Source organism: Pseudomonas sp. B21-036 (genome assembly GCF_024748925.1).
Classification (GTDB): Bacteria; Pseudomonadota; Gammaproteobacteria; order Pseudomonadales; family Pseudomonadaceae; genus Aquipseudomonas; species Aquipseudomonas palmensis.
The window spans coordinates 913,511-1,365,536 of sequence record NZ_CP087178.1; the positions used below are offsets into that span (position 1 = coordinate 913,511).

Sequence of the window (452,026 nt, forward strand, 5' to 3'; positions counted from 1 at the left end):
TCACTGCTTGCCCTCGCTCTGTTCTCCTTCCCGGTTTTCACCTACGCCGCCCCTGCGGCCTCGGACAAGAGTTGCAGCGGTGACGATTATGTCTGCCCCGACTGGATGCCGACCCAGGGCCAGGTGCAAGACGCCATGGCTGACTTCACCCGCAAGCTTCACGCCAGTGGCCGGATGACGTCGCCGATCAAAGTGCTGGGCCGCATAGAAGTCTCCACCGTCTCTTGCGCATCGATGGGCCCGGACCGCGATTCGAACTTCATCTGCGGTGCCGAAGTACGCCTGCTCGGCGACGGCGGGCAGACCCACCACGTGCAATCGTCCTACACCATGCGGCTTTCCGAGTCGAACCGGTTCAGCGTCTACTCCCAGGGCGAATGGGTTGAGTTGTGACGCGAATCGTGGCTGACTGCGCGCTCTTTTTCATCGAGCCCCTGCCGTAGCCATGAGTGAACTCACCGTCGAACTGATCCCGACCGGCCCTGAACACATCGAGCTGATCCGCAACCTCTACCAGTTCTATGCCTACGAGTCCTCGGACTGGGAGCAGGAAGACGTCGAGGTGGACGGCCGTTTCTACATCCACGACGAGCACCTGGCCCGCTACTGGCAGGAGCCGCAGTGGAGCGCCAACCTGATCCTGGTCGATGGCTACATCGCCGGCTTCCTGCTGGTCGAGCGCAGCGAACTGGCAGGGCTGGACGCACAGGAGCTGGCCGACCTGTTCATTCTCAAGCGCTACCGGCGCAAGGGCATCGGCCAGGCATTGGCTACCCAGGTGCTGATGAGTGGGGAAGGGGACTGGCTGGTGCGCTTCTATGACCAGGATGAAACCTCACAGGCGTTCTGGCGCAGCGTGCTCGACAACCTGCCACGGCCGGTGCAGGCCATCGAACTGGATGATGAGGGCGAGTTGCTGAGCTTTTTGATTACGCGGGCGGTCATGCACTGAAGCCGCTGATAGCCTGGTCCGACACGGTGGTGCCTGGTGCCTTTGACCAGCAAGGGTGCGCATTGCTAAAACCAGGGCTCCTGCAATGAACTACAGTTTGCTCCGAGGGAATTTTTATCGCAGCTCGTGTTCCAAGCCTGGCAGGGAACCGCCGTCGGTCCGCTGCATACACGAATTCTGTAGGAGCTTGTCCATGTTCACCATGCGTCGTCTGATTATCGTCGCTACTGCTGCTGCCCTGATGACTGGCTGCGCCAGTCAGAACCCCTATGACAACCAGGGCCAGGCGCAAGGCTCCACCGGGATGAGCAAGACCGCCAAGTATGGCGGCCTGGGCGCATTGGCCGGTGCCGTTGCCGGTGCCGCCATCGACCACAACAACCGTGGCAAGGGCGCGTTGATCGGCGCCGCCGCGGTGGGCGCCGCCGCCGCCGGCTACGGCTACTACGCCGACCGCCAGGAAGCGGCACTGCGCGAGAGCATGGCCAACACCGGTGTCGAAGTGCAGCGTCAAGGCGACCAGATCAAGCTGATCATGCCGGGCAACATCACCTTCGCCACCGACTCGGCGAGCATTGCACCAAGCTTCTACGCGCCGCTGAACAACCTGGCCAACTCGTTCAAGCAGTTCAACCAGAACACCATCGAAGTGGTCGGTTTCACCGACAGCACCGGCAGTCGCCAGCACAACATGGACCTGTCGCAGCGTCGTGCACAGGCCGTGAGCACCTACCTGACCTCCCAGGGCGTCGACCCTTCGCGCGTGAGTGCGCGTGGCCTGGGCCCGGACCAGCCGATCGCGAGCAACGCCGATGCCAACGGGCGTGCGCAGAACCGTCGGGTGGAGGTGAACCTCAAGCCGATTCCTGGGCAGCAGTACCAGTAAATCTTTTCGCCAGCAATGCTGGCTCCTACAGGGGGCTCACGCCGTTGTAGGAGCCGGCCTTGCCGGCGAAGGGCTCACTGCTGGCGCATCCGCTCCAGCCGTTCATCCTTCTCTTCCCACAACCGGTTGATCCACTGCTGGAACGCCAGCCTGTAGGCTTCATCCTGGTCGTAGCTGCGTCCCAGGAATTCCTTGGGAATCGCCAGCGCCTCGAACGTCACCTCCACCCGCGCCACTCGCCCGCACAGCAGGTCCCAGAAGCCCGGTGTGCCCTGCGGGTAATGGATCGTCACGTTGATGATCGACTCCAGTTGCTCGCCCATCGCATCTAGCACGAAGGCAATGCCGCCCGCCTTGGGTTTGAGCAGGTGCCGGAACGGCGAACCCTGTTCGGCATGCTTGGCGGGGGTGAAACGCGTGCCTTCGGCAAAGTTGAAGATCGCCGTGGGCTTGCCACGGAACCTGGCGCAGGTACGGCGCGTGGTCTGCAGGTCCTTGCCCTGTTTTTCTGGGTGCTTGGCCAGGTAGGCCTTGCTGTAGCGCTTCATGAACGGAAAGCCCAGCGCCCACCAGGCCAGGCCGATCACCGGCACCCAGATCAGCACCTGCTTGAGGAAGAACTTGAGCGGTCGGATGCGTCGGTTGAGCACGTATTGCAGCACCATGATGTCCACCCAGCTCTGGTGGTTGCTGGTCACCAGGTAGCTGTGCTGGTAGTCCAGCCCGGCCAGCCCCTCGATGTCCCAGCGGGTGCGCCCGACCAGGTTCATCCAGCCCTTGTTGTTGCTGATCCAGGCTTCGTGGATGTGCCGCATCAGTTCGTCGGTGACGCGCTGCGCGGCGGCAAAGGGCAGGCACAGCTTGAACAGGCTGACGATGAACAGCGGTGTGCAGCACAGGATGGTGTTGGCGGCCAGCAGCAGCGAGCCGATGACTCCGCGCACGGGCGCGGGCAGAAAAGCGAGCATGGTCAGTTATCCAGCGAGCGGTTGGCCTGAATCGCGGTCAGGGCAATGGTGTAGACGATGTCGTCGACCTGGGCGCCACGCGGCAGGTCGTTGACCGGCTTGCGCAGGCCCTGCAGCATCGGCCCTAGGCTCACGCAATCGGCGCTGCGCTGCACGGCCTTGTGGGTGGTGTTGCCGGTGTTCAGGTCGGGGAACACGAACACCGTTGCGCGTCCGGCCACCTTGCTGTTGGGCGCCAGCTGGCGGGCGATGTCCTGGTTGGCGGCGGCGTCGTACTGCAACGGCCCATCGATCTGCAGGCCACGCTGGGTTTCCTGGGCCAGCAGGGTGGCCTCGCGCACCTTCTCGACCTCTTCGCCGCTGGCCGAATCGCCACTGGAATAGCTGATCATCGCCACCCGCGGGGTAATGCCGAAGGCTTCGGCCGAATCGGCGCTTTGCAGGGCAATTTCGGCCAGCTCGCCGGCAGTGGGGTGCGGGTTCATCACGCAGTCGCCATACACCAGCACCTGCTCGGGGAACAGCATGAAGAACACCGACGACACCAGGCTGCAGCCGGGGGCGGTCTTGATCAGTTGCAGGGCCGGGCGGATGGTGTTGGCGGTGGAGTGCACCAGGCCCGAGACCAGGCCGTCGACCTCGTCCAGGGCCAGCATCATGGTGCCGATCACCACCGGGTCTTCTAGCTGCTGCTCGGCCATCGGCGCGTTCAGGCTCTTGCTCTTGCGCAGGCTGACCATAGGCTCGACGTAGCGCTCGCGGATCAGGTCCGGGTCCAGAATCTCCAGCCCCTCGGGCAGGCTGATGCCCTGGGCGCGGGCCACTGCCTGTACGTCCTCGGGCCTGGCCAGCAGCACGCAGCGGGCGATGCCACGGGCCTGGCAGATGGCGGCGGCCTGCACGGTCATCGGCTCGGCGCCTTCGGGCAGCACGATGCGCTTGTTGGCCTGCTGGGCACGCTGGATCAGCTGGTAGCGGAACACCGCAGGCGACAGGCGCATCTCGCGCGGGGTGCCGCAGCGCTGGTTGAGCCAGTCGGCGTCCAGGTGGCTGGCCACGAAGTCGGTGATGATCTCCGCACGCTCGCGGTCGTCCACCGGGATTTCCTTGTTCAACTGGTTCAGCTGGTTGGCGGTGTCGTAGGAGCCGGTACTCACCGACAGCACCGGCAGGCCGGCCAGCAGGGCGCCCTGGCACAGTTCGAGGATGCGCGGGTCGGGCTTGCTGTCGCTGGTCAGCAGCAGGCCGGCCAGTGGCACACCGTTGATCGCCGCCAGGCTGACGGCCAGGATGATGTCGTCGCGATCACCCGGGGTCACCACCAGCGTGCCGGACTTGAGCAGCGGCACGGTGTTGGCCACGGTGCGGGCGCAGATGATGATCTTGTTCATGCGCCGGGTTTCGTAGTCGCCGGCGTTGAGTACCTGGGCACCGAGCAGCTCGGCCACGTCGCGGGTGCGCGGGTCGTTGAGCCCGGCCTGGAACGGGATGCAGCCCAGCAGGCGGAACTCGCCGCTGCGCAGCAGGGGCGAATGCTCCTGCAGGCGGCTGGCGAAGGTGTCCATCGGTTCGTCGCTGCGCACCTTGTTGAGGATCACGCCCAGCACCTTGGGGTCGCGCGGGCCGCCGAACAGCTGGGCCTGCAGCTCGACACGGCCCGACAGCTCGGCCAGCACGTCGTTTTCCGGCGCCGACACCAGGATCACCTCGGCGTCCAGGCTCTTGGCCAGGTGCAGGTTGACCCGTGCGGCGTAGCTGGCATGGCGGGTCGGCACCATGCCCTCGACCACCAGCACGTCCTTGCCGATGCAGGCCTGCTGGTACAGGGTGATGATCTCTTCGAGCAGTTCGTCCAGCTGGCCATCGCCGAGCATGCGTTCCACATGCGCCAGGCTCAGCGGTTGCGGCGGCTTGAGGCCGTGGGTGCGGGCGACCAGTTCGGTGGAGCGTTCCGGGCCGGTGTCGCCGGGGTGGGGCTGGGCGATCGGCTTGAAGAAGCCGACCTTGAGTCCGGCGCGTTCCAGTGTGCGCACCAGGCCCAGGCTGATGGAGGTCAGGCCGACACCAAAGTCGGTCGGCGCGATGAAAAATGTCTGCATGCGAGCTTCTCGAAGTGAGCTGTTGCAAAAGAATCAATTGCCAAGGGTAGCGCTATCGACCCCCTGAGCGCACCAGCCGCAGGCAAATGGCTGGCCGATTCGTTGCTGGCGCAGGTCTGCGTCCAGCACCCAGCCACGCGACTGCCACGGCGGTTCGTGGCGCAGGTGCTGAGTATGCCCGCACGACAGTTCGACCACCCAGTGGCCATGCTCGTCCTGATGAAAACCCAGCACCCGGCTGGGAAAAGCGGCTTCCCGTTTGTCCGGGTTGCGTTCGCTTTCAGGCGATGCGTTGGTTACACTTGTTCGTTCTACATTCTTATGCAAAAGGTCTCGCCCCATGCCGATCGCCGCCAACAAGGCTGTCTCCATCGACTATACCCTGACCAACGACGCTGGTGAGGTCATCGATAGCTCCAACGGCGGCGCGCCGCTGGTTTACCTGCACGGTGCAGGCAACATCATTCCGGGCCTGGAAAAAGCCCTGGAAGGCAAGGATACCGGCGCCGAGCTGGACGTTGCCATCGAGCCGGAAGACGCCTACGGCGAATACCTGGCCGAACTGGTCAGCACCCTGAACCGCAGCATGTTCGAAGGTGTCGACGAGCTGGAAGTGGGCATGCAGTTCCACGCGTCCGCGCCTGATGGCCAGATGCAGATCGTGACCATCCGTGACCTGGACGGCGACGACGTGACCGTCGACGGCAACCACCCACTGGCTGGCCAGCGCCTGAACTTCAAGGTCAAGGTCGTTGCCGTGCGTGATGCCAGCGAAGAAGAAATCGCCCATGGTCACGTGCATGGCGAAGGTGGCCATCAGCACTGATTTCTGCGCTAAGCTCAGAAGGTCGCTAAGGCGCCCGGGCAAGTCTGTCGTGTTCTCCCAGGAGGCAGACGGCTTGGCCGGGCGCTTTTTTAGTGGGCAGCATTTGTTGCGCCAGCCGGGACCGATGCCGGTAACTGGCCGGGAACTGGAAAGGGGAGTACGTCATGAGTGCATTTCACGACCTGAAATTGCAGGCGCTGGATGGCCAGGAGTTGCCATTGGCGCCGTTCAAGGGGCAGGTGGTGCTGGTGGTCAATGTCGCCTCCAAATGTGGCCTGACCCCGCAATATGCGGCGCTGGAGAATCTCTACCAGCAGTACAAGGACAAGGGCTTCAGCGTGCTGGGCCTGCCGTGCAACCAGTTTGCCGGGCAGGAGCCGGGCAGCGAGCAGGAGATCGCCCAGTTCTGCAGCCTGAACTACGGGGTGAGTTTCCCGCTGGGCAGCAAGCTGGAGGTCAACGGCCCGGAGCGGCATCAGCTGTACCGCCTGCTGGCCGGTGAAGGCGCCGAGTTCCCGGGGGATATCACCTGGAACTTCGAGAAGTTTCTGGTAGGCAAGGACGGCCGCGTGCTGGCGCGCTTTGCGCCGCGTACTGCGCCGGATGATGCCACGGTGGTGCAGGCTATCGAGAAAGCCTTGGCCTGAGGTGCCCCTTCGCCGGCAAGGCCGGCTCCTGCAATGGATGCACCGTCGTATGCAGGAGCCGGCCTTGCCGGCGAAAAATCCACCCCGATCACCGCTATCAATAGTACTGGGGTCAGCGACAATCCCGCCCTATGCTCAGGCGCCATCCCTTTCCCAGGAGCGCCGAATGCCTGCTCAAGCCCTGTTCACCCCCTTCAAGCTGGGCGCCCTCGAGCTGCCGACCCGTGTGGTCATGGCACCGATGACCCGAACCTTCTGCCCCGGCGGTGTGCCTCATGCGCAGGTGGTCGAGTATTACCGCCGCCGCGCCGCTGCCGATGTCGGCCTGATCATCACCGAAGGCACTACCGTCGACCACCCGGCCGCCAACGGTTACCCCAACGTGCCGCGCTTTCATGGTGAAGATGCCCTGGCGGGCTGGAAGAAGGTCGTCGATGCCGTACACGCCGAAGGCGGCAGGATCGTGCCGCAACTGTGGCACGTGGGCAGCGTGCGCCGCCTGGGTACCGAGCCGGACGCCAGCGTGCCGGGTTACGGCCCCAGCGAAAAACTCAAGGATGGCCAGGTGGTGGTGCACGGCATGAGTCATGCCGACATCCGCGACGTGATCGAGGCGTTCGCCCAGGCTGCCCGCGATGCCAAGGCCATCGGCATGGATGGCGTCGAGATCCACGGCGCACACGGCTACCTGATCGACCAGTTCTTCTGGGCTGCGAGCAACCAGCGCAGCGATGAGTACGGCGGCGACCTGGCCGGCCGCTCGCGCTTTGCCATCGAGCTGGTGCAGGCGGTACGCGCCGCCGTAGGCCCGGACTTTCCGATCATCCTGCGCTTCTCGCAATGGAAGCAGCAGGACTACAGCGCCCGCCTGGTCGACAACGCCGAGGCGCTGGGCGAGTTCCTGCGCCCGCTGGCCGACGCCGGCGTGGATATCTTCCACTGCTCCACGCGTCGCTTCTGGGAGCCTGAGTTCGAAGGCTCGGACCTGAACCTGGCTGGCTGGACCCGCCTGCTCACCGGCAAGCCCACCATCACCGTGGGCAGCGTGGGCCTGGATGGGGAGTTTCTGCAGTTCATGGTCGACACCGACAAGGTGGCGCAACCGGCCAGCCTGGAGAAACTGCTGCAGCGCCTGGGCGACCAGGAGTTCGACCTGGTGGCCGTAGGGCGTGCCTTGCTGGTGGATGCCCAGTGGGCGGCCAAGGTGCGTGAGGGGCGCGAGCAGGACATCCTGCCGTTCAGCCGCGAGGCGCTGACGAGCCTGGCTTGACCAGCAGCGCCGCATCGACGCGGCGCTGAGACGGTGCCGGTGCCTGTTCGCAGGCGCCGCGCAGGTGCGCCTCGAACTGTTCGACGATGGCCGGCCAGCCCTGGCGGCTGGCATGCTGGCGGGCATTGAGGCGCACCCGGCGCAAGGTCTCGCTGTCTTCCAGCAGCCAACTGGCGGCATCGATGAAGGCCTCTGCATCCCCCGGCATGGCCAGTGCGCCACTGTGCCCATGACGAATGTGCTGGGCTGCTGCGGCCTCGTCGTAGGCCACCACCCCAAGGCCGGAGGCCAGCGCCTCCAGCACCACGTTGCCGAAGGTTTCGGTCAGGCTCGGGAACAGGAAGATATCCCCCGAGGCGTAGTGTTCGGCCAGGCATTCGCCGCGCTGTACCCCGCAGAACACTGCACCTGGCAACTGCTGCTCGAGTGCGCCGCGCTGCGGGCCGTCCCCCACCACGATCAGGCGCAGGTTGCGCAGGGGGTAGGCCTTGCGCAGGGCGTCCAGGCACTGGCCGAGCAGGCCCAGGTTCTTCTCGGTGGCCAGCCGCCCCACATGCAGCAGGGCGATGTCATCGGGCCCAAGGCCCCATTGGTCGCGCAAGCTCTGGCGGCGCCGGGCCGGGTTGAACAGGCTGCTGTCGACCCCGCGCGACAGCAGGGTCAGGCGTTCGAAGCCGCGCCGCTGCAGCTCCAGGCGCTGGCTGACGCTGGGCACCAGGGTGCTGTGGCAGCGATGGTGGAAGCCGCGCAGGTAACGGGTGACCAGCCGCGTGAGCAGGCCGAAGCCGTACTGGCCGGAGTACTGCTGGAAGTTGGTGTGAAAGCCGCTGACCACCGCGATGCCCAGGCGCCGCGCCGCCCGCAGTGCACTCAGGCCCAGTGGCCCCTCGGTGGCGATGTACAGCACGTCCGGGCGGTCGCGGCGCCAGCGGCGCAGCAGCTTGTGCATCGACACTTGCCCCCATTGCAGGCCGGGGTAGCCGGGCAGGGGCCAGCCACGGCACAGCAGGTCGGCCTGCGCAGGGCCGGCGGCATCGCCGGCCTGGCGCGGGCGCACCAGCTCCACCCGGTGGCCGCGCAGGCGCAGGCCTTCGTGCAGGCGGCCAAGGGTGTTGGCCACGCCCATTGATTTCGGGTGGGAAGGTTTCGCTGACAAGGGTGATGTGCAGGGCGGCGGGACTGGTCATGGGGGGATTTTCCGAGGTGCCGATTGCGCCCGGATGACAGCAAAATGACGGATACATGACGCCCGATCATTGGCGCTTTTGCGCTGTGAAAATAAGCTTGGCCAGCGCCTCAAGAATGCCGCATCGCCAGCCGATGAAGTTGCATTCGAATGAGGCTTTCGCTCCAGGAGCGGTGATGTTCAACAGCAAACTGAAACAAGAAAATGCCAGGCTGCGCGAAGAGCTGATGACCATGGAGCAGGTCAAGTGCAGCCTGGACAGCGAGATGCTGGTGCTGCAACTGGACCCCCAGGGCCGTATCGAAGCGGTCAACGGCAACTTCGAGAAAGAGATGCGCTACAGCAGCCAGCAGCTGCTGGGCCGCAACATCGAAGAGATTGTGCCGGCGCATGTAAAGCCGCTGGATTTCTACCAGCGCATGAAACAGGCGATCAACCGCGGCGAGCACCTCAACGGCGCGTTTCGCCTGCTGCGCGGCAACGGCGAGGAAGCCTGGCTGCGCTCGATCCTGCAGCCGGTCAAGGGCAGTGACGGGCGCCTGCGCTACTTCACCCTGCACTCCAGCGACCTGACCCGCACCATCGAGACGTCACGCGAGCACGAGAGCCTGATCAAGGCCTTGATGCGCTCCACGGCAGTGATCGAGTTCAACCTCAACGGCGAGGTGCTGGCTGCCAACGACCGCTTCCTCAAGACCATGGGCTATTCCCTGGAGCAGGTGCGCGGCAAGCACCACCGCATGTTCTGCGAGCCGGAAGAGTACAACTCGGCGCATTACCAGCAGTTCTGGGAAAAACTGCGCCGTGGCGAGTTCGTGGCCGAGCGCTTCAAGCGCATCGATGCCCATGGCCGCGTGGTCTGGCTGGAGGCGTCGTACAACCCGATCATCGACGCCCATGACGTGCTGTACAAGGTGGTCAAGTTCGCCACCGTGATCACCGACCAGGTCAACCAGGAAGCGGCGGTGGCCCACGCCGCCGACATCGCCTACACCACGTCCCTGGACACCGACTCCAGTGCACGTCGCGCCACCGAGGTGGTGACTCAGACGGTCGAGGTCATGCGTGGCCTGGAGACGTACATGCAGCAGGCCGCCGACGGCATCGAGGCGCTGGACAAGCAGTCCCAGGTGATCGGTTCGATCATCAAGACCATCAGCGACATTGCCGGGCAGACCAACCTGCTGGCGCTCAATGCGGCCATCGAAGCCGCGCGTGCCGGCGAGCAGGGCCGGGGTTTTGCGGTGGTGGCCGACGAGGTGCGGCAACTGGCCTCGCGCACCAGCAGCGCCACCGAGGAAATCGCCCGGGTGGTGCAGCAGAACGCCCAGTTGGCCAAGGCGGCGGTCGACATCATCGACAACAGCAAGCGCCAGGCCGAAGAGGGCCTGTCGCTGGCCGGGCAGACCGGTACGGTGATCGTCGAGATTCAGGACGGGGCGCAGAAGGTGGTGGACGCGGTCGGCCAGTTCTCCAACCAGCTGGCGCCCTGACGGCGCGGTGGCGGCGGCCTTGCACCGTCGCCACCGTCGCCCCGGCAACCGTCAGCCGCGTTCGCGCACCCAGAACAGCGTGGCACCGGCGATGGCGGCAGGCATCATCACGATGTTCACGAACGGGATCAGCAGCACCAGGTACACCGAGCCGCCAAAGCCCAGGCTCTGCCAGCGCTTGGCGCGCAGCCAGGCGAGCATGTCCTGCCAGCTCATCTTGTTGTTGTCCGCCGGGTAGTCGATGTACTGGATGGCCATCATCCAGACACCGAACAGCAGCCACAGCGGCGCGGCCACGATGTTGACCACCGGGATCCACGACAGGATGAACAGCGCCAGGGCGCGCGGCACGAAGTAGCCCAGCTTGCGCAGTTCGCGGCTCAGGGTGCGCGGCACCATGGCGGCCAGTTCGCCCCAGCTGAAGGCCGGGAACGGGTCGGTGCCACGTACCACCACCTCGACCTTTTCGGCCAGAAAACCGTTGAACGGTGCCGCGATGATGTTGGCCAGCATGGTGAAGGTGAAGAACACCATCAGCACCACCAGCACCACGAACAGCGGCCACAGCACATAGTTGAGAAAGCTCAGCCAGCCCGGCAGGGTCGGAATCAGCGAGTCCACCCACAGGCTGAACTGGTGACCGGCAAAATAGATCAGGCCCACGAACAGCAGCAGGTTGACCGCCAGCGGCAGCAGCACGAACAGGCGCAGGCCCGGGCTCAGGACCAGTTTCAGGCCCTCGCGCAGGTATTGGGGGCCGGACAGGACAGGGGCTTGCATAAAAGGCTCCGAGCGGTGGTAAACGCGCCGACCTTACCGAGTTTGACGCCTGGGCGAAAGCGCGGCGAAATGCGCGCAACCCCCGGTAACAAAACCCTGTCGATCATTTAATAGGCAAAGCGGCCGGTGCTCGGCAGGTGAATAGAGGTCGTCTATAAGGTGGATTGTCTAAGGATATTTCCTTAATCTCTGCCTCCTCGTTACAGTCGCACCAATTTCACGGTTTCCAGAACCTGCGGCCAATAGCCTTCCCCAAGTGCTTCGCGGGTTCTTTTTTATTCCAGCCGGTGCCCCCGGCGTCATGTGGCTGGCTCGCCAGCTCGACAGGAGCGTTTCATGTCTGAAGTTCGTCATTCGCGAGTGATCATTCTCGGTTCCGGCCCTGCCGGTTACAGCGCCGCCGTGTACGCGGCCCGTGCCAACCTCAAGCCGCTGCTGATCACCGGCATGCAGGCTGGCGGCCAGCTGACCACCACCACCGAAGTCGACAACTGGCCGGGCGATGCACATGGCCTGACCGGCCCTGCGCTGATGCAGCGCATGCAGGAGCATGCCGAGCGTTTCGAGACCGAAGTGGTGTTCGACCACATCAACGCCGTGGACCTGGCCAACAAGCCGTTCACCCTCAAGGGCGACAGCGCCACCTACACCTGCGACGCACTGATCATCGCCACCGGTGCCAGCGCGCGCTACCTGGGTCTGCCGTCGGAAGAGGCGTTCATGGGCAAGGGCGTTTCGGCCTGCGCGACCTGTGACGGGTTCTTCTACCGCAACAAGCCGGTGGCCGTGGTCGGTGGTGGCAACACTGCCGTCGAGGAAGCCCTGTACCTGGCCAACATCGCCAGCAAGGTGACCCTGGTGCACCGCCGCGAGACCTTCCGCGCCGAGAAGATCCTGATCGACAAGCTGCACGCCCGCGTGGCCGAAGGCAAGATCGAGCTCAAGCTCAACGCCACCCTGGACGAAGTGCTGGGCGACAACATGGGTGTGACCGGTGCGCGCCTGAAGAACAACGACGGCAGCTTCGATGAAGTGAAGGTCGACGGCGTGTTCATCGCCATCGGTCACACCCCCAACACCTCGCTGTTCGAAGGCCAGCTGGCGCTCAAGGATGGCTACATGGTGGTCAACGGCGGGCGTGACGGCAATGCCACCGCCACCAGCATCGAGGGCGTATTCGCCGCCGGCGACGTGGCCGACCACGTGTATCGCCAGGCAATCACCTCGGCCGGTGCCGGCTGCATGGCGGCACTGGATGTCGAGCGTTACCTGGACGGCCTGCAGAACGCTTCGTTCTGAGGACTGTTGGGGCTGCTTCGCAGCCCTTCGCGGGTCAAGCCCGCTCCCACAGGGATCACTGCTGTCCTTGTGGGAGCGGGCTTGACCCGCGATGCTTTCAAAGGCTCAGGCGCATCGACAGGTCCACTGCCTTCACATCCTTGGTCATTGCCCCGATCGAGATGTAGTCCACCCCCGTCTCGGCAATTGCGCGCAACGTGCTTTCGCTGATCCCGCCGCTGGCTTCCAGCTTGGCCTTGCCGGCATTGAGGCGCACCGCCTCGCGCATTTCGTCCAGGTTCAGCTCGTCGAGCATGACGATGTCGGCCCCGGCCTCCAGCGCCTGCTGCAGTTCATCCAGGCTCTCCACCTCGATTTCCACCGGCTTGCCCGGCGCAATGCGGCGCGCCGCAGCGATCGCTTCGGCAATCCCGCCGCTGGCGGCAATGTGGTTTTCCTTGATCAGAAACGCGTCGTACAGGCCGATGCGATGATTGTGGCAGCCGCCGCAGGTCACTGCGTACTTCTGCGCCAGGCGCAGGCCCGGCAGGGTCTTGCGCGTATCCAGCAGCTTGACCTGGGTATCGGTCACCAGGTCGGCCAGGTGCCGCGCATGGGTGGCCACCCCCGACAGCAGCTGCAAAAAGTTCAGCGCGCTGCGCTCGCCGGTCAGCAGCGAGCGGGCCGGCCCTTCCAGGTGGAACAGTGCCTGATTGGCCGTGGCCCGGTCGCCGTCCTTGACCTGCCAGTGCACCGCCACCCGCGGGTCGAGCTGACGAAACACCGCGTCCACCCAGGCCGTGCCGCTGATCACGCAGTCGTCGCGGGTAATGATGGTGGCCTTGGCCAGGCGCTCGGCAGGAATCAGCTGGGCAGTGATGTCGCCGCTGCCGACATCTTCGAGCAACGCACGGCGCACGTTGGCTTCGATTTCGGCGGTCAGGTCGGCGAGGCGTAGATTCGGCATGGTGGGCTCCACAAGCTAGGTGGCCGCGATTATAGGGCAGCCCGGGGCGGGCGTGCAGCAATCCGCCTTTGGTCGCAGCAAATGAGCATTTGCGCCCCATGGCGGTCTATCCACAGGCTGGCCGAAACGTACTGCACAGTTCGCTGGCAGGCCGCGCGTTTTTGCCAGATAATGCGCGCCTTGTAATTGGCGTCATGACTTTGACAGCCATTCAATCCACTTCGTAGCCAACCCAGCAAGGAGACCGGGATGCCCAATGACGGGAAGGTGGTGCCGTTCAAGGCGGCCACCGATCAGGCGTCACGCACGCCGTTCGCTCGTCTGCCGGTCATCCTGCTGCAAGTGCGCGACAAGGCAGCGCAGCACCTGCGCCAGGCGCTGCAGGGGCTGTTCGACAACGCCGACGACACACTCTTCGAAATGGCCGACACGGCCGCCGACAACCATGACCGCAGCCTGTTCTTCGAAGCGATGCGCGACCTGCGCCTCAAGCGCAAGAGCATCGAGCGTGCCTTCCTCGACCTGTTCTATGACGCCTTCATCGATATTGCCGGCAACGACCCGACCGCGCCGTTGGCGCGCCGTGGCTACGACAGGCAGGCGCTGATGGCCGACGATGCGCGTGAGCGGGCCCAGGCCGTGGAGACGATGGTGGCCCGCGTGGCCACGCGTGACGGCTTCGCCCTCGGCCAACTGACCCTGCGCATGAACAGCCTGATCAGCCAGCGCCTGGACGATCGCGCCAACCCGCTGGGGCCGGCGCTGCTGTGCGAGTACTTTCTGCAGGCCGGGCGCAGCCTGGGCGTGGGCATCAAGGTCAAGCTGATACTGCTCAAGCTGTTCGAGCGTTACGTGCTGTGCGACGTCGGCCGGTTGTACGGCGAAGCCAACCAGCTGTTGAGCGCCACCGGGATCCTGCCCGACCTCAAGAGCGCGCCGGGCTGGCGCACCCCGGCGGCCGAACCGGCGCACCCGGCCGGCGATCCGGAGGTCAAGCCAGCCCCGCTGACGGCCGATGCTGGGGCGCAGGCCGCCTTCGCCTCGCTGCAGGTGCTGTTGTCCCCGGTGCGCGGTCGGGTGGCCCCGCGCCTGGAGCCCTATGACCGGGTGCAGCCGATCAGCAGGCAGGACCTGCTGCGCCTGCTCTCGCACCTGCAGCAGTTCGTGCCGGCAGCGGGGGAGGTGCAGGACTTCGACCTGCGCCACCAGCTGGAGCAGCTGCTGACGCGGGCCAGCGTGCAAAGCGGCAAGTACCGCAGGGTCGAGGTGATCGATGAGGATGTGATCAACCTGATCGCCATGCTCTTCGACTTCATCCTCGGCGATCGCAACCTGCCGCATTCGCTGCGCCAGCTGATCGCACGCCTGCAGATCCCGATGCTCAAGGTGGCGCTGCTCGACAAGAGCTTCTTCAGTCGCGCCACCCACCCGGCGCGCCGCCTGCTCGACGAGATTGCCGCAGTGGCGATGGGCTGGGGCGCGCGTGATGACGTGCAGCGCGATGAGCTGTACCTGCGGGTCGAGGCCATCGTGCAGCGCCTGCTCACCGATTTTGCCGACGACCCGCAGATCTTCGCCGAGCTGCTGGCCGAGTTCCTTGCCTTCAGTGCCGATGAACGCCGCCGTACCGAGTTGCTCGAACAGCGCACCCGCGATGCCGAAGAGGGCCGGGCACGCACCGTGCTGGCGCGCCAGCAGGTTGAAAGCGAACTCAACCTGCGCCTGCTCGGCAAGTGCCTGCCGCAAGGCGTGGTACGGGTGATCGAGCAGGCCTGGAGCCAGGTGCTGCTGCTGACCTGCCTCAAGCATGGGCGGGGTTCGACCCAGTGGCAGGACGCGCTGGCCAACATGGACCTGTTGCTCTGGAGCGTCGAGTCACACACAGGCGACGACCGTGCACGGCTGCTGGAGCAGGTGCCGGGCCTGCTCAAGGCCCTGCGCGAGGGGTTGACCCGGGTTGCCTACGACCCCTTTGCCACCAGCGAGTTCTTCGCCCAGCTCGAAGCGCTGCACCTGCAGGCTGTGGAAGGGGCAGGGCACCCCGGCCAGGCGCGTATCGAGCGGGTGCTGGTGCGTGACCGCATCGTGCTGCTGGGGCCGGAGTCGGTGGCAGCGGGCGGGTTGTGCTCCAGCCTGCCAGACGACGACCCGGCGCTGCACCAGGTGCGCGACCTTCGCCCGGGGGCCTGGATCGAGCTGCGCAACGAGGATGACGAGCCGGTGCGTGGCAAGCTGATCGCGATCATCGACAGCACCCACACCTATGTGTTCGTCGACCGTACCGGGCGCAAGCTGCGCGAATGGTCGCAGCAGGGGCTTGCCGGGGCGTTGAGCCAGGGCCAGGTACGCCTGCTCGATGCCACCCAGCTGTTCGAACGTGCACTGGGTTCGGTGGTCAGCCAACTGCGCCAGCGTCAACCCTGAGCGCCCGCACTTTTTAACGATACAACCTTCGATTCCTCGGGGCATACTGCGCCAGAGCCCTCATGCTTCAGGATCTTCTATGCAACTTGACCACGCTACTGGCTGGGTCGCTGGCGTCACCCATTGCCCTTCCCCCAACTTCAACGCGCGCCCCGAGGGCGAAGCCATCAGCCTGCTGGTGATCCACAACATCAGCCTGCCGCCCGGGCAGTTCGGCACCGGCAAGGTGCAGGCGTTCTTCCAGAACCGCCTGCCCATCGCCGAGCATGCGTTTTTCGAGCAGATCAAGGACCTGCGTGTATCGGCGCACTTTCTGATCGAGCGTGACGGCAGGGTCACCCAGTTCGTCTCGTGCCTGGACCGGGCCTGGCATGCCGGGGTATCGCGCTTCGAGGGCCGCGAGGGCTGCAACGACTTTTCCGTGGGCATCGAACTCGAAGGCACCGATCAGACGCCGTTCACAGACGCCCAGTACACTGCCCTGCAACACTTGACCCTGCAACTGCAGGCTGCCTGGCCCATCGCGGGGCGAATCCGCGGCCACAGCGACATTGCGCCGGGGCGCAAGACCGACCCGGGGCCGGCGTTCGACTGGGAACGCTATCGCGCCAGCCTGCACGTCAACGAGGACAGATCATGAGTTTTCTGGTGTTACTGCTGGTGCTGTGGGTCGAGAAGTTCTCGGCGCTGCGCCAGCGCCTGCAACGCGACGGCTTTTTTCTCACCGAACTGGCCCGCCTGGAGCGCAGGCCCAAGGCCGACCCCTGGTGGGTGCTGGGCATTCTGGTGCTGTTGCCAGTAGTGGTACTGGCGCTTCTGCTGCACGTGCTCGACCCGGTCGCCTATGGTCTGCTGGCCCTGCCGGTGCACCTGCTGGTGCTGATCTACAGCCTGGGCCGGGGCGATGTGAAGGCGGCGCTGGGGCCGTTTCGCGATGCCTGGCGACGCGGCGATGAACAGGCGGCCGTGCACGTGGCCGAGCGCGACCTGGGGGTGACGGCCGACGACAGCCAGGGCCTGATCCAGAAGGTGCAGGGGCACCTGCTGTGGCAGGCCTACCAGAGCTTCTTTGCGGTGATCTTCTGGTATGTGCTGCTGGGCCCGGCTGCAGCGCTGGCTTACCGGCTGCTGGCGCTGACGGGCGAGCGGGCCGGCAACCCGGCGGTACAGGAACGCGCCCGGCAGTTGCGCCACGCCTTCGACTGGGCGCCGGTGCGGGTACTGGCCGCCAGTTTTGCACTGGTGGGCAACTTTGTGGCGGTCAGCCGCATGATGCTGCACGAGCTGCTCAACTGGCACATCGGTGCGCCGCGCCTGGTGGAGCAGGCGGGCACGGCAGCGGCGGAGATTCCCGCCGACGTCGAGGCCGGCCCGCAAGGCCTGACCGGGCTCGACAGCCTGTGGGAACTGCTGCTGCGTGCCGCAGTGCTCTGGTACGCGGGCTTTGCCCTGTGGACTGTGCTCGGCTGACTCACAACGTGTAAACGGGCTGCCGCAACGGCGGCTCGTTCCTACAGGGCGCCGCCGCTGGTGGTTAACCTTAAGTTACAAAACTTCCCTTCGATATGCGCTATACAGAGGCTGCTGACGATCGCCAGTGGCCTAGTGCTATTGCGCAGAAAACAATAAGAAATCGAAAGGAGACGACCCTTGAAGCGCCTCTTGTATCCGGCAATCGCATTGATGAACCGGCTGAGCTTCGGCATGAAGTTCAGCCTGATCAGCGTGCTGTTCTTTCTGCCCATGCTGGTCACCAATTTCTATCTGGTGCGCGACGCCTATGCCAAGTTCCACGCCACCCGTGTGGAGCTGCACAGCCTCGGCCTGCTGAGCGAGAGCCTGGCCGTGCGCGGTGATCTGGAGAGCCTGGGCAATCTGGTGCAGATCAACGCGGTGCTGGGGCAGTCCGGCAAGGCCGACGACCTGGAGGCGCGCATCGATGCGCTGGAACAGCAGGTGGCAAAGCGCGCGGCCGCGCTGGCCCCGATGACCGAGGACCCGGCCCAGGTGCAGGCCTTCACCGCCCGGCGCGACGAGTTGCTGGCAGGGCTCGAGGCGGCGCGAGCCGACTCCTCGCTGCAGACCCGTGCAGCCCTGTACGACGCCCTGCTGGCGCAGGCGCAGCTGCTTGGCAAGCTGGTGGTCAGCCAGTCGGGCCTTGGCCAGGACAGCGATGCCGGCGTGCGCCAGATGGGCGAGCTGCTGACCACGGTCACCGCCCAGGTCACCCAGACCCTGGGTGAAGGCCGCGCAATCGGGGCTTACTCGCTGGGCCAGGGGTTTCTCAACTCATCGGCCAGTACCCGTTTCGAAGAACTGCTCAAAAGCCTCGACAAGCTGTCGGCCGACTACGCCATTCGCCTGCAGGACGCCCTGGGCGACGAGCCGCGGCTGGCCAGCCAGGCCGCCAGCAGCCAGGCGTCGCTCAAGCAGGCCAGCGAGCTGCTCGAAGACCAGGTGGTGATGGCCGATACCCTCGATGCGCCATGGCCGGCGTTCTACCAGCAGGTCAGCGGCCTGATCGAGCAGACCTACCTGCTCAATGGCGCCACCCTGCAGGTACTCGAACAGCAGTTGCAGGCGCGCCTGGGCGACTACCGCCAGCACATGGTGCTGCTGGTGCTGGCCCTGGCGGCGGTGTTCATGCTGATCGGCTACCTGTATGGCGGCTTCTACGCCTCCACCCGCAGCACCCTGCGTACCCTGGGCAAGGTGATGGACAAGGTGGCCGGTGGCGACATGACGGTGACCTTCCAGGCCCGCAGTCGCGACGAGCTGGGCGAGCTGGGCGAGGTGTTCAACACCACGGTGCGGCGCATCCATGACCTGATCGAGCGGGTCGGGCAGACGGTGGCCGAGGTGGAACACCAGGCCGAGCAGGTGCATGCGGTATCGGCGCGCAGCAACCAGGCGGTGAGCGGCCAGCGCGGGCAGATCGAGCAGGTGGCCACGGCCATGAACCAGATGTCGGCCACTGCCCAGGAAGTGGCGCGCAGCGCTGCGGCAGCCGTGAACAGCGCCCACGGGGTCAACCGCGAGACGGTCAGCGGGCGCGAGCTGGTGGAGTCGCAGCAGGGCAGCATTGCCGGGCTGGCGGCCGAAATCGACCAGTCGGTGGGGGTGATCAACCAGCTGGTCAGCGACAGCCAGCAGATCAGCCAGGTGCTGGAGGTGATCAAGAGCATCGCCGGGCAGACCAACCTGCTGGCGCTCAACGCCGCCATCGAGGCGGCGCGGGCCGGGGAGCAGGGGCGTGGCTTCGCGGTGGTGGCCGACGAGGTACGCACGCTGGCCAAGCGCACGCAGCAGTCGACCGAGGAAATCGACCAGATGATTTCACGCCTGCAGGGTGGGGTGGAGGCGGCGGTGCGGGCGATGGACAGCAGTCACCAGATGGCGGCGGGCACCGTGGGACAGTCACAGCAGGTGCAGCAGGCGCTGGTCAACATTCTGGGGGCGATGGGCAGCATCGTGGAGCAGAACCAGCAGATTGCGGCGGCGGTGGAGCAGCAGACGGCGGTGGCGCATGACATCGACCTGAACATCGTGCAGATCAACCGCGCGGCCGAGCACACCACCGAGGGCGCGCACCAGACCGAAGATGCGAGCCGGCAACTGTCGGCGCAGGTGATGGAGTTGAAGCAGTTGATCGGGGCGTTCAGGGTCTGAGCGAGGGCTGGGCCCTTCGCCGGCAAGGCGCAGGGCCGGTATTACCAGCCAAACAGCTCGCAGGCATTGCGCGTGCTGGCTTCGGCCAGTACCTGGGGCGCAACCCCCATCACCTCAGCCAGTGCCACGGCAATCTGCGGCAGGTGCACAGGGCTGTTACGCACCCCGGCGTACATCGCCGGGGCCATGTCCGGCGAGTCGGTCTCCAGCACCACGCCGTCCAGCCCCAGGCGCGGCAGCACCTTGCGCAGGCGCAGCGCCTGGGGCCAGGTGGCCGCCCCGCCCAGCCCCAGCCTGAACCCGAGGCGGCGGTACTCGCGGGCCTCCTCGTAGCTGCCGGCAAACGCATGCACGATGCCGCCACGCGCCAGCTTGAAGCGCTTGAGCCGGGCGATCACGTCGGCATGGCTGCGCCGTACATGCAGCAGCGCCGGCAGGTCGAAGTCCACCGCCAGCTGCAACTGGGCCTCGAACAGCGCCTGCTGGCGCTCGCGGTCCAGCTCGGCCACGTAGTAGTCCAGGCCGAACTCGCCCACCGCGCACAGCTGCCGGTCGCCACGCAGGCGGCTCAGCCAGTCGCCCAGCGCCAGCAGGTGTTCCGGGCGATGCTGTTCCAGGTACACCGGGTGCAGGCCGAACGCCGCATACAGCTGCGGATCGCTCTTGACCAGCTCCCATACCCGCTGCCAGTTGTCCTGGTACACCCCCAGCACCACCATGCGCTCGACCCCGGCGCGGCGCGCCTGCCCCAGCACTTCGCTGCGGTCGGCATCGAAGTCGGGAAAGTCCAGGTGGGTGTGGGTGTCTACCAGGCGCATGGTCAGGCCTTGAAGAGGCGTTGCTTGAAGGTGCGCGCCACCGCGTGCACACCCGGCGTGTAGTGCTGCTTCTCCACCGCCTCCAGCGCCAGGCGCAAGGCGGTTTCGGCCATCAGGCCGTGCTGCTGGGCCATGGCGTTGACCGGCAGGGGCAGGAAGTCCAGCAACTGGTTGTCACCGAAGGTGCCCAGGTGCAGGCTGCGCGATGCTGGCGGGCGGGTCTGCAGCACATCGAACACGCCTTGCAGCAGTACATAGGAGGTGGTCACCAGTGCGTCGGGCAGGCGCCCCAGGTCGGCCAGCAGCTCGCTCATCAGGCGGCGCCCGCACTCGCGGCTGAAGGCTTCGCCCTGGTGCTGGCTGGCCCGTCCGTCGAAGCCTTGCAGGGCCTGGTCGAAACCACGTGCGCGAGCGCGGCTGACGCTCAGCTCCGGGCGTGCGCCAATCAGTGCGATATGCGCCGGGGCGCTGTCGAGCAGGCTGCGGGTCAGGTGCAGGCTGGCATGCTCGTCGTCGCTGACCACCGAGCAGAACTGCGCCGGGTCCAGGCTGCGGTCGATGCCGATGATCGGCAGGCCGTTGGCCTGCAGCGTGCGGTAGCTGTCGTCGTCTTCGGGCAGGCAGCTGGCGACGAACAGGGCGTCGCAGCGCCGTGCGCGAAACAGCTGCTGCAACTGGCGTTCGCTGTCGGGCTGGTCGTCGCTGCTGGCGATCAGCAGCTGGTAGCCCTGGGCCCTTGCGCCTTGCTCCAGTTGCTTGGCGATGCGCGCATAGCTGGGGTTTTCCAGGTCTGGCAGGATGAAGCCAAGGGTGCGCGTGTGACGGCTGCGCAGCCCGGCCGCCTGCGGGTTGGGCGTGAAGCCATGGGCCTCGACCACCGCACGCACACGCTCTACCGTGCTGCTGCTGATGCGTTGCTGTTCGGCCTTGCCATTGATGACATAACTGGCAGTGGTAACGGACACACCGGCCAGACGGGCGATATCGCTGAGTTTCACCGAATTTTCCTTGTTATTACCGGGGTTGGCTGCAGAGCCTGACCGGGTATTGTCGCCGATTGCGAAGCATCGGCGCAGACGACCATTGTCGCAATTGTCCGACAAAATGGGGCTTTCATTGTTCGCAGGTTATCGAGTAACGTGCACGCTATTCTAGGTTAAACGATTCAGCAGGCGATTTTTCTGCCGTGGCCTTCGCCTGCGCCCGGCCCTGCGAAGTGTCGGGTGCTGCTAAATTCACAACAATACCTCGGCGCCGGCCCGGCGCTGCAAAGGAGAGGTTCATGCTCGAGCTCACCATAGAGCAGATTTCCATGGGCCAGTCGGCCGTGGACAAGACCGCCGCACTGCAGCTGCTGGCCGAGCGCCTGGTGGCCGACGGGCTGGTGGCCGAGGGCTACCTGGCCGGGCTGCAGGCGCGTGAAGCCCAGGGCTCGACCTTTCTCGGCCAGGGCATCGCCATCCCCCACGGTACCCCGCAGACCCGCGAGCTGGTGCATGCCACCGGCGTGCGCCTGTTGCAGTTCCCCGAGGGCGTGGACTGGGGCGACGGGCAGATCGTGTACCTGGCCATCGGCATCGCCGCGCGCTCCGACGAGCACCTGCGCCTGCTGCAATTGCTCACCCGCGCGCTGGGCGAGACCGACCTGGCCCAGGCGCTGCGCCGGGCCGGCAGCGCCGAGGCGTTGCTCAAACTGCTGCAGGGGGCGCCGCAGGAGCTGGCACTGGATGCACAGATGATCGGCTTGGGTGTGCCCGCCGAGGATTTCGAAGAGCTGGTATGGCGTGGCGCCCGCCTGCTGCGCCGCGCCGATTGCGCCGGCAATGGCTTTGCCGCCGTGCTGCAGCAGGTCGAGGCGCTGCCCCTGGGCGATGGCCTGTGGTGGCTGCACAGCGAGCAGACCGTGCGCAAGCCGGGCCTGGCGTTCGTCACCCCGCAGCAGCCGCTGCGCTACCTGGGCCAGCCGCTCAACGGCCTGTTCTGCCTGGCCAGCCTGGGCGCGGCGCACCAGGCCCTGCTCGAACGCCTGTGTACCCTGCTGATCGAAGGTCGGGCGCAGGAGCTGTTTCGCGCTACCAGCAGCCGTGCGGTGCTGGAGGTGCTGGGCGGCGAGCTGCCGGCCGACTGGCCCAGCGTTCGCGTCGGCCTGGCCAATGCCCACGGCCTGCATGCGCGCCCGGCCAAGGAGCTGGCGCAACTGGCCAAGGCCTTCGAGGGCGAGGTGCGCGTGCGCGTGGTCGACAGCGGCGAGGCCGCCGTGTCGGTCAAGAGCCTGAGCAAGTTGTTGAGCCTGGGCGCACGCCGTGGCCAGGTACTGGAGTTCATTGCCGAGCCGAGCGTGGCCGACAGCGCGCTGCCGGCGTTGCTGGCGGCGGTGCAGGCCGGCCTGGGCGAAGCGGTCGAGGCGCTGGCGCCGGTGAGCGAGGTAGCGGCGCCCCAGGTGCTCGAGCCGGTACTGAGCGCGCCGCAGCCGGGCACGCAGGTCCAGGGCGTGGCCGCATCGCCGGGCATCGCCTGCGGCCCGGCGCATGTGCAGGTGCTGCGCCATTTCGACTACCCGCTGCGGGGCGAGTCGCCGGTGATCGAGCGCGACCGCCTGCAACGTGCCCTGGCCGCCGTGGCCAGTGAGCTCGAAGCGCTGATCCGGCGCAGCCCGGCCAAGGCCATCCGCGAGATCTTCGTCACTCACCAGGAAATGCTCAGCGATCCGGGGCTGGGCGATGAAGTCGAGCTGCGCCTGCTCCAGGGCGAAAGCGCCCCAGCGGCCTGGATGACCGTGATCGAGGCCGCAGCGCGGCAGCAGGAGGCCTTGCACGACGCCTTGCTGGCCGAACGCGCCGCCGACCTGCGCGACGTGGGCCGCCGTGTGCTGGCCACCCTGTGCGGGGCCGCCGAGGTGGCGGAGCCGCAACAGCCCTATGTGCTGGTGATGGACGAAGTCGGCCCGTCCGATGTGGCGCGCCTCGATCCGGCGCGGGTGGCCGGGATTCTCACCGCACGGGGTGGCGCCACCGCGCACAGCGCGATCGTGGCGCGGGCATTGGGCATCCCGGCGGTGGTGGGGGCCGGCGCGGAGGTGCTGCTGATCGCCGCCGGCACCGAGCTGTTGCTGGACGGCCAGCGTGGGCGCCTGACCGTGGCCCCGGCGGCGGACGAGCTGCAGCGCGCCCTGGCCGAGCGCGAGCAGCGCGAACAGCGCCTGCAGGCGGCCCGGGCGCGTCGCCTGGAACCTGCCGTGACTTGCGACGGGCATGCCGTGGAAGTGTTCGCCAACATCGGTGAAAGCGCGGGTATCGAACAGGTGATCGACCTGGGCGCGGAAGGCATCGGCCTGCTGCGCACCGAGCTGATCTTCATGGCCCATCCACAGGTGCCCGACGAGGCCACCCAGGAAGCCGAGTACCGCCGTGTGCTCGACGGCCTGCAGGGCCGGCCGCTGGTGGTGCGCACCCTGGATGTGGGCGGCGACAAGCCGTTGCCCTACTGGCCCATCGCCAAGGAGGAAAACCCGTTTCTGGGGGTACGCGGCATTCGCCTGACCCTGCAACGGCCGCAGGTCATGGAAAGCCAGTTGCGCGCCCTGTTGCGCGCGGCGGGCGAGCGACCGCTGCGCATCATGTTCCCGATGGTCGGGCAGGTGGAGGAGTGGCGCCAGGCCCGAGCAATGGTCGAGCGCCTGCGCCAGGAGATACCGGTCGGCGACCTGCAGGTGGGCATCATGATCGAGGTGCCTTCGGCCGCGCTGCTGGCACCGGTGCTGGCGCCGGAGGTGGACTTCTTCAGTGTCGGCACCAACGACCTGACCCAGTACACCCTGGCCATCGACCGCGGCCACCCGAGCCTGTCGGCCCAGGCCGATGGCCTGCACCCGGCGGTGCTGCAGCTTATCGACATCACCGTGCGCGCCGCGCATGCCCACGGCAAGTGGGTGGGCATCTGCGGGGAACTGGCCGCCGACCCTCAGGCGGTGGCGGTGCTGGTGGGGCTGGGCGTGGATGAACTGAGCGTGGCGGCGCGCAGCATTGCCGAGGTCAAGGCGGTGGTGCGCGAACTGAATTTTGAACAGGCCCGGCAACTGGCGCGTGATGCGCTGGTGCAGGGCAGTGCCGCCGATGTGCGCGCACGGGTGGAGATGCATTGATGGCACGGATACTCACACTGACCCTCAACCCGGCGCTGGACCTCACCGTCAGCCTCGCCACCCTGCAGCCCGGCGCGGTCAACCGCAGCCACGCGCAGCACAGCCACGCGGCGGGCAAGGGCCTGAACGTGGCGCAGGTGCTGGCCGACCTGGGGCATTCGGTGACGGTGGGCGGCTTCCTGGGCCAGGACAACCTGCAGCCCTTCGAGGCCCTGATGGCCCGTCGCGGCTTTGCCGATTGCTTCGTGCGGGTGCCCGGCGAAACCCGCAGCAACCTCAAGCTGGTGGAGGGCGATGGCCGGGTCACCGATATCAACGGCGTGGGCCCGCAGGTCGACGAAAACGCCCAGGGCGAGCTGCTGGCACGCCTGCAGCACCTGGCCAGCGGGTATGACGCGGTGGTGGTGGCCGGCAGCCTGCCGCCGGGTGTGAGCCCGCAGTGGCTGCAGATGCTGCTGGCGTGGTTCAAGTCGCTGGGCCTGAAGGTGATCCTGGACAGCAGTGGTGCGGCCTTGATCGCCGGTCTCAAGAGCGCGCCGTGGCTGGTCAAGCCCAATACCGACGAACTGGCCGAGGCGCTGGGCCGCCCGCTGCACAGCATTGCCGAGCAGCAGGCCGCTGCCCGCCAGTTGATCGACCAGGGCGTCGAGCATGTGGTGGTGTCCCAGGGCGAGCAGGGGGTGATCTGGTTCCGGCGCGACGGCGCCCTGCAGGCGCTGCCGCCCCAGGTGATGGTGGCCAGCACGGTGGGCGCGGGCGATTCGTTGCTGGCCGGCATGCTGCACGGCCTGCTCAATGCCGAGCCTGCCGCGCAGACCTTGCGCCGCGCCACCGCGATTGCCGCCCAGGCCGTGACCCAGATCGGCTTCGGCATCGGCGACCGCGTGCAACTGGCGCAGCTCGAAGATGCCGTCCGGGTGAAGATTCCCCACGCTCGACAAGAGGGTGAACAATGAAGATCGCCATCGTCACCGCCTGCCCCAACGGCCAGGTGTCCAGCCTGCTCAGCGCTCGCCTGCTGGATGCGGCCGCGCAGCGCCAGGGCTGGAGCACCAGTGTCGAGGTGCACGACCCCGACCATCCCGAGCGCCAGCTTTCGCCGGCAGTGATCGCCGCCGCCGACTGGGTGCTGGTGATCAGCACCGGCCCGTTAGACCTGCAGCGCTTTGCCGGCAAGCGCCTGTTCCAGAGCACCCCGGCCCAGGCCCTGCAGGATGTGGAGAGCTTTCTGCGCCTGGCCGCCGAACAGGCCCAGGTGCACCAGCCCGAAGCCATGGCGCCTGCGCCGGCCGCAGCGGGGGCGGTGAAGAAGATCGTTGCGGTCACTGCCTGCCCCACCGGGGTGGCGCACACCTTCATGGCCGCCGAAGCCTTGCAGCAGGCGGCGCGGCAACTGGGTTATCAACTGGCCGTCGAAACCCAGGGCTCGGTGGGGGCACGCACCCCGCTGAGCGCCGCGGCCATCGCCGAAGCCGACGTGGTACTGCTGGCCGCCGATATCGAAGTGCCCACCGAGCGCTTCGCCGGCAAGCGCATCTACCGCTGTGGCACCGGCGTGGCCCTCAAGCAGGCCCAGGCCACCTTGAACAAGGCGCTGGCCGAAGGTCGCGAAGAGCGTGCCGCCGGCAGCGCCGGCACCGCACCTGCACGCAGTGAAAGGGCTGGGGTGTACAAGCACCTGCTGACCGGGGTGTCGTTCATGTTGCCGATGGTGGTGGCAGGCGGGTTGCTGATCGCCCTGGCATACATGTTCGGGCTCGATGCCTACAAGGAGCCGGGCACCCTGGCCGCCGCCCTGCGCCAGATCGGCGAAGACGCCGCATTCAAGCTGATGGTGCCGCTGCTGGCCGGCTACATCGCCTATTCGATTGCCGACCGCCCGGGCCTGGCGCCGGGCATGATCGGCGGGCTGCTCGCCAGTTCGCTGGGCGCCGGCTTCATCGGCGGCATCGTCGCAGGCTTCGTGGCCGGCTACGCGGCCAAGGCGATCAGCCACTGGGTCCGCCTGCCCAGCAGCCTGGAGAGTCTCAAGCCGATCCTGATCATCCCGCTGCTGGCCAGCCTGTTCACCGGCCTGGTGATGATCTACGTGGTGGGCAAGCCGGTGGCCGGCATGCTCGACGGCCTGACGCATTTTCTCGACAGCATGGGCACTGCCAACGCGGTGCTGCTGGGCATACTGCTCGGCGCCATGATGTGCGTGGACCTGGGCGGGCCGGTGAACAAGGCCGCCTATGCCTTCTCGGTGGGCCTGCTGGCCAACCAGAGCATGGCGCCGATGGCCGCGACCATGGCCGCCGGCATGGTGCCGCCGATCGGCCTGGGCATCGCCACCTTCCTGGCGCGACGCAAGTTCGCCCAGAGCGAGCGCGAGGCCGGCAAGGCGGCGCTGGTGCTGGGCATGTGCTTCATTTCGGAGGGGGCGATCCCGTTCGCGGCCAAGGACCCGCTGCGGGTGATCCCCGCCAGCGTGGTCGGCGGCGCACTGGCCGGCGCGCTGTCGATGTACTTCGGTTGCAAGCTGATGTCGCCCCACGGCGGGCTGTTCGTGATGCTGATTCCCAACGCGATCAACCACGCCCTGCTGTACCTGCTGGCCATCGCCGCCGGCAGCCTGCTGACCGCTGTGGTGTACGCGGTGCTCAAGCGCAGGGACGTGGCCGAGCTGGCACTGGAGCCGGCCAAGGCCTGATCAGGGGCGTGGGCGCGGGTGCTTCTTGCGCAGCGGTTCGAGCAGGTCGGCCAGGCCGTTGTGGTCGACCTCGTGCATCAGCGCCAGCAGCCCGCCCAGTTCGCCCTTGGGAAAGCCCTGGCGGGCGAACCAGTTGAGGTAGTGGCCGGGCAGGTCGGCGATCAGCCGGCCCTGGTACTTGCCATAGGGCATTTCGCGGGTGACCAGCAGTTCGAGTGTCTCGGGAGTCATGGGCTCGGCGCAGCAGTGCAGGAAAGGCCCCGACAATACATGCAATCTGCACGAGACCAAAGGTCCGTTCATGCAAAACGCTGCTTGGGGAAGGTTCAAAATTTTTATAAGTTGTTGATTTTAAAAGATTTAATTTTTACAGAAAAGCTGGCATGAACACTGCTCCTGTACTACGCAACCACCCTCATGCAAAGGAGCACTGTCATGACCAACGTGAACAAAGACGTTATTTCGGTTCTGAACAACCTCATCGAGTACAGCAAGGATGGCGAGAAGGGCTTCAAGACTTCTGCCGAGGATGCCAAGAACCCGGACCTGAAGGCGTTCTTCCTGCAGCGTGAAGGCGAATGCCGTAGCGCCGCCGCAGATCTGCAGCAGCACGTGCGTTCCCTGGGCGGCGACCCGGAAACCACCACCAGCCTCAGCGGTGACATGCACCGCGCCTGGGTCAACCTCAAGTCTTCGCTGACCAGCAACGACGACAAGGCGGTGCTGGAAGAAGTGGAGCGCGGTGAAGACCACGCCCTCAAAGCCTACAAGGATGCCCTGGAAAAACTGGCCAAGCTGAATGTACCGGCAAGTGACCCGGCATATGCCCTGGTCGAGCGCCAGTACCATGGCGTGCAGCGCAACCATGACCAGGTCAAGGTGCTGCGCGACGCGGCCCGCGCACGTTCCTAACCGGCGTACACCTCTACCCGGTTGCGCCCGTTGCGCTTGGCGCAATACAGCGCATCGTCCGCACAGCCCAGCAAGGTCGAAAGATCCTGCTGGGCTTCTGGCGTCTGCAGGCCCACGCCAATGCTGACGGTTACCGGGTGCTGGTCGTCGCCGAACGGCGGCAGTGCCTCGACGCTGCTGCGGATACGTTCGGCCAGGGTCAGCACGCCGTTGAGGTCGGTCTCGGGCACGATCACCAGAAACTCCTCCCCGCCATATCGCGCAGCCAGGTCCGCCGGGCGGCGGATGCTGTGCGCGATCGTCGTCGCCACCTGGCGTAGCGCTTCGTCCCCGCCCTGGTGACCGTGGCGTTCATTGAACGCCTTGAAGTGGTCCACATCCACCATCAGTACCGCCAGCGGGCGCTGGCTGCGCTGGGCACGTGCCCATTCGCGGCGCAGTACCTGGTCGAGCTGACGGCGGTTGGCCAGCCCCGTGAGGCTGTCGGTGGCTGCCAGTTCGGCCAGGCCCTGCTCGGCGCTGTGGCGCCTGCGCAATTCGCGCCCCAGCAGCAACGACAGCCAGAGGATGCCGATGCACAACAGGCCGGTAGCGATACTGACCACCAGTGCGGTACGCCGCCACGAGCCATAGACCTCGTCGGTGGACAAGGCCACCACCACCAGCAGCGGCAGGTCGTCCACCCGTGAAAAGGTGTACAGGCGATGCTTGCCGTCCAGGCTCGAACGCGCGGTGAAGCTGCCGTTGCCCTGGGCCATTGCGCGCTTGAAGTTGGGCTGCTCGGACAAGTCGGCGCCGATCAGCGGGTCGCTGGGCAGCGAAGGGTGGCGGGCGAGCATCACGCCGTCGCTGTTGAACAGGTTGACGCTGCTGTCGCGGCCGATGTCCAGGCGCTGGAACAGCTCGCTGAAGTAGGCCAGGCGCAGGGCGCCTGACGCGATACCGGCGAAGGCCCCATCGGCATCGTTGATGCGCCGGCTGAAACTGATGCACCAGTCCAGCTCGCCCAGGCGTGCCTTGAATGGCGGGCTGATGACCAGGCCCAGGCCCGGGTTGTCGCGATGGGCCTGGAACACCTTGCTGTCGGCAAAGTTGGCGCTGCGTGGCACCACGCTTGTGGAGTCGGCCGCCACGTTGCCGTTGCGGTCCAGCCACAGGATGTCGCCGCGTAACGGCACGGTGAAGGCCTGGTTGAACAGCAGTTGCTGGCGCAGCGGCGCGGCCACGCTGGCCAGCTCAGGGCGCTGGATGGCCCAGATCAGTCCGTGCAGCGACAGGTCGTAGAGCTCGACGTTGCGCACGATGTCGGTGTCGATCAACTGCACGATATTGCTGGCCGAGCGTGCGGCCGCCTGGCCCACGTTGGCTTTTTCGCGTACCAGCAGGAAGGTCACGATGGTGATGATGGCCAGAACCGCCAGGCAACTGCCCAGGTTAAGGATCAACTCCGGATGAGTCCTGTACAGGGTCGGGCGCTGGGGCGGAAGGCGCGAAGGCATGATGGAGGTGATTCGTACCGCTGTCGTTGAAAGGGCAGGTGCGAGGCGGCGGTATTCTAGGCGGGTGCAGATTGTCGGACAAGCTGTTGCTGGTGCCGATTGATGTACGGCATCTTGGGGCTATTTGCAGGAAAAGAGCCTGCATCCTGCAAGCTCTTTCGCGCATGGCGGTGGGATCAGAAGACGTTGAGCGGGTACTCGACGATCACGCGGTATTCGTCCACATCGTTGTCGACCTGGGCGTAGCCCTGGCTGCCACGGTGCGAGGCCCAGCGCAGCAGCACGCTGAGGTCCTTGAGGGAGCCTTGCTGGAAGACGTAGGCCAGGTCCATGTCGCGTTCCCAGTGGCGCGCATTGTCGCCGTCGGCGCTGTACCAGTTGCTGTAGCCGGCGCTGGCCGGGTCGACCTTGCTCAGGTCCAGCTTGCCGCGCGAGTACGACACGGCGGTGGTCAGGCCGGGCATGCCGACGCCGGCGAAGTCATAGGCGTACTTGAGTTTCCACGAACGCTCGCCAGGCCCGTTGAAGTCCGAGTACATCTGCGAGTTGTCCAGGTACACGCTGTCGCCCAGGGTGATGTAGTCGAACGGCGTGTTGCCGTTGACCCGCTGGTACACCGCAGTGACGGTGTGGTTACCCACGCCGAGCGCCAGGTGCAGGCTGTAGGTGTTGTTGTCGATGCTGCCCAGCAGCGCATCGCCGGTGTCCTGGGTGTGGTAGTAGTGCAGGCCGGGGTTGAGGCTGACGCCGTCGGCGAGCTGCCAGGTGTAGTCCAGGTCCAGGTAGTACTGGTTCCACACGTCCTTGAGTTCGGCGGCGTACAGGCTGCTGGTAAAACCTTCGACCGGTGCCCAGGCTGCGCCGGCCCAGTTCAGGTGACGGCTTTCGCGGTCATCTGGCAGGTTGCCGTAGGTAGCGCCGATGCGCTTGTGGCCGCTCTGGTTGTAGAGCTTGGTGAAGCTGGCCTGGCCGCCTTCCAGTTGCAGCCCGTCGATGCTGTTGTTGGTCAGGCTGACGCCGCGGAAGGTCTGCGGCAGCATGCGCGTTTCGCCACCGGCGATCACCGGGTTGGTCAGGAACAGGTCGCCGGCACGCAGTACGGTGTCGAAGGCCTTGAGCTTGATGGCAGCGCCGGCATTGGAGAACGAATCCGGGGCCTTGCCCAGTTCGCCATCGTCCTTGTAGTGGTAGGGCAGGATGCTCGAACCCGCCGTGCCGCCACCGCCGTCGAGCTTGAGGCCGAGCATGGCATGGGCATCCAGACCAAAGCCCACGGTGCCCTGGGTGAACCCGGACTCGAACTTGCCGATGAAGCCCTGGCCCCATTCACGGTTGTCGTGGTTGCCGCGCTGCAGCTGGTTGCGGTTGAGGTAGTAGTTGCGGCTGAGCACGTCGAGGTGCGCACCTTCGACGAAGCCTTCGGCCTCGTCGGCCTGGGCGTGCAGGGGCATCGTTGCAGCCAGCGCAACGAACAGCGGGGTGAAGCGAAAAGCGTGGATCACCGGTGTGGACTCCTTGAGGTGAGGGATGCAGCTTTTTATTGTGCGAAGCGGTGTTTTCTTGTGAGGACACATCTCTGGCCGCAGAACCTTTTGTCCAGGCCAAAAAAAAGCCGCTGATAGCAGCGGCTTTGAAAGACGGCCACGCAGGCGAACACGTCGCCAGCGCAGCAGTCGAGGGAATAGGAAAGAGGCAGAGGCAGCGTATCAGCTGTCTTTGTCGGCACTCGCAGAACCTTTGGACGCGGTCTGCTCCAGGTTTTTGGCGTGGTCCTGCTGCTGGGCGAGGGCTTCGCGGCCTTGCTGCGCGGCAGCGGCGCGGGCGGCGTACTGCGCCACGAAAGCAGGGGACTCCTCGGCCATGGCCAGGGGCGAGAGCAATACGGACGACAGGACGAAAATACTGGCAATACCCATACTGTTGGACATTTGAAGCTACCTTCTTGCATAGCAAGCTATCTATTTGGTGTGGGTACGATAGTCCTCGGTGGGGGGTTGAAACAGAGGGGATTGGGCAATGCACTGTTGCATTTCGGGCAACAGTCGAGCGCAGCGTTTGGCCCATCGCGGGTCAAGCTCGCTCCCACAGGGTGTTCGCTGGCCCTTGTGGGAGCGGGCTTGACCCGCGATGGGGGCTTCAGGCCGGCAACAGAATCCCGAAGGTATTGGCCCCCGCCTGGCTGCGGGCAAACACGCTGCCGCCATGCATCAGCGCAATCGCCTTGACGATCGCCAGCCCCAACCCATGGTTGCCCACGGCGCTGTTGCTGCGCGCGGCATCCACCCGGTAGAAGCGCTCGAACAGGCGAGGCAGGTGCACGGCCTCGATGGCCGGGCCCGGGTTGCTCACGGCAATGCATACCTGCTCGCCCTGACGCTCGATATGCACCTGGATCACCTGCTGGCGGGCCGTGTGCTGCACCGCATTGTTGAGCAGGTTGATCAGCGCCCGGCGCAACTGCGCCTTCTCGATGCGCGCCCGTGCATCGCCGCTGACCTGCACCCGTACCTGGGCGTCCTCGAGGATGTAGTCCAGGTAGTCCAGGGTGGTCGCCACTTCCTCGGCCAGCGAGCTGCTGGTCAGCGCGGTGGCCTTGTTGCCCTGGTCGGCACTGGCCAGGAACAGCATGTCGTTGACGATGCTGCGCAGCCGCTCCAGTTCCTCCAGGTTCGATTGCAGTACCTCGAAGTAATGTTCGGCGCTGCGACCGCGGGTCAGCGCCACCTGGGTCTGGCCGATCAGGTTGGTCAGGGGCGAGCGCAGCTCATGGGCCACGTCGGCATTGAACCCCTCCAGGCGTGAATAGGCCTGCTCGACCCGCTCCAGGGTGGCATTGAAGGTGCCGGCGAACTGTTGCAGCTCTGGCGGCAGGTCGGCCGCATACAGGCGTGCGCTCAGGTGCGGTGGCGCCAGTTGCTGGGCCTCGGCCGACAGCGCCCGCAGCGGGCGCAGGCCGATGCGCGCGGCCCAGTAGCCCAGGGCCGAGGCCAGCAGCACGCCGATCACCGCCAGGCTGATCAATGCCCCCAGCAGGGTGTGCTGGGTGTGCCAGAAGGTTTCGGTATCGATGCCGAGCAGAAAGCGCAGGGCAGGGCGCCGGTCCAGCGCCGGCAGCTCGCTCACCAGCACCTTGTACGGGTACGGCCGGCCCTCCAGCTGCAGGTCGCGCATGCCCAGCGGGCCGGCGGCAAAGTCGCGTATCGCGGCGTCGGGCTGGCCGTACTCGTAGTGCGCGTCGCCACTCACCACCCAGAAGCGGATACGCCGGTCTTCCTCGCCCAGCAGGTTGAGCTTGTTGGTGATCTTGGCCCAGTGCTCCCGGGTGCCATAGCGGGTCAGCGCCGATTCCAGCACGCTGTAGCGGGCGTCCAGCTCGGCCTCCGGCAGCAGGTCGAGGCTGCGGTCGACCTGTTTGTACAGGGCACCGCCGATCAGCAGGAACACGCCCAGCGCCACCAGGCTGAACAGCAGGCTCAGGCGCAGGGCGATGGAGTTAGTGCGCACGGCTTTCCAGTACATAGCCCATGCCTCGGATGGTGTGCAGCAGCTTGGTCTCGAACGGGCCGTCGAGCTTGGCGCGCAGGCGCTTGATGGCGACCTCCACCACGTTGGCGTCGCTGTCGAAGTTGATGTCCCACACCAGCTCGGCAATCGCGGTCTTGGACAGGATCTCGCCCTGGCGGCGCGCCAGCACGCTGAGCAGCGAGAACTCCTTGGCGGTCAGTTCCAGGCGCTGGCCGGCGCGGCTGGCCTTGCGGCTGATCAGGTCCACCCACAGGTCCGCGACCTGGATCTGCACCGGCTCGTGCCCGCCGCTGCGGCGGGTCAGCGCCTGCAGGCGCGCCACCAGTTCGAGGAACGAGAACGGCTTGCCCAGGTAGTCGTCGGCGCCTTCGCGCAGGCCGCGGATGCGGTCTTCGACGCGCTCGCGGGCGGTGAGCATGATCACCGGCGTCTGCTTGCGTGCACGCAGGGCGCGCAGTACGCCGTAGCCATCCAGGCCCGGCAGCATCACGTCGAGCACGATCACCGAGTAGTCGCCCTCGAGGGCCAGGTGCAGGCCCTCGATGCCGTCCGGGGCGAGGTCCACGGTAAAGCCTTGTTCGGTGAGGCCGCGATGCAGGTAGTCGGCGGTCTTCTGTTCGTCTTCGATAATCAGCACGCGCATGGTCGGCTCTCAGTTCTCGATCGGCCGGGCCGCCGGCAGGTCGTTGCGGCGGCGGTGGAACAGGCGCTCCAGGGCCAAGTATATGACCGGCGTGGTGAACAGTGTCAGCGCCTGGCTGACCAGCAGCCCGCCCACCACCGCGATGCCCAGCGGCTGGCGCAGCTCGGCCCCGGCCCCGGCGCCGAGCATCAGTGGCACCGCGCCCAGCAGGGCGGCCAGGGTGGTCATGATGATCGGACGAAAGCGCGTCAGGCACGCCTCGTGGATCGCCGCCTCTGGCGCAAGCCCGCGCTGGCGCTGGGCCTCCAGGGCAAAGTCGATGAGCAGGATGCCGTTCTTCTTGACGATGCCGATCAGCAGCACCACGCCGATCAGGCCCATGATGGTGAAGTCCTGGCCCATCAGCCACAGCAGCGCCAGTGCGCCAAGGCCCGCCGAGGGCAGGGTGGAGATGATGGTCAGCGGGTGCACGAAGCTCTCGTAGAGCACCCCCAGAATGATGTACACCGCCACCAGCGCGGCCAGGATCAACCACGGCTGGCTCGACAGCGAACTCTGGAAGGCCTGGGCCGCGCCCTGGAAGGTGCCGATGATCGAGGCCGGCATGCCCAGCTCGCGCTGGGTGCGTTCGAGGATGCTCACCGCATCGCCCAGGGCTACCCCCGGTGCCAGGTTGAACGACAGGTTGGCGGCCGGGAACAGCCCGTCGTGGCTGATCGACAGCGGCCCGGTGCTGGGCGCCGCGACCTTGGCCAGCGCCGCCAGCGGCACCATCTCGCCACTGAGGGGCGAGCGCAGGTAGAAGTAGGCCAGGCTCTCGGCCTTGCCACGCTGGCGTGCATCGATTTCCAGGATCACCTTGTACTGGTTGGTCTCGGTCTGGAACTCGCTGATCTGACGCTGGCCGAAGGCGTCGTACAGCGCCTGGTCGACGTCGGCGGTGGTCAGGCCGAAACGCGCGGCGGCCTGGCGGTCGATGTCGATGCGGGTCACGCTGGCGCCCAGCTGCAGGTCGTTGGACAGGTCGCGGAACGCCGGGTTGGCGTGCAGGCGTTCGGTCAGGCGCTGGGTCCACAGGTTGAGCGCCGGGCCGTCGTTGCTCTTGAGCACGTACTGGTACTGGCTGCGGCTGGGCCCGGAGCTGAGGTTGATGTCCTGCCCGGCCCGCAGGTACAGCACCAGGCCCGGCACCTGGGCGGCCTTGGGGCGCAGCCGGTCGATGAACTCGCTGGCCGACACGTCGCGCTGGGCAGGGTCCTTGAGGGCGATCCAGAAGCGCCCGTTGGCGATGGTCTGGTTGCTGCCGGTAACCCCCACCGAGTGCGAGAACGCGCGTACCGCAGGGTCGGCCTCGATGATCTTCGCCAGCGCCTGGTGCTTGCGCACCATGTCCGGGTACGACACGTCGGCTGCGGCCTCGGTGGTGCCGAGGATGAAGCCGGTGTCCTGCACCGGAAAGAAGCCCTTGGGAATGGCCACGTAGCCGCCGATGGCCAGGGCCAGGGTCACGAAGAACAGCCCGAGCATCAGCCTCTGGTGCGCCAGGGCCTTGACCAGCAGACGATCGTAACCGGCCACCAGGCGCTCGCCGAAGGTCGGCGCGGCGTGCTCGGGGTGTTGCGGGCGGCGCATGAACAGCGCGCACAGGGTCGGCGCCAGGGTCAGCGAGACCACCACCGAAATCAGGATGGTGGAGGTGGCGGTGAGGGCGAACTCCTTGAACAGCCGCCCCACCACGCCCCCCATGAACAGCAGCGGGATGAACGCGGCCACCAGCGAGAAGCTGATCGAGACCACGGTGAAGCCGATCTCGCCGGCGCCCTTGAGGGCAGCCGTGCGGCTGTCGTCGCCGGCCTCCAGGTGCCGGTGGATGTTTTCCACCACCACGATGGCATCGTCCACCACAAACCCCACGGCGATGACGATGGCCACCAGGGTCAGGTTGTTCAGGCTGAAGCCGAACAGGTACATCAGCGCGAAGCTGGCCACCAGCGATACCCCCAGCACGCTGGAGACGATCAGCGTGGCCGACCACTGGCGCAGGAACAGCGCCATGACCGCGATCACCAGCAGCACGGCGATCAGCAGGGTGATCTCCACCTCGTGCAGCGAGGCGCGGATGGTCTGGGTGCGGTCGCTGAGCACCGACACCTGCACCGATGCCGGGAGCATTTCCTCCAGGTGCGGCAGCGCCTGCATGACCCGGTCCACGGTGTCGACGATGTTGGCCCCGGGTTGGCGGAACACCACCAGGTTGAGGCCTTCCTGGTCGCCGGACCAGGCTTTGACATAGGCGTTTTCGGCGCCGTTGATGACCGTGGCCACGTCCTTGAGGTGTACCGGGGCGCCGTCGCGGTAGGCGACGATGAGCTGGGCGTATTCATCGGGGTGGAACAGCTGGTCGTTGGTGGCCAGGGTCGACACGCTGCTGTCGCCGTACAGCGCGCCCTTGGCCAGGTTGAGGCTGGTCTGCTGGATGGCCTGGCGCAGGTCGGCCAGGGTCAGGCCGATGGCGGCGAGTTTTTCCGGCTGGGCCTGCACGCGAATCGCCGGGCGCTGCTGGCCGGTGATGTTGACCAGCCCGACCCCGTCGATCTGGCTCAGCTGGCGTGCCAGCAGGGTTTCGGCGTAGTCGCTCAGTTCGTTGGCCGGCATCTGCGCGGAGCTGACGGTCATGATCAGCACCGGGCTGTCGGCCGGGTTGACCTTGCGCCAGGTGGGCAGGCTCGGCATGTCCTGGGGCAGGCGCGAGGAGGCGGTGTTGATCGCGGCCTGGACTTCCTGGGCGGCGGTGTCGATGTTCTTGTCGAGGGTGAACTGCAGGATCAGGCTGGTGGAGCCCAGTGCGCTGCTGGAGGTCATCTGGGTCATGCCGGGGATGGCGCTGAACTGCACCTCCAGCGGGGTGGCCACCGACGAGGCCATGGTCTCGGGGCTGGCGCCGGGCAGCTGCGCGCTGACCTGAATGGTGGGGAAGTCCGCTTCGGGCAGCGGTGCCACCGGCAACTGCGGGAACGCCACCACGCCCAGCAGCACCAGGGCGAAGGTCAGCAGCAGGGTGGCCACCGGGCGGTCGATGCACCACGCACTGATCGAGCTGCGCCCGCTCATGGCTGCACACCGTTGCCGGCAACATCGTCGCCGACGGGCGCGGCGGGCGGGGCTGTCAGTACCTCGACCCGGGCGCCGGGCCTGAGCCGCGACTGCCCGTCGGCCACCAGCGTGTCGTTGACCGCTACGCCGCTGATCACGTTGAGATTGCTGTCCTGGTACAGCACCTTGACCGGCACCACCGCGACCTTGTCGCCCTCGACGCGGTAAACGAAGTGCTGGTCGATGCCCCGCTGCACCACGCCGGGGGGCACCACCAGCGCATCGCGCTGGATGCTGGTCTGGATCTTCAGGCTCACCAGTTGCCCCGGCCACAGGCGGGCCTGGGCATTGTCGAACGCGGCCTTGGCGCGCAGGGTGCCGGTGTTGGCGGCGATCTGGTTGTCGATCAGGCTCAGGTGCCCTTCACCCAGCAGCAGGCCGCCGCTGTCGCCGTTGCCTTCGAGGTAGGCACGGATCGGCGCCGGGGGTTCGGCGGCCACCAGCCCCTGCAGGGTCGGCAGCCATTGCTGCGGCACGGCGAACTCCACCGCAATGGGGTCGATCTGGGTCACGCTGAACAGGCCCTGGGCGTCGCTGGTGCGCACCAGATTGCCTTCGTCGATGTTGCGAATGCCCACCCGTCCGGTGACCGGCGAGCGGATCTGGGTGTACGACAACTGCACCTTGGCCGCGGCGATCGCTGCCTGGTTGCCGAGGATGCTTGCCTTGAGCTGGTTGACCAGTGCCTGCTGCTGGTCGAGGGTCTGGCGCGAGATGCCGTTGTCTTCGCTGAGCAGGCGGTAGCGCCTGAGGTCGACCTCGGCCACCTGCTGCTGGGCCTGGCTCTGGCCCAGTTGCGCCTGGGCCTGCTCGAGGCTGGCGCGGATGCTGCGGTCATCCAGGGTGGCCAGCAGGTCACCGGCCTGCACCGGCTGGCCCTCCTTGACCAGGATCCGGGTCAGCACGCCCTCCACCTGGGGGCGGATCTGCACGCTGTGCAGCGACTGCACCGCGCCGATGGCGCTGAGGTAGTGCGGCACATCCTGCTGCTGCACCTGGATCACACTGACCGGGGTGGCCACGGGCATGGCCGGTTGGCTGGCCGTGTGGCGACCGAAAGTCAGGTACAGCGCCAGGCCCAGCAGCAACGCTATCAGGCCGAAAAAAAACACTCGAGAGCTGGAAATTCGCATGCGTGCACGGCGCCAGGGCAGAAAAAGGAGGGCTGTCAGTAGGTTATAGCTGCTACTGGGGGTCAGCAGTGTGACGCCCACCTGTCAGCGCTGTCAGCTGGCAGATGGCCAAGTGCCAATAGTCTGCGCTGGATCAAGGTTTTACTAAATGTTGCCCCGTAGAGTCTCTCGCCCTGCCGCCCCTCCACCTATAAAAACGCGAGCGCTTTCGATGAAGAGCAATCTGCCTGTGACCGGCCGCAATGTAGATTACCCCGGTGACGCGAATATCCTTTCCACCACCGATCTGACCAGCGCCATTACCTATGCCAATGAGGATTTTCTCAAGGTCAGCGGGTTCGAGCGCGACGAGCTGATTGGCCAGTTGCACCATGTGGTACGCCATCCCGACATGCCTTCCCAGGCCTTTGCGCAGATGTGGCAGACCCTCAAGGCCGGCCGCTCGTGGATGGGGCTGGTGAAGAACCGCTGCAAGAATGGCGACCATTACTGGGTCAGCGCATTCGTGTCGCCGGTCACCAGCCAGGGCCAGACGGTGGAGTACCAGTCGGTGCGCACCAAGCCCACCCCGGCGCAGGTGGAGGCCGCCGAACGCTGCTATGCACGCTTGCGCCAGCAGCGCCCGTTGCCCTGGTGGCAACGCCTGCCGCGCCCTGGCCTGGCGTTGCAGCTGGGGCTGGGCACAGGCCTGGTGCTGGCAGTGGTGCTGGGCACCAGCCGCCTGCTGTTGCCGGCGCTGCCGTGGCAGTGGCTGCTGGAGCTGGTGGCCGCCGGTGGGCTCAGTGCGCTGCTGGTGTCGGTGCTGCTGCGCCCGCTGGAACAACTGCGGGTGCGGGCGCAGTCGATTGCCGACAACCCGTTGAGCCAGCAGTTGTATACCGGCAAGGCGGGCGCTGTGGGGCAGATCGAGTTCGCCCTGCTGATGCTCGAGGCGCAGATCGGGGCGGTGGTGGGGCGCATTGGCGACACCTCACAGCGCCTGGCCGGCCACACTGCAGAGCTGGCCCAGCACCTGCAGCACAGCCACACCACCACCCTGGGCCAGCAGGGCGAGGCCGATCAGGTGGCGGCGGCAATCAACCAGATGACCACCAGCGTGGCCGAGGTGGCCAGCAATGCCCAGCAGGCTTCGGAGGCCGCCGAGCATGCCGAGGATGCCACCCAGAATGGTCACCAGCTGGTGGATCGCAGCCGCAGCAGCATCCTCGAGCTGGCCAGCGCGCTGAGCGCTGCCACCGAGGTTATCCACACCCTGGAAGGCCACAGCATGGAAATTTCCGGAGTGCTGTCGGTTATCCACAGCATCGCCGAGCAGACCAACCTGCTGGCACTGAACGCGGCCATCGAGGCGGCGCGGGCGGGGGATCAGGGGCGTGGCTTTGCGGTGGTCGCCGATGAGGTGCGCGGCCTGGCCAAGCGCACGGCCGAGTCCACCGGCGAAATCCAGCGCATGATCAGCGCCTTGCAGCGCGGCACCCGCGATGCGGTGCAGGCCATGCACGAGAGCCGCGAGCATGCCGGGCAGAGCGTCGAGCAGGCGCAGCAGGCGGCGGTGGCGCTGGACGGCATCAGCCAGCAGGTCAACCAGATCAGCGAGATGAGCCTGCAGATTGCTGCGGCGGTGGAGCAGCAGAGCCTGGTCAGCGAAGACATCAACCGCAACATCATCAGCATTCGCCAGGCCAGCGAAGAGAGCGTGGTGGCCGGTCAGCACGGGCATGCCAACGCCAGCGACGTGGCCGGCCTGGCCGAAGACCTCCGGCGCCTGGCCGAGGAGTTCTGGCAGCGCCGTTAGGCGCCGCTCAGAAACCGATGAAGCTGTAGTGGCCAGCCGATGTGCTGCACACCCGGGCGCCGGCCTGATGCAGTTGCTCGACCAGCGCCGGGCTTTCCACGTGCAGGGTCCAGGGCGCCAGCGCGGCGTTGCCCGGGGCGTGCAGGGCGGCGTGCAGCGCCCCGGTGTCGGGCAGGTAGGCGGTGAAGCCGTTGCCCTTGAGCGCGCTGGTGGTGATGCCCAGTTGCTGGCAGATCTGCACCTTGGCGTGGATATCGTCGCGGTCGGCCTGGCGCGAGCGCTCGATCAGTTCGGCCAGTTGGCGGTCCATCAGCTGGCTGCCGTGGATCAGTACCGGGCCGCGTTGCCAGGCTTCGGTCGGGCAGTCCTTGGCGTCGGGGCGCAACGGGATGTGCGGGTTGATTTCCATCGGGTAGATGCGGCACACCAGCGGCCGGCGCTCATAGATGCGGCACAGGTTGTCGGCATCCAGATTGCGGCAGGCGCCGGGGTTGAACGCGGCAAAGGTGATGGCCACGTGTGCCTGGGTACTGCCGCAGGGCACGGCGCAGGCACGGCGGGTGGCGTGCTCGCGCTGGGCGTCGGGCAGGCCCATGCCGTTGGCCAGAAAGGCTTCCACCAGTACGATGAGCTGGCCGCCATCTGCCACCCAGTGGCGCGCTTCGTCGAGGGTCAGGGGAACGTGGTGGCCATTGCAGCATTTGCCACAGCCGGTGCAGTCGAACTGGAGTGAGGTTGCAGCGCTGGTCACGGTTTGGCGGGGGTCCATTCGGTGATGAAGGCAGTCTTGCGCTGCTTGTCGAACAGGCACAGCTCGCTGCCTTTCTGGTTCTTCATGTGCTTTTGCGGGTAGTGGCCGCTGATCAGCAGTGCACTGTAGCCGACGCGGTCGTCGAACTCGGCCGGCTTGCTGGCGGGCCGGGCATCCTTGAACTGGCTGGCGGCGAGGCAGGCCCTGGTCAGGGCTTGTTCGTGGTCGGCCCAGGCCTGGTCGCTGGAGGCATGGGCGCCGAGGCTGAACAGGGCCAGCAGGGTGAAGGTGAGGGCTTTCATGATGGGCGGCTCATGAGGGGAGAGGCCGCTGATTATGCCAGAGCATCGGTTTTTGCAGGAGCAGGAGCGTTTCAGCGTTTGTCCTGGCCCCTTCGCCGGCAAGGGATCACGGCCCCTGTAGGCGCCGGCCTTGCCGGCGAAGGGGGCCGGCTCAGCGCTCGGCGAAAGCCACCGCCCGCGCTGCCACGATCAGGCAATCGGTGAGTTCCGGCGAGGAGAACTTGGTCAGCACCGCGTTCGCCCCTGCCAGCCGGGCTTTCTCGCTGTTCATCGCACTGTCCAGCGAGGTGTGCAGCAGTACGTAGAGGTGCTGGAAGTCAGGCGTTTCGCGCAGCGTGCGAGTGAAGGCGTAGCCGTCCATCTCGGACATCTCGATGTCCGAGACCACCACGTTGATCTCCCGGTCGGTACCCTGCAGCTCCAGCAGGGTGTCGATGGCATCCTTGGCGCTCTTGGCGGTGTGGCATTCCAGCCCCAGGCCGCGCAGGGTCAGCACCGACTGGTGGAGTGCCACATGGCTGTCATCGACCACCAGTATGTTGGTGGCCTGCAGAACGGCGGCGTCTTCGGGGTTCAGCTCGCTGCTGCTCACTTCACGCGGCGGCGGCGCAATGCCGTGAATGACCTTTTCGATGTCCAGCACCTGCACCAGGGTGCCGTCCACCTGGGTTACCCCGGTGATGAATGCCTTGCTGCTCGACCCGTAGGGCGGCGGCTTGATGTCGGTACTCAGGCAATGCACGATGCGGCTCACCGCCTGCACGTGCAGGCCCTGCTTGGAGCGGCTGATGTCGGTGACGATCAGGCAGCCGCCGTTGGGGTCTTCCAGTGGGCGCTCGCCGATGGCGCGCGACAGGTCGATGACCGACAGCGAGTTGCCCCGCAGGGTGGCCACGCCTTTGACGTGCGGGTGCGATTCCGGGAGCTTGGTCAGGGGCGGGCAAGGGATGATCTCGCTGACCTTGAGCAGGTTGATTGCCATCAGCTTGCCGCTGCGCAGGGTGAACAGCAGCAGCGACAGCGAGTCGGCGCGGGCATTTTGCGAGGCCATAGGCACCTTCAGGGCAAAGAGAATAAGGGATCTGCCGGGTTATCGACCCGAGCACGCCAGGCTTTAATCCGCCACTGCACTTCAGCGTAGCCCCAGTCGGCGGGCCAGGCGGCTGAGGTTGGCGCGGTCCAGGCCCAGCTCGCGCGCGGCACTGGCCCAGTTGTGCTGGTGGCGCTCCAGGCAAGCCTCGATCAGCTGGCGCTGGTACAGGTCCAGGGCCTGGCGCAGGTCGGTGCCGGGCGGTGGTGGCAGTGGCGCCGCCACGCTGGGCGCTGCCCCCGGGCCGGCGCCGGGCAGGTCGAAGTCGCGGGCCTCCAGGGTCAGGATCTTCGGCCGCTCGGGGTGCTGGCCCAGCGCCTTGAGCGACGAGCGGCCGATCAGGTGCTCCAGTTCGCGCACATTGCCCGGCCAGTCGTACGCCAGCAGCGCGGCCTGGGCATCGCTGCTCAGGCGCAGGCTGTTCAAGCCCATGCGCGAGCGGTTCTGCTCCAGGAAGTAGCCGCTGAGCAGCAGCACGTCGCGCCCGCGCTCGCGCAGCGCCGGCACCCGCAGCGGGTACACGCTCAGGCGGTGGTAGAAGTCGGCGCGGTAGCGCCCGGCACGCACTTCCTCGGCCAGGTCGCGGTTGGTGGCGGCAATCAGGCGTACATCCACCTGGTGCTCCTGGTCCGAGCCCAGGCGCTGCAGCTGTCCGCTTTGCAGCACGCGCAGCAGCTTGGCCTGCACGGCCAGCGACAGTTCGCCCACTTCGTCGAGAAACAGTGTGCCGCCGTTGGCCAGCTCGAACTTGCCGCGTCGCTCGCCCACCGCGCCGGTGAAGGCGCCGCGCACATGGCCGAACAGCTCGCTCTCGACCAGGGTGTCGGGCAAGGCGGCGCAGTTGAGGCTGATCATCGGCTTGTCGGCACGCGCCGACTGCTGGTGGATGGCCTGGGCCACCAGCTCCTTGCCGACCCCGGTTTCACCGGTGACCAGTACGGTCAGGTCGCTGCCGGCGACCAGGCGGATCTCTTCGAGCAGGTGCTTGTGGGCCTTGCTCTGGCCGATCAGTTCCTGGTGCTGCTGGCCGCTGGCCTGGCGGTAGATCTCGGCGCGCTGGTGTTCGTCTTCGGCGCGCAGGGCCAGGCGTTCGATACGTTGCGCCACGTTGACCGTGGCGGCGGCCAGGCTGGCGAAAGCCTGCAGGGCGTCCAGCTCGACCTGCTGGAAGCGCTCCGGGGCCAGCGCATCGAGGGTGATCAGGCCCCAGGGCCGTTCGTCGACGAACAGCGGGCAGCCCATGCAGTCGTGTACCTCCAGGTGCTGGTGCAGGCCCTCGACCAGGCCGTCGTAGGGGTCGGGCAGCTGGCTGTCGCTGGCAAAGCGGGTCGGCTCGCTGCGGCTGAGCAGGGCGGCGAAGCGCGGGTGTTCGCTGACCTTGAAGCGCCGGCCCAGGGTGTCGGGGCTCAGGCCGTCCACCGCCAGGGGGACCAGCCATTCGCCATCCAGGCGCAGCAGCGCGGCGGCGTCGCATGGCAACAGGGCGCGCATGGCTTCGAGCAGGCGACGGTAGCGTTCGCGTTCGGGCAGCTCGCGAGACAGGTCGCTGACCAGGGGCAGCAGTGCGGTAAGCAGGGATTTTGCGGTCATGATGACTCCTTCGAGTCTTTATGACTCTAGCAGGGCTGTGGTCAATTTGACTCAAAAATATTCAAGCTATTGATTTATATGGATTTAATAGTTGGCACGAAAGCTGAAACAACCCGGGCAGATTATCCAGAAGCCATAAGGCCCGGGAGTTACCCATGCTCAATGCCCAAGATCGTGCCATCGTCAAAGCCACCGTTCCGCTGCTTGAAAGCGGCGGCGAGGCGCTGACCACGCACTTCTACAAACTGATGCTCAGCGAATACCCCGAGGTGCGTCCGTTGTTCAACCAGGCCAACCAGGCCAGCGGCGACCAGCCGCGGGCGCTGGCCAATGGCGTACTGATGTATGCACGCCATATCGACCAGCTCGAGCAACTGGGCGGCCTGGTGAACCAGATCATCAACAAGCACGTGGCGCTGCAGATCCTGCCCGAGCATTACCCGATCGTCGGCGCCTGCCTGCTGCGTGCCATCGAAGAGGTGCTCGGCAAGGAGATCGCCACCCCCGAGGTCATCGCGGCCTGGGGCGCGGCCTACCAGCAACTGGCCGATATCCTGATCGGCGCCGAAGAGGGCCTGTACCAGCAGAAGGCCCAGGCGCCGGGTGGCTGGCGCGGTGCGCGGGCGTTCCGGCTGGCGGCGCGGGTGCAGGAGAGCAGCGAGATCGTCTCGTTCCACTTCGCCCCGCTCGATGGCGGTCCGGTCCTCAAGGGCGAGCCCGGCCAGTACCTGGGCCTGAAGGTGCAGATCGATGGCCAGGAGCATCGGCGCAACTATTCATTGTCGGCGCTGGGTGACGGTCGCGAGTACCGCATCAGCGTCAAGCGCGAGGCGGGCGGCAAGGTGTCCAACTACCTGCATGAGCACCTGCAGGTGGGCGATACCCTGGAGCTGTTCCCGCCGGCGGGCGAGTTCACCCTGAGCGCCAGCGACAAGCCGCTGGTGCTGATCAGCGGCGGGGTAGGGATCACCCCGACCCTGGCGATGCTCGACGCGGCCCTGGCCAGCGGTCGCCTGGTGCACTTCATTCATTGCGCGCGCAACGGTGCGGTGCATGCGTTTCGCGACTGGGTGGACGAACGCGCGGCGCGTCATCCGCAGCTCAAGCGCTTCTATTGCTACGCCGAGGATGACGGGGTGAGCCTGCCGGCCGACGCCGTGGGGCTGCTGAGCCAGGATCAACTGGCGCAGTGGCTGCCGGTCGAGCGTGACCTGGACGCGTACTTCCTGGGGCCCAAGGGCTTCATGGCGGCGATCAGGCGTCAGCTCAAGGCCCTGGGGGTGCCGGAGCAGCAGAGCCGCTACGAGTTCTTCGGGCCGGCGGCAGCACTCGAGTAAGGGCCGGGGCCTGTTCGCCGGCAATGCCGGCGCCTGCAGGTGCACGAATGTGCTGCAGGCGCCGGCTAAGCTGCCGACCTTAATCTTCTTTTAATCGGTTTAACCTTCACTCCCTGTGGTCATGGTCGGCGTGTAGAATTGCGCCCAGGCTTGAGCCACCTATCTAGTGAAGGGAACGGGAATGAACGATCTAACGCAGCGCCTGAATCGGGAACGGCGCTTTCTGGTACTGCTGGGCGCCATCTGCCTGGCGCTGATCGGCGGTGCCCTGTACATGCAGATCGTGCTGGGCGAGGCACCGTGCCCACTGTGCATCCTGCAGCGCTATGCATTGCTGTTCATCGCCCTGTTCGCCTTCATCGGTGCGGCCATGCCCGGGCGGCGCAGCCTCACGCTGTTCGAGGCCCTGGTGGTGCTGAGCGCCATCGGCGGCATTGCTGCAGCGGGCAACCACGCCTACATTCTGGCCAACCCGGCCGTCAGTTGCGGCATCGACACCCTGCAGCCGATCGTCGACGGCCTGCCGCTGGCCTCGGTGCTGCCGCTGGTGTTCCAGGTGGATGGTTTCTGCTCGACGCCGTACCCGCCGGTGCTGGGGCTGTCGCTGGCGCAATGGGCGCTGCTGGCCTTCGTGCTGACCGCCGTGCTGGTGCCGCTGGGCATCTACCGCAACCGTCGCCAGCGTTAGACAAAAGTCCCGTGTCGAGGCAAGTGCGCAGGGCTTGAGAATTTTCCGAAGAAGTCGCCTCCAGGTTGACCTGGATCAAGTCCCAACCCTTGCGGTACGGGCATTTCAGGGCTACAGCCAGGGGTGCGACAAACTGTCGCGAAATTGATTTTTGCTGCGCTATTGTTACGTTTTCTGTAAAGGACTGTTGCTCAATAAGTCATAGTCATGGCCATGTTACGTCACTACAATCGCCCCCAATTTCCGTTCGGCACCGCTTGCGAGTTGCAGGATTAAAGGAGCTCCGGCCCCTTTCGTGACTCTGACGAGCATCGCCTGCGGCGATGCCGGGCTGACCCCCCTCCCGTGATTTTCCGCACCAAATGGAATTGGTCTGTAAACAGGCCTGATTGCCTACGAAGTCAAAACAATAAGCACCGTTGCACACCGGTTCTGCCGAGCAGCCGCAGCTGAATTCCGGCGTGACCGTATTCGATCCCATAAATGCTGACGCTTGGCAGGACGAAGTGTTGGCGACCAAAACACAAATTGCATTGAAGCAAGCTGCTCTAGAGGTCGTGAGATGAGTAAAAAGCGTTACCCCAGACTGTTTGGCATTCTGCCCTTTTTAGGCATGCTTTTACTCAGTGGGTGCAACTGGACCCTGCTCGACCCGAAGGGCCAGGTCGGCATTGAGCAAAGGAACCTGATCCTGATCGCTACCGGCCTGATGTTGCTGGTGGTGATTCCTGTCATTTTCATGACGATCGCGTTCGCGTGGAAGTATCGCGCCTCCAACAAGGCTGCCACCTACACCCCTGACTGGTCGCACTCGACCAAGATCGAAGTGGCCGTATGGTCCATCCCGGTGCTGATCATCATCGCCCTGGGTTATGTCACCTACCTCTCCACCCACAAGCTGGACCCGTACCGTCCACTGGATTCCGACGTGAAGCCGGTGCAGATCGACGTGGTCGCGCTGGACTGGAAATGGCTGTTCATCTACCCGGAACAGGGTATTGCCACGGTCAACAAGATCGTCTTCCCGGCCAACACCCCGGTCAATTTCCGCGTGACCTCCGACGCCGTGATGAACTCGTTCTTCATCCCGGGCCTGGGCGGCCAGATCTACGCGATGGCGGGCATGACCACCAAGCTGCACCTGATTGCCAACCAGAACGCCGAGTTCGACGGGATCTCCGCCAACTACAGCGGTGCCGGCTTCACCGGCATGAAGTTCAAGGCGATCGCCACGTCCCAGGAAGATTTCGAGGCGTGGGTCAACGAGGTCAAGCAGTCGCCGCAACAACTGGACAAGGCCACCTACGAGGCTCTGGCCAAACCTAGCGAAAACAACCCGGTTGCGCTCTACAGCGTGGCCCCGGAAAACATGTTCCAGTCCATCGTCGACAAGTACGAGGGCATGAACCGTGGCAAGCCGGTGGTGCACGAGAAGAAAGAGCACAAAGAAGCGGCCGAAGCGATGGACGTGAGTATGCATTCAGCTGCTGGGGCAGAGGAGTAAAAGATGTTCGGTAAACTTAGTCTGGACGCGATCCCGTATCACGAGCCGATAGTCATGGTGACCCTCGCCATGATCGCGCTCGGCGGTCTCGCGTTGGTTGCTGCAATCACCTATTTCCGCAAGTGGACCTACTTGTGGACCGAGTGGCTGACGTCGGTCGACCACAAGAAGATCGGGGTGATGTACATCATCGTCGCGATGGTCATGCTGCTGCGCGGCTTTGCCGACGCCATCATGATGCGTACCCAGCTGGCCATGGCCACTGGCGGCGCCGAGGGCTATCTGCCTCCTGAACACTATGACCAGATCTTCACCGCTCACGGTGTGATCATGATCATCTTCATGGCGATGCCATTCTTCACCGGCCTGATGAACCTGGCCCTGCCTCTGCAGATCGGTGCACGTGACGTTGCCTTCCCGTTCCTCAACTCCCTGAGCTTCTGGCTGCTGGTGTCCGGCGTTGCGCTGGTCAACATCTCCCTGGGCGTGGGCGAGTTCGCCAAGACCGGCTGGGTGGCCTATCCACCGCTGGCGGGTATCCAGTACAGCCCTGGGGTCGGTGTCGACTACTACATCTGGGCGCTACAGATATCCGGATTGGGGACAACGCTGACCGGTGTCAACTTCCTGGCCACCGTGCTGAAAATGCGCGCCCCTGGCATGAAGCTGATGGACATGCCGATCTTCACCTGGACCTGCACCTGGGCCAACATCCTGATCGTGGCTTCGTTCCCGATCCTGACCGCGACCCTGGCACTGCTGACCGTTGACCGTTATCTGGACTTCCACATTTTCACCAACGAGCTTGGTGGGAACCCGATGATGTACGTCAACCTGTTCTGGGCATGGGGTCACCCTGAGGTGTACATCCTGATCCTGCCGGCGTTCGGCGTGTTCTCGGAAGTCATCTCGACCTTTACCGGCAAGCGCCTGTTCGGCCACAAGTCGATGATCTACGCCTCGGGTGCGATCTCGGTTCTGGGCTTCGGCGTATGGCTGCACCACTTCTTCACCATGGGTTCGGGCGCCAGCGTCAACACCTTCTTCGGTCTGGCGACCATGCTCATTTCGATCCCGACCGGGGTCAAGCTGTTCAACTGGCTGTTCACGATCTACCAGGGCCGTCTGCGCTTCACCGCGCCAGTGCTGTGGACCCTGGGCTTCATGGTGACCTTCTCGATCGGCGGCATGACCGGCGTACTGCTGGCCGTACCTGGTGCTGACTTCGTGCTGCACAACAGCCTGTTCGTGATCGCTCACTTCCACAACGTGATCATCGGTGGTGCGGTGTTCGGCTACATTGCCGGCTTCGCCTTCTGGTTCCCGAAAGCCTTCGGTTTCACCCTGAACGAGAAGTGGGGCAAGGCTGCCTTCTGGTTCTGGATCTCCGGTTTCTACGTGGCCTTCATGCCGCTGTACGCACTGGGCTTCATGGGCATGACCCGTCGTCTGAACCACTCGGACAACCCTGCCTGGGAACCGTACCTGTACGTGGCCGTGGTCGGTGCCGTGCTGATCCTGTTCGGTATCGCCTGCCAGCTGATCCAGCTGTACGTGTCGATCCGCGATCGCAAGGACAACATGGACGTCACTGGCGACCCATGGAATGCGCACACCCTGGAATGGTCGACCTCGTCGCCACCGCCGTTCTACAACTTCGCCACCATGCCGGAAAAAGTCGGCCTGGACGCATGGACCGAAGCCAAGCGCGCCGGTATCGCCTACAAGGCTCCGGCCCAGTACGCACCGATCCACATGCCGAACAACACCGCTACCGGTCTGTACATGGGCGCGCTGTTGACCGTCTTCGGTTTCGCCACCATCTGGCACATCTGGTGGTTGGCCGCGGTCGGCCTGATCGGCACCATCGCTGTCTTCGTTGCTCACGCTGCGCGTGACGACCAGGGCTACATGGTTCCTGCCGAGGAAGTGGCACGTATCGAAGGTGAGCGTCTGAAGCACCTCGGTCTGGCTACCGGCTCGCCAGTCGGTGCGCCTGTCGAATCGTTTGAACGGGTTTAATCAATGTCCAGTCATGTAATCAATGCTGATGCTGCTCATGGTCACGACCATGGGCACGAAGAACACCACGACTCGGGCCAGATGACCGTATTCGGTTTCTGGCTGTACCTGATGACCGACTGCATCCTGTTTGCGTCGATCTTCGCAGCCTACGCGGTGCTGTCCGGCAACTTTGCCGGCGGCCCGTCGGGTCACGACATCTTCGAACTGCCGTATGTACTGGCTGAAACCGCGCTGCTGCTGTTCTCCAGTATCACCTTCGGCTTCGCCATGCTGCAGATGTACAAGGGCAACAAGAACGGTGTACTGGCCTGGCTGGCAGTCACCTTCCTGCTCGGCCTTGGCTTCATCGTCATGGAAGTCAACGAGTTCCACCTGCTGATCAGCGAAGGCTTCGGCCCGCAGCGCAGCGGCTTCCTGTCGGGCTTCTTCGCCCTGGTCGGCACCCACGGTCTGCACGTGACCGGTGGTCTGATCTGGATGGCCGTGATGATGTACCAGATCCAGAAGAAGGGCATCACCGGTTCGGCCAAGACCCGCATGGGTTGCCTGAGCCTGTTCTGGCACTTCCTGGACGTGGTCTGGATCTGCGTATTCACCGTTGTCTATCTGCTGGGGGTTCTGTAAATGGCTAACGCACATAACGAGCACGCCGAGGGCAGCCACGGCAGCGTGAAGTCGTACGCAATCGGCTTCGTACTGTCGGTGATCCTGACGCTGATCCCGTTCGGTCTGGTGATGTACCCGACCTTGCCCAAAGACATGACCGTACTGATCGTGGTGGCCTTCGCGGTCATCCAGATCGTCGTGCACCTGTACTACTTCCTGCACCTGGACCGTTCGCCAGAGCAGCGTGAGAACGTCAGCGCCTTCCTGTTCACCGGGTTGGTCATTGCACTGTTGGTCGGCCTGTCGCTGTGGATCATGTTCAGCATCCACACCAGCATGATGGCGAAGTGAGGTAAGACGGCATGTCCTTTAAGCACTTTATCCAAATCACCAAACCGGGGATCATTTTCGGTAACGTGCTTTCTGTGGCAGGCGGTTTCTTCCTTGCCGCGCAAGGGCATGTGGACTTCATGCTGTTCCTGGCCACGGTGATCGGCACTTCGCTGGTGGTGGCGTCCGGTTGCGTGTTCAACAACTGCATCGACCGTGACATCGACATCAAGATGGAGCGCACCAAGAACCGTGTGATGGTTCAAGGGCAGGTCTCGCTGAAGATCGCGCTGGCCTACGCCACCCTGCTCGGGGTGGCCGGGCTTGGCCTGCTGTACGTGCAGGCCAATGCCCTGGCAGCGTTGTTCGGCCTGATCGGGTTCATCATCTACGTGGGTTTCTACAGCCTGTACCTGAAGCGCAAATCGGTGCACGGCACCCTGGTAGGCAGCCTGTCCGGTGCCATGCCTCCGGTGATCGGCTACTGCGCCGTGAGCAACAGCTTCGACCTGGCTGCGTTGACCCTGCTGGTGATGTTCAGCCTGTGGCAGATGCCGCATTCCTATGCGATCGCGATCTTCCGCTTCAACGACTACCTGGCGGCCTCGATTCCGGTACTGCCGGTCAAGCGTGGCATCCTGGTGGCCAAGAAACACATCCTTTGGTACATCGTGGCGTTCCTGGCAGCGACCCTGATGCTGACCATCGGTGGTTATGCCGGCATGAGCTACATGGCCGTGGCCGCGGCGATGGGCATGTACTGGTTGTACATGGCCTGGACCGGCTACAAGGCTGTGGATGATCGCCTGTGGGCGCGCAAGCTGTTCGTGTTTTCCATCTTCACCATCACTGCGTTGAGCGTGATGATGTCGTTGGACACCAAGGTGCCGACCGAGCTGCTGCTGACCTACGCGCATTGATCTGATGTGTTGAAAGAGACCCCGGGCCGAAAGGTGCCGGGGTTTTTTTTGCCCTTCAGAAACGGCTTCGCTCTTGCTCTTGCTCTTGCTCTTGCTTTTGCTTTTGATCTTTCCGTCCTTCAGGAGGCCGAATGGAGCCCGCGTGTAGTGGGGTGTAGGGCCATGGATGGCCCGGAAAGTGCCGACGGGCAGGGACGCCCGTGCGGCGCGGCCCCACGGAGCGTGGGTGGAATGAGGGGACCCGTAGCGAAGCGTAGGGCCGGATGCTGGACGGAGCGGTTTTGCTTACTTTTTCCAAGAAAAAAGTAAGCCGCTGTAAGAGCGGAAGGGGCCCTAAATGTCGATATCCATGCTGGATAAGCACATGATTGTCGATTTTCATGTGGTTGTGATTATCCGACATGGATAGCGCTGCGAGCGGCGCCTTCCGCTCTTACAGCGGGTCACTTTTGGCAAACGCCCCAAAAGTAACCAAAAAGGCTGGGCCCTGCATACGGCCCTACGCTTCGCTCCGGGTCCCCTCGCTCCGCACCTGCTCCGGGGGCCGCGCCGCACGGGCGTCCCTGCCCGTCGGCACTTTCCGGGCCATCCATGGCCCTACACCCCACTACGCAGGCGCTCCACTCGGCCTCCTGAAGGGCCAGAAGATCAAAAGCAGATCAAAAGCCTGAGCGCCTGTGGATCGGTGCGTGCCAACGGCCGGCAATCCCTCCCACCCGGGCACCACTCCCCGCTGAACACACAACCCCCGGCATTGCTAGCGTGACGGCTCCCCACCCCAAGGAGCACACCGCCATGAGCATTCTGACCGTTTACTTCTGCGGCACCGGATCGCACCGTTTCGATGACCAGAACCCCAATTTCTGGAACGGCGAACTGGTCGCCACCCTTGCTTCCAACGACCAGGGCCGCGAGTTCGCCAACTGGATCGCCATCGACGGCCCGGGCAGCGGCAACCTGCAGGCCGATGACCTGTTCATCGAAAACAAGGAATACGGCCTCACCGGCACCCTGTTCGGCGCCGGCTGGGAGCAGAACGTGGCCCACGCCCTGCAGGTCATCAAGGGCTCCTGCACCTGGCAGCGCGAAAAACTCACCGAGCAGGACTACAACCGCCTGAAGTCAGCCGGCGTGCCGATCGAGGACGTGAAGAAGGAGGGTTCCTGGTTCTGGCGCCAGTACGACTATGGCGACCGCGGCGTGACCCCGCAGCAACTCCAGGAAGGCATCATCCGCATGCACCGCAAGGACGGCCTGATTCCCGATCAGGTCAACATCGTGGGCTGGAGCCGCGGCGGCATCAGTGCCCACATGCTCGCCAACGCCATGGCCGACGACCCGCAACTGGCCCACGTGCCGGTGAACATCTTTGCCATCGACCCCGTGCCCGGGATCAACAACCTGCAGCCACACCGCCTGCACCTGCGCACCAACGTGAAGGAGTACGTGGGTTTCTTTTCTCGCGACGAGCGCTCCAAGGGCTTCGCCTGCGTCATCCCGTCCACCTACCCCGATACCCGTGTCCACATCTTTCCGCTGCCAGGACGCCACGCCACGCTGGTGGGCAATGCCTCGGCCGATGGCGCCAGTGCCGGCAACGAGCTGCCCGACCCGGGCCTGATCGTGCGCCATTTTGCCGAAACCTGCCTGACCCGCTGGGGCGTGACGCTGCAAAAACGCCTTGAGCTGAGCGAAGGGCAGGTGGCCGACTACCTGGATGCCATGGACCGGGACGATGCCCGCTACAGGGCCATGCGCAAGCACTCCTACACGCTGCTGAGCGAGTCCGAAGGGGAGCATCGGCTGGTCCACCAGGGCGATATGCGCAAGGCTTTCAGCTTCGTGCGCGGGGCCCACATGGCTCCGGAGGAGGGCCTGGATGTGGGGAGCTGGCGCTCGCTGTCGTTCGAGCGTCTGTGCTGACACCGCGGCATCGGTCGCGGCCGCGCTGCGCGGCCCGCGATCGAATCCACTTTACAGGCATTGCCTGCAGGCACTATCTTCTGCCTCGGCCACCGCAGTGGCCAACGTCGCTCGGACGGTTCCGGGCGCTTACGTCCTCGAGGTAACCATGGCTGACCAAGGTTCGCCGCGCCGCTTTGCGCGCATAGATCGTCTCCCCCCCTACGTATTCAACATCACCGCCGAACTCAAGATGGCCGCGCGCCGTCGTGGCGAAGACATCATCGACCTGAGCATGGGCAACCCCGACGGGGCCACGCCGCCGCACATCGTCGAAAAACTGGTACAGGTCGCCCAGCGCGAAGACACCCACGGCTACTCCACCTCGCGCGGTATCCCGCGCCTGCGCCGGGCCATCTCGCACTGGTACAAGGACCGCTACGACGTCGAGATCGACCCCGAGTCCGAAGCCATTGTCACCATCGGCTCCAAGGAGGGCCTGGCCCACCTGATGCTGGCCACCCTGGACCACGGCGATACCGTGCTGGTGCCCAACCCCAGCTACCCGATCCACATCTACGGCGCGGTGATCGCCGGGGCCCAGGTGCGTTCGGTGCCGCTGGTGCCCGGCGTGGACTTCTTCAACGAGCTGGAGCGGGCGATCCGCGAGTCGATCCCCAAGCCCAAGATGATGATCCTGGGGTTCCCCTCCAACCCCACCGCGCAGTGCGTGGAGCTGGACTTCTTCGAGCGGGTGGTGGCACTGGCCAAGCAGTACGACGTGCTGGTGATCCACGACCTGGCCTATGCCGACATCGTCTACGACGGCTGGAAGGCCCCGTCGATCATGCAGGTGCCGGGTGCCAAGGACATCGCCGTGGAGTTCTTCACGCTGTCCAAGAGCTACAACATGGCCGGCTGGCGGATCGGCTTCATGGTCGGCAACCCGGAGCTGGTCAACGCCTTGGCGAGAATCAAGAGCTACCACGACTACGGCACCTTCACCCCGTTGCAGGTGGCGGCGATCGCGGCGCTCGAAGGCGACCAGCAGTGCGTGCGCGACATCGCCGAGCAGTACCGCCAGCGGCGCAACGTGCTGGTCAAAGGCCTGCACGAGACCGGCTGGATGGTCGAGAACCCCAAGGCCTCGATGTACGTGTGGGCCAAGATCCCCGAGCAGTACGCGCACCTGGGTTCTTTGGAGTTCGCCAAGAAGCTGCTGGCCGAAGCCAAGGTATGCGTGTCGCCGGGCATCGGCTTTGGCGACTATGGCGATGACCATGTGCGCTTTGCCCTGATCGAGAACCAGGACCGCATTCGCCAGGCGGTGCGCGGCATCCGCCAGATGTTCCGTGCCGATGGCATCGAGGCGCCGAAGGCGGCCAGGGCTTCACGCACGTCGTGATGCACCTCGCCGGCAAGGCCTGCTCCCGTAGGAGCCGGCCTTGCCGGCGAAGGGCGCGACACCGCCTTCCGTCGGCCGCCCATATTTCTTTCACTGCCCCCCTTTTCAACGCCACGCCGAAGCATAGAATGATCGTCGGGTTTCTCCCTCCAACGATACTTCTCCCCCCCCTCCCAAATCATGTCCGAAAACAATCCTTGTTTGACTTGCGGTGCCTGCTGCGCGTATTTCCGTGTGTCCTTTTTCTGGGGTGAATGCACCTCGGCCGGGGGTGTCGTGCCTGATGAACTGGTGGTGCAGATCAACCCGACCCGGGTGGCGATGATCGGCACCGACGCCAAGCCGTGTCGCTGCATAGGGCTTGAAGGCGAGATCGGCAAGAGCGTCAGCTGTTCGCTCTATACCCAGCGCTCCAGCCCCTGCCGCGAGTTCGATGCCGCCTGGGTCAATGGCCAGCCCAACGACGACTGCAACGCGGCGCGGGCCGCCCACGGCCTGCCCCCTCTGGAAGCCAACGAGCCGTTCTGGCCCGCCGAAGACCCGGAGGTGGCCTGACCGTTCGTCGGTTGGCTGACGCTGTAAGTTTGACGAGGCCCTGTATTCACGGGGCCCATTGCCAAAGTATTAACACCATTTGACGTAACGCCTTTGCGCAAGGGCTCCGGGAAAGCGGCTACATATTCCAGCACTGGAATCGTAGTCGCCAAGGTCAGGCATTTCGACGTTAGTGTGTGTAGTTTCCACGGCGTACCCGTCGCACGCATTCAAGGAACGAACTGCCTGATCCACGAAGGAGTCGCCCGTGGACAGACGTGCCGTCAAGCTTGCCCCCACCCGTGTTCGCCCCTTGTCGCTGGCCGTGAGCCTGGCCACCGCGGGAATCGCTTTCGGCCTGTTCAGTGCAACGGCCAGTGCCGCCTGTACCCCGCTGATCCCCGGTGCGGGCGCGACGGTCACCTGCACCCCGGGGTTGAACGGCAACGTCAGTTCCTCCGCCAACAACCTGACCCTTAACCTGAGCAATGGCTCGCAGATCAACGCGCCGTTGCTCGGCACGGCAGTCAACCTGACCGGCAACAACGTCACCCTGAACAACTCGGGCACCATCGACCCCGCATTCCTCGGGATCCTGAGCGGGCTCAGCTCCGGGATCAAGGTCGGCAACGCGGCGGCCAGCACGGTCAGCATCACCAACTTCAGCGGTGGCGTGATCAAGGGCACCACCGGTGTGCTCAGTGCCAGCCTGCTCAACCTCAACGGCCTGGCCCTGAGCGTGCAGAACGGCAACGGTGGCGTTACCACGCTGGTCAACGACGGCACCATCGGTTCATCGAACATTGTCGGCGTCAGCGTGCTGGCCCCAGACGCCCCGGTGGTGGCGGTGTATGGCGGCGGCAGCGTGAACATGACCAACACCGGCACCATCATCGGTCGCGTGGCGTTCCAGGCATCAGGCACTGCCACCGGCAATACCTTCACCAACAGTGGCGCGATCAGTGGCGGCGTGTCGATGGGGGCGAACTCCACCAACCGCTTCAACGCAATCACCGGTTCCAGTGTCAGTAGCGGGGGAGGTGTAGGCGTCGACCTGGGCATCGCCGGCATCAACCTGCTGTATGCGCCTAGCGGCAAGGTCGACGGCGGTGCCGGCGGCAGCAACACCCTGGCCCTGCAGAACGCCATCGGCGGGGGCACCGGTACCGGCGGCACGGGCACGCTTTCGGCCAGCAACTACATCAACTTCAACAACCTGCTCGTGCAGAGCGGCACCTGGACACTCTCCGGCGCGTTGCTCGGGGTCACCAGCACCAGCCTCAACGGCGGCTCGCTGGTGTTCGACGACGCCTCGACCTTCGGCACCGGCACCATCGCGGCCAACGGTGGCGCGCTGGGTGCGGGCGCGGCCAACCTGTCGCTGGCCAACGCCGTCGCCCTCGGTGCCGGCGGGCTCGGCATCATCGGCGACAACAACCTGACCCTCACCGGCATCGTCAGCGGTAGCGGCGCCTTGACCAAGACAGGCGCCGGCACCCTGGGCCTGAGCGGGGCCAATACCTATACCGGCGGCACCTTCCTCAATGCTGGCGTACTGTCGCTCGCCAACGCAGCGGCCCTGGGCACCGGCAGTTTGAGCGTTACCGGGGCCGGCAGCCTGCAGGGCTCGGTACCGCTGGTGCTGAGCAACGCCGTGCAGCTGTCGGCAGCGCTGAGCCTGCCCGGCAGCAATGCGCTGACCCTGGGCGGTGTGGTCAGCGGCACCGGCTCGCTGAACAAGACCGGCAGCGGCGACCTGACCCTGGCCGCCAGCAACACCTACAGCGGCGGTACCACGCTGGGCGCCGGCAAGCTGATCCTCGGCAATGCCGCCGCGCTGGGGGGCGGTACATTGACTGCGGCCGCCGGCACCAGCCTGGACACCAGCAGTGCGCTGACCCTGGCCAACGCCATCAGCCTGGGCGGTGCGCTGACCCTCACCGGCAGCAACAACCTGACCCTCGGCGGCGTCATCGGCGGCAACGGCAGCCTGGTCAAGAACGGCACCACCAACCTCAACCTCACGGGCACCAACACCTTCACCGGCGGCCTGCTGCTCAACGGCGGCAGCCTGACCGTAGGCAACGGAGCGGCGCTGGGTACCGGCGCGCTGACCCTGGGCGCCAATGCCAGCCTGGACGCCAGCAGCGCAGTCAACCTCAACAACGCCGTGGTGCTCGGCGCCAACACGCTGAGCCTGCTGGGCACCAGCGCGACCACCCTGGGGGGCGTGGTCAGCGGTACGGGCGGGCTGATCAAGAGCGGTGCGGCCGACCTCACCCTGGGCGCGGCCAATACCTTCGGCGGCGGGGTGCAGTTGCAGGCCGGCAAGCTGATCGTCGGCAACAATGCGGCGCTGGGTACCGGCACGCTGGCCGTGGCCGATGGCACCACGCTGGACAGCACCAGCTCGGTTGCCCTGGCCAATGCCATCAGCCTGGGCGGCAACCTGACCCTGGCCGGCAGCAATGCCCTGACGCTCGGCGGCGTGGTGTCGGGCAGCGGCGGGCTGGTCAAGAACGGCGCCGCGCTGCTCACGCTCAACGGCAACAACAGCTTCCAGGGCGGTGTGACGCTCAATGCCGGCGGCCTGATGGTGGGCGCGGCCAACGCCCTGGGCAGCGGCGCCCTGAACACCACGGGCACCGCCAGCCTGGATGCGAGCGTGGCACTCAGCCTGGCCAACGCGGTCAACCTTGGCGCCGACCTGACCGTCGGCGGCACGGCCAATCTTGGCCTGGGCGGCCCGATCAGTGGCGCGGGCGGCGTGATCAAGAACGGCGCGGCCGACCTGACCCTTGCCGGCAACAACACCTACGTGGGCAATACCCGGCTCAACGCCGGCAAGCTGGTGCTCGGCAGCAGCACGGCGCTGGGGCAGGGCGCACTGATCGCGGCGGACGGTACCCGCCTTGACGCCGCCCCGGGCGTGACCCTGGGCAACGCCCTCACGCTCAACGGCGCGCTGACCCTCGACGGCAGCAACGACCTGGCCTTGCAAGGCCTGATCAGCGGCAATGGCAGCCTGATCAAGAACGGCACCACCAACCTGACCCTCAGCGGCAACAACACCTTCCTCGGCGGTACCACCCTGAACGCCGGTACCCTGACCCTGGCCAGTGCCGCAGCGCTGGGCACCGGCGCCCTGACTGTCGGCGGCGCGGCGAGCCTTGCCAACAGTTCACCGCTGGTACTGGCCAATGCCGTGGTCCTCAATGGCGTGCTGACCCTGCCGGGCACCAGCAACCTGACCCTGAACGGCGTCATCAGCGGCGCCTCGGGCCTGAGCAAGAACGGCGCGGCCAACCTGACGCTGGGCGCTGCCAATACCTTCGGTGGCGGCGTGGCGCTCAATGCCGGCACGCTGATCCTGGGCAACAACACCGCACTGGGCACCGGTACGCTGGCTGCTGCCGGCAACACCTCGCTGGACGCCACCAACGCCCTGACGGTGGGCAATGCCGTGACCCTGGCCGGCAACCTCAACCTGCTGGGCAGCAACGCCCTCAACCTCGGCGGCGTGATCAGCGGCGCAGGCGGCCTGACCAAGGCCGGCGGTGCCGACCTGACCCTGAGCGGCGCCAACACCTTCAGCGGCGCCACCAACCTGAACGCCGGCAAATTGATCGTCGGCAGCAACACCGCGCTGGGCACCGGCGTGCTGAACGCAGCCGGCAACACCCAACTGGAGGCCAGCACGGCGGTCAGCCTGGCCAACCTGGTCAACCTGGCCGGCAACCTGGGCATCGGCGGGGCCGCGAACCTGACGCTCAACGGCGTGGTGGGCGGCACCGGCAGCCTGACCAAGACGGGCACGGCCACCCTCGGCCTGAACGCGGCCAATACCTATCAAGGCGGTACCAACCTCAATGGCGGCGGCCTCAGCCTGGGCAACAACCAGGCACTGGGCAGCGGCGCACTGAACGTGGGCGGCGCTGCCACGCTCGACAACAGCGTGGCGCTCAACCTGGCCAACCAGGTGAACCTGAACGCCAACCTGAGCGTTGTCGGCAGCAATGACCTGACCCTGGGCGGTGTGATCGCCGGGGCCGGCCAATTGATCAAGAATGGTGCCGCCACCCTGACCCTCAATGGCCTCAACACCTTCACCGGCGGGACCTTGCTCAATGCCGGCGCGCTGGTGCTGGGCAATGCCTCGGCGCTGGGCAATGGCGCACTGAACGTGACCGGTGCGGCCAGCCTCGACAACAGCGCCAGCTTCGCCTTGGCCAACGCGATCAACCTGGGTGCCAACCTGACCCTGGCCGGCAGCAACGACCTGACCCTGGGCGGCGTGATCAGCGGCGCCGCCGGGCTGGTCAAGAACGGGGCGAGCAACCTGACCCTCAATGGCGTCAACACCTTCCAGGGCGGCACCGTGCTTAATGCCGGCGGCCTGACCCTGGGCAATGCCAATGCCCTGGGCACCGGCGCGTTGACCGTGGCCGGCAACGCCAGCCTGGACAACAGCGCCAGCTTCGCACTGGGCAACAACCTGATACTCAATGCCGACCTGAGCCTGGCGGGCAACAACGACCTGAGCCTGGGCGGGGTGATCAGCGGCACCGGTGGCCTGATCAAGAATGGCCTGGCCGACCTGACCCTGAGTGGCAACAACACTTTCAGCGGCGCGGTCAACGTGGTCAATGGCAGCCTGACCACGGTCGGTGCCGGCGCACTGGGCAATGCCTCGGCGGTGAACGTGGGGCTGGGCGCCAGCCTCAACCTGGGTAACAGCAGCAGCCTTGCCAGCCTCACCGGCAGCGGCAGCGTGAACCTGGGGGCCGGTACCAACCTGAGCGTGGGCGCGGGGGATGCCAGCAGCGTATTCACAGGCGGCCTGGCCGGGGCCGGTGGCCTGATCAAGGTCGGCGGCGGCAGCCTGGAACTGGCCGGCAACAACGGCCTGCTCACTGGCACCACCCAGGTCAATGGCGGCACCCTGAACGTCACCGGTTCGCTGGGCAGCAACCTGGTGCAGGTCAATACCGGCGCCACCCTCACCAGTACCGGCACTGGCAGCGTGCTGGGCGCGGTGACCATCGCCGATGGCGGCCACCTGGCGGCCAACAGCGGCAGCAGCCTGACCCTGGGCTCGCTGGTGCTCAACGCCAACTCCAACCTGGACGTGGGCCTTGGTTCGCCGGCTACCGGCGGCAATGCGCTGATCAAGGTCAACGGCAACCTGACCCTGGACGGCACCCTCAATGTCAGCGACATCGGCGGTTTTGGCACCGGTATCTACAGCCTGATCAACTACACCGGCCAGCTCACCGACAACGGCCTGGTGATCGGCAGCATTCCCGGCAGCGTGCAGTTGGGCGACCTGCAGGTACAGACCTCGATCGGCAGCCAGGTCAACCTGCTGGTCGGTGGCGCCAATGGCAGCGTGTTGTTCTGGGACGGCACCGGCCTGGTCGGCAACGGCGTGATCCAGGGCGGCAACGGCACCTGGGATGCCCTGAGTACCAACTGGACCACGGTCAACGGCACCGGCAACCGTGACTGGAGCAGCAACTTCGCGGTATTCCAGGGCGCCGCAGGCGACGTGCTGGTCAATGGCGCGCAGTCGATCACCGGCCTGCAGTTCGTCACCGATGGCTACCGCCTGCTCAATGGCGTGACCGGCCAGCTGAACCTGGTCAATGGCAGCAATGGCGCCACCACGGTGCGTGTCGATCCGGGTGTGACCGCCACGGTTGGTGTCGCCCTGGGCGGCAGCGGCCTGCTGAGCAAGGTCGACAGCGGCACGCTGGTGCTCAACGCCAGCAACAGCTACAGCGGCGGCACCGCCCTCAATGGCGGCACCCTGGTGGTGGGCAACAACCTGGCGCTGGGCAGCGGTGCGCTGACTGCTGCCAACGGCACCACGCTGGACAGCAACGCCAGCATCGCCCTGGGCAACAGCGTCAACCTGCTCGGCGGCCTGACGGTGGCCGGCAGCAACGATCTGGCCCTGAACGGCAGCATCAACGGCGCCGGCAACCTGACCAAGAACGGCGCTGCCACGCTCACCCTGGGCGGCGCCAACAGCTACACCGGCGGCACCACCCTGGCCGCTGGCCGGCTGCTGCTGGGCAATGACCTGGCCCTGGGCACAGGCGCGCTGCACGTGACCGCTGCCAGCAGCCTGGCAGGCACTACCACGACCAACCTGGCCAACGCCATCGACCTGGGCGCCAACCTGACCCTCGACGGCCTCAACGCCATGACCCTCAACGGCATCGTCAGCGGCAGCGGTGCCCTGAACAAGACCGGCACGGGCAACCTGACCCTCAATGGTGCCAACACCTACCAGGGCGGCACCAGCGTCGGCGGCGGCACCCTCACCCTGGGCAATGGTGCGGCACTGGGCAGTGGTGCGCTGAACGTCACCGGCGCGTCCAGCCTGGCGACCAGCACCCCGCTGAGCCTGGCCAACGCGATCAACCTGGGCGCCGACCTGACCCTGCCGGGCACCAGCAACCTGGTGCTCAATGGCGTGATCGGCGGCAGCAGCGGGCTGGTCAAGAACGGTTCGGCCAGCCTGACCCTCAATGGCAACAACACCTATCAGGGCAGCACCAGCCTCGCCGGCGGCACCCTGATCGTCGGCAGCAACACCGCACTGGGCACCAGCACGCTCACTGCACAGGCCGGCACGTCACTGGACGCCAGCAGCGCCGTGACCCTGGGCAATGCCATCGGCCTGCTCGGCGGCCTGACGGTGGTCGGCAGCAACGACCTGACCCTTGCCGGCAACCTCACCGGCAGCGGCGGGCTGAGCAAGAATGGTGGCGCGACGCTCACCCTGTCGGGCAGCAACACCCACCTGGGCAACACCTTGCTCAATGGCGGCCGCCTGGTCCTGGGCAGTGACCAGGCGCTGGGCCTGGGTAACCTGGTGGCAGCAGGCGGCACCACGCTGGACAGCAGCCTGGATGTCACCGTGCTCAACGCCGTATCGCTGGCCGGCAACCTGACCGTTGGCGGCACCCACGACATCACCCTGGGCGGCCAGGTCAACGGTGCCGGCAGCCTCACCAAGAATGGCGCGGGCAACCTGACCCTGATCGGTGCCAACGCCTGGCAGGGCGGCACCACCCTGAACGCCGGCACCCTCACCGTGGGCAATGCGCTGGCGCTGGGCAACGGCGGCCTCAGCGTGGGCGGGGCGTCCACCCTGGCCAGCAGCGCTGCGGTGAACCTGGCCAACGCGGTCAACCTGGGCGCCAACCTGACGGTCGCCGGCAACACCGACCTGGGCCTGACGGGCGTGGTCAGCGGCACTGGCGGGCTGATCAAGACCGGTGGCGGCAACCTCGCCCTCACCGCTGCCAACACCTACAGCGGCGGCACCACCCTGAATGCCGGCACCCTCACCGTAGGCAACGCCACCGCACTGGGCAGCGGCGCGCTGACGGTCGGCGGTGCCTCCACCCTGGCCAGCAACACCGCGCTGAACCTGGGCAACGCCATCGGCCTGAATGCCGACCTGACCGTAGCCAACAGCGCCGGCCTGACCCTGGGCGGCGACATCAGCGGTGCGGGCGGCCTGATCAAGACCGGCACCGGGGTGCTGACCCTGGGCGGCAACAATACCTACCAGGGCGGTACCGCGCTCAATGCCGGCGGCTTGCTGCTGACCTCGGCCACGGCGCTGGGCAGTGGCACCCTGACCGCCGCCGGCGCCACCACGCTGGACACCAGCACCGCGCTGACCCTGGACAATGCCCTGGTACTGACCGGCAACCTGACCCTGCTCGGCGCGCAGAACCTGGCCCTGACGGGCGCGATCAGCGGCGCGGGCGGCCTGGTCAAGACCGGCGCCAGCGACCTGACCCTGAGCGGCGCCAACACCTACAGCGGCGACACCCTGCTGGGTGCCGGCCGCTTGATCGTGGGCAGCGACAGCGCACTGGGCGTCGGTACCCTGCGCACCAGCAACAACACCATCCTCGATGCCAGCACGGCGGTGACGCTGGGCAATGCGCTGAACATCGTCGGCAACCTGAACGTCGGCGGCAGCAACGACCTGACCCTGAACGGCGTGATCGACGGCCCCGGCGACCTGACCAAGAACGGCGCTGCGACCCTCACCCTCAACGGCAGCAACACCTACAGCGGCGAGACCATCCTCACCGCCGGCACCCTGGTGCTGGGCAATAACAATGCGCTGGGCACCGGGGTGCTGTCGGTCACCGGCAACTCGACCCTGAGCAGCGGCAACAGCGCCGTGGTGGTGAACAACGGCATCGGCCTCAATGCCAACCTCACCGTCAACGGCAGCAACGACTTCGGCCTGGGCGGCGTGATCAGCGGCAACGGCCAACTGATCAAGACCGGTAGCGGCAACCTGACCCTGAGCGGCACCAACACCTACTCCGGTGGTACCAGCCTGGGCGGCGGCACCCTGACCGTCACCAATGGCGCTGCGCTGGGCAGCGGCGCACTGAGCGCGACGGGCACCAGCACCCTGGGCAATACCCAGGCTGTCACGCTGCTGAATGCCATCGCGGTCAATGGCGACCTGACCCTGGACACGGCCGCCAACCTGACCCTGGGTGGGGTTATCAGTGGCTCGGGCAACCTGATCAAGAGCGGCGCCCAGGAACTGGTGGTGTTCGGCAACAACACCTTCAGCGGCACACTCGATATCACCCAGGGCATGCTGACCACCTTGAATAGCAACGCCCTGGGCAATGTCGCCAGTGTCAACCTGGGCAGCGGCACCGACCTGAACCTGAACGGCAACACCAGCATCGGTGCACTCACCGGCAGCGGCACCACCAATATCGGCCTGGGCAGCACGCTGAGCCTGGGCAGTACCAACCTGGACAGCGTCTTCGCCGGTGCCCTGGTCGGCAGCGGCGGCTTGAACAAGGTCGGCACCGGCGTGCTGGAACTTGCCGGCATCAGCAACCTGGGCGGCGCCAGCCAGGTCAGCGGCGGTACCTTGAACGTGTCGGGCGCCCTGAACGGGGGGAACCTGACGGTCAATTCCGGCGCGACCCTGACCGGCAGCGGCAGCGTGGGCGGGCTGACCACCATCGTCAACGGCGGCCACCTGGCCGGCACCAGCGGCACCCAGCTCAGCTTCGGCTCGCTGGCGCTGGCGCCCAACGCCAGCATCGACGTCGCACTCGGCTCGCCCGTCACCGGCGGTACCTCGTTGTTCAGTGTTGCCGGCAACCTGACCCTGGGTGGCACGCTCAACATCACCGATGACGGCGGCTTCGGCAATGGTATCTATCGCCTGTTCGATTACGGCTCGCTGACCAACAACGGGTTGGTGCTGGGCAGCCTGCCGGGCAGCGTCACGCCCGGCGAGCTGCAACTGCAAACCGCGATTACCGGCCAGGTCAACGTGCTGGTCAACTCGCCCAACCTGATCGTGCAGTTCTGGGATGGGGCGGGCACTGTCCCCGATGGCGTGGTGCAGGGCGGCAGCGGCACCTGGAACAGCACCACCACCAACTGGACCGACCTCAACGGCACCGTCAACGACGTCTGGCAGGGGCAGTTCGCGGTGTTCCAGGGCGCTGCGGGCGGCGTGGTCACGGTCGAAGGTGGCCAGGCCGTCAATGCCCTGCAGTTCATCACCGACGGCTACCAGCTGGTCGCCGGCAGCGGCGGCGTGCTCAACGCCGTCAACGGCAACAGTGGCAGCTTTGCGGTACGTGTCGACCCGAACGTGACCGCCACCCTGGGCCTGCCGGTCAATGGCAGCGCGACCCTGGCCAAGCTCGACAGCGGCACGCTGGTGCTCAACGGCGCCAACGGCTACACCGGCGGCACGCAGCTCAATGGCGGCACCCTGGTGGTCGGCAATGACGGCGCGCTGGGCAGTGGCACGCTGACTGCGGCCAATGGCACCACCCTGGACAGCAACAAGGCGGTGAGCCTGGCCAACACCATTGGCCTGCTCGGCCAACTGAGCATTGCCGGCAGCAACGCACTGACGCTGGACGGTGACATCAGCGGCACCGGCGGCCTGCTCAAGGCGGGCGGCGCCAGCCTGACGCTCAACGGCGACAACAGCTACACCGGCCCTACCGCCCTGAATGCCGGCACGCTGGTACTGGGCAGTGACACCGCACTGGGCGTCGGCGCCCTCAACGCGGCCGCGGGCACGCAACTGGACAGCAGCAGCGCGCTGGCGCTGGCCAACACCTTCAACCTGAGCGGCAACCTGACGCTGCTCGGCAGCAACGACCTGACCCTCAATGGCCTGGTCAACGGCGCCGGCAGCCTCACCAAGCAGGGCAGCGGCAGCCTCACGCTCAACGGTGCCAACGGTTTCACGGGCGGTACCGTACTGCAGAGCGGCACCCTGAATGTCGGCAACGCCGGGGCGCTGGGCAGTGGCGCGCTCACCGTCAGTGGCGCCTCCAGCCTGGTCAATGGCAGTGCGCTGTCACTGGCCAATGCCATCGTGCTCAACGCCGGCCTGACCCTGCCGGGCAGCAACAACCTCACCCTGGGCGGCGTCATCAGTGGCACGGGCAGCCTGAACCACACCGGCAGCGGCGGCCTGACCCTCACCGGGGTGAACACCTACAGCGGTGGCACCCAGCTGGGTGCCGGCAACCTGACCCTGGGCAACGGCTCGGCGCTGGGCAGCGGTGCCCTGAGTGTCAGCGGCACCTCCACCCTGACCACCACCAGCGCCATGACCCTGGCCAACGCGGTGGATGTGGGCGGCACGCTCAACGTGGCGGGCACCAACAACCTGACCCTGGCCGGCGTGCTCAGCGGTGCGGGTACCCTGAACAAGAACGGTGCGGCCAACCTCACCCTCAGCGGCAACAACAGCTTCAGCGGCATCCTCAACATTCTCTCCGGCAGCCTCAGCACGGTGGGCAGCGGTGCACTCGGCAACCCGGCCGAGCTCAACCTGGGCAACGGCGCCAGCCTCAACCTGGGCGGCACCACCAACCTGGGCGAGCTCAGCGGCAGCGGCACCGTGAACGTGGGCGCCGGTACCGGCCTGCAAGTGGGCGAGGGCACGTTCGGCGGGGTGCTCAGCGGCACCGGTACGCTGGACAAGACCGGCACCGGCACGCTGACCCTGGGCGGTGGCAATACCCTGAGCGGGGCCACCACCGTCAGCGGCGGCAGCCTCATCGTCAATGGCAGCCTGGCCAGCAGCACGGTCACGGTGAACAGCGGCAGCACCCTGGGCGGCACCGGCAGCCTCGGCGGCGCGCTGACCGTCGCCGACGGCGGGCACCTGTCGCTGCGCAGCGGCGATACCCTGAGCGTCGGCTCGCTGGTACTGGGCGCGGACGCCAACCTGGATGCGGCCCTGGGCGCCCCTGTGGTGGGTACCCCGGCGCTGATCAACGTGGGCGGCAACCTGACCCTGGACGGCAAGCTCAATGTCACCGACCTGGGCGGGTTCGGTGCGGGCGTGTATCGCCTGATCGACTACAGCGGCGCGCTGACCAACAACGGCCTGGCCATCGGCAGCGTGCCCAATGGGGTCATCGCGGGCGATCTGGATGTGCAGACCGCCGTCAACAACCAGGTCAACCTGGTGGTGGGCGGCAGCAACAACAACGTGCTGTTCTGGGACGGCAGCCAGACCGTCGGCAATGGATCGGTCGACGGCGGCGCCGGTGTCTGGAGCGTCGGCGGCACCAACTGGACCGATGCCAACGGAGCGCTCAACCAGGCCTGGAACGGCACCTTCGCGGTGTTCCAGGGCACGGGCGGCGCGGTGACCGTCGATGGTGTGCAGACCGTCAACGGCCTGCAGTTCCTCGACAACGGCTACGTGCTGAGCGGTGACGCGCTGAACCTCACCAACGGTGCCCAGGGCACCGGCAACGTGCGTATCGGCAACGGCGTGAGCGCCACGCTGAACGTGGACATCAACGGCAGCGGCACCCTGGCCAAGCTCGAAGGCGGCACCCTGGTGCTCAACGGCAACAACGGCTATACCGGCGGCACCCAGCTCAACGGCGGCACGTTGGTGGTGGGCAGCAACACCGCCCTGGGCAGCGGTGCGCTGACGGCTGCCGACGGCACCACGCTGGATGCCAACCAGGCCGTGACCCTGGGCAACGCCGTGACGCTCGGCGGTGCGCTGACCATCGCGGGCAGCAATGACCTTGATCTCACCAACCTCGTCAGCGGCAGCGGCAGCCTGGTGAAGAACGGTACGGCCGACCTGACCCTGGCCGGCGCCAACACCTACCAGGGCGGTACGCGCCTCAATGCCGGCAGCCTGACCCTGGGCGACAACGCTGCACTGGGCAGCGGCGCGCTCACGGTGGGTGGCACTGCGCAGCTCGACGGCACGCTTGACCTGCAACTGGGCAACGCCGTCAGCCTGGCCTCGCAACTGACCCTGGGCGGCAGCCACGACCTGGCCCTGAACGGGGTGATCAGCGGCAACGGCAGCCTGGTGAAAAACGGCAATGGCGCACTGCTGCTGAGCGGTGCCAACACCTACAGCGGCGGCAGCACCTTCAACGCCGGCAGCGTGCAGGGCAATACCAGCAGCCTGCAGGGCGCGATCCTCAACAACGCCGCGCTGACCTTCGAACAGGCCAGCAACGGTACCTACACCGGCAACCTCACCGGCAGCGGCACGTTGATCAAGAACGGCAGCGGGCAACTGCTGATGACCGGCAACAGCGGCTTCACCGGCGCCACCACGGTCAACGCCGGCAGCCTGCTGGTCAACGGCAGCCTGGCCAGTGCCACGGTGCAGGTCAACAACGGGGCGACCCTGGGCGGCAGCGGCAACTACGCCGGCACGGTCAACCTGGCCAGCGGTGCGACCCTGGCGGCGGGCAGCGGCGCCACGCCACTCAAGGTCGGCGCGCTCAACCTGGATGCCGGCAGCAATGTCGACCTGGCGCTCGGGCAGGCATCGGCCTCGACCACCGTGGTCAAGGTGGCGGGCGACCTGACCCTTGATGGCACGCTCAACATCAGCAATGCCGGTGGCTTCGGCAGCGGCGTTTACCAGCTGTTCAGCTACGGAGGCAACCTGACCGACAACGGCCTGCTGTTCGGCCTGCTGCCAGGCGGCACCTTGCCAGGCCAACTGACCCTGCAGACGGCCATCGCCCAGCAGATCAACCTGGTGGTGCAGGGCGCCGGTGGCGCACTGCAGTTCTGGAACGGCGGCAAGACCAACGCCGACGGCACCATCGGTGGCGGCAGCGGCACCTGGGGCAACGGCACCAACTGGACCGACGTCAACGGCAACCTGAGCGAAACCTGGAATGCGCAGTTCGGCGTGTTCGGTGGTCAGGCGGGGACCGTCACCGTGGCCGGCAACCAGTCCTTCACCGGCCTGCAGTTCCTCACCGGCGGCTACCAGCTGGTGGCCGGCAGCGGCGGCAGCCTGACACCGGTCAATGCAGCCAATGGCGACCTGGCCGCAGTGCGCGTGAACACCGGCGACAGCACGCAGATCTCGGCGCCGCTGGTGGGCGCGGGCGGTATCGAAAAACTCGACGCAGGCACGCTGATCCTGAGCGGCGCCAACACCTACACCGGCGGCACCAGGATCAGCGGCGGTACGCTGGTGGGCAACACCACCAGCCTGCAGGGCAACATCGTCGACAACGCCAGCCTGGTGTTCCAGCAGGACACCGACGGCCGCTTCAACGGTGTGCTCAGCGGCACCGGCAACACCGTCAAGCAGGGTAGCGGCAGCCTGCTGCTGACCGGCAACCAGCCGTTCAGCGGCAACCTGGCGGTCAACCAGGGCCTGCTGCTGGTGGGCAATGCGGCCAACCCGGGCACGATGCTCGGGGCCAAGGTCACGGTGGGGGCCGGTGCCGCACTGAGCGGCAACGGCAGCGTGGGCTCGCTGGTCAACAACGGTGTGGTGCAGCCTGACCCGGCCAGCGGGCTCAAGGTCGGCGGCAACTTCACCAACGCCCCGGGCGGCACCCTGCAGGTGGTGGTCGGCAACCCCGCCAGCAGCGGCCTGACCGTGGGCGGCACGGCCAACCTGGGCGGCAGCCTGGTGGTGCTGAACTCGGCACCGGCCTCGGGCAACGCGCAGTACACCGTGGTGACTGCCGGCGGCGGGGTGAACGGCACCTTCACCACCGTGCAGTTGCCGGATACGCCGTTCTACGACACCACCCTCAACTACGGCAGCAACCAGGTCGGCGTCACCATCAGCCGCAACGGCACCAGCCTCGGCGATGTGGCTTCGACCCCCAACCAGCAGGCCGTGGCCGGCGCACTGGGCAGCAGCGGGGCACCGGCGGCGGTACTGGGCGCGGTCATGGCGCAGAACCGTGGTGGCGTTCAGGCGGCGCTGGACAGCCTGTCGGGCGAGATCCATGCCAGTACCGCCAGTGCGCTGATCGAAGACTCGCGCTACGTGCGCGAAGCGGTCAACGACCGCCTGCGCCAGCCAGGCTGCATGCGCGAGGAGGATCCGCGTCGGGCCCTGGCACCGAACGCCAACCAGCTCACCAGCGACGGTTGCCACGACGAGGCCGTGGGCTGGGCGCAGGCACTGGGCACCTGGGGCAAGATGGACGGCAACAGCAACAGCGCCAGCATCGACCGCAACGTGCAGGGCTTCCTGCTCGGGGTGGACCGCAGCCTGAACAGCGACTGGCGCGTGGGCGTGGCCGCCGGCTATACCCGCAGCGACCTGGATGCCAGCGGCCGCCGTTCCGATGCGAGCATCGACAGCTACCACCTGGCCACCTACCTGGGCTACCAGCTCGATGCCTTCTCGGCCCGCGTGGGTGCGGCGTACAGCTGGCACGACATCGAGAGCAAGCGTGACGTCGCCATCGGCAGCTACGACGACCGCCTCAAGGCCAAGTACAAGGCGCGCACCGCGCAGGTGTTCGGCGAGGTGAGCTACGCCATCGAGGCAGGCGGCGTGGCGCTGGAACCGTTCGCGGGCCTGGCCTACGTCAACTACGACAGCGACACTGCACGCGAGAAGGGCGGCGCGGCGCGGCTCAAGGCCAGTGCCGACCAGGACATCACCTTCTCCACCGTGGGCCTGCGGGCGGGCAAGGCGTTCAAGCTGGCCAACGGCAGCACCCTGACCCCGCGTGGCAGCCTGGGCTGGCGGCATGCCTACGGCGACACCAAGCCCGATGCCGACCTGCGCTTCATCGAGGGCGGCGCCGGCTTCACCACCCAGGGCGTGCCGATCGCCCGCGATGCGGCGGTGGTCGAGGCGGGGCTGGACCTGTCGATCGGGCAGGCCGGCAAACTGGGCCTGGGCTATTCGGGGCAGCTGTCCAGCGACACCCGCGACCATGCGGTAACGGTGAGTTTCAGCATGGGGTTCTAGGCGGCGAACGACGATCACGGCGCGTGAAGGCGGTGGCTTGAGCGCAGGTACCTCAAGTACCATCGCCCTCTGATTTGATGAGAGGGAAGTCGCTGATGATCGTCGGTATCGACCTGGGCACGACCCACAGCCTGGTGGCGGTGTGGCGTGATGGCGCCACTGAACTGGTGGCCAACGCACTCGGCCACACGCTCACCCCCAGCGTGGTGGGGCTCGACGACCAGGGCCGGGTGCTGGTCGGGCAGGCGGCGCGCGAGCGCCTGCACACCCATCCGCACCTGACCACCGCATTGTTCAAGCGCTACATGGGCAGCAACCAGCAGGTCACCCTGGGTGGGCGTGCCTACCGCCCCGAAGAACTCTCGGCACTGGTGCTCAAGAGCCTCAAGGAAGACGTCGAGCGTGCCTATGGCGAGCCGGTCACCGAGGCGGTCATCAGCGTGCCGGCCTACTTCAGCGATGCCCAGCGCAAGGCCACCCGCGTGGCCGGCGAACTGGCCGGGCTGCGCGTCGACAAACTGATCAACGAACCCACCGCCGCCGCACTCGCCTACGGCCTGCACCAGCGCGACAAGGAAACCTCGTTTCTGGTCTTCGACCTGGGCGGCGGCACCTTCGACGTGTCGATTCTGGAGCTGTTCGAAGGGGTGATGGAGGTGCGCGCCAGCGCCGGCGACAACTACCTGGGCGGTGAAGACTTCGACCAGTTGCTGCTGGAGCATTTCGTGCAGGCCCAGCAGGGCAACGACTTCCCCGGCGCGACCACGCTGCTGCAGCCGCTGCGCCGCGAGGCCGAGCGTGTACGCCGGCAGCTGGGTCAGGCCCAGCAGGCCGACTTCGTGGTACGCGTGGAGGGCCGCGAATGGCGCCACGTGTACACCCAGGACGCCCTGGCCGACCTGTTCGCACCGCTGCTGGCACGCCTGCGCACCCCCATCGAACGCGCCCTGCGCGATGCGCGCATCCGCGCCTCGGACCTGGACGAAGTGCTGCTGGTGGGCGGTACCACGCGCATGCCGCTGGTGCGCAAGCTGGCGGCCGGGCTGTTCGGGCGCTTCCCTTCGATCAGCCTCAACCCCGATGAAGTGGTGGCCCACGGCGCCGCCGTGCAGGCCGCGCTCAAGGCCCGGGATGCCGCGCTCGAAGAGGTGGTGCTGACCGACGTGTGCTCCTACACCCTGGGCATGGAAACCGTGCGCCAGGTCGGTGACCGCCACGAGAGCGGGCACTACCTGCCGATCATCGAGCGCAACAGCGTGGTGCCGGTGAGCCGGGTGCAGACGGTGTACACCGTCGGCGACCAGCAGGAGCAGGTGCTGGTCAAGGTGTTCCAGGGCGAGAGCCGCCTGGTGCGCGACAACGTGCTGCTGGGCGTGCTGGAGATTCCGGTGCCACGGCGCAAGGCCGGCGAGGTGGCCCTGGACGTGCGCTTCACCTACGACATCAACGGCATTCTCGAAGCCCAGGTGAGCATCCCGCTGACCGGCGAGCAGCATGCCCTGGTGATCGAGAACAACCCCGGCGTACTCAGCCCCGAAGAGGTACGCGAACGCCTGGCGGCGCTGGCCGAGCTCAAGACCCACCCGCGTGACCAGCAACCCAACACCCTGTTGCTGGCGCGCCTGGAGCGCCTGTATCAGGAAAGCCTGGGCGAGGTACGTGAGCTGATCGGGGCCTGGGCCGCGCAGTTCCAGCGCGTGCTGGAAACCCAGGACGAGCGCCAGATCCGCGAGGTGCGCCACGAGCTCGAACAGCGCGTGAATGAACTGGGCCAGGACAGCTGGCGCTGAAGGAGCGGCAATGAGTGACGTGATCGAAGACTGCTGGAGCGTGCTGGCCCTGGCCCCGGGCGCTGATGAACGCAGTATCAGGCGCCAGTATGCGCGCCTGCTCAAGGTGCACCGCCCCGACGAGGACCCCGAGGCCTTCCAGCGCCTGCGCGAGGCCTATGAACAGGCGCTGGCGCGCAGCCGCTGGGCACACGAGGACGATGCAGCGCCAGCGCTGGAATCGGCCGATGTGCCAGCCCCGCAGGCCGCGGCGGTGCACGTCGACGTCGAACCCACACCCGCCAGGGAGCAACAGGCCCGCGCGCTGCTCGAAGGGCTGGACCCTGCGCAGCTCGACAACCTGTGGCGCCAGGCCGGTGAACTGGGGTGCGAGGCGGCCTTCGAGCAGCAGTTGCTGCAGCGCAGCCTAGATGACGAAACCCTGCGCCTGCCCATCCTGCACTGGGCGGTGCCGAGGCGTGGCTGGTTCACCCCCTGGCAGGCGGTGCCGATCGGCGCGTACCAGGGCGACGAACTGCTGGGCAGCCTCTGGCAAGCCTGCCACGCGCAGTTGCAGCACTACTTGCAGGCGGGCGACGAACAGGCGTTTTTCGCCAGCCTGCAGCACTGGGGCGGGCAGGCCTGGCTGGAGCCCTTCGACCGCCGCGAGCAGTTCCAGGCCATGCTGCTGGAGCTGCTGCACGATCACCCCGGCAGCAGCACCGCGCTGTTCGAACGCGTGTGCGGCTACTTCAACTGGAGCGACGATGACGGTGGCCCCCGGCCCGCGCACCTGTGGCAGGGCCTGAACGAGCGCTGCCGGCGCGATACCTGGTTCGCCCGCCAGCAGGCCCTGGCCGAGCAGTGGCACTGGCACACCAACCCCGAGGGCAATGCGGCCTACCTGCTGCTGCGCAACCTCGAGTTCAAGCAGCAGGTGGCGCTGGCCCAGGGCTTCAGCGAGGCCGACTGGGAAGCCTGTGAGCATCTGACGCAAACCCTGCTCTACCACTACCCCGAACTGCTCGACCAGGTGCCGCACCGCGACCTGTACTTCTGGCGCAGGCTGGCGCCGCGCCCGCTGCACCCGCGCAGCTACCTGCGGGTGATGAGCTGCATGGTGCTGGTGATCGTGCTGTGGCTGGCGGGGCCGGATTTCTTCGCGCACCCCTCCAATGTACTGATTGCCGCCGTGGTGGGCTCGCTGCTGACGGTGCAACTGTCGGCGGTGTTCATGCGTTTCTGGCTGTGGACCGCGCCGAACCTGCTGGCGCTGGACCTGCGCCTGAGCGAATGGCTGATCCCGCGTCGGTTCAACCCCGATGGCGAGCGTCTGCTGCTGCGCCATGGCGTGCCGCGCCTGCTGCTGGCACTGCCGATCTACCCGATGCTGGCCGGTACCCACCCGTGGACCGGTATCGTCGCGCTGACGGGCTACTTCGCTGTCGGGCTGCTTGGCCTGTTGCCGTATCAGCCACCACAGGAAGGCGGCCCGGCGTGGCGCCAGCCGTGGGTGACGCTGCACCGGCTCTACGAATTCAACCTGGCCCAGGCCGCGGTCCTGCTGGTAACGGTGGGCGTGGTGGCGTGGTGGCAGGTTCACCCACCAGGAGTAATTTCATGAGTTTGCCTGAAGCTTTCGACACCGCGCTGTGCCTGAACGGGCCGCGCCTGCAACTGCGGCCCATGCAGGCCCGCGATGCCGAGCAGTGGCTGGGGATCATGGCCGACCCCGAGGTGATGCGTTACTGGCACCACGGGCCGTGGCAGACCCTGGACGAAGCCGAAGTGGCCTTGCTGGCCGACCGCGCCGCCTACCTGGCCGGGCGCAGCCTCAAGCTGGGTATCTACCCGCAGGGCAGCGACCTGCTGCTGGGCATGTGCCAGTTTTTCAACATCGACGCCGAGTCGCGCCGCGGCGAAATCGGCTACTGCCTGGCCAGCAGCGCCCAGGGCCAGGGCTACATGGGCGAGGCGCTGGAGCTGTTCGTCGAGTACCTTGCCATCGGCCTGAACATGCGCCGCCTCGAGGCCGAGATCGACCCGCGCAACGGTGCCTCGGCGCGCACCCTCGAACGCATGGGCTTCGAGCGTGAAGGGCTGCTGCGCGAGCGCTGGTGCATCGCCGGCGAGGTGTCGGATTCGGCGTTGTACGGGCTGCTGCTCGAATCGGCCTGAATGACTTGGACAGCGGGGCAGGCGATGGGCTATCGTCGCGCCCCGCTTCCCACCCGGCTGAATGGACTTACTGGTGCGCTTCGATTTCCGCTTGCTGAGCCTGCTGCTGTACCTCGCCTGCCTGTACCCGGAGGCCTGCGCCTGGGGGCACGATTCGGTGCTGCGCGGCATGCACGCGCTGTCGATGGGCTGGCTGGCCGGCGGCCTGTGGTTCGCCAACCCGCTGCTGCTGGGCGCCTTCGCAACCCACCGCAAAGACCCCAAAACCGCTTACCGCCTGGGCTGGTGCGCACTGCTGCTGGCGGGCTCGGCCCTGGCGCTGGGCTGGACCGACTGGTCGCCGATCCCGCCGGCGCCCCACGGCGGGCCTGACGTGCGCACCGGCTACTACCTGTGGCTGGCCTCGATGCTGGCATTCGTGATCGGCCAGCACCGCTACCGGCGCCAGCCCAGGCTTACCCAGCCAGCGCTGGGCTGGCTGCACTGGGTGCTGGTGGCGGGTATCGTGCTGACCATTCCACTGTCGTTCGTCAAGGCCACCGTCGCGCCGGCGCGACCGGTCTACATGAACCTCGGCGAGCCGCCAGCGGCCTGCGACGACTGCGAACTCGGGGTCAACTAGATGCTGGCACTGTTCAAGCGGCATTACGTGGTACTGAGCCTGGCGCTGTACCTGGGCAGCCTGTTTCTGGATGCCGTGCCGGTCAGCGAGGTGACCATGCGCGGCATGCATGTGCTGACCCTCGGCTGGCTGGGTGGCAGCGCCTGGTGGTCCAACCCGCTGCTGTGCCTGGCACTGATGCTGCGGCGCAACCGGCCGCTGCTGTCGCTGTTGGCGGCGGTCGCGGCACTGGTGCTGGCGGCGCAGTGGCTGCCAGTGATCGGCTGGGGCGACAGCGCGCTGGTGCCGCGCAAGGCCAATGGCCAGGCCAACCTGCTCGGCGCCTACTACCTGTGGTTGCTGGCGTTGGCGGCATACGTGGCCGGCCAGTTTCTCAACCGCCGGCAGGCGCCGGGCGGGCCGGGCCAGGGCTGGCTGGCCTGGGTGCTGGTGGCGGCGATCTATGCCACGGCGGCGTTCTCGTTCAGCGTGGGCAGCGGCGCCAATGTCACGCCTCCGGCCCCGGCAATACCCTCCAATTCCATCTGACCTGCGGACACTCCTGTGAAACGTCATTACCTCACGCTCAGCCTGGTGCTGTACGTGGCCTGCCTGTATTTCAATGCCTACTACACCGACAACGGTGCCCACATGAGTTCGGTATGGTTGCTGGTGTACGGGCTGTGGGGCATCCCGTTCCAGATCTATGGCTGGTTTGCCAACCCGGTCTTCGGCCTGGCGCTGCTGGCCCACCGCTGGTGGCCGCGGGTGGGGTTGGGCCTGTCGGTGCTGGCGCTGCTGCTGGGGCTGTCGTTCCTGGTGGTGAGCACGGTGCCGGACAACACGCCGCAGTCCTACGATTTCGTGCAACTCACCGCGCTGGGCGTGGGGTACTACCTGTGGATCGGCGCCTTCGTACTGATGACCCTGGGGCAAGCGCTGCACTGTCGTGACCGGCGCGAGGTGCGCCAGGTGCCGCGTCTGCGCGTTGTCGACTGGCTGCTGTTGCTGGTGGTGCTGGGGGTGATCCTGTTCAATGCGTTCCCCCAGCACGGCTACGTGTTCGAGCGCACCCACCCCTGGTGAGCCCTCAACGGTTGGCGCGGGTGCCCCATTGCACCACCAGCATGCCGACGATGATCAGCGCCACCCCGGCGATGCGCAGGCCGTTGACCGGGCGCGATGGCAGGCCCATCAGCCCCCACTGGTCGATGATCAGCGACGAGAGTACCTGGCCGGCGATCACGCACACGATGAAACCGGCCGCGCCCAGGCGCGGGGTGAGGATCAGCGCCGCGGTGATGTAGGCCACCCCGGCCACGCCACCCAGCCACGCCCACCACGGCGCCTGGCCGAGGTTGGCCAGTTGCGGCAGCGGTGCGCGCATCAGCAGCAGGGCCGGCAGCACCATCAGCACGCTCACCGCCAGCGAGATCAGCGTGGCCCACAGCGGGTGCCCGAGCAGGCGCCCGAGCGCGGCGTTGGCGCCGGCCTGGAACGGCACGGCGGCACCGGCCAGCAGGGCGACAAGCAGCGGTATGGCGACAGCGAGGTTGAGGTTCATGGTGGTTTCCTTCTGGCTATGGAGGGCTTGGTACAGTCTTGGTTATCTGTTTCACTGATGGAAATTCGAATTGTGCACAGGGGCTATTCGCCACATGGATGATCTGCGCCGTATCGACCTCAACCTGCTGCTGACCCTGCATGCGCTGCTGGCCGAGCAGCACGTCTCGCGCGCGGCCTTGCGCCTGCACCGCAGCCAGCCGGCGGTGAGCCATGCGCTGGCGCAGTTGCGCGAGATCTTCCAGGACCCGCTGCTGGTGCGCCGTGCGGGCCGCCTGCAGCCCACGTTGCGTGCGCTGGAACTGGCGGCGCCGTTGCAGGATGCCCTGCAGCAACTGGATGCGCTGCTGGGCAGCCCCGGTTTCGAGCCGGCGCGGGCGCGGCGCAGCTTTCGCCTGGCGATGTCGGACTATGGCGCGCGGGTGGTGCTGCCGGGCCTGATGCGCTGCCTGCGCGAGACCGCACCGGGCATCGACCTGGTGGTCAGCCAGGGCAGCCGCGAGGCGATGCTCGGCCAGTTGCTCGATGGCGAGGTGGACCTGGCGCTGGGCGTATTCCCCACCCTGGCCGAGCCGTTGCAGGCCGCCACGCTGTTCGAGGAGGGGTTCGTGTGTGTGGCCGACCGCGCCACGCTGCCGGCCCGTGGCGGGCTGACACTGCCCGCCTGGCTGGCGCGCCCCCATGTGCTGGTGGCGATGCGGCCCGGGGCCGACAACGAGATCGACCAGGCCCTGGCGGCGCAGGGGCAGCAGCGCCGGGTGGTGCTGGCGTTGCCGCACTGGGCCGCGGCCAGCGACGTGCTGGTGGGTACCGACCTGGTGCTGACCGTGGCGCGGCGCAGCGTGCAGAACATCAAGGCGCTGCGTGGGTTGCGCTGTTTCGAGCCGCCGCTGGCGATTCGCGCGTTCGCCTTTCAGCAGGTGTGGCACGAGCGACGCAAAAAGGAAGCGGCGCACCATTGGTTGCGCGAGCAGGTCATGCGAGCCTGTGCGCCCTAGGCAGTCAGAACAGGAGAGGCAAGCCATGAGTATCAAGCGGATGATGGGGGTTGCGGTGCTGTCGCTGGCGGCAGTTGCGCCGCTGGCGCTGGCGCAGGACAAGACTTCGGTGGCGTACAAGGCCTGCATGGACACCGCGAACACCACGGTGAGCATGAACGAATGCAACCACGCCGAGATCGCCCGCCAGGACAAACGCCTGAACCAGGTCTACAAGAAGGCCATGGCCGCGTTTGGGCCGGTGCAGCAGGGCAAGCTCCGGGATGCGCAGCGGGCGTGGATCAAGTACATCGACAGCAACTGCGATTTCTACTTCACGCAGACCGGCGGCACCATGGATATCCTCAATGGCGGTGGCTGCCGCCTGCGCATGACCTCCGAACGCGCGGATGAGCTGGAGGCATTGCAGGCGCCTTGAACGCCCTTCGCGGGCAATGGCACGCGCTCGATGACAGGCGCGCGCCTTGCTGGCGAAGGCCGCGCCGCAACCCTCAGCGCAGAAACGGCAGCAGGTGCCCGACAAACGCCTCGGGCGCCTCTTCGGTCACAAAGTGCCCGCAGCCCTCGATGATCGCGCCCTGCAACGTGGTGGCGCGCCCCTCCAGGGTTACCCGCGGCGCATCATTGGTTGCCAGTTGCGCCCCGATCGCCAGCACCGGCATGCCCAGTGGCACCTGCCCGCGCTGCTGGTTCTGGCGAATCGTTTCGGGTATCGCGCGGTAGTAGGCAAACCCGCCACGCAAGCCCCCCGGCGCCGAGTACGCCTGCACATAGGTATCCACCGCCACCCGATCCAGGCGCACAGCCCATTTCTCGAACATGAACCTCAGGTACTGCGCTTCGCGCCCGGTAATCAACGCCTCGGGCAGGTCCTGCAACTGGTTGAACATGAAGTGCCACAGGAAGATGTTCTGCTCCGGCGGCGCGAAGATCGACGGCGCCGGCGCCAGGCCCGGAATCACCGCTTCGCTCAGGCACAGCCGGTTCACCACCCCCGGAAAATCGCTGGCCAGGGCATACCCCACCCACATGCCCACATCGTGGCCCACCACGGCATAGCGTTCGTGCCCCAGTTGCCCCATCAGCGCGTGCAGGCGGGCGGCGCAGGTGCCGGTGTCGTAGCCGTCCAGCGGCTTGTCGGAAAGCCCCATGCCGGGAAGGTCCACGGCAATCGCCTGGTAACCGTTGTCGGCCAGGGCCGCCATGACGTGCCGCCAGGTGTACCAGGTCTGTGGCCAGCCGGGGATCAGCAGTACCGGTGCCCCTTCGCCCTGGGTGACGTAGTGCAGGCGCAGGCCGTGCACATGGGCGTAATGGTGAGTGTGCGTGCTCATCGTTGCAGCTCCCCGACAGGGTTGCCTTCAAGGCCGAGCATCCTGGCGATGACCGCCGGCGCCACCGGGGTACCGGCGAAGTCGTCGAACACCGTGTCGGTGACCTGGATGATGTGCCGGTTGATGAACGCCACCCCTTCACGTGCCCCATCGTGCTGGTTTTTCAGGCAGCACTCCCACTCCAGCGTGGCCCAGCCGCTGTAGTCGTATTCGGCCAGCTTGCTGAAGATGCCCTTGAAGTCGACCTGCCCGTCCCCCAGCGAACGGAAGCGTGCGGCGCGCTTGAGCCAGGGTTGATAACCGCCGAACAGGCCCTGCTTGCCGGTGGGCAGGAACTCGGCGTCCTTGACGTGGAACATGCGGATGTAGTCCCGGTAGTGGTCGATGAACGCCAGGTAGTCGAGTTGCTGCAGGATCAGGTGGCTGGGATCGAACAGCATCTTGCAGCGCGGGTGGTGACCGACGTGTTCGAGAAACAGCTCGAAGCTTGCGCCGTCGTGCAGGTCTTCGGCGGGGTGAATTTCGAAGCACAGGTTGATGCCCTGTTCGGCGCAGGTATCGAGCACCGGCAGCCAGCGCCTGGCCAACTCGGCGAAGGCTGTTTCAACAAGGCCGTCGGGGCGTTGCGGGAAGGGAAAGACGTACGGCCATGCCAGTGCACCGGAAAAAGTCCCCATGTCGCTCAGGCCCAGGCGCCGCGACGCGATGGCCGCGCAGGTGAGCTGGTGCACCGCCCAGGCACTGCGGGCAGCCGGGTCGCCCTGCAGGTGGGCCGGTGCAAAACTGTCGCACAAGGCGTCGTATGCCGGGTGTACCGCCACCAGCTGGCCAAAGAGATGTGTGGTCAGCTCACTGATCACCAGCCCGTGTTCGGCCAGCATGGCAGTGATGTCGTCGCAGTAGGCCTGGCTGCTTGCGGCGAGCTCGACATCGAACAGACGCTTGTCCCAGGCCGGTATCTGCAACGCCTTGAAGCCCATGTGCGCAGCCCACCGGGCGATGTTTGGCAGTGAGTCGAACGGTGCCTGGTCGGCACTGAATTGCGCCAGATGCAGGCTGGGGCCTTTCAACGTGATCATGTGGAACTCCTATTGTTTGTTGATCGACAAACAATAAGGATGCAGTCTGCGCGCCGTCAAGTATTCTTTGTCTTTCGACAAACAATTACGGATAATGCCGCCTTCATTCCTGGTTGGAGAACTATCGAGATGGCAGGCCGACCACGCCAGTTCGACCGTGAAGCCGCGTTGCGCACCGCCCGGGATGTGTTCTGGGCGCGCGGTTTCGAAGCCACGTCCATGAGCGACCTGGTGGCTGCGCTGGGTATCGCTTCGGCGCGCATCTATGCCGCGTTCGGCTCCAAGGAGCGCTTGTTCAAGGAGGCCATCGAGCTGTATGAGCGCGAAGAGGGCGCATTTTCGACCCAGGCGCTGAGCGAGCAACCCACGGCCTACCAGGCCATCGAGCGGCTGTTGCTCGATGCCGTCGACCTGTACACCCGCCCAGCGGGCCCACTGGGCTGCATGGTGGTGTCGGCAGCCACCAACTGCTCGGCCGACAACGACGCCGTGCGTGAATGGCTGGCCGACCACCGCCGCGAAAAAACCTTGTCGATCATTCAGCGCTTGCAGCAGGCGGCCGAGGCGGGCGAGTTGAAACCCGAGGTCGATGTGCAATCGCTGGGCGATTTTTTTGCCACGCTGCTGCATGGGTTGTCGGTGCAGGCCCGCGACGGGATCGCGCGTGAGCGCCTGCTCAAGGCAGTGGCGCCGGCCATGCAGATGCTGGCCCTGGCTACCGGTGGGCATGGACCATCGGCCGCCGATCAAATACCCTGACACCGTCATTTCCCAACCCCGTACCGACCATGATTGCCCACTTCGCGATTTTTCTCTGCACCCTGGTCGCCATGGAAGGTGTCGGTTATCTGGCGCACAGGTACGTGATGCACGGCTGGGGCTGGTTTCTGCATCGCTCGCACCACGAACCGCACCTGGGCACGCTGGAAACCAACGATATCTACCTGCTGATCCTGGCCCTGGCCGCGATCACACTGATCGTGCTGGGCAATGCCGGCCACGACCCGTTGCAGTGGGTGGGCGCAGGGGTGGCGGGGTTCGGGCTGATCTACGTGTTGGTGCACGACGGCATCGTGCACCGCCACTGGCCCGCCCGCCCCAGGCCGCGCCACCCCTATCTGCGTCGGCTGTACCACGCACACCTGATGCACCACGCGGTGAAGGGGCGCAGGCACAGCGTGTCGTTCGGCTTCCTCTACGCACCGCCCCTGCATGTGCTCAGGCAGCAGCTGCGCGAGCGCCGTGTCAGGCCGGCTCGCTCAGCGCCGGGGCCTTGCTCGGCGGCTTTATCGAGCCAATGTACACCGCCAGCACCGTCACCAGCGCCCCGGTGATCTGCATGGCCGAACTGGCCTTGTCCAGAAACGCCACGTCGATGAAGTAGGTGATCACCGGCTCCAGCAGCAGGATCAGCCCTGCCAGCCCGAGGCTGATGGCACCAATCGAGCGGTTGACCAGCAACCAGCCGACGAACTGCACCAGCACGCCATAGATCACCAGCATGTAGAAGGTCTGCTGGTCGGCGATGGCCAGGCTCTCGCCCCGCAACAGCGCGTACCCCAGCATCACCCCGGCCGCCCACAGGCTCAGGTGCAGCATCTGTGCGATCTTGTCGCCGCCGCCCTGGGGCAGTTGGGTGGTGACTTTCAGGTAGTACACGCACACGGCATAGGCCAGCCCCGACAGCACGCCGTAGACCACGCCCTGGATACCCAGCGCGCTGCCCATCTCCGGCAGCAGCAACAGGTACAGGCCGACGAAGGCCAGGCTGATGGAGGCGACGAAATACAGCGACGGTTTCTCTTTGAGCAGGCACAGCCCGAGCAAGGTCATGAAGAACACCTGGCAGTTGGTCAGGATCGAGCCGATGCCCGGTCCGACGATGTAGATGCTGTGGTGCCACAGGATCAGGTCGATGGCCAGGAACACGCCGGCCAGGGCGGTGTAGCGTCGAGCCCTGGGGTGGGCCAGGCGAGCAGGTTGCCTTCTCACCCGCAGCAGCAGGTAGAACAGCACCGAGGCGATCAGCATCCGGTAGAAACCCGCGCCCCCGGCGCCGATATGGGCGAAGGCCACCGCCAGCGCCGACAGGCTGAGCATCAGCCCGCCCAGTGTCAGCTCGACGATGGCCCGGTTGCTGGAGAGGGTGACCCCGTTGGATGACTGCATGGTTTTCTCTGGTCTGTTGCGAAGAAGTCGGGCAAATTTATCCACCCGCCCTGCGCGCGTATTGCACAAAACTGGACAGGCCATGGAGCAACAGGACTTCTCGCGCTTCTGGCGCGTCCCCGAAGGGGGCTGTGAATTGCTGGCGGCGCGCTACAGCGCACGGGCCTTCGGCCGCCATTCCCATGAGCGCTACGCGGTGGGGGTGATCGGTGCGGGCGTGGAGAAGCTCTTCTACCGTGGCACCCAGCACCTGGGCACCGCCGGCAGCATCGTCACCCTGACCCCGGGCGAGATGCACGACGGCGTGCCGGGCAGCGCCGAGGGTTGGAGCTACCGCATGCTCTACCTCGACCCGCAGTGGCTCAACCGTGCGGTATTCGAGGGGCGTTTCGGCGACGGGCATATCCACCTGTTCCAGCAGGCGCTGACCCACGACATGGGCTTTGCCCAGGCCTTCCTGCACCAGCATCAGGTGATCGAGCAGTCGTGTTCGAGCCTTGAGCGCGAGAGCGTGCTGCTGCACCTGGTCAGCCAGCTGTTCGAGCGGTGCGGCGGGCCGCAGCCCCGGGCGGTGGCCGACGAACGCGAAGTGGTGCGACGGGTGCGGCAGATGCTCGACGAGCAGTACGCGCAGAACATCGCGCTGAACGACCTGGCGCAGTGGGTGGGGCTCGATCCGCTGTACCTGATACGGGTGTTCAAGAAGAGCGTGGGCGTATCGCCGCACAGCTATCAGATCCAGACGCGGGTGGCGCGGGTGCAGCAGTTGCTGCGCAGTGGCGTGGGCATCGCCGAGGCGTCGCTGCGTTGCGGGTTCTTCGACCAGAGCCACATGACCCGGGCCTTCAAGAAAGTGGTCGGCATCACCCCGGGCTGCTTCCAGCGCGGCTGACTCGTGCAGGAGCCGGCGTTCAGGAGCCGGCCTTGCCGGCGAGGCGCCTGGCCCCGACAATGTGTTCCCGATGGATGCTCCACCAAGGAAGGACTTCACCGTGCACCGTATCGCCACGCTGTTGTGCTTGCTGCTCACCCTGGGCGGCTGTACCGAATACAAATGGGGCCATGACTGGAAGCCCGACCGCCTGGGCGGCTGGCAGGACCACACCGACCCCAAGCTGCGCTACGGCGCGTCGCTGGGCGCCACCTGCAACGCCAGCCCGTTGTGGCTCAAGGTGGTGAATCACGGTCAGTCGACCTACCAGTCGCTGTTGTTCATTCCGTTGTTCCCTGACCGCACAGGCGGCGAGTACCCCCTGTGGATAACCGTCAACCATCCGGCCCTCAAGGCGTGCAGCTCATCGGCACCGAGCCCGCTGCGGGTGAAGATGGGCGATCAGGTGGTACAGGGCCTGCGCTTTCCCGAGCGGGCGCAGGAGGACGGCACCTGCGTGATCGAATTCGATGACGATCGCTACGCGGCCGATGAGATGTCGATCGAGATCGACCCGGCGGTGCTGCCTTGCACGATCGCCCCCGTGACCCTGAAAAAGAACCGCTACTTCTGCATTCGCAACATGCGCTGGGGCGGCTCGCCCAGTTGCCGCGAGTAGGGCACGGCTTGCAAATCCCAGGGCGAGGGATAAGAATGCGAACAATTACCATTAGTGTGCCCCTCGCATGTCCAACCCGCGCCCGTCCGCCCAGCACCCGTTGCACCTGCTGTACGCCGAACACCATCACTGGTTGCGCGGCTGGCTGGCCCGTCGGCTCAATTCCCACGCCGATGCCGCGGACCTCACCCACGACACCTTCCTGCGTACCCTGACTTCGCCGCACCTGGGTCAGCTGGACGAACCGCGGGCGTTCCTGTGCATGGTCGCCAAGCGGGTGCTGTACACCTTCTGGCGTCGCGGCGAGCTGGAGCGTGCCTACCTTGAAGCGCTGGCCAACCTGCCCGAGCCGGTGGCGCCGTGCGAGGAAACCCTGGCGGTGCTGCGCGAGGCCCTGGAGGCGGTGGATGCCTTGCTGGCCGGGTTGCCGGCCAAGGTGCGCCATGCCTTTCTGCTCAACCGCCTGGAGGGCCTGACCCACCAGCAGATCGCCGACCAGATGCAGGTGTCGCTGAGCAGCGTCGAGCGCTGGGTGCGGCGCGCCGTGACCCATTGCTACCTGGCGCAACTGGGCGCGGGCACGTGAGCGGCCGCAGCCTGGCAGCGCTGACCCCGGCGGTGCGCGAAGCCATCGAATGGAGCGTGCGCCTGGGCTCGGGGGCGGCGACGGCAGCCGACCGCGACGCTTTCGAGCAGTGGCAGGCGCTGGATGCAAGCCATCGCCAGGCCTGGCAGGCGGTTACCCAGGCCACCCACACACCCTTGAACCCCTTGCTGGAAGTGCCCGGCAGCGCCAGTGCGGCCACCCGCGCCCTGCGCAGCAGCGGGTTGTCGCTGCAGCGGCGCCGGTTGCTGCGCGGCGGCGGCGCCTTGCTGCTGATGCTGGGCCTGCCGGCGTTGTTGACGGTGCAACGGCGCATGCCACTGGACGCCGTGTTCAGCGACCACTACAGCGGCACCGGCGAGCGCAGGCGCATTCAACTGGCTGACGGCAGCGTGCTGCTGCTCAATGCGCGCACCACCGTGGAGGTGGCGTTCAGTGCCGAAGCCCGGGTGATCCATCTGCGCCACGGCGAGCTGAACATCCAGGTGGCCCGCGACCCGCACCGCCCCCTCGAGGTGGTCACTGCGCAAGGCCGGGTGCGGGCCCTGGGCACGCGCTTCAGTGTCGCCACGCTGGATCAGCGCAGTGCCGTCAGCGTGCAGCAGCACAGCGTGCAGGTGCGTAACCGCGCCGGGCAGAGCATCGTGGTGGACAGCGGGCAGACCCTGCGCTTTGCCGACGATGCACTCTCGCCCCTGGGCAATGAGCAAGGCCGCCTGGATGCCTGGATGGAAGGTCGCCTGGAGGTGGACGACGCGTCTCTGGGCAGCGTGATCGATGCCTTGCGCCCTTACCGCTACGGCGTGCTGCGGGTTTCCCCGGCGGCGGCGCAACTGCGCGTGTTCGGGGTGTTCCCGCTGGACGACAGCGACCGCGCCCTGCAATCGCTGGCGCAGGTGCTGCCGATCAGTGTCGAGGCGTTTGGGCCGATCACCCTGATCGACCTGCGCTGAAAAAACATTCCGCCAGGGTGAAGGCTTTTTTCGGCTCGCTGGACATAGCAGGAAACGCCCATTCACTTCCTGCGAGGAAAGCCCTTCACATGCGTCCCCAACTCCTGAGCCCCGCGCGCCTGGCACTGGCTGTCGCGGTTGCCGTTTCTGCCTGCTCCCTCGACCTGAACCGCGCCTGGGCGGACCCAGCCATGCAGCGCTATGCGTTGCCGGCGCAACCACTGGACCAGGCCCTGCGCCAGATCGCCCGGCAAAGCGCCAGCACCCTGGTGGTGGACCCGGCGCTGCTGCGCGGGCGCCAGAGCGCGGCGGTGAACGGGCAACTGAGCGCCGAGGCAGCGGTGCGCCAGGCAGTGGCGGGCAGCGGCCTGCAACTGCGCGTGACCGACAACGGCACCCTGACCCTGGAGAAGACCGACAGCAGTGATGCGCTGCAACTGGGTGCCACCAGCATCACCGGCAGTACGCTGGGCGAGGTCACGGAAAACACTGGCTCCTACACCACCGCCAGCATGGCCACGGCCACCAAGTTCAAGGCCTCGGCCCGGGAAACCCCGCAGTCGGTGACCGTGGTCACCCGCCAGCGCATGGACGACCAGAACATGCAGACCCTGGACGACATCGCCAGCTACACGCCGGGGCTGACTCTGCGCAAGACCGGCGGCGAGCGCCCGCAGTTCTACTCGCGCGGTGCGGCCATCGACAACATCATGGTCGACGGCCTGCCCATCGCCTACGACAGCGACACCCTGGGCACCGCGACCCTGGCGATGTTCGACCGGGTGGAGGTGGTACGCGGGGCTTCCGGCCTGATGGTGGGCTCGGGCAACCCGTCGGGTACCCTCAACCTGGTGCGCAAGCGCCCCACGCTGGCGCCGCAGATCACCCTCACGGCGGCAGCCGGCAGCTGGGACAACTACCGTACCGAAATCGACGCCAGCAGCAGCCTCAATGATGCCGGTACCGTACGCGGGCGAGTGGTGGGCAGCTACCAGGACAAGAACAGCTTTACCGATGCCTACAGCAACCAGCGCCAGTTGCTGTACGGGATCACCGAATTCGACCTGTCGGACGCCACCACGCTGACCCTGGGCGGCTACTACAACCGCGAGGACAACCCCGGCGCGGACTGGAACGGCAGCCCGACCCATGCCGATGGCAGCTTCCTCGACATTTCCCGCTCGTCGCGCTTCAGCCCCGACTGGACCTACTGGGACAAGACCAACAAGAGCGTGTTCGCCGAGGTGGAACATCGCCTGGACAACGACTGGCGCCTGCGCCTGAGCGCCAGCTGGCTGAAGGCCAACCTGGAGATGCTGGGCAGCAGCTACTACCGGCTCGACCCGACCGCCGACGAGCTGCAACTGAATGTGGGGCGCTACTCCTACGAACATACGCAGAAGAGTATCGATGGTTATGCCAGCGGGCCGTTCAGCCTGTTCGGGCGTACCCATGAACTGGTGGTGGGGGCGAGCTACCGCCGCGACGATACCGACGACGGCCCTGGCGGCGGCCCGGATGCGAGCTTCAACTATGTCGTGGACCCCAACAACTTCCACTACAAGGACGTGCCCCGGCCGGCCATCGACTACAACTGGTCGCGCAAGGGCAAGGTGGATCAGTCCAGTGCCTACACCGCCGTGCGTTTCAACCTGCGCGATGACCTGAAGCTGATCCTCGGCTCGCGCCTGGACTGGTATGAGTACCAGCAGCACACCGAGGTCGGGGCCTACGCCTTCGGCGCCGACTACAAGGCCACCCGCGAGGTCACCCCGTATGCGGGGCTGATCTATGACCTGAACGACACCTACTCGGTCTACACCAGCTGGACGCGCATCTTCAAGCCGCAGGAGTACCAGAACAGCAGCGGTGGCCTGCTGGCGCCGGTAACCGGCACCAACTACGAGGCCGGGCTCAAGGCCGAGTACTTCGGTGGTGCGTTGAACGCCAGTTTCGCGCTGTTCCAGCTCGACCAGGAGAACCTGGCCAAGTCGTTGCCGGCAGGTGATTGCCCGACCATGGATGCCTGCTACGAGGCGGCCGGCGAAATTCGTACCCGCGGCCTGGAACTGGAACTGGGCGGCGAACTGGCGCCGGGCTGGCAGGCGTCGGCCGGCTATACCTATGCGGCGGCCGAGTATGTGAAGGCGACCGGCTCGGCGCAGAAGGGTGACCGCTTCGACAGTGATTCGCCGTACAACCTGTTCAAGCTGGCGACCAGCTACCAGTTGCCGGGCGACCTCGATCAATGGAGCGTGGGCGGGGCCTTTCGCACCCAGAGCCGCACCTATACCAGCTACAGCGTGAAGCAGGGCGGGTACAGCGTGGCCGACCTGATGGCCCAGTACCGCGTGACGCCGGCGGTGACGTTGCAGACCAACCTCAACAACGTGGCGGACAAGCGTTACTACCAGAGCATCAGCAACCCGGCCGGGGCCAACATCTTCGGCGAGCCGCGCAATGTGATGTTCACCGTGAAGTGGTCGTTGTGAAGTCGCTGAAGGCGCGGAACAGGCGGGTGCCCACGTAGCTGCGCAGGTGCGGGTGGCGGCTGCGGTGGTAGCAATCCCAGTAGCTGACCATGCGTGCGCGGGTGAGGCTGAAGTAGGCGGGGTTGTCGTTGAAGAAGCGGCCGTAGGCGCTGGCGTCCAGGGTCGGCAGGTTGGCCTCGCACAGCGCCAGCAGCTCGATCACGTATTCGCCGGTGAGCTGGAACACGAACGGGATGACCCACGCCTCTGGTGCCCGAATGATCTGCTGCAGGTAACGCTCGCGCACGTGGCCGTCGGGGTGGCGGGTGAGCAGGCAGGCGTGGATCAGTGACCGGGCTGTATCGGCAGCCGGCAGGTGAAGGCGGTAGGGCAGGGTCAGGGGTTCGCCGTCGAGGGTGACGGCGATGCCCTGGTCACCGTTGGGCAGGTCGAGGTGCCGGGCCAGGTCCTGGACTTCGCGGGCCAGGTGGTGGGGGAAGGCGGCGGTGAGGGTGGTGGGCATGCACTGCTCCGGATTGTTGGGGTATGTGCTGGCGTCATCGCGGGTCAAGCCCGCTCCCACAAGGAACTGCGCCGAACCTGTGGGAGCGGGCTCGACCCGCGATGGGCGGCGCCGCCGCCCGCTTCAGCGCTGCGTCGCCCAGTACCCCTGCAACGCCCGCGCCGCGGGCTCGATGGCGGCCACGCGCTGGCGATGCAGCGCCACATCCAGGTCGGCGGGCAGTTCGAAGTTGTCCTGTGCGGCACAGGTCTCGATCACATCCAGTGCCACCTGCTGCGCCGCCGGCAAGGCCGGCCAGTTGGCCAGGCCTGCACCGCGCAGGTAGCCAAAGCACCACTCTTCGGCCAGCGTCAGCGGCTGGCCGTTGTGCTCGGTCTCCTCGAAGCGCGGCGAGAAACGCTGGGCCAGGTTGTTCGCGTGCAGGGTCACCAGCTCGACGAAGCGCTGGCAGTCTGCAGCGCTTTCCCATTCCGGCTGGCGACCACCGAAGATCCCCGGGAACCAGTCGTCGATAGCCACAGGCGCCGGGCCGGACACCAGCGCGGTGAGGTAGCCGTCCAGTTCCGAGGCGTTGAGCACCGAATGGTCATCGCCATACTGCAGCAGGATGTCTTCGATGAACTCGAAGTCGGTGTCGTTGAGCGTCTGCATGAAAAAGGTCCTTCACATAACGGTGGGCGCAGCCAGGCTGCGCGTCAAAGGCGGGAAGGATGGCGCTTTCGCCGGTTTTTATCCAGCGTGCTGATCAGCGCTCAGAAGCGCTCGTCGAGCAGGGCCGGCAAGGTCAGCTCCTTGACGTAGCTGGCCGACGACAGGCTCAGTGCCATGCGCACCACCTGCACCACGTCGTGCACGGGGATCAGCTGGCCTTCGCCGCGTTGCTCGGCCACGTCGCGGGGCGTGCTGAGCGGGTCTTCGGTGTTGAGGTAACCCAGGTTCAGGCAGGTCACGGCCAGGCGTTGCTCGCGGTAGCCTTCGCGCAGCGCATCGGCGATGCCACGCAGGGCGAACTTGGAGGCGCCGAAGGCCACCTCGGGGCGCCCGCTCTGGGGCAGGCCGGAGGTGGAACCGGTGAGGATGATGCGCGGGGTGGCGCTGCGCAGCAGGGTGGGCAGCAGGCGCTTGATCAGCAGCAGGGTGGCGGTGATGTTGCAACTGACGATGGCCTGTACCTGCGCGTCGCTGTCGCCGAGAAAGTCGTAGGCCGGGTCGAAGGCCAGCTCTTCCCAGATGCCGAGGTTGTAGATCAGCGTGTCGAGGCCGTGCTCTGCCACAGCCTGGGCGATGGCGTGCGCGGCGCTGGCCGGCTCGGCCAGGTTGGCTTCGACCCAGTTCAACTGCACGCCGGCCTTGGCGGCGATGCCGTCGGGGCGCGTGCGCGACACGCCGACCAGCGTGTCGCCCGCCTCGCCGAGGCCTTCGATCAGGGCCTTGCCCAGCCCTTTGCTGGCACCGACTACCAGGGTTTTCATGGGGTGATTTCCTTGTCTGCACGGGGAGAGAGCGCGGATGCAAACAGAGGGCGAGGGGAATGGCAAATGGCCGGATGTATCCAGATGTGAATCTACTTGAGCGCTTAGCCTGTAGCAGCCGGCTGCCGGCGATGGGCTGCGCAGCAGCCGCGAAACTCGCCATAATGCGCCCCCCGCCAAGGAGAACGCTGTGAACAACCCCGTACAAGGAAGTCCCGTGACCACCCCTTACATCGCCAGCACCACCGGCAAGCGCATCGGCCTCGCGCTGCTGGGCCTGCTGCTGTACTTCACCGCGCAGTTCGCCGGCGCCTTTCTGTTCGGCAGTGGCCTGGACTTCACCCTGGCTTTGTTCGGCGCCCACCTGGTGGCGTGTGCAGCCATCGGCGGGCTGTACCTGTTGCTGCGGCGCAACCCGCTGGCCGGGCATGCCTTCAGGGGGGCCAACTTCAGCTACAAGGCCCTCTGGCTTGGCCTGACCAGCGTGGTGGTGGTCTACCTGCTGGCCTACAACTACGCCGCCCTGGTCGACCAGCCCGCCGAGCCGTTCATGCTGCAGTTCATGACCCTGCTCGGTGCCGGTTCGCTGGCCGATCGCGTGCTGCTGACCAGCATGGTCATCGTGCTCGCCCCCCTGGGCGAAGAGCTAGCATTCCGGCATTTTCTGCTCAACCTGTTCCCGTTCCGCAAGCCGCTGTGGGCGGTGGTGGCGATCGTGGTCAGCGCACTGGCGTTTGCCGCCATCCACCTGCAGTACACCTTCAGGTCGACCGTGGTGCTGTTGTTCATCCTCGCCCTGATGCTGGCCTATGCGCGGATCAGAACCGGCGGCCTGCTGGTGCCCATGGCGATGCATGCCTGCGCCTCGACCCTGGCACTGGCGATGTACCCGCTGTTCTATCCGTGAGCCCGCACGGCGGCTGGTGACGGTATACTCGCGGCCTGTTCCGTCTATATCCGAGTATCGTCATGGGTCTTTCTCTCTCCGCGGCGCCTGAGCGCCGTCTCGGCGCGCCACTGGTTGCGCTGTCATTGCTGGTGGTCGGCGCCGTCTTTCTGAATGCCAGCGTGGGCATCAAACAGGTGCTGCTGCTGATCGTCGGCGCCGCCCTGGGCCTCACGCTGTACCACGCCGCGTTCGGCTTCACGTCCGCCTGGCGGGTGTTCATCAATGAGCGCCGTGGCGCCGGCCTGCGCGCGCAGATGGTGATGCTGGCTATCGCCGTGCTGCTGTTCTTTCCGGCCCTGGGCGCCGGCACGCTGTTCGGCCAGCCGGTGACCGGGCTGGTGGCGCCGGCCGGGGTGTCGGTGGTGTTCGGTGCGTTCATCTTCGGCATCGGCATGCAGATGGGCGGCGGCTGTGCGTCGGGCACACTGTTCACCGTGGGCGGTGGCAACGCGCGCATGCTGGTGACGCTGCTGTTCTTCATCATCGGTTCGGTAACCGCAACCCACCACGCCGACTGGTGGTTCGCGCTGCCGTCGTTCCCGGCCACCTCCGTGGTGCAGACCTTTGGCGTGGCCCCCGCGCTGGTGCTTAACCTGGTGGTGTTCGGCCTGATCGCCTGGGGCACGGTGGTGCTGGAGAAGCGTCGCCACGGCGCCCTCGAGGCCCCGGCAGGCAGCCAGCATGAGGGCCTGCGTCGCTTCCTGCGTGGCCCGTGGCCGCTGGTGTGGGGCGCGATCGGCCTGGCGCTGCTGAACTACGCGACCCTGGCACTGGCGGGCCGGCCGTGGGGCATCACCTCGGCGTTCGCCCTGTGGGGCGCCAAGACCCTGAGCGGGCTGGGCGTGGACGTGGGCAGCTGGGCGTTCTGGCAGATGCCGGGCAACGCCAAGGCGCTGGCTGCACCGCTGTGGGAGGACGTGACCACGGTGATGGACATCGGCATCGTGCTGGGTGCGTTGCTGGCAGCAGGCCTGGCCGGGCGCTTCGCGCCGAGCCTGAGGATTCCGATGCGCTCGCTGCTGGCCGCGGTGATCGGCGGCCTGCTGCTGGGCTACGGCTCGCGGCTGGCGTATGGCTGCAACATCGGCGCGTACTTCAGCGGCATCGCCTCGGGCAGCGTGCATGGCTGGCTGTGGCTGGTGGCGGCGTATGCCGGCAACGTGGTGGGGGTGCGGATTCGCCCGCTGTTCTTCGTGGCTGAACGCAAGAGCGTGGCAGCCAGCGGCGGCTGAGGCTGGCGGTACTGCAAGGGAACCGGCTCGCAGTAGCCGGTTTTTTCATGCCCGCCCGTTACTGCGAATAGGCGCGCGGTGTACGGGGAGCAACTGACCGCTGTCGTACTGTTGCACTGCGAACAGTTGGCCAACACTTTGTTGCCGTGCATCCAGCCATGTCGCTTTATGTTGTGCGTAACTCATTGATTTATAGGTGAAATTCAAGTGGCATGGGTTGTGCTATCTCACGGGTGACTCTGTGTACTCATCGAGATAGACCATGACTGCCACCCCTGTATCTGCCCACTACGACATCCGCCAGCCGGATGCCCACGTCATCCGTGACGATGCCGAAGCCATCGCCATTGCCCATCGGGTTGCCGCGCTGCTGCGCGAAGGCGCGTCCGAGCGCGACCGCAGCCGCCAGGTCCCGGCCGACGTGGTGGATGCGTTCTCCAACAGCGGCCTGTGGGGCATCACCGTACCGAAACAATACGGCGGGGCGCAGGTGTCCTTCGCCACCCTGGCCGAAGTGATCGCGATCATCTCCGCCGCCGACCCTTCGCTGGGGCAGATACCGCAGAACCACTACTGCCTGCTCGAAGACATCCGCCTGCAGGGCAGCGAAGAGCAGAAGCGCTTCTTCTTCGACCTGGTGCTGGCCGGGCACCGCTTTGCCAATGCGCTGTCGGAAACCGGCGGCAAGAACGTCAAGGAGATCCAGACCCGCATCGTGCCCCATGCCGATGGCTACCGCATCGACGGGCGCAAGGGCTACTGCACCGGCTCGTTGTACGCGCACTGGCTGGGGGTGCTGGCGCTGGACGCGCAGGACCGCTCGCAACTGGCCTTCGTGCGCCGCGATACCCCGGGCCTGGTGATCGTCGATGACTGGGACAACATCGGCCAGCGCACCACCTCCAGCGGCACGGTGCTGGCGCAGCAACTGATCGTGCCGGCCTTCAACCTGTTTCCCACCTACCGCTCGTACGAAACCCCGACCCTGGCCGGCCCCTTCGCGCAGCTGACCACCGCCGCCATCGACGCCGGCATCGGCCGTGCGGCGCTGGACGACGCCATCACCTTCATCCGCGAGCAGGCCCGCCCGTGGATCGATGCGGGCGTGGAGCAGGCCAGCCAGGACCCGCTGACCATCGTGCAGATCGGCGCGCTGGAGATTCGCCAGGAAGCCGCCGAGGCCCTGCTGGAGCGCGCCGGCAAGGTGCTCGACCGGGCCAGCCTGGCCCCCGACGAGGACTCGGTGGCCCAGGCCTCGGTGGCCGTGGCCAAGGCCAAGGTGCTGACCACCGAAGCGGCGATCGAGGCCAGCAACCGCCTGTTCGAGCTGGGCGGCACGCGCTCCACCCAGGTGCGCCACAACCTCGACCGGCACTGGCGCAACGCCCGCGTGCACACCCTGCACGACCCGGTGCGCTGGAAGTACCACCTGGTGGGCAACTGGGCCTTGAACGGAGCCAAGCCACAGCGTCACGACTGGAACTAGGCCGCCACCATGCCCAAGCAGATACGCCTCAATGCCTTTGCCATGAACACCGTCGGCCACCTGTCGCCGGGCTTGTGGCGCCATCCGCGTGACCAGGCCACGCGCTACACCGACATCCACTACTGGACCGAGCTGGCCAGGACCCTGGAGCGCGGCAAGATCGACGGGTTGTTCATCGCCGATGTGCTGGGCGCCTACGACGTGTACGGCGGCAACGCCGACGAGGCGCTGCGCACGGCAGCGCAGGTGCCGGTGAACGACCCGCTGCAGCTGGTGCCGGCCATGGCCGCCGTCACCGAGCACCTGGGGTTTGGCGTGACCGCCTCGGTGTCGTTCGAGCACCCGTACCCGTTTGCCCGGCGCATGTCCACGCTCGACCACCTGACCCGTGGCCGCGCCGGCTGGAACATCGTCACCTCGTACCTGTCCAGCGGGGCGCGCAACCTGGGCCAGCGCGAGCAGCTGTCGCATGACCAGCGCTACGCCCTGGCCGAGGAGTACCTGCAGGTCTGCTACAAACTGTGGGAGGCCAGCTGGGAAGACGACGCCGTGCGCGCCGACCGCGCCAGCGGGGTGTATGCCGACCCGGCCAAGGTGCACGGCATCGGCCACCAGGGCGAGTTCTTCCAGGTACCGGGCTTTCACCTGTGCGAGCCTTCGCCCCAGCGCACCCCGGTGCTGTACCAGGCCGGTGCTTCGACGCGCGGCAGGGCGTTTGCGGCGGCCAACGCCGAGTGCGTGTTCGTTGCTGCGCCGAGCAAGACGGTGCTCAAGAACCAGGTGGCGCAGGTGCGCGCTGCGGCGGTGGCGGCCGGCCGCGCACCGGGCGATATCCTGGTGCTGGAGCAGCTTACGGTGATTGTCGCCCCCACCGATGAACAGGCCCTGGCGCGCCTGCGCGAGTACCGCGAGTACGCCAGCGCCAGCGGTGCGCTGACGCTGATGTCGGGCTGGACCGGCATCGACTTCGCCCAGTACCAGAGCGACCAGGTGCTGCGCGAAGTGCAAAGCGATGCGATCCAGTCGGCGGTGGAAGCCTTCACCCGTGCCGACCCCAGCCGCACCTGGACCACCGCCGAAATTGCCGACTATTGCGCCATCGGCGGCGACGGCCCGGTGCTGGTGGGCTCGGCGCAGACGGTGGCCGACCAGTTGCAGGAATGGGTGCAAGACACCGACGTGGACGGCTTCAACCTGGCCAGCGTGGTGGCCCCGGAAACCTTCGAGGCGGTGGTCGACCTGCTGGTGCCCGAGCTGCAGGCCCGTGGCCTGTTCAAGCGCGATTACGCCCCGGGCACGCTGCGCAACAAGCTGTTCGGCGCAGGTGACCGGCTGGGCGCGCCGCACCCGGCCGCCGCGCTGCGCAGGGGCGCTGGGCAATGAGCGAGCTGCTGGCCCATGTCAACTGGCCCGAGGTGGGCCAGGCCTGCCTCGACACCTTGAGCATGCTCGGCGTAGCGCTGGGTTTCACGGTGCTGATGGGGCTGCCGCTGGGGGTGCTGCTGTACCTCACCGGCCAGCGCCAGTTGCTGGCCTCGCCGCTGGTGTACCGCGTGCTGTCGGTGGTGGTGAACGTGCTGCGTTCGATGCCGTTCATCATCCTGCTGATTGTGCTGATCCCGCTCACCCAGGTGGTGGCCGGTACTTCGCTGGGCGTGCCCGGCGCCATACCGCCGCTGGTGATCGGCTGTACGCCGTTCTTTGCGCGGCTGGTGGAAATCGCCCTGCGCGAGGTCGACCGCGGCCTGGTGGAGGCCACCCAGTCGATGGGTGGCAGCACCTGGCAGATCGTGTGGCACACCGTGCTGCCCGAGGCGCGCACCGGCCTGATTGCGGCGGTGACGGTGACCGCCATCGTGCTGGTGGACTACACGGCGATGGCCGGGGTGGTCGGCGGCGGCGGCCTGGGCGACCTGGCGATCCGCTTCGGCTACCAGCGCTTCCAGACCGACGTGATGGTGGTGACCGTGCTGCTGCTGATCGTGCTGGTACAGGTGCTGCAGGTGAGTGGCGACCGGCTGGTGCGGCGCTTCACCCGGCGTTGAATTGTGTTTCCCGTCAGCGGCAGCCGGGTTTCGCTGCCGCCGGCCCACGTATCCCACGGCGGCCAATGTTCTACCTGTTCAGGAGCAAGCCCATGAAGAAGACCCTGGCCGTACTGGCCGCCGTGCTGTCGCTGTCGGCGCACGCCAACGAGAAACTGGTGGTGGGTGCCACCCCGGTGCCGCATGCCGAGATCCTCGAGTTCGTCAAACCGGCGCTGGCGGCCGAAGGCGTGGACCTGGACATCAAGGTGTTCAGCGATTTCATCCAGCCCAACCTGCAACTGGCCGAGAAGAACCTGGACGCCAACTACTACCAGTACCGGCCGTTCCTCGACGAATTCAACGCCACCCGCAAGACCGACCTGGTGCCGGTGGTGGGCGTGCACATCGAGCCTTTCGGTGCGTACTCCACCCGCATCAGGAGCATCGCCGAGCTCAAGGACGGCGCCAGCGTCGCCATCCCCAACGACCCGGTCAACGCCGGGCGGGCCCTGGTGCTGCTGCACGAAGCCGGGCTGATAACCCTCAAGGACCCGAGCAACACCCTGGCGACCCAGCGCGACATCGCGGCCAACCCAAGGCACCTGAAGATTCGCGAACTCGAAGGCGCGCTGCTGGCCCGTGCGGTGAACCAGGTGGACCTGGCGTTCGTCTTCGCCAACTACGCGCTGGAGGCGGGCATCGATACCAGCAGCGCGCTGATCGTGGAGAAGGGCAAGGACCTGTACGTGGAGTACCTGGTCGCACGCCCCGACAACATCGATGACCCGCGCATCCAGAAGCTGGCCAAGGCGCTGAACTCGCCACAGGTGCGCGACTTCATCCTGACCCGCTACAAGGGCCAGATAGTGCCCGGCTTCTGAGCCCCGGTGGCCCGCGCTGGCGACAGCGCGGGCCTTGGTCGAATCGCATCCTTCGCAGGGCAGGCCTTGATCCATGGTCAGTTTCAATCAACAGCCGCTGGCAGGCGCCGTGCATATCCGCCTGGTGAGGCTCGGCAAGCAGTACCCGGGGCGCGAGCGCACTGTGCATGCGCTGCGTGACATCAACCTGGAGATACGCCGGGGCGAGGTGTTCGGCATCATCGGGCGCAGCGGCGCGGGCAAGTCGTCGCTGCTGCGTTCGCTCAACCGCCTGGAGCAACCCAGCAACGGCCAGGTGCTGATCGACGGCGAGGACATCGCCGGCTACGACACCGCGCAACTGGCCCGTCAGCGCCAGCGCACCGGCATGATCTTCCAGCACTTCAACCTGATGTCGGTGAAAACCGTCGGCGAGAACATCGGCCTGCCGCTCAAGCTGGCCGGCATTGGCCGCGCCGAGCGCGAGCGGCGGGTGAGCGAGATGCTGCAACTGGTGGGCCTGGAGGACAAGCGCGATGCCTTCCCCGCACAGCTGTCCGGTGGCCAGAAGCAGCGCGTCGGCATCGCCCGGGCGCTGGTGCTGCAGCCCGACCTGCTGCTGTGCGACGAGGCGACCTCGGCGCTGGACCCGCAAAGCACCCAGTCGATTCTGGCGCTGCTACGCGATATCAACCGGCGCCTGAACCTGACCATCGTGCTGATTACCCACGAGATGGAAGTGATCCGCGAGCTGTGCGACCGCGTGGTGGTGCTGGAGGCGGGCGAGGTGGTGGAGCAGGGCGAGGTGTGGCGGGTGTTCGGCTGCCCGTGCCACGAGGTGACCCGCACCCTGCTGCGCACCCTGCACCCTGGCGGCGCCCATGACCTGGCCCCAGCCAGCGCCGGCGACTGGCTGCTCGACCTGCATTACACCGGGGCCCGTGGCCAGGCGCCGGAGCTGAGCGCGATCAGCGCGGCACTGGGTTACCCGACCCACCTGGTGCAGGCCAATATCGAGCGTATCCAGGGGCGTATCCTTGGCCGTCTGCGCGTGCGCGTGGAGGCCCCTGAACAGGTGTGTGCGCAGGTGCTGCAGCAGGCCCGCACAGTGGCCGACAGCGTCGAGCGGGTGGCCGCACGGGCCTGAGCCGGCCGGCCTGCACCGGGTAGCCCGGGCCCTGCCCGTTACTGGCTGGCGGCGGGCCTGGCCTGGCCGGCACGCACGTCGAAGGCGCCCCCGGTGAAGGCGCCATCCACCGTCACCTTGCTTTTGCCGGGCAGCAGCGGGAACACCAGTTCGGCGAAGCGGTAGGCTTCCTCCAGGTGCGGGTAGCCCGACAGCACGAAGCGGTCCACGCCCAGGGCGACGTACTCCTGCAGCCGTGCCGCCACCGTGGCCGGGTCGCCGACCAGTGCGGTGCCGGCGCCGCCACGCACCAGGCCAACCCCGGCCCACAGGTTGGGCGAGACTTCCAGCCGGTCGCGGCGCCCGCCGTGCAGCGCGGCCATGCGCCGCTGGCCTTCGGAATCCATGCTGGCGTAGTTGGCCTGTGCGGCGGCGATGGTGGCCTCGTCCAGGTGGCTGATCAGTTCCTCGGCCGCCGCCCAGGCCTGTTCACTGGTTTCACGCACGATCACATGCAGGCGCACGCCAAACTGCACCGTGCGCCCGTGGCGGGCGGCACGGGCGCGCACGTCGGCGATCTTTTCGGCCACCGCGGCGGGTGGCTCGCCCCAGGTCAGGTAGGCGTCCACATGCCTGGCCGCCAGCTCGTGCGCGGCGGCTGACGAGCCACCGAAGTACAGCGGCGGGTAGGGCGTCTGCACCGGCGCGAAGAAGTTCTGCGCGCCCTCCACCCGCAGGTGCTCGCCGTGAAAGTCGACCCGTTCGCCACTGAGCAGTTGACGCCACACGGTGAGGAATTCGTCGGCGGCGTCGTAGCGCTGGTCGTGCGCGAGAAACACGCCATCGGCGGCCAGCTCGGTGGCATCGCCGCCGGGCACCACGTTGAGCAGCAGGCGTCCGCCGCTGGCCTGGTCGAGGGTGGCGGCCTGGCGCGCCGACGCGGTGGGGTTGCCCAGCGAGGTGCGCAGGGCCACCAGCAGCTTGAGGCGGTGGGTCACCGGCACCAGGCTGGCGGCGGTGACCCAGGGGTCGAGGCAGCTGCTGCCGGTGGGGATGAGGATGCCGTCATAGCCGAGGTTCTCGGCGGCCACGGCAATCTGGCGCATGTAGGCGTTGGTGGCCGGGCGCCCGCTGGCGGAGTGGCCGAGGTAGCGGGTGTCGCCGGAGGTGGGCAGAAACCAGAAGATATCGAGGCTCATGGTGGGGTGCTCGTTGCAGGAAGAATGGGCCACCGCCCCGGCCGGGACGGCGTGCAACGCAAGGTGGGTGAGGTCGCTGCTTGCTTGGGCAAGTCTGGGTCAGATCGACAGGTTGATGACGCGTGTGGCGTTCGGCTCCGGTGGCGGCTGGCGCTTGTTCACCACCAGTTCGCCGATGCGGATCAGCAGGGCACGGGTGACGTTGCGGCTCAGGCCCAGCAGGCGCGCGGTGTGTACCTGGTTGTAGTGGCAGAAGCGGTAGGCACTGCGCAGCAGCGCCTCCTCGACCTTTTCATGCAGCGCGCCGTGCTCTTCTTCGAACAGCTTCTGAAACGCGCGCTGCAACAGGGCGTTGGCGGATGTGTCCGGGGCGGGTGTGCCCTCGGGCCGCTCGATGCGCAGGTTGGACAGGCGCAGGTCGTCCTGCTGGATCACGCCGTCATGGCAGATCAGCAGGGTGTGGTGGATGACGTTTTCCAGCTCGCGGATGTTGCCCGGCCAGTCGTAGCTGGCCAGCTTGTGCTCGGCCTCGCTGCTCAACTGCACATCGCCATAGCCCAGGCGGGCGCTGTAGCTGGCCATGAAGTGGCGGGTCAGCGGCAGGATGTCGCCTGGGCGCTCGCGCAGCGGGTACAGCTGCAGGCTGACCACGTTGAGGCGGTAGAACAGGTCTTCGCGAAAGTGCCCGGCGTTGATCGCCTTTTCCAGCTGCACGTTGGTGGCGGCCAGCACGCGCACGTTGATCGGGATGCTCTTGCGCGACCCCAGGCGCACCACTTCGCGCTCCTGCAGCACGCGCAGCAGCTTGACCTGGATGGCCATCGGAAGGTCGCCGATCTCGTCGAGAAACAGCGTGCCGCCGTCGGCTTCCTCGAACCAGCCGGCCTTGGACGCCAGGGCGCCGGTGAAGGCGCCCTTTTCGTGGCCGAACAGTTCGGCCTCGACCAGCGACTCGGAGAACGCCCCGCAGTTGACCGCCACGAACGGCCCGTGGTGGCGCCGGCTGAGGTTGTGGATATGTCGCGCCACCAGCTCCTTGCCCGTACCGGTTTCGCCAATGATCAGCACGCTGGCCTCACTCGGCGCGACCTGCTGCAGGTGGGCGAGCAGCGCCTGCGACCTCGGGTCTTCGAACACCTGTGCGGTGGCCCTGATCGAGGTGGCCAGGGTTGGCGATGGCGGGAGCGTCAACAGGTGCATGGGCAGCCCTCAGGAGTAGAAGGACGGGGCGGGCACCGTCCGGTTCAGGGCCCAGTCACCCAGCTCGTGGACCTTGTAGTCCACCGGGTCGTGCAGGGTCTGGGTGCGCAGGTTGCGCCAGTAGCGATCGAAGCGCAGCGAGGCATGCGTGGCGCGCGCGCCGGTCACTTCGAACAGGCGGTTGCACAGGTCCAGGCCGGTGCGGGTGGCCGCCACCTTGGCCGCGGCGATGGACAGCGCCAGTTGCCCGCGCTCGTCGCTGCTCAGCGTGGGGCCCTTGTGCCAGGCTTCGTCGAGCTGGTTGCAGGCGCGTTCGGCCAGCAGCCGAACGCCTTCCAGGCCCACCCAGAAGTCGCCGTAGTGGCGCAGGATGTACGGGTCTTCGCTGACGTGCCGGGCGTTGGACTTGAACCACGGTCGCCCTTCCTTGAGCGTGTACTGGCGTGCCTCTTCCAGCGCACCTTCGGCGATGCCGAGGAAGATGTGCGCAAAGTGCAGTTGCGCGATCAGCGGGCGCAGGCAGGCGAACGGAGTGCTCAGCGGGCCGGGGTCGAGCAGCAGTTCGGATTCCTCGACACGCACGCGCTCGAAGGTGGCGCTGCCGCTGTCGGTCTGGCGCTGGCCCATGTTGTTCCAGTCGCCATGCAGGGTGATGCCGGTACGTGCCGTGGGGATGGCGGCGATCAGCAACTTGCCGCCGGCGCTTTCATCCACCGCCGAGGCGATCAGCATTTCCGAGTCGCTGGCGCCGGAGCAGAAGCTCTTCTTGCCCGAGAATTCGCGCCAGCCGTCGTACTTCTTGACCACGGTGCGGGTGTCGAGCGGGTTCAGGGCATTGCCCCAGAACCAGTTCTTGCGGGCGGTCTGTTCGAACCAGGGCTGCCACTGGTCGGGGCTGGAGAACAGGCGCACGGTGGCCAGCATCAGGTGCTGGAAGCCGAACACGTGGGCGATGGAGCTGTCGACCCGGGCGAACTCGCGCACGATGTTCAGGGTTTCGCCCCAGCTGGCGCCCATGCCGCCGAACTGCGTGGGAATGCTCAGGGCCAAGAGGCCGCTGTGGCGAATGGCGTCACGCTCGGCCTTGGGTGTGCCGCCGCGCTCGTCGCGTTCGGCGGCGGTCAGTGCGAACTCGGCGGCTAGCGCGCGCGCGGTCTGCAGCGGGCTGAGCAGGGTGGGTTCCGGTTGCTTGGCACTCATGCGGTCTGCGCCTTGGGCAGCACATCGTTGGCGATCATTTCGCCGAACGGCCCGGTCAGGTTGGTGACGCCGCGCCCGGCCAGGCTGGCGTAGGGTTCTGGCAGCAGCGGGAACACCAGCTCGGCGAAGCGGTAGGCTTCCTCCAGGTGCGGGTAGCCGGAGAAGATGAAGCTTTCGATGCCCAGGTCGGCGTATTCCTTGATGCGCGCGGCCACCTGTTGCGGGTCGCCCACCAGCGCGGTGCCGGCGCCGCCTCGTACCAGGCCCACACCGGCCCACAGGTTGGGGGCGATCTCCAGCTGGTCGCGGCGACCGCCGTGCAGGGCAGCCATGCGCCGTTGGCCTTCGGAGTCGAAGCGCGCGAAGGACTGTTGCGCCGCGGCGATGGTGTCGTCGCTGATGTGCGCGATCAGGCGGTCGGCGGCCTGCCAGGCCTCTTCGGCGGTTTCGCGCACGATCACGTGCAGGCGGATGCCGAACTTCACCGTGCGCCCGTGCCTGGCGGCGCGGGCGCGCACATCGGCGATCTTCTCGGCGACGGCGGCGGGCGGTTCGCCCCAGGTGAGGTACACGTCCAGCTGTTCGGCGGCCAGGTCATGGGCGGCATCGGACGAGCCACCGAAGTACAGCGGCGGGTAGGGCTTTTGTACCGGTGGGTAGAGCGCCTTGGCGTTCTCGACCTTGAAGTGCTTGCCCTCGAAATCCACCGACTTGCCTTGCAGTACGCGGCGCCAGATACGCAGGAACTCGTCGGTGACCTCGTAGCGTTCGCTATGGCTGAGGTGGATGCCGTCGCCGCGGTTCTCGTCGGGGTCGCCGCCGGTGACCACGTTGATCAGCAGGCGCCCGCCGGAGAGGCGGTCCAGGGTGGCGGTCATGCGCGCCGACACGGTGGGCGAGATGATGCCGGGGCGTATCGCCACCAGATAGCGCAGGCGTTCGGTCAGCGGCGCCAGGGCCGAGGCGACCACCCAGGAGTCCTCGCACGAGCGGCCGGTGGGGATCAGCACGCCGTGGTAGCCCAGGCCATCGGCGGCCTGGGCGATCTGCTTGAGGTAGTTGAGGGTGACCGGGCGCGCGCCGTCGCTGGTGCCGAGGAAATGACCGTCGCCGTGGGTGGGCAGGAACCAGAACACGTTCATCGTTCGGCCCCGCTGGCGAGCTTGCGCTGGCTGTGGGCGTGGGCGGCGAAGAACGGTGCGGCACGCTCGGCGGCCAGGCTGACACGGGCTTGCAGCACCGGGCTGCTGACCTGGTAGTTCTGCAGGTCGCCTTCGCTGCCATACACGCCGATGGGCAGGGTCAGCGCCTGGAAGAAGCTGAACAGCGGGCGCAGCTGGTGGTCGATCACCAGCGCATGCAGCGGGCTGCCACCGGTGGCGGCCAGCAGCACCGGGGTGTCGATCAGGCTGTCCTGGCCCACCAGGTCGAACAGGTGCTTGAGCAGGCCGGGGTAGGAGCCGCGGTAAACCGGCGAGGCGACGATCAGCAGGTCGGCATGCTCGATGGCCTGCAGCTGCTGTTCGACCGTGGCCGGCAGTTCGGCGCGCGACAGGGCGCCGCCTACCGGGCGGGCGATCTCGCTCAGCTCGATGAGCTGGGCGTCGATGTGCAGGTGCTTGCCCAGCTCGGCGACGATCGCCTCGGTCAGTGCCAGGGTGCGTGAGGGGCGATAGGCGCCGCCGGAAACGGCGACGACCTTGAGTGCTGCGGTCATGTGTGCGTCCTGTGGTGTGGCCCTGCGCTCAGAGCGTTACCCAGGCTTGAGCAAGAGCCGTACCACAGTCGCAGGCCCCGTTTTTGCTGGGCCTGGCGCGGTAGTGAGGTGGCAATGGTGTTGGTGCGGGAGGTTTTTGTTGGCTGGCTGTTGCTGGGGCAACAGTTGCTGGGCAGACAGTTGGCTATCTGTGTAGGCCTGGCGCGCTACTGCTTGGGTTGCAGCGAATCGTGTTGCATCAACTTGCCGCGTTGGCGAAGTACTGGCTGGGCGCCGCGCCCAGCACGCGCCGGAACACACTGGTGAACGCACTGGGGCTGCTGTAGCCAAGGTCCGTCGCCACCCGCGTGATCGCCTCGCCATTGCCCAGGCGCACCACCGCCGCCATCAGGCATGCCTGCTGTCGCCATGCCACGAAGCTGATGCCGGTGTGCTGGCGAAACAGCCGGGTGAAGGTGCGCCGGCTCATGCCCACCTGGCGGGCCATGTCATCGATCCCTGTATCCAGCGAGGGCTGTGCCAGCAAGTGCTGGCAGGCCCGGGCGAGCCTGGGCTCGCTGGGCAGCGGTGCATTCAGCGACAGCGCCGGCATGTCGGCAATCTCGTGCAGCAGCAGGTTCATCAGGTAGCCCTCGCGGCTGCCTTCGGCATACAGCGCCGGCACATCCCGGGCGCGCAGCAGCAGTTGGCGCAGCAGCGTCGACACACCGAACACCTGGCAGTGTTCGGGCAGGCCGAGGCGGGTGGCGGCAGGCTGGCGCACATAGGTGTTCAGCATCGTCACCGGGCCGTTCATGCTCATCTCGTGGGGCACGCCTGCGGGCACCCAGATGGCCCGCTGCGGCGGCACCACCCAGTTGCCCTGGCGGGTGAACACCGTGATCACCCCGCAGGCCGCATAGGCGAACTGCCCACGCTGATGGGTATGCAAGGCAAAGTGCTGCCCGTCGTCATAGTCGTTGGCTGTGACCACGGCGTCGCGGGGGGTGTGTTCATAGGGGTCGATATCGATTTCGCGCATGGCCCGAATTTAATGATCTATGACCTGATAGTGCAAGCGAGCCAGTGTGCTCATTGCGCATAGTGGCGCCCTGACTTTCGGGATAGGTACGCCATGCAAAAGAAACATCTGGCCCTGGCCGTGCTGGTGACGGCGGTGTGGGGGTTCAACTTTCCCATCACCAAGCTCGGCCTGGCCGCAATTGACCCGCTGCTGTTGACGGCGTTTCGATTCACCCTGGCGGCGTTGCCGTGGGTGTTCTTCATCCGGCGCCCGGCGGTCGGCCTGGGCTGGGTGGCCGCGTACGGGTTGATCTTTGGCGTGGCGATGTGGGCGTTGATCAACCTGGGTATCGAGCTGGGCGTGCCGCCGGGCACGGCGGCGTTGCTGGTGCAGTTCAGTGCGTTTTTCACCCTGGGTTGGGGCGTGTTGCTGTTTCGCGAACGCCTTGGCGTGGGGCAGGGCGTCGGGGTGGGGCTGGCAGTGCTGGGGCTGGTGTCCATCATCGATGGCAGGCCCGGCGATGGCTCGGTGGTGGGTTATGGCTTGTTGCTGGTGAGTGCGTTCAGCTGGAGTGTGGGCAACGTGATCATCAAGCGCTCGAAGGTGCGCGAGATGTTTGCCTTTGTGGTGTGGGCGAGCCTGTTCGCACCGCTGCCGCTGGTGCTGCTCACCTGGCTGATGCATGGCACCGCGCCGTTCACCAGTGTGGCTGCGCAGGTGGGGTGGGTGGCGGTGTTTTCGCTGGTGTTCCAGGTGTATGCGGCGACGCACTTCTGTTACTGGGGGTGGAACCTGCTGCTGCGTGAGTACCCGGTGTCGAAGGTGGCGCCGTTGTCGTTGCTGATCCCGGTATTCGGGGTGGCAGGGTCGATGGTGCTGCTGGGGCACCGGGTGGATGCGCACGAGGCGGTTTCGATCGGGTTGATTCTGGCGGCGCTGGGGGCGGGGTTCGTGAAGTGGCCTGGGCGGGCGCATTCGCCAGCAAGGCTGGCGCCTACAGGGGAGCGCGAGACGGTGTAGGCGCCAGCGTTGCTGGCGAAGGGAGGTGACATGCTCTTGCAACTGCAGCAGCTGGCAGGTTTTTAACCTTGGGAAATGTACCGCTTCAAATCAGGAATTGTCTTGTTCCAGAGGCATGCGCAAGCGCCCATCGTATTCCAGTTGCTCGCTCGAAAGGCGAGCGATTCACCGGCAGTCTGGTAAGCATCCAAACGTGATCTTGCTTGCCAGCCTGTATCCGTAGGGATACATTCAGGGCCTGATGTGATCTATTCCATAGAACAGACTTTGGCATTCAGCGGCTGGCTTCTGGCGCTACGCGATGTACGAGCGAGGATCGCCATTGGTCGACGCATCGAACGTGCGCTTGCGGGCAACTTGGGGGATACGAAGGCGGTTGGTGATGGTGTTTCAGAGATGCGCATCGATTCCGGCCCAGGCTATCGGGTGTACTTCACCGTGCGTAGCGGCGTAGCAATCTTGTTGCTGACAGGCGGGGACAAGTCTTCTCAAGCAGCAGATATCCGGATGGCCAAGCGGTTGGCCAAAGAGGTTTGACCATGAGCGTTACATTGATTCCATTCGACATGGCGGCACTGCTTGATAGTGATGAAGCCATCAGCGAGTACTTGTCTCAGGTGCTGGCAGAGGGCGACAGCGACGAGCTTTTACGTGCAATAGGGTACGTGGCCAAAGCGCGCGGAATGTCGCTGGTTGCCAAAGAGACTGGATTGGGAAGAGAGAGCCTTTACAAGGCCTTCGCGCCAGGCGCCAAGCCTCGTTTCGATACGGTGCTGAAGGTGATGCATGCGCTGGGAATCGAACTCTGTGCGCGCTCGCATCGAGGGGCTTCGGTGTAGGTTGATTCTGGAATGCTTCAGCGACTTTTTTGTCTGGAAACAACTTCTGAGCTGCCTGTATGGCAGCCCAGAAAAATCACCGTGTCCTCAGTGAATCGCCTCAGAGTGAACGCTGAAGAACTCAGCGGAACACTGCTGCTCGACCTACCGTTTGGGGGAGTAGCAATCCCCAAGCCCTGGTGGCGGGTAGCCCGCGCCAACCGGTGAGGGCACTGATCGCTACTGCACCGGATCACTCACCGGCTTGGCAATGATCGCCTTGAGTTCACTGGTCATCGGGAACTCGAGGTTCAAGCCTTTTGGCGGGATCGGCTGCTCAAACCAGCGCTGGTAGATCCCGTTGATCTCCCCCGAGCTGTACAGCTCGCCCAGTGTCGAATTCACCAGTGCGAGGAATTGCGGATCGTCCTTGCGCACCATGCAGCTGTAGATTTCCCGCGACTGCTCCTCCCCAACCACTACCCACTTGTGCGGATCGCGAGCCTTGGCGCGCTCGCCGTAGAGCAACGCATCGTCCATGTAGAACGCCGCTGCCCGACCGGACTGCAACAGCTGGAAGGCTTCGCCGTGGTCCTTGGCGCTGATCACGAACATGTCGATCTTGTTATCGATGTTGTAGCTCTTCAGATAGCGCTCGTTGGTGGTGCCGGCGGTGGTCACCACGTTCTTGCCGCGCAGGTCGGCGAAGCTCTTGATCCCACTGTCGTTGGCGGTCAGCAACTGGCCTTTGACGTAGATGAAGCCGTAGGAAAACGCCACCTGTTTTTGCCGCTCAGCGGTCACGCCGGTCGAGCCACATTCCAGGTCGACCGTGCCGTTCTGCACCAGCGGAATGCGGGTTTGCGAAGTCACCAGGTTGTACTTGACCTTGAGCTGGGGCGCCGCGAGCTTTTGCTGCACGCGCTCGACGATCTTGTTCGCCAGGTCCACCGAGTAACCCATCGGTTGACCCGAGTGATCGCCCACGTAGGAGAACGGTACCGACGCATCGCGATAACCCAGGGTAATGCTGTTGGTACTGGCAATCTTGCTCAGGGTCGGCCCCAGCGAGGTTTCTTCAGCCTGCACTTGAGTGCCGAGCAATACGCCCAGGGTGCAGCCGAGCAACGTGATTTTTTGCATTGTTATTCTCCGTTGTGGGTGATGGATTGCTTAGCGGCGGGCCGCGATAACGCTGATTTCGATTCGCACCTGCGGGCGGGCCAGCTCGGCCTGCAAGGTCGTGCGACTCGGTGCCTGGCCAGGCGACAACCAGTCCGACCATACGTAGTTCATCGCCGCGAAATCCTCACCTATGTCCTTCAGGTAAATGGTCGCGCTGAGCAGGTGATCCTTGTCGCTGCCCGCCTCGGCCAACAGCGCGTCGATTTTTGCCAGCACCTGGCGAGTCTGGCCAGCGGCGTCGGTGGCATCACCCGGTACTTGGCCGGAGAGAAACACCAGGTCGCCAAAGGTCACGGCAGCGGACAAGCGTGGATTGGTCTGGATGCGGCTGATGGTCATCGGATAGTCCTTCTCTTGGGTAATTTCAGGCCACACGGGGCGCAAAGCCCTGCAGATCAATGGAGGGGCGGCGCTGGCCGATCAGCTCGCCGAGCAACTGCGCACTGCCGCAGGCCAGGGTGAAGCCCAGGGCACCATGGCCGAGGTTGAGCCACAGGTTGCGATACGCCGTTGCGCCCAGCAGCGGCACGCCGCTAGGGGTCGCCGGGCGCATACCGGCCCACTCGATGGCCTGCTCGTAGTCGCCGGCATTGGCGAAGGTGTCACGCGCCTGGCGCTTGATCAGGGCCAGCCGCTTGGGGTCCAGCGCCGGTTCAAAGCCGACGATGTCGACCATGGCCGCTACCCGCAGTTGCTCGCCGATGCGGGCGTAGACGATCTTGCGGTCATAGTCAGTGATGCTCAGATCCGGGGCCCGGTGGTGGGCGCCGATCGGCACGGTGAGGCTATAGCCCTTGAGCGGGTACAGGGGCAGGTGCACCCCTGGCAACGTCAGCAGTGGGCTGCGATGGCCGGCGGCAATCACCAGATGCTCCACTGGCAGCACTTCATCCCCCAGTTCAATTGCGCTCACCATGCCATTGGCCTGGCGAATACCGGTCACGGCCTGGCCCAGGCGGAACTCGCAACGGCCCGAGGCCCGCAAACGCGCCGCCAGTTGCTGGCAGAAGCCGTGGCAGTCACCGACCTCTTCATCGGGGGTGTAGATCGCGCCAACAAAGGGGGCATCGGCCAGCGCCGGGTCCAGGCGGGCGCAGTCGGCAGACGACAGCACCTGCTGTTGCTGGGGGGCGGCCAGCCTGTGGCGGGCGTGCTCGAAGCTCGCGGTGTTGCGAAAGGTCACCAGCTTGCCATTGCGCCGCCAGTGGAAACCGTCCAGGGCATCGTCTTCGCGCCAGGCCTGCAGGGTGGCCTGGCTGAACAACGCCAGGCGCAGCAGGTGGGCTGCATTGGTGCGGTTGACGGAGGAGCGGCAGGCCCCCAGAAAGGACGCCATCCAGCGCCACTGCGCCGGGTCCAGGCGGGGGCGCAGCTTCAACGGTGAGTCACCGCGCAGCATCCAGCCGATGGCCTGCAATGGCACGCCGGCATCGGCCAGGGGCGCCACGTAGCGATAGGACAACTGGCCGCCATTGGCAAAGCTGGTTTCACTGCCCAGCGAATCCCGCGCCTCGACCAGGGTCACCTCAACGCCATCGCGCACCAGTGCGTAAGCCGTTGCCAGGCCAATGACGCCGCCGCCGATGATGCATACACGCTGAGCCATGTCATTCCTTAGCCGTGGTTGAGACGAGACCGAGGTTAGAGCCAGGTGACAGGTGCCGAACAATGAATAAAGATGGTCATCCCATAAACAAAGGTTATGGACTCGCCATGCGCCTTCGCCACATCGAGATCTTCCAGGCCATCCGTCAGACCGGGTCGGTCAGCGCTGCCGCGCAGTTACTGCACGTCTCCCAACCCGCCGTGACCAAAGTGCTGCAACACGCTGAGCAGCATCTGGGTTTCCCGTTGTTTCTACGGGTGCGCGGCAAACTCCAGGCCACCCCGGAAGCGCTGGAGCTGGAGCGTGAGGTCGACAAGGTCACCGAAAGCCTGCAAGGGGTGCGACGCCTGGCCCAGAGCCTGCGCCGCGAGCCGGGCCACAGCCTGCGGATCGGCGCGACCCCGGCACTGGCCCTGTCGTTGTTGCCGCCGGCCATTCATGAATGGACGCAACGTTATCCGGAGATCGCCTGCGAGCTGTCCAGTGCCCATAGCCGCGAGCTGGTGCAGAACCTGCTGATGCGCGAAATCGATGTCGCCCTGACCCTGCAACTACCCGATCACCCGGGGCTCAAGGCCCAGGCGCTGGCCTGTGGGGTGTTGGTGGCGTTGGCGCCGGCCGGTTACTGGCCCCAGGAGGAAGAAGGCCAGCCGCTGCCGCTGCAGGCCCTGGCCGACGCGCCGCTGATCGGGCTGTCCAGTGCCGATCCGCTGTCGGCCCGCCTCGACAGCTATCTCGAGGCGGTAGAGCCGCCGCCACGGGTGAGCATCGCGGTGCAAACCTATTCACTGGCCAGGGCGATGGTCGAATCCGGTGCAGGGCTGGCGGTGATCGATCCCTTCACCGCCCTCAGCGCGTCGCCTGGGGCCACCGCCATTCGCCCCCTGGCTCCAGCGTTGCCGATCACCCTGTACGCGGTGACCCGCGCTGCCGAACCGCCACCGCATACACTGGGCGAGCTGCTGACGATCTTCAGCACTCGTGCGCAGGGGCAATTGGATTGTTGGCGCTGAAGCGTTGACTTGCCAGGGAAGGGGATGAAACCCCAGAGACTAAAAAGCCCGCAGTCAGTGGGCTTTATGGGTGTTGCGTAGTCGTCGTTGGACGGCTATGTACATCGAAATAGTAATGGGTTTGGAAGCCACTCGGTAAGCACATCCAAAACAGAGTTGGGCTGTGATAAGCGATGTGTTTTCCACCGCATACGAAAAACCGCAATTGCTACATTGGAGCGTGCAGATGTAAAAAACCTTGTCATCATTTCATGGGTAGGTCATAAAGCAGAGGGTTTGTTGCGGATGACTGTTGACAGGTATTCCGAAGGAAAGCATTTGAAGAACTAGCATGCAAGTTCCAGTCTTAAATATATTGCATCCCCGCGATGTTGGAATGCTGGCGTTTAACTATTGCTCAAATGGTGATAGCATTTTGCCTTACCAGCAAGACTTGGCTCTCGCGATTCAACTGAATGGATAAGGAAAAGATGGAAAAAATTAAAAGCTTTGTGCTGGCATCGTTGGTTGCCGCTTTTGCGTGCACAGCATCAGCAGAAACCTTTGAACACGTCGAGCTTGATAAAGACAGAAGAAGCGTTGAGTATTCTGGACCTATCAATAAGACAATCAGTGCGATTAAAGAACGTAAATGGCTAGGACAAACCAAGGCTATGGATGGTGGGGTCGTGTTCACCCCTTATGTGAATCCCCAATTCGGTAAGAACAATACGGAATCCGGGGGTGCCATTATGGTGACTGCTACATTCTATCTCTATGACAAGCCAGTCAAAGAAGCGTTGATGGTTGCACGTCAAAGTCAAATTCCCGGTTTTGTTGAGTTTTATGGCTATGATTCAAGGGAGCTTCAAATGCATATAAGAATGGTTGACGATGACACCTTTCAATCGTTCGCAAGTGATACGCAATATCGCTCTCCTGAAAAGCTGAATACTTACAAGAAAGTCGACAGTTTTAATAAGAGTAATTACAAGAGCGAGTTGAAGTCTGCCTTGGATGATGGCACTGTTTTTTGAAATGTGTAAACGACAATAAAGCACATCAGTGTTTTTGTTGATTTGAGGTCGATGAAGAGAAGATAGACCGCGTTCGTATAATGGTCGATAACTATCAGGCTGCCCTTCAAGGTGGCCTTTTCAATGCCTGCTATACAGTTGCCAAGCATTGTTGAATGCTTGATTTGTTCGGTCTTTTAATTTCGATGACAGTCAAATAATGGCTTAATGCAACGAAATATTGTGTCAATGGTAGATTGAAAATATATGTAGGGTTGGATGGTAGCTGTCAAAAATTAAAAGTTAGGGTTAGACCCGTGCTCAATTTTCATGCTTGAACACGTTCAACCACAAAAAACGACCTTGCCGGAGACGCGAAGGTTTTTGAATACCCATAAAATCTATTGATTTTTGTGGGTTTGTATGATCTTGACTTCGCGTGATGTGACGCTTTGGGGCCGCATTTTCCGAGGGAAATGGGTTTGAGAAGAACAGATTTTCTGAATAGAAAAAGGGGTAGAAATTTCTTTCTACCCCTTCTCTAAGCCCTTGATTTACAAGGATTTGTATGGTGCCCCGAGGGAGACTCGAACTCCCACTCCTTTCGAAAACGGATTTTGAATCCGCCGCGTCTACCAATTCCGCCATCAGGGCTTGTGGCGGCGAAGTATAGTGAGGCGCCTACCGTTGGTCAATCAGCTTTCATGGTCAATTTTGCCGCTTTCCGCTAAACTTTGCGGCCCTGTCAAACCGATCACCATCATGCGCGTCGCCGATTTCTCCTTTGAGCTTCCAGATTCCCTGATCGCCCGCCATCCACTGGCTGAACGGCGCAGCAGCCGGCTGTTGACCCTCGACGGGCCTACCGGCGCGCTCGCGCATCGCCAGTTCACCGACCTGCTCGAGCACCTGCGCCCGGGCGATCTGATGGTGTTCAACAACACCCGGGTGATCCCGGCCCGACTGTTCGGCCAGAAGGCCTCCGGCGGCAAGCTGGAGATCCTCATCGAGCGTGTGCTCGACAGCCATCGCGTGCTCGCCCACGTGCGCTCGAGCAAGTCGCCCAAGCCAGGCACCCAGCTGCTGATCGACGGCGGCGGCGAAGCCGAGATGGTCGCGCGCCACGACGCGCTGTTCGAGCTGCGCTTCACCGAAGAGGTGCTGCCACTGCTCGACCGCGTCGGCCACATGCCGTTGCCTCCTTATATAGACCGCCCCGACGAAGGCGCCGACCGCGAGCGCTATCAGACGGTCTATGCGCAGCGCTCCGGCGCCGTCGCCGCGCCCACCGCCGGCCTGCACTTCGATGAAGAGCTGATGGGCAAGATCGCCGAAAAGGGCGTGAGCACCGCCTTCGTCACCCTGCACGTGGGCGCCGGCACCTTCCAGCCGGTGCGCGTGGAACGCATCGAAGATCACCACATGCATAAAGAGTGGCTCGAAGTGGGCCAGGACGTGGTGGACGCCGTGGCCGAATGCCGGGCGCGCGGCGGGCGGGTGATCGCGGTCGGCACCACCAGCGTGCGCTCGCTGGAAAGCGCGGCGCGCGACGGTACGCTCAAGCCGTTCAGCGGCGATACCGACATCTTTATTTTCCCGGGCCGCCCGTTCCACGTGGTCGACGCCCTGGTGACCAACTTCCATTTGCCCGAATCCACGCTGCTGATGCTGGTTTCGGCCTTCGCCGGTTACCCCGAGACCATGGCTGCCTACGCCGCAGCGGTGGAAAACGGCTACCGCTTCTTCAGTTACGGTGATGCCATGTTCATCACCCGCAATCCGGCGCCACGCGGGCCCGAGGATCAAGCATGAGTCGCACCTGTCGTATGTCCTTCGAGTTGCTGGCCACCGACGGCAAGGCCCGTCGCGGCCGCCTGACATTCCCCCGGGGTGTGGTCGAAACCCCGGCCTTCATGCCGGTGGGCACCTATGGCACGGTCAAGGGCATGCTGCCGCGCGACATCGAGGCCATCGGCGCGCAGATGATCCTGGGCAACACTTTCCACCTGTGGCTGCGCCCGGGCACCGAGGTGATCAAGGCCCACGGCGACCTGCACGACTTCATGAAGTGGCAGGGCCCGATCCTCACCGACTCCGGCGGCTTCCAGGTGTTCAGCCTGGGCGCGATGCGCAAGATCAAGGAGGAGGGCGTGACCTTCGCATCCCCGGTGGACGGCTCCAAGGTGTTCATGGGCCCGGAAGAGTCGATGCAGGTGCAGCGCGACCTGGGCTCGGACGTGGTGATGATTTTCGACGAGTGCACCCCGTACCCGGCCGATGAAGATGTGGCGCGCATCTCCATGGAGCTGTCGCTGCGCTGGGCCCAGCGCTCCAAGAACGCCCACGGCGACAGCACCGCGGCGCTGTTCGGCATCGTGCAGGGCGGCATGCACCGCAACCTGCGCGAGCGTTCGCTCGAGGGCCTGGACAAGATCGGCTTCGACGGCCTGGCCATTGGCGGGCTGTCGGTGGGCGAGCCCAAGCACGAGATGATCAAGGTGCTGGACTACCTGCCGGGCATGATGCCGGCTGACAAACCTCGTTACCTTATGGGGGTAGGCAAGCCGGAAGATCTCGTTGAGGGTGTGCGCCGCGGCGTCGACATGTTCGATTGCGTGATGCCCACGCGCAATGCGCGCAACGGTCATCTGTTTGTCGATACCGGCGTGCTTAAAATCCGTAACGCGTTCCATCGCCATGATGATTCGCCACTGGATCCGACCTGTGACTGCTACACCTGCCAGAACTTCTCCCGCGCTTATCTGCATCACCTGGATAAATGCGGCGAAATGTTGGGCAGCATGTTGAATACCATCCACAACTTGCGTCATTACCAGCGCCTGATGGCTGGTTTGCGCGAGGCTATTCAACAGGGTACATTGGCCGCCTTTGTCGATGCCTTTTACGCCAAGCGCGGGCTGCCTGTGCCGCCCTTGGATTGATGTTCTGTCGAACCTGACACACGTACAACAACTTGCAACTTGGAGTGCTAAATGAGCTTTCTGATTCCTGCCGCTTACGCGGACGCAGCAGCCCCGGCAGCTGCCGCCGGCCCAGCCGGTACCGGCTTCGAGTGGATTTTCCTGGTCGGCTTCCTGGTCATCTTCTACCTGATGATCTGGCGTCCACAGGCCAAGCGCGCCAAAGAGCAGAAGAACCTGCTGAGCAACCTGCAGAAAGGTGACGAAGTTGTCACCAACGGCGGTATTGCCGGCAAGATCGTCAAAGTGGCCGATGACTTCGTGGTGCTGGAAGTGTCCGACACCGTGGAACTGAAGTTCCAGAAGGGTGCTATTGCCGCGACCCTGCCCAAGGGCACGCTCAAAGCGATCTAAGTTTCAGATTTTCTACAATCGACGGGGCGCGCAAGGCGCCCCGCGTCTTGAACGGGCGGCGTGATGCTGAACAAATATCCTCTATGGAAATACGCACTGATCCTGGCGGTACTGGCGATCGGTTTTATTTATTCCGCTCCCAACCTCTACCCTGACGACGCGGCTATTCAGGTCAGTGGTGCCAGCACGGCGCTGCAGGTCAGCCAGGCCGACCTGGACCGTGCCACCAAGGCACTGGCCGACGCCGGTATCGTGGTCAAGGGTGCAAGCCTGGGCGAGAAGGGCAAGGGCGCACTGGTGCGTCTGGCCAAACAGGACGACCAACTGCCTGCCAAGGACGTTGTGCGCAAGGCGCTGGGTGACGACTACGTCGTTGCACTGAACCTGGCTCCGACCACTCCGCAATGGCTGCGCAACCTGGGTGCAAGCCCTATGAAGCTGGGCCTGGACCTGTCCGGTGGTGTGCACTTCCTGCTTGAAGTGGACATGGACAAGGCCATGGCGGCACGTCTGAAGGTGTACGAGGGCGAAGTCAAAAGCCTGCTGCGCAAGGAGCGTGTGCGCTACCGCAGCCTGCCGCAGCAAGATGGCGGCATTCAACTGGGCTTCTCCGATGACCAGTCCCGCGAACAGGCTCGCAGCCTGATCCGCAAGAATTTCAACGATTTCGAGCTGACCACCACCGAGCGTAACGGCCTGTCGGTGCTGCGTCTGGCGATTACCCCGGCCAAGGTCGCGGAAATCCGTGAATACTCGATCAAGCAGAACCTGACCACGGTACGTAACCGCGTCAACGAACTGGGTGTGGCCGAGCCACTGGTTCAGCGCCAGGGTGCCAACCGCATCGTGGTCGAGCTGCCAGGCGTGCAGGACACCGCCGAAGCCAAGCGTATCCTGGGCAAGACCGCGAACCTGGAGTTCCGTCTGGGTGCCGAGCCGGGTGCGTCCAAGGCCACTACCGAGACCTTCGAGTTCCGTGAGGGCGGTCGCCCACCGGCAGCGGTCGAGCGTGGCCTGATCATCACCGGTGACCAGGTCACCGACGCCCAGGCCAGCTTCGACGAGCAGGGTCGCCCGCAGGTGAACATCCGCCTGGATGGCCACGGCGGCGAACTGATGAGCCGCGCCACGCGCAGCAACGTCGGGCGCAGCATGGCGGTGATCTTCATCGAACAGCGTCCGGTTACCCGCTACGTCAAGCAGATGGTCGACGGTGTCGAGAAAGACGTGCCGGTGCAGTCGTTCGTGGAAGAGAAGCGCATCATCAGCCTGGCGACCATCCAGTCGCCGCTGGGCAGCCAGTTCCGCATCACCGGCCTGAACGGCCAGGGTGAGTCGTCCGAACTGGCCCTGCTGCTGCGTGCCGGTGGTCTGGCGGCGCCGATGTACTTCGCCGAAGAACGTACCATTGGCCCGAGCCTGGGTGCCGACAACATCACCAAGGGTATCGATGCATCGCTGTGGGGCATGCTGTTCGTGTCGCTGTTCATCATGGCCATCTACCGTGCCTTCGGCCTGATCGCCACCATCGCCCTGGCGGGCAACATGGTGCTGCTGCTGGCGCTGATGTCGCTGCTGGGGGCTACGCTGACCCTGCCGGGCATTGCCGGTATCGTGCTGACCATGGGTATGGCGGTCGACGCCAACGTACTGATCTTCTCGCGCATACGTGAAGAACTGGCCAATGGCATGTCGGTGCAGCGCGCCATCCACGAAGGCTTCAACCGTGCCTACACCGCGATCGTCGATGCCAACCTGACCACCCTGCTGGTGGGCGGCATCCTGTTCGCCATGGGTACCGGTCCGGTCAAGGGCTTCGCGGTTACCATGTCCCTCGGGATTTTCACCTCGATGTTCACGGCCGTCATGGTCACCCGCGCAATGGTCAACCTGACCTGCGGTGGGCGGGATATCAAGAAGTTGTGGGTATAAGGGGCTGCCATGTTACGTACCATTAACTTCATGGGTGTGCGGAACGTCGCGTTCGGCGTCACCCTGCTGCTGACTGTGCTGGCACTGTTCAGCTGGTTCTACAAAGGGCTCAACTTCGGCCTGGACTTCACCGGCGGTACGCTCATCGAGCTGACCTACGAGCGCCCGGCCAACCTTGGCGAGGTTCGTGAAGAGCTGGTCAGGTCCGGCTTCCACGATGCCGTGGTGCAGAGCTTCGGTGCTACCACCGACCTGCTGGTGCGCATGCCGGGCGACGACCCGATGCTGGGCAACAAGGTGGCCGAGGCGCTGCAGAAGATCAGCACCGACAACCCGGCCACGGTCAAGCGTGTCGAGTTCGTCGGCCCGCAGGTGGGCGAGGAACTGCGTGACCAGGGCGGCCTGGGCATGCTGCTGGCGCTGGGCGGCATCCTGGTCTACCTGGCCTTCCGCTTCCAGTGGAAGTTTGCGGTGGGCGCCATCCTGTCGCTGGTGCACGACGTGATCGTGACCATGGGCATCCTGTCGTTCTTCCAGATCACCTTCGACCTGACGGTGCTGGCGGCGGTGCTGGCGATCATCGGCTACTCGCTCAACGACACCATCGTGGTGTTCGACCGGGTACGGGAAAACTTCCGCGTGATGCGCAAGGCTTCGCTGATCGAGAACATCAACGTCTCGACCACCCAGACCCTGCTGCGTACCGTGGCCACCTCGGTGTCCACCTTGCTGGCGATCGCGGCACTGCTGTTCTTCGGTGGTGACAACCTGTGGGGCTTCTCGCTGGCACTGTTCATCGGTGTAATGGCCGGTACCTACTCGTCGATCTACATCGCCAACGTGGTGCTGATCTGGCTGAACCTGAACAGTGAAGACCTGATCCCGCCGGTGAAAACCGAGGGTGTGGACGAGCGTCCATAAGGCTTTTTGCCACTGTCCTGAGCGGTACAAGAAGGTGCGAGTATTGAACTCGCGCCTTTTTTTATGCTCCAAGGCTGGGAGAAGCGCGGGCGTGTTCCCGCAGGTAAATCAGGAGGTTCACGTGAACAAGTCAATGCTGGTGGGTGCGGTGCTGGGTGCTGTCGGTGTCACTGCCGGAGGTGCCGTGGCTACCTACAGCTTGGTCAAGGGCGGGCCGCAATACGCGCAGGTGACGTCGGTGCAGCCGGTCAAGCAGACCGTCAAGACGCCACGGGAAGTCTGCAAGGATGTCACGGTGACCCGTCAGGCGCCGGTGAAGGATCAGCACCAGATCGCCGGTACCGTGCTGGGCGCCGTGGCAGGTGGGTTGCTGGGTAACCAGATCGGCGGCGGCAATGGCAAGAAGATCGCGACCGTGGCCGGTGCCGTCGGTGGTGGCTATGCCGGCAACAAGGTGCAGGAAGGCATGCAGAACCGCGATACCTACACCACCACGCAAACCCGCTGCAACACGGTCAATGACCTGAGCGAGAAGGTGGTGGGGTACGACGTGAAGTATTCGATTGGCGACAAGGCCGGGCAGGTGCGCATGGAGCGCGACCCGGGTTCGCAGATCCCGCTGGACGAGAATGGCAAGTTGGTACTGACGCAGGCGCAGCCTGGGCAGTGATGACCCTTTCGCCGGCCTTGCCGGCGAAGAGGCCCGAAAGCCATGTCTAGTCCTGAAATAGGTTTACACCTGTTCAGGTAGGCCGATAGGCCTCAAAACGCCCGATGCACCGCATCGGGCGTTTTGTTTTTCAGGGCCATATGGGGCCGTTCTGTGTTGTAGATCTGTACTGCCTCATCAACCATCTGCCTCGCTTGCTCCAGATCTTCAGGGCTACTCAACAGCAGCTCCATCTTGAGGATTCCGTTGATTCGCTCAGCCAGCGCGTTCTGGTAGCAGTCATACCCATCAGTCATGGAGCACTGAACGCCGTGCCGTTGGTGCAGTGACTGGTATAGCGCCGAGCAATATTGGATGCCTCGATCCGAATGGTGGACTAATGGCTGGCGACGACGTCGCTTTCGTAAGGCCTGCTTGAAGGCTTGCGCTACTGACTCGGCATGCAGGCTTTCATGGACGTGGTGACCAACAATTTTCCTGGAGTACGCGTCCGTTACCAGGCTCAGGTACAGCGGGCCGTTGCGTGCGGGCAGATAAGTAATGTCGGCAACCCAGACGTGCTCCGGCCTTGTCGGAACGACTTGGCTTGGACCGGGCTTGATTAAGTTGGGATGGCGGTAGAAGCGATGAAAGCTCTGTGTTGTCTTGTGGTATGCCCGCTTGGGCAGTACCAGCAAACGGCGCTCTCCCAAGACCTGAAACAGTCTATCTCGGCCGACCTGGAATCGTTTGTCAGGTTGGCAATGCAGCAAATAGTGCAGCTTACGGGTACCCAGACGGGGCTGGCGCAGCCGGACTTGCTGAACAAACTGAACCACCCGATCTGCCTGGCGCTCTTTGCCATCAGCAGCTCGGTTGCGCTTGTAGTAAGCCTGTCGACTGATGCCTAGAAACTGACAAGCCCTGGCAATGCTCAGTCCTGCGACTTGACCTTGCGAGAGGACTTGCCGGATCGCTTTTTTACGACCGAGACACCATAGTCATTTTTCAGAACATCAACGACCGTTTCAAAGAACTGGGCCTTCTGGCTCATCAGCTCAAGCTGCTGCTCAAGCTCTTTGATCCGCTGCTCTGGAGTGAGCGTTTTGGGGTCAGACATCGCGCAGCTCCTCTCGTCGCGGATCGAGGCCCCCTGGCTCCAATCCTGCCGACCGTGCTTACGCAACCATACCAGAACCGTCGACCGTCCCTGGATGCCATACCGCACCTGGGCCTGCTTGTAGGTCAGTTCGCCTTTTTCAATCTGATCAACCACCGCCAATTTAAAAGACAGTGAGTAATCACGCTGTGTGCGCTTTACACCTTGCTCCATCTGACTCTCCGGAAATTCGGGATGGGAGGTGTAAACCTTATTCAGGACGGGACACCAGCCACAAAAAAGCACCCCGAAGGGTGCTTTTTTATTGCCCGGCTGAAACTCAGCGCTTCAGCGAAGCCGGCAGGTGCGGCTGGATCGCCGTCAACACCGCCTTGAAGCACTTGATGTTGCCGGCAACGATGTGGCCCTTCTCGAGGAAGTCATGACCACCGGTGAAGTCGCTCACCAGGCCGCCCGCTTCCTGGATCAGCAGTGCGCCTGCAGCCATGTCCCACTCGCTCAGGCCCGACTCCCAGAACGCATCGAAGCGGCCGGCGGCCACGTAGGCCAGGTCCAGGCTCGCGGCGCCGGCGCGGCGGATGCCGGCGGTCTGGCCGACCAGGGCACGGAACATGCCCAGGTAGTTGTCCAGGCCATCCATCTGGTTGTCACGGAACGGGAAGCCGGTACCCAGCAGGGCGCCGTCCAGGCTGGTGCGACCGCTGACGCGCAGGCGGCGACCATTGAGCTGGGCGCCACGGCCACGGCTGGCGGTGAATTCTTCCTGGCGTACCGGGTCGAGGACCACGGCGTGTTCCAGGCGGCCGCGGTACTTGCACGCGATGCTCACGGCAAAGTGAGGGACGCCACGCAGGAAGTTGGTGGTACCGTCGAGCGGGTCGATGACCCACAGGTAGTCCTTGCCTTCTTCGCCGTTGCCAGCGTGCAGGCCGGTTTCTTCACCGTAGATGGAGTGGTTCGGGTACGCCTTGCGCAGGGCGTCGACGATGACTTTTTCCGCCGCGCGGTCGACTTCGGAGACGTAATCCTTGGCGTCTTTCTCATCTACCTTGATGGTATCCAGGCGCTCGATGGAGCGGAAAATCAATTCACTGGCGCTGCGGGCGGCGCGCAGCGCGATATTCAGCATGGGCTGCATGGACGTTTCACCTGGGTCGTTAAAGAAAGCCGAACATTCTAGCAGAAAACTTTGAACGAAGAAGGGCGACATTTGCTTTCATAGCGTAATGCCGGTCGCTTCTGTAAGATTTGCTCCCTTCCTTCCGTGTCTGTGAGCCGTGCCCGTGCTGCCAAGAATTCGTGTCGTCCTGGTCAATACCAGTCACCCCGGCAATATCGGCGGGGCTGCGCGCGCCATGAAGAACATGGGCCTGTTGCGCCTGGTGCTGGTCGAGCCGAACGACTTTCCTTCCCACGAGGCCAGTGCCCGTGCCTCCGGCGCCGATGACGTGCTGGCGGGTGCCGAGGTGGTGGCCACGCTCGAGGATGCGCTGGTGGGCTGCACCCTGGTGGTGGGCACCAGTGCCCGCGACCGGCGCATCCCGTGGCCCCTGCTCGATCCGCGCGAATGCGGCGCCAAGGTCGTCGAGCAGGCAGGCGAGGGTGCCGAGGTGGCGCTGGTGTTCGGCCGTGAACATGCCGGCCTGACCAACGACGAGCTGCAGCGATGTCATTATCACGTGCATATCCCGTCCAACCCGGATTTCAGTTCGCTGAATCTGGCGGCTGCGGTCCAGGTCCTGGCCTATGAAGTGCGCATGGCCTGGCTGGCAGCCGACGGGCAGGCGTCGAAAGTCGAGAAGGTCGAAGTGGCCTCGGTGCGCAGCGCAGAGCTGGCGACCATGGACGAAATGGAGCTGTTCTACCAGCACCTGGAGTCCGCGCTGGTGGACATCGGCTTTCTCGACCCGACCAAGCCCAAGCACCTGATGCCGCGTTTGCGTCGCCTGTACGGGCGCAGCGCGGTGAGTCGATCGGAAATAAGCATTTTGCGCGGCATCCTCACCGAAACCCAGAAAGCGGCCCGGGGCGATGCGCACAAGCGGAAGGATCAGTAAATGTTCGAGCGTCTGCGTGAAGATATCCAAAGCGTTTTCCACCGTGACCCGGCGGCGCGCAATGCCTTTGAAGTGCTGACCTGCTACCCGGGCATGCATGCGATCTGGCTGCACCGCGCGGCGCATGCCCTGTGGGTACGGGACTGGAAGTGGCTGGCGCGGCTGGTGTCCAACTTCGGTCGCTGGATGACCGGCATCGAGATTCACCCCGGTGCAAAGGTAGGCCGGCGCTTCTTCATCGACCACGGCATGGGCATCGTGATCGGCGAAACCGCCGAGATCGGCGATGACGTGACCCTGTACCAGGGCGTGACCCTGGGCGGCACCAGCTGGAACAAGGGCAAGCGCCACCCGACCCTGGAGGACGGCGTGGTGGTGGGGGCCGGCGCCAAGGTGCTGGGCCCGTTCACCGTGGGGGCGGGGGCCAAGATCGGCTCCAATGCGGTGGTCACCAAGGCGGTGCCGGCCGGCGCCACGGCGGTGGGCATCCCGGGGCGTATCATCGTCAAGTCCGACGCCGAGCAGGAGGCCCGGCGCAAGGCCATGGCCGAGAAGATCGGCTTCGACGCCTACGGCGTGAGCGAAGACATGCCCGACCCGGTGGCCCGCGCCATCGGCCAGTTGCTCGACCACCTGCAAGCGGTGGACGGGCGCCTGGAGGACATGTGCGGTGCGCTCAAGAACCTGGGTAGCGACTACTGCGCCAAGGAACTGCCGGCCCTGCGTGACGAAGACTTCGCGGACGTGAAGGCCGACGCCCGCAGCGACGCGTCGACGCATTGACAGAAGGGCGTGCGCTGGCGCGCCCGACTTTGCTACACTCTGCGCCGCCTCTCAGGCGCAATCCCGACTAAAGCAGTAGGTCTTATAGTTGACTTAAATGCTCGGGAATCGCATACTCGCACACATCCCGTAACTCCCGTGGTACCAAATAGCCATGCGACTGACTACAAAAGGCCGATACGCCGTGACTGCCATGCTTGACCTGGCGTTGCACGCGCAAAACGGGCCGGTGTCCCTGGCCGACATTTCCGAGCGCCAAGGCATCTCCCTTTCCTATCTGGAGCAGCTGTTTGCCAAGCTGCGTCGCAGCAGTCTGGTTTCCAGTGTGCGCGGTCCAGGCGGCGGCTACCAGCTGTCGCGCGTGATGGAAAGCATCCAGGTAGCCCAGGTGATCGATGCGGTCAACGAATCGGTCGACGCTACACGCTGCCAGGGCCTGGGTGATTGCCACGCTGGCGATACCTGCCTGACCCACCACTTGTGGTGTGATCTCAGCCAGCAGATTCACGAATTTCTGAGCGGTATCAGCCTGGCTGACCTTGTTACTCGCCGTGAGGTGCAAGAAGTCGCCCAGCGTCAGGACCTGCGCCGCATGGCGGGCCGGACACCGCATCTGGACAAGATTGAGACATCCGCCGTCGAATGACCGTTTCGACTGCGCGATGAGCCCGCCTGATAGGAGATATTCAATGAAGTTGCCGATCTACCTCGATTACTCCGCGACCACCCCGGTCGACCCACGTGTCGCCCAGAAGATGAGCGATTGCCTGCTGGTCGACGGGAACTTCGGTAACCCGGCCTCGCGTTCCCACGTCTTTGGCTGGAAAGCCGAAGAAGCGGTCGAGAACGCTCGCCGCCAGGTCGCCGACCTGGTCAACGCCGACCCGCGGGAAATTGTCTGGACCAGTGGCGCCACCGAGTCCGACAACCTGGCAATCAAGGGCGTCGCGCACTTCTACGGCACCAAGGGCAAGCACCTGATCACCTCCAAGATCGAGCACAAGGCCGTTCTGGACAGCACCCGTCAGCTGGAACGTGAAGGCTTCGAAGTCACCTACATCGAGCCGGGCGCCGATGGCCTGATCACCCCGGCCATGGTCGAGGCAGCCCTGCGTGAAGACACCATCCTGGTGTCGATCATGCACGTGAACAATGAAATCGGCACCATCAACGACATCGCCGCCATCGGCGAACTGACCCGCTCGCGTGGCGTCATGTTCCACGTCGATGCCGCGCAGTCCACCGGCAAGGTCGAGATCGACCTGCAGAAGCTGAAGGTCGACCTGATGTCGTTCTCGGCGCACAAGACCTACGGCCCCAAAGGCATCGGCGCGCTGTACGTCAGCCGCAAGCCGCGCGTGCGTCTTGAAGCCACCATGCACGGCGGCGGTCACGAGCGCGGCATGCGTTCGGGCACCCTGGCTACCCACCAGATCGTCGGCATGGGCGAAGCCTTCGCCATCGCCAAGGAGCTGATGGCCAGCGAGAACCTGCGTATCAAGGCCCTGAGCGACCGCTTCTACAAGCAGGTCGAGAACCTTGAAGAGCTGTACATCAACGGCAGCATGACCGCGCGTATTCCGCACAACCTGAACCTGAGCTTCAACTACGTCGAAGGCGAGTCGCTGATCATGGCCCTCAAGGACCTGGCAGTGTCTTCGGGTTCGGCGTGCACCTCGGCATCGCTCGAGCCGTCCTACGTGCTGCGCGCCCTGGGCCGCAACGACGAACTGGCGCACAGCTCGATCCGCTTCACCTTCGGTCGCTTCACCACCGAAGAAGAAATCGACTACGCCGCGCAGAAGGTCTGCGAGGCCGTGACCAAGCTGCGCGAATTGTCGCCGCTGTGGGATATGTACAAAGACGGCGTCGACATCTCCAAGATCGAGTGGGCTGCGCACTAAGTAGTCGCCAGCAAGAGCGGCTCTCTGATGAGGAAGGAATAGCACCATGGCTTACAGTGAAAAGGTCATCGACCACTACGAAAACCCACGCAACGTCGGCAAGATGAATGCCGAGGACCCGGATGTCGGTACCGGCATGGTCGGCGCGCCTGCGTGCGGCGACGTGATGCGCCTGCAGATCAAGGTCAACGAGCAGGGCGTCATCGAAGATGCCAAGTTCAAGACCTACGGCTGTGGTTCGGCCATCGCTTCCAGCTCCCTCGCTACCGAGTGGATGAAGGGCAAGACCCTGGACGAAGCCGAAACCATCAAGAACACCCAGCTGGCCGAAGAACTGGCGTTGCCGCCGGTGAAGATCCACTGCTCGGTACTCGCCGAGGACGCCATCAAGGCGGCCGTGCGCGATTACAAGCAGAAGAAAGGTTTGCTCTAAGTTCGCCTGTTGCAGGTAAGGAGTCTCGATGGCTATCAGCATGACAGAAGCCGCCGCCAACCACGTGCGGCGCTCCCTCGAAGGACGCGGCAAGGGTGACGGCATTCGCCTGGGCGTTCGCACCACCGGCTGCTCGGGCTTGGCCTACGTGCTGGAGTTCGTCGATGCGCCGGACAGCGAGGACCAGGTGTTCGAAAGTCACGGCGTCAAGGTGATCATCGACCCGAAAAGCCTGGTGTACCTGGACGGAACCGAACTGGATTTCGTCAAGGAAGGGTTGAACGAAGGCTTCAAGTTCAACAATCCCAACGTGCGCGGTGAGTGTGGCTGCGGCGAAAGCTTCAACGTCTGAGGCTGCGCGTGGGTACTCCTTGTCATTTCGCCCTGTTTGACCTGCAGCCGGGCTTTCGCCTGGACCTCGACAAGCTGGCCGCGCGCTATCGCGAGCTGGCCCGCGAGGTTCACCCGGACCGCTTCGCCGATGCCCCCGAGCGTGAACAGCGCCTGGCGCTGGAGCGCTCGGCCGGCCTCAACGACGCCTACCAGACCCTCAGGAGTGCGCCCAAGCGGGCGCGCTACCTGTTGGCGATGGGGGGCCACGAAGTGCCGCAGGAAGTCACTGTCCACGACCCCGAGTTCCTCTTCCAGCAGATGCAATGGCGAGAAGAGCTCGAAGACCTGCAGGACAGTGCCGACCTCGATGGCGTGGCCGCGTTCAAGCGCCGCCTGAAGGTCGCCCAGGAAGCACTCAACGAGGACTTCGCCGCCTGCTGGGAGGATGCTGCGCAGCGTGAACAGGCCGAGCGCCTGATGCGCCGCATGCAGTTCCTCGACAAGCTCGCCTATGAAGTGCGCCAGCTGGAAGAGCGCCTCGACGATTAACCCGGTGGCGCCGTTGGCGACACCCCTGGTATCAGATAAGCATGGCCCTACTGCAGATCGCCGAACCCGGTCAGACGCCACAGCCCCATCAGCGCCGCCTGGCCGTGGGCATTGACCTTGGCACCACCAATTCGCTGGTCGCTGCATTGCGCAGCGGCATTTCCGAACCGCTGCCAGACGCCGAGGGCCGGGTCATCCTGCCGTCGGCGGTGCGCTATCACGCCAACCATGTCGACGTGGGCTACAGTGCCCGTGACGCGGCCTCCAGCGACCCGCTGAACACCGTGCTGTCGGTCAAGCGCCTGATGGGGCGCGGCCTGGCCGACGTCAAGCAACTGGGCGAGCAACTGCCCTACCGCTTTGTCGGCGGCGAGTCGCATATGCCGTTCATCGACACGGTGCAGGGCCCGAAAAGCCCGGTGGAAGTCTCGGCCGACATTCTCAAGGTGCTGCGCCAGCGCGCCGAAGCCACCCTGGGTGGCGAGCTGGTCGGCGCGGTGATCACCGTGCCGGCGTACTTCGACGACGCTCAGCGCCAGGCCACCAAGGACGCTGCGCGCCTGGCCGGGCTGAACGTGCTGCGCCTGCTCAACGAACCGACCGCTGCGGCTGTGGCCTATGGCCTGGACCAGAACGCCGAAGGCGTGGTGGCCATCTATGACCTGGGCGGCGGCACCTTCGACATTTCCATCCTGCGCCTGACCGGCGGTGTGTTCGAGGTGATGGCCACCGGCGGCGACAGCGCCCTGGGCGGCGATGACTTCGACCATGCGGTGGCCGGCTGGATCATCGAGCAGGCGGGCCTGTCTGCCGACCTCGACCCCGGCACCCAGCGTCAACTGCTGCAAGCTGCCTGTGCGGCCAAGGAAGCGTTGACCAACAGCGATGTCGTGTCCGTGAGCCATGGCGCCTGGCAGGGCGAGTTGACCCGTGCCGGCTTCGACGCGCTGATCGAACCGATGGTGGCGCGCAGCCTCAAGGCCTGTCGCCGCGCCGTGCGCGACAGTGGCATCGAGCTGGATGAAGTCGAAGCCGTGGTCATGGTCGGTGGTTCCACTCGCGTGCCGCGTGTGCGCGAGGCGGTGGGCGCGCTGTTCGGGCGTACCCCGCTGACCGAGATCGACCCCGATCAGGTGGTGGCCATCGGCGCCGCGATCCAGGCCGATACCCTGGCCGGCAACAAGCGCGACGGCGGCGAACTGCTGCTGCTCGACGTGATTCCGCTGTCCCTGGGGCTGGAAACCATGGGCGGGTTGATGGAGAAGGTGATCCCGCGCAACACCACCATCCCGGTTGCCCGTGCCCAGGAATTCACCACGTACAAGGATGGCCAGTCGGCCATGATGATCCACGTGCTGCAGGGCGAGCGTGAGCTGATCAGCGACTGCCGCTCCCTGGCGCGCTTCGAGCTGCGCGGCATTCCGGCCATGGTGGCCGGTGCGGCGAAGATTCGCGTCACCTTCCAGGTCGACGCCGACGGCCTGCTCAGCGTTTCGGCGCGCGAGCTGGGCTCGGGTGTGGAATCGAGCATTCAGGTCAAGCCGTCCTACGGCCTGACCGACGGCGAGATCACTCGCATGCTCAAGGACTCCTTCGAGCATGCCGGCTACGACAAGGTGGCGCGCCAGCTGCGCGAGCACCAGGTCGACGCCGAGCGTCTGCTCGAAGCGGTGCAGGGCGCGCTGGACGCCGATGGCGAGCGCCTGCTGGACGCCGAAGAGCGCCTGGCGATCGAACAACAGATGCAAGACTTGCGTGATTTGATGAACGGTACCGATGGCGCCGCCATCGAGCAGCAGACCAAGCGTCTGTCGCAAGTGACCGATGCCTTTGCCGCCCGTCGCCTTGATTCGACGGTAAAAGCCGCTTTGGCCGGGCGCAACCTGAATGAGATCGAGGAATAACTGATGCCGCAGGTGATTTTTCTGCCCCACGAGAAGTTCTGTCCGGACGGAATGGTGGTGGAGGCCGAAACCGGTAAGTCCATCCTTGAAGTGGCCCATGACAACCACATCGAGATCGAAAGCGCCTGCGGCGGCGTCTGCGCCTGCACCACGTGCCACTGCGTGATCCGCGAGGGTTTCAACTCGCTGAACGAGGCCGACGAGCTGGAAGAGGACTACCTCGACCGCGCCTGGGGCCTGGAGCCCACGTCGCGCCTGACCTGCCAGGCCAAGGTCGGCACCGAGGACGTGACCGTCGAGATCCCGAAATACTCGCTCAACCACGCCGCCGAAGCGCCGCACTGACCGTTGGAGTCATCATGAGCCTGAAATGGGTTGATGTACTTGAAATTGCAATTCAGCTTGCCGAAAGCAAGCCGCAAGTCGATCCTCGCTACGTGAATTTCGTCGAACTGAGCCGCTGGGTGCAGGCCCTGCCCGACTTCAGCGACGATCCGAACCGTGGCGGAGAGAAGGTGCTTGAAGCCATTCAGGCCGCCTGGATCGAAGAAGCCGACTGAGCGCACTCGGCAGGTTAGGCAATCCCCCGGAACCCGCGTATAATTCGCGGGTTTAATTTTTCGCTTCACTTACTGTTTCTGGAGTTACACCATGGCTGTTCAACGTACTTTCTCCATCATCAAGCCTGACGCCGTTGCCAAGAACGTGATCGGCGAGATCACCACCCGTTTCGAAAAAGCCGGCCTGCGCGTCGTTGCCTCGAAACTCAAGCAACTGTCCAAAGCCGAAGCCGAAGGCTTCTACGCCGAGCACAAAGAGCGCGGCTTCTTCGGTGACCTGGTTGCCTTCATGATCTCCGGCCCGGTCGTTGTACAGGTTCTGGAAGGCGAAAACGCCATCGCTCTGAACCGTGAGCTGATGGGCGCCACCAACCCTAAAGAAGCTGCTGCCGGTACCATCCGTGCCGACTTCGCCGAGTCGATCGACGCCAACGCCGTTCACGGTTCGGACTCCGAAGCCGCTGCTGCTCGCGAAATCTCGTACTTCTTCGCAGCTACCGAGGTAACCGCTCGCTAAGCGACAGCTTACGAGTGAGGGTGAATCCATGACGACATCGACTGGTAAAACTAACCTGTTGGGCCTGACCCAGCCGGAAATGGAAAAATTCTTCGAGTCCATCGGGGAGAAGCGTTTCCGTGCCGGCCAGGTAATGAAATGGATTCACCACTTTGGCGTCGATGATTTCGACGCCATGACGAATGTCGGCAAGGCCCTGCGCGAGAAGCTCAAGGCCGTTGCCGAGATTCGCGGCCCCGAAGTGGTCAGCGAGGACATATCCAGCGACGGCACCCGCAAGTGGGTGGTGCGCGTGGCGTCCGGCAGCTGCGTCGAGACCGTGTACATCCCCCAGGGCAAGCGTGGCACCCTGTGTGTCTCGTCCCAGGCCGGTTGCGCCCTGGACTGCAGTTTCTGCTCCACCGGCAAGCAAGGATTCAACAGCAACCTCACCGCCGCCGAAGTGATCGGCCAGGTGTGGATTGCCAACAAGTCGTTCGGCAGCATTCCCGCCACCATCGACCGCGCCATCACCAACGTGGTGATGATGGGCATGGGTGAGCCGCTGCTCAACTTCGACAACGTGGTCGCCGCCATGCACCTGATGATGGACGACCTGGGCTACGGCATTTCCAAGCGCCGTGTGACCCTGTCCACCTCCGGCGTGGTGCCGATGATCGACCAGCTGGCCAAGCACATCGACGTGTCCCTGGCGCTGTCGCTGCACGCACCCAACGACGCCCTGCGCAACGAGCTGGTACCGATCAACAAGAAGTACCCGCTCAAGATGCTGCTCGAGTCGTGCATGCGCTACATGGCCGAACTCGGCGAGAAGCGTGTGCTGACCATCGAGTACACCCTGCTCAAGGACGTCAACGACAAGCTCGAGCACGCGGTCGAGATGGTCGAGCTGCTCAAGAACATCCCGTGCAAGATCAACCTGATTCCGTTCAACCCGTTCCCGCACTCCGGCTACGAGCGTCCGAGCAACAACGCGATCCGCCGCTTCCAGGACCACCTGCACCAGGCCGGCTACAACGTTACCGTGCGCACCACCCGTGGCGAGGACATCGACGCGGCCTGTGGTCAGCTGGTGGGGCAGGTGATGGACCGCACGCGCCGCAGTGAGCGCTATATCGCGGTACGGCAGCTCAATGCCGACGCCGATATGCCGCAAACCGGCGCGGCGGGCAACTGAGGCCGACATGGGCCTGCGCGCCGCGCTGCCAACCCTGTTGCTGACGCTGCTTGCCGGCTGCGTCGGCAGCGGCAGTTCCGACCCGCTGCAAAGCGGCAAGGGGCGCGAAGAGGCACGCCAGGCCTATGTGCAGCTGGGCCTGGGTTATTTGCAACAAGGTTTGACCGAACGCGCCAAGGTGCCGCTGAAAAAGGCCCTTGAACTGGACGCTCGCGACCCGGCAGCCAATGCCGCGCTGGCCCTGGTGTTCCAGCGCGAGGACGAGCCGGCGCTGGCCGAGGGGTATTACCGCAAGGCCCTGGCTGCCAACCCCGACGACCCCCGTATTCGCAACAATTTCGGCAGTTTCCTATATGCGCAGGGGCGCTATGCCCAGGCGCAGCAGATGTTTCGCCAAGCGGCGGCCGATACCCTGTATCCTGAACGCTCCCGGGTTTTCGAGAACCTTGGCCTGACCGCCATCAAGCTGGGTCAGCGCGAGCAGGCGCGTGAACACCTGCAAAAGGCTTTACGGCTCAACCAGCAGCAACCGCGCGCGTTGCTCGAAATGGCTGAGTTGTCTTACGAAGACAGGCATTATGTGCCGGCGCGCGACTACTACGATCGTTTCAGCCAGCTGAGCGATCACGGCCCCCGCAGCCTGCTGCTGGGTTCGCGCCTGGCAACTGTATTCGAAGAACCTGACAAGGCCGCCGAACTGGGCGTGCAATTACAACGACTTTATCCCGGTACGCCGGAATATCAGCAATACCTGTCGGAGCAATGATGAAAGCGGCGCATCCCGAAGTAGCAGCAGCGACTCGCCAGAATCCCGGTGAGACCTTGCGTCAGGCCCGTGAAAGCAAGGGCTTGTCGCAGGCCGAAGTGGCCCGCAAGCTCAACCTGACCGTGAGTTCCCTGAACAACCTTGAAACCGGCGCGTTCGACAAGCTGCCAGGGCATACCTTCGCCCGTGGCTATATCCGTGCCTACGCCAAGCTGTTCGAGATGGACCAGGCCGAACTGGTGCTGGCCTTCGACCAGGCCACCGGCAGCAATTCCCAGGGCAGCGACGTGCATGCGCTGGGGCGTATCGAAGAGCCGGTACGCCTGTCGCACAACATCCTGCGCATCGTCAGCCTGTTGCTGCTGATCCTGGTGATCGGCGGTGGCTTCTTCTGGTGGCAGGACCAGACCAGCCTGCGCGGCAAGGACCTGGCCAGCCTGGCCATGGAACACGTCGAGGTCGAGAGCGCCGACGGTACCACCCAGATCCACCCGCTGGACGAGCCTGAAGACCAGGCCGTGGCCCAAAGCCAGGAAGCGCCGGCTGCCAGCACACCGGCCGAGCAGGCCCAGCCTGCCACCGACGAGGCTGCCGCACAGGCCCCGGCCGCCAGCAACCCGGCGCCAGCTGCGCCTGCCGAACCCGTAGCCCCGGCTCCCGTAGCGCCGGCCCCTGCGGCCAGCGCCCCGGCTGTGGCAGCCGCCCCTGCGCCTGTCAACCCCGCCACCCCCGCCACCCCCGCTGCGCCAGCGGCTGCACCGGCTGCCGGCAGCGCCTCGTTGCACATGCAGTTCGTTGCCGATTGCTGGACTTCGGTCACCGACGGCAACGGCAAGGTGCTGGTCAATGCCACCAAGCGCAAGGGCGAGACCCTCGAGCTCACCGGCAAGCCGCCGTTCGCGGTACGCCTGGGCTTTGCCCGTGGCGCACAGATCAGTTTCAACGGCCAGCCCGTCGACGTGGCGCCGTTCACCAGTGGCGAGACTGCTCGCCTGAAGTTGGGACAATAAGTCATGCACGGCGAATCTCCGATCAAACGTCGCGAATCGCGCAAAATCTGGGTAGGTAATGTGCCTGTCGGCGGCGATGCACCCATCGCCGTCCAGAGCATGACCAACACCGACACCAACGACGTCGATGCCACCGTCGCACAGATCACCCGCCTGGTGGATGCCGGCGTCGACATCGTGCGCGTCTCGGTACCGGACATGGACGCGGCCGAAGCCTTCGGCCGCATCAAGCAGCGGGTCAGCGTGCCGCTGGTGGCCGATATCCACTTCGACTACCGCATCGCCTTGCGCGTGGCCGAGCTGGGTGTGGACTGCCTGCGCATCAACCCCGGCAACATCGGCCGTGAAGACCGCGTGCGTGCGGTGGTGGATGCCGCGCGTGATCGCGGCATCCCTATCCGTATCGGCGTCAACGCCGGCTCCCTGGAAAAGGACCTGCAGAAGAAGTACGGCGAGCCCACCCCGGCGGCGCTGGTCGAGTCGGCCATGCGTCATGTGGAGCACCTCGATCGCCTGGACTTCCAGGACTTCAAGGTCAGCGTGAAGGCCTCCGACGTGTTCATGGCCGTCGAGGCCTATCGCCTGCTGGCCAAGCAGATCGTGCAGCCGCTGCACCTGGGCATCACCGAAGCCGGCGGCCTGCGCTCGGGCACGGTGAAATCGGCCGTGGGCCTCGGTATGCTGCTTGCCGAAGGGATTGGCGATACTATCCGCATCTCGCTTGCCGCCGACCCGGTCGAGGAAGTGAAGGTCGGCTACGACATCCTCAAGTCGCTGCACCTGCGTTCGCGTGGCATCAACTTCATCGCCTGCCCGAGCTGCTCGCGGCAGAACTTCGATGTGGTCAAGACCATGAACGAGCTAGAAGGGCGCCTCGAAGACCTGCTGGTACCGCTGGACGTGGCGGTGATCGGCTGTGTGGTCAACGGCCCCGGCGAAGCCAAGGAAGCCCACGTGGGGCTCACCGGCGGCACGCCGAACCTGATCTACATCGATGGCAAGCCGGCGCAGAAGCTGACCAATGACAACCTGGTGGATGAGCTGGAAAAACTCATCCGCCAGAAAGCGGCCGAGAAGGCCGAGGCCGACGCGGCAGTGATTGCCCGCGGTTGACCGACACCGATTTCGTTAAGGATTTACCGTGAGCAAATCGCTGCAAGCCATTCGTGGCATGAACGACATCCTGCCCGAGCAGACCCCGCTGTGGCGCTATTTCGAGAGCACCGTGGCCGGCCTGCTGGACACCTACGGCTATCGCCAGATCCGCACCCCGATCGTCGAGCCGACCGAGCTGTTCAAGCGCTCCATCGGTGAAGTGACCGACATCGTCGAAAAAGAGATGTACACCTTCGCCGATCGCAACGGCGACTCCCTGACCCTGCGCCCCGAAGGCACCGCCGCCTGTGTGCGCGCCGTGCTCGAACACGGCATCAGCGGTGGTGGCCAGGTGCAGAAGCTCTGGTACATCGGCCAGATGTTCCGCCACGAGCGCCCGCAGAAGGGCCGCTATCGCCAGTTCCACCAGATCGGCCTGGAGGTGTTCAACCTCGATGGCCCGGACATCGACGCCGAGCTGATCGTGCTCACCTGGCGCCTGTGGGGCCTGCTGGGCATCCGCGATGCGGTCAAGCTCGAACTCAACAGCCTGGGTACCAGCGAAGCCCGCGGCCGTTACCGTGACGCGCTGGTCGAGTTCCTCTCGGCGCGCCTGGAGCAACTGGACGAAGACAGCCAACGTCGCCTCAAGACCAATCCGCTGCGCATCCTCGACAGCAAGGACGCCAACACCCAGGCGGCGCTGGTGGGTGCACCGAAGCTCGAAGACTACCTGGACGAAGAATCGCGCGTGCACTTCGAGGGCCTCAAGGCTCGTCTGGACGCCGCCGGCATTCCGTTCGTGATCAACACCAAGCTGGTGCGTGGCCTGGACTACTACAGCAAGACCGTGTTCGAGTGGGTCACCGACAAGCTCGGGTCCCAGGGCACCGTATGTGCCGGTGGCCGCTACGACGGCCTGGTCGAGCAGATGGGCGGCAAGCCGACCCCGGGCGTGGGTTTTGCCATGGGCATCGAGCGTCTGCTGCTGCTGATCGAGACCCTGGGCCAGGTGCCCGAGTCGATTTCGCGTCAGATCGACGTCTACCTGTGCGCCTTTGGCGAACAGGCCGAACTCGCCGGGCTGGCCCTGAGCGAGCGTCTGCGTGACCGCCTGCCGGGCTTGCGCCTGCAGGTCAATGCCGGTGGCGGCAGCTTCAAGAGCCAGTTCAAGAAGGCCGACAAGAGCAACGCTCTGTATGCCTTGATCCTGGGGGACGACGAACTGGCGCAACAAGTGGTAGGTTTCAAACCCCTGCGTGGTCAGGGCGAGCAACAAAACATTGCCTGGGATGCTCTGGCCGAGCACCTGGAAGCTTCCCTCGCGCAGGCGTGAAGCGGGTCAACAGCCGATTTGGTGAAAAGGAGTATTGGGGTGTCGAGTAGCGATGATGAACAACTGGCCGCATTCAAGGATTGGTGGCAGCGCAACGGCAAACCACTGCTGACCGGTGGCCTGTTGGCGCTGGTGGTAGTGTTGGGCTGGCAGACCTGGCAGAAGTACCAGGGCAACCAGTCCCAAGGTGCTTCGAACCTTTATCAGGCCCTGCTTGAAACCACCCTGACGCCGACCGGCCAGCCGGACATGGCCCAGGTCGCGGACCTGTCGGGCAAGCTCAAGAGCGAGTTCGGCGGCACGGCCTACGCGCAGTACGCCAGCCTGTTCGTGGCCAAGGTGGCGGTCGAGAGCGGCAAGCTCGACGACGCCGCCAGCGAACTGAAAAGCGTGCTCGACAAGCCGGCCGACGCCACCCTGGGCGAAATTGCCCGTCAGCGCCTGGCCCGTGTACTGGCCGCGCAGAACAAGGTCGATGACGCCCTGAAGCTGCTCGATGGCGATGCCGACAAGGCCTTCCTGGCCAGCCGTGAAGAACTCAAGGGCGACCTGCTGGTACAGCTGGGTCGCGCCGATGATGCTCACGCCGCGTATCAGAAGGCCAAGGCCGCGCTGTCGGATGACGCCGCGATCGGTGGCCTGCAACTCAAGCTCGACGACCTTGCCAAAGGGGATGCGTGACGTGATCGGTTGGAAACATGCAGCAGTGCTGGCCGTGGCCCTTCTGGCCGTTGGTTGCAGCAGCAACAGCAAAAAGGAACTGCCGCCGGCCGAGCTGACCAAGTTCACCGAAGAGGTGGTACTGAAGAAGCAGTGGAGCCGTTCGATCGGTGACGGCCAGGGCGAGAGCTTCAACATGCTCGTCCCGGCCATCGAGAACGACCGCATCTACGCCGCCGATGTGACCGGCGTGGTGATGGCGCTGGACCGCATGAACGGCGACGTGATCTGGAAGAAAGACCTCGACCTGCCGGTATCCGGTGCGGTGGGTGTCGGCTACGGCCTGGTCATGCTCGGCACCCTCAAGGGTGAAGTGATCGCCATGGATGCCAGCACCGGCGAAGAAAAGTGGCGTGCGCGGGTCACCAGTGAAGTACTGGCGCCCCCGGCGACCAACGGTGACGTGGTGGTGGTGCAGACCCAGGACGATCGCGTGATCGCCCTGGATGCCAGCACCGGCGACCGCCGCTGGATCTACGAAAGCACCCCGGCCGTACTGACCCTGCGCGGTACCGGTGCGCCGATCGTGACCAACCGCCTGGCCGTGGCCGGCCTCTCGACCGGCAAGGTCGTGGCGCTGGACACCCAGAACGGCGTGCCGGTCTGGGAGCAACGTGTTGCCGTTCCGCAAGGGCGTTCCGAGCTGGACCGCGTGGTGGATATCGACGGCGGCCTGCTGCTGTCGGGCGGTGTGCTGTACGTGGCCAGCTACCAGGGGCGTGTCGCCGGCCTCGAGCTGGAAAGCGGTCGCGTGCTGTGGCAGCGCGATGCCTCCAGCTATGCCGGTGTGGCCCAGGGCTTTGGCAACGTCTACGTGAGCCTGGCGTCCGGTACGGTCGAAGGCATCGACGAGCGTTCTTCGTCGGCGCTGTGGAGCAACGACTCGCTGGCCCGTCGCCAGCTGTCGGCACCGGAAGTGTTCTCCAGCTACGTGGCCGTGGGTGACCTGGAAGGTTACCTGCACCTGCTGAGCCAGGTGGACGGCCGCTTCGTGGGTCGCGAGCGCATCGACAGCGATGGCCTGCGTGCACGCCCGCTGGTGGTAGGTGACATGATTTATGTGTTTGGCAACAGCGGCAAACTCGAGGCGCTGACCATTCGCTGAGTCTATGCTTGAGGCCTGCGGGCCTCGGGCTGCGGCGCCTTCGGGGCGCCGCCCGAACTCCGGCCGCTGCACTGCAGCGGCCTTTGTATTTTTTGAATTCAAGCAGTGGAGAGCCGCATGGTTCCCGTAATCGCCCTGGTGGGCCGACCGAACGTCGGCAAATCTACAATGTTCAACCGCCTGACCAGGACCCGCGATGCCATCGTTGGCGACCTGTCTGGCCTGACCCGTGACCGTCAATATGGCGAGGCGCGCTGGCAAGGGCGCTCCTACATCCTGGTCGACACCGGTGGTATCTCCGGTGACGAACATGGCATGGACGAAAAAATGGCCGAGCAGTCGCTGCTGGCCATCGAAGAAGCCGATGTGGTGCTGTTCCTGGTCGATGCCCGTGCCGGTCTGACCGCTGCCGACCAGATGATTTCCGAGCACCTGCGCAAGCGCAACAAGCGCTCGTTCCTGGTGGCCAACAAGATCGACAACATCGACCCGAACACCGCCATTGCCGAGTTCGCACCGTTGGGTATGGGCAACGCCATCGGCGTGGCCGGCGCCCAGGGCCGTGGCGTGAACAACCTGCTCGAGGCTGTGCTCAGCGACTTCCCGCGGGACAAGGAAGAAGAAGAGATCGACATGAACGTCGCCGAGGGCGAGGAAGCCGTGCGCATTCCTGGCCCCAGCGAGAAGGATGGCATCAAGATCGCCATCATCGGTCGCCCCAACGTCGGCAAGTCGACCCTGGTCAACCGCATGCTCGGTGAAGACCGTGTGATCGTGTACGACCAGCCCGGCACCACCCGCGACAGCATCTACATTCCCTTCGAGCGCAATGACGAGAAGTACACGCTGATCGACACCGCCGGTGTGCGCAAGCGCGGCAAGATCCACGAGGAAGTCGAAAAGTTCTCGGTGGTCAAGACCCTGCAGGCGATCAAGGACGCCAACGTGGTGATCTTCGTCATGGATGCCCGCGAAGGCGTGGTGGACCACGACCTGAACCTGCTGGGCTTCGCCCTGGAAGCCGGTCGCGCCATCGTGATCGCGCTCAACAAGTGGGATGGCATGCAGCCGGGCGAGCGTGACTACGTGAAGACCGAGCTGGAACGACGGCTGTTCTTCGTCGACTTCGCCGACATTCACTTCATTTCGGCACTGCACGGCACTGGCGTGGGCAACCTGTACCAGTCGGTGCAGAACTCGTTCAAGTCGGCGGTCACCCGCTGGCCGACCAGCCGCCTGACCCAGATCCTCGAAGACGCGGTCAGCGAGCACCAGCCGCCGATGGTCAACAGCCGTCGCATCAAGCTGCGCTATGCCCACCTGGGGGGTGCCAACCCGCCGATCATCGTGATCCACGGCAACCAGGTGGAGAAGGTGCCCAAGTCCTACTCGCGCTACCTGGAAAACACCTACCGCCGTGTGCTCAAGCTGGTCGGTACGCCGATTCGCATCGAGTACAAGGGTGGCGAGAACCCGTACGAAGGCAACAAGAACACCCTGACCGACCGCCAGGTCAACAAGAAGCGCCGCCTGATGTCGCACCACAAGAAGTCGGCCAAGAAGCGCAAGGACAAGCGCTGATGGTGCGGGAGCCGGCCTTGCCGGCGAAATGGGCAGCGCGGATCAACTGAACCGCGCTTACCCTTTCGCCAGCAACGCTGGCTCCTACAACCTGGCGGTCCAATCCGCTATGCTCGGGGCCTGACCGCGCAGGAAAGAGGGCTCCATGATCAGCAGCAAGTTGCCGAACGTCGGCACCACCATCTTTACCACCATGTCCCAGCTCGCCGTGCAAACCGGCGCCCTGAACCTGTCCCAGGGCTTTCCCGATTTCAACGGCCCGCAAGCGCTGCTGGACGCGGTAGGGCGGCACATCAGTGCCGGCCACAACCAGTATTCCCCCATGACCGGCCTGCCGGCCCTGCGTCAGCAGGTAGCGGCCAAGGTCACTCGCCAGTATGGCGTGACGGTCGATGCCGACCACGAGGTGACCATCACCCCCGGCGCCACGGCCGCGATCTTCTGCGCCATCCACGCGGTGATCCGCCCCGGCGACGAAGTCATCGTCTTCGACCCCTGCTACGACAGCTACGAACCCGCCGTGGAACTGGCCGGTGGCCGTTGCGTGCACGTGCAACTGGGCGCCGACAGCTTTGCCATCGACTGGCAGAAACTCAGCGATGCGCTGAGCCCGCGTACCCGCATGATCGTCATCAACTCGCCGCACAACCCCAGCGGCGCGCTGATTACCCGTGCCGAGCTGGACCAGCTGGCGGCGCTGATCGCCGACCGTGACATCTATGTGCTCAGCGACGAGGTGTACGAGCACCTGGTGTACGACGGCGCGCGCCACGCCAGCGTGCTGGCCCACGAAGCCCTGTACGCGCGGGCCTTCGTGGTCAGTTCGTTCGGCAAGACCTACCACGTGACCGGCTGGAAGACCGGCTATGTGATCGCGCCGCCAGCCCTGAGTGCCGAGTTGCGCAAGGTGCATCAGTACGTCAACTTCTGCGGCGTGACGCCGCTGCAGTGGGCGCTGGCCGATTTCATGGCCGAGCACCCGGAACATGTCGAAGAGCTGCCGGCGTTCTACCAGGCCAAGCGCGACCTGTTCTGTGGCCTGCTGCAAGGCTCTCGCTTCCAGTTCAAGCCGGTGGCCGGTACGTATTTCCAGCTGGTGGACTATTCGGCGATTCGCCCGGACCTCGACGACGTGCAGATGTCGGTATGGCTGACCCGCGAACACGGCGTGGCGACCATTCCGGTGTCGGTGTTCTACCAGCAACCCATTCCCGAGCAGCGCCTGGTGCGCCTGTGTTTCGCCAAACGCGAGGAGACGCTGCGTCAGGCAGCGGAAAAACTATGCGCGATCTGAGTACATTGCCCAACTTGACCGTGGCGCTGGTGCAGACCAGCCTGGCCTGGCAGGACCGCATGGCCAACTACGAGCATTTCGAGGTGCTGCTGGAGCAGGCCCGCGGCGCGGACCTGATCATCCTGCCGGAGATGTTCACCACCGGTTTTTCGATGGACTCCGAAAGCCTGGCCGAGCCGGAAAACGGCCCCACCTACAAATGGCTCAAGAGCCAGGCCAGGAAGCTCGATGCCGTGGTGACCGGCAGCGTGATCATCCAGGCCGAGGACGGCAGCCACCGCAACCGCCTGCTGTGGGCGCGCCCGGACGGCGAGATCCTGTTCTACGACAAGCGCCACCTGTTCCGCATGGCCGGCGAGCACAAGCATTACACCCCCGGCGAGCGCCAGGTGCAGTTCGAGCTCAAGGGGTGGCGGGTGCGCCCGCTGATCTGCTACGACCTGCGCTTCCCGGTGTGGAGCCGCGATGCACAGGACACCGACCTGCTGCTGTACACCGCCAACTGGCCGGCGGCACGGCGCCTGCACTGGAACCGCCTGCTGCCGGCACGGGGCATCGAGAACCTGTGCTATGTGGCGGCGGTGAACCGCGTGGGCACCGATGGCAAGGGCTTTGGCTACAGCGGCGACAGCCAGGTGCTGGACTTCCAGGGCGAGAGCCTGCTCAGTGCCGGCGAGGCAGACGGCGTGTTCACCGTGGTGCTGAGTGCGGCGGACCTTGCCGCATACCGCACGCGGTTCCCGGCCAACCTGGATGCCGACACCTTCGACCTGCACTGACCCCTTCGCCGGCAAGGCCGGCGTCTACGGGCATCCACCAGCCCCGTAGGCGCCGGCCTTGCCGGCGAAGAGTGACGCTCAATACACATCCCGCCGGTACCGCCCCAGCTCGATCAACTGCTCAAGCTCTTCAGCCCCCAGCACCTCGGCCAGCACCGCATCCACACCCGCCGCCATGCCTTCAAGGCTGCCGCAGATATAGATCGACGCTCCCTCCGCCAGCCATCGGCGCAGCTCATCAGCCTGTTCGCGCAGCCGATCCTGCACATACACCTTCTGCGCCTGGTCCCGCGAGAACGCCAGGTCCAGCCGCGCCAGTTCACCACTCGCCAGCCAGCCCTGCAGTTCCTCCTCGCACAGGAAGTCATGCGCCCGGTTACGTTCGCCAAACAGCAGCCAGTTGCGTTGCTCGCCGTCCACGATTCGCGCCCTCAGCAGGCTGCGCAACCCGGCCAGCCCGGTACCGTTGCCGATCAGGATCATCGGTGCCGGAGCCGTCGGCAGATGGAAACCGCTGTTGCGGCGCAACCGCACGCTCACGCTCGCGCCCAGCGCCAGGTGTTCGGTCAACCAGCCCGAGCCCAGGCCCAGCGTGCCGTCCGGATGACGCTCCTGGCGCACGATCAGCTCCAGCACACCATCACTGGCAATCGAGGCGATGGAGTATTCGCGCGCTGCCACCGGGATCAACGCATCCACCAGCGCCTGCGCGTGCAGGCCGATCAGGTGGCCGCGGCTGGCCGGCAACAGCCGCCCGCCCAGTGCATGGTCCAGGCGCTCCTCCAGGCCGTCCACTCGCACAGGCGTGTGAGGCTCAAGGCCAAGCCCGTCGAGCAACGCCTTGACCGTCGAACCGGCATTGCGCGGCAGTACATCGACCAGGTCCCCGGCATCCCAGCGCTCTGGCTGCGACGGTTGCAGGCCGAGCAGGTACACCGGTGCGCCCTGGCTGCCGGGGTTGAGCAGCTCGCGTCGGGTCAAGGTCCAGGCGCTGAACTGCGGCGGCTGCCAGGCAGACAGCGGCGCTGCGCCGGTCAATGCCGCCAATTGCTGCTGCCATTGCTGCAAGGCAGCAGGATCTGCACTGTCGACTTCCACGGCAGAGAAACTGGCGGTGGCACCGCGAGCCTCCAGCCAGTGCTGCAAGCTGCGCGCAAACCCGCAGAAATGCGGGTACTGGCGGTCTCCCAGTGCGAGCAGGGCGTAGTTCAGGTTACCCAGCGTCCACGGCTGGCCAAGCACCTTGCGCTCGAAGCCGCGGGCGCTGTCCGGCGCCTCGCCGTCGCCAAAGGTGCTGACCACGAACAGCGCGCGTTGCGCCTGCTGCAGATCGGTTTCGGTCAGCGTCGCCAGGGGCTGCACGCGCACCGCCAGGCCCGCCGCCTGCAGTTGCCCGGCGCTCTGCCAGGCCAGTTGTTCGGCGAAGCCGCTCTGGCTGGCAAACCCCACCAGCCATCCGTTGCCTGTGTCGCCGGCCGGGTTCAGGCCCTTGCGCGCCTCGCGTACCTGGCGCTTCTTGCGCCTGCGGTCCAGGTACAGCAGCCAGCCGGTGATGAAGAACAGCGGCATGCTCAGGCTGGCGAGGGTCACCAGGATGCGCCCGGTGAGCCCGAAGTAGCTGCCCACATGCAGGGCATACACGCTGGCCAGCAGCTGCGCCTTGAACGACTTGTCGGCGTAGCGATCGTGCTGGCGTACCGCGCCGGTGGCCGGGTCCAGGCTCAGGGTGTTGAGCGCGCGCTCGTGCTCGGCGTTGTCGAGCAGGTAGAACAGGGTGGCGGGCTGGCCGCCGGCCGGTGGCAGGCGCAGGTTGTAGGTGCGCAGGCCCGGGCCGGCCGCTGCCTGCAGGCTGGTCCAGATGGCGTCGTAGTCCACCACCAGCGGCGCCGCATCCTTGCCGGGTGCGGGCGGGCGGCCACGGCCTTCGCCGCGCTTGCGCTGTTCGCCAGCGGCCGGTGCATCGCCCAGCAACCGGTTCAGCCCCTCGCGGTACCACTCGTAGGACCAGAACAACCCGGTCAGGGCAAACAGCAGGTAGAACAGCAGGCACCAGGTACCGGCCACCGCGTGCAGGTCCCAGTTGAAGGCACGACCTTTCTTCGCCCAGTCCAGGGTCAGCCAGGTTCGCCAGTTCAGCGCCTGGCGCGGCCAGCGCAGGTACAGCCCCGACAGGCAGAAGAAGATCAGCATCAGGGTACAGGCACCGGTGATCTGCCGGCCGGTGTCGCCCATGGCGAGGAAGCGGTGCAACTGCAGCATCAGGTCGAAGAACCCCTGGCCACTGACCGGGGGCTGCAGCTTGCCGGTGTAGGGGTCGGCATAGCGCAGGGTGCCGCGGCGCTCGCCCGGCGGTGGGGTGAAGAAGATGCGCGCAGCTTCGTCGCTGCGCACGTTCACCCACAGCATCGACACCTTGTCGCCCTGTTCGGCCTCGACGCGGCGCACCAGTTCGGCCGGCGGCAGCACGCCTTCGTCGCGCACCTGCACCTTGAGCACCTGTGGGTTGAACAGGCGCAGCAATTCGTCCTGGAACGACCAGGTTGCCCCGGTCACTCCCATCAGCGCCAGCACCAGCCCGGCGGTGATGCCGAAGAACCAGTGCAGTTGAAACAGGCTTTTCTTCACCACATCGACCACCTTGTGTTGCGGGTTGCGTGAATGCGCCGCGCATTATGCCTTGATACACAAAGGCCCCGATCACCGAAGTGAACGGGGCCGGGCCTGCCAGCTGCCGTCAGAAGTGGAAGCTGGTGGTCAGCAGCGCCGTGCGACCGGCCGCCTGGTTGGCGTAGTGCGCCGCGTAGGCCTTGTCGTAGTAGACCTCGTTGGTGAGGTTCTGCACGTTCAGCTGCAGGTCGACGTTCTTGGTCAGCTTGTAGCTGGCCATGGCGTCGTAGCGCCAGTACGAATCGACCATCACGCTGTTGGTCACGTTGCCGAACACGTCGTCGACGTAGAAGGCACCACCGCCGAGGGTGAGTTTTGGCGTGACGTTGTAGGTGGTCCACAGGGTCAGGCTGTTGTTCGGCGTGTTGGGCATCTGGTTGCCGTCGTTGTAGCCGTCCACCAGCACACCGCCGACCGACTGCGCGCCACCGTCGACCAGCTTGGCGTCCATGTAGGTGTAGCCGGCGAATACCTGCCAGTCATTGGTCAGCTTGCCGGTGGCGGTCAGCTCCAGGCCATCGACGCGGCTCTTGCCGGCGTTCTGGTAGGTGTTGGCATCGACCAGTACGCGGGCGTTTTCCTTCTCGGTGCGGAAGATCGCGGCGGTCAGGTTCAGACGCTGATCGAGCAGGTCCCACTTGGTGCCGATTTCGTAGTTGGTGGTCTCTTCGGCCTTCAGGTCGCTGGTGGTGGTCGGCGTCAGCAGCGGGTTGCCGTCGCTGCCTTCACCCAGCGAAGCGCCGGCCGGGGTGGCCGAGGTCGCATACGAGATGTACACGCTGCCGTTGTCGGTCGGCTTCCAGGTCAGGCCCAGCTGGCCGGTCACGAACTCGCTGGTGTCTTCGGTCTTGAAGCTGGTCGCACCGCCCGCCACCTTGGTCTTGGCCTTGGTGTCGAAGTGGTCGTAGCGCAGGCCCATGGTCAGCAGCCAGGCCGGGTTCAGCTCCAGGGTATCGGTCAGGTAGATGGCGCGGGTGCTGCTGGTGGTGTCGGCGCCGGCATCGGTACGGGTCACGTCGCCGCCCCAGGCCTCGTTCGGGTTGGGATTGGGGAACGAGGTGCACACACCCGGGATCTGGCCGGTGGCCGAAGAGCAGTTGCCGGAACGGAAGCCGGTGATGTCGTAGCCTTCCTTGGTGGAGGCCTCGCGGCTCAGCTCGATACCGGTGGAGAAGGTGTTCTTGAACCCGCCGATGTACACCTCGCCGAACAGGTCGGTCTGGTTGGTGGTGGTGCGGGTGTTGGCCACGCGGTTGTTCGGGCGGCGCCAGACTTCACCGTTGAGGATGTTGCCCTTGCTGTCGTCGGGCTGGCTGTAGATGAAGTCTTGCAGGGTGTTGCCGTGGCGCAGGGTGTTCTTGAGGGTCAGCGCATCGTTCAGGTCGTGCTCGACGGCGATGGTCGCGATATCGGCACGGGTCTTGTAGAAGTCGCGATCGACCAGGCCGTAGTAGTTGCTGCTGCGGCCGCCATCGTCAGGCTTGTCCGGGTTGGCCGAGGTGCGCCCGGCGGTGCTGCCCGAGCGCAGGCCGTAGGGGATGCCCGAATCCGGCAGGTCGTCGCTCTCCACGTGGTAGTAGTCCAGGCTCACGCGGGTCGGGGTGCCCAGGCCGAACACCAGGGACGGGGCCACGCCCCAGCGGTCGTAGTTGACCTCGTCGCGACCGGCCACGTTGCTTTCGTGGCTCATCAGGTTCAGGCGAAACGCTGCGGTGTCGAGGAACTGGTAGTTGCCATCGAAGGTGTAGCGCTTGGTCTGGTCCGAGCCCCAGGTGAAGGCACCGTCGGTGCTGTTGCCCAGGTGGGCCTTCTTGGTCACCAGGTTGATGGTGCCACCGGCTGCACCGCGCCCGCCGATGGTCGAGTTGGGGCCCTTGGCCACTTCAACCGATTCGATGGCGAAGATCTCGCGGGTCTGCGAGCCCACGTCACGCACGCCGTCCAGGTACATCGAGCCTTGCGAGTCGAAGCCGCGAATGAACGGGCGATCACCCGACGGGTTGCCGCCTTCGCCGGCGCCCATGGTGATGCCCGGCACGGTACGCAGGGCATCCTGCAGGGTCAGGGCGTTGGTGTCCTTGATGACCTGTTGCGGCACCACGGTCACGCTGCGCGGGATGTCCACCAGCGGCGCCGTGTACTTCTGCGATGAGGACTTCTCGACCTTGTAGTCGGTGCTGGCGGTATCGGCCTGGCCATTGATGCTGGTGGCATCCAGCGCGATCGAGCCGCTTGTGGCCGGGGCTGCGTCGGCCGCATAGGCCAGGTGGCCGGCGGACGTGGCGCTCAACGCGACCCCGATGGCAGAAGCAAGCAGGCGTGGTGAACTGACAGCGGTAGGCACGTAATGGCGCGACATCGGAAGGTCCCCAAGGTGTGAAGGCGCCGAAATATAATGTAAACAAATATGAGTAACAATTGAGATCAATTGCTATTCGTACTGAATTTACATTCTTTACACCTTTGTGTGGCGGTTTATGCCTGCTGAAACGTCCCGCCCCTCGCAAGGGGCTTGTACTGGTTCAATAAGAATCAATACCATTGACGCCCTTTAGCCGACCCCTGGTGCCTGCGCCATGCTTTTACACATTCCCGGCCTGTTCACCCGCGAAGAAGTGCAGCGTATTCGCCAGGCGCTGGAGCAGGCCGATTGGGCCGACGGCAAGATCACCGCGGGCTACCAGTCGGCCAAGGCCAAGCACAACCTGCAGCTGCCCGAGGCGCACCCGCTGGCCAAGGAAATCGGCAGCGCGATGATCGAGCGCCTGTGGAGCAACCCGCGCTTCATGTCGGCGGCGCTGCCGTTCAAGGTGTTCCCGCCGCTGGTCAACTGCTACCGCGAAGGGGGCAGCTTCGGCTTTCACATCGACAACGCCATTCGCCAGCCGCGCGGCAGCCATGAGCGGGTACGTACCGACCTGTCGTCGACACTGTTCTTCAGCGACCCCGACGAATACGACGGTGGCGAGCTGGAGATCCAGGACACCTATGGCCTGCAGCAGGTCAAACTGGCGGCAGGCGACATGGTGCTGTACCCCGGCACCAGCCTGCACAAGGTCAACCCGGTAACCCGTGGGGCGCGCTATGCGGCGTTTTTCTGGACCCAGAGCATGGTGCGCGAGGACAGCCAGCGGGCCTTGCTGTTCGAGATGGACAACGCCATCCAGCAGCTCACGGTGGATGTGCCCGACCACCCGTCGCTGATTCAGCTCACCGGCACCTACCACAACCTGCTGCGCCGCTGGGCAGAGGTCTGAGCCGTGACCTTCAGCCTGCGTCGCGAAGAACAGGTCGATATCGACCAGTTGCATCAACTCATCGAACACAGTCCGGGCAAGGCGGCCCAGGCCCTGCTGGCGGCTGCCGCGCAGAACGTTGTCGAGGCACAGCTGCTGCTGGGGCAGATCCTGCTCGACGGGCGTGGCATCGAGCAGGACCCGGCACTGGCGCGGACCTGGTTCGGCATTGCCGCCCGCCAGGGCAGTTCGATGGGGCACAACATGCTCGGGCGCTGCCTGGAGCATGGGTGGGGAGGGCAGGCCGACCTGGCGGCGGCGGCCGCTCACTACCGTGCGGCCGCTGCCGCAGGGCTGGACTGGGGTCAGTACAACCTGGCCAACCTGCTGGCCACGGGGCGGGGTGTGGGCCAGGACCATGCTGCGGCCCTGCACCTGTATCAGCAGGCCGCCCACGCCGGCCACGCCAAGTCGATGAACCTGCTGGGACGTTACCTGGAGCAGGGGCTGGCCTGCGCGGCCGACCGGCACGCCGCCATGCACTGGTATCGTCTTTCTGCCGAGGCCGGCGATTTTCGCGGGCAGTTCAGCCATGCGGCGATCCTCGCCGAGCAAGGCCACATGGAGCAGTCGCTGGTGTGGCTGCAAAAGGCCCTGGAGCAGGGTAACGGCAACTTCCTGCGTGCTGCAGTGGCCAGCCTGGAGCAGGCCGAGCAGCCGCAGATCCAGGCGATGGCGGGGGCCTATCGGCAGCGTCTGGAGCAGGTGTCGCGGCAGGCCACGGAAAGCCTTCACTCTCGGGTTTAGCCTGCCGCCTTTCTATGCTCGATCACTCCCATGCTTCTCAAGGAAGATCGACCATGAACAGCAACCACCGTCTTGCCAGTCACCCGGGCCTTGCCTGCGCAGGGGGTCCCCATGAGTGACACCTGGAATTTCTCATTCATCGCCAGCCTCTACTCGGTGACGCCGGGCCACAAGGGCCGTATCGGTATCAGCCTGGTCGAAGGCGGCATCGACAACGATGGCTGGTTGCAGGTGATGACCGACACCCGGCTCATCAAGCCGGTCAATTTTCGTTTCGACTACGTCTCCCACACCGACCGGCGCATTACCTACAACATCTCCAGCTCTTCGGATACCGGGTTCTATCGGGGCGCGGCGGTGGGCAAGAACTTCAATCACTATGTGGGCCTGTTCCCGGGGGTACCAGCGAGCCCTGGCTGGTCAAGCCCATGGGGGAGTGGGGCGACCATGACGTGCTGCGACTGAAGCTCTATGACACCTACGAGTGCAGCATCGGCAACTACCGTCACTCCGACGGCATGGATTACCTGAATGTGATCAGCGGGGAGAACCTCGAGTTCGAGGCACATGTACTGCGTGTGCTGAGCTGACCGCGTGGGCCCATGAAAAAAGGCGACGGTTGCAACCGTCGCCTTTCGTGTGCAACTGACCCGTGGTTACAGGTAGTACGCCTTCAGCGGCGGAAAGCCGTTGAACTCCACCGCGCTGTAGCTGGTGGTGTAGGCGCCGGTCGACAGCCAGTACAGGCGGTCACCGATGGCCAGGTTCAGCGGCAGGCCGTACTTGTAGTGTTCGTACATGATGTCGGCGCTGTCGCAGGTCGGGCCGGCGATCACCACCTCTTCCATCTCGCCTTTCTTCTCGGTCCAGATCGGGAACTTGATCGACTCGTCCATGGTTTCGATCAGGCCGGAGAACTTGCCCACGTCGGTGTATACCCAACGCTCCACGGCGGTACGCGACTTGCGCGCCACCAGCACCACTTCGCTGACCAGGATGCCGGCGTTGGCAATCAGCGAGCGGCCAGGCTCCAGGATGATTTCCGGCAGGTCGTCGCCGAAGTCTTCCTTGAGAAAGCGAATGATCTCTTCGGCGTAGGTTTCCAGGCTGTTGGTACGGGTGATGTAGTTGGCCGGAAAGCCGCCACCCATGTTGATCAGCTTGAGCACGATGCCGTCTTCTTCCTTCAGGCGCTCGAAGATCACCTTGACCTTGGCGATGGCCGCATCCCACACGCTGATGTCGCGCTGCTGCGAACCCACGTGGAAGGAGATGCCGTAAGGCACCAGGCCCAGGTCGCGGGCCAGGATCAGCAGGTCCATGGCCATGTCGGTCTGGCAGCCGAACTTGCGCGACAGCGGCCAGTCGGCGGTGGTGGAGCCTTCGGTAAGGATGCGTACATACACTTTCGAGCCCGGTGCTGCCTTGGCGATATTGCGCAGGTCGGCTTCGGAGTCGGTGGCGTACAGGCGCACGCCCTTCTCGTAGAAGTAGCGGATGTCCTTGGATTTCTTGATGGTGTTGCCGTAGCTGATGCGCTCCGGGCCGATGCCGCGGGCCATCACCTTGTCCAGCTCGTAGATCGAGGCGATGTCGAAGTTCGAGCCCTTGTCCTTGAGCAGGTCGATGATTTCGACCGCAGGGTTGGCCTTGACCGCGTAGTACACCTTGGCGAATTCGAAACCGGCGCGCAGGTCGTCATAGGCCTTGCTGATCATGGCCGTGTCGATGAGCACGAACGGGGTTTCTTGCTTGTCGGCGAACGCCTTCATTTTGTTGAAGGTATCGCGTGCGAAGTAGTCTTCGACCTGGATCGACATGCTGGGGGACTCCATGGGCAAACTGAATGAATAAGTGGCTGCAACTGAGCGCCCTCCGTATCCCCACTTTGGTTCGCCTACTTCCCAAGGCATGTCGCCGAAAGCAAAAAGGTCAACCGGGTCGCAGAAGCTGCGCAGCGGGTGACCTTGCTGTCTCGTCGTCAGTACTTGAGCCGGATGGATCGTTTCCAGCATGGACGCTCGGCGCGAACTTTAGGACCTGAAGGATTCAAGATCAACAAAAAATCTCGCGTTTTTTCGCTACGCTGACGCACGTTGCAGACACCCCTCGTTTTAACCGACCCGGATGACAGGCAGATGTTCCCGAAGTTTTGCGAAGCGTTAAAAATACCCGCACGTTCGCAGCTTTTGCAGGCCAACTCAGCTAAAACAACGATGGCGTCAACTTCGGCGACGATGGCCCCAAAAGGTTGGGCAAGCGCACGCAAACAGCTTGAACGGGCAGGGCACGGGCACCGTTCACAGCGGGGCGTGTGTGCATATTTTTAGCCGCTCGCATGGGCGCTGTTGCAGGGCAATCGCTCGGCGGTGATTGCCGGGTTTAATAAGAAACATTACTATTCGCAACCTCCCTCCCGCCTAGCGACGACCCCCGCACCGTGTCTCGACACAAAGGCTTCCTCGATCACTACCATGAGCTGATCGGCACCTGGACACGCAAGCTGCGCAGTCGTCAGCAGGCCGAGGACCTCGCGCACGATGCCTTTGTGCGGGTGCTGGAAAACCCCGCCCTGCCAGTCGAGCAGCCGCGCGCCTATCTGCACCAGACGGCACGCAACATTGCCGTGGACGGCTACCGGCGCGAAGACCGGCGCCAGGCCCTGGAGCAGGAAGGGCTGGACCTGTCGCCCACCCCGGGCGATGACCCCGAGGCCTATGTGCATGCACTGGAGCTGGCCGACAGCGTGGAACGCGCCCTGGCCGAGTTGCCGCTCAACTGCCGCAAGGTGTTCATCTGGCAGAAGCTCGAAGGCCTGACCCAGGCCGAGATCGCCGAGCGCATGGGCTTGACCAAGAACATGGTCGAAAAGTATATGATCCGCACGCTCCGGCATCTGCGTGAGCACCTGGATGTGTCAACGAGATGAGTCAGGCAAATGTTTTCATGAATCAGGGCACATGCCCCTGCGGCGATGACGCCGTGCGCGACCAGGCCGCCGAATGGTTCGCCCGTGGCCGCGATGCGCCCCTGACGCCCCAGCAGCAGGCGCAACTGCATGCCTGGCTGGCGCAGCACCCCCAGCACAAATATGAATACGACCTGCTCGGGCGCCTGTGGGGCGCGGCCGACCTGCTGCCGCGCGAGCGCCTGCAGGCCTTGTGTGCGCCCGACCCGGTACGCCAGCTGCCGCGTCGACGCCTGTTGCGCCAGGCCCTGGCAGCCAGTGTGGTGGCGGTCGCGGCAGGGCTTGGCTGGTTCGGCTGGCAGCAGCACCAGCTCAATTACCAGGGCCAGATGCAGACCGGCCTGGGCGAGCGTCGCCAGCTCGACCTGCCCGATGGCTCGCGCCTGGAGCTCAACGGCCGCACGCGGGTGCAGGTGAGTTTCAGTGCCGGGCAGCGGGACATTCGTCTGGAGCAGGGCGAGGTGATGTTCAGCGTTGCCCATGATACGGCCCGCCCCTTCGTGGTCAGCACCGGCCATGGCAAGGTCACGGTCACCGGTACGCGCTTCGATGTGCGCCGCGACAGCGAGCAGACCCGCGTGGCGGTCGAGCAGGGTTCGGTGCGCGTGCAGGGCGACGGCCAGGGGCAGGCGCTGCTGAGCGCCGGCCTCGGTTCGCACATCGATGCCCATGGCGCGGTGGCAGCGCCCTATACGGTGGACGCCGCCGCGTTGACCGCCTGGCGCGGCGGCAAACTGGTGTTCAACGATGTGCCGCTGGGCGAGGTGGTGCGCGAGGTCTCGCGCTACCGCGAACACCCGCTGCGCGTGGCTCCCGGCAAAACGGCGGCGCTGCGCCTCAGCAGCAGCTTCAGCACCGATGACACCGACGCCCTGCTGCGCGCCTTGCCCAGCATCCTGCCGGTGGCCATCAAGGCCCATGCCGATGGCTCGCAAGAAATAATCGCAAAATAGATTCAGGTTTTTTTCCCGTTGTTCGTCTTCCTGCCCAACTGCAACTGCCAAGCATTTTCATTCGCAGGCGGTGGCCGATTTTCTGACCCTCAGGACTTCTCGACGACGTGAACAACAACAAGGTTTCCAAACGCTGGCTGCCGCTGGCACTGGCATTGGCCGTCAGCGGCGGCATCGCCAACAGCTACGCCGATTCGGCACCCACCAGCATCCAGATCCAGGCCCAGCCGCTGGCCGCGGCACTGGGCCAGCTGGGCCGGCAGACATCGCTGCAACTGTTCTTCAGCCCCGACCTGGTGGCCGGCAAGCAGGCCCCGGCGGTGTCCGGCAACCTGGCCCCCGAACAGGCGCTGCAGGCCCTGCTGCAGGGCAGCGGGCTGACCTACGAGATTTCCCAGGGCACCGTGGTGCTGCACGCGGCGCAGCCAGTGAGCACGGCGCCCGGCACCCTGGAGCTGGCGCCTACCGACATCAGCATGGTCGGCGACTGGCTGGGCGACGCCCAGGAAAGCGTGGTACAGAACCACCCCGGTGCGCGCACCGTGGTACGCCGTGAAGCCATGGTCGAGCAGGGCGCGCTGAGCGTGCGCGACGTGCTGCGCGGGGTGCCGGGTGTGCAGGTGCAGGACTCCAACGGCACCGGCGGCAGCGACATCGCGCTGAACGTAGGCGTGCGCGGGCTCACCTCGCGCCTGTCGCCGCGTTCCACGGTGCTGATCGACGGCATTCCCGCCGCATTCGCCCCGTATGGCCAGCCGCAGTTGTCGATGGCGCCGATTTCCTCGGGCAACCTGGACAGCATCGACGTGGTGCGCGGCGCAGGCTCGGTGCGCTATGGGCCGCAGAACGTCGGCGGGGTGATCAACTTCGTCACCCGAGCCATCCCCGAGAAGGCCACCGGCGAGCTGGGCACCACGATCCAGACCTCGCGTCATGGCGGCTGGAAGCACATCGAGTCGGCCTTCCTTGGCGGCACCGCCGACAATGGCCTGGGTGCGGCGTTGCTGTACTCCGGGGTCAAGGGCAATGGCTACCGCAGCAGCAACAACAGCAACGACATCGACGACGTGCTGTTCAAGACCCACTGGGCGCTGACCGACCGTGACGAGCTGTCGCTGAACTTCCATTACTACGATGGAAAGGCCGACATGCCCGGCGGCCTGACCCAGGCCCAGTTCGACAAGAACCCCTACCAGTCCGACCGCGACCACGACAACTTCACCGGTCGGCGCAAGGATGTCTCGCTCAAGTACCTGCGCCAGATCGACGACGTAACCCAGTTCGAGGTGCAGACCTACTACACCGACAGCTTCCGTGGCAGCAGCATTGCCGCGCGCGACCAGCAGACGCTGTCGTCGTACCCGCGCAGCTACCATACCTTTGCCGTCGAGCCGCGCCTGTCGCGTGTGTTCGTCACCGGCCCGGCCACCCAGGAGGTCAGCGTCGGTTATCGCTACCTCAAGGAAGCCATGCACGAGCAGGCCACGCGCCTGGCGCTGATCGACAACGTGCCCACCGTGACCCCGGAATCCGACGGCCACGTGTACCAGGACCGTACCGGCGGCACCGAGGCCAGCGCCTACTACATCGACAACAAGATCGACGTGGGCAACTGGACCATCACCCCGGGCGTGCGTTTCGAGCACATCAACACCGACTGGAACGATCGCCCGGTCATGGGCCTGGGCAACAAGCCGGTGGTTGCCAAGAGCCGCAGCGTGACCAGCAACGAACCGCTGCCGGCATTGAGTGTGATGTATCACCTGTCCGATGCGTGGAAGCTGTTCGCCAACTACGAGACCTCGTTCGGCAGCCTGCAGTACTTCCAGCTGGGCCAGGGCGGGCAGGGCGACCAGACCGCCAACGGCCTGCAGGCCGAGAAGGCCAAGACCTACGAGATCGGCACGCGCTATGACAACGGCAACTGGGGCGGCGAGCTGACCGCGTTCTACATCGACTTCGATGACGAGCTGCAGTACATCAGCAACGACGTGGGCTGGACCAACCTGGGTGCGACCAAGCACCAGGGCATCGAGGCCTCGATGCACTACGACCTGGCAGGGCTGGACCCGCGTCTGCAGGGCTTGAGTGCGAACGCCGGCTTCACCTACACCCGCGCCACCTATGAAGGGGCGATCCCGGGCTTCGAAGGGCGCGACCTGCCGTTCTACTCACGCCAGATCGCCAATGCCGGGCTGCGTTACCAGGTGGACCGCTGGACCTGGAATGTGGACGCCTATGCGCAATCCAAACAGCGTGCTCCGGGTACCGGCATGACCAGCAAAGGTGCCTTCACCGGCGACTACATCACCGAACCGACGGCTGATGGGCAGTATGGCGACATTCCGGGGTATGTGACCTGGAGTGCGCGGGGCGGGTATGACTTTGGTGCGCAGCTGTCGAACCTGAAGCTGGCGGCGGGGGTGAAGAACATCTTCGACAAGCAGTTCTTCACCCGTTCCAGCGACAACAATTCGGGGATCTACCTGGGCGAGCCGCGCACGTTCTATGTGCAGGCCAGTGTAGGGTTCTGACAACGCCTTCGCTACGCCGATCACACAGGCCATGGCCTGCCGGACCGGCGTTGTCAGCCTTGTCTGTTCGGCAGTAGATCGCGGTGGAGCTATTCAGGCCACCGCCTCAGCCGGCGACACGATGCTGGTCTTCATGCCCCGCGAACGCCCCGAACTCAGGTACGCGGCAATCGATTCCTGGGTGACCTCGCCCAGGAACACGTTCTCGGCGTCCAGCACCGGCAACCACGAACGGTTGAACTCGTACATGCGCGACAGCAGGATGCGCAGGTGCTCGTCATGCGCGGCGGTGGCGTTGAACGTGCGCAGGAAGTCCGCGCAGGTGCCCTGCTGACGGTGCAGGTCGCGCCGGCGCACATAGCCCATCGCCTTGTTCTGGCCATCGGTGACCACCACGTAGCGACGGTCATGTTCGTCCATCAGCTCCAGCGCATCGGCCACCGACGTCTCGGGGCTCACCGATGGCGCGTTGTCCGCCGCATCCTCGGCACGCACCAGCAGCAGGCGCTTGAGGGTGCTGTCCTGGCCCACGAAGTTGCTCACGAAGTCATCTGCCGGGTGCGCCAGCAAGGTGTCGGGGTGGTCGATCTGGATCAGCTTGCCGGCGCGGAAGATGGCGATCTTGTCGCCCAGCTTGATCGCCTCGTCGATGTCGTGGCTGACCATGATCACGGTCTTGTTCAATGCACGCTGCATCTCGAAGAACTCGTTCTGGATCATCTCGCGGTTGATCGGGTCGACCGCACCGAACGGCTCGTCCATCAGCAGCAGCGGCGCATCCGCCGCCAGCGCGCGGATCACGCCGATACGCTGCTGCTGGCCACCGGACAGTTCACGCGGGTAGCGGTGCAGGTACTGCTTGGGCTCGAGCTTGATCATGCTCATCAGCTCGCGGGCCCGCTCGTGGCACTTGTGCTTGTCCCAACCGAGCAGGCGCGGCACCACGGTGATGTTCTCCTCGATGGTCATGTTGGGGAACAGGCCGATCTGCTGGATCACATAGCCGATGGTGCGACGCAGCGTCACCGCGTCCAGGTCGGTGGTGTCTTCGCCATTGATCAGCACCTTGCCCGAGGTGGGCGCGATCAGGCGGTTGATCATCTTGAGGGTGGTGCTCTTGCCGCATCCGGACGGGCCGAGGAACACGCAGATCTCGCCTTCGTTGACCGTCAGGCTTACCGAGTCGACGGCCTTTACGTCCTTGCCGTTGCTGTGGAAGGTCTTGCACAGGTTCTGAAGTTCGATCATTTGAGCAGTCCTTTTGGAGTCAGCGAGCGTTGCAGGGCTTGCAGCAGCAGGTCGGCGAAGATGGCCAGCAGGCTCACCAGCACGGCGCCGACCAGCAGCATCGACATGTCGCTGCGGCTGATGGAGGTCAGGATAAGTACGCCAAGGCCACCGGCACCGATGGTCGCGGCAATGGTCATCACGCCGATGTTCATCACCACGGCGGTGCGTACACCAGCCAGAATCACCGGTACCGCAATCGGCAGCTCGACCATGCGCAGGCGCTGGCCGAAGGTCATGCCGATGCCGCGGGCGGCTTCGCGTATGCCGGGCTCGACGTTGGTCAGCGCCAGGTAGGTGTTGCGCAGAATCGGCAGCAGTGAGTACAGAAACACCGCGGTGATCGCCGGCAGCGGGCCCAGGCCCTGGCCGAACTTGGAATAGAACGGCAGCAGCAGGCCGAACAGGGCGATCGACGGCACGGTCAGCAGCACCGTGGCGCTGGCCTGCAGAGGCCCGGCAAGCACCGGAAAGCGGGTCATCAGGATGCCCAGCGGTACGCCGATCAGAATGGCCAGGGTGACCGCGATGCCGACCAGGGTGATGTGCTCCCAGGTCAGTTGCAGCACCTGGGCCCAGTCCAGGTGGGCGAAGGTATCAAGCAGACTCATGGTTGCTCCTCGGCAGGTGGATGCTGGCGCAGGTAGGCGGCGGCGACTTTGCTCGGGCTCTGGTGCTCGACGTCCACCTTGGCATTGAGCTGGCGCATGGTCTCGTCATCCAGTTGCTCGGCCAGCGGCTTGAGCAGCCCGGCCAGTTGCGGATGGGCGTCGAGCACGGCCTGGCGCACCACCGGGGCGGCGGTGTAGTCGGGGAAGTAATGCAGGTCGTCGTCCAGCAGCTTGAGGTCGAAGGCGCTCAGGCGCCCGTCGGTGGTGTACACCAGCCCGCTGAACACCTGGCCGTTGCGCAGCGCGGTGTACACCAGCCCGGCGTCCATCTGGCGGATGTCGCGGCGGGTGAACTGCAGGTCGTAGGTCTGGGTCAGGCCCACCAGGCCGTCGGGGCGGTTGGCGAACTCGGTGTCCAGCGCCAGTACATGGCTGCGGTCGGGCTCGTCGCGCAGCACCTGATTGAGCTGGCTGATGCTGTTGACCTGCGGGTACTGCTCGGCGATGTTGCGCGGCAGCGCCAGGGCATAGGTGTTGCTGAACTTCGAGGGTGCCAGCCACACCAGGCCCTTCTTCGCGTCCAGCTGCTTGACCCGGGCGTAGGTGGCCTCGGCGCTGTCCATGCGTTCGTCGATATGGTTGTAGGACACCAGCGACACGCCGGTGTATTCCCACACCATGTCCAGTTGGCCGCTTTCCTGCGCGCTGCGCGCCAGGGTGCTGCCCAGGCCGCCGGTGATGCGCACGTCGAAGCCGTGGCTGCGCAGGTACTGCGCGGTGATTTCGGCCAGCACGGTCTGTTCGGTGAACACCCGCGCGCCGAGGCGGATCAGGGGTTTGTCGGCGGCCTGGGCGAATCCTGCGAACAGCAGGGCCGCGCCCAGCAACAAGGCGATTCTTTTCATGGGGGTTCCTTCGCTTAGTTGGCCAGGCCGCGTTCGAGCCAGCGGCGACTGCATTGGCTGACCAGCGCATCGAGCAGCAGGGCGAGCAAGGCCGTGGTGGCGGCGCCCAGCAACAGTTGCGGCTGGTTGTTAAGGGCGATGCCGGGGAAGATCAGGCTGCCCAGGCTGTTGGCGCCGATCAGGAACGACAGCGGCGCGGTACCCACGTTGATTGCCAGTGCCACTCGAACGCCGCCGACGATGATCGGTACCGCATTGGGCAGCTCGACCCGCCACAGCGTCTGACGCGGGGTCATGCCGATGCCGGTGGCGGCTTCCTTGAGCGAGGCGGGGACGTTTTTCAGGCCTTCGTAGGTGTTGCGCACGATGGGCAGCAGGGAGGCGAGGAACAGCGCGAAGATTGCCGGGCCTGCGCCGATGCCCAGAAAGCTCAGGGCGATGGCCAGAACGGCCAGGGGGGGAACGGTGTTGCCAATGTTGAAGATCTGCATGAAGCGTTCGGCGCGGTCGACCCGGTGCGGTCGACTCAAGGCAATGCCGGCGGGGATACCCACGGCCAGCGCCGCCACCATCGAGCACGCCACCAGCATCAGGTGCGCTTGCAGGTAGAACCACAGATCGGCGCGGTAGTGCGCGATCGTATCGATGCCGATCCAGTGGATCAGCAGGGCCAGGATGACGAGCGCGGCGGCCCATCCCATCAGCCCCTTGCCATAGCGTTTAGCCACAGGCGGACTCCTTTTTTTGTCGGCGGGCACACTCCCGTGGCGGCTGCCGGTCCAGGCAGCAGGCAGTGTGATCGCGATAAGCAGCGGGTCGCTCCGGTAGAGCGGAACACGCCATGAGCGCAGCCTCGTCAGGCGCATGTTGCCGATGAAACCCACCCTGACGAACGGTTGAAAACCGTATACGTAACATCTCGTAACAGGGCAGTGGACGTCTCCGCAGTCGCAAAGGTTCCCATCCGGAGCGGCATTTGGCCAGCGCAGATCGACCCAGTGGTTCAGTTAGGGGGTGAGTTTGAGCTATAATCGCCGCCCTTTTTTGAATCTCCAGTCAGGCGATTTCCCATGACCAACCAGGCCGCCGAAGTCGCGAAACGCCGCACCTTCGCCATTATTTCCCACCCCGATGCGGGTAAGACCACCATCACCGAGAAGCTGCTGCTGATGGGCAAGGCGATTGCCGTCGCCGGTACGGTGAAATCGCGAAAGTCCGACCGCCATGCCACCTCCGACTGGATGGAAATGGAAAAGCAGCGCGGCATCTCCATCACCACCTCGGTGATGCAGTTCCCGTATCGCGACCATATGGTCAACCTGCTCGATACCCCCGGCCACGAAGACTTCTCCGAAGACACCTACCGCACCCTGACCGCAGTGGACTCGGCGCTGATGGTGCTCGACGGCGGCAAGGGCGTAGAGCCACGTACCATCGCCCTGATGGACGTGTGCCGTCTGCGTGACACGCCCATCGTCAGCTTCATCAACAAACTCGACCGCGATATCCGCGACCCGATCGAGCTGCTCGACGAGATCGAGGCGGTTCTCAAGATCAAGGCCGCGCCGATCACCTGGCCGATCGGCTGCTACCGCGACTTCAAGGGCGTGTACCACCTGGCCGGTGACTACATCATCGTGTACACCCCGGGCCACGGCCACGAGCGTACCGAGGTGAAGATCATCGAGAAGCTCGACTCGGACGAAGCCCGCGCCCACCTGGGTGACGAGTACGAGCGCTTCATCGAGCAACTGGAACTGGTGCAGGGCGCCTGCCATGAGTTCGACCAGGACGAGTTCATCAACGGCCAGCTGACCCCGGTGTTCTTCGGTACCGCGCTGGGCAACTTCGGTGTCGACCATGTGCTCGACGCGGTGGTCGACTGGGCGCCTCGTCCGCTGCCACGTGTGGCCCATGAGCGCACCGTGGAGCCGACCGAAGAGAAGTTCAGCGGCTTCGTGTTCAAGATCCAGGCGAACATGGACCCCAAGCACCGCGACCGCATCGCGTTCATGCGCATCTGCTCGGGCAAGTACGAGAAGGGCATGAAGATGCGCCACGTGCGCACCGGCAAGGACCTGCGCATCGGCGACGCCCTGACGTTCTTCTCGTCCGAGCGCGAGCAGCTCGAAGAGGCGTTCGCCGGCGACATCATCGGCCTGCACAACCACGGCACCATCCAGATCGGCGACACCTTCACCGAGGGCGAGAGCCTGGGCTTCACTGGTATTCCGCACTTCGCCCCTGAGCTGTTCCGCCGCGTGCGCCTGAAGGACCCGCTCAAGTCCAAGCAGCTGCGCCAGGGCCTGCAGCAACTGGCCGAAGAGGGCGCCACCCAGGTGTTCTTCCCCGAGCGCAGCAACGACATCATCCTCGGCGCCGTGGGTGTGCTGCAGTTCGACGTGGTCGCCAGCCGCCTGAAGGAAGAGTACAAGGTCGAGTGCGGCTACGAGCCGATCACCGTGTGGTCGGCGCGCTGGATCAGCTGCGACGACAAGAAGAAACTCGAGGAATTCAGCAACAAGGCCGTGGAAAACCTGGCCATCGACGGTGGCGGTCACCTGACCTACCTGGCGCCGACCCGGGTCAACCTGGCGCTGATGGAAGAACGCTGGCCGGACGTGAAATTCCGCGCCACCCGCGAACACCACTGAGTTTTCGCACACCCCACGCCCGCGCAGCCCCCTGGCTGCGCGGGCGTTTTCGTTTCAGCCCCCCGCCGCCGGTGGGCGATGGCTTGCCTGGCCCAGGCGGTAGACCAGCAGGGTCAGCGAGTCGGCGTTCTTGAGCATGATTCGCGAGCGCACCACCGCATCGTCCAGAAAGCGCTGGCGCGCGACCGCCAGATCATGGGTGTCGGCGATCTTGAGGATCAGGCTCAGGCCCTTGTTGTCGTCACGGGTGATGTCGCGTCGGGTACCGTCGCGTGAGCGCACCACGAACAGGCGCCGGGCCGGTGAACGGTGAGAGAACGCCTCGTCGTGCTGGCGCCTGAGCCAATCCTGCTGCTCGCCGGGCATGAGCAGGTCGGCAAATGCCAGCGAGGCATCCAGGTAGCGCATGTCGCGTGTGTCATAGGCGATATGCGAGAACTCGTGCAGCAGGCAGTTGGCACGCGCAATGGCATCGGCTTCCTGCCAGGACAGCTCGGGCCTGAGCTGGAGCCTGCCCAGGTAGCTGACGTCGAAATAGGCGTCCAGCAGAAACAGTTGCCGGAGCGGGTCATGGGGCGAGGTGAAGGCGATGCCGGTGTAGTTGCCGATATTGCTGGCCAGGATGTAGCGCCTGGACGTGGCGACCGAGTAGTCCTGCGAGGTCATCAGTTCGAAGAGTTTTTCCACCGGTTCACGTACGCGCTGCAGCAGCGCTTCGTCGGGTTCGACGCCGAAGAAATCGCTGAGGATCGTGCGGGTCTGTGCCGGCATGCGTTGCACCGGGCTGGCCTGCTGCAGGTTGTCCAGGCAGATGCCCAGGTAGTCGAGCGCCGTGCGGTGTGCCTGGCGCAGCATGCGCGCACGGGCCGGCATGAGTCGCTGGATCTGGCGCATGCCCACGGCCCGGATGACGATATCGTTGCCGGCCATCACCTGACGCGAGGCCCACCCGCCCAGCCTGCCGATGATGCCACCACTTAGCACGGGTATGGCCTGCTGCGGGTCGATCTGCCAGCGGCCGTTGCCTTCGCTGCGCAGGCGTGGCCCTGGTTCGTCGATGTCCGGCGCACTCAGGTGCCAGCGCTGGTCCAGCTGGCGAACGCCGTACACCTTGCCCTCCAGGCAGGCGAACTGCGTCTGGCCATCGACGTCGGTATAGATCTGCTCGCGGCTGGCCAGGCCATCGAGGGACTGCTGCGGCACTTCGTAGGCGGACAGCCGCTGGTGCGACGCCTGCCCCAGGCGCCGCCAGAATTCGCCTTCGTCGGCCGGCAGCGCGCCAGGGCCCTGTTCGCGCACGCCATGCCCGGCCAGCAGGCCCTGCACCAGGGTGCAGGTCAGTTCCGACAAGGCCTGCGCCCAGTCGCCCGAGGGGCGCTCGGCCAATTGCAGCAGCGACAGTTCGCCCTGCCACGCGGCCAGCAGCAGGCCGATGCGGCCGGGGATGAACAGGGTCAGTTGGCTCCAGAGCAGCCCGAGTACCTCTTTCAGGGTGGCCCAGCGGGCTTCGGCGGTACTCACCAGTTGCGTATGGGCCATGCCCTGCAGCAGCGCTGCATTGGTCTCGAACAGGTACTGCAGGGCGTTGCCATGCACCGGGCGCCAGGCCAGGGTCACCGGCTGCTGGGCATACAGGGGCAGCTCGAAATCGAATTCGGCGCTGTAGGGCAGGTGGGCCTCGGTGAACCCACCGTGGTCGTAGCGCGGGCGCATCGTGTCGGGCATGCAGGCCAGTATCCGGGCCTGCAGGGTTGGCACGCTGCGAAGCTGCTGCAGCAGGTCGGCCGAACTGCTGAAGGCCTGGAACAGACCGCCGGCCTGGTACGGCGTGTACATCACCACAGGGCCGGGCGCGGGGCTGGCGTACATGAACAGGTACACCCCGGGCACGGTATCGGGGGGCAGGCCGCTGTCGGCGATCAGTTCCAGGGGCACCAGTTGTGCGGCGGGGGCTGGCAGCTGGTCACGGGCGGTGGCGTCGGGCTGCTCGACGACGGCGCGGATGCACTCGACGTCGGCTGCGTCCAGTTGCCCCTGGAGCCGGGCGCGCCACGCCGCCTCCAGCAGTTGCCCCGGCAATTGCCGGCAGAACAGCCGCAGGCGCCTGGGGTAGCTCGCATGGTTGCGGTCCAGTTGCTCGGCCAGCAGCTGGCGATAGCCTTGACCCAGGTCCAGTTCGCGCACCAGCGCCCGCAGGTAGGCGGCATCGATGCGCGCAGGCACGGTCATGTCGCCCTCGAGCGTGATTGCGGTGATGGCGTGGTCCCAGTCGCGGTAATGGTTGAGCGCGTAGTCGACCAGGGTCTGGCGATGCTGGATGCTGGCGGCCGCTTCGCCTGTGGGGACCTCGCCGGTGGGCGGCAACGCGGTGACCCAGCGCGTGGTGGTGATCAACAGCTGGTCGGCAGGGTAGCGGCCGGCCGCGAAGTCCTGGTCCAGGCGGGCCTGAACCCGTTGGCGGGCATAGTCGGTCACCGCCGGGATGTCGAACAGGTAGTCCTGTGGTGACGGGCTTTGCAGCAGGTTGCGCCCCAGAACCTGCAGGTAGCCGTACTGTTCGGTGGGGGCGGCCTGCGCCAGCCAGTCAGGCAGTTGGGCACGCAGGCGCCGGGCACTGGCCAGGCGCTGCAGACGCTGCAGGTAGCGCAGCGTGCCAGGCGTGTCGAGCGTGCTGCGCAGCAGGTCGGGCAGGTGTGCGGCAGGCAGGCCGCGCCGGGTGAGCCGGTCGAAGGCGCGCCGCGTTGCGGCCACGTCGTGTTCGGCCTGCCAGCTTTGCAGGTGGTGCGCAGGCGCGCCTGCCAGCGCCAGCCATTGAAAGCGTTGCGCGGCGGGGTAGCGCGCTGCGACGGCCTGCTCCAGCGCAAGGCGCGAGGTGAATGCGGCAAAGCCCTGGTCGAGGGTCCACAGCAGCCACAGATCGGGCTGTGCCTCGAGCGGCTGGCGGGTCAGCAGCAGGGCCTCGCTGCTGGGCGCCTGGTCCAGGGCCAGTTGCCAGGCCCAGGCCGGCGCTGCCGGCGAGGGCGCCGGAAACAGGGCGGCGTGAATCAGCGCGCGTGCCGGGGCTGGCAGCAGGCTGTCGTGGTCGAGCAGGCGGTACTCGAGGGTCAGGGCCAGCTGCCACAGGTGCTTGAGGTACGTGCGTCGCTGCGCTTGATACTGCGTCAGGGCGCTTGCCAGTTGGCTGGCGGTGGCATCGGCGACCTGTGCGACAGCCTGTCGGGCCAGCGCCAGGTCGAGCGCAGGCAAGGCCACAGGCTGTTCGGCCACCACCGGGCCGCTGACCAGCCAGCGTTCATCCAGCGAGGTGCCGATACCGCCGAGCCGCTGCCACACCAGTTCGGCCAGGCTCAGCCACGTGCGCCCGGCGCCGGGCTGGCCCAGGCGTACCTGGAGCACTGGCGGGCCCTTGTCCAGCACTGCGGCAAGGGCCTGGTCGAGCCCTGCCGCAGTCACCGTCTCCAGGCCTGGTACCTCTTCGAACAGTGCCTGCGCGTGGCCGGTCAGTGCGCTCACCAGCCGGTTCAGTTCCTCCAGGTCAGCGCCGGCTGCCTGTGTCGACGCTTGCAGCCGGGCCAGGGTGGCCGGGCTGTCGTGGGCGTGGGGCGAGGTGCCCAGGCGCGCGAGTTCGCCGGCCAGTCGACTGTCGAGGTCCAGCGCCTGGCGGCATGCCTGATAACCGTCCTGGCCGCTGTCAGGGCGCAGTTGTGTTTCGATGTCCTGTTGCTGGGCGCTCAGCACCTGGCCAACCCAGCTGTCCAGTGCGGGGGCGGCCAGCGGTTGCAGGTGCAGGGCGCTGATGCGCAAGGCGCCCAGTTGGCTCTGCCGCGATGGGCTGACCACCGGGCGCCAGCTGTCGCGCAACCGGGGGTCGGTCAGCGACGATAACAACGCCCGCTTGCTGGCATGGCGCTCCAGCCCGCGTGCAGCACACCAGGTGAACACCGGGCCGGCACGGGTGTCGAGCACGAGCACGCCCTCGAGCAGTTGGCTGTGGCCTTGCGCGGTGGTGACGTTGAGGCTGAACGCTTGCAGGGGCGAGAGGGCCTCGGTGTCCAGCCATTGCAGCAGCGCTGCGTGGTCGGTTTCGGCAAGGGCGCCGGCCCAGGCCTGGCACGTGATCGCCTCGCGCACGCCCGCGCCCATCAGGCGGGCCAGTTGCCGGGCCGGCGTGTCGCTGCCGGCCTTGGCGGTATGCCAGTACCGGTGCAGTTGCCGTTGGCAGTCGCGTGCCGCCGCCAGGCGCTGCGGCGCCGCTGCAGCGGTAGCGGTGGTGGTGGCCAGGGCCTGCTCCCACAACGAGTCGGCTGGCGGCTGGCCCAGTACCTGCTGCTGCAGCTCGCCCAGCGCCTGGCCCTGGCGAGCGGCGATGACCAGCATCAGGTACTCGAACACCTCGTCCTCCAGCCGTTCGACCTGAATATCCACGATGCCGCCCTGGCCTGCCAGCAGGCGATCCCTGGGGGCGATGTAGTGCAGCAGTACGTGCGGGTGGCCGCTGCTCAGCAGTTCAACGAGGTGGTGCTTGAGCTGGGTACGGTCTTCGAAGCGCAGCAGCCCCAGCAACGGGTGGTAGAAAAAAACACGGGGGTGCGTGCTGCGGCTCAGCAGCAGGCTGGCGGTCAGTTCGTTGGCGTGGGCGCTGGCGGTGATCGCGCTCAGGCGGTCGATTCGCGGCGCGTCGGGCCCTGGCGCCTGCAGCCAGCCTTGCAGCCAGCGATGCTCCTCGTCATCGAGGCTGTCTCGGGCCTGTGCCAGGTGATCGGCAAAGCGCTGGCGCAGCGCAATGCGGTGAAAGTACGGCAGGGTCTTCAAGGGCATGGTGTGGGCTCGGCAGTGGGTGGGCGCCGGGCAACGGGCGGGCTGCGCTGTTGCCCCGGCAAGGGCTTCAGGCTGCCGGGGCACACAGGCCGAGGGTGGTATCTATTGCAGGGTGGTTCAGTTGCCGGCCTTGATGCTGGTCCAGATGCGGGTGCGCAGGCGGTCGATCTTGGCCGGCATGGCCTGCAGGGCGAACAGCTTGCCGAGCATGGCATCGGTCGGGTAGATCATGCTGTTGGCCTTGAGCGCCGGGTCCACCAGGCGGTCGGCTGCCTGGTTGCCGTTGGCGTACTGCACATGGTTGCTGATGTCGGCCATCACCTCGGGTTGCAACAGGTAGTTCATGTAGGCATAGCCGGCCTTTTCGTCCGGGGCATCGGCGGGCATGGCGACCATGTCGAACCACATCGGCGCGCCGTCCCTGGGAATCTCATAGCCCACCTTCACCCCGTTTCTGGCCTCTTCTGCACGGTTTCTGGCCTGCAGCACGTCGCCGGAGAAGCCCACCACCACGCAGATATCGCCGTTGGCCAGGTCGCCGGTGTACTTGGAGGAGTGGAAGTAGCTGATGTACGGGCGCACCTTCATCAGCAGGGCCTTGGCCTTCTCGTAGTCGGCCGGGTCCTGGCTGTGGTGCGGCAGGCCCAGGTAGTTGAGCGCGATCGGCAGCAGTTCGGGGCCGTTGTCGAGGATCGCTACACCGCAGCTCTTGAGCTTGCTGATGTTCTCGGGCTTGAAGATCAGGTCCCAGGAGTCCACCGGGGCATTCTCGCCCAGCGCCGCCTTGACCTTGTCGATGTTGTAGCCGATGCCGGTGCTGCCCCACAGGTAGGGGAAGCCGTAGCGGTTGCCCGGGTCGTTGACTTCCAGCGCCTTGAGCAGCACCGGGTTGAGGTTCTTCCAGTTGGGCAACTGGCGCTTGTCCAGCGCCTTGAGCGCCTTGCCCTGGATCTGCCGGGCCATGAAGTGGTTGGAGGGGAACACCACGTCGTAGCCCGAATTGCCGGTCATCAGCTTGCCGTCGAGGGTTTCGTTGCTGTCGAACACGTCATAGGTGGGCACGATGCCGCTGGCGGCCTGGAAGTTCTTCAGGGTGTCGGGGGCGATGTAGCTGGACCAGTTGTAGATTTTTACCGAGTCGGCCGCCTGGGCGATGGAGGCGGCCAGCAACAGCGGGGCGAAGAGCAATGGGCGCATGTCCGGATTCCTTGCTTGGTCTGTTTTTGTCGAAGGAGGCAGGCGATCAAAGGATCAGAAAATCAATACGTAGGTCTTGCGCACGGTCTCGTGGATATCCCAGATACCGGTGCTGTTGGCCGGCAACATCAGTGCGTCGCCGGCTTCTATGGTCAGCGGCTCGCCGCCGTCGGGGGTGAAGGTGCAGCGGCCCTTGATGAAGTGGCAGAACTCCTGCTGCTCGATCTGGCGCCGCCAGCGACCCGGGGTACATTCCCAGATGCCGGTTTCGACGCCGTCGTTGCGCTCCACGCAGGTCACCGAGGTGACCGCCACCGGCTCGCCCAGGGGCACGGCCACCGGGTTTGACTGTTCGAGAGCGACGCTATGGGTGTGCTTGAACTGGGTAATGCGCATGCCGGTGGTCCTGTGCAGGGGGAAGTCAGTGCATCAGGCTTTCCATGAAGTCCGCCACACCGCTGGCCAGGCGCCGGCGCCAGGGGGCGCTGGCCGGGTTGGCGAGGGTCTGGTCTTCGTGGACGAAGCTCTTGATGATCGCGTTGTAGCCGAGCCAGCGGCACGGCTCGGGCTCCCAGCGCGCCAGGCTGTTCAGGCGCGCCGCGGGGTGTACCCAGGGCTGGGCGGTGAGTGCGTTGCGTTGGCCCAGGATCAGCGCCGCCACGGTGCGCCCGCCCAGGTTGCTGGCGCCCACGCCTTCGCCGCCATAGCCACCGGCCAGGGCGATTCCCTGCTCGGCATCGCACAGCATGTGCGGGCGAAAGCGCCGCGCCATGCCCAGGTTGCCGCCCCAGGCGTGGGTGATGTCGACGTTCTTGAGCTGCGGAAACAGCTCGCCGAACAGGTAGCGGCGCAGGCCGATTTCGCTGTCGCTGAGGGTGAAGTCTTCGCGCAGGCGCCCGGCGAAGCGATAGCCGCCGCGGGCGCCGAACACCAGGCGGTTGTCGGCACTGCGCTGGCCGTAGGTGACCTGGCGGCTGTTTTCGCTGAAGGCCTGACCGGCGTTCAGCCCGATCTGCTCCCACACCTGCTCAGGCAGCGGCTCGGTGGCCACCAGCAGGCTCTGTACCGGCAACTGATAGCGACCCAGCGGCGGCAGCCCGACGGCATAGCCTTCCACCGCCGGCACCACCCACTGGCAGCGCACCTGTGCCTGGGCGGTGCGTACCTGACCCTTGTGCCAGTCGATGACCGGGCTGTTCTCGTAGAGCTTCACCCCCAGACGCTCGACGGCCCGGGCCAGGCCGCGCACCAGTTTGGCCGGGTGCACGGTGGCCACGTTCGGCGTGTAGATCGCCCCATAGGGCTTGGCGATGCGCAGCTGCGCGGCCAGCTCGACCGGGCTCAGCCAGCGATACTCGGCCTCGTTCAGGCCCTGCCGGTAGCGCTTTTTCAGGTAACTGCGCAGGCTCGCTTCCTGCTCGGGGTAGCGCGCCGCGCAATAAAGGGCGCCGCCCTTGCGGTAGTCGCAGTGGATGCCTTCGCGCTCGAGCACCGTTTCCACTTCGTCGGGGATGCCGTGCAGCAGGTCATAGGCGTCGCGGCGCTGTTCGGGGGAGCAATCGGCCAGCAGGCGGTCTTCGCCCAGCAGGTTGCCCATCAGCCAGCCGCCGTTACGCCCCGAGGCGCCGAAGCCTGCGATGTTGGCCTCGACGATGGCGATGTTCAGGTGCGGTGCCTGGCGCTTGAGGTAGTAGGCGCTCCACAGGCCCGTGTAGCCGGCGCCGATGATGCATACATCCACGTCCAGGTCCTGGCGCAACGCCGGGCGCGCGATCAGCGGCTCGTCAAGCTGGTCCATCCAAAGGCTGATACTGCGCCATGCCTGCATTGTGTTCGGCTCCACATCCGTAACGGTGTGGGCCGATGCTAGGGCTGGGCGGGCGGATTGTCTTGCGTGCGTGTCCGCAGAGAAATCTGTTGCACGTAGGCCTTGGGCGACAGGCCGGTGTGCTGGCGAAAGCACTTGTAGAACGCCGACAGTGAATTGAAGCCGGCGGCGAAGGCCAGGTCATCGACCTTGGGCGCCGGGCCTGCGCGTTCCAGTTCAGCCAGCAGATGCTGCAGGCGGGCCTGGTTGACGTAGCGGTAGAAGCTCTGGCCCAGCACCTGGTTGAGCAGGTAGGAGATCTGGTTGCGGCTGTAGCCGCACTCGCGGGCGACCTGTTGCAGGTCCAGTTGCGGGTCCAGATAGGGCTGGCGACGGGTGAAGTAGTGCTGCAGGTCCTGGGCCATGAAGCTCAGCTGGCGCGGTGACAGGCCCAGGCGGCTGGTGGCCGGGCGCAGGCTGGGGTGGCCGGTGTGGCGTGAAGGCTCGCGCACCAGCGAGGCGTATTCGTTGACCTGCCAGATCAGGCCGTCGCGCACGGTGATGGCCTCGCTGGCACGAAACGCGGTGATGCCGTCGCCGCCGCGCAGCGTTACCTGGTACTGGATGAAGGCGGTGCAGCCGTCGGTGCGGATGCGGTCGCTGTGCACGATGTCCTCGCCGTCCTGGCGCGGCATGCTGGCGGCCACGTATTCGCGCAGCTCGGCCAGGTGCAGTACGCGGTTCTGGAAGAAGTCGTTGTACTGGATGTCGGGGTGATAGAGCGCCATCACGCCGTCGAGGTCGCGGTGTTTCCAGCACAGGTGGTAGCGCAGCACGGTGGCGGCGGTTTCGGCGGTGTGTTCGGGGCCGTCGGGGATCGGGTGTGCGGCCATGGGGCTGGCTCATTGGAGGTAGGAAAGCAGAATACCTGCAGGGCCCTATCGCGGGTCAAGCCCGCTCCCACAAGGACAGCAGTGATCCGTGTGGGAGCGGGCTCGACCCGCGATTGCTGGCGCAGCGGTTCTAGAGAAACTGCTCCGCATAGTGGCATGCCACCTGCCGTGTACCCACCGGCCGGAACGCCGGCTCTTCACTGGCACAGCGCTCGGTGGCATACGGGCAACGCTTGTGGAACGCGCACCCCGGCGGTGGGTTCAGCGGGTTGGGCAACTCGCCCACGATCCTGATCTTTGGCTTGAGCGGGTCGGGGTGAATGGTCGGGGTCGCCGACAGCAGGGCCTGGGTGTAAGGGTGCAAAGGCCTGGCATAGATATCCTCCTTGGGCCCCATTTCCGCCGGGCGCCCCAGGTACATCACCAGCACCTGGTCGGCCACATGCCGCACCACCGCCAGGTTGTGCGAGATGAACACGTAGGCGGTGTTGAACTCCTTTTGCAAATCCATGAACAGGTTCAGCACCTGCGCCTGGATCGACACGTCCAGCGCCGAGGTCGGCTCGTCCGCCACCAGCACCTTGGGTTGCAGCATCATGGCCCGCGCCAGGGCGATGCGCTGGCGCTGGCCACCGGAGAACATGTGCGGGTAGCGCTGGTAGTGCTCGGGCCGCAGGCCCACCTGCTGCATCATCGCCTGCACCTTTTCGCGGCGTTCGGCCCTGGACAGCCGGGTGTTGATCAGCAGCGGCTCGGCCAGTTGGTCACCGACCTTCTGGCGCGGGTTGAGCGAGGCATAGGGGCTCTGGAACACCATCTGCACATCGCGGCGCAGTTGCCGGCGCTGCTGCTTGCTGGCACCGGCCACCTCCTGCCCGGCGATCTGCAACGAGCCCGACGACGGTTCCTCGATCAGGGTCAGGGCGCGGGCCAGGGTCGACTTGCCGCAGCCGGATTCGCCGACCACGGCCAGGGTCTTGCCGGCCTCCAGTTCGAACGACACCCCATTGAGGGCGCGTACCAGGGCATGGCCCTTGAACAGGCCCAGGGACACTTCGTAATGACGGGTGAGGTCACGGGCGGTCAGTACGACGCTCATCACGCCACCTCCTGGTTGAGCGGGTAGAAGCAGCGGGCCAGGCTGTGGGCCTTGGGGTCCAGGCTCGGACGTTGCTGGCGGCAGTGGTCCTGCACGTAGGGGCAGCGCGGCGACAGCAGGCAGCCGTGGGGCCGGTCGTAGCGTCCGGGCACGATGCCGGGCAGGGTCGCCAGGCGCTCGGCGCCTTCGCTGTGCTCGGGGATCGCTGCCAGCAGGGCTTCGCTGTAGGGGTGCGCAGGCACCTCGAACAGCTCGGGCACCTGGCCGACTTCCACTGCCTGGCCGGCATACATCACGCACACGCGGCGGGCGGTTTCGGCCACCACGGCAAGGTCGTGGGTAATCAGGATCAGCGCCATGTCCTGCTCTTTCTGCAGGTTGAGCAGCAGCTCCATGATCTGCGCCTGAATGGTCACGTCCAGCGCCGTGGTGGGCTCGTCGGCGATCAGCAGCTTGGGTTCGCCGGCAATCGCCATGGCGATTGCCACGCGCTGGCTCATGCCGCCGGAGAGTTGGTGGGGGTAGGCATCCAGGCGGCTTTCCGGGGCCGGGATCTCGACCTTCTTCAGCAGCTCCAGGGCACGCTGGCGCGCCGCCTTGCCGCGCAGCCCCAGGTGCTGGCGCAGCACCTCCTCGATCTGGAAACCCACGGTGTAGCTGGGGTTGAGTGCGGTCATGGGGTCCTGGAAGACCATCGCCATGTCCTTGCCGACCAGCTTGCGCCGCTGCCGGCCGCTCAGGGTGAGCATGTCGCTGCCGTTGAAAGTCAAGGCGTCGGCGGTGATGCGCCCGGGGGCGTCGATCAGGCCCATCAGCGCCATCATGGTCACCGACTTGCCCGAGCCGGACTCGCCGACAATCGCCAGCACCTCGCCCTTTTCCACGTTCAGGTCGAGGCCGTCGACCACCGGTACCGCCGAGGCGTCGCCGAAGCGCACGCTCAGGTTCTTGATGTGTAGAAGTGACATGGGCTTCTCCTCAGGCGGCATTCTTGAGTTTCGGGTCCAGCGCATCGCGCAGCCCGTCGCCCATCAGGTTGATTGCCAGCACGCTGAGCAGGATGGTCAGGCCCGGCAGGCTGACCACCCACCAGGCGCGTTCGATGTAGTCGCGGGCCGAGGCCAGCATGGTGCCCCACTCCGGGGTCGGCGGTTGCACGCCCAGGCCCAGGAAGCCCAGCGCGGCGGCATCGAGAATCGCCGAACTGAAACTCAGGGTGGCCTGCACGATCAGCGGCGCCATGCAGTTGGGCAGCACGGTGACGAACATCAGGCGCGGCAAGCGTGCCCCGGCCAGGCGTGCGGCGGTGACGTAGTCGCGGTTCAGCTCGCCCATCACCGCGGCGCGGGTCAGGCGCACGTAGGCCGGCAGCGAGACGATGGCGATGGCGATCACGGTGTTGATCAGGCCAGGGCCCAGGATCGCCACGATGGCCACCGCCAGCAGCAGCGAGGGCAGCGCCAGCATCACGTCCATCAGGCGCATGATGGACGGGCCAAGCAGGCGCGGGAAAAACCCGGCCAGCAGGCCCAGCAGCACGCCCGGGATCAGCGAGATCAGTACCGACGACAGGCCGATCAGCAGCGACAGGCGCGAACCCTGGATCAGCCGCGAGAGCAGGTCGCGGCCCAGCTCGTCGGTACCCAGCAGAAACTGCCACTGGCCGCCTTCGAGCCATACCGGCGGGGTCAGCAGGAAGTCGCGGTACTGCTCGCTGGGGTTGTGCGGCGCCACCCACGGGGCGAACAGCGCGCAGAACACGATCAGGCACATGAACAGCAGGCCGGCCACCGCGCCCTTGTTGCGCGAGAAGGCGTGCCAGAATTCCTTGTAGGGGGAGGGGTAGAGCAGGCTCTGGTCGAGCGGCGCGGCGTCGACGGCAGCGTTTTTTGCAAGCGGATTGGTCATGAGCGAAGGCCTCAGCGCTGATGTCGGATGCGTGGGTTGGCCAGGCCGTAGAGGATGTCCACGACGAAGTTGACCAGGATCACCAGGCAGGCAATCAACAGGATGCCGTTCTGTACCACGGGGTAGTCACGGGCGCCGATGGCTTCGATCAGCCATTTGCCGATGCCCGGCCAGGAAAAGATGGTTTCGGTAAGCACCGCGCCACCGAGCAAAGTGCCGACCTGCAGGCCGACCACCGTAAGCACCGGGATCAGCGCGTTGCGCAGGCCGTGCACGAACACCACCCGTGCCGGCGACAGGCCCTTGGCCCGTGCGGTGCGGATGTAGTCCTCGCGCAGCACTTCGAGCATCGAGGAGCGGGTCATGCGTGCGATCACCGCCAGCGGGATGGTGCCGAGCACGATGGCCGGCAGGATCAGGTGCATCAACGCGTCCTTGAACGCGCCTTCCTCGTCGCTGAGCAGGGTGTCGATGAGCATGAAGCCGGTGGTCGGCTCGATGTCGTAGAGCAGGTCGATGCGCCCGGACACCGGCGTCCAGCCCAACCCGACCGAGAAGAACATGATCAGGATCAGGCCCCACCAGAAGATCGGCATCGAGTAGCCGGCCAGGGAGATGCCCATGACCCCGTGATCGAACAGCGAGCCGCGCTTGAGCGCGGCGATCACCCCGGCCAGCAGCCCGACGATGCCGGCGAACAGCAGCGCGGCCATGGCCAGTTCGAGGGTGGCGGGGAACAGCGCGAGAAACTCGTGCCACACGCTTTCGCGGGTACGCAGCGACTCGCCCAGGTCGCCCTGGGCCAGCTTGCCGACGTAGTCCAGGTACTGCTGCGCCAGCGGCTTGTTCAGGCCGAGCCGTTCCATGGCCTGGGCGTGCATCTCGGGGTCGACCCTGCGTTCGCCCATCATCACCTCCACCGGGTCACCGGGGATCAGGCGTATGAGCGCGAACGTGAGCAGGGTGATGCCGAAGAACGACGGGATCAACAGGCCCAGACGCCGTGCAATAAAACTAAACATCGTGTGGTGTACCTCATCAGCCTAAGGCATGCCTGCGAGCGCCCGGGGGCGGGCGCTGCAAGCGTTATCGTTCTACTTCACCCGCGTGGTGGCGAAGTTGTTGTTGGTCATCGGGTTGATGACGTAGCCCTCGACGTTCTCGCGCAGGGCGGTGAACACCTTCGGGTGGGCCATGTTGATCCACGGTTTGGCCTCATCGTACACCGCCAGTGCCTGGACATAGAGTGCGGCGCGTTGATCGGGGTCGGCGGTTTCGCGGGCGTGGTCGATCAGCACCTGGAATCGCGGGTTGCACCAGCGTGCGTAGTTTTCCCCATTCTTCGCTGCGGCGCAGCTGAGCAGCGGGGTCAGGAAGTTGTCCGGGTCGCCGTTGTCGCCCGCCCAGCCGGCCGACACCATGTCGGCTTCGCCGGCCTTGGCGCGGCGCAGCATCTCGGCCCATTCCATCACGCGGATGTCGACCTTCAGGCCGACCTGGGCGAGGTCGGCCTGAAGCATCTCGGCGCTCAGGCGCGGGTTGGGGTTGGTGGGCCCGCCGCCGTTGCGGGTGAACAGGGTGAGCACGGCGCCTTCGGGTACGCCGGCCTCCTTGAGCAGCGCGCGGGCCTGGTCCAGGTCGCGGGGCGGGTTGCGGTTCTGGCTGTTGTAGCCCATCAGGGTCGGCGGGTAGGGGTTCACCGCCAGCAGGGCGTTGCCCTTGCCGAACAGTTGCTCGACATGGTGTTCGCGGTCGAAGGCCAGGTTGATGGCGCGCCGTACGCGCACGTCGCTCAGGTACCTGTGCTCGGTGTTGAGCGATATGTAGCCGGTGGTCAGGGCCTCCATTTCGGCCACCTTCAGGCGCGCGTCGGCCTTGATGCCGGGTATGTCGTCGGGCTTGGGGTACAGCGCCACCTGGCACTCGTTGGCGCGCAGCTTCTGCAGGCGCACGTTGTTGTCGGGGGTGATGGCGAAGATCAGCGCATCGCTCGGCGGCTTGCCGCGAAAGTAGTCCGGGTTGGGCCTGTAGCGCACCTGCGCGTCCTTGTTGTAGCGCTGGAAGATGAACGGTCCGGTGCCGACCGGCTTGCTGTTGAGTTCGGCGGTGGTGCCGGCCTTGAGCAACTGGTCGGCGTATTCGGCGGAATAGATCGAGGTGAAGGCCATGGCCAGGTCGCGCAGAAACGGTGCCTCGGGGCGGGTCAGGTGAAACGCCACGGTGTGCGGGTCGAGCTTTTCCACCGACTTGAGCAGGTGCTGGAAACCCATGCTCTCGAAATAGGGGAAGCCGATGCTGGTCTTGTCGTGCCAGGGGTGGGCGGGGTCGAGCTGGCGCTGGAAGCTCCACAGCACGTCGTCGGCGTTCAGGTCGCGGGTGGGGGTGAAGTAGTCGGTGGTGTGGAACCTGACCCCGCTGCGCAGGTGAAAGGTGTAGGTCAGGCCGTCGGGGCTGACTTCCCAGCGTTCGGCCAGGGCCGGCTGCACCTCGGTGGTGCCGGGCTTGAAGTCCACCAGGCGGTTGAACAGGGTTTCTGCGGCGGCATCGGCGGTGACGGCCGTGGTGTACTGCACGATGTCGAAGCCCTCGGGGCTGGCCTCGGTGCACACCACCAGCGGCTTGGCCATCAGCGGGGCTGCGGCGCTCAACAGGATGGCTGCAAGGGCAGCCTGTAGGGTTGACTGTTTCATGACACTTCCCTGCATTCGATTAAACCAGCGTAGCCATCGCGGCCGATTCGGCGAATCGGCCGCGACCTGCCGCCCTAGAGGATGTTGAACGGAATGGTTGTGACCACGCGCACCTCGTTCAGGCTCCCGTCACCCTGCAATTTGCTGGCGCGGTGGGTGGTGTAGGTGGCGCGCACGGTGGTGTCCTTGAACGCGCCGCCTTGTACGGCATAGCTGGTGCCGATGCCCCATTCGTCGTGGTGCTCGCCGTCGAGGTTCTTCACGTCGTAGCCACCGCCCTTGTAATGGGTGCCGTCGATGCCCCAGCCGCGGGCGTTGTACAGGTTGAACTTGAGGCCGGGCACGCCGAAGGGGGCCATGTTCAGCACATAGCCGATCTGCAGTGATTTCTCGTTGGGGCCGTTGAAATCCGACAGCAGCGAGTTGGCCAGGAAGATCGCGTTGGTGTCGTGCAGGTAGTCGAAGTACTCGTTGCCGTTGACCTGCTGGTAGGCGACCGACACGGTGTGCGCCTGGTGGGTCAGGGCCAGCGACAGGCTGAAGGTGTCGTTGTCGATGGCGCCCAGCTTGCTCTGGCCGGCGTCGCGGGTCTTGTAGTAGTTGAGCCCGGTGTTCAGGCCCAGCACCGCGTTGTCGCCCAGCAGGTGGTTGGCGCCGAAGTAGTACTGGTTCCACAGGTCCTCGACCTTGGACACGTAGAGGCTGGTGCTCAGACTCTGCAGCGGCTGGTAGTTGACCCCGGCCATGCTGACCCGGTCGGTGAACTGGCGGGAATCGCCATACTCGGAGCGAAACTTGCTCTGGCCCTGCTCGGTACGCATCGACACGCGGTCGAAGGTGCCCAGGTCGAAGCTCAGGTTGTCGAACTCGGCGCTGTGCAGGCTCACGCCCTGGAAGCTGGAGGGCAGTGCGCGGTTGCCGATGTAGGCGATCACCGGGGTGTCGATGGACTGGCGGCCGGCGGTGAGGGTGGTGTTGGACACCCGGGCCTTGAGGTTGGCCAGGCCGACCTTGCTCCACTGGTCGAGCACCTCGCCGTCGCCGTGGGTGAGGGTGCGGTTGTTCGGCCCGGCCACGCTGGCGCGACCGCGCTGCAGGGCCACCGTGTTGTACAGCGCCACTTCGGTGCTCAGGCCCACGGTGCCCTCGGTGAAGCCGGAGGTGTAGTTGAGGAGGGTGCCCTGGACCCAGTTGTCGCGGCTGCTGGTGGGGTGGCGGCTGCCGTCGCGCTTGCTGTACGACCACAGTGGCCCGCGGGTGGCGTGCTCGTGGGCGTACCAGTTGCGGGTCGAGCCGGACAGGCGCTGGCCGTCGATAAAGCCGCTGGCCTGGGCCTGGTCGGAGGTGGTGCGCAGGGTAAGCGCAACGAAATCCTGTCTGACGGGTTCGGCCTGGGCCAGCGCGCTCAGGCCGCCAAGGGCCAGGCAAAGTGCTGCGTGTCGGGTAGGTCTCAAGGTGATGCTCCTTTGCATGTTTTTATTAGCCGCCGGGCCTCGTGAGCCCGGCGGGTGCGGCGGTGAACCTTGGGAGGGGGCGGGCAGAGGTCAGTCGACGCTGACGCCCGAAAAACTGTTGCGCCCGAACGGGCTGACCTTGAAGTCCTGTACCCGGACGCTCAGCGGTTGATGCACGGTGGAGTGGGCGACCGGGGTGATCGGCACCTGCTGCTTCATGCGCTGCTGGGCCTGCTGGTACAGCGCGGTGCGCGCGGCGGGGTCGGTGATGCGCTTGGCCTGCTGCACCAGGGCGTCGTATTCGGGGTCGCACCACATCGATACGTTGTTGCTGCCGATGGCACCGCAGCTGTAGAGGGTGCCCATCCAGTTGTCGGGGTCGCCGTTGTCACCAGTCCAGCCCAGCAGCATCACGTCGTGCTCGCCGTTCTTGGTGCGCTTGATGTACTCGCCCCATTCGTAGCTGACGATCTTCACGTCCAGCCCGACCTTGCCCCAGTCGGCCTGGAGCATCTCGGCCATCAGCTTGGCGTTGGGGTTGTAAGGGCGCTGCACCGGCATGGCCCACAGGGTGATGGGCGTGCCGGGCTTGACCCCGGCGGCCGCCAGCAGGGCGCGGGCCTTGTCGGGGTCGTAGCCGGCATCGCGGATGCTCGGGTCGTAGGACCACTGGGTGGGCGGCATGAAGTTCACGGCCAGTTGGCCGGCATCCTGGTACACCGCCTTGACGATGGCCGCCTTGTTCACCGCCATGTCCATGGCCTGGCGCACCTGCAACTGGTCGAACGGCGGGTGCTGCACGTTGTAGGCGATGTAGCCCAGGTTGAAGCCGGGCTGGTCGAGCATGTTGATCTTCGGGTCGGCGGCCAGGGCCTTGAGGTCGGCGGGGCGCGGGTTGACGGTGACCTGGCATTCCCCCTTGCGCAGCTTCTGCACCCGCACCGAGGCGTCGGTGTTGATCGAGAAGATCAACTGGTCGAGCCTGACCTGCTGCGGGTCCCAGTAGTCGGGGTTGGCCCGGTAGCGGATCTGCGCATCCTTCTGGTAGCGCTGGAACACGAAGGGGCCGGTGCCGATCGGCTTCTGGTCGAAGTCGCTGAGGCGCCCGCTGGCCATCAGCTGGGTGGCGTATTCGGCCGAGACGATCGAGGCAAAGCCCATGGCCAGGTTCTGGATGAAGGCGGCATCGACGCTGTTGAGGGTGAAGACCACCGTGTAGGGGTCGCGCTTTTCGACCCGGGCGATGTTCTTGTCCAGGTCCATGCTGACGAAGTAGGGGAACTCGGCCGGGTAGGCCACGCGAAACGGGTGCTGCGGGTCGAGCATGCGCTGGAAGGTGAGCAGCACGTCGTCGGCGTTGAAGTCGCGGGTGGGGGTGAAGTCCTTGTTGGCGTGGAACTTCACGCCCTGGCGCAGGCGGAAGGTATAGGTCAGGCCGTCATCGGAAACGTCCCAGCCGGTCGCCAGCGAGGGGATGACGCGGGTGGCGCCGCGTTCGAATTCCACCAGGCCGTTGTACAGCGGCTCGGCGGCGTCGTTTTCGATGGAGGTGGTGTACTGGGCGATATCGAAGCCGCCCGGGCTGCCCTCGGAGCAGAACACCAGGTTGCCCTTGGCCAGGGCTGTCGGGCCATAGGCCAGTGCCCCCAGGCCCAGCAGTGCGGCGAAAACCGGAGAAATACGCATGCGGTCCCATTCCTTTGTTGTTGTACGAGGCGTGGGGGGCGCGGCGACAGCAGGGTGCCAGCACCACCACGCGCTCCACGGTAGGGACGCGGGCGGCGGGCGTGCAGGTAAGGAAGTGGGTGTGAGGCGTGGGAAAAATCTTGGTGTGGTGTCGTAATTTTCAAGCAGGTATCAGTGCCCCGCGTGCACCGATGAGCTCGGCGCCCGCAGGGACAGGCTAAACATCGCGTTGCGTGTCTATTGGCTGACGCTTACGCCGTAGAAGGCATTCAGGCCGAAGGGGCTGATCTTGAAGTCCTGCACGGTCTTGCGCATCGGCTGGTACACCGTGGAATGGGCGATCGGGGTGATCGGCACCTGCGCCTTGATGATGTGCTGCGCCTGCTTGTACAGCTCGGTGCGTCGGGCCTGGTCGGGGGTGGCCTTGGCCTGCTTGATCAGCGCGTCGTAGGCGGGGTCGCACCATTTGGAGAAGTTGTTGCCGTTCACCGCGTCGCAGCCGTAGAGGGTGCCCAGCCAGTTGTCCGGGTCGCCGTTGTCGCCGCTCCAGCCGATCAGCATGGCGCCGTTCTCACCGGCCTTGGCGCGCTTCATGTATTCGCCCCACTCGTAGCTGACGATGCTGGCCTTGATGCCGATCTTCGCCCAGTCGGCCTGGATCATCTCGGCCATTAGCCGGGCGTTGGGGTTGTAGGGGCGTTGCACCGGCATGGCCCACAGGGTGATCTCGGTGCCCTCCCTGACCCCGGCCTCCTGCACCAGCGCCTTGGCTTTGGCCGGGTCGTAGGGCACGTCCTTGATGGTGTCGTCGTAGCTCCACTGGGTGGGCGGCATGGCATTGACCGCCAGCTGCCCCGCGCCCTGGTACACCGCGTCGATGATCTGCTGCTTGTTCACCGCCATGTCCAGGGCCTGGCGCACCTTGAGCTGGGCCATGGGGTTGGGCGCGGTGGTGCCCTTGATCGGGTCGGTCACGTTGTAGGCGATGTAGCCCAGGTTGAAGCCGGCCTGGTGCGGCAGGTTCAGGTTGGGGTCCGCTTCCAGCGACTTGAGGTCGGCCGGGCGCGGGAACAGGGTGATCTGGCATTCGTTCTTCTTGAGCTTCTGCATGCGCACCGACGGGTCGGTGGTGATGGCGAAGATCAGGTTGTCGATCTTCACGTCCTGCGGTTGCCAGTAGGCCTTGTTGCCCTTGAAGCGGATCTGCGCGTCTTTCTGGTACTTGGCGAACACGAAGGGGCCGGTGCCGATCGGCTTCTGGTTGATGTCGGCAGGCTTGCCCTGCTTGAGCAGTTGCTCGGCGTATTCGGCGGACTGGATCGAGGCGAAGCTCATGGCCATGTTCTGGATGAACGCGGCGTCCACGCTGGCCAGGGTGAACCTGACCGTGTGTTCGTCGAGTTTTTCGAGCTTGACGATGTTCTTGTCCATGCCCATGTCGGTGAAGTAGGGGAACTCGGTGGGGTAGGCCTTGCGAAACGGCAGGTTCCTGTCGAGCATGCGGTTGAAGGTGAACAGCACGTCATCGGCGTTGAAGGGGCGGCTGGGCTTGAAGTAGTCGGTGCTGTGGAACTGCACGCCTTCGCGCAGGTGGAAGGTGTAGCTCAGGCCGTCGTCGCTGATGTCCCAGCGTGTGGCAAGCCCGGGGATCACCGCCGTACCGCCGCGTTCGAACTGGCTGAGGCGGTTGAAGACGGTCTCGGCCGAGGCGTCGAAGTCGGTACTGGTGGTGTACTGGCCCGGGTCGAAGCCCGCCGGGCTGCCCTCGGAGCAGAACACCAGGTTGCTGGCCGCATGGGCCAGCGGTGCGCCGGCCAGCAGGCCTGCGCCGAGCAGGTAGGGAAGGACCGCGTGTTTGAGCATTGTTGGCCTCATCGATGTCATTGGTGCGCCGGGCGGCCAGTGGGGCCGCTCGGCGGGCAGGGAGGCTGGCCTGTTGACCAGCACGACCCTCAAACCATAGCTGACAGCGATGCAGGCGTTGCCCGCGGGTGAATCAGGGCATCAGCACTTCGATGGTGCCGTCGGCGCTGAGGCTGACCTGGCTGGTACCGGCTTCGATTTCCGGGCTTGGCGCGGCTTCGGCGTCCATGCTGGCCTTCATCATCATGGCGCCGCGGGCGTAGGGGTGCGGGTAGCCGCTGCTGTTGAGGTTCAGGTTGACCACCTTGTAGCCCTTGCCGCCGAGGGCTTCGGTGGTCAGCTGGGCGCGGGCCTTGAAGGCGTCGATGGCATCCTTGAGCAGGGCGTCTTCGCTGCTCTTGCGGGTGGCCGGGGCGATGGCGAAATCCATCCCGCCCATCTTCAGGTCCTGCAGCAGCTCGCCGGTGAGCTTGGACAGCGCCGGGAAGTTCGCGCTTTCCAGGCGCAGCTCGGCACGTTCGCGCCAGCCGGTGATCTTCTGGTTCTTGTTGTCGTAGATCGGGTAGCTGTTGCGGCTGTCCTGGCTGAGCTTGACGTCCTTGACCGCACGGGCCTTTTCCAGCGCCTTGTTCATGCTGGTGGTGATCTCGTTGGCCAGCTTGGCCGGGTCGGTGTTCTGCGCCTCGGTGTACAGGGTCACGACCATCAGGTCGCGGGCGACTTCCTTGCTGGCTTCGGCGCGCAGTGAGACCTGGTTGTAGCGAGGCTCGTCGGCCAGTGCCGCAAAGCTGGCAAACAGGCCGGTCGCGAGGACGAGGGTGGTACTGGCGCGAGACACAGTGTGCATGGGCAACTCCTTGAAATTGAGGCGTGGCGGCGGTCGATCCCGACCACGCAGACCCCATCAGACTCGCACAAACCGACGAGGTTCAAAAAGCCATCATCGATGCCGGTGTGCCTGTGGCGCTTTGCCGCATTGCTGCAGCGCGGGGTGCAGCTTGGGTATACTCGCCACGATTCACCTGGAGCACTCATCAGGAGAGCTCATGCTCGCCCCCGTACTCATGCTGTCTGCCACACGTCAGAACCTCTGGCGCCTGACCTTCATCCGCACCCTGGTGCTGGCCGCCCAGGCCGGTTCGGTGGCGGTCGCCTACTGGACCGAACTGCTGCCACTGCCGTGGCTGGCGCTGAGCATCACCCTGGGGTTCTCCATGGTGCTGTGCGTGCTCACGGCCATCCGGCTGCGCACCTCGCTGCCGGTCACCGAGCTGGAGTATGCGGTGCAGCTGGCCTGCGACCTGCTGATCCACAGTGCGCTGCTGTATTTTTCCGGGGGCTCGACCAACCCCTTCGTGTCCTATTACCTGGTGCCCCTGGCGATTGCCGCGGTGACGCTGCCATGGCTGTATTCGCTGATTCTGTCGGGCATTGCGCTGGTGGCCTACACCCTGCTGCTGGTGCAGTACTTCCCGCTCGAAACCTTCCCCATGGCCCGCGAGAAGATGCAGATCTACGGCATGTGGCTGAGTTTTGCCCTGGCCGCCGGGGTGATCACCTTCTTTGCCGCCAAGATGGCCGAAGAGCTGCGTCGCCAGCAGCAGTTCCAGGCCCAGCGCCGCGAGGAAGGCCTGCGCGACCAGCAACTGCTGGCCGTGGCCACCCAGGCCGCCGGTGCCGCCCATGAGCTGGGCACGCCGCTGGCGACCATGAGCGTGCTGATCAACGAGATGCGCCAGGACCACACCGACCCGCTGCTGCAGGAAGACCTGGAGACGCTGCAGGAGCAGGTCAAGCAGTGCAAGCACACCTTGCAGAACCTGGTGCGCGCCGCCGAGGCCAACCGGCGCATGGCGGTGCAGGAGCAGGAGGCGAGCTTCTGGCTGGACGAGGCGCTCAACCGCTGGCACCTGATGCGCCCCGAGGCCAGCTATCGCTTCCAGCGCCTGGGCCAGGGTACGGTGCCGCGCCTGGCGCCGCCGCCGGACCTGACCCAGGCCCTGCTGAACCTGTTGAACAATGCAGCCGATGCCTGCCCCAATGACCTGGAGGTGTACCTGGACTGGGACGCCGAGGACATCGTGATCAGCATTCGCGACCATGGCCCCGGCGTGCCGGTGGCGATCGCCGAGCAGATCGGCAAACCCTTCTTTACCACCAAGGGCAAGGGCTTCGGCCTGGGCCTGTTCTTGAGCAAGGCCAGCGTGACCCGTGCTGGCGGCTCGGTAAAACTCTATAGTCATGAGGAAGGCGGTACGCTCACCGAGCTGCGCCTGCCGCGTGACGCGCGAGGAGACGTGTGATGAGTGATGAAATTCAGGCTGAAGGCGAAGAGCTGCCGCACCTGCTGCTGGTGGATGACGACGCCACGTTTACCCGGGTGATGGCCCGGGCCATGAGCCGGCGCGGGTTTCGCGTGAGCACGGCGGGTTCTGCCGAAGAGGGCCTGCAGATTGCCCAGCAGGACGTGCCGGACTACGCCACGCTGGACCTGAAGATGGAGGGCGACTCCGGGCTGGTGCTGCTGCCCAAGCTGCTGGAACTGGACCCGGAGATGCGCGTGGTGATCCTCACCGGCTATTCGAGCATTGCCACCGCGGTGGAGGCGATCAAGCGCGGCGCCTGCAATTACCTGTGCAAGCCGGCCGATGCCGACGACGTGCTGGCGGCGCTGGCGTCCGAGCACGCCGACCTGGACACGCTGGTACCGGAAAACCCGATGTCGGTGGACCGCCTGCAGTGGGAGCACATCCAGCGTGTGCTGACCGAGCATGAGGGCAATATCTCGGCCACGGCGCGGGCGCTGGGCATGCACCGGCGTACCCTGCAGCGCAAATTGCAGAAGCGCCCGGTTCGGCGCTGAACCTCAGGGCCTCTTCGCCGGCAAGGCCGGCGAAGAGGCTGCGTGGCAGCCCCAAGGTTGACGTATGATTAGCTCCCTAACGACGCCGACGGGACCACCTGCATGCTCGCCCTTTTTCTCCAGACCCTGAACATCACCGCGCCGGTGTTCGCGATGATGTTCATGGGCGTGCTGCTGCGCCGCATCAACGCCATCAACGACAGCTTCATCCAGACCGCCTCGGCCCTGGTGTTCAACGTGAGCATGCCGGCGCTGCTGTTTCTGGGCATCTACCACGCCGATCTCGAGGCGGCGGTCCAGCCCTCGCTGCTGCTCTACTTCACCGTCGCCACCCTGGGCAGTTTCGGCCTGGCCTGGCTGATCGCGATCTGGCGCTGCCCCCGTGAAGATCGCGGCATCTACGCCCAGGGCGGCTTTCGCGGCAACAATGCGGTCATCGGCCTGGCGCTGGCCGGGAGCATGTACGGCGATCATGGCATCTCCATCGGCGCGGTGCTGGCCGGGCTGGTGATCCTGCTCTACAACTCGCTGTCGGCCGTGGTGCTGGCGGTGTACAGCCCGACCATCAAGTCCGACCCCTGGAGCATCCTCAAGAGCATCCTGCGCAACCCGCTGATCATCAGTGTGCTGGTGGCCGGCGTGCTGGCGTATGCCAAGGTGGGGCTGCCCAACTGGCTGCTGACCTCCGGTGACTATCTGGCGCAGATGACCCTGCCGCTGGCGCTGATCTGCATCGGCGGCACGCTGTCGATGGCCTCGTTGCACGCCAGCGGGCGCATGGCGCTGAGTGCCAGCCTGGTAAAGATGGTGTGGCTGCCGCTGCTGGCCACCTTCGGTGCCTGGTTGTGCGGCTTTCGCGGCGCGGAGCTGGGGGTGCTGTTCCTGTACATCGCCAGCCCCACCGCCGCGTCCAGCTACGTGATGGCGCGCGCGGCCAACGGCAATCACCAGCTGGCCGCCTCGATCATCGTGATTACCACGCTGATGGCCGCAGTTACGACGAATATCGGCATATTTATCTTGCAGTGGGGCGGCTGGATCTAGATCCTGTCGCCCACACTCAAAATAACGGCCTCCCTGCCTGAGGACACTTCATGCAAGACCAGATCACGCCCGAGCGTTTGCATCGCGGCCTGAAGAACCGTCACATCCAGTTGATCGCGCTGGGCGGCGCCATCGGCACCGGGTTGTTCCTGGGCATCGCCCAGACCATCCAGATGGCAGGCCCTGCCGTGCTGCTGGGCTACGCCATCGCCGGCCTGATGGCCTTTTTCATCATGCGCCAGCTGGGTGAGATGGTGGTCGAGGAACCGGTGGCGGGCAGCTTCAGCCACTTTGCGCACCGCTACTGGAACGAGTTCGCCGGCTTCGTCTCGGGCTGGAACTACTGGGTGGTCTATGTGCTGGTGGGCATGGCCGAGCTGACGGCGGTGGGTATCTACGTGCAGTACTGGTGGCCGGACTTCCCCACCTGGGCCACTGCAGCGATCTTCTTCGTGGCGATCAACCTGATCAACCTCACCCAGGTCAAGGTGTACGGCGAGCTGGAATTCTGGTTCGCGCTGGTCAAGGTGATAGCCATCGTCAGCATGATCGGCTTCGGCGCCTGGCTGCTGGCCAGCGGCAGCGGCGGGCCGGATGCCAGCGTGGCCAACCTGTGGCAGTACGGCGGGTTCTTCCCCAATGGCATCACCGGGCTGGTGATGGCGATGGCGGTGATCATGTTCTCCTTCGGCGGGCTGGAGCTGGTCGGCATCACCGCGGCCGAGGCGGACAACCCGCGCTACAGCATTCCACGCGCGACCAACCAGGTGGTGTACCGCATCCTGATCTTCTACATCGGCGCACTGGCGGTGCTGCTGTCGCTGTACCCCTGGCAGAAGGTGGTGCAGGGCGGCAGCCCGTTCGTGATGATCTTCCACAACCTGGACAGCAACCTGGTGGCCACCATTCTCAACGTGGTGGTGCTGACTGCCGCGCTGTCGGTGTACAACAGCTGCGTGTACTGCAACAGCCGCATGCTGTTCGGCCTGGCCAGCCAGGGTGATGCGCCGCGCGCACTGCTCAAGATCAACCGTCGTGGCGTGCCGCTGGCGGCGCTGGGCGTATCGGCGGTGGCCACCGGCCTGTGCGTGCTGATCAACTACCTGATGCCGGGCGAAGCCTTCGGCCTGCTGATGGCGCTGGCGGTGTCGGCACTGGTGATCAACTGGGCGAGCATCAGCATCACCCACCTGAAGTTTCGCAAGGCCAAGATCGCTGCCGGCGAGTCGACCTTCTACAAGAGCTGGGGGCACCCGGTCACCAACTACCTGTGCCTGGCGTTCATCGTGCTGATTCTGGTGGTGATGTACCTGACCCCGCCGATCCGCATCTCGGTACTGCTGATTCCGGCCTGGATCGCCACCCTGGGCGTGGCGTTCTGGCTCAAGAAGAAGGGGCAGAAGGCCGCCGCCGTCGCCGGCTGACGGCCCTGCGGGGTGATCGGTCAGCCCTGCTGGTAGCTGTCGATCACTTCCTGGGCGGCGCGAAACGCATCGATCGCCGCCGGTACGCCGGCGTACACGGCGCAATGCAGCAACGCCTCGCGAATCTCTTCCACCGTACAGCCGTTGTTCAGGGCGCCACGCACGTGGCCCTTGAGCTCCTGCGGGCACTTGAGCGCGGTCAGCGCCGCCAGGGTGATCAGGCTGCGGGTTTTCAGCGGCAGGCCCTCGCGGCTCCACACGCTGCCCCAGGCGTGCTCGTTGACGAACGCCTGCAGCGGCTCGGTGAACTCGGTGGCATTGCCCAGTGCACGGTCCACGAATGCATCGCCCATGACCTGGCGGCGAACCTGTTCGCCGGTTTTGTTGCTCTCGCCCATGTTGTTTTCCTTAGTGTTGGCGGCGCCAGGCGCGCACGGTGGTGTACATCAGCACCACCGCCAGCGTCGGCAGGATATAAAGCAGCATCAGCTGCTCCAGACGGTTGGCCAGCGGCATGCCGGTGGTGAAGGCCACCACGTGCAGACCATAGGCCAGGTAAAGACACAGGAACACCAGACCTTCGGCGCGGGTGACGCGGTAGCCGGAATAGAACACCGGCAGGGTCAGCACGGCCACGCCGAGCATCACCGGCAGGTCGAAGGCCAGCGCGTTGGGCGAGATCGACAGCGGCACCGGGGCCACCAGCGCGGTCAGCCCGAGCACCGCCAGCAGGTTGAACAGGTTGCTGCCGATCACGTTGCCCACGGCGATTTCACGCTCGCCGCGCAAGGCGGCGATCAGCGAGGTGGCCAGCTCCGGCAGCGAGGTGCATACCGCCACCACGGTCAGGCCGATCACCCGCTCCGACAGGCCCAGGTCGACGGCCACTTCCACTGCTGCCTCCAGCAACAGGTGCCCGGCCAGGCTCAGCAGGCCCAGGCCGGTGAGCATCAGTGCCAGGGTGCCGAACCAGAAGCCGACGCCACGCTGCGGCCGCGGGCCGGGGGCGGGGTAGGTGCGTGCGTGGTGGCGTGACTGGTGCCACAGGATGGCCAGGTAGGCAACCAGCCCGAGCAGCAGCAGGGCGCCTTCGAGGCGGCCGATGCGTTCGTCCAGGGCCAGCAGGTACACCAGCAGGCTGGCGCCGATCATCAGCGGGATGTCCAGGCGTACCAGTTGCCGCGAAACGCGCAGGGGGATGATCAGAGCGGCCAGGCCCAGGGTGACCAGCACGTTGAAGATGTTGCTGCCAATCACGCTGCCCACCGCCACGTCGGGTGCGCCGGTGTAGGCCGCCTGCAGGCTCACGGTCAGTTGCGGGGCGCTGCTGCCGAAGGCCACCAGGCTCAGGCCGATGATCAGCGGACGCACCTGCAGGCTGGCGGCCAGGCGCAGGGCGGCGCGCACCAGCAGTTCGGCGCCGGTGATCAGCAGCAGCAGGCCCAGGGCCAGTTGCAGCAGGCTGAAGGTGGGTAAAGCGGCCAGGTCGAAAATGGTCGTGCTCCGAAGCAGGGTCAGTTGCTGAGACTTTGTACCCGTACCCGCGCGGTTCCGCTACGGAGCATGCCCAGTTGGTCGGCGGCGGCGCGTGACAGGTCGATGAGTCGACCCCGGGTATGCGGGCCGCGGTCGTTGATGCGTACCACGACGCGGCGGTCGTTGGCGAGGTTGGTGACCTGCACGCGGGTGCCGAAGGGCAGGCTGCGATGGGCGGCGGTCAGGCCGTGCTGGTCGAAGGGTTCGCCACTGGCGGTACGCTTGCCGTGATGGCGGGAACCGTAATAGGAGGCGGTGCCGGTCTGGTCGTAACCGCGGGGGTCGAGGGTGTGGCTGGCACAGCCGGCGAGCAGGGTGAAAAGCGCGAGCAGTGCGCTGAGGGGACGCCACATGTATCCGGTTACTCCGTGGTGTGGCCTTCGCCGGCAACGCCGGCTCCTGCAGGGATTGGTGCGTCCTTGTAGGAGCCGGCGTTGCCGGCGAATGCAGGCGACGCGGTTCAGCCTTCGAGCTTGCTCTTGAGCAATTGGTTCACCTGTTGCGGGTTGGCCTTGCCCTTGGACGCCTTCATCGCCTGGCCGACGAAGAAGCCGAACATCTTGCCGCGCTTGGCCTCGTCCGCCGCGCGGTACTGCTCGACCTGCTCGGCGTTGGCCGCCAGCACTTCGTCCAGCACCTTCTCGATCGCGCCGGTGTCGGTCACCTGTTTCAGGCCTTCGGCCTCGATGATCTGGTCGGCATCGCCTTCACCGGCGGCCATCTTCTCGAACACCACCTTGGCGATCTTGCCGCTGATGGTGTTGTCCAGAATGCGCTGCAGCATGCCGCCCAGTTGCGCGGCGCTGACCGGCGCCTGGTCGATCTCCAGGCCCAGCTTGTTCAGCAGGCTGCCCAGCTCGACCATGACCCAGTTGGCCGCGAGCTTCGCATCGCCGCACACACCGACCACCTGCTCGAAGTAGTCAGCCTGCTCGCGGCTGGAGGCCAGCACGTTGGCGTCGTAGGCCGACAGGCCGAACTGGCTCTGGAAGCGCTCGCGCTTCTGTGGCGGCAGTTCGGGCAGGGTGGCGCGGATGGCGTCGAGGAACGCCGGCTCGATGACCACCGGCAGCAGGTCCGGGTCGGGGAAGTAACGGTAGTCGTTGGCCTCCTCCTTGCTGCGCATGGAGCGGGTCTCGTCCTTGTTCGGGTCGTACAGGCGGGTTTCCTGGATCACCCGGCCGCCATCCTCGATCAGTTCGATCTGGCGCTGCACCTCGGAGTTGATCGCCTTCTCGATGAAGCGGAACGAGTTGACGTTCTTGATCTCGCAGCGGGTGCCGAACTCGACCTGGCCCTTGGGCCGGATCGACACGTTGCAGTCGCAGCGCAGCGAGCCCTCGGCCATGTTGCCGTCGCAGATGCCCAGGTAGCGCACCAGTGCGTGGATCGCCTTGACGTAGGCCACGGCTTCCTTGGCGCTGCGCATTTCCGGCTCGGAGACGATTTCCAGCAGTGGCGTGCCGGCGCGGTTCAGGTCGATGCCGGTGGCGCCGCTGAAGTCTTCGTGCAGGCTCTTGCCGGCGTCTTCCTCCAGGTGTGCGCGGGTGATGCCGATGCGCTTGACGGTGCCGTCTTCAAGGGCGATGTCCAGGTAGCCCTTGCCGACGATCGGCAGCTCCATCTGGCTGATCTGGTAGCCCTTGGGCAGGTCGGGGTAGAAGTAGTTCTTGCGCGCGAACACGTTGTGCTCGCCGATTTCGGCGTCGATCGCCAGGCCGAACATGCAGGCCATGCGCACGGCTTCTTCGTTGAGCACCGGCAGCACGCCGGGCATGCCCAGGTCGATCAGGCTGGCCTGGGTGTTCGGCTCGGAGCCGAACGTGGTGGCGCTGCCGGAGAAAATCTTCGACTGGGTGGCGAGCTGGGTATGAATTTCCAGCCCGATCACAACTTCCCATTGCATGTGTCTGTCCCTCAGAAGCCGGTAGGTGCGCGGGTGTGCCAATCAGTCACTTGCTGATAGCGGTGCGCGACGTTGAGCAGGCGGCCTTCCTGGAAATACGGGGCCAGCAGTTGCACGCCGACCGGCAGGCCGTCGACAAAACCGGCCGGCATCGACAGGCCTGGCAGGCCGGCGAGGTTGGCGGTGATGGTGTAGACGTCTTCCAGGTAGGCGGCGACCGGGTCGCTGTTCTTGGCGCCAAGCTTCCAGGCCGGGTTGGGCGTGGTCGGGCCGAGAATCACGTCGACCTCTTCGAAGGCGGCCATGAAGTCGTTCTTGATCAGGCGGCGGATCTTCTGCGCCTGCAGGTAGTAGGCATCGTAGTAGCCGGCCGACAGCGCGTAGGCGCCGACCATGATGCGCCGCTGCACCTCGGGGCCGAAGCCTTCACCGCGTGAACGCTTGTACAGGTCGGTGAGGTCCTTGGGGTCTTCGCAGCGGTAGCCGAAGCGCACGCCGTCGAAACGCGAGAGGTTGGACGACGCTTCGGCCGGGGCGATGACGTAGTACGCAGGGATCGCGTGCTGCATGTTCGGCAGGCTGATCTGCTTGACCACCGCGCCGAGCTTTTCCAGCTCCTTGACGCTGGCCTGGATCAGGTCGGCGATGCGCGGGTCCAGGCCGGCACCGAAGTACTCCTTCGGCAGGCCGATGCGCAGGCCCTGCAGCGAGGCGTTGAGCGGGGCGCTGTAGTCGGGCACCGGCTCGTCGATGCTGGTGGAGTCCTTGGCGTCGAAACCGGCCATGGCCTGCAGCAGCAGCGCGCAGTCTTCGGCGGTACGCGCCAGCGGGCCACCCTGGTCGAGGCTGGAGGCGTAGGCAATCATGCCCCAGCGCGACACGCGACCGTAGGTCGGCTTGAGGCCGGTGAGGTTGGTCAGCGCCGCCGGCTGGCGGATCGAACCGCCGGTGTCGGTGCCGGTGGTGGCCGGCAGCAGGCGCGCGGCCACGGCGGCGGCCGAACCGCCGGACGAACCGCCCGGCACGTGTTCGAGGTTCCACGGGTTCTTCACCGCGCCGTAGTGGCTGGATTCGTTGGCCGAACCCATGGCGAACTCGTCCATGTTGGTCTTGCCCAGGGTGACCATGCCGGCCTCGGCCAGCTTGCTGACCACGGTGGCGTCATACGGCGAGACGAAGTTGTCGAGCATCTTCGAGCCGCAGCTGGTGCGCACGCCCTGGGTGCAGAACAGGTCCTTGTGGGCGATGGGGGCGCCCAGCAGGGCGCCGGTTTCACCGCCAGCACGGCGGGCGTCGGCGGCACGCGCCTGGTCCAGGGCCAGGTCTTCGGTGACGCTGATGAAACTGTTGATTTGCGGGTCGAGCTGCTGGATGCGCGCCAGCAGCGTGCGGGTCAGCTCTTCGGCAGAAAAGGCTTTGTCGGCGAGTCCGCGGGCGATCTCGGCCAGGGTCAGTTGATGCATGGCAGGCTCTATTCCCTTACTCGATGACTTTAGGAACCAGGTACAGGCCGCTTTCGGTCGCCGGGGCGATGGCCTGGTAGCTGTCTCTCTGGTTACTTTCTGTTACCACGTCGGCACGCAGGCGCTGACGGGCTTCAAGGGGGTGGGCCAGTGGCTCGATGCCAGTGGTGTCGACCGCTTGCATCTGGTCGACCAAACCCAGAATACTGTTCAAGGCATCGGTAGTGCGCGGAAGATCGGCTTCATTGAGGCCCAGGCGGGCCAGGTGAGCGATCTTTTCCACGTCGCAGCGTTCAAGCGCCATGGGGATCTCCAGGGGAAAACAAAAAACGGAATTGGTCCGCGAATGAGGAACATGCTGGCAGATTTACGGTCATAAGGCCGCGATTGTGTGCTGGCTTGCTCGGAAAAACTGCCAATTTAACATATTGGCGCCTTGCCCAAAATCCCCGCCGTTGTTAGAGTTTGCCGCACTTTTTTACCCACGCGTTGCCTAGGGTCACTTTCCCATGTTCAAGAAACTGCGTGGCATGTTTTCCAGCGATCTTTCCATCGACCTGGGCACTGCCAACACCCTTATTTACGTGCGTGAGCGCGGTATCGTCCTGAATGAGCCTTCGGTTGTGGCCATTCGTACTCACGGCAACCAGAAAAGTGTCGTCGCTGTCGGCACCGAGGCCAAGCGCATGCTCGGCCGTACGCCCGGCAACATCGCTGCCATTCGTCCGATGAAGGACGGCGTGATCGCCGATTTCAGCGTCTGCGAAAAGATGCTGCAGTACTTCATCAACAAGGTTCACGAAAACAGTTTTCTGCAGCCCAGCCCTCGCGTGCTGATCTGCGTTCCGTGCAAGTCGACCCAGGTAGAGCGCCGCGCCATTCGCGAGTCGGCCCTCGGTGCCGGTGCCCGTGAAGTGTTCCTGATCGAAGAGCCAATGGCCGCCGCCATCGGTGCCGGCCTGCCGGTCGAGGAAGCCCGTGGTTCGATGGTCGTCGATATTGGTGGTGGTACCACCGAAATCGCACTGATCTCCCTCAATGGTGTGGTGTACGCCGAATCCGTGCGTGTGGGTGGCGACCGTTTCGACGAGGCCATCGTCACCTACGTGCGCCGCAACTACGGCAGCCTGATCGGCGAGTCCACCGCCGAGCGTATCAAGCAGGAAATCGGTACTGCCTACCCGGGCGGCGAAGTGCGTGAAGTCGACGTACGCGGCCGCAACCTGGCCGAAGGCGTGCCACGTGCCTTCACCCTGAACTCCAACGAAGTGCTCGAAGCCCTTCAGGAATCGCTGGCGACCATCGTGCAGGCGGTCAAGAGCGCCCTGGAGCAATCGCCACCGGAGCTGGCTTCGGACATCGCCGAGCGCGGCCTGGTGCTGACCGGTGGTGGTGCGCTGCTGCGCGACCTGGACAAGCTGCTGGCCCAGGAAACCGGCCTGCCGGTGATCGTCGCCGAAGACCCGCTGACCTGTGTCGCCCGTGGCGGCGGTCGCGCGCTGGAGATGATGGACAAACACACCATGGACCTGCTCTCCAGCGAGTGATTTGCTGACCGCCCACCCCGTCCCCCGGTTTACAGGTAGCGCCCACAGTGCTACCTGTATGTGCTGGTGGCGCGTGTGGGCGTCGTTTCCATCCATCCTGCAAGCAGGCCGGTGCGTTGCCGTATGAATGACCCCCTGAATCTTCGAGGAGCGGCCTATTAAACCGCTTTTCGCCAAAGGCCCTTCGCTGGGCGTGCACCTGCTTGTGCTGGTTGTGCTGTCTATCGCCCTGATGGTGGTGGACGCCCGCTTTACCTTGCTCAAGCCGCTGCGCAGCCAGATGGCGCTGGTGCTGATGCCTTCCTATACCATCAGCGACTTCCCGCAACGCATGTGGCAGGGCGTGGCCAGCCAGTTCGGCAGCCGCACCGAGCTGATCGCCGAGAACGAGAAACTCAAGACCGAAGCCTTGCTGCTGCAAGGTCGCCTGCAGAAGCTGGCGGCCCTGACCGAGCAGAACGTGCGCCTGCGCGAGTTGCTCAACTCCTCGGCACTGGTCAACGAGAAGGTCGAGGTGGCCGAGCTGATCGGCGTCGACCCCAACCCCTTTACCCACCGCATCCTGATCAACAAGGGCGAACGCGACGGCGTGGTGCTGGGCCAGCCGGTGCTCGACGCCCGTGGTCTGATGGGCCAGGTGGTCGAGCTGATGCCGTACACCTCGCGGGTACTGCTGCTCACCGACACCACCCACAGCATTCCGGTGCAGGTCAACCGCAACGGCCTGCGCGCGATTGCCAGCGGCACCGGCAATCCCGAACGCCTGGAACTGCGCCACGTGGCCGACACCGCCGACATCAAGGAAGGCGACTTGCTGGTCAGTTCCGGCCTGGGCCAGCGCTTCCCGGCCGGCTACCCGGTGGCCACGGTGCGCGAGGTGATCCACGACTCCGGGCAGCCGTTCGCCATCGTGCGGGCGGTGCCGACCGCGGCGCTCAATCGCAGCCGCTACATGCTGCTGGTGTTTTCCGACAGCCGTACCCCCGAACAGCGCGCCGCCGATGCCGCGCAGGCTCAGGAAGCGGCTGATCGCCAGGCGCAGAGCCCGATCGATGGCAGCATGCCGGCTGCCGCGCCGGGCACACCTGCCGCACCCGCTGCGCCGGGCACGCCTGCGCCAACCCCTGCACCTGCTCCTGCCGCCGCGCCCGCTGCCCCTGCAGCCGCCCCGGCCACTTCTCGGGAGAGACACTGATGAGCAGTACCCGTAGCCGCAACGGTTGGGTGGTCTGGTTGACCTTCCTGATCGGCCTGCTGCTGAGCGTGTGGCCCACGCTGCCGTTCATGGAGATTTTCCGTCCGCTGTGGCTGGCCCTGCTGCTGGCCTTCTGGACGCTGCACCTGCCGCACAAGGTCGGCATGACCACCGCATTCGTGCTGGGGCTTGCCGAGGACGTGCTGTACGGCACGCTGCTGGGGCAGAACGCCCTGGTGCTGGTGCTTATCACCTTCCTGGTGCTGTCGCTGCAGCAGCGCCTGCGCATGTTCCCCATGTGGCAGCAGAGCCTGGTGATTCTGGTGATCTTCGGCCTGGCCCAGCTGGTTCAGCTGTGGCTCAGCGCCCTGACCGGCAATCGCCAGCCGACCCTGGCGCTGGTGTGGCCGGCGGTGATCAGTGCGCTGCTGTGGCCCTGGATCAGCTTCGCCTTGCGCGGCCTGCGCCGACGCCTGAGTATCAACTGATTCGCGTTGCCCACCGACGCTGACACGGAGACGTCACATGACCCCGCTGTACCTGGCCTCTGGTTCGCCACGCCGACGTGAGCTGCTCTCCCAGATCGGCGTGCCGTTCACCCCGGTGGCCGCCAGCATCGATGAAACCCCTCTGGATGCCGAACCGGCTGACGCCTATGTCGAGCGCCTGGCGCGCGAGAAGGCGGCTGCCGGCCTGGCGGTGTTGCGCGCCAGCGGCGTGGAAGGGCACCTGGCGGTACTGGGCGCCGACACTGCGGTGGTGCTCGACGGGCAGATCCTCGGCAAGCCGCAGGGGCAGGCCGACGCCCTGGCCATGCTGGCCGCATTGTCCGGACGCGAGCACGACGTGCTGACGGCAGTGGCGGTGACCGATGGCGAGCGCTGCCTGAGCGTGAACGTTGCCAGCCGCGTCAGCCTGCGCCCCATCAGCCCCGAACAGGCCCTGGCCTACTGGGCCAGCGGCGAGCCGCAGGACAAGGCCGGCAGCTACGCGATCCAGGGCCTGGCGGCAATTTTCGTCAAGGCGCTGCAGGGCAGCTACTCGGCGGTGGTCGGCTTGCCGCTGAGCGAAACCGCCGAGCTGCTGGAGCAATTTGCCATTCCCTGCTGGCAAGGCCTGCCGCCCCGTTGAGCGAGGAACTGCCCGTACCCCTTTAATTGCTCGCCAGCGACCGCCGGGCAATCCATCATTAGCTGAAGACCTTTGACGAGAGCCTGCCATGAGTGAAGAGATTCTGATCAATATCACGCCGATGGAATCACGCGTGGCGGTGGTGGAGAACGGTGTTCTTCAGGAGGTGCATGTCGAGCGCACCCAGCGGCGGGGCATCGTCGGCAACATCTACAAGGGCAAGGTGGTGCGGGTGCTGCCCGGCATGCAGGCAGCGTTCGTCGACATCGGCCTGGAGCGCGCGGCGTTCATCCACGCCTCGGAAATCTCCCAGCGCGAAGGCGCCAGTGTCGAGACCATCAGTGCCCTGGTGCACGAAGGCCAGAGCCTGGTGGTGCAGGTGACCAAGGACCCGATCGGCTCCAAGGGCGCACGCCTGACTACCCAGCTGTCGATCCCGTCGCGCTATCTGGTGTACATGCCGCGTACCAGCCATGTGGGCATCTCGCTGAAGATCGAGGACGAAGGCGAACGCGAGCGGCTCAAGCAGGTGGTCACCGACTGCATCGCCCAGGAGAACATCCAGGACGCCGGCGGGTTCATCCTGCGCACCGCGGCCGAGGGCGCCGGCGCCGACGAGATCGTCATGGACATCCGCTACCTGCGTCGCTTGTGGGACCAGATCGGCGCCCAGATCAAGACCGTTGGCGCACCCACCGAAATCTACGAAGACCTGGGCCTGGCCCTGCGTACCCTGCGTGACCTGGTCAACCCCAAGATCGAGAAGATCCGCATCGATTCGCGGGAAACCTTCCAGAAGACCACGCAGTTCGTCGCCGAGCTGATGCCGGAAATCGCCGACCGTCTGGAGCATTACCCGGGGGAGCGGCCGATCTTCGACCTGTATGGCGTCGAGGACGAGATCCAGCGCGCCCTGGAGCGCAAGGTGCCGCTCAAGTCCGGCGGCTACCTGGTGGTTGACCCGGCCGAGGCGATGACCACCATCGACGTCAACACCGGGGCCTTCGTCGGCCACCGCAACCTCGAAGAGACCATCTTCAAGACCAACCTGGAGGCTGCCACGGCGATTGCCCGCCAGCTGCGCCTGCGCAACATCGGCGGCATCATCATCATCGACTTCATCGATATGGAAGACGAAGAACACCAGCGCCAGGTGCTGCGTACCCTGGAAAAACAGCTGGAACGTGATCACGCCAAGACCAACATCATCGGCATCACCGAGCTGGGGCTGGTGCAGATGACCCGCAAGCGCACCCGCGAAAGCCTTGAACAGGTGCTGTGCGAACCATGCGCCAGTTGCCAGGGCCGCGGCAAGCTGAAGACCCCTGAGACCATCTGTTACGAAATTTTCCGCGAGATCCTGCGCGAGGCCCGCGCCTACCAGGCCGAAGGCTACCGGGTGCTGGCCAACCAGAAGGTGGTGGACCGCCTACTCGACGAGGAATCGGGCAACGTGGCGGAGCTGGAGGCATTCATCGGGCGAACCATCCGCTTCCAGGTGGAGTCCATGTATTCCCAGGAACAATACGATGTGGTGCTGCTCTGACTCGCGTTGAAACCTACCCTGCGCTGGAAAACTGCGCGTACCGGGCCATAGTTAACGGACCACACGGGGAGCCCTTGCCATGGAGCGTCTGATCCGCGTTCTGGGCATCTTGACCCGTTGGGGGCTTGGCCTGTGCGCCTTGCTTGCCGTACTGGTGGCGTTGTACGTCAGCCTTGGCCGCGAGCTGGTGCCACTGGTTGCCGAGTACCGCGCAGAGGTGGAGCAGAAGGCCGAGGCCGCACTGGGCATGCCGGTGCATATCGGTGCCCTGGAAGGCCGCTGGAGCGGTCTTGCGCCGGTGTTGCGCGTGCGCGACGTGCAGCTGGGCGAAGGCGCCGGCGCCTTGCGCCTGGACGAGGTCAAGGTGGTGCCCGACCTGTGGGCCAGCCTGATGCAGCGCCAGGTCCGCCTGGCCCAGGTCGAACTGGGCGGCCTGCAACTGAACCTGCACGAAGATGAAAACGGTCACTGGAGCCTCAAGGGGCTGCCGGTGCAGGACGATCAGCCACTGGATGTACAGCAGTTGCTCGAACGCAGCCAGGTGGTGGCGAAGGTGTCGGTGCTCGACAGCCAGGTGACCCTGGAGCCGTTCGCGCATGAGCCGATGACCCTGACCTATGTGAGCCTCGGGCTGCAGACCGGCAGCGTGCGCCAGCGCCTGGATGCGCGCCTGACCCTGCCCGACGGCCAGCCGATGAGCCTGAGCCTGCGCAGCCGCGTGCGCGCCGACCAGTGGCGCGACGGTGCGGTGGATGCCTACCTCAGCCTGCCACAGAGCGACTGGGCCAAATGGGTGCCGGCGCGGCTGCTGGGCCCGTACACGGCCAGCGAACTGCGTGCCGGTGGCGAGGCCTGGGTAGGGTGGGGCAAAGGCCAGTTGCAGACCGCGACGCTGCGCCTCAACGCGCCCCAGCTCAAGGGTGCGCATGCCGGTCGCAAGGCGGTAAAGGTCGAGAACCTGGCGCTCAATGCCTGGTTCAGGCGTAGCGACAAGGGCTTTGACGTGGTGCTCGATTCCCTGGCCATGAGCCTGGGCGACACCCGCTGGGAATCCCACGTTCAACTCAGGCAGAGCGCCGCCACCGAGCCGGCCGATGAAGTGTGGGCAATCCAGGCCGACCGCCTCGACCTGACCCCGCTGACCCCGCTGATTCAGGCGCTCGCGCCGCTGCCGGAGGCGGGCATGGCCGTGGTCGAGGGCCTCAAGGTCACCGGCGGCCTGCGCAATGTGCGCCTGGACGTGCGGCCCAGGGCCGAAGGCGATCAGCGCCTGAGCTTTGCAGCCAACCTGGACCGCGTCGGCTTCAATGCCTACCACGGCGCCCCCGCTGCCGGGAATGTCAGCGGCAGCATCAGCGGCGACCTGGGCCAGGGCGAGCTGCGCCTGGACACCGACAAGTTCATGCTGCACCTGACGCCGATCTTCGCCGACCCCTGGCATTACCTGAAGGCCAATGCACGCCTGACCTGGCGACTGGACTCCGAGGGTTTCACCCTGGTTGCGCCGTACCTGAAGGTGCTGGGTGACGAGGGCAGGATTGCCGGCGACTTCCTGATCCGGCTGCTGTTCGACGATGCACGCGAAGACTACATGGACCTGCGTGTGGGCCTGGTCGACGGCGATGGCCGCTACACCGCCAAGTACCTGCCCGAAGTGCTCAGCCCTGCGCTGGACCACTGGTTGCGCACCGCAATCCTCAAGGGCGCGGTGGATGAAGGCTACTTCCAGTACCAGGGCTCGTTGCACCACGGCGCGACCCCCGAGTCGCGCAGCATCAGCCTGTTCTTCAAGGTGCATGACGCCGAGTTGGACTTCCAGCCCGGCTGGCCCCACGTGAGCAAGGTCGATGGCGACGTGTTCATCGAGGACACCGGTGTGCGGGTCAAGGCGCGCAGCGGCCAGTTGCTCGGCACCCGGGTGCGCAATGTGGACGTGAACATTCCCCATGTGAACGAAGGCGAGCATACCCACCTGTACCTGGACGGAGAGTTCGACGGGCGCCTGGCCGACGGGGTGAAGATCCTGCAGGACGCGCCGATCGGTACCGGCCCGACCTTCGCCGGCTGGGAAGGCGAGGGCACGCTGCAGGGCAAGCTCAAGCTCGATATCCCCCTGGAGCACGGCCAGCAGCCCAAGGTGCTGGTGGATTTCAGCACCGAACAGGCGCGCCTGAAGCTGAGTGAACCGCCGCTGGAGCTGAGCCAGTTGAACGGCACTTTCCGCTTCGACTTCGACAAGGGGCTCAGCGGCCAGAACATCACCGCGCGCGCCTTCGACAAGCCCATCAGCGCACAGATCTTTGCCGAAGGGCAGCCTGGGCAACTGCAGACCCGTATCGCCGCCAAGGGCCAGATCGCCTTGAAGGCGCTGACCGACTGGCTGAAATTCACCCAGCCCTTGCCAGCCTCCGGAGAAATCCCCTACCAGTTGCAGGTCAGTGTCGGTAGCCGCGAAAACCAGCTGAGCATCGACTCTACCCTCAAGGGCCTGAAAGTGGACCTGCCGGCGCCGTTCGGCAAGGCGGTCAGCGAAACCCGGGCCACGCAGTTCAAGATGAACCTGCAAGGGCCGCAACAGCGCTTCGATGTGGCCTACGCCGACGTCGCCAGGCTGGCCTATGCCGCGCCTGCCGGCAAGCTCGGCCAGGGGCGCGGTGAGCTGCTGCTGGGCAACGGCACGGCGCAACTGCCGGCCGGTCAGGGCCTGCGGGTGCGTGGCCGGCTCGCCCAGCTGGACATTGAGCCCTGGCAGAAGCAGTTCGAGCAGATGGCCGGTGACGATCCGGGCGGCAATGCCCGGCAGGTGCTCAACAGCGTGGACGTGAGCATCGGCCAGCTCAAGGGCTTTGGCCAGACCCTCAACCAGGCAGTGGTACGCCTGGACCGCGGGAGCAACTTCTGGAACCTGCGTCTGGACAGCAAGGAGGTCATCGGCACGGCTCGCCTGCCCGATGCCAAGGGCGCCCCGATCGTGATCAACCTGCCGACCCTCCACCTGCCGCCGTCCGACCCGGCCGACGCCAGCGCAGTGGACGGACCGGACCCGCTGGCCGATGTCGACCCGCGCAAGATCCCGGCGATCGACCTGAGCATCGGCAGGCTGTTCCTTGGCGATGATCTGCTCGGCAGCGTCGCGCTGAAAACCCGTCCCACCTCCAAGGGCGTGGCCCTGAACGACCTGGACCTGAACCTCAAGGGCCTGGCGATCGATGGCACCGCCACCTGGGAAGGCACGCCGGGGCGCAGCGACAGCTGGTACAAGGGGCGCCTGGAAGGCAAGAACCTGGCCGATGTGCTGACCGCCTGGGGCTTCGCGCCGACGGTGACCAGCCGCGACTTCCGCCTGGACGTGGACGGACGCTGGCAGGGGTCGCCGGCCTGGGTCAGCCTCAAGCACTTCTCCGGCAACCTCGATGCCTTGCTGCGCAAGGGGCAGTTCGTCGAAGTGGAAGGCGGGGCGCAGGCCTTGCGCGTGTTCGGCCTGCTCAATTTCAACTCGATCGGCCGGCGCCTGCGCCTGGACTTCTCCGACCTGCTCGACAAGGGCCTGAGCTACGACCGGGTCAAGGGCCTGCTGGTGGCAAGCGAGGGGGTGTATGTGACGCGCGAGCCGATCACCCTGACCGGCCCGTCCAGTAACCTCGAGCTCGATGGCACCCTGGACATGGTTCGGGACCGGGTCGATGCGACCTTGCAGGTGACCTTGCCGGTGACCAACAACCTGCCCCTGGCGGCGCTGATCGTGGGCGCGCCAGCGGTGGGCGGGGCGCTGTTCCTGGTGGACCGGCTGCTGGGGGATCGGGTGGCGCGCTATGCCAGTGTGCATTACCGCGTCGAGGGCCCGTGGAAAGAGCCTAAGATTAGCTTTATCAAACCTTTCGAGAAGTCGCGCTAGAACATGGACATGACGTCAGCGGTTATTCAGATGGTCAGCCAGGACGATGTGCCGGGCAACCTGGCGCGGGCCCGTGCCCTGCTGGAGCGGGCTGCCGAAGGGGGCGCGCGGCTGGCGGTGCTGCCGGAAAACTTCGCTGCCATGGGCCGGCGCGACAGCGCCGCCATCGGCCGGGCCGAGGCGCTGGGGGAGGGGCCGATCCTCCCATGGTTGAAACAGGCCGCCCGCGACCTCAGGTTATGGATTGTAGCGGGCACCTTGCCGCTGCCGCCGCTCGACCGGCCCGAGGCCAAAGCCCATGCCTGCTCCCTGCTGGTCGACGAGCACGGCGAGCAGGTGGCCCGCTACGACAAATTGCATCTGTTCGATGTGGATGTGGCCGACAACCGTGGCCGCTACCGCGAGTCGGACGATTATGCCCACGGCGCGCGGGTGGTGGTGGCCGATACCCCGGTGGGGCGCCTTGGCCTGAGCGTGTGCTATGACCTGCGCTTTCCCGAGCTGTACAGCGCGCTGCGTGCGGCCGGAGCCGAACTGATCAGTGCACCGGCAGCCTTTACTGCAGTAACCGGTGCGGCCCATTGGGACGTGCTGATTCGTGCCAGGGCCATAGAGACACAGTGTTACGTATTGGCGGCCGCCCAGGGCGGCACGCACCCGGGGCCACGGGAAACCCATGGCCATGCCGCCATCGTCGACCCCTGGGGGCGTATCGTTGCCCAGCAGGCCAGCGGTGAAGCGGTGCTGCTGGCGCCCCGCGACAGCAGCGAACAGGCGTCCATTCGGGCGCGGATGCCGGTGGCCTCGCACCGGCGCTTTTTTTCGCAGGACGCATTGCGGCCTGCGCACACCTCGGAGTGACTATGAGCGAGTTGTTATCCACTGTCAGCGATCACCTGCTGGCGCCGGGCGGCCTGACCCTCGACAGCCTGCAATCGGTGCTGGGCGAGTTGGCCGGGCCGGGAATCGACGCCGCCGACCTGTACTTCCAGGGCCAGATTTCAGAGTCCTGGGCGCTTGAAGACGGCATCGTCAAGGAAGGCAGCTTCAACCTCGACCAGGGGGTCGGGGTACGCGCCCAGTCTGGTGAAAAGACCGGCTTTGCCTACAGCAACGCGATCAACCTCGAAGCCCTGACTTCCGCTGCACGCGCCGCGCGCTCCATTTCCCGCGCCGGCCAGAATGGCAGCGTGCAGGCCTTCAAGAGCCAGGACGTGACCGCGCTGTATGCGCCGGGCAACCCGCTGGATGTGCTCAGCCGCGCCGAGAAGGTCGAGCTGCTCAAGCGTGTCGACGTGGCCACGCGTGCCCTGGACCCGCGTATCCAGCAGGTCAGCGTGAGCATGGCCGGGGTGTGGGAGCGCATTCTGGTGGCCGCTGCCGATGGCAGCCTGGCGGCCGACGTGCGGCCGCTGGTGCGCTTCAACGTCAGTGTGATCGTCGAGCAGAATGGCCGTCGCGAACGTGGCGGGCATGGCGGAGGCGGGCGCACCGACTACCGCTACTTCACCGACGAGCGGGTGATGGGTTTTGCCCGCGAGGCGCTGCGCCAGGCACTGGTCAACCTCGAGGCCATTCCGGCACCGGCCGGCACCTTGCCGGTGGTGATGGGCGCCGGGTGGTCCGGTGTGCTGCTGCACGAGGCGGTCGGGCATGGCCTGGAGGGCGATTTCAACCGCAAGGGCAGCTCGGCCTACAGTGGCCACCTGGGCGAGAAGGTCGCGTCCAGCCTGTGCACCATCGTCGACGACGGCACCCTCGAAGGGCGCCGCGGTTCGTTGAGCGTGGATGACGAAGGCACCCCGACCGAATGCACCACACTGATCGAGAACGGCATTCTCAAGGGCTACATGCAGGACAAGCTCAATGCCCGCCTGATGGGTATGGCAGTCACCGGCAACGGGCGGCGCGAGTCGTATGCGCACCTGCCGATGCCACGCATGACCAACACCTACATGCGCGCCGGCGAAAGCGACCCGGCGGAGATCATCGCCTCGGTCAAGCGTGGCATCTACTGCGCCAACCTCGGCGGTGGCCAGGTGGACATCACCAGCGGCAAGTTCGTGTTCTCCACCAGCGAGGCTTACCTGATCGAAGACGGCAAGATCACCGCGCCGGTCAAGGGTGCGACGCTGATCGGCAACGGCCCCGAGGCCATGAGCCGGGTGTCGATGGTCGGCAACGACCTGTCGCTGGACAGTGGTGTGGGCACCTGTGGCAAGGATGGGCAGTCGGTGCCGGTGGGCGTTGGCCAGCCGACCCTGAAGATCGATGCGATCACCGTGGGTGGCACGGGCGCATGAGCATGAAACCGGGCGGGCAGGGTGCCTGCCCGGTGGCGAGAATCAGCGCAGGCCGCGCTGGATTTCGTCGAGGTCGCGGATGTACTTGAAGATCTTGCGGCTGGCGGTGGGCGCCTTGTTGCGCGCCAGCTCGTGCTGGGCCTGGCGGATCAGCGAGCGCAGCTGCTGGCGATCGGCGTCCGGGTACTCCTGGACGAACTTCTCCAGTACGTCGTCGGTGCCGCCGATCAGCCGGTCGCGCCAGCGTTCGAGGTTGTGGAAGCGTTCGTTGTACTGGCGCGAAGAGGCGTCGAGCTGGTCGAGCAGCGCGAGGATCGCGTCGATGTCCTGGTCGCGCATCAGCTTGCCGATGAACGACTTGTGACGGCGCTTGGCTTCGTTCGCGGTGTGCCGCTTGTGCTCTTCCAGGGCCGCGCGCAGTTCGTCGGTCAAGGGCAGTTTGGCCAGGATATCGGGCTTGAGCGTGGTAAGGCGCTCGCCCATATCAACCAGCGCCTGCATCTCGCGCTTGATTTGGGTTTTGCTTTTTTCGCCGTCGAAGGCGGTGTCGTAAGAATCAACCATGGGGGCAGTCCGCTGAGAATCGCCGCCATGATAACCAGTCGGGGGCCGCTTGTCCGGTCCGGTCGTAGATTGACCCGAGCCGAACGCAGAATTTGAGTGGAGAAAACCATGAGTGCAGTCCAGAGCGTAGGTCCGCAGGCCCTGCCGGCGTTGCAGGAACAGGTCGAACAGATCATCGCCGAAGCCCGGCGCCAGGGCGCCAGCGCCTGCGAAGTGGCCGTATCGCTGGAGCAGGGGCTGTCGACCTCGGTGCGCCAGCGCGAGGTGGAGACGGTGGAGTTCAACCGCGACCAAGGCTTCGGCATCACCCTGTATGTGGGCCAGCGCAAGGGCTCGGCAAGCACCTCGGCCAGTGGCAGCGATGCCATCCGCGAAACCGTGGCGGCGGCCCTGGCCATCGCCAAGCACACCTCCGAGGACGAATGCTCGGGCCTGGCCGACCCGGCCCTGATGGCCCGTGACCTGCAGGATTTCGACCTCTATCACGCCTGGGACATCACCCCCGAGCAGGCCATCGAAAAGGCCCTGGCCTGCGAAGCCGAGGCGTTCGACACCGATGCCCGCATCAAGAACGCCGATGGCACCACACTCAGCACCCACCAGGGATGCCGGGTGTACGGCAACAGCCACGGCTTCATCGGTGGCTACGCCTCCACCCGCCACAGCCTGAGCTGCGTGATGATCGCCGAAGGTGACGGACAGATGCAGCGTGACTACTGGTATGACGTGAACCGCCAGGGCGAGCTGCTGGCCGATCCGCAGAGTATCGGGCGTCGCGCGGCACAGCGTGCGGCGGCGCGCCTGGGCGCACGTCCGGTGCCGACCTGTGAGGTACCGGTGCTGTTCTCGGCGGAGCTGGCCGGCGGGTTGTTCGGCAGTTTCCTGTCGGCGATTTCCGGCGGCAACCTGTACCGCAAGTCGTCGTTTCTGGAAGGCTGCATGGGCCAGCGCCTGTTCCCCAGCTGGCTGACCCTGGACGAGCGGCCGCACCTGCAGCGTGCCCTGGGCAGTGCCTCGTTCGATGGGGACGGCCTGGCGACCTATGCCAAGCCGTTCGTCGAAAATGGCGAGCTGGTGTCGTATGTGCTGAGCACCTATTCCGGACGCAAGCTGGGGCTGCCAAGCACCGCCAACGCCGGTGGCGTGCACAACCTGTTCGTCACGCATGGGGTCGAAGATCAGGCTGCATTGCTGCGCCGCATGGGGCGCGGGTTACTGGTGACCGAGCTGATGGGGCATGGCTTGAACATGGTGACCGGTGACTATTCGCGCGGGGCAGCGGGGTACTGGGTGGAGAACGGCGAGATCCAGTTTGCGGTTCAGGAAGTCACGATTGCCGGCAACATGAAGGACATGTTCCAGCAGATTGTCGCTATCGGCAACGATCTTGAAACCCGTAGCAATATTCACACAGGCTCGGTGCTGATCGAGCGCATGACGGTCGCCGGCAGCTGACACCGCCGGCCTGTGCGCGGTCCCCGTAGGCGCCGGCGTTGCCGGCGAAGGGCCACCTCAGGTTACACATCGAAGCCCGGCCCCGTGCCGGGCTTTTTGCTTTTCGCCTTTGGTCGCACTTGAACTGATTCTGATTATCACTTAATAATGACTATCATTATCTAGGCGATGATGTTCATGAGACCTGTCCTTCACGAATTGCCCTACCTCGAAAACTGGCGCTGGCTGAGCCGGCGAATTCGCTGTGCCCTCGAGCCCGACGAGCCGCGCCTGATCGAACACTACCTGGCCGAAGGTCGCTACCTGGTCTGCTGCACCGAGACCTCGGCCTGGACCGTCGCCTTGACTTCCTTCCGCCTGCTGCTCGACACCGCGTGCGACCGCATGCTGCCGTGGCATTGGCGTTGCTTGTGCCTGGACCAGGCCTGGAAGCCGCTGCTGCAGCTGCGCAAGCTCGACGGCGGCGAGCACGGCCAGCGCTGGCAGCCCTTCGCCCTGCAACTGGCGAACTGCACGCTGCTGCCTTCGATTTCTTTCGCTGAACTGATGCAAGGACTTGATGATGAGTAATACCCGTATCGAGCGTGACAGCATGGGTGAGCTGCAGGTGCCGGCCGAGGCCCTGTATGGCGCCCAGACCCAGCGCGCGGTGAACAACTTCCCGATCAGCCAGCAGCGCATGCCGACCCAGTTCATCCGGGCCCTGCTGCTGGCCAAGGCCGCCGCCGCCAAGGCCAACGTCGAGCTGGAGCAGATCAGCCAGGCACAGGGCGCTGCCATCGTCACCGCCGTGGAACAGTTGCTGGCTGGCGATTTCATGCAGCACTTCCCGGTCGACGTGTACCAGACCGGCTCCGGCACCAGCTCCAACATGAATGCCAACGAGGTGATCGCGACCCTGGCCAGCCGTGTGCTGGGCGACACGGTAAACCCCAATGACCATGTCAACTGCGGCCAGAGCAGCAACGACATCATCCCCACCACCATCCACGTGAGCGCCGCGCTGGCCCTGCACGAACAACTGCTGCCGGCGCTCAAGCACCTGGTGCAGGTGATCGAGCACAAGGCCGAGCAAGTGCACCCGTTCATCAAGACCGGTCGCACCCACCTGATGGACGCCATGCCCGTGCGCATGAGCCAGGTGCTGGGCGGCTGGGCGGCACAGGTCAAGGCGGGCATCGGTCACTTGAACGACACCCTGCCAAGCCTGCAGGCCCTGGCCCAGGGCGGCACTGCGGTGGGCACCGGGATCAACGCCCACCCCGCGTTCGCCGCGCGCTTCAGCCAGCAACTGAGCGGCCTGACCGGGGTGCAGTTCGTGCCGGGGGAAAACCTGTTTGCCCTGATCGGCTCGCAAGACACCGCCGTGGCTGTTTCCGGCCAGCTCAAGGCCACCGCCGTGGCCCTGATGAAGATCGCCAACGACCTGCGCTGGATGAACTCCGGCCCGCTTGCCGGGCTGGGCGAGATCGAGCTTGAAGGGCTGCAGCCCGGCTCCTCGATCATGCCGGGCAAGGTCAACCCGGTGATTCCGGAAGCCACCGCCATGGTGGCCGCGCAGGTCATCGGCAACGATGCGGCCATCGCCGTGGCGGGCCAGTCGGGCAACTTCGAACTGAACGTGATGCTGCCGATCATTGCGCAGAACCTGCTGGGCAGCATCGAGCTGATGGCCAATGTGAGCCGTCTGCTGGCCGACAAGGCCATCGCCACCTTCAAGGTCAACGAACCCAAGCTCAAGGAAGCCCTGGCGCGCAACCCGATCCTGGTGACCGCGCTGAACCCGATCATCGGCTACCAGAAGGCTGCCGAAATCGCCAAGACCGCCTACAAGCAGGGGCGCCCGATCATCGAGGTTGCGCTGGAACACACCGACCTGCCGCGCAGCCAGCTGGAAGTCCTGCTCGACCCTGAAAAACTCACGGCCGGCGGTATCTGACACCGCCCACCGCTTCGGAGGTTTCTGTCATGCAGCATTGGAAACGCACCACTGAAATAGCCAACCGCCTGTTCCAACAGGGCGATCTGGTGGATGCCCGCGAGTTGTACTTGCAGGCCCTGGCCTTGGCCCAGGTGTTGTTCGAGCGCTGGCAGGACGCCGACGAGGCGGTGGCCGCCTGTGTGATTTCGCACCACAACCTGGCCGACCTGCATTTGCGCCTCAAGCAGCCGCAGGAGAGCGCCGAGTACCTGTGCGCCATCCACCAGCGCCTGTTGCAGGCCAGCCAGGATCAGCGCCTTTCGCCGTTGCTGCGCGATGCGGCGCTGCGCCAGAGCAGCAAGACCTACACCGAACTGCTCAATTTCATCAGCGAGTATGGCCAGTACCCCCGTACCGAACGCCTGCTCTACCGCCAGGGGGCGCAGCCGGCGCTGTTTGCTGGCCAGGAACAACTACAGCCCCCAGCCCTTCATTATGGAACCCACTGATATGCCGCATACCTTGCCTGCATTGCCATACGCCTACGATGCGCTGGAACCGCACATCGACACCCAGACCATGCAGATTCACCACAGCAAGCACCACCAGACCTACATCAACAACCTCAATGCCGCCATCGAGGGCACCGAATACGCCGAGTGGCCGATCGAGAAGCTGGTCGCCAGCGTCAAGAGCCTGCCGCAGAATCTGCAGGCCGCAGTGATCAACCAGGGCGGCGGGCACGCCAACCACAGTCTGTTCTGGACGGTGATGGCGCCCGGCGGCGGTCAGCCCCACGGCGCGGTGGGCGAGGCGATCGATGACCAGCTGGGCGGTTTCGAGGCATTCAAGGATGCGTTCACCAAGGCTGCGCTGACCCGCTTCGGCAGTGGCTGGGCGTGGCTGAGCGTAACGCCGCAGAAAACCCTGGTGGTAGAGAGCAGCGGCAACCAGGACAGCCCGCTGATGAACGGCAATACGCCCATTCTTGGCCTGGACGTGTGGGAGCATGCCTACTACCTGCTGTACCAGAACCGTCGCCCCGAATACATCGGCGCCTTCTACAACGTGATCAACTGGTCCGAAGTAGAGCGTCGCTACGTTGCTGCCCTGGTGTGAGTCCTAGCGGCATGCGCTCGGAGGTGATGGCCATTGGCGGTGTGCGCCTGTTCAGGTTGGCGCTGGGCACACTGCTGCTGTTGGTGGGGACGGCGTTGCTGCTGGTACAGGGCTTCGCCTGGCTGGACCTGGAACCGCGGATGTTGCGTGCGCTTGAGGGTGGGGCCATGTGTGCGCTGGGCACTGCCCTGGGCGCAGTGCCGGTGTTGGTGATTCGCAGCATGCCGGTGGCCGTGGCCGATACCCTGATGGGGTTCGGTGCAGGCGTGATGCTGGCCGCCACGGCGTTCTCGTTGATCATCCCGGGGCTGGACGCCGCACAGGCGGTCGGCTTCGGCAAATGGGGGGCAGGTGGCCTGATCAGCTTCGGCCTGCTGTTCGGTGCGTTCTGCATCTACCTGGTGGACCGCAGGGTCTCGGGCGCAACACCGGACGACCTGGTCGCCGTGCCCGGCAGGCCGGTGATTCCGGCGCGCATCTGGGTGTTCGTGATTGCCATCATTGCCCACAACATCCCCGAAGGCATGGCCATCGGGGTGTCGGCCGGTGGCGGCATGCCGGATGCCGACAGCCTGGCCATGGGTATCGCCCTGCAGGATGTGCCAGAGGGGTTGGTGATCGCGCTGGTGCTGGCTGGAGCGGGGATGGGCCGTTTCAAGGCGTTTCTGATCGGCGCGGCATCCGGGCTGGTGGAGCCACTGGCGGCGGTACTGTGCGCGTGGGTGGTGAGCGTCGCCGAACTGATGCTGCCGCTGGGCCTGGCTTTCGCTGCCGGGGCCATGTTGCTGGTGGTGACCCAGGAGATCATTCCCGAGTCACGCAGCAACGGCAATCATCGCCTGGCCAGCCTGGGGCTGTGCATCGGGTTCTGCCTGATGATGGTGATGGATACCGCGTTGTCCTGAAGCGAGAAGGCGAGGTTACTCGCCTTCGTCGAAATAGTTGTTGATCAGTTCGACCAGGCCTTGCAGCGCTTCGGCTTCCTGTTCGCCTTCGGTCTTGAGGTGGATGCTCGTGCCCTTGCCGGCGGCGAGCATCATCACGGCCATGATGCTCTTGCCATCGACCATCGACTCCGGGGTACGGCCTACACGCACCGAACACGGGTACTTGCCCGCCACGCCAACGAACTTGGCCGCTGCTCGGGCGTGCAGCCCCAGCTTGTTGATAATCTCGATTTCAATTGCGGGCATCGCGGGCGGGATCCTGAGGGCTAGAGGTCGCGGTGGCGAACCTGGACGTTCTTCAATGTTTGTTGCAGCACCTGGCCCAGGCGTTCGGTGATGTACACCGAGCGATGATGACCGCCGGTGCAGCCGATGGCGATGGTGACATAGGCCCGGTTGCTGGCGGCGAACCGTGGCAGCCACTTGAGCAGGTACGACGAAATGTCCTGGAACATCTCCTCGACGTCCGGTTGCGCGGCCAGGTAGTCGATGACCGGTTGCTCCAACCCCGAATGATCCCGCAGCTCGGGCTTCCAATAGGGGTTGGGCAGGCAGCGCACATCGAACACCAGGTCGGCGTCGACCGGCATGCCACGCTTGAAGCCGAACGACTCCACCAGAAACGCCGTGCCAGGCTCGGGCTGGTTGAGCAGGCGCAGCTTGATCGAGTCGCGCAGCTGGTACAGGTTGAGGTTGGTGGTGTCGATCTTGAGGTCGGCCAGGTCGGCGATCGGCCCCAGCAGGTCGCTCTCTACCCGGATGGCTTCGGCCAGGGAGCGTTGCGTATTGGTCAGCGGGTGGCGTCGGCGCGTCTCCGAGAAGCGCTTGAGCAGGGTTTCTTCGTCGGCGTCCAGGTACACCACATCGCAATGGATGTGCTTGCTGCGGGCATCCTCCAGCAGCTCGGGGAAGCGGCTCAGGTGGCTGGGCAGGTTGCGCGCGTCGATGGAAACGGCCACCAGCGGCTGCAGCAGCTCGGTATTGATCAGTGCGTTTTCGGCCAGTTGCGGCAACAACCCGGCAGGCAGGTTGTCGATGCAGTAGTAGCCGTTGTCCTCAAGTACCGCGAGCGCGGTGCTCTTGCCGGAGCCGGAGCGACCGCTGACGATGATCAAGCGCATGTTCAGTGCCCGTTTTGCACGTCCAGTACGACCTGGTACAGGGATTGGCTATCGGTGGCCGCGCGCAGTTTGTCGCGCACGTCCTTGCGGTCGAGCATGCTGGCGATCTGGCGCAGCAGCTCAAGGTGCGCATCGGTGGCGGCTTCCGGGACCAGCAGCAGAAACAGCAGGTCGACGGGGGCGCCATCGATGGCGTCGAAGTCGATGGGAGCGTCCAGGTGCAGCAGGGCGCTTACCGGTTTTTCACAACCTTTCAAGCGGCAGTGCGGGATGGCGATACCATTGCCGAAGCCGGTCGAGCCCAGTTTTTCACGGGCGATCAGGCTCTCGAACACGGTTTGGGTGTCCAGCTCGGGTACTTCCTTGCCGATCAGATTGGCAATCTGTTCGAGCGCACGCTTTTTACTGCCGCCCGGCACGTTCACGAGGGAACGGCCGGGGGTCAGGATATCTTCTAGTCGGATCATGGGTGGGGGGGATCAGCGGGCCGCTGCACCTTGCAGGAGGCTTTGCTGTTTTTCCTTGTGTTTTTTCAGTTGGCGGTCGAGCTTGTCGGTAAGGGCGTCGATCGCTGCATACATGTCTTGATGTTCGGCGTTGGCAACCACTTCGCCGCCCGGGATCTGCAAGGTAGCCTCAATTTTCTGCTGAAGCTTTTCGACCTTCATGATCACCGTCACGTTGGTGATCTTGTCGAAGTGACCCTCCAGTCGTTTCAGCTTCTGCTCGACATACTCGCGCAGTGGCGGAGTGACTTCTACATGCTGTCCACTGATATTGACTTGCATACAGCTTCTCCTTTTGTTGCCGGTGCATAAGAGGCAGGTGTTGCGCCTGCCACTGAATTGCGGTGGCACATCTCAGGGGATGTCACATCAATCGCTTGCGTTCGCTCGACGGTGCAATGCCAAGGGACTCGCGGTACTTGGCGACGGTGCGACGGGCTACCTGGATGCCTTGTGCCTCCAGTAAACCAGCGATCTTGCTGTCACTCAATGGCTTTTTCTGATTTTCAGCCGCGACCAGTTTCTTGATGATCGCGCGGATCGCCGTGGACGAGCATTCGCCGCCCTCGGAGGTGCTCACGTGGCTCGAGAAAAAGTATTTCAGTTCGTAGATGCCGCGCGGGGTGTGCATGTATTTCTGCGTGGTCACCCGCGAAATGGTCGACTCGTGCATGCCCACCGCCTCGGCGATATCGTGCAGTACCAGCGGTTTCATCGCTTCGTCGCCGTGGTCGAGAAAGCCGCGCTGGTGCTCGACGATCTGCGTGGCCACCTTCATCAGCGTCTCGTTGCGGCTCTGCAGGCTCTTGATGAACCAGCGCGCCTCCTGCAACTGGTTGCGCATGAAGGTGTTGTCGGCGCTGGTGTCGGCGCGACGCACGAAACCGGCGTATTGCGGGTTGACCCGCAGGCGCGGCACGGCTTCCTGGTTCAGCTCGACCAGCCAGCGGTCGGAATCCTTGCGCACGATGACATCTGGCACCACGTATTCGGCTTCGCTGGACTCGATCTGCGAGCCGGGGCGCGGGTTGAGGCTCTGTACCAGTTCGATGACCTGGCGCAGTTCGTCTTCCTTGAGCTTCATGCGACGCATCAGCTGGCTGTAGTCGCGGCTGCCGAGCAGGTCGATGTAGTCGCTGACCAGGCGCTGCGCCTCGGCCATCCACGGCGTACGCGGTGGCAGCTGGCGCAGTTGCAGCAGCAGGCATTCGCTGAGGTTGCGGGCACCGATGCCGGCGGGCTCGAACTGCTGGATGCGGTGCAGCACGGCCTCGACTTCGTCGAGTTCGATGTCCAGTTCCGGGTCGAACGACTCGCACACCTCTTCGAGGGTTTCCTCGAGATACCCCTGGTTGTTGATGCAGTCGATCAGCGTCACGGCAATCAGCCGGTCGGTGTCGGACATCGGTGCCAGGTTGAGCTGCCACAGCAGGTGGCTCTGCAGGCTCTCGCCGGCGGAGGTGCGGGTGGTGAAGTCCCACTCGTCATCGTCATTGCTGGGCAGGCTGCTGGCGCTGGTCTGGTAGATGTCTTCCCAGGCCGTGTCGACCGGCAGTTCGTTGGGGATGCGCTCGTTCCATTCGCCTTCTTCGAGGTTGTCCACCGTGGGGGCGGACTCCTGGAAGCTGCTCTCCTGAGGTTCGGCAACCGGCTTGGTCTCGGCGTTGTCGGCCATCGGGTCGCTGTTGTCGAAATCCTCGCCTTCTTCCTGGCGTTCGAGCATCGGGTTGGACTCCAGCGCCTCCTGGATTTCCTGTTGCAGGTCCAGGGTGGAGAGCTGGAGCAGTCGGATAGCCTGTTGCAACTGAGGAGTCATCGTCAGTTGCTGGCCCATTCTTAGGACGAGCGATGGTTTCATGGCTGGGGCTTAACACCTTATTCGCCGGCGCACAGGCGCCATCTACTACAAGGGCGCGAGAGGCGCCAACTTTAAGCAAATTATATGCCTGAAATCAAAGCGTTTGCCTAGAGCGCTGGAACAATTAACCCCGGGTGGAGCCATTTGCCAGCGCCCAGGCAGCGCCATGTTCAGCCATGTGCCGCAGCTTACAGGCGGAACTCGTGGCCGAGGTACACCTCTTTCACCAGGTCGTTGGCCAGGATGGTCTGTGCATCGCCTTCGGCGATCAGCTGGCCATCGTTGACGATGTAGGCGGTTTCGCAGATATCCAGGGTTTCACGGACGTTGTGGTCGGTGATCAGCACGCCGATGCCCTTGGCCTTGAGGTGGTGGATGATCTGCTTGATGTCGCCCACGGAGATCGGGTCGACACCGGCGAAAGGTTCGTCGAGCAGGATGAACTTGGGCGCGGTGGCCAGTGCCCGGGCAATCTCCACCCTGCGCCGCTCACCACCGGACAGGCTCATGCCCAGGTTGTCGCGGATGTGGCTGATGTGAAATTCCTGCAGCAGGCTTTCAAGCTCCTTGCGGCGACCATCGCGGTCGAGTTCCTTGCGGGTCTCGAGGATCGCCATGATGTTGTCGGCCACCGACAGCTTGCGAAAGATCGAGGCTTCCTGCGGCAGGTAGCCGATGCCGGCACGTGCGCGACCATGCATGGGCTGGTGGCTGACGTCCAGGTCGTCGATCAGCACGCGGCCCTGGTCGGCCTGTACCAGGCCGACGATCATGTAGAAGCAGGTGGTCTTGCCGGCGCCGTTGGGGCCGAGCAGGCCGACGATCTGGCCGCTGTCGATGGACAGGCTGACATCACGCACGACTTGCCGGCTTTTGTAGGCCTTGGCCAGGTGCTGGGCTTTGAGGGTTGCCATCTACTCGGCCTTCTTCTTCGGCTGGATCACCATGTCGATGCGCGGACGCGACTCGGTGACTTTGCCACCGCGACCAGCGGTAGCGATCTGCTTCACCGTGTCGTAGACGATTTTCTCGCCTTCGGTGGTGTTGCCTTCATTGATGACCTTGGCGCGGTCGATCAGCACGATGCGGTTCTGTGGCGCATTGTACTGAATGGTCTTGCCGTAGCCCTGCATCTTGTCCGGCTTGGCTGCGCTCTGCTGCTGCTCGAAGTAGGCCAGGTTGCCCACCGAGGTCACGACGTCGATATCGCCGGAGGCAGTGCGGGTGATGGTCACGGTGTTGCCTTTGATCATCATCGAGCCCTGGGTGATGATCACGTCACCGGTATAGGTGGCAACGCCTTTCTTGTCATCCAGTTGAGCCTGGTCAGCCTGGATACGGATAGGCTGATCACGGTCGTTCGGCAGGGCCCAGGCGCTCGCGCTTCCCAGTGCTGCGCTCAGGCTGAGCAAAAAGGGGAGGGTTTTAACGAGCCTCATACTGTCCTCTTACGTTGGACAGCAGGTTCATCCTGCCGTCTTTCAGATACGCTTTCATTCCCTTGCCCGTAGTTGTGCCACCGGCGCCGTCGATTCTAACGGCTTGCTCGGTCTGCGCATATTGCTTCTGCGGGAAGACTGTCATGCGGGTGGTGGTAATGATGGTTTCGCGGTTCTGGTCGTCGGTGCGGGCAACCCGCACGTTGTCGATCAGTTCCACTTCGGTGCCGTCCGGGTTGACCTCGCCGCGGGTGCTCTGCACGTGCCACGGGTAGGCGGTACCGCGGTACATGTTGAGGTCCGGCGTGGTCAGCAGCGTCACTTCGCTGGCCTTGAGGTGTTCGACCTTGTCGGCGGTCATCTCGTACTGCAGCTTGCCATCGGGCAGAAACTGCACGCTGTGGGCATTGATGGCGTAGTAGTCGATGGCGCTTTCGTCGACCTGCGCTGCGGGTTCGTCGAGGAACGTCTCGGGGCTGATGTTCCAGTAGCCGACCGCTGCAAACAAGGCAGCGATCACACTGAACAGCGCGATATTGCGGATCTTTTTACTGAACATGGATCGCTCTACAGGTAGTTGGCATTCGCCGCGTCCAGGTTGCCCTGGGCTTGCAGGATCAGTTCGCAGAACTCGCGGGCTGCGCCTTCGCCTCCGCGCGCAAGGGTCACGCCATGGGCGTGCTGGCGCACGAACGGAGCGGCACTGGCTACGGCCATGCCCAGGCCGACCCGGCGAATCACCGGCAGGTCTGGCAGGTCGTCGCCCAGGTAGGCAACCTGTTCATAGCTTAGGCCCAGTTGACCAAGAAGGTCGTCGAGCACCACCAGTTTATCTTCGCGGCCCTGGTACAGGTGCGGGATGCCGAGGTTTTTCGCACGACGTTCGACCACCGGCGTCTTGCGCCCGCTGATGATCGCGGTGGTCACGCCCGAGTTCATGAGCATCTTGATGCCCTGGCCGTCGAGGGTGTTGAAGGTCTTGAATTCGCTGCCGTCCTCGAGAAAGTACAGGCGACCGTCGGTCAGCACGCCGTCCACATCGAATACCGCCAGCTTGATGGCCTTGCCGCGTTGCAGCAGATCGTCGTTCATTTACATCACTCCGGCGCGCAGCAGGTCGTGCATGTTCAGGGCGCCGACCGGCTGGTCGAGCGTGTCCACCACCACCAGCGCGCTGATCTTGTGGTCTTCCATGATCTTCAGGGCCTCGGCCGCGAGCATCTCGGCGCGGGCGGTCTTGCCGTGTACGGTCATCACTTCGTCGATCAGCGTGGTGTGCACGTCGATGTTGCGATCCAGGCTGCGGCGCAGGTCGCCGTCGGTGAACACCCCGGCCAGGCGGCCGTCGCTTTCGCGCACCACGGTCATGCCCAAACCTTTGCGAGACATTTCAAGCAGGGCGTCCTTGAGCAGCGTGCCGCGCTGAACCTGGGGCAGTTCGTCACCGCCGTGCATCACGTTCTCGACCTTGAGCAGCAGGCGTCGGCCCAAGGCGCCGCCCGGGTGCGAGAAGGCGAAGTCTTCGGCGGTGAAGCCGCGCGCCTCGAGCAGGGCGATGGCCAGGGCGTCGCCGAGTACCAGCGCAGCGGTGGTGGAGGACGTCGGGGCCAGGTTCAGCGGGCAGGCCTCCTGGCCCACGCGGGCGTCCAGGTTGACCTCGGCGGCCTTGGCCAGCGGCGAGTCGGGGTTGCCGGTGAGGCTGATGAGCTTGATGCCCAGGCGCTTGATCAGTGGCAGCAGGGTCACGATTTCGTTGGTGGTGCCCGAGTTGGACAGTGCCAGGATGATGTCGTCCCGGGTGATCATGCCCATGTCGCCGTGGCTGGCCTCGGCGGGGTGAACGAAGAACGACGTGGTGCCGGTGCTGGCCAGGGTGGCGGCAATCTTGTTGCCGATGTGCCCGGATTTGCCCATGCCCACCACCACGACCCGGCCCTTGCTGGCCAGGATCAGCTCGCAGGCCTTGACGAAATCGGCGTCGATATGGGCCAGCAGGCCCTCTACCGCTTCGATCTCGAGACGGATGGTGCGCTGTGCGGATTGGATCAGGTCGGTGGATTGGCTCATGTCGTAGATCGGATTGCCTGATGAAAAGGCGGGGATTATAGCGGTAATGCGCCAAAGCCTCACCTGTGATTGCAAGGATGCTCTGCCAGAAACCTTAAGTGAGCCTTAACTTGAGCTGAACAGCCTCGGTGATGGCCTTGGGGTGGCTCTATCAGCGGTGCTATAGTTCGCCGCCTGTTCGGCCCGCTCGGAGCGTGCGTGCCTCCATGAAGGAGGTTGGCGTCTGAGTGAAAAGGCTGCATCGCAAGGAGTTTAGATGAGCGTTGATAACGCCTACGCGGTCGAATTGAAGGGCGTGACCTTCAAGCGCGGCGCGCGCAGCATCTTCAATAATGTCGACATACGCATTCCCCGCGGCAAGGTTACCGGCATCATGGGGCCTTCCGGGTGCGGCAAGACCACGCTGCTGCGTCTGATGGGCGCGCAACTGCGCCCTGCCAGCGGCGAGGTGTGGGTGGCCGGGCAAAACCTGCCGACCCTGTCGCGCAGCGACCTGTTCGACGCGCGCAAGCACATGGGCGTGCTGTTCCAGAGCGGTGCACTGTTCACCGACCTCGACGTGTTCGAGAACGTCGCCTTCCCGCTGCGGGTGCATACCCAGCTGCCCGAGGAAATGATTCGCGACATCGTGCTGATGAAGCTGCAGGCCGTGGGCTTGCGCGGCGCCATCGAACTGATGCCCGACGAACTGTCCGGCGGCATGAAGCGCCGTGTGGCACTGGCCCGGGCGATTGCCCTGGACCCGCAGATCCTCATGTACGACGAACCTTTCGTCGGCCAGGACCCGATCGCCATGGGCGTGCTGGTACGCCTGATCCGCCTGCTCAACGATGCGCTGGGCATCACCAGCATCGTGGTTTCGCACGATCTTGCAGAAACCGCGAGCATTGCCGACTACCTGTATGTGGTGGGGGACGGCCAGGTACTGGGCCAGGGTACGCCGCAGGAGCTGATGGAGTCGGACAACCCGCGTATCCGCCAATTCATGAAAGGCGATCCGGATGGTCCGGTGCCCTTTCATTTTCCTGCGCCTGATTACCGCGCCGATCTGTTGGGGAAGCGTTGATGCGCAGAAAGTCATTGCTCGAACGTATTCGTCTGTTTGGTCGCTCCGCGATCGACGTAGTGGCCGTGCTGGGGCGCTCCTGCCTGTTCCTGCTGCATGCCCTGGTGGGGCGCGGCGGGATTGGCGGCGGGTTCCAGTTGCTGGTCAAGCAGCTGTACTCGGTCGGCGTGATGTCGCTGGCCATCATCGTCGTGTCCGGCGTGTTCATCGGCATGGTGCTGGCCCTGCAGGGCTTCAGCATCCTCACCAAGTACGGTTCGGAACAGGCGGTGGGGCAGATGGTTGCCCTGACCCTGCTGCGTGAACTGGGCCCGGTGGTGACCGCGCTGCTGTTCGCCGGGCGGGCCGGGTCGGCGCTGACGGCCGAAATCGGCAACATGAAATCCACCGAGCAGCTGTCGAGCCTGGAGATGATCGGCGTCGACCCGCTCAAGTACATCGTTGCACCGCGCCTGTGGGCCGGCTTCATCTCGCTGCCGCTGCTGGCGATGATCTTCAGCGTGGTCGGCATCTGGGGCGGGTCCTGGGTGGCGGTGGACTGGCTGGGAGTCTATGAAGGTTCCTTCTGGTCGAACATGCAGAACAGCGTTTCGTTCGTCGACGATGTACTCAACGGGGTGCTCAAGAGCCTCGTGTTTGCCTTCGTCGTCACCTGGATTGCCGTATTCCAAGGCTATGACTGTGAGCCCACTTCAGAGGGGATCAGCCGTGCCACTACCAAGACCGTGGTCTATGCCTCGCTGGCAGTCCTGGGTCTGGACTTTATTCTGACCGCCTTGATGTTTGGAGATTTCTGATGCAAAACCGCACCCTGGAAATCGGTGTCGGCCTGTTCCTCCTGGCCGGGATCCTGGCACTGCTTCTGCTGGCCCTGCGCGTCAGCGGCCTGTCCGCCAGCCCGAGCAGCGATACCTATAAACTTTACGCCTACTTCGACAATATCGCCGGTTTGACTGTCAGAGCTAAAGTGACCATGGCCGGTGTAACCATCGGCAAGGTCACGGCCATCGATCTGGACCGCGATACCTATACCGGTCGGGTGACGTTGCAGCTGGAAAAACGCGTCGACAACCTGCCGACCGATTCCACCGCCTCGATCCTGACCGCCGGGTTGCTCGGCGAGAAGTACATCGGCATCAGCGTGGGCGGTGAGGAAGCGGTGCTCAAGGAAGGTGGAACCATCCATGACACCCAGTCGGCGCTGGTACTGGAAGATCTGATTGGCAAGTTTTTGCTCAATACCGTTGGCAAAGAAGCTAAATAAGGAGTTTCCATGATTTCCATCCTGCGACGCGGCCTGTTGGTATTGCTGGCGAGCCTGCCGTTGATGGCCGTTGCGGCCACGCAATCGCCCAAAGAAGTGATCCAGACCACCACCACGCAACTGCTGTCCGACCTCAAGGCGAACAAGGAGCAGTACAAGGCCAACCCCAGCGCGTTCTACGATGCGCTCAACGCCAACCTGGGACCGGTGGTGGATGCCGATGGCATCTCCCGCAGCATCATGACGGTCAAGTACTCGCGCAAGGCTACCCCGGCCCAGATGCAGCGCTTCCAGGAAAACTTCAAGCGCAGCCTGATGCAGTTCTATGGCAACGCCCTGCTGGAATACAACAACCAGGGCATCACCGTGGGCGCCGAGAAGAAGGACGGCGACGACCGTGCCAGCGTCGACATGACGGTCAAGGGCAACAACGGCGCCGTCTACCCGGTTTCCTACACCCTGACCAAGCTCAATGGCGAGTGGAAGGTGCGTAACGTCATCGTCAACGGCATCAACATCGGCAAGCTGTTCCGTGACCAGTTCGCCGACGCCATGCAGCGCAACGGCAACGACCTGGACAAGACCATCGACGGCTGGGCCGGCGAAGTGGCCAAGGCCAAGGAAACCACCGAGCAAGCGGCCGAGAAGCAGGCCCAATGAGTGCGGCAGTCACCCTTGCCGCACCCGGCGTGCTGAGCCTGTCCGGTGTGCTGGATTACCGCACCGGCCCGGTGCTGCGCAAGCAGGGCAGGGCCCTGATTGCTGCCAGTCGCGAGCCATCGCTGGTGCTGGACTGTTCGGCGGTGGAGCTTTCCAGCAGCGTGGGTCTGTCCCTGCTGCTGGCCTTCACCCGTGACGGGCAGGCGGCGGGCAAGACCATCGAGGTGCGCGGCATGCCCCATGGCATGCACGAAATCGCTCAGGTGTACGGGCTCGGCGAGCTGCTGGCCGGTCAATAAATACGGGTGCGCGACGGGCCCCTCTGTCAGAGTCCTCGTTTACGGGGTTCGCAGGCGAGGGGCTTTTTTGTATGATGGCCGACCCGCGCGCACAGGGCGCCGATTGAGGTTGAGCATGCAGGCCGTAGAAGTTAAGAACTTCCTTGAAGAAAAGTTGCCGGGAACCCGGGTCGAAGTTGAAGGCGAAGGCTGCAACTTCCAGCTGAACGTAATCAGTGACGAATTGGCGGCCCTGAGCCCGGTCAAGCGTCAGCAGCAGATCTATGCTCACCTGAACCCGTGGATCACCGATGGCAGCATCCATGCGGTAACCATGAAATTTTTCAGCAGCGCAGCCTGGGCTGAGCGCACCTGAGCCAACTTGGCGGCGAGATTCCAATGGACAAACTGATTATCACTGGCGGCGTTCGTCTCGATGGCGAAATCCGCATTTCCGGCGCAAAGAACGCAGCGCTGCCGATTCTGGCGGCCACCCTGCTGTGCGACGGCCCGGTCACCGTCGGCAACCTGCCGCACCTGCACGACATCACCACCATGATCGAGCTGTTCGGTCGCATGGGCATCGAGCCTGTGATCGACGAGAAGCTCGCGGTGGAGATCGACCCACGCACCATCAAGACCCTGGTCGCGCCGTATGAGCTGGTGAAGACCATGCGCGCCTCGATCCTGGTGCTGGGCCCGATGGTCGCCCGTTTCGGCGAGGCCGAAGTGGCCCTGCCTGGCGGCTGCGCCATTGGCTCGCGCCCGGTCGACCTGCACATCCGCGGCCTCGAGGCGATGGGCGCGAAGATCGAAGTCGAAGGCGGCTACATCAAGGCCAAGGCGCCTGAAGGCGGCCTGCGCGGTGCGCACTTCTTCTTCGACACCGTCAGCGTGACCGGTACCGAGAACATCATGATGGCCGCTGCCCTGGCCAAGGGCCGCAGCGTGCTGCAGAACGCCGCGCGCGAGCCGGAAGTGGTCGACCTGGCCAACTTCCTCAACGCCATGGGCGCCAAGGTGCAGGGTGCCGGTACCGACACCATCACCATCGACGGCGTCGAGCGCCTGGGTTCGGCGGTATACCGCGTGATGCCCGACCGTATCGAGACCGGCACCTACCTGGTGGCCGCTGCCGTGACCGGCGGTCGCGTCAAGGTCAAGGACACCGATCCGACCATCCTCGAGGCGGTACTGGAGAAGCTCAAGGAAGCCGGTGCCGAAATCACCACCGGTGAAGACTGGATCGAGCTGGACATGCACGGCAAGCGGCCGAAAGCCGTGAACCTGCGCACCGCCCCGTACCCGGCGTTCCCTACCGACATGCAGGCGCAGTTCATCTCCCTCAACGCCATTGCCGAAGGCACGGGCGCGGTGATCGAGACGATCTTCGAAAACCGCTTCATGCACGTGTACGAGATGCACCGCATGGGCGCGCAGATCCAGGTCGAAGGCAACACGGCCATCGTCACCGGCACCAAGACCCTCAAGGGCGCTCCGGTCATGGCCACCGACCTGCGGGCTTCGGCCAGCCTGGTCATTTCGGCGCTGGTCGCCGAGGGCGACACCCTGATCGATCGCATCTACCACATAGACCGTGGCTACGAGTGCATCGAAGAGAAACTGCAGATGCTGGGCGCGAAGATCCGTCGCGTACCGGGCTAGCCCTGCACTCGGCGCAGGGACGCGCCACAAGAATCGATTGCCGTCGGGCGCCTGCACGGGTCCGGCGGCTAAAGCCGCTTAAGGATTGACGTTTCCCATGTTGACCATCGCGCTGTCCAAGGGCCGCATTCTCGACGACACCCTGCCATTGCTGGCAGAGGCGGGCATCGTGCCTACCGAGAATCCGGACAAAAGCCGCAAGCTGATCATCCCGACCACCCAGGACGATGTGCGCCTGCTGATCGTGCGTGCCACCGACGTGCCGACCTACGTCGAGCATGGCGCCGCCGACCTGGGCGTGGCCGGCAAGGACGTGCTGATGGAGTACGGCGGCCAGGGCCTGTACGAGCCGCTGGACCTGCAGATTGCCCAATGCAAGCTGATGACCGCCGGTGCCATCGGCGCTGCCGAACCCAAGGGGCGCCTGCGCGTGGCCACCAAGTTCGTCAACGTCGCCAAGCGCTACTACGCCGAGCAGGGCCGTCAGGTCGACATCATCAAGCTGTACGGCTCGATGGAGCTGGCACCGCTGATCAACCTGGCCGACAAGATCATCGACGTGGTCGACACCGGCAACACCCTGCGTGCCAACGGCCTGGAACCCCAGGAACTGATCGCCACCATCAGCTCCCGGCTGGTGGTCAACAAGGCCTCGATGAAGATGCAGCACGCACGCATCCAGAGCCTGATCGACGCCTTGCGTCTGGCCGTGGAATCGCGACACCGCGGCTGACCCCTGCGCGCGACCTTCGCTGTCGCGCCCGTCTATCCGCGTCATAGCCAATTTTCTCGGGTGCCCGCGCGGATGGACTGGTAGCTTAGGGCGCCTGAGCATCCGCCATTTACCGAGGCCTTAGCCATGACCACGTCCACTGCAATTCGCCGACTCAACGCTGCTGACCCGGATTTCGCCCGACATCTGGATCATCTGCTGAGCTGGGAAAGCGTATCTGACGATGCGGTCAACCAGCGGGTGCTGGACATCATCAAGGCCGTGCGCGAGCGCGGCGACGCGGCGCTGGTGGAATTCACCCAGCGTTTCGACGGCGTCCAGGCCACCTCCATCGATGACCTGATCCTGGGGCGCGAGCGCCTGGAGCTGGCCCTGAGCCGCATCACCCCGGCGCAGCGCGAGGCGCTGGAAACCGCCGCCCGCCGGGTGCGCAGCTACCACGAAAGGCAGAAGCAGGACTCCTGGACCTACACCGAGGCCGACGGCACCGTGCTGGGCCAGAAGGTCACGCCGCTGGACCGCGCCGGGCTGTACGTACCGGGTGGCAAGGCGTCGTACCCCTCGTCGGTACTGATGAACGCGATTCCGGCCAAGGTTGCCGGGGTGTCCGAAGTGGTCATGGTGGTACCCACCCCGCGTGGTGAAATCAACGAGCTGGTGCTGGCTGCGGCGTGCATCGCCGGGGTCGATCGGGTGTTCACCATCGGTGGCGCCCAGGCGGTTGCCGCACTGGCCTACGGCACCGAGAGCGTGCCGCAGGTAGACAAGGTGGTCGGCCCGGGCAACATCTACGTGGCCACCGCCAAGCGCCATGTGTTCGGCCAGGTGGGCATCGACATGATTGCCGGCCCGTCGGAGATCCTCGTGGTGTGCGACGGCCAGACCGATCCGGACTGGATCGCCATGGACCTGTTCTCCCAGGCCGAGCATGACGAAGACGCCCAGGCGATTCTGGTCAGCCCCGATGCCGAGTTCCTCGACCGCGTGGCCGCAAGCATCGACAAGCTGCTGCCGGGCATGGACCGCGCCGAGATCATCCAGACCTCCATCAATGGCCGTGGCGCACTGATCCACGTGCGCGACATGCAGCAGGCCATCGAGGTGGCCAACCGCATCGCCCCCGAGCACCTGGAGTTGTCGGTGGCCGACCCGCAGGCCTGGTTGCCGCAGATCCGCCATGCCGGTGCGATCTTCATGGGCCGCCACACCAGCGAAGCGCTGGGCGACTACTGCGCTGGCCCCAACCACGTGCTGCCTACCTCCGGCACCGCACGGTTCTCCTCGCCGCTGGGGGTGTACGACTTCCAGAAGCGTTCCTCGATCATCTTCTGTTCCGAGCAGGGCGCTTCGGACCTGGGTCGCACCGCGTCGGTGCTGGCTCGTGGCGAATCCCTGAGCGCGCACGCACGCAGCGCCGAATACCGCATCCTTGGCGATCACACCCCTGTCGATAAAGAGGGCAACTGAGCATGAGCAAATTCTGGAGCCCCTTCGTCAAGGACCTGGTGCCTTACGTGCCGGGCGAGCAGCCCAAGCTGAGCAAGCTGGTCAAGCTCAACACCAACGAAAACCCCTATAGCCCTTCGCCAAAGGCGCTGGAGGCCATGCGCGGCGAGCTCAACGACAACCTGCGCCTGTACCCGGACCCCAATGGCGACCGGCTCAAGCAGGCGGTGGCCAGTTACTACGGCGTGCAGGCCAGCCAGGTGTTCCTGGGCAACGGTTCGGACGAAGTGCTCGCGCACATTTTCCACGGCCTGTTCCAGCACGATGCGCCGCTGCTGTTCCCCGACATCAGCTACAGCTTCTACCCGGTGTACTGCGGCCTGTACGGCATCCCGTATGAGGCGGTAGCGCTGGACGAGCAGTTCCAGATTCGTGTCGAGGATTACCAGCGCGCCAACGGCGGCATCATCTTCCCCAACCCGAACGCACCCACTGGCTGCCTGCTGGCGCTGGAGGCAGTCGAGCAGATGCTGCAGGCCAACCCGGATTCGGTGGTGGTGGTCGACGAAGCCTACATCGACTTCGGCGGCCAGACCGCCATCAGCCTGGTGGACCGCTACCCGAACCTGCTGGTGACCCAGACCTTGTCCAAGTCGCGTTCCCTGGCCGGCCTGCGGGTCGGGCTGGCGGTCGGCCACCAGGACCTGATCGAGGCGCTGGAGCGCATCAAGAACAGCTTCAACTCCTATCCGCTGGATCGTCTGGCCATCGTCGGCGCGGCGGCGGCGTTCGAGGACCAGGCGTATTTCGAACAGACCTGCCGTCAGGTGATCGACAGCCGGGAGCAGCTGGTGGCGCAGTTGACCGACCGCGGTTTCCAGGTGCTGCCGTCGGCGGCCAACTTCATCTTTGCCCGTCACCCCGAGCAGGATGCCGCTGCGCTGGCGGCCAAGTTGCGCGAGCAGGGCGTGATCGTGCGCCACTTCAAGCAGCAGCGCATCGCGCAGTTCCTGCGTATCAGCATCGGTACGCCCGAGCAGAACCAGGCGCTGCTTGACGCCTTGAACTGATAGCGCCTTGTCTTTCGCCAGCTAGGCGGGCTCCTGCGGGAGCCGGCCTAGCTGGCGATTGCATCGACGTGGCCCGACAGGCTATTCTCCGCTCCTCAGATTCGTCCGATGATTGGATGTAAGCACGTCAATGACTCAACTCATCAAACGCTCCCTTGTCGAGCAGGCCGTCGAACAACTGCGCCAGCGCGTCGCCGATGGCGCCTGGGCCGTCGGCCAGCGCCTGCCCACCGAGCCCGAACTGGCCCTGGAACTGGGCATCAGCCGCAATACCGTGCGTGAAGCGATGCGCGTGCTCGCCTTCAGCGGCCTGGTCGAAGTGCGCCAGGGCGACGGTACCTACCTGCGCGCCAATGTCGACCCGCTGGCCACCGTGCAGGTGCTGTCGCGTTGCAGCCTCGAGCAGGCCCGCGAAACCCGGCACATCCTCGAAGCCGAGGCCATCGGGCTGGCGGCGCTGCGCCGCACCGACGACGACCTCAAGGGGCTGCATGAAGCCCTGCAGCACAGCGCCGAGCACTTTCACGACGACCTCGACAGCTACGTGGCCTGCGACCTGGTGTTTCACCAGCGCCTGGTGGACGCCGCACACAACCCGGCATTGAGCGAGCTGTACCGCTACTTCTCCGCCGTGGTGGCGTGCGCCGTGCACCACAACATGCGCGAATCGCGTTGCCAGGGCGTGTTCGACCTGCACCGCGACATCCTGCAGGCGGTCGAGCAACGCGACCCGGAACGGGCCAAGGCCCTGAGCAGAACCCTTATCAATGAAGCCTGACGCAGAGACAGCCATGCCCAAACCCAACCCGCCGCTCGAAGAACTCCTGATCGACGCCGAAGCCGACGACGCCCAGCTGCAACCGCCCGCCGTGCTGCAGCGCCCGTGGCTGTTGCTGCTGGGGCTGGTACTGGTGGCACTGAACCTGCGCCCGGCGCTGTCGAGCATGGCGCCGTTGCTCGGGCAGGTGTCCGACAGCCTGGGGCTGAGTGCTTCGCAGGCCGGCCTGCTGACCACGCTGCCGGTACTGTGCCTGGGCCTGTTCGCGCCGCTGGCACCGATCCTGGCGCGTCGCTTCGGCAGCGAGCGGGTGGTGCTGGGCATTCTGCTCACGCTGGCGTGCGGCATCTTGCTGCGCAGCTCGCTGGGCAGTGTGGGGCTGTTTGCCGGCAGCATCCTGGCCGGGGCCAGCATCGGCGTGATTGGCGTGCTGCTGCCGGGCATCGTCAAGCGCGACTTCCCCAAGCATGCCGGCGCCCTGACCGGCGTGTACACCATGGCCCTGTGCCTGGGCGCGGCCCTGGCGGCCGGCGCCACCGTGCCGTTGAGCCAGCACTTCGACGACAGTTGGGCGCTGGGCCTGGGTGTCTGGCTGATTCCGGCGGTGGTGGCGGCGCTGTTCTGGCTGCCCCAGGCGCGCCACGGGCATGGCAAGCATGCGGTGGCTTATCGGGTGAGGGGGCTGCTGCGCGATCCGCTGGCCTGGCAGGTGACCCTGTACATGGGCCTGCAGTCGTCGCTGGCGTACATCGTGTTCGGCTGGCTGCCCTTGATTCTGATCGGCCGTGGCCTGAGCCCGACCGAGGCCGGGCTGGTGCTGTCCGGTTCGGTGATCGTGCAACTGGCCAGTGCCCTGACCGCGCCGTGGCTGGCCACCCGTGGCAAGGACCAGCGCCTGGCCATCGTGCTGGTGATGCTGCTGACCCTGGCCGGCCTGTTCGGCTGCCTGTATGCCCCGTTAGGCGGGCTGTGGGGCTGGGCGGTGGTACTGGGTATCGGGCAGGGCGGCACCTTTGCCCTGGCGCTGACCCTGATCGTGTTGCGGTCGAAGGACTCGCATGTGGCGGCCAACCTGTCGAGCATGGCCCAGGGCATCGGCTATACCCTGGCCTCGATGGGGCCGTTCGCGGTGGGCCTGGTGCATGACGTGACCGGTGGCTGGGACGCAGTGGGCTGGATCTTCGCGGTGCTGGGCGTGGGTGCGATCGGTTTCGGGCTCAAGGCCGGGCGGTCGTTGCAGGTGGGTGTGGTCAGCGAACGGGTCTGACTTGGCGTGGCTGCCATCGCGGGTCTGCACTGCACCTGTGGGAGCGGGCCTGACCCGCGATGGGGCACATCATTCGCACCGTATATACCCGTAGCTTTCAGCCATCACTCGGCCTATCGTTCACGTCCGTTCCCCTGTAATGGACCGCGCCCATGAGCGACGCCAACATCGCGCTGATCACACGTTTCTACCAGGCCTTCCAGCGCCTCGACGCCGAGGCCATGGTCGCCTGCTACAGCCCCGAGGTGGTGTTCAGCGACCCGGCCTTCGGTACCTTGCGAGGCAAGGACGCCGCCGACATGTGGCGCATGCTCGCCAGTCGCGCCAAGGATTTCTCCCTGACCTTCGACAGCGTGCGCGCCGACGAGCGCAGCGCCACTGCGCACTGGGTGGCCACCTACCTGTTCAGCCAGACCGGTCGCGTGGTGGTCAACGACATCCAGGCACGTTTCGTGATCCGCGACGGGTTGATCGTCGAGCATCACGATCATTTCGACCTGTGGCGCTGGGCCCGCCAGGCGCTGGGTACCAAGGGCCTGCTGCTGGGCTGGACACCGCTGGTACAGGGCAAGATTCGCCAACAGGCGGCAAAAGGCCTGCGCGCATTTCAGGCCGGGCGTTGACGGGGTAAGCTGTCGCCTTCACTCCTGTACGCAGATGCCCGTGACCGAAACCCCCACCTTTCGCAAACCCTGGTATGTCTATCTGGTACGCACCGCCAACGGTTCGTTGTACTGCGGCATCAGTGACAACCCCGAGCGCCGTTTCAATGCCCATCAGAGCGGCCGCGGTGCGCGTTACTTCAGCACCAGCCCGGCAGTGGCGCTGGTGTATGTGGAAGCCTGGCCGGACAAGGCCGAGGCGCTGCGCCAGGAACGCCTGGTGAAGAAGCTGCGCAAGTCGGCCAAGGAGGCACTGGTGGCCTCCTGGACGGGGCTCAGTCCTTGCGACGCTTGAGCTGATCGGTGAGCTGGGTGGGCAGGCCCTTGATGATCAGGGTGCCGGCCTCTTCGTCGTACTCGATCTTCGAGCCCAGCAGGTGTGCCTCGAAGCTGATCGACAGGCCCTCGGCGCGGCCGGTGAAGCGGCGGAACTGGTTCAGGGTGCGCTTGTCGGCCGGGATCTCCGGCGACAGGCCGTAGTCCTTGTTGCGGATATGGTCATAGAAGGCCCGCGGGCGGTCCTCGTCGATCAGTTCCGACAGCTCGCTCAGGGTCACCGGCTCGCCTGCCTTGGTCTGGCTGGTGGCGTACTCGACCAGGGTCTGGGTCTTTTCGCGGGCGGCTTCCTCGGGCAGGTCCTCGCTCTCGACGAAGTCGCTGAAGGCCTTGAGCAGGGTGCGGGTCTCTCCCGGGCCGTCGACGCCTTCCTGGCAGCCGATGAAGTCGCGGAAGTACTCCGAGACCTTCTTGCCGTTCTTGCCCTTGATGAACGAGATGTACTGCTTGGACTGCTTGTTGTTCTGCCACTCGGAGATGTTGATGCGAGCAGCCAGGTGCAGCTGGCCCAGGTCCAGGTGGCGCGAGGGGGTCACGTCCAGGTCGGCGTTCACCGCCACACCTTCGCTGTGGTGCAGCAGGGCGATGGCCAGGTAGTCGGTCATGCCTTGCTGGTAGTGGGCGAACAGTACGTGGCCACCGGTGGACAGGTTCGACTCTTCCATCAGTTTCTGCAGGTGCTCGACGGCCACGCGGCTGAAGGCGGTGAAGGTCTTGCCTTCATCCAGGTATTCCTTCAGCCAGCCGCTGAACGGATGGGCGCCGGACTCGGCGTGGAACAGGCCCCAGGCTTTGCCCTGTTTGGCGTTGTAGCTGTCGTTGAGGTCGGCCAGCAGGTTCTCGATGGCGGTCGACTCGGCCAGTTCCGAGTCGCGTGCGTGCAGCACGGCAGGGCTGCCATCGGGTTTCTTGTCGATCAGGTGGACGATGCAATGACGGATCGGCATGGGATTCTCGGCTGAAAATAGGGCGCGACATACGGCGCTGCAAAGCGGCCAAGTGTAACCCAGCCGGGGGCTTGAGCAGGGTATGGATGTGTGTCGACGCAAGGGTTGTTCATTTTTTGTTCGATTTTTTGCGAAATTTGCTGCAAACCCCCGAAAAACCAGAACATTTGGCCTGTGGGAGGCGGATATTTATCGCTTCGTGTGGTAGTTTTGCCCGGTCTTGCGCACCGCGTGTGGCGCATTGCTGGCAGACCGCTGATGTCACGTCGAACCAAACGCATTTTTGTGTATCTACATACGCGATTGGCAATGGATATACCCCGGACCGCCGAAGACTCGCGGGTCTGGGCCGATGGCTGACGCTGCACTCTGCAAACCAACTGAATTTGATAGGGAAGGAACACCACCATGGCATTGACCAAAGACCAACTGATCGCCGATATCGCCGAAGCTATCGACGCGCCGAAAACCACCGCGCGTAACGCTCTGGAGCAACTGGGCCAGATCGTTGCTGATCAACTGGAAAATGGCAGCGAAATCACCCTGCCGGGTATCGGCAAGCTGAAGATCACCGAGCGTCCTGCCCGTACCGGTCGTAACCCTTCGACTGGCGCTGCCATCGAAATCGCTGCCAAGAAAGTCGTCAAGTTCGTTCCAGCCAAAGTGCTGACCGACGCTGTAAACAAGTAATTGTAAACAGCTTCTGAAAACCGCGTCCGGTGCGAGCCAGGCGCGGTTTTTTTGTGGGTGCTGCGCATGCCCCTAGGGGGCGGGTTTCGTCCAGCGCAGCTGGCGCCACGCTGCGCGCGCCTGAGGTGTCTGGAAGGTCCAGGCCACCAGGCGGCTCTGCTTCTGCCCCTGGCCCATCTCCAGCACGCGGTGCTCTACTGCGCCGGCCTTGTTCAGGGCCGCCTCGATACCCGGCAGGTTCGATGCCTTCGACACCAGGCTGCTGAACCACAGCACCTGTTGGCCCAGGGCCACGCTTTCATTCACCAGCTGGCTGACAAAGCGGATTTCACCGCCCTCGCACCACAGCTCGTTGTTCTGCCCGCCAAAGTTCAGTACCGGCAGCTTGCGCTTGGGGTCGGCCTTGCCCAGCGCCCGCCATTTGCGCTGGCTGCCACGGGTGGCTTCGTCACGCGAGGCGTGGAAGGGCGGGTTGCACAGGGTGACGTCGAAGCGTTCGTCGCTCTTTAGCAGGCCGGCGAGGATCTGCCGCGCATTGCCCTGCTGGCGCAGGCTGATGACCTTGCCCAGCCCGTTGGCTTGCACGATGGCCTTGGCGGCGCCCAGGGCCACCGGGTCGATGTCCGAGCCCAGGAAGCGCCAGCGGTAGTCGACGTGACCCAGCAGCGGATAGATGCAGTTGGCCCCGACCCCCACATCCAGTGCCTGGATCATCGCACCCCGCGGAATCTCGCCATCGTTGTCGGTGGCCAGCAGGTCGGCCAGGCCATGCAGGTAGTCGGCGCGGCCGGGTATGGGCGGGCACAGGTAGTCGGCCGGGATGTCCCAGTGCTGGATGCCGTACTGGGCCTTGAGCAGGGCGCGGTTGAACACGCGCACTGCCTCGGGGTCGGCGAAATCGATGCTCGGCTTGCCGTGGGGGTTGGTGATCATGAAGCGGCCCAGCTCGGGGCTGCTCTTGATCAGTTGCGGGAAGTCGTAGCGACCCTGGTGGCGGTTGCGCGGGTGCAGGGTGGGTTTGTTGGGTGTGGTCATGAAAATCCCATAAAAAACGCCGGCAAGACGGGCCCCCTGTAGGAGCCGGCCTTGCCGGCGATGCAAGGCGCAGCCTTGCCAGTGCAGGTAGCAGGGCAGTGTCGCCTGCTTCGCCGGCAAGGCCGGCTCCTACAGTCAGTGAGTATTACAAGGCGGCAATCCGCGCATGCTGCTCGGTGAAGTTGGCCAGGGCCTGTTCGGCCTCGGCCAGCTTGGCGCGCTCCTTGTCGATCACCGCAGGCGGCGCCTTGTCGACGAACGCCGGGTTGGACAGCTTGCCGCCCACCCGCTGCACTTCGCCTTGCAGGCGCTGGATTTCCTTGTTCAGACGCGCCAGCTCGGCATCCTTGTCGATCAGCCCGGCCATCGGCACCAGCACCTGCAGGTCACCGACCAGGGCGGTGGCGCTCAGCGGCGCCTCGTCCTGCTCGCCCAGCACGGTGAAGGATTCGATCTTGGCCAGCTTCTTGAGCAGTGCCTCGTTTTCCTGCAGGCGACGTACGTCTTCGGCACTGGCGTTCTTGAGGAACAGCTGCAATGGCTTGCCCGGGCCGATGTTCATTTCGCCACGGATGTTGCGCACGCCCAGCATCAGTTCCTTGAGCCACTCGATATCGCCTTCGGCCGCTTCATCGATGCGGCTTTCGTTGGCCACCGGCCACGGCTGCAGCATGATGGTCTTGCCTTCGATACCGGCCAGCGGCGCCAGGCGCTGCCAGATTTCCTCGGTGATGAACGGCATGAACGGGTGCGCCAGGCGCAGCGCCACTTCCAGCACGCGGACCAGGGTGCGACGGGTGCCGCGCTGGCGTTCGACCGGTGCGTTCTCGTCCCACAGTACCGGCTTGGACAGCTCCAGGTACCAGTCGCAGTACTGGTTCCAGATGAACTCGTACAGCGCCTGGGCGGCCAGGTCGAAGCGGAACTGGTCCAGCTGGCGGGTCACTTCGGCTTCGGTGCGCTGCAGCTGCGAGATGATCCAGCGGTCGGCCAGCGACAGCTCGTAGGCCTCGCCGTTCTGGCCGCAGTCCTCGCCCTTGTCCAGCACGTAGCGCGCGGCGTTCCAGATCTTGTTGCAGAAGTTGCGATAGCCTTCGACGCGGCCCATGTCGAACTTGATGTCGCGACCGGTGGACGCCAGCGAGCAGAAGGTGAAGCGCAGGGCATCGGTGCCGTAGCTGGCGATGCCTTCGGGGAACTCGGCCTTGGTCTGCTTGGCGATCTTGTCGGCCAGCTTGGGCTGCATCAGGCCGCTGGTGCGTTTCTCCAGCAGCGCGTCCAGGGTGATGCCGTCGACGATGTCCAGCGGGTCGAGCACGTTGCCCTTTGACTTGGACATCTTCTGGCCCTGGCCATCACGAACCAGACCATGCACGTACACGGTCTTGAACGGCACTTGCGGGGTACCGTCCTCGTTCTTCACCAGGTGCATGGTCAACATGATCATCCGGGCAACCCAGAAGAAGATGATGTCGAAACCGGTCACCAGCACGTCGGTGGAGTGGAAGGTCTTGAGGAATTCGGTCTGCTGCGGCCAGCCCAGGGTGGAGAAGGTCCACAGGCCCGAGCTGAACCAGGTGTCGAGCACGTCGTTGTCCTGGTTCAGGACCACGTCGTCGCCCAGCTGGTGCTTGGCGCGCACTTCTTCTTCGCTGCGCCCCACATAGACCTTGCCCGACACGTCGTACCAGGCCGGAATGCGGTGGCCCCACCACAGCTGGCGGCTGATGCACCAGTCCTGGATGTCGCGCATCCAGGAGAAGTACATGTTCTCGTACTGCTTGGGCACGAACTGGATGCGGCCGTCTTCGACAGCGGCGATCGCAGGCTCGGCCAGCGGCTTGGTCGACACGTACCACTGGTCGGTCAGCCATGGCTCGATGATGGTGCCGGAGCGGTCGCCCTTGGGCACTTTCAAGGCGTGGTCGTCGACGCTGACCAGCAGGCCTGCGGCATCCAGGTCGGCAACGATCTGCTTGCGCGCCACGAAGCGGTCGAGGCCGGCGTAGGCGGCAGGCAGGCTGGCGTCCAGGCTTTCGTTCAGGCTGCCGTCGAGGTTGAACACCTGGGCTGCCGGCAGCACCGCAGCGTTCTTGTCGAAGATGTTGAGCAGCGGCAGGTTGTGGCGCTTGCCGACTTCGTAGTCGTTGAAGTCGTGGGCCGGGGTGATCTTCACGCAGCCGGTGCCGAATTCGGGGTCGCAGTAGTCATCGGCGATGATCGGGATCAGGCGACCGACCAGCGGCAGCTTGACGAACTTGCCGATCAGCGCCTGGTAGCGCTCGTCGTTCGGGTTGACGGCCACGGCGGCGTCGCCGAGCAGGGTTTCCGGACGGGTGGTGGCAACCACCAGGTGGTCCTTGCCGTCGGCCGTGGTGGCACCGTCGGCCAGCGGGTAGCGCAGGTTCCACAGATGGCCTTTCTCGTCGTGGCTTTCCACTTCGAGGTCGGAGATCGCCGTGTGCAGCTTGGTGTCCCAGTTGACCAGGCGCTTGCCGCGGTAGATCAGGCCATCTTCATGCAGGCGCACGAAGGCTTCCTTGACCGCTTCGGACAGGCCGTCGTCCATGGTGAAGCGCTCGCGGCTCCAGTCTACCGACGAGCCCAGGCGGCGGATCTGGCGGCTGATGTTGCCACCGGACTGATCCTTCCATTCCCAGACTTTCTCGAGGAATTTGTCGCGGCCCAGGTCGTGACGGTTCTGGCCCTTGGCCTCCAGTTGACGCTCCACCAGCATCTGCGTGGCGATGCCGGCGTGGTCGGTGCCTGGTTGCCACAGGGTGTTGCGACCCTGCATGCGGCGAAAACGGATCAGGGCGTCCATGATCGCGTTGTTGAAGCCGTGACCCATGTGCAGGCTGCCGGTCACGTTCGGCGGCGGGATCATGATGGTGTACGAATCGCCCGCGCCTTGCGGGGCGAAATAATTCTCTGACTCCCAGGTGTTGTACCAGGAAGTTTCAATGGCGTGCGGCTGGTAGGTCTTATCCATGCGCGGCGGGACCCTATGGCATTTATTCAGGAAAGCCGAGAAGTATAGCGGGGATAAGGGCCGGGGCGTAGCGTGAGGTGCGGGAGTGGGGCAAAAAACTGTGGGGAATTCTTCGCGTAGGAGCCGGCCTTGCCGGCGAAGCGAGCCAAAGGCTCGCCCCCCGTTTTTGATTACGAGCGTGAGTTCAACAACCGCTCAAGGCGGGCATCCAGGCGCCGCTTGATCTCGTTCTCGATATGCGGGGTAAAGTCCTTGATCACATCCTGCATGATCAACCGCGCCGCCGCGCGCAGTTCGCTGTCCAGGTGCAGCAGGGTGTCCTGGCGGCGCGCCTGCGGGTCGGGCTCGGCAGCCGGCTCGGCAGCCACCGGGGCCCGCGCTGCCGGTTCGGCCGGCTCGAGCAGCAACGGTATCTGCTCCTCGACGGTTTCGGTCAGCAGTGGCGGTTCCAGGGCATCGTCACCCAGCAACTGGCGAATCGACTCCAGATCGTCCAGCAAATGCGCAGGTTTTGGCATGGGGGCAGGTTTGTCCATCATCAGAGTCGCTGTAAACGGTGGTCTTGCAGAGCATAGCCCTGTTCACGGTAGAAACGGAAACTCTCCCGCGCCGCCGCACGAATGGCCGGCTCCTCCACCACGATCTCGGCAATGCGGGCAAAGCGTGCGGCAAAACCGGGTACTTTCAGGTCGAGATTGACCAGCAGGTCCTGATGATCGCCCGGGTCGTCACCGACCCCCAGCGCCACCGCGCCGTGCGGGTCGTCCTCGAGCGCGCTGTGGGGCACGAAGGCCTCGCCCTTGAACGCCCACAGCCGCGCATCCAGCTCGTCGCGCTGGGCCGCATCGCTGCAGTTGAGGTACACGCGGTGCCCAAGGCGCCAGGCCTTTTCGCACAGCTTGCAGGCGAAATCCAGCCGCGCGGCAGGCGCGGGGCTGGGCAGGATATAGAAGTCGACTTTGCTCATGGTGGGGTGGCCCACCGGCTACGCCTTGCAGCGCGGCCGGTGGACGGCGCCTCAGGCGTTGGCGCGGTCGAGCAGGTATTGGGTCAGCAGCGGTACCGGGCGGCCAGTGGCGCCCTTGTCCTTGCCGCCGCTGGTCCAGGCCGTGCCGGCGATGTCCAGGTGGGCCCAGTGGTAGGCCTTGGCAAAGCGCGACAGGAAGCAGCCGGCGGTAATGCTGCCCGCCTTCGGGCCGCCGATGTTGGCGATGTCGGCGAACGGGCTGTCGAGCTGCTCCTGGTATTCGTCGAACAGCGGCAGTTGCCAGGCGCGGTCGTCGGCACGCTTGCCGGCGTCCAGCAGTTGGCCGATCAGTTCGTCGTCGTTGCCCATCAGGCCCGAGGTATGGCTGCCCAGGGCGACGATGCAGGCGCCGGTCAGGGTGGCGATGTCGATCACCGCCTGCGGCTTGAAGCGCTCCACGTAGGTCAGTGCGTCGCACAGCACCAGGCGGCCTTCGGCGTCGGTGTTGAGGATTTCGACGGTCTGCCCGCTCATGGTGGTGACGATGTCGCCCGGACGGCTGGCGCCACCGCTGGGCATGTTCTCGGCACAGGCCAGTACACACACCAGGTTGATCGGCAGCTTGAGTTCGAGCACGGCACGCAGGGTGCCGAACACGCTGGCTGCACCGCCCATGTCGTACTTCATTTCATCCATGCCGGCACCGGGCTTGAGGCTGATGCCGCCGGTGTCGAAGGTGATGCCCTTGCCCACCAGTACGTAAGGCTTCTCGCTCTTCTTGGCGGCGCCCTGGTAGCTGAGCACGATCAGGCGTGGCGGCTGATCGCTGCCCTGGCCCACGGCGTAGAACGCGCCCATGCCCAGGTCCTTGATCTTCTTCTCGTCCAGCACCTCGACCTTGAGGCCCTTGAACTCCTTGCCCAGCGCCTTGGCCTGTTCGGCCAGATAGCTTGGGTGGCAGATGTTCGGCGGCAGGTTGCCCAGGTCGCGGGTGAAGCCCATGCCGTTGGCGATCGCGGTGGCGTGCTTGACGGCGCGCTCCACCTCGGCCAGGCCGGCCTTGTCGCTGAGCAGGGTGATCTTCTTCAGGGCGATCGGCTCGGCCTTCTTGCTCTTGTAATGATCGAATACATATTGACCATCGAGCAGGCTCTCGGCCAGCAGGCGTACCTTGCCGTAGTTGGCATCGCGGCCGGTCACGGCAACGTCGTCCAGTGCCAGCACCGCATCGCTGCCAGCCAGGCCCTTGAGCACGTTGAGCACGCTGCCCGCCAGCTTGCGCCAGGCGCGGTCGGCAAGGGCGTCCTTGCCGGTCCCCACCAGCAATACGCGCTCGGCCTTGACCCCGGCCAGGCCTTGCAGCAGCAGGGTCTGGCCGACCTTGCCGGCCAGGTCGCCGCGCTTGAGCACTGCGCTCAGGGCGCCGTTGCTGGCGTCGTCCACGGCCTTGGCGGTAGCGCCCAGTGTGCGGCCTTCACCCACGCTCAGTACCAGGGTGGCGGTTTTCAAGGATGCTGCGGCTACGCTTTTTACAACCAATTCCATGTCAGGGTCCCCGAATGAACTGTCAGTGCGCGCTGGCGGTGCAGGCGCTCGAAGCGGCCTGGCGCGCCGTGGCGGGCCAGTCAGAAAGCGCCCAGTTTGAGCCTGCGGCGGGCGCGCTGACAACCCCGAGATGAAGCTTTGCACGGCGCCAAGTGACAGGCACGGCCATTCACAGGATAATGCGCGCACTTTTGTCCGGGTTCGCCTTTGGCGGGCGGGCGACTATCTTGGTTGCAACGTTTTCCCTTGTTCGGCTGTCCGAGCCTGACAACCCAGGAGTGTCTGGTTTGATCGTCTTCCGTTATCTGTCCCGCGAGGTCCTGGTGACCTTGAGTGCCGTCAGCGCTGTGCTGCTGGTCATCATCATGAGCGGGCGCTTCATCAAATACCTGGCCCAGGCGGCCCAGGGCATGCTCGATCCGGGCGTACTGTTCCTGATCATGGGCTACCGCCTGCCGGGCTTTCTGCAACTGATCCTGCCGCTGGGCCTGTTTCTGGGCATCCTGCTGGCCTACGGCCGGCTGTACCTGGAAAGCGAGATGACCGTGCTCTCGGCAACCGGCATGAGCCAGCAGCGCCTGCTGGGCATGACCCTGATGCCGGCTGCACTGATCGCGGTGCTGGTAGCCTGGCTGAGCCTGAGCCTGGCGCCCCAGGGCGTGACCCAGGTATCGCAGATCATCAACCAGCAGGATGCGCTGACCGAGTTCGACACCCTGGTGCCGGGCCGCTTCCAGAACTTGCGCGACGGTTCGCGGGTCACCTACACCGAGCAGCTGTCGGATGACCGTTCAAAGCTGGCCGGCGTGTTCATTTCCGAGAAGCGCCTGTCCCAGGACAAGAGCAAGGACCGTGGCATCTCCGTGCTGGTGGCCGAAAAGGGCCGTCAGGAAGTGCAGGCCGACGGCAACCGCTACCTGATCCTTGAAAACGGCTACCGCTACGACGGCAACCCGGGCCAGGCCGATTACCGCGCCATCAAGTACGACACCTACGGTGTGCTGCTGCCCAAGCCGGAGGTCAGCCAGGAAGTCACCGAGCGCGAGGCCATTCCGACGTCCGAACTGATCGGCAGTTCCGGGCTGCGCGAGCGTGCCGAACTGCAGTGGCGCCTGTCGCTGCCGCTGCTGGTGTTCATCGTGACCCTGATGGCGGTGCCGCTGTCGCGGGTCAACCCGCGCCAGGGCCGTTTCCTCAAGCTGCTGCCGGCGATCCTTCTGTATATGGCTTACCTGACGATTCTGATTGCCGCCCGCGGCGCCCTGGAGAAAGGCAAGTTGCCGATCGGCCTGGGCCTGTGGCCGGTGCATGGGCTGTTCCTGCTGATCGGCCTGGGCCTGATGTTCTGGGAACCGCTGCGCCTCAAGCGCGCCAGCCGTCGTGCGGAGGTGGCCCGTGGCTAAACTCGATCGCTACATCGGCCAGAGCGTGTTCATGGCCATCATCGCCGTGCTGGGGATCATCCTCGGCCTGGCGTCGCTGTTCGCCTTCATCGACGAGATGGGCGACATCAGCGATACCTACACCTTGTGGGACGCGGGCAACTACGTGCTGCTGACCGCGCCACGGCGCCTGTACGACATGCTGCCGATGGCCGCGCTGATCGGCTGCCTGATCGGCCTGGGCAGCCTGGCCAGCAGCAGCGAACTGACCATCATGCGCGCTGCCGGCGTGTCCATCGGGCGCATCGTGTGGGCGGTCATGAAGCCGATGCTGGTACTGATGCTGATCGGCGTGCTGATGGGCGAGTACCTGGCACCCGTGACCGAGAACAAGGCCCAGGCCGACCGTTCGCTGGCGCAGGGTGGCGGTGAGGCGCAAAGCTCCAAACGCGGCCTGTGGCACCGCCAGGGCGAGGAGTTCGTGCACATCAACACCGTGCAGCCCAATGGGCTGTTGCTGGGCGTGACGCGTTATCGCTTCGACAACGAGCGTCACATGCAGACCTCCAGCTTTGCGCGCAGGGCGCAATACACCCAGGGCCACTGGGAACTGACCGACGTGACCACCACGCACTTCCGTGGGGACCACACCGAAGTCATCCACAATGCCGAGGAGCGCTGGGACGTCGCCCTGACCCCCGAGCTGCTCAGCACCGTGGTACTGGCGCCCGAGTCGCTGTCGATCAGCGGGCTGTGGGACTACATTCACTACCTCTCCGACCAGGGCCTGAACAACGCGCGCTACTGGCTGGCGTTCTGGACCAAGGTGCTGCAACCGGTGGTCACAGCGGCGCTGGTACTGATGGCGGTGTCGTTCATCTTCGGCCCGCTGCGTTCGGTGACGCTGGGCCAGCGGGTGTTCACCGGGGTGCTGGTGGGCTTCGTGTTCCGCATCGCCCAGGACCTGCTGGGCCCTTCGAGCCAGGTGTTCGGCTTCCCGCCGCTGCTGGCGGTGGTGATCCCGGCGGCAATCTGTGCGCTGGCGGGGGTGTGGTTGCTACGCAGGGCGGGGTAGCGATTACCCTGGCCAACAAAAAGCCGACCTCAGGGTCGGCTTTTTCATTGGTTGCCTGTGCCGGCGAACGGCGCGCTGCGGTTCTACTTCTTGCGCTTGGGAATCCGCACCAGCTGGGTTTCCGAGTACATGTCATGCCAGGCGCGTTTTTTCTTGTCCACCAGCGACCACAGAAACCCCAGGCCCAGGCACAGCCACGACGCAATCGACACGACAAAGCGCAGCAGTGCCTGCCACAGGCTGATGGCACTGCCGTCGGCATTCTGCACGCGGATGCCCCATACCTGCATGCCAAGGGTCTGGCCGCCGTGGGTCCAGAACTTGGCGAAGAAGCCGAACAGCATGAACAGCAGAACGGTCGACAGCAATGGATCGCCATCCAGCGCCCCCGCCTCGGTCAGGGTGCGCATGCGCGTCTCGCCGATGATCGCCATCTGCACCATCTTGTACACCAGCGTGGTCACCATCAGCAGGGCGGTGCACAACAGGAAGTCATAGAACATTGCGGCCAGGCGACGGCCCAGGCCGACCACGGGGAACTCGCCCTGTGGTTGAAGAAGTTGCTTGGGCATGCGCTCAGGCTCCGGGTGACAAAGCGCCCATTCTACGGAATTGCGCGCACAAAAAAGCCCCTGCTGTTGCCAGCAGGGGCTCTTTCGTTGATGAAGATCAGGCTTCGGCTTGAACTTCGTCGGCTTGCATGCCTTTTTGGCCCTGCACAGCAACGAAGGTCACTTTCTGGCCTTCTTTCAGGCTCTTGAAGCCGTTGCCCTGAATAGCGCGGAAGTGTACGAACAGATCCGGACCGCTTTCTGGAGTGATGAAACCAAAACCTTTCTCGTCGTTAAACCACTTGACGGTACCGCTCTGACGTTGGGACATTGTCTTATTTCCTTTGAAACTTAGAATTAGTAACAGTTTCTTTCATTGAAAGAGTACTGGGCTGGGTTGCAGGAAAGTAAGAGACGTCGAACGGGTTGTAGCAAAACTCGGCGCTACTGCCCAGGTCACGAACCATAGCGACCCATGCAAACACAGTGCAGTGAATCTACACTCATTTCGATTGCAAAAACAAGTCCCGCAGAGCGCCGCACCACGGGGCCTGGCGGGAAATTTCCGGGGCTGTTTGCGGGCCGCTGTCGGGCGTGTTCGAAAGTTGTAAAACGCGTTCGAAAACGAATATCCCGAACGCGCCATGACACCTTGTTTCAATTGCGCTGTTTCAGCCGCGATAGTAGCGCTGGGCAACGAACGGCATCTTGCTGACTTTCATCGCCACCCGTTTGCCGCGCACGATGGCCCACAGCGGTGTATCGAGCGCTGCATGGGCCTGGTCCACATATCCCATCGCCACTGGCGCGCCCAGCGTGGGCCCGAAGCCTCCGCTGCAGATGCTGCCGACCACCGTGCCGGCCTCATCCACGATCTCGGCCCCTTCGCGCACCGGGGTGCGCTCCTGCGGCAGCAGGCCGACGCGCTTGCGCGCCACGCCGCTGTGCTGCTGGGCGAAGATCGCAGCAGCGCCGGGGAAGCCTCCCGCCCGCGAGCCATCGGCGCGGCGTACCTTGGAGATGGCCCACAGCAGGCTCGCCTCGATCGGCGTGGTGTCGGCATTCATGTCATGCCCGTACAGGCACAGGCCGGCTTCCAGGCGCAGCGAGTCGCGCGCGCCCAGGCCGATAGCGGCCACTTCCGGCTCGGCCAGCAGGTGACGGGCCAGGGCCTCGGCGCTGGCGCTGGGCACACTGATCTCGAAGCCGTCTTCGCCGGTGTAGCCCGAACGGCTCACGTAGCAGTCCACGCCCAGCAACACCACGGGCTTGAACTGCATGAAGGTCATGTCCGCCACCTCGGGGGCCAGGCGCTGCAGCACCTTGACCGCCGCCGGGCCCTGCAGGGCCAGCAGGGCGCGCTCTTCGAACAGCGGCTGCACCTGGCACAGCGTGCCGATGTGCTGGCGCAGGTGGGCCAGGTCCTGGTCCTTGCAGGCGGCGTTGACCACCAGGAACAGTTCGTCGTTGCCCAGGTTGGCCACCATCAGGTCGTCGAGGATGCCGCCCTGTTCGTTGGTGAACATCGCGTAGCGCTGCATGCCCACCGGCAAATCGATGATGTCGACCGGCACCAGGGTTTCCAGGGCCTTGGCGGCATCGGCGCCCACCAGGCGGATCTGGCCCATGTGCGACACGTCGAACAGGCCGGCCTGTTCGCGGGTGTGCAGGTGCTCCTTGAGCACCCCCAGCGGGTACTGCACGGGCATGTCGTAGCCGGCGAACGGCACCATGCGCGCGCCCAGTTCCAGATGCAGGGCATGAAGCGGTGTTTGCAGCAGTGTGTCGGTGGACATTGATGACTCCTTCTAGAGGCTTGAGGTTGTCAGCACTCGATGATGTTGACGGCCAGACCGCCGCGGGCGGTCTCCTTGTATTTGCTTTTCATGTCGGCGCCGGTCTGGCGCATGGTGCGGATCACCTTGTCGAGCGAGACGAAGTGCTGCCCGTCGCCGCGCAAGGCCATGCGCACCGCGTTGATCGCCTTGACCGAGCCCATGGCATTGCGTTCGATGCAGGGCACCTGGACCAGCCCGCCAATCGGGTCGCAGGTCAGGCCCAGGTTGTGTTCCATGCCGATTTCGGCGGCGTTCTCGACCTGTTGCACGCTGCCGCCCAGCACCTCGCACAGGGCCCCGGCTGCCATCGAACAGGCCACCCCGACCTCGCCCTGGCAGCCCACCTCGGCCCCCGAGATCGAGGCGTTTTCCTTGTACAGGATGCCGATGGCAGCGGCGGTGAGCAGAAAGCGCACCACGCCGTCTTCGCTGGCACCCCCGATGAAGCGCATGTAGTAGTGCAGCACCGCCGGCACGATGCCGGCAGCGCCATTGGTGGGGGCGGTGACCACGCGACCGCCGGAGGCATTCTCTTCGTTGACCGCCAGGGCATAGAGGTTGACCCAGTCGAGTACCGACAGCGCATCGCGCAGGCTCGCCTCGGGGTTGGCGCACAGCTGGCGGTGCAGGGCCGCCGCGCGGCGCTTGACCTTGAGCCCGCCGGGCAGAATGCCCTCGTTGCGACAGCCGGCAGCCACGCAGTCCTGCATCACTTGCCAGATGTGCAGCAGGCCGCTGCGGGTCTCGGCCTCGGGGCGCCAGGCCGATTCGTTGGCCAGCATCACCTGGCTGATGCTCAGGTGATGCGTGGTGCAGTGGTCAAGCAGTTCCCGGGCCGTCTTGAACGGGTAGGGCAGTGTGGTGCTGTCCTCGACGATACGATCGGCCCCGGCGGCGCCTTCGTCGACCACGAAACCACCGCCCACCGAGTAGTACTCGCGGCTGCGTACCTGCAGGCCGGCGGCGTCGAAGGCACGAAAGATCATGCCGTTGGGGTGAAAGGCCAGCGGCTTGCGGATCATCGCCAGGTGCTGTTTTTCGTTGAACTCGATGGCGTGCTCGCCCAGCAGGTAGAGCTGCCCGCTGCTGCGGATCGCCTGCAGGCGCGCTGCGATGGTGTCGGTGTCGACGCTGTCGGGGTGTTCGCCCTCAAGCCCCAGCAGCACCGCCTTGTCGCTGCCGTGGCCCTTGCCGGTGGCGCCGAGCGAGCCGTACAGCTCGACCTTGACGCTGGCGGTACTGGCCAGCAGGTCGTCGCGGCGCAGGCCCTCGGCAAAACGCGCGGCTGCGCGCATCGGCCCGACGGTATGGGAGCTGGAGGGGCCGATGCCGATCTTGAACAGGTCGAAGACGCTGAGTGACATGGTCGTACCCTCGTGCAGGTTGAAAAGCTTCGCCGGCAAGGCCGGCCCCTACAGATGCGCGCGGGCTCTGCAGGAGCCGGCCTTGCCGGCGAAGAGGCCCTCAGGCGTCCTGATAGCTTTCGATCGACGGGCAGGCGCAGATCAGGTTGCGGTCGCCGAACACGTTGTCGACACGCCCCACGGGTGGCCAGTACTTGGCCTCCACCAGCGATGGCAGCGGGTACACCGCCTGCTGGCGGCTATAGCCGTGGGGCCATTCGCCGGCCAGCTCGGCCGCGGTGTGCGGGGCGTTCTTCAGCGGGTTGTCGTCCTTGTCCAGGCTGCCGTTCTCCACTGCGCGAATCTCTTCGCGAATACAGATCATGGCGTTGCAGAAGCGGTCCAGTTCCTCCTTGGCCTCGCTCTCGGTCGGCTCGATCATCAACGTGCCGGCCACCGGGAACGACATGGTCGGGGCATGGAAGCCGAAGTCGATCAGGCGCTTGGCCACGTCGTCGACGCTGATGCCGCTGCTGTCCTTGAGCGGGCGCAGGTCCAGGATGCACTCGTGCGCCACCAGGCCATTGCCGCCGGTGTACAACACAGGATAGTGCTCTTCCAGGCGGCGGGCGATGTAGTTGGCATTCAGGATCGCCATCTGCGACGCACGCTTGAGCCCGGCGCCGCCCATCATGCGGATGTACATCCAGGTGATCGGCAGGATGCTTGCACTGCCGAACGGCGCCGCGCATACCGCGCCCTGGGGGTTGTGCAGGTGCGCATGGCCCGGCAGGAACGGCGCCAGGTGCGCCTTGACACCGATCGGGCCGACGCCCGGGCCGCCACCGCCGTGGGGGATGCAGAAGGTCTTGTGCAGGTTCAGGTGGGACACGTCGCCGCCGAACTTGCCCGGGGCGCACAGGCCGACCATCGCGTTCATGTTGGCGCCGTCGATGTACACCTGGCCGCCGTTGTCGTGGATGATCGCGCAGATCTCGCCGATGGCCTCCTCGAACACACCGTGGGTGGACGGGTAGGTGATCATCAGCGCGGCCAACTGGTCGCGGTGCTTGATGGCCTTGGCGCGTAGGTCGTCGATGTCGACGTTGCCACGGGCATCGCACGCAGTGACCACCACGCGCATGCCGGCCATGTGTGCGGTGGCCGGGTTGGTGCCGTGGGCCGACGAGGGAATCAGGCAGATATCGCGGCGGGCATCGCCCCGGCTCTGGTGGTAGGCGCGGATCGCCAGCAGGCCGGCGTACTCGCCCTGCGAACCGGCGTTGGGCTGCAACGACACGGCGTCATAGCCAGTGGCGGCGCACAGCATGGCCTCCAGCTCGTCGGTCAGTTGCTGGTAGCCCTGGCTCTGCTCGGCGGGGGCAAAGGGGTGCAGGTTGCCGAACTCGGCCCAGGTCACCGGGATCATTTCGCTGGCGGCGTTGAGCTTCATGGTGCACGAGCCCAGCGGAATCATGGTGCGGTCCAGCGCCAGGTCCTTGTCGGCCAGCTTGCGCAGGTAGCGCATCAGTTCGGTTTCGCTGTGGTAGCGGTTGAACACCGGGTGTTCGAGGATGGCCGACTGGCGCAGCAGGGCGGCCGGCAGTCGTGCTGGCGTGGCAGCGGCCAGCGCGGCGAAGTCCGGTACGGCCTGGCCATTGGCGAACAGCTGCCACAGGGCCTCGACATCGGCCTGGGTGCTGGTTTCGTCCAGCGACAGGCCCAGGTGGTCGGCATCGATCTGGCGCAGGTTGAGCTGGCGGGCGCGCGCCTGTTCATGCAGCGCGGCAGTCGCGCCGCCAGTGGCCAGGGTCAGGGTGTCGAAGAACGCGGCGTTCTGCACGTTCACGCCCAGTGCCTTGAGGCCGCAGGCCAGGATCGCGGTCAGCTGGTGGGTGCGCTGGGCGATCTGCTTGAGGCCCTGCGGGCCGTGGTACACGGCGTACATGCTGGCGATGTTGGCCAGCAGTACCTGGGCGGTGCAGATGTTGCTGGTGGCCTTCTCGCGGCGGATGTGCTGCTCGCGGGTCTGCATGGCCAGGCGCAGGGCGGTCTTGCCGAAGCGGTCGATGGACACGCCGACCAGGCGCCCGGGCATGTCGCGCTTGAACGCATCGCGGGTGGAGAAGTACGCCGCATGCGGGCCGCCGAAGCCCAGCGGCACGCCGAAGCGCTGGGCGCTGCCGATGGCCACGTCGGCGCCGAACTCACCCGGCGGGGTCAGCAGGGTCAGCGCCAGCAGGTCGGCGGCTACCGCCACCAGCGCGTTGGCGGCGTGCAGGCGCTCCACCAGTTCGCGGTAGTCGAACACCTCGCCGTTGCTGGCCGGGTACTGCAGCAGGGCGCCGAAGAAGGCGCTCACGTCGCCCAGCTCGCGCTCGTCGCCCACCACCACCTCGATGCCCAGCGGCTCGGCACGGGTGCGCAGCACGTCGAGGGTCTGCGGGTGGCAATGCACCGAGGCGAAGAAGGCGTGGCTGCCCTTGTTCTTGCTCAGGCGCTTGCAGAAGGTCATGGCTTCGGCGGCGGCCGTGGCTTCGTCGAGCAGGGAGGCGTTGGCGATCGGCAAGCCGGTGAGGTCGCTGATCAGGGTCTGGAAGTTCAGCAGCGCTTCCAGGCGGCCCTGGGAAATCTCGGGCTGATAGGGGGTATAGGCGGTGTACCAGGCCGGGTTTTCCAGCAGGTTGCGCAGGATCGGTGCCGGGGTGTGGGTGTTGTAGTAGCCCTGGCCGATGAAGCTCTTGAACAGCTGGTTCTTGCCGGCGATGGCCTTGAGCGAGGCCAGGGCATCGGCTTCGCTCTGCCCGTCACCGAGCTCGAGCACGCTGGTGCCCTTGATGCTGTCGGGGATCACGGCGGCGCTCATGGCCTCCAGCGAGTCGAAGCCCAGGGTGGCGAGCATGGCCTGCTCGTCGGTGTCGCGCGGGCCGATATGACGGGCGATGAACTGATTGGCGGTGCCGAGGTTGATGGTCATGGTGATTTCCTCAGGCGTCGGCGTTGGCTTTGATCAGACGGTCGTAGGCGTCCTGGTCGAGCAGTTGCGCGACGGCGCCGGCATCGGCCGGGATGAAGCGGAAGAACCAGCCTTCGCCCAGCGGGTCTTCGTTGACCAGCTCGGGGCTGTCCTGCAGCTGTTCGTTGACTGCCACCACTTCACCGGTCAGCGGCATGTACACGCCGCTGGCGGCTTTGACCGATTCGACGGTGGAGGCTTCGGCCCCGGCTTCGTAGGTTTGCAGTTCCGGCAGTTGCACATAGACCACGTCACCCAATGCGTTCTGGGCAAAGGCGGTGATCCCGACCGTGACGCTGCCGTCGGCTTCGGCGCGCAGCCATTCGTGATCTTCGGTAAAACGCAACTCGCTCATGGGAACTCCTCAGGGGTGCGGTAGGGCTCACCATCAGGCCAGCCCGGAACTGACATCTCCTTAGCAAGTTCGTGGCCATTTATAAAAAATGCTTACAAATCAATTATTTATGTATTTGTCGGTGGTGCTCGTTACGCAGGTCGTAGCGAAATCGCTACACCTGTCGAGTATTGAAAAAGCGCAGAGGGATCAAAACCTTGCATTACAGTGGCAAACGGGCGATGTAGCGAAATCGATACGGTGTATCGAATTCGCTACGGAAGGGTTTCCTTTCCGGGAATGCCATACTTGCGCAGCCGATGCGCAATAGCCGTGTGCGAAGTCTGCAAGCGGCTGGCCAACTGGCGGGTGGAGGGGTAGGTGGCGTAGAGCTTTTCCAGCAGGCCACGCTCGAAGTTCTCCACGGCCTGCTCCAGGCTGGCCACTTCACCATCGCTTTGGCGCGCCACCGAGGTGCCGGCAATGTCCAGGTCACCAATATCCACCAGGCTGCTCTCGCAGATGGCCGCAGCGCGAAAGATCACGTTCTGCAACTGGCGCACGTTGCCCGGCCAGCGGTTGCCCAGCAACGCCGGGTAGGTGCCCGGCGCCAGCCGGCACAGCGGACGCTGGATCTGCGTGCAGGCCTGGCGCATGAAGGCACGCGCCAGCATCAGGATGTCCTGGCCACGCTCGCGCAGCGGCGGCACTTCCAGATTGAGCACGTTCAGGCGGTAGAACAGGTCTTCGCGAAAACTGCCTTCGGCAACCATCTTTTCCAGGTCGCGGTGGGTGGCGCTGAGGATGCGCACGTTGACCTTGACCTCGCGATCACCGCCCACGCGGCGAAAGCTGCCATCGCTCAGAAACCGCAGCAGCTTGGCCTGAAGGTAAGGCGACATCTCGCCGATTTCATCGAGAAACACGGTGCCCTGGTTGGCCAGCTCCATCAGCCCCGGCTTGCCGCCGCGTTGCGCGCCGGTGAAGGCACCGGGGGCGTAGCCGAACAGCTCGCTCTCGGCCAGGTTCTCCGGCAGCGCCGCACAGTTCAGTGCCAGGAAGGGTGCGTTGTGGCGGCTGCTGATGGCGTGGCAGGCACGGGCTACAAGTTCCTTGCCGGTGCCGGTCTCGCCGTGGATCAGCAGCGGCGCATCCAGCGCCGCCACACGCAGGGCGCGGGCCTTGAGGGTACGGATGGGCGGCGAGTCGCCGAGCAGCGCGTCGAAGCCTTCGGCATGGTCGTGGTGCAGGGCCGACAGGCGTTCGCCGATGCGGTTGGCCTGGTACAGCGTCAGCAGGGCGCCGGCGTTGGTGATCGGGGTGGCGTCGAGCAGCAGGGTCTGGCCGTTGAGGGTGACTTCGCGCAGGGGCAGGTGGAAACCCTGTTCGATCAGCGCATCGAGCAGTTGCGGGTCGCCGAACAGCTCACCCACCGAGCGGCCCTCCGGGTCCTGGCCGCACAGGGCGATCAATGCGGGGTTGGCCAGCAGCACATGGCCGGCGCTGTCCAGGGCCAGGACCGGGTCGCTCATGGCGGCGAGCAGGGCATCGAGCTGCAGGTGGCGGCGCTGGCCGGGGAGGATGTCGACCACTTTCACGCTTTGCACGCCGTGCACGTTGAACAGCGCGTCATGCAGCTCTTCGAGCACGTCGGGGCTCAGGGTCGGGGCGTCGATGTAGACGTTGGGCGGCACCATCTCCACGGCGTCCAGGTTGAGGTGGCGGGCACCGAGCAGGGCCAGCACTTCCTGGGTGATGCCGACGCGGTCGATGAAGCTGACGTGGATACGCATGGGGGATGTTCTGGCTTGCCGGGATGGCAAGTATGCCCTGCGACCGCTGCGCGGTCGAATCGCGGGTCAAGCCCGCTCCCACAGGCGCAGGTGATTTTTGTGGGAGCGGGGTTGACCCGCAATGAGGTCGTGGTGGGCTAGCCCAGGTGCTCGGGCTTGACCGGGTCGCCCGATTTCACATCGAGCTGTGCGCGCACATCCTCGAACATCATGTCGTAGATCTTGTGCAGCGAGCTGATGCTGGCGGTTTTGGGCATGCCGTACTTCTGCGCGATGATCGAGGCCTGCCGCGCGAAGTCGAAGGCCTGGTCCTTGGGCATGAAGAAGGTTTCGTCCATCGGCTTGTCCTCGATGGTGCCATGCATGCGAAAACTCATGCCTTTGCCTTCCTTGGGATCCTGCTCAACCTTGTAGTCGATGCACAGGTTGTAGCTGTAATCGGCCTTGTTCAGCGCATGGCGCTCGATGTGCAGATGACCGGGTTCGAATATGGCCATGGCGGCTCCTCTGGAAGGTTGAAACGGGCGGACCTGCAGATCCGCCCAACTGCATCAACGGTAGTCGATACCCGGCTTGGACGTACTCACCCGAGTGCCGGCAGTGCCCTTGACGATGTCTTCGATATCGGCCAGCGAGCCGATAACCGCTACTTTGCCGGTGTGCCGGGCAAAGTCGCAAGCGGCCTGCACCTTCGGCCCCATGGAGCCTGCGGCAAAGCCCAGGCGCTCCAGTTCGTCCGGGTGGGCCTGAGCGATGGCTTTCTGGGTCGGCTTGTTGAAGTCGACATACGCCGCGTTCACGTCCGTGGCAATCACCAGCAGGTCGGCGTCCAGCTGTTCGGCCAGCAGCGACGAGCACAGGTCCTTGTCGATCACCGCCTCGATGCCCTGCAGCTTGCCGTTCTCACCATACATGGTGGGGATGCCGCCACCCCCGGCACAGATCACGATACTGCTCTTTTCCAGCAGCCACTTGATCGGGCGGATCTCGAAGATGCGCTTGGGTTTGGGGCTGGCCACCACGCGGCGGAACTTGTCGCCGTCGGCCTTGACCACCCAGCCTTTTTCCTTGGCCAGGCGCTCGGCTTCTTCCTTGCCGTAGACCGGGCCGATGAACTTGGTCGGGTCCTTGAAGGCAGGGTCGTTGGCGTCCACTTCCACCTGGGTCAGCAGGGTGGCGAAGGGCACCTCGAAGTCCAGCAGGTTGCCCAGCTCCTGTTCGATGATGTAGCCGATCATGCCTTCGGTTTCGGCACCGAGCACGTCCAGCGGGTAGGCTTCGTCGGGTTTGTAGGATTGCGCCTGCAGCGACAGCAGGCCGACCTGCGGGCCGTTGCCGTGGGCGATGACCAGTTCGTTGCCGGGGTGGATCTTGGCGATCTGTTCGGCGGCGATACGGATGTTGGCGCGCTGATTGTCGGCGGTCAGGGGCTCGCCGCGGCGCAGCAGGGCGTTGCCGCCCAATGCAACAACGATACGCATGATGATGTCCTTTCTAGGGTGCAGGAGCCGGCAGCGCCGGCTCCCGGCGGGGTTACAGGTCGGCCAGGGTCGACACCAGGATCGCCTTGATCGTGTGCATGCGGTTTTCCGCCTGCTCGAAGGCGATGCAGGCCGGCGACTCGAACACGTCATCGGTCACTTCGATGCCGTTGGCCAGGTGCGGGTACTGCTCGGCGATCTGCTTGCCGACCTTGGTGTCGGAGTTGTGGAACGCCGGCAGGCAGTGCATGAACTTGGTGCGTGGGTTGCCGGTGGCCTTCATCAGCTCGGCGTTGACCTGGTATGGCAGCAGTTGCTTGATGCGTTCGCCCCAGGCTTCGACCGGCTCGCCCATCGATACCCACACGTCGGTGTGGATGAAGTCCACGCCCTTGACCGCAGCTTTCGGGTCTTCGGTGAGGGTGATGCGGGCACCGCTTTCCTCTGCGTACTGTTTGCAGCGTGCCACCAGGTCGTCATGCGGCCACAGGGCCTTGGGCGCACAGATACGCACGTCCATGCCCAGCTTGGAGCCGACCAGCAGCAGCGAGTTGCCCATGTTGTTGCGCGCATCGCCCAGGTAGGCGTAGCTGATGTCGTGGATCGGCTTGTCGGCATGCTCGCGCATGGTCAGCACGTCGGCGATCATCTGGGTGGGGTGGTATTCGTCGGTGAGGCCGTTGAACACCGGTACGCCGGCGAACTTGGCCAGTTCCTCGACCACTTCCTGCTTGAAGCCACGGTACTCGATGGCATCGTACATGCGCCCGAGCACGCGGGCGGTGTCCTTCATGCTCTCCTTGTGGCCGATCTGCGAGGAGTTGGGGTCGATGTAGGTGACGTTGGCGCCCTGGTCATAGGCGGCCACTTCGAAGGCGCAACGGGTGCGGGTCGAGGTCTTCTCGAAAATCAGCGCAATGTTGTTGCCCTTGAGGTGCTGCTGCTCGGTGCCGGTGTATTTGGCACGCTTGAGGTCACGGGACAGGTCCAGCAGGTAGCGCAGCTCGCGCGGGGTGTGGTGTTCCAGGCTCAGCAGGCTGCGGTTGTGGATGTTGAACGCCATGATGTTGCTCCTGTTCTTTTAGAACGCAAAGGGCTGATCGGCCCGGCCGGCGCCTTGTGGGCGCGGCCGGACGATGGTCGTTTTAGTAGTCGATTGGGTCGCGCACGATCGGGCAGGTCATGCAGTGGCCGCCCCCACGTCCGCGGCCCAGTTCGCCGGCACTGATGGTGATGACCTCGACACCGGCCTTGCGCAGCAGGGTGTTGGTGTAGGTGTTGCGGTCGTAGCCGATGACCACGCCCGGCTCCACGGCCACCACGTTGTTGCCGTCGTCCCACTGCTCGCGTTCGGCGGCGAAGCTGTTGCCACCGGTTTCAACCACGCGCAGCTTGGGCAGCTTGAGGGCCTTGGCCACCACATCGAGGAAGCTGGCTTCTTCGCGGCGGATGTCGATGCCGCCCTGCTTGCTTTCGTCGGGTTGCAGGGTGAAGGCGACGATCTGGTTCACCACTTCGGGGAAGATCGTGACCAGGTCGCGGTCGCAGAAGCTGAACACGGTGTCCAGGTGCATCGCAGCGCGGGACTTCGGCAGCCCGGCCACGATCACGCGTTCCACGGCCTTGTTCTTGAACAGGTTCAGCGCCAGTTGGCCGATGGCCTGACGCGACGTGCGTTCGCCCATGCCGATCAGTACCACGCCGTTGCCGATAGGCATCACGTCGCCGCCTTCGAGGGTGGAGTTGCCGTGGTCCTTGTCCGGGTCGCCGTACCAGATCTCGAAATCGGCGTTGGTGAACTGCGGGTGGAACTTGTAGATGGCGGTGGTCAGCAGGGTCTCCTGGCGACGCGCCGGCCAGTACATCGGGTTCAGCGTCACGCCGCCGTAGATCCAGCAGGTGGTGTCGCGGGTGAACTGGGTGTTGGGCAGCGGCGGCAGGATGAAGCTGGAGTGGCCCAGGAAGTCGCGGAACATCTGGATGGTCTTGCCACCGAAGCTGTCGGGCAGGTCATCGGCCGAGACGCCGCCGATCAGGTACTCGGCGATGTGTCGCGGCTCCAGGCTGCGCAGCCAGGATTTCACTTCGTTGATCAGGCCCAGGCCCACCGAGTCGGCGGTGACCTTGCGCTCCAGAATCCAGTCCAGTGCTTCGGGCATTGCGACGATGTCGGTCAGCAGGTTGTGCATTTCCAGCACTTCGATGCCGCGCTCGCGCATCTTGGTCACGAAATCGAAGTGGTCGCGCTTGGCCTGGGCGACCCAGAGTACGTCGTCGAACAGCAGTTCGTCGCAGTTGTTCGGGGTCAGGCGCTGGTGGGCCAGGCCTGGGGAGCAAACCATCACTTTGCGCAGTTTGCCGGCTTCGGAATGTACGCCGTACTTAGCTTTTTCCGTGGACATGGTTCATTTCCTCCAAGTTGCGAATACGGGGGGTTACAGAGTCAGGAAGCCGTCGTACAGGCCATAGGCCGCCACCAGGGCGCCAATGACTACGGCGGCGAAGATCAGCTTCTCCACGTTGGTAAAGATCGGTTGGCCCACCTCGCGCTTGGCCTTGGCGAACAGCACCACGCCAGGGGCATACAGCAGGGCCGAGAGCAGCAGGTACTTGACGCCACCGGCGTACAGCAGCCAGATGGCATAGAGCAGTGCGATACCGCCGATGATCAGGTCTTTCTTGCGTTCGGCCAGGGCCTGTTCATAGGTTTCGCTGCGCAGTGCCAGCAGGAACGCATAGGCCGCCGACCACAGGTAGGGCACCAGGATCATCGAGGTGGCGAGGTAGATCAGCGACAGGTAGGTACTGGCCGAGAACAGCGTGATGACCAGGAAGATCTGCACCATGGCGTTGGTCAGCCACAGGGCGTTGGCCGGCACGTGGTTGGCGTTCTCGCGGCGCAGGAACTCCGGCATCGTGTGGTCCTTGGCTGCGGCGAACATGATCTCGGCGCACAGCAGTACCCACGACAGCAGGGCCCCCAGCAGCGAGACGATCAGGCCGACGCTGATCAGCACCGCGCCCCAGTGACCGACCACGTGCTCGAGCACGGCGGCCATCGACGGGTTCTGCAGCTTGGCCAGTTCCGGTTGGGTCATGATGCCCAGCGACAGCACGTTCACCAGTACCAGGAACAGCAGCACGGTGATGAAGCCGATCACGGTGGCCTTGCCCACGTCGGAGCGTTTTTCGGCGCGGGCCGAGAAGATGCTGGCGCCCTCGATGCCGATGAACACCCACACGGTGACCAGCATCATGTTGCGCACCTGGTTCATCACGCTGCCCAGGTCCGGGTTCATCGTGCCCCAGATGTCGGCGGTGAAGATGTCCAGCTTGAACGCGAACAGGGCAATCAGGATGAACAGCGCCAGTGGCACGACCTTGGCCACGGTGGTGACCAGGTTGATGAACGCTGCTTCCTTGATGCCGCGCAGCACCAGAAAGTGCACTGCCCACAGCAGGATCGAGGCACCGATGATCGCCGCCGGGGTGTTGCCTTCGCCGAAGATCGGGAAGAAGTAGCCCAGGGTGCTGAACAGCAGTACGAAGTAGCCCACGTTGCCCAGCCAGGCACTGATCCAGTAGCCCCAGGCGGACGAAAAGCCCATGTAGTCGCCAAAACCGGCCTTGGCGTAGGCGTATACGCCGCCGTCCAGGTCAGGTTTGCGATTGGCCAGGGTCTGGAACACGAAGGCCAGGGTCAGCATGCCGATGGCGGTGATGCCCCAGCCGATCAGCACGGCGCCGACATCGGCGCTGGCGGCCATGTTCTGCGGCAGCGAGAAGATGCCGCCGCCGATCATGGAACCCACTACAAGTGCGACTAACGCACCCAGTCGTAGTTTTCCGGGAGTGTCTGACATTGGATAACTCCATTCCAGGAGAAGAGAGATGCCAGAATAAATCCAGCAAGCGTGACGAGAGCTGATTCAGGTCAGTTCATTGATACATTCCATTGTTGTTGAAGGACTTGAAGCGCTGCAGCCGGCGCCTCGCCGACACCCCGCAAGCCTTGTGCAATGGCACCTCCAGCCTTTTTCTAGAGCATTCGCTCTGAATGGCTGCGAGATTTGAAGCTAGTCGCTTTTACGGGTTTAGCAAATTTTTGACGAGAAAAGATCTTGTTTGCTTGATGAAGTAGATGGGGTACGCAAAACTCACTGTTTAGTTCGCCTCGGCATAGACGTACTAGTTATGAAGGTTATAGTTTTGAAGACAATCCACTATAAACGTCAGGGCTGTGCTTATATTTAGGCCTAGTGTGTAACAGCACCATGACAACGCGGGACGAAAAGGGGAACTGCATGTCCGAACCAGGACAGAAACTGCGCTTGGGTGCGCTCGTCGCGCTGGTGGTGGGCTCGATGATCGGTGGCGGTATCTTCTCGCTGCCGCAGAACATGGCCGCGCGGGCCGACGTCGGCGCCGTGCTGATCGGCTGGGGCATCACCGCCGTCGGCATGCTGGCGCTGGCGTTCGTGTTCCAGACCCTGGCCAACCGCAAGCCCGAGCTCGATTCGGGTGTATATGCCTATGCCAAGGCCGGGTTTGGCGAGTACATGGGCTTTTCGTCGGCCTGGGGTTACTGGATCAGCGCCTGGCTGGGCAATGTGGGCTACTTCGTGCTGCTGTTCAGCACCCTGGGCTTCTACTTTCCGGTGTTCGGGGAGGGCAACACGCCGATCGCCATCGCCTGCGCTTCGCTATTGCTGTGGGCGGTGCACTTTCTGGTACTGCGCGGCATCAAGGAGGCGGCGTTCATCAACCTGGTGACCACCGTGGCCAAGGTGGTGCCGCTGGTGATGTTCATCGTGATCGCGGCGGTGGCGTTTCGCGCCGATATCTTCACCCGCGACATCTGGGGGCTGAGCAACCCCAAGTTCGGCGGGGTGCTGGACCAGGTGCGCAACATGATGCTGGTGACCGTGTTCGTGTTCATCGGCATCGAGGGCGCCAGCGTGTATTCGGCCCGTGCCGAAAGGCGTTCGGACGTGGGCAAGGCCACGGTGATCGGCTTTCTCGGGGTGCTGGCGCTGCTGGTGCTGGTCAACGTGCTGTCGCTGGGGGTGATGACCCAGCCGGAGCTTGCCGGCTTGCAGAACCCGTCGCTGGCCTCGGTGATGGAGCATATCGTCGGGCCCTGGGGCGGGCTGCTGATCAGCCTGGGGCTGGCGGTGTCGCTGCTGGGGGCGCTGCTGTCGTGGGCGTTGCTGTGTGCCGAGATCCTGTTCGCCACCGCCCGCGACAAGACCATGCCGCGGTTTCTGACCCGCGAGAATGCCAATCATGTGCCGGTCAATGCGCTGTGGATGACCAACTGCATGATCCAGCTGTTCCTGCTGATCACGCTGTTCTCGGCGGGCACCTACACCAGCCTGATCTACCTGGCGTCGTCGATGATCCTGGTGCCGTACCTGTGGTCGGCGGCCTATGCGTTTCTGCTGGCACTGCGCGGGGAAACCTATGAGCGCCACCCCGGGGCGCGGCGCAAGGACCTGCTGGTGGCCGGGGTGGCGCTGGTGTATGCGATCTGGCTGCTTTACGCCGGGGGGCTGAAGTACCTGCTGCTGTCGGCGCTGCTGTACGCGCCGGGGGTGATCCTGTTCTACCGCGCCAAGCACGAGCAGGGGCAGCCGCTGTTCACCGGGTGGGAGAAACTGATTTTCGCGGCGGTGCTGGTGGGGGCGGGGGTGGCGGCGTATGCGTTGTATGCGGGGTGGTTGACGCTTTAGAGCGGTGTCGAGGTGTTCGCCGGCAAGGCCGGCTCCTACAGGTTGGTGCGACCTTCTGTAGGAGCCGGCCTTGCCGGCGAAGAGCCTCTGGCGGTCACCAGCGAGGCTCGGCCGACCCCAGCTCGCAAGCCCCCCGCGCCCATGCCAGCGGCGCGCCTTGCACCTGCAACGGCGCCTGCAGGCGCCTGGCCGGCCCCCATGGCGTCTGCTCCACGGCCGGGGCCAGGTCTGCCTCGGTTTCGCCGGCCAACGGCAAGTCCTCGATCACCGTGCCCTGGTCCACCAGCAGCTTGGCCGTGCGCGCCAGCGACAGACGCGCCGAGCCGCCACAGCCGCTGCGCAGCCGCTCATCCAGTGCACGGATCGCGGCAGCCGCCATCAGGTAGCCGGTGGCATGGTCCAGGGCCTGCACCGGCAACGGCACCGGCCGCTCGCCCTGACGCCAGCGCATGCCCTCGCGAGCGATCCCGCTGCTCATCTGCACCAGGCTGTCGAAACCGCGACGATGCTGCCACGGGCCGCTCCAGCCATAGGCATTGAGGCTGACATCGATCAGCCCGGGGTTGAGCCTGCGCCGTTGTTCGGCGCCATAGCCGAGGCGCTCCAGCGCGTCGGCGCGGTAGCCGTGCAGGAGGATATCGGCACCTGCCAGCAGGCCTTCGAACACCGCGCGGTCCTCTGCAGCATGCAGGTCCAGGCGCGCGCAGCGCTTGCCCAAGGTCACCTCGGCCACCACCGAGGGCTCCTCCCAGCCCGGCGGATCGATGCGCAACACGTCGGCACCGAACCCCGCCAGCAGGCGGCTGGCAACGGGCCCGGCAAGAATGCGCGTCAGGTCCAGCACGCGTACCCCCTTGAGCGGCTGCGCCGCGGTGCCGGTCCAGCCCTTGAGTACGCCAGCCGGCCCAGCCTTGCGATCGATCAGCGGCTCGGCATTGACCGCCATGCCCTGCGGGTGCGCCGACCATTGCTGCCAGCTGCGCATCTGCGCGGCACATCCGCCCGCAGCCACCACGGCAGTTTCCAGCGCCTCTGCCTCCCACTCGGCAACCCGCCGGGCCATCTGATCGCGGTCGTGTACCGCTCCCAGCACCCGTTCGGCAGCGGCGCGGTGATGCGCGGCATTGGTGTGCAGGCGGATCCAGCCATCGCGGGTCGGGTAATCGCCTGCCACGGCGTCCCACAGCGGCGGCAGGCTCCAGCCCTGGGGGCGAATGCTGGTGGCGAACCACAGGGAGCTCAGACGTCGGTCCACCTGCACCCCGGGGCGCGTGCCGGTCTGGCCGGCGAGCAGGTCGGCAATGGCCAGGCCCGTGGCGGCAATGCTGGCACTGGCCAGTTCGGTGACTTCGAATGTCGATGGCAGGGCTCCTGCAGTGTGCAGGTGCAGGTGCTCAAGCGCATCCTGGGCTAACCCCAGGGCGCTGACGATGCTGTTGAGAACATGACTCATGGTTGGCCCTCCCGTTGGTGGGCCATTGCAGACCATCAGGGCTGATTGGTCAAATGCGGGGCGGCAGGCACGCGCTCGGGGCGCGACCAGATCCACAGGTTGCCCAGGGCCATGCCGCCGATGGCGAGCCCTACCGGCCAGCGCAGGCCGATGAACACCAGCATCAGGCCGGCGCACAGCAGCATGCTGAGCGTGGCGCTGACCTTGGCCCGGCGCTGAATCACCTTGCCGTTGCGCCAGTTGTGCAGGATCGGCCCGAACAACCGGTGGTTTTCCAACCAGGCGCTCAGGCGCGGCGAGCTGCGCGTGGCAGCCCAGGCCGCGAGCAGGATGAACTCGGTGGTCGGCAGGCCGGGGATCACGATGGCCACCAGGCCGATGCCCAGGCTTACATAGGCAAGCAGGCCGAACAGCACGCGGGACAGCTTGGAGGTGGATGGGCGGGTCATGGGGTCCATTGACTGCACAGGTGAGGGCCGGCTGCCAGCGCGGCTGGCCGGCCCGGCACGCATCAGGCCAGCTCGGCCTTGGGCGCGGTGGCGTAGGCGTGTTTGAGCAACTCGGTAAAACGTTCGAACGCAGCCACGGCGCCTTGTTCAGCGGCCGCTTCTTCTTCGGCGCTGAGCTCCAGGCCATCGAGGATGCGGGTGAACTGCTTCCAGCCCTCGGCGCGACCACCGGCCGGCTCGCCCAGGTGACGGGCACCGAAGCTGTCCGACAGGCCCAGGCCGACGGCGCGCTTGATCAGGAACGCGGCGCCGAGTTTGGAGCCTTCGGAGACGAATATCCAGCCCATGGCGGCGCCCAGGCTCAGGTTGTGCACGGCGCCGGGGAAGGCGGCCGGTACTGCGGTGTCGAGGTCGGCGAGGTCGAGGCGGGCCTGTGCGGCGCGGCAGCGCTCGGCCAGGTCGGGCACGATGGCGATCAGTTGCGGGTCGTTGTACAGCGCCTGGAGTTCGGACTGGAACAGGTACTGGGCGACCACGAAACGGGCGAAGCTTTCGCGGGTGTCGAAGGGGGCATGGGACTTGACCAGCGCATCGAGCTCGCTGTGCGGCGCATGGGTGAGCTGGTTGAGGCGCTGCGAGCGCAGGGCAGGGCGTTCGGCGGTTGCGGTCATGGGGCATCCTTGGGAAATGGTGAGCGGGTGACTAGACGTTAGTAACTAGACGAATGAGGGGCGTGGAAATAGTAAAAAAGGTTGCGGGCCATTCGCCGGCAGGCCAGCTCCCTGTGGGAGCCGGCCTTGCCGGCGTAGCGTCTAGATATCCCACACCAGGTTGATGGCGAAGTTGCGCCCCGGTGCGGTCAGGCGGTCCAGATTGGCCGGCTGGGTAACCGCCGCTTCACCCAGGCCATCCTTGCCCACGGTGGCGTAGCTGCGCACGTCATCCCATTGCCAGTACTTCTTGTCGGCAAGGTTGTACACCCCGGCATTGATGGTGATGTCGTCTGTAACCTTGTAGAACCCGCTCAGATCCAGCGTGCCGTAGCCCGGGGTGCGGAAGCGGCCGCTGCTGCCGTCGGGGGCGAAGAAGTTGGTGTCATCGACGCGGTTCTTGCGCTTGACCACGGTCCAACTGAGCAGGGTGCCGTAGTCGCGTTGTTCGTAGCCCAGGCCGAACACCCCGGTCAGCGGGTTGACGCTGTTGAGCGGTTGGCCGGTGTCGTCGTTGCGGCCATTGGCATAGGCCAGGGAGGTCTGAGCATACAGGCCCTCTGGCGCGCCAAAAGGCGCCAGGCTCAGGCGGCCCTTGAACTCGACGCCCTTGATGGTCGCGTGCTTGATGTTGTTGGCGGCGAAGGTGTTGCCCAGGTCGGACGACTGCACGGCGTCTTCGTTGATGAAGTCGCGGTACTTGTTATAGAACACCGCCACATCGAAGTGCCCCGCATCGAAGTTGCCGCGCAGGCCGGTTTCGTAGCTTTTGCTCTTTTCCGGCTCCAGGTTCGGGTTCGGCTCCACGGTATACCCGCCTGCCAGGTTCACGAAGCGACCATACAGCGACTTGGCCGTCGGCGTGCGGAAGCCTTCAGCGTATTGCCCGTACCAGGTGTAGTTGTCGTTGAAGGCGTAGGTCACACCCAGCTTGGGCGAGACGCGGTGCCATTTCTTCTCGGCGTCATTGACGCTGTTGGCGCTGCCCAGTGCACCGAGGTACTCGTCGGTCATGTCGGGCTTGAGGCGGGTGTAGTCATAGCGTGCACCCGGCAGGAAAGTCCAGTCGTTCCAGCGGATCTCGTCCTGGGCGAACAGGCTGTATGTGTTGATGGTCGGGTCCGGGAAGTCGCTGACCTTGACCTGGGCGTCCACAGGGCTGGCATCGCCAACGGCGCGGCAGGTACCGCCCACATTCAAACAGGTTGCCGTGCCGCTGCGCGAACCGGTGACCTTCTGCTGCTTGAGCGTGGTGCCGTAGGTCAGCAGGTGTTCGGTATCGCCAAGGCTGAAGGCTTTGTCGAGCTGGGCGTCGAGTACCCACTGACGGTCCTGGTAGAGGGTCTGGCGATCACGGAACACCTCGCGCCCTCTGGCCGCATACACCTCTTCGGTGCGCTGGTCGGTCTTGCCGATCTGGTAGTTCAGGCTCCACTTCATGTTGTCGGCCAGTAGGCTGCCCAGGGCAAATTCGTGGTTGATGGCAAATCGCTCGCGGGTGACGGTGTCGTTGCCGGTACGTACGCGGTAGGAGTTGGAGGCACCAAAGCCGGGAATGAACGGCCCACCCACTGCGCTCAGTTGGTTGGTATCGCGATCATCCTTGTAGCGCTCGTAGGTCAGGCCCAGCCGCGCGTCGTCGGCGTAGTTCCAGCCCAGCTTGGCCAGCACGTTTGTGGTGCGCGCATCCTGCGGGTTGGCCTCGGTGCGCGCCAGGCCATCGCCGCTGTGGCTGCCGTAGGACTCGGTCTCGTGGCCGTTGCGCTGGCTCAGGTGCAGCAGGCCGTCGAAATCGCCCTCGCGCCCGGCCACGGTGGCCGAGGTCAGCCAGCTCTCGTCGGCCGAGCTGTAGCCGGCCTTGAGGCGTGCACCCACGTCCTTGCCCGGCTTGATGATGTCGTCCGGGTCGAGGGTGAAGTAGCTGACCGCGCCGCCGATGGCGTTGCTGCCGTACAGCACCGAGGCCGGGCCGCGCAGGATCTCCACGCGCTTGACGATCTCGGGGTCGACGTAGTTGCGCTGGGTCTGGGCGTAGGGGCCGTAGAAGTAGCTGTCGGGGATCGACACGCCATCGATCTGGGTCAGTACGCGCTCGCCATCGATGCCGCGGATGTTGTAGCCGTTGAGGCCGCTGCGCTGGCCGACGCCGCTGACCGAGACACCTGGCTCGTAGCGCACCAGGTCCTTGATGGTGTTGACGTTGCTGCGGTCCAGCTGCTCGCGGGTCTGCACGCTCACCGTGCTTGGCACCTGGTTCACGTCCTGCGCGGTACGGGTGGCGCTGACGGTCACCTGCTGCAGGGTGATGGCGTTGGAGGCGGCGCGCTCGATCACCACATTGCCGGCACTGAGCTTGCGGTAGTTCAGCTGGGTGCCGGCGAGCATCTGGCGCAGGGCCTGCTCGGGCGGCATCGAGCCGCGCACGCCTGGCGAGGCGACACCTTCGGCCAGCTCGGCGGACAACCCCACCTGCCAGCCGGTGACGGCGGTAAACGCGTTGAGCGCCGACACCAGCGGCTGCTGGGCAATGGCGAAGCGGTAGTCACCCATGCGCGGGTTGGCTGCCTGGGCGGGCTCGGCGGCCAGCGCCGGCAGGCTGCAGACGCCGCCGGCCAGCATGGCCAGGGTCAGCAGCGACAGCGTGCAACGTTGCAGGCCCGCTGTGCGGGTGGAGACGGTAGACCGGCGAGTGAAACCTCTGGACATCGAAAGCGCTCCCTGTCGCGCGAATGTTATAGGTGCGGCCGATTCAAAAATAAGAATCAGTTGCATTGGCTATAACGAGACGTGTGACCACGGGGCATCGCGTAAAAAAAGATTCCGATTCAGTTCAGAATCACCAGCGCCGGGTACTCCTGCAGGCGTGCGGAGGTGATGTGGGCCAGCGAGCGCACCGCTTCGAGGGGTTGGTCGAGGCGGTAGTTGCCGGTGACGGCGACGTTCTGCAGGCGCTCGCTGGTGTTGATGATCCAGCCCGGGTAGTAGCGCCCCAACTCGGCCAGCACCTGGCTCAGGGGGCAGTTCTCGAACACCAGCCGGCCCTCGATCCAGGCCAGGTCCTTTTGCCCGTCCAGGCGCTCGCGCTGGCTGAAACCGTTGGGGCCGAGGCTGATGCTGTCGCCGGCCGACAGGCGGATGCGCTGGTCGCTGTTGCCCAGCAGGTCGACGTCGCCGCGCTGCACCCGCACCTGTGCCTGGCCGTCGAGGTAGCGCACGGCGAAATCGGTGTCGCGCACGCTGGCGCGCAACGGCCCGGCGCGCAGCTCGAAGGGCTGCTGCCCGCCGGGGACCTGGAAGTAGGCTTCGCCCTGGTACAGCCGGGCGATGCGCTGGCGGTCGTTGATGTTGCTGGAGAACGCCGAATTGGTATTGAGCAGTACCTTGGAGCCGTCCTGCAGTTCCAGGCGCTGGCGCTCGCCGACCACGGTCAGGTGATCGGCCTGCAGGCGCATGGGCAGGTTGCCCACCGTGAACACACCCACCAGCAGCACCGCGGCGGTGGCCAGCGGCTTCCAGTGCGGGCGCAGGCGGGCCAGGCGCGAGGGACGCTGGCGTTGCTGCAGCTGCAGCGCGGCGGCGCGCACGCTGTCGCCGTGCCACAGGGCTTCGGCCTGCACGTAGGCCGGGGCATTGGCCGGGTCGGCCTCGAGCCAGGCCTCGAAGGCCCGGGTGTCTTCGGGCGTGGCGCATTGCAGGCGTATCAGCCAGTCCAGCGCCTGGTCCATGGCGCTGTCGCAGGCAGCCGGGTCTGGCGGCGCAGGGCGGTCAGGGGCACTGTCGGTCACGGAGGGTCCTTGGCATGCTTGTGTATCAGGTAATGATCAAGTGTATCGGCATGTGAGGCAAGCAGGCTCAATCGCGATTGAGACGATCGGCTACGCCTACACAGATGGCCATGATCAGTTTCAGTTCCTTCTGAACCGTGCTGGCGGACACCTTCAGTTGTTCGGCGATTTCCAGATAGCTGGCGCCGTGCAATCGGCTGAGGATGAAGATGCGCTGCTGGCGGGCGCTGAGCTCGCCCAGCGAGGTGCTCAGGCGGCGCAGCAACTGCTCCGCGTGGGTGGCGTCCTCGGCGCTGCCGTGGCTGGCGGCCACGTTGTGCAGCACCGCCTCGGGCACATCGTCGAGCAGGGTGCGGGCTTGCACGCGGCGGGCGCGCAGGTGGTCCAGGGCGAGGTTGCGGGCGGTCTGGAACACGAAGGGTTCGAGGTGCTCGATGGGGCGTTCGCCCAGGGCGCGGGTGACGCGCAGGTAGGTTTCCTGAAGCAGGTCTTCGGCGGTGCTGGGGTTGTCGACCATGCGCTGCAGGGTGCGTAGCAGGGTGACCCGCTGGGCGAGGAAGACGGCGTTGAAGTGGGACTGACTCACAGCGATACCTGACCGGGATTTCAGCGAATGATAATGCTTATCATCAATGCTGTTGGTCAAGGGGGAAAAGCAGCGGCAAGCTTTCAGCGCCAGGCGGCAGGAGGAAAAGCAGGCTTACCCCCCGGCTTGCCTGCCGCCTGAAGCTTGCGGCTTGAGACTTGAGACTATCGCGCCTCCCATAGCGCCAGGCAGTTGTCCAGCATGCGGTTGGAAAAGCCCCATTCGTTGTCGTACCAGGCCATCACCTTGAGCATCTTGCCGGCCACCTTGGTGTGATTGGCGTCGAAGATCGACGAAAGCGGGTTGTGGTTGAAGTCGCACGACACCAGCGGCAGGGTGTTGTAACCGAGGATCTTCGAGTGCTGGCTGGCCTCTTTCATCAGCGCATTGACCTCTTCCACGCTGGCCTCGCGTGTCACGTTCAGGGTCAGGTCCACCAGCGACACGTTGATCACCGGCACCCGCACGGCCATGCCGGTCAGCTTGCCGGCCAGTTCCGGCAACACCAGGCCCACGGCCTCGGCTGCGCCGGTCTTGCTCGGGATCATCGACTGGGTGGCCGCCCGCGCCCGGTACGGGTCGCTGTGGTACACGTCGGTCAGGCTCTGGTCGTTGGTGTAGGCATGGATGGTGGTCATCAGGCCCTGTTCGATGCCCAGTTCGCGGTGCAGTACCTGCGCCACCGGCGCCAGGCAGTTGGTGGTGCACGAAGCACTGGAGATGATCTGGTGCGAGGGGCGCAGGATGTCGTGGTTGACCCCGTACACCACCGTTGCGTCCACGCCCTTGCCAGGGGCCGAGATGATGACTTTGCGTGCCCCGGCAGTAAGATGGGCCGCGGCCCGGGTGCGCTCGGTGAACAGGCCCGTGCATTCGAACACCACGTCCACACCCAGCGCCTGCCACGGCAGCTCGGCAGGGTTGCGAATCGCGCTGACGGCAATTCGGTCGCCGTTGACCGTGATGCTCTCGCCATCGCTGTGAACCTGTGCATCGAATGCCCCGTGCACGCTGTCGTACTTGAGCAGGTGCGCATTGATCGAGCTGTCGCCCAGGTCGTTGATGGCGACGACCTGCAGGTCCTGACGGTAGCCTTGGGTATACAGTGCGCGAAGAATGTTGCGGCCGATGCGGCCAAAACCATTGATTGCGATACGTAATGTCATGGAGCTACCTCTGGCAGACTGTCTGAGCCCCGGAAAGAGCCTGAATCTGATTTTGTTGTTGGAATTACAAGATTATTCGTAAAAAAATAGAAAACAAGCCTTTTTGCTGGCAGTATTTTGTTCAATCTACAACGAGTGACCGGCCAAGCCGTTACCCACCGACATTCGCGCCCCTGCCTTGAGCCTAGGTCGCAATCGTTTGTAAGGGAAACCGCCGCAGAGGTTGCTGCCCCTTAGCCTGGAGTCCAGTACATGCATCCGCGCATTCTTGAGGTCACCGAACGGCTGATCGCCCGTAGCCGTCCTACCCGCGAGCGCTACCTTCAGTTGATTCGCGGGGCGGCCAGCGACGGCCCGATGCGCGCCAAGCTGCAATGCGCCAACTTCGCCCATGGCGTGGCCGGCTGCGGCAGCGACGACAAGCACAGCCTGCGCATGATGAACGCGGCCAACGTTGCCATCGTCTCGGCCTACAACGACATGCTCTCGGCGCACCAGCCCTACGAGCACTTCCCCCAGCAGATCAAGCAGGCGCTGCGCGAAATCGGCTCGGTGGGCCAGTTTGCCGGCGGGGTGCCGGCCATGTGCGACGGCGTCACCCAGGGTGAACCGGGCATGGAGCTGGGCATCGCCAGCCGTGAAGTGATCGCCATGTCTACCGCGATTGCGCTGTCGCACAACATGTTCGACGCGGCGCTGCTGCTGGGTATCTGCGACAAGATCGTGCCGGGCCTGTTGATGGGGGCGCTGCGCTTTGGCCATCTGCCCCAGCTGTTCGTGCCGGGCGGGCCGATGCCCTCGGGTATCTCCAACAAGGAAAAGGCCGACGTGCGCCAGCGCTACGCCGAGGGCAAGGCCAGTCGCGAAGAGCTGCTGGAGTCGGAAATGAAGTCCTACCACAGCCCCGGTACCTGCACCTTCTACGGCACGGCCAATACCAACCAGTTGCTGATGGAAGTAATGGGCCTGCACCTGCCCGGTGCCTCGTTCGTCAACCCGTACACGCCGCTGCGCGATGCGCTCACCGTCGAGGCCGCACAGCAGGTCACGCGCCTGACCAGGGCCAGTGGCAACTTCATGCCGCTGGGCGAGATCGTCGACGAGAAGTCGCTGGTCAACTCCATCGTCGCGCTGCACGCCACCGGCGGCTCCACCAACCATACCCTGCACATGCCGGCGATTGCCCAGACGGCCGGCATCCAGCTGACCTGGCAGGACATGGCCGACCTGTCCGAGGTGGTACCGACGCTGTCGCACGTGTACCCCAACGGCAAGGCCGACATCAACCACTTCCAGGCGGCGGGCGGCATGGCCTTCCTGATCCGCGAGCTGCTCGATGCCGGGTTGCTGCACGAAGACGTGAACACCGTGGCCGGCCCCGGCCTGCGCCGTTATACCCAGGAGCCGTTCCTGGACAACGGCAGGCTGGTATGGCGCGAAGGCCCCGAGGCCAGCCTTGACGAAAGCATCCTGCGTCCGGTGGCCAACCCGTTCTCCGCCGAGGGCGGCCTGCGGGTGATGCAAGGCAACCTTGGCCGTGGGGTGATGAAGGTGTCTGCGGTGGCGGCCGAGCACCAGGTGGTCGAAGCCCCGGCGCGGGTGTTCCACGATCAGCAGGAACTGGCCGATGCGTTCAAGGCCGGCGAGCTGGAGCGCGATTTCGTCGCCGTGGTGCGCTTCCAGGGCCCGCGCTGCAACGGCATGCCCGAACTGCACAAGATGACCCCGTTCCTGGGTGTGCTGCAGGACCGCGGCTTCAAGGTCGCGTTGGTGACCGACGGGCGCATGTCGGGGGCTTCGGGCAAGATTCCGGCGGCCATTCATGTGTGCCCGGAAGCGTTCGATGGCGGCCCGCTGGCGCGGGTGCGCGATGGCGACATCGTGCGCGTGGACGGCGTGGCCGGCACCTTGCAGGTGCGCGTCGAGCCGGCCGAACTGGCCGCTCGCGAACTGCCGGCAGCGCCGCTGGGCAATGACCTGGGCTGCGGGCGCGAGCTGTTCGGCTTCCTGCGCGTGGCGCTGAGCTCGGCCGAGCAGGGCGCCAGCGCCTTCACCTCGGCCCTGGAGAACTTCAAATGAAGGTCGCACTGGTCGGTGACATAGGCGGCACCAATGCCCGCTTCGCGTTGTGGCGCGACAACGCGCTGCACGCGGTGCAGGTGTTCCCCACGGCTGACTACACCAGCCCCGAGCAGGCCATCGGCGTGTACCTGGCCGCGCAGGGCCTGGCCAAGGGCGAGGTGGCGGCGGTGTGCCTGGCGGTGGCCGGGCCGGTCAGCGGCGATGAATTTCGTTTCACCAACAGCCATTGGCGCCTGAGCCGCAAGGCATTCTGCGCCAACCTGCAGGTCGAGCACCTGCTGCTGATCAACGACTTCACCGCCATGGCGCTGGGCATGACCCGCCTGCAGCCGGATGAAGTGCGCAATGTGTGCGCCGGCACGCCGGACACCACCCGTCCGGCGGTGGTGATCGGGCCGGGTACCGGGCTGGGTGTCGGGACCTTGCTTGGCCTGGGCGAGCAGCGCTGGCTGGCGCTGCCGGGTGAGGGCGGGCATGTCGACCTGCCGGTGGGCAGTGCGCGCGAGGCGGCGATTCGCCAGGCGATCGCGCTGGACACCGGCCACGTCAGCGCCGAAACCGTGCTCAGTGGCGGCGGGCTGCTGCGCCTGTACCACGCCATCTGTGCACTGGACGGGCATGCCCCCACGCTGGGCACGCCGGCCCAGATCACCGACGCGGCGTTGCACGACGACCCGGTGGCGCTGGAGGTGATCGAGCAGTTCTGCCGTTTTCTGGGGCGGGTGGCCGGCAACAATGTGCTGACCCTGGGCGGGCGTGGCGGGGTGTTCATCGTGGGCGGGGTGATTCCGCGCTTTGCCGAGCTGTTCCTGCGCAGCGGCTTTGCCGCGAGTTTTGCCGACAAGGGCTGCATGAGCGCCTACCTTGAAGGGGTGCCGGTGTGGCTGGTGACGGCGGAGTATTCCGGGTTGGAAGGGGCGGGAGTGGCGTTGCAGCAGGCACTGGCCCAGCACGCCTGAGTTGGAGTGACTGGCCGGTCCCTGTCGCGGGTCAAGCCCGCTCCCACCAGGTTCGATGCCGTACCTGTGGGAGCGGGCTTGACCCGCGATGGGGCCGCCAAGGAATGCACTGACAAGGACAACAACCGTGACCAAGTCGATTCTGCTGGTCGATGACGACCAGGACATCCGTGAACTGCTGCAGGCCTACCTGAGCAAATGCGGCTTCCAGGTGCAGGCCCAGGCCGATGGCCAGGGTTTTCGCCAGGCTCTGGACACACACGGCGCCGACCTGGTGATCCTCGATGTGATGCTGCCCGACGAAGACGGTTTCAGCCTGTGCCGCTGGGTGCGACAGCATCCGCGTCAGGCGCGGGTGCCGATCATCATGCTCACCGCCAGTTCCGACGAAACCGATCGCGTCATCGGCCTGGAACTGGGCGCCGACGATTACCTGGGCAAACCCTTCAGCCCCCGCGAGCTGCAAGCCCGCATCAAGGCCCTGCTGCGCCGCGCCGGCTTCATGCATGAACGCCCCGGCGGTGACGTGCTGACCTTCGACGAGTGGCGCCTGGATACGGTCAGCCACCGCCTGTTCCACCGCGACGGCGAAGAGGTGATCCTGTCTGGCGCCGATTTCGCCCTGCTCAAGCTGTTCCTCGACCACCCGCAACAGATCCTCGACCGCGACACCATCGGCAATGCCACCCGTGGTCGCGAGCCGATGCCGCTGGACCGTATCGTCGACATGGCGGTCAGCCGCCTGCGCCAGCGCCTGCGCGATACCGAAAAACCTCCGCGACTGATCCGCACCGTACGCGGCAGCGGCTACCTGCTGGCGGCCAGTGTTGCGCCCGCGCACTGAGCGGCGCTGGCGCCTGCCGCTGCCACGCTCACTGCTGGGGCGCATGCTGCTGCTGACCCTGCTGGTGGTGACGGCGGCCCAGGGGTTGTCCAGCGTGATCTGGGTGTCGCAGTTGCGCGCCAGCCAGCTCGAAGGGCTGCTGGCCAGCGCGCGCAGCCTGGCGCATTCGATGACCGCCAGCGTCAGTTACTTCCGTTCGCTGCCGCTGGCCTACCGGCCGCTGGTGCTGGACCAGCTGCGCAGCATGGGGGGCACGCGCTTCGTGGTGTCGCTCAATGACCGGCCGCTGGACATGCAGGTGCTGCCGGTGACCCCGCGCAAGCAGGCGGTGATCGAGGCGTTCGAGCAGGTGCTGCACGAGCGCCTGGGCGAGCAGATGGAAATCTCGGTGGAGTTCGTCGGCCCCGAGCAACTGCGTCTGTTCAACAGCGGGCTCAAGCTCGATGAACTGCCGCGCTCCTGGGCGCACTACTCGCTGACCCTGGAGCCGGTCAACCCGCCGGTGCTGGTGACCCAGATCCGCCTGGGCGAGGGCGAATGGCTGTACATCGCCTCGCTGCTGCCCGAGCCCTACACCAGCCTCGAGGCCGAGGGCCTGCCGCGCCAGCAGGTGGGGTTCATCGCACTGACCAGTTTCTTTCTGCTGCTGTTCATCGGCCTGCTGGTGCATTGGCAGACCCGTCCGCTCAAGCGCCTGGCACGCGCGGCGCGGGAGCTGTCGCTGGGCGCCGACGCGCCGCCGGAGGTAGAGGGCGGCGGCAGCGAAGTGGTGGAGGTGGGGCGCGCCTTCAATGCCATGCGCGAACGCATCAGCCGCTACCTGACCGAGCGCAGCCAACTGTTCAGCGCGATCTCCCACGACCTGCGCACGCCGATCACGCGCCTGCGCCTGCGCGTCGAGCTGCTGGAGGATGAACAGCTGCAACACAAGTTCGGCCGTGACCTGGACGAGCTGGAGCTGCTGGTCAAGGGCGCGCTGCAGTGCGTGAAGGACACCGACATCCACGAGAACATCGAACCCATCGACCTCAACCAGGTGCTCGACTGCCTGGTGGAGCCCTACCTGGCCAGTGCGCGCGTCACCGTGCAGGGCAGGGCGCTGGCGGCGTATCCGGGCAAGCCGCTGGCGCTCAAGCGCTGCATCGGCAACCTGATCGACAACGCGCTCAAGTACGGCGAGCGTGCGCACCTGCGCATCATCGACAGTGCCACCGGCTTCGTGCTGCAGGTGGACGACGAGGGCCCCGGCGTGCCGGAGCAGCGCCAGGAACAGGTGTTCGAGCCACATGTGCGCCTGGCCGGCCAGCAGCAGGGCTACGGGCTGGGGCTGGGCATCGCGCGCAACATCGCCCACAGCCACGGCGGCGAGGTGAGCCTGCGCAACCTGCGCGAAGGCGGCCTGCGGGTCACCCTGAGCCTGCCGCGCAGTGCGGGCCAGCGGGTGAATGTCACAGGTCGGTGACATTCGCGCATCCCTTCGTTACTTCTGCCGCCCCAGGGGGTGGCTAGACTTCGATTCACGCGCAAGCAGCATGACTTGCACCGGCATAACAACAAGAAAGGTTTCCCTTGATGAATGCGATCAATCGCCTCGCCGCCGTTGTTTCCCTTGCTTCCCTGTTGCCATTGAGCGCCCTGGCTGCCGAGCCCGGCACGGTCGAGGTGACCCACTGGTGGACGTCCGGTGGCGAGAAGTCGGCCGTGGACACGCTGCGCAAGCAGATCGAACAGGACGGCTTTGTGTGGAAGGACAACGCCGTGGCCGGGGGCGGCGGCGCGGCCGCCATGACCGTGCTCAAGAGTCGCGCGGTGGCCGGCAACCCGCCAGCCGCTGCCCAGGTCAAGGGCCCGGACATCCAGGACTGGGGCGCGCTGGGCCTGCTGACCAACCTGGACGATGTGGCCAAGGCCAACGACTGGGACGCGCTGCTGCCCAGAAAGGTTGCCGACATCATGAAGTACGACGGTCATTACGTGGCCGTGCCGGTGAACATCCACCGGGTCAACTGGCTGTGGATCAACCCGCAGGTGTTCGCCAAGGCCGGGGCCAAGGTGCCCACCACCCTGGACGAACTGTTCGCCGCCGCCGACAAGCTCAAGGCTGCCGGCTTCGTGCCCCTGGCCCACGGCGGCCAGCCGTGGCAGGACAGTACCGTGTTCGAGGACGTGGTGCTGAGCATTCTCGGGCCCAAGGGCTACCACGCAGCCTTTGTCGAGCTGGATGAAAAGACCCTGACCGGTGCGCAGATGATCGAGGCGTTCAGCACCTTGCAGCGCCTGGGCACCTACATGGACCCCAACCGTGCCGGGCGTGACTGGAACGTTGCGGCCGCCGAGGTCATCAACGGCAAGGCCGGCATGCAGATCATGGGCGACTGGGCCAAGAGCGAATGGACCGCTGCGGGCAAGATCGCCGGCAAGGACTACGAGTGCGTAGCGTTCCCCGGTACCCAGGGCAGCTTCGCCTACAACATCGACTCGCTGGTGATGTTCAGGCTCAAGGACGAGAACGACATCAAGGCCCAGAACGACCTGGCCAAGGTGGCGCTGGAGCCGGCGTTCCAGACCGTGTTCAACCAGAACAAGGGGTCGCTGCCGGTACGCCAGGACATGGACATGGGCCCGTTCGATGCCTGCACGCAAAAGTCCGCCGCGGACTTCAAGGCGGCCGAGCAGGGCGATGGCCTGCAACCGAGCATGGCGCACAACATGGCCACCAGCCTGGCGGTGCAGGGCGCCATCTTCGATGTGGTGACCAACTTCCTCAACGACCCGAAGGCCGACCCGGCCAAGGCGGTCAAGCAGCTGGATTCGGCGATCAAGTCGGCTAAATGATGGTGTAGGCGCGGGCCCCTTCGCCGGCAAGGCCGGCTCCTACAGGAGCCGCGCCGCTGCCTGTGTAGGAGCCGGCCTTGCCGGCGAAGCGGTGCGCAGCACCGCACCTCCAAGCGAGAACCTTCCGATGAGCACTATCGCCGTCCTCAACAAGGCCTCACCCCTCGACGCATTGCAACGCTGGCTGCCCCGACTGGTACTGGCGCCGAGCATGCTGATCGTGCTGGTGGGCTTCTACGGCTACATCCTGTGGACCTTCGTCCTGTCATTCACCAATTCAAGCTTCATGCCCAGCTACAAGTGGGTGGGCCTGGCCCAGTACGCCCGCCTGATGGACAACGACCGCTGGTGGGTCGCCAGCAAGAACCTGCTGCTGTTCGGCGGCATGTTCATCGGCATCAGCCTGGTGGTCGGCGTGCTGCTGGCGGTGCTGCTCGACCAGCGTATCCGCCGCGAAGGCTTTATCCGCACCGTCTACCTGTACCCCATGGCGCTGTCGATGATCGTCACCGGCACCGCCTGGAAATGGCTGCTCAACCCCGGCCTTGGCCTGGACAAGATGCTGCGCGACTGGGGCTGGGAAGGCTTTCGCCTGGACTGGCTGGTCGACCCCGACCGCGTGGTGTACTGCCTGGTGATTGCTGCCGTGTGGCAGGCCTCGGGGTTCGTCATGGCGCTGTTTCTGGCCGGGCTGCGCGGGGTCGACCCGTCGATCATCCGCGCCGCCCAGGTCGATGGCGCGAGCCTGCCGACCATCTACCTGCGCATCGTGCTGCCCAGCCTGCGCCCGGTGTTCTTCAGTGCATTGATGATCCTGGCGCACATCGCGATCAAGAGCTTCGACCTGGTGGCGGCAATGACCGCCGGTGGCCCGGGCTACGCTTCGGACCTGCCGGCGATGTTCATGTATTCGTTCACCTTCAGCCGCGGCCAGATGGGCATGGGCTCGGCCAGCGCGATCCTGATGCTGGGTGCGATCCTGGCGATCCTGGTGCCGTACCTGTATTCGGAACTCAGGAGCAAGCGCCATGAGTAATTCACTTGCTGCTCGTCGACCGAGCCTGAGCCGCCTGGCGGTCTACGCCACCCTGATCGCGGCCTGCCTGGTGTACCTGGTGCCGCTGATCGTGATGCTGCTGACCAGCTTCAAGAGCCCCGACGACATCCGCACCGGCAACCTGCTGAGCTGGCCCGAGGTGATCACCGGCATCGGCTGGGTGAAGGCCTGGGACGCGGTGGGCGGTTATTTCTGGAACTCGGTGAAGATCACCGTGCCGGCGGTGCTGATCTCCACCTTGGTGGGAGCGCTCAACGGCTACGTGCTGTCGATGTGGCGCTTTCGCGGCTCGCAGCTGTTCTTCGGGCTGCTGCTGTTCGGCTGCTTCCTGCCGTTCCAGACGGTGCTGCTGCCGGCCTCGTTCACCCTCGGCAAGCTGGGCCTGGCCAGTACCACCACCGGCCTGGTGCTGGTGCACATCGTGTACGGCCTGGCCTTCACCACGCTGTTTTTCCGCAACTACTACACCAGCGTGCCCCAGGCCCTGGTGCAGGCGGCGCGGCTGGATGGCGCGGGGTTCTTCACCATCTTCGGGCGCATCCTGCTGCCCATGTCGATCCCGATCATCATGGTGTGCCTGATCTGGCAGTTCACCCAGATCTGGAACGACTTTCTGTTCGGCGTGGTGTTCGCCAGTGGCGACGCGCAACCGATCACCGTGGCCCTCAACAACCTGGTCAACACCAGCACCGGGGCCAAGGAATACAACGTCGACATGGCGGCGGCGATGATCGCCGGGTTACCGACCCTGTTGGTCTATGTGCTGGCTGGCAAGTATTTCCTGCGTGGGCTCACCGCCGGCGCGGTCAAGGGGTAGAACATGGCAACGCTTGAATTGCGCAACGTCAACAAGACCTACGGCAGCGGCCTGCCGGACACGCTGAAGAACATCGAGCTGAAGATCGGCTCGGGCGAGTTCCTGATCCTGGTGGGCCCTTCGGGCTGCGGCAAATCCACCCTCATGAACTGCATCGCGGGGCTGGAGCAGATCAGCGGCGGGGCGATTCTGGTGGACGACGCCGACATCAGTGGCATGAGCCCCAAGGATCGCGACATCGCCATGGTGTTCCAGTCGTATGCGCTGTACCCGACCATGAACGTGCGCGACAACATCGCCTTCGGCCTGAAGATTCGCAAGATGACCCCGGCGGCCATCGACGAGGAGGTGGCGCGGGTGGCCAAGCTGCTGCAGATCGAGCACCTGCTGGGGCGCAAGCCCGGCCAGCTGTCCGGTGGGCAGCAGCAGCGCGTGGCCATGGGCCGGGCGCTGGCGCGTCGGCCCAGGATCTACCTGTTCGACGAGCCGCTGTCCAACCTCGACGCCAAGCTGCGGGTGGAGATGCGCACCGAGATCAAGCTGATGCACCAGCGCCTGAAGACCACCACGGTGTACGTGACCCACGACCAGATCGAGGCCATGACCCTGGGCGACAAGGTGGCGGTGATGAAGGATGGGCTGATCCAGCAGTTCGGCACCCCGCAGCAGATCTACAACGACCCGGCCAACCTGTTCGTGGCGAGTTTCATCGGCTCGCCGCCGATGAACTTCATACCCTTGCGCCTGCAACGCCAGGAGGGTCGCCTGCTGGCCCTGCTCGACAGCGGCCAGGGGCGCTGCGAGCTACCACTGGGCATCGGCGAGGCGGGGCTGGAGGCGCGCGAGGTGATCCTGGGCATTCGCCCGGAGCAGATCAGCCTGGCGGCGGTCGAAGGCAATGGCCTGCCGAGCATTCGCGCCCAGGTGCAGGTCACCGAGCCGACCGGGCCGGACACCCTGGTGTTCGTGACCCTCAACCAGACCAAGGTGTGCTGCCGACTGGCACCGGAGTTCGCGCCGCAGGTCGGCGAAAGCCTGAGCTTGCAGTTCGATCCTGCGCGGGTGCTGCTGTTCGATGCAGAAACGGGCGAACGGCTGGGGCGCGGGCGTGCACCGGTCGATACGGTCGGCACCGACAACATTGCCCAATTCAGGGGCCGCTGAATTCGTTGTAAAGCATGGACACCATCGAAAACAATAAGACGAGGACACAGGGGATGGATCATTTCAAACGTGTTTTGCCGCGGGGCTGCATGACCCTGCTGGCGGCCTTCGGGGTCAGTTGCGGGGCGCACGCTGCCGGCGCCTTCGACCCGGAGTCGAAGTGGATGAGTGGCGACTGGGGCGGCACACGCACCGAGTTGCTGGACAAGGGCTACGATTTTTCGCTGGATTACGTGGGCGAGGTTGCCGGCAACCTGAAGGGTGGCTACAACAACGACAAGACGGCGCGCTACAGCGACCAGTTCGCCCTGGGTGTGAAGATGGACCTGGAGAAGATCCTGGGTTGGCACGACGCCGAGTTCAAGCTGGCGATCACCGAGCGCAGCGGGCGCAACCTGTCCAACGACCGCATCAGCGACCCTCGGGCCGGGCAGTTCAGCTCGGTGCAGGAGGTGTGGGGCCGCGGGCAGACCTGGCGCCTGACCCAGATGTGGGTCAAGCAGACCTACTTCGACGGCAAGCTCGACCTCAAGGCGGGGCGCTTCGGCCCGGGCGAGGAGTTCAACAGCTTCCCCTGCGATTTCCAGAACCTGGCCTTCTGCGGCTCGCAGGTGGGCAACTGGGTGGGCAGCATCTGGTACAACTGGCCGGTCAGCCAGTGGGCGTTGCGCGCCAAATACAACCTCACGCCGGAGTTCTTCGCCCAGGTCGGGGTGTTCGAGCAGAACCCTTCGAACCTTGAGACGGGCAATGGCTTCAAGCTCAGCGGCAGCGGCACCAAGGGCATGATCCTGCCGGTGGAGCTGGTGTGGGCCCCCAGGGTCAACGGCCTGCCCGGCGAGTACCGCCTGGGTTACTACTACAGCACTGCCAAGGCCGATGACATCTACGAGGACGTCAATGGCCAACCCCAGGGCCTGACTGGCGCAGACCCCAAGTCGCATTCGAGCAAGCATGGCTGGTGGGTGGTGGCGCAGCAGCAGGTTACTGCGCACAACGGCGATGCCAATCGCGGCCTGAGCCTGTTCGCCAACTTTACCGTGCACGACAAGGCCACCAACGTGGTCGACAACTACCAGCAGGTGGGCATGGTGTACAAGGGCGCCTTCGATTCGCGGCCCAAGGACGACATCGGCTTCGGCGTGGCGCGCATTCATGTCAACGATGACGTGAAGAAGCGTGCGCAGCAGCTCAATGGGGTCAGCGGTATCGATGACTACAACGACATGGGCTTCGTGCCGATCCAGCGTACCGAGTACAACGCCGAGCTGTACTACGGCGTGCACGTGACCAACTGGCTGACCGTGCGCCCCAACCTTCAGTACATCCGTCACCCGGGCGGGGTGAGCGAGGTGGACAACGCGGTCGTCGCCGGGCTGAAGATTCAGTCGTCGTTCTGAGGGGATATGTTGTAAATTTACGCCAATTCGGCGTTTTGCCGGCAAGGTCGACTTCTGTAGGAGCCGGCGTTGCCGGCGAACAGGCCCCCCTAACAACAAGAGTCCCGAAACATGTCCGAGCACCCGCTTCAACGCTTCTTCACCTCGCAGCGGCCGCGACCGACCTTCGAGTGGGAGCGTTACCAGCAGCGCGACGTGCTGATCATCGATCACCCCCAGTGCCAGGCGGTGTTCAGTCGCCAGGGCGCGCAACTGCTGCACTTCCAGCCCCGTGGCGAACGCCCGTGGCTGTGGTGCGCGGCGCAGTGGCCGCAGGTCGGCGCCATTCGTGGCGGTGTGCCGGTGTGCTGGCCCTGGTACGGCCGTCACCCCAGTGAAGACATGTGGCCGGCCCACGGCTGGGCGCGCCTGCTCGACTGGAAACTGATCGACAGCAGCGAAAGCGACGAGGGTGTGACCCTCACGTGGCGCCTGCAACTGTGCGACTGGCAGGTCGACCTGGTGGCCAACCTGGGCCAGCGCATGCAGTTGCAACTGAGCACCGAGCACCAGGACAGCCTGCCATGCCAGTTGAGTCATGCTCTGCTGGCCTACTGGCGTATTAGTGACGTTTCCGAGATAGCGCTATCTGGGCTCGAGAATGCGAGGGGGTACGATCATCTGAGGCGTCAGGCATGCCAGCAGAAGGGCGCCTTGAAAGTGCAGGGCGGCTGTCAGCGGGTGTTCCAGAATGCTGCGACCCTGCAGGTCAACGACCCGGCCTGGCAGCGTCAGCTGTGCATCGATACCGGCGACAGCGACGACACCGTGGTGTGGCATCCGGGCAGCCGGCCGCTGATGGGCGTGAGCGGCAGCGAGACCCAGGGCTTCATCTGCGTCGAGGCCGCCAGTGGCAGCAGCGACAGCCTCAGCCTGGCGCCGGGGGAGCGGGCGCACCTGCAGTTGCAGGCGCATTCGCTCAATTGAGTTCGTCGTCGATCGGGTAGCGGCTGGCGTTGAGGCTTTCCTTGATCTTGCGCAGGTGCGGCTGGAAGTCCACGCCACGGCGCAGGGTCATGCCGGTGGCCAGCACGTCGAGCACGGTCAGCTGGATAATGCGCGAGGTCATCGGCATGTAGATGTCGGTGTCTTCAGGCAGCGGGATGTTTAGGCTCAGGCTGCTGGCCTTGGCCAGTGGCGAGTCGGCAGCGGTGAGGCCGAGCACCGAAGCGCCGTTTTCCCGCGCCAGGCGCGCCACTTCGACCAGTTCGCGGGTGCGCCCGGTGTAGGAGATGATCACGAACAGCTCGCCGGTATGGGCCACCGAGGCCAGCATGCGCTGCATCAGCACGTCGGCATGCGCCGACACGGCGAGGTTGAAGCGGAAGAACTTGTGCTGTGCGTCCAGTGCCACCGGGGCCGAGGCGCCCAGGCCGAAGAAGTGGATCTGACGCGCCTGGATCAGCATGTCGACGGCGCGGCTGACCAGTTGCGGGTCGAGCTGCTGGCAGGCACTGTCGAGCGAGGCGATGGCGCTGCCGAAGATCTTCTGGGTATAGGATGCAGGGTCGTCGTCGGCTTCTACCGCACGGCTGACATAGGCGGCGCCGCTGGCCAGGCTCTGCGCCAGTTGCAGCTTGAGCTCGGGGTAGCCGCTGACGCCGAACGAACGGCAGAAGCGGTTGACGGTGGGTTCGCTGACCTTGGCTGCCTGGGCCAGCGCCGCGATGCTGAAGCGGGTGGCTTGCTGCGGGTTGGCCAGGATGACTTCGGCGACTTTGCGCTCAGCCTTGTTCAGCTCGTCGAGGCGGCCCTGGATCTGCTCCAGGAGGTTTCGCACGCGGTCCATGGGGGTATGTCCTTGGGTCGGGGAGGCCGCCGGCTGCCACGGGCAGACGGCTTTTTACGCGGTGGCCTATCGTACTGATGGCACGGTTGGCGCACCACTTGATTCTGTATACACGGCAATATGTTGTTAGTTTTACTACATTAGTCCTTGAAAACTGCGATTGAAACCGGTATTTCTACGTCAACTTGATAAAAGAACCAACATCATGGCTTCGATCACCGTTGAACCCTGCACCTTTGCCCTGTTCGGCGCCCTGGGCGACCTGGCGTTGCGCAAGCTGTTCCCGGCGTTGTACCAGCTCGATCGCGCGGGCCTGCTGAATGAGCAGACCCGCGTGCTGGCACTGGCCCGCGAAGCCGGCAGCCCGCAGGAGCACCTGGCGACGATCGAGGCGCACCTGCACAAGCACGTGGGCAGCGATATCGAGGCCCTGGCCCTGCAGCGCTTCATGGCGCGCCTGAGCTACCTGCATGTGGATTTTCTTCAGGCTCAGGACTACCCGGCGCTGCTCGAACAGGTACAACCCGACGCGCCACTGATCGCCTATTTCGCCACCGCCGCGGCGGTGTACGGCGGCATCTGCGAGAACCTCGACAAGGTCGGCCTGAGCGAGCGCACCCGCGTGGTGCTGGAAAAGCCCATCGGCCATGACCTGGAGTCGTCGCGCAGGGTCAATGACGCGGTGGCGCAGTACTTCCCCGAAAACCGCGTGTATCGCATCGACCATTACCTGGGCAAGGAGACGGTGCAGAACCTCATTGCCCTGCGCTTTGCCAACAGCCTGTTCGAAACCCAGTGGAACCAGAACTCCATCTCCCACGTGGAAATCACCGTGGCCGAGAAGGTCGGCATCGAGGGCCGCTGGGGCTACTTCGACAAGGCCGGGCAACTGCGCGACATGATCCAGAACCACCTGCTGCAGTTGCTGTGCCTGATCGCCATGGACCCGCCCAGCGACCTCTCGGCCGACAGCATTCGCGACGAGAAGGTCAAGGTGCTCAAGGCACTGGCACCGATCAGCGGCGAGGGCCTGAGCACCCAGGTGGTGCGTGGCCAGTACATAGCGGGCTACAGCGAGGGGCGGGCTGTGCCCGGCTACCTCGAGGAAGACAACTCCAATACCCAGAGCGACACCGAAACCTTCGTCGCGCTGCGGGCCGATATCCGCAACTGGCGCTGGGCCGGGGTGCCGTTCTACCTGCGCACCGGCAAGCGCATGCCGCAGAAACTGTCGCAGATCGTCATCCATTTCAAGGAGCCGCAGCACTACATCTTCGCGGCGGAACAACGTTTGCAGATCGGCAACAAGCTGATCATCCGCCTGCAGCCGGACGAAGGCATTTCGTTGCGGGTAATGACCAAGGAGCAGGGCCTGGACAAGGGGATGCAACTGCGCAGCGGCCCGTTGCAGCTGAATTTTTCCGATACCTGGCACAGCGCACGCATTCCGGATGCCTACGAGCGCCTGCTGCTGGAAGTGATGCGCGGCAACCAGAACCTGTTTGTACGCAAGGATGAAATCGAATATGCGTGGAAATGGTGCGACCAGTTGATCGCCGGCTGGAAACACTCCGGTGATGCGCCCAAGCCGTATGCGGCGGGCACCTGGGGGCCGATGAGCTCGATAGCACTGATTACCCGCGATGGGAGGGCATGGTATGGCGATATCTGAACTGCAACTGCCGGTGAGCGTGACGGCACATGAGTTTGCCGATGCGGCGCGCCTGGCCGAGGGCCTCGCTGTGGATGTGGCGCAGCGGTTGCGCACGGCGATGGACGAAAACGGCCAGGCCACCCTGGTGGTGTCGGGCGGGCGCAGCCCGGTGGCGTTCTTCCAGCGCCTGGCCAGGCAGCCGCTGGACTGGTCCAGGGTGGTGGTCAGCCTGGCGGACGAGCGCTGGGTGCCGGTAGAACATGCCGACAGCAATGCCGGCCTGGTGGCGCAGCACCTGTTGCAGGGCGAGGCGGCCAAGGCGCGGTTCGTCGGCCTGTACCGTCCCGCCGCGAGCCTCGAAGCCGCTGCCGAGCAGGCGGACCAGGCGCTTGCCCAACTGCCGCCGATCGATGTGCTGGTGCTGGGCATGGGCGATGACGGTCACACCGCCTCGCTGTTTCCGGGCAGCCCCAACCTGGCCGAGGGCCTGCAGGCCCAGAGCCAGCGCCGGGTACTGCCGATGCTGGCGCCGAGCGTGCCGCATCAGCGCCTGACCCTGACCCGGCGTGTGCTGGCCGGTGCAGGTGCGACACTGTTGTCGGTGCAAGGGCCGGGCAAACTCGCTACCCTGCGCGCCGCGCTGGGCGGTGACGACCCGGCGCAGATGCCGATTCGCGCCTTTCTTCAAGACCCCCTGGAAATCTACTGGTGCCCATGAACCAAGGACACGCCGTTATGACAACCCTTGAACCTTCACAGCCGGGCATTTCCATGGCCGACAAGATTGCCCTGATCGACCGCATCTGCGGCCAGGCACGCATTCTGCCGGTGATCACCATCGCCCGCGAGCAGGACATCCTGCCGCTGGCCGATGCGCTGGCGGCCGGGGGGCTGAAGACGCTCGAGGTGACGCTGCGTTCCGAACACGGCCTGACCGCCATCCGCCTGCTGCGCGAACAGCGCCCGGAGCTGTGCGTCGGTGCCGGTACGGTGCTCGACCGCAGCATGCTGGCGGCGGTGGAACAGGCCGGTGCGCAGTTCGTGGTCACGCCGGGGTGCACCCAGGACATCCTGGAGGCGGGGGTCGAGAGCCCGTTGCCACTGTTGCCGGGCATCAGCAGCGCCTCGGAGATCATGATGGGCTACGCGCTGGGCTATCGGCGCTTCAAGCTGTTCCCGGCCGAGATCAGCGGCGGGGCGGCGGCGATCAAGGCATTCGGCGGGCCGTTCGGCGAGGTGCGTTTCTGCCCCACCGGCGGGGTCAACCCGGGCAACGTCAAGCAGTACATGGCCCTGGCCAATGTGATGTGCGTGGGCGGAACCTGGATGCTCGACAGCAGCTGGATCAAGAACGGCGAGTGGGCACGCGTGCAGGCGTGCAGTGCCCAGGCGCTGGCGTTGCTGGACTAGAGAATTCGTTGTGTGCTGTACGGCTTTGAGGTGCGCTTGGTCGGCGCACCTTTTTTTTTGCCGGCGCCATTGACCGGCAAGGCCGCTGCCCATCCAGGAAGCACGTCCCGCTGCCGAGCCTGTCGCGGCCTCCCTAGTATCGAAAACTCATGGGTTTTCTGCAGGGAGTGCATACCTTGGACGACGAAATCGAACACGCTACAAACCCGCGACTCAGCGGCTACGCGGTCAAGACCGGGTCCTATTCGCTCGAGCGCCACCTGATCGGCGGCAAGCGCCTGGCACCCGGCTGCTGGGTCAACGGCAAGACCGTCTACGGCGATATCCGCATTGGCTCCAGTGCCTGGGCCACCTACACCCGACCGGTGTTCGCCTACCTGTCAGCGGTGGATACCCTGCGGCTCAACGGCCTGAGCAACCAGCGCCATGCCATCACCTTTGCCCAGGGCCACAGCAAGCAGTTCATCCGTGAAGTGGACGCGCCCTATTCGGTGTCGTCGGCCATCGAGCGGGTCAATATCCTGTCCAGCCTGCATACCGGCTTTGTTGACGACATCGCCTGGGGGGCGCCGAACGACAACCGCCTGACGCTGCTGCTGCCCGGCAGCGGGGTGTTCGCCATCTATCAGATGAACCTGGTGTATGCCCATTGCGCGACCTCGGCCGGACAGCTGAGCAAGGCGTTTCGCACCAGCAAGACGCTGGCCACGCAGGGGCGTACCGACCTGTACTTCCTGTCGGCCATCAGCACGGCCGTGTATGTGGCGGTGGCCGATGCCGCGGCCACCCCTCCGATTGCCTGGGATGCCCTGCAGCGCAAGGTGCTGACCGAAGGTTACGAGGTTGAATGCAATGCCGGCGCCTGGTCGTTCGATTTTTCCGCAAGCCAGAAGATTCACTACAAGTACTGAGGGAACCGTCATGAGTGAAGACAACGTGTTTGGCGCCGACTCCCCCGCACAGCGCGGGAGCTACCACATCGACAAGTACCTCTTTGGCGGTGACAAGGTACGCCAGGCCTGCTGGATAAAGGATGCCACCGAGTTCGGCCAGATGTTCGACGGCAAGCGGTGGTGGGACATGTATTCGGTGCCGGTCGCCGCTTACGTGGAGCATGTCGGCACCGTCCAGGTACCGAGCAACGGCGAGGATGAACGCACCTTCGAGGTCACCCATGGCTTTACCCGAAGCTTCAGCCGTACCACCGAAGTGTCCGGTGGCGTGCAGCTGGAATTCAAGGGCGTGGGGGTGAGTTCAGAGGTCCGGGTATCGTTCCAGGCTGAGCAAAGCTGGAACGACTCCACCACCCAGAAGCATACCCGCAAGCTGGTCGGCCCCGGGGTGTTCTATGCCTATCAGGTGCACATCCTGTATGCGCACTGTGTGATGGGCGCGTCGGAGATCGATTACTACTTCGAGCACAACAAGGTGCTGCCGATTCTCGATGCCGACGCGCAGGTGATGCGCGAAGACCTGATCTACCTGTCGTCGGTTGCCACCGACACGCTGGTCACGGTGCTGGAGGAGGCCTCGGTGGACCCGCTCGGCTGGGACGAACTGCAGAAAAAGGTGTTGTTCGAGCACTACAGTTCCCGGAAAAACGCGGGCTGCTGGCGCTTCGATTTCAGCGTGAACGAGCGCTACCCGCGCGGGTGATGCGCCGCGCTGGCCTGCGTCGGCAGGCCAGCGTGCATGCCATCAGAAGCTGTCCGAGGTCCTGAAGCCGCCGCCCCCGCTGCTGTCGGAGCTGGAGAAGCCGCCACTGCTGCTGGAGCTGCTGCTCGAACTGCTGGAACTGGAGCTGCTCCAGCTCGACCCCGAGCTGCTACTGCTGTACGAGCTGCGCTCGACGGCGACGCGCGGCACCAGCTCGCGGTGTTCGCGGATGGTCCCGACCAGATAGCCCAGGGTGACATCGCGGGTCATGTAGTCCGACAGCAGGCGTTCGATGCCCAGCGTTGCCTTGTACTGATAGCCGTCGTCACGGAAGAAGTCGGTGCGCAGCGCGCGCTCCAGCTCCTTGGCCCGGTCATAGGACTGCTGGGCCAGGCCATGGGTCTGGCGCGCCTCGGCCAGTGCCCGTTCCACGCCGTCGACCTGCGGGTACAGCCGCTGCAGCTGCAAGGCGATCTGGTCGTCTGCGGTATCGGGGGTCTTCTTCACCTGCTCGAGCAGTTGCTCGATGCTCTTGGCCTGCAACTGGTCGGTGAGCCACTGGCGGGCACGCAGGTAGTGCGGGTCCTGGTTGTGGGTGAATGCGGTCAGTTGCGCGTGAATGTCGTTGGCCTGCTGCTTGCTGGCCACGGTCTGCTTGTACAACGCCTTGTGCGCTTCGCGCAGCGGCTCCATGCCTGCCTGCTGCTGGGCGTCGGCCAGTTGCTGGCCGGTGCTTTGCTCCAGCGCGGCAATGTGCGCGTCGCGTTCGAGCTGCAGTGCCTCGTTGCGCTGCTGCATGTTGAGCAGGTTCAGCTCGTTGCTGCGGTTGCCGCTGTAGTCGACCTGCCTGGCCAGCCAGCCATCGAGCCAGCGGCTGATGCGGCCCAACCGATACTGTTCGGTACCGAAATCGCGATCACGCAGGAAGTGGTAGATCGGGTTGCGGCCGAACATCGGCAGCTTGTCGGCACACTCCTGGCGAATGTCGGCATACCCGGTGACGGTTTCGAGGTTGGCGGCGATGGCCTGTTCCAGCTGGTGCATCTGCGCCGTGTAGTTCGGGTCCTGGGCCAGTTGGTCGCGGGCCTGGCGGTCGAGGTCGTCGAGGCGCTCCTGTACCTGCGCGGTCGCCTCCAGCGACTGGGCGATCTGCTGCTCGACCTCCAGCAGTTGCTGGCGCAACTGCCCCTGGGCCAGCTGGCGTTCGTGCAGGGCCTGAACCACCTCGTCCTGCAGCGACGGGGCATGCTCCAGCTGCAGGGTCGCGATGCTGCGCAGGCGGGTCAGGATGTCCTGTTCGAGCGCCATCTGGCGCTCGGTGGCACTGGCCAGTTGTTGTTCTGCGTCGCGCAGCACGTGCTCGAAACTGCGTGCATTGTCGGCGACGATACCGATGAGCTTGCTGGGTCTCATGTCATCACCAGTCCAGGATCATGTCGGGTTTGGCGACACGTTGGTTGAATTTCAGGCTCAGCATGTTGGCAGGCTTGCTGCCCATGGCGAGGTCGTCGATGTGGCCGTCGCTGAGTTTGTCTTCCTTGACCTTGAGGTACTCGGCCTGGCTGACCCGCACACCAAAGTAGGACGCCCAGCGCGATTCGCCGGTTTCCGAACTGGTGACCGGCACGCTGATCGGGTTGCCGGCGGCGTCCACGGCCTCGACCACCAGGTACCAGCTCTTGCCCTGCAGGGAGTCACCGCCCTGGTTGCACAGCGCCTGGTCATAGCAGCGCTCGACCCCCGACTTGACGCCGTAGCGGTCCACCACCCGCAGCTCCAGTGCCTGACGGGCGAACACCAGCAGGCTGTCAAGCGTCGACAGGTGGTCGCTGGCCTGACGTGCCTGCAGGGCGTCGATGGCCTTGTCGACCTGGGCGGCCTGGGCACGCACCACCCGCAGGTCGTTCGGCGGCAGGCGCAGGGCGGGCAACTGCTGCTCGATTTCGTCCAGGCGCCGGATCAGCGGCTGGACTTGCTGAATGCGATCGAGCTGGCTTTCGAGCTCACCGACTTCACGGTCGACCACCTCGATGCCCTGGGTGTCGGCGTTGCCGATGGCCTGGTCGGCCACCCGGGCCTGCTGCGCCATCACCCCGAAACGCTTGGCGCCTGCGGTGAACGCCGGGTTGTGCAGTACGGCCTGCAGGCGGCTGCGGGCATCGATAATGGCCTGGACGTCGTTCAGGCCCTTGTCGGCCTGCCTCAGTTGCGCGCGCGCCGACTGGGTGTTGCGTTCGTAGGTATCGAGGTCTTGCTGCACGCTGTCGCGGTTGTCGCTGTCGATCAGTTGCGGCCACGGTCGGTGCGTCAGCAGTGTCTGAACCTGCGTCAGCCGCTCGGCAAGCGGCCCCAGCAGGCGTGTGACCGCGGGCTCGGGCTGTTGCGCGACGGCTTGCTGCAACGCATCGAGGCGCGACTGGTGCTGCGCAAGGTCGGCGCTCAGATCGCTGCTGCGATACTCGGCCGTACGGACGTTGTCCTGCACCTTGGAGGTCTTGGCGGTGTCGTTCACCACCCGGGTGCACTGTACGGCCAGCAGCGCGACGACGATCAGTTGCAGGATGCGCATGAGCTTCCTGCGGTTGAGCAGCAGGCGCGTGGTCAGGCGTTGCAGTGCGGTCTGTTCGGGCGCCTCGAAGGCCAGGCGCCGGGCGAAGAACGCCCGCACACCCTGTTCGATCAGTGCATCGTCATAGGCGATGCCCTGGGCCTGGTAGTAGGTGCGGATACGCTCGGCGACTTCAGCGCGGCGCTGCGGCAGGTTCAGGTGCTCCTGCACCTGCATCTGCTGATGGCGCAGCTGGTCGACCACCGCCATCGCGCCCAGCTGTTCGGACAGAGGAACACTGCTCATCAGGCGGCCTTGGTCAGCAGGGCGGCGAACTTGCGCTTGGCCTCTTCGACAGCTTCGGCGATATCCCGGGCGGCGTTGCTCGACTCTGCGCGGTAGGTGTCGGCCATCTGCTTCATGTCGGTCTGGAACGACAGCGTGGCGTCAGCCAGGGCGCGCACCGAGTCGACCTTGATGGTCGAGCCGTAGCTGGCTTTGACCGCGGCTTCGAGCTGCTGGTTGCCGGTGCTGCCCAGCGACTCCAGGCCCTGGCTGATGCCGTCGGTGGTGGCATTGAGGGTGTGGGTGGCTTCGGCCAGGCCGCTGTTGGCGGTGAACGACACGGCAAGCCCGGTGAGTACCACTTCGTTGGTGGAAAAGAACGACACCATGCGCTGGTATTGACGCTCCTTGATCACGTGCACCTGATTGATGCGTGCAAAGACCATTTCGGCGGTGTTGTAGCCGACCTTCAGGTCATCGGCGATGTCCTTGATGATCTGGTAGCGCTTGTCTTCGTCCTGCAGGGCGCGCACGGCTTCATCGCGGCCCAGTTCCAGCGCGGCGCGTGCGGCGGGCTCGGCGCTTTCGGCGTCGGCGACCCGGGCGTTGGCCTCGTTCAGGGCCAGGGTGCGCTGCTGCAGGGCCTCGCCAGCGATGGCCAGCACCTGCTGGGCTTCCACCTCGGCGGCTTTCATGGCCATGCGAAAGTCCATGTATGACTCCAGGATCACGCTCTCGCGGGCGATCTGGTCGTTGGCCGACTTGCACACCTTCAGGTAGTTTTCGCGGATATCGGCAAAGCGGCTGGGGATGGAGCCGCGACGCACGTTCATCCAGGTCAGCTTGATCTTTTCCATCGCGTCCAGGCGCCCGTCATCCATCCAGCCGGCCATGGCGGCGGCGTCCTCGCGGATGGAGGTGAAGCTCTGCGTGATGTCCATGAAGCGCGTGGAGATGTCCATGCCTTCGATCTGCTCGCGCACCATGCTGTTGAAGCTGGTGGCCTGCTGCAGCACGGTGGCGATGGAGGTGACCTTGGTGGTGTCGTAGTGGGCCACGCGGTCCAGCAGTACCAGAACCGGGGCATCCTGAACGGGCTGGATGAAGTTGATGCCGATGGTGCGCAGGCTGGTGAGTGCCCGTTCCAGGTAGTGGCTCATTGAGTGTCCTTACAGGTGTGGCAAAAATAATGAGGCCGGCAGTATACCGAGCACGCCAGCGCCCCGCAGGCTTTCGCACAACCAAAAAAAATGCCCGCCTCCGTATCAGAGGCGGGCATTGCATGCAGCAGCGTGTCAGTTGGCGTTTACGCCGCCTTAGCAGCCTGCTGGCTCAGCGAGCGGTTCAGTGCGCTGAACAGCGCCTTGAAGCTGGCGGTGGTGATGTTTTCATCGATACCCACGCCGTGCACCGGACGACCGCCAGCCACGCGCAGTTCGATGTAGGCCGCCGCCTTGGCGTGGGTGCCGGCACCGATGGCGTGCTCGTTGTAGTCCATGATTTCCACGGCTACCGGCAGGCCGGCCACCAGGGCCTCGAGGGCGCCGTTGCCCTTGCCGCGCCAGTGCAGGGTGGTTTCGCCTTCACCGGCCACTTCCACTTCCACGGCGCTGTGGCCGTTCTCTTCCTGCAGGCGATGGCTGACCAGCGCATACGGGGCGTTGGCTTGCAGGTACTCGCTCTGCAACAGCTTGTAGATCTGCTGGGCGGTCATTTCCAGGCCCAGGCGGTCGGTCTCGCCCTGTACCACCTGGCTGAACTCGATCTGCATGCGGCGCGGCAGGCTGATGCCGTATTCCTGTTCGAGCAGGTAGGTGATGCCACCCTTGCCCGACTGGCTGTTGACGCGGATCACCGCCTCGTAGCTGCGGCCGATGTCGGCCGGGTCGATCGGCAGGTACGGTACTTCCCACAGGGTGTCTTCTTTCTGCTGGGTGAAGCCCTTGCGGATCGCATCCTGGTGCGAGCCGGAGAACGCGGTGTGCACCAGGTCGCCCACATACGGATGACGCGGGTGTACCGGGATCTGGTTGCACTCTTCGACCACCTTGCGCACGCCGTCGATGTCGGAAAAGTCCAGCTCAGGGTCCACGCCCTGGGTGTAGAGGTTCAGGGCCAGGGTCACCAGGTCGACGTTGCCGGTACGCTCGCCGTTGCCGAACAGGCAGCCTTCGACACGGTCGGCGCCGGCCATCAGGCCCAGCTCGGTGGCAGCCACGCCGGTGCCACGGTCGTTGTGGGTGTGCAGGCTGATGATCACGCTGTCACGGCGCGACACGTTGCGCCCGAACCACTCGATCTGGTCGGCATAGATGTTCGGGGTGGAAACTTCCACGGTGGCTGGCAGGTTGAGGATCACCTTGTGTTCGGGGGTCGGGTTCCACACCTCGATCACCGCGTCGCAGACTTCCTTGGCGAACTCCAGTTCGGTAGCGCTGAAGGTCTCTGGCGAGTACTGGAACGTCCAGTGGGTTTCCGGCTGCTGGGCGGCGTACTTGACGAACAGCTTGGCCGCGTTCACCGCGATGTCCTTGACGCCCTGCTTGTCCTGGTTGAAGACAATGCGGCGGAATGCCGGGCAGGTGGCGTTGTACAGGTGCACGATGGCCTTCTTGGCCCCGCGCAGCGATTCGAAGGTACGTGCGATCAGGTCTTCACGGGCCTGGGTCAGCACCTGGATGGTGGTGTCGTCCGGGATGTGGCCGTCTTCGATCAGGGTGCGCACGAAGTCGAAGTCGGTTTGCGAGGCCGATGGGAAGGAGGCCTCGATTTCTTTCACGCCCACGCTGACCAGGGTCTTCCAGAAGCGCAGCTTCTTGACCGCATCCATCGGCTCGATCAGCGACTGGTTGCCGTCGCGAAGGTCCGAGCTGCACCAGATCGGCGCGGCTGTGATGGTCTTCGAGGGCCAGGTGCGGTCAGGCAGGTTTACCTGAGCGAAGGCACGGTATTTTTTCGAAGGGTCTTTGAGCATGGTCATGAAAGCAATCCTTATTGTGCGGCCTTGAAAGGGGCCCGCCGAACGTACAAGTGATGAATGGGCGAGGCGACGCGATTCAGCTTGGTAGTCGGGCACTGACCAGGCAAAGGCTGCGATGTTGGCGAAGCAGGATGAGGGTGTGCGTGGTTTTCATGGGTTCAACCCTAACCAGTGGGGTGAACGATGGCAAGCACTGCAAAAAAATTGAGAGGAATGCTTAAAAACTGAAGAATGTCGTGATTTTATAGCGCCGACCAATCAAAAAGACCGCGCCAGTTGCGCGGTCTTTTTGATTGGCGCAAGACGCTGATCAGGGCTGGAAGGCCCCGATGAAGATCGCCGGATCGACCCGTGCGTCGTTCAGGCTGACGTTCCAGTGCATGTGCGGCCCGGTGGCGCGGCCGGTGGAGCCCACCCGTCCGACGATGGCGCCACGGCTCAGTTGCTGGCCGGGTTTCACGTCGATCTTCGACATATGGCAGAACATGCTGATGAAGCCCTGGCCGTGGTCGACGAACACGGTGTTGCCGTTGAAGAAGTAGTTGCCGATCAGGATCACCTTGCCGTTGGCCGGGGTCTTGATCGGGGTGCCGGCGGGCACGGCGAAGTCCAGGCCGGCATGCGGGTTGCGTTCCTCGCCGTTGAAGAAGCGGCGCACGCCGAACTTGCTCGACAGCGGGCCGTTGACCGGCTTGTCGAGGAGCAGGTTGCTCGGCAGGTTGGGGCTGAAGCTGCGGTAGGCCTTGAGCTGCTCGGCCAGCTCGGCGTCGATGCGCTTGAGGTCGGCCGGGTTGGGGTTGACCTGGCGCTGGTTCTTCAGGGTGATGCGCTGCTCGGGGTACTTCTTGCTGGCGACCGTGAAGCTCAGGGTGCGCTCGCCCTGGGTCAGGCTGGCGGTGCCGGGCTTCTGGGTCAGCGGCAGGCCGACAATGGCCAGCCAGGTGTCCTGCTCGCGTACCACCAGCACCGGCTTGCCGTCGAAGCGCGCCTGAGGGGCCTGGGCGGCGGGGCCGAGGTCGACCACCGCGACGCCGCCGGGCACCGGCTTGTTCAACTGGCGGGTGATGTAGCTGGCCTGGGCGCTGCCGGCGAAGGCCAGGCAGAGGACGAGCAGCGGGGCAAACAGTCGGGGCATGAGTCAGTCCAGTAGAGAGAGCGTGACCGGGGTCAGGTGGTTGTCTTCGACCCGCACCTGCAGCTCGCCTTCGCCCAGGCGGGCGGTCAGGCGCTGGCCGTTGCGGGTCTGCGCGGCGCTGCGGATGGCCTGGCCGCGCTCGTCGAGCAGGATGCTGTAGCCACGGCTGAGGGTAGCCAGCGGGCTGACCACCTGCAGTGTCTGCACCTGCACCTGCAGGTGCTGGCGGCGGGTGGCGAGGGTCTGGCGCATGGCTCGCGGCAGGCGCTCGGCGAGGTTGTCCAGGTGTTGCTTGAGCAGCGCCAGGGCACGCCCGGGGTGCTGCGCGGCCAAGCGGGTATCCAGGCGTGCCAGGCGTTCGCGGCGCTGGTTCAGGCGCTGCTCGAAGGCGCGGCGCAGGCGCATGTCCAGGTCGTCGAGGCGCTGGGCCTGCTGGCGCAGGCGTTCGCCGGGGTGGCGCAGACGCCGCGCCAGGCTGTCCAGGCGCAGCCGGTCATGGGCCAGGCGGTTCTGGATGCGCAGCAGCAGGCGGCGTTGCAGGCTTTCCAGGCGTCGGCCCAGGTCGCTGCTGTCGGGGGCCAGCAGTTCGGCGGCGGCCGAAGGGGTGGGGGCGCGCACGTCGGCGACGAAGTCGCTGATCGACACGTCGGTTTCATGCCCCACGGCGCTGACGATGGGCGTGACGCAGGCGGCGATGGCACGGGCCACGGCTTCTTCGTTGAAGCACCAGAGGTCTTCCAGCGAGCCGCCGCCACGGGCCAGGATCAGCGCGTCGAAGCCTTGCGCATCGGCGCGTTGCAGGGCCCGCACGATCTGGTTGATGGCTTCGCGGCCCTGCACGGCGGTGGGTATCAGGGTCAGCTCCACCTGCGGGGCGCGGCGGCGGAACACGCTGATGATGTCGCGGATCACCGCGCCGGTGGGCGAGCTGACGATGCCGATACGCTGCGGGTGGGCGGGCAGGGCGCGCTTGCGTTCACTGCTGAACAGGCCCTCGTTGCCGAGCTTTTCCTTGAGCGCGTCGAAGGCCAGGCGCAGGGCGCCGTCACCGGCCGGTTCGACGGTGTCGAGGATCAGCTGATAGTCGCCGCGCCCCTCGAACAGCGAGACCTTGCCACGCACCTTGACCGCCAGGCCGTCGCGCAATGCCTGGCGCACGCGGGCGGCGTTGTTGCGAAACAGTGCACAGCGCACCTGGGCGCCGCTGTCCTTGAGGGTGAAGTAGACGTGGCCGGAGGCGGGCCGGGCGAGGTTGGAGATTTCGCCCTCGACCCAGATGTTGCTGAACACGTCCTCGAGCAGCACGCGGGCGCGGCCGTTGAGCTGGCTGACGGTAAGGACCTCGCGGTCCAGGCCGAGTCTTTCGAAAGGGTCTCTGATCATGCGGGGCATCATAAAGGGAATCGTGCGGTCTTTGCAGTCCCGGCAGGTGGCGGCGCTGCTTGCCGGCTCCTACAGGTCATGCGCGGTCTCTTGCAGGAGCCGACGTTGCCGGCTCAGCCCTGCATGTGCTCCACAAACTGATGCACCAACGGCCCGGCATCGCGTCGATAGGCCAGCGCCACCGAACTCACGCACCCCGCGTCGGCCAGCGGCACGAAGCGCAGCGCCGCCGGCGCGATATCGCGCATGCACCGTGGCAGCAAGGCCACCCCGAACCCGGCCTGGATCAACTGCAACTGCGTGGTCTTGCGCGACACCACCCGCGCAGCCCGAGGGAAGAACCCTTCACGCATGCACAGCTCGGCCGACAGGTAGCTCAAGCCACCGCGCTGGCGGTGCGGGATGGAAATGAACGCCTCGTCGCGTAACTGCGCCAGGTACACGCTGGGCTCATCGGCCAGCGGGTGGTCTGCGGCCACCGCCAGCAGCAGCGGTTCGTCGAACAGCGGCTGCACGCACAGCCCTTCGTGCTGGCGCAGCACCGGCAGGCGCAGCAGGCCGAACTCCAGGCGACCTTCGGCCAGTTCCTCCAGTTGCGCCTCGGAAGATAGCTGCGCGATGTCCATCGACACGCCGGGGTTGTGCTGCAGGTAGCCCGTGAGCCGATCCAGCAGCGCGCCGGTCAGCGGCACCGTGCTCGAATGGCTCAGGCGCAGGCTGCCGCGCAGGCCCTGACCGATTTCGGTGGCCAGGCGGCAGGCCTTTTCCAGCTCGCCCAGCAGGTTGCGGGCCCGCGGCAGAAACGCCAGGCCCGCTGCGGTCAGGCGCGGCTGGCGGGCGGTGCGTTCGAACAGCGGGGTGGCCAGCTGACTCTCCAGCTCCTTTATCTGCCGGCTCAGCGCCGACTGCGCGACGAACAGGCGCTCGGCGGCAGCACTGAAACTGCCGGACTCGGCAATCTCGACGAAGTAGCGTAACTGTCGGGTGGAGATCATGAAGGATGCCTTTTCGAGATGGCTGATGGCGCAATTGCATATTAGTCGGCATGGCTGGCCAATGGCTAAAGTTCGTCTGAACGCTGCCTCACTCACGACTCAGGCATACACCATGCTCTCCACACTGCTCGACTCGCTCCCTTTCACTGCGCTCCAATGGCTGCCGATACTGCTTGGCATCGGCGTCGCCTACATCGTGTTCGGCATCGCCGGCTTCGGCACCGCGCTGGTCGCCGGGCCGGTCCTGATCAACTTCATGCCGCTGTCGCGCATCATCCCGTTGCTGGTGCTGCTGGACTTCGTCGCCGCCTTCGGCAACTGGCTGCCGGCGCGCAAGGCCGTGGTGCGCGGCGAACTGCTGCGCCTGCTGCCGTGCATGGCCATCGGCTGCACCCTGGGCGTGGTGTTCCTGCTCAACCTCGAGTCCGACCTGCTGCTGTTGCTGATGGGCCTGTTCATCAGCGCCTATGCGCTCTACAGCCTGGCGGTGAAGGTCAAGCCGGCGCGCCTGAATGCCGGCTGGTCGGTGCCGATGGGCATCACCGGCGGCCTGTTCGGTGCGCTGTTCGGCAGCGGCGGCTTCCTCTATGCCATCTACCTCAATGCCCGGCTCGACGCCAAGGAGCAGGTGCGCGCGACCCAGAGCGCGCTGATCAGTTGCAGCACCGTGGTGCGCCTGAGCCTGTTCCTGATTGCCGGGGTATACGCCGACCTGCCGTTGCTGCTGCTTGCCCTGTGCCTGCTGCCGATGATGTTCGCCGGCCTGTGGGTGGGGCGCCGGCTGACCCTGAAGATGTCCCGCGAAACCTTCGTGCGGCTGGTCACCTGGCTGGTGCTGGCCAGCGGCATCGCGCTGATCGCGCGCTACCTGAGTGAGGTAAACTGGCACCTTTAACCTGTTCGGCCGCCTTCATGACATTCCAGAGCATCATCGTCCCCAAGATCTCCACCGTGCCGGTGCACGAGCCGCGCGCCCGCGCGATCCTGCGCTGGCTGGTACGCGAAAAGGTGATCGAGGAACAGCTCAGCACCTGCGGGCGCACTGGCAACCGCATGGGTTATGCCATCGCCGAGGGGGCGCGCAAGGTGGTCGAGCGGCCGCAGTTGCTACCGTACGGCCAGCCCGTCAATGGCCTGGAAGTCATCTACAAGCGCTGCATCTATACGCCCACCGAAGGCTTTCTCGAAGAAGCCGGCTGCGCCGAGTGCCGCCGGGAAGTGGGGGTGGAGCTGTTCGCCAGCCTGGAGGAGTGGATGCCCGGCATCAGCGACAACTTCACCTGCCCGCGCTGCGGCCATGAAGACGACATCAACGGCTTTCTTTACCTGCAGCCCTGTGCCTTTTCCAACCTGGGGTTCATCTTCAACAACTGGGGCGAGGCCGGTTTCAAGCCGTCTTTCATCGATGCCTTTGCCGACTGGCTCGACCAGCCGGTGGCAGTGGTGCAGGTAAAGCTGCAAGACAACTGACCGAAGGCCCATCTTTACATTGAGTCAGACGGCGCGCATGAGTATAATGGCGCGCTTCCATTTTCCCGCCCGGGAGCCCCCGCGATGCTGCGTATCAGCCAAGAAGCCCTGACCTTCGACGACATTCTCCTAGTACCCGGTTACTCCGAGGTGCTACCTAACGAAGTCAGTCTCAAGACCCGTTTGACCCGTGGCATCGAGCTGAATATTCCACTGGTTTCCGCCGCCATGGACACCGTGACCGAAGCCCGTCTGGCCATTGCCATGGCCCAGGAAGGCGGCATCGGCATCATCCACAAGAACATGACCATCGAGCAGCAGGCTGCCGAAGTGCGCAAGGTCAAGAAGTTCGAGGCCGGCGTGGTCAAGGACCCGATCACCATCGAGGCCGACGCCACCGTACGCGACCTGTTCGAACTGACCCGCCTGCACAACATCTCCGGCGTGCCGGTGCTGCACAACGGCGACCTGGTCGGCATCGTCACCTCCCGTGACGTGCGCTTCGAAAACCGCCTCGACGCCACCGTGCGTGAAGTGATGACGCCCAAAGAGCGTCTGGTCACGGTCAGCGAAGGCGCCGACAAGAACGAGGCCCGCGAGCTGCTGCACAAGCACCGCATCGAGCGCGTACTGATCGTCGACGACAAGTTCGCCCTCAAGGGCATGATGACCGTCAACGACATCGAGAAAGCCAAGGCCTACCCGCTGGCCAGCAAGGACGACCAGGGTCGCCTGCGCGTCGGTGCTGCAGTGGGTACCGGCAAGGACACCGGCGACCGTGTGACCGCACTGGTTGCTGCCGGCGTCGACGTGGTGGTGGTCGACACCGCCCACGGCCACTCCAAGGGCGTTATTGACCGCGTGCGCTGGGTCAAGCAGAACTTCCCCGACGTACAGGTGATCGGCGGCAACATCGCCACCGGCGCAGCCGCCAAGGCCCTGGCCGAAGCCGGCGCCGACGCGGTCAAGGTCGGTATCGGCCCTGGCTCGATCTGCACCACCCGTATCGTCGCTGGCGTCGGCGTGCCGCAGATCAGCGCCATCGCCAATGTGGCTGCCGCGCTGGAAGGCACCGGCGTACCGCTGATCGCCGACGGTGGCATCCGCTTCTCCGGTGACCTGTCCAAGGCCATCGTCGCCGGCGCCAGCGCCGTGATGATGGGTTCGATGTTCGCCGGTACCGAAGAGGCCCCGGGCGAGATCGAGCTGTTCCAGGGTCGTTCCTACAAGGCCTACCGCGGCATGGGCTCGCTGGGTGCGATGTCCCAGGCCCAGGGTTCCTCGGACCGCTATTTCCAGGACTCCTCGGCCGGTGCCGAGAAGCTGGTACCGGAAGGTATCGAAGGTCGCGTGCCATACAAGGGCACCCTGACCGCGATCATCCACCAGCTGATGGGTGGCTTGCGTTCCTCGATGGGTTACACCGGCAGCGCCAACATCGAAGAAATGCGTACCAAGCCCGAGTTCGTGCGCATCACCGGTGCCGGCATGGCCGAATCCCACGTGCATGACGTGCAGATCACCAAGGAAGCGCCAAACTACCGCGTAGGTTGATGCTCCTGGCAATACCTGTAAGCGGGGCTGTTCACGACAGCCCCGCGTCGTTTCCGATTACCACTGACGAGATTGAGTCATGGCCCTCGACATTCACGCTCACCGTATCCTGATCCTCGACTTCGGTTCCCAGTACACCCAGCTGATCGCCCGCCGCGTGCGCGAAATCGGCGTGTACTGCGAACTGCACCCGTTCGACATGGACGACGAGGCGATTCGCGAATTCGCTCCCCGCGGGATCATCCTCGCCGGCGGCCCCGAGTCGGTGCACGAAGCCGACAGCCCGCGCGCGCCACAGGCCGTATGGGACCTGGGCGTACCGGTATTCGGTATCTGCTACGGCATGCAGACCATGGCCGAGCAACTGGGCGGCAAGGTTGAAGGTTCCGAGCTGCGCGAGTTCGGCTACGCCCGTGTCGATGTGGTCGGCAAGAGCCGCCTGCTCGACGGCATCGAAGACCACGTCGACGCTGACGGCGTATTCGGCCTGGACGTGTGGATGAGCCACGGTGACAAGGTCACCCGCATCCCGGAAGACTTCCACATCCTGGCCAGCACCCCAAGCTGCCCGATCGCTGGCATGTTCAACGATGATCGCGGCTACTACGGCGTGCAGTTCCACCCGGAAGTGACCCACACCAAGCAGGGCGGTCGCATCCTGTCGCGCTTCATCCTCGACATCTGCGGCTGCGAAGCACTGTGGACCCCGTCGAAGATCGCCGAAGACGCAATTGCCCAGGTGCGCGCCCAGGTCGGCACCGACAACGTGCTGCTGGGCCTGTCCGGCGGCGTGGACTCCTCGGTGGTTGCGGCGCTGCTGCACAAGGCCATCGGTGACCAGCTGACCTGCGTGTTCGTCGACAACGGTCTGCTGCGCCTGCACGAAGGCGAGCAGGTGATGGCCATGTTCGCCGAGAACATGGGCGTCAAGGTGATCCGTGCCAACGCCGAGGACCAGTTCCTGAACAACCTGGCCGGCGAAGCGGACCCCGAGAAGAAGCGCAAGATCATTGGTCGTACCTTCATCGACGTGTTCGATGCCGAGTCGAACAAGCTGCACAACATCAAGTACCTGGCCCAGGGCACTATCTACCCCGACGTGATCGAGTCGGCCGGTGCCAAGAGCGGCAAGGCCCACGTGATCAAGTCGCACCACAACGTCGGTGGCCTGCCGGAGGAAATGAACCTCAAGCTGGTCGAGCCCCTGCGCGAACTGTTCAAGGACGAAGTCCGTCGTCTGGGCCTGGAGCTGGGCCTGCCGTACGACATGGTCTACCGTCACCCGTTCCCGGGTCCGGGCCTGGGTGTGCGCATCCTGGGTGAAGTGAAGAAGGAATACGCCGACCTGCTGCGTCGTGCCGACCACATCTTCATCGAAGAGCTGCGCAAGGCCGACTGGTACCACAAGGTCAGCCAGGCCTTCGTGGTATTCCAGCCGGTGAAATCGGTGGGCGTGGTCGGTGACGGCCGTCGTTACGCCTGGGTGGTGGCGCTGCGTGCGGTCGAGACCATCGACTTCATGACCGCGCGTTGGGCGCACCTGCCATACGAACTGCTGGAAACCGTCAGCGGCCGCATCATCAACGAGATCGAAGGCATCTCGCGCGTCACCTACGACGTATCGAGCAAGCCGCCTGCGACGATCGAGTGGGAGTGAAATCGGGTCCTTCGAGGACTATCGCCAGCTATTGAAAGATCGTCGTAACGTATTGATCCGTTATGGGAAAACGTCACGGCATCTATCGGTAGCTATCGCCGGCTAGCAAAACAGGTTGACGGTAGCGTTGGCGGTAAGAATCGAGGCCGGATTAAGACACTCTCGTTCACTATTGAGACTTTTACCGTCTTTGACGGTAAAAGCCTTCTCGGGAAAGCTTGTTTTACGCGGCTTTCCGGGCATCAGCTGGTCTCCAGGTCCCTGACGGTACAAGCCGTCAAAAAACCGGAGGAAATCCTCGATGCTCACCGACACTGCTCTGCGAAATCTCAAGCCTAAGTCCAAGATTTATAAGGTGTCTGACCGGGACGGGATGTACGTAACGGTATCGCCCAGCGGTACCGTCACCTTCCGCTACGACTACCGTCTCCACGGCCGTCGCGAGACACTGACCCTCGGACGCTACGGCCCGGGGGGTATCTCGCTGGCGATGGCGCGCGAACTGCTCCTGGATGCACGCAAGTCCGTTCAGGCAGGCTCATCCCCCGCGCTTGAGAAGCAACGCGAGAAACGCCGGGTTGTCGCCATCAAGACTTTCGGTGCGGCGATGGAGGCATGGCTGGCCAATGCACGATTGGCCGATAGCACCCGTGCCATGCGCAAGCACATCATCGATCGAGACATCCTGCCTGTTTTTCGCAATCGTCTACTGACTGAGGTCCAGGCCGAAGACCTGCGGGCCCTCTGCAACAAGGTCAAGGAGCGTGGGGCGCCGGCCACCGCCGTCCAGATTCGCGACATCGTAAAGCAGGTCTATATCTACGCCATTGTCCACGGTGAAAAGGTTGAAAACCCCGCTGACAGCGTAAAGGCGGCTTCGATCGCCACCTTCGTGCCGAAGGATCGTGCCTTGTCGCCGCTGGAAATCCGTCTGATGATCCAGCACCTGGAATCGGTGGCGACCTATCCGACCATCAGACTCGCCTTGCGCCTGATTCTGCTGACGCTGGTGCGAAAGAGTGAACTGATCCAGGCCACCTGGGATGAGGTCAATTTCGAGTGCGCAACCTGGACGATTCCGAAGCAGCGGATGAAAGGGCGCAATCCGCATGTGGTCTATCTGTCGAGCCAGGCGCTCGACATCTTCGTCACGCTGCACGCCTGCGCTGCAGGCTCAAGGTTCGTCTTTCCGTCTCGTTACGATGCCGAGCGGTGCATGTCAAATGCGACCTTGAATCGGGTCACGCAGCTTGTGGTACAGGCCGCGAAAACCAAAGGGATGCCGCTACAGCCATTCACTGTCCATGATCTGCGCCGCACCGGCTCGACGCTGTTGAACGAAATCGGCTTCAACCGCGACTGGATCGAGAAGTGCCTGGCCCACGAGGACGGACGTTCTTCGCGCTCGGTCTATAACAAGGCCGAATATGCCGAGCAGCGGCGCCACATGCTACAAGAGTGGGCAAATCTGGTCGAAGCCTGGGGAGGCGGGCAAACCTACATGCCGGTGCTAATGCCGAGAAAACTGGTCGTGCCGGCGCTGAGCGCGCTGGACGGAGTGGCATGGTTGTCACTTGACAACCATGCTAGAGATCCCCATACTGGAGATCACTAATGGCCCGTTCCTCTCATTCCAAGAAAGAGGTCGAGGACGCTCTCAGGCATGCAGAAGGGCAGGGCTGGCGCGTCGAGGTCGGCGGCAGCCACGCTTGGGGGCGGATTTACTGTCCGTATAACGACGAGGAGTGCCGATGCGGCGAGTTCTGCATCACGTCAGTATGGAGTACGCCGAAGAACCCCGGCAACCATGCCCGCGCCTTGCGGCGTGTCGTGGACAACTGCATCACGCATCGCAAGCAACGCGAGGCTGGCGACGATGCCAAGGAGTAGCGCGATGGAATATACCTTTACCTTGAAGTACCAGCTTGCCGACGACGACCGCGACCCTGACGTGCTGGTTGATCGCCTGGGCGACGCCGGGTGCGACGATGCTTTGGTAGGCATCGGCCAGCCGGGGCGGCTGGCGCTGGAGTTCACCCGCGAGGCGGCCGACGCAGACGCTGCCGTGCGCAGTGCGTTGGCGGCCGTGCGCAGTGCCGTACCGTCGGCCAAGCTGATCGAAGTTGCCCCCGATCTGGTCGGACTCACCGACGTGGCCGACATCGTGGGTGTTTCCCGGCAGAACATGCGCAAGCTCATGCTGGCGCATCCGGGAAGCTTCCCCACGCCCGTGCATGAGGGGAGTGCGTCGATTTGGCATCTAGCGGACGTGCTGGCCTGGCTGCAGGCCAAGGGCAGCTATTCGCTGGCCAAAGACGTGCTGGATGTGGCGCGGGTGGCCCTGCAGGTCAACGTGGCAAAGGAAGGCCAGCGGTTGCCGCGCTCGGCGTCCGAGAAGCTGCAGGCCTTGGTTGGATAAGGCGTATCGCCGTCTTCATCACTCGCTTGAACCCGCCCGAACAGGGCGGGTTTTTCGTAGGTGGACATCCGGTTTCGAGCTGCTGCTGCGAGGTGCTTGTTTGCGTTCCTCAATCCACGCCTCCACTTCGACCAGGTCCCACACGACGCAGCGGGGCGTCAGGTTGAAGCGACATGGGAATTCGCCGCGGCGCTCCATTTCGTAGATCGTCGTTTCAGCCAAAGGAACGATTTGCCGAAGCTCCTGACGGCGGATGGTGCGGCGGAAAGGTAAAACACCGGATTTCGGAAACTGCGGTAGTTCCTGGTAGGCAGTCGAACCGGGCAGGGGAGTTGCTACGGGGTCAGTGGATCCCTGGGGTCCCTCCATTCTGGGCAAAGGTGTGTTTTCCATATCGCACTCCATGAGTGTTGATGTCGCAAACCACGTAGCAATGGTGGCTTTCGTTGGCTATCGGCGAAACTCGTTGGAGCGCAATCAGGCGTATTGAAGAGCAACTAACTATCAAAGGGCAGGGACATGGCGACGGTAACGGTTTCTCCAATTCATTTTGAAGATTTCAGTGGCATCCAGTTCGAGCGTCTCGTCTTTGCGTACCATTTGCGTGCTGGATGGCGCGATTTGATTTGGCGCGGCCAGTCTGGCAGCGACCAGGGGCGGGACATCACGGGTATTGAAGCGTTCGATGACCAGCCAGCGCGCAAGACCATCATCCAATGTGCGAACCAGGATACGCTGACATTGGCGAAAGCCACAAGCGACATGACCAAAGCGGTTAAGGCGGCAGGCGGGATACCCGATGCCTTTAAGTTTGTTTCTCGGGGCGCCGTTTCGGACGCAAGTAGAGGCCGGATTGAGCAAGTCGCGGCATCCCTGGGAGTTGCCCAAGTGACGATCTGGTCGGGGGTGGAGTTCGAGGAAAATTTGCGGCTTCGTGCAGAGTACCTATTGCATCGTTTCGTCCAAGGGGTCGAGTTTCCTGATGCCGAGGCCGACATCCGCAAGTTCATTGATGACTTTCCCGATCTCTCGGATGCAGATGCGCTACAGCTGATGGCGGCCGTATTCGACCGGCCTGCTTTCCGCACGCCGTTCCATCAGGAAAGCTCCCTACCTGCTTTTCAGCAGGCGATCGAAGATACCATCGGCGCACTCAATACCGGTGTATGGCGAACTCGCAACGGCGATGAGATCAGACGCATCCCTTCGGTCCACAATCTTAAGGATAGGGGCATCCGAACGACGCTGGAGAAGGTCGTCCGCCATGTCGATGATCTGCGTCGTATCTTCGTGGCCGGTCTGAGGGCGGGTGAAATAAAGCCTTGCGGCTGTGGCGAGCCCGACTGCCCGACCTTTGAGCTCTCTAAACGCAGCGCTGATCAGTTGGATGCTGCTAGGTACAAGGTTCTGACAATGTTCCGGTCGGTATACGCGCCGTTTAATGTGGACCTCGAATAGGGTTTTCGTATGAGCTTTATTTGTGCGAACTGCGTAGGTGAGCCGTATTTGCGGCGTTTGATTGACGAGACTGCAACGCCTGAAAACCCGTGCGAATATTGTGACGAAGGTCTGCGGTCTGCTGATCTTTGGATGGTGGCCAACTTGTGCGACGAGGTCATTGATACGTTCTTCGAAGAATCTAGTCACACGATTGCCGTCGTGCATTTTGGCCGGACTCCCGCTGGTCTGGACTTGCAGGAGACGATTTCACAATTGACTCAAACGCCGCAGGCCGCTGTTGAGATCATCGTGGATTATCTGGGAGAGCTCTGGTTTGACGCCGATTCGGGAGAGTCTCGATACGGCGATGACGACCCTTGGTTTGTTCGCAGGCCATCCATGGCCGAGACGTTAGGGCACGCTTGGAGGGAGATGGAGGAAAGCCTGCATTCTGAGGTTCGCTTCTTCAATCCGAAAGCGACTGAGCTGCTTGACAGGATTTTTGGCGAGATCGCCGATGACCGCGATAACGAAGGGCAGTCGATGGTCATACTGGCTGGACCTGATGCTCCATTAGAAGCGCTTTACCGTGGTCGTGTGTTCCAGACAGATGAATCCTTGGCGTCTGCCCTTAGCTGGCCAGAGCGCTTTTTGGGCTCACCCGCCCCAGGGGTCGGCGCCGCTGGCCGCATGAATGGAAAAGGTCAACCTGCCTTCTATGGTGCTACTAGTCCTGAGATATGCATCGCCGAAGTGCGCCCTCCAGTGGGCAGCAGGGTTGCACTTGCTGCATTTGAAGTTGTTCGCCCATTACGGTTGCTGGATCTTCGGCGGCTGTCCGGTGTGGAACTTAGGAATGGGGCCAGCTTGTTTGACAGTGCGACTCGCGCTGCGGCGCAACGTCGAGATTTTCTCAAGACACTCGGTGAGCGCCTGTCGGCACTAGTGGTTCCTGAGTTGCAGGATCGCGACTATCTGGTCACTCAGGCGGTGGCAGACTATCTAGCTGCTCATACCACGTTGAATGTTGATGGCGTCATTTATCCATCAGCTCAGGCGCGCCGTCCTGGCGAGCGAGCGGAAGGCGACAACGTGGTTCTCTTTCGCAAGGCTTGCGAAGTCATCGACGCAGATGGATCTCAAGCGACGGCCGATATCTCACTGTGGGAATATGAAGAAGATGGCCCGGGCCGATGGTTTAGTCCTTCGATTCTGTTCAAGGAGCGTGAGGTTCCATGGCGTGAAAACCGTTCTGTGCATCCCGCTTTGAGATTGAAGCGTGAGTCGTTGGTCATCCATGACATTTCAGCAGTGCGCTACGACACAAAGTCAGATGTAGTGTCCGGAGTGTCATCGCTCAACGACCGGCACTACTGTTAGCTGCTCAGGCAGCAGCTCCTTCAGTTAGAGTGGGGCGGCATCTATTGAGATTTGAGCGTCCCGGCGTCCCCTTGGGTTGAAGTTAACTGCTACGTCCAGTCGAGACTAGACGTGCAGCAACAATTGCTAGCGTCCGCTTCGTAGATCGAGGCGGTCTAGCTCCTCAAGTGTTTGGACGACGGACTCCACAAGCTCCCCGTCAAAGTCATCGCGGTCAGCCTCCTCATGAGTGCCTTTGTTGAGGTATGTCCAGACAAGATTGTTGACCGGAATGCCCAAAATACGGCCATACGCAGCGAGGAGGGGCTGTTTGTTCGCATGGTTGAAGGTCTGGGCATCTCGCAATTTCTTGACCAACGCTTCGCATAGATTTCTCAATGCAGGCTCGGCGCCAACGCCAACCAGCATGAGATTCAACACGCCCTGATCATGGCTTCCAAGCCAGCGCCAAGTTTTCTCGCCCAGCATCTCCAAGGCTTGGCGCGAAGCAGCGAGCGCATCTCGATCATTGAGCGCTTCCCTTGCTGCCCTAGCTTTGGCGATGTAGTTCGCGCTCGGTACATTGCCGGTAACTCTCGGTTGATAGTTGCCATCGTGATGTCGTAGCAGGTAGACCTGGCATGCGTTCCTGCGCTGGGCCGGCAGGTGTTGTTGAATGTCTTTGATGAACTCGTTGCTGTGACAGGTGACGATCAATTGGATTTGAGCGAAATTGTCGCTCTCAAAGATCGCCTCCCGGATTCCGCCACGATGGTCATGGTCGATAGCATTGATGGCATCGTCGAAAACGATAACTGGGCAGCCGATGCTCTTCGCCTTGCTCATCAGAATGGCAAGACCGAGACAACGTATATGTCCTTCGCTCAGAACGTGGAGTGCATCGACTCGGACCCCAGGATTTCCCCGGAAACTGATTTCGATCTTTTCATCGCCGGTCAAAGGCAGATGCAGTGCTGATAACTTGTCCTCTTCGCGATCATTGCGATTGAATGCGTTATAGAGATCTCTGGCGGCGTCATTCAACCCAGCCATTAGCTGACCAGGGAGCTGATCCCTATAAGACCTAAGAGCTTCGAGAAATCTGTCGTAGGCTGTCTTGTAAGGGGTGTCGCGGGTGATATCTAGCTTCTCCTGCTCCGCTTGTGCGATCAACCCTGCGTTTGTTTCGTCAAACGCCTTGATGCGGTTGCGCGCCGCTTCGATATCCGCTTGCAGTTGTTGCCGCTTGAGATCTTGCGCTTGCACCTTTAGCTGGAACTCGTTGAGTCGCCGACGCTCGTCGATGTGCGGTTGACGATCCCGCTGAGCCGTTCTTGAGGCCTCATCTTGCGCTGTCATGCGGTCTACCACTGCGAGGATCTCATCCAGCGAAGGCAATCTGCGCGGGTCTGCAGGTGCCTGGGGGTAGATGTCTGTCCACCAGCGACCGGCAGGCTCTGCAGGGAGCTGCAGAGCCCAACGGCCGATCGCTGATTCCTCTTCTTGATGAGCAGTTATGAACGTACTGAGGGGGGAGAACATCTGCCGCAACGCGCGAGATGCTTGGCCAAGTTTTACCTCGATGGTCTGCTGTTGATCTTGTAGGGCGCCCAGCTCTTCAAGCTGCTGCAAGCCGTCGGCCGCTTTCTTAAACGGATCTGCAGCAACACGAACTTCACCGGTCAGTGGCGTGTCGCAAGCTGGGCAGTAATCTCCCACATTCTGCTGCAAGGCGAGAACAGAGTTGTACAGTGCCTTGAAGGAAACTTGGTCGCTCTTGGCCCTAAGAGCATCGAGGATCGCATTAAGCTCCTGGGAGCATTGGTGTGCCTCAGCGAAAGCTTCCTGGAGACGTTGGCGTGTGACGCCAAGAACATTCGGTGGAACCGCTCCCAGCTTGTCATCAAGCTCTTGGAGGCGTCCCGGCGCTTCCCCGGTACCAATCAGGCCCTTCAGGCCTTGATAAGTGAGTTCAACTTCATACTCCTTGGCCAGAGAGGATTCCTCTTCGTCCAATACCTGCTGGGAGGCAGCTTCGCCGTCAACGGTCGCTTGGTCTGCCACCAGCGCGTTACGGCGAATCGTCAAGGCAGTTTGCCGCTCGCTGACCAGGACAAGCTGTCCGTCGATACTCTCGTTGAAGTGGCCTACGAATTCATTGAACTGATCCATGCCAAAGAGTGTGGCAATCAGTTCGGCTCGCTGAGCATTGGGCCGGGCAGCGATTCTTGAGAATGCGTCGATTCGGTTTTTTTCTATGAAGCAGAAGCGATAGGTGTCGAGGTTTGCAGCAACGTCGACCTCGCGTCCTTGTTGATCCGTGGCCTTCAGGACTGGCGGATCGAATCGTCTGGCGTGAACATTCCCCAGATACGTCCTGGCCGCAATGCGTTTGTTGCCAGCTTCTTCTACATCCCCAAGAAGGGCATACTCCAGTCCTTCGCAAAGGCTGGTTTTTCCGCTGCCATTGGGGCCGTAGAAAAGGATGATTTGCTTTGTCAGGTCGAAGGGCTCAGGTGCTCGAAATCCCCGAAATGGACCAAGTGTCAGATGACGCAAGCTGACCCATGGCCAGACGCCGGCGTTTGCTTCGGCGACGTCGTCTGGCGGTGCCTCAGCCGTACCGCCAAACTCTCGCCGCATTAGGCTGACCAGAAAGGTGGAGCGCTGGCTTCGTTGGCGCGAGGTTCCCGCCAATTCGTCAAAGTGAGCAAGGGCCAAAGTTGCGAGGCGGCGCACATCGCCGGGAACTTGCCTATCCGGCTGGTAAACCCATCGCACGAAACGTTCAAAGTCCTGTCTTGCAGATGCCATACCCACTCCCTTTGATTAGCGGTATCTGTGGCTAGCGTACCGTAATGGATGCTCACTGTTACGAGAATAGTGATGGTTCTCACACTTTCTGCCGCGAGGTTGTAGTGAGCGCCGACCCCGGTGGGGCAGCTTGGCATGGCTCCTGAGGCAACGTCATTATTAGGCCTTGTCTAGCAAGCATGGGCGTCCCCGGCCTAGAACCTTGGCCGGTCGCGCTGTCGTGCGCTTAGCGCATCAAGCCGCCTGCGGCGTCTCGCCCCTACGGGCTTCCGTCGTTCCCTCGCTCCGCTTGGCTGACGCCTCCGGCCCGGCTTCCAGCTTCGGGCCTGCGCGCTTCGCTTGCGTGCGGTTTGGCACACGGGGGCGGCCGTTGCTATGTCCAGCCGTCTTCCCTGACCTCATCACCTTGTCCGCGACTGTAGCCCGCGGCCGTGCGCCGTCAAGGCGCGCAGGGCCGTGTCCTCGGCTGCGCCTGCGGGCCGCACCAACCCTGCGCTTGCCTCCTGGACGGCACCTGTCCGCGCGCTCCTGACCGTCGCGGGCGATGAACTCAGGAAAGACGGTGGCAACAGGGCCAACCGGGTTCCTCGCGCCAACCGCACCGAACAGCCGAAAGGCTGGGCTCCGAATCTAGGAATCCGGTGTGCGGTTTGAACAGCAAACCCTTTTCGTCAGGAGAAAGACCATGCAACTCGCATCCCGTTTCGCTTCCCGTTCCCCGGTACTGCGCAGCGATTCCCCGCTGTCCGATGATCAGATTCACCGCGTAGCCCCGTCCATCTTTGCGGAAGCGCCCCACGAAAGCCGTTCCCCGCGTTACGCCTATATTCCCACCGCCACGGTGCTGACCGAACTGCGCAAGGAAGGGTTTCAGCCTTTCATGGTGACGCAGACCCGCACCCGCCACGAAGACCGGCGCGACTACACCAAGCACATGATCCGCCTGCGTCACGCCAGCCAGATCAATGCCCGAGATGAAGCCAGCGAAATCATCCTGCTGAACTCACACGATGGCACCAGCAGCTACCAGATGCTGGCCGGGATGTTCCGTTTCGTGTGCAGCAATGGGCTGGTGTGTGGCGATACAGTGGCCGATGTACGTGTGCCGCATAAGGGCGACGTCGCGGGGCAAGTCATCGAAGGCGCATATCAGGTGTTGCACGGTTTTGACCGTGCGCTGGAATCCCGCGAATCCATGCAGGCCATCACGCTGGATGAAGGCGAAGCTGAAGTGTTCGCTCGCGCCGCGCTGTCGCTCAAATACGACGACCCCGACAAGCCCGCACCCATCACCGAATCGCAAATCCTGATGCCACGCCGCTTCGATGACCGCCGCCCGGACTTGTGGAGCGTGTTCAATCGCACTCAAGAGAACCTTACCAAAGGCGGTTTGTCCGGCCGCAGCGCCAACGGTCGTCGCCAGAAGACCCGCCCGGTGCAGGGCATCGATTCCGATATTCGCCTCAATCGTGCTCTGTGGCTGCTGGCCGATGGCCTGCGCCAGTTAAAAGCCTAATTCCCCTGCGCGGCAGGGGCAGGCAGCAACCCTTGCCGCGTCATTCGCTGCTGCATTCCATCATCGCTAGGAGTTCAACCATGAAGGCCATCAACCACACCGAAGCCCAAGCTATCCACGCCAGCTCCGCGTCTGCCGTGCTGCTGGAAGCCGTCGGCCCGAGCATGAACTTGATTCTAATGCCGCTGTCCCGACTGGTGTCACGCCTCACAGGCCGTAACGTGCACAAGTCCCCTCGCATGTCTTGCCGCCAGCATTCAGCTGTCGGCCTGCTGCAAAACCTGATCGTCACCGCCACCGTTGACGGCGAACACCACGACGTGATGGCTGGTGGCCGAAGGTCAACCCATTGAGGTCATTGCCGCAGATTTTAGTGTCACTCCGCTGGTGGTGTACCGCTACCTGAAGCCTGAAGCTCGCCAACGTATCGTCGCGTATGCTGGCCGGCGCCGCCGGCACATGGAGGCAAGCTATGCCGCCGGCGCGACGCGCTAGCTCTTGAACTGGTCAAACTGCGCCGACCTTAGCGACACTCAGGCCACCACACGGCACGGGGTCAAGTGCCGTGTGGTGGTGCATCAAGATGAAGGAGTAATCCGATCAGCGCCGCGCCCAGGTCGTTCCGCCCTAGGCGCGGTTAAAAGCAAATCCTTACTCGGCAGTTGCCGCACACGGTATTTAAGGCCAACAGCCGAATAGGAAAGCCGCCGCCTTCGCAGTAGCTCAAGCAGCTGCGTTTAGAGGGTGTCAGCCTTGGAAGGAGGCCGCCACTACGCTTGGCAGCGCCTCTAGATATGGGCTGCTCGTGAGCTTAGAGCTGGAAGCATCAATCATGACCACCTCGCCAGTTCCTTCATCGGCAGAGATTCCAGTTGCAGGTGTTACTGAAAATAGGGTGAAGCACCCAAAGAGATCAACGGAAGTCACCACACCAACGCTGGGCATGAAAGCGCAAGTAATAGCATGTTCAGTGTGTCTTGCAGACCGAGCAAACCCAGGCGGAAGCGGCTGGAACGCAGCCCCGGCAATCTTGGTGCTAGCCAAGGCCTCATCACTTTCGGCCATCATTGCAGCCCGAAGCTGCTGGCCACTTGGTCCTGTGATTGCCTCGTCACCGAAGATTCTCACGGTCGTGAGATAGGCGATCTTGAACAGTTGCCGCCGGATCATGATCATGTCGGCGATCAGCCGCATGTTCAGTTGAGGCTTCTCCTGGCTTACTTCTGCTCCAAGTTCGACGGCGACGCCCTTCTTTGCGTAGTTAGCCGCGATTTGGTTTGCCATCTGTCTGGCGGCATCACCAAAGCCGCGGACACCAATCACACGCCCCTCGCTATCGGTGTCCACTGGCTGATGAAACTTCAGATCCAGGCCGTTCTGCGAGAACGTAGCTCTCACATGCTCGCTGCTGCCGTGAACAGTTCCATCTGCGGCTGCTTTGACGCTGCCAGACCTGGAGACAACTCCCTGAGACATAGCCAGGAAACGAACCATCGGATCGTTGACTGTCGGCTCGTCGATGAGGTCGTTCATCCGACTGTTTTCAGCGGCTAGCGCTCGAACCGTGAAGCTGGGTGGAGCCCCCAGGGCGACGGGAAGTATGTGCTCATCGTTGCTTTCTCCCGATGTGAGCGGCGTCAGGGCATATGGGCAAAGTGTTTGAGTCATCATTTATCCCGTTGAGATTTTTTCCGCTTTGCGCTGACACTGATTCCGAAAGGCATATGGTGCCTGGTGCTGAATGTTTTTTGGCATGTCGGCTCAGCTCTGCTGGGCTTTACGGGTCGCGCTTCGTCATGACCGCTCAGATTCAATCCCTCACACATTTTTCCTGTGGCGCTATGGGTTTCGTTTGCCGTGCAGTAGTTTCATGCTAACTATTATTTTCTTTGATTTTGAGCAGCTCTAGAGCAGGCTCGCAAATCAATCTTGCCAGAACTTGTGTTTTGTATATTTCATTTTCCCAGTACGCTCTTCTATTTGGATCTCGTCGAGTGCATTCATGTATATCAATATAGTCGTAGTAACCAATCATTCCTCCGCTTTGCTGAGAGAAATGGCGGTAGAAGTTCCATATTCTTGAATTTAGAGTTCTTCTCAATTCCTCGAGGGTTGTGTTTTGAAAGACATAAGCTGGATTGTTCTCCATTCCCAATGCCGCATCTAGAGGGTTGGTGACATCGTGACTGACTTTGCTTCCAAATAACTCACCTCTAATTCTCTCAATAACGGCCCAAGTAAAAATTCCACTATAAGCTGACAGTATTTTTAGATCTTTTGGGGAGTATAGCGCGGAAAAATTTGCGACTTGAGAAGTCGGCCCATACTCCAAATTTCTCCTGGCGATGTTCTCTGCATGATTTTTCCATGCCTTAATATCAGAAGTGGAGTAGGCGCTGTCCTTATCTATCAAAGATCCGTGGCGGGGGCACATCCATATGCCATTTTCGATTGACCGACGCTGTTCAGGCGTCAGCGATGGGTCATATCGAGGGCCGCCAGGGGCGGCTGCAGTTATATGCGCCGCCGTCCCATTTTTGATCATTTTTTCGGGAGAGTCATGAGATGGCCCTGAGGTGGATTGACCGCAATTGGGGAATGAACATATCCAGCCAACTCTGCCAGCAAGCTCAATTTTCACCCCGTTTGAAAAATCATCCCTTTTTCCATTCATTCTCAATAACTCCTGCATTTTACTGAATTCTGAGTTCGGTCTCGGTCATCAATACACCGGGACTGCTCTCCAATGCTCGTGCGATCTTGAAGATGATCGCCAGACTAGGCGCATGCTCGCCACGTTCGATCTTGCCCATGTGCGAGCGCTCAATGCCAGCCAAGTTTGCCAGCGTTTCCTGGGCAATGCCGCGCTCCGTTCGCAGCGCGCGCACCGCCGCGCCGAAGGCCTGGGCTAGCTCGGCGTCGAAGGTGGTGGAGCCGGCTGGTCGGCCGCGCTGGATGGTTCGCTTCTGCATGAACAGAAGCGTCGACTCGCAGAGAAATTAAAACCACGTTATATTTAACTCATTCATCTGATCTTCACTTGTATTTGTGTCTTTACTGAAATCCGCATCTGCGGCTTTCTTCAAAAGCGGAGAGCCTGATCCGTGTCTTTCCCGACTTCCGCCAATGCGTGTTCGTTCCTTTGCGCTTCTGAGAGTGCGTGTGCGTGCTCATCAGTGCTTCCGTTCAAGGACAGAAAAGCGTCTCTGATGCTCCGTACATCCGTGGAAGTACAGTCATGACCCTGCTCATCACCGCCTACGAGCGCACGCGCTTGCTGGCTAACGGCCAGGCCAGAGCCGCCGGGCAGGACACCGACCCGCCTCCCGTGGTGCGCCTATTCACCCCGGATGCTCATGCCACTTGGCTGCTGGCATCGCTTGACCCAGCCGATGGCGACTCGGCCCACGGCCTGATCGACCTGGGGATTGGAATGCCTGCGCTGGGAACGGCGAAATTGTCCGACCTGGCCGCCATCGTCGGGCCACGCAAGCAGTCGGTGATGCGGGATCGCTACTTCCAACCGGTGCGGCGGCTATCGCAATACCTGCGGCTGGCCGAAGAAAACGGCTCGATCACCGATTGAGTACCACCGCCAAACGGGGCGCACTGTATCTATTTCGGTCTGGTCTATGACGCGTTCGGTCTTAATTGGCAGTATTGCGCCGACGCGGTGCGTGCTTGATCGAAACGGTCATGATGCCGGGTGAGGGTTGCGGCAAGCTGTCCGACGCGGCATGCCATTTGGGTGCGTAGCCGCCGTCGCACTCGGACGATTTCAGCAACGCACTGGGCCCATCAGTCTTGACACTGCCAGTTCACGCTTCATCCATTACGTTTTGACGATGGTCTCGTAGCACACCGTTTCGCCGTGGCGACGCATCCCCAGCACAGGGAGGTTGCCTCATGGCTGATCGCAGTGCCGAGCCGTGGTATGCCACGGCGGCCTATCTCTACGTTCTGCATCTGGATGGCCCGGTGCTGGCCTGGGAGTATCTGCGCCGCCATCCCGACTACCGGCACGACTGGCTACATCGCCGCCGTCATCCGGGTGCTGCGCAACTCTGGGGGCTGCGTCTGCTGGAAGACCCAGCTTTGGATGCACGGGACGCGCACCCGGCCTGGTTTCCCGATCACGATACTGTGGTGCAGCTCTATCCAGATGCCGATCCGCCGCCCGATGCCCTGTGCTTTGAATTCTGGAAGCTGCCGGGCCACAAACACCTGATCCATGACGGCAAGCGCCTGGTGTTGGTGGTGCGCTGGCCCGGCTGCTGCCTGCGCTTCGTGCTCGGGCCAGGCTTGGCCGATGGCATGCCCTACGCCTATGTCATCCGGGCCTGCACAGAGCCTTGCGAACGCTATGCGAACCTGGCCAGCGAGTTGGACAAGATTGCCTTAGCAGCCGATACCTCACCTTTGGTTGCTGTTCGCCCGCGGCCGCCGCTATCAGCATTGCTTGAACTGCATACGCTCCAGGCACTGGACGCGACCCTAGCGGGCGCCTCTTTGCGCGAGGTGGCCGAAGGACTATTTGGCGCGGATGCCGTTGCTGCCGACTGGCATGCCGACAGCGCTTTGCGCGCCCGAGTGCGGCGGCTGGTGCGCCGGGGTGATGAATTGATGGGCGGTGGTTATCGCCGTCTGGCACAGCTTCCGCTTGCTCCGTCGAATGGGAGGGACGTTTCGCATCCTCTGCAAAACGTCCCTGAGCAAGAGCCCTGGCTTTCTTGAGACTGCCTCCATCCGGTCGCGCTGTGTGGCTGGGCTTGATGGAGGTACATCCCATGCGACCCGCTCCGTTGCGGCCTGCCGCCGCTCCCGTTGCCATACCCGCGCAACCTCAGCGTTACCTGACCAACGATGAAGCCGCCGATTACCTGCGGCTCTCACCTCGCACATTGGAGAAACAGCGCGTGATCGGTGGCGGGCCGAAGTTCCGTAAGTTCGGCCGCCGCGTCATGTACGCTGTGGCTGACCTCAATGCTTGGGCGGAAACGCGCAGCTTCGAGACGACCTCCGATCCCGAATACGCCGAACACCACTCGGCTGACAGCCGTGCGCGCTGATCTGCGCATCGCCGGTGGCCATCGCCATGTCCCGCCCATCAGGGCACGCCTTGCAGCAGCGCGAACAGCTCGACCTGTTCCGCGCACTACCGAGCGACGACATGGCACCGCGCGATGCCCAGGACTTGATGGCCTATCCATTTTTCTCGCTGGCGAAGTCGCGGCGCACGGCGCCGATCGACTTTCGCAGCGGCAATATCACCATATGCGTGGAGGGCACGCAGGAACATGGCATTGCCACCATCTGGGATGCCGACATCCTGATCTGGGCTGCCAGCCAGATCGTCGAGGCCAAGGACGCGGGCATCCAGCCGTCCCGGCGGATGCAGGCCACGCCCTACGAGATCCTGCGCTTCATCGGACGCGGCAAGTCGTTGCGCGATTACCAGCGTCTCAAGGCTGCGCTGGATCGGCTGCAATCGACCACGGTGGCCACGTCCATCCGCGAAACCACGGGAAGGCGGCTGCACCGCTTCTCCTGGATCAACGAGTGGAAGGAACTGGCCGATGCCAGAGGCACGCCACTGGGCATCGAGCTGATCCTGCCGGACTGGTTCTATGCCGCCGTGCTGGACACTGCTCTGGTGCTGACCATCGACCCGACTTACTTCCGGCTCACGGGTGGCATCGAGCGCTGGCTGTACCGCCTGGTGCGGAAGCACGGCGGCAGGCAGGAATATGGCTGGCAGTTCGACTTCCGGCATCTTCACCGCAAGTCGGGCAGCAGCACGCGGTTTTCAGATTTCGCCTACGACCTGCGGGCGCTGGTCGCCCGGCAATCTCTGCCGGGGTACGAGCTCGGCATCGTGCGGATTCCCGAGGACGACATGGAATTGCTGACTTTTCGGCCCGTGTCGCAGACGGCACGGGGATAACAGCGGGACAAGCTGTGGATGGGGTCGTGCTATCAGGAGTCAGGGATGTCGTGCTATCGGGAGTACGCCTATCGTGCTATCAGGAGTACGAAAACGCCGGAAAGCCAGTAACGGCGGGGGGGGGCGCGCCCTCTAACATCACTAACTTAAATTCTCTAACTATTGGTAGAGAAACAGCATTGCGGTGGACAACTGCCGCAGGCCGAAAAATCAGCCAGAAAGAACCAAAAAAATCATCCGGTTCGGCGCGGCAAAAACCGCCCGGCCTTCCAGGCTGGAGGGCTGCGCCATGATCGTCGCCTTGCTCAACCAGAAAGGCGGGGTGGGCAAGACCACGCTCGCCACTCATATCGCCGGGGAACTGGCCTTGCGCGGCCAGCACGTAGTCCTGTTGGATGCCGACCCGCAGGGCTCGTCACTGGACTGGACGCAGCGCAGAAGCCAGCAGGGCTTGCCCCGGCTGTTCAGCGCCGTGGGCCTCGCCCGTGAAACACTGCACCAAGAAGCGCCAGAACTCGCCAGACAGGCCGATCACGTCATTATCGACGGGCCGCCCAGGATCGCCGCCTTGGCGCGCTCCGCGCTGCTGGCGGCCGAACGTGTGCTGATCCCGGTGCAACCCAGCCCCTACGACCTGTGGGCCAGTGCCGAGATGGTGGCGCTGATCCGCGAGGCGCAGGTGTTCCGGCCTGCGTTACGCGCGGCCTTCGTCATCAACCGGCGCGTCAGCACCACCATCATCGGTCGGGAGGCGCGGCAGTCGCTGGCCGAACAGCCGCTACCGGCGCTGCGCTCGGAAGTGCATCAACGCATCGTCTTCGCCGACAGCGTAGCCGCCGGCCGGCTCGCCCGCGAGATAGCACCCGACAGCGCCGCCGCGCGCGAGATCGCCGCGCTTACCGATGAACTGCTGCGGTGGCCGACATGACGAGCACGCGCGGCAAACGCATCGGCATCGGCGCGCGTCCGCCGGCGAACCCCCACGCCGAGGCGTGGATTCGCCAGGGCGACGCCGACGCTTTGCAAAAGGGTGACCTCTATACCGCGCGCCTGACGCTCGACATCACGCCCGCGATGCGGGCGCGCATCAAGGTGTCGGCCTTCACTCGTGGCGTGACGGTGGCCGAGCTGCTGCGCGCACTGCTGGAACGCGAGTTCCCGGAGAATCCTCAATGAACGTGCAATCTTCGGTGGCCACGGCTGCCACAACCAGCGCGGATGCGCCTTCGCTCGCGGTGCTCGCCAGCCAGCCCGGCGCCGCACCGCTGACCCGCGTATCGCTTGCCTACATCGAGCAGCGCATCGACATTTACCTGCGCTTCGGCGAGCCAGCGCGCACCGTCCGGCTCGACCGCTGGCGGCGTTGCGCGGTGTTCCTGCCGGGCGCGCTGTTCTGCCGCATCCGCTGGCATGCCAACGACTACGGCACGACCCGCTGGCAACTCATGGTGATGCAGGCTTGCACGTCGCTGGATGCGACGCAGCGCATCCCCGGCGTGCTGCCCGGCGCACGGTTGCTGCTGCACGTCGAAGGCGAACCCGCCGTGCGCGCCGTGCTTGCTCAGCTCGACGCCATCGAGGCGCTGGGCATCGCGCCAGTTGCCGTGTCGCCCGCGTACTGGCGCACGCTCGGCAACCGGCTCGCTGCGCGCTTGCCGCTACCCGAATACACCGCCGAGCGGCATGCCGCCTGGCTGGCCGGGAGGGCGTTGCCATGACGGCCGATTACGCACCTGTCGTCGCGCCGCGACCTCGCTCTCGCCTGCGCTCGCGCATCGTGCTGGCTGGCTTTACTGCCGTCGGCTTCGCCGCGCTCGCCTGGGCGTCCTTCGTGTCGCCGCTGCCGCGACTGACCTACAACCCATCGGATAGTGTCGCTGTCGGCTGGTATCGCGTCGATCCGCTCGACCACAAGACCGCCTCGCTGCCACGTTGGTTGTCCGTGGACAGCATCGTGCTTGTCCCGCTGCCGGCCGAGGCCGCCGCGCTCGCTGCGCAGCGTGGCTACCTGCCGACGCATGTTCCGTTGCTCAAGCGTGTGGGCGCCGTGTCGCCGCAACAGGTGTGCATCACTGACGGTATTGTTCGCATCGACGGTGTGCCTGCGGCAGCCGTTCTTCGGGCCGACCGGCTGGGCCGCCCGCTGCCATCCTGGAAGCAGTGCCGCCGCCTTGAACCTGGCGAACTGTTCTTGTTGAGCGTGACCAATCCGGCATCGTTCGACAGCCGATATTTCGGGCCGATTGCTGCATCCACCGTGATCGGTGTTGCGCATCCGGTCTGGCTGGAGACGCACCGATGATGGCCACCGATTCGCTGCACGCTCCTGTGCATCTCATCGTGCCATCGGGCATGTTGTTCCGCTGGTCATCGCCGTGTCGTCGCGCGTGCAGTGCTAGCGCATTCGCGCCGCACTTCGCGCAACACCCGGCGGCGCCTTCCCGCGAGCAGAAGTCTTCCCTCGAACGCGCCCAGCCGGTGGCCGTGGCCGCGTTCGCTGACGGGCTGGCTGCGCGCAGCGCAGCACCGCCGGACCACCGATGCCTGGAGCGAAAGCGAAGGGCAAAGGCGGAAGGCAAGACAAAAGGACGCGGCACTTGGCCGCGTCGAAAGGCAGTCTGCACATGGGGGAGACACGGCACGCAGCGGCTTTGCCGCCGTGCCGTGTCAAGCGCGAGACTCGCGCCAATGCAGGCATGTCCGCGTGCTTCGCACGATCGGACACGCCCGAACTTACGAGGGGCGCAGTCATGAGCGATCGCCGCGACGACGATTTCCGGGTGCGCCCCAGCGCCCCGAGAAACCGGGGCAAAGGCCAGGGCCAGAGCTTCGTTTCCAAGTTGCTCAAGCAGGCTGGCAAGGCCAGCGGCGGCAAGTCCTCGATGCGCTATTCCGTAGCCGGTGGCAGCGGCGCACGCGCTGGCCAGCGTCCCGGCTCGCGCCTGGGGCGCGGCCATACGGCGGCGCGCTTCGCCGGGGCGAAGCTGACTCCCATGTCTCGGCGCGTGACGATCAAGACCCTGCTGGTCAATCAACGCAATGCCAGCCCGCAATCGCTCGCCAAGCATCTGCGCTACATCGAGCGCGACGGCGCCGGCCGCGATGGCGAACCTGGGCGGGCCTACGGGCCGCAGACCGACGAAGCCGACCTTGACGCTTTCAAGGAGAGGGCCGCCGACGACCGGCATCATTTCCGCTTCATCGTCTCACCGGAAGACGGCGCCGAGCTGGACGACCTGCGCACCTATACCCGGCATCTGGTGAACCGGATGGAAGCCGACCTGGGGACGCGGCTGGATTGGGTGGCGGTCGATCACTGGAACACCGACAACCCGCATACGCACCTCATCGTGCGTGGGCGCGACGACACCGGCAAAGATCTCATCATCGCGGGCGACTACATCGCCCACGGCTTTCGCCATCGCGCCGCCGAACTGGCGACGGAATGGCTGGGGCCACGCACCGAACTGGAGATCCAGCAGACCTTGCAGCGCGAGGTGGAGCAAGAGCGGTGGACGAGCCTCGACCGCACCCTGCAACGAGAGGCCGGCGAGGATGGCCGGGTGCAGACCGAACGCTTCAACGAACCCCGGCTGCAACGCCAGCGCCTGCTGCTGATCGGTCGCCTGCAGCGCTTGCAGCGCCTGGGCCTGGCTGACGAGATGCAGCCGGGCACCTGGGCCGTCCATGCAGATGCCGAGAAGACCTTGCGCGCCCTGGGCGAGCGTGGCGACATCATCCGCACCATGCAGCGGGCCATGAGCGGCCGGCCGCGTGAGCTGGCGGTGTTCGACCCGGGCCAAGATGCAGATGGAAGCGGCCGCAGCATCGTCGGTCGCGTGGCTGCCAAGGGGCTGGCCGACGAGCTGCACGACCGGGGTTATCTGGTCATCGACGGCGTGGACGGCAAGGCCCACTACGTTGCGCTCAACGCCCGCGACGAGTTGGCGAACTATCCCACCGGAGCCGTGGTGGAGGTACGCGGCTCCGCCGAGGTGCGGGCGGCCGACAAGAACATCGCCGCGCTGGCCAGCGATGGCCTGTACCGCACCGATCATCACCTGGCGATCGAGCAAGGCCGAGCAAAGCCCGGACGTGACCCGCAGGAAGTGGTCGCCGCCCATGTTCGCCGGCTGGAAGCCCTGCGGCGGGCTGGCATCGTCGAGCGCGTGGCCGAAGGGCTATGGAAGGTGCCGGACGACCTGCCCGAGCGTGGCCGCCAGTACGACGCGCAACGACTGGGTGGTGTCGCCGTGGAGCTGAAATCGCCCCTGCCGATCGAGCGGCAGGCGCGGGTGATCGGCGCGACCTGGCTGGATCAGCAGTTAATCAGCGGCGGCAAGGGACTGGGCGACCTGGGCTTTGGCGGGGAGGCCAAGGACGCTTTGCTGCAGCGCGCCGACTTCTTGGCCGAACAGGGGTTAGCCGAGCGACGCGGGCAGCGCGTGATCCTCGCCCGCAACCTGCTGGCGACGCTGCGCGGGCGCGATCTGGCGAAGGCCGCACAGGACATTGCCGCCGAAACCGGCCTGGAGCATCGGCCTGTCACGGACGGGCAACGCGTGGCCGGCATCTACCGGCGCTCGGTCATGCTCGCCAGCGGGCGCTACGCGATGCTGGACGATGGCATGGGGTTCAGTCTGGTGCCGTGGAAGCCTGTGATTGAGCGGCGGCTGGAGCAGCACCTTGCCGCGACGGTGCGCGGCGGCGGGGTGTCATGGGAGATTGGGCGACAACGTGGCCTGTCTATCTGATAACAATGGAGGAAAGATATTTCCTACGAGTCAACCGTTGTTCCCTTTTTCGCTTCGTCGAGCAGCCATTGAGCAAACGCTTGTATTGGCTCTCTGCTCAATCCGATGGGCTCGGGGAGGATGAGGCAGAAGGTTTTGGAAATGGTTTTCCCCTCTGGCCACGGGGCCACCAGATTTCCTAGCGCAAGTTCGGTTTCAACGTAGAGGCGCGGTACTAGCGCAACACCGAGGCCGGCCAATGCGGCTTCTATCAACATTCCATGGAGGTCATAGCGTGCACCAATTGCAGCATTGGTCAGCGGGGTTCCCGTCTCTTGGGAGTACTGAAGCCAAGCTTCCGGGTTCTGTCGTCGGTGCAGGCGCGGTAATTCGTCCAGTGCGGTTTTTCGTTTGCGTCCTGTCAGAAGTTCAGGATGGCAAACCGGAACCAGCACTTCATGCAAAAGCTGGTGAGTCCGCATTCCCGTCCACGCTGGGTGCTCGAAATGAATGGCGGCATCGAATCCGCTCCCGGCCAGGACGAAGGGCTCCATGCGCTCGGCAAGATGCACCGTGATGTTCGGATGCTTCCGCTGGAATCTTGACAAGCGAGGAATGAGCCATCGCATCGCGAACGTCGGGATAGTGGCAATGTCCAGGCTTGCGCCATCGTTCGGCTGCCCCATCAGGTACTGACTGTCCCGATCCAGGCGGTCAAGCGATTCGCGAACCTGGACCGCGTAACGCTCTCCGTTGGGAAGGAGTCGGACACGATTGCCGACCCGCTCGAACAGCGCGACCCCGAGGAAGGCTTCGAGCCGCCCAATCTGGCGACTGATCGCGCCTTCAGTCAAAGACAGTTCCTCTGCCGCGCGCGCGAAACTGCCGTGGCGGGCGGCGGCTTCGAATGCGGTCAGTGCCGTGCTGCTGGGGATCTTCCTTCGCATGAGTGTTCTCTTTTTGAAGATGGCGATCCAGCTTAGCTTGATCTTTTATCACTGAAGCATACCGAATAATCGTTTTATGCAGCGAGATCAAGGTCATACCATGACGAGACATCAACAAAGAGGGCCGGACGCACAAGAAGTCCGGTAGCGCGTGATCCATGATCTATACCGTCGAGTGCAGCTTTTCCGACCCAACCAGCGAAGCAGAGTGGAATGATTTCTATAGCCTGGAAAAGCTGCCCGCGCTTATTTCCGTGAGCGGATTCCATACTTCGCAACGCTTCAAGGCGTTGAGCCCTGGCTGCCCCGTCTACCTTGCCATGCACTCAATCGACGGTCTGGCTGTGCTCGAGGGCGATGAGTATCGCCAGAAGGGCGGGGGCAACTTCGCACGCTGGCAGCAGCACATCACCGATTGGCACCGCAATCTTTATGGCGGCCTTGAACGCGCGCCTGCCATCGGTGAAGGAGACCATCTGATCGTGAGCGCAGTCGGTCCCGAGCCGCTCATCGAGATGGGGCTCAAGCCTGATCTGATGCAGGCCGTCGCATTGGAGAAATTTCCTGAAAACAGGTGGCTGGCGAGGCTGGATAGCGCCATCAGTCTCGGTGTGGAAACCCTTCCGAAGGGCGTGCACCTCTATGCCCCAATGACCGCGCAATTGACCAGTGGCAGTGGCGCATGGCCCCAAGCGCAGGCGCAGAACCGACATGCCTAACCTGACGATCTTCATCCCGGCTGAAAAGATGCCGCCCGAAGCGAATCTGGCCGAACTCACCGAACGATGCACTGCGCTTTGCACGGACGTCCTCCGGGCTGCGCTGGACAACGTACATGTCATCTACGTCGCTGTTCATCAGGGGCGCGGGCATCCTGCATACGCGGAAATCAAGCACCGCCTCGAACCGTTCAGAACGCCATCGGTCATGGACGCCTTCACGGCGCAATTGGATGTGGCCATAAAGCGCCATACAGGGCTGACGGCGCGCATCCGTTGTTTCGGCTATCCAACCCCCGCCATTTACGCGCGGAACTGATGACGCGCAAGGAGTACCGCAATGAACGACATGAAATTTCCGGGCCAGCAGATCGGCGAGTTTTCTATTACCGCCATCAGTGACGGATACCTTTCCGCAAGTCTGGATCTTCTCTCCAACATCGATCCCATGGAAGCGTCTAGGTTGCAGCAGGACGCAGGCGTGAGCGACCCATCTGCGATCCACATCAACTGTTACCTGGTGCGCGGAAGGGGCCGCACGATCCTCATCGACGCGGGGGCTGGCGGCTTCAAGCAGTGGGGCGGCAAGTTGAAGGCAAATCTCGCGCTCGCAGGCGTGCAGCCCGCCGACATTGACACCATTCTTCTGACCCATGCACATCCCGACCATGTTGGGGGGCTGCTTGACTCTTCAGGGGAAGCGGCCTTTCCCGATGCAGAGTTGGTCATCCACCAGCGTGAGGTTTCTTTCTGGGAGGACGATAGCAATCTCAGTCGAGCGAGTGAGCGTGCTCGTGGCAACTTTCTGTTGGCCCGGAAGGTGTTCGATCAGTATCGGGAGAAGACGCGCACGTTTGTTGATAGCGAAGTTCTCCCTGGCATTAGTGCGATGCCCCTTCTGGGACATACCGCAGGTCATTCCGGTTATCGCATCGAATCCCATGATCGTAGTCTGCTGGTTTGGGGGGATATCGTTCATTTCCCCCAGATCCAGATTGCTCGTCCCGGCGTGTCCATTGCATTCGACCAAGATCCGATTCTCTCCGCCGAAACACGATCCAAACTGTTGGATGTTGTTAGCTCGGACAAACTTCTGATCGCTGGGATGCACCTGGGCGAACTCGGATTTGCGCACATTAAGCGCAAAGGTATGGGCTACGAGATTTTCTACGAAGCTTAGCGGCCGATAGTGATGCCTGGGATTAGCCAGCAGTGTGTAATGAGATCAATGATCCCACGGTGCTTGCTGCCAGCGATCAAACAGAAAGTCGCTAAACGCCGTCAGCCGGCGCGGCACGGGCTCACGCCGTGCCCGCACAATGCTGATCTTCGAGGGCGTGGCTTCCCAATCCGGCAGCACGCGCACCAGCCGCCCGTCGTGCAGTTCCTCGTGAATGTCCCAGGTTTCACGCAGCGAGATGCCCAGCCCGGCCAGACACCATGCGTGTAGCACGTCACCGCTGTCGCTGCACAACGTGCCGCTGACCGCGACGGGTTTCTCCCGGCGGTTTTTGCGCAGCGGCCAGGTGCTTTGCAGCAGGCCCGGATAGGCGAACACCAGGCAGTTATGCCGTTCCAGTTCCTCCGGCTGCTCGGGATGCCCCTGCGCCTTCAGGTAGGCGGGAGATGCCGCCAGGATGCGCCGGTTGTCGGCCACGCGCCGCGCCACCAGTCGCGAGTCAGCCAACTCACCCATGCGGATCGCCAAGTCCAAGTCGCCGCTATACAGATCCTGCACTTGGTCGGACAGACGCAGGTCGAAACCGACCTTGGGATGTAGGCGGCAGAAATCGTGGATCGCCGGAGCCACGAATTTGCGGCCGAACGGTGTGGGGGCCGTGAGACGAATGGTGCCGCTCAGTTCCTGGCTGCCACCGGTCGCCAGCTCCTGCACTTCTTCCAGCACTGCCAGGGCGACCCGCGCCCGTTCGGCAATGGCGCGGCCTTCGCCGGTGATGCGCAGGTTGCGGGTGTTGCGCTCGAACAGCGTGGTTCCCAGCGCCTGTTCCAGCCGGGCGATCTGCTTGCTGACCGTCTTGGGCGCAAGGTGCAGGTCGCGTGCGGCAGCGGAGAAACTGTGGCGGTCCACCACATGCACGAACACCGCAAGGTCATCCAGATTGCGCAAAGCCATTTGGGTCATTCCGTAGAAAGTGTTTGTCTATTTTGGTCATTTAAAGGATATACCAATTCCGCCAGACTGACACTCTTTGTCCCCCATGCTGCCGTCGTCATGCCCCTGTCGGGGCGTGCTCGGCAGCGCACCCCGACAGGAGTTTCAGATGACCCAGCGCGTTCTTTTTGTCTTGACCAGCCATGACCGCAAGGGGCCGGCCGATGCCACCGATGCGGCACCCAGCGGTTTTTATCTTTCCGAAGTTACCCATCCGCATGCGGTACTGGCAGCAGCCGGTTATGCCGTCGACTTCGTCAGCCCCAAAGGTGGCAAGGCCCACGTCGATGGGCTCGATCTGGACGATCCGGTCAATGCCGCGTTCTGGAGCGATGCGGCGCTACGCGGCGCCACCGAAACCACGCTGGCGCCGTCACAGGTCGATATCGATGCCTATTCGGCAATCTTTTACGCAGGAGGCCACGCGACGATGTGGGACTTTCCGGACAACACTGATCTGGCGGCTATAGGGGCGCGCGTTTACGAACGCGGCGGCGTAGTTGCAGCGGTCTGCCACGGGCCGGCCGGACTGGTGAACCTCACACTCTCCGATGGCCGTTATCTGGTCGCGGGCAAGGACATATCCGCTTTCACCAACGACGAGGAACGCGCGGTTGGCCTGTACGACACGGTGCCGTTCCTGCTGGCCGATGCCTTGCAGGCGCGCGGAGCCCGGCATGTGCCTGCGCCGAATTTCCAGGCGCAGGTGGTGGTGAGCGGCCGGCTGGTGACGGGCCAGAACCCGGCCTCGGCCAAGGGCATCGCCGAAGCAATGTTGCCTTTGCTGGCGGCGCCAGCCGTGGATCGGGGCTAAGCCATGAACGAGCGCATGCCTTTCGTCATCTACGTCTTCGCGCTTTGCGCGTTCGCCTTGGGCTTCACCGAGTTCGTCACCATCGGGCTGGTATCCACCATTTCCGCCGACCTTCATGCCAGTGTCAGCCAAGTCGGCACGGCGGTCACCGCCTATGCGCTGGGCGCGGTGATTGGTGCGCCCGGCCTGACCGCGCTGGCGACCCGCTGGCCACGCAAGCGCCTGCTGCTAGTGGCAATGGGGCTGTTCACGCTGGGCAATGCGGTGGTCAGTCTGTCGGATGCACTGACACCCATGCTGGTTGCTCGCTTCGCCTCGGGCCTCGGGCATGGCGTGTTCCTAGCCGTGGCATCCAGCGTTGCCACCCAACTGGCCGGCCGGCATCGAGCAGGTGCAGCGGTGGCAGTAGTTTTCGGCGGCCTGACGCTTGCCTTGGCGCTGGGCGTGCCGCTCGGCACCTATCTGGGCAGCGTGTTGAGTTGGCAGGTCATCTTCATGGCTGTGGCCGCGAGTGGCGCGATTGGCTTCCTGGGCCTGCTGGTCCTGATGCCCACGGATCGGGCAGATGCCTCGGTACAAGCCAACGCGATGGACGGCCTCAAAGCCATGTTCAATCCGCGCCTGCTGGCCGGGGCAGGCATCACGGTGCTGGCGTATGCGGGTTCTTTCACTCTCTACACGTACATATCGCCGATCCTGCTGCAAGTCACCCGGATCACCGAGAGCACCAGCAGCCTGCTAATGCTGGGCTATGGCGTGATGGCTGCCGTTGGCAACGTGTGGGGTGGTCGCCTAGCCGACCGCAAGGGTGCCGATCATGCGGTAATGACCGTCCTGGTCGGCCTGGCCGTGGTGCTATTGGCGATCTGGGCATCGGCGCCGTCGCTTCCCTTGATGGTGCTTCTGACGGGCTTGTTGGGTGCGCTGACCTATGCGGCAGTGCCTGCCTTGCAGGCGCGGGTAATCGCCTTGTCGCATGTCCACGCGCCGCAGGCACCGGCAGTTGCGGCTGGCCTGAATATCGCCGGCTTCAATGGCGGAATCGCGCTGGGTTCGCTGCTGGGCGGGGCCAGCCTGGAGGCGATGGGGCTGACCAGCACGGCCTGGGTTGGTGCGGTTGCCGTGGGCCTGGGGATCGCCTGGATGCTCTGGCAGATGCGGCGTCCCACGTTCTTGGGCGCAAGAACTCATAAATAGGTGAACAATGGATCTTCGGCATCTTCGCTGCTTTCTTGCCGTAGCCGAAGAACTCCACTTCGCCCGTGCGGCGGAGAAACTGCACATTGAGCAATCGCCGCTGTCTCGGGCCATCAAGGAACTCGAAGAAGAACTTGGCGTGGTGCTGTTCGCACGCACAACACGCAGCACACGCCTGACACGTGCGGGCAAGCTTTTCTTTGAGCACGTGCCGCGTGTCTTCTCTGCCTTGCAACAAGCCCGCGACAGCGTGAAGGCCGCAGCCAACGGCTTTCACAGTCAACTTCGCATTGCCCTTTCCGACGGCATGACGCCCTCGCGTCTGCCGGCTTTGCTGGCGCTATGTCGGCAGGAAGAACCCGAGGTCGAAATCCGCTTCTTCGAGGTGCCGCTGTCGCAGCAGATCAAAGGACTGCACGGCGACCTGTACGACGTGGGCTTTGCCCGCGCCGATGAGGTCGGCGATGGCCTCATTGCCGAGCCGGTATGGAGTGATCCGCTGATGGTGGCCGTGCCGGCACGGCATCCCCTGCTGGCGCACAAACGCATTCCCTTGGAAGAACTGCTGCGCTATCCGCTGGTGCTCTGCGATCCGCAGGCGTGCGAAGGCCATGCGCGGCAGGTTGATCGTGTGCTGCGCCGCGTGGACATGGAACCGCTTGTGGCCGAACGGGTGGCGTCCTGCGACCTGATGATGGCGCTGGTGTCCGCTGGCATCGCATTGGGTCTGACGGGCTACGCGCACATCTTGGCAAGCCAGGAACCTGGCGTGGTGGCGCGGCCACTGGCGGGCCGCGCACCGTTGCTGACGACCTACTTGCTGCGCCCAGAAGGAGAGCCTTCGGAAATGCTCGCCCGTTTCATCGACCGCGTGCAAGCCATCGAATCGCCCGAAGGCAGCAGGCCCACCCCGAGGCTTGATGCCGACCCCCTGGAGGAACCCGAGTCATGAACAAGACCATTCCTTTCCTGCTGGTCGCGGTACTGACCGCTTGCGGCCAATCGGAAACTCCCAAGCAGGCCGACGTGCCGACCGTGGAGGAACTGGCCGCCGATCCGGCACGGCTAAAGGAGCTGCGCCAGCAGTGCAAGACTGATCGCGCCAGGCTTGGCGACGTGCTGTGCAATCGAGTCGCAGAGGCTACGCGCAAGCGGTTCTACGGCGATGGCAAGACCCCATACACACCGCCGAAGGAGTCGCCCAAGTTCTGATCACGAGCGTTCCCCAAAAATATTCTGTTTTCTCGCCATACACGCCGCAATGCGCTCTCGCTTGCGGCGTTTTTCTTTGGCTCGACGCTGCGCGAGTTCTTTCTTTTTTCTAGAGCTTTCTCCCGATAACGGTCTTTGACCGGCACCGACCCGGCACCGATCCTCGCGCTATGCGGCACGTCCTTGTGCCGCGTGTGAACGAGGAATCAGCGCAGAGGAAATCGGAGGCCAGTCAATGCAAGCTCAGGGTGTGCTGTTTGGACAGATCGCGGTTGTTTTCAGCATCGTGATCGCCGGTGTGTGGAGTGCCACGCAATGGACAGCCGCCGCGCTGGCCTACCAACTACGCCTTGGCTCGCCCTGGTTTGATTTCTTCGGAACGCCGGTCTATCACCCCTGGCGGCTATTCGAGTGGTGGTTTTTCTTCGATGCTTACGCGCCGCATGTCTTCGACATAGGCGGCGCGATCGCAGGCGGCAGCGGTCTGGTCGCCGTGGTGGTCGCCATCGCCATGTCGGTGTGGCGTTCGCGGCAATCGCGCCTGGTCACGACCTATGGATCGGCACGCTGGGCCAACACCGCCGATATTCGCAAGGCCGGACTGATGCAGTCTGCCGGCGTCCTTCTCGGTTTGTATGACGGACAGTACCTGCGACATGAAGGCCCGGAACACGTCCTGACGTTTGCGCCCACGCGCTCGGGCAAAGGCGTGGGCCTGGTGGTGCCGACCTTGCTGTCCTGGCCTGCATCGGCAGTGATCCACGACATCAAGGGCGAGAACTGGCAGATCACCGCTGGTTGGCGCTCACGCTTCTCGCATTGCCTGCTGTTCAACCCCACGGATCCGCAGTCGGCCGCATACAACCCGCTGCTGGAGGTGCGGCGCGGCGCGCATGAAGTGCGCGACGTACAGAACATTGCCGACATCCTGGTCGATCCAGAAGGTGCGCTGGAGAAGCGCAATCACTGGGAGAAGACCAGCCATGCGCTGCTGGTCGGCGCCATCCTGCATGTGCTCTATGCGGGCGAGGACAAGACGCTGCGCGGCGTCGCCAACTTCCTCAGCGACCCGGCGTGCCCGTTCGAGCTGACGCTACATCGGATGATGACGACGAAGCACCTGGGCGATGCATCGCACCCAGTTGTCGCGTCCGCCGCGCGTGAAGTGCTCAACAAGTCGGACAACGAGCGGTCGGGCGTGCTCTCCACCGCGATGAGCTTCTTGGGCTTGTACCGCGATCCGACCGTGGCCGAGGTCACGTCGCGCTGCGACTGGCGCATCGCCGACCTGATCGCTTCCGAATCCCCTGTGTCGCTGTACCTGGTGGTGCCGCCGTCCGACATCAGCCGCACCAAGCCGTTGATCCGGCTCATCTTGAACCAGATCGGGCGACGCCTCACCGAATCGCTCGATGGCAGCGACGGCATCGAACGCCGCCACAAGCTGTTGCTGATGCTCGATGAGTTCCCGGCGCTTGGCCGGCTCGATTTCTTCGAGACGGCGCTTGCCTTCATGGCCGGCTATGGCATCCGCAGTTTCCTCATCGCGCAGTCCCTCAATCAAATCGACAAAGCCTACGGCCAGAACCATTCGATTCTGGACAACTGCCATGTACGGGTGACGTTCGCCACCAACGACGAACGCACCGCCAAACGCATTTCGGAAACGCTGGGCACCGCGACCGAACTGCGCGCGCAGCGCAACTACGCCGGCCACCGGCTCGCGCCGTGGCTCGGGCATCTCATGGTGTCGAGGCAGGAAACCGCCCGGCCGCTGCTCACCCCTGGCGAAGTGATGCAACTCCCGCCCGATGAATCCGTGGTGATGGTGTCCAGCGTGGCGCCGATCAAGGCCAAGAAGCTGCGCTACTACGCCGACGCCAATTTCAAGCAGCGCGTGTTGCCACCGCCCGAGCTTGCGGCTGGGCAGTACGCCGACGTGCCACCGGCCCGCGCCGACGACTGGAGCGGCCTGGCGATTCCGGCCGTGCCCGCCGCATCAGTCCCGGCATCCGCCGATGAGCTGTGCGGCACCGATGACGGCGGCCCGCGCCGCCAACCCGAACTCTCCGAATCCGTCGCCTACGACCCCGAGCTGGATGCGCCCGATGACCTGGCGCTGCTCGATGACGACGACGACCTACCGCTGCCGCTCCCAGGCCAGCTCGATCCGGCCATGCAGCGCACGGCGCGGCTGGCCTCTCTCGACCCCAACGACGGAATCGACCTATGAGCCAATACCGCCTCAATCTGTTCATCCAGCACGAGCATGCCAAGCGGCTGGAGGAACTTGCCGCCAAGAAAGGCGTCTCGAAATCCAGCATCGTCGCGGCGGCGCTGGCGTCCTGGCTGTCGCCGGACGCGGCCGACCAACGCGAGGCCGCCATCGCCAAGCGGCTGGATCGCCTGTCGCGGCAGGCCGAGCGCCTGGAGCGCGACCAGAACATCCAGATCGAAACGCTGGCGCTGTTCATCCGCTACTTCCTGACCGTCAGCACGCCGGTGCCCGAGGCGCATCAGGACGCGGCCCGCGCACAGGGCAAGGCGCGTTTCGAGCAGTTCATCGAACAGCTTGGCAGGCACTTGCTGCGCGGCCGGAGCCTGGTGCGCGATGTGGTGGAAGAACTGCATCCCGATCCGATGCGGATGGATGACGCGGCGGCGCGGGCCGAAGCGCAGGAGCGTGCCTCATGAGCGCCGTTCCACAGCCCCCTCCCGAACCACGCTCGTCGGCCAGCACTTCACAGGATCGCCGCATCCAGATGCTGCGCACGGCAATGGGGCCGCTGATCGCCGCCGCGCTGGAAGACCCGGACGTGGTGGAAATCATGCTCAACCCTGATCGCACCCTATGGGTCGATCGGCTCTCAATGGGTCGCGCGCCGCTGGGTGTCGAACTGCCCGAAGCCGATGGCGAACGCATCATTCGCCTGGTGGCCGCCCACGTCGGTGCAGAGGTGCATCGCGGCCAACCGCTGTTGACCGCCGAGCTGCCGGAAACTGGCGAGCGTTTCGAGGGCATCTTGCCGCCGGCCGCGCCGGGGCCAGCGTTCGCGCTGCGCAAGCGCGCCGTGAGCATCATCGGCCTGGATCGCTATGTGGCCGACGGCATCCTGACTGCCGGCCAGGCGGACTTCCTGCGCCGCGCCGTGCGCGAGCGGCAGAACATCCTGATCGCCGGCGGCACCAGTACCGGCAAGACCACGCTCGCCAATGCGTTGCTCGCGGAAATCGCTGCCACAGGCGACCGCGTGCTGGTGCTCGAAGACACCATCGAGCTGCAATGCGCCGCTCGCGACCATGTGCCGCTGCGCACGCGCGCAGGCGTCGTGTCGATGCAGGAGCTGGTGCGCGCCACGATGCGCCTGCGCCCTGATCGCGTGATCGTCGGCGAGGTGCGCGGCGGCGAAGCCCTGGACTTGGTGAAGGTGTGGGGCACCGGCCATCCGGGTGGCATCGCCACCATCCATGCGGGTTCCGCGCTGGGCGCGCTGCTGCGCCTGGAGCAACTGATTCTTGAAGTGGCGGTGAATCCGCCGCGGGCGTTGATCGCCGAAGCCATCAACGTCGTCATCCACATCGCCGGGCGTGGCCGCAAGCGCCACGTCGAAAGCATCGCCCGCGTCGTCGGCTTCGACGGCGCGGGCTATCGCATGGCGGATGCGCTGGAAACGCCGTTTCCCGAGCTGCCGCCAGTTCCTTCCCCGTCCCCTGAACCCTCTGGAGAACTGCCATGACGCAGATGCACATCCATGCTTTCCGTATTTCCGTACATCCGGCTTCGGCCTTCGCGCGCCTGCGGCGCCTGGCCGCGCCGGCGCAGCACGGCCTGCTGCTGGCCGCCATCATGCTGATGACGGCCGGCACGGCGAAAGCCTCCGGTTCCTCGATGCCCTGGGAAGGCCCGCTGACCTCGATCCTCGAATCCATCCAGGGGCCGGTCGCACGCATCGTCGCGGTCATCATCATCATTTCCACCGGCCTGGCGCTGGCCTTCGGCGATACCAGCGGGGGCTTTCGCAAGCTGATCCAGATCGTGTTCGGCCTGTCCATCGCGTTCGCGGCGTCCTCGTTCTTCCTGTCGTTCTTCTCGTTCTCCGGCGGGGCCGTCGTATGAGTGCCCCGGACGCCTTCGCGGCAGGCTTCGAGGTGCCGCTGCATCGCTCGCTGACCGAACCGATCCTGATGGGCGGTGCGCCGCGCACCGTGGCGATTGCCAACGGCACGCTGGCTGCCGCCGTCGGGCTGGGTCTGCAACTGTGGATTCCCGGTGTGGTGCTCTGGATCGTCGGCCATTCGCTGGCGGTCTGGGGCGCGCGCGTCGATCCGCAGTTCATGCAGGTCTTCGCCCGGCACATCAAGCACAAACCGCTGCTGGACGTGTAGGGGGACGCCGCCATGCTGAACCTTGCCGAATACCGCCAGCGGCCTGCGTTGCTGGCCGACTGGTTGCCCTGGGCCGGGCTGATCGCGCCGGGCATTGTCTTGAACAAGGATGGCAGTTTCCAGCGCACGGCGCGCTTTCGCGGGCCTGATCTGGACAGCGCGACACAGGGCGAACTGATCGCGACGTCGGCACGCCTCAACAACGCGCTGCGCCGCCTGGGTTCGGGCTGGGCCTTGTTCATTGAAGCCGAGCGGCGGCCGGCGGCGGATTACCCGCACTCCGACTTTCCCGAGCCGCTGTCCTGGCTGGTCGATGAAGAGCGCCGCGCGGCCTTCGAGGAATCGGGGCATCACTTCGAGAGCGGTTATCACCTGACGCTGGCTTACCTGCCGCCCGAGGAATCGCGCGCCCGCGCGGCCAAGCTGCTCTACGAGAACGCGCCAGGCGACGGCGTGGACTGGCGCGGCCGGCTCGATGCCTTCGCGGCAGAAACCGATCGTGTCTTCGACCTGCTCGATGGCGTGATGCCGGAAATCGCTTGGCTTGATGACGCCGAAACGCTGACCTACCTGCACGCCACGGTTTCGACGCGGCGCTATCCGGTAGCCGTGCCGGAGGTGCCGTTCCACATCGACGCGCTGCTGGCCGACTCCGCGCTGGTCGGTGGCCTGGCACCGATGCTGGGGGACCAGCATCTGCGCGTGGTGTCGGTGCGTGGCTTTCCGACCTCGACCTGGCCGGGCCTGCTGGACGACCTCAACCGCCTCGGCTTCGCCTACCGCTGGAGTACGCGCTTTCTCTGCCTGGACAAAGCCGAAGCGGAAAAAGAGCTCGGCCGCCTGCGCCGCCAATGGTTCGCCAAGCGCAAGAACGTCATCGCGCTGCTGCGCGAGACGATCTTTCAGCAGGAATCGCCCCTGGTGGATACCGACGCCAGCAACAAGGCGGCCGACGCGGACGCCGCGATGCAGGAGCTGGGTGGCGATCAGGTGGCCTTCGGTCACTTCACTGCCACGGTGACGGTGCTCGATGCCGATCCGTCCGCGGCCGACGAAAAGCTGCGCATGGTGGAGCGCATCATTCAGGGCCGGGGTTTCGTGACCATCCCCGAAACGCTGAACGCCGTGGATGCGTGGCTGTCGTCCATCCCCGGCAACGCATACGCGAATGTCCGCCAGCCCATCGTCTCGACGCTGAACCTGGCGCACATGATGCCGCTGTCCGCCGTATGGGCCGGGCCGGAGAAGAACGACCACCTGGACGGCCCGCCGTTGATCGTCACCCGCACCGATGGCGCCACGCCGTTCCGGCTGGTGACGCACATCGGCGACGTGGGGCACACGCTGGTGGCCGGCCCGACTGGCATGGGCAAGTCGGTGTTGCTTGCCATTCTGGTGCAGCAATTCCGCCGCTATCGCGGCTCGCGCGTGTTCGCCTTCGATATGGGCCGCTCGATGCGCGCCACCATCCTGGGCCTGGGCGGCGAGCACTACGACCTGGGTGCCGATGGCGGCATTGCCTTCCAGCCACTCGCGCGTATCGACCGGGAAAGCTATCGCTCCTGGGCGGCCGAATGGGTGGAAGGCCGGCTGCTGCATGAAGGCGTGGCCGTCGGCCCCGACGAGAAGGCGGTCATCTGGTCGGCGCTGGGCAGCTTGGCCGGTGCTCCGGTCGAGCAGCGCACGTTGACCGGGTTCTCGGTACTGCTGCAATCGAACGCGCTACGGCAGGCACTCGCACCCTATGTGCTCGGTGGCGCGCACGGCAAGCTGCTGGACGCGGACACCGATCGTCTCGGCTTCGGTGACGTGCAGGGCTTCGAGATGGAAGAACTGATGCACAGCCCCGCCGCCGTGCAAGCGGTGCTGCGCTATCTGTTCGCCCGCTTCGATGAGCGTTTCGATGGCGCACCCACGCTGCTGATTCTGGATGAGGCGTGGCTGTTCCTCGATGAGCCGTCTTTTGCCGCGCGCATTCGCCAATGGTTGAAGACGCTGCGCAAGAAAAACGTGTCCGTGATCTTCGCCACGCAGAGTCTGGCGGACATCAAGGATTCGAGCATTGCGCCCGCAATCATCGAGAGCTGCCCGAGTCGGATTTTCTTACCCAACCCGCAGGCGACCGAACCGCAGATTCGCAAGATCTACGAGGGCTTCGGCCTCAACAACCGGCAAATCGAAATCGTCGCCACCGCCCAGCCCAAGCGCGACTACTACTACCAATCGCGTCTCGGCAATCGCCTGTTCGACCTCGACCTGGGGCCGGCCGCGCTCGCCTTCACGGGCGCGTCCACACCGCAAGACCAACGCGACATCGATCGCGTGCTGATGCAGGCCGGCGCTCTCGGCTTCGCCGGCGCGTGGCTGCGCCATCGCGGCCTCGACTGGGCCGCTGACCTGCTGCCGTCCTCGCCTGGGGCGGCTTCGTTCCTCAACTCCCAATCACTGGAGATTTCGCCATGAAGACCCGTGTGCTTTCCGCTTCGCTCGCCGCCGCGCTGGCCGGCTCGCTGGTGCTTACCCAGCCGGCGGTGGCGCTGACCTTCGTTGATCCCGTCAACTTGGTGCAGAACACGCTCACTGCCATCCGCACGCTGGAGCAAATCAACAACCAGATCAATCAGCTGCAGAACGAGGCGCAGATGTTGATGAACCAGGCGCGCAATCTCGCGAGTCTGGATTTCAACATCGTCAACCGGCTGCGCTCCACGCTGGCCACTACCGAACGCCTGATCGCCGAGGCGCAGGGACTGGCCTACGACGTGCAGAGCATGGATGCCACGTTCGCCCGTCTGTACCCGGAGCAGTACGCCGCAACCATCAGCGGCGACCGCATGGCGCAAGACGCCCGCGAGCGCTGGAAGAACACGCTCGATGGTTTGCATACCGCGATGCGGATGCAGGCGCAGGTGTCGCAGAACCTGGCCCAAGACGAAAGCGCACTGGCCGATCTGGTCAGCCAGAGCCAGTCCGCCACCGGCGCCTTGCAGGCGCAGCAGGCGACCAACCAGCTTCTTGCCTTGCAGGCCAAGCAGTCCATCCAGTCCCAGCAGCTCCAGATCACGCAAGACCGCTCGGCCTCGCTGGAACTGGCGCGGCAGGCGGCGGCCACCGAGCGCGCCCGCGAAGTGCGGCGGCGCTTCCTGGGCAGCGGCACGCCGTACACGCCGCAGTCCATAAGTTTCTACAACAACTGACGGAGGCGGCCATGCGATGCGCTCCCGTCTTGTCGGTTTCGCTGCTGGCCGTGCTACTGACCGCTTGCGGCCAGCAGTCGGCCGAGTGCCTGGCCGATGCCTTAACCGCCGATCCCGTGCGGCTCAAGGCGTTGCGTGCGCAGTGCGCGGACGACCGGCAGGCCGTGGGCGAAGACGACTGCCGCGCCGCCGCCGAAGCCTTCCGGCGGCGCTTCTTCTCCGGCCAGGCAGGGCCGGATGAATACCGGACGCTGGCCGAGCTGCCGCCGATTCCGGCGAGCTTCGATGAACCCATTGGAGAGGACGCGCCATGAACGACGTGACCATCATCGACCGCTTCCTCGATACGTTCTCGCGCTACATCGACTCGGGTTTCGGCCTGCTGCAAAGTGAAGTGGCGTTCCTGACGGCCACGCTGATTGTCATCGACATGACGATTGCGGGTTTGTATTGGGCCATGAGCCACGCCACTGGCCAGGGCGAGGACGTGATCGCCAAGCTGCTGCGCAAGGTGCTCTACGTCGGTGCCTTCGCCTACATCATCGGCAACTTCAACTGGCTGGCCGGCATCGTCTTCCGCTCGTTCGCCGGCCTAGGCCTAACGGCCACCGGCTCGGCCATGACGATGGAGAACTTTCTTCAGCCGGGCCGGCTGGCTAAGACGGGTATCGACGCGGGCGCACCGATTCTGGAGCAGATCGGCGACATGGCGGGCTTCCCCGAAGTCTTCGTGAACATCGACCCCATCGTGGTGATGTTCCTCGCCTGGCTCACCGTCATCCTGTGTTTCTTCGTGCTGGCGATCCAGCTTTTCATCACGCTGATCGAGTTCAAGCTGACCACGCTCGCAGGCTTCGTGCTGGTGCCGTTCGCCTTGTGGAACAAGACCTCGTTTCTCGCCGAAAAGGTGCTCGGCAACGTGGTGTCGTCGGGCATCAAGGTCTTGGTGCTGGCCGTCATCGTCGGCATCGGCTCGGGCCTCTTCGCAGAGTTCCAGGTTCACCCCGCCGAACCCTCCATCGACCACGCCCTAGTCGTGATGCTGGCCTCGCTCGCGCTTTTGGCGCTGGGTATCTACGGGCCGGGCATCGCCACCGGCCTGGTATCCGGTGCGTCCCAGCTCGGCGCAGGCGCCCTTGCGGGTGCTGCGGTCGGTGCCGCCGGCACGGCCGTTGCCATCGGTGCCGCTGCAACCGGCGTGGGCAGTGCCGTGGTCGCTGGCGCACGCATGGCGCCTGCGGCCGCCAAGCTGGCCGGGGCCGGTGCGCGTGCCGCCACCTCGGCGGCTGGTAGCGCACGCTCCGCGTTCCAGGCCGGTTCCGCCGCTGCGGGCGGCGGCGCCAAGGGCGCGATGGCCGGCTTGGGCAATGTCGCCAAGACCGGCGCGCAGTCTGCCGGGCGCAGCGCCGCATCCGGGGCGTCCGGCGCAGCGCAGAAGATGACCGGCGCTTTCCGTGCTGGATGGAACGGCACAGAGGCCGGTAGCGGTGCTGCATCCGGTGCGGCTGGCTCCGGCCAGGCGGCGGCAGACAGCGCCGCCAGCTCGCAGAAGCAAGAGCAGCCAGCCTGGGCCAAGCGGATGCACCGCCGCCAGCAGATCACCCATGCCGCGACCACTGCCGCACACACGTTGCGCGGCGGCGATGGCGGCGGCTCCGGGCAAGGCCCGAGCCTGCGCGGCTCCGACGACTAAAGCGATTCACAAGGAGAACTGACCATGCGATTCAAACGACCGCAGGTGCGCTATGCCGATACGCCGCAGCCTGCCACCCCGTATCAATCCGCCGCCCAGGTGTGGGACGAGCGCATCGGCTCGGCCCGCGTGCAGGCGAAGAACTGGCGGCTGATGGCCTTCGGGGGCCTCACGCTCGCGCTGCTGATGGCCGGCGGTTTGGTGTGGCGCTCGGCGCAGTCCGTCGTGACTCCCTACGTCATCGAAGTCGATCAATCCGGCCAGGTGCGTACCGTGGGTGAGGCCGCCACGCCGTATCGGCCCGCCGATGCGCAGATCGCGCACCACCTGGCGCGCTTCGTGACGCTGGTGCGCTCGCTGTCCATCGACCCCATCGTGGTGCGGCAGAACTGGCTCGATGCCTATGACTACACCACCGACAAGGGCGCGGCCGTGCTCAACGACTACGCGAGCAAGAACGACCCGTTCGCCCGCGTCGGTCGCGAATCGGTGACGGTGCAGATCACCAGCGTCACGCGCGCGAGCGACGCCTCGTTCAACGTCCGCTGGACAGAACAGCGGTTCGTCAATGGCGCGCCCACGGGCACCGAACGCTGGAACGCCGTGCTTTCCACCGTCCTGCAAACCCCGCGCACCGAACAGCGCCTGCGCAAGAACCCGCTGGGGATCTACGTCAACGGCCTGTCGTGGAGCCGCGAACTGGATTCTTCCGAAGGAGCCAAGCCATGAACCTGCCTTTCCGCTTTTACGCTTTCGTGTTGATGTTCGCGGCCATCACGTCGTCATTGCTGGGCTGCGCCTCGCAAGGTAAGCCGCCGCCGTCAATCTCGCTCGATGAGCCGGTGCAGGCGCAGCCGCTGCCCGAGCCGCCCAAGCCGGTCGAAGTCGTCGCCGTGCCCGAGCCGCTGGCGCTGCCGGCGCAGTTGAAGCCGCTGCCGGAGCTGGACGAGGCAGCGACCGTGCCGGAGCCGGCCGACGAGAAAGTGCGCGTCTCGCGCGCCAATGCCGAGGCACGCATCGCGCCCACGCGCGAGGGCTACGTCAATGCGATTCAGGTGTGGCCGTACAGCGACGGCGCGCTGTATCAGGTCTATGCGGCGCCGGGGCGCGTCACCGTGGTGTCGCTCCAGCCTGGCGAGGAACTTGTCACCGTCGCCGCTGGCGATACCGTGCGCTGGATCGTCGGCGACACGTCCAGCGGCAGCGGCGAGGCGCTGCGCGTCAATGTGCTGGTCAAGCCCATTCGTTCGGGCCTGAAAACCAATCTGGTCATTACCACCAGCCGTAGGACATACCTGCTGGAACTGACCTCGACGGAAAAGGCATGGATGGCCTCGGTGTCCTGGGACTATCCCAAGGATCGGATGCTGGCCTTGCAGCGCCAGTCGCAGGCGGCCAGCGCCGCCGCGCCGGTCGATACCGGCCTGGCGCTGGAGAAGATCCGCTTCCGCTACGCGATCAGCGGCAGCAATCCGCCATGGAAGCCGCAGCGGGCCTTCGATGATGGCGAGAAGGTCTATATCCAGTTTCCACCTGGCATCGCCCAAGGCGAACTGCCGCCGCTGTTCGTCATCGGCGCGCAGGGTGATGGCCAGCTCGTCAATTACCGATTCCGCTCGCCGTACTACATCGTGGATCGACTCTTCGGCGCAGCCGAACTGCGCTTGGGTGGCGATGGTGGTGACATGGTGCGGATCGAGCGCACTGACGGCGTGGCGCGGAGGAATTGACCATGAGCCAGGACGACACGCCCGACCTTGCCGCCTCGCAGGCGGCGGGCAAGATCGCGCCCGAGACGGTGGCGTTGCGCGCCCAGCCGCGTCCGGTCACGCGCCTGAACCGGCGCACGCTGGCCACCCTCGTTGGCGGACTGTCGGTCGCCGTGCTCGGGGCCACGATCTGGTCGCTCCAGCCGGCGCGGCGCGGCGTGGGTGAGCAGACCGAGCTTTACAACGTCGATCGCGTCTCCAAGTCCGAACGGCTGGATGCGCTGCCGGCGGACTACTCCAAGCTGCCGCCCGCTGTTCCCGAGCTGGGGCCGCCGCTGCCGGGCGATCTCGGCCCGGCCATCGTGAAGTCGCAGCAGCCGGTGACGGCCGGCTACGCGCCCCCCGGCCACGACCCAAACGATGCGATGCGCAAGGAAGCCGAAGCCGCTGCGGCATCTTCCGTGTTCTTCCGCTCGGGCACGCAGAAGACCGCGCCAGCGGCGCAGTCGCAGGCCGCGGCCGCGTCGGGCTTCGCCGCCAATGCGGCGTTCGACCCGATGGCTGCCGGGCCAGCCTCAACGGCGGCGCAGCCTGCCGACCCTACCGCCGTGCAGAACCGGCAAGACCAGAAAGAGGGGTTCCTGAAGGCCGGGACCACGGAAAGCCGTAATTCCGGTAACCTGACCCTGCCGGCTTCGCCGTATCAGGTCATGGCCGGGACGGTCATCGCCGGGGCGCTGGTGACGGGCGTCAAGTCGGATTTGCCGGGCGACGTGATCGCCACGGTGACGGAGCCGGTCTATGACACGGCTACCGGGCGCTTCCTGCTGATCCCGCAGGGTTCGCGCATCCTGGGCCGCTACAACAGCCAGGTCAGCTACGGGCAGAGCCGCGTGCAGGTGGTGTGGAACCGGATCATCCTGCCCGACACGTCTTCGCTCACGCTCGACAACCTGGTCGGAGCCGACCCGGCCGGCTATGCCGGGCTGGAAGACGACGTGGACTACCACTGGGGCCGCATCTTCGCTGGCGCAGCGTTGACCACGTTGCTGGGCGTCGGCGCCGAGTTGGCCGCGCCGGAGAATCGCCAGGATGGCGACCGCATCATCATCGCCGGGCGCGACAGCGCGCAGGACAGCATCAATCAGGTCGGCCAAGAGATGACCCGGCGCAACATGAACATCCAGCCGACGCTGACCGAGCGGCCGGGCCTGCTGGTTCGCATCATCGCCAACCGCGATCTGGTGTTGCGGCCATACCAGCCGCTGTTCTTCAATAGGGGGACTTCACGATGACGACGCGCAAGCTGCGGCTCGGGCCGCTACAAAAACGGAATCCACAAAGCTGACCTTTGCCTGCCCGGCAAGCCTGAAAGACGACCTAGACCGCTACGCCGCGTTGCACGAGCACGCCTACGGGGAGGCGGTCGATGCGGCGACCCTGATCCCTCACATGCTCGAAGCGTTTATGGCCGGGGACCGCGGATTCAAAAGACTGCCTGGGAAGTAAGGCTTAGCAAGGGCAGGGGGAAGACTCGAAGTCGACGATGATTATCACATACTGATACAATCGACCGGAAACACATCTCGGGACTGAACATGGAGCGGTGCATCGTTGGCATTCAGCGACCAGATGGCGTGGATCCTCATCGCCCGGGGAGTGAGACGCCGCAGATTTGGTTCAGTTCGTTAGCGTCGCTTGCTGCTGTACTCTCAGACGACAACCGGCGCTTGCTGCGCTTAATCCATGAGAAACATCCGAAGTCACTCACAGAACTGGCTGAGCTCAGCGGTCGTAAAGTCCCTAATCTATCGCGCACCTTGCGTCTTATGGCGGATTACGGCCTCGTCTCGTTGCAGCGCAATGTCAGGGATGTCCAACCGACTGCACTGGCGACCGAATTCTTGGTTGTGTTGGATTGATGGGCACGAACATGAGAGGGAGCACGATGGCCAGGATGTGGATGGTACGCGGCGAAGGTGGCAGCCTGTACGAGGCTTTTCGGGAGCGCGGCGTTGCAGCCGTGGGCTGGAATCAGTTGGCCGCACATGCAAAGCCTGGAGTCGGACGTAAACAGTTGATCGCTCTGTACCAGTCCGTCGAACCCCATGCAAAACAAGGGACGATTATCTCTGGCGCATCTCAAGTGTGGCGGTTCGTCAATGACATACAGGACGGTGATTGGATCGTTACCTATTCGCCCGCTAATCGACTGTACTCAATTGGCAAGGTCACCGGTCCGGCCGAGCATCATACCGAGTGGGGCGAGCAAGGCATGCCGCTGGTGCGAAATGTGCAGTGGCAAACGCAGGAACTGCCGCGCGATAACTTGGGCACGAGCACTAAAAACAGCCTTGGTTCAACCCTGACCCTGTTCGAGGTGCCGTCCAACGCTGCAGCCGAAGTGCTGGCTGCGCTGAAGGGTAAACCTGCGCCTGCATTGGAAGATGAAGCTGAGGGAATCACCGCCGATCCGCTAGCCGATATCGACTTGCAGGCGCTGGAGCGCATCAAGGACCGAGTTCACGAACTTGACTGGGATGACATGCAGCAATTGGTCGCCGGTATCTTGCGCGCCATGGGCTACAAGACCCAAGTCTCTCCACCTGGTTCAGACCGTGGCAAGGACATCGTTGCCTCGCCTGACGGCTTTGGTTTCGAGCACCCGCGTATCGTCGTGGAGGTCAAGCACCGTAAGGGGCAGATGGGTAGCCAAGAAATTCGCAGCTTTCTTGGTGGCCGCCACAAGGATGATCGCGGGCTGTACGTCAGTACTGGCGGTTTTACTAAAGACGCGCAATACGAAGCCGACCGCGCCTCTATACCGCTGGCGATGTGGACACTGGACCATGTGGTCCGCGCACTTGTCGAGCACTACGACGCCACCGACGCCGAGACCAAACGAGTCATTCCGTTGAAGCGGCTGTATTGGCCTGCTTGACGCCATGGGGGTAGCTAGTGGCATCTACTGAGCAATTTATCGAATGCTTCAATGGAAACGCTGCTGGCTTGCTGATAACGCACGCCTACGTGGGACTCTGGACTAGCAGAACTGTACGTACCGACAGATTAATAAGAAACTGATCAGTTAGTCTTGCATTTGTTCTGAGCGGCGACGTGGTCGTTTATCGAGATCGCGGTTCATCTGCTGCCGAAACACATAATTTCTTCTGGCTCGTATTTCACATCTGGGCCAGACCCGTTCAAATAGGAAAACCGTATGACCAGTGCCCAACAACGTGCCGCCCTGCAACGTCAGATCTGGGGCATTGCCAATGACGTGCGTGGCGCAGTCGACGGCTGGGATTTCAAGCAGTACGTGCTCGGCACCTTATTCTATCGCTTCATCAGCGAGAACTTCGTTGACTACATCACCGGCGGCGATGGGTCGGTCGATTACGCCGCCATGGACGATGGCGAGCCGCTGATAGCCGCTGCCAAAGACGACGCCATCAAAACCAAGGGATATTTCATCTATCCCAGCCAGTTGTTCAGCAATGTGGCCGCCAAGGCTAGCATTAACGACAGTCTGAACACCGATTTGGCGCGCATCTTTGCCGCTATAGAGAGCTCTGCTAATGGTTACCCCTCAGAGCTCGACATTAAAGGCCTGTTCGCCGACTTCGACACCACCAGCAACCGCCTGGGCAATACGGTCGCTGACAAGAACAAGCGCTTGGCGGATGTACTCAAGGGGGTGAGTAAGCTGGAGTTTGGCAGCTTCGATGCCAGCCATATCGACCTGTTCGGCGACGCCTACGAGTATCTCATCTCCAATTACGCCGCCAATGCCGGCAAGTCCGGTGGCGAATTCTTCACCCCGCAGCATGTTTCCAAGCTGATCGCCCAACTGGCCATGCACAAGCAGACCAGCGTCAACAAGATCTACGATCCGGCCTGCGGCTCCGGCTCGCTGTTGCTGCAAGCCAAAAAGCACTTCGATGCTCACGTCATCGAGGATGGATTCTTCGGTCAAGAGGTGAACCACACTACCTACAATCTGGCGCGGATGAACATGTTTCTGCACAACATCAACTACGACAAGTTCAACATCCAGTTGGGCGACACGCTGCGCCATCCGCACTTTGGTGATGACAAACCCTTTGATGCCATCGTTTCCAACCCACCATACTCGGTGAAGTGGATCGGCAGTGACGATCCCACGCTGATCAATGACGACCGCTTTGCGCCGGCCGGCGTACTGGCGCCCAAATCCAAGGCGGACTTCGCCTTCGTGCTGCATGCGCTCAGCTACCTTTCTGCTAAAGGACGCGCCGCCATCGTTTGCTTTCCCGGAATTTTCTACCGCGGAGGCGCCGAGCAGAAGATCCGTCAATATCTGGTGGACAACAACTACGTGGAAACGGTGATCTCGCTGGCGCCCAACCTGTTCTTCGGTACCACCATCGCCGTCAACATCCTAGTACTGTCCAAGCACAAGCTGGACACCACCACACAGTTCATTGACGCCAGCGCGCTGTTCAAGAAGGGCACCAACAACAACTTGCTGGAAGACGCGCATATCGAGCGGATCATGCAGGTGTTCGACAGCAAGGAGAATGTGGATCACTTCGCCCGATCCGTGCTGTTGGAAAAGGTGGCCGCCAACGATTACAACCTATCTGTCAGCAGTTATGTGGAGGCCAGGGACACCCGTGAAGTTGTGAACATTGCCCAGCTCAATGCTGAGCTGAAAAACACAGTCATCCGGATTACCCAGCTTAGGGCTGAGATTGATGCCATCGTCGCTGAGATTGAAGGTGAGGGGCTAGAGGCATGAGCAGAGTAAGTCTGTTGGAGACGCTGCTGGATGGGGGGGGCGTGGAGTGGAAAACGCTTGCACAGATTGCAGAGTATTCGTCGACGCGCATCAATGCTGCAGAGCTTGATGCGTCCTCATTCGTAGGGGTAGACAATCTTGTTTCAGAAAAAGGTGGCCGTATTGACGCGAGTTATTTACCCAATACCGAGCGTTTGGCGGCGTACGAGCCCGGGGATATTCTCCTGGGAAATATCCGCCCGTACCTTAAGAAGGTCTGGAAGGCAACTAATTCGGGCGGCTGTAGTGGTGATGTCCTGGCGATAAGGATATCAGATAGATTCAAAGGGATAATTGAACCAAGCTTTCTCTACTACTTTCTGTCGTCAGACGAGTTCTTCGCGTACAACATGCAGCATGCCAGAGGCGCCAAGATGCCGCGCGGAAGCAAGGCTGCAATCATGAATTACGCTATCCCTGTTCCTTGCCCGGGTAACCCAAAAAAATCGCTCGAAATTCAGGCCGAAATCGTCCGCATACTGGATACATTTACCGAGCTGACCGCCGAGCTGACCGCCGAGCTGGCCACGCGCAAAAGACAGTACAACTACTATCGCGACCAGTTGCTGAGTTTTAACGAGATGGAAGGGGAGGTGGAGTGGAAGGCGCTGGGGGATATTGGTGAGTTCATTCGTGGGAAGCGATTTACCAAGGCTGATTACGTCGAAGAAGGCATCCGCGTCATCCACTACGGTGAAATTTATACCCGATATGGTGTGTGGGCGGACCACGCATTTTCAAAGGTTCGAGATGACATGGCTGGTTCGCTGCGCTATGCGGAGCCGGGTGATGTTGTCATTGCCGGTGTTGGCGAAACTGTGGAAGATGTAGGCAAGGCTGTTGCGTGGCTAGGAACCCAGAGTGTGGCCATTCACGACGATAGCTACGCTTTTCGCCACTCAATGAATCCAAAGTACATCTCCTACGCGATGCAAACAGCTTCATTCAATACCCAGAAGACGAAGCATGTGTCTAGTGGGAAAGTTAAACGCATACTCATCGAGGGTATTAAAAAAGAAGTACGGATCCCTGTTCCATACCCCGACGATCACGAAAGATCGCTTGCGGAACAGGCCCGCATCGTCGCTATTCTGGACAAGTTCGACACCCTCACCAACTCCATCAGCGATGGCTTGCCCCGCGAGATCGAACTGCGCCAGAAGCAATACGAGTACTATCGCGACCTGCTGCTGGGCTTCCCCAAACCGGAAGAGGTGGCGGCTTAATATGAGCAAGACGCTGACCGAGATTGCCCGGCAACTGAAAGACGCCAACAGGAAGGTGCAACTGATCTACGCCTTCAACGGAACCGGCAAGACGCGCCTGTCGCGCGAGTTCAAGCATTTGGTTGCACCCAAGGGGGAGGGTGAGGAGGCGGCTGATCCACCAGCTTTGTCGCGCAGCAAAATCCTATACTTCAACGCCTTTACCGAAGACTTGTTCTATTGGGATAACGACTTGGCGCTGGATGCGCAGCCCAGACTACGGATCCAGCCCAACTCATTCACGGACTGGCTGCTCGCGATACTCCGGGACCTGGGGCAGGACGGCAACATCGTCCGCTATTTCCAGCACTACACTAGTGACAAGCTGACCCCGCATTTCAGCGAGGACTTTTCGGAGGTCACTTTTTCGCTTGAACGGGGGAATGACGAAACCTCCGGAAACCTAAAGATCTCCAAGGGCGAAGAGAGCAATTTCATCTGGAGCATCTTTTATACGCTACTTGATCAGGTCATTAGTACGCGCAATGTGCCAGAGCCGGAAGACCGCGAAACGCGAGAGTTCGATCAGTTGGAATATGTATTCATTGATGACCCGGTTAGTTCGCTGGATGAAAACCATCTCATCGAATTGGCGGTCAATCTGTCAGGGCTTATCAAGGCCAGTCCTGCCGATCTGAAGTTCGTCATCACCACCCACAGCCCGCTTTTCTACAACGTGCTACACAATGAGCTTGATCTCAAAAAAGGTGGCAAGAAAGAGGGCTGCTATTTTCTGGACCGTCTTGAAGACGGCACCTTTGATCTGAGCGTCAAGTATGGCGATTCCAACAAGAGCTTTTCTTATCACCTCCATCTGAGGCAGGTCCTTGAGCAAGCGATTGCTTCTGACCAGGTACAGCGCTATCACTTCACCCTGCTGCGCAATCTCTATGAGAAAACCGCCAGTTTTCTGGGGTACCCACAGTGGTCAGGACTTTTGCCTGACGACAAGCTGGCCTACCTGAACCGCATTATTCAATTCACCAGCCACAGCACGCTGTCCAACGAGAGCGTCACCGAGCCAACCCTGCAGGAGAAGCAGACGGTCAAATTCCTGCTGGATCATCTGGTCGCCAACTATGGCTATTGGCAGCAAGAAGAGGCGCTTGGTGCGTGATGGCATGATGATTTCTATTGTTGTGAACCTAGGGAGTGGCAAGGTATGAGTGAGATCACCCGCCACCGCGGTTGCCGACAAGTGCTGGCCACCATCAAGCAGCCTATCGAGACATCTCAGAGCCGTGCGGTACTGGCGGTGAATGCCGAGTTGCTGAACCAGCCGACGGTAGCGGAAATTAAAATCGAGCTCGCACAGGGCAACGGGGGCATCCCAAGCAATGACTGATTTTAAGACCATAGCCGAGTCGAACAACTTCATCGTCCTCGACAAATACACCAAGGAATGGAAGGTCTCTGAGAGCTACCAGAGCGAAGGTGATCTGGAGCGCGAGTTCATCCAGGATCTGGTCAATCAGGGCTATGAGCTCTCAGTTGGCCTAAAAAACGCCGAGGCGATGCTGGCCAATGTGCGAATGCAGTTACAGTCTCTCAATAACGTTGAGTTTTTGGACGGTGAGTGGGCGCGCTTCGTGGAAAGCTGGCTGGACAAGCCGAGCGACAGCATCGTCGACAAGACCCGTAAGATTCACGACGACCATGTCCATGACTTCGTATTCGATGATGGGCGCATCCAGAATATCTACCTGCTGGACAAGAGGAACCTCGCCCGCAACAAGCTGCAGATCATCAAGCAGTTCGAGCAGGCTGGCAGCCAGGCCAATCGCTATGACGTAACGATTTTGGTGAACGGCCTGCCGCTGGTGCAGGTCGAGCTGAAAAGACGCGGCGTGGCGATTCGCGAAGCTTTCAATCAGGTGCACCGCTACAGCAAGGAAAGCTTCAATACCGAGCATTCGCTATTTAAGTATCTGCAGCTGTTCGTCATCTCCAACGGCACGGATACGCGCTACTTCGCCAACACCACGCAACGCAACAAGCATAGCTTCGACTTCACCATGAACTGGGCTCAGGCTGACAACAGCCCAATCAAGGACCTGAAGGACTTCACGGCGACCTTCTTCCAGAGGCGCACCCTGCTCGATGTGTTGCTGACCTATTCGGTGTTCGATGTCAGTAACACCCTGCTGGTGATGCGCCCGTACCAGATTGCCGCAACCGAGCGCATCCTGTGGAAGATTAGGAGTGCCTATCAGGCCAAGCGCTGGAATAGTACCGAGGGCGGCGGTTATATCTGGCACACCACCGGGTCAGGCAAGACCCTGACCAGCTTCAAGGCGGCGCGCCTAGCTACTGAGCTGGACTTCATCGACAAGGTGTTCTTCGTGGTGGACCGCAAGGATCTGGATTACCAGACCATGAAGGAATACCAGCGTTTTTCGCCCGATAGTGTGAATGGCTCGGAGAGCACCGCCGGGCTCAAGCGCAATCTGGACAAGGATGACAACAAGATCATCGTCACCACAATCCAGAAGCTCAACAACCTGATGAAGAGCGAAGGTGACCTGCCGGTGTACAACCAGCAGGTAGTGTTTATTTTCGACGAGTGCCACCGTAGCCAGTTCGGTGAGGCGCAGAAGAACCTGAAGAAGAAATTCAGGAAGTTCTACCAGTTCGGTTTCACCGGTACGCCCATCTTTCCGAAAAATGCACTGGGCGCGGACACCACCGCCAGCGTGTTCGGCCGGGAGCTGCATTCATACGTCATCACCGATGCCATCCGCGATGAAAAAGTGCTCAAATTCAAGGTGGATTACAATGACGTGCGTCCGCAGTTCAAAGCCCTCGAAACCGAGCAGGACGAGAAGATGCTCAGCGCCGCAGAAAACCGCCAGGCCTTGCTGCACCCCACGCGCATCCGAGAAATCTCGCAGTATGTTCTGAAGCATTTCCGCCAGAAAACCCATCGCCTGCTGGGGGGAGGCAAGGGCTTCAACGCCATGTTTGCAGTGAGTAGTGTCGATGCCGCCAAGGCGTATTACGAGTCGCTTAAGAAGCTGCAGGAAAGCAGTGACAAGCCGTTGAAGATCGCCACTATCTTTTCGTTCACTCCCAATGAAGAGCAGGACGCCATTGGCGAGATCGTGGATGAGAGTTTTGAAGTGTCCGCGATGGACAGCAGTGCCAAGGAGTTTTTAAGCGCTGCAATTGGCGACTACAACGCCCTATTTAAAAGCAATTTCGGCGTGGACACCAAGGGCTTCCAGAACTATTACCGCGACCTGGCCAAGCGCGTTAAAGGGCAGGAAATCGATCTGTTGATCGTGGTTGGCATGTTCCTGACAGGCTTCGATGCGCCGACGCTAAATACCCTATTCGTGGACAAGAATCTGCGCTATCACGGCCTGATTCAGTCTTATTCGCGCACCAACCGCATCTTTGATGCCACCAAGACCTTTGGCAACATCGTCACATTCCGTGATCTGGAACAGGCCACCATCGATGCCATCACGCTGTTCGGTGACAAAAACACGCGCAACGTGGTACTGGAGAAGAGCTACAAGGAGTACATGGAGGGCTTCACTGATGCGCTGACCGGGGAGGCGCGGCGCGGTTTCGTGGATGTGGTGACTGAGCTGGAGCAACGCTTCCCCGACGCCTCCAGCATCGTCAAGGAGTCCGACAAAAAGGCCTTCGCCAAGTTGTTCGGCGAATATCTGCGCGTGGAAAACGTGCTTCAGAACTACGATGAGTATGCCAGTCTGAAGGCCTTGCAAAACGTTGACATGAACGACCCGCAGGCTGTAGAGGCGTTCAAGGCCGATCACCATCTGGATGACGAGAAGCTTGCTGAGTTACAGGGTATCTGCTTGCTAGCCGAGCGCAAGATTCAGGACTATCGCTCCACCTACAACGATATTCGCGATTGGTTGCGACGTGAGAAAATAGGCAACGAGAAAAGCGAGTCCACCATCGACTGGGATGACGTGGTGTTTGAGGTAGATCTGCTAAGGTCGCAGGAAATCAATTTAGATTACATCTTGGAACTGATCTTCGAGAAGAACAAGAAGGTCAAAGACAAGGCCTCCCTGGTCGAGGAGATGCGCCGGGTGATTCGCGCCAGCCTAGGTAACCGCGCCAAGGAAAGTCTGGTGGTTGACTTCATCAATCAGACCGATCTGGACCGCATTGGTGACAAGGCTAACGTGATCGATGCCTTTTTCAATTTCGCCCAATCAGAGCAGCAGCGCGAGGCGCAAGAGCTGATCAGTGACGAGGAACTGAATGAAGATGCGACCAAACGTTACATCGCCACTTCACTGAAAAGAGAGTTTGCCAGCGATAATGGAACTGAGCTTAATTCCATTCTGCCAAAAATGAGTCCGCTTAACCCGAAGTATCTCAAAAAAAAGCAAGATGTTTTTCAAAAGATCGCTGCTTTTATTGAAAAATTTAAGGGCGTAGGTGGACATTTATAACGAAGGGGCAGCAGGACACGTACACGGGATGGACCAAGAGTTCTCAGGCAGTCTGCGCTGAGCTAAGATGAAGCTCGATTGACAATCAGCCCGAAAGTGTTGCTCCCTCGCAGAGCGCTCCATCTCCCGCTTCAGCAAGAGATGTGTGGTTTTGACGGTAGAGGCGACGGTAAGGCTCCATGTTGATCACAGCTAATCCCTTTACTTACGCGGACCTACGCGGCCTGTTGATGATCGAGTGGGAATGATGCACGCCCTGAACTGACCGGCACCCGCCAGCCAGAAAGCCAAAAGCCCGCCTAATAGCGGGCTTTTGGCTTTCTGGCTGGCGGCATCTGCACCATGCGCTTCATTCACGGCTTGTCATAAGGAACATCCCGCACCTTGCCATAGCCGATCTGGAACGGCTCCATCGCACGGAAGGTAGGCGGCGTCGTGGAGATCATCCTGGCGGTGTGGATCAGCTTCGGCACAAGCTCCGCAACCGCTCGCTCGAAGCTCCAGTAGGCCGTCGACACCGACAGGTTCACCGCCGCCACCGCCTCGCCACGAATGTTGTACACCGGCACGGCAAAGGCCAGGTCGCTGAGGTAGAACTCCTCGATGCTGTAGGCGAAGCCAGTCTCCCGAACCTTGGCGATGATGCTCGTTAGCGTTTCGACGTCGGTAATCGTGTGCGGTGTGAATCTGGGCCGATCCACACCGGTGAGAATGTGCCTGATCTGCTCATCGGGCAGCGCCGAGAGAAAGGCGCGGCCTGCCGACGAGCAGAAGATCGGCAGTCGCCTACCGACGGGCATGTGCACGACGGCGCGATGCGGGCTGGGGAATCGCCCGATGTACACCATCTCGTGCCCATCGCGTTCGGCCAGGTTGACCGTCTCGCCGGTCTGGCGGTTCAGGTCCAGCAGGTAAGGGTTGGCTCGCTCCAGCAGCACGTGCGCCTGTAGGTAGCGGTAGCCGGTATCCAGGGTGCGAGGCGACAGCGAGTAGCGCTTGGATGCTGCGTCTTTTCGTAACAGGCCCAATGTGACCAGGGTATGAGTGAAGCGCTGAGCCGCACTTTTGGTAACACCCGCAGCTTCTGAAATTTCTTTCAGGTTCATCGTCGGCCGTTCGGCCGTGAATGCATCGAGGACGCCGAGGCCGGTGGCCAGGGCCTGGACAAACAGGGGGGACTCGTTTGGCTCCATGAAACTCTCCAGACCAACGTGGTGCAGCAGTGGCGTGCCGAGCACTGAATTGGGGCGTAACGGTGAAAAATGGCCCGCCGAGGGGGCTGCCTGACGAAGCAAGTCTAACCGCTCACACCGTTGTGAAATATCACACTCGAGTTTGCTCGTATTGCTGTGCGATACATTGATATCAGATTCGGTACAGGCTCTGCATCCTCTCGGGGACTCATCCATCAAGAGCCCTGTACAAGATGCCCACTACTCAAGCTCGCAAACCCGAAGCGATCGTCATCGGCGCCGGAATAGTCGGCCTGTGTACCGCCTACCATCTGCTTGCGACGGGCGTTTCGGTAACCGTCATCGATCCCGGTGCTCCGGGGGCGGAGTGCTCGTCCGGCAACGCCGGCTCGATTGCCTCCGGTGCCGTGGCCCCCCTGGCCATGCCCGGCGTGTTGAAGCAGGCGCCGCGCATGTTGCTCGACCCCACGGGGCCGTTGTACCTTCCCGCCAGTTACCTGCTCACGGTGGCGCCGTGGATGGCGCGCTTTGTTGCCGCCTCGCGACCGGCCAGGGTTGCGCAGATTGCCCAGGCCCTGCATGCATTGCTGGGGGATGCGACAACCCAGCACAAGGCCATCGCCGCCAAGGCTGGCTGCCGTGAACTGATCGCGGAAACGGGTCAACTGCACCTTTACCCCGATCAGGCCAGCCTGGAGAAAGACAACGCCGGCTGGGCCCTGAAAAAACAGCATGGGCTCGACGCCCGGCATGTCACGGGCGAAGAGATCCGAGCGCTGGAGCCTGCGCTCGGGCCGATCTATCAAACCGGCTACTACCTGCCCGATCAGCTGTGGGTCCGGGAGCCGCAGCGCTACGCCACAGTCATTGCAGAGCATCTGAAGACGCGCGGCGTGAGGTTCATCCGCGATCGAGTGCAACGCCTGGCACGGGATACCAGCGGCTGGCGCGTTGGCGCCCAGTCCGGGGACTACTGTGCGGTGCAGGTGGTTGTCGCTGCAGGTGCCTGGTCTGCTCAACTGCTGCGCCCGCTGGGGGTGAAGGTTCCGCTGGAAACACAACGCGGCTACCACCTGCGTTTTCCCCACGGCGGCGTGGAGCTTCAGCGCATCGTGGTTCTCGCAGACCGCAAGGTGTTCATGACGCCCATGCAGCAAGGGCTGCGGGTTGCCGGCACCGTCGAGTTCGGCGGCCTGCAGCGAGCGCCAAGCAGCCCTCGCGCGCAGTTGCTCGCCGCTCACGCCAAGGCAGGGCTTCCAGGCCTGGACATTCGTGCTGCCACCGAGTGGATGGGCCACCGTCCGTGTCTCCCCGATTCGCTTCCGGTGATTGGCGAGCTTCCCGGGCACACGGGCCTGTGGTGCGCGTTCGGCCACGGCCACCTCGGGTTGACCGGATCGGCGGGCACGGGACGCTTGCTGGCTCTGGCCATGTCAGGGTCTGTCGATGCCCAACGCGACTTGTTGCCCTTTTCGATCAGCCGTTTCTGACCTACTCACACCCCAGGAGATGACCATGAACAACGCCATCACGCGCCACCAGACCAACGCCCGCATGAGCCGCATTGTCGTGCATGCGGGCACCGCCTACTTTGCCGGGGTTGTCGCCGCCGAGCGAAGTGGCGATATCAAGGCCCAGACGACCGAGATTCTCAAGCGCATCGACGCGTTGCTCGCTTCTGTCGGCAGTGACAGCACCCGACTGCTCACTGCGCAGATCTGGCTCAAGGACATCGCCACCGACTTCCAGGGCATGAACGAGGCCTGGGATGCGTGGGTACCGCATGGCTGCGCGCCCACCCGCGCCACTTGCCAGGCCCTGCTGGGTGCCCCCGACATGCTCGTGGAAATCATCGTTACCGCAGCTGTGTGACCTTCACTCTGCGAACAACAGGAGACGTCCCATGCTCACCCGATTGATCAAACTGACCACCTGTGCGGCACTGACTCTTCCCGTACTGCTGGGCACTGCCCAGGCCCAGGACACACTGCGCGTCGGCGCCACACCCACTGCGGTGCCCTTCAACTTCCTGGACACCAGGACCAACACGCTTCGGGGCGTGATGATCGATATCACCCAGGCGCTGGGCAAGGAGCTTGGTTTCACGCCCGAGCTGCGTCCGATCCCCTTCGGTGGCCTGGTGCCGTCGTTGCAGACGGACAAGATAGACATGATCAGCTCTGCTTTCGCCATGAATGCCCAGCGCGCCCAGGTGGTCGACTTCTCCGACGAACTGTTCGCCTACAGCGAGGAGGTGATTGCCAACAGCCAGGACACGACGGCGTACCACAGCAGCGCCGACTTCGCCGGCAAGAAGGTCGGCGTGCAGACTGGCACCGTGTCGGTGGAACCGATGAAAGCCCAGCAGGGCATCAAGGAGCTGCGGATGTACGACAGCATGTCCGACATGATTCGCGAGGTGGCCCTGGGGCGTATCGATGTTGCCGTAGGCGATGGCCCGGTGATGCTCTACACCGTGCAGCAGTCCGGCTCCAGCAAGCTGCGCGTTGCCGATGACTACCAGAAGCAGATCCGTATCGCGATCGGCGTGGCGGTGCGCAAAGGCAACAGCGAGCTGCTCGCCCGAATCAATGGCGGTGTAGCCAAGCTCAAGGCCGACGGTACGCTCGACGCGATCCTCACCAAATGGAACGTCAAGAAACTCTGATTCGTGATCACGGCCACCGCCCGACGGTGCCCGCATGTGAGGATGCAATCCTATGTTCGAAGGTTTTTTCAGCCAGGCAGTCGAGTACTTTCCGATACTGATGGAAGGTGCCTGGACAACGATCGGCATCACCCTGTGCGCGCTGCTCATCAGTACCTTGCTGGGGTTGTTCTGGGCGCTGTTGCGGGTCAGCAGCGTGCGCTGGCTGGCCGAAGGCTCGCGCTACCTGACCAATGCCATTCGCGGCATCCCGATCATCGTCATTCTGTTCTACCTGTACTTCGTGTTGCCGGAAATGGGCGTGGACATGAGTGCGTTCCAGGCCGGTGCCATGGGGCTCGGGCTTGCCTATTCCGCCTACATGGCCGAGGTGTTTCGCTCGGGTATCCAGGCCATCGACCCCGGTCAGAACGAGGCGGCGCACTCCATCGGCATGAGCCGCGCAATGACCATGCGCCGGGTGATCCTGCCCCAGGCGTTGAAGATCGCGCTGCCGCCATACAGCAACAACATGATCATGCTGCTCAAGGACTCCTCCCAGGCCTCGATCATCACCGTGGTCGAGCTGTCGATGCAGGGCAAGCTGATCGCGGCAGCATCGTTCAACAACGCCAACATCTTCACCCTGGTTGCCCTGATGTACCTGTGCCTGAGCCTGCCTCTGATGGGGTTGGCCGGCTGGCTCGAACGCAAATACAAAAGGAGTGCCCGATGATCCGCATCGACAACATCACCAAGTCGTTTGGTCCGCACCAGGTGCTCCATGGCATCAGTGCAGAGATCCGCCAGGGCGAAGTGGTTTGCCTGATCGGCCCTTCGGGCTCGGGCAAGTCCACGGTGCTGCGTTGCATCAATGGCCTGGAGCGCTACGACGGCGGCGTGATCAGCATTGACGGCGTCACGGTCGACGCCAGCTCCGGGAACATCCGCCAGATCTGTCGCTCGGTGGGTATGGTGTTTCAGCGGTTCAACCTTTTCCCCCATCGCACCGTCCTGGAAAACGTGATCGAGGGCCCGGTGTACGTAAAGGGTGAACCCGTCGACAAGGCCCGCAAGCGTGGCAAGGAACTGCTCGACCGTGTCGGCCTGGCCGCGAAGTACAACGCCTATCCGCCGCAGCTTTCCGGCGGCCAGCAGCAGCGCGTGGCGATTGCCAGGGCACTTGCCATGGAACCCAGGGCCATGCTGTTCGATGAGCCCACCTCGGCGCTCGACCCCGAGCTGGTCGGTGAGGTCCTGGCCGTCATGAAGAGCCTGGCCCAGGAAGGCATGACCATGGTGGTGGTGACCCACGAGATGGGCTTCGCACGCGCCGTGTCGACCCGCACGCTGTTCCTTGAAGGCGGCTCGATCGTCGCCGAAGGGCCATCGGCGCAGATCCTGAGCAACCCGACCAACGAGCGCATGAAGGACTTCCTGCGCCGGGTATCCCATTCCTGATCGCGGGCGTAGCTCAAGCATTTTCGGGCATCGCGCATCAGGTGCGTGGCGGCCTCAACATGACCAGACGAGAATCCAGACATGCAGCACAAAGCCGTACTGAGCCACACAGATGTTCGCCGGATCCTGGACGCCGCCTGCGTGCAGGCTCGACAGAACGATTGGGAGGTCGCCATCGCGGTCGTCGATGACGGTGGCCATCCGCTCGCGCTTGCGCGCCTTGACGGGTGCGCTCCGATCGGTGCCTACATCGCATCGGAAAAGGCCCGGAGCGCGGCGCTGGGGCGGCGCGAGACCAAAGGCTACGAAGACATGGTCAACGGTGGGCGCACGGCGTTTGTTGGTGCCCCGTTGATCACGCCGCTCGAAGGCGGTGTGCCGATCATCGTCGACGGCCAGGTGGTCGGTGCAGTGGGGGTGTCCGGGGTCAAGGCGCAGCAGGATGCGCAGGTCGCCAAGGCGGGCGTCGCAGCGCTGTGATCCGTTGGCGGTGTATCCAGGCGTCGAGTAGCCTCAAGTTGCCCCGGCCGCAGGCGCGCTTGCTATCCTGCACGCCTTTGCGCCCCAGCCAGGAGAACCGGTCATGGTCAACCGCGTGTTCAACTTTCCCATCGACGCTACCATCGAGGCCATCGGCGGGCGCTGGAAGTGCTCCATCCTGTGCCACCTGATGGAAGGCCCCAAGCGCACAGGCGAGCTGCTGCGCCTGATGCGCCCCTTGTCGTCGAAGGTGCTCACCGAGCAACTCAAGGAGTTGCAGGGCGATCTGCTGGTCGAGCGCGAAGCCTTCCCTGGCAAGGTGCCCAAGGTGCTGTATCGGGTGACCGAGCACGGCCGCACCTTGCAGCCGATCATCGATGCGATGTGCCAGTGGGGTGCCCTGCATTCAGGTAATGCGCTGGCCACCGAGACACCGCCGGCGCCCGCCGAAGGCTGAACTCAGGCTGCCTGGGCAAATTGGCGCAGGTAATCCAGGTAACCTTCGGCGTTGGCCTCCAGCTCCGCCGGGTCGATGGCGTACTCGGCACCATAGAACACCCACGGGCGTACCGGCAGTGCTTCGATGTAGCGGAGGGTGACTTCCAGCGGGCGCAGCAGTTCGTCCAGGCTGTAGCTGTAACGCCCGCCGGCCCTGTAATCGTCTTGCCTGATGCCGGCAGAAATCGCCATGCCAATGCGTTTGCCCGCCAGCTGGCGCTGCCCTTCGCCGTGGCCGTAGGCAAAGTCGTGGGTGAGCACTTCGTCCTGCCATTGCTTGAGCAGCGGCGGGGTGCTGAACCAGTAGAACGGGAACTGCCACACGATGCTGTCATGGGCGCGAACCAGTGCCTGCTCGGCTTCCACGTCCAGCGCGCCGCCCTGGGGATACACCTCGTACAGGCGGTGCAGGGTGACGTTCATGTCGCTGGCTTCAAGGGCTTTCAGCCAGGCCTGGTTGACGACGGATTTTTCCAGGTTGGGGTGGGCGAGAATGATCAGGGTGCGCATGGCTCGGTACTCCAGTGATTGAGGCGGGCAATCTAGGGCGGGCGTCAGATCCCCACAAGTACGCACCTTTTTGTAACCACCCGGGGCCGCCCACGCGGTTTCACGTTGAACCGCAGGCGCGGCGGTTTTCACCAAGCCATCGATAAAAAAGATATACACTCGCCTGCATCTATAAAAACAACGTACCGGGTAATGCCCATGATGACTCTGCGTCAGATCCGCCACTTCATTGCCGTGGCCGAGACCGGTTCGATCTCGGCTGCGGCCCAGGCGGTTTACATCTCCCAGTCCACCCTGACCCTGGCCATCCAGCAGCTGGAACAGGAAATCGGCGTGAGCCTGTTCAATCGCCACGCCAAGGGCATGCACCTGACCCACCAGGGCCATCAGTTCCTGCGCCAGGCGCACCTGATCCTGGCCACGGTGGACAACGCCAAGCGCAGCCTGCAGCAGAGCACCGACCAGGTCGCCGGCCAGCTGGTGGTGGGTGTGACCAGCCTGGTGGCGGGTTACTACCTGGCCGACCTGCTCACGCGCTTCCAGCGTGCCTACCCCAACGTCGAAATCCGCGTGATGGAAGACGAGCGACCGTACATCGAGCACCTGCTGGTCAGCGGCGAAATCGATGTGGGCGTGCTGATACTCTCCAACCTCGAAGACCGTCACGCCCTGCAATCGGAGGTGCTGACCCACTCGCCTTACCGGCTGTGGCTACCGGCCCAGCACCCGTTGCTCGAAAACGACAGCATCAACCTGGGCGACGTGGCCCGGGAGTCGCTGATCCAGCTGAACGTCGACGAGATGGACCACACCGCCCAGCGCCAGTGGGCGCAGGCCGGGCTGCAGCCGCGCATCACCCTGCGCACGGCCTCGACCGAGGCGGTGCGCAGCCTGGTGGCAGCGGGCCTGGGGGTGTCGATACAGCCTGACATGACCTACCGCCCGTGGTCGCTGGAAGGCGACATCATCGAGGCCCGCCCGATTGCCGACCTGACCCAGACCCTCGACGTGGGCCTGGCCTGGCGCCGCGGCACGGCGCGCCCGGCGCTGGTCGACCCGTTTCTGACGGTCGCCCGCGAGCAGCCCCACGGCGGGCGCAAGTCATCCCTTTAGCCGCATGGCCACACCACAAGAAGGAACCCTGCACATGCCAGTCGCGCAGACCCCGTTGTCCACCGCACTCCTGATCGATGGCGAACTAGTCGCAGGCGAGGGCGTCGTCGAGCCGATCCTCAACCCGGCCACCGGCCAGGTGCTGACCCCTATCGCCGAAGCCAGCGCCGAGCAGACCGAGGCCGCGATCCTGGCCGCCCACCGCGCGTTCGCCGGTTGGGCCCGCACCACGCCGCAGCAGCGCTCCAACCTGCTGCTGGAGATCGCCAGTACCATCGAGCAGCACGCCGACGCCTTCGCCCGGCTCGAAGCGCTGAACTGCGGCAAGCCGCTGCACCTGGCGCGCAAGGATGATCTGAGCGCCACCGTCGATGTGTTCCGCTTCTTCGCCGGCGCGGTGCGCTGCCAGACCGGCCAGCTCAGTGGCGAATACGTACCCGGCTACACCAGCATGGTGCGCCGCGACCCGATCGGGGTGGTGGCATCGATCGCGCCGTGGAACTACCCGATCATGATGGCCGCCTGGAAGATCGCGCCGGCCCTGGCCGCAGGCAACACCCTGGTGTTCAAGCCGTCCGAGCACACCCCGCTGTCGATCCTGGCCCTGGCGCCGGCGCTGGCGCGGATCCTGCCGCGCGGGGTGATCAACATCATCTGCGGCGGTGGCGAGAACGTCGGCGCTCACCTGGTCGGCCACCCCAAGGTCCGCATGGTCTCGCTGACCGGCGATATCGTCACCGGGCAGAAGATCCTCTCCACAGCGGCCAAAACCCTCAAGCGCACCCACCTGGAACTGGGCGGCAAGGCCCCGGTGATCGTCTGCGACGATGCCGACCTGCAGGCGGTGGTCGAGGGCGTGCGTGCCTATGGCTACTACAACGCCGGGCAGGACTGTACCTCGGCGTGCCGGGTCTACGCCCAGGCCGGCATCCACGACCGGCTGGTGGCCGAACTCGGGGCTGCGGTCAGCAGCATTCGCTATGCCGGCGCGCACGATGCCGACAACGAGATCGGCCCGCTGATCAGCACGCGCCAGCGCGACCGGGTGTCCAGCTTCGTCGAGCGCGCCCTCAGCCAGCCGCACGTGGAGTGCGTCACGGGTGCGGCGATGCATGCCGGGCCCGGGTTCTACTACCAGCCGACGCTGCTGGCAGGCTGCCGGCAAACCGACGAGATCGTCCAGCGCGAGGTGTTCGGCCCGGTGGTCACCGTGACCCGTTTCGACGAGCTGGCCCAGGCCGTGGACTGGGCCAACGACTCCGAATACGGCCTGGCCTCGTCGGTGTGGACCCAGAACCTGGACAAGGCCATGCAGGTGGCGGCGCGCCTGCAGTACGGCTGCACCTGGATCAACAGCCATTTCATGCTGGTCAGCGAAATGCCCCACGGCGGGCTCAAGCGCTCGGGCTACGGCAAGGACCTGTCCAGCGACTCGCTGCAGGACTACAGCGTGGTGCGGCACATCATGGCGCGCCACGGGCAGCACCTGTAGGCCGCTACCCCCGGTGCAAGGGAGCATTCGATTTAATCGAATGCTCCCTTGAGTTTTTAGTAATTGTCGATCCGCTACCCGTGTCTTAGTGTCTGGCCCCATACCGGCCTGTGCCCACCGTGCAGCGCCTGGACAAGCGGTCCATCGGCTTCGGCGATCGGCTACCGCCACAACAATAACCAGACACCCACCGCCCAGGCGGCCCCTCTGACTCGTCTGCCATAACTACAACATTGCAAGTGCGCCCCAGTGCGAGAGGAACCTACCGATGCAATTCCAGTTTCTGTTACCCACCAAGATCGTCATGGAACCTGGCCTGCGCCAGCGTACCGGCGAGCACCTGACCGACCTGGGCCTGCGCCACGTGCTGCTGGTCACCGACCCGGGCGTGAAGAACGCCGGCCTGCTCGACAGCATCTATACCAGCCTGGACAAGGCCGGCGTGCGTTATGACGAGATCGTCGACGTCAAGCCCAACCCGCGCAGCGAAGACGTCAACCGCGCCGCCGAGCTGTATCGCGGCAAGGGCATCGACGGCGTGCTGGCAGTGGGTGGCGGCAGTGCGATGGACGCGGCCAAGGCGATCAGCGTACTGCTGACCCACGACGGCAAGGTCGAGGACTACGAAGGTGCCTTCACCCTCAAGGGCCCGGTGCTGCCTATCGTGGCGATCCCGACCACCGCAGGCACCGGCAGCGAGGTCACGTTCTTCTCGGTGATCACCGACACCCGCCGCCAGTTCAAGATGAGCATCCTGGACTACCGCATCGGCCCGGTTCTGGCGCTGCTCGACTCGGACATCACCGCCACGCTGCCGCCGCACATCGCCGCCGCCACCGGCATGGACGCGCTGACCCACGCCATCGAGGCCTACACCGGCAAGCCGGCCAACCCGATCAGCGACGGCCTGGCCCTGCATGCCATTCGCCTGATCGCGCAGTACCTCAAGCCCGCCGTGCAGGAGCCGGACAACCGCGAGGCCCGCGAACAGATGCTGATCGCCAGCCTGATTGCCGGCATGGCCTTCGGCAATGCCGACATCGCCAGCGTGCACTGCATCTCCGAAGCCATCGGCGGCATGTACGACACCCCGCACGGGGTGGGCAACGCGATCTTCCTGCCGTTCGTGTTCAGCCATAACCGCGACGCCGACCTGCGCCGCCATGCCGATGTCGCCTATGCCCTGGGCATCGACCCCAATCTTGGCGCCAGCGCTGCCGCCGAAGCGGGCGTGGAGCAGTTGTTCCGCATGAACCGCGAGCTGGGTATTCCGCGTTTCGCCGATGTGGCCGGGGTGCGCGAGGAGGACTTCCTGGCCATCGCAGAGAAGTCCAAGAGCAACATTTCCGATGCGAGCAACGCCAAGGAGATGTCAGTCGAGAGCTACCTCGACGTGATCCGCGCCGCCTACACCTACGCAGCCTGAGGCCCTAACCATGAGCGCATCGACTTCCTCCGCGCACCTGCGCCGGACCCTCGGGCCGGTGTCCGTGCTGTTGTTCGGCCTGGCCTTCATCGCCCCGCTGATCGTGTTCGGCACCTATGGCGTGATCGCCCAGGCCAGCCAGAACACCGTGGCGCTGTCCTATGTGGTGGCCTCCATCGGCGTGATCTTCACCGCCCTGAGCTACGGGCGCCTGGTGCGGATCTTCCCGGCGGCCGGTTCCGCCTACACCTACACCCGCAAGGTGTTCAACCCTGGCATCGGCTTCATGGTCGGCTGGGCCGCGCTGCTGGACTACTTCTTCATCCCGATGCTGATCTGGCTGCTGGGGGCCAGCTACCTGAGCCTGGCGTTCCCGGATGTACCGCAGTGGTGCTGGATCACCGGCTTCATCGTTTCCACCACCTTGCTCAACATCCTCGGCATCCAGGTCGCCAACCGCTTCAACATCATCCTGATGCTGATCCAGCTGACCATCATCGCGGTGTTCATCGCGCTGTGCTGGCACTACGTGTCGGCCATCAACGGCCCGGGCGGTCTGCTCTCGGTCAAGCCGTTCTTCAATGCCGACGTGCCGTTCTCGGCCACCATGGCCGGGGCCGCGATCGCCGCCTATTCGTTCCTGGGCTTCGACGCGCTGTCGACCCTGAGCGAAGAAACCGTCGAGCCCGAGCGCACCATCCCGCGTGCCATCCTGCTGGTGGCCCTGATCGGCGGCAGCCTGTACGTGGGCTCTTCGTACTTCATGTACCTGGCGCACCCGGCGGGCCTGTTCGAGAACATCGACGGCGCGGCCTTCGAAATCGCCAAGACCATCGGTGGCGACCTGTTCTTCGGCGTGGTACTCACCGGCATCATCATTGCCCACTTCGCCGCCGGCTTGTCGTTCCAGGCCAGCGTGGGGCGTCTGCTGTATGCCCTGGGCCGCGACAACCAGCTGCCGCAGAAGCTGTTCGGCGTGCTGCACCCGCGCTACAGGACTCCGGTATTCAACATCGCCCTGTGCGGGGCCTTCGGTTTCGTCGGGTTCGGCCTGACCATCGCCACGGCTACTTCGCTGGTCAACTTCGGCGCCTTCCTGGCCTTCACCTCGGTCAACCTGTGCGCACTGAAACTGACCTTCGACCGCAGCATCGGCGACAAGGCCGGCGTGGTCCGCGGGGTGATCTTCCCCCTGGCCGGCGCCTTCACCTCGGGCTGGATGCTGATCAGCCTGGATGCCGACGCGCTGATTCTCGGCTGTTGCTGGGTGCTGCTGGGGCTGGTGTACCTGGCCTGGCGCACCCGGCTGTTCAGCACGGCAGTGCCTGAAGCCGCACTCTGAACCTGCGGGCGCCCGGCGCCTGCCCCCCCTGTAATGCTCCCCCTGTGCGCAGCCCGGCTGCGGGCACGGGGCGCTTGCGACTTTTTTATGGCGGCGGCCAACCTCGCCGCACAGGAGAACCCATGCAAACCTGCCTGCTGATCAATGGACAACTCATCGCCGGTGAAGGCGAAACCCTGGCGGTGCTCAACCCGTCCCTGGGGGCCACGCTGGTGGAGATCCCCGAGGCCAGCCTGGCCCAGGTCGATGCCGCGGTGTGCGCTGCGGATGCGGCGTTCGACAGCTGGTCGCAGACCACCCCCAAGGACCGTTCGCTGCTGCTGCTCAAACTGGCCGATGCGATCGACGCCCACGCCCCGGAGCTGGCGCGCCTGGAAGCGGACAACTGCGGCAAGCCCTACGCGGCGGCGCTCAACGACGAGCTGCCGGGCGTGGCCGACGTGTTCCGCTTCTTTGCCGGTGCCAGCCGCTGCCTGCAAGGCAGTGCCGCCGGCGAGTACCTGGAAGGGCACACCTCGATGATCCGCCGCGACCCGGTGGGCGTGGTGGCCTCCATCGCACCGTGGAACTACCCGCTGATGATGGCCGCCTGGAAGCTCGGGCCGGCCCTGGCCGCAGGCAATACCGTGGTGCTCAAGCCGTCCGAGCAGACGCCGCTGACCACCCTCAAGCTGGCGCAACTGATGGCGGAGATTTTCCCGGCAGGCGTGGTGAACGTGGTCTTCGGCCGCGGCCCGAGTGTCGGCAAGCCCCTGACCGGGCACCCCAAGGTGCGCATGGTGTCGTTGACCGGCTCGGTGGCCACGGGCAGCCGCATCATCGCCGGCACCGCCGACAGCGTGAAACGCATGCACATGGAGCTGGGCGGCAAGGCCCCGGTGATCGTGTTCGATGATGCCGATATCGATGCCGTGGTCGAAGGCGTGCGCAGCTTCGGCTTCTACAATGCCGGCCAGGACTGCACCGCCGCCTGCCGCCTGTATGTGCAGAAGGGCGTGTACGCGGCGTTCGTGAAGAAGCTCGGCGAGGCGGTGGCCAGCATCCGCTACGGCCTGCAGGACGACCCTGACACCGAGCTCGGGCCGCTGATCACCCAGCAGCATCTGGAGCGCGTGGAAGGCTTTGTGCAGCGCGCCCGCGAGCAGTCGCACATCGAGGTGGTGACCGGTGGCCAGCGTGTCGCCGGGCCAGGGTTCTTCTTCGAGCCGACCGTACTTGCCGGCGCCCGGCAGGACGACGAGGTGGTGCGCCATGAGATCTTCGGCCCGGTAGTCACGGTTACCGCCTTCGACGACGAGGCCCAGGCCCTGGCGTGGGCCAACGATTCGGACTACGGCCTGGCCTCCTCGGTGTGGACCCGCGACGTGGGCCGCGCCCACCGTTTGGCCGCACGCCTGCAATACGGCTGCACCTGGGTCAACACGCACTTCATGCTGGTCAGCGAAATGCCCCACGGCGGCGCCAAGCTCTCCGGCTATGGCAAGGACATGTCGATGTATGGCCTGGAGGACTACACCACCGTGCGCCATGTGATGTTCAAGCACTAGTTGACGCACCAGGCCTAGCGGCCCGGTTGCCGCGAGGCGAAAGCAAGGGCAAGGCCAGGCGGCCTTGCCCTTTTTCATCGCCGCCTGCCTGGCGTCACAGCGGCACGTACTTCAAGCCGTACCGGGACAGCTGGAAGGCCATTTCCGACAGGTCCGGCAGGCGTCGCTTGTCCAGCCATGGCCAGCTGGCGCGTTCGATATAGATGAACTCACCGTCCCTTGCGATGGGCGTGTAGTGCAGCGCCAGGTCCTTGCTGCGGTGCACCAGGGTCATCTTGCCGTCGATGTCCTTGAAGCCGAACGCCCCCGGTTTGGCCAGCCGGCTTTCCAGCGTGCCCGAGGCCGAGGGCGGCTGGGCAAGCGGCACCTGCAGGCGCAGGTCGCCCTGCACGCGGGTTTCGCGAATACCGTCGTCCACTGCGTAAAGCCCCGGGTCGCGGCCGACGCTTGCGCTGCTGCCGATTTCGATGTCCTCGACGCGCACACCGATCACACCTTGCAGTTCGCTGACCCCGGGCACGCTCTCGAAGGTGTTGGCGTGGGTGTTGCCCATCAGTGCAACCCATTTGCCGGCGCCATGGGCAGCCTGGTCGGCAGCGATCACGCGGTGGGCGAAGAAGTTCATCATCTTCTGGCGAATCGCGGGTGGTCGGGGGCCCATCCATGCCTGGCGGTAACTGGCCATGCAATCGATGGCCTGTATCCGGATGCCCTGTTTCTGCGCGCTCCTGAGCACCTGCATGAAGGTGTAGCGCTGGGCGGGGTCGGTGTGCCAGCCGCGGTCCAGATCGGTCACGTAGGTCTTGAGTGCCTGGGGCATCTGCCCGGTCTGGTTGAACAGGTCCAGGTCGGCCTGCTGGAAGTCGGTCATCAGGTGCTCCATGTACAGCACCCGCACCTTCTGCTGCTTGAGCAGGGCCATGTTCTCGATCAGAAACTGCTTGCTGCCCAGTTGTGAATGGGCTTCGCCGACCACCAGGCCCTCGCTGTTTTCGTACACGCTGCGAATGATCTGCCTGGCGCTGGCATCGGCAGCCAATGTTGGCAGCGGTGGCCGCTGCGGCAGGCTTGCGGTGCTGAAAAACGCTTCGGCGTCGTCGACCAGCAGGTCGCGCAAGGTGCGAAATTGCGCGTAGGCCTGTTCGCGGGCGGGGTTGTTGGGGGAGAACGTGCGCCCGCTCAGGTTCGACTCCTCGCCACCGTTGGAGGCCTTGAGCAATTCGGGCTGCAGCGCCTTGTCGACTTCATAGGGGGTGGGCACGCGTTCCGGGCCGGGCGCGGGTACCTGGGCCTGGCCCCAGAGCTTGAGGCGAAAGCGTGGCGCCCCGCCTTTCAGACCCTGCTCCAGCGGTTGCCATACGCCTTCGTCGTTCAGGCCAATGGGCACGTTGCGGTAGAACGAGTAGGGGTTTTGCGGGTCGACCACCGCCCATGAACGCAGCTCGCCGATGTAGCGCACGTGGTAGGGGAACCCGTCTATCTGGGCATAGAAGCCGTCGTCCAGGGTGTAGATACCCTGGAATTTGCCGCTGCCGGTGGCGTGCCCGTCCAGCAGGACGTTGGTTTCGAACGGGGCCAGCAGTTGCGAGCGCTCGGCCGGTATCAGCGGCGCAGGCGCCCACTCGGCGAGTTCCGCCGGGGTGGCCATTGGCGTGTGTTCGGGCTCGACGGGTGCAGTCTGCGTGCCCGCGTCCAGGTTGGGTTCGATCTCGGCGATTTCACCGGTGACGGCCGGGCCTGCGAGCAGGGTGGCGTTGAACAGCGTGTTGATGGCCGCCAGCACGGCGCCGATCACGCCGGCCTTGCGTTGGGCAGTGGTGTGCCCGTTGACCGCCTGATCGATGTTCAGGCCGGTTTCGGCCAGCCCGGCGCCCACGGCAGCCAGCGCTACCGGCCAGTCGACCGCGGCCATGGCACTGGCGAAGGTGCCGAAGGCCTTGAGGTAGCCGATCCACAGTTGCTTGCGCAGGTCGGCGTTGGAGCGCAGCGAGAAGTTCGCATCGTCGATCATGCGCTGACGCGCTGCATCGCGCAGGTGGGTGAACCCGTCGCCATGCACGGTCGTGTTCGACTGGTTGAGTGCGTCGTGACCGTTGCCGCCCCAGTTGTTGAACAGCACGTCGATCAGGTGCTCGAGCCCCACCGCGCTGGCTTTTTCGCCGCGGTCCGCAAGGGCGAAGTGGGTCATGAAGCGTGCGCGGTTCTGCGCCGCGTTGGTGTTGTGCAGCACCCACCAGTACAGCTCGCTGTGGTTGGCGAACAGGTGCAGGGCGTCGACCTCGCCCGGGATGTAGAGCAACTGGTAACCGTCGTCGAGTTCCACCCGCAGGATATCGGTGGCCACATGGCCGCCGATGTCGAAGGTGCACAGGCGCACCCCCGCCACCGGCCTGGCCTGTTGTTGCAACTGGCTCAGCGAGGGCGGCCAGCTGGCGTCACCGGCCAGGGCAGTGGCCACCCGCCGCAAGCGTGCCAGGCGGGCGGGGTCGGTCTGGTGCGCGCAGGTTTCGAGCACCTTGCTCAGGAAGTTGGCCTTGGCCAGGGTGCGGAAGTTGTCCGAATGACGGGTCCAGAAGCGGGTCAGGTCCTGGTGGAAGGCGCTGCAGAAGTCGACCTTCCACAGCTCGTCGAGTACCTCGCGCGGGGCCATCGGCACTTCATCGCGCTCATCGAACAGGCCTGTACCCGGCCCGCGGCTGTAGAAGCCGGTGCGGTAGCCGAGCAGGTCGGCGTTGTCCTGGTCGTTGACATCGAACCGCTGCATCACCAGTTGCGGCAGTGTCAGCGATTCGCTGGGCGGGCCGAGGTGTTCCCAGCCGCTGAAGGTGCGCGGGCTGCTATGCGCGGTGTTGAACCGGTGCAGGTACACCGCGTCCGGGTCCAGCGTGCTGCGGGTGTGTTTCTTCAGGATATGGCTGGCGATTTCGCGGGCCATCTGGCGCATGTCGGGGCAATGCTTGACCAGTTGTCGGGCCAGGTTCTGCAGCTGTTCATGGTCGTGGGTCTGTTGGGCGGTCAGGGGCATGGCGGTACTTCCGTGTCAGGGGCGAGGGGCCAGCTTGGCCGGGGGCGGCGAGCAGCGTGCGGTAAGTAAGTAGTGCGGGCCGCCCAGCCAGCCCGGCCCGCTCAGGCAGCAAGCAACGCTGGGCGCCGCCGTTACAGGGGCACGAAGGTCAGCCCGTTGGATGTCACCAGGGTCGACAGTTGCGCCAGGCTTGGCATGCGGCGCTTGTCCACGCGTGGCCAGCTCGCCCGATCGATGTAGTAGAACGTGCCGTCCCGTTGGATGGGGGTGTAGTGCAGCGTCAGGTCCTTGCTGCGGTGGATCATCTGCAAGGTCCCCTCCACCTGGGTGAAACTGAAGGAGCCGACAGCGCGCAGCTTTTCTTCCAGGGTGCGTGCCACGCCGTGTGCGGGAGCAATGGGCACCTGCAGCAGCAGGTCGCATTTGACCGCCGCCAGGTTGGCCGCCTGGTCGGGTTGGATGCCGGGGTCGACGCCGAATCGCACAGGCAGCCCGCACTCGATGTCTTCGATGCGCAGGCCGATGGCGCCCTGCAGCTCGGCAAGCCCTGGCACGCCGTCAAACGTGTTGGTGTGGGTGTTGCCCACGAAGGCGATCCACCTGCTGGGGTGCAGGGCCTGGTCTGCTGCAATGACCCGATGGGCAAAGAAGTTCATCATCTGTTGCCGGATCGGGCCCGTCGGGGTGGCCAGCCAGGCCTGACGATAGCTGGCCATGCAGTCGATGGCCTGGACGCGTATCTGGTTGGCCTGTGCGGTGCGCATCACCTGCTGGAAGGTATAGCGTCCGCTGCTGTCGGTGGCCTGGCTTCGGTCCAGTTCGGCCACATAGTCGCGCAGGTGCTGGCTCAAATTGCCTGTGCGGTTGAACGCATCGAGGTCGGCCTGGTGAAAGTCCGTCAGCAGATGCTCCAGGTACAGCACCTTGACCTTCTGCTTGCGCAGTTGCGCCATGTTGTCGATCAGAAAGCGTTTGCTGCCCAGGTGTGCGTGGCATTCGCCGATCACCACGCCGTCGCAGCGGGAGTAGCAACCACGCAGGATCTGCTTGGGCGCCGGGTTGCTTTCGAACAGCGGCAGTTGCGGGCGTGGCGGCAGCTCCACCGTGCTCAGATACTCCCTGGCATCGTTCAGCAGCTTGCTGCGCAGTGTGCGAAACAGGTCGCAGGCTTCTTCCAGGTGTGGCTGATTGGCCCGGTAGGTAATGCCGCTGAGCTGTTCGTCATCCACCGAACGCAGCTGTGCCTGCTGGCGTGGGAGCAACTCGTAGGGCGTGGGGATACGTTCGGCAGGGGGTGGCGCGTAGTCGCTGCGACCCCACAGTTTGAGGCGAAAGCGCGGTGTACCCCCCAGAAGGCGGCCCTGTGCGACGGGCTCCCACTGCTGTTGCGCATTGAGCCGGATGGGCACGTTGCGGTAGAACGAAAAGGGCGCGTTCGGGTCGATCACCACCCAGCTCTTGAGCTCGCCCACGTACCGCACCTGGTAGGCGAAATCGCCGATCGCTACATAGAAACCGTCGGCCAGCGAGTAGATGCCCTGCATCTTGCCGACCCCGGGTTTCTCGCCGTCGAGCAGGGCATTGGTCTCGAAGGTGGCCAGGCGCTGGGAAGCCGGTGTCGGTCGCAGGGGGGCGGGCACCTGGGCGTCGATATCCTCGGCAGTGGCAAGGGGTTCGTCCTCGGCCTCCACATAGGGCTCGGCGACGGCGGGCACCTCGCCGTCGACCCGTATCGCTTCACCGGTCTCCTCGCCGAGCAGCGTCGCGTTGAACAGCGTGTCGAGGGAGGCCAGTACGGCGCCGATTACGCCCGCCTGGCGCTCGGCAGTGGTGTGGCCGTTGATCGCCTCGTCGATGGACAGGCCGGTCTCGCCAAGCCCTGCGCCCACGGCAGCCAGTGCAACCGGCCAGTCGAAGGCGGCCATCGCCCCGGCGAACCGGGTAAAGGCGTGCAGGTCCGCCACCCACATCTGTTTGCGCAGGTCGGCGTTGGAGCGCAGGGCGAAGTGCGCGTCGTCGCTCATGCGCTGTCGCGCCGCATCGCGCAGGTAGCTGAATGCATCCTGCTCGACCGGCTTGTCCAGCAGGTTGATGGCATCGTGTGCGCTGCCGGCCCAGTTGGAGAACAGCAGGTCGATCAGATGCTCGAGCCCGACCCCGGCGGGGTGTTCGGCATGGCTGGACAACGCGAAGTGGGCCATCAGGCGCGCGCGGTTATCTGCGGCATTGGTGTTCTGCAGCACCCACCAGTAAAGCTGCGCAGGGTTGGCAAACAGGTGCAGGGCCGTGACCTCGCCGGGCATGTACAGCACCTGGTAGCCATCGGGCAGCACGGCACGCAGCATGTCGCTGGCGACGTAGCCGCCGATGTCGAAGGCATGCAGGCGCACCCCCTGGTCGGGAACATGCGTTTGCTGCAGTTGTTCGAGGGTGGGCGGCCAGTCGGTGACGCCGGCCAGTGCCCGGGCCAGCAGGCGGTAGCGTTTGCGCTGTTCGGGCAGGTCTGCGTGTTCGCAGGCTTCCACCACCTTGCTCAGGAAGTTGGCCTTGGCCATGCTGCGAAACGCCTCTGCACTGTCGGCCCAGAACGCCTGCATCTTCTGTTTGAAGACCGAGCTGAAGTCGATCTGCCAGAAGTAGCGCAGCACATCGGCCGGTGCCATGGGGACTTCGTTGCGTTCGTCGAACACCCCGGCATGCGCGCCTTCGCGGTAGAAGCCGGTGCGGTAGCCGAGCAGGTCGGCGTTGTCCTGGTCGTTGGCGTCGAAGCGCTGCATCACCAGTTGCGGCAACGTCAGCGACTGGTAGGGCAGCTCACGGTGCTCCCAGCCGCTGAAGCTTCTGGGGTTGGACTGGGCCGCCTTGAAACGGTGCAGGTACACGGTGTCCGGATCGAGGCTGCTGCGGGCGAACTTCTTCAGGGCGTCGACGGCCACCTCACGGGCCATCTGGCGCATGTCCGGGCAGTTGACGACGAGCTGGCGCGCAATGTCCTGAAGCTGCGCGCGTTGTGGGTTGGGGGGCTGGGGCATGGCGATCCTTCCTTGGTCTGGGCCATGGCAGGATGGGCTGGCTCCAGCGGGCAGGTGCGGTAGATAGTGCTGCGCGGGTGGGTGCGGCATCGTGTGCCGCTGCCGGGGCAACTCTTCACTTAAAGTTTCGCAAATGCAGGTGTATCGTATTCGCCCTTACCGCCAGCCCGGTCATGGCTGGCAGGCTGTTTTCGCGATACGAGGTGCCTGTTCCGATGTCCTTTACCCGTCGACAAATGCTCAAGGGGCTGACTGGCCTGGTGGTGGTTGGCCTGGGCGCCGGGGGCGCCGCACGTTACTGGATGGGCAAGGTCGAGGACGAGCAGGCCGGGCATGACTATGAACTGATCGCCGCGCCGCTGGACGTCGAGCTGGTGGCCGGGCACACCACCCAGGCCTGGGCGTTCGGCCCGTCCGCGCCGGGCACCGAGCTACGGGTGCGTCAGGGGCAGTGGCTGCGGGTGCGGTTCATCAACCACCTGCCGGTGGCCACCACCATCCACTGGCACGGTATCCGCCTGCCGCTGGAAATGGACGGCGTGCCCTACGTGTCGCAGCTGCCGGTGCTGCCGGGCGAGTACTTCAACTACAAGTTCCGCGTGCCGGATGCCGGCAGCTTCTGGTACCACCCCCACGTCAACAGCAGCGAAGAGCTGGGCCGCGGCCTGGTCGGCCCGCTGATCGTGGAGGAGCGCGAGCCCACCGGTTTCAAGCACGAGCGCACCCTGAGCCTGAAGAACTGGCACGTGGACGAGCAGGGCAACTTCGTCGAGTTCAGCGTGCCGCGCGAAGCGGCCCGTGGCGGCACCGCAGGGCGCCTGATCACCATCAACGGGCAGCCCGACGCGGTGGTGGAAATGCCCGCCGGGCAGATCGTGCGGGTGCGCCTGCTGAACCTGGACAACACCCTGACCTACCGCATCAACCTCAAGGGCGACTTCGAGGCGCGCATCTATGCGCTGGATGGCAACCCGATCACCCCGCGCCCATTGGGCAAGGACTACTGGCTGGGCCCCGGCATGCGCATCTGCCTGGCCATCCGCGTGCCGGCAGCCGGGGAGGAGCTGTCGCTGCGCGACGGCTCGGTGCGCCTGGGCACCCTGCGTTCGGTGGCCAGCAGCGAGGCACCTGGCGACTGGCCACCGGCGCTGCCGGCCAACCCCATCGCCGAGCCGGACCTGGCCAACGCCGAGAAGATCAACTTCAATTTCGAGTGGGTAGGCTCGGTGTCGGTCAATACCGAGAACGGCAAGCCGCCAAGCCTTTGGCAGATCAACGGGCAGGCCTGGGACATCACCGACAAGACCTGTTCCGACCGGCCGATCGCCACCTTGAAGAAGGGCAAGAGCTACATCTTCGAGCTCAAGAACATGACCCAGTACCAGCACCCGATCCACCTGCACGGCATGAGTTTCAAGGTGCTCAGCTCCAATCGCCACAAGATCCCGGAGCAGTACTTCACCGACACCTACCTGCTGGGCAAGAACGAGCGGGCGCAGGTGGCGCTGGTGGCGGATAACCCCGGCACCTGGATGTTCCATTGCCACGTGATCGATCACATGGAAACCGGCCTGATGGCCGCCATCGAGGTGGCGTGATGCGTCAGCCGCAGATCATCGACCGCAGCCGCGACCAGCACTTCATGCGCCTGGCGCTGGAGCTGGCGGCGCAGGGGGCTGCATTGGGCGAGGTGCCGGTGGGCGCGGTGCTGGTGCAGCACGGCGAGGTGATCGGGCAGGGCTTCAACTGCCCGATCAGCGGCAGCGACCCCAGCGCGCACGCCGAAATGGTGGCCATTCGCGCGGCGGCGCAGGCGGCCAGCAACTACCGGCTGCCGGGCAGCACGCTGTATGTGACGCTGGAGCCGTGCAGCATGTGCGCCGGGCTGATCGTGCATTCGCGGGTCAACCGCGTGGTGTTCGGGGCCCTGGAGCCCAAGGCAGGGATCGTGCAGAGCCAGGGGCAATTCTTTACCCAGGGGTTTCTGAACCACCGGGTGCTGTTCGAGGGCGGGGTGCTGGCCGAGGAGTGCGGGGCGATTCTGACCGAGTTCTTCAGGGCTCGGCGGGCCAAGGCCTGATAACCGTGGTGTGACCATCGCGGGTCAAGCCCGCTCCCCCGTTGTTGCGGGAGCGGGCTTGGCCCGCGATACAGGCGCTGCAAACTAGAGCGGCGGCGAAGCGTCGGCCGGCTTGGTCTTGTTGACCCCCGGCACATGCAGGTTGCCTTCGGCCACCTGGCTGCCCTCCAGCTGCGGCTGGGTCACCCAGGTCAGGATGTCGTAGTAGCGCCGGATGTTGGCCACGAAATGCACCGGCTCGCCGCCACGGGCATAGCCGTAGCGGGTCTTGCTGTACCACTGCTTCTGCGACAGGCGCGGCAGCATCTTCTTCACGTCCAGCCACTTGTTCGGGTTCAGCCCCTCGCGCTTGGCCAGCTTGCGTGCATCGTCCAGGTGGCCGCTGCCCACGTTGTAGGCGGCCAGGGCAAACCAGGTGCGGTCCGGCTCCTCGATGTCGTCATCGAGCTCCTTCTTCACATGCATGAAGTACTTGGCCCCGCCCTCGATGCTCTGGCGCGGGTCGAGCCGGTTGGACACGCCCATGGCCTGGGCGGTGCGCTGGGTCAGCATCATCAGCCCGCGCACGCCGGTCTTGGAGGTGACCTCGGCCTGCCACATCGACTCCTGGTAACCGATCGCCGCCAGCAGGCGCCAGTCCACCTGTTCCTTCTTGGCCGAGGTCTTGAAGTGGTTCTCGTAGCGCGGCAGGCGCTGCTGCAGGTGCTGGGCGAAGGTGTAGGCGCCGACATAGCCGAGCACGTCCACGTGGCCGTAGTAGCGGTCCTTGAGCCGTTGCAGGGTGCCATTCTTGTGCACCTTGTCGATGAATTCGTTGATTTCGTTGAGCAGGCTGTTGTCTTCGCCGGCCGCCACCGCCCAGCGCTGGTCGCGCCCGTCGCCCAGGTCGAAGGCGACCCGCACGTTGGGGAAGTACACCTGGTTCATCGCCACTTCGTTGGAGTCGACCAGGGTCAGGTCGATCTGGCCCTCGTCGACCATGCGCAGCAGGTCGACCACCTCGACCTGGTCGGATTCTTCATATTGCAGGGCCGGGTACTGTTTTTTCAGCTCTGCCAGCTGTTCGGCATGGCTGCTGCCCTTGAGTACCAGAATGCGCTTGCCGACCAGGTCGCCGGCGTCGGTGGGGCGGGGCTTGCCGTTGCGGTAGATGATCTGCGGGGTGACTTCGAGATACGGGTGGGAAAAACGTACCTGCTGCTTGCGCTGCTCGCTGCTTACCAGGCCCGCTGCCGCCAGCACCGGGCCGTTCGGCTGGCCGAGCTGGTTGAACAGGTCGTCGAGGTTGTCGGCGGTCTCGATCTGCAGCTTCACGCCCAGGTCGTCGGCAAAGCGCTGGACCAGCTCGTACTCGAAGCCGGTTTCGCCGTTGCGGTCCTGGAAGTAGGTGGCCGGGCTGTTGCGGGTGATCACGCGCAGCACGCCGTCCTCCTTGACACGCTCCAGGGTGCTGGGTTTTTCAACACAGGCACCGAGCATCAGGAAGAGTCCGGTTGCGATGAGCCATTTGGCACAACGCTGGCGCAAAGCAGTCTGGGCAAACATAGGGTGCAGTATACGCAAAGGACCTGCCGCGCCATATCTCGACAACATCCGGCTTGTCTGCTAGCACAGCCCGATAAAACCGCGTCGGGACGGGTTTTTGTCATCTCGTGAAGCACTCTTGTCGGCTTGCCGACATTCGGCCTGTCGCCGATGCAGCGTTTCGGGTGCCGTCGGCGGCGGTTTAGGCTAGAATGCACGGCCTCTAAGCACACCCCCTTCCTGAGGCTGTCCCGACGATGTTGATCCTGCGCGGCGCTCCTGCCCTTTCTGCCTTTCGCCACGGTAAATTACTCGAGCAACTGAGCCAGAAAGTCCCCGCTGTTAGTGGTTTGTACGCTGAATTCGCCCATTTCGCCGAGGTTGACGGCGAGCTGAGTGCCGACCAACAGCATGTGCTCGCGCGCCTGCTCAAGTACGGCCCGAGCGTGCCGGTACAGGAGCCCAGCGGTCGCCTGTTCCTGGTCATGCCGCGTTTCGGCACCATCTCGCCCTGGTCGAGCAAGGCCAGCGACATCGCCCACAACTGCGGCCTGGAGAACGTCAAGCGCCTGGAGCGTGGTACTGCCTTCTATGTCGGCGGTGAACTGAGCGAGGCCGATGTGGCCGCCGTCGCCGAGCTGCTGCACGACCGCATGACCCAGATCGTGCTGGGCAGGCTCGAAGAGGCCGCCGGCCTGTTCAGCCATGCCGAACCCAAGCCGCTGACCGCCGTCGACATCCTCGGCGGTGGCCGCGCCGCGCTGGAAAAAGCCAACGTCGAGCTGGGCCTGGCCCTGGCCGAAGACGAGATCGACTACCTGGTCACCAGCTTCCAGGGCCTCAAGCGCAACCCGCACGACATCGAACTGATGATGTTCGCCCAGGCCAACTCCGAGCACTGCCGCCACAAGATCTTCAACGCCAGTTGGGATATCGACGGCCAGAGCCAGGAAAAAAGCCTGTTCGGCATGATCAAGAACACCTACCAGATGCACAGCGAAGGCGTGCTGTCCGCTTACAAGGACAACGCCTCGGTGATCGTCGGTTCCACCGCCGGGCGCTTCTTCCCGAACCCTGAAACCCGCCAGTACGGCGCGGTGCAGGAGCCGGTGCACATCCTGATGAAGGTCGAGACCCACAACCACCCGACCGCCATCGCGCCGTTCCCGGGGGCCTCCACCGGTTCCGGCGGCGAGATCCGCGACGAAGGTGCCACCGGTCGCGGCGCCAAGCCCAAGGCCGGCCTCACCGGCTTCACCGTGTCCAACCTGCAGATCCCGGGCTTCGAACAGCCTTGGGAAAAGCCCTACGGCAAGCCGGAGCGCATCGTCACCGCGCTGGACATCATGATCGAAGGCCCGCTGGGCGGCGCGGCGTTCAACAATGAATTCGGGCGCCCGGCACTGACCGGTTACTTCCGTACCTTCGAGCAGTCGATCAACACCCCCCACGGCGAAGAAGTGCGCGGCTACCACAAGCCGATCATGCTCGCCGGCGGCATGGGCAACATCCGCGAAGGCCATGTGCAGAAGGGCGAGATCACCGTCGGCGCCAAGCTGATCGTGCTCGGCGGCCCGGCCATGCTGATCGGCCTGGGTGGCGGTGCTGCCTCGTCGATGGCCACCGGCGCCAGCTCTGCCGACCTCGATTTCGCCTCGGTACAGCGCGAAAACCCTGAAATGGAACGCCGCTGCCAGGAGGTCATCGACCGCTGCTGGCAGCTGGGCGATGCCAACCCCATCGCGTTCATCCATGACGTCGGCGCGGGCGGCCTGTCCAACGCCTTCCCCGAGCTGGTCAACGACGGCGGCCGTGGCGGTCGTTTCGAGCTGCGCAACGTGCCCAACGACGAGCCGGGCATGGCGCCGCTGGAAATCTGGAGCAACGAGTCCCAGGAACGCTACGTGCTGGCGGTCGACGCCAAGGACCTGGAGCGTTTCACCGCCATCTGCGAACGCGAGCGCTGCCCGTTCGCGGTGGTCGGCGAAGCCACTGCCGAACCGCAACTGACCGTCACCGACAGCCACTTCGGCAACAGCCCGGTGGACATGCCGCTGGAAGTGCTGCTGGGCAAGGCCCCGCGCATGCACCGTTCGGTCAGCCGCGAAGCCGAGCTGGGCGACGATTTCGACCCGAGCACTCTGGACCTCGCCGACTCGGTACAGCGCGTGCTGCGCCACCCGGCCGTGGCCAGCAAGAACTTCCTGATCACCATCGGTGACCGCACCATCACCGGCCTGGTCGCCCGCGACCAGATGGTCGGTCCATGGCAGGTCCCGGTGGCCGACGTGGCCGTCACCGCCACCAGCTTCGACGTGTACACCGGCGAAGCCATGGCCATGGGCGAGCGCACCCCGCTGGCTCTGCTCGACGCCCAGGCGTCCGGGCGCATGGCGATCGGCGAGACCCTGACCAACATGGCGGCCTCGCGCATCGGCAAGCTGTCCGACATCAAGCTGTCGGCCAACTGGATGTCGGCTGCCGGCCACCCCGGTGAAGACGCGCGCCTGTACGACGCGGTCAAGGCCGTGGGCATGGAACTGTGCCCCGAGCTGGGCCTGACCATTCCGGTGGGCAAGGACTCGATGTCCATGAAGACCCGCTGGGAAGATGAAGGTCGCGAGAAGACCGTGACCTCGCCGATGTCGCTGATCGTGACCGGCTTTGCCCCGGTTACCGACATCCGCAAGACCCTGACCCCGCAACTGCGCATGGACAAGGGCGAAACCGACCTGATCCTGATCGACCTGGGTCGCGGCCAGAACCGCATGGGCGCCTCGATCCTGGCCCAGACCCACGGCAAGCTCGCCAGCCAGGCACCGGACGTCGACGACGCCGAAGACCTCAAGGCGTTCTTCGCGGTGATCCAGGGCCTGAACGCCGACGGTCACCTGCTGGCCTACCACGACCGCTCCGACGGCGGCCTGCTGGCCACTGCGCTGGAAATGGCCTTCGCCGGCCATTGCGGGCTGAACCTGGAACTGGACACCCTGACCGGCAAGCGCGAGAAAGTCGCGGCCATCCTCTTCAACGAAGAGCTGGGTGCGGTGATCCAGGTGCGCCAGGACGCCACCCCGGACGTGCTGGCCCAGTTCAGCGCCGCCGGCCTTGGCGAAGACTGCGTGGCGGTGATCGGCAAGCCGGTCAATTGTGCCGACGTGGCCATCAGCCTGAACGGCGAAGTGCTGTTCACCGGCGACCGCCGCCTGCTGCAGCGCCAGTGGGCCGAGACCAGCTACCAGATCCAGCGCCTGCGCGACAACGCCGACTGCGCCGACCAGGAGTTCGACGGCCTGCTCGAGGAAGACAACCCGGGCCTGAGCGTCAAGCTGGGCTTCGACGTCAACCACGACATCGCGGCGCCTTACATCAAGAAGGGCATTCGCCCACAGGTGGCGGTACTGCGCGAGCAGGGCGTCAACGGCCAGGTGGAAATGGCTGCGGCGTTCGACCGTGCCGGCTTCAACGCCATCGACGTGCACATGAGCGATATCCTCGCCGGTCGCGTCGACCTGAACGAGTTCAAGGGCATGGTTGCCTGCGGCGGCTTCTCCTACGGTGACGTGCTGGGTGCCGGTGAAGGCTGGGCCAAGTCGGCGCTGTTCAACAGCCGCGCCCGCGACGCCTTCCAGGGCTTCTTCGAGCGTAGCGACAGCTTCACCCTGGGTGTGTGCAACGGTTGCCAGATGATGTCCAACCTGCACGAGCTGATCCCGGGCAGCGAGTTCTGGCCGCACTTCGTGCGCAACCGCTCCGAGCAGTTCGAGGCGCGCGTGGCGATGGTCCAGGTGCAGGAGTCCAACTCGATCTTCCTGCAGGGCATGGCCGGTTCGCGCATGCCGATCGCCATCGCGCACGGTGAAGGGCATGCCGAGTTCGCCAGCGAAGAGGCACTGCTGGAAGCCGACCTGTCCGGTTGCGTGGCCCTGCGTTTCGTCGACAACCACGGCAAGGTCACCGAGACCTACCCGGCCAACCCGAACGGTTCGCCGCGCGGGATCACCGGCCTGACCAGCCGCGACGGGCGCGTCACCATCATGATGCCGCACCCTGAGCGGGTATTCCGTGCGGTGCAGAACTCGTGGCGCCCGGATGACTGGAACGAAGACGCCGCCTGGATGCGCATGTTCCGCAACGCGCGGGCCTGGGTGAACTGAGGGTGTTCAAACTCGCCTTCTTCGTGCCGCCCAGCCATGTGGAGCAGGTCAAGGCCGCTGTGTTCGCCGCCGGTGGCGGACGCATCGGCGCCTACGACAGCTGTGCGTGGCAGGTGCTGGGCCAGGGCCAGTTCCGTCCGTTGAGCGGCAGCCAGCCGTTCATCGGGCAGAGCGGGGTGGTCGAGCAGGTCGAGGAGTGGCGGGTCGAGCTGGTGGTGGACGATGCGCTGGTGGGGCCGGTAGTCGCGGCCCTGAAGGCGAGCCACCCCTACGAGACCCCGGCCTACGAGGTCTGGCAGCTCGCTGATTTCTGATTGGCAGGTCTGCCTCTTCGCCGGCCTTGCCGGTGAAGAGGTCCGATCAGGCAACCTCCATCCTCTGCTCCTGCTTGCGCTGCACCCCCGCACACGCCAGCAACCCCACTTCAAACAGTATCCACATCGGCACCGCCAGCAAGGTCTGTGAAAACACGTCCGGCGGGGTCAGCAGCATGCCCACCACAAAGCATCCGACGATCACGTAAGGCCGGCTCTTGCGCAGTGTCGCCACATCCGTCACCCCCGCCCACACCACGATGAAGGTGGCCACCGGTATCTCGAACGCCAGCCCGAACGCCAGAAACAGCGCCAGGATGAAGTCCAGGTACAGGCTGATGTCGGTCATCATCGACACCCCGGCCGGGGTCACGCTGGCAAAAAAACCGAACATCATCGGAAACACCACAAAGAACGCGAAGGCCATGCCGGCATAGAACAGCACGATGCTCGATACCAGCAATGGCAAGGCGATGCGCCGTTCCTTGCGGTACATCCCCGGTGCCACGAACCCCCACACCTGGTGCAGCAGCACCGGCATGGCGACGAACAGCGCAGCCATCAGGGTCAGCTTGAAGGGCGCCAGGAACGGCGACGTCACGCTGGTCGCGATCATGCTCGCGCCTTCGGGCAGGTAACGGCGCAAGGGTTCGGACACGGCGGTATAGAGGGTCTGGGCGAACGGGAACAAACCCAGGAACACCAGCGTGACGGCCAGCAGGCAGCGCACCAGGCGCCGCCGCAGTTCGGTCAGGTGGGCAGTCAGGGGCATGCCCGCTTGGGTATCAGTCATGGGCAGGGTCCATTGGTCGAAGTCGGGGTCGGCTGCGCCTGCAGGCTCACGCCCTGGCGCAGTTCCTGTTCCAGACGCCGCAGTGGCTCGGCATCCAGCTCCTGGGTCAGTGCCTGGGTGTCGAGCTCACGCTCCACCTGTGCACGCAGCGCCCCCATGGCACGCCTGGCCTGGCCCACGCCACGCCCCACGGTGCGCATCGCCACCGGCAGGCGTTCGGGGCCCAGCACCAGCAGCGCGACCACGCCCACCAGCAGCAGCTCGGTAAAGCCGATCTCGAACATCAGCTGCGTTGTTCCGGTTGCCCCTGCTGTACCTGCTGCACCGGGGCAGGGGCGTCCGGGGTGTCGGCCTGCGGGCCGTTGCCCATGGATTTGCGAAAGCCCTGGATCGCCTCGCCCACGTCCGCGCCCAGGCCCTTGAGGCGCTTGGTGCCGAACAGCATGAACACGATCATCAACACGATAACCAGTTGCCAGATCCCGATACCGCCCATGTGAAGCACTCCAAGGTCATGAAAAAGAAGGGTTTATCCTGCCTGCGCTTTATGACGCAAAGGTGACGGGCAACGCCTTTGCCATGTGCCTGAAACATCCGCCGTGTTGACTGGCCGCTCTTTGGCAGAGGTAGCGTGACGATGGGTGGCAAGCGACAGCAGGGCGCGGCATTGCTGATGGTGCTGGTGGTGCTGGCGATGATCGCCGGTGGCCTGGCATGGCTGGTACAGGAGGGGCGCGCCCAGGTCGATGCGGTGCGCCTGGTGCAGCAGCGCGTGCAGGCGCGCGGGCTGGAGCGGGCCGGGCTGGCCTTTGCCGAGCAGGCCCTGCAAGACCCCAGCTGGCGTGCCAGCCCGCTGTTCTGGCAGGCGCTGCGTGGCCAGGCGCTGCCGTATGCGTTCGACGGCGGTTCGGCGACCCTGCGTATCCGCGACCTGCACACCTGTTTCAACGTCAACAGCCTGGTGGGCGAGGATGCCGAGCGCGCCGAACGCCAACTGCAGTACCTGCTGGGCGGCGACATGGCCGCCGCCCAGCTGGCCCAGGCCCTGGCCGACTGGATCGACAGCGATCACCAGGCGCGTCGCGAGGGCGCCGAGAACGATCATTACCTGCGCCAGTCGCCGCCGCGCCTGGCGGCCAACCAGCTGATGCTGGACATGAGCGAGTTGAACCTGCTGCTGGGCCCCGACCCGCAACGCCAGGCCCGTTACCCGCAGCTGTGTGCGTTGCCCGAAACCACGCACTGGCGGCTCAATGCGAATGCGCTGAGCCTTGAACAGTTGCCGTTGCTGGAGGCGCTGTATGAGGGAAAGATGAGCCGCTCACTGCTGAGCCGGGTGGTCACTGCACGCCCGGCCACCGGCTACCGGGATGCCGGCGCCTTGCGCCAGGCACTCGGTGCGCTGGACGATGCGACCTTCGAACGCTTGAGTGAGGGGTTGTTGCTCAACAGCGGGGACTTTCTGTTGCAGCTGGAGATCGAGCAGGACGCTCACGTGCTGCGCAGCCAGTACCAGGTACATGCCCGTGGCGTGGTGCAGTGGCATGCCCTGGTGCCGGTGCAGCAGGTGCGGGTAACCCGGCGCGAACCGCTGCCCTGGTGAGGGCAGCGGTGCCGGTCGGGTCTAGACGCCGATTTCACCGCCATCGTTGCGCTGGATCACCACTGTCGAGGCGCGTGGGCGCACGGTGGTGCCGGCGGGGGTGACGGTGGTTGCGACGTCGGTCGACGGCCAGTTCTCCGGGTGCTGGATGTTGACGAAGATCGACTTGTTGTCCGGCGTGAAGGCGATGCCAGTCACCTCGCAGCCGTTGGGGCCGACGAAGAAGCGGCGCAGGTCGACCTGGTTCTGGGCATTGATCGGCACCTGCTTGCCGCTGGCATCGACCAGGTCGGTGGGGATCACCGCCAGCATCTGGTCGTTGGTGTAGTCGGTCAGGGTCGATTCGCCGTTGTCGGTCTGGAACCACAGGATGCCGCGGCTATCGAAGCTCATCCCGTCGGGGCTGGCGAACTGGTTGAGTTCGGTCAGCCCCGAGCGGTTGATGTCGGCGCTGCCGGCGGCGTTGGCGCCGAACACGAAGATGTCCCAGGTAAAGGTCAGGTGGTCGTCGCTGTCGTGCCAGCGGATGATGTGGCCATGCTTGTTCGGCCCGCGCGGGTTGGCGTTGTCGACAGTGGCCGGGGTGCGCTTGCTGTTGTTGGTCAGGGTCAGGTACACGTCGCCGTTGAGCGGGTTGACCGTGGTCCACTCCGGACGGTCCATAGGCGTTGCGCCCAGGGCATCGGCGGCGCCACGGGTGTTGAGGATGATGCCCGGCAGGTCGGTGTATAGCGCGCCCAGGGTGGTGCCGGCCTTGGTGGTGGTGGCGACGTCCAGCAACAGCCAGTGGCCGCTGCCGTCGGCGTCGAAGCGCGCCACGTACAGTTTGCCGTCGTCCATGTACTTGGCACCGGTAGCCAGGCGGTTGCTCGGGTTGGCGTCGGCGGTGTCCCACAGGGCGGTGGAGACGAACTTGTAGAGGTACTCGTTGTTGGAGTCGTCGCCCATGTAGAACACCACCGGCTTGCCGGCTACCGGCAGCGCCGGGCAGCAGCCTTCATGGCGGAAACGCCCCAGGGCGGTGCGCTTGACCGCACGGGTGCTGGCGTCATAGGGGTCGATCTCGACGATGTAGCCGTAGGTGCTGGCTTCGTTGCGGTAGTCGTCGGTGGCCGTCGCGCCGGTGGGGTCAAGGATGAACCGGGTGAACTCGCCGTCCACTTCGCTGGCATCGCCGGCGGCACTTTCCCAGGCGTAGTTGCCCTTGCTGGTGCTCACCCCGATGCGGCGCTGATCGTCCGGCACGGCGCCGCTGGTGTTGACGAAAATTCCTGGCCAGTTCTCTTCGCAGGTGAGGTAGGTGCCCCACGGGGTGAAGCCATTGCCACAGTTGTTGTTGGTGCCGCGGGCTTGGGTACCGGTGTTGGAGAACACGGTCTTGACGTGGTCGCTGCCGCGCAGCGGGCCGGCCAGGTCCATCAGCGTGGCGGTGGTGAAGCGGCGGTTGAGCGGGTCGTTGTCGACCACTTGCCAGCGTCCGTTGACCTTGCTCAGGCGCACCACGCCGGCACCGTGGGCGTTGATTTCCTTGCGCACTTCCTCGGCCGGGCGCTTGCCGCTGCCGTCCACGGTCGGGCCGGCCGGGTGCAGGGCGTCGGCATCGATGTACTCGAAGTTGATCGCCAGCAGGCCGTCGTCGGAGCTGCCGTTGATGGGGAAGAAATGCATGCCGTCATGGTGCATGCCCATGGCGTTGGCCTGGTCGGCGGCAGTGTTGGTGCCGTCGCTTTTCCACGGGTTGCCCGCGCTGTTCAGCGGTGTACCCCAGGGTGCCAGCACGTAGGCGCTGTAGCCGTCGGCGACCACGCAGGCGTCGGTGCGCGAACCGGCGATGGAGTTGAAGCCCAGCTTGAGTTTCGGTTTCTCGGGTTCCACCGGAGGGGTCGGCTTGTGGCTCGAGCCCCCGCCGCTGTCGAAGCAGCCGCTCAGGCCTGTCCCTGCAATCATCGCGATCGCGGCACCGAGGCTGCCGCGCACCACGCTGCGGCGGCTCAGGTAGGCATCCAGGACAGTCGCCATTGGCAGGTTGCCACTGGTGTTGCGGTCCAGGTTGTCGCCGGTGTCTCGACTCATCTCTTCATATCCTTGTTGGGTGAAGTGGCTTCTACGGAAACCGGCACTGTAGAGAGCGAGTGTGATGATTGATTGGCAGTTTTGTGAACAGACCTTTAAGGAAATGAATCCTTACCATTTGATTTGGATGGGGTTTTGTACGCCCTGTCGAATAACTGCCATCAAACTGTAATCCCCTCGCCGCACTATCCGCTGCGACAGTTGATCAGCCCGAGGGCGATGGAGTAGATGGCGAGCATGTACAGACGCGATGTGTTGGGCTGGATGGGCGTTGGCGCAATGGCGCCGCTGCTGACCGCCTGTTCCAGCCTGGCCACACCGTCGACGGCAGAGGCCGGCACGGTGGAGCTGCTGTATTTTGCCGACACCCTGGATGCGCGCCAACCCGGCATGCCCGTGGTGCCGGCGACGCGCCTGGGGCCGGTGAGCCACCTTGGCAAGGCACCGTGGATGAGCGGTATCAATGCCCGCCAGGGGCGTGCCGAGCTCAACCCGCTGCTCGACGCCAGCCTTGCCGAAGGCGTACAGACCGGCGGGTATGCGGTGTTGGGTGCCCTGCTCGAACAGCTGCGCGAGGCGGCGGGGCGGGGCAACTGCCTGACCCTGGAAAATGGCCAGGGCTGGAACGGCAGTGGCCTGGCCTACCTGACCCAGGGCGCTAGTGGCGTGCAGGGCAGCCGGATGCTGGGCAGCGAGGTACGCGTGAGCAGCGATGAGCGGGTGCTGTGGCCGCGCCAGTGCGCCGGCCTGTATCGCCAGTACGGTCAGGCCGTGCTTGGTGCGGGGCTGGCCCCCGAACGCGCCCAGGCCCTGGGCACGCCGGCCTTCACTGTGCTGCACCGCGGCGGCGTGCGGGTGGCGGTGGTCGGCATTACCGACCCGTACGCCCGCGACCAGAACGCATCCCTCAAACAGTGGTATCAGGCGCTGCTGCCGGCCTTCGAACAGGCACGCCAGGCGGCGGACCTGGTGATCGCCCTGGCGGACGTGGGCACCGGCCCCGGGCTGTGGCTGGCCGAGCGTCTGAGCGATGCCGACCTGCTGCTGTGCGCCCGTGGCCAGGACCTGTGGCCGCAGCCTGTCTCGGTACTGCAGGCCAGCGGCAAGCAGGTGCCGGTGCTGCTGGCCGGCAACCGTGCCAGCGGCGTGTTCGCGGTGAACTGCCTGCATTGCGACGGGCGCTGGCAGTTCACCGCGCAGTTTCATCCCGCCTTCGAACACCGCCTCACGCCGGCTGCCCGCGCGCGGGTCGAGCCGTTGCGCGCGCAGTTGCAGCAACAGCGCGCCGGGCATGCCGCCTGGCTCGACCAACCCCTGGCACAGGCACCGCAAAACCTGTGGCGACGCGATACCCGTGGCGGCAGCTGGGACAACCTGCTGCACCAGGCGCTGGCCGATGACAGCGGGGCACCGGTGCTGTTGCCGGGGCTGCGCTACGACAGCCCGCTGGCGGCCGGCCAGCCGATCACCCGCGAACACCTGATCAGCCTCACCGGCAGCTACCCGGCCCCGGTGGTGCAGGTGCCGGCACGCCAGGTACAGCAGGTGCTGGAAAACGCTGCCGAGCAACTGTTCGGCACGCCGCTGCTGCTCGACAACAGCCAGGATTTGCCGCGCTGGTTTGGCGCGCCCTGGCAGGTCAGCTACAGCCCGGGCGGCAAACGGGTCTCCGGGGTAGCCGCACAGGATGGCCAGTGCCGCACCTTCGGCCTGCAATTCGACAGCGACGCCGGCGAGCCACTGTGGCAGCGGGTGGAAGCATGGCTGGCGCAGCAGCCCCCGGGCTGGCAGTTGCCGCCGCTGGCCCTGCCGCAGGTGCGTTACGTCCAGGGCCACCCTGGCTGGCACCCGCGCGGGCTGGCCAGTTGATCAGCCCGGGCCGCGTGCTCGACGGCGTGCTGTTGAGCCTGGCCGGCTGGCTGGCTGCGCAGTGCGTGCTGCTGGCCGCCCGCGAGCCGCTGCCGGCGCCGGCCGCAGAGGCCGAACCGGCTGAGCTGCCCGGCCTGCTGGTCGGGCATTGGCAGGCGCCGCCGGCCAGTGACGCGCTGCCGCTCACGCGCTTGCCCGTGCATTACCTGGGCGGCCTCAAGGCCGTGCCCGCCAGCGCCACAGTGGTGGTGCTGCGCTACGAGCAGGCGGTGCGTACCTACGTTCGCGGCCAGCGCCTGGCACCGGGCATCGTGCTGCAGGATATCGATGACGATGGCCTGATTTTCGACAACCAGGGGCGGCGCGAGCGCTTGCCCTGGCCGCCACGGCCCGCCGTGACCGGCTTCAAGCGCCAAGGATGAAGGGATGATCGCAAGATTCTGCGTGGCTGGCGTACTGGCCCTGGGGCTCAACCTGGCCTGGGCGTTCGACGAGCCCGAAGCGGTAGCGGACGAAGACGGTACACCGCTGTACGAGGTGAATTTCGTCGACACCGACCTGGGCGAGTTCATCGACAGCGTGTCGCGCATCACCGGGACCACGTTCATCGTCGACCCGCGGGTAAAAGGCAAGGTCACGGTACGTACGGTGGACCGTCACGACAGCGAGGCGATCTACGATATCTTCCTGGCCCAGCTGCGGGCCCAGGGCTTTGCTGCAGTGGACCTGCCCAACGGCAGCGTGAAGATCGTGCCCGATCAGGCGGCGCGGCTGGAGCCGGTGCCCGTCGAGAGCGGGCGCAAGGCCCAGGCCGGCAGCGATGGCATCGCCACCCGGGTGTTCAACGTGCGCAACGCCGCCAGCGAACAGATGCTGGCGATCCTCAAGCCGCTGATCGACCCCCGTGTGGGGGTGATCACGCCGTACCCGGCCGCCAACCTGCTGGTGGTGACCGACTGGCGCAGCAATCTGGAGCGCATCGACAGCCTGCTGCGCCAGCTCGATCAGGTCAGCGAGGAGCCGCTGCAGGTGATGCCGCTGCACCATGCCAGCGCCAGCGATACCGGTCAGTTGATCACCCGCCTGCTGGCCCGCGAGCAGGGCGCCGACAGTGCCCAGGTGGTCGCCGACCCGCGCAGCAATGCCCTGCTGGTGCGCGGCAGTGCCGACAGCCGCGAGCGCGTGCGTGCCTTGCTGGCGCAGCTGGACCGCCCCGGCGACGCATTGCGCAGCTCCAACACTCAGGTGATCTACCTGCGTCACGCCAATGCCGGCGAGGTGGTCAAGGTGCTGCGCAGCCTCAGCCAGGATGCCGGCGCTGCGCCGGGCGAAGCTGACAAGGACGCCAAGGCGCCCGTGCCGGTCAACCTCTCGGGCATTCGCCTGGAATACGAGGAGGGTACCAACGCCGTGGTCATGGTCGGGCCCGACAGCGAGCTGGCGGCCTACCGCACCATCGTCGAGCAACTGGACATCCGCCGTGCGCAGGTGGTGGTCGAGGCGATCATCGCCGAAGTGTCCGACTCGCGGGCCCAGGAGCTGGGCGTGCAGTGGCTGTTCGCCGACGAGAAATTCGGTGCCGGCGCGGTCAACTTCGGTACCGGCGGTGCCAGCATCACCGGCATTGCCGGGGCCGTGGCCAGCGGCGACAACGCGGCGCTGGGCAAACTGTTGTCGGGCGTGAACGGCGTGACGGCCGGCATCGGCAACTTCGGCGGCGGCTTCAACTTCGCCATGCTGGTCAATGCACTCAAGAGCAACAGTGGCTTCAACCTGCTGTCGACCCCGACCCTGCTGACCCTGGACAACGCCGAGGCGTCGATCCTGGTCGGCCAGGAAGTGCCCTTCGTGACCGGCTCGGTAACCCAGGACAACACCAACCCCTACCAGACCATCGAGCGCAAGGAGGTCGGTGTAAAACTGCGCATCAAGCCGCAGATCAACAGTGACAACACCGTGCGCCTGGACATCGTGCAGGAGGTCTCGTCGATTGCCGACACCGCTGCGGCCAGCGACGTGATCACCAACAAGCGCGAGATCAAGACCAAGGTCATGGTCGAGGACAACGGCCTGATCATTCTCGGCGGGCTGATCAGCGACGAGGTCACCTCCAGCCATCAGAAGGTGCCGTTTCTGGGGGATATCCCCGGGCTGGGCCGGTTGTTCCGCTCCGATGCCAGCCGTGGCGTGAAGCAGAACCTGATGGTGTTCATCCGCCCGCGGATCCTGCGTGACGGGGCCAGCCTGACCAGCCTCAGCAGCGAAAAATACCGCAGCCTGCAACAGACCACGCCGCTTGCCCTGCCCAGCCTGGCCGATGGCAGCGAGTTGCTGCGGGTGTTCCCGGCCAGCCGCCAGCGCCTGGACGAGGGCACCTGGTGAAACCGTTGCTGCCCTATCGCCTGGCGCGCCAGGGCGGGCTGGCCATGGCGCCTGGCGCCGACGGCTGGAGCCTGTGGCTGCGCCCGGATGTCGACAGCGACCAGTTGCACGAGCTGCTGCGGGTGTATGGCCCGCCCCAGACCGTGTGCCATTTCGACGCGGGGGAGTTCGACACGCGCCTGGGCCAGTTGTACCAGGCCGGCGAGAACGCCACGGCGGCGCTGATCGAGGGCATTGGCGAACAGGTCGACCTGGACGGCCTGATCAGCGAGATGCCGCGGGTCGAGGACCTGCTCGAAAGCGATGACGAAGCCCCGGTGATCCGCCTGATCAACGGGCTGTTCGGCGAGGCGCTGCGTCAGCAGGCCTCGGACATCCATGTGGAAACCTTCGAGCAGAGCCTGGTGGTGCGCCTGCGGGTCGACGGCCACCTGCGCGAGGTGCTGCGCCCGCCACGTGCGCTGTCGGCCATGCTGGTGTCGCGGATCAAGGTCATGGCGCGCCTGGACATCGCCGAGAAGCGCCAGCCCCAGGACGGGCGCATCACCCTGCGCTCGGGTGGGCGCGAGGTCGATGTGCGTGTCTCGACGCTGCCGGGTATCCACGGCGAGCGAGTGGTGATGCGCGTGCTCGACAAGCAGGCCAGCCTGCTCTCGCTGGGCAACCTGGGCATGCCCGGTGCCGTCGAGGCGGGCCTGCGCGCCTGCCTGGGGCGACCCAACGGTATCGTGCTGAGCACCGGCCCGACCGGTTCGGGCAAGACCACCACGCTGTACGCCAGCCTCAACAGCCTGAACGACGGCAGCCGCAATATCCTCACCGTCGAGGACCCGGTGGAGTACGCCATCACCGGCATCGGCCAGACCGCCATCAACCCGCGTGCCGGGCTGACCTTTGCCAGCGGTTTGCGCGCGATTCTGCGCCAGGACCCGGATGTGATCATGCTTGGCGAAATCCGCGACCGCGAAACCGCGCAGATTGCGGTGCAGGCCAGCCTCACCGGCCACCTGGTGCTTTCGACCCTGCACACCAACAGTGCGGTGGGCGCGGTGACGCGCCTGCGCGACATGGGCGTGGAGCCTTTTCTGATTGCCTCGTGCCTGCGCGGGGTCATGGCCCAGCGCCTGGTGCGGCGCCTGTGCAGTTGCGCCGTGGCGCAGCCATTGCAGGCGGCCGAGCGGGCGTTGTGGCCGGAGCTGGTCGAGCTTGAGCACAGTTATCACGCAGTGGGCTGCGCGCAGTGTCAGGGCAGCGGCTATCGCGGCCGGCTGGGGCTGTATGAGTTCATCGAGCTGGACGCCGGGCTGATCGGCCTGCTGTATGACGGGGCCAGTGAGGTGGCCATGCAGGCGCATCTGCAGGGCCGGCGCCAGAGCCTGGCCGGCATGGCCAGCGAGTGCCTGCGCCAGGGCCAGACGAGCCTGGCCGAAGTGCTGCGCGCGGTGCAGGGCTGAGCCATGCCGACCTACCGATACCAGGCCGTTGACCTCGCCGGGCGCACCCTCAAGGCCAGCCTGCAGGCCGAAAGCGAGCGCCATGCCCGCCAGTTGCTGCGCGAGCAGGGGCTGTTCGCGCGCCAGTTGCAGGTGCAGGGCAACGCGCAGGTGTTGCCACGGCGCCAGCGCGTGAGCCGCGCACAGCTGTGTGAACTGACCCGGCAACTGGCCACGCTGACAGGGGCCGGCATTGCATTGGTGGATGCCCTGGCCACCCTTGAGCGGCAGTTGGTGGAGCCGGCCCTGCGCAATCTGCTGGTGGGGGTGCGCGGCGCGCTGGCAGAGGGGCTGGGCCTGGCCCGCAGCCTGGCACGCCAGGGCGGGGTGTTTTCAGCGCTGTACTGCGCGCTGGTCGAGGCCGGCGAACGCTCGGGGCGCCTGGCCCAGGTGCTGGAACGCCTGGCCGACCACCTTGAGCAGGTGCAGCGCCAGCAGCACAAGGCGCGTACCGCGCTGATCTACCCGTGCGTGCTGATGGGGGTGTCGCTGGCGGTGGTGGTCGGCCTGATGAGCTTCGTGGTGCCCAGGCTGACCGAACAATTCGCCCATTCCGGGCAGAGCCTGCCGTTGATCACGCGCCTGCTGATCGGCGCCAGCGAAGCCCTGTTGCTGGCCGGGCCGTGGCTGCTGGGCGCCGCGGTGCTGGGGGCGGCAGGCGCGGCGCGGCTGCTGCGTCGGCCGCACTGGTGCCTGCGCCGTGACGACCTGCTGTTGCGCCTGCCGCGCGTGGGTGCGCTGCTGCGGGTGCTGGAAAGCGCGCGGCTGTCGCGCAGCCTGGCGATTCTGGTCGGCAGCGGGGTACCGCTGCTCGAAGCCTTGCAGGTGGCCACCGCCACCCTGGAAAACCGACGCATTCGTCTGGCGCTGGAGCGGGTGCAGGTCGATGTGCAAGGCGGCGTCAGCCTGCACCGCGCGCTGGATGCCAGCGGGCAGTTCCCGCCGATGCTGCTGAACATGGTCGCCAGCGGCGAGGCCAGCGGCACCTTGCCCGACATGCTCGAGCGCGTGGCCGACAACCAGGAGCGCGGCTTTGCCCGTCAGGTCGACACCGTGATGGCGTTGTTCGAGCCGCTGATGATCCTGGTCATGGGCGCGGTGGTGCTGTTCATCGTGCTGGCGGTGCTGTTGCCGATCATGCAGCTCAACCAGGGCCTCACACTTTAATAGGAGCACTACCATGCAGACACGACGTTCCCGCCAGCACGGCTTCACCCTGATGGAAATCATGGTGGTGATCTTCATCATCGGCCTGCTGATCGCGCTGGTGGCGCCCAGTGTGCTGGGCAGCCAGGACAAGGCCATGAAGCAGAAGGTGATGGCGGACCTGTCGAGCCTGGAGCAGGCGCTGGACATGTATCGCCTCGACAACCTGCGCTTCCCCACCGCCGAGCAGGGGCTGTCGGCCCTGGTGAGCAAGCCGCAGGCCGAGCCGGTGCCGCGTGCCTGGCGGGCCGATGGCTATATTCGCAGGCTCCCGCAGGACCCGTGGGCCACACCGTACCAGTACCGGGCGCCGGGGCAGCATGGGCGCATCGACATCTATTCCCTGGGTGCCGACGGGGTGGAGGGCGGCGAGGGGATCGATGCCGACATCGGTAACTGGGACCTCTAGGCATGCCGGCCCAGCGTGGCTTCACCCTGCTGGAGCTGCTGGTGGTGATCGCCATCGCCGGGTTGATGAGCGCCCTGGCGGTGGCCTCGCTCGCCAGTGCCAAGGCGCCTTTGCACCAGGCCCTGGAGCGCCTGGCCGCGGCGTCGCGGGCGCAGGCCGACCTGGCCCTGCATGGCGGGCAGGTGCGCGGCCTGCGCTGGAACGGGCAGCGGCCCGAGTTCGTGCGCCTGGTCGAGGGCGACCAGTGGCAGGTGGAGCCGGTGGCGCTGGGCGAGTGGCCGGCCGGGCTGCGCCCGGACTGGCCTGCGGGCAGCACGCCACGGGTGATGTTCACCCCCTCCGGGCTGGCCCGACCGGTGAGGCTGGAGTGGCGCTGGGCCGAGGGCCGGCAGCGCTGGCACTGGCGTCATGCTGCCGGCCTGCAGGTGGTGAACGTGCCATGAAGGCTCGCCAGCGTGGTTTCACTCTGCTCGAAGTGAGCGTGGCCCTGGGCATCGCCGCGACCATGGCGATCATCAGCAGCCAGGTACTGCGCCAGCGCCTGGTGGTGCAGCAGGGCGTGCAGCAGCATTGGCTGGGCAGCCTGTGTGCCCGGGAACTGCAGGCGCGCTTTGTGGTGGAGCAGTACTGGCCGGCGCAGGCACTGAGTAGCGGCGAGCTGCGTCAGGGGCCGGGCACCTGCCACTGGCGGTTGCAACTGGGTTCCACCGGCGTGCGCAACCTGCGCGGTGGCGAACTGCGCCTGTTTGCCGACCGCGATGAACGTGAGCCGCTGGGTCAGTACCGCCTGTTTCTGGTGCGCCCGTGAGGCGCAGGCAGCAGGGCCTGACCCTGCTCGAACTGCTGGTGGCGCTGGCACTGACCGCTGTACTGGGTGTGCTGCTGGCGGCGCTGGTCAATGGCTGGCTGAGCGTACGTGAGCGACTCGACCAAGCGCCGCAGGCGAGCCCGGTGCTGAGCTTCTGCCTCGGGCTGGAGCGCCGCTTCGACGCCACGGTGCTGCGCCAGTTGTACGAGCAGCGCCTGCCGTTGGCCTTGAACTGGCTGGACTGGCAGCCTGCCGAGTTGCAGCTGCAATGGGTGGCGCTGGCGGCGTGGCCGGCGGCCGAAGGCGGCTCGCGCTTGCAGCGCCAACGCCTGCGCTATGACCGGCGCGATGCACGCCTGCTGTTGGAGACCTCTGCCGACCTGTATGCCGTCGAGCGCCCGCACTGGGTGCTGCGCGACAGCCTGACCGGGGTGTCCAGCCCCGTTTTCGAATTTCGCCAGGGCAGTCGTTGGCTGGCCTGGCCCTCTGCCGAACGCGCTGCGCCCGATCGTGGTGTACGGCTCGAGTTCCAGCGTGATGGAGCCCCCTATGTGTGTACGTTTGCCCTGCCGGAGAGCCAATGATTGACATTCGATACTGGCGACGGCGCCAGCCTGGGTCGTGGTTGCTGGTGCGCCCCGATGAGGCCGGCTGGAGCTGGCTGCAGGTGAGGGCCGGTGAGGTGCTGCGCGCGGGGCACGGGCAACCGCCGGAAGGTGCCGATCGCGTGGCGCTGGTGGTGCCGGGCAGTGAATGCGCGCACTTCCATTTGCAGGCGCCGCCGGGTCTCAAGCGTGAAGAGTGGCCATTGCTGCTTGAAGATCGCGTGTTGCAGCCAGCCGAGGCGATCCATGTCGGTTGTGTGTCGCGAGGTTCGGGATGGCTTGAGCTGGCGGTGATTGACCGGCAACGCCTGGCGGGCTGGTTGCAGGCTTGCCAGGGCTGGGGCCTGCAGGTCGAGCGCTGCTGGGCGGAGTTCCAGCTGCTGCCGGAGCTTGCCCCCGGCGATGCCTGGTGCTGGCGACGCAGCCCGGACCTGAGCCTGTTCAAGAGTTGTGGCGCCGACCGGCGCCAGGCGTGGCTGGCCTGGCCGACGGCGCTGGGGGCAACCCCGCCGCCGGTGTGGTGCGACAGGCAGGTGCAGGCATTCGAGGGCGCGTGGCCGGCGTCGCTGGCGGCGCTGGAACGTCTGCCCGGCCTGTTCGAGCTGCGCCGCACGCCCCGCGCGCGACCGCACCTGGCACAGGGGCAACGGCGCCTGGCGACGGCCTGCGCCGTGCTGGGTGTGGTGTGGTGTGGCCTGTGGCTCGGCCTGCAGTGGCGCCAGGTCACGCTGTACAAGTCGCAGGTGGTGGCCGTGACCGGGCCGCTGAGTACCCCGCGCCAGGCTACGCAGTGGCTCAAGCGCGAGCGTCAGACGCGGGATGAGCGCAACCTGCGACTGCGCCAGCTGGAGGCATTGCAGGGCGCCATGGTGCAGTGGCTTTCGGCGCAGCCTGGCTGGCGGCTGCAGCGTGCGCGGTTTGATGGCACACGCTGGACCTTGCAGTTGCAGGGTGCGCAGGCACCGTCGGACACGCCGTGGGCTGCCATGGCCGCCAGTGCCGGGGCGCAGGTGGCGGTGCAGCCGACCACGGCAGATGCCGTGCAACTGGTGTTCGACCTGGGGGCAGGAGCATGAGCAGCGTCACCGCACGGCGCTGGTTGATGCCGCTGGCCTGGACCGCAGTGGCCCTCTTGCTGTTGAGCCTGGTGGTGCGCGAAGGCCTTGGCCAATGGCGCGAGCTTTCGCAGTGGCGCGAACTGGCCGCCTCGGCGACGGCCATGCACTCAGGCGCCGAGGTGACGCTGGAGCGATTGCAGCAGTCGGCTGCGGCGCAGCAGCTCGTGCTCAGCGACGTGCAGCCGGTTGACGCGGGGTGGCAGGTGCGCGGCCAGGTCAAGGACGAGCGGCGGCTTCAGGCGTGGTTGCTGAGCTTGCAGCGTGAAGGCGTTCAGCCGCTTCAATGGGGGCTGGAGCAGGCGCCGTCGGGCCTGAGTTTCGATCTGGTGCTGGCGCGATGAGCCGCAGGAGGTTGGGGTGGATGCTGTTGGTGTTCTGCCTGACGTTGCTGGCGGGGTTGCCGGCGCGCTGGTTGTTCAAGGCTGCGCCGTGGCCTGCGCAGGGCGTGGCCGGTAGCGTGTGGCAGGGGCAGGCCGGGCGGATCGGCGACGTTGGCCCGTTGAGCTGGCAGGTGCGCCCGTGGGCGGTGCAGGTGCAGGCAGGGTATCAGGGCCAGCGCTGGGGGCTGGTATTGCGCGGCTGGCCGTGGGACTGGCAAGCGAGCGTCATGCCGCAGGGGCCGGCCAGCCGTGTGGCTTCGGCGTATCGCCTGGGGGGTGAGTGGTCGGGGCAACTGGCACTGAGTGGGCGTGGCGCGCGGTGCGTGAGCGGGCAGGGTGCGCTGGTGGCGGATCAGCTGGCCCTGGTGGCGCCATGGACGCTGGCCCTGGGGCGCGGCGAGGTGCGCGTGGTGTGCAACGAAGGCTGGCGGCTATCGGCGCGACTGGCTGCGGCGGGGCAGCACCACCTGGCGCTGGACGCGGGGGGGGCAGGCGGTACGCTGCAAGGGCAGGTGGAGCAGGGGGCGGCATTGTATCCGGTGCTGGTCGGCGGGCAGTGGCTGCAGGCCGGAGAGCACGCGGTGCGGTGGTCCTTCAATTGGTGATTCGCCAGTGGGCGCTTTTTCGCCGGCAAGGCCGGCTCCTGCAGGTTTGGGGGGGCGGCAGGTAGGAGCCGGGGAAGGGGCACGCTCGGTCAGGGCCGAATCTCGATCAGCGTGCCGTCGCTGACCAGGTTCCACACTTCGCGCATGTCGCGGTTGGTCATGGCGATGCAGCCTTCGGTCCAGTCCAGGGTGTGGAACAGCGCCTCGGGGTAGTCCGCACTGTCCGGTGTGCCGTGGATCATGATCATGCTGCCCGGCTTCACCCCTTCGCGGCGGGCACGGGCCGAGTCGCTGACATTGGGGTAGGAGACGTGGATGGCCAGGTTGTAACGGTCGGACACCTTGCGCCAGTCGAGCCAGTACAACCCCTCGGGCGTGCGCTTGTCGCCCTCGCGCAGCTTGGCACCGGTGGGCTGCTTGCCCAGCGAGATGCGGTAGCTCTTCATCGAGGTGTCGCCGCTCATCAGTTGCAGGCGGCGTTCGGACTTGATCACCAGCACCTTGTCGATCAACGGGGCGCCGGAGGGGGTGGGCGCCGGGGTCGAGGGTGTCACCTGGCCAAGCGGTTTTCGCACAATGGTTTCGGTAAACGCCGCCTGGGACACCGACGCCACACCGAGGCAGAAGAGGGCAAGCAACCAGCGCATGAAACGGTATCCCTGATAGTGGCGACGTATGGGTTCAAGTGAGCGGTTCGACCCGCGGGGACAGGCATTCGGTGCGTACCGGGTAATGCTGCCCCTGGCGGTCGAGATAGTAGCATTCTAGGGCACGACTCACGGTCCTGAAAGCCAGCTCGTCCCAGGGGATCTCGCTTTCCTCGAACAGGCGCACTTCCAGGCTCTCGACGCCCACCGCAAATGCCAGGTCGGCCAGCTCGGCGCGGTAGAACACATGCACCTGGTTGATGTGCGGCAGGTCGAACAGCTGGTACAGGGCCATCGGCCCCAGGCGCGCGCAGGCTTCCTCGTCGGCCTCGCGGCGGGCGGCGTGTTCCATGGTCTCGCCGTTTTCCATGAAGCCGGCCGGCAGGGTCCAGTAGCCACGTCGCGGCTCGATGGCGCGTCGGCACAGCAGCACCTGGCTGCCATGGCTGGGCAGCACGCCGGCGACGATGTTGGGGTTCTGGTAATGGATGGTGTGGCAATGATCGCAGACATGACGCAGGCGGTTGTCGCCGTCGGGGATGCGATGAGTGACCGGTTTGCCGCACGCACTGCAGTAATTCATGCTTATCTTCCTGGTGGCTGCGCCTATCTTCGCGCCAGTGCGCGCAGGCCCGCAAGCGCGATTGTCGCGGGGGCTTGGGCGGGCTGCGCCTTTGGTGCATCATGCAGAGACCCGACAGAACGAGAGAGACCATGCTGGACGAGTTACTTCGCCGAATGAGCAGTCACACGCCGGGCACCCTGGAGACCGATCGTCGGTTCCCCGAGGCTGCCGTGTTATTGCCCATCACCCGCAGCGAGTCGCCCGAACTGGTGCTGACCCTGCGCGCCAAGGGGCTCTCGACCCATGGCGGCGAAGTGGCCTTCCCCGGCGGGCGGCGAGACCCCGAAGACCCGGACCTGGTGTTCACCGCGCTGCGCGAGGCCGAGGAGGAAATCGGCCTGCCGCCCGGGCTGGTCGAAGTCATCGGCCCGCTGAGCCCGCTGGTTTCGTTGCACGGGCTGAAGGTCACGCCGTTTGTCGGGCTGATTCCCGACTATGTCGAGTACCGCGCCAACGATGCCGAGATTGCCGCGGTGTTCAGCGTGCCGCTGGAGTTCTTCCGCCAGGACCCGCGCGACCATACCCACCGCATCGACTACCAGGGCCGCAGCTGGTACGTGCCCAGCTACCGTTTCGGCGAGTACAAGATCTGGGGCCTGTCGGCGATCATGATCGTCGAGCTGGTCAACCTGCTTTACGATGCGCGCATCAGCCTGCACCATCCGCCTGAGCGCACCCCTACAAGATGAGCGGGCCAACCCGCCGCCTTCCCACCGTGAGGAACCACGCATGAAATACCGTCTGGGCGACCTGCGCGTCGAAACCCACCCACAGAGCTGGGTAGCGCCCACCGCCACGCTGATCGGCAAGGTACGCCTGCAGGCGGGGGCCAACGTCTGGTTCGGCGCGGTGCTGCGCGGCGACAACGAGCTGATCGACATCGGCGAGAACAGCAACGTGCAGGACGGTACGGTAATGCACACCGACATGGGCTGGCCACTGACCCTGGGCAAGGGCGTGACGGTCGGCCACAACGCCATGCTGCATGGCTGCACGGTCGGCGACTACAGCCTGGTGGGCATCGGCGCGGTGATCCTCAATGGTGCGCGCATCGGCAAGCACTGCATCATCGGCGCCAATGCGCTGGTGCCCGAGGGGCGCGAGATTCCCGATGGTTCGCTGGTGGTCGGCTCGCCGGGCAAGGTGGTGCGCGAACTGACCCCGGCGCAGCAGCAACTGCTCGAGGCCAGCGCTGCCCACTATGTGCACAACGCCCAGCGCTATGCCCGTGACCTTGTACCCCAGGAGGACTGATGAGCAGCCCTGAACGACCGGTGGCCTCGCCTTGCGTGCATATCTGCGCGCTGGACGAGCAGGATATCTGCACCGGCTGCCAGCGCACCGCCAGCGAGATCACGCGCTGGGGCCGCATGGCCAACGACGAACGGCGCCAGGTGCTGGTGCTGTGCCATGAGCGCGCCGTGGCGGCGGGGCTGGTGATGACGGTGGGCAAGGCCGCCAGCTGATCCCGGGCTTGGCCGTGCGGGGGCACTCAAGTACCCTGTACGGCTTGCCAACCGGTGTTTCTATGTTCTTTCTGATTGCTTATATCGCCAGCGTGGTGCTGATCAACTACGCGTTCTCCAGTGCCCCGCACCTGGACGTCATCTGGTCCGCCTGGGGCGGGCTGGTGTTCATCCTGCGCGACATGGTGCAGACCCGCTTCGGCCACGGCGCCCTGCTGGCCATGCTTGGCGCCCTGGTGCTGTCCTATATCACCTCCGAGCCTGCCATCGCCCTGGCCAGCGCCACCGCGTTCGCGGTATCGGAGCTGATCGACTGGCTGGTGTTCAGCATCACCAAGCGCCCGTTGCATGACCGCCTGTGGCTCAGCTCGGCGCTGAGCATCCCGCTGGACACCTTCATCTTCTTCGGCATGATCGGCGCACTGACCCCGGCCGTGGTCGGTACCGCGCTGGGCTCCAAGTTCGCCGGGGTGACGGTGGTGTGGCTGGCGATGGCCTGGCGCGCACGCAAGAACGCCTGCGCCATGTAAAATGGCGCTTCTTTTCACCGGGTTGCACCGTGCTGGGGCGGCCCTGGATTCCTTCCCTCTGAGGACCTGAGATGACCCGTATCGGAACCCCCTTGTCGCCGACCGCGACCCGAGTACTGCTGTGTGGCTGTGGCGAACTGGGCAAGGAAGTGGTGATCGAGCTGCAACGCCTGGGCGTTGAAGTGATTGCCGTGGACCGTTACGCCGATGCCCCGGCCATGCAGGTGGCGCACCGCAGCCACGTGATCAACATGCTCGATGGCGCCGCCCTGCGCGCGGTGATCGAGGCCGAGCAGCCGCACTACATCGTGCCGGAAATCGAAGCCATCGCCACCGCCACCCTGGTGGAGCTGGAAGCCGAAGGCTTTACCGTGGTGCCGACCGCACGCGCCGCGCAGCTGACCATGAACCGCGAGGGCATCCGCCGCCTGGCCGCCGAGGAGCTGGACCTGCCAACCTCGCCTTACCACTTTGCCGACACCTTCGAAGACTACCGCAAGGCCGTCGAAGACCTCGGCTTCCCGTGTGTGGTCAAGCCGGTGATGAGCTCGTCGGGCAAGGGCCAGAGCCTGCTCAAGGGCGTCGATGACGTGCAGGCCGCGTGGGACTATGCCCAGGAAGGCGGGCGTGCCGGCAAGGGCCGGGTCATCATCGAGGGCTTCATCGACTTCGAGTACGAGATCACCCTGCTCACCGTGCGCCATGTGGGCGGCACCACCTTCTGCGCGCCGGTCGGGCATCGCCAGGAGAAGGGCGATTATCAGGAGTCGTGGCAGCCGCAGGCGATGAGCCCCAAGGCGCTGGCCGAGTCCGAGCGCGTGGCGCGTGCGGTGACCGAGGCCCTGGGTGGTCGCGGCATGTTCGGCGTGGAGCTGTTCGTCAAGGGCGACCAGGTGTGGTTCAGCGAAGTCTCGCCGCGCCCGCACGACACTGGCCTGGTGACCCTGATTTCCCAGGACCTTTCGCAGTTCGCGCTGCATGCGCGGGCGATCCTGGGCCTGCCGATTCCGCTGATTCGCCAGTTCGGGCCGTCGGCTTCGGCAGTGATTCTGGTGGAAGGCACTTCGCAGCAGACCGCCTTCGCCAACCTCGGCGCGGCGCTGAGCGAGCCGGACACGGCGCTGCGCCTGTTCGGCAAGCCAGAGGTGAATGGCCAGCGGCGCATGGGCGTGTGCCTGGCGCGTGACGAGTCGATCGAAGCCGCGCGGGCCAAGGCGACCCGGGCTTCGCAGGCAGTCAGCGTAGAGCTGTAAGGCTTTAGTACGTCATCGCGGGTCAGGCCCGCTCCCACAGAAACAGTGATGATGCCTGTGGGAGCGGGCCTGACCCGCGATAGCTGCGCAGCAGCCTGTCTTCAGAGTTCCGTATGCCGGGTCTCTTTCAGGCACAGCACTGCAATCAGGCTCAGTACTGCTGCCGCCGACACATACCCGCCCACCCAGCTCAGGCCGCCCATGGCCACCAGCTTCTGTGCAAAGAACGGCGCCGCCGAGGCTCCGACGATCCCGCCCAGGTTGTACGCCGCCGAGGCCCCGGTATAGCGCACGTGCGTGGGGAACAGCTCAGGCAGCAGCGCCCCCATCGGCGCGAACGTCACCCCCATCAGAAACAGTTCGATGGCCAGAAACAGCGCCACGCCCGCGGTCGACCCCGACGTCAGCAGCGGCTCCATGGTGAACCCCGACAGGATGGCCAGCACCCCACCCACGATCAGCACCGGCTTGCGTCCGTACCGGTCGCTCAGCCAGGCCGACAGCGGCGTGGCCAGGGCCATGAACACCACCGCAAAGCACAGCAGTGCCAGAAAGGTCTCGCGGCTGTAGCCAAGGGTCGATACCCCGTAGCTCAGCGAGAACACCGTCGAGATGTAGAACAGCGCGTAGCACACCACCATCGCCGCCGCGCCCAGCAGGGTGGGCGCCCAGTACTGTGCGAACAGCTCGACCACCGGCATCTTCACCCGCTCGTGGCGCGCCACGGCCTTGGCGAACACCGGCGACTCCTCGAGCTTGAGCCGCACATACAGCCCCACGATCACCAGCGCGGCGCTGAGCAGGAACGGAATGCGCCAGCCCCAGCTGCGGAACTGCTCGTCGGAAAGGGTCATGGCCAGGGTCAGGAACAGGCCGTTGGCCGCCAGAAAGCCGATCGAAGGGCCCAGCTGCGGGAACATGCCGAACCACGCCCGCTTGCCCTTGGGCGCGTTCTCGGTGGCCAGCAGCGCTGCACCGCCCCATTCGCCGCCCAGCCCCAGGCCCTGGCCGAAGCGCAGCAGGCACAGCAGGATCGGTGCCCAGGCGCCAATGCTGTCGTAACCCGGCAGCACGCCGATCAGCGTGGTGCAGATGCCCATCAGCAGCAGCGAGGCCACCAGCGTCGACTTGCGACCGATGCGGTCGCCAAAATGGCCGAACAGCGCCGAACCCAGCGGGCGCGCCAGAAACGCGATGCCGAAGGTGAGGAAGGCCGAGAGCATCTGCGCGGTGCCCGAGGTCTGCGGGAAGAACACCGGGCCGATCACCAGGGCCGCTGCCGTGGCGTATACGTAGAAGTCGTAGAACTCGATGGCGGTGCCGATGAAGCTGGCCGTGGCTACCCGGGCGGGCGAGTTGACTGGGGGCGCTGCGGTTTCATCGTTGTTGTTATAGGTGCTGCTGGTCGTCATGAACGTTTCCCTGTCGAGTGCTGCGAAGGCTCCGGCACCTGCCGCGGGCAAGCGCCGGCGGGCTCGAGTATAGCTAGCGGGAAACGGTCCAGACCAGTATGCGGCTGGCGCAATTGTCCTCGGTTTCGAGGATTTCCATGCGATAACGGCCCATTTTCAGGCACACCGCGCTGGCAGGGATGCTTTCCAGCGCCTCGGTCACCAGGCCGTTCAGGGTTTTCGGGCCGTCGCTGGGCAGGTGCCAGCCCAGGCTGCGGTTGAGCTCGCGGATCGAAATGTTGCCCTCGATCACGTAGCGCCCATCGGGCTGCGGGTGAATGTGCGGGTTGTCCAGGCTGTGCTCTTCCTCGAACTCGCCCACGATCTCTTCAAGAATGTCTTCCAGGGTGACGATGCCCTGCACTTCGCCATATTCGTCCACCACCACGCCCAGGCGCCGCTGCTGTTTGTGAAAGTTCAGCAGCTGCAGTTGCAGCGGTGTGCTTTCGGGCACGAAGTATGGCTCGTAGCACGCCGCCAGCAGGTTGGCCAGGGTCAGCTCGGCCTTGGGCAGCAGGTGGCTGATCTGACGCGTGTTGAGGATCGCCTCGACCTGGTTGATATCACTGTGGAACACCGGCAGGCGGGTGTGACGGCTGACGATCAGTTGCTCGATGATTTTTTCGATCGGCTCGTCGAGGTTGATCCCGTCGACATCGTTGCGCGGCACCAGGATGTCGTTGACCGTCACCTTGTCCAGCGCCTGAAGGCTGCCGAGCAGGTCGCTCCTGTGCTGGGCATGTTCCTCGTCCGGCGTACCGGAGGCACCGGGGGTGTCGTGGCGATTGTCATGCTGGGTGACAGCCGTGACCTTGCCCGCGAAGGGGCGCAGCAACAGGCGTGCAACGCCATCGAGCAGCCAGGCCAGTGGCTGCAGCAGCATGAGCGGCACCTTGAGCAGGCTCTCGCCCAGGCCCAGCAGGGCGTCGGGGTAGCGTCGGGCCAGCTGGCGGGGGAGGTAGTCGGTGAGCACCAGCACGGCCAGTGCCGCTGCCGCGCAGGCCAGCCAGAAGCCGCGCTCGCCGGCATGGGCAAAGCCCAGCAGCGAGGCCAGGGCGAACACCAGCAGCTTGCCCAGGGTGGCGCCCAGCATCAGTGCACGTTCGCTTCTGGGGCCATTGCGGCGGGTGCCGCCCTGTTGCTGCTGGGCGGCATCCACTGCGCTGAACAGCGCCGCCCACACCAGGGTCAGTGCCAGTACCGCGACCTGTGGGCCTAACGGCAGAGTGTTCATAGGTCGCCTGTCAGATATGCAGAATGAATTCGCGTACCAGCTTGCTGCCGAAATACGCCAGCATCAGCAGGCAGAAACCGGCCAGGGTCCAGCGGATCGCCTTGTGACCGCGCCAGCCCAGGCGGGTGCGGCCCCACAGCAGGACGCCGAAGACGATCCAGGCCACGCAGGCGAGCAGGGTCTTGTGCACCAGGTGCTGGGCGAACAGGTTGTCCAGGAACAGCCAGCCGGAGATCAGCGACAGCGACAACAGCGCCCAGCCGGCCCACAGGAAGCCGAACAGCAGGCTCTCCATGGTCTGCAGCGGCGGGAAGTTGCGGATCAGGCCCGAGGGGTGCTTGTGCTTGAGCTGGTAATCCTGCACCAGCAGCAGCAAGGCCTGGAACACCGCGATGGTGAACAGCCCGTAGGCCAGGATCGATAGCAGGATATGCGCCAGGATGCCGGGCTCCTCGTTGACCAGCGGCACCGTGCCCGAGGGCGCGAACTGCGCCATCAGCGCGGTCAGCAGGCCCAGCGGGAACAGCAGCAGCAACAGGTTCTCCACCGGGATGCGCAGGGTGGCGACCAGGGTCAGGGCAATCACTGCGGTGGCGATCAGGCTGGCGGCGCTGAAGAAGTCCAGGCTCAGGCCCAGCGGCGTGAGCAGCTGCCAGCACAACGCGGTGCCCTGAGCGACCACGGCGAAGGCGCCGAGCATTCCGAGCAGCCGCTTGTCGGCCTTGGTGCCTCGGGCCAGGCGGGTGCCTTGATAGAAAATCGCGGCGGCGTACAGGCAGGCGGCGATCAGATTGGGTAGCAAGCTGGGTGACAAGGGGAGCATAAGTCCTGTTAGGCAAGCCCGAAAGGCCCTGAGTTTGGCATACAACGCGCCTGCCAAGGAAGACTGGTGGCCGACGCCATGGTGTGCGCGTGCGCGAGTCTTCGCTATAATCGCCGGCCTGCCCTTGCCCAAGGCTGGCCGAATGCGCCAGGGGCAGCTGATAAACCTCGGTTCTACAGAGCCTGAAAGGATCCCCATGTTTGAAAACCTGACCGACCGTCTGTCACAGACGCTGCGCCATGTCACCGGTAAAGCCAAGCTCACCGAGGACAATATTAAAGACACCCTGCGCGAAGTGCGCATGGCGTTGCTCGAGGCCGACGTCGCCCTGCCGGTGGTCAAGGATTTCGTCAACAAGGTCAAGGAACGCGCGGTCGGCACCGAGGTGTCGCGCAGCCTGACGCCTGGCCAGGCGTTCGTGAAGATCGTCCAGGCCGAACTCGAAGAGCTGATGGGCGCGGCCAACGAAGACCTCGCGCTCAACAGCGCGCCGCCTGCCGTGGTGTTGATGGCCGGCCTGCAGGGTGCGGGCAAGACCACCACCGCCGGCAAGCTGGCGCGCTTTCTCAAGGAGCGCAAAAAGAAGAGCGTGATGGTGGTGTCGGCCGACGTGTACCGTCCGGCGGCCATCAAGCAGCTCGAAACCCTGGCCAACGACATCGGCGTGACCTTCTTCCCGTCGGACATCACCCAGAAGCCGGTGGCCATCGCCGAGGCGGCGATTCGCGAAGCCAAGCTCAAATTCATCGACGTGGTCATCGTCGACACCGCCGGGCGTCTGCACATCGATGCCGAGATGATGGGCGAGATCAAGCAGCTGCACGCTGCGGTCAAGCCGATCGAGACCCTGTTCGTGGTCGATGCCATGACCGGCCAGGACGCCGCCAACACCGCCAAGGCGTTTGGCGAGGCGCTGCCGCTGACCGGCGTGATCCTGACCAAGGTCGACGGTGATGCCCGTGGCGGTGCCGCGCTGTCGGTACGCGCGATCACCGGCAAGCCGATCAAGTTCATCGGCATGGGCGAGAAGAGCGAAGCGCTCGAACCGTTCCACCCGGACCGCATTGCCTCGCGGATCCTGGGCATGGGCGACGTGCTCAGCCTGATCGAGCAGGCCGAGCAGACCCTGGACAAGGAAAAGGCCGACAAGCTGGCCAAGAAGCTGAAGAAGGGCAAGGGCTTCGATCTCGAGGACTTCCGCGACCAGCTGCAGCAGATGAAGAACATGGGCGGCCTGAGCGGCCTGATGGACAAGATGCCGAGCATCGGCGGCGTCAACCTGTCGCAGATGGGCAATGCCCAGGGCGCGGCAGAGAAGCAGTTCAAGCAGATGGAGGCGATCATCAACTCCATGACCCCGGCCGAGCGCCGCGACCCCGAGCTGATCAGTGGTTCGCGCAAGCGCCGCATCGCCATGGGCTCGGGCACCCAGGTGCAGGACATCGGCCGCTTGATCAAGCAGCACAAGCAGATGCAGAAGATGATGAAGAAGTTTTCCACCAAGGGCGGCATGTCGAAGATGATGCGCGGCCTTGGCGGCATGCTGCCTGGCGGCGGCATGCCCAAGCTGTAACCACATTCAGGCCGGTGCCTCCCGTGGGGCACCGACCGGAACCCCGCCGCTGGCGGGACCCGTGCCGCCTTCTATATACAGAAGCGGCTCATTCGCAGATCAGCACGGCGGCTTGTCGCTCGCCGTGAAAAGGCATTTGCAAAAGTCCGTGTATTCCTTGAGAATATGCGGCCTTTCGGGCACCCGTGTGCCCGCTGTGCATTATGATTTGCAGCACCGACTACAGGAACGATGTTCTATGCTAACCATCCGTCTTGCCCGTGGCGGCTCCAAAAAGCGCCCATTCTACACCCTGACCGTGACCGACTCGCGTAACCCGGTTACCGGTTCGCACATCGAGCAGGTTGGTTTCTTCAACCCTATCGCTCGTGGCCAGGAAGTTCGCCTGTCCGTTAAGCAGGATCGCGTTGCTCACTGGCTGAGCGTTGGCGCACAGCCATCCGAGCGCGTTGCAAAACTGCTGAAAGATGCTGCTAAGGCTGCTGCCTGAATAGTATGAGCGCGACGCCAGAAAAAGCTGACGACCTGATCGTTGTTGGCAAGATTTTTTCGGTTCACGGCGTTCGCGGCGAGGTGAAGGTCTTTTCCTTTACCGATCCGATTGAAAACCTGTTGGATTACCGCAACTGGACGCTCCGGCGCGAAGGTGTGGTCAAGCAGGTCGAGCTGGTCAGCGGCCGATCCACTCAAAAGGATCTGGTTGCCAAGCTCAAAGGCCTCGACGATCGCGATGAAGCCCGTCTTCTGAGCGGTTACGAGATTTGCATCTCGCGTAGCCTTTTGCCCGACCTGACCGAAGACGAGTACTACTGGTACCAGTTGGTAGGTCTGAAAGTCATCAACCAGGACGAACAGCTGTTCGGCACGGTTGATCACCTGTTGGAGACCGGCGCGAACGATGTAATGGTGGTCAAGCCCTGCGTGGGCAGCCTGGATGATCGTGAACGCCTGTTGCCCTATACCGGGCAGTGCGTGTTGAAGGTCGACCTGGCTGCAGGCGAAATGAGGGTGGAATGGGACGCGGACTTCTAGACGATGGCGAGCCTTCGTGTCGAAGTCATTACGTTGTTCCCCGAGATGTTCTCGGCCATCAGTGAGTACGGCATTACCAGCCGCGCGGTGAAGCAGGGGTTGTTGCAACTGACCTGCCACAATCCGCGGGACTACACCACAGATCGCCACCACACCGTGGATGATCGGCCGTTTGGCGGTGGTCCGGGCATGGTGATGAAGATCAAGCCCCTGGAAGATGCGCTGGTTCAGGCCAGGCAGCAGGCAGGGGAAGCGGCGAAGGTGATCTACCTGTCGCCACAAGGCCGTCAGCTGAATCAGTCGGCGGTACGCGAACTGGCGAATGCAGAGTCGTTGATTCTCATCGCAGGTCGTTATGAAGGCATTGACGAGCGGTTCATTCAGGCTCATGTCGATGAAGAGTGGTCGATTGGCGACTATGTACTGTCTGGCGGCGAGCTGCCGGCGATGGTCCTGATCGATGCGGTTACGCGGCTGCTGCCCGGAGCTTTAGGGCATGCGGACTCGGCGGAGGAAGACTCCTTCACCGATGGTCTGCTCGATTGCCCGCACTACACCCGACCGGAGGTGTATGCGGATCAGCGTGTTCCCGACGTGTTGCTCAGTGGCAACCATGCACACATCCGGCGCTGGCGTTTACAGCAGTCCCTTGGGCGGACCTATGAACGACGCGTCGATCTTCTGGAAAGTCGCTCACTTTCTGGAGAAGAGAAGAAGCTGCTCGAGGAGTATCTCCGAGAGCGGGACGATAGTTAACGTATCGATGGTGGGTCTGACGACCTATCTTAGGAGCACAGCATGACCAACAAAATCATTCTGCAACTCGAAGCCGAGCAGATGACCAAAGAGATCCCGACCTTTGCCCCAGGCGACACTGTTGTCGTTCAGGTGAAAGTGAAGGAAGGCGACCGTTCGCGTCTGCAGGCGTTCGAAGGTGTTGTTATCGCCAAGCGTAACCGTGGTGTGAACAGTGCTTTCACTGTTCGTAAAATCTCCAACGGTGTTGGCGTAGAGCGTACTTTCCAGACCTACAGCCCGCAGATCGACAGCCTGGCCGTGAAACGTCGTGGTGACGTGCGTAAAGCCAAGCTGTACTACCTGCGCGACCTGTCCGGCAAAGCCGCTCGCATCAAGGAAAAACTGGCCTGAGGCTAGTTTGACCGGCGGGCACGGGACCGCCATGCGAAAAGAAAGCAGCCTTCGGGCTGCTTTTTTGTTGTCCGTCATTCGTGTTTCAGAGATGTCATGAACAGTAGAGAGCAAGAGATCCAGCGCCGTACCCAGTTGTCGGTGACCCGCGTGACCAAGGCGGTGTTCCCCTCGACCACCAACCATCACAACACCCTGTTCGGCGGCACCGCGCTGGCGTGGATGGACGAGGTGTCGTTCATTGCCGCCACGCGCTTCTGCCGCTTGCCGCTGGTGACGGTGTCGACCGACCGCATCGACTTCAAGCACCCGATTGCCGCCGGCTCGATCGTGGAACTGGTGGGGACGGTGGTGAAGGTGGGTACCACCAGCCTGAAGGTCGAGGTGGAGGTGTTTGTCGAAAGCATGAGCTGCGACAGTCGCGAGAAGGCGATTCACGGGTTGTTCAGCTTCGTCGCCATCGACGAAGACAAGCGGCCGGTGCCGGTGTTGCCCGGCTTCTGAACGGCCAACAAGCCCGCGCGATCAACCTGCCTGCGGCTGGACCAGCGCCACCAGCGTCCACCCAGGCCCCGGCTTCAGCGCCGTATCCGGTCCTACCACATACACCCAGCCACTGGCATCGCGGGCAAACAGCAAGGTCGCGCGATCGCCATGCAACGCCTGGTAGTCCGCCCAGCCAAACGCCTCGGTCAGGTGTGTGGTGTACAGCTCGGCGCCCTGGTTGAACAGGTTGGCCAGTTGCACATAGGTCAACGCCTGGCTGCCAAACAGGCGCCCGCGATGTTCGTCACTGGCGCGGTGCTTGTCGCTGCGCTGGCGCTCCAGCCCGCTGGCCAGCACGAACAGGCGCTGATGCCCGAAATCATGTCGAAAGCGCGTGCATGCCAGGGTGTTGAGCTCGCCCGCCGGCGACAGCCCCAGCAGGTGCCCCAGGCCTACAAGGTCCAGGTGCGCATCGGCATGCTGCGAGGCCGGGTGACCGAAATAGGTCGGCAACCCCTCCATGCGCGCCGCGCGGATGTTCTCCCAGCTCGAATCGGCCAGCAGCACCCGGCTGCCCAGTTGTTGCAAGGCCGTGCCCAGGGCCCTGGCCGGCGCGTTGGCGCCCACGATCAGAAACCCGCTGGGGGCAGGCTCGGCCACCTTGAGCAGGCGCGCCAGCGGCCGCGCCGTGGCGCTTTGCAGCACCACCGTACCGATGATCACCGCGAACGTCAGTGGCACCAGCAGCAAGGCCCCCGCGTGCCCGGCCTCGTCCAGGCGTATCGCGAAAATCGCCGACACTGCCGCGGCCACGATGCCGCGCGGGGCGATCCAGGCCAGCAGCGCACGCTCGCGCCAGTTGAGCTGCGAGCCCCAGGTCGACAGTGCCACGTTCAGCGGCCGCGCAATCAGCTGGATCACCAGCAGCAGGGCCAGCACCGCAGGGCCCAGGCCGAGCAGGGCATTCAGGTCCAGGCGCGCCGCCAGCAGAATGAACAGGCCGGAGATCAGCAGCACGCTGAGGTTCTCCTTGAAGTGCAGGATCCGGCGCACATCCACGCCCTTCATGTTGGCCAGCCACATGCCCATCAGGGTCACCGCCAGCAGCCCCGACTCGTGCATCACCTGGTTGGAGGCGATGAAGATCCCCAGCACCGCTGCCAGCGAGGCCAGGTTGTGCAGGTACTCGGGCAGCCATTGATGGCGGATCACCTGGCCCAGCAGCCAGCCACCGGCCACGCCGAAGGCGCTGCCGCACAGGATCACCCCGGCGAACGTCAGCAGGCTCTGGCTCAGGCCGTCGCCAGCGGCGCTGGCAATGATGAAGCTGTACACCACCACCGCCAGCAGGGCGCCGATCGGGTCGATGACGATGCCTTCCCAGCGCAGGATGTTGGCCACCGCCGCCTTGGGCCGTACCACCCGCAGCATCGGCACGATCACGGTCGGCCCGGTGACCAGGGTCAGGGTGCCGAACAGGATCGCCAGCAGCCAGTCGAACCCCAGCAGCCAGTGGGTGGCCGCGCTGATCACCACCCAGGTGGACAGCGCGCCGAGGGTCACCATGCGCCGCACCACCGTGCCGATCTCGCGCCATTGCGACAGGTGCAGGGTCAGGCTGCCCTCGAACAGGATCAGCGCCACCGCCAGCGACACCAGCGGCATCAGCAGCGGGCCGAACATTTCCTGCGGGTCGAGCCAACCCAGGATCGGCCCGGCCATTATGCCGCTGAGCAGCAGGAACAGGATCGCCGGCAGCTTCAGCCGCCAGGCCAGCCACTGGCAGCCCAGGGCCGCGACACCGATCCCGCCGAATGCCAGCAATATCTCTTGTTCGTTCATTCGGGCTCCCTATGCCGGCGGTGTTATGGAAGACTAGCGGTATTTTTACGGCCTACCACCGAGTCTTCATGCCCGCCATCGACCACCCGCTGATCGACCAGTTCCTCGACGCCCTGTGGCTGGAGAAGGGGCTTTCCGACAACACCCGAGCGTCCTACCGCAGCGACCTGGCCCTGTTCAACGGCTGGCTCCAGGAGCGGGGCATGGTGTTGCCCGATGCCGGTCGCGAGCTGATCCTGGACCACTTGGCATGGCGCCTCGACCAGGGCTACAAGCCCCGTTCCACGGCGCGGTTCCTGTCGGGCGCGCGTGGCTTCTACCGCTACCTGCTGCGCGAGAAGCTGATCGCCCTCGACCCGACCCTGCAGGTCGACATGCCGCAACTGGGCAAGCCGTTGCCCAAGTCGCTGTCCGAGGCCGATGTGGAGGCCCTGTTGAAGGCTCCCGACCTTGGCGAGGCCATCGGCCAGCGCGACCGCGCCATGCTCGAGGTGCTGTATGCCTGCGGGCTGCGCGTCACCGAGCTGGTGAGCCTGACCCTCGATCAGGTCAACCTGCGCCAGGGCGTGCTGCGGGTGATGGGCAAGGGCAGCAAGGAGCGCCTGGTGCCGATGGGGGAGGAGGCGGTGGTGTGGGTAGAACGTTACCTGCGCGACGGCCGCGTCGAACTGCTCAACGGCCGCCCCAGCGATGTCCTGTTCCCCAGCCAGCGTGGCGAGCAGATGACCCGCCAGACCTTCTGGCACCGCATCAAGCACCAGGCCCAGGTGGCCGGGATCGGCAAGGCGCTGTCGCCGCACACCCTGCGCCATGCCTTCGCTACCCACCTGCTCAACCACGGCGCCGACCTGCGCGTGGTGCAGATGCTGCTGGGCCACAGCGACCTGTCGACCACCCAGATCTACACCCATGTGGCCCGCGCCCGCCTGCAGGAACTGCATGCCCGTCATCACCCGCGCGGCTGAGCGCTGATCGCACATTGCATGCGTCGCCAGCAGTCAATGCAGGGCGGCGAATGTGGTACGCTTTCGCGGTTTACACCCGGGCCCTGGATCGCGGCCGTTTTTCGGTACGCCTGTTCCGCTTTCGGCCCCCTGTCCGCCTTCAGGAGTTTTCATGCGCGTGACCCAGATTTTAGCCGCCGCCGCCCTGGCGCTGGCCAGTTCCTTCGCCGTGGCTGCGGCCAACGATGCCGAGCAGGCGATTCGCAAGTCGCTGCAGTCGCTGGAGTCGGAAATACCGGTCGACAGCATCGCTGCCAGCCCGGTCAACGGCCTGTACGAGGTCAAGCTCAAGGGCGGCCGTGTGCTGTACGCCAGCGCCGACGGCCAGTTCCTGGTACAGGGCTATCTGTTCCAGATCCAGGACGGCAAGCCGGTCAACCTGACCGAAAAGGCCGAGCGCGTGGCCATCGCCAAGACCATCAATGCGATTCCGGCTTCCGAAATGGTGGTTTACCCTGCCAAGGGCGAAACCAAGTCGCACATCACCGTGTTCACCGACACCACCTGCCCGTACTGCCACAAGCTGCATGCCGAAGTGCCCGAGCTGAACAAGCGCGGCATCGAGGTGCGCTACGTGGCCTTCCCGCGTCAGGGCCTGGGCTCGTCGGGTGACCAGCAGCTGCAGGCGGTATGGTGTTCCACCGACCGCAAGGCGGCCATGGACAAGATGGTCGACGGCAAGGAAATCAAGGCCGCCAAGTGCGAGAACCCGGTCAGCAAGCAGTTCCAGATGGGGCAGTCGATCGGCGTCAATGGCACGCCGGCCATCGTGCTCGAGGACGGTCAGGTGATCCCGGGTTATCAGCCGGCCCCGCAAGTGGCCAAGCTGGCATTGACCGCAAGCAAGTAATTCAATCAGTGAGCCGTCACCATGGGGAGACGGCTGTTTTTTCGACCGGCGCATGGCCGGTCGTTCAATGGGGAGTTCACAGTGAAACCGGTCAAAGTAGGCATCTGTGGGTTGGGGACCGTCGGTGGCGGTACCTTCAATGTACTTCAGCGTAACGCCGAGGAGATTGCCCGCCGCGCCGGGCGTGGAATCGAAGTGGCACAAATCGCCATGCGTACGCCAAACCCGAACTGCCAGATTACCGGTACCCCCATTACCGCTGATGTGTTCGAGGTCGCGAGCAACCCCGAGATCGATATCGTCATTGAACTGATTGGCGGCTACACCATTGCCCGCGAGCTGGTGCTCAAGGCCATCGAGAACGGCAAGCACGTGGTCACCGCCAACAAGGCGCTGATTGCCGTGCACGGCAACGAGATCTTCGCCAGGGCGCGCGAGAAGGGCGTCATCGTCGCCTTCGAAGCGGCCGTGGCCGGCGGCATCCCGGTGATCAAGGCGATCCGCGAAGGCCTGTCGGCCAACCGCATCAACTGGGTGGCCGGTATCATCAACGGCACCGGCAACTTCATCCTCACCGAAATGCGCGAGAAGGGCCGCACCTTCCCCGACGTGCTGGCCGAAGCCCAGGCGCTGGGCTATGCCGAGGCCGACCCGACGTTCGACGTCGAGGGCATCGACGCCGCGCACAAGCTCACCATCCTGGCGTCCATCGCTTTCGGTATCCCGCTGCAGTTCAACAAGGCCTACACCGAAGGCATCACCCAGCTGACCACGGCCGACGTGAACTACGCCGAAGCGCTGGGCTACCGCATCAAGCACCTGGGCGTGGCCCGCAGCACGGCCAATGGCATTGAGCTGCGCGTGCACCCGACGCTGATTCCGGCCGACCGCCTGATCGCCAATGTCAACGGCGTGATGAACGCGGTGATGGTCAACGGTGACGCCGCAGGCTCCACCCTGTTCTACGGCGCCGGCGCCGGCATGGAACCGACCGCCTCGTCGGTGATCGCCGACCTGGTCGACGTGGTCCGTGCCATGACCAGCGACCCGGAAAACCGCGTGCCGCACCTGGCCTTCCAGCCCGACTCGCTGTCGGCTCACCCGATCCTGCCGATCGAAGCCTGCGAGAGCGCCTACTACCTGCGCATCCAGGCCAAGGATCGTCCGGGCGTGCTGGCCCAGGTGGCGAGCATCCTGTCCGAGCGCGGCATCAATATCGAGTCGATCATGCAGAAGGAAGTCGAGGAGCACGATGGCCTGGTGCCGATGATCCTGCTCACCCACAGCGTGCTCGAGCAGCGCATGGACGACGCGATCACCGCCCTGGAAGCCCTGCAGGATGTGGTTGGCAGCGTTGTGCGCATCCGCGTCGAACAACTGAACTGAGCCGTCTTTGAGTTAGAGGAATAGGTCATGCGTTACATCAGTACCCGCGGCAAGGCACCGGCCCTGAATTTTGAAGATGTCCTGCTGGCCGGCCTGGCCAGCGATGGCGGCCTGTACGTGCCGGAAAACCTGCCGCGCTTCACCCAGGAAGAAATCGCCTCGTGGGCCGGCCTGCCGTACCACGAACTGGCCTTCCGGGTGATGCGCCCGTTCGTCACCGGCTCCATTGCCGATGCCGACTTCAAGAAGATCCTCGAAGAAACCTACGGCGAGTTCGCTCACGCCGCGGTTGCCCCGCTGCGTCAGCTGAACAGCAACGAGTGGGTACTGGAGCTGTTCCACGGCCCGACCCTGGCGTTCAAGGACTTTGCCCTGCAACTGCTCGGCCGCCTGCTCGATCACGTGCTGGCAAAGCGCGGCGAGCGCGTGGTGATCATCGGTGCCACCAGCGGTGACACCGGTTCGGCTGCCATCGAAGGCTGCCGGCGTTGCGACAACGTCGACATCTTCATCCTGCACCCGCACCAGCGTGTGTCGGAAGTTCAGCGCCGCCAGATGACCACCATCTTCGGCGAGAACATCCACAACATCGCCATCGAAGGCAACTTCGACGACTGTCAGGAGATGGTCAAGGCCAGCTTCGCCGACCAGGGCTTCCTCAAGGGCACCCGCCTGGTGGCCGTGAACTCGATCAACTGGGCGCGGATCATGGCCCAGATCGTGTACTACTTCCACGCCGCCCTGCAGTTGGGTGGCCCGGCGCGTTCGGTGGCGTTCTCGGTGCCTACCGGCAACTTCGGCGACATCTTCGCCGGCTACCTGGCGCGCAACATGGGCCTGCCGATCAGCCAGCTGATCGTGGCAACCAACCGCAACGACATCCTGCACCGCTTCATGAGCGGCAACCAGTACGTCAAGGAAACCCTGCACGCCACCCTGTCGCCGTCGATGGACATCATGGTGTCGTCGAACTTCGAGCGCCTGCTGTTCGACCTGCACGGTCGCAATGGCGCCGAGATTGCCGGCCTGATGGACACCTTCAAGCAGGGTGGCGGCTTCAGCGTCGAGCAAGACCGCTGGACCGAGGCGCGCAAGCTGTTCGATTCGCTGGCGGTGGATGATGCGCAAACCTGCGAGACCATCGCCGACGTGTTCGCGCAAACCGGCGAAGTGCTCGACCCGCACACCGCGATTGGCGTCAAGGCCGGCCGCGAGTGCCGTCGCAGCCTGGACACGCCGATGGTGGTGCTGGGTACCGCGCACCCGGTCAAGTTCCCCGAGGCGGTGGAGAAGGCGGGCGTGGGCAAGGCCCTGGAGCTGCCGGCGCACCTGACCGACCTGTTCTCCCGCGAGGAGAAATGCACGGTACTGCCCAACGACCTGAAAGCGGTGCAGGCCTTCGTCAGCCAGCACGGCAACCGTGGCAAGCCGCTCTGACGGCAGCGGTATGCAGCGTTGAACCAGGCCCCGGTGCGCAAGCCCCGGGGCTTTTTGTTGCGCGGCCCGCCATGCCACGGCAGGAACCTGGCTTGCTGGCGAACCGACGCGACGCGTCGATACCGTGGCGACACGAGGACGTTGCCGCCCCCTGGTTTCGGATTTTTCCTATGGGACGCCCGCGCGGGCTTTCCTAGAGTGGGCGCCCGTCCAATCCGGAGTCGCCCATGCGCTCACTCAAGGTTCTGCTTCTGGAGCCCCATGCCTATCGGCTGATGAACCTGCACCAGATGCTCAATGGCCTGGGCATCTACGACGTGCGCGTGGCTGAAACGACCCTCCAGGCGCACGGTGTGCTCGAACGACGGGGGCCGGTGGATATCGTCATCTGTGACCCGCTGTCGCCCGAGCACGATGGCATGGGCTTCATCGAGCACCTGGCGCTGCACGGCCTCGCCAGTGCCCTGATTGTCCTCAGTGGCGCCAGGCGCAGCGTGCTCCAGGGGGTTGTCGAACTGATCGAGCTGTCGGGCCTGCGGGTGCTGGGCAGCACCCCCGCGCCAGCCAGCCCCAGCCAGTTGCACCCGTTGCTGCTGCAACACCCGGAGGCCGGGCCCGTGGCATGAATCTGTCATGTGCACCGGGCATGCTCGATGAACGTGCAGCGCGCCGCGGCAGAACTTTCAGCCTGTGCCGAGGGTCAGTGAAAGACCCCCTTCAACAACAACGTGAACGGTGAATGGATGGACAATATCAGCTTGTTGCTAAGTGAAGCATTGACGCCCTATCAGGTCACGCTGACCTCCCGGCATGCCAGTGCCGACTTCGACCTGCAGCTGGTCGACCCTGCCGGCGACACCGTGCTGCAGCGCAGTGTCAAGGCCAGCCAGCTGCATGACCAGCGCCTGCTCATCGACCTGGTGGACGGTATCCAACGTGACCTGCGCATCCACGAAGGACGCCTGCAACCCTGCGTGATCGCAGCCCTCAAACATGCCCGCCAGGGCCGCGCGCAAATCGTTGCGGCGTGACGGGAACCTTTGTCCAGACAGGTACTCAGACAGCTTAAGGACAGTTGAACGGCATTTTGCTCCGATGCCGCCAGGCTGTTCGTGCGAGGCTCCAAGCAGCCCTCGTTTAACCCCGACGGCCTCCCCACCGCTCGGGGTTTCTTTTTGCCTGCGTAAAAGCGCGTGCCGGGGTCAGTGCTGGCTCAGCAGCTCGCGCGCCGCATCGAGGTAGGTCTTGCGCTGGTCGGGCTCTAGCCATTGTGCATACAGCGGTGCCAGGGTCTGCAGGCGCAGGTTGCGCAGCAACTGGTCGAGGTGGCTGATGGCCTCGCGGCCCAGCGGGGTGTCGGAGCAACCCACGTAGGTCAGCTGGTAGCGCGCCACGCCCTTGATCGGGAAGTACGTCAGGGCCTGGGGCTGCGGCTGCTTTTCGTTCATGTAGCGCACTTCCGGCCAGTAGGCCAGCAGCAGGTTCAGGCGCCCCAGCTGCTGCATCTGCAGCAGGCTGCCCACCGCATCGTTGCCGTAATGGCGGCTGATGGTGGCGGGCGGGGCGTTGGCCAGTATCGCGTCCACGGCGGGGCTGTAGCTGCGCTGGCCGACGACACCGAGCTTGTGCGTGTTGCTTGCCAGCAGGGCGTCCAGGTCGATTTCGCCATCATGCAGGTACGGCGCAAGGCTTGCCTGGTCACTCTGGCGGGCAATCACCATGTTGCTCTGCGCAGCCAGCGCCGGTATCGAGAACTTCACGAAGCGCTCGCGCTCCGGGGTTCGCAGCAGCGTGGGGTCGCAGGTGAAGGAGGGCTCCTGGAGCATCTGCATGCCGCGCGCGCGGTTGACCCGCACGATGCTGTGCTGGTACTCGGGCATCTGCGCAATGAGCAGCGGCAGCAGCTGGTCCATGGCGCCCTGGCCGGTTTTGGGGCCCTCGAACACGGTCAGCGGCGGCAGGTCGCGCAACAGCCAGGTGAGGGTTTCCTTGGCCCAGCTCGAGGCAGGCAGCAGGCTCAGCAGCACAGCCAGCAGTGCGCCGTGCAGGTTGCAGCACATGGCGCGACTCAGACCGCGCCCTGTTCGCGAAGATGGGCGATCTGCGCCGCGTCATAGCCCAGCTCGCCCAGCAACTGCGCGGTGTGCTCGCCCAGCGCCGGCCCCACCCACTCGCTGGAGCCTGGGGTGTCCGACAGCTTGGGCACGATGCCCGGCATCTTGAACGGCTTGCCGTCGGGCAGCCTGGCCTGGAGGAACATCTCGCGGGCGAGAAACTGCGGGTCGCTGAACATGTCTTCGGCCGAATAGATGCGGCTGGCCGGCACCTGGGCCTGGTTGAGCACCTGCATCAGGGTGTCCAGCGGCACGCTGCGGGCCCAGCGGTCGATCACCGCATACAGCTCGTCGCGGCGCAGGTCGCGCCCGTCATTGCTGGCCAGCGCCGGGTCGGCGGCCAGGTCGTCGCGCCCGATGGCCTGCATGAAGCGCTTGAAGATCGCATCGCCATTGGCGCCGATCTGCACATGCTTGCCATCGGCGCTGGTATGGATGGAGGAGGGGGTGATGCCCGGCATGATGTTGCCGGTGCGCTCGCGGATGAAGCCGAACACGTCGAACTCCGGCACCATGCTCTCCATCATCGCGAAGATGGCCTCGTACAGGGCCACGTCGACCACCTGGCCCTGGCCCCCGTTGACCTCGCGATGACGCAGCGCCATCAGTGCGCCGATCACGCCCCACAGCGCGGCAATCGAGTCGCCGATGGAAATGCCGGTGCGTACCGGCGGGCGGTCCTCGAAACCTGTGATGTAGCGCAGCCCGCCCATCGACTCGCCGACCGCGCCGAAGCCGGGCTGGTCCTTCATCGGCCCGGTCTGGCCGAAGCCGGACAGGCGTACCATCACCAGCTTCGGGTTCAGCGCGTGCAGTACCTCCCAGCCCAGGCCGAGCTTTTCCAGCACGCCGGGGCGGAAATTCTCGATCAGGATGTCGGCCTCGCCCAGCAGCTGCTTGAGAATGGCCAGGCCTTCGGGGTGCTTGAGGTTGAGCGTGAGCGACTGCTTGTTGCGCGCCTGCACGAACCACCACAGCGAGGTGCCCTCGTACAGCTTGCGCCATTTGCGCAGCGGGTCGCCGCCATCGGGCGATTCGACCTTGACCACCTGGGCGCCGAATTCGGCGCAGATGCGCGAGGCGAAGGGGCCGGCGATCAGGGTGCCGAGTTCGATGACTTTGAGGCCGGCAAGCGGTTTGGTGGGCAACGACATGGGGCTTCCGTGGCAGCAGGGCAGAGCGCTAGTTTTTATCACAGGGCGGCAGCGGCAGATACTGCTGTTGGCCGCAGATTGTACGGTTCGGTTCGTTGATTGCCAGCGCATCGGTTAGACTGGGCGACTTTTCCTGTTACCAGAAGCCCGTCCATGGCCCAGCCGTCCACCACCTACAAGTTTGAACTGAACCTCACCGATCTCGACCGCGGCGTGTACGAAAGCGTCAAGCAGACCATCGCCCGCCACCCTTCGGAAACCGAAGAGCGCATGGCCGTGCGCCTGCTGGCCTATGCCCTCTGGTACAACGAGCAGCTGTCGTTCGGTCGAGGCCTGTCGGACGTCGACGAGCCGGCGCTGTGGGAAAAAAGCCTGGATGACCGGGTGCTGCACTGGATCGAAGTCGGCCAGCCCGATGCCGACCGCCTGACCTGGTGCTCGCGCCGCACCGAGCGCACCAGCCTGCTGGCCTACGGCAGCCTGCGGGTGTGGGAAACCAAGGTGATCCCGGCGGTCAAGAACCTGAAGAACCTCAACATCGCCGCCGTGCCGCAAGAGGTGCTGGAGGTCCTGGCCAAGGACATGCCACGCGCCATCAAGTGGGATGTGATGATCAGCGAAGGCACGGTGTTCGTCACCGACGACCGCGGCCAGCACGAAGTCCAGCTGCAATGGCTGCTGGGCGAGCGCGGCTGATCCGCCCGCCGACCTTTTTCAAACCAGAGAAGCCTTGATCACTCCATGCGTATCGAACCGCGTTCACTGCCGTCCACCCTGCCGTTTCTTGGCGACCTGCCGCCCCTGCTGACCCGCCTGTACGCCGCCCGTGGCGTACAGAGCGCCGTCGAGCTGGACAAGAGCCTGGCACGCCTGCTGCCCTATCAGCAGCTCAAGGGTATCGACGCGGCGGTAGACCTGCTGGTGGAGGCACTGGACCAGCGCCAGCGCATCCTGATCGTCGGCGACTTCGACGCCGACGGTGCCACGGCCAGCACCGTGGGCGTGCTGGGCCTGCGCCTGCTTGGCGCCGCGCACGTCGACTACCTGGTGCCCAACCGTTTCGAATACGGTTACGGGCTGACCCCGGAAATCGTCGAGGTGGCACTGCAGCGCACGCCGCAGCTGCTGATCACCGTGGACAACGGCATCTCCAGCGTCGAAGGCGTGGCGGCGGCCAAGGCGGCCGGCCTGAAGGTGCTGGTCACCGACCACCACTTGCCGGGCCATGCGCTGCCGGCGGCCGATGCCATCGTCAACCCCAACCAGCCGGGCTGCGAGTTTCCGAGCAAGGCACTGGCCGGGGTCGGGGTGATCTTCTACGTATTGATGGCGCTGCGTGCGCGCTTGCGCAGCCTGGGCCGCTACAACGACCGCCCGCAGCCGAACATCGGCGAGTTGCTCGACCTGGTGGCCCTGGGCAGCGTGGCCGACGTGGTACCGCTGGACGCCAACAACCGCATCCTCGTGCACCAGGGCCTGGAGCGCATCCGTGCCGGTCGCGCGCGCCCGGGGCTCAAGGCGATTCTCGAGGTGGCCCGGCGCGAAGCGGCGCGCATCACCTCCACCGACCTGGGCTTCATCCTGGGCCCGCGGCTCAATGCTGCCGGGCGCCTGGACGACATGAGCCTGGGCATCGAATGCCTGCTCAGCGACGACCCGACCCTGGCTCGCGAGATGGCGGTGCAGCTGGACGAACTGAACCAGGACCGCAAGTCCATCGAGCAGGGCATGCAGCGCGAGGCGCTGGCCCAGCTCAAGGACCTGCCGCTGGAGTCGATGCCGTTCGGCCTGTGCCTGTACGAGGCTGACTGGCACCAGGGCGTGATCGGCATTCTGGCCTCGCGTCTGAAAGAACGTTATCACCGCCCGACCATCGCCTTTGCCGATGCCGGCGACGGCATGCTCAAGGGCTCTGCGCGCTCGGTGCCGGGCTTTCACATTCGCGATGCGCTGGACGCCGTGGCGGCGGCCAACCCGGAGCTGATCAGCAAGTTCGGCGGGCACGCCATGGCGGCGGGGCTGTCGCTGCCGGCCGAGAACTTCCCGGCGTTCGCCCAGGCGTTCGACGAAGAAGTCCGCCGCCAGTTGCAGGAGGACGACCTCACCGGCCGGCTGCTGTCCGACGGCAGCCTGGCGGTCGAGGAGTTCCACCTGGAGCTGGCCCGCGCCCTGCGCAACGCCGGGCCGTGGGGGCAGCATTTTCCCGAGCCGCTGTTTCATGGCGTGTTCCAGCTGGTGCAGCAGCGGGTGGTGGGCGAGCGTCACCTGAAGGTGGTGCTCAAGAGCGAATGCGGTTCGGTGACCCTCGACGGCATCGCCTTCGGCATCGACCGCGAGGTATGGCCCAACCCCACCGTGCGCTGGGTGGAGCTGGCCTACAAGCTGGACGTCAACGAGTTTCGCGGCAACGAGACGGTGCAGTTGATGATCGCCCACATCGAGCCGCGCTGAACCCCTGGGTGGGCAAACTGGTCTAGTCTCTCAGAGACCGGCACTGAGCCGCGGGGAAGCCAAGGCGCTCGGTCCGGTCCACCATTCGGAGACTGGAGAGGTGCCCCATGAGCCTGCTGCTTGAGCCCTATACCCTGCGTCAACTGACGCTGCCCAACCGCATTGCGGTCTCGCCGATGTGCCAGTATTCGAGCGTCGACGGCCTGGCCAACGACTGGCACCTGGTCCACCTGGGCAGCCGCGCGGTCGGCGGTGCCGGGTTGATCTTCACCGAAGCCACCGCCGTCACGGCCGAGGGCCGCATCACCGCCCAGGACCTGGGCCTGTGGTGCGACGAACAGATCGCCCCCCTGCAACGCATCACCCGCTTCATCACAGCCCAGGGCGTGGTGCCCGGCATCCAGCTGGCGCACGCCGGGCGCAAGGCCAGCACGCATCGGCCGTGGCTGGGCAAGCACGGCAGCGTCAAGCCCGAGGACGGTGGCTGGGTGCCGGTGGGGCCGTCGAAAATCGCTTTCGACCCGCAGCACACGGCGCCCACCGAATTGAGCGAAGGGCAGATCCACGAGGTGATCCAGGCCTTTGTCGAAGCCGCCCGGCGTGCACTGGTGGCCGGCTTCAAGGTCGTGGAGGTGCATGCCGCCCATGGCTACCTGCTGCACCAGTTTCTCTCGCCATTGAGCAACCAGCGTCGCGACCAGTACGGCAGCTCGTTCGAGAACCGCATTCGCCTGACCCTGCAGGTGACCGAGGCGGTGCGCGAGGTGTGGCCGTCGGAGTTGCCGCTGTTCGTGCGGGTATCGGCCACCGACTGGGTGGAGGATGGCTGGAACCCGGATGAAACCGTCGAACTGGCCAAGCGCCTCAAGGCCCTGGGCGCCGACCTGATCGACGTGTCGTCGGGGGGCACCTCGATGAATGCCGAGATTCCCACCGGGCCTGGCTATCAGACACGCTTTGCCGAGCGGGTGCGCAAGGAATCGGGGATCGCCACTGGCACGGTGGGCATGATCACCGAGCCGGCCCAGGCCGAGCACATTCTGCGCACCGGCCAGGCCGACATCATCCTGCTGGCCCGCGAGCTGCTGCGCGACCCGTACTGGCCGCTGCATGCCGACGACGACCTGGGCGGGCAGAAGGCCATATGGCCGGCGCAGTACCAGCGTGCGACCCACCGCGACCAGCCGATCCACGAGTCCGACCTGCGCGATTGAAGGCTACGCCAAAGGGCCGCCGAGCGGCCCTCCTGCGCAGGTAACGCCTGCCTGCGCCGTGGGCCTCAATGCCTGAACATCACATGCCGCACGCAGGTGTAGTCCTCCAGCCCATACATCGACATGTCCTTGCCGTAGCCCGACAGCTTCTGCCCGCCGTGGGGCATTTCGCTGACCAGCATGAAGTGCGTGTTGACCCAGGTGCAGCCGTACTGCAACCGGGCGGACACCCGGTGGGCGCGGCCGACATCGGCGGTCCACAGTGACGAGGCCAGGCCGTAGTCCGAATCGTTGGCCCAGGCCAGCGCCTGCGCTTCGTCTTCGAAGCGGGTCACCGACACCACCGGCCCGAATACCTCGCGGCGCACGATCTCGTCATCCTGCTGGGCGTCGGCCAGCACCGTCGGCTCGAAGAAGAACCCGTCGCCCGTCACCGCCTTGCCGCCGGTGACCAGGCGAATATGCGGCTGGGCCACGGCGCGCTCCACCAGCGCTGCCACCCGGTCGCGGTGTGCGGCACTGATCAGCGGCCCGAGTTCGGTGTCCGGGTCGTCCTGCAACCCGTGCCGGAGGCTGGCCACCGCCTCGCCGAGCTTGTTCACGAAGGTGTCGTAGATGCCGGCCTGGGCATAGATCCGGCAGGCCGCGGTGCAGTCCTGCCCGGCATTGTAGAAGCCGAAGGTGCGAATGCCTTCCACCGCAGCGTCGATGTCGGCATCGTCGAAGATGATCACCGGGGCCTTGCCGCCCAGTTCCATGTGCAGGCGTTTCACGCTGTCGGCGGTGCCGGTGATGATCTGGCTGCCGGTGGCGATCGAGCCGGTCAACGACACCATGCGCACCTTGGGGTGGGTAACCAGGGGCATACCTACGCTCTGGCCCTTGCCGAACAGGATGTTGAGCACCCCGGCCGGAAACAGCTCGGCCGCCAGTTCGCCCAGGCGCAGGGCGGTCAGCGGGGTCTGTTCCGAAGGCTTGAGCACCACGGTGTTGCCGGCGGCCAGGGCCGGGGCGATCTTCCATGCCAGCATCATCAGCGGGTAGTTCCACGGCGCGATGGACGCCACCACACCCAGCGGGTCGCGGCGCACCATCGAAGTGTGCCCCGCCAGGTACTCGCCCGCCGCCGAGCCGCCCAGACAGCGGCTGGCCCCGGCAAAGAAGCGGAACACGTCGGCGATTGCCGGCAGTTCGTCGTTCAGCGCGGCCGGGTAGGGCTTGCCGCAGTTGTCCGATTCCAGCCTGGCCAGCTCCCCGGCATGGGCGTCTATCAGGTCGGCCAGCTTGAGCAGCAGTGCGGCGCGGTCTTTCGGTGCGGTCTGCGACCAGCCGTCGAAGGCATGGTCGGCGGCGCGCACCGCCGCATCCACCTGCGCTTCGCTGGCCTCGTTGATGTCCACCAGCACGCTGCCCAGCGCGGGGTTGAGCACGCTGTGGGCCGGGCCTTCGCCGGCGACGAGCTGGCCGTTGATCAGCAGTCGGGTTTGCATGGTGTTCGATCCTCCTGGTTCAGGTCATTTGCCGTCGCTGCCGGTCACGTTCTCGGCGCCACGGGTCAGGTAGTAGGCGCCCAGAATCGGCAGCATGGTCACCAGCATCACCAGCATGGCCACCACGTTGGTCACCGGCACGTCGCGCGGGCGGCTGAGCTGGTTGAGCAGCCAGATCGGCAGGGTGCGTTCGTGCCCGGCGGTGAAGGTGGTCACGATGATTTCGTCGAACGACAGCGCGAACGCCAGCATGCCGCCCGCCAGCAGCGCCGACCCCAGATTGGGCAGCACGATGTAGCGAAAGGTCTGCCAGCCGTCGGCGCCCAGGTCCATCGACGCCTCGATCTGGTTCTGCGAGGTGCGCCGCAGACGCGCGATGACGTTGTTGTAGACGATCACCACGCAGAAGGTGGCGTGGCCCACCACGATGGTGAAGATCCCGGGCTCGATGCCCAGGGTCTTGAACGCCGACAGCAGGGCGATGCCGGTGATGATGCCGGGCAGGGCGATGGGCAGGATCAGCATCAGCGACAGGCTCTCCTTGCCGAAGAAGCTGCGCCGGTACAGGGCCGCGGCGGCCAGGGTGCCAAGCACCAGGGCGATCAGCGTGGCCAGGCACGCCACCTGCAGCGACAGCTTGATCGACTCGAGCACGTCGGGGCGCGAAAACGCCACGCCGAACCACTTGAGGGTCAGGCCCCGGGGCGGAAAGCTGAAGGCCGCGTCTTCGGTATTGAAGGCGTACAGCACGATGATCAGGATCGGAAAGTGCAGGAACAGCAGCCCGCCCCAGGCGGCCAGGCGCAGCCCCGGCGAGGCGTTGTCAGAGTGCATCGAAGGCTCCCAGGCGTTTGACGAGGGTCAGGTACACGGCGATCAGCATGATCGGCACCAGGGTGAAGGCGGCGGCCATCGGCATGTTGCCGATGGCGCCTTGCTGGGCGTACACCATGCTGCCGATGAAGTAGCCGGGCGGGCCCACCAGCTGCGGCACGATGAAATCGCCCAGGGTCAGCGAGAAGGTGAAGATGGAGCCGGCGGCGATGCCCGGCACCGCCAGCGGCAGGGTCACCTGCACGAACGTCTGGCGCGGGCGTGCGCCAAGGTCGGCCGAGGCGTGCAGCAGCGAGGGCGGCAGGCGCTCCAGCGCGGCCTGGATCGGCAGGATCATGAACGGCAGCCAGATGTACACGAACACCATAAAGCGCCCCAGGTGCGAGGTCGACAGGGTGCTGCCGCCCACCCCGGGAATGCCGAGCAGCCATTGCAGCAGTGGCTCCAGGTTCAGCTGCTGGACGAACCACTGTGCCACCCCGCCCTTGGCCAGCAGCAGGGTCCAGGCATACGCCTTGACGATGTAGCTGGCCCACATCGGCATCATCACCGCGATGTAGAAGAACGCCTTGGTGCTGCCGCGGGTGTAGCGGGCCATGTAGTAGGCGATGGGAAACGCCAGCACCGCGCTGGCGATCGACACCGCCACCGCCATGCCCAGAGTACGCAGGATGATGTCGAAGTTGGATGGCTGCAGCAGCGCGGCAAAGTTGGCCAGGGTCAGCTCGGGCGTCACCGCCATGGTGAAGTCGTCGAAGGTGTAGAAACCTTGCCACAGCAGCGCCAGCAGCGAGCCCAGGTAGATCGCGCCGAACCAGATCAGCGGCGGTATCAACAGCATCGCCAGGTACAGGTTGGGGCGACGGTAGAGCAGGGTGGCCAGGCGCCGCATCATCTCAGCGGCCCTCGTCGAGCACGGTTTCGCGCAGCGCGGTCATGGCCTCGCGCGGCCAGTGGGCGTGCAGGCGCTGGCCGGGCTGCCAGGGGGCGGCGTCGGCATGCCACTGGCTGTTGGCCTGGCTCACCGCCAGCAACTGGCCGTTGTCCAGCTGCAGTTCGTAGCGGGTGGTGCTGCCCTGGTACTGGATATCGTGCAGCACGCCGCTGAGCTGGAGGACGTCGCCCGGGATGGCCGACGCGCTCAGGCGAATGTGTTCCGGGCGGATCGAGAACGGCTGCGGGCTGGCCACCAGGTGTTGGGCCAGCTCGCCGCGCAGCACGTTGGAGGTGCCGACGAACTCGGCAACGAAGGGGGTGGCCGGTTGCATGTAGAGGTTGCGCGGCGTGTCGACCTGTTCGATGCGCCCGCGGTTGAACACCGCCACGCGGTCGGACATCGACAGCGCCTCGGTCTGGTCGTGGGTGACGAAAATGAAGGTGATGCCCAGCTGGCGCTGGAGCTTCTTCAGCTCGCCCTGCATCTGCTCGCGCAGCTTGAGGTCCAGCGCGCCGAGGGGCTCATCCAGCAGCAGTACCCGGGGACGATTGACCAGCGCGCGGGCCAGGGCCACGCGCTGGCGCTGCCCGCCGGACAACTGCACCGGCTTGCGCTCGCCGTAGCCGGCCAGGGCCACCATGCCCAGGGCCTCTTCGGCGCGGGCATGGCGCTGGGCCTTGGCCACGCCCTTGACCTTGAGCCCGTAGGCCACGTTGTCGCGCACGTTCATGTGCGGGAACAGCGCGTAGTCCTGGAAGACCGTGTTGACGTCGCGCTGGTAGGGCGGCAGGCCGGCGGCTTCCACGCCGTGGATGCGAATCGAGCCGTGGCTGGGTTGTTCGAACCCGGCGATCAGGCGCAGGCAGGTGGTCTTGCCCGAGCCCGAAGGGCCGAGCATGGAGAAGAACTCGCCGTCTTCGATGTCGATGCAGACCCGGTCGACGGCCTTGACCTCGCCGAACAGGCGGGACACTTGGGTGAACTGCACGGCTGGGGGCATGCGGGGTACTCCACGGTTCTGCGAGGGCGGTGCGCTCGCTTTGCCGTCAAGGCCGGCCCCTGCAGGTGTGCGAGTCGCCTGCAGGGGCCGGCCTTGACGGCGAAGAGGCCCTAACGGCCGCCCATGATCGCGATGTAGTCCTGGGTCCAGCGGCTATAGGGCACGAACTTGCCCCCTTGCGCCTGCGGCGTGCGCCAGAACGCGATCTTGTCGAACAGGTCGAAACCGTTGGTCTTGCACCCGTCGGCCCCCAGCAGTTCGCTGCCCGAACACGCCGCCGGCACCACCGGCAACGAGCCGAACCACGCCGCCACGTCGCCCTGCACCTTGGGCTGCAGCGACCAGTCCATCCATTTGTAGGCGCAATTGGGGTGCTTGGCCTCGGCGTGCAGCATGGTGGTATCGGCCCAGCCGGTGGCGCCTTCCCTGGGGATGGTCGAGGCCACCGGCTGCTTGTCGGCCTTGAGCCCGTTGACCATGTAGCCCCAGGAGCTGGAAGCCGCCACGCCTTCGTTCTTGACGTCGCTCATCTGCACGGTTGCGTCATGCCAGTAGCGGTGAATCAGGGGGCGTTGCTGGCGCAACAGGTCGAGCACCGCCTTGTACTGGGTTTCGTTGAGCTCGTAGGGGTTGTCGATGCCCAGTTCCGGCTTGGCCGTCTTCAGGTACAGCGCCGCATCGGCGATGTAGATCGGCCCGTCATAGGCCTGCACACGGCCCTTGTTCGGCTTGCCGTCCGGCAGGTCCTGCGGCTCGAACACCACGCCCCAGCTGGTGGGCGCCTGCTTGAACACCTCGGTGTTGTACAGCAGCACGTTCGGCCCCCACTGGTACGGCGTGCCGTAGACCTTGGCGTCGACCACGTACCAGGGGCCGTCCTTCAGGCGCGGGTCGAGGTGCTTCCAGTTGGGGATCAGGTCGGTGTTGATCGCCTGCACACGCTTGCCGGCAATCAGGCGCAGCGAGGCATCGCCCGATGCGGTCACCAGGTCGTAGCCGCCCTTGGTCATCAGGCTGACCATCTCGTCGGAGGTGGCGGCAGTCTTGACGCTCACCTTGCAGCCGGTGTCCTGCTCGAAACCGCTGACCCAGTCGTAGGCCTTGTCGCTCTCGCCGCGCTCGATGTAGCCGGGCCAGGCCACGATGTCCAGTTGCCCTTCGCCGGCACCCACGGCCTTGAGCGGCTCGGCGGCCTGCAGGCTGGCGCTGGCGAGGATCCCGGCGCCCAGGGCGCCAAGCAATGCGGTGGTGTGCACAAGCATGATGTTCCCTCTTTTATTGGAATTGTGCAGGGGCAGTGATGACGGTGCTGCAGCGGTGCATTCCCTACTAGCGTAGTGCGTTCCCGCGAATGCAACATCCAGAAGCAAATGCGCAGCGTGACGACGCAGGTCAGGCTTTACTCTGGCGTTTCATTTCCTTGTTGAGGACGTTCAGATGAACACCCGAGGTTTGCTCGACCAGTTGCTAAAGTCCGGCCAGGAGCTGCTGCAGAACCAGGCCGGCAAAGGTGCCAGCGCCAAGCCAGGGGGCAGTGGCGGGCTGGGTGGGTTGCTCGGCGGCGCCGGTGGCGGTGGCCTGGGCGGGCTGCTCTCCGGTGCCGGCGGTGGTGCGCTGGCGGCGGGCGCGATGGGCTTGCTGCTGGGCAACAAGAAGGCGCGCAGCCTGGGGGGCAAGGCGCTCACCTATGGTGGCCTGGCCGCCCTCGGTGTGCTGGCCTACAAGGCCTACGGCAACTGGCAGGCCCAGCAGGGCAGTGCGCCGCAGCGCGAACCGCAGACCCTCGATCGCCTGCCTGCCGCCCAGGTCGAATTGCACAGCCAGGCCATCCTCAAGGCGCTGGTGGCTGCGGCCAAGGCCGACGGGCATGTCGACGAGCGCGAGAAGGCGCTGATCGAAGGCGAGTTCGTCAAGCTCGACAACGACCACGAGCTGCAACAGTGGCTGCATGCCGAACTCAACCGACCGCTGGACCCGGCCGACGTCGCCCGCGCCGCCACAACGCCGGAAATGGCGGCCGAGATGTACATCGCCAGCGTCATGCTGGTGGACGAGGAACACTTCATGGAGCGCGCCTACCTCGACGAGCTGGCCAAGCAGCTCAAGCTCGACCCGGCCCTCAAGGCCGAGCTGGAAAAACAGGTTCGCCAGGCCTGAGTCAGTAAATGCGGGCATATGGCCATCGCGCAGGCCATTTTGCCCGAGCCGTCTTGATCCAGAGCGCGTGCAGATAAGGTGCGTGGGCTATAATCTGCGCATTTTTCTGCTCGCGTAGAATCCTTGAGGGCTGACTGTGAAGAACTGGACATTGCGCCAACGCATCCTGGCGAGCTTCGCCATGATCATTGCCATCATGCTGTTGATGGTGGTCGCTGCCTACTCGCGCCTGGTGGCGATCGAGTCCAGTGAGGAGGCGGTGCGTTCGGACAGCATCCCTGGCGTGTACTACAGCTCGATGATCCGCAGCGCCTGGGTCGACAGCTACGTCAACACCCAGCAGTTGCTCGGCCTTAGCAACCACCGCGAGCTGACCAATGCCGACGCCGAGCTGTACAAGAGCTTCGAGGATCGCCTAAAGCAGAACATGGCCGATTACCAGAAGACCATCCAGTCCTCCGAAGACCAGTCCAGCTACGAGGAGTTCGTGCGCCTGGAGCAGGGCTACCTGAAGCTGCTCGACAGCGTGCTGGAGGCCTACCGGCAGAAGAACTACGCCGAGGCCCAGCGCCTGCTGCAGGACAGCATGACCCCGGCCTGGAACGAGGGCCGCAAGCACCTGAACACGGTGATCGAAGGCAACCGGGTGTCGGCCGAGCTGGCCACCGGTGCCATCGTCAGCGCGGTGACCACGGCCAAGGTCAGCATGATGATCTCGCTGGTGCTGGCGATCATTGCAGCCGGCATCTGCGGCCTGATGCTGATGCGCGCCATCACCGGCCCCATGCAACTGATCGTGCGGGCGCTGGACAAGCTGCGCGGCGGTGACCTCAGCGTGCGCCTGAGCCTGGACCGCAAGGATGAATTCGGTGCGGTGGAAACCGGCTTCAACGAAATGATGAGCGAGCTGACCACGCTGGTGTCCCAGGCCCAGCGCTCGTCGGTGCAGGTCACCACCTCGGTGACCGAGATTGCCGCCACCTCCAAGCAGCAGCAGGCCACCGCCACCGAAACGGCCGCCACCACCACCGAAATCGGTGCCACCTCGCGGGAAATCGCCGCCACCTCCCGGGACCTGGTGCGCACCATGACCGAGGTCACCAGCGCCGCCGACCAGGCCTCGGTACTGGCCGGCTCCGGCCAGCAGGGCCTGGCGCGCATGGAAGAGACCATGCACCAGGTGATGGGCGCGGCCGACCTGGTCAACAACAAGCTGGCGATCCTCAACGAGAAGGCCGGCAACATCAACCAGGTGGTGGTCACCATCGTCAAGGTCGCCGACCAGACCAACCTGCTGTCGCTCAACGCCGCCATCGAGGCCGAGAAGGCAGGCGAATATGGCCGCGGCTTTGCTGTGGTGGCCACCGAGGTGCGCCGCCTGGCCGACCAGACCGCCGTGGCCACCTACGATATCGAACAGATGGTGCGCGAGATCCAGTCGGCGGTGTCGGCCGGGGTGATGGGCATGGACAAGTTTTCCGAGGAAGTGCGTCGCGGCATGGCCGAGGTGCAGCAGGTGGGCGAGCAACTGACCCAGATCATCCACCAGGTGCAGGCGCTGGCGCCACGGGTGCTGATGGTCAACGAAGGCATGCAGGCCCAGGCCACCGGTGCCGAGCAGATCAACCATGCACTGGCGCAGCTGGGCGATGCCAGCAGCCAGACCGTGGAGTCGCTGCGCCAGGCCAGTTTCGCCATCGACGAGCTGAGCCAGGTAGCAGTCGGCCTTCGTGGTGGTGTGTCGCGGTTCAAAGTCTGAAGCCCCGATGAGCGACCTTCAGTCACGCCGCGACACTTCGGTGCCTACGCCAGGGCGCCTGTTCCTGGTATTTCGTATCGGCGAGCAGCGCTTTGCCCTGGACACCCATGAGGTAGTGGAGGTGCTGCCGCGCCTGCCACTCAAGCCCATCGCCCACACCCCGCGCTGGGTGGCGGGGGTGCTGGCGCATCGCGGTGCGCTGGTACCGGTGATCGACGTGGGCGACCTGGGGTTCGGCACCCCGGCGCCGCTGCGTACCAGCACCCGGCTGGTGCTGGTGCACTACCGGGGCCAGGCGCAGGCCGAGCCGCAGTTGCTGGGCCTGATCCTGCAGCAGGCCAGCGACACCCTGCGTTGCCACCCCGACGAGTTTCGTCCCTATGGCGTCGACAACCAGCAGGCCCCCTACCTGGGGCCGGTGCGCGAAGATGCCCAGGGCCTGATGCAACGCATCAGCGTCCAGGACCTGCTGACCGACCAGGCCCGCGCCTTGCTGTACCCGCCCGTGGAGGTGCAGCCATGAGCGACGAGCAGCGGTTCTTTCGTTTCTTGCAGGAGCGTATCGGCCTGGATGTCGCCTCGGTTGGCGCGCCGATGGTCGAGCGGGCCCTGCGCCAGCGCTGTGCTGCCCTGCAGGCCCGCGACCTGGACGACTACTGGGTGCGCCTGCAGCAGTCGACCCCGGAGCAGCAGGCGCTGATCGAAGCGGTGATCGTGCCTGAAACCTGGTTCTTCCGTTATCCCGAGTCGTTCAGCGCGTTGGCCGGGCTTGCCCTCAGGCGCCTGGCCGAGCTCAATGGCACCCGGCCGCTGCGGGTGCTCAGCCTGCCGTGTTCGACCGGTGAAGAGCCCTATTCGATTGCCATGGCCCTGCTCGATGCCGGTATCGCCGGCCCCGGGTTTCACGTCGACGGCATCGACATCAGCCCCAACTCGATCGCCCGCGCCGAACAGGCGGTGTATGGCCGCAACTCCTTTCGCGGGAGCGACATCGCCTTCCGCCAGCGCCACTTCAGCGAGGTGGAGCAGGGCCATCGCCTCGACGAGCGGGTTCGCCAGCAGGTCGAGCTGCAGGTGGGCAACGTGCTCGACCCGGCGCTGCGCACCCGCAGGGGCAGCTACGACTTCGTCTTCTGCCGCAACCTGCTGATCTATTTCGATGTACCCACCCAGCAACGGGTGTTCGACGTACTGAAAAGCCTCACCCATGAAGACGGCGTACTGTTCATCGGCCCGGCCGAAGGCAGCCTGCTGGCACGCATGGGCATGCGCCCGCTGGGTATCGCGCAGTCGTTCGCCTATGTACGGCATATCCCGCAGGAGCCGCCCCCAGTGCTTTCGCCGCCGCCCCCGATGCCTGCACCCAGTCCACGGCGGGCGCCTGCGCCGTTGGCGCGCCGTGCGCCAGCCCCGGCACCGCAGCCTGCCCGAGTTGCGCCCCCAGCCGCCGGCAAGCCCGGCGCCGAACAGCTGCTGGTGCAGATCGCCACGCTGGCCAACGAGGGCCGCAGCGACGAGGCACGCGCGGCCTGCGAACGCTATCTGCAGCAGCATGCACCGGATGCGCAGGTGTATTACTGGCTGGGCCTGCTCAGCGATACCGCCGGCGATGCGGCCCAGGCCGTGAGCCACTACCGCAAGGTGCTGTACCTGCAACCCCAGCACCCCGAGGCCCTGGCGCACCTGGCGGCGCTGCTGGCGTCCCAGGGCGATGAGGTGGGCGCCCGGCGCCTGCAGGAGCGTGCGGCGCGCCGAGAGCGCAGCGAGCGGGAGCCTGAACGATGAGCGGCCAGGCAGAGCTGGGCGTGATGGCCGCCACGGTCGAGGCCATCGACGATTGCTGGAACCGTATCGGTGTGCACGGCGACAAGAGCTGCCCGTTGCTGGCCGAGCATATTCACTGTCGCAACTGCCAGGTGTACGCGGCAGCGGCCACGCGCCTGCTGGACCGCTATGCGCTGGCCCAGGACGCCCATGCGCAGACGCATGTGCAGGCACCGGTGAGTGTCGGGCGCTCGCTGTTGCTGTTTCGCCTGGGCGAGGAATGGCTGGCCCTGGCGACCCGCTGCCTGGTCGAGGTGGCGCCGCTGCAGCCGGTGCACTCCTTGCCGCACCAGCGCTCGCGGGTGCTGCAGGGGGTGGCCAATGTGCGCGGTGCGCTGGTGCCGTGCCTGTCGCTGGGCGACCTGCTGGGGCTCGAGCCGGGCAGCCCGGTGGCGGTGTCGGCGCGGGTCATGCCGCGCATGCTGATCCTGGGTGCCAGCGGCGGCGCCGTGGTGCTGCCGGTGGACGAAGTGGACGGTATCCATGCCCTCGACCCCGGGCAGCCGGCCAGCGACACCGCCACCGATGCACGCTTCACCGAAGCGGTATTGCAATGGCGCGGTCGCAGCGTGCGGGTGCTGGATGAAGAACAGCTGTTGTCTGCCGTGAACCGGAGCCTGTCATGACCCCAGAGCAAATGCGCGACGCTTCGCTGCTCGAGCTGTTCAGCCTGGAGGCCGAGGCGCAGACCCAGGTGCTCAGCGCCGGCCTGCTGGCCCTGGAACGCAACCCTACCCAGGGTGACCAGCTCGAGGCCTGCATGCGCGCCGCCCACTCGCTCAAGGGCGCGGCGCGCATCGTGGGGATCGACGCCGGGGTCAGCGTCGCCCACGTGATGGAAGACTGCCTGGTCGAGGCCCAGGAAGGCCGCCTGCGCCTGCGCCCCGAGCACATCGATGCGCTGCTGCAGGGCACCGACCTGCTGATGCGCATCGCCACCCTGGGCGGTGCGGCCACCGAGGCGGCGGTTCAGGCCTTCGTGGTGCAGATGGCCGTGCTGCTCGATCCGGCCAGTGCGCTGATGGCGATGGGGCCGGCAACCGGCGACGCGCCCGAGCCGACGCAGAATCCCGAACCCGCACCGGCTGCGCCGCAGCCGGTGCCCCCGGCGCCCGAGCCTGAGGCGCTCGCGCAACCGGAGGCGCCTGCCGAGCCCGTGGCCCTTGCGCCGGGCAAGCGCAGCGAAGGCGGCGAGCGGGTGCTGCGGGTCACGGCCGAGCGCCTGAACAGCCTGCTCGACCTGTCCAGCAAGTCGCTGGTCGAAACCCAGCGCCTGAAGCCCTACCTGGCCACCCTGCAGCGCCTCAAGCGCATGCACGGCCAGAGCATTCGCGCCCTCGATACGCTCAAGGCCGAGCTGGACACCGGCGGCCAGCGACCGGAGGTGCAGGAAGCGCTGGCGCAGGCCCAGCGCCTGCTCGGCGAAACCCGCGAGATGCTGCAGCAGCAGGCCGCCGACCTGGACGAGTTCGGCTGGCAGGCCAGCCAGCGCGCGCAACTGCTGTACGACACCGCGCTGGCCTGCCGCATGCGCCCGTTCGCCGACGTGCTCAACGGGCAGAGCCGCATGGTTCGCGACCTGGGGCGGTCGCTGGGCAAGCAGGTGCGCCTGGAGATCGAGGGCGAAAAGACCCAGGTCGACCGTGACGTGCTGGAAAAACTCGAGGCGCCGCTCACCCACCTTCTGCGCAACGCCGTGGACCACGGTATCGAACTGCCCGAGCAACGCCTGCTGGCAGGCAAGCCGGCCGAGGGCCTGATCCGCCTGCGCGCCTCGCACCAGGCCGGCCTGCTGGTACTGGAACTGAGCGATGACGGTGGCGGCGTCGACCTGCAACGCCTGCGCCACAGCATCGTCGAGCGCCAGTTGTCGCCGGCCGACACCGTGGCGCAGATGAGCGAAGCCGAACTGCTGACGTTCCTGTTCCTGCCGGGGTTCAGCCTGCGCGACAAGGTCACCGAGGTTTCCGGGCGCGGCGTGGGGCTCGATGCGGTGCAGCACAGCGTGCGCCAGTTGCGCGGCTTCATCGACCTCAGCCAGCACAGCGGGCAGGGCAGCCGTTTTCACCTGGAGGTGCCGCTGACCCTGTCGGTGGTGCGCAGCCTGGTGGTCGAGGTGGGGGGCGAGGCCTACGCCTTCCCGCTGGCGCATATCGAACGCACCCTGGACCTGCCCGCCGAGGCCATCGTGCAGATCGAGGGGCGCCAGCATTTCTGGCATGAAGGCCGGCACATCGGCCTGGTGGCCGCCTCCCAGTTGCTCAACCGGCCGCCCAGCCAGGCGGCGGAACAGGCCATCAGGGTGGTGGTCATCCGTGAGCGCGACACCCTGTATGGCGTGGCCGTCGAGCGTCTGATCGGCGAGCGCGTGCTGGTGGTGATGCCGCTGGACGCGCGGCTGGGCAAGGTGCAGGACATCTCGGCCGGGGCCCTGCTCGATGACGGCTCGGTGGTGCTGATCGTGGACGTCGAGGACCTGCTGCGCTCGGTCGAGAAGCTGCTCAGCACCGGCCGCCTGGAACGTATCGAGCGCGGCCAGCGCGCCGCCCGCGAAGCGACGCGCAAGCGCGTGCTGGTGGTGGATGACTCGTTGACCGTGCGCGAGTTGCAGCGCAAGCTGCTGACCAACCGCGGTTACGAAGTGGCCGTCGCGGTGGACGGCATGGACGGCTGGAACGCCTTGCGCAGCGAGGATTTCGACCTGCTGATCACCGACATCGACATGCCGCGCATGGACGGCATCGAACTGGTCACCCTGCTGCGCCGCGACAGCCGGTTGCAGTCGTTGCCGGTGATGGTGGTGTCGTACAAGGACCGCGAGGAAGATCGTCGTCGTGGACTGGACGCCGGGGCCGACTACTATTTGGCCAAGGCCAGTTTTCATGATGATGCCTTGCTGGAAGCCGTGGTGGAGCTTATCGGGGGAGCCCAGGGATGAAGATCGCCATCGTCAACGACATGCCCCTGGCCGTGGAAGCCCTGCGCCGGGCATTGGCGTTCGAGCCGCAGCACGAGGTGATCTGGGTGGCCGGCAATGGCGCCGAGGCGGTGCAGCGCTGCGCCGAGCACACCCCCGACCTGATCCTGATGGACCTGATCATGCCGGTCATGGACGGTGTGGAGGCCACGCGCCAGATCATGGCCCGGACTCCTTGCGCCATCGTCATCGTCACGGTCGACCGCCAGCAGAACGTGCACCGCGTGTTCGAGGCCATGGGCCACGGCGCCCTGGACGTGGTCGACACCCCGGCGGTAGGCGCCGGCAACCCGCGTGAGGCGGCCGCGCCGCTGTTGCGCAAGATCCTCAATATCAGCTGGCTGATCGGCCAGCATGGCAGCAACCGCGTGCGGGCAGTGGCAGCACCGCAGCGCCAGGGCGCACAACGCCAGCGCCTGGTGGCGATCGGTTCCTCGGCCGGTGGCCCGGCGGCGCTTGAGGTGCTGCTCAAGAGCCTGGAGCAGGATTTCAACGCGGCCATCGTGCTGGTCCAGCACGTCGACCAGGTGTTCGCCGCCGGCATGGCCGAGTGGCTGAGCAGCGCCTCCGGCCTGCCGGTACGCCTGGCCCGCGAGGGCGAAGCACCCCAGCCCGGGCAGGTGCTGCTGGCCGGCACCAACCACCATATCCGTCTGTTGAAGGACGGCACCCTGGCCTACACCGCCGAACCGGTCAACGCGATCTACCGCCCTTCGATCGATGTGTTCTTCGAGAGCGTGGCGCGCTTCTGGCAGGGCGATGCGGTGGGCGTACTGCTGACCGGCATGGGCCGCGATGGCGCACAGGGGCTCAAGCTGATGCGCGAGCAGGGCTTTCTGACCATCGCCCAGGACCAGCAGAGCAGTGCGGTCTACGGCATGCCCAAGGCGGCTGCGGCTATCGATGCCGCCGTCGAGATACGTGCGCTGGAGCGCATTGCGCCGCGCCTGATGGAGATTTTTTCGAAATGACGATGTGTAATGAACCAAACCGGTCGTTCGCCAGGGAGCAGGGCGCGCATGAATGATCTACCGCTCGTGGGGTTCCCGACCACCAATGAAAACTCGGCGATGGTGCTGCTGGTCGACGACCAGGCGATGATCGGCGAAGCCGTGCGTCGCGGCCTGGCCAACGAGGCCAACATCGACTTTCACTTCTGCGCCGACCCGCATCAGGCAGTCGCGCAGGCGATCCGTATCAAGCCCACGGTGATCCTGCAGGACCTGGTCATGCCCGGCCTCGATGGCCTGAGCCTGGTGCGCGAGTACCGCAGCAACCCGGCCACCCAGGACATCCCGATCATCGTGCTGTCGTCCAAGGAAGACGCGCTGGTCAAGAGTGCCGCGTTCGCCGCCGGGGCCAACGACTACCTGGTCAAGCTGCCCGACAACATCGAGCTGGTCGCGCGCATCCTGTACCACTCGCGCTCCTACCTCACCCTGCTGCAGCGTGACGAAGCCTACCGGGCGCTGCGGGTCAGCCAGCAGCAGTTGCTGGACACCAACCTGGTACTGCAGCGGCTGATGAACTCCGACGGCCTGACGGGGCTGTCCAACCGCCGGCATTTCGACGAGTACCTGGAACTGGAATGGCGCCGGGCCATGCGTGACCAGTCGCAGCTGTCGTTGCTGATGATCGACGTCGACTATTTCAAGGCCTTCAACGACTCGTTCGGCCACCTGGCCGGGGACGAGGCGCTGCGCCAGGTGGCCGAGGCGATTCGTGCCTCGTGCAGCCGCCCCAGCGACCTGCCGGCACGCTACGGTGGCGAGGAATTCGCCCTGGTGCTGCCCAACACTTCGCCGGGCGGGGCGCGGTTGGTGGCCGAGAAGCTGCGCCAGACCGTGGTGGGCCTGGCCATCGCGCACAACATGCCGCAGGCGGGCAGCGTGCTGACCATCAGCATCGGCCTGGCCACCCACACGCCGGCAGTCGGCAGTCATTGCCGACAGTTGATCTCGGCGGCGGACAAGGGCCTGTACCAGGCCAAGAATGGCGGGCGCAACCAGGTCGGGGTGGCCTGACAGACCGCCATCGCGGGTCAAGCCCGCTCGCACGGGCATCGTGCCGCCCTTGTGGGCGGCTTGACGCGATCAGGCGCCGGCTTCTCCAAAGGCCGCCCGACGGGCTGCCGCGCACCTGCAGACTCGTTTATACTCTCCGGCTTTTCACAGAATACGCACGAGAGCTGCCCGCCCATGGAAATCCAACCGATCCTGAACACCATCAAGGACCTGACCGAGCGCTCCGAATCCATTCGGGGGTATCTTTGACTACGATCACAAGCATGACCGCCTGATCGAAGTCAACCGCGAGCTCGAAGACCCGAACGTCTGGAACAAGCCCGAGTACGCCCAGGAACTGGGCCGCGAACGCGCCATGCTGGCGCAGATCGTCGACACCCTGGACGAACTGTCCGGCGGCCTGGTCGACGCCCGCGAGCTGCTCGACATGGCTGTCGAGGAGAACGACGAAGGCGCCGTCAATGACGTCGTCGAAGTGCTCCAGGGCCTGGAAGACTCCCTGGCCCAGCTCGAATTCCGTCGCATGTTCAGCGGCGAGATGGACATGAACAACGCCTACCTGGACATCCAGGCCGGTTCCGGCGGCACCGAGGCCCAGGACTGGGCCAACATCCTGCTGCGCATGTACCTGCGCTGGGCGTCCAAGCGTGGTTTCGACGCCACCATCATGGAACTGTCCGAAGGCGACGTGGCCGGCATCAAGGGCGCCACCGTGCACATCAAGGGCGAGTACGCCTTTGGCTGGCTGCGCACCGAGATCGGTGTGCACCGTCTGGTGCGCAAGAGCCCGTTCGACTCCGGCGCACGCCGCCATACTTCGTTCTCGGCGGTGTTCGTGTCCCCCGAGATCGACGACAAGGTCGAAATCGAGATCAACCCGTCCGACCTGCGTATCGACACCTACCGCTCCTCGGGTGCCGGCGGCCAGCACGTGAACACCACCGACTCGGCGGTGCGTATCACCCACGTGCCGACCAACACCGTGGTCAGCTGCCAGAACGAACGTTCCCAGCACGCCAACAAGGACACCGCCATGAAGATGCTGCGGGCCAAGTTGTACGAGCTGGAGATGCAGAAGCGCAACGCCGCGTCGCAGGCCCTGGAAGACAGCAAGTCGGACATCGGCTGGGGTCACCAGATCCGTTCGTACGTGCTCGACGCCTCGCGGATCAAGGATCTGCGCACCAACGTCGAACGCAGCGACTGCGACAAGGTGCTCGACGGCGATATCGACGAGTACCTGGAAGCCAGCCTCAAGCAGGGGCTGTAAGTTTCGCGACCCGCTACAAGACCCTCGCCTGCGGGCGGGGGCAATGAACCCCTGATGGAAAATGTGACCACATGAGCGACCTCAAACTCGACCCGCAAGACCTGCAACAGGAAGAAAACACCCTGATTGCCCTGCGCAAGGAAAAGCTTGCCGCAGAGCGCGCCAAGGGCAACGCCTTCCCCAACGACTTCCGCCGTGACAGCTACTGCAACGACCTGCAGAAACAGTATGTCGACAAGACCAAGGAAGAGCTGGAAGCTGCAGCGATCCCGGTCAAGGTTGCCGGTCGCATCATGCTCAACCGTGGCTCGTTCATGGTGATCCAGGACATGACCGGGCGCATCCAGGTCTACGTCAACCGCAAGACCCTGCCCGAGGAAACCCTGGCAGCGGTCAAGACCTGGGACCTGGGCGACATCATCAGCGCCGAAGGCACCCTGGCCCGTTCGGGCAAGGGCGACCTGTACGTCGAGATGACCAACGTGCGCCTGCTGACCAAGTCGCTGCGCCCGCTGCCGGACAAGCACCACGGCCTGACCGACACCGAGCAGCGCTATCGCCAGCGCTACGTCGACCTGATGGTCAACGAGGAAACCCGCCACACCTTCCGTGTGCGCTCGCAGGTCATCAACCATATTCGCAACTTCCTCATCCAGCGCGACTTCCTGGAAGTGGAAACGCCGATGCTGCAGACCATCCCCGGTGGCGCTGCGGCCAAGCCGTTCGAAACCCACCACAACGCGCTGGACATGCCGATGTTCCTGCGCATCGCGCCGGAGCTGTACCTCAAGCGTCTGGTGGTCGGTGGTTTCGAGAAGGTCTTCGAGATCAACCGCAACTTCCGTAACGAAGGCGTCTCGACCCGGCACAACCCCGAGTTCACCATGCTCGAGTTCTACCAGGCCTACGCCGACTACGAAGACAACATGGACCTCACCGAAGAGCTGTTCCGCGAGCTGGCGCAGCTGGTGCTGGGCAGCACCGACGTGCCGTACGGCGACAAGGTGTTCCACTTCGGCGAGCCGTTCGTGCGCCTGTCGGTGTTCGACTCGATCCTCAAGTACAACCCCGAGTTGACCGCCGACGACCTCAACGACATCGACAAGGCCCGTGCCATCGCCAAGCAGGCCGGCGCCAAGGTGCTGGGCTTCGAAGGCCTGGGCAAGCTGCAGGTGATGATTTTCGAAGAGCTGGTCGAGCACAAGCTGGAGCAGCCGCACTTCATCACCCAGTACCCGTTCGAAGTGTCGCCGCTGGCCCGTCGCAATGACCAGAACCCGAACGTCACCGACCGCTTCGAACTGTTCATCGGCGGCCGCGAGATCGCCAACGCCTACTCCGAGCTCAACGATGCCGAGGACCAGGCCGAGCGCTTCATGGCCCAGGTGGCCGACAAGGACGCCGGCGACGACGAGGCCATGCACTACGATGCCGACTTCGTGCGCGCCCTGGAGTACGGCATGCCGCCCACTGCCGGTGAGGGCATCGGTATCGACCGCCTGGTGATGCTGCTGACCAACTCGCCGTCGATCCGCGACGTGATCCTGTTCCCGCACATGCGCCCGCAGGCCTGAGTGTCTTGAACAAGCCGCCTCTAGGGGCGGCTTTTTCATGTCTGCGACAAGCTGATCGATCAGTCAGCATTCAACGAGGTAGACCCCAGTGACGACTGCAATGGCTCAACAAGGTGCTGCTGGCGTGGCCACAGCGGTAGCCGAAAGTGTTCAGTACCAGGGGCGCAAGGCCAGCCGCCAGGGCAGCGAGCAGCGCCGTCAGCAGATCCTCGACGCGGCCATGCGCATCATCGTGCGCGATGGCGTGCGCGGCGTGCGCCACCGTGCGGTGGCCGCCGAGGCCGGTGTGCCGCTATCGGCCACCACCTACTATTTCAAGGACATCGAAGACCTGCTCACCGACACCTTCGCCCAGTATGTCGAACGCAGCGCGGCCTACATGGCCAAGCTGTGGGAAAACACCGAGGTGCTGTTGCGCCAGCTGATCGCCAAGGGCGACGGCAGCCCCGGCGCCCGCGCGCAGCTGGCCGACGAAGTGGCGAAGATGGGCGCCGAGTACGTGCAGCGCCAGTTGCACAACCGCCGCGACTTCCTGATGGCCGAGCAGGCGTTTCGCCAGGAAGCGCTGCTGTGCCCGCGGCTGGCCGAACTGGTGCGCCTGCATGCGCAGATCCTGCTGCGCGGCACCTGCCAGCTGTTGCAGGTGGTGGGTTCGCGCCAGCCACAGCAAGATGCCATAGTGTTGACGGCCATCATCGAGCAGATGGAATATCAGGGCCTGCTCGATGCTGCACAACCCCAGGCCGAAGCGCAGATGCTCGCTATCCTTACCCGATACCTGCATCTGGTGCTGGCATCGGCCTGAGGCTCTACCTAATTCAAGGAGTATCGGATGAAAGCCTGGCGTGTGCTGTTGGCCCTGTCGTTTGTGCTGTTGAGTGGTTGCCTGGTGACGTTCAACGAGCCGATCCCGACCAACCAGCCGGCGCCCAAGGCCCTGCTCGGCAAATGGACCAGCAAGGACGCCTGGGGCGAGCCGCTGACGTTGCAGATCAGCCGCAGGGGCGACAACGCCTACAAGGCGGTGGCCACCGCCAAGGGCAAGAAGCCTGAAACCTACGCCTTCACCGTGGCCCGCCATGGCAACCGCTGGTACCTCTCGGCCGCCGTGCCCAAGCGCCTGGGGGGCAACTTCCTGATCGGCGGCTTCGAGGTGATCGACAACAAGCAACTGGTGATCTACAACCTGGATGTCGAGCAGATCAACCAGGCCCTGAAGAACAAGGAACTGAGCGGTCGCGCCATCGAGATACCGGAGGAAAACGGCCAGGGCGTGCTCATCGACAGCCCGGCGGCGCGGGTGCTGGCCTACCTGGACGACCCGGCCAACTCCGACCTGTTCATCGAAGTCGCACGTTTTCAGCGGGCCGGCAAGTAGGCTGGCCAACACAAGGAGTTTCGGGTGGACGAGTACCAGCAGACGATACGCACCCTGTCTGATCGCATTGTCCTGGCGCAAACCCCCATTCGCGTACTCGATGCGGTGAAATGGGACGACAGCATTCGCCAGGGTTTCCTCAAGGCCAAGGGCCGGGAAATGCCGGCCGTGGACCGCGCCTACTATCAGGGCAGGCCCTTGTCGTTCGACTCCAGCGCGGTGAAGCTCGAGTTCCAGAACATCGAGCGCGACATCACCCGCCAGCTCGGCCAGTTCAACCCGGTCGGGCAGATCATGCGGCGCATGTGCAAGGAATACCGCATGGTGGTGCGCATGCTCGAGGCGCGCGGCACCGAAGACTTCGGCCTGATTTCCCAGGAGCTTTACGGCGCCGCCTCCGACGCCTTCCATGCCGGCGACCCGACCCTGGCCGACCTGGGCCTGATGCTCTCGGACTACCTGAACAACATCGACGGGCGCGGCGACCTCAAGGACGAACCCAAGGACCTCACCGCCAAGCAGGCCGTGGAGCTGCTCCAGGGCCGCCTGAACAAGGTGTTCGGCGAGGCCGAGGAAACCATCCGCGTGTTCGAGTCCGACGGTATCGTCGCCGACGCGGCGGCGGGCGCCGACTATATCAAGATCCGCAGCGACGCGATGTTCAACAGCCGCGACGTGCGCGCGCTGGAGGTGCATGAAGGGCTGGTGCACGTGGGCACCACGCTCAACGGCCTCAACCAGCCGATCTGCACCTTCCTGGCCAAGGGCCCGCCCTCGTCGACGGTGACCCAGGAAGGCCTGGCGATCCTGATGGAAGTGATCGCCTTTGCCTCCTACCCCAGCCGCCTGCGCAAGCTCACCAACCGCACCCGCGCCATCCACATGGTCGAGGAGGGGGCGGACTTCATGCAGGTGTACGAGTTCTTCCGTGCCCAGGGGTTTGAAATGGCCGAAAGCTATGGCAATGCCAGCCGCGTGTTCCGCGGCTCGGTGCCCAATGGCCTGCCATTCACCAAGGACTTGTCCTACCTCAAGGGCTTCATCATGGTTTACAACTACATTCAGTTGGCCGTGCGTAAGGGCAAGCTGGAGCAGATTCCGTTGCTGTTCTGCGGCAAGACCACCCTGGAAGACATGCGCACCCTGCGCCAACTGGTCGATGAAGGCCTGGTGGAGCCACCCAAGTACCTGCCCGAGCAGTTCCGCGACCTGAACGCGCTGTCGGCCTGGATGTGTTTTTCCAACTTCCTCAACCACCTGAGCCTGGACCGGATTGAAGCCGATTATTCGAACATTCTCTGAGCACTGGCGGGTCGGCCTGCTGGCCGCGCTGCTGAGCCTGGCCGGCTGCAGTTCGCTGTTGTTCTACCCCGAGCGTGGCCTGCCGTTCACGCCCGAGAAGGCCGGGCTGGCCTACCGCGACGTGAGCCTGACCACCGAGGACGGCACGCGCCTGCACGGCTGGTGGTTGCCGGCCAAGGCCGGGGTGCCGGTCAAGGGCACGGTACTGCACCTGCATGGCAATGGCGGCAACCTGGCCTGGCATCTGGGCGCCAGCTGGTGGCTGCCCGAGCAGGGCTACCAGGTGCTGCTGGTGGACTACCGGGGGTACGGGGTGTCCCAGGGCGAACCGACCCTGCCGGCGGTGTACCAGGACATCGCCGCGGCTCTGGACTGGTTGCAGCAGGCTCCCGAAGTGCAGGGCAAGCCGCTGGTGCTGCTGGGGCAGAGCCTGGGCGGGGCGATGGGCATTCACTACCTGGCGCAGCATCCCGAGCAGCGCCAGCGCTTCAAGGCCCTGGTGTTCGACGGGGTGCCGGCCAGCTACCGCAAGGTGGGCCAGTTTGCCCTGAGCACTTCCTGGCTGACCTGGCCGTTCCAGGTGCCGTTGTCGTGGCTGGTACCCGATGGCGACAGCGCCATCGGGTCGATCGACCAGCTGAGCACACCGCCCAAGCTGTTCTTCCACAGCATCGACGACCCGATCGTGCCGTTGGCCAACGGCCTGGCGCTGTACCGCGCCGCGCCGCCACCGCGGGTTCTGCAACTGACCCGTGGCGGGCATGTGCAGACCTTCGCCGACAAGACCTGGCGCCAGGTGATGCTGCGCTTTCTGGATGACCCCGAGCATTTCAACGGGCTGCGGCGCTTGGCCGAAGTCCCCAATTACCCTGACGAGAAGTCGCAATGAGTGAAGAACGCAACGCCATCCCGCTGATCATTACCGGTATCTGCAGCATCATCGGTACGGTGGGCGTGCTCTGGTACTACGGCTACCTGCATTTCGCCAAGCCCCAGGATGCACTGTTGCTGGCCGACTACACCATGCTCAAGACGGTGCCGGGGGAGGACTACAAGATCTCGCTCAAGCCGGCGGCGCAGGTGGCGCAGTGCATCGATGGCGTGCTGGTGCTGTTCGACACCGAACAGAAGGGCCTGACCGGCGTGCTGGTGGACAACCGCAAGCAGGCGGTGCGCTGCATGGGGCAGGAGACGCCCCAGCAGGTCCAGCAGTAAGCGGTTCCCGGTACGCCGCGTGAATACCTGCGGCGTACCGGGCACGCGTCAGCTACGTGACGAAGGGCCCGGGCGCGGCTCGCGCAGAATGGTCCTGGTCAGTTCCATGCGGGCCTGTTCGACCCGTTTCATCAAGGCCTGGTAGGCCGCGCGGTATTCGCTGCTGTTGAGCGACAGCATGTCCGGCAGCGCTTCATGCAGGCCCAGCCGACCACTCAGGTGCAGGATGTCGCGCAGGCGCGCCTGTTCATCCTCGCTCAAGGGTGGCGGCAGTTCTTCGTTGCTGACGGCGTCCAGGTATTCGCTGATCCGATCCCGCCAGCGGTTGACCTGCTCCAGTTGCGGTGACGCGGCAAAATCCAGGTAGCGCTGCCAGTAGGCCTGCCCATAGAGGTAGTCGGGCAACTGGCTCATCTGGGAGCGCAACACGGCCTCGCAGGCTTCATCGAGCATGGCCGGGGTAACCCAGCGGGTGTAACCGGTGAAGGCCTGGGTGGCCGGCTGGTCGCGCAGCCCCAGGCGCGTGGTCAACGCGATCCTGAAATGCAGTTCGATTTCGCTGTAGTCGATCTGGTGTCCCAGGCGGCGCCAGCCCGGCAGGTTGGCGCTGACATGCTCGCGCAGGCGCAGTGCGCGCCAATGGCTGATCGCCATGTCGATCAGTTCGCCCTCGGCTGCCGCATCGCCCACGCTCGCCAGCGCCAGGTCGGCGTGCAGCAGGTTTTCCAGTTGCGAGAACACCACTGCATCGCGGTCGATGCAACTCACCGCCTCGAGCGCCACCTCATACAGGGTTCTGCGCAGGTCCTGGCCGAAAGCACCCCGGATCAATGCCTGGATTCGCGTGCGCATTGCCGTGTGCCTTGGCGGCAAGGCGTGCAGACGGTCCTGGCGCAGCAGCAAGGCGAAGAACTCGATCACCGCCGAGCCGTTGTCTTCGAGCAATTGCCGGGCCCGTGCCTGATCGTCAGCGGACATGCCTTCGAACAGGCGCGGTGCGTCGCGCAGTGCCGTGGCGTGGCGCACCGAGGCCGGTTCGACGTCGGTGGAGCCCTGCGAGTCGGAGCTCCCGGCGCTGGATGCATCGGAGTCCTGCAGCGTGTTGCCCGTGGCGATCATGTCGTCCTCGAACCGCTGGCGCTGTGATTCGGGCAGGTACTCGTATGCCATGCGCAGGCCGCGTACAAGGCCGGCCCCTTCGGGCACGCTGGCAATGGCCAGCCCGCGCAGGTCGGCGCTGTGCACCCGGGGCAGCCGCTCAAGGCCCGTGGGCCACTGGTCGACGGGCGAGGCCAGGTACGACAGGTCGAGCTCTTCCAGGGCCTGCAGGCGGGTCACGTCCGGCATGCGTGAAAGCGGGTTGGCGGACAGGTCGAGGCTGACCAGGCGCTGCAGGCCACCCAGATCGATGATGTCCTGTTCGCTCAAGCTGATGAGGTTCTGCGCCAGGTTCAGGGTGTGCAGGTGCGTTGCCTGCTGCAGTGCGGCGAAAACGCCCTGTTCGAAGCGCGCGCTCGAGCCCTGCAGGGTCAGAATGCGCAGCGAGTCGCGGGTCAGCAGACGGGTCATGTGCTGGGCCGTCCAGCTGAAGTCGGGCACGTCGATGTCGTTCAGGATCAGGGTCTGCAAGCCGCTCAGGGTGCCCAGTTCGGCCAGGCGGGTCGGGGTCAGCCGGGTACGCGACAGGTTCAGGTGGCTGAGCCGGTGTAGGTTCTCCAGACCTTGCGGCAGCTCGGTCAGGGGCAGGTTGACCAGTTCCAGCCTGTGCAGGTTCGGAAAGCGCTGCACGAAGGCTGCCAGGCCGTCGATGCGCGGTGTATCCAGGACCCTCAGCGCCACCACTGCCGGCAACGTCACCGACAACGGTGGCAACGCCTGCTGGCTGTCGATGCGAACCTCGTCCCGCCGGCGCAGAATGCGGCATTCCCAGGCCCGCACCAACTGCTGCGCCACCTCTGTGCGCTCGGCGCGGGCAGTGGCATCGGCACTTTGTTCGACCCACCGGTCCAGGCTGCCATCGAGTTGCAGGCGCTCCTGTTCCAGCTGCGTCACGTGCGCGCCGATGGGCTGGTTCTGGCTGAGCAGATGGGCGATGTAGGCATTGACGTAGCGGCGCGCAATGGGCAGCCGATGGTGGCTGATCAGGCGTTCGAGGCGGGTATGCAGTGGTTCGCGATTGAACATGTTCTGCTCGCCACGACTGGGGCTGCGTTGGGTCGGGGCATTGGCGGTGGTGGTCAACCAGCTTCTTTGCACCGGCAGGCCCAGCAGCAGGCGGGCGCGGGTGGGGCGCGCCAGCGCCATTTCCATCAGGCGCTGGTGCAGGCGCTGCGGCTCGTTGAGCCCGAAGCCCAGGCGGGCGCTGCGCGACTCGCCCAGTGCATGCAGCAATGCGCGGTAGAACCCGAACTCGCTGGTGTCCTGGGCCAGCAGCACCTGGGTCGCGCTGATTGCGTGCCAGCCCTCGTCTTCATCCAGGTACACCGAGGTGGTATCGACGTCGGTCTGGCCCAGCGCTGCAAGCGGGGTGCCGAACCGTGCGCCGCTGCGCAGCAGCAGCGCGGTACCGGCCGGCCAGTGGTCCAGGTGTTCGAGCAGGCGCACGGCCAGGATGAAGGTGTCCTGGTTGATCGAGGCCGGCTGGGTAAAGCCTTCCAGGGCATTGCTCAGGCGCGCGTCATGGTCGAGGGCACGCGCCTGCTCGGCCACGTCCAGAGGCAGGGGCAGCGGCGGGGTCGCCTGCAGCGGGGCATAGATGCGCTGGCGGTTTTCGTCCAGCAGTCGTTGCGCGACACTCAGTGGCAGGTTCGGATAGCGTTGCTGGAGCTCCAGCACCGCATGATCGGTATCCAGTTGTGCCAGTTCGAAGCGGTGCAAGGCAATCGCCCGATTGAGCCGAGGTGACCAGGCATCGTACAGGTCGGCCGGCGGCGGGTTGCAGCCAGTGGTGCAGGGGGTGGCGGTGTCGCCGGGGGTAGGGGTCGAATCGCCGCTGCGACGGGTCCGTCTCGATGCCGGTTCCTTGCCCAGATAGACGGCCACGGCCCGGTAGAAGGCCTGCAACTGGGGCACATCATCGATTTCGGGTACCGCCAGCCCCTGGGCGATCAGGGCCATGCTGCGCGTTACCTGGTCCTGAATGCGTGCCCGCTGCAGCACATGCACCAGCAGCGCGGGCGCGGGTCGGTCGCGCAGGTACATCTGGCGCAGGCTTGAATTGTCAGCCCCGCTGACGCGACCCAGCTCCAGCAGGCGCGCATCGTCGAAGCCGGCCGCGAGCGGCCCCATGCGACGCAGCAGCGACAGGCGTTCCCAGCGCTGGGGCTGCTCGTGGCGATGGTGCCAGGCTCCGGCACCGTTGTGGTAAAGAGGCGGGCAGTAGGCATCCTTGTCGGTGGGGTGGCGTATCTGCCAGTGGCCCTCGGGGGCCTGCTCCACCCGGTAGAACGCCTGGTTGATCATGATCGCCTTGTGCGCGCCCTGGGTGTAGAGCCCCATGGCATCCGGTTGCCCGGTCGGGGAGCTGGCGGCGTCAAGGCGGTAACTGCTCAGGTCGGGTAGCCAGCGCCGATAGTCGGCGGGTGCCGGCTTGATCACACGCAGCGGTGTGACCCACTGCGAAGGTGCCTGGCCTTCGTCTTCCTCGGTGCAGCACAGGCCCGCGCCGGCGCCGATCAGCAGATGCGCTTCGAGAGCGCTGGCGAACGGGGTGCACAGGGTGTTCAGGCTGTCGGCCTGCTGCGGTGTGGTCGGGATCAGCAGGCGCGCATCGTCGAGCAGGCGCTCGATCATGTGCTTCTGCACGAACCAGCGCAGCCCCTGGTCCAGGGCGCTGGTGTCCATCGGCAGGTCCAGCATCGCGTCGCTGGCCTGCCAACTGCTCACCACCCGCTGCTGGTGACGCAGGGGGATGAAGCGCAGAAAGTACTGCTGGAAGGTGGTGCTCGCCAGCGCACCACGCAGGTTGGAAAAGAAGTGCGTGCGCGAGGGGTACTGCTTCAGCGGGTGCTGCGGGTGGCCCGGCATGTACGCGACGCACGGGGCATCGTCCACCGGCGGGCCGAGCAGAAGGATGCCGGGCACCAGCAGGTCGTCGAACAGCCTGAGCGATGCGCACACCGTTACATCCGGGCCGAAGTACGGGCCCTGTTGCGGGAACTCCACCGAACCGTCCGGATAGGCGCCGATGATCCACTCGAGCAGTTGCCTGCCTTGCCTGCCCAGGTGGCCCCGGATGTGCGCGATGCTGTATTCCTCGCGCAGGGTCGCCAGGTAGGCATCCTGCTTGGCGTCAAGCAGCGTACGGCGCTGGAGCATGGCCTGCAGGTAGGTCAGGTAGACCTCGTCCAGGCTCCTGCGCTGCTGCACGCGATGGAACACCTGTGCGGTGACGGTGGCGAAGTCCTTTGCAGTCAGGTCCAGAAGGTTGTAGGTGTACAAGCTCTGAACCTGCGCGAATGCCTGCGTTGCCCGCCGTCGGGCCAGCCGGCCCAGTACCTGGTACTGGTGCAGCTGGCGTCGTTGCTCGGGGCTGGCCTGCTGCAGCCAGGCCGGTTGCTCCTGGGTTTCAAGCGGCGAGAACAGGGTATCGAATTGACGCACCTGCGCGTCGGTGTTGGAAGTGGGCATGGTGCACAGTCCTGGTGGAGGGGGAATGTGGCATTGATCCAGAGGCCCGGCAGGTGGCGGTGGTAGTTATTTGCGCAAGGGGCAGGCAAAAAAAATCCCGCCCTGTAACAGGCGGGATTCTGCGGGTTGCTCAGCCTGTCAGTAGGCTTTGCTTACCGAGCGTGGCGCTACCGGCTGGTTGTCGTTGGAGATGGTGACCTCCACGCGACGGTTCTGCGCACGGCCCGAGTTGCTGGAGTTGTCAGCCACTGGGAATTCCTTGCCGTAGCCCTGGGCCACGATGCGCGATGGGTCTACGCCGGCACGTACCAGTGCGGTGCGAACCGCGTTGGCGCGACGCTCGGACAGCGACTGGTTGTAGCTGGCAGAGCCCTTGCTGTCGGTGTAGCCCTCGACGATCACCTTGCGGTCAGGGTTTTCCTGAAGGAACTGCGCCAGGGTGGTGATGTTCGGCAGGGCGCTGCTTTTCAGGTTGGCCTTGTCGAAGTCGAACAGCACGTCGCCGAAGGTCACCAGGGTGCCGCGTTCGGTCTGCTTGGCGTTGAGGCTGTTCTGCAACTGCTTGATTTGCGCATCACGGGCATCCAGGCGAGCCTGGGCGCGTTTGGCGGCAGCGCTTTTCAGGTTGTTTTCGGCGTCACGCAGGGCGATGGTCTGCTTGGCCACTTCCACGCGCTGGTTGGTCAGGTAGGCGAGCTGGTCGACTTTCTTCTCGTCTTCCTTGTTCATGTAGGCCTGGTCGGCCTTGTTCAGCCAGTCTTGCGCGTCCTTGGTTTCCAGCGCCGCGACCTTGCTCGCCTGCGGGTTGCTCTGCAGGGCGGAGAAGTTGGTGCGGGCGGATTCCAGGTTCGGGTTAGGCGGCGTGGAGCAGGCAGCCAGACCAACGCTCAAGGCCAGAAGGGCGGGGATCATCACGTGTTTACGCATAGTGGGTCATCCTTTATCGATTACGAATGCATGGGTCGGTGAGGCGAGCGGCTTACTGCACGCTGCGCATGCCTTCCTCACGCAGGTCCTGCACGCCCTGGTTGGCGTCCTGCACCGCTTTTTCGGCCTTGGCCGCCTGGGCTTTGCGCTCGGCGACGCGAGCGTCCCATTCGGCCTGTTCGGCCAGGCGCTTGGCCTCGTCGTACTTCTTGTCATGCATGGCGATTTCAGCTTGTTTGAGCTTGTCCTGAGCCGCCTTCATTTCCACCGCCGCGAACTCGGTACCGCCCGCGCTGACGGCGGAGTTCACCGCTGACTGCGTTACGGCGTACTGCTCGGTTGGCGGATTGCCTGCGCAGCCGGCCAGAACCAGGCTGCTGCCCAATGCCAGCGCAGCCAGCTTGAGCCCGCGCAGTTGGGTGAAGGAGGTTTTTTCGGTGCGGGTCTTCATGGTGGTCAACTCCATTGGATCACTCCTGATGAACAACGAATTCCGTAACAATCCATCGGCATGGCCCGTCAGCCTGGGGAACACGATATGCCCGTAGCTTAGGGGTTTTGCCGTAATGGCTATTGGCTGTGACCGAAGCGTTTTTTGAATAGTTCAGAAAAAAGTCTCGCCTTATCGTGTTTTTATCTGACTGATCGGTCAGTAGGTTTTCGGGGGAACTTTGCAGCGCGTGCGTAGTACGCGTGCCTGTATGGGTATAGACGGGGTTTGTGGTTCGGGCCATCAAAGGGCCTTGAATGCGGGGTTCTCGAGGCGGCTGCACGGCCCGTTGCAGAGGCCTGCGGGCTGTGGCGCTCCACAGCGCAGCCCGCAGTCGGCCAGCGGATCACTAGTGCGCCGGCCCGTCCTTGCGCTCACTCATGTCGCGCAGGTAACGGCGTGACAACGCCAGAAACCGAGGGGTGGGGCCGACGTCTTCGTAGAGCGGATTGTCTTCCTCGTCGGTGGCGATCACCTGCTGGCCCTTCACATACGGAAAGCTCGCCTCAAGCTCCTCCAGCGCCGCGCCGAGCAATTCGCCCAGCAACTCTTCGGGCCGGCGCTTGGGGTACATTTCGCTCAGCGCCGCCAGGCGCGCCGCCGCTTCGACGTCCAGGTGCAGGACGTGGCCGGTGGCGCTCAACGGACCCTTGGCGCTGTGTTCCCAATGCTCGGCTAAATCACGGATCTTCATGGTGGCCTCCCACAGGTGGATGTGTTCGTTAGAGCATCGCCACCGCACATAGTTTGGTTGCATCGCCCACCCGGCTTGAAAGCCCAACCTCGACGGGGCACTCTGGACCCAGAGCTGTTTTCCCAGGATGCGGAGGCAAGGCTGATGACCGATATCGATGTGCGCTTGCGAGAAGATGTTCACCTGTTGGGCGAGTTGTTGGGCGACACCGTGCGCGAGCAGTACGGCGAAGCCTTTCTGCAGAAGATCGAAGACATTCGTCGCAGCGCCAAGGCCGACCGCAGCGGCAGTGCCGAGCAGCTGAGTTCGACCCTGAACGACCTTGCCGAAGACGAACTGCTGCCGGTGGCGCGGGCCTTCAACCAGTTCCTCAACCTGGCCAACATCGCCGAGCAGTACCAGCTGATTCGCCGTCGTGATGCCGACCAGCCCGCGCCGTTCGAGTCGCGCGTGCTGCCCGAGCTGCTGGCCCGGCTCAAGGCCGCCGGGCACAGCGACGACGCCCTGGCTCGCCAGTTGGGCAAGCTCAGCATCGAGCTGGTGCTGACCGCCCACCCGACCGAAGTCGCGCGCCGTACGCTGATCCAGAAGTACGACGCCATCGCCGCGCAACTGGCCGCCCAGGACCACCGCGACCTGACCCCCGCCGAACGCGACCAGGTGCGCCAGCGTCTGCAACGGCTGATCGCCGAGGCCTGGCACACCGAAGAGATCCGCCGTACCCGGCCGACCCCGGTGGACGAAGCCAAATGGGGCTTCGCGGTGATCGAGCACTCGCTCTGGCACGCCATCCCGCATCACCTGCGCAAGGCCGACAAGGCGCTGCACGAGGCCACCGGCCTGCGCCTGCCGCTGGAGGCTGCGCCGATCCGCTTCGCCTCGTGGATGGGCGGCGACCGTGACGGCAACCCCAATGTCACCGCCAAGGTCACCCGCGAAGTATTGCTGCTGGCGCGCTGGATGGCCGCCGACCTGTTTTTGCGCGACATCGATTCGTTGGCCGCCGAACTTTCGATGCAGCAGGCCAGCGAGGCGTTGCGTGCCAAGGTCGGTGATTCGGCCGAGCCTTACCGCACCCTGCTCAAGCAACTGCGTGATCGCCTGCGGGTGACGCGGGCCTGGGCCCAGAGCTCGCTGGCCAGCCCGCAGCCGGCCCCCGCCGAGGTGCTGCACGACAACCGCGACCTGTTCGAGCCGCTGCTGCTGTGCTTCGAATCGCTGCACGCGTGCGGCATGGGCGTGATCGCCGATGGCCCGCTGCTCGACTGCCTGCGCAGGGCCGTTACCTTCGGGCTGTTTCTGGTGCGCCTGGACGTGCGCCAGGACGCCGCCCGGCACGCCGACGCACTCAGCGAGATCACCGAGTACCTGGGCCTGGGGCGCTACGCCGACTGGGATGAAGACGCGCGTATCCGTTTCCTGCAGCAGGAGCTGAGCAACCGCCGGCCGCTGCTGCCTGGCGACTTCAAGCCCCAGGCCGATACCGCCGAGGTGCTCGCCACCTGCCGCGAGGTGGCCGCCGCACCTGCCGCTTCGCTGGGCTCCTACGTGATCTCGATGGCCGGCGCCGCTTCCGACGTGCTGGCCGTGCAACTGCTGCTCAAGGAAGCCGGCGTGCGCCGGCCGATGCGCGTGGTGCCGCTGTTCGAAACCCTGGCCGACCTGGACAACGCCGGCCCGGTGATGGAGCGCCTGCTCGGCCTGCCGGGCTATCGCGCCAGCCTGCACGGGCCGCAGGAGGTGATGATCGGCTATTCCGATTCGGCCAAGGATGCCGGCACCACCGCGGCGGCCTGGGCGCAGTATCGTGCCCAGGAAACCCTGGTGCGCATCTGCCGTGAAGAACAGGTCGAACTGCTGCTGTTCCACGGTCGCGGCGGCACCGTTGGGCGTGGTGGCGGCCCGGCGCATGCGGCGATCCTGTCGCAGCCGCCGGGCTCGGTGGCGGGGCGCTTCCGTACCACCGAGCAGGGCGAGATGATCCGCTTCAAGTTCGGCCTGCCGGACATCGCCGAGCAGAACCTCAACCTGTACCTGGCTGCGGTGCTGGAGGCGACCCTGCTGCCGCCACCGCCGCCGCAACCGGCCTGGCGCGAACTGATGGACCAGCTGGCCGCCGACGGCGTGAAGGCCTACCGTGGCGTGGTGCGCGACAACCCCGAGTTCGTCGAGTACTTCCGTCAGTCCACCCCGGAACAGGAACTCGGCCGCCTGCCACTGGGCAGTCGCCCGGCCAAGCGGCGCGCGGGCGGCATCGAGAGCCTGCGGGCGATCCCGTGGATCTTCGGCTGGACCCAGACGCGCCTGATGCTGCCCGCCTGGCTGGGCTGGGAGGCGGCGCTGAACAACGCGTTGGCCCGTGGCCAGGGCGAACTGCTGGCCGAGATGCGCGAACAGTGGCCGTTCTTCCGCACTCGCATCGACATGCTCGAGATGGTGCTGGCCAAGGCCGACGCCGACATCGCGCGCTTCTACGACGAACGTCTGGTGCAACCGCAACTGCGACCTTTGGGTGCCCATCTGCGCGACCTATTGTCGCAGGCGTGCCAGGTAGTGCTGGGCCTCACGGGGCAGCCGGTGCTACTGGCGCACAGCCCAGACACCCTGGAATTCATCCGTCTGCGCAACACCTATCTGGACCCGCTGCATCTATTGCAGGCCGAGCTGCTGGCACGCTCGCGCGCACGCGAAGCCGCTCTGGACAGCCCCTTGGAACAGGCGCTGCTGGTGACTGTGGCGGGTATTGCGGCAGGTCTGCGCAACACCGGTTGAGGGCGGGGCAGGGGTGGCGCGCCAGTGCCCGGCGCGCGCCCCGAGCACCCGGGCGAAGCGGTTTCGCCCCCGGTTGCGCCGGGCGCAACCCGGGCACGAACGGGCCTCACGCAGTATTTTTTTCCGACTTTCGACCGCTTGTGTGGTCCGGGTGCGCTGTGTATCTTGAGCAGCCTTTTGACCGATTTGCGGTCATCACCCGATTCTTGGGATTGGCCCTGAGTGGCGAATCCATTGATTTGCTTATAAAAAATTGAGGAGCACAAGATGCGCGTAATTCTGCTGGGAGCTCCCGGGGCCGGTAAAGGTACTCAGGCAAAGTTCATCACCGAGAAGTTCGGTATTCCCCAGATTTCCACCGGCGACATGCTGCGTGCCGCGGTCAAGGCCGGCACCCCGCTGGGTCTGGAAGCCAAGGCGATCATGGACGCCGGCAAGCTGGTGTCCGACGAGCTGATCATCAACCTGGTCAAGGACCGCATCGCTCAGGCCGACTGCGCCAAGGGTTTCCTGTTCGACGGTTTCCCGCGCACCATTCCCCAGGCTGAAGCCCTGGTGAGCGCCGGCGTCGAGCTGGATGCCGTGGTCGAGATCGCCGTTGCCGACGAAGAGATCGTCCAGCGTATCGCCGGCCGCCGCGTGCACGAAGGTTCGGGTCGCGTTTACCACGTGGTCTACAACCCGCCGAAGGTTGAAGGCAAGGACGACGAGACCGGCGAGCCGCTGATCCAGCGCAAGGACGACACCGAAGAAACCGTGCGTCATCGCCTTTCGGTCTACCACGAGCAGACCAAGCCGCTGGTGGACTTCTACCAGAAGCTGTCGGCTGCCAACGGTGGCAAGCCCAAGTACAGCCACATCGAAGGCGTGGGCTCGGTCGATGCCATCACCGCCAAGGTGCTGGCCGCTCTGAGCTGATCACCGCTCGGATGTGCACACAACGGCCCGCTTGCGGGCCGTTGTTGTTTATAATGCCGTTCTTTTTTCTTGCCCCCTGGAACCCCCGATGACCACCTTGCTGGCCCTGGATACCGCCACTGAAGCCTGCTCCGTTGCCCTGCTGCATGACGGCAAGGTGCTCAGCCACTATGAGGTGATCCCGCGTCTGCACGCGCAGAAGCTGCTGCCGATGATCCAGACGATGCTGGCCGAAGCGGGCATCGCCCTGTCGGCCGTCGATGCGATTGCCTTCGGCCGCGGCCCCGGCGCCTTTACCGGGGTGCGGATCGCCATCGGCGTGGTGCAGGGCCTGGCGTTCGCCCTCGAGCGTCCGGTGCTGCCGGTGTCCAACCTGGCGCTGCTGGCCCAGCGCGCGTTGCGCGAGCACGGCGCCGAGCAGGTGGCGGCGGCGATCGATGCGCGCATGGACGAGGTGTACTGGGGCTGCTACCAGCAGCAGGCCGGCGAAATGCGCCTGCTGGGCAGCGAGGCGGTGCTGGCCCCCGAACAGGTCAGCCTGCCGCCGGGCGCGGCCGGCGACTGGTTCGGTGCCGGTACCGGCTGGGGCTACGCCGAGCGCCTGCCGGTGGCCGTCAGTGGCCAGGACGCCGGCATGCTGCCCCACGCCCTCGACCTGCTGACCCTGGCGCGGTTCGCCTGGGACCGGGGCGAAGGTATTGCGCCCGATCTCGCCCAACCGGTGTACCTGCGCGACAAGGTGGCCACGCCCAAGGCGCGGTAAACCGCTGGTCGTCTATCGCCGTTGCGCATAAACCTTTTGCTCGATATGTGGTCCAGTTATCAGTCGGGCATTTGCGAAGTCTCTCAGGTGCCGCTAAATTGCCATCATTGCTCCTGAGTAATCGTTCATGCGTGTCGACGGCTTCTCTTCCCAGTCCTATCCGATCAAGCGCCCGCTGCGCAAGCCGCCGGTGCGCGAAGAGGACGTGGACGAAGACCTGCCGGGCGAGTTCGAGGCGCAGCCGTCGCCCTCAGGTGCTGCAGGCGGCGCCAGCCGCAGCGGCCTGCCGGTGCGCCAGCAGGACATGATCTTCCCGCGGGCGCGCAACAAGCGCACCGCCCAGGCCCTGGCCAGCTACCTGACCACTGCCGGCTTCGTGGACTGGGAGATGGAAGTGCTGGGGTTGGACCTGTACATTTGAGGCATGACGCCTTTACCTTACTTTCTCGGTTGCCCGTCCTGGAGTGAAAACGCCTGGCGCGAGTACCTGTACCCCGCGGAGGCCAGACCCAGCGACTTTCTCGGCCTCTACTGCCAGGTGTTCAATGCGGTGGAGGGCAACACCACCTTCTATGCGCGCCCCGCGCCCGCCACCCTGGAACGCTGGGCACAGATCATGCCCGCGCACTTTCGCTTCACCGCCAAGTTCCCCGGCGACATCAGTCATGCAGACGACCTGCGTCAGCAATGCGTGGCCGCGCACACCTTCATCAACCTGCTCAAGCCGCTGGGCGCCCGTGTGGCGCCCTACTGGTTGCAGCTGCCTGCCAGCTTCGGTCCGGCACGCCTGGGCGAGCTGGTGGCGTTCATCGACGAGGTGGACGTGCCGCTGGCGGTGGAGGTGCGCAACAAGGCCTTCTTCGCCAAGGGTGAGGAGGAACGTCTGCTCAATCGGCTGTTGCTCGATCGCGGCGTCGAACGCATCTGCCTGGACCCGCGTGCCCTGTTCAGTTGCACCTCGCGCGATCCGGGCGTGCTGCATGCCCAGTCCAAGAAACCGCGGGTGCCGCCACGCCCTGCCGCCTTCAGCCAGAGCCCGCAGGTGCGCTTCATCGGCCACCCGGAACTGGCGGCCAACGAGCCGTTTCTGTTGCCGTGGCTGGACAAGGTCGCGGCCTGGATCGAGGAGGGGCGCACCCCGTACGTTTTCCTGCATACTGCCGACAACCGCCTGGCAGCCGCGCTGGCGCAGCGTTTTCATCAGGGCCTGATGGAGCGCCTGCCCGGCTTGCCGGCCTTGCCTGAACTGCACAGGGCGCCCGCAGCCGAGCAGCTTGGCCTGCTCTGACCGCCCCGTACCGCCTGCTCTGGAGTCGTGATCATGGATGTGCAAACCCTGCGTGCCGAAGCCTTCAAGGCGCTGCATGAACGTGATGGCGCCTTTGTCATCCCCAACCCCTGGGATGCAGGCTCGGCCAAGCTGCTGGCCAGCCTCGGCTTCGAGGCGCTGGCCACCACCAGCGCCGGCCTGGCGTTCTCGCTGGGGCGCCCCGATGCCGAAGGCGCCATGAGCCTGGAGGAAACCCTGGGCAACGCGCGCAGCATTGTCGATGCCACCGCTCTGCCGGTGGCTGCAGACCTCGAGAACGGCTTCAGCGATACGCCCAAGGGCTGCGCCGAGGCCATCCTGCAGGCCGCCGCTGTGGGGCTTGTAGGCGGCTCCATCGAGGATGCCAGCGGCAACCCGCAAGAGCCGATCTATGGCTTTCATCAGGCAGTGGAGCGCGTCGAGGCAGCCGTTGCGGCGGCGCGCAGCCTGGAGTTCCCGTTCACCCTGTGTGCCCGCGCCGAAAACCTGCTGCACGGGCGCCTGGACCTGGACGACACCATCAAGCGCCTGCAGGCCTTTGCCGAGGCCGGTGCCGATGTGCTGTACGCGCCGGGCTTGCGCAGCGCCGAGGAGATTCGCCAGGTGGTGCAGGCCGTGGCGCCCAGGCCGGTCAACGTGCTGATGGGGCTGAGCGGGGTGGGCCTGAGCGTAAGCGACCTGCAGGCGCTCGGGGTCAAGCGCATCAGCGTCGGCTCGTCGCTGGCGCGTGCGGCCTACGGCGCATTCTTCCACGCCGCCGAACGGATCCAGCAGCAGGGCCGCTTCGACTATGCCGAACAGGCGCTGCCGTTCGACCAGCTCAACCAGTTGTTCAGGCGCTGATCGTCCATGCGGGGAGTGGGCATTTTCCTGGCGATAGCGATGGCGGCGGGGCTGGTGGCCTGGCAACAGGGCTGGCGCCTGCCGGCTGCCTGGAACCCGTGGGCGGTGCTGGACGTCAAGGCGCCCCCGAACCTGCTGACCCCCTACAAGCTGAGCCGCCTGCAGGATGACCCCAGGCTTTGCGAACAGGCCCTGGCCACCTCGACGCTGCGCTACAGCAAGCAGGCCGACAGCGCGCCAGATGTGGCCTGCCCGCTGCACAACGTGGTGCGGGTGCAGGGCTCGGGCGTGCGCCTGAGCAGCAGTTTTCTGGCCAGTTGCCCGGTGGCGGTGGCCTTCGCGCTGTTCGAGCGCCACGGCCTGCAACCGGCCGCGCAGCGTGCATTCGGCCAGGCGGTGGTGCAGGTCGATCACCTGGGCAGTTTTGCCTGTCGCAATGTGTACGGGCGCAAGGAAGGGCGGCGCAGCCAGCATGCCAGCGCCAATGCGCTCGACATCGCCGGGTTCAGGCTGGCCGATGGGCAGCGCATCGAGGTGCTGCGCGACTGGCCGGGTGAGGGGGTGAAAGCGAAGTTTCTACGCGAGGTGCAGGCTGGCGGCTGCGACAGTTTCAACACGGTGCTGGGGCCTGACTACAACGCTGCCCACCGCAACCACTTCCACCTGGATATGGGCTTCTGGCAGATCTGCCGTTAGGCGGCGATGCGCACGTTGTTCAGTACCACCGGACGGGCCCAGCTGAGGTCGAACTCCAGCTCCGACTGCTGCTTGAGCAGCGTGGCCTGGTCGAACGGCTCCGGCGCCGGGTCGAGCAGGCTGGCTTCCAGCTCCGCGATCGGCAGGTGCAGCGGGTAGGGTTGCGGCGCAGGGCCTGGCTGCGGCAGCGGATGACCCTGGCTCATCACCACCGGGCGCACCCAGTTGTTGCTGATGTCCAGCTGGCGCTGCTGCTCCACCAGTTCCAGCGCGCTGAATGGCGGCGCAGGCTTGTCCAGCAGGTCCAGTTCGAATTCGGCAATCGGCAGGAACAGCGGCTCGGGCGGGGCGACGATGGTGTCGTGCACGTCGCACAGGCGCTGGCTGTGGATCTGCGCCAGGGTCTGGCTGCCGGCAATCGGTTCGCCGGTGACGGTGTCGACCTCGGGGACCGCCAACTGACCTTCCTGCGCACCTTCACCCTGCTGCTCTGCCAACGCCTGGGCAAAGAAGTCCTGCCACAGGTGGCTGACGCCGCCGAGGGTCTGGGTGTTGTGCCGGGCAAAGTCGCCGACGGGCGACAAATAACCGGAAGGGAGCTGAAGAATGTCTGACATGGCAGTCGAAGGCTGTCCGGGTCTGGCAAAATAGCGATTACTGCGGTTATCGGCACAGGCCGGCAATCATTTAATTTTTTTGTGTGGGGAAGGTGAGCGGTGGAGCAACTGGCGGACGGCGGTATCCGGGTCGAGGCGTTGGCTGCCGAGTATCAGGCACAGGCCGAGCACTGGGCGGTGCGCCTGGGCTTGCCGCTGCAGGATGCGTCGGCGGCCTTTGCCGTGCAGGTGGGCGAGACCGGCCTGCAGATCCAGCAGTTGGGCCCGCAGGCACCGGGCCCGGTGCGGGTGGATTTCGTCGAGGGCGCGGCGGCCCATCGTCGGGTGTTCGGCGGGGGCAGCGGGCAGATGATCGCCAAGGCGGTCGGCATCGCCCAGGGCGTGCGCCCACGGGTGCTGGATGCCACGGCAGGACTGGGCAAGGACGCCTTCGTGCTGGCCAGCCTGGGCTGCCAGATGCAACTGATCGAGCGCCAGCCGCTGGTGGCGGCGCTGCTCGAGGATGGCCTGGCGCGTGCGGCAGCGGATGCCGAGGTGGGCCCCATCGTGGCCCGCATGCAGCTGCTGGCAGGCAACTCCATCGAGCGCATGCGCGACTGGCAGGGCGAACCGCCGCAGGTGATCTACCTCGATCCGATGTTCCCGCACCGCGACAAGAGCGCCCTGGTGAAAAAGGAGATGCGCGTGTTCCGCCCGCTGGTGGGCGATGACCTGGATGCCCCGGCACTGCTGGAGGCCGCCCTGGCCCTGGCCAGCCACCGGGTGGTGGTCAAGCGCCCGCGCAAGGCGCCGATCATCGACGGGCCCAAGCCCAGCCATAGCCTGGAAGGCAAGTCGAGCCGCTACGACATCTACCCCAAGAAAGCCCTCAAGCCCTGACTAGGGGCGGTAGGCCCGCAAAAACACCGCCACCACATCCTGCACATGTGCCTCGGCAGCCTCGGCGTCCAGCGCCGGGGAGTAGCCGAGCAGCAGGCGATAGTTCGGCGCCCCCTTGAGCAGGCAGAAGAAGTGCTCGGCCGCCCTGGCCGGCTGCTCGATACGCAGCAGGCCATGCTGGTCGACGCGCTGCAGCAGTGCTTCCATCTCGCGCAGCACGCGCAACGGGCCGGCTTCGAAGAAGATCTGGCTGAGCTTGGGGTCCTGGGTGCCCAGGGCCATGATCAGGCGGCTGAGCTTGACCGATTGATCGCTGTTGATCAGCGCCTGGAAGCCGCGCCCGATGTTCAGCAGGACCTGCTCCACCGACGTGCCTTCGGTCAGTTCGAAGAACAGTTCGGGCAACTGGGCCGTGCAGGTGGCCACGATCGCCGAGGAGAACAGTGTCTCCTTGTCGTTGAAGTGGCTGTAGACCGTCAGTTTCGAAACCCCTGCCGCATTCGCGACCGCATCCATGCTGGTGTTGGCGTAACCGTGGGTGAGAAACAGGGCTTTGGCCGCCTCGAGGATGGCCTGGCGCTTGGCGAGGTCCTTGGGCCGGCCGGGGCCGTTGGGGGCGCTGGTTTCGTTTGGCATGAATGACACGTACAGGTTCGTTAAGGGGTACAGGGTACACCGTGGTCGCCGCCTGGGGGCTGCAATCTGCTTTTTGAACGCCTATCAGCGCCAGTGATGGCGGGTGGAAGTGGCTTTTTCGGCTCCACGGAGGGCCCAAGCGGCAGGTCCAGGTGTCAGTTCGGTGCGTGCGACGACCCTGAAATTTCTGTCCGACAATCGCTTCCCGGCGCCGTTGCGCTGATTTACTATACCCGCCGGTATAAATATTAGATGCGCTACTCACGGAAGGTTCTCGATCATGTTGCGCCATGCCTTGCCCCTTGCATTCCCGCTTACCCTTGCCTTGCTGCTGAGCGGCTGCGGGCAGGAGAGTCCCCCGCCAAGCACCCTGCGCCCGGCCATGGTGGTGCAGCCGCAGCTGTCCACGGCGGCGGTCGACAGCTACCCCGGCGAAGTGCGCGCCCGGCTCGAGCCGGAGTTGGCGTTTCGTATTCCCGGCAAGGTCAGCAAGCGCCTGGTGGAGGAGGGCCAGCGGGTCAAGGCCGACCAGCCATTGGCCGAGCTCGACCCGCAGGACGTGCGCCTGCAGCTGGAGGCCAGCCGCGCGCAGATGGCAGCGGCCCAGGCCAACCTGAGCCTGGTCAAGGCCGAGCGCGACCGCTACCAGACCCTGCTGGAACGCCAGATGGTCAGCCGCTCGCAGTTCGACAACGCCGAAAACCTGTACCGCGCAGGCCTGGCGCGAGCCAACCAGGTGCGCGCCGAATTCGATGTGGCCGGCAACCAGGCCGGCTATTCGGTGCTGCGCGCGCCACAGGACGGGGTGGTGGCCAAGCGTCAGGTCGAGGTGGGCCAGGTGGTGGCTGCCGGGCAGACCGTGTTCACCCTGGCCGCTGATGGCGAGCGCGAGGTGCTGATCAGCCTGCCGGAGCAGAACTTCGGCCGCTTCAAGGTCGGCCAGCCGGTGTCGGTGGAGCTGTGGTCGCAACCGGATACGCGCTTCGAGGGTCGCATCCGCGAGCTGTCGCCGGCCGCCGACCCGCGGTCACGTACCTTCGCTGCGCGCATCGCGTTCGCGGCCGGCAAGGTGCCCGCAGAACTGGGGCAGAGCGCACGGGTGTTCATCCAGCACGCCGAGCAGGTGCCGTTGGCGGTGCCGCTGTCGGCCCTGAGCGCCGAGAACGGCCAGACCTACGTGTGGCGGGTGGAGCCTGACAATACGCTCAAGCGCACCGTGGTGCGGGTTGGCGCCTACGGCCAGGCCAGCGTGCCGGTGCTCGAAGGCCTCAAGCCCACCGATTGGGTGGTGGCGGCTGGCGGCCATGTGCTGCACGAGGGGCAGCAGATACGACCGGTGGACCGGTCCAATCGCGTGGTGAATCTGGCGGCCAAGGAGTAAGTCCCGATGGGTTTCAACCTTTCCGCCTGGGCGCTGCGCAATCGCCAGATCGTGCTGTTCCTGATGGTGCTGCTGGCCCTGGTCGGCACGCTTTCGTATACCAAGCTGGGCCAGAGCGAAGACCCGCCGTTCACCTTCAAGGCCATGGTGATCAAGACCAACTGGCCGGGGGCGAGCGCCGAGGAAGTCTCGCGCCAGGTCACCGAACGCATCGAGAAGAAGCTGATGGAGACGGGCGAGTACGAGAAGATCGTCTCGTTCTCGCGCCCTGGTGAGTCCCAGGTCACTTTCATGGCCCGCGACTCGATGCATTCCAAGGATGTTCCCGAGCTGTGGTACCAGATCCGCAAGAAGGTCGCGGACATTCGCCACACCTTGCCGCCGGGTATCCAGGGGCCGTTCTTCAACGACGAGTTCGGCACCACGTTCGGCAATATCTATGCACTGACCGGTGAAGGTTTCGACTACGCGGTGCTCAAGGACTACGCCGACCGCGTGCAGATCCAGCTGCAACGGGTAAAGGATGTGGGCAAGGTCGAGCTGCTCGGCCTGCAGGACGAGAAGATCTGGATCGAGCTGTCGAACCTCAAGCTGGCGACCCTGGGCCTGCCGCTTGAAGCTGTGCAGCAGGCGCTGGAGGAACAGAATGCGGTGACCACCGCAGGCTTTTTCGAAACCCCCAGCGAGCGCCTGCAACTGCGCGTGAGCGGGCGTTTCGAGACGGTGGAGCAGATCGAGCAGTTCCCCATTCGGGTGGGCGAGCGCACCTTCCGTATCAGCGATGTGGCCGATGTGCGCCGCGGTTTCAACGATCCGCCCGCGCCACGCATGCGCTTCATGGGCGAAGACGCCATCGGCCTGGCGGTATCGATGAAGGCCGGTGGTGACATCCTGGTGCTGGGCAAGGCCCTTGAGGTCGAGTTTGCCCGTATCTCGGCCAATCTGCCGGCCGGCATGCAGCTGCGCAAGGTGTCCGACCAGCCGGCCGCCGTGAAAACCGGGGTAGGCGAGTTCGTGCAGGTGCTGGTGGAAGCACTGGCCATCGTGCTGCTGGTGAGCTTCTTCTCGCTGGGCATGCGCACCGGCCTGGTGGTGGCGCTGGCGATTCCGCTGGTGCTGGCGATGACGTTTGCCGCGATGTATTACCTCGGGATCGGCCTGCACAAGATTTCCCTGGGGGCACTGGTGCTGGCGCTGGGGCTGTTGGTGGATGACGCGATCATTGCGGTGGAGATGATGGCGATCAAGATGGAGCAGGGCTTCGATCGCTTCAAGGCCGCCAGCTACGCCTGGACCAGCACCGCCTTCCCGATGCTCACCGGCACCCTGATCACCGCGGCGGGCTTTCTGCCGATTGCCACGGCGCAGTCGGGCACGGGCGAGTACACCCGCTCGATCTTCCAGGTGGTGACCATTGCCCTGATTGCCTCGTGGATCGCTGCCGTGGTGTTCGTGCCGTACCTGGGCGAGCGGCTGCTGCCAGACCTGGCCAAGCTGCACGCGGCCAAGCACGGCACCACCGATGGCGCCACCGACCCCTATGGCACGCCGTTCTACCAGCGTGTACGGCGGCTGGTGGGCTGGTGCGTGGCGCACCGCAAGACGGTGATCGTGGCGACCCTGGGCCTGTTCGTGCTCAGCGTGCTGTCGTTTCGCTTCGTGCCCCAGCAGTTCTTCCCGGCCTCCGGACGGCTGGAGCTGATGGTCGACCTGAAGCTGGCCGAGGGCGCCTCGCTGAGCAACACCGCCGAGCAGGTCACGCGCCTGGAGGCCCTGCTCAAGGAGCGCGCCGGCATCGACAACTATGTGGCCTACGTGGGCACCGGCTCGCCGCGCTTCTACCTGCCCCTGGACCAGCAGTTGCCGGCAACCAGCTTCGCCCAGTTCGTGGTGCTGGCCAAGACCATCGAGGAGCGCGAGGCGCTGCGCAGCTGGCTGATCGAGACCCTGAACGAGCAGTTCCCGGACCTGCGTTCGCGGGTCACGCGCCTGGAAAACGGCCCGCCCGTGGGCTACCCGGTGCAGTTCCGGGTCACCGGCGAGCACATCGAGGAGGTGCGTGCACTGGCGCGCAAGGTGGCGGCCCGGGTGCGCGAGAACCCGCATGTGGTGAACGTGCACCTGGACTGGGAAGAGCCGAGCAAGGTGATCTACCTGAGTATCGACCAGGACCGTGCCCGGGCCCTGGGGATCAGCACCGCGCACCTGGCCAAGTTCCTGCAAAGCTCGCTGACCGGTTCGTCGGTCAGCCAGTTCCGCGAAGACAACGAGCTGATCGAGATCCTGCTGCGCGGCACGCGCCAGGAGCGCACCGAGCTGACCAACCTGTCGAGCCTGGCGGTGCCCACCGAGAATGGGCGCAGCGTTGCGCTGTCGCAGGTGGCGACGCTGGAGTACGGCTTCGAGGAAGGCATCATCTGGCACCGTAATCGCCTGCCGACGGTGACGGTACGTGCCGACATCTATGGCAAGGAGCAGCCGGCGACCCTGGTCAAGCAGATACTGCCGACCCTGGAGCCGGTGCGTGCCGAGCTGCCGGATGGCTACCTGCTGGAAGTGGGCGGTACGGTGGAGGATTCGACCCGCGGGCAGAATTCGGTGAATGCCGGGGTGCCACTGTTCATCGTGGTGGTGTTGAGCTTGCTGATGGTGCAGTTGCGCAGCTTCTCGCGCACGGTGATGGTGTTCCTCACCGCGCCATTGGGGCTGATCGGGGTGGTGCTGTTCCTGATGGTGTTCCGCCAGCCGTTCGGCTTCGTGGCGATGCTGGGCACCATTGCGCTGTCGGGGATGATCATGCGCAACTCGGTGATTCTGGTGGACCAGATCGAGCAGGACATCGCGGCCGGGCTGGACCGTTGGCAGGCGATCATCGAGGCCACGGTGCGGCGCTTCCGGCCGATCGTGCTGACCGCGCTGGCGGCGGTGCTGGCTATGATTCCGTTGTCGCGCAGCGTGTTCTTCGGGCCGATGGCGGTGGCGATCATGGGCGGGCTGATCGTGGCCACGGCGTTGACGCTGCTGTTCCTGCCGGCGCTGTATGCGGCGTGGTTCAAGGTGCGCAAGCCCTGAGAAGGCGTTCGCCGGCAAGGCCGGCTCCTACGGGGGCACTGCGCATCCTGTAGGAGCCGGCCTTGCCGGCGAAGGGCCCTAGAGGGCGCCGAAGACCTTCTTGGCCAGGCTGGTAGCCGCGGCCGCCGGGTTCTGGCGGATCGTCGCTTCCTGCTTGCCGATCATCTCGAACAGGCCATCCAGCGCCTGCTCGGTCACATAACCCTCGACGTTGGCGTTCTTGCTGTCCAGCAGGCCCAGCGACGAGGCCTGCCCGGCAAAGCTGTTGTACTGCTTGGCCAGGCCGACCTGGTCGGTGGCCTGCTTGACGATGGGCAGGAACTTGGCACGGATCTGCTCGCGGCTGGTCTTGTTCAGGTACTGGGTGGCCGAATCGTTGCCACCGCTGAGAATACCCTTGGCATCGGCCACGCTCATCTTCTTGACCGCATCCACCAGCAACGCCTGGGCCTGCGGTACTGCCGCCTCGGCCGCCTTGTTCATGCTGGCCTCGAGCTGGTCGACCTCGGCGCCCATGCCGAATTTCTTCATGGCCTTGGCAGCCTTGCCCAGGTTGCCCGGCAGCTCGATGCGCACGTCCGGGTTGTTGCTGAAGCCGCCTGGGGTGCCCAGTTGCTTGACGGCAATCTGCGCACCCTGGGTCAGGGCATCCTTGAGGCCGCCGGTGGCGTCCTTCTGCGACAGGTCGCCGAGTGACAGGGCCAGCGCACTGGCCGACAACAGCAGGCCGGCACACAGGCCGGTAAAGGTAAGAGCAGGGCGGAACATGGCAGCATCCTTATCCAAAGGCAAAAAGGGGATCAGCGAACGGCGTCGACCTTGATTCGTACAGGCTGGGCGTCGCTACCGTCCAGCTGCACGCCGTGGTGTTCGGTGTTGATGAACAGCAGCTTGCCGTCCAGCTCGATGCGCGCGCTCACGGCATAGCGGTGGCCCGGCTTGACCTGTGCCGGGTCGTAGCTCAGGTGAAACGGCAGGGGCACCTGGCCTTTTACCGGGCCGCTCTGGTTGGCCAGGGTGACGGCTGGCGCATCGGCCAGCGACACGTCCTGCAGGCTGACGCTCAGGGTGGCTGCCGGTGGCAGGGCGATGCGCTGCAGGTAGAACACCTCGCCGTCCAGGCTGGCCTTGGAGGGTGACGGGGTGCTGCTGCAGGCGGCCAGCAGGCTGCCCAGCACAGCCAGGGTCAATTTCTTCATCGTGTACTCCTGTTCAGACTTGTTGCTCGGTGTGTTCGTTGGTTTCGTCGCTGCGCTGCAAGGCCACCTGGCGGATCGACAGGCGCACCTCGGCCGACAGCACGCGCTTGGCGGCGCCTTCGGCCAGCTCGCTGAGTTTTTCATGGTAGCCGAGCTTGCCCGCCGCATCCGGGCGCAGCACGCCCTGTTCGATCTGGGTCTGGATGAAGTGGCGGAACAGGCTCTTGTCGAAGAATTCCGGGGCGTTCAGGCCATGCAGGATCGACAGGCGCTGGGCCATGACCACGCACAGGTCTTCCAGCTCTTCGGCGCTGAGGGTGTGCTGGCCGCTGTTGAGCAGCAGCGCGGTGGCCATGTAGAAGCGCTGCAGGGTCTGGGTGATGGCCCGCGCCAGCAGGGTCAGCAGCACGAACTGGCGCGAACTCGGGGCCGGGCGCAGGTACACGCCGTTCTCGAAACGCAGCAGGCCCTGTTCGACGAATGCCTCCAGCCACTGGTCGATCACCCCGTCGAGCTCCTGGGCATCCCAGCGGATGAACAGCTCCGACTGCAGATACGGGTACAGCGCGCGGGTGTAGCGGCCGATCAGTTCGCGGCTGATGCGCGAGCTGCTCTGGAAGAAGCTTGCCAGCAGCGCCGGCAGGGCGAAGATGTGCAGTACGTTGTTGCGGTAGTAGGTCATCAGTACCGCGTTGTTTTCATCCAGGTACAGGATGCGCCCCAGCGCGTCCTGCTGCTCGGCCAGCAGGTCCATGCCGCGCACGTGGCCGATCAGCGCCAGGCCGTCGCCTTCGGGCAGGGTGGTATGGGCCGAGTAGGGCACCTGGCGCAGCAGCGCCAGGTACAGGTCCAGTACCCGCGCCAGGGCGCGTTCGTCCAGGGCCAGGCGGCTGGTGGACAGCAGCGCCAGGGCCACCAGGTTGACCGGGTTGATCGCGGCGGCCTCGTTCAGGTGCTGCGCGACCTTCTCGCCCAGGCGCGAGGTGGTTTCGTTGAGCCAGGCCGGGCGGAACTGCGGGCTGTGGTCCTGTTCGCGCCAGCCCGGTTGCTGCTGGTCGAGGAAGCTGGCCAGGCGGATCGGCTCGCCGAAGTTCACGGCCACCTGGCCAAAGCGCTGCTTGAGCGCGCCGATGACCTTGAAGATGTCGAAGATCGATTCCTTCTTCTTGCTCGCCCCGCGCAGCTCGCCCAGGTAGGTGCGGCCTTCGAGCACGCGCTCGTAGCCGATGTACACCGGCACGAACACGATCGGGGTGCGCGAGGAGCGCAGAAAACTGCGCAGGGTGATCGCCAGCATGCCGGTCTTGGGCTGCAGCATGCGCCCGGTGCGCGAGCGCCCGCCCTCGACGAAGTACTCCACCGGGAAGCCCTTGGTGAACAGGGTGTGCAGGTACTCGTTGAACACCGCGGTGTACAGCGGGTTGCCCTTGAAGGTGCGGCGCATGAAGAACGCACCTCCGCGGCGCAGCAGGCTGCCGATCACCGGCATGTTGAGGTTGATGCCGGCGGCGATGTGCGGCGGCGTCAGGCCGTTGCGAAACAGCAGGTACGACAGCAGCAGGTAGTCGATGTGGCTGCGATGGCAGGGCACGTAGATCACCTCGTGCCCCGGCGCGATGCCTTGCACCTGTTCGATATGGTTGACCTTGATGCCGTCGTAGATCTTGTTCCAGAACCAGCTCAGCACCACTTCGAGGAAGCGGATGGCGGTGTAGGTGTAGTCCGAGGCGATCTCGTTGCCATAGCGCAGGGCCTGGGCCTCGGCCTTGGCCAGCGGGATGTTCTCGCGCTGGGCCTCGTCGCTGATGGCCTGGCGTACCAGCGGGTCGTGGATCAGGCCCTTGACCAGGTTGCGCCGGTGCGAGATGTCGGGGCCGATGACGGCGGTCTTGAGGTTGCGAAAATGCACCCGCAGCAGGCGCTGGGCCATGCGCACGGTGCGTTCGTGGCCCTTGTTGTGCTCGACCAGCTCACGCAGATGGATCGGCGCGGAAAACTGCACGCGGGTCTTGCGCCCCAGGATCAGCACGGTAAGCAGCCGGCGCAGGCGCCCGGTGACGGCCCAGCTGTCGGCGAACAACAGCTTCCACGGGCTCGATTCGCTGGCCGGCGACTGGCCCCAGAACACGCTGACCGGAATGATCTGCGCGTCCTGTTCGGCGTGCTGGCTGACCAGGTTGACCAGGCGCGTCAGCGTCGGCGGTGCGCCGCGCTTGTCGTGGCGGCCCAGCCAGTCGGGCTCGGGGGTCAGGTAGAAGAACGCCGCCGGCTCCATCACCGGGCCTACCGC

General features: G+C 64.9%; 406 protein-coding genes, 1 tRNA gene and 5 pseudogenes (2 of these 412 cut by a window edge). 264 read left to right on the plus strand and 148 right to left on the minus strand.

Annotation, left to right across the window (positions count from 1 at the left end; all coding sequences use genetic code 11):
- The 3 genes from LOY33_RS04025 to LOY33_RS04035 form a co-directional block, all read left to right on the plus strand.
- A protein-coding gene (locus LOY33_RS04025; RefSeq protein WP_258661709.1) for a hypothetical protein crosses the window boundary here: on the plus strand, positions 1-393 show its 3' portion. The gene continues 57 nt to the left of window position 1, outside the view; 393 of the gene's 450 nt are visible here — the last part of the coding sequence; the start codon falls outside the window, past its left edge; its stop codon occupies positions 391-393.
- Between the two features lie 52 nt (positions 394-445).
- On the plus strand, positions 446-952 hold the full coding sequence (locus tag LOY33_RS04030) for a GNAT family N-acetyltransferase (RefSeq protein WP_054916224.1): 507 nt from the start codon (positions 446-448) through the stop codon (positions 950-952).
- A 193-nt stretch (positions 953-1,145) separates the two neighbouring features.
- Positions 1,146-1,838 (plus strand): OmpA family protein, encoded by a 693-nt coding sequence (locus LOY33_RS04035; protein WP_043864368.1) that lies wholly within the window; start codon positions 1,146-1,148, stop codon positions 1,836-1,838.
- A 74-nt stretch (positions 1,839-1,912) separates the two neighbouring features.
- Here LOY33_RS04035 and LOY33_RS04040 read toward each other — a convergent pair whose 3' ends face one another.
- From LOY33_RS04040 to LOY33_RS04050, 3 genes are read right to left on the minus strand one after another with little or no spacing between them, the layout of a single operon-like run.
- Positions 1,913-2,806, minus strand: a complete 894-nt coding sequence (locus LOY33_RS04040; RefSeq protein ID WP_054916274.1) for an acyltransferase — start codon at positions 2,804-2,806, stop codon at positions 1,913-1,915.
- 2 nt (positions 2,807-2,808) lie between these two features.
- A complete protein-coding gene (gene pta / locus LOY33_RS04045; protein ID WP_258661719.1) occupies positions 2,809-4,905 on the minus strand; it encodes a phosphate acetyltransferase in 2,097 nt (698 codons plus the stop codon).
- Between the two features lie 33 nt (positions 4,906-4,938).
- Positions 4,939-5,247: a DUF3565 domain-containing protein gene (locus LOY33_RS04050; RefSeq protein ID WP_043864371.1), complete on the minus strand. Its 309-nt coding sequence runs from the start codon at positions 5,245-5,247 to the stop codon at positions 4,939-4,941.
- On the opposite strand from LOY33_RS04050, the gene LOY33_RS04055 reads away from it, so the two are divergent.
- From LOY33_RS04055 to LOY33_RS04065, 3 genes are all read left to right on the plus strand, one after another.
- Positions 5,246-5,731: a peptidylprolyl isomerase gene (locus LOY33_RS04055; RefSeq protein ID WP_043864372.1), complete on the plus strand. Its 486-nt coding sequence runs from the start codon at positions 5,246-5,248 to the stop codon at positions 5,729-5,731. The two genes, LOY33_RS04050 and LOY33_RS04055, sit on opposite strands and share 2 nt — an antisense overlap.
- A 164-nt stretch (positions 5,732-5,895) precedes the next feature.
- A complete protein-coding gene (locus LOY33_RS04060; protein ID WP_254997853.1) occupies positions 5,896-6,378 on the plus strand; it encodes a glutathione peroxidase in 483 nt (160 codons plus the stop codon).
- A 166-nt stretch (positions 6,379-6,544) separates the two neighbouring features.
- Positions 6,545-7,648 carry an NADH:flavin oxidoreductase gene (locus tag LOY33_RS04065; protein ID WP_088515278.1) on the plus strand — a complete coding sequence of 368 codons (1,104 nt, stop codon included), beginning with the start codon at positions 6,545-6,547 and terminating at the stop codon, positions 7,646-7,648.
- Here LOY33_RS04065 and LOY33_RS04070 read toward each other — a convergent pair.
- A pseudogene (locus tag LOY33_RS04070) lies at positions 7,617-8,835 on the minus strand (glycosyltransferase family 4 protein). The gene LOY33_RS04065 and the pseudogene LOY33_RS04070 sit on opposite strands and share 32 nt — an antisense overlap.
- A gap of 265 nt (positions 8,836-9,100) precedes the next feature.
- Here LOY33_RS04070 and LOY33_RS25980 point away from each other — a divergent pair.
- Together LOY33_RS25980 and LOY33_RS25985 are read left to right on the plus strand one after the other, a co-directional pair.
- Positions 9,101-9,784 (plus strand): annotated as a pseudogene (locus tag LOY33_RS25980) (PAS domain-containing protein); the annotation flags it as partial.
- A gap of 132 nt (positions 9,785-9,916) precedes the next feature.
- Positions 9,917-10,327 (plus strand): methyl-accepting chemotaxis protein, encoded by a 411-nt coding sequence (locus LOY33_RS25985; protein ID WP_371917309.1) that lies wholly within the window; start codon positions 9,917-9,919, stop codon positions 10,325-10,327.
- 51 nt (positions 10,328-10,378) lie between these two features.
- On the opposite strand, the gene cysZ is transcribed toward LOY33_RS25985, so the two are convergent.
- On the minus strand, positions 10,379-11,107 hold the full coding sequence (cysZ, locus tag LOY33_RS04080) for a sulfate transporter CysZ (protein ID WP_054916276.1): 729 nt from the start codon (positions 11,105-11,107) through the stop codon (positions 10,379-10,381).
- Positions 11,108-11,443: 336 nt separating this feature from the next.
- Here cysZ and trxB point away from each other — a divergent pair, with 336 nt between their 5' ends.
- Positions 11,444-12,406 (plus strand): thioredoxin-disulfide reductase, encoded by a 963-nt coding sequence (trxB, locus tag LOY33_RS04085; RefSeq protein ID WP_043864378.1) that lies wholly within the window; start codon positions 11,444-11,446, stop codon positions 12,404-12,406.
- A gap of 97 nt (positions 12,407-12,503) precedes the next feature.
- Here trxB and nadC read toward each other — a convergent pair whose 3' ends face one another.
- Positions 12,504-13,352: a carboxylating nicotinate-nucleotide diphosphorylase gene (nadC, locus tag LOY33_RS04090; RefSeq protein WP_054916277.1), complete on the minus strand. Its 849-nt coding sequence runs from the start codon at positions 13,350-13,352 to the stop codon at positions 12,504-12,506.
- 249 nt (positions 13,353-13,601) lie between these two features.
- On the opposite strand from nadC, the gene LOY33_RS04095 reads away from it, so the two are divergent.
- From LOY33_RS04095 to LOY33_RS04110, 4 genes are all read left to right on the plus strand, one after another.
- Entirely contained in the window at positions 13,602-15,776 is a 2,175-nt protein-coding gene (locus LOY33_RS04095) for a DUF1631 domain-containing protein (RefSeq protein ID WP_258661744.1), read from the plus strand.
- 79 nt (positions 15,777-15,855) lie between these two features.
- Positions 15,856-16,416, plus strand: a complete 561-nt coding sequence (gene ampD, locus LOY33_RS04100) for a 1,6-anhydro-N-acetylmuramyl-L-alanine amidase AmpD (RefSeq protein ID WP_043864381.1) — start codon at positions 15,856-15,858, stop codon at positions 16,414-16,416.
- A complete protein-coding gene (ampE, locus tag LOY33_RS04105; protein ID WP_043864382.1) occupies positions 16,413-17,246 on the plus strand; it encodes a regulatory signaling modulator protein AmpE in 834 nt (277 codons plus the stop codon). The genes ampD and ampE overlap by 4 nt, the downstream gene beginning before the upstream one ends.
- Before the next feature lie 180 nt (positions 17,247-17,426).
- Positions 17,427-19,445, plus strand: coding sequence for a methyl-accepting chemotaxis protein (locus LOY33_RS04110; RefSeq protein WP_258661757.1), 2,019 nt, complete (start codon positions 17,427-17,429; stop codon positions 19,443-19,445).
- A gap of 41 nt (positions 19,446-19,486) precedes the next feature.
- On the opposite strand, the gene LOY33_RS04115 is transcribed toward LOY33_RS04110, so the two are convergent.
- On the minus strand, positions 19,487-20,263 hold the full coding sequence (locus tag LOY33_RS04115) for a TatD family hydrolase (RefSeq protein ID WP_054916281.1): 777 nt from the start codon (positions 20,261-20,263) through the stop codon (positions 19,487-19,489).
- A 2-nt stretch (positions 20,264-20,265) separates the two neighbouring features.
- Positions 20,266-21,261: a catabolite repressor/activator gene (gene cra, locus LOY33_RS04120; protein ID WP_054916282.1), complete on the minus strand. Its 996-nt coding sequence runs from the start codon at positions 21,259-21,261 to the stop codon at positions 20,266-20,268.
- 284 nt (positions 21,262-21,545) lie between these two features.
- On the opposite strand from cra, the gene ptsP reads away from it, so the two are divergent.
- From ptsP to LOY33_RS04135, 3 genes are read left to right on the plus strand one after another with little or no spacing between them, the layout of a single operon-like run.
- Positions 21,546-24,404: a phosphoenolpyruvate--protein phosphotransferase gene (ptsP, locus tag LOY33_RS04125; RefSeq protein ID WP_258661761.1), complete on the plus strand. Its 2,859-nt coding sequence runs from the start codon at positions 21,546-21,548 to the stop codon at positions 24,402-24,404.
- Positions 24,404-25,360, plus strand: coding sequence for a 1-phosphofructokinase (gene pfkB, locus LOY33_RS04130; protein ID WP_258661765.1), 957 nt, complete (start codon positions 24,404-24,406; stop codon positions 25,358-25,360). Before ptsP ends, pfkB begins: the two co-directional genes overlap by 1 nt.
- Entirely contained in the window at positions 25,357-27,096 is a 1,740-nt protein-coding gene (locus tag LOY33_RS04135; RefSeq protein ID WP_258661767.1) for a PTS fructose-like transporter subunit IIB, read from the plus strand. Before pfkB ends, LOY33_RS04135 begins: the two co-directional genes overlap by 4 nt.
- Here LOY33_RS04135 and LOY33_RS04140 read toward each other — a convergent pair whose 3' ends face one another.
- A complete protein-coding gene (locus LOY33_RS04140) occupies positions 27,097-27,327 on the minus strand; it encodes a DUF3820 family protein (protein WP_043864478.1) in 231 nt (76 codons plus the stop codon).
- A 204-nt stretch (positions 27,328-27,531) separates the two neighbouring features.
- Here LOY33_RS04140 and LOY33_RS04145 point away from each other — a divergent pair, with 204 nt between their 5' ends.
- The gene (locus LOY33_RS04145; protein WP_043864389.1) at positions 27,532-28,008 is read left to right on the plus strand and encodes a PA2169 family four-helix-bundle protein; all 477 of its coding nucleotides are present in this window, start codon (positions 27,532-27,534) and stop codon (positions 28,006-28,008) included.
- On the opposite strand, the gene LOY33_RS04150 is transcribed toward LOY33_RS04145, so the two are convergent.
- The 7 genes from LOY33_RS04150 to LOY33_RS04180 all read right to left on the minus strand — a co-directional run bounded on the left by LOY33_RS04150 (position 28,005) and on the right by LOY33_RS04180 (position 37,961).
- Positions 28,005-29,507, minus strand: coding sequence for a diguanylate cyclase (locus LOY33_RS04150; protein ID WP_058541380.1), 1,503 nt, complete (start codon positions 29,505-29,507; stop codon positions 28,005-28,007). The genes LOY33_RS04145 and LOY33_RS04150 overlap by 4 nt on opposite strands.
- Positions 29,508-29,683: 176 nt before the next feature.
- Positions 29,684-30,958 carry an OprD family porin gene (locus tag LOY33_RS04155; RefSeq protein WP_231390716.1) on the minus strand — a complete coding sequence of 425 codons (1,275 nt, stop codon included), beginning with the start codon at positions 30,956-30,958 and terminating at the stop codon, positions 29,684-29,686.
- 255 nt (positions 30,959-31,213) lie between these two features.
- Positions 31,214-31,435 (minus strand): hypothetical protein, encoded by a 222-nt coding sequence (locus LOY33_RS04160; RefSeq protein ID WP_043864392.1) that lies wholly within the window; start codon positions 31,433-31,435, stop codon positions 31,214-31,216.
- A 208-nt stretch (positions 31,436-31,643) separates the two neighbouring features.
- A complete protein-coding gene (locus tag LOY33_RS04165) occupies positions 31,644-33,026 on the minus strand; it encodes a heavy metal sensor histidine kinase (RefSeq protein WP_043864393.1) in 1,383 nt (460 codons plus the stop codon).
- Positions 33,001-33,675 (minus strand): heavy metal response regulator transcription factor, encoded by a 675-nt coding sequence (locus LOY33_RS04170; RefSeq protein ID WP_043864394.1) that lies wholly within the window; start codon positions 33,673-33,675, stop codon positions 33,001-33,003. Before LOY33_RS04170 ends, LOY33_RS04165 begins: the two co-directional genes overlap by 26 nt.
- A 9-nt stretch (positions 33,676-33,684) precedes the next feature.
- Positions 33,685-36,786 (minus strand): multidrug efflux RND transporter permease subunit, encoded by a 3,102-nt coding sequence (locus tag LOY33_RS04175; protein ID WP_054916288.1) that lies wholly within the window; start codon positions 36,784-36,786, stop codon positions 33,685-33,687.
- Positions 36,783-37,961, minus strand: a complete 1,179-nt coding sequence (locus LOY33_RS04180; RefSeq protein WP_258661784.1) for an efflux RND transporter periplasmic adaptor subunit — start codon at positions 37,959-37,961, stop codon at positions 36,783-36,785. The genes LOY33_RS04175 and LOY33_RS04180 overlap by 4 nt, the downstream gene beginning before the upstream one ends.
- 211 nt (positions 37,962-38,172) lie before the next feature.
- Between LOY33_RS04180 and LOY33_RS25990 the strand changes: the two are divergent.
- Both LOY33_RS25990 and LOY33_RS04185 read left to right on the plus strand, forming a co-directional pair.
- Positions 38,173-38,502, plus strand: a pseudogene (locus LOY33_RS25990) (PAS domain-containing protein); the annotation flags it as partial.
- Between the two features lie 162 nt (positions 38,503-38,664).
- Positions 38,665-39,756, plus strand: a complete 1,092-nt coding sequence (locus LOY33_RS04185; protein ID WP_371917310.1) for a methyl-accepting chemotaxis protein — start codon at positions 38,665-38,667, stop codon at positions 39,754-39,756.
- Positions 39,757-39,763: 7 nt separating this feature from the next.
- Here the strand turns inward: LOY33_RS04185 and LOY33_RS04190 are convergent, their stop codons facing one another.
- The 4 genes from LOY33_RS04190 to norR form a co-directional block, all read right to left on the minus strand.
- On the minus strand, positions 39,764-40,525 hold the full coding sequence (locus LOY33_RS04190; protein WP_258661798.1) for a YkgJ family cysteine cluster protein: 762 nt from the start codon (positions 40,523-40,525) through the stop codon (positions 39,764-39,766).
- Complete coding sequence (locus LOY33_RS04195; protein ID WP_258661800.1) at positions 40,504-40,809, minus strand: hypothetical protein; 306 nt, start codon at positions 40,807-40,809, stop codon at positions 40,504-40,506. Before LOY33_RS04195 ends, LOY33_RS04190 begins: the two co-directional genes overlap by 22 nt.
- Before the next feature lie 151 nt (positions 40,810-40,960).
- Positions 40,961-41,860 carry a chemotaxis protein gene (locus LOY33_RS04200; protein WP_043864400.1) on the minus strand — a complete coding sequence of 300 codons (900 nt, stop codon included), beginning with the start codon at positions 41,858-41,860 and terminating at the stop codon, positions 40,961-40,963.
- 81 nt (positions 41,861-41,941) lie between these two features.
- Complete coding sequence (gene norR, locus LOY33_RS04205; RefSeq protein ID WP_043864401.1) at positions 41,942-43,489, minus strand: nitric oxide reductase transcriptional regulator NorR; 1,548 nt, start codon at positions 43,487-43,489, stop codon at positions 41,942-41,944.
- Between the two features lie 155 nt (positions 43,490-43,644).
- Here norR and hmpA point away from each other — a divergent pair, with 155 nt between their 5' ends.
- The 17 genes from hmpA to LOY33_RS04290 all read left to right on the plus strand — a co-directional run bounded on the left by hmpA (position 43,645) and on the right by LOY33_RS04290 (position 75,651).
- Positions 43,645-44,826 carry an NO-inducible flavohemoprotein gene (gene hmpA, locus LOY33_RS04210; protein WP_088515291.1) on the plus strand — a complete coding sequence of 394 codons (1,182 nt, stop codon included), beginning with the start codon at positions 43,645-43,647 and terminating at the stop codon, positions 44,824-44,826.
- Positions 44,827-45,007: 181 nt separating this feature from the next.
- Positions 45,008-45,514 (plus strand): disulfide bond formation protein B, encoded by a 507-nt coding sequence (locus tag LOY33_RS04215; protein WP_043864403.1) that lies wholly within the window; start codon positions 45,008-45,010, stop codon positions 45,512-45,514.
- 562 nt (positions 45,515-46,076) lie between these two features.
- On the plus strand, positions 46,077-47,018 hold the full coding sequence (gene cyoA / locus LOY33_RS04220) for a ubiquinol oxidase subunit II (protein ID WP_043864404.1): 942 nt from the start codon (positions 46,077-46,079) through the stop codon (positions 47,016-47,018).
- Positions 47,019-47,021: 3 nt separating this feature from the next.
- Entirely contained in the window at positions 47,022-49,040 is a 2,019-nt protein-coding gene (gene cyoB / locus LOY33_RS04225) for a cytochrome o ubiquinol oxidase subunit I (protein ID WP_043864405.1), read from the plus strand.
- A gap of 3 nt (positions 49,041-49,043) precedes the next feature.
- The gene (gene cyoC / locus LOY33_RS04230; RefSeq protein WP_043864406.1) at positions 49,044-49,667 is read left to right on the plus strand and encodes a cytochrome o ubiquinol oxidase subunit III; all 624 of its coding nucleotides are present in this window, start codon (positions 49,044-49,046) and stop codon (positions 49,665-49,667) included.
- Positions 49,668-50,000 (plus strand): cytochrome o ubiquinol oxidase subunit IV, encoded by a 333-nt coding sequence (cyoD, locus tag LOY33_RS04235; RefSeq protein WP_043864407.1) that lies wholly within the window; start codon positions 49,668-49,670, stop codon positions 49,998-50,000.
- Between the two features lie 11 nt (positions 50,001-50,011).
- The gene (gene cyoE / locus LOY33_RS04240; protein WP_043864408.1) at positions 50,012-50,899 is read left to right on the plus strand and encodes a heme o synthase; all 888 of its coding nucleotides are present in this window, start codon (positions 50,012-50,014) and stop codon (positions 50,897-50,899) included.
- A 795-nt stretch (positions 50,900-51,694) separates the two neighbouring features.
- Positions 51,695-52,822, plus strand: a complete 1,128-nt coding sequence (locus tag LOY33_RS04245; RefSeq protein WP_196932711.1) for a hypothetical protein — start codon at positions 51,695-51,697, stop codon at positions 52,820-52,822.
- A gap of 148 nt (positions 52,823-52,970) precedes the next feature.
- The gene (alaC, locus tag LOY33_RS04250) at positions 52,971-54,206 is read left to right on the plus strand and encodes an alanine transaminase (protein WP_043864411.1); all 1,236 of its coding nucleotides are present in this window, start codon (positions 52,971-52,973) and stop codon (positions 54,204-54,206) included.
- Between the two features lie 180 nt (positions 54,207-54,386).
- Positions 54,387-54,761 (plus strand): YkgJ family cysteine cluster protein, encoded by a 375-nt coding sequence (locus tag LOY33_RS04255; protein ID WP_100633003.1) that lies wholly within the window; start codon positions 54,387-54,389, stop codon positions 54,759-54,761.
- A gap of 247 nt (positions 54,762-55,008) precedes the next feature.
- Positions 55,009-70,017, plus strand: coding sequence for an autotransporter-associated beta strand repeat-containing protein (locus LOY33_RS04260; RefSeq protein WP_258661818.1), 15,009 nt, complete (start codon positions 55,009-55,011; stop codon positions 70,015-70,017).
- A 95-nt stretch (positions 70,018-70,112) separates the two neighbouring features.
- Entirely contained in the window at positions 70,113-71,807 is a 1,695-nt protein-coding gene (locus LOY33_RS04265) for a molecular chaperone HscC (RefSeq protein ID WP_043864413.1), read from the plus strand.
- A gap of 10 nt (positions 71,808-71,817) precedes the next feature.
- Complete coding sequence (locus tag LOY33_RS04270; protein ID WP_052504323.1) at positions 71,818-73,410, plus strand: J domain-containing protein; 1,593 nt, start codon at positions 71,818-71,820, stop codon at positions 73,408-73,410.
- Entirely contained in the window at positions 73,407-73,964 is a 558-nt protein-coding gene (locus LOY33_RS04275) for a GNAT family N-acetyltransferase (RefSeq protein ID WP_043864414.1), read from the plus strand. Before LOY33_RS04270 ends, LOY33_RS04275 begins: the two co-directional genes overlap by 4 nt.
- 73 nt (positions 73,965-74,037) lie before the next feature.
- Positions 74,038-74,586, plus strand: a complete 549-nt coding sequence (locus LOY33_RS04280; RefSeq protein WP_054916297.1) for a hypothetical protein — start codon at positions 74,038-74,040, stop codon at positions 74,584-74,586.
- Positions 74,587-75,114, plus strand: coding sequence for a hypothetical protein (locus LOY33_RS04285; protein ID WP_258661821.1), 528 nt, complete (start codon positions 74,587-74,589; stop codon positions 75,112-75,114).
- Between the two features lie 15 nt (positions 75,115-75,129).
- Positions 75,130-75,651: a hypothetical protein gene (locus tag LOY33_RS04290; protein WP_043864417.1), complete on the plus strand. Its 522-nt coding sequence runs from the start codon at positions 75,130-75,132 to the stop codon at positions 75,649-75,651.
- A 4-nt stretch (positions 75,652-75,655) separates the two neighbouring features.
- Here LOY33_RS04290 and LOY33_RS04295 read toward each other — a convergent pair whose 3' ends face one another.
- Positions 75,656-76,129 (minus strand): DMT family transporter, encoded by a 474-nt coding sequence (locus tag LOY33_RS04295; protein WP_054916300.1) that lies wholly within the window; start codon positions 76,127-76,129, stop codon positions 75,656-75,658.
- Between the two features lie 94 nt (positions 76,130-76,223).
- On the opposite strand from LOY33_RS04295, the gene LOY33_RS04300 reads away from it, so the two are divergent.
- Both LOY33_RS04300 and LOY33_RS04305 read left to right on the plus strand, forming a co-directional pair.
- Positions 76,224-77,126, plus strand: coding sequence for a LysR family transcriptional regulator (locus LOY33_RS04300; protein ID WP_078479918.1), 903 nt, complete (start codon positions 76,224-76,226; stop codon positions 77,124-77,126).
- A 25-nt stretch (positions 77,127-77,151) separates the two neighbouring features.
- A complete protein-coding gene (locus LOY33_RS04305) occupies positions 77,152-77,544 on the plus strand; it encodes a lysozyme inhibitor LprI family protein (protein WP_258661825.1) in 393 nt (130 codons plus the stop codon).
- 73 nt (positions 77,545-77,617) lie between these two features.
- Here LOY33_RS04305 and LOY33_RS04310 read toward each other — a convergent pair whose 3' ends face one another.
- Positions 77,618-78,460 (minus strand): alpha/beta fold hydrolase, encoded by an 843-nt coding sequence (locus tag LOY33_RS04310; protein WP_058541389.1) that lies wholly within the window; start codon positions 78,458-78,460, stop codon positions 77,618-77,620.
- Positions 78,457-79,539: a sugar phosphate isomerase/epimerase gene (locus LOY33_RS04315; RefSeq protein ID WP_210014488.1), complete on the minus strand. Its 1,083-nt coding sequence runs from the start codon at positions 79,537-79,539 to the stop codon at positions 78,457-78,459. The genes LOY33_RS04310 and LOY33_RS04315 overlap by 4 nt, the downstream gene beginning before the upstream one ends.
- Before the next feature lie 129 nt (positions 79,540-79,668).
- Here LOY33_RS04315 and LOY33_RS04320 point away from each other — a divergent pair, with 129 nt between their 5' ends.
- Positions 79,669-80,298 carry a TetR/AcrR family transcriptional regulator gene (locus LOY33_RS04320; protein WP_043864423.1) on the plus strand — a complete coding sequence of 210 codons (630 nt, stop codon included), beginning with the start codon at positions 79,669-79,671 and terminating at the stop codon, positions 80,296-80,298.
- A 29-nt stretch (positions 80,299-80,327) separates the two neighbouring features.
- On the plus strand, positions 80,328-80,873 hold the full coding sequence (locus LOY33_RS04325) for a sterol desaturase family protein (protein WP_054916305.1): 546 nt from the start codon (positions 80,328-80,330) through the stop codon (positions 80,871-80,873).
- On the opposite strand, the gene LOY33_RS04330 is transcribed toward LOY33_RS04325, so the two are convergent.
- The gene (locus LOY33_RS04330; RefSeq protein ID WP_054916306.1) at positions 80,785-81,708 is read right to left on the minus strand and encodes a DMT family transporter; all 924 of its coding nucleotides are present in this window, start codon (positions 81,706-81,708) and stop codon (positions 80,785-80,787) included. The genes LOY33_RS04325 and LOY33_RS04330 overlap by 89 nt on opposite strands.
- Before the next feature lie 82 nt (positions 81,709-81,790).
- On the opposite strand from LOY33_RS04330, the gene LOY33_RS04335 reads away from it, so the two are divergent.
- The 5 genes from LOY33_RS04335 to LOY33_RS04355 all read left to right on the plus strand — a co-directional run bounded on the left by LOY33_RS04335 (position 81,791) and on the right by LOY33_RS04355 (position 87,307).
- Entirely contained in the window at positions 81,791-82,600 is an 810-nt protein-coding gene (locus LOY33_RS04335) for an AraC family transcriptional regulator (protein WP_058541391.1), read from the plus strand.
- A gap of 70 nt (positions 82,601-82,670) precedes the next feature.
- Positions 82,671-83,258 carry a hypothetical protein gene (locus tag LOY33_RS04340; protein WP_153046064.1) on the plus strand — a complete coding sequence of 196 codons (588 nt, stop codon included), beginning with the start codon at positions 82,671-82,673 and terminating at the stop codon, positions 83,256-83,258.
- Positions 83,259-83,325: 67 nt separating this feature from the next.
- Positions 83,326-83,844 carry a sigma-70 family RNA polymerase sigma factor gene (locus LOY33_RS04345; RefSeq protein WP_043864428.1) on the plus strand — a complete coding sequence of 173 codons (519 nt, stop codon included), beginning with the start codon at positions 83,326-83,328 and terminating at the stop codon, positions 83,842-83,844.
- Positions 83,841-84,815, plus strand: a complete 975-nt coding sequence (locus tag LOY33_RS04350) for a FecR domain-containing protein (RefSeq protein WP_054916308.1) — start codon at positions 83,841-83,843, stop codon at positions 84,813-84,815. Before LOY33_RS04345 ends, LOY33_RS04350 begins: the two co-directional genes overlap by 4 nt.
- Positions 84,816-84,904: 89 nt before the next feature.
- Positions 84,905-87,307, plus strand: coding sequence for a TonB-dependent receptor (locus tag LOY33_RS04355; protein ID WP_258661844.1), 2,403 nt, complete (start codon positions 84,905-84,907; stop codon positions 87,305-87,307).
- On the opposite strand, the gene LOY33_RS04360 is transcribed toward LOY33_RS04355, so the two are convergent.
- The 3 genes from LOY33_RS04360 to LOY33_RS04370 form a co-directional block, all read right to left on the minus strand.
- The gene (locus tag LOY33_RS04360) at positions 87,285-87,809 is read right to left on the minus strand and encodes a hypothetical protein (protein ID WP_229589527.1); all 525 of its coding nucleotides are present in this window, start codon (positions 87,807-87,809) and stop codon (positions 87,285-87,287) included. The genes LOY33_RS04355 and LOY33_RS04360 overlap by 23 nt on opposite strands.
- Before the next feature lie 123 nt (positions 87,810-87,932).
- A complete protein-coding gene (locus LOY33_RS04365) occupies positions 87,933-88,460 on the minus strand; it encodes a UPF0149 family protein (RefSeq protein ID WP_054916311.1) in 528 nt (175 codons plus the stop codon).
- A 101-nt stretch (positions 88,461-88,561) separates the two neighbouring features.
- Positions 88,562-89,281 carry an SDR family oxidoreductase gene (locus tag LOY33_RS04370; protein WP_043864432.1) on the minus strand — a complete coding sequence of 240 codons (720 nt, stop codon included), beginning with the start codon at positions 89,279-89,281 and terminating at the stop codon, positions 88,562-88,564.
- Between the two features lie 217 nt (positions 89,282-89,498).
- Here LOY33_RS04370 and LOY33_RS04375 point away from each other — a divergent pair, with 217 nt between their 5' ends.
- The 7 genes from LOY33_RS04375 to LOY33_RS04405 all read left to right on the plus strand — a co-directional run bounded on the left by LOY33_RS04375 (position 89,499) and on the right by LOY33_RS04405 (position 96,982).
- Positions 89,499-90,188 (plus strand): CPBP family intramembrane glutamic endopeptidase, encoded by a 690-nt coding sequence (locus LOY33_RS04375; RefSeq protein WP_088515301.1) that lies wholly within the window; start codon positions 89,499-89,501, stop codon positions 90,186-90,188.
- A gap of 62 nt (positions 90,189-90,250) precedes the next feature.
- The gene (locus LOY33_RS04380) at positions 90,251-91,462 is read left to right on the plus strand and encodes a YeeE/YedE family protein (RefSeq protein ID WP_054916313.1); all 1,212 of its coding nucleotides are present in this window, start codon (positions 90,251-90,253) and stop codon (positions 91,460-91,462) included.
- A 262-nt stretch (positions 91,463-91,724) separates the two neighbouring features.
- The gene (locus tag LOY33_RS04385; protein ID WP_054916314.1) at positions 91,725-92,948 is read left to right on the plus strand and encodes an SfnB family sulfur acquisition oxidoreductase; all 1,224 of its coding nucleotides are present in this window, start codon (positions 91,725-91,727) and stop codon (positions 92,946-92,948) included.
- A gap of 9 nt (positions 92,949-92,957) precedes the next feature.
- A complete protein-coding gene (locus LOY33_RS04390; protein WP_236177004.1) occupies positions 92,958-94,331 on the plus strand; it encodes an LLM class flavin-dependent oxidoreductase in 1,374 nt (457 codons plus the stop codon).
- Entirely contained in the window at positions 94,328-94,993 is a 666-nt protein-coding gene (locus tag LOY33_RS04395; protein WP_054916316.1) for a methionine ABC transporter permease, read from the plus strand. Before LOY33_RS04390 ends, LOY33_RS04395 begins: the two co-directional genes overlap by 4 nt.
- Positions 94,994-95,085: 92 nt before the next feature.
- Positions 95,086-95,856 carry a MetQ/NlpA family ABC transporter substrate-binding protein gene (locus tag LOY33_RS04400; protein WP_078479931.1) on the plus strand — a complete coding sequence of 257 codons (771 nt, stop codon included), beginning with the start codon at positions 95,086-95,088 and terminating at the stop codon, positions 95,854-95,856.
- Between the two features lie 73 nt (positions 95,857-95,929).
- On the plus strand, positions 95,930-96,982 hold the full coding sequence (locus LOY33_RS04405) for a methionine ABC transporter ATP-binding protein (protein ID WP_258661860.1): 1,053 nt from the start codon (positions 95,930-95,932) through the stop codon (positions 96,980-96,982).
- 38 nt (positions 96,983-97,020) lie between these two features.
- Here LOY33_RS04405 and ssuD (LOY33_RS04410) read toward each other — a convergent pair whose 3' ends face one another.
- The 6 genes from ssuD (LOY33_RS04410) to LOY33_RS04435 all read right to left on the minus strand — a co-directional run bounded on the left by ssuD (LOY33_RS04410) (position 97,021) and on the right by LOY33_RS04435 (position 103,298).
- Positions 97,021-98,160, minus strand: a complete 1,140-nt coding sequence (gene ssuD, locus LOY33_RS04410; RefSeq protein ID WP_043864439.1) for an FMNH2-dependent alkanesulfonate monooxygenase — start codon at positions 98,158-98,160, stop codon at positions 97,021-97,023.
- Positions 98,161-98,259: 99 nt separating this feature from the next.
- Complete coding sequence (locus LOY33_RS04415; RefSeq protein WP_043864440.1) at positions 98,260-99,360, minus strand: sigma-54-dependent Fis family transcriptional regulator; 1,101 nt, start codon at positions 99,358-99,360, stop codon at positions 98,260-98,262.
- 9 nt (positions 99,361-99,369) lie between these two features.
- Positions 99,370-100,560, minus strand: a complete 1,191-nt coding sequence (locus tag LOY33_RS04420) for an acyl-CoA dehydrogenase family protein (RefSeq protein WP_043864441.1) — start codon at positions 100,558-100,560, stop codon at positions 99,370-99,372.
- Positions 100,557-101,702, minus strand: coding sequence for an FMNH2-dependent alkanesulfonate monooxygenase (gene ssuD / locus LOY33_RS04425; protein WP_258661874.1), 1,146 nt, complete (start codon positions 101,700-101,702; stop codon positions 100,557-100,559). The genes LOY33_RS04420 and ssuD (LOY33_RS04425) overlap by 4 nt, the downstream gene beginning before the upstream one ends.
- Complete coding sequence (msuE, locus tag LOY33_RS04430; protein ID WP_043864443.1) at positions 101,699-102,277, minus strand: FMN reductase; 579 nt, start codon at positions 102,275-102,277, stop codon at positions 101,699-101,701. Before msuE ends, ssuD (LOY33_RS04425) begins: the two co-directional genes overlap by 4 nt.
- Positions 102,278-102,515: 238 nt before the next feature.
- On the minus strand, positions 102,516-103,298 hold the full coding sequence (locus LOY33_RS04435) for a helix-turn-helix domain-containing protein (protein ID WP_258661876.1): 783 nt from the start codon (positions 103,296-103,298) through the stop codon (positions 102,516-102,518).
- A 93-nt stretch (positions 103,299-103,391) separates the two neighbouring features.
- Between LOY33_RS04435 and LOY33_RS04440 the strand changes: the two genes are divergently transcribed.
- From LOY33_RS04440 to LOY33_RS04450, 3 genes are all read left to right on the plus strand, one after another.
- The gene (locus LOY33_RS04440; protein ID WP_258661879.1) at positions 103,392-104,300 is read left to right on the plus strand and encodes an EamA family transporter; all 909 of its coding nucleotides are present in this window, start codon (positions 103,392-103,394) and stop codon (positions 104,298-104,300) included.
- Between the two features lie 246 nt (positions 104,301-104,546).
- Positions 104,547-104,837, plus strand: coding sequence for a type II toxin-antitoxin system RelE/ParE family toxin (locus LOY33_RS04445; protein ID WP_371917311.1), 291 nt, complete (start codon positions 104,547-104,549; stop codon positions 104,835-104,837).
- A gap of 2 nt (positions 104,838-104,839) precedes the next feature.
- Positions 104,840-105,139: an addiction module antidote protein gene (locus LOY33_RS04450; RefSeq protein ID WP_043864447.1), complete on the plus strand. Its 300-nt coding sequence runs from the start codon at positions 104,840-104,842 to the stop codon at positions 105,137-105,139.
- A 219-nt stretch (positions 105,140-105,358) separates the two neighbouring features.
- Here the strand turns inward: LOY33_RS04450 and LOY33_RS04455 are convergent, their stop codons facing one another.
- From LOY33_RS04455 to LOY33_RS04465, 3 genes are read right to left on the minus strand one after another with little or no spacing between them, the layout of a single operon-like run.
- Complete coding sequence (locus tag LOY33_RS04455) at positions 105,359-106,261, minus strand: transporter substrate-binding domain-containing protein (protein WP_043864448.1); 903 nt, start codon at positions 106,259-106,261, stop codon at positions 105,359-105,361.
- A gap of 30 nt (positions 106,262-106,291) precedes the next feature.
- Positions 106,292-106,642, minus strand: a complete 351-nt coding sequence (locus tag LOY33_RS04460) for a RidA family protein (RefSeq protein WP_258661884.1) — start codon at positions 106,640-106,642, stop codon at positions 106,292-106,294.
- 25 nt (positions 106,643-106,667) lie between these two features.
- Positions 106,668-107,909 (minus strand): D-amino acid dehydrogenase, encoded by a 1,242-nt coding sequence (locus LOY33_RS04465; RefSeq protein WP_210014177.1) that lies wholly within the window; start codon positions 107,907-107,909, stop codon positions 106,668-106,670.
- A gap of 107 nt (positions 107,910-108,016) precedes the next feature.
- Between LOY33_RS04465 and LOY33_RS04470 the strand changes: the two genes are divergently transcribed.
- Positions 108,017-108,922, plus strand: a complete 906-nt coding sequence (locus tag LOY33_RS04470; RefSeq protein ID WP_088515308.1) for a LysR family transcriptional regulator — start codon at positions 108,017-108,019, stop codon at positions 108,920-108,922.
- Positions 108,923-109,377: 455 nt separating this feature from the next.
- Positions 109,378-109,938 carry a hypothetical protein gene (locus LOY33_RS04475; RefSeq protein ID WP_143516664.1) on the plus strand — a complete coding sequence of 187 codons (561 nt, stop codon included), beginning with the start codon at positions 109,378-109,380 and terminating at the stop codon, positions 109,936-109,938.
- Positions 109,939-110,486: 548 nt separating this feature from the next.
- Here the strand turns inward: LOY33_RS04475 and LOY33_RS04480 are convergent.
- Positions 110,487-110,571 (minus strand) — tRNA-Leu (locus LOY33_RS04480).
- A gap of 108 nt (positions 110,572-110,679) precedes the next feature.
- Between LOY33_RS04480 and queA the strand changes: the two genes are divergently transcribed.
- From queA to LOY33_RS04510, 6 genes are all read left to right on the plus strand, one after another.
- The gene (queA, locus tag LOY33_RS04485; RefSeq protein ID WP_043864453.1) at positions 110,680-111,729 is read left to right on the plus strand and encodes a tRNA preQ1(34) S-adenosylmethionine ribosyltransferase-isomerase QueA; all 1,050 of its coding nucleotides are present in this window, start codon (positions 110,680-110,682) and stop codon (positions 111,727-111,729) included.
- A 14-nt stretch (positions 111,730-111,743) separates the two neighbouring features.
- The gene (tgt, locus tag LOY33_RS04490) at positions 111,744-112,859 is read left to right on the plus strand and encodes a tRNA guanosine(34) transglycosylase Tgt (protein WP_162484886.1); all 1,116 of its coding nucleotides are present in this window, start codon (positions 111,744-111,746) and stop codon (positions 112,857-112,859) included.
- 51 nt (positions 112,860-112,910) lie between these two features.
- Positions 112,911-113,252, plus strand: coding sequence for a preprotein translocase subunit YajC (gene yajC / locus LOY33_RS04495; RefSeq protein ID WP_043864455.1), 342 nt, complete (start codon positions 112,911-112,913; stop codon positions 113,250-113,252).
- Between the two features lie 63 nt (positions 113,253-113,315).
- On the plus strand, positions 113,316-115,184 hold the full coding sequence (gene secD, locus LOY33_RS04500; protein ID WP_043864456.1) for a protein translocase subunit SecD: 1,869 nt from the start codon (positions 113,316-113,318) through the stop codon (positions 115,182-115,184).
- A gap of 9 nt (positions 115,185-115,193) precedes the next feature.
- Entirely contained in the window at positions 115,194-116,105 is a 912-nt protein-coding gene (secF, locus tag LOY33_RS04505) for a protein translocase subunit SecF (protein WP_043864457.1), read from the plus strand.
- A 121-nt stretch (positions 116,106-116,226) separates the two neighbouring features.
- Complete coding sequence (locus tag LOY33_RS04510) at positions 116,227-116,775, plus strand: glycine zipper 2TM domain-containing protein (protein WP_043864458.1); 549 nt, start codon at positions 116,227-116,229, stop codon at positions 116,773-116,775.
- A gap of 92 nt (positions 116,776-116,867) precedes the next feature.
- On the opposite strand, the gene LOY33_RS04515 is transcribed toward LOY33_RS04510, so the two are convergent.
- Both LOY33_RS04515 and suhB read right to left on the minus strand, forming a co-directional pair.
- A protein-coding gene (locus LOY33_RS04515) for an IS3 family transposase (protein WP_152644058.1) occupies positions 116,868-118,087 on the minus strand; the annotation gives its coding sequence in 2 pieces (ribosomal slippage) (positions 116,868-117,739 and positions 117,739-118,087; 1,221 coding nt in all).
- Between the two features lie 106 nt (positions 118,088-118,193).
- Positions 118,194-119,012 (minus strand): inositol-phosphate phosphatase, encoded by an 819-nt coding sequence (gene suhB / locus LOY33_RS04520; protein ID WP_043864459.1) that lies wholly within the window; start codon positions 119,010-119,012, stop codon positions 118,194-118,196.
- A 145-nt stretch (positions 119,013-119,157) separates the two neighbouring features.
- Here suhB and trmJ point away from each other — a divergent pair, with 145 nt between their 5' ends.
- From trmJ to LOY33_RS04625, 21 genes are all read left to right on the plus strand, one after another.
- Positions 119,158-119,931 (plus strand): tRNA (cytosine(32)/uridine(32)-2'-O)-methyltransferase TrmJ, encoded by a 774-nt coding sequence (gene trmJ, locus LOY33_RS04525; protein ID WP_058541550.1) that lies wholly within the window; start codon positions 119,158-119,160, stop codon positions 119,929-119,931.
- Positions 119,932-120,714, plus strand: coding sequence for a serine O-acetyltransferase (gene cysE / locus LOY33_RS04530; protein WP_054916605.1), 783 nt, complete (start codon positions 119,932-119,934; stop codon positions 120,712-120,714).
- Positions 120,715-120,868: 154 nt separating this feature from the next.
- A complete protein-coding gene (gene iscR, locus LOY33_RS04535; RefSeq protein WP_043864462.1) occupies positions 120,869-121,360 on the plus strand; it encodes a Fe-S cluster assembly transcriptional regulator IscR in 492 nt (163 codons plus the stop codon).
- A 43-nt stretch (positions 121,361-121,403) separates the two neighbouring features.
- The gene (locus LOY33_RS04540; RefSeq protein ID WP_043864463.1) at positions 121,404-122,618 is read left to right on the plus strand and encodes an IscS subfamily cysteine desulfurase; all 1,215 of its coding nucleotides are present in this window, start codon (positions 121,404-121,406) and stop codon (positions 122,616-122,618) included.
- Between the two features lie 46 nt (positions 122,619-122,664).
- Positions 122,665-123,051 (plus strand): Fe-S cluster assembly scaffold IscU, encoded by a 387-nt coding sequence (gene iscU, locus LOY33_RS04545; RefSeq protein ID WP_002552476.1) that lies wholly within the window; start codon positions 122,665-122,667, stop codon positions 123,049-123,051.
- 28 nt (positions 123,052-123,079) lie between these two features.
- Positions 123,080-123,403: an iron-sulfur cluster assembly protein IscA gene (gene iscA / locus LOY33_RS04550; protein ID WP_043864464.1), complete on the plus strand. Its 324-nt coding sequence runs from the start codon at positions 123,080-123,082 to the stop codon at positions 123,401-123,403.
- Between the two features lie 8 nt (positions 123,404-123,411).
- Positions 123,412-123,933 (plus strand): co-chaperone HscB, encoded by a 522-nt coding sequence (hscB, locus tag LOY33_RS04555; RefSeq protein WP_043864465.1) that lies wholly within the window; start codon positions 123,412-123,414, stop codon positions 123,931-123,933.
- Positions 123,934-123,974: 41 nt separating this feature from the next.
- Positions 123,975-125,837, plus strand: a complete 1,863-nt coding sequence (gene hscA / locus LOY33_RS04560) for a Fe-S protein assembly chaperone HscA (RefSeq protein ID WP_043864466.1) — start codon at positions 123,975-123,977, stop codon at positions 125,835-125,837.
- A 3-nt stretch (positions 125,838-125,840) separates the two neighbouring features.
- Positions 125,841-126,182, plus strand: a complete 342-nt coding sequence (gene fdx, locus LOY33_RS04565; protein WP_043864467.1) for an ISC system 2Fe-2S type ferredoxin — start codon at positions 125,841-125,843, stop codon at positions 126,180-126,182.
- 14 nt (positions 126,183-126,196) lie between these two features.
- Positions 126,197-126,397 (plus strand): Fe-S cluster assembly protein IscX, encoded by a 201-nt coding sequence (iscX, locus tag LOY33_RS04570; RefSeq protein ID WP_054916604.1) that lies wholly within the window; start codon positions 126,197-126,199, stop codon positions 126,395-126,397.
- Between the two features lie 91 nt (positions 126,398-126,488).
- The gene (gene ndk / locus LOY33_RS04575; RefSeq protein ID WP_043864469.1) at positions 126,489-126,914 is read left to right on the plus strand and encodes a nucleoside-diphosphate kinase; all 426 of its coding nucleotides are present in this window, start codon (positions 126,489-126,491) and stop codon (positions 126,912-126,914) included.
- Positions 126,915-126,942: 28 nt separating this feature from the next.
- A complete protein-coding gene (gene rlmN / locus LOY33_RS04580) occupies positions 126,943-128,091 on the plus strand; it encodes a 23S rRNA (adenine(2503)-C(2))-methyltransferase RlmN (RefSeq protein WP_054916603.1) in 1,149 nt (382 codons plus the stop codon).
- Positions 128,092-128,098: 7 nt separating this feature from the next.
- Positions 128,099-128,857: a type IV pilus biogenesis/stability protein PilW gene (gene pilW / locus LOY33_RS04585; RefSeq protein ID WP_043864471.1), complete on the plus strand. Its 759-nt coding sequence runs from the start codon at positions 128,099-128,101 to the stop codon at positions 128,855-128,857.
- Entirely contained in the window at positions 128,857-129,867 is a 1,011-nt protein-coding gene (locus tag LOY33_RS04590; protein WP_258661924.1) for a RodZ family helix-turn-helix domain-containing protein, read from the plus strand. Before pilW ends, LOY33_RS04590 begins: the two co-directional genes overlap by 1 nt.
- A gap of 3 nt (positions 129,868-129,870) precedes the next feature.
- Positions 129,871-130,980, plus strand: coding sequence for a flavodoxin-dependent (E)-4-hydroxy-3-methylbut-2-enyl-diphosphate synthase (gene ispG, locus LOY33_RS04595; protein ID WP_043862521.1), 1,110 nt, complete (start codon positions 129,871-129,873; stop codon positions 130,978-130,980).
- 28 nt (positions 130,981-131,008) lie between these two features.
- A complete protein-coding gene (gene hisS, locus LOY33_RS04600; RefSeq protein ID WP_054916601.1) occupies positions 131,009-132,298 on the plus strand; it encodes a histidine--tRNA ligase in 1,290 nt (429 codons plus the stop codon).
- A 39-nt stretch (positions 132,299-132,337) separates the two neighbouring features.
- Positions 132,338-132,979, plus strand: coding sequence for a tetratricopeptide repeat protein (locus LOY33_RS04605; RefSeq protein WP_043862519.1), 642 nt, complete (start codon positions 132,338-132,340; stop codon positions 132,977-132,979).
- Positions 132,972-134,123 (plus strand): outer membrane protein assembly factor BamB, encoded by a 1,152-nt coding sequence (bamB, locus tag LOY33_RS04610; RefSeq protein WP_043862518.1) that lies wholly within the window; start codon positions 132,972-132,974, stop codon positions 134,121-134,123. Before LOY33_RS04605 ends, bamB begins: the two co-directional genes overlap by 8 nt.
- A gap of 117 nt (positions 134,124-134,240) precedes the next feature.
- A complete protein-coding gene (gene der / locus LOY33_RS04615; protein WP_043862517.1) occupies positions 134,241-135,704 on the plus strand; it encodes a ribosome biogenesis GTPase Der in 1,464 nt (487 codons plus the stop codon).
- A gap of 145 nt (positions 135,705-135,849) precedes the next feature.
- On the plus strand, positions 135,850-136,998 hold the full coding sequence (locus LOY33_RS04620; protein ID WP_258661927.1) for a pyridoxal phosphate-dependent aminotransferase: 1,149 nt from the start codon (positions 135,850-135,852) through the stop codon (positions 136,996-136,998).
- Positions 136,986-137,777: an amidohydrolase gene (locus LOY33_RS04625; protein WP_043862515.1), complete on the plus strand. Its 792-nt coding sequence runs from the start codon at positions 136,986-136,988 to the stop codon at positions 137,775-137,777. Before LOY33_RS04620 ends, LOY33_RS04625 begins: the two co-directional genes overlap by 13 nt.
- Positions 137,778-137,855: 78 nt before the next feature.
- Here LOY33_RS04625 and LOY33_RS04630 read toward each other — a convergent pair whose 3' ends face one another.
- Both LOY33_RS04630 and LOY33_RS04635 read right to left on the minus strand, forming a co-directional pair.
- The gene (locus tag LOY33_RS04630) at positions 137,856-140,405 is read right to left on the minus strand and encodes a sulfite reductase flavoprotein subunit alpha (RefSeq protein ID WP_196932729.1); all 2,550 of its coding nucleotides are present in this window, start codon (positions 140,403-140,405) and stop codon (positions 137,856-137,858) included.
- Positions 140,406-140,511: 106 nt separating this feature from the next.
- Positions 140,512-142,803 (minus strand): TonB-dependent siderophore receptor, encoded by a 2,292-nt coding sequence (locus tag LOY33_RS04635; protein ID WP_058541413.1) that lies wholly within the window; start codon positions 142,801-142,803, stop codon positions 140,512-140,514.
- Positions 142,804-143,020: 217 nt separating this feature from the next.
- Here LOY33_RS04635 and LOY33_RS04640 point away from each other — a divergent pair, with 217 nt between their 5' ends.
- The 4 genes from LOY33_RS04640 to LOY33_RS04655 all read left to right on the plus strand — a co-directional run bounded on the left by LOY33_RS04640 (position 143,021) and on the right by LOY33_RS04655 (position 145,077).
- A complete protein-coding gene (locus LOY33_RS04640) occupies positions 143,021-143,701 on the plus strand; it encodes a Fe2+-dependent dioxygenase (RefSeq protein WP_043862512.1) in 681 nt (226 codons plus the stop codon).
- 3 nt (positions 143,702-143,704) lie between these two features.
- Positions 143,705-144,487: a tetratricopeptide repeat protein gene (locus LOY33_RS04645; RefSeq protein WP_213606972.1), complete on the plus strand. Its 783-nt coding sequence runs from the start codon at positions 143,705-143,707 to the stop codon at positions 144,485-144,487.
- A 111-nt stretch (positions 144,488-144,598) separates the two neighbouring features.
- Entirely contained in the window at positions 144,599-144,952 is a 354-nt protein-coding gene (locus LOY33_RS04650) for a hypothetical protein (protein ID WP_258661940.1), read from the plus strand.
- The gene (locus tag LOY33_RS04655) at positions 144,940-145,077 is read left to right on the plus strand and encodes a hypothetical protein (RefSeq protein WP_258661942.1); all 138 of its coding nucleotides are present in this window, start codon (positions 144,940-144,942) and stop codon (positions 145,075-145,077) included. Before LOY33_RS04650 ends, LOY33_RS04655 begins: the two co-directional genes overlap by 13 nt.
- Before the next feature lie 66 nt (positions 145,078-145,143).
- Here LOY33_RS04655 and LOY33_RS04660 read toward each other — a convergent pair whose 3' ends face one another.
- Positions 145,144-146,307 (minus strand): type III PLP-dependent enzyme, encoded by a 1,164-nt coding sequence (locus LOY33_RS04660; protein ID WP_043862509.1) that lies wholly within the window; start codon positions 146,305-146,307, stop codon positions 145,144-145,146.
- 620 nt (positions 146,308-146,927) lie between these two features.
- On the opposite strand from LOY33_RS04660, the gene LOY33_RS04665 reads away from it, so the two are divergent.
- The 3 genes from LOY33_RS04665 (at position 146,928) to LOY33_RS04675 (ending at position 150,942) form a co-directional block, all read left to right on the plus strand.
- Positions 146,928-147,416, plus strand: a complete 489-nt coding sequence (locus LOY33_RS04665) for an RNA polymerase sigma factor (RefSeq protein ID WP_043862508.1) — start codon at positions 146,928-146,930, stop codon at positions 147,414-147,416.
- 17 nt (positions 147,417-147,433) lie between these two features.
- Positions 147,434-148,408, plus strand: a complete 975-nt coding sequence (locus LOY33_RS04670) for a FecR family protein (protein ID WP_054916402.1) — start codon at positions 147,434-147,436, stop codon at positions 148,406-148,408.
- 107 nt (positions 148,409-148,515) lie between these two features.
- Positions 148,516-150,942 carry a TonB-dependent receptor gene (locus LOY33_RS04675; protein ID WP_043862506.1) on the plus strand — a complete coding sequence of 809 codons (2,427 nt, stop codon included), beginning with the start codon at positions 148,516-148,518 and terminating at the stop codon, positions 150,940-150,942.
- 93 nt (positions 150,943-151,035) lie between these two features.
- On the opposite strand, the gene LOY33_RS04680 is transcribed toward LOY33_RS04675, so the two are convergent.
- Genes LOY33_RS04680 through LOY33_RS04695 form a run of 4 tightly spaced genes read right to left on the minus strand, consistent with a single transcriptional unit; the run spans position 151,036 to position 154,473 of the window.
- Positions 151,036-152,190 (minus strand): betaine/proline/choline family ABC transporter ATP-binding protein, encoded by a 1,155-nt coding sequence (locus LOY33_RS04680; RefSeq protein WP_058541415.1) that lies wholly within the window; start codon positions 152,188-152,190, stop codon positions 151,036-151,038.
- On the minus strand, positions 152,187-152,840 hold the full coding sequence (locus LOY33_RS04685) for an ABC transporter permease (protein ID WP_043862504.1): 654 nt from the start codon (positions 152,838-152,840) through the stop codon (positions 152,187-152,189). The genes LOY33_RS04680 and LOY33_RS04685 overlap by 4 nt, the downstream gene beginning before the upstream one ends.
- Positions 152,837-153,745, minus strand: a complete 909-nt coding sequence (locus LOY33_RS04690) for a glycine betaine ABC transporter substrate-binding protein (RefSeq protein WP_088515319.1) — start codon at positions 153,743-153,745, stop codon at positions 152,837-152,839. The genes LOY33_RS04685 and LOY33_RS04690 overlap by 4 nt, the downstream gene beginning before the upstream one ends.
- 14 nt (positions 153,746-153,759) lie before the next feature.
- Positions 153,760-154,473 carry an ABC transporter permease gene (locus LOY33_RS04695; RefSeq protein WP_054916398.1) on the minus strand — a complete coding sequence of 238 codons (714 nt, stop codon included), beginning with the start codon at positions 154,471-154,473 and terminating at the stop codon, positions 153,760-153,762.
- A 342-nt stretch (positions 154,474-154,815) separates the two neighbouring features.
- On the opposite strand from LOY33_RS04695, the gene LOY33_RS04700 reads away from it, so the two are divergent.
- Positions 154,816-156,399, plus strand: coding sequence for a peptide chain release factor 3 (locus tag LOY33_RS04700; RefSeq protein WP_043862501.1), 1,584 nt, complete (start codon positions 154,816-154,818; stop codon positions 156,397-156,399).
- Positions 156,400-156,453: 54 nt separating this feature from the next.
- On the opposite strand, the gene LOY33_RS04705 is transcribed toward LOY33_RS04700, so the two are convergent.
- From LOY33_RS04705 to LOY33_RS04770, 14 genes are all read right to left on the minus strand, one after another.
- A complete protein-coding gene (locus tag LOY33_RS04705; protein WP_258661954.1) occupies positions 156,454-161,217 on the minus strand; it encodes a dermonecrotic toxin domain-containing protein in 4,764 nt (1,587 codons plus the stop codon).
- 117 nt (positions 161,218-161,334) lie between these two features.
- Complete coding sequence (locus LOY33_RS04710; protein WP_258661956.1) at positions 161,335-162,414, minus strand: polyamine ABC transporter substrate-binding protein; 1,080 nt, start codon at positions 162,412-162,414, stop codon at positions 161,335-161,337.
- Positions 162,415-162,468: 54 nt separating this feature from the next.
- Positions 162,469-162,810, minus strand: coding sequence for a cupin domain-containing protein (locus tag LOY33_RS04715; protein WP_043862498.1), 342 nt, complete (start codon positions 162,808-162,810; stop codon positions 162,469-162,471).
- 25 nt (positions 162,811-162,835) lie between these two features.
- A complete protein-coding gene (locus LOY33_RS04720; RefSeq protein WP_258661958.1) occupies positions 162,836-164,242 on the minus strand; it encodes an FAD-binding oxidoreductase in 1,407 nt (468 codons plus the stop codon).
- 38 nt (positions 164,243-164,280) lie between these two features.
- Entirely contained in the window at positions 164,281-165,114 is an 834-nt protein-coding gene (locus LOY33_RS04725) for a nuclear transport factor 2 family protein (protein WP_043862496.1), read from the minus strand.
- A gap of 130 nt (positions 165,115-165,244) precedes the next feature.
- Complete coding sequence (locus tag LOY33_RS04730; protein ID WP_043862495.1) at positions 165,245-166,213, minus strand: peptide ABC transporter ATP-binding protein; 969 nt, start codon at positions 166,211-166,213, stop codon at positions 165,245-165,247.
- Positions 166,213-167,181: an ABC transporter ATP-binding protein gene (locus LOY33_RS04735; RefSeq protein ID WP_258661960.1), complete on the minus strand. Its 969-nt coding sequence runs from the start codon at positions 167,179-167,181 to the stop codon at positions 166,213-166,215. The genes LOY33_RS04730 and LOY33_RS04735 overlap by 1 nt, the downstream gene beginning before the upstream one ends.
- A 10-nt stretch (positions 167,182-167,191) precedes the next feature.
- Positions 167,192-168,121: an ABC transporter permease subunit gene (locus LOY33_RS04740; RefSeq protein WP_116052929.1), complete on the minus strand. Its 930-nt coding sequence runs from the start codon at positions 168,119-168,121 to the stop codon at positions 167,192-167,194.
- Positions 168,122-168,132: 11 nt separating this feature from the next.
- Positions 168,133-169,143, minus strand: a complete 1,011-nt coding sequence (locus LOY33_RS04745; RefSeq protein WP_043862492.1) for an ABC transporter permease subunit — start codon at positions 169,141-169,143, stop codon at positions 168,133-168,135.
- Between the two features lie 72 nt (positions 169,144-169,215).
- On the minus strand, positions 169,216-170,811 hold the full coding sequence (locus LOY33_RS04750; protein WP_258661963.1) for an ABC transporter substrate-binding protein: 1,596 nt from the start codon (positions 170,809-170,811) through the stop codon (positions 169,216-169,218).
- 74 nt (positions 170,812-170,885) lie between these two features.
- Positions 170,886-172,265: an OprD family porin gene (locus LOY33_RS04755; RefSeq protein WP_258661966.1), complete on the minus strand. Its 1,380-nt coding sequence runs from the start codon at positions 172,263-172,265 to the stop codon at positions 170,886-170,888.
- Positions 172,266-172,355: 90 nt separating this feature from the next.
- On the minus strand, positions 172,356-173,951 hold the full coding sequence (locus LOY33_RS04760; RefSeq protein ID WP_043862489.1) for an ABC transporter substrate-binding protein: 1,596 nt from the start codon (positions 173,949-173,951) through the stop codon (positions 172,356-172,358).
- 237 nt (positions 173,952-174,188) lie between these two features.
- Positions 174,189-175,814, minus strand: coding sequence for an ABC transporter substrate-binding protein (locus LOY33_RS04765; protein WP_058541423.1), 1,626 nt, complete (start codon positions 175,812-175,814; stop codon positions 174,189-174,191).
- 133 nt (positions 175,815-175,947) lie between these two features.
- A complete protein-coding gene (locus LOY33_RS04770; RefSeq protein ID WP_043862487.1) occupies positions 175,948-176,661 on the minus strand; it encodes an SIMPL domain-containing protein in 714 nt (237 codons plus the stop codon).
- Positions 176,662-176,860: 199 nt separating this feature from the next.
- Between LOY33_RS04770 and LOY33_RS04775 the strand changes: the two genes are divergently transcribed.
- From LOY33_RS04775 to LOY33_RS04790, 4 genes are all read left to right on the plus strand, one after another.
- A complete protein-coding gene (locus LOY33_RS04775; RefSeq protein WP_054916388.1) occupies positions 176,861-178,117 on the plus strand; it encodes an ATP-binding protein in 1,257 nt (418 codons plus the stop codon).
- A complete protein-coding gene (locus LOY33_RS04780) occupies positions 178,117-178,677 on the plus strand; it encodes a response regulator transcription factor (protein ID WP_043862485.1) in 561 nt (186 codons plus the stop codon). Before LOY33_RS04775 ends, LOY33_RS04780 begins: the two co-directional genes overlap by 1 nt.
- Positions 178,678-178,779: 102 nt before the next feature.
- Complete coding sequence (locus tag LOY33_RS04785; RefSeq protein ID WP_054916387.1) at positions 178,780-179,721, plus strand: AEC family transporter; 942 nt, start codon at positions 178,780-178,782, stop codon at positions 179,719-179,721.
- Between the two features lie 50 nt (positions 179,722-179,771).
- The gene (locus LOY33_RS04790) at positions 179,772-181,145 is read left to right on the plus strand and encodes an amino acid permease (protein WP_043862483.1); all 1,374 of its coding nucleotides are present in this window, start codon (positions 179,772-179,774) and stop codon (positions 181,143-181,145) included.
- Positions 181,146-181,165: 20 nt separating this feature from the next.
- Here the strand turns inward: LOY33_RS04790 and LOY33_RS04795 are convergent, their stop codons facing one another.
- The 6 genes from LOY33_RS04795 to gatC form a co-directional block, all read right to left on the minus strand.
- A complete protein-coding gene (locus LOY33_RS04795; protein WP_043862482.1) occupies positions 181,166-181,543 on the minus strand; it encodes a carboxymuconolactone decarboxylase family protein in 378 nt (125 codons plus the stop codon).
- A gap of 10 nt (positions 181,544-181,553) precedes the next feature.
- Positions 181,554-182,597, minus strand: a complete 1,044-nt coding sequence (locus tag LOY33_RS04800) for a calcium/sodium antiporter (RefSeq protein ID WP_258662862.1) — start codon at positions 182,595-182,597, stop codon at positions 181,554-181,556.
- Between the two features lie 62 nt (positions 182,598-182,659).
- Positions 182,660-183,034: a septal ring lytic transglycosylase RlpA family protein gene (locus LOY33_RS04805; protein ID WP_043862480.1), complete on the minus strand. Its 375-nt coding sequence runs from the start codon at positions 183,032-183,034 to the stop codon at positions 182,660-182,662.
- Between the two features lie 107 nt (positions 183,035-183,141).
- On the minus strand, positions 183,142-184,587 hold the full coding sequence (gene gatB, locus LOY33_RS04810; protein WP_258661988.1) for an Asp-tRNA(Asn)/Glu-tRNA(Gln) amidotransferase subunit GatB: 1,446 nt from the start codon (positions 184,585-184,587) through the stop codon (positions 183,142-183,144).
- Between the two features lie 11 nt (positions 184,588-184,598).
- Complete coding sequence (gene gatA, locus LOY33_RS04815) at positions 184,599-186,050, minus strand: Asp-tRNA(Asn)/Glu-tRNA(Gln) amidotransferase subunit GatA (RefSeq protein WP_043862478.1); 1,452 nt, start codon at positions 186,048-186,050, stop codon at positions 184,599-184,601.
- 16 nt (positions 186,051-186,066) lie between these two features.
- Positions 186,067-186,354, minus strand: coding sequence for an Asp-tRNA(Asn)/Glu-tRNA(Gln) amidotransferase subunit GatC (gatC, locus tag LOY33_RS04820; RefSeq protein ID WP_043862477.1), 288 nt, complete (start codon positions 186,352-186,354; stop codon positions 186,067-186,069).
- A 205-nt stretch (positions 186,355-186,559) separates the two neighbouring features.
- On the opposite strand from gatC, the gene mreB reads away from it, so the two are divergent.
- From mreB to tldD, 8 genes are all read left to right on the plus strand, one after another.
- Positions 186,560-187,597, plus strand: a complete 1,038-nt coding sequence (gene mreB, locus LOY33_RS04825) for a rod shape-determining protein MreB (protein ID WP_008371426.1) — start codon at positions 186,560-186,562, stop codon at positions 187,595-187,597.
- Between the two features lie 205 nt (positions 187,598-187,802).
- Entirely contained in the window at positions 187,803-188,792 is a 990-nt protein-coding gene (mreC, locus tag LOY33_RS04830) for a rod shape-determining protein MreC (protein ID WP_370409067.1), read from the plus strand.
- Positions 188,792-189,280 (plus strand): rod shape-determining protein MreD, encoded by a 489-nt coding sequence (gene mreD / locus LOY33_RS04835; RefSeq protein ID WP_043862475.1) that lies wholly within the window; start codon positions 188,792-188,794, stop codon positions 189,278-189,280. The genes mreC and mreD overlap by 1 nt, the downstream gene beginning before the upstream one ends.
- Before the next feature lie 37 nt (positions 189,281-189,317).
- Positions 189,318-189,923: a nucleoside triphosphate pyrophosphatase gene (locus tag LOY33_RS04840; RefSeq protein ID WP_043862474.1), complete on the plus strand. Its 606-nt coding sequence runs from the start codon at positions 189,318-189,320 to the stop codon at positions 189,921-189,923.
- 88 nt (positions 189,924-190,011) lie between these two features.
- The gene (gene rng / locus LOY33_RS04845) at positions 190,012-191,469 is read left to right on the plus strand and encodes a ribonuclease G (RefSeq protein WP_043862473.1); all 1,458 of its coding nucleotides are present in this window, start codon (positions 190,012-190,014) and stop codon (positions 191,467-191,469) included.
- Positions 191,470-191,548: 79 nt separating this feature from the next.
- A complete protein-coding gene (locus LOY33_RS04850; RefSeq protein WP_258661994.1) occupies positions 191,549-195,364 on the plus strand; it encodes a YhdP family protein in 3,816 nt (1,271 codons plus the stop codon).
- A 9-nt stretch (positions 195,365-195,373) separates the two neighbouring features.
- Positions 195,374-196,225: a carbon-nitrogen hydrolase family protein gene (locus LOY33_RS04855; RefSeq protein ID WP_054916383.1), complete on the plus strand. Its 852-nt coding sequence runs from the start codon at positions 195,374-195,376 to the stop codon at positions 196,223-196,225.
- Positions 196,226-196,227: 2 nt separating this feature from the next.
- The gene (gene tldD, locus LOY33_RS04860) at positions 196,228-197,667 is read left to right on the plus strand and encodes a metalloprotease TldD (protein ID WP_043862470.1); all 1,440 of its coding nucleotides are present in this window, start codon (positions 196,228-196,230) and stop codon (positions 197,665-197,667) included.
- A gap of 42 nt (positions 197,668-197,709) precedes the next feature.
- On the opposite strand, the gene yjgA is transcribed toward tldD, so the two are convergent.
- Positions 197,710-198,231 carry a ribosome biogenesis factor YjgA gene (gene yjgA, locus LOY33_RS04865; RefSeq protein ID WP_043862469.1) on the minus strand — a complete coding sequence of 174 codons (522 nt, stop codon included), beginning with the start codon at positions 198,229-198,231 and terminating at the stop codon, positions 197,710-197,712.
- Between the two features lie 108 nt (positions 198,232-198,339).
- Between yjgA and pmbA the strand changes: the two genes are divergently transcribed.
- The 6 genes from pmbA (at position 198,340) to LOY33_RS04895 (ending at position 203,631) form a co-directional block, all read left to right on the plus strand.
- On the plus strand, positions 198,340-199,686 hold the full coding sequence (pmbA, locus tag LOY33_RS04870) for a metalloprotease PmbA (protein ID WP_258662005.1): 1,347 nt from the start codon (positions 198,340-198,342) through the stop codon (positions 199,684-199,686).
- Between the two features lie 168 nt (positions 199,687-199,854).
- Complete coding sequence (locus tag LOY33_RS04875) at positions 199,855-200,256, plus strand: hypothetical protein (RefSeq protein WP_043862467.1); 402 nt, start codon at positions 199,855-199,857, stop codon at positions 200,254-200,256.
- Complete coding sequence (locus LOY33_RS04880; protein WP_058541428.1) at positions 200,249-201,625, plus strand: lyase family protein; 1,377 nt, start codon at positions 200,249-200,251, stop codon at positions 201,623-201,625. Before LOY33_RS04875 ends, LOY33_RS04880 begins: the two co-directional genes overlap by 8 nt.
- Positions 201,626-201,654: 29 nt before the next feature.
- On the plus strand, positions 201,655-202,116 hold the full coding sequence (locus tag LOY33_RS04885) for a tetratricopeptide repeat protein (protein WP_043862465.1): 462 nt from the start codon (positions 201,655-201,657) through the stop codon (positions 202,114-202,116).
- Position 202,117: 1 nt separating this feature from the next.
- Positions 202,118-202,726 (plus strand): superoxide dismutase, encoded by a 609-nt coding sequence (locus tag LOY33_RS04890; protein WP_258662008.1) that lies wholly within the window; start codon positions 202,118-202,120, stop codon positions 202,724-202,726.
- A gap of 11 nt (positions 202,727-202,737) precedes the next feature.
- Entirely contained in the window at positions 202,738-203,631 is an 894-nt protein-coding gene (locus LOY33_RS04895) for a ZIP family metal transporter (protein ID WP_058541430.1), read from the plus strand.
- Between the two features lie 15 nt (positions 203,632-203,646).
- Here the strand turns inward: LOY33_RS04895 and LOY33_RS04900 are convergent, their stop codons facing one another.
- The 10 genes from LOY33_RS04900 to LOY33_RS04945 all read right to left on the minus strand — a co-directional run bounded on the left by LOY33_RS04900 (position 203,647) and on the right by LOY33_RS04945 (position 210,664).
- The gene (locus LOY33_RS04900; RefSeq protein ID WP_043862462.1) at positions 203,647-203,919 is read right to left on the minus strand and encodes an HPr family phosphocarrier protein; all 273 of its coding nucleotides are present in this window, start codon (positions 203,917-203,919) and stop codon (positions 203,647-203,649) included.
- Positions 203,920-203,939: 20 nt separating this feature from the next.
- Positions 203,940-204,794 (minus strand): RNase adapter RapZ, encoded by an 855-nt coding sequence (gene rapZ / locus LOY33_RS04905; protein ID WP_043862461.1) that lies wholly within the window; start codon positions 204,792-204,794, stop codon positions 203,940-203,942.
- Between the two features lie 2 nt (positions 204,795-204,796).
- Positions 204,797-205,261 carry a PTS IIA-like nitrogen regulatory protein PtsN gene (ptsN, locus tag LOY33_RS04910; RefSeq protein ID WP_043862460.1) on the minus strand — a complete coding sequence of 155 codons (465 nt, stop codon included), beginning with the start codon at positions 205,259-205,261 and terminating at the stop codon, positions 204,797-204,799.
- 12 nt (positions 205,262-205,273) lie between these two features.
- Positions 205,274-205,582 carry a ribosome hibernation-promoting factor, HPF/YfiA family gene (gene hpf, locus LOY33_RS04915; RefSeq protein ID WP_043862459.1) on the minus strand — a complete coding sequence of 103 codons (309 nt, stop codon included), beginning with the start codon at positions 205,580-205,582 and terminating at the stop codon, positions 205,274-205,276.
- An 82-nt stretch (positions 205,583-205,664) separates the two neighbouring features.
- Positions 205,665-207,158 carry an RNA polymerase factor sigma-54 gene (locus LOY33_RS04920; protein ID WP_043862458.1) on the minus strand — a complete coding sequence of 498 codons (1,494 nt, stop codon included), beginning with the start codon at positions 207,156-207,158 and terminating at the stop codon, positions 205,665-205,667.
- Between the two features lie 188 nt (positions 207,159-207,346).
- Entirely contained in the window at positions 207,347-208,072 is a 726-nt protein-coding gene (gene lptB, locus LOY33_RS04925; RefSeq protein ID WP_043862457.1) for an LPS export ABC transporter ATP-binding protein, read from the minus strand.
- Positions 208,073-208,597, minus strand: coding sequence for a lipopolysaccharide transport periplasmic protein LptA (gene lptA, locus LOY33_RS04930; protein ID WP_054916380.1), 525 nt, complete (start codon positions 208,595-208,597; stop codon positions 208,073-208,075).
- The gene (gene lptC / locus LOY33_RS04935; protein WP_043862455.1) at positions 208,584-209,156 is read right to left on the minus strand and encodes an LPS export ABC transporter periplasmic protein LptC; all 573 of its coding nucleotides are present in this window, start codon (positions 209,154-209,156) and stop codon (positions 208,584-208,586) included. Before lptC ends, lptA begins: the two co-directional genes overlap by 14 nt.
- A gap of 8 nt (positions 209,157-209,164) precedes the next feature.
- Positions 209,165-209,689 carry an HAD family hydrolase gene (locus tag LOY33_RS04940; protein ID WP_043862454.1) on the minus strand — a complete coding sequence of 175 codons (525 nt, stop codon included), beginning with the start codon at positions 209,687-209,689 and terminating at the stop codon, positions 209,165-209,167.
- Positions 209,690-210,664, minus strand: a complete 975-nt coding sequence (locus tag LOY33_RS04945; RefSeq protein WP_043862453.1) for a KpsF/GutQ family sugar-phosphate isomerase — start codon at positions 210,662-210,664, stop codon at positions 209,690-209,692.
- Positions 210,665-210,920: 256 nt separating this feature from the next.
- Here LOY33_RS04945 and LOY33_RS04950 point away from each other — a divergent pair, with 256 nt between their 5' ends.
- The 14 genes from LOY33_RS04950 (at position 210,921) to LOY33_RS05015 (ending at position 221,848) form a co-directional block, all read left to right on the plus strand.
- A complete protein-coding gene (locus LOY33_RS04950; protein WP_043862452.1) occupies positions 210,921-211,730 on the plus strand; it encodes an ATP-binding cassette domain-containing protein in 810 nt (269 codons plus the stop codon).
- A complete protein-coding gene (gene mlaE, locus LOY33_RS04955; protein WP_043862451.1) occupies positions 211,730-212,527 on the plus strand; it encodes a lipid asymmetry maintenance ABC transporter permease subunit MlaE in 798 nt (265 codons plus the stop codon). The genes LOY33_RS04950 and mlaE overlap by 1 nt, the downstream gene beginning before the upstream one ends.
- On the plus strand, positions 212,527-212,994 hold the full coding sequence (mlaD, locus tag LOY33_RS04960) for an outer membrane lipid asymmetry maintenance protein MlaD (RefSeq protein WP_043862450.1): 468 nt from the start codon (positions 212,527-212,529) through the stop codon (positions 212,992-212,994). The genes mlaE and mlaD overlap by 1 nt, the downstream gene beginning before the upstream one ends.
- A 9-nt stretch (positions 212,995-213,003) precedes the next feature.
- Complete coding sequence (locus LOY33_RS04965; RefSeq protein ID WP_043862449.1) at positions 213,004-213,654, plus strand: phospholipid-binding protein MlaC; 651 nt, start codon at positions 213,004-213,006, stop codon at positions 213,652-213,654.
- On the plus strand, positions 213,651-213,953 hold the full coding sequence (locus LOY33_RS04970) for a lipid asymmetry maintenance protein MlaB (protein WP_054916378.1): 303 nt from the start codon (positions 213,651-213,653) through the stop codon (positions 213,951-213,953). Before LOY33_RS04965 ends, LOY33_RS04970 begins: the two co-directional genes overlap by 4 nt.
- Before the next feature lie 115 nt (positions 213,954-214,068).
- Positions 214,069-214,308, plus strand: coding sequence for a BolA family protein (locus tag LOY33_RS04975; protein WP_010223373.1), 240 nt, complete (start codon positions 214,069-214,071; stop codon positions 214,306-214,308).
- Between the two features lie 23 nt (positions 214,309-214,331).
- Positions 214,332-215,597, plus strand: coding sequence for a UDP-N-acetylglucosamine 1-carboxyvinyltransferase (gene murA / locus LOY33_RS04980; RefSeq protein ID WP_043862447.1), 1,266 nt, complete (start codon positions 214,332-214,334; stop codon positions 215,595-215,597).
- Positions 215,598-215,694: 97 nt separating this feature from the next.
- The gene (hisG, locus tag LOY33_RS04985) at positions 215,695-216,330 is read left to right on the plus strand and encodes an ATP phosphoribosyltransferase (protein ID WP_043862446.1); all 636 of its coding nucleotides are present in this window, start codon (positions 215,695-215,697) and stop codon (positions 216,328-216,330) included.
- A 126-nt stretch (positions 216,331-216,456) separates the two neighbouring features.
- Positions 216,457-217,797 carry a histidinol dehydrogenase gene (gene hisD, locus LOY33_RS04990; protein WP_043862445.1) on the plus strand — a complete coding sequence of 447 codons (1,341 nt, stop codon included), beginning with the start codon at positions 216,457-216,459 and terminating at the stop codon, positions 217,795-217,797.
- Between the two features lie 2 nt (positions 217,798-217,799).
- A complete protein-coding gene (gene hisC / locus LOY33_RS04995; protein ID WP_258662035.1) occupies positions 217,800-218,846 on the plus strand; it encodes a histidinol-phosphate transaminase in 1,047 nt (348 codons plus the stop codon).
- Between the two features lie 130 nt (positions 218,847-218,976).
- Entirely contained in the window at positions 218,977-219,624 is a 648-nt protein-coding gene (locus tag LOY33_RS05000) for a FadR/GntR family transcriptional regulator (RefSeq protein WP_043862443.1), read from the plus strand.
- A complete protein-coding gene (locus LOY33_RS05005; RefSeq protein WP_408980679.1) occupies positions 219,614-220,891 on the plus strand; it encodes a CynX/NimT family MFS transporter in 1,278 nt (425 codons plus the stop codon). Before LOY33_RS05000 ends, LOY33_RS05005 begins: the two co-directional genes overlap by 11 nt.
- 152 nt (positions 220,892-221,043) lie before the next feature.
- Positions 221,044-221,514, plus strand: coding sequence for a nuclear transport factor 2 family protein (locus LOY33_RS05010; RefSeq protein ID WP_043862441.1), 471 nt, complete (start codon positions 221,044-221,046; stop codon positions 221,512-221,514).
- Between the two features lie 40 nt (positions 221,515-221,554).
- The gene (locus LOY33_RS05015) at positions 221,555-221,848 is read left to right on the plus strand and encodes a GIY-YIG nuclease family protein (RefSeq protein WP_258662045.1); all 294 of its coding nucleotides are present in this window, start codon (positions 221,555-221,557) and stop codon (positions 221,846-221,848) included.
- Here LOY33_RS05015 and yejK read toward each other — a convergent pair.
- On the minus strand, positions 221,829-222,836 hold the full coding sequence (yejK, locus tag LOY33_RS05020; protein ID WP_043862439.1) for a nucleoid-associated protein YejK: 1,008 nt from the start codon (positions 222,834-222,836) through the stop codon (positions 221,829-221,831). The two genes, LOY33_RS05015 and yejK, sit on opposite strands and share 20 nt — an antisense overlap.
- 408 nt (positions 222,837-223,244) lie before the next feature.
- On the opposite strand from yejK, the gene LOY33_RS05025 reads away from it, so the two are divergent.
- A complete protein-coding gene (locus tag LOY33_RS05025) occupies positions 223,245-223,526 on the plus strand; it encodes an HU family DNA-binding protein (RefSeq protein ID WP_009398256.1) in 282 nt (93 codons plus the stop codon).
- Positions 223,527-223,598: 72 nt separating this feature from the next.
- Here LOY33_RS05025 and rlmF read toward each other — a convergent pair whose 3' ends face one another.
- The 5 genes from rlmF to LOY33_RS05050 all read right to left on the minus strand — a co-directional run bounded on the left by rlmF (position 223,599) and on the right by LOY33_RS05050 (position 230,065).
- Entirely contained in the window at positions 223,599-224,561 is a 963-nt protein-coding gene (gene rlmF / locus LOY33_RS05030; protein WP_210014153.1) for a 23S rRNA (adenine(1618)-N(6))-methyltransferase RlmF, read from the minus strand.
- 145 nt (positions 224,562-224,706) lie between these two features.
- A complete protein-coding gene (locus LOY33_RS05035) occupies positions 224,707-227,553 on the minus strand; it encodes a valine--tRNA ligase (protein WP_043862437.1) in 2,847 nt (948 codons plus the stop codon).
- 170 nt (positions 227,554-227,723) lie between these two features.
- Complete coding sequence (locus tag LOY33_RS05040) at positions 227,724-228,089, minus strand: DNA polymerase III subunit chi (RefSeq protein ID WP_258662061.1); 366 nt, start codon at positions 228,087-228,089, stop codon at positions 227,724-227,726.
- 2 nt (positions 228,090-228,091) lie between these two features.
- Positions 228,092-228,520 (minus strand): DNA polymerase III subunit chi, encoded by a 429-nt coding sequence (locus LOY33_RS05045; protein WP_043862523.1) that lies wholly within the window; start codon positions 228,518-228,520, stop codon positions 228,092-228,094.
- 51 nt (positions 228,521-228,571) lie between these two features.
- Positions 228,572-230,065 carry a leucyl aminopeptidase gene (locus LOY33_RS05050; RefSeq protein ID WP_054916377.1) on the minus strand — a complete coding sequence of 498 codons (1,494 nt, stop codon included), beginning with the start codon at positions 230,063-230,065 and terminating at the stop codon, positions 228,572-228,574.
- Positions 230,066-230,352: 287 nt separating this feature from the next.
- Between LOY33_RS05050 and lptF the strand changes: the two genes are divergently transcribed.
- Positions 230,353-231,468, plus strand: coding sequence for an LPS export ABC transporter permease LptF (lptF, locus tag LOY33_RS05055; protein ID WP_258662071.1), 1,116 nt, complete (start codon positions 230,353-230,355; stop codon positions 231,466-231,468).
- Entirely contained in the window at positions 231,461-232,522 is a 1,062-nt protein-coding gene (gene lptG / locus LOY33_RS05060) for an LPS export ABC transporter permease LptG (RefSeq protein WP_054916376.1), read from the plus strand. The genes lptF and lptG overlap by 8 nt, the downstream gene beginning before the upstream one ends.
- Before the next feature lie 83 nt (positions 232,523-232,605).
- On the opposite strand, the gene LOY33_RS05065 is transcribed toward lptG, so the two are convergent.
- The 12 genes from LOY33_RS05065 to arcD (LOY33_RS05120) form a co-directional block, all read right to left on the minus strand.
- Positions 232,606-233,094 carry an RDD family protein gene (locus tag LOY33_RS05065; protein WP_253086866.1) on the minus strand — a complete coding sequence of 163 codons (489 nt, stop codon included), beginning with the start codon at positions 233,092-233,094 and terminating at the stop codon, positions 232,606-232,608.
- Between the two features lie 97 nt (positions 233,095-233,191).
- Positions 233,192-233,404 carry a cold-shock protein gene (locus LOY33_RS05070; protein WP_003175786.1) on the minus strand — a complete coding sequence of 71 codons (213 nt, stop codon included), beginning with the start codon at positions 233,402-233,404 and terminating at the stop codon, positions 233,192-233,194.
- Between the two features lie 340 nt (positions 233,405-233,744).
- Positions 233,745-234,869, minus strand: a complete 1,125-nt coding sequence (gene gcvT / locus LOY33_RS05075; protein WP_058541434.1) for a glycine cleavage system aminomethyltransferase GcvT — start codon at positions 234,867-234,869, stop codon at positions 233,745-233,747.
- 29 nt (positions 234,870-234,898) lie between these two features.
- The gene (locus LOY33_RS05080; RefSeq protein ID WP_043862430.1) at positions 234,899-236,275 is read right to left on the minus strand and encodes an L-serine ammonia-lyase; all 1,377 of its coding nucleotides are present in this window, start codon (positions 236,273-236,275) and stop codon (positions 234,899-234,901) included.
- A gap of 100 nt (positions 236,276-236,375) precedes the next feature.
- Complete coding sequence (gene gcvP, locus LOY33_RS05085; RefSeq protein ID WP_258662078.1) at positions 236,376-239,231, minus strand: aminomethyl-transferring glycine dehydrogenase; 2,856 nt, start codon at positions 239,229-239,231, stop codon at positions 236,376-236,378.
- Between the two features lie 10 nt (positions 239,232-239,241).
- Complete coding sequence (gene gcvH, locus LOY33_RS05090; RefSeq protein WP_043862428.1) at positions 239,242-239,625, minus strand: glycine cleavage system protein GcvH; 384 nt, start codon at positions 239,623-239,625, stop codon at positions 239,242-239,244.
- Between the two features lie 254 nt (positions 239,626-239,879).
- Positions 239,880-241,397 (minus strand): sigma-54-dependent transcriptional regulator, encoded by a 1,518-nt coding sequence (locus tag LOY33_RS05095; RefSeq protein ID WP_043862427.1) that lies wholly within the window; start codon positions 241,395-241,397, stop codon positions 239,880-239,882.
- Positions 241,398-241,534: 137 nt separating this feature from the next.
- Positions 241,535-241,894 (minus strand): DUF5064 family protein, encoded by a 360-nt coding sequence (locus LOY33_RS05100; protein ID WP_043862426.1) that lies wholly within the window; start codon positions 241,892-241,894, stop codon positions 241,535-241,537.
- Between the two features lie 54 nt (positions 241,895-241,948).
- Positions 241,949-242,878, minus strand: coding sequence for a carbamate kinase (gene arcC / locus LOY33_RS05105; protein ID WP_043862425.1), 930 nt, complete (start codon positions 242,876-242,878; stop codon positions 241,949-241,951).
- A 52-nt stretch (positions 242,879-242,930) separates the two neighbouring features.
- On the minus strand, positions 242,931-243,941 hold the full coding sequence (locus LOY33_RS05110; RefSeq protein ID WP_043862424.1) for an ornithine carbamoyltransferase: 1,011 nt from the start codon (positions 243,939-243,941) through the stop codon (positions 242,931-242,933).
- Positions 243,942-244,023: 82 nt separating this feature from the next.
- The gene (gene arcA / locus LOY33_RS05115; protein ID WP_043862423.1) at positions 244,024-245,280 is read right to left on the minus strand and encodes an arginine deiminase; all 1,257 of its coding nucleotides are present in this window, start codon (positions 245,278-245,280) and stop codon (positions 244,024-244,026) included.
- A gap of 33 nt (positions 245,281-245,313) precedes the next feature.
- The gene (gene arcD / locus LOY33_RS05120) at positions 245,314-246,741 is read right to left on the minus strand and encodes an arginine-ornithine antiporter (RefSeq protein WP_054915088.1); all 1,428 of its coding nucleotides are present in this window, start codon (positions 246,739-246,741) and stop codon (positions 245,314-245,316) included.
- 441 nt (positions 246,742-247,182) lie between these two features.
- Here arcD (LOY33_RS05120) and arcD (LOY33_RS05125) point away from each other — a divergent pair, with 441 nt between their 5' ends.
- Positions 247,183-248,610, plus strand: coding sequence for an arginine-ornithine antiporter (gene arcD / locus LOY33_RS05125; RefSeq protein ID WP_054915087.1), 1,428 nt, complete (start codon positions 247,183-247,185; stop codon positions 248,608-248,610).
- A 94-nt stretch (positions 248,611-248,704) separates the two neighbouring features.
- Here the strand turns inward: arcD (LOY33_RS05125) and LOY33_RS05130 are convergent, their stop codons facing one another.
- From LOY33_RS05130 to gap, 7 genes are all read right to left on the minus strand, one after another.
- Positions 248,705-250,063 (minus strand): CoA transferase, encoded by a 1,359-nt coding sequence (locus tag LOY33_RS05130; RefSeq protein WP_258662083.1) that lies wholly within the window; start codon positions 250,061-250,063, stop codon positions 248,705-248,707.
- A gap of 35 nt (positions 250,064-250,098) precedes the next feature.
- Positions 250,099-250,512 (minus strand): YbaN family protein, encoded by a 414-nt coding sequence (locus LOY33_RS05135; RefSeq protein ID WP_043860378.1) that lies wholly within the window; start codon positions 250,510-250,512, stop codon positions 250,099-250,101.
- A gap of 62 nt (positions 250,513-250,574) precedes the next feature.
- Complete coding sequence (locus LOY33_RS05140; RefSeq protein WP_258662086.1) at positions 250,575-251,183, minus strand: biliverdin-producing heme oxygenase; 609 nt, start codon at positions 251,181-251,183, stop codon at positions 250,575-250,577.
- 141 nt (positions 251,184-251,324) lie between these two features.
- Positions 251,325-253,928, minus strand: coding sequence for a TonB-dependent receptor (locus tag LOY33_RS05145; protein WP_100633039.1), 2,604 nt, complete (start codon positions 253,926-253,928; stop codon positions 251,325-251,327).
- 119 nt (positions 253,929-254,047) lie between these two features.
- Positions 254,048-255,007 carry a FecR domain-containing protein gene (locus LOY33_RS05150; RefSeq protein WP_054915084.1) on the minus strand — a complete coding sequence of 320 codons (960 nt, stop codon included), beginning with the start codon at positions 255,005-255,007 and terminating at the stop codon, positions 254,048-254,050.
- 67 nt (positions 255,008-255,074) lie between these two features.
- On the minus strand, positions 255,075-255,593 hold the full coding sequence (locus LOY33_RS05155; RefSeq protein WP_043860382.1) for an RNA polymerase sigma factor: 519 nt from the start codon (positions 255,591-255,593) through the stop codon (positions 255,075-255,077).
- 164 nt (positions 255,594-255,757) lie between these two features.
- Positions 255,758-256,759, minus strand: a complete 1,002-nt coding sequence (gene gap, locus LOY33_RS05160; protein WP_043860383.1) for a type I glyceraldehyde-3-phosphate dehydrogenase — start codon at positions 256,757-256,759, stop codon at positions 255,758-255,760.
- A 252-nt stretch (positions 256,760-257,011) separates the two neighbouring features.
- On the opposite strand from gap, the gene edd reads away from it, so the two are divergent.
- The 10 genes from edd (at position 257,012) to LOY33_RS05210 (ending at position 268,883) form a co-directional block, all read left to right on the plus strand.
- The gene (edd, locus tag LOY33_RS05165; protein ID WP_258662092.1) at positions 257,012-258,838 is read left to right on the plus strand and encodes a phosphogluconate dehydratase; all 1,827 of its coding nucleotides are present in this window, start codon (positions 257,012-257,014) and stop codon (positions 258,836-258,838) included.
- Positions 258,835-259,800, plus strand: coding sequence for a glucokinase (locus LOY33_RS05170; protein ID WP_088514582.1), 966 nt, complete (start codon positions 258,835-258,837; stop codon positions 259,798-259,800). Before edd ends, LOY33_RS05170 begins: the two co-directional genes overlap by 4 nt.
- 88 nt (positions 259,801-259,888) lie before the next feature.
- On the plus strand, positions 259,889-260,644 hold the full coding sequence (locus tag LOY33_RS05175) for a response regulator (protein WP_054915080.1): 756 nt from the start codon (positions 259,889-259,891) through the stop codon (positions 260,642-260,644).
- Between the two features lie 19 nt (positions 260,645-260,663).
- Positions 260,664-262,106 carry an ATP-binding protein gene (locus tag LOY33_RS05180; protein ID WP_196933097.1) on the plus strand — a complete coding sequence of 481 codons (1,443 nt, stop codon included), beginning with the start codon at positions 260,664-260,666 and terminating at the stop codon, positions 262,104-262,106.
- 110 nt (positions 262,107-262,216) lie between these two features.
- On the plus strand, positions 262,217-263,479 hold the full coding sequence (locus LOY33_RS05185; protein ID WP_123752940.1) for an ABC transporter substrate-binding protein: 1,263 nt from the start codon (positions 262,217-262,219) through the stop codon (positions 263,477-263,479).
- Between the two features lie 127 nt (positions 263,480-263,606).
- Positions 263,607-264,515 (plus strand): carbohydrate ABC transporter permease, encoded by a 909-nt coding sequence (locus LOY33_RS05190; RefSeq protein WP_043860389.1) that lies wholly within the window; start codon positions 263,607-263,609, stop codon positions 264,513-264,515.
- The gene (locus tag LOY33_RS05195) at positions 264,508-265,353 is read left to right on the plus strand and encodes a carbohydrate ABC transporter permease (protein WP_054915077.1); all 846 of its coding nucleotides are present in this window, start codon (positions 264,508-264,510) and stop codon (positions 265,351-265,353) included. Before LOY33_RS05190 ends, LOY33_RS05195 begins: the two co-directional genes overlap by 8 nt.
- Before the next feature lie 3 nt (positions 265,354-265,356).
- Positions 265,357-266,517 carry an ABC transporter ATP-binding protein gene (locus LOY33_RS05200; RefSeq protein WP_100633044.1) on the plus strand — a complete coding sequence of 387 codons (1,161 nt, stop codon included), beginning with the start codon at positions 265,357-265,359 and terminating at the stop codon, positions 266,515-266,517.
- A gap of 89 nt (positions 266,518-266,606) precedes the next feature.
- Positions 266,607-267,917, plus strand: coding sequence for a carbohydrate porin (locus LOY33_RS05205; RefSeq protein WP_370409066.1), 1,311 nt, complete (start codon positions 266,607-266,609; stop codon positions 267,915-267,917).
- Positions 267,918-268,028: 111 nt separating this feature from the next.
- Positions 268,029-268,883 carry a D-hexose-6-phosphate mutarotase gene (locus LOY33_RS05210; RefSeq protein WP_043860393.1) on the plus strand — a complete coding sequence of 285 codons (855 nt, stop codon included), beginning with the start codon at positions 268,029-268,031 and terminating at the stop codon, positions 268,881-268,883.
- On the opposite strand, the gene hexR is transcribed toward LOY33_RS05210, so the two are convergent.
- The gene (gene hexR / locus LOY33_RS05215) at positions 268,876-269,736 is read right to left on the minus strand and encodes a DNA-binding transcriptional regulator HexR (protein ID WP_173925072.1); all 861 of its coding nucleotides are present in this window, start codon (positions 269,734-269,736) and stop codon (positions 268,876-268,878) included. The two genes, LOY33_RS05210 and hexR, sit on opposite strands and share 8 nt — an antisense overlap.
- Before the next feature lie 214 nt (positions 269,737-269,950).
- Here hexR and zwf point away from each other — a divergent pair, with 214 nt between their 5' ends.
- From zwf to LOY33_RS05240, 5 genes are all read left to right on the plus strand, one after another.
- Positions 269,951-271,417 carry a glucose-6-phosphate dehydrogenase gene (gene zwf / locus LOY33_RS05220; protein ID WP_213606994.1) on the plus strand — a complete coding sequence of 489 codons (1,467 nt, stop codon included), beginning with the start codon at positions 269,951-269,953 and terminating at the stop codon, positions 271,415-271,417.
- Positions 271,404-272,117 carry a 6-phosphogluconolactonase gene (pgl, locus tag LOY33_RS05225; RefSeq protein WP_213606995.1) on the plus strand — a complete coding sequence of 238 codons (714 nt, stop codon included), beginning with the start codon at positions 271,404-271,406 and terminating at the stop codon, positions 272,115-272,117. The genes zwf and pgl overlap by 14 nt, the downstream gene beginning before the upstream one ends.
- Before the next feature lie 17 nt (positions 272,118-272,134).
- Positions 272,135-272,809: a bifunctional 4-hydroxy-2-oxoglutarate aldolase/2-dehydro-3-deoxy-phosphogluconate aldolase gene (locus LOY33_RS05230; RefSeq protein ID WP_043860397.1), complete on the plus strand. Its 675-nt coding sequence runs from the start codon at positions 272,135-272,137 to the stop codon at positions 272,807-272,809.
- A 176-nt stretch (positions 272,810-272,985) separates the two neighbouring features.
- A complete protein-coding gene (locus LOY33_RS05235) occupies positions 272,986-273,720 on the plus strand; it encodes a monalysin family beta-barrel pore-forming toxin (RefSeq protein WP_157811420.1) in 735 nt (244 codons plus the stop codon).
- Between the two features lie 10 nt (positions 273,721-273,730).
- Positions 273,731-274,465 carry a monalysin family beta-barrel pore-forming toxin gene (locus tag LOY33_RS05240; protein WP_258662113.1) on the plus strand — a complete coding sequence of 245 codons (735 nt, stop codon included), beginning with the start codon at positions 273,731-273,733 and terminating at the stop codon, positions 274,463-274,465.
- A 42-nt stretch (positions 274,466-274,507) separates the two neighbouring features.
- Here the strand turns inward: LOY33_RS05240 and LOY33_RS05245 are convergent, their stop codons facing one another.
- The 7 genes from LOY33_RS05245 to LOY33_RS05275 all read right to left on the minus strand — a co-directional run bounded on the left by LOY33_RS05245 (position 274,508) and on the right by LOY33_RS05275 (position 283,791).
- On the minus strand, positions 274,508-275,878 hold the full coding sequence (locus LOY33_RS05245) for a hypothetical protein (protein ID WP_185061908.1): 1,371 nt from the start codon (positions 275,876-275,878) through the stop codon (positions 274,508-274,510).
- A gap of 4 nt (positions 275,879-275,882) precedes the next feature.
- The gene (locus LOY33_RS05250) at positions 275,883-277,319 is read right to left on the minus strand and encodes a DUF6384 family protein (protein WP_123752944.1); all 1,437 of its coding nucleotides are present in this window, start codon (positions 277,317-277,319) and stop codon (positions 275,883-275,885) included.
- Positions 277,319-278,458 (minus strand): hypothetical protein, encoded by a 1,140-nt coding sequence (locus tag LOY33_RS05255; RefSeq protein WP_043860401.1) that lies wholly within the window; start codon positions 278,456-278,458, stop codon positions 277,319-277,321. The genes LOY33_RS05250 and LOY33_RS05255 overlap by 1 nt, the downstream gene beginning before the upstream one ends.
- Before the next feature lie 146 nt (positions 278,459-278,604).
- Positions 278,605-280,278: a 2-isopropylmalate synthase gene (leuA, locus tag LOY33_RS05260; protein WP_043860402.1), complete on the minus strand. Its 1,674-nt coding sequence runs from the start codon at positions 280,276-280,278 to the stop codon at positions 278,605-278,607.
- A gap of 310 nt (positions 280,279-280,588) precedes the next feature.
- Positions 280,589-281,413, minus strand: coding sequence for a M23 family metallopeptidase (locus tag LOY33_RS05265; protein WP_054915070.1), 825 nt, complete (start codon positions 281,411-281,413; stop codon positions 280,589-280,591).
- Between the two features lie 3 nt (positions 281,414-281,416).
- A complete protein-coding gene (gene xseA, locus LOY33_RS05270) occupies positions 281,417-282,796 on the minus strand; it encodes an exodeoxyribonuclease VII large subunit (RefSeq protein ID WP_258662128.1) in 1,380 nt (459 codons plus the stop codon).
- A 113-nt stretch (positions 282,797-282,909) separates the two neighbouring features.
- Entirely contained in the window at positions 282,910-283,791 is an 882-nt protein-coding gene (locus tag LOY33_RS05275) for a LysR family transcriptional regulator (protein WP_258662129.1), read from the minus strand.
- 112 nt (positions 283,792-283,903) lie between these two features.
- Here LOY33_RS05275 and LOY33_RS05280 point away from each other — a divergent pair, with 112 nt between their 5' ends.
- The 7 genes from LOY33_RS05280 (at position 283,904) to LOY33_RS05310 (ending at position 290,891) form a co-directional block, all read left to right on the plus strand.
- Positions 283,904-284,686 carry a TSUP family transporter gene (locus tag LOY33_RS05280; protein WP_408980681.1) on the plus strand — a complete coding sequence of 261 codons (783 nt, stop codon included), beginning with the start codon at positions 283,904-283,906 and terminating at the stop codon, positions 284,684-284,686.
- A 17-nt stretch (positions 284,687-284,703) separates the two neighbouring features.
- Positions 284,704-285,261, plus strand: a complete 558-nt coding sequence (locus LOY33_RS05285) for a hypothetical protein (protein WP_054915068.1) — start codon at positions 284,704-284,706, stop codon at positions 285,259-285,261.
- Positions 285,262-285,345: 84 nt separating this feature from the next.
- Entirely contained in the window at positions 285,346-286,815 is a 1,470-nt protein-coding gene (gene guaB, locus LOY33_RS05290) for an IMP dehydrogenase (protein WP_043860652.1), read from the plus strand.
- 79 nt (positions 286,816-286,894) lie between these two features.
- Complete coding sequence (gene guaA, locus LOY33_RS05295) at positions 286,895-288,472, plus strand: glutamine-hydrolyzing GMP synthase (protein WP_043860651.1); 1,578 nt, start codon at positions 286,895-286,897, stop codon at positions 288,470-288,472.
- Between the two features lie 301 nt (positions 288,473-288,773).
- Entirely contained in the window at positions 288,774-290,087 is a 1,314-nt protein-coding gene (locus LOY33_RS05300; RefSeq protein ID WP_408980682.1) for a tyrosine-type recombinase/integrase, read from the plus strand.
- Positions 290,087-290,362: a hypothetical protein gene (locus LOY33_RS05305; protein ID WP_258662130.1), complete on the plus strand. Its 276-nt coding sequence runs from the start codon at positions 290,087-290,089 to the stop codon at positions 290,360-290,362. The genes LOY33_RS05300 and LOY33_RS05305 overlap by 1 nt, the downstream gene beginning before the upstream one ends.
- A gap of 4 nt (positions 290,363-290,366) precedes the next feature.
- Positions 290,367-290,891, plus strand: coding sequence for an AlpA family transcriptional regulator (locus tag LOY33_RS05310; RefSeq protein WP_258662131.1), 525 nt, complete (start codon positions 290,367-290,369; stop codon positions 290,889-290,891).
- An 18-nt stretch (positions 290,892-290,909) separates the two neighbouring features.
- Here LOY33_RS05310 and LOY33_RS05315 read toward each other — a convergent pair whose 3' ends face one another.
- On the minus strand, positions 290,910-291,284 hold the full coding sequence (locus LOY33_RS05315) for an AlpA family transcriptional regulator (protein WP_258662132.1): 375 nt from the start codon (positions 291,282-291,284) through the stop codon (positions 290,910-290,912).
- A gap of 126 nt (positions 291,285-291,410) precedes the next feature.
- Between LOY33_RS05315 and LOY33_RS05320 the strand changes: the two genes are divergently transcribed.
- Together LOY33_RS05320 and LOY33_RS05325 are read left to right on the plus strand one after the other, a co-directional pair.
- Positions 291,411-292,349 (plus strand): restriction endonuclease, encoded by a 939-nt coding sequence (locus LOY33_RS05320; RefSeq protein ID WP_258662133.1) that lies wholly within the window; start codon positions 291,411-291,413, stop codon positions 292,347-292,349.
- Between the two features lie 9 nt (positions 292,350-292,358).
- Positions 292,359-293,711 carry an RES family NAD+ phosphorylase gene (locus LOY33_RS05325; RefSeq protein WP_258662134.1) on the plus strand — a complete coding sequence of 451 codons (1,353 nt, stop codon included), beginning with the start codon at positions 292,359-292,361 and terminating at the stop codon, positions 293,709-293,711.
- Positions 293,712-293,837: 126 nt separating this feature from the next.
- Here LOY33_RS05325 and LOY33_RS05330 read toward each other — a convergent pair whose 3' ends face one another.
- Complete coding sequence (locus LOY33_RS05330; RefSeq protein ID WP_258662135.1) at positions 293,838-296,504, minus strand: AAA family ATPase; 2,667 nt, start codon at positions 296,502-296,504, stop codon at positions 293,838-293,840.
- Positions 296,505-297,189: 685 nt separating this feature from the next.
- On the opposite strand from LOY33_RS05330, the gene LOY33_RS05335 reads away from it, so the two are divergent.
- Positions 297,190-298,020: a DUF932 domain-containing protein gene (locus LOY33_RS05335; protein WP_258662136.1), complete on the plus strand. Its 831-nt coding sequence runs from the start codon at positions 297,190-297,192 to the stop codon at positions 298,018-298,020.
- A gap of 80 nt (positions 298,021-298,100) precedes the next feature.
- Positions 298,101-298,361: pseudogene (locus LOY33_RS05340) on the plus strand (chromosome partitioning protein ParB); the annotation flags it as partial.
- A gap of 406 nt (positions 298,362-298,767) precedes the next feature.
- Here LOY33_RS05340 and LOY33_RS05345 read toward each other — a convergent pair.
- The 3 genes from LOY33_RS05345 to LOY33_RS05355 all read right to left on the minus strand — a co-directional run bounded on the left by LOY33_RS05345 (position 298,768) and on the right by LOY33_RS05355 (position 300,992).
- Positions 298,768-299,553 carry a hypothetical protein gene (locus tag LOY33_RS05345; RefSeq protein WP_258662138.1) on the minus strand — a complete coding sequence of 262 codons (786 nt, stop codon included), beginning with the start codon at positions 299,551-299,553 and terminating at the stop codon, positions 298,768-298,770.
- 340 nt (positions 299,554-299,893) lie between these two features.
- Entirely contained in the window at positions 299,894-300,712 is an 819-nt protein-coding gene (locus tag LOY33_RS05350) for a hypothetical protein (protein WP_258662139.1), read from the minus strand.
- 1 nt (position 300,713) lies between these two features.
- Positions 300,714-300,992, minus strand: coding sequence for a helix-turn-helix domain-containing protein (locus LOY33_RS05355; RefSeq protein ID WP_258662140.1), 279 nt, complete (start codon positions 300,990-300,992; stop codon positions 300,714-300,716).
- A gap of 266 nt (positions 300,993-301,258) precedes the next feature.
- On the opposite strand from LOY33_RS05355, the gene LOY33_RS05360 reads away from it, so the two are divergent.
- From LOY33_RS05360 to LOY33_RS05400, 9 genes are all read left to right on the plus strand, one after another.
- Positions 301,259-301,606, plus strand: a complete 348-nt coding sequence (locus LOY33_RS05360; protein WP_258662141.1) for a DUF2958 domain-containing protein — start codon at positions 301,259-301,261, stop codon at positions 301,604-301,606.
- Between the two features lie 320 nt (positions 301,607-301,926).
- Positions 301,927-302,754: a DUF2285 domain-containing protein gene (locus tag LOY33_RS05365; protein ID WP_258662142.1), complete on the plus strand. Its 828-nt coding sequence runs from the start codon at positions 301,927-301,929 to the stop codon at positions 302,752-302,754.
- Between the two features lie 53 nt (positions 302,755-302,807).
- The gene (locus LOY33_RS05370; protein ID WP_258662143.1) at positions 302,808-303,089 is read left to right on the plus strand and encodes a helix-turn-helix domain-containing protein; all 282 of its coding nucleotides are present in this window, start codon (positions 302,808-302,810) and stop codon (positions 303,087-303,089) included.
- A gap of 26 nt (positions 303,090-303,115) precedes the next feature.
- Positions 303,116-303,964 carry a replication initiator protein A gene (locus LOY33_RS05375; protein ID WP_258662144.1) on the plus strand — a complete coding sequence of 283 codons (849 nt, stop codon included), beginning with the start codon at positions 303,116-303,118 and terminating at the stop codon, positions 303,962-303,964.
- A gap of 289 nt (positions 303,965-304,253) precedes the next feature.
- The gene (parA, locus tag LOY33_RS05380; RefSeq protein ID WP_258662145.1) at positions 304,254-304,892 is read left to right on the plus strand and encodes a ParA family partition ATPase; all 639 of its coding nucleotides are present in this window, start codon (positions 304,254-304,256) and stop codon (positions 304,890-304,892) included.
- Complete coding sequence (locus tag LOY33_RS05385; RefSeq protein WP_247315441.1) at positions 304,889-305,140, plus strand: chromosome partitioning protein ParB; 252 nt, start codon at positions 304,889-304,891, stop codon at positions 305,138-305,140. The genes parA and LOY33_RS05385 overlap by 4 nt, the downstream gene beginning before the upstream one ends.
- Complete coding sequence (locus LOY33_RS05390) at positions 305,137-305,682, plus strand: DUF2840 domain-containing protein (RefSeq protein ID WP_258662146.1); 546 nt, start codon at positions 305,137-305,139, stop codon at positions 305,680-305,682. The genes LOY33_RS05385 and LOY33_RS05390 overlap by 4 nt, the downstream gene beginning before the upstream one ends.
- Positions 305,679-306,266, plus strand: coding sequence for a S26 family signal peptidase (locus LOY33_RS05395; RefSeq protein ID WP_258662147.1), 588 nt, complete (start codon positions 305,679-305,681; stop codon positions 306,264-306,266). The genes LOY33_RS05390 and LOY33_RS05395 overlap by 4 nt, the downstream gene beginning before the upstream one ends.
- A gap of 448 nt (positions 306,267-306,714) precedes the next feature.
- Positions 306,715-308,718 (plus strand): relaxase/mobilization nuclease and DUF3363 domain-containing protein, encoded by a 2,004-nt coding sequence (locus LOY33_RS05400; protein WP_258662148.1) that lies wholly within the window; start codon positions 306,715-306,717, stop codon positions 308,716-308,718.
- Positions 308,719-308,741: 23 nt separating this feature from the next.
- On the opposite strand, the gene LOY33_RS05405 is transcribed toward LOY33_RS05400, so the two are convergent.
- Positions 308,742-309,644: a LysR substrate-binding domain-containing protein gene (locus LOY33_RS05405; RefSeq protein WP_258662149.1), complete on the minus strand. Its 903-nt coding sequence runs from the start codon at positions 309,642-309,644 to the stop codon at positions 308,742-308,744.
- Positions 309,645-309,802: 158 nt separating this feature from the next.
- Here LOY33_RS05405 and LOY33_RS05410 point away from each other — a divergent pair, with 158 nt between their 5' ends.
- The 3 genes from LOY33_RS05410 to LOY33_RS05420 are packed head-to-tail and all read left to right on the plus strand — an operon-like array spanning position 309,803 to position 311,543.
- Positions 309,803-310,363 carry a sugar ABC transporter gene (locus tag LOY33_RS05410; RefSeq protein WP_258662150.1) on the plus strand — a complete coding sequence of 187 codons (561 nt, stop codon included), beginning with the start codon at positions 309,803-309,805 and terminating at the stop codon, positions 310,361-310,363.
- Positions 310,356-310,682 (plus strand): hypothetical protein, encoded by a 327-nt coding sequence (locus tag LOY33_RS05415; protein ID WP_258662151.1) that lies wholly within the window; start codon positions 310,356-310,358, stop codon positions 310,680-310,682. Before LOY33_RS05410 ends, LOY33_RS05415 begins: the two co-directional genes overlap by 8 nt.
- A gap of 21 nt (positions 310,683-310,703) precedes the next feature.
- Positions 310,704-311,543 carry an MBL fold metallo-hydrolase gene (locus LOY33_RS05420; RefSeq protein WP_258662152.1) on the plus strand — a complete coding sequence of 280 codons (840 nt, stop codon included), beginning with the start codon at positions 310,704-310,706 and terminating at the stop codon, positions 311,541-311,543.
- A 45-nt stretch (positions 311,544-311,588) separates the two neighbouring features.
- Here the strand turns inward: LOY33_RS05420 and LOY33_RS05425 are convergent, their stop codons facing one another.
- Positions 311,589-312,497 carry a LysR family transcriptional regulator gene (locus LOY33_RS05425; protein WP_258662153.1) on the minus strand — a complete coding sequence of 303 codons (909 nt, stop codon included), beginning with the start codon at positions 312,495-312,497 and terminating at the stop codon, positions 311,589-311,591.
- Between the two features lie 148 nt (positions 312,498-312,645).
- Here LOY33_RS05425 and LOY33_RS05430 point away from each other — a divergent pair, with 148 nt between their 5' ends.
- The 24 genes and pseudogenes from LOY33_RS05430 (at position 312,646) to LOY33_RS05545 (ending at position 337,264) form a co-directional block, all read left to right on the plus strand.
- Positions 312,646-313,350, plus strand: a complete 705-nt coding sequence (locus LOY33_RS05430) for a type 1 glutamine amidotransferase domain-containing protein (protein WP_258662154.1) — start codon at positions 312,646-312,648, stop codon at positions 313,348-313,350.
- Between the two features lie 3 nt (positions 313,351-313,353).
- Entirely contained in the window at positions 313,354-314,547 is a 1,194-nt protein-coding gene (locus LOY33_RS05435) for an MFS transporter (RefSeq protein WP_258662155.1), read from the plus strand.
- A 7-nt stretch (positions 314,548-314,554) separates the two neighbouring features.
- Entirely contained in the window at positions 314,555-315,499 is a 945-nt protein-coding gene (locus LOY33_RS05440; RefSeq protein ID WP_258662156.1) for a LysR family transcriptional regulator, read from the plus strand.
- On the plus strand, positions 315,496-315,759 hold the full coding sequence (locus tag LOY33_RS05445; RefSeq protein WP_258662157.1) for an EexN family lipoprotein: 264 nt from the start codon (positions 315,496-315,498) through the stop codon (positions 315,757-315,759). Before LOY33_RS05440 ends, LOY33_RS05445 begins: the two co-directional genes overlap by 4 nt.
- A gap of 235 nt (positions 315,760-315,994) precedes the next feature.
- Positions 315,995-317,992, plus strand: coding sequence for a conjugal transfer protein TraG (locus tag LOY33_RS05450; RefSeq protein WP_258662158.1), 1,998 nt, complete (start codon positions 315,995-315,997; stop codon positions 317,990-317,992).
- Positions 317,989-318,453, plus strand: a complete 465-nt coding sequence (locus LOY33_RS05455) for a CopG family transcriptional regulator (protein WP_258662159.1) — start codon at positions 317,989-317,991, stop codon at positions 318,451-318,453. Before LOY33_RS05450 ends, LOY33_RS05455 begins: the two co-directional genes overlap by 4 nt.
- Entirely contained in the window at positions 318,450-319,496 is a 1,047-nt protein-coding gene (gene trbB, locus LOY33_RS05460; protein ID WP_258662160.1) for a P-type conjugative transfer ATPase TrbB, read from the plus strand. The genes LOY33_RS05455 and trbB overlap by 4 nt, the downstream gene beginning before the upstream one ends.
- Positions 319,493-319,876, plus strand: coding sequence for a TrbC/VirB2 family protein (locus LOY33_RS05465; RefSeq protein WP_258662161.1), 384 nt, complete (start codon positions 319,493-319,495; stop codon positions 319,874-319,876). Before trbB ends, LOY33_RS05465 begins: the two co-directional genes overlap by 4 nt.
- Positions 319,873-320,145: a VirB3 family type IV secretion system protein gene (locus LOY33_RS05470; protein WP_258662162.1), complete on the plus strand. Its 273-nt coding sequence runs from the start codon at positions 319,873-319,875 to the stop codon at positions 320,143-320,145. Before LOY33_RS05465 ends, LOY33_RS05470 begins: the two co-directional genes overlap by 4 nt.
- A gap of 12 nt (positions 320,146-320,157) precedes the next feature.
- Positions 320,158-322,608 carry a conjugal transfer protein TrbE gene (trbE, locus tag LOY33_RS05475; protein WP_258662163.1) on the plus strand — a complete coding sequence of 817 codons (2,451 nt, stop codon included), beginning with the start codon at positions 320,158-320,160 and terminating at the stop codon, positions 322,606-322,608.
- Entirely contained in the window at positions 322,605-323,342 is a 738-nt protein-coding gene (gene trbJ / locus LOY33_RS05480) for a P-type conjugative transfer protein TrbJ (protein WP_258662164.1), read from the plus strand. Before trbE ends, trbJ begins: the two co-directional genes overlap by 4 nt.
- A gap of 11 nt (positions 323,343-323,353) precedes the next feature.
- The gene (locus LOY33_RS05485) at positions 323,354-323,656 is read left to right on the plus strand and encodes a hypothetical protein (RefSeq protein WP_258662165.1); all 303 of its coding nucleotides are present in this window, start codon (positions 323,354-323,356) and stop codon (positions 323,654-323,656) included.
- Positions 323,653-325,035: a P-type conjugative transfer protein TrbL gene (gene trbL, locus LOY33_RS05490; RefSeq protein ID WP_258662166.1), complete on the plus strand. Its 1,383-nt coding sequence runs from the start codon at positions 323,653-323,655 to the stop codon at positions 325,033-325,035. The genes LOY33_RS05485 and trbL overlap by 4 nt, the downstream gene beginning before the upstream one ends.
- Positions 325,036-325,059: 24 nt before the next feature.
- Positions 325,060-325,764, plus strand: a complete 705-nt coding sequence (trbF, locus tag LOY33_RS05495; RefSeq protein ID WP_258662167.1) for a conjugal transfer protein TrbF — start codon at positions 325,060-325,062, stop codon at positions 325,762-325,764.
- Positions 325,761-326,765, plus strand: a complete 1,005-nt coding sequence (gene trbG, locus LOY33_RS05500; RefSeq protein WP_408980684.1) for a P-type conjugative transfer protein TrbG — start codon at positions 325,761-325,763, stop codon at positions 326,763-326,765. The genes trbF and trbG overlap by 4 nt, the downstream gene beginning before the upstream one ends.
- Positions 326,766-326,767: 2 nt before the next feature.
- Complete coding sequence (locus LOY33_RS05505; RefSeq protein WP_258662168.1) at positions 326,768-328,039, plus strand: TrbI/VirB10 family protein; 1,272 nt, start codon at positions 326,768-326,770, stop codon at positions 328,037-328,039.
- Positions 328,036-328,253, plus strand: a pseudogene (locus LOY33_RS05510) (DUF2274 domain-containing protein). The gene LOY33_RS05505 and the pseudogene LOY33_RS05510 overlap by 4 nt, the downstream one beginning before the upstream one ends.
- 89 nt (positions 328,254-328,342) lie before the next feature.
- Entirely contained in the window at positions 328,343-328,666 is a 324-nt protein-coding gene (locus LOY33_RS05515) for a helix-turn-helix domain-containing protein (RefSeq protein WP_258662169.1), read from the plus strand.
- A gap of 26 nt (positions 328,667-328,692) precedes the next feature.
- On the plus strand, positions 328,693-329,685 hold the full coding sequence (locus LOY33_RS05520) for a restriction endonuclease (protein WP_258662170.1): 993 nt from the start codon (positions 328,693-328,695) through the stop codon (positions 329,683-329,685).
- 279 nt (positions 329,686-329,964) lie between these two features.
- A complete protein-coding gene (locus tag LOY33_RS05525) occupies positions 329,965-331,524 on the plus strand; it encodes a type I restriction-modification system subunit M (RefSeq protein WP_258662171.1) in 1,560 nt (519 codons plus the stop codon).
- Positions 331,521-332,789 carry a restriction endonuclease subunit S gene (locus LOY33_RS05530; protein WP_258662177.1) on the plus strand — a complete coding sequence of 423 codons (1,269 nt, stop codon included), beginning with the start codon at positions 331,521-331,523 and terminating at the stop codon, positions 332,787-332,789. The genes LOY33_RS05525 and LOY33_RS05530 overlap by 4 nt, the downstream gene beginning before the upstream one ends.
- A 1-nt stretch (position 332,790) precedes the next feature.
- Positions 332,791-333,945, plus strand: a complete 1,155-nt coding sequence (locus tag LOY33_RS05535) for an AAA family ATPase (RefSeq protein ID WP_258662178.1) — start codon at positions 332,791-332,793, stop codon at positions 333,943-333,945.
- A gap of 45 nt (positions 333,946-333,990) precedes the next feature.
- Entirely contained in the window at positions 333,991-334,173 is a 183-nt protein-coding gene (locus LOY33_RS05540; protein ID WP_258662180.1) for a hypothetical protein, read from the plus strand.
- Positions 334,166-337,264 carry a type I restriction endonuclease subunit R gene (locus LOY33_RS05545; RefSeq protein WP_258662182.1) on the plus strand — a complete coding sequence of 1,033 codons (3,099 nt, stop codon included), beginning with the start codon at positions 334,166-334,168 and terminating at the stop codon, positions 337,262-337,264. The genes LOY33_RS05540 and LOY33_RS05545 overlap by 8 nt, the downstream gene beginning before the upstream one ends.
- A 353-nt stretch (positions 337,265-337,617) precedes the next feature.
- Here LOY33_RS05545 and LOY33_RS05550 read toward each other — a convergent pair whose 3' ends face one another.
- The gene (locus LOY33_RS05550) at positions 337,618-338,457 is read right to left on the minus strand and encodes an IclR family transcriptional regulator (protein WP_054915067.1); all 840 of its coding nucleotides are present in this window, start codon (positions 338,455-338,457) and stop codon (positions 337,618-337,620) included.
- Positions 338,458-338,690: 233 nt separating this feature from the next.
- Between LOY33_RS05550 and LOY33_RS05555 the strand changes: the two genes are divergently transcribed.
- The 7 genes from LOY33_RS05555 to LOY33_RS05585 all read left to right on the plus strand — a co-directional run bounded on the left by LOY33_RS05555 (position 338,691) and on the right by LOY33_RS05585 (position 343,502).
- Positions 338,691-339,947 (plus strand): FAD-binding oxidoreductase, encoded by a 1,257-nt coding sequence (locus LOY33_RS05555; RefSeq protein WP_054915066.1) that lies wholly within the window; start codon positions 338,691-338,693, stop codon positions 339,945-339,947.
- A 25-nt stretch (positions 339,948-339,972) separates the two neighbouring features.
- A complete protein-coding gene (locus LOY33_RS05560) occupies positions 339,973-340,329 on the plus strand; it encodes a RidA family protein (RefSeq protein WP_054915065.1) in 357 nt (118 codons plus the stop codon).
- A 31-nt stretch (positions 340,330-340,360) separates the two neighbouring features.
- On the plus strand, positions 340,361-341,125 hold the full coding sequence (locus tag LOY33_RS05565; protein ID WP_054915064.1) for an ABC transporter substrate-binding protein: 765 nt from the start codon (positions 340,361-340,363) through the stop codon (positions 341,123-341,125).
- Positions 341,126-341,177: 52 nt separating this feature from the next.
- Positions 341,178-341,840, plus strand: a complete 663-nt coding sequence (locus tag LOY33_RS05570; RefSeq protein WP_054915063.1) for an amino acid ABC transporter permease — start codon at positions 341,178-341,180, stop codon at positions 341,838-341,840.
- On the plus strand, positions 341,837-342,565 hold the full coding sequence (locus tag LOY33_RS05575; RefSeq protein ID WP_054915062.1) for an amino acid ABC transporter ATP-binding protein: 729 nt from the start codon (positions 341,837-341,839) through the stop codon (positions 342,563-342,565). The genes LOY33_RS05570 and LOY33_RS05575 overlap by 4 nt, the downstream gene beginning before the upstream one ends.
- A gap of 81 nt (positions 342,566-342,646) precedes the next feature.
- Complete coding sequence (locus LOY33_RS05580; RefSeq protein WP_054915061.1) at positions 342,647-343,045, plus strand: heme-binding protein; 399 nt, start codon at positions 342,647-342,649, stop codon at positions 343,043-343,045.
- A 103-nt stretch (positions 343,046-343,148) separates the two neighbouring features.
- The gene (locus tag LOY33_RS05585; RefSeq protein WP_043860650.1) at positions 343,149-343,502 is read left to right on the plus strand and encodes a helix-turn-helix domain-containing protein; all 354 of its coding nucleotides are present in this window, start codon (positions 343,149-343,151) and stop codon (positions 343,500-343,502) included.
- Between the two features lie 2 nt (positions 343,503-343,504).
- Here the strand turns inward: LOY33_RS05585 and LOY33_RS05590 are convergent, their stop codons facing one another.
- On the minus strand, positions 343,505-344,053 hold the full coding sequence (locus LOY33_RS05590) for an NAD(P)H-dependent oxidoreductase (protein WP_100633051.1): 549 nt from the start codon (positions 344,051-344,053) through the stop codon (positions 343,505-343,507).
- Positions 344,054-344,251: 198 nt separating this feature from the next.
- On the opposite strand from LOY33_RS05590, the gene LOY33_RS05595 reads away from it, so the two are divergent.
- The 5 genes from LOY33_RS05595 to LOY33_RS05615 all read left to right on the plus strand — a co-directional run bounded on the left by LOY33_RS05595 (position 344,252) and on the right by LOY33_RS05615 (position 350,973).
- Complete coding sequence (locus tag LOY33_RS05595) at positions 344,252-345,166, plus strand: LysR family transcriptional regulator (protein WP_043860656.1); 915 nt, start codon at positions 344,252-344,254, stop codon at positions 345,164-345,166.
- 34 nt (positions 345,167-345,200) lie between these two features.
- Positions 345,201-346,658 (plus strand): gamma-aminobutyraldehyde dehydrogenase, encoded by a 1,458-nt coding sequence (locus LOY33_RS05600; RefSeq protein ID WP_043860648.1) that lies wholly within the window; start codon positions 345,201-345,203, stop codon positions 346,656-346,658.
- A 268-nt stretch (positions 346,659-346,926) separates the two neighbouring features.
- Positions 346,927-348,084 carry an iron-containing alcohol dehydrogenase gene (locus LOY33_RS05605; RefSeq protein WP_043860647.1) on the plus strand — a complete coding sequence of 386 codons (1,158 nt, stop codon included), beginning with the start codon at positions 346,927-346,929 and terminating at the stop codon, positions 348,082-348,084.
- Positions 348,085-348,094: 10 nt separating this feature from the next.
- A complete protein-coding gene (locus LOY33_RS05610; RefSeq protein ID WP_043860646.1) occupies positions 348,095-349,426 on the plus strand; it encodes an APC family permease in 1,332 nt (443 codons plus the stop codon).
- A 122-nt stretch (positions 349,427-349,548) separates the two neighbouring features.
- The gene (locus LOY33_RS05615; protein ID WP_054915058.1) at positions 349,549-350,973 is read left to right on the plus strand and encodes a gamma-aminobutyraldehyde dehydrogenase; all 1,425 of its coding nucleotides are present in this window, start codon (positions 349,549-349,551) and stop codon (positions 350,971-350,973) included.
- A 94-nt stretch (positions 350,974-351,067) separates the two neighbouring features.
- On the opposite strand, the gene LOY33_RS05620 is transcribed toward LOY33_RS05615, so the two are convergent.
- Both LOY33_RS05620 and LOY33_RS05625 read right to left on the minus strand, forming a co-directional pair.
- Positions 351,068-353,998 (minus strand): membrane-targeted effector domain-containing toxin, encoded by a 2,931-nt coding sequence (locus LOY33_RS05620; protein WP_258662188.1) that lies wholly within the window; start codon positions 353,996-353,998, stop codon positions 351,068-351,070.
- Positions 353,999-354,129: 131 nt separating this feature from the next.
- The gene (locus tag LOY33_RS05625) at positions 354,130-357,030 is read right to left on the minus strand and encodes a membrane-targeted effector domain-containing toxin (RefSeq protein WP_258662190.1); all 2,901 of its coding nucleotides are present in this window, start codon (positions 357,028-357,030) and stop codon (positions 354,130-354,132) included.
- A gap of 215 nt (positions 357,031-357,245) precedes the next feature.
- Here LOY33_RS05625 and LOY33_RS05630 point away from each other — a divergent pair, with 215 nt between their 5' ends.
- The gene (locus LOY33_RS05630; RefSeq protein WP_258662193.1) at positions 357,246-358,628 is read left to right on the plus strand and encodes a multicopper oxidase family protein; all 1,383 of its coding nucleotides are present in this window, start codon (positions 357,246-357,248) and stop codon (positions 358,626-358,628) included.
- Positions 358,628-359,110, plus strand: a complete 483-nt coding sequence (tadA, locus tag LOY33_RS05635; RefSeq protein WP_054915054.1) for a tRNA adenosine(34) deaminase TadA — start codon at positions 358,628-358,630, stop codon at positions 359,108-359,110. Before LOY33_RS05630 ends, tadA begins: the two co-directional genes overlap by 1 nt.
- A gap of 84 nt (positions 359,111-359,194) precedes the next feature.
- On the opposite strand, the gene mltF is transcribed toward tadA, so the two are convergent.
- Entirely contained in the window at positions 359,195-360,655 is a 1,461-nt protein-coding gene (mltF, locus tag LOY33_RS05640) for a membrane-bound lytic murein transglycosylase MltF (RefSeq protein ID WP_043860640.1), read from the minus strand.
- A 236-nt stretch (positions 360,656-360,891) separates the two neighbouring features.
- Here mltF and purL point away from each other — a divergent pair, with 236 nt between their 5' ends.
- Both purL and LOY33_RS05650 read left to right on the plus strand, forming a co-directional pair.
- Positions 360,892-364,791 (plus strand): phosphoribosylformylglycinamidine synthase, encoded by a 3,900-nt coding sequence (gene purL / locus LOY33_RS05645; protein ID WP_043860639.1) that lies wholly within the window; start codon positions 360,892-360,894, stop codon positions 364,789-364,791.
- A 2-nt stretch (positions 364,792-364,793) separates the two neighbouring features.
- The gene (locus LOY33_RS05650) at positions 364,794-365,105 is read left to right on the plus strand and encodes a YqfO family protein (protein ID WP_054915053.1); all 312 of its coding nucleotides are present in this window, start codon (positions 364,794-364,796) and stop codon (positions 365,103-365,105) included.
- A gap of 46 nt (positions 365,106-365,151) precedes the next feature.
- Here LOY33_RS05650 and tatC read toward each other — a convergent pair whose 3' ends face one another.
- The 3 genes from tatC to tatA are packed head-to-tail and all read right to left on the minus strand — an operon-like array spanning position 365,152 to position 366,394.
- Positions 365,152-365,898: a twin-arginine translocase subunit TatC gene (gene tatC, locus LOY33_RS05655; RefSeq protein WP_116053009.1), complete on the minus strand. Its 747-nt coding sequence runs from the start codon at positions 365,896-365,898 to the stop codon at positions 365,152-365,154.
- The gene (gene tatB / locus LOY33_RS05660; RefSeq protein ID WP_054915051.1) at positions 365,895-366,182 is read right to left on the minus strand and encodes a Sec-independent protein translocase protein TatB; all 288 of its coding nucleotides are present in this window, start codon (positions 366,180-366,182) and stop codon (positions 365,895-365,897) included. Before tatB ends, tatC begins: the two co-directional genes overlap by 4 nt.
- Entirely contained in the window at positions 366,182-366,394 is a 213-nt protein-coding gene (gene tatA / locus LOY33_RS05665; protein WP_043860635.1) for a twin-arginine translocase TatA/TatE family subunit, read from the minus strand. Before tatA ends, tatB begins: the two co-directional genes overlap by 1 nt.
- A 141-nt stretch (positions 366,395-366,535) precedes the next feature.
- Between tatA and gspK the strand changes: the two genes are divergently transcribed.
- Positions 366,536-367,501 (plus strand): type II secretion system minor pseudopilin GspK, encoded by a 966-nt coding sequence (gene gspK / locus LOY33_RS05670; RefSeq protein ID WP_088514569.1) that lies wholly within the window; start codon positions 366,536-366,538, stop codon positions 367,499-367,501.
- 21 nt (positions 367,502-367,522) lie between these two features.
- Here the strand turns inward: gspK and LOY33_RS05675 are convergent, their stop codons facing one another.
- Positions 367,523-369,574 (minus strand): PhoX family phosphatase, encoded by a 2,052-nt coding sequence (locus LOY33_RS05675; RefSeq protein WP_123752950.1) that lies wholly within the window; start codon positions 369,572-369,574, stop codon positions 367,523-367,525.
- A gap of 228 nt (positions 369,575-369,802) precedes the next feature.
- Between LOY33_RS05675 and LOY33_RS05680 the strand changes: the two genes are divergently transcribed.
- From LOY33_RS05680 to LOY33_RS05735, 12 genes are read left to right on the plus strand one after another with little or no spacing between them, the layout of a single operon-like run.
- On the plus strand, positions 369,803-371,443 hold the full coding sequence (locus LOY33_RS05680) for a lipoprotein UxpA (protein ID WP_258662205.1): 1,641 nt from the start codon (positions 369,803-369,805) through the stop codon (positions 371,441-371,443).
- Complete coding sequence (locus tag LOY33_RS05685; protein WP_116055303.1) at positions 371,443-371,865, plus strand: pilus assembly protein PilZ; 423 nt, start codon at positions 371,443-371,445, stop codon at positions 371,863-371,865. Before LOY33_RS05680 ends, LOY33_RS05685 begins: the two co-directional genes overlap by 1 nt.
- Before the next feature lie 4 nt (positions 371,866-371,869).
- Positions 371,870-373,825, plus strand: coding sequence for a type II secretion system secretin GspD (gene gspD, locus LOY33_RS05690; protein ID WP_116053021.1), 1,956 nt, complete (start codon positions 371,870-371,872; stop codon positions 373,823-373,825).
- A gap of 5 nt (positions 373,826-373,830) precedes the next feature.
- A complete protein-coding gene (locus LOY33_RS05695; protein ID WP_100633129.1) occupies positions 373,831-375,279 on the plus strand; it encodes a GspE/PulE family protein in 1,449 nt (482 codons plus the stop codon).
- A 3-nt stretch (positions 375,280-375,282) separates the two neighbouring features.
- Positions 375,283-376,485 carry a type II secretion system inner membrane protein GspF gene (gene gspF / locus LOY33_RS05700; protein WP_043860628.1) on the plus strand — a complete coding sequence of 401 codons (1,203 nt, stop codon included), beginning with the start codon at positions 375,283-375,285 and terminating at the stop codon, positions 376,483-376,485.
- Positions 376,486-376,498: 13 nt separating this feature from the next.
- Positions 376,499-376,933, plus strand: a complete 435-nt coding sequence (gspG, locus tag LOY33_RS05705; RefSeq protein ID WP_043860627.1) for a type II secretion system major pseudopilin GspG — start codon at positions 376,499-376,501, stop codon at positions 376,931-376,933.
- A 2-nt stretch (positions 376,934-376,935) separates the two neighbouring features.
- Complete coding sequence (gspH, locus tag LOY33_RS05710) at positions 376,936-377,376, plus strand: type II secretion system minor pseudopilin GspH (protein WP_258662210.1); 441 nt, start codon at positions 376,936-376,938, stop codon at positions 377,374-377,376.
- On the plus strand, positions 377,373-377,741 hold the full coding sequence (locus tag LOY33_RS05715) for a type II secretion system protein (protein ID WP_054915043.1): 369 nt from the start codon (positions 377,373-377,375) through the stop codon (positions 377,739-377,741). The genes gspH and LOY33_RS05715 overlap by 4 nt, the downstream gene beginning before the upstream one ends.
- The gene (locus tag LOY33_RS05720; protein ID WP_054915042.1) at positions 377,738-378,325 is read left to right on the plus strand and encodes a prepilin-type N-terminal cleavage/methylation domain-containing protein; all 588 of its coding nucleotides are present in this window, start codon (positions 377,738-377,740) and stop codon (positions 378,323-378,325) included. Before LOY33_RS05715 ends, LOY33_RS05720 begins: the two co-directional genes overlap by 4 nt.
- Positions 378,322-379,422: a type II secretion system protein GspL gene (locus LOY33_RS05725; protein ID WP_253086883.1), complete on the plus strand. Its 1,101-nt coding sequence runs from the start codon at positions 378,322-378,324 to the stop codon at positions 379,420-379,422. The genes LOY33_RS05720 and LOY33_RS05725 overlap by 4 nt, the downstream gene beginning before the upstream one ends.
- Positions 379,419-379,805 (plus strand): type II secretion system protein GspM, encoded by a 387-nt coding sequence (gspM, locus tag LOY33_RS05730; RefSeq protein ID WP_054915041.1) that lies wholly within the window; start codon positions 379,419-379,421, stop codon positions 379,803-379,805. Before LOY33_RS05725 ends, gspM begins: the two co-directional genes overlap by 4 nt.
- A gap of 20 nt (positions 379,806-379,825) precedes the next feature.
- Entirely contained in the window at positions 379,826-380,449 is a 624-nt protein-coding gene (locus tag LOY33_RS05735; protein WP_258662214.1) for a general secretion pathway protein GspN, read from the plus strand.
- A gap of 89 nt (positions 380,450-380,538) precedes the next feature.
- Here LOY33_RS05735 and LOY33_RS05740 read toward each other — a convergent pair whose 3' ends face one another.
- Positions 380,539-381,096, minus strand: a complete 558-nt coding sequence (locus LOY33_RS05740; protein ID WP_054915039.1) for a murein L,D-transpeptidase family protein — start codon at positions 381,094-381,096, stop codon at positions 380,539-380,541.
- A gap of 34 nt (positions 381,097-381,130) precedes the next feature.
- Entirely contained in the window at positions 381,131-381,679 is a 549-nt protein-coding gene (locus LOY33_RS05745) for an NUDIX hydrolase (RefSeq protein WP_043863174.1), read from the minus strand.
- Positions 381,680-381,810: 131 nt separating this feature from the next.
- Between LOY33_RS05745 and LOY33_RS05750 the strand changes: the two genes are divergently transcribed.
- The 5 genes from LOY33_RS05750 to purT all read left to right on the plus strand — a co-directional run bounded on the left by LOY33_RS05750 (position 381,811) and on the right by purT (position 384,970).
- Complete coding sequence (locus tag LOY33_RS05750) at positions 381,811-382,410, plus strand: CoA pyrophosphatase (RefSeq protein WP_043863175.1); 600 nt, start codon at positions 381,811-381,813, stop codon at positions 382,408-382,410.
- 40 nt (positions 382,411-382,450) lie between these two features.
- Entirely contained in the window at positions 382,451-382,975 is a 525-nt protein-coding gene (locus LOY33_RS05755; protein ID WP_054915036.1) for a gamma carbonic anhydrase family protein, read from the plus strand.
- Positions 382,975-383,187, plus strand: coding sequence for a DUF1289 domain-containing protein (locus LOY33_RS05760; RefSeq protein WP_258662220.1), 213 nt, complete (start codon positions 382,975-382,977; stop codon positions 383,185-383,187). The genes LOY33_RS05755 and LOY33_RS05760 overlap by 1 nt, the downstream gene beginning before the upstream one ends.
- Positions 383,188-383,249: 62 nt before the next feature.
- The gene (locus LOY33_RS05765) at positions 383,250-383,717 is read left to right on the plus strand and encodes a VUT family protein (RefSeq protein WP_043863178.1); all 468 of its coding nucleotides are present in this window, start codon (positions 383,250-383,252) and stop codon (positions 383,715-383,717) included.
- Between the two features lie 71 nt (positions 383,718-383,788).
- The gene (purT, locus tag LOY33_RS05770; RefSeq protein ID WP_043863179.1) at positions 383,789-384,970 is read left to right on the plus strand and encodes a formate-dependent phosphoribosylglycinamide formyltransferase; all 1,182 of its coding nucleotides are present in this window, start codon (positions 383,789-383,791) and stop codon (positions 384,968-384,970) included.
- A gap of 101 nt (positions 384,971-385,071) precedes the next feature.
- On the opposite strand, the gene LOY33_RS05775 is transcribed toward purT, so the two are convergent.
- The 3 genes from LOY33_RS05775 to LOY33_RS05785 all read right to left on the minus strand — a co-directional run bounded on the left by LOY33_RS05775 (position 385,072) and on the right by LOY33_RS05785 (position 388,478).
- Positions 385,072-386,382, minus strand: a complete 1,311-nt coding sequence (locus tag LOY33_RS05775; RefSeq protein ID WP_043863180.1) for an MFS transporter — start codon at positions 386,380-386,382, stop codon at positions 385,072-385,074.
- A gap of 73 nt (positions 386,383-386,455) precedes the next feature.
- Positions 386,456-387,655 carry a transporter associated domain-containing protein gene (locus LOY33_RS05780; protein WP_054915033.1) on the minus strand — a complete coding sequence of 400 codons (1,200 nt, stop codon included), beginning with the start codon at positions 387,653-387,655 and terminating at the stop codon, positions 386,456-386,458.
- A gap of 10 nt (positions 387,656-387,665) precedes the next feature.
- Positions 387,666-388,478 carry an inner membrane protein YpjD gene (locus tag LOY33_RS05785; RefSeq protein WP_043863182.1) on the minus strand — a complete coding sequence of 271 codons (813 nt, stop codon included), beginning with the start codon at positions 388,476-388,478 and terminating at the stop codon, positions 387,666-387,668.
- Positions 388,479-388,674: 196 nt separating this feature from the next.
- Here LOY33_RS05785 and ffh point away from each other — a divergent pair, with 196 nt between their 5' ends.
- From ffh to LOY33_RS05815, 6 genes are all read left to right on the plus strand, one after another.
- The gene (gene ffh, locus LOY33_RS05790) at positions 388,675-390,051 is read left to right on the plus strand and encodes a signal recognition particle protein (RefSeq protein ID WP_043863183.1); all 1,377 of its coding nucleotides are present in this window, start codon (positions 388,675-388,677) and stop codon (positions 390,049-390,051) included.
- 238 nt (positions 390,052-390,289) lie between these two features.
- Positions 390,290-390,541: a 30S ribosomal protein S16 gene (gene rpsP / locus LOY33_RS05795; RefSeq protein ID WP_028942918.1), complete on the plus strand. Its 252-nt coding sequence runs from the start codon at positions 390,290-390,292 to the stop codon at positions 390,539-390,541.
- Positions 390,542-390,546: 5 nt separating this feature from the next.
- Positions 390,547-391,083 (plus strand): ribosome maturation factor RimM, encoded by a 537-nt coding sequence (gene rimM, locus LOY33_RS05800; RefSeq protein WP_043863184.1) that lies wholly within the window; start codon positions 390,547-390,549, stop codon positions 391,081-391,083.
- Between the two features lie 3 nt (positions 391,084-391,086).
- Positions 391,087-391,839, plus strand: a complete 753-nt coding sequence (gene trmD, locus LOY33_RS05805) for a tRNA (guanosine(37)-N1)-methyltransferase TrmD (protein WP_043863185.1) — start codon at positions 391,087-391,089, stop codon at positions 391,837-391,839.
- A gap of 42 nt (positions 391,840-391,881) precedes the next feature.
- Positions 391,882-392,232, plus strand: a complete 351-nt coding sequence (gene rplS / locus LOY33_RS05810) for a 50S ribosomal protein L19 (protein WP_043863186.1) — start codon at positions 391,882-391,884, stop codon at positions 392,230-392,232.
- Between the two features lie 96 nt (positions 392,233-392,328).
- Positions 392,329-392,736: an acyl-CoA thioesterase gene (locus LOY33_RS05815; RefSeq protein WP_043863187.1), complete on the plus strand. Its 408-nt coding sequence runs from the start codon at positions 392,329-392,331 to the stop codon at positions 392,734-392,736.
- A 21-nt stretch (positions 392,737-392,757) separates the two neighbouring features.
- Here LOY33_RS05815 and LOY33_RS05820 read toward each other — a convergent pair whose 3' ends face one another.
- The gene (locus LOY33_RS05820) at positions 392,758-394,560 is read right to left on the minus strand and encodes a sodium:proton antiporter (RefSeq protein ID WP_258662231.1); all 1,803 of its coding nucleotides are present in this window, start codon (positions 394,558-394,560) and stop codon (positions 392,758-392,760) included.
- A 68-nt stretch (positions 394,561-394,628) separates the two neighbouring features.
- On the opposite strand from LOY33_RS05820, the gene xerD reads away from it, so the two are divergent.
- The 6 genes from xerD to LOY33_RS05850 all read left to right on the plus strand — a co-directional run bounded on the left by xerD (position 394,629) and on the right by LOY33_RS05850 (position 400,268).
- Complete coding sequence (gene xerD / locus LOY33_RS05825; RefSeq protein ID WP_043863189.1) at positions 394,629-395,525, plus strand: site-specific tyrosine recombinase XerD; 897 nt, start codon at positions 394,629-394,631, stop codon at positions 395,523-395,525.
- A gap of 151 nt (positions 395,526-395,676) precedes the next feature.
- Positions 395,677-396,414: a bifunctional protein-disulfide isomerase/oxidoreductase DsbC gene (dsbC, locus tag LOY33_RS05830; RefSeq protein WP_043863190.1), complete on the plus strand. Its 738-nt coding sequence runs from the start codon at positions 395,677-395,679 to the stop codon at positions 396,412-396,414.
- Positions 396,415-396,495: 81 nt separating this feature from the next.
- Positions 396,496-397,800, plus strand: a complete 1,305-nt coding sequence (locus tag LOY33_RS05835; RefSeq protein WP_258662235.1) for a homoserine dehydrogenase — start codon at positions 396,496-396,498, stop codon at positions 397,798-397,800.
- Positions 397,801-397,827: 27 nt separating this feature from the next.
- Positions 397,828-399,237 carry a threonine synthase gene (thrC, locus tag LOY33_RS05840; RefSeq protein ID WP_054915029.1) on the plus strand — a complete coding sequence of 470 codons (1,410 nt, stop codon included), beginning with the start codon at positions 397,828-397,830 and terminating at the stop codon, positions 399,235-399,237.
- Positions 399,238-399,464: 227 nt separating this feature from the next.
- Positions 399,465-399,863 carry a response regulator gene (locus LOY33_RS05845; RefSeq protein ID WP_052504291.1) on the plus strand — a complete coding sequence of 133 codons (399 nt, stop codon included), beginning with the start codon at positions 399,465-399,467 and terminating at the stop codon, positions 399,861-399,863.
- A 117-nt stretch (positions 399,864-399,980) separates the two neighbouring features.
- Entirely contained in the window at positions 399,981-400,268 is a 288-nt protein-coding gene (locus tag LOY33_RS05850) for a DUF3509 domain-containing protein (RefSeq protein WP_054915027.1), read from the plus strand.
- A 171-nt stretch (positions 400,269-400,439) separates the two neighbouring features.
- On the opposite strand, the gene LOY33_RS05855 is transcribed toward LOY33_RS05850, so the two are convergent.
- Both LOY33_RS05855 and LOY33_RS05860 read right to left on the minus strand, forming a co-directional pair.
- Positions 400,440-401,297, minus strand: coding sequence for a TIGR02285 family protein (locus LOY33_RS05855; protein ID WP_043863194.1), 858 nt, complete (start codon positions 401,295-401,297; stop codon positions 400,440-400,442).
- Positions 401,298-401,305: 8 nt separating this feature from the next.
- Positions 401,306-402,505, minus strand: a complete 1,200-nt coding sequence (locus LOY33_RS05860; protein ID WP_043863195.1) for a CaiB/BaiF CoA-transferase family protein — start codon at positions 402,503-402,505, stop codon at positions 401,306-401,308.
- 153 nt (positions 402,506-402,658) lie between these two features.
- Between LOY33_RS05860 and LOY33_RS05865 the strand changes: the two genes are divergently transcribed.
- The 3 genes from LOY33_RS05865 to LOY33_RS05875 all read left to right on the plus strand — a co-directional run bounded on the left by LOY33_RS05865 (position 402,659) and on the right by LOY33_RS05875 (position 406,170).
- Positions 402,659-403,201, plus strand: a complete 543-nt coding sequence (locus tag LOY33_RS05865; RefSeq protein WP_054915026.1) for a YaeQ family protein — start codon at positions 402,659-402,661, stop codon at positions 403,199-403,201.
- Positions 403,202-403,246: 45 nt separating this feature from the next.
- Positions 403,247-404,956, plus strand: a complete 1,710-nt coding sequence (gene recJ, locus LOY33_RS05870) for a single-stranded-DNA-specific exonuclease RecJ (protein ID WP_058541465.1) — start codon at positions 403,247-403,249, stop codon at positions 404,954-404,956.
- A gap of 107 nt (positions 404,957-405,063) precedes the next feature.
- Positions 405,064-406,170, plus strand: coding sequence for an NADH:flavin oxidoreductase/NADH oxidase (locus tag LOY33_RS05875; RefSeq protein WP_043863198.1), 1,107 nt, complete (start codon positions 405,064-405,066; stop codon positions 406,168-406,170).
- A gap of 65 nt (positions 406,171-406,235) precedes the next feature.
- Here LOY33_RS05875 and LOY33_RS05880 read toward each other — a convergent pair whose 3' ends face one another.
- The 5 genes from LOY33_RS05880 to ydcS form a co-directional block, all read right to left on the minus strand.
- The gene (locus LOY33_RS05880; RefSeq protein WP_258662239.1) at positions 406,236-407,660 is read right to left on the minus strand and encodes a gamma-aminobutyraldehyde dehydrogenase; all 1,425 of its coding nucleotides are present in this window, start codon (positions 407,658-407,660) and stop codon (positions 406,236-406,238) included.
- A 24-nt stretch (positions 407,661-407,684) separates the two neighbouring features.
- Positions 407,685-408,494: an ABC transporter permease gene (locus LOY33_RS05885; RefSeq protein ID WP_043863200.1), complete on the minus strand. Its 810-nt coding sequence runs from the start codon at positions 408,492-408,494 to the stop codon at positions 407,685-407,687.
- Complete coding sequence (locus tag LOY33_RS05890; RefSeq protein ID WP_054915022.1) at positions 408,484-409,389, minus strand: ABC transporter permease; 906 nt, start codon at positions 409,387-409,389, stop codon at positions 408,484-408,486. The genes LOY33_RS05885 and LOY33_RS05890 overlap by 11 nt, the downstream gene beginning before the upstream one ends.
- Before the next feature lies 1 nt (position 409,390).
- The gene (locus LOY33_RS05895; protein ID WP_043863202.1) at positions 409,391-410,431 is read right to left on the minus strand and encodes an ABC transporter ATP-binding protein; all 1,041 of its coding nucleotides are present in this window, start codon (positions 410,429-410,431) and stop codon (positions 409,391-409,393) included.
- 110 nt (positions 410,432-410,541) lie between these two features.
- Positions 410,542-411,693, minus strand: coding sequence for a putative ABC transporter substrate-binding protein YdcS (gene ydcS, locus LOY33_RS05900; RefSeq protein ID WP_058541467.1), 1,152 nt, complete (start codon positions 411,691-411,693; stop codon positions 410,542-410,544).
- 175 nt (positions 411,694-411,868) lie between these two features.
- Here ydcS and LOY33_RS05905 point away from each other — a divergent pair, with 175 nt between their 5' ends.
- The 15 genes from LOY33_RS05905 to LOY33_RS05975 all read left to right on the plus strand — a co-directional run bounded on the left by LOY33_RS05905 (position 411,869) and on the right by LOY33_RS05975 (position 427,911).
- Entirely contained in the window at positions 411,869-412,588 is a 720-nt protein-coding gene (locus tag LOY33_RS05905; RefSeq protein ID WP_054915019.1) for a tellurite resistance TerB family protein, read from the plus strand.
- 196 nt (positions 412,589-412,784) lie between these two features.
- Positions 412,785-414,347, plus strand: a complete 1,563-nt coding sequence (locus LOY33_RS05910) for a methyl-accepting chemotaxis protein (protein ID WP_408980700.1) — start codon at positions 412,785-412,787, stop codon at positions 414,345-414,347.
- Between the two features lie 7 nt (positions 414,348-414,354).
- Entirely contained in the window at positions 414,355-414,870 is a 516-nt protein-coding gene (locus LOY33_RS05915) for a chemotaxis protein CheW (protein ID WP_054915018.1), read from the plus strand.
- The gene (locus LOY33_RS05920) at positions 414,867-416,132 is read left to right on the plus strand and encodes a protein-glutamate O-methyltransferase CheR (protein ID WP_258662242.1); all 1,266 of its coding nucleotides are present in this window, start codon (positions 414,867-414,869) and stop codon (positions 416,130-416,132) included. The genes LOY33_RS05915 and LOY33_RS05920 overlap by 4 nt, the downstream gene beginning before the upstream one ends.
- Positions 416,129-416,797 carry a chemotaxis protein CheW gene (locus LOY33_RS05925; RefSeq protein ID WP_043863208.1) on the plus strand — a complete coding sequence of 223 codons (669 nt, stop codon included), beginning with the start codon at positions 416,129-416,131 and terminating at the stop codon, positions 416,795-416,797. Before LOY33_RS05920 ends, LOY33_RS05925 begins: the two co-directional genes overlap by 4 nt.
- Positions 416,794-419,109 carry a hybrid sensor histidine kinase/response regulator gene (locus tag LOY33_RS05930; protein ID WP_258662244.1) on the plus strand — a complete coding sequence of 772 codons (2,316 nt, stop codon included), beginning with the start codon at positions 416,794-416,796 and terminating at the stop codon, positions 419,107-419,109. The genes LOY33_RS05925 and LOY33_RS05930 overlap by 4 nt, the downstream gene beginning before the upstream one ends.
- The gene (locus LOY33_RS05935) at positions 419,106-420,119 is read left to right on the plus strand and encodes a chemotaxis response regulator protein-glutamate methylesterase (protein ID WP_043863210.1); all 1,014 of its coding nucleotides are present in this window, start codon (positions 419,106-419,108) and stop codon (positions 420,117-420,119) included. The genes LOY33_RS05930 and LOY33_RS05935 overlap by 4 nt, the downstream gene beginning before the upstream one ends.
- 48 nt (positions 420,120-420,167) lie before the next feature.
- On the plus strand, positions 420,168-421,172 hold the full coding sequence (locus LOY33_RS05940; protein WP_043863211.1) for a PleD family two-component system response regulator: 1,005 nt from the start codon (positions 420,168-420,170) through the stop codon (positions 421,170-421,172).
- A gap of 174 nt (positions 421,173-421,346) precedes the next feature.
- A protein-coding gene (gene prfB / locus LOY33_RS05945) for a peptide chain release factor 2 (protein ID WP_100633065.1) occupies positions 421,347-422,442 on the plus strand; the annotation gives its coding sequence in 2 pieces (ribosomal slippage) (positions 421,347-421,418 and positions 421,420-422,442; 1,095 coding nt in all).
- 71 nt (positions 422,443-422,513) lie between these two features.
- On the plus strand, positions 422,514-424,016 hold the full coding sequence (gene lysS, locus LOY33_RS05950; protein WP_043863213.1) for a lysine--tRNA ligase: 1,503 nt from the start codon (positions 422,514-422,516) through the stop codon (positions 424,014-424,016).
- 100 nt (positions 424,017-424,116) lie between these two features.
- Positions 424,117-424,821: a TetR/AcrR family transcriptional regulator gene (locus LOY33_RS05955; protein ID WP_043863214.1), complete on the plus strand. Its 705-nt coding sequence runs from the start codon at positions 424,117-424,119 to the stop codon at positions 424,819-424,821.
- A 27-nt stretch (positions 424,822-424,848) separates the two neighbouring features.
- Positions 424,849-425,394, plus strand: coding sequence for a hypothetical protein (locus tag LOY33_RS05960; RefSeq protein WP_078480082.1), 546 nt, complete (start codon positions 424,849-424,851; stop codon positions 425,392-425,394).
- Between the two features lie 24 nt (positions 425,395-425,418).
- Positions 425,419-426,696: a flavohemoglobin expression-modulating QEGLA motif protein gene (locus tag LOY33_RS05965; RefSeq protein WP_043863216.1), complete on the plus strand. Its 1,278-nt coding sequence runs from the start codon at positions 425,419-425,421 to the stop codon at positions 426,694-426,696.
- A complete protein-coding gene (locus LOY33_RS05970) occupies positions 426,668-427,585 on the plus strand; it encodes an alpha/beta hydrolase (RefSeq protein WP_058541471.1) in 918 nt (305 codons plus the stop codon). The genes LOY33_RS05965 and LOY33_RS05970 overlap by 29 nt, the downstream gene beginning before the upstream one ends.
- Positions 427,582-427,911: a hypothetical protein gene (locus tag LOY33_RS05975; protein ID WP_043863218.1), complete on the plus strand. Its 330-nt coding sequence runs from the start codon at positions 427,582-427,584 to the stop codon at positions 427,909-427,911. The genes LOY33_RS05970 and LOY33_RS05975 overlap by 4 nt, the downstream gene beginning before the upstream one ends.
- A 48-nt stretch (positions 427,912-427,959) precedes the next feature.
- Here the strand turns inward: LOY33_RS05975 and LOY33_RS05980 are convergent, their stop codons facing one another.
- From LOY33_RS05980 to LOY33_RS05995, 4 genes are all read right to left on the minus strand, one after another.
- Positions 427,960-432,540 carry a protein phosphatase 1 regulatory subunit 42 gene (locus tag LOY33_RS05980; RefSeq protein ID WP_258662248.1) on the minus strand — a complete coding sequence of 1,527 codons (4,581 nt, stop codon included), beginning with the start codon at positions 432,538-432,540 and terminating at the stop codon, positions 427,960-427,962.
- Between the two features lie 138 nt (positions 432,541-432,678).
- The gene (locus LOY33_RS05985; RefSeq protein ID WP_043863220.1) at positions 432,679-433,467 is read right to left on the minus strand and encodes an OmpA family protein; all 789 of its coding nucleotides are present in this window, start codon (positions 433,465-433,467) and stop codon (positions 432,679-432,681) included.
- Positions 433,468-433,519: 52 nt separating this feature from the next.
- Positions 433,520-433,933 (minus strand): DUF4398 domain-containing protein, encoded by a 414-nt coding sequence (locus LOY33_RS05990; protein WP_043863221.1) that lies wholly within the window; start codon positions 433,931-433,933, stop codon positions 433,520-433,522.
- 373 nt (positions 433,934-434,306) lie between these two features.
- Positions 434,307-434,651: a hypothetical protein gene (locus LOY33_RS05995; protein ID WP_043863222.1), complete on the minus strand. Its 345-nt coding sequence runs from the start codon at positions 434,649-434,651 to the stop codon at positions 434,307-434,309.
- Between the two features lie 144 nt (positions 434,652-434,795).
- Here LOY33_RS05995 and ppc point away from each other — a divergent pair, with 144 nt between their 5' ends.
- From ppc to LOY33_RS06030, 7 genes are all read left to right on the plus strand, one after another.
- Complete coding sequence (gene ppc, locus LOY33_RS06000) at positions 434,796-437,423, plus strand: phosphoenolpyruvate carboxylase (RefSeq protein WP_043863223.1); 2,628 nt, start codon at positions 434,796-434,798, stop codon at positions 437,421-437,423.
- A 267-nt stretch (positions 437,424-437,690) separates the two neighbouring features.
- Entirely contained in the window at positions 437,691-438,341 is a 651-nt protein-coding gene (adk, locus tag LOY33_RS06005; RefSeq protein ID WP_043863224.1) for an adenylate kinase, read from the plus strand.
- An 88-nt stretch (positions 438,342-438,429) separates the two neighbouring features.
- Positions 438,430-439,104: a tRNA (adenosine(37)-N6)-threonylcarbamoyltransferase complex dimerization subunit type 1 TsaB gene (gene tsaB / locus LOY33_RS06010; protein WP_043863225.1), complete on the plus strand. Its 675-nt coding sequence runs from the start codon at positions 438,430-438,432 to the stop codon at positions 439,102-439,104.
- A gap of 127 nt (positions 439,105-439,231) precedes the next feature.
- Complete coding sequence (locus LOY33_RS06015) at positions 439,232-439,525, plus strand: hypothetical protein (RefSeq protein ID WP_043863226.1); 294 nt, start codon at positions 439,232-439,234, stop codon at positions 439,523-439,525.
- A 3-nt stretch (positions 439,526-439,528) separates the two neighbouring features.
- On the plus strand, positions 439,529-440,392 hold the full coding sequence (locus LOY33_RS06020; RefSeq protein WP_213607016.1) for a DUF72 domain-containing protein: 864 nt from the start codon (positions 439,529-439,531) through the stop codon (positions 440,390-440,392).
- 33 nt (positions 440,393-440,425) lie between these two features.
- Positions 440,426-441,256: an oxaloacetate decarboxylase gene (locus LOY33_RS06025; protein ID WP_123752959.1), complete on the plus strand. Its 831-nt coding sequence runs from the start codon at positions 440,426-440,428 to the stop codon at positions 441,254-441,256.
- A gap of 6 nt (positions 441,257-441,262) precedes the next feature.
- The gene (locus LOY33_RS06030; RefSeq protein ID WP_258662254.1) at positions 441,263-441,952 is read left to right on the plus strand and encodes an extensin family protein; all 690 of its coding nucleotides are present in this window, start codon (positions 441,263-441,265) and stop codon (positions 441,950-441,952) included.
- Here the strand turns inward: LOY33_RS06030 and LOY33_RS06035 are convergent.
- Complete coding sequence (locus tag LOY33_RS06035) at positions 441,949-442,569, minus strand: hypothetical protein (RefSeq protein WP_043863230.1); 621 nt, start codon at positions 442,567-442,569, stop codon at positions 441,949-441,951. The two genes, LOY33_RS06030 and LOY33_RS06035, sit on opposite strands and share 4 nt — an antisense overlap.
- 99 nt (positions 442,570-442,668) lie before the next feature.
- Between LOY33_RS06035 and LOY33_RS06040 the strand changes: the two genes are divergently transcribed.
- On the plus strand, positions 442,669-443,448 hold the full coding sequence (locus LOY33_RS06040; RefSeq protein WP_043863231.1) for a class I SAM-dependent methyltransferase: 780 nt from the start codon (positions 442,669-442,671) through the stop codon (positions 443,446-443,448).
- On the opposite strand, the gene LOY33_RS06045 is transcribed toward LOY33_RS06040, so the two are convergent.
- Positions 443,449-444,084 (minus strand): TetR/AcrR family transcriptional regulator, encoded by a 636-nt coding sequence (locus LOY33_RS06045; RefSeq protein ID WP_043863232.1) that lies wholly within the window; start codon positions 444,082-444,084, stop codon positions 443,449-443,451.
- Positions 444,085-444,364: 280 nt separating this feature from the next.
- Between LOY33_RS06045 and LOY33_RS06050 the strand changes: the two genes are divergently transcribed.
- Both LOY33_RS06050 and LOY33_RS06055 read left to right on the plus strand, forming a co-directional pair.
- Positions 444,365-445,465, plus strand: a complete 1,101-nt coding sequence (locus LOY33_RS06050; protein WP_043863233.1) for an efflux RND transporter periplasmic adaptor subunit — start codon at positions 444,365-444,367, stop codon at positions 445,463-445,465.
- Between the two features lie 6 nt (positions 445,466-445,471).
- The gene (locus LOY33_RS06055) at positions 445,472-448,537 is read left to right on the plus strand and encodes an efflux RND transporter permease subunit (protein ID WP_043863234.1); all 3,066 of its coding nucleotides are present in this window, start codon (positions 445,472-445,474) and stop codon (positions 448,535-448,537) included.
- 78 nt (positions 448,538-448,615) lie between these two features.
- On the opposite strand, the gene LOY33_RS06060 is transcribed toward LOY33_RS06055, so the two are convergent.
- The 3 genes in view from LOY33_RS06060 to plsB are tightly spaced (at most 32 nt apart) and all read right to left on the minus strand, a layout consistent with a single transcriptional unit that may run on beyond the window.
- A complete protein-coding gene (locus LOY33_RS06060) occupies positions 448,616-449,305 on the minus strand; it encodes a DUF4197 domain-containing protein (protein ID WP_043863235.1) in 690 nt (229 codons plus the stop codon).
- 32 nt (positions 449,306-449,337) lie between these two features.
- On the minus strand, positions 449,338-449,736 hold the full coding sequence (locus LOY33_RS06065) for a YbaY family lipoprotein (RefSeq protein WP_043863236.1): 399 nt from the start codon (positions 449,734-449,736) through the stop codon (positions 449,338-449,340).
- 13 nt (positions 449,737-449,749) lie between these two features.
- Positions 449,750-452,026, minus strand: partial view of a glycerol-3-phosphate 1-O-acyltransferase PlsB gene (gene plsB / locus LOY33_RS06070; RefSeq protein ID WP_258662257.1) — the 3' portion only. It continues 219 nt past the right edge of the window; the window shows 2,277 of its 2,496 coding nt (coding positions 220-2,496); its start codon lies beyond the right edge, outside the window; the stop codon is at positions 449,750-449,752.

What these genes read in the sequence shown, in the direction of transcription:
- LOY33_RS04030 (WP_054916224.1), top strand. Translation starts at nt 446, where the DNA reads ATGAGTGAACTCACCGTCGAACTGATCCCGACCGGCCCTGAACACATC.
- LOY33_RS04035 (WP_043864368.1), top strand. Translation starts at nt 1,146, where the DNA reads ATGTTCACCATGCGTCGTCTGATTATCGTCGCTACTGCTGCTGCCCTG.
- LOY33_RS04040 (WP_054916274.1), bottom strand. Translation starts at nt 2,806, where the DNA reads ATGCTCGCTTTTCTGCCCGCGCCCGTGCGCGGAGTCATCGGCTCGCTG.
- pta (WP_258661719.1), bottom strand. Translation starts at nt 4,905, where the DNA reads ATGCAGACATTTTTCATCGCGCCGACCGACTTTGGTGTCGGCCTGACC.
- LOY33_RS04055 (WP_043864372.1), top strand. Translation starts at nt 5,246, where the DNA reads ATGCCGATCGCCGCCAACAAGGCTGTCTCCATCGACTATACCCTGACC.
- LOY33_RS04050 (WP_043864371.1), bottom strand. Translation starts at nt 5,247, where the DNA reads ATGGGGCGAGACCTTTTGCATAAGAATGTAGAACGAACAAGTGTAACC.
- LOY33_RS04060 (WP_254997853.1), top strand. Translation starts at nt 5,896, where the DNA reads ATGAGTGCATTTCACGACCTGAAATTGCAGGCGCTGGATGGCCAGGAG.
- LOY33_RS04065 (WP_088515278.1), top strand. Translation starts at nt 6,545, where the DNA reads ATGCCTGCTCAAGCCCTGTTCACCCCCTTCAAGCTGGGCGCCCTCGAG.
- LOY33_RS25985 (WP_371917309.1), top strand. Translation starts at nt 9,917, where the DNA reads ATGCAGCAGGCCGCCGACGGCATCGAGGCGCTGGACAAGCAGTCCCAG.
- cysZ (WP_054916276.1), bottom strand. Translation starts at nt 11,107, where the DNA reads ATGCAAGCCCCTGTCCTGTCCGGCCCCCAATACCTGCGCGAGGGCCTG.
- trxB (WP_043864378.1), top strand. Translation starts at nt 11,444, where the DNA reads ATGTCTGAAGTTCGTCATTCGCGAGTGATCATTCTCGGTTCCGGCCCT.
- nadC (WP_054916277.1), bottom strand. Translation starts at nt 13,352, where the DNA reads ATGCCGAATCTACGCCTCGCCGACCTGACCGCCGAAATCGAAGCCAAC.
- LOY33_RS04095 (WP_258661744.1), top strand. Translation starts at nt 13,602, where the DNA reads ATGCCCAATGACGGGAAGGTGGTGCCGTTCAAGGCGGCCACCGATCAG.
- ampD (WP_043864381.1), top strand. Translation starts at nt 15,856, where the DNA reads ATGCAACTTGACCACGCTACTGGCTGGGTCGCTGGCGTCACCCATTGC.
- ampE (WP_043864382.1), top strand. Translation starts at nt 16,413, where the DNA reads ATGAGTTTTCTGGTGTTACTGCTGGTGCTGTGGGTCGAGAAGTTCTCG.
- LOY33_RS04115 (WP_054916281.1), bottom strand. Translation starts at nt 20,263, where the DNA reads ATGCGCCTGGTAGACACCCACACCCACCTGGACTTTCCCGACTTCGAT.
- ptsP (WP_258661761.1), top strand. Translation starts at nt 21,546, where the DNA reads ATGCTCGAGCTCACCATAGAGCAGATTTCCATGGGCCAGTCGGCCGTG.
- pfkB (WP_258661765.1), top strand. Translation starts at nt 24,404, where the DNA reads ATGGCACGGATACTCACACTGACCCTCAACCCGGCGCTGGACCTCACC.
- LOY33_RS04135 (WP_258661767.1), top strand. Translation starts at nt 25,357, where the DNA reads ATGAAGATCGCCATCGTCACCGCCTGCCCCAACGGCCAGGTGTCCAGC.
- LOY33_RS04140 (WP_043864478.1), bottom strand. Translation starts at nt 27,327, where the DNA reads ATGACTCCCGAGACACTCGAACTGCTGGTCACCCGCGAAATGCCCTAT.
- LOY33_RS04145 (WP_043864389.1), top strand. Translation starts at nt 27,532, where the DNA reads ATGACCAACGTGAACAAAGACGTTATTTCGGTTCTGAACAACCTCATC.
- LOY33_RS04150 (WP_058541380.1), bottom strand. Translation starts at nt 29,507, where the DNA reads ATGCCTTCGCGCCTTCCGCCCCAGCGCCCGACCCTGTACAGGACTCAT.
- LOY33_RS04155 (WP_231390716.1), bottom strand. Translation starts at nt 30,958, where the DNA reads ATGCCCCTGCACGCCCAGGCCGACGAGGCCGAAGGCTTCGTCGAAGGT.
- LOY33_RS04160 (WP_043864392.1), bottom strand. Translation starts at nt 31,435, where the DNA reads ATGTCCAACAGTATGGGTATTGCCAGTATTTTCGTCCTGTCGTCCGTA.
- LOY33_RS04165 (WP_043864393.1), bottom strand. Translation starts at nt 33,026, where the DNA reads ATGTACTGGAAAGCCGTGCGCACTAACTCCATCGCCCTGCGCCTGAGC.
- LOY33_RS04170 (WP_043864394.1), bottom strand. Translation starts at nt 33,675, where the DNA reads ATGCGCGTGCTGATTATCGAAGACGAACAGAAGACCGCCGACTACCTG.
- LOY33_RS04175 (WP_054916288.1), bottom strand. Translation starts at nt 36,786, where the DNA reads ATGAGCGGGCGCAGCTCGATCAGTGCGTGGTGCATCGACCGCCCGGTG.
- LOY33_RS04180 (WP_258661784.1), bottom strand. Translation starts at nt 37,961, where the DNA reads ATGCGAATTTCCAGCTCTCGAGTGTTTTTTTTCGGCCTGATAGCGTTG.
- LOY33_RS04190 (WP_258661798.1), bottom strand. Translation starts at nt 40,525, where the DNA reads ATGGACCCCCGCCAAACCGTGACCAGCGCTGCAACCTCACTCCAGTTC.
- LOY33_RS04195 (WP_258661800.1), bottom strand. Translation starts at nt 40,809, where the DNA reads ATGAAAGCCCTCACCTTCACCCTGCTGGCCCTGTTCAGCCTCGGCGCC.
- LOY33_RS04200 (WP_043864400.1), bottom strand. Translation starts at nt 41,860, where the DNA reads ATGGCCTCGCAAAATGCCCGCGCCGACTCGCTGTCGCTGCTGCTGTTC.
- norR (WP_043864401.1), bottom strand. Translation starts at nt 43,489, where the DNA reads ATGACCGCAAAATCCCTGCTTACCGCACTGCTGCCCCTGGTCAGCGAC.
- hmpA (WP_088515291.1), top strand. Translation starts at nt 43,645, where the DNA reads ATGCTCAATGCCCAAGATCGTGCCATCGTCAAAGCCACCGTTCCGCTG.
- LOY33_RS04215 (WP_043864403.1), top strand. Translation starts at nt 45,008, where the DNA reads ATGAACGATCTAACGCAGCGCCTGAATCGGGAACGGCGCTTTCTGGTA.
- cyoA (WP_043864404.1), top strand. Translation starts at nt 46,077, where the DNA reads ATGAGTAAAAAGCGTTACCCCAGACTGTTTGGCATTCTGCCCTTTTTA.
- cyoB (WP_043864405.1), top strand. Translation starts at nt 47,022, where the DNA reads ATGTTCGGTAAACTTAGTCTGGACGCGATCCCGTATCACGAGCCGATA.
- cyoC (WP_043864406.1), top strand. Translation starts at nt 49,044, where the DNA reads ATGTCCAGTCATGTAATCAATGCTGATGCTGCTCATGGTCACGACCAT.
- cyoD (WP_043864407.1), top strand. Translation starts at nt 49,668, where the DNA reads ATGGCTAACGCACATAACGAGCACGCCGAGGGCAGCCACGGCAGCGTG.
- cyoE (WP_043864408.1), top strand. Translation starts at nt 50,012, where the DNA reads ATGTCCTTTAAGCACTTTATCCAAATCACCAAACCGGGGATCATTTTC.
- LOY33_RS04245 (WP_196932711.1), top strand. Translation starts at nt 51,695, where the DNA reads ATGAGCATTCTGACCGTTTACTTCTGCGGCACCGGATCGCACCGTTTC.
- alaC (WP_043864411.1), top strand. Translation starts at nt 52,971, where the DNA reads ATGGCTGACCAAGGTTCGCCGCGCCGCTTTGCGCGCATAGATCGTCTC.
- LOY33_RS04255 (WP_100633003.1), top strand. Translation starts at nt 54,387, where the DNA reads ATGTCCGAAAACAATCCTTGTTTGACTTGCGGTGCCTGCTGCGCGTAT.
- LOY33_RS04265 (WP_043864413.1), top strand. Translation starts at nt 70,113, where the DNA reads ATGATCGTCGGTATCGACCTGGGCACGACCCACAGCCTGGTGGCGGTG.
- LOY33_RS04270 (WP_052504323.1), top strand. Translation starts at nt 71,818, where the DNA reads ATGAGTGACGTGATCGAAGACTGCTGGAGCGTGCTGGCCCTGGCCCCG.
- LOY33_RS04275 (WP_043864414.1), top strand. Translation starts at nt 73,407, where the DNA reads ATGAGTTTGCCTGAAGCTTTCGACACCGCGCTGTGCCTGAACGGGCCG.
- LOY33_RS04285 (WP_258661821.1), top strand. Translation starts at nt 74,587, where the DNA reads ATGCTGGCACTGTTCAAGCGGCATTACGTGGTACTGAGCCTGGCGCTG.
- LOY33_RS04295 (WP_054916300.1), bottom strand. Translation starts at nt 76,129, where the DNA reads ATGAACCTCAACCTCGCTGTCGCCATACCGCTGCTTGTCGCCCTGCTG.
- LOY33_RS04300 (WP_078479918.1), top strand. Translation starts at nt 76,224, where the DNA reads ATGGATGATCTGCGCCGTATCGACCTCAACCTGCTGCTGACCCTGCAT.
- LOY33_RS04305 (WP_258661825.1), top strand. Translation starts at nt 77,152, where the DNA reads ATGAGTATCAAGCGGATGATGGGGGTTGCGGTGCTGTCGCTGGCGGCA.
- LOY33_RS04310 (WP_058541389.1), bottom strand. Translation starts at nt 78,460, where the DNA reads ATGAGCACGCACACTCACCATTACGCCCATGTGCACGGCCTGCGCCTG.
- LOY33_RS04315 (WP_210014488.1), bottom strand. Translation starts at nt 79,539, where the DNA reads ATGATCACGTTGAAAGGCCCCAGCCTGCATCTGGCGCAATTCAGTGCC.
- LOY33_RS04320 (WP_043864423.1), top strand. Translation starts at nt 79,669, where the DNA reads ATGGCAGGCCGACCACGCCAGTTCGACCGTGAAGCCGCGTTGCGCACC.
- LOY33_RS04325 (WP_054916305.1), top strand. Translation starts at nt 80,328, where the DNA reads ATGATTGCCCACTTCGCGATTTTTCTCTGCACCCTGGTCGCCATGGAA.
- LOY33_RS04330 (WP_054916306.1), bottom strand. Translation starts at nt 81,708, where the DNA reads ATGCAGTCATCCAACGGGGTCACCCTCTCCAGCAACCGGGCCATCGTC.
- LOY33_RS04335 (WP_058541391.1), top strand. Translation starts at nt 81,791, where the DNA reads ATGGAGCAACAGGACTTCTCGCGCTTCTGGCGCGTCCCCGAAGGGGGC.
- LOY33_RS04340 (WP_153046064.1), top strand. Translation starts at nt 82,671, where the DNA reads ATGGATGCTCCACCAAGGAAGGACTTCACCGTGCACCGTATCGCCACG.
- LOY33_RS04345 (WP_043864428.1), top strand. Translation starts at nt 83,326, where the DNA reads ATGTCCAACCCGCGCCCGTCCGCCCAGCACCCGTTGCACCTGCTGTAC.
- LOY33_RS04355 (WP_258661844.1), top strand. Translation starts at nt 84,905, where the DNA reads ATGCGTCCCCAACTCCTGAGCCCCGCGCGCCTGGCACTGGCTGTCGCG.
- LOY33_RS04360 (WP_229589527.1), bottom strand. Translation starts at nt 87,809, where the DNA reads ATGCCCACCACCCTCACCGCCGCCTTCCCCCACCACCTGGCCCGCGAA.
- LOY33_RS04365 (WP_054916311.1), bottom strand. Translation starts at nt 88,460, where the DNA reads ATGCAGACGCTCAACGACACCGACTTCGAGTTCATCGAAGACATCCTG.
- LOY33_RS04370 (WP_043864432.1), bottom strand. Translation starts at nt 89,281, where the DNA reads ATGAAAACCCTGGTAGTCGGTGCCAGCAAAGGGCTGGGCAAGGCCCTG.
- LOY33_RS04380 (WP_054916313.1), top strand. Translation starts at nt 90,251, where the DNA reads ATGGGTCTTTCTCTCTCCGCGGCGCCTGAGCGCCGTCTCGGCGCGCCA.
- LOY33_RS04385 (WP_054916314.1), top strand. Translation starts at nt 91,725, where the DNA reads ATGACTGCCACCCCTGTATCTGCCCACTACGACATCCGCCAGCCGGAT.
- LOY33_RS04390 (WP_236177004.1), top strand. Translation starts at nt 92,958, where the DNA reads ATGCCCAAGCAGATACGCCTCAATGCCTTTGCCATGAACACCGTCGGC.
- LOY33_RS04395 (WP_054916316.1), top strand. Translation starts at nt 94,328, where the DNA reads ATGAGCGAGCTGCTGGCCCATGTCAACTGGCCCGAGGTGGGCCAGGCC.
- LOY33_RS04400 (WP_078479931.1), top strand. Translation starts at nt 95,086, where the DNA reads ATGAAGAAGACCCTGGCCGTACTGGCCGCCGTGCTGTCGCTGTCGGCG.
- LOY33_RS04405 (WP_258661860.1), top strand. Translation starts at nt 95,930, where the DNA reads ATGGTCAGTTTCAATCAACAGCCGCTGGCAGGCGCCGTGCATATCCGC.
- ssuD (WP_043864439.1), bottom strand. Translation starts at nt 98,160, where the DNA reads ATGAGCCTCGATATCTTCTGGTTTCTGCCCACCTCCGGCGACACCCGC.
- LOY33_RS04415 (WP_043864440.1), bottom strand. Translation starts at nt 99,360, where the DNA reads ATGCACCTGTTGACGCTCCCGCCATCGCCAACCCTGGCCACCTCGATC.
- LOY33_RS04420 (WP_043864441.1), bottom strand. Translation starts at nt 100,560, where the DNA reads ATGAGTGCCAAGCAACCGGAACCCACCCTGCTCAGCCCGCTGCAGACC.
- ssuD (WP_258661874.1), bottom strand. Translation starts at nt 101,702, where the DNA reads ATGAACGTGTTCTGGTTCCTGCCCACCCACGGCGACGGTCATTTCCTC.
- msuE (WP_043864443.1), bottom strand. Translation starts at nt 102,277, where the DNA reads ATGACCGCAGCACTCAAGGTCGTCGCCGTTTCCGGCGGCGCCTATCGC.
- LOY33_RS04435 (WP_258661876.1), bottom strand. Translation starts at nt 103,298, where the DNA reads ATGCGCGAAATCGATATCGACCCCTATGAACACACCCCCCGCGACGCC.
- LOY33_RS04440 (WP_258661879.1), top strand. Translation starts at nt 103,392, where the DNA reads ATGCAAAAGAAACATCTGGCCCTGGCCGTGCTGGTGACGGCGGTGTGG.
- LOY33_RS04450 (WP_043864447.1), top strand. Translation starts at nt 104,840, where the DNA reads ATGAGCGTTACATTGATTCCATTCGACATGGCGGCACTGCTTGATAGT.
- LOY33_RS04455 (WP_043864448.1), bottom strand. Translation starts at nt 106,261, where the DNA reads ATGCAAAAAATCACGTTGCTCGGCTGCACCCTGGGCGTATTGCTCGGC.
- LOY33_RS04460 (WP_258661884.1), bottom strand. Translation starts at nt 106,642, where the DNA reads ATGACCATCAGCCGCATCCAGACCAATCCACGCTTGTCCGCTGCCGTG.
- LOY33_RS04465 (WP_210014177.1), bottom strand. Translation starts at nt 107,909, where the DNA reads ATGGCTCAGCGTGTATGCATCATCGGCGGCGGCGTCATTGGCCTGGCA.
- LOY33_RS04470 (WP_088515308.1), top strand. Translation starts at nt 108,017, where the DNA reads ATGCGCCTTCGCCACATCGAGATCTTCCAGGCCATCCGTCAGACCGGG.
- LOY33_RS04475 (WP_143516664.1), top strand. Translation starts at nt 109,378, where the DNA reads ATGGATAAGGAAAAGATGGAAAAAATTAAAAGCTTTGTGCTGGCATCG.
- queA (WP_043864453.1), top strand. Translation starts at nt 110,680, where the DNA reads ATGCGCGTCGCCGATTTCTCCTTTGAGCTTCCAGATTCCCTGATCGCC.
- tgt (WP_162484886.1), top strand. Translation starts at nt 111,744, where the DNA reads ATGTCCTTCGAGTTGCTGGCCACCGACGGCAAGGCCCGTCGCGGCCGC.
- yajC (WP_043864455.1), top strand. Translation starts at nt 112,911, where the DNA reads ATGAGCTTTCTGATTCCTGCCGCTTACGCGGACGCAGCAGCCCCGGCA.
- secD (WP_043864456.1), top strand. Translation starts at nt 113,316, where the DNA reads ATGCTGAACAAATATCCTCTATGGAAATACGCACTGATCCTGGCGGTA.
- secF (WP_043864457.1), top strand. Translation starts at nt 115,194, where the DNA reads ATGTTACGTACCATTAACTTCATGGGTGTGCGGAACGTCGCGTTCGGC.
- suhB (WP_043864459.1), bottom strand. Translation starts at nt 119,012, where the DNA reads ATGCAGCCCATGCTGAATATCGCGCTGCGCGCCGCCCGCAGCGCCAGT.
- cysE (WP_054916605.1), top strand. Translation starts at nt 119,932, where the DNA reads ATGTTCGAGCGTCTGCGTGAAGATATCCAAAGCGTTTTCCACCGTGAC.
- iscR (WP_043864462.1), top strand. Translation starts at nt 120,869, where the DNA reads ATGCGACTGACTACAAAAGGCCGATACGCCGTGACTGCCATGCTTGAC.
- LOY33_RS04540 (WP_043864463.1), top strand. Translation starts at nt 121,404, where the DNA reads ATGAAGTTGCCGATCTACCTCGATTACTCCGCGACCACCCCGGTCGAC.
- iscU (WP_002552476.1), top strand. Translation starts at nt 122,665, where the DNA reads ATGGCTTACAGTGAAAAGGTCATCGACCACTACGAAAACCCACGCAAC.
- iscA (WP_043864464.1), top strand. Translation starts at nt 123,080, where the DNA reads ATGGCTATCAGCATGACAGAAGCCGCCGCCAACCACGTGCGGCGCTCC.
- hscA (WP_043864466.1), top strand. Translation starts at nt 123,975, where the DNA reads ATGGCCCTACTGCAGATCGCCGAACCCGGTCAGACGCCACAGCCCCAT.
- fdx (WP_043864467.1), top strand. Translation starts at nt 125,841, where the DNA reads ATGCCGCAGGTGATTTTTCTGCCCCACGAGAAGTTCTGTCCGGACGGA.
- iscX (WP_054916604.1), top strand. Translation starts at nt 126,197, where the DNA reads ATGAGCCTGAAATGGGTTGATGTACTTGAAATTGCAATTCAGCTTGCC.
- ndk (WP_043864469.1), top strand. Translation starts at nt 126,489, where the DNA reads ATGGCTGTTCAACGTACTTTCTCCATCATCAAGCCTGACGCCGTTGCC.
- rlmN (WP_054916603.1), top strand. Translation starts at nt 126,943, where the DNA reads ATGACGACATCGACTGGTAAAACTAACCTGTTGGGCCTGACCCAGCCG.
- pilW (WP_043864471.1), top strand. Translation starts at nt 128,099, where the DNA reads ATGGGCCTGCGCGCCGCGCTGCCAACCCTGTTGCTGACGCTGCTTGCC.
- LOY33_RS04590 (WP_258661924.1), top strand. Translation starts at nt 128,857, where the DNA reads ATGAAAGCGGCGCATCCCGAAGTAGCAGCAGCGACTCGCCAGAATCCC.
- ispG (WP_043862521.1), top strand. Translation starts at nt 129,871, where the DNA reads ATGCACGGCGAATCTCCGATCAAACGTCGCGAATCGCGCAAAATCTGG.
- bamB (WP_043862518.1), top strand. Translation starts at nt 132,972, where the DNA reads ATGCGTGACGTGATCGGTTGGAAACATGCAGCAGTGCTGGCCGTGGCC.
- der (WP_043862517.1), top strand. Translation starts at nt 134,241, where the DNA reads ATGGTTCCCGTAATCGCCCTGGTGGGCCGACCGAACGTCGGCAAATCT.
- LOY33_RS04620 (WP_258661927.1), top strand. Translation starts at nt 135,850, where the DNA reads ATGATCAGCAGCAAGTTGCCGAACGTCGGCACCACCATCTTTACCACC.
- LOY33_RS04625 (WP_043862515.1), top strand. Translation starts at nt 136,986, where the DNA reads ATGCGCGATCTGAGTACATTGCCCAACTTGACCGTGGCGCTGGTGCAG.
- LOY33_RS04635 (WP_058541413.1), bottom strand. Translation starts at nt 142,803, where the DNA reads ATGTCGCGCCATTACGTGCCTACCGCTGTCAGTTCACCACGCCTGCTT.
- LOY33_RS04640 (WP_043862512.1), top strand. Translation starts at nt 143,021, where the DNA reads ATGCTTTTACACATTCCCGGCCTGTTCACCCGCGAAGAAGTGCAGCGT.
- LOY33_RS04650 (WP_258661940.1), top strand. Translation starts at nt 144,599, where the DNA reads ATGAGTGACACCTGGAATTTCTCATTCATCGCCAGCCTCTACTCGGTG.
- LOY33_RS04660 (WP_043862509.1), bottom strand. Translation starts at nt 146,307, where the DNA reads ATGTCGATCCAGGTCGAAGACTACTTCGCACGCGATACCTTCAACAAA.
- LOY33_RS04670 (WP_054916402.1), top strand. Translation starts at nt 147,434, where the DNA reads ATGAATCAGGGCACATGCCCCTGCGGCGATGACGCCGTGCGCGACCAG.
- LOY33_RS04680 (WP_058541415.1), bottom strand. Translation starts at nt 152,190, where the DNA reads ATGATCGAACTTCAGAACCTGTGCAAGACCTTCCACAGCAACGGCAAG.
- LOY33_RS04685 (WP_043862504.1), bottom strand. Translation starts at nt 152,840, where the DNA reads ATGAGTCTGCTTGATACCTTCGCCCACCTGGACTGGGCCCAGGTGCTG.
- LOY33_RS04690 (WP_088515319.1), bottom strand. Translation starts at nt 153,745, where the DNA reads ATGAAAAGAATCGCCTTGTTGCTGGGCGCGGCCCTGCTGTTCGCAGGA.
- LOY33_RS04700 (WP_043862501.1), top strand. Translation starts at nt 154,816, where the DNA reads ATGACCAACCAGGCCGCCGAAGTCGCGAAACGCCGCACCTTCGCCATT.
- LOY33_RS04705 (WP_258661954.1), bottom strand. Translation starts at nt 161,217, where the DNA reads ATGCCCTTGAAGACCCTGCCGTACTTTCACCGCATTGCGCTGCGCCAG.
- LOY33_RS04710 (WP_258661956.1), bottom strand. Translation starts at nt 162,414, where the DNA reads ATGCGCCCATTGCTCTTCGCCCCGCTGTTGCTGGCCGCCTCCATCGCC.
- LOY33_RS04715 (WP_043862498.1), bottom strand. Translation starts at nt 162,810, where the DNA reads ATGCGCATTACCCAGTTCAAGCACACCCATAGCGTCGCTCTCGAACAG.
- LOY33_RS04720 (WP_258661958.1), bottom strand. Translation starts at nt 164,242, where the DNA reads ATGCAGGCATGGCGCAGTATCAGCCTTTGGATGGACCAGCTTGACGAG.
- LOY33_RS04725 (WP_043862496.1), bottom strand. Translation starts at nt 165,114, where the DNA reads ATGGCCGCACACCCGATCCCCGACGGCCCCGAACACACCGCCGAAACC.
- LOY33_RS04730 (WP_043862495.1), bottom strand. Translation starts at nt 166,213, where the DNA reads ATGAGCGTCGTACTGACCGCCCGTGACCTCACCCGTCATTACGAAGTG.
- LOY33_RS04735 (WP_258661960.1), bottom strand. Translation starts at nt 167,181, where the DNA reads ATGTCACTTCTACACATCAAGAACCTGAGCGTGCGCTTCGGCGACGCC.
- LOY33_RS04740 (WP_116052929.1), bottom strand. Translation starts at nt 168,121, where the DNA reads ATGACCAATCCGCTTGCAAAAAACGCTGCCGTCGACGCCGCGCCGCTC.
- LOY33_RS04745 (WP_043862492.1), bottom strand. Translation starts at nt 169,143, where the DNA reads ATGTTTAGTTTTATTGCACGGCGTCTGGGCCTGTTGATCCCGTCGTTC.
- LOY33_RS04750 (WP_258661963.1), bottom strand. Translation starts at nt 170,811, where the DNA reads ATGAAACAGTCAACCCTACAGGCTGCCCTTGCAGCCATCCTGTTGAGC.
- LOY33_RS04760 (WP_043862489.1), bottom strand. Translation starts at nt 173,951, where the DNA reads ATGCGTATTTCTCCGGTTTTCGCCGCACTGCTGGGCCTGGGGGCACTG.
- LOY33_RS04765 (WP_058541423.1), bottom strand. Translation starts at nt 175,814, where the DNA reads ATGCTCAAACACGCGGTCCTTCCCTACCTGCTCGGCGCAGGCCTGCTG.
- LOY33_RS04770 (WP_043862487.1), bottom strand. Translation starts at nt 176,661, where the DNA reads ATGCACACTGTGTCTCGCGCCAGTACCACCCTCGTCCTCGCGACCGGC.
- LOY33_RS04775 (WP_054916388.1), top strand. Translation starts at nt 176,861, where the DNA reads ATGCTCGCCCCCGTACTCATGCTGTCTGCCACACGTCAGAACCTCTGG.
- LOY33_RS04780 (WP_043862485.1), top strand. Translation starts at nt 178,117, where the DNA reads ATGAGTGATGAAATTCAGGCTGAAGGCGAAGAGCTGCCGCACCTGCTG.
- LOY33_RS04785 (WP_054916387.1), top strand. Translation starts at nt 178,780, where the DNA reads ATGCTCGCCCTTTTTCTCCAGACCCTGAACATCACCGCGCCGGTGTTC.
- LOY33_RS04790 (WP_043862483.1), top strand. Translation starts at nt 179,772, where the DNA reads ATGCAAGACCAGATCACGCCCGAGCGTTTGCATCGCGGCCTGAAGAAC.
- LOY33_RS04795 (WP_043862482.1), bottom strand. Translation starts at nt 181,543, where the DNA reads ATGGGCGAGAGCAACAAAACCGGCGAACAGGTTCGCCGCCAGGTCATG.
- LOY33_RS04805 (WP_043862480.1), bottom strand. Translation starts at nt 183,034, where the DNA reads ATGTGGCGTCCCCTCAGCGCACTGCTCGCGCTTTTCACCCTGCTCGCC.
- gatB (WP_258661988.1), bottom strand. Translation starts at nt 184,587, where the DNA reads ATGCAATGGGAAGTTGTGATCGGGCTGGAAATTCATACCCAGCTCGCC.
- gatA (WP_043862478.1), bottom strand. Translation starts at nt 186,050, where the DNA reads ATGCATCAACTGACCCTGGCCGAGATCGCCCGCGGACTCGCCGACAAA.
- gatC (WP_043862477.1), bottom strand. Translation starts at nt 186,354, where the DNA reads ATGGCGCTTGAACGCTGCGACGTGGAAAAGATCGCTCACCTGGCCCGC.
- mreB (WP_008371426.1), top strand. Translation starts at nt 186,560, where the DNA reads ATGTTCAAGAAACTGCGTGGCATGTTTTCCAGCGATCTTTCCATCGAC.
- mreD (WP_043862475.1), top strand. Translation starts at nt 188,792, where the DNA reads ATGAGCAGTACCCGTAGCCGCAACGGTTGGGTGGTCTGGTTGACCTTC.
- LOY33_RS04840 (WP_043862474.1), top strand. Translation starts at nt 189,318, where the DNA reads ATGACCCCGCTGTACCTGGCCTCTGGTTCGCCACGCCGACGTGAGCTG.
- rng (WP_043862473.1), top strand. Translation starts at nt 190,012, where the DNA reads ATGAGTGAAGAGATTCTGATCAATATCACGCCGATGGAATCACGCGTG.
- LOY33_RS04850 (WP_258661994.1), top strand. Translation starts at nt 191,549, where the DNA reads ATGGAGCGTCTGATCCGCGTTCTGGGCATCTTGACCCGTTGGGGGCTT.
- LOY33_RS04855 (WP_054916383.1), top strand. Translation starts at nt 195,374, where the DNA reads ATGACGTCAGCGGTTATTCAGATGGTCAGCCAGGACGATGTGCCGGGC.
- tldD (WP_043862470.1), top strand. Translation starts at nt 196,228, where the DNA reads ATGAGCGAGTTGTTATCCACTGTCAGCGATCACCTGCTGGCGCCGGGC.
- yjgA (WP_043862469.1), bottom strand. Translation starts at nt 198,231, where the DNA reads ATGGTTGATTCTTACGACACCGCCTTCGACGGCGAAAAAAGCAAAACC.
- pmbA (WP_258662005.1), top strand. Translation starts at nt 198,340, where the DNA reads ATGAGTGCAGTCCAGAGCGTAGGTCCGCAGGCCCTGCCGGCGTTGCAG.
- LOY33_RS04875 (WP_043862467.1), top strand. Translation starts at nt 199,855, where the DNA reads ATGATGTTCATGAGACCTGTCCTTCACGAATTGCCCTACCTCGAAAAC.
- LOY33_RS04880 (WP_058541428.1), top strand. Translation starts at nt 200,249, where the DNA reads ATGAGTAATACCCGTATCGAGCGTGACAGCATGGGTGAGCTGCAGGTG.
- LOY33_RS04885 (WP_043862465.1), top strand. Translation starts at nt 201,655, where the DNA reads ATGCAGCATTGGAAACGCACCACTGAAATAGCCAACCGCCTGTTCCAA.
- LOY33_RS04890 (WP_258662008.1), top strand. Translation starts at nt 202,118, where the DNA reads ATGCCGCATACCTTGCCTGCATTGCCATACGCCTACGATGCGCTGGAA.
- LOY33_RS04895 (WP_058541430.1), top strand. Translation starts at nt 202,738, where the DNA reads ATGCGCTCGGAGGTGATGGCCATTGGCGGTGTGCGCCTGTTCAGGTTG.
- LOY33_RS04900 (WP_043862462.1), bottom strand. Translation starts at nt 203,919, where the DNA reads ATGCCCGCAATTGAAATCGAGATTATCAACAAGCTGGGGCTGCACGCC.
- rapZ (WP_043862461.1), bottom strand. Translation starts at nt 204,794, where the DNA reads ATGCGCTTGATCATCGTCAGCGGTCGCTCCGGCTCCGGCAAGAGCACC.
- ptsN (WP_043862460.1), bottom strand. Translation starts at nt 205,261, where the DNA reads ATGATCCGACTAGAAGATATCCTGACCCCCGGCCGTTCCCTCGTGAAC.
- hpf (WP_043862459.1), bottom strand. Translation starts at nt 205,582, where the DNA reads ATGCAAGTCAATATCAGTGGACAGCATGTAGAAGTCACTCCGCCACTG.
- LOY33_RS04920 (WP_043862458.1), bottom strand. Translation starts at nt 207,158, where the DNA reads ATGAAACCATCGCTCGTCCTAAGAATGGGCCAGCAACTGACGATGACT.
- lptB (WP_043862457.1), bottom strand. Translation starts at nt 208,072, where the DNA reads ATGGCAACCCTCAAAGCCCAGCACCTGGCCAAGGCCTACAAAAGCCGG.
- lptA (WP_054916380.1), bottom strand. Translation starts at nt 208,597, where the DNA reads ATGAGGCTCGTTAAAACCCTCCCCTTTTTGCTCAGCCTGAGCGCAGCA.
- lptC (WP_043862455.1), bottom strand. Translation starts at nt 209,156, where the DNA reads ATGTTCAGTAAAAAGATCCGCAATATCGCGCTGTTCAGTGTGATCGCT.
- LOY33_RS04940 (WP_043862454.1), bottom strand. Translation starts at nt 209,689, where the DNA reads ATGAACGACGATCTGCTGCAACGCGGCAAGGCCATCAAGCTGGCGGTA.
- LOY33_RS04945 (WP_043862453.1), bottom strand. Translation starts at nt 210,664, where the DNA reads ATGAGCCAATCCACCGACCTGATCCAATCCGCACAGCGCACCATCCGT.
- LOY33_RS04950 (WP_043862452.1), top strand. Translation starts at nt 210,921, where the DNA reads ATGAGCGTTGATAACGCCTACGCGGTCGAATTGAAGGGCGTGACCTTC.
- mlaE (WP_043862451.1), top strand. Translation starts at nt 211,730, where the DNA reads ATGCGCAGAAAGTCATTGCTCGAACGTATTCGTCTGTTTGGTCGCTCC.
- mlaD (WP_043862450.1), top strand. Translation starts at nt 212,527, where the DNA reads ATGCAAAACCGCACCCTGGAAATCGGTGTCGGCCTGTTCCTCCTGGCC.
- LOY33_RS04965 (WP_043862449.1), top strand. Translation starts at nt 213,004, where the DNA reads ATGATTTCCATCCTGCGACGCGGCCTGTTGGTATTGCTGGCGAGCCTG.
- LOY33_RS04970 (WP_054916378.1), top strand. Translation starts at nt 213,651, where the DNA reads ATGAGTGCGGCAGTCACCCTTGCCGCACCCGGCGTGCTGAGCCTGTCC.
- LOY33_RS04975 (WP_010223373.1), top strand. Translation starts at nt 214,069, where the DNA reads ATGCAGGCCGTAGAAGTTAAGAACTTCCTTGAAGAAAAGTTGCCGGGA.
- murA (WP_043862447.1), top strand. Translation starts at nt 214,332, where the DNA reads ATGGACAAACTGATTATCACTGGCGGCGTTCGTCTCGATGGCGAAATC.
- hisG (WP_043862446.1), top strand. Translation starts at nt 215,695, where the DNA reads ATGTTGACCATCGCGCTGTCCAAGGGCCGCATTCTCGACGACACCCTG.
- hisD (WP_043862445.1), top strand. Translation starts at nt 216,457, where the DNA reads ATGACCACGTCCACTGCAATTCGCCGACTCAACGCTGCTGACCCGGAT.
- hisC (WP_258662035.1), top strand. Translation starts at nt 217,800, where the DNA reads ATGAGCAAATTCTGGAGCCCCTTCGTCAAGGACCTGGTGCCTTACGTG.
- LOY33_RS05000 (WP_043862443.1), top strand. Translation starts at nt 218,977, where the DNA reads ATGACTCAACTCATCAAACGCTCCCTTGTCGAGCAGGCCGTCGAACAA.
- LOY33_RS05005 (WP_408980679.1), top strand. Translation starts at nt 219,614, where the DNA reads ATGAAGCCTGACGCAGAGACAGCCATGCCCAAACCCAACCCGCCGCTC.
- LOY33_RS05010 (WP_043862441.1), top strand. Translation starts at nt 221,044, where the DNA reads ATGAGCGACGCCAACATCGCGCTGATCACACGTTTCTACCAGGCCTTC.
- yejK (WP_043862439.1), bottom strand. Translation starts at nt 222,836, where the DNA reads ATGCCGATCCGTCATTGCATCGTCCACCTGATCGACAAGAAACCCGAT.
- LOY33_RS05025 (WP_009398256.1), top strand. Translation starts at nt 223,245, where the DNA reads ATGGCATTGACCAAAGACCAACTGATCGCCGATATCGCCGAAGCTATC.
- rlmF (WP_210014153.1), bottom strand. Translation starts at nt 224,561, where the DNA reads ATGACCACACCCAACAAACCCACCCTGCACCCGCGCAACCGCCACCAG.
- LOY33_RS05035 (WP_043862437.1), bottom strand. Translation starts at nt 227,553, where the DNA reads ATGGATAAGACCTACCAGCCGCACGCCATTGAAACTTCCTGGTACAAC.
- LOY33_RS05040 (WP_258662061.1), bottom strand. Translation starts at nt 228,089, where the DNA reads ATGGACAAACCTGCCCCCATGCCAAAACCTGCGCATTTGCTGGACGAT.
- LOY33_RS05045 (WP_043862523.1), bottom strand. Translation starts at nt 228,520, where the DNA reads ATGAGCAAAGTCGACTTCTATATCCTGCCCAGCCCCGCGCCTGCCGCG.
- LOY33_RS05050 (WP_054916377.1), bottom strand. Translation starts at nt 230,065, where the DNA reads ATGGAATTGGTTGTAAAAAGCGTAGCCGCAGCATCCTTGAAAACCGCC.
- LOY33_RS05065 (WP_253086866.1), bottom strand. Translation starts at nt 233,094, where the DNA reads ATGCCCAAGCAACTTCTTCAACCACAGGGCGAGTTCCCCGTGGTCGGC.
- LOY33_RS05070 (WP_003175786.1), bottom strand. Translation starts at nt 233,404, where the DNA reads ATGTCCCAACGTCAGAGCGGTACCGTCAAGTGGTTTAACGACGAGAAA.
- gcvT (WP_058541434.1), bottom strand. Translation starts at nt 234,869, where the DNA reads ATGTCCACCGACACACTGCTGCAAACACCGCTTCATGCCCTGCATCTG.
- LOY33_RS05080 (WP_043862430.1), bottom strand. Translation starts at nt 236,275, where the DNA reads ATGTCACTCAGCGTCTTCGACCTGTTCAAGATCGGCATCGGCCCCTCC.
- gcvP (WP_258662078.1), bottom strand. Translation starts at nt 239,231, where the DNA reads ATGACCATCAACCTCGGCACCGCCAATCAGTTCATCGCCCGTCATATC.
- gcvH (WP_043862428.1), bottom strand. Translation starts at nt 239,625, where the DNA reads ATGAGCGAGTTGCGTTTTACCGAAGATCACGAATGGCTGCGCGCCGAA.
- LOY33_RS05095 (WP_043862427.1), bottom strand. Translation starts at nt 241,397, where the DNA reads ATGCGTATCCACGTCAGCTTCATCGACCGCGTCGGCATCACCCAGGAA.
- LOY33_RS05100 (WP_043862426.1), bottom strand. Translation starts at nt 241,894, where the DNA reads ATGGCCATATTCGAACCCGGTCATCTGCACATCGAGCGCCATGCGCTG.
- arcC (WP_043862425.1), bottom strand. Translation starts at nt 242,878, where the DNA reads ATGCGTATCGTTGTTGCATTGGGCGGCAACGCCCTGCTGCGCCGCGGC.
- LOY33_RS05110 (WP_043862424.1), bottom strand. Translation starts at nt 243,941, where the DNA reads ATGGCGTTCAACATCCACAACCGCAGCCTGCTGAGCCTGGAACACCAC.
- arcA (WP_043862423.1), bottom strand. Translation starts at nt 245,280, where the DNA reads ATGTCCACGGAAAAAGCTAAGTACGGCGTACATTCCGAAGCCGGCAAA.
- arcD (WP_054915088.1), bottom strand. Translation starts at nt 246,741, where the DNA reads ATGTCAGACACTCCCGGAAAACTACGACTGGGTGCGTTAGTCGCACTT.
- arcD (WP_054915087.1), top strand. Translation starts at nt 247,183, where the DNA reads ATGTCCGAACCAGGACAGAAACTGCGCTTGGGTGCGCTCGTCGCGCTG.
- LOY33_RS05130 (WP_258662083.1), bottom strand. Translation starts at nt 250,063, where the DNA reads ATGAGTCATGTTCTCAACAGCATCGTCAGCGCCCTGGGGTTAGCCCAG.
- LOY33_RS05135 (WP_043860378.1), bottom strand. Translation starts at nt 250,512, where the DNA reads ATGACCCGCCCATCCACCTCCAAGCTGTCCCGCGTGCTGTTCGGCCTG.
- LOY33_RS05140 (WP_258662086.1), bottom strand. Translation starts at nt 251,183, where the DNA reads ATGACCGCAACCGCCGAACGCCCTGCCCTGCGCTCGCAGCGCCTCAAC.
- LOY33_RS05145 (WP_100633039.1), bottom strand. Translation starts at nt 253,928, where the DNA reads ATGTCCAGAGGTTTCACTCGCCGGTCTACCGTCTCCACCCGCACAGCG.
- gap (WP_043860383.1), bottom strand. Translation starts at nt 256,759, where the DNA reads ATGACATTACGTATCGCAATCAATGGTTTTGGCCGCATCGGCCGCAAC.
- edd (WP_258662092.1), top strand. Translation starts at nt 257,012, where the DNA reads ATGCATCCGCGCATTCTTGAGGTCACCGAACGGCTGATCGCCCGTAGC.
- LOY33_RS05170 (WP_088514582.1), top strand. Translation starts at nt 258,835, where the DNA reads ATGAAGGTCGCACTGGTCGGTGACATAGGCGGCACCAATGCCCGCTTC.
- LOY33_RS05175 (WP_054915080.1), top strand. Translation starts at nt 259,889, where the DNA reads ATGGGGCCGCCAAGGAATGCACTGACAAGGACAACAACCGTGACCAAG.
- LOY33_RS05185 (WP_123752940.1), top strand. Translation starts at nt 262,217, where the DNA reads ATGAATGCGATCAATCGCCTCGCCGCCGTTGTTTCCCTTGCTTCCCTG.
- LOY33_RS05190 (WP_043860389.1), top strand. Translation starts at nt 263,607, where the DNA reads ATGAGCACTATCGCCGTCCTCAACAAGGCCTCACCCCTCGACGCATTG.
- LOY33_RS05195 (WP_054915077.1), top strand. Translation starts at nt 264,508, where the DNA reads ATGAGTAATTCACTTGCTGCTCGTCGACCGAGCCTGAGCCGCCTGGCG.
- LOY33_RS05200 (WP_100633044.1), top strand. Translation starts at nt 265,357, where the DNA reads ATGGCAACGCTTGAATTGCGCAACGTCAACAAGACCTACGGCAGCGGC.
- LOY33_RS05205 (WP_370409066.1), top strand. Translation starts at nt 266,607, where the DNA reads ATGACCCTGCTGGCGGCCTTCGGGGTCAGTTGCGGGGCGCACGCTGCC.
- LOY33_RS05210 (WP_043860393.1), top strand. Translation starts at nt 268,029, where the DNA reads ATGTCCGAGCACCCGCTTCAACGCTTCTTCACCTCGCAGCGGCCGCGA.
- zwf (WP_213606994.1), top strand. Translation starts at nt 269,951, where the DNA reads ATGGCTTCGATCACCGTTGAACCCTGCACCTTTGCCCTGTTCGGCGCC.
- pgl (WP_213606995.1), top strand. Translation starts at nt 271,404, where the DNA reads ATGGCGATATCTGAACTGCAACTGCCGGTGAGCGTGACGGCACATGAG.
- LOY33_RS05230 (WP_043860397.1), top strand. Translation starts at nt 272,135, where the DNA reads ATGACAACCCTTGAACCTTCACAGCCGGGCATTTCCATGGCCGACAAG.
- LOY33_RS05240 (WP_258662113.1), top strand. Translation starts at nt 273,731, where the DNA reads ATGAGTGAAGACAACGTGTTTGGCGCCGACTCCCCCGCACAGCGCGGG.
- LOY33_RS05245 (WP_185061908.1), bottom strand. Translation starts at nt 275,878, where the DNA reads ATGAGACCCAGCAAGCTCATCGGTATCGTCGCCGACAATGCACGCAGT.
- LOY33_RS05250 (WP_123752944.1), bottom strand. Translation starts at nt 277,319, where the DNA reads ATGAGCAGTGTTCCTCTGTCCGAACAGCTGGGCGCGATGGCGGTGGTC.
- LOY33_RS05255 (WP_043860401.1), bottom strand. Translation starts at nt 278,458, where the DNA reads ATGAGCCACTACCTGGAACGGGCACTCACCAGCCTGCGCACCATCGGC.
- leuA (WP_043860402.1), bottom strand. Translation starts at nt 280,278, where the DNA reads ATGACCATGCTCAAAGACCCTTCGAAAAAATACCGTGCCTTCGCTCAG.
- LOY33_RS05265 (WP_054915070.1), bottom strand. Translation starts at nt 281,413, where the DNA reads ATGCCCCGACTGTTTGCCCCGCTGCTCGTCCTCTGCCTGGCCTTCGCC.
- xseA (WP_258662128.1), bottom strand. Translation starts at nt 282,796, where the DNA reads ATGATCAGAGACCCTTTCGAAAGACTCGGCCTGGACCGCGAGGTCCTT.
- LOY33_RS05275 (WP_258662129.1), bottom strand. Translation starts at nt 283,791, where the DNA reads ATGATCTCCACCCGACAGTTACGCTACTTCGTCGAGATTGCCGAGTCC.
- LOY33_RS05280 (WP_408980681.1), top strand. Translation starts at nt 283,904, where the DNA reads ATGCTCTCCACACTGCTCGACTCGCTCCCTTTCACTGCGCTCCAATGG.
- LOY33_RS05285 (WP_054915068.1), top strand. Translation starts at nt 284,704, where the DNA reads ATGACATTCCAGAGCATCATCGTCCCCAAGATCTCCACCGTGCCGGTG.
- guaB (WP_043860652.1), top strand. Translation starts at nt 285,346, where the DNA reads ATGCTGCGTATCAGCCAAGAAGCCCTGACCTTCGACGACATTCTCCTA.
- guaA (WP_043860651.1), top strand. Translation starts at nt 286,895, where the DNA reads ATGGCCCTCGACATTCACGCTCACCGTATCCTGATCCTCGACTTCGGT.
- LOY33_RS05300 (WP_408980682.1), top strand. Translation starts at nt 288,774, where the DNA reads ATGCTCACCGACACTGCTCTGCGAAATCTCAAGCCTAAGTCCAAGATT.
- LOY33_RS05305 (WP_258662130.1), top strand. Translation starts at nt 290,087, where the DNA reads ATGGCCCGTTCCTCTCATTCCAAGAAAGAGGTCGAGGACGCTCTCAGG.
- LOY33_RS05310 (WP_258662131.1), top strand. Translation starts at nt 290,367, where the DNA reads ATGGAATATACCTTTACCTTGAAGTACCAGCTTGCCGACGACGACCGC.
- LOY33_RS05315 (WP_258662132.1), bottom strand. Translation starts at nt 291,284, where the DNA reads ATGGAAAACACACCTTTGCCCAGAATGGAGGGACCCCAGGGATCCACT.
- LOY33_RS05320 (WP_258662133.1), top strand. Translation starts at nt 291,411, where the DNA reads ATGGCGACGGTAACGGTTTCTCCAATTCATTTTGAAGATTTCAGTGGC.
- LOY33_RS05325 (WP_258662134.1), top strand. Translation starts at nt 292,359, where the DNA reads ATGAGCTTTATTTGTGCGAACTGCGTAGGTGAGCCGTATTTGCGGCGT.
- LOY33_RS05330 (WP_258662135.1), bottom strand. Translation starts at nt 296,504, where the DNA reads ATGGCATCTGCAAGACAGGACTTTGAACGTTTCGTGCGATGGGTTTAC.
- LOY33_RS05335 (WP_258662136.1), top strand. Translation starts at nt 297,190, where the DNA reads ATGCAACTCGCATCCCGTTTCGCTTCCCGTTCCCCGGTACTGCGCAGC.
- LOY33_RS05345 (WP_258662138.1), bottom strand. Translation starts at nt 299,553, where the DNA reads ATGAACGACCTCATCGACGAGCCGACAGTCAACGATCCGATGGTTCGT.
- LOY33_RS05350 (WP_258662139.1), bottom strand. Translation starts at nt 300,712, where the DNA reads ATGCAGGAGTTATTGAGAATGAATGGAAAAAGGGATGATTTTTCAAAC.
- LOY33_RS05355 (WP_258662140.1), bottom strand. Translation starts at nt 300,992, where the DNA reads ATGCAGAAGCGAACCATCCAGCGCGGCCGACCAGCCGGCTCCACCACC.
- LOY33_RS05360 (WP_258662141.1), top strand. Translation starts at nt 301,259, where the DNA reads ATGACCCTGCTCATCACCGCCTACGAGCGCACGCGCTTGCTGGCTAAC.
- LOY33_RS05365 (WP_258662142.1), top strand. Translation starts at nt 301,927, where the DNA reads ATGGCTGATCGCAGTGCCGAGCCGTGGTATGCCACGGCGGCCTATCTC.
- LOY33_RS05370 (WP_258662143.1), top strand. Translation starts at nt 302,808, where the DNA reads ATGCGACCCGCTCCGTTGCGGCCTGCCGCCGCTCCCGTTGCCATACCC.
- LOY33_RS05375 (WP_258662144.1), top strand. Translation starts at nt 303,116, where the DNA reads ATGTCCCGCCCATCAGGGCACGCCTTGCAGCAGCGCGAACAGCTCGAC.
- parA (WP_258662145.1), top strand. Translation starts at nt 304,254, where the DNA reads ATGATCGTCGCCTTGCTCAACCAGAAAGGCGGGGTGGGCAAGACCACG.
- LOY33_RS05385 (WP_247315441.1), top strand. Translation starts at nt 304,889, where the DNA reads ATGACGAGCACGCGCGGCAAACGCATCGGCATCGGCGCGCGTCCGCCG.
- LOY33_RS05390 (WP_258662146.1), top strand. Translation starts at nt 305,137, where the DNA reads ATGAACGTGCAATCTTCGGTGGCCACGGCTGCCACAACCAGCGCGGAT.
- LOY33_RS05395 (WP_258662147.1), top strand. Translation starts at nt 305,679, where the DNA reads ATGACGGCCGATTACGCACCTGTCGTCGCGCCGCGACCTCGCTCTCGC.
- LOY33_RS05400 (WP_258662148.1), top strand. Translation starts at nt 306,715, where the DNA reads ATGAGCGATCGCCGCGACGACGATTTCCGGGTGCGCCCCAGCGCCCCG.
- LOY33_RS05405 (WP_258662149.1), bottom strand. Translation starts at nt 309,644, where the DNA reads ATGCGAAGGAAGATCCCCAGCAGCACGGCACTGACCGCATTCGAAGCC.
- LOY33_RS05410 (WP_258662150.1), top strand. Translation starts at nt 309,803, where the DNA reads ATGATCTATACCGTCGAGTGCAGCTTTTCCGACCCAACCAGCGAAGCA.
- LOY33_RS05415 (WP_258662151.1), top strand. Translation starts at nt 310,356, where the DNA reads ATGCCTAACCTGACGATCTTCATCCCGGCTGAAAAGATGCCGCCCGAA.
- LOY33_RS05420 (WP_258662152.1), top strand. Translation starts at nt 310,704, where the DNA reads ATGAACGACATGAAATTTCCGGGCCAGCAGATCGGCGAGTTTTCTATT.
- LOY33_RS05425 (WP_258662153.1), bottom strand. Translation starts at nt 312,497, where the DNA reads ATGGCTTTGCGCAATCTGGATGACCTTGCGGTGTTCGTGCATGTGGTG.
- LOY33_RS05430 (WP_258662154.1), top strand. Translation starts at nt 312,646, where the DNA reads ATGACCCAGCGCGTTCTTTTTGTCTTGACCAGCCATGACCGCAAGGGG.
- LOY33_RS05435 (WP_258662155.1), top strand. Translation starts at nt 313,354, where the DNA reads ATGAACGAGCGCATGCCTTTCGTCATCTACGTCTTCGCGCTTTGCGCG.
- LOY33_RS05440 (WP_258662156.1), top strand. Translation starts at nt 314,555, where the DNA reads ATGGATCTTCGGCATCTTCGCTGCTTTCTTGCCGTAGCCGAAGAACTC.
- LOY33_RS05445 (WP_258662157.1), top strand. Translation starts at nt 315,496, where the DNA reads ATGAACAAGACCATTCCTTTCCTGCTGGTCGCGGTACTGACCGCTTGC.
- LOY33_RS05450 (WP_258662158.1), top strand. Translation starts at nt 315,995, where the DNA reads ATGCAAGCTCAGGGTGTGCTGTTTGGACAGATCGCGGTTGTTTTCAGC.
- LOY33_RS05455 (WP_258662159.1), top strand. Translation starts at nt 317,989, where the DNA reads ATGAGCCAATACCGCCTCAATCTGTTCATCCAGCACGAGCATGCCAAG.
- trbB (WP_258662160.1), top strand. Translation starts at nt 318,450, where the DNA reads ATGAGCGCCGTTCCACAGCCCCCTCCCGAACCACGCTCGTCGGCCAGC.
- LOY33_RS05465 (WP_258662161.1), top strand. Translation starts at nt 319,493, where the DNA reads ATGACGCAGATGCACATCCATGCTTTCCGTATTTCCGTACATCCGGCT.
- LOY33_RS05470 (WP_258662162.1), top strand. Translation starts at nt 319,873, where the DNA reads ATGAGTGCCCCGGACGCCTTCGCGGCAGGCTTCGAGGTGCCGCTGCAT.
- trbE (WP_258662163.1), top strand. Translation starts at nt 320,158, where the DNA reads ATGCTGAACCTTGCCGAATACCGCCAGCGGCCTGCGTTGCTGGCCGAC.
- trbJ (WP_258662164.1), top strand. Translation starts at nt 322,605, where the DNA reads ATGAAGACCCGTGTGCTTTCCGCTTCGCTCGCCGCCGCGCTGGCCGGC.
- LOY33_RS05485 (WP_258662165.1), top strand. Translation starts at nt 323,354, where the DNA reads ATGCGATGCGCTCCCGTCTTGTCGGTTTCGCTGCTGGCCGTGCTACTG.
- trbL (WP_258662166.1), top strand. Translation starts at nt 323,653, where the DNA reads ATGAACGACGTGACCATCATCGACCGCTTCCTCGATACGTTCTCGCGC.
- trbF (WP_258662167.1), top strand. Translation starts at nt 325,060, where the DNA reads ATGCGATTCAAACGACCGCAGGTGCGCTATGCCGATACGCCGCAGCCT.
- trbG (WP_408980684.1), top strand. Translation starts at nt 325,761, where the DNA reads ATGAACCTGCCTTTCCGCTTTTACGCTTTCGTGTTGATGTTCGCGGCC.
- LOY33_RS05505 (WP_258662168.1), top strand. Translation starts at nt 326,768, where the DNA reads ATGAGCCAGGACGACACGCCCGACCTTGCCGCCTCGCAGGCGGCGGGC.
- LOY33_RS05515 (WP_258662169.1), top strand. Translation starts at nt 328,343, where the DNA reads ATGGAGCGGTGCATCGTTGGCATTCAGCGACCAGATGGCGTGGATCCT.
- LOY33_RS05520 (WP_258662170.1), top strand. Translation starts at nt 328,693, where the DNA reads ATGGCCAGGATGTGGATGGTACGCGGCGAAGGTGGCAGCCTGTACGAG.
- LOY33_RS05525 (WP_258662171.1), top strand. Translation starts at nt 329,965, where the DNA reads ATGACCAGTGCCCAACAACGTGCCGCCCTGCAACGTCAGATCTGGGGC.
- LOY33_RS05530 (WP_258662177.1), top strand. Translation starts at nt 331,521, where the DNA reads ATGAGCAGAGTAAGTCTGTTGGAGACGCTGCTGGATGGGGGGGGCGTG.
- LOY33_RS05535 (WP_258662178.1), top strand. Translation starts at nt 332,791, where the DNA reads ATGAGCAAGACGCTGACCGAGATTGCCCGGCAACTGAAAGACGCCAAC.
- LOY33_RS05540 (WP_258662180.1), top strand. Translation starts at nt 333,991, where the DNA reads ATGAGTGAGATCACCCGCCACCGCGGTTGCCGACAAGTGCTGGCCACC.
- LOY33_RS05545 (WP_258662182.1), top strand. Translation starts at nt 334,166, where the DNA reads ATGACTGATTTTAAGACCATAGCCGAGTCGAACAACTTCATCGTCCTC.
- LOY33_RS05550 (WP_054915067.1), bottom strand. Translation starts at nt 338,457, where the DNA reads ATGGAGCCAAACGAGTCCCCCCTGTTTGTCCAGGCCCTGGCCACCGGC.
- LOY33_RS05555 (WP_054915066.1), top strand. Translation starts at nt 338,691, where the DNA reads ATGCCCACTACTCAAGCTCGCAAACCCGAAGCGATCGTCATCGGCGCC.
- LOY33_RS05560 (WP_054915065.1), top strand. Translation starts at nt 339,973, where the DNA reads ATGAACAACGCCATCACGCGCCACCAGACCAACGCCCGCATGAGCCGC.
- LOY33_RS05565 (WP_054915064.1), top strand. Translation starts at nt 340,361, where the DNA reads ATGCTCACCCGATTGATCAAACTGACCACCTGTGCGGCACTGACTCTT.
- LOY33_RS05570 (WP_054915063.1), top strand. Translation starts at nt 341,178, where the DNA reads ATGTTCGAAGGTTTTTTCAGCCAGGCAGTCGAGTACTTTCCGATACTG.
- LOY33_RS05575 (WP_054915062.1), top strand. Translation starts at nt 341,837, where the DNA reads ATGATCCGCATCGACAACATCACCAAGTCGTTTGGTCCGCACCAGGTG.
- LOY33_RS05580 (WP_054915061.1), top strand. Translation starts at nt 342,647, where the DNA reads ATGCAGCACAAAGCCGTACTGAGCCACACAGATGTTCGCCGGATCCTG.
- LOY33_RS05585 (WP_043860650.1), top strand. Translation starts at nt 343,149, where the DNA reads ATGGTCAACCGCGTGTTCAACTTTCCCATCGACGCTACCATCGAGGCC.
- LOY33_RS05590 (WP_100633051.1), bottom strand. Translation starts at nt 344,053, where the DNA reads ATGCGCACCCTGATCATTCTCGCCCACCCCAACCTGGAAAAATCCGTC.
- LOY33_RS05595 (WP_043860656.1), top strand. Translation starts at nt 344,252, where the DNA reads ATGATGACTCTGCGTCAGATCCGCCACTTCATTGCCGTGGCCGAGACC.
- LOY33_RS05600 (WP_043860648.1), top strand. Translation starts at nt 345,201, where the DNA reads ATGCCAGTCGCGCAGACCCCGTTGTCCACCGCACTCCTGATCGATGGC.
- LOY33_RS05605 (WP_043860647.1), top strand. Translation starts at nt 346,927, where the DNA reads ATGCAATTCCAGTTTCTGTTACCCACCAAGATCGTCATGGAACCTGGC.
- LOY33_RS05610 (WP_043860646.1), top strand. Translation starts at nt 348,095, where the DNA reads ATGAGCGCATCGACTTCCTCCGCGCACCTGCGCCGGACCCTCGGGCCG.
- LOY33_RS05615 (WP_054915058.1), top strand. Translation starts at nt 349,549, where the DNA reads ATGCAAACCTGCCTGCTGATCAATGGACAACTCATCGCCGGTGAAGGC.
- LOY33_RS05620 (WP_258662188.1), bottom strand. Translation starts at nt 353,998, where the DNA reads ATGCCCCTGACCGCCCAACAGACCCACGACCATGAACAGCTGCAGAAC.
- LOY33_RS05625 (WP_258662190.1), bottom strand. Translation starts at nt 357,030, where the DNA reads ATGCCCCAGCCCCCCAACCCACAACGCGCGCAGCTTCAGGACATTGCG.
- LOY33_RS05630 (WP_258662193.1), top strand. Translation starts at nt 357,246, where the DNA reads ATGTCCTTTACCCGTCGACAAATGCTCAAGGGGCTGACTGGCCTGGTG.
- tadA (WP_054915054.1), top strand. Translation starts at nt 358,628, where the DNA reads ATGCGTCAGCCGCAGATCATCGACCGCAGCCGCGACCAGCACTTCATG.
- mltF (WP_043860640.1), bottom strand. Translation starts at nt 360,655, where the DNA reads ATGTTTGCCCAGACTGCTTTGCGCCAGCGTTGTGCCAAATGGCTCATC.
- purL (WP_043860639.1), top strand. Translation starts at nt 360,892, where the DNA reads ATGTTGATCCTGCGCGGCGCTCCTGCCCTTTCTGCCTTTCGCCACGGT.
- tatC (WP_116053009.1), bottom strand. Translation starts at nt 365,898, where the DNA reads ATGACTGATACCCAAGCGGGCATGCCCCTGACTGCCCACCTGACCGAA.
- tatB (WP_054915051.1), bottom strand. Translation starts at nt 366,182, where the DNA reads ATGTTCGAGATCGGCTTTACCGAGCTGCTGCTGGTGGGCGTGGTCGCG.
- tatA (WP_043860635.1), bottom strand. Translation starts at nt 366,394, where the DNA reads ATGGGCGGTATCGGGATCTGGCAACTGGTTATCGTGTTGATGATCGTG.
- gspK (WP_088514569.1), top strand. Translation starts at nt 366,536, where the DNA reads ATGGGTGGCAAGCGACAGCAGGGCGCGGCATTGCTGATGGTGCTGGTG.
- LOY33_RS05675 (WP_123752950.1), bottom strand. Translation starts at nt 369,574, where the DNA reads ATGAGTCGAGACACCGGCGACAACCTGGACCGCAACACCAGTGGCAAC.
- LOY33_RS05680 (WP_258662205.1), top strand. Translation starts at nt 369,803, where the DNA reads ATGGCGAGCATGTACAGACGCGATGTGTTGGGCTGGATGGGCGTTGGC.
- gspD (WP_116053021.1), top strand. Translation starts at nt 371,870, where the DNA reads ATGATCGCAAGATTCTGCGTGGCTGGCGTACTGGCCCTGGGGCTCAAC.
- gspF (WP_043860628.1), top strand. Translation starts at nt 375,283, where the DNA reads ATGCCGACCTACCGATACCAGGCCGTTGACCTCGCCGGGCGCACCCTC.
- gspG (WP_043860627.1), top strand. Translation starts at nt 376,499, where the DNA reads ATGCAGACACGACGTTCCCGCCAGCACGGCTTCACCCTGATGGAAATC.
- gspH (WP_258662210.1), top strand. Translation starts at nt 376,936, where the DNA reads ATGCCGGCCCAGCGTGGCTTCACCCTGCTGGAGCTGCTGGTGGTGATC.
- LOY33_RS05715 (WP_054915043.1), top strand. Translation starts at nt 377,373, where the DNA reads ATGAAGGCTCGCCAGCGTGGTTTCACTCTGCTCGAAGTGAGCGTGGCC.
- LOY33_RS05725 (WP_253086883.1), top strand. Translation starts at nt 378,322, where the DNA reads ATGATTGACATTCGATACTGGCGACGGCGCCAGCCTGGGTCGTGGTTG.
- gspM (WP_054915041.1), top strand. Translation starts at nt 379,419, where the DNA reads ATGAGCAGCGTCACCGCACGGCGCTGGTTGATGCCGCTGGCCTGGACC.
- LOY33_RS05735 (WP_258662214.1), top strand. Translation starts at nt 379,826, where the DNA reads ATGCTGTTGGTGTTCTGCCTGACGTTGCTGGCGGGGTTGCCGGCGCGC.
- LOY33_RS05740 (WP_054915039.1), bottom strand. Translation starts at nt 381,096, where the DNA reads ATGCGCTGGTTGCTTGCCCTCTTCTGCCTCGGTGTGGCGTCGGTGTCC.
- LOY33_RS05745 (WP_043863174.1), bottom strand. Translation starts at nt 381,679, where the DNA reads ATGAATTACTGCAGTGCGTGCGGCAAACCGGTCACTCATCGCATCCCC.
- LOY33_RS05750 (WP_043863175.1), top strand. Translation starts at nt 381,811, where the DNA reads ATGCTGGACGAGTTACTTCGCCGAATGAGCAGTCACACGCCGGGCACC.
- LOY33_RS05755 (WP_054915036.1), top strand. Translation starts at nt 382,451, where the DNA reads ATGAAATACCGTCTGGGCGACCTGCGCGTCGAAACCCACCCACAGAGC.
- LOY33_RS05760 (WP_258662220.1), top strand. Translation starts at nt 382,975, where the DNA reads ATGAGCAGCCCTGAACGACCGGTGGCCTCGCCTTGCGTGCATATCTGC.
- LOY33_RS05765 (WP_043863178.1), top strand. Translation starts at nt 383,250, where the DNA reads ATGTTCTTTCTGATTGCTTATATCGCCAGCGTGGTGCTGATCAACTAC.
- purT (WP_043863179.1), top strand. Translation starts at nt 383,789, where the DNA reads ATGACCCGTATCGGAACCCCCTTGTCGCCGACCGCGACCCGAGTACTG.
- LOY33_RS05775 (WP_043863180.1), bottom strand. Translation starts at nt 386,382, where the DNA reads ATGACGACCAGCAGCACCTATAACAACAACGATGAAACCGCAGCGCCC.
- LOY33_RS05780 (WP_054915033.1), bottom strand. Translation starts at nt 387,655, where the DNA reads ATGAACACTCTGCCGTTAGGCCCACAGGTCGCGGTACTGGCACTGACC.
- LOY33_RS05785 (WP_043863182.1), bottom strand. Translation starts at nt 388,478, where the DNA reads ATGCTCCCCTTGTCACCCAGCTTGCTACCCAATCTGATCGCCGCCTGC.
- ffh (WP_043863183.1), top strand. Translation starts at nt 388,675, where the DNA reads ATGTTTGAAAACCTGACCGACCGTCTGTCACAGACGCTGCGCCATGTC.
- rpsP (WP_028942918.1), top strand. Translation starts at nt 390,290, where the DNA reads ATGCTAACCATCCGTCTTGCCCGTGGCGGCTCCAAAAAGCGCCCATTC.
- rimM (WP_043863184.1), top strand. Translation starts at nt 390,547, where the DNA reads ATGAGCGCGACGCCAGAAAAAGCTGACGACCTGATCGTTGTTGGCAAG.
- trmD (WP_043863185.1), top strand. Translation starts at nt 391,087, where the DNA reads ATGGCGAGCCTTCGTGTCGAAGTCATTACGTTGTTCCCCGAGATGTTC.
- rplS (WP_043863186.1), top strand. Translation starts at nt 391,882, where the DNA reads ATGACCAACAAAATCATTCTGCAACTCGAAGCCGAGCAGATGACCAAA.
- LOY33_RS05815 (WP_043863187.1), top strand. Translation starts at nt 392,329, where the DNA reads ATGAACAGTAGAGAGCAAGAGATCCAGCGCCGTACCCAGTTGTCGGTG.
- LOY33_RS05820 (WP_258662231.1), bottom strand. Translation starts at nt 394,560, where the DNA reads ATGAACGAACAAGAGATATTGCTGGCATTCGGCGGGATCGGTGTCGCG.
- xerD (WP_043863189.1), top strand. Translation starts at nt 394,629, where the DNA reads ATGCCCGCCATCGACCACCCGCTGATCGACCAGTTCCTCGACGCCCTG.
- dsbC (WP_043863190.1), top strand. Translation starts at nt 395,677, where the DNA reads ATGCGCGTGACCCAGATTTTAGCCGCCGCCGCCCTGGCGCTGGCCAGT.
- thrC (WP_054915029.1), top strand. Translation starts at nt 397,828, where the DNA reads ATGCGTTACATCAGTACCCGCGGCAAGGCACCGGCCCTGAATTTTGAA.
- LOY33_RS05845 (WP_052504291.1), top strand. Translation starts at nt 399,465, where the DNA reads ATGCGCTCACTCAAGGTTCTGCTTCTGGAGCCCCATGCCTATCGGCTG.
- LOY33_RS05850 (WP_054915027.1), top strand. Translation starts at nt 399,981, where the DNA reads ATGGACAATATCAGCTTGTTGCTAAGTGAAGCATTGACGCCCTATCAG.
- LOY33_RS05855 (WP_043863194.1), bottom strand. Translation starts at nt 401,297, where the DNA reads ATGTGCTGCAACCTGCACGGCGCACTGCTGGCTGTGCTGCTGAGCCTG.
- LOY33_RS05860 (WP_043863195.1), bottom strand. Translation starts at nt 402,505, where the DNA reads ATGTCGTTGCCCACCAAACCGCTTGCCGGCCTCAAAGTCATCGAACTC.
- LOY33_RS05865 (WP_054915026.1), top strand. Translation starts at nt 402,659, where the DNA reads ATGGCCCAGCCGTCCACCACCTACAAGTTTGAACTGAACCTCACCGAT.
- recJ (WP_058541465.1), top strand. Translation starts at nt 403,247, where the DNA reads ATGCGTATCGAACCGCGTTCACTGCCGTCCACCCTGCCGTTTCTTGGC.
- LOY33_RS05875 (WP_043863198.1), top strand. Translation starts at nt 405,064, where the DNA reads ATGAGCCTGCTGCTTGAGCCCTATACCCTGCGTCAACTGACGCTGCCC.
- LOY33_RS05880 (WP_258662239.1), bottom strand. Translation starts at nt 407,660, where the DNA reads ATGCAAACCCGACTGCTGATCAACGGCCAGCTCGTCGCCGGCGAAGGC.
- LOY33_RS05885 (WP_043863200.1), bottom strand. Translation starts at nt 408,494, where the DNA reads ATGCACTCTGACAACGCCTCGCCGGGGCTGCGCCTGGCCGCCTGGGGC.
- LOY33_RS05890 (WP_054915022.1), bottom strand. Translation starts at nt 409,389, where the DNA reads ATGATGCGGCGCCTGGCCACCCTGCTCTACCGTCGCCCCAACCTGTAC.
- LOY33_RS05895 (WP_043863202.1), bottom strand. Translation starts at nt 410,431, where the DNA reads ATGCCCCCAGCCGTGCAGTTCACCCAAGTGTCCCGCCTGTTCGGCGAG.
- ydcS (WP_058541467.1), bottom strand. Translation starts at nt 411,693, where the DNA reads ATGCTTGTGCACACCACCGCATTGCTTGGCGCCCTGGGCGCCGGGATC.
- LOY33_RS05905 (WP_054915019.1), top strand. Translation starts at nt 411,869, where the DNA reads ATGAACACCCGAGGTTTGCTCGACCAGTTGCTAAAGTCCGGCCAGGAG.
- LOY33_RS05910 (WP_408980700.1), top strand. Translation starts at nt 412,785, where the DNA reads ATGCTGTTGATGGTGGTCGCTGCCTACTCGCGCCTGGTGGCGATCGAG.
- LOY33_RS05915 (WP_054915018.1), top strand. Translation starts at nt 414,355, where the DNA reads ATGAGCGACCTTCAGTCACGCCGCGACACTTCGGTGCCTACGCCAGGG.
- LOY33_RS05920 (WP_258662242.1), top strand. Translation starts at nt 414,867, where the DNA reads ATGAGCGACGAGCAGCGGTTCTTTCGTTTCTTGCAGGAGCGTATCGGC.
- LOY33_RS05925 (WP_043863208.1), top strand. Translation starts at nt 416,129, where the DNA reads ATGAGCGGCCAGGCAGAGCTGGGCGTGATGGCCGCCACGGTCGAGGCC.
- LOY33_RS05930 (WP_258662244.1), top strand. Translation starts at nt 416,794, where the DNA reads ATGACCCCAGAGCAAATGCGCGACGCTTCGCTGCTCGAGCTGTTCAGC.
- LOY33_RS05935 (WP_043863210.1), top strand. Translation starts at nt 419,106, where the DNA reads ATGAAGATCGCCATCGTCAACGACATGCCCCTGGCCGTGGAAGCCCTG.
- LOY33_RS05940 (WP_043863211.1), top strand. Translation starts at nt 420,168, where the DNA reads ATGAATGATCTACCGCTCGTGGGGTTCCCGACCACCAATGAAAACTCG.
- lysS (WP_043863213.1), top strand. Translation starts at nt 422,514, where the DNA reads ATGAGCGACCTCAAACTCGACCCGCAAGACCTGCAACAGGAAGAAAAC.
- LOY33_RS05955 (WP_043863214.1), top strand. Translation starts at nt 424,117, where the DNA reads ATGGCTCAACAAGGTGCTGCTGGCGTGGCCACAGCGGTAGCCGAAAGT.
- LOY33_RS05960 (WP_078480082.1), top strand. Translation starts at nt 424,849, where the DNA reads ATGAAAGCCTGGCGTGTGCTGTTGGCCCTGTCGTTTGTGCTGTTGAGT.
- LOY33_RS05975 (WP_043863218.1), top strand. Translation starts at nt 427,582, where the DNA reads ATGAGTGAAGAACGCAACGCCATCCCGCTGATCATTACCGGTATCTGC.
- LOY33_RS05980 (WP_258662248.1), bottom strand. Translation starts at nt 432,540, where the DNA reads ATGCCCACTTCCAACACCGACGCGCAGGTGCGTCAATTCGATACCCTG.
- LOY33_RS05985 (WP_043863220.1), bottom strand. Translation starts at nt 433,467, where the DNA reads ATGCGTAAACACGTGATGATCCCCGCCCTTCTGGCCTTGAGCGTTGGT.
- LOY33_RS05990 (WP_043863221.1), bottom strand. Translation starts at nt 433,933, where the DNA reads ATGGAGTTGACCACCATGAAGACCCGCACCGAAAAAACCTCCTTCACC.
- LOY33_RS05995 (WP_043863222.1), bottom strand. Translation starts at nt 434,651, where the DNA reads ATGAAGATCCGTGATTTAGCCGAGCATTGGGAACACAGCGCCAAGGGT.
- ppc (WP_043863223.1), top strand. Translation starts at nt 434,796, where the DNA reads ATGACCGATATCGATGTGCGCTTGCGAGAAGATGTTCACCTGTTGGGC.
- adk (WP_043863224.1), top strand. Translation starts at nt 437,691, where the DNA reads ATGCGCGTAATTCTGCTGGGAGCTCCCGGGGCCGGTAAAGGTACTCAG.
- tsaB (WP_043863225.1), top strand. Translation starts at nt 438,430, where the DNA reads ATGACCACCTTGCTGGCCCTGGATACCGCCACTGAAGCCTGCTCCGTT.
- LOY33_RS06015 (WP_043863226.1), top strand. Translation starts at nt 439,232, where the DNA reads ATGCGTGTCGACGGCTTCTCTTCCCAGTCCTATCCGATCAAGCGCCCG.
- LOY33_RS06020 (WP_213607016.1), top strand. Translation starts at nt 439,529, where the DNA reads ATGACGCCTTTACCTTACTTTCTCGGTTGCCCGTCCTGGAGTGAAAAC.
- LOY33_RS06025 (WP_123752959.1), top strand. Translation starts at nt 440,426, where the DNA reads ATGGATGTGCAAACCCTGCGTGCCGAAGCCTTCAAGGCGCTGCATGAA.
- LOY33_RS06030 (WP_258662254.1), top strand. Translation starts at nt 441,263, where the DNA reads ATGCGGGGAGTGGGCATTTTCCTGGCGATAGCGATGGCGGCGGGGCTG.
- LOY33_RS06035 (WP_043863230.1), bottom strand. Translation starts at nt 442,569, where the DNA reads ATGTCAGACATTCTTCAGCTCCCTTCCGGTTATTTGTCGCCCGTCGGC.
- LOY33_RS06045 (WP_043863232.1), bottom strand. Translation starts at nt 444,084, where the DNA reads ATGCCAAACGAAACCAGCGCCCCCAACGGCCCCGGCCGGCCCAAGGAC.
- LOY33_RS06050 (WP_043863233.1), top strand. Translation starts at nt 444,365, where the DNA reads ATGTTGCGCCATGCCTTGCCCCTTGCATTCCCGCTTACCCTTGCCTTG.
- LOY33_RS06055 (WP_043863234.1), top strand. Translation starts at nt 445,472, where the DNA reads ATGGGTTTCAACCTTTCCGCCTGGGCGCTGCGCAATCGCCAGATCGTG.
- LOY33_RS06060 (WP_043863235.1), bottom strand. Translation starts at nt 449,305, where the DNA reads ATGTTCCGCCCTGCTCTTACCTTTACCGGCCTGTGTGCCGGCCTGCTG.
- LOY33_RS06065 (WP_043863236.1), bottom strand. Translation starts at nt 449,736, where the DNA reads ATGAAGAAATTGACCCTGGCTGTGCTGGGCAGCCTGCTGGCCGCCTGC.